Genomic DNA, 461,373 nt, shown 5'->3' with positions numbered 1-461,373 from the left:
CACCACAACCGGAACCTCTGGCGCGTCCAGATTTTCCAGTAAGGCCAGTGCCGTGTCTGCAGGATTGGGCCGGGGTTCAGCCTCCGCCTTCCTAACTACTTCCGGTCCCGCGGGACTGTTCTTGACCAGGACGGCCCTGCCGGTCTCCAGATCCAGTCCGGCGCAGTGGAAATCGCCGCGTTTCCTCGAAAACCGCAACATCTTTCCCAGCATCAAAAAACTCCCCCCGTTAGACTTCGCTCCTCGACACCACCTTCGCCGTGTGAACCGGCGCGGCCAGCGCACCGAAATCCACTTTGTCGTTCTGTTCCAGGGTCACGTCGCCCCGGACGTCCCCGCCGTTGACCGTACCCGCTACCAGGGCACCGTACTTCAGTGACCAGTAGGCGTTGCCGCCGCCCGTGTTCCCCCAGCCCGCGTCGCCGCCCGCCGCCGCCAGGGCCACGGAAGTGCCGCTGGCGTTTTTGAGTACGATATCGTCGGCGGCCATGAATACTAACTTCTCGGCCAGGAGAGAACCGGTTACGAAAATGTCGTCCGCGGTTACGATAGACGCCCGGGCGTTTGTCGCTCCGCCCGGTATGTAGGCGTCGCCCTCTACGAAATATATCCCTTCGAGGTTCGCCAGTTCAGACGATGTAAAAGTTTTACTGGACGGGAAGTAGTGCTGCTTACCTGTTGCCTGTTCCGTCGCCTGTGCGATGCTTCGGGCCAAACCGATCAGCGAATTGAGGTCCCCTATGTCCGGGAACGCCACCGGCGGTTCCCAGTTCGCCACGGCTTTCCCCGTCGCGGCCAGCGGGTGTACATACCCCGTGGCGTAGGCGTCACCCTGGATGGACTTCACCTTCTGGACGTAGATGCTCCCGTCGGCGTAGACCGTCCTCTTTTCGCCGGACAGGCCGATTGCCGCACTGCCCTGCACGCCGAGACTGCCGTTAACCAACACGTCCGACTTGACAAGGGATGAACCGCTGAACTCGAGAGGATACTGTTTCAGTTGCTTTATCCCCCCACCGTAAGCAGCTACCAGGGGAACCAGGCCGGTTTCAATTACCGCCCGCACGGTTTTCCTGATCTTCCCGCAGCGGCCCGTGGACGTGACCACAGCCATCTGCTTCCCGCCCTGCGCGGTATGTTCGATAGTGACCTCTTCCACCTCCGAAGACTCATCAACCGGCCCCTCGGCCACGCTCCCATTGGACCACATCGGGTCGGCCATGAGAAAGACCTTGACCCTTTCAATTCCCGTGTCCGCCGCGCAGCGGGCCTGGGCCAGCATTCTATCTCCCGCCGCCATCTTCGACGCCTGGGCCGAGAGCAGGACCGCCGCCAGGCCAGCGAAAAGCAGTCCGATTGCTATGACCAGCGCCACGGGGATAACGAAGCCCCGGTCGTCGGTCAGCCTGTATAGACCCAAACGCACGTCCTCACCTCACCCCCTTTTTTGCCCGCAAACTCCGCCGTCACCAGGACGCCGCCTTCACGGCTCCCGGCGCCGAAGTCTGCTTTCGTAATGCCGCGAGCCACAATGCGTCGAGAACCTCCTTCCTCGCGGGTAAGTTCGTCCCCGTCCAGGGTGTAAGTTACCGCTGTTCCGTTGACCGTCAGGACCAGCCTGCCCAGAGCGGCATCGTCCACGTCCTCCGCTCGCCGCAGGTCGCGGGACACCCACATGACCGCAGTCCGGAGTTCAGTCGTCTCGTTGAAACTCTCCCTGCCCTTCGCCGCAAAACCCCATACGCGCCAGGAAAGTTCCAGGGCGGCTATGAGTACCAGAAATATCAGGCCGGCGGCCGCCACGGTCTCCACCAGCGTGAGACCGCGGGAGTCCCTGAAGAGATTCTTAAAACGCGACACTAGAAGTCCACCGTCCTTTCGAAAACCAGCTCCTGCACCCCCATTCTGTCACTGCTGCCCCGTGCAGGATAAGCAACCCGCACCGTGACCCGCTTAGTGTAAGGGTTCAGCTCTTCCACGGTCACAGACCGCCTGAATCCCGGGCAGCCCGGCACATCAGCCTCCGGCTCGGAAGCCACCTGGTCAAACGGCAGGGACTTCAGTTCTTCGGCCTTCTCCTGGGCCAGAAAGACGGCCCGGAAACCTTCCTCCGAAGCCTGCTGGTCCTGGAGAGAACGGACTATCAAGCCGCCCAGGAGGAACGCTGCGACAGCTAAAACGGCCGCCGCAATTACCACCGACGCCAGGGTGAAGCCCCGTTCGTCGCTAATCTTCCGCAGAAGCCGCAACCCTCATCGCCTCCTCCGGTGTGGTCAGCCCCGCCAGAACCTTTTTCCTCGCTTCCTCCCCCAGGAGGACCATTCCCTCCGAGACGGCCAGCGTCTTTACCTCGTCAGCCGAAGCACCTTTCCTGACCAGTTCCCTGATGCCCCTCGTGACGGCCATCACTTCGGTCACAGCCGTCCGCCCGCGGTAGCCCGTGTGGCCGCACCAGGGACAGCCTTTCCCCCGACGAAGAGAAACCCTTTCACCATTTAAAAATCCCCAGGCGGGGGAATCAGACGAGGGAACGTATTCTTCAGCACACTTCGGGCAGACCAGGCGCACCAGCCGCTGGGCGGCGACACATAAAAGGCACGACGCCGCCAGGTACGGCTCCACGCCCATGTCGACCAGCCGCACCGGGGCCGAAGCCGCGTCGTTCGTGTGCAGCGTCGAAAGCACCAAATGGCCCGTCATGGCCGCCTGCACGGCGATTTTCGCCGTCTCCGGGTCGCGGATCTCGCCCACCATGATCACGTCCGGGTCCTGTCTGAGTATCGCCCGGAGAGCGCTGGCGAACGTCAGCCCCGCCTTCGGGTTCACTGCCACCTGCCTGACACTGGGAAGCTCGTACTCCGGTGGATCCTCCACCGTGATTACGTTGATCTCGCGGGAAACGACCTCCGACAGCGCGGCGTAGAGCGTCGTGGTCTTGCCGGAACCTGTAGGGCCGGTCAGAAGGACCAGACCGTAGGGCATCTTCACGGCCCTCCGCAGTTTTTCCAGGTTTTCTCCGGAGTACCCCAGAGCGTCGAGCTTCGGGACGGTCCTCGTGCGGTCCAGTATGCGCAGGACGACGGCTTCTCCCGCCACGGTCGGCAGGGTCGAAACCCGCAGGTCCACCTCGCGGGGCCTCTTCAGCCTGATCCTCCCGTCCTGGGGGAGCCGCTTCTCGGCGATGTCCATACCCGCCATGACCTTGATCCTGGAAACCAGGGGCGCGTGCATCTTCCTCGGCACTTCCATCACGTCCCGCAGGGTACCGTCTACCCTGTACCTGACTACCGTCCGGCTTTTCTCCGGCTCTATGTGCACATCGCTGGCCCCCTCGGCCAAAGCCCCCGCGATGACGTCCTCCGCTAGTTTCGCCGCCGGGCCTTCCGCGGCATCGTCCCCTTCCTCCGGCACCTCTTCTCCCGGAAATTCCCCGACATCGGTCGTCCCGTACCACCGCCGTACAGCGCGGTCTATTTCCTCCTGCGTCGCCACTTCCGGTACGACCTCCAGCCCCGTGGCGTACCGGAATTCGTCCGCCGCCCGCACGTCCAGCGGGTCCGCTACGGCTACGTAGAGCTTCCCGTTTTCAACGCGGAGGGGGAAGACCCGGTGCCGCAGGACGAGACTCTCGGGTATATCCCGGGAAGGAGGTCTCTCCCAGAACCCTTCCGGGGCGCGGGACAGGCCGAGCTGCTCGGAAAGTGCTTCAGCCAGGTCGTCCGGGGTCAGGACGTTGAGGGAAACCAGCGCCTCCCCGAGGCGCTTCCCCGTTGCTTTCTGGACTTCCAGGGCCTTCTCTACATCGGACGGTTTCGCGAGTCCCCGGTTGACGAGAAGTTCGCCGAGGCGGGCGGGCTGGTTCAAGACCATTTCCACAACAAGCACCCCCTCCCAAAAGCGGCGCGGGGCGGATCCCGCCGCCCCGCTACTTCACTGTTTGATACATCGAGAATATAGGCAGGAAAAGCGACAGCATGACTAGCAGCACCAGACCCCCGACGAAGACCACCATCCCCGCCTCGACGAGCGGGGGGAGTTTTTGCACCAGTAAATCCACCTCCGTCTCGAACAGCGACGCCGACTGGTCGAGCATCTCGGAAAGCCTGCCGGAATTCTCCCCCACGGCGGCCATCTTCACGCCCGTCGCGGGGAACCACCTCGACCGGGAGAGCGCGTCGGCCAGAGGTTTCCCCTCGCGCACCGCTTCAGCGGCGTCCTCCAGCTCCTTCCGGAACGACGAGAAAGATGCCACGCCCCGAGCGACCTCTATCGCCCGCACCAGCGGCACGCCGACCTTTGTCATCAGGGAGAGCGACCTGCAGACGCGCGCCGCCGCGGCCCGGGAGACGATCTTCCCCAAAACCGGCAACCTAACGAAAACTGCTTCCAGCCGGGAACGGACGCCCTCCTTCTGCCACAAAACCCGGAACAGCGGGACGCCGACCAGGGACGCACCGACCAGGAACAGGGCTATCAGCCCCGTGTGCGCCGAGACGTTCATCATGACCCTGGTCAGGGCAGGCAGCGGCACGTCGGCGCTCTGTAAAAGCGCCGCGAATTTCGGAACGACGAAGGTGAAGAGCCCAACCGCCACGAGGAGAGCGAAGCACGCGACCACCGTTGGGTAGGCCATGGCCTGGCGGAGTTTCTCCTTGAACCGCGCTTCCCTCTCGAAGTGGGCGGCTAAAGAGAACAGTGCCTCTTCCAGCGCGCCGGACTCTTCGGCTGCCGCTACAGTGTGGGAGAACACCGCCGGAAAAACGCGCGGGAAACCCCGAAACGCCGCCACCAGGGGGAAACCCTCCCTGACGTTGTCCGCCACTCGGAAGAGGGCTTTCTTCAGGGAGTTCTTCTCCGTCTGGGAAGCTACGGTCTCCAGGGCTTCGAGAGTGGTCACGCCCGCCGAGATCAGGGCATGAAACCGCCGGCAGAACAGCTCCAGGTCGCGCGGCCCCACGCGGTCCCAGAACTTAAACGCCTCCAGGGAAAACTCCCTTCCCGCCGGGGCCACGCGGGTTATGAGCGTCCTGTCTTCGCCGAGCCTCTTTCTGACCTGTTTTGCCGCTTCCACTGCGTTCCCGGACTCGACCACGAGCGTCCTGGAAGTTCCGGAAACGTAAGCCGTCACGCGGTAGAGCATGAAAACCACCTCACTTGAAAAAGAAAAAGCGGCAGCCCCAGAAAGAGACCGCCGCTTTTCTGCAACCGTTAATAAGCCGAAGTCGTCGTAGCAGTCAGCGTTACGTCAGGTGCCCCGCTCTGGACCGGCGAAGAGGTTAATTTTCCCTATACAAGGTTATACATTAGTTGACTAAATATAACCCTGTACCAAGGTACTCATTGTGCAGATGGCATTGCCACCAACGGCTACCTCCTCGACCGGGTTCCCGGCTTGAACAACAAGCGCTCGGGAATTTCCCGAAACGTAGACTTTCACGATCATTCGACACAAGATGCCTCCTCGCTTGTTTACTGCCCTGTTTTCTCAAACCACCCTCTATACGAACGCCCATCGAGATGTAATATCCCCTCATCTGTATTTCTTTTGTATTCTGTACCACTATGCGATGGTTCTGCCAGATAACGTCTCCCTATGTAATCCGTTGGTTGACGGAAGCAGTATAAATAGTTGTTTGATGCACTATGCCACATATCTGTATATTGAAAGTAATCGTAACCATAAAGCAATACTCCCCACCATGCGTACATTTGTTTTTTCAAAGATTCTGCCGAGGAAAATTCTTTGTGTCCCGCCGTTTCCGTCGAAAGGACATACACCCGTATATCTACTTTTTTCTTGGTTTCAATGTCTCTAATATCTTTGTATTTCCTGTATTCATCTTTACCATCAGTAAAAACCCCATTTTTGACGAGAAAACTCTCGGCACACCAGCCGTCGCCGTCCTGCCAGCATGCCATATTTGCCAGATCCACTGGTTCCCAGGCGTTCCAGATCACCCTCATTCCCTTGGAATGAATGTAACGCCCCACCGCATTCCTCAACTCGTCACCAACACCGTAATCGTTCCCCGCTTCGTCGCAAAATACGCCTCTGCACCCCATTTCGAAATACGAGTCCACTCTTGCCTTTATTTCTTCCAAACTTAGTTCTTTTGTCTCTCCCGTAAAGCCAGCACGTCCCAGAGGGACATAACCGTAAAAGTCTGTCTTCCCGCGGAGCCTTTCAATGATTTGAACCGTTTTCCGGTAATCAGGATGCGTTCTTTCCCAGACAGCCATCACAACAACCCTGAAATTCTCAAAGACCTTCGCGGCCCGGTCAACATCTCCCCCGCAACCATTCACATAAGACGGGTAGCCATAATAAACAGCCCAATGCCTGTCACAGGCATTCAGTCCCTGATTCTCTTCCTCAGGAGCAAAAACCAGCACTGCCCCTACCGCCGCGTCCCACTCCACCCTGAACCCGAACGCTTCCGCCACGAACTTGGCAGGCAGGTAGGTACTACCGTCCCTGATCACCGGAGCTGTGTCCATCTGCACGGGGTCTCTGTTGACAAGTAGGGTCTTACTCCCAATAACCATCTCCACGGTGACACCCTGCAAGATCAGAGTCACGGCCTTCATTTTCCCATCCCAGAGGACATTACTCTCCGGCACGCCCAGGGCGTAAGCCAGGTACCGTATCGGCACGAAAGTTCGTCCATTTTCGATGAACGGAACGGCGTCCATCGCCCGCATACAGCCGTCTGCCTCGTATGACGCTCTGCCGATCACGAAGCGGGCTTTGTATTTCGGCTCCGCTGAAGCAGGGACAAGAGAGAAAGACATCAACAGAACAGACAGGAGGACGGCCAAAACCACCGTAATTGCCCTGTTTCCTGACAATACATCACCTTTCAATACCAGCACCTCCAAATTGCTCAAAGTTTCGACTTTTCGAGCGACAAAAGAAAAGCCGGGCACTCTTTCCTAACGATGCCCGGCTTTTCCGCCGTCTCTATAGCTTGTAATATGTTCCCCAGATTACCCATTCGAGCGCGAGGCTTCCTCATATCCCTGTTCGGCAAGCCAATCGGTAGTACCTTTTTCGGGCGAGGTATGATCGCATACATAAACGTCGTCATTGCCGCCAAGAGCTTTATCGGCTCCGTAAGACACAATAGCGTAACCTGTAATATTGTTGCCTTCCTTCTTGATATAGTAAACATACGGCTGACCCCACGGATCTGTTATTCCGCCCCATCGGATACCCTTGTCGTTAAGCACAGTTGCGATGTTGCTTTCGTCCGGGTAAGAACCCTGACCTCCACTTACGTCTGCCGCCCACGCTTCGATTACGCTCCGCATGGAAGCCAGGTCGCCCATCGCCCGACTCACGCGCGCGTTATTCGTGTACCCCAGCAGCTTGGGCAACAGGACGGCGGCTAGGATGGCGATGATCGCCACGACCACCAGAAGTTCAATCAGAGTGAAACCACCCTGATTGCGTGAAACTTTACGGATCTTTTCTGCCAGGCTGAACATAGGTGAAAAACCACTCCTCTCGAAGATTCTCGGTATCTTCCCCGCGTCTCCGGACTTAGCATCTCTTCCCCCCTTCCTGCCGGAAAGACTGGGCGCAGGGAAAAACCCCTGAAAAACAAAAAAGCCGGGCGCCCCTGAAAAGGGTGCCCAGCGCCGTTTGACGCCGGAGCTACCGGCGCGGCTTCTCGTCGACGGGTTTCTTCTGCACTTGTCTTTCGTCACCGCCTCGGCCTTTTTCGCCGGGAGCAGGTGGACCACCAGCACCTCCCCGTCGGTGGTGGCCCTCACCTGCCTGTTCTCAATCAATTTTCTCTATTCCCTCCTCCCATCCAAAAAATTGGGTTCTCAAAAGAGAAATAGCCGGACACTTTTCCTGAAATGCCCGGCTTTTCGCTCCATTAACCTGACATATTAGTTAACCAACCCGACTACTTCGATTGCGAAAATTCTTGGTATCCTTGTTCGTTAAGCCAATTAGTATCGCCTTTCTCGGGCGAGGTGTGCTCGTTTACATAAACGTCATCGCCACCGCCCAAGGTCTTATCAGGTCCGTGAGATACAATAGCGTAACCGATGATGTTATTATTGTTGTCTGTTTTAACATAGTAAACATACGGCTGACCCCACGGATCCGCTATCCCACCATTGTCAGCACCCCACCGGATACCCTTGTCGTTAAGCACCACGCTAATCCTCTTGCTTTCATCCGGTGCACCGTCTCCATCCGGGTAAGAACCCTGACCTTCATTCGCCGCCCACGCTTCGATTACGCTCCGCATAGACGCCAGGTCGCCCATCGCCCGGCTCACGCGGGCATTGTTGGTGTAACCTAAGAGTTTGGGCAGTAATACTGCCGCCAGGATGGCGATGATCGCCACGACCACCAGAAGTTCAATTAAAGTAAATCCTCCCTGGTTGCGAGAAACTTTGCGGATTCTTTTCGCTAGCTTGAGCATGGTGAAAAACATACCTCCTTTGCGAGATTTGTCCTTAACCCTTCTCCCGCGCCCGCCGGATCGAAACCGCTTTCCTCCTTTCCCCGGGAAATTGGGTACAGGAAAAGGCCCTCAAAAAAATAAAAAGCCGGGTACCCCGGAAAAAGGAGCACCCGGCCCACGGAAAAACTAACTGACCACCGGATCTTTCGGCGATTTCGTTTGTCCCCGGGTTGTGGAAGCCCGTGACGGCATAACCCGGCTTTTCCGTCTGCCCCGGACGGCCAGACCATATGCGGGCAGAACGTAAACCTTCAGGCCCCGCAGAATTCCGGGTCCAGGCCGGCTTTCACCAGTTCTTCCAGAAGGGTGTCCAGCTTTCTCAGCAGACCCAGGGACCAGGCTTCGCAGTCAACATCGACGGCCCACATTTCGGACTCGACGGTGGCGTAGGTATTACTGAAGAGGCGGCGCACTGTCACTTTCGGAACAGCCCCGCCCGGCGCTCCCAGGGCGTCCGACTAGGCGTAGACTACAGCGTCCGGGGTGTAAGCCGATTTGACCATGCTGGCCGGAGAAGGGCGGGGAAAGAAAATCAGGTTAATGGCAAAATACCTAAAGGATACCAAATAACTGACAGTACCATAGATTTAAATTTTGGTGGCTTGTTTAAATTACTGAAACATCACCAATAGCTTTGGCACTATAATGAAAAAAGAGTTTATTTGGCTGATGGTTTTCTTTTTTTCTCATGATTTCTAAGTTTTTTCTTTCCTCAGACAACATATCTAAAAGTATCATAGACGCGAGTACTTTCACTAATTTGCGTTGACTTCCTTCTTCCATTAAAATACTTGTAACTGAACCTTTGTTTTCAAGAATTGCCATCATGCACGCCTCCTTATATACATCGTGGAACGAAAAATGAAACCCTTAGTGTGCCAAAAAGTTCATTCCCGGACAGTCGGTAACGAAGCTCTTCAAGTGGGCGTTTTCTGCTTCGATCTGCCTGTACAGGGCTTCGTATTGCTTTTTCCGATCATCGTGGACTTAAAAATAAAAAAGCCGGGCACCTCCGGAAAGGAGTGCCCGGCCCACGGAAAACTACCTGCCCACCGGCCTGACCACCGGAACCTTCGGCGCCGGTTTGGGTACCGGCACAGGATATTTCAACAGCTCAATTTTGGTGACCTTCAGAACCGGCCCGCGCATGTAGAAATTCGGTCCCCTGAAAACCTGGCCCGTCACCCGCACCAGCTTGCCCTCGTAAGCCTTGAAGTCGAACGGACCCGTCAGGATGTATGTCCGGTCGTACTGTACCGGAGGCTTCACTCCTGACCCGGGTAGAGGCGGCATGTACATCGGCCCGGGAACCACCAGTTCGTAGTGCGGCTTCTCGACGGTGGAATACACCACCTTCCCGACTGCGGTTACAGTTCCTTCGCCGGACGGCGGCACCTGACCGATAGACCCGGCAAACGCCGGTACCGCCAGGGCAACCACCGCGAAGGCGGCCAGCACCAGCAAAGCTACGACTTTGCGCATACCTGTTTTCCCCCCTTTCATCTTGGACTCAAAAAATAAAAAAAACCGGGCACCCCCGGAAAAAGGGCACCCAGCTACATGTTAGTGTTTATATTCAGCTTTTGGCTTAAAAGCAGGGCGGGATGATTGCCCGTTTTTCCCAGGCTTTTTCGCTTCTTTGTCTGCCCTGTATTTGTTGCCCGGGATCAGGTGCACTTCCAGCGCCTGCTTATCGGTGGTAGCCCTGACTTTAACCATCATCCCCTGCTTGATTTCTGTTGTCCCTTTCAGCGTTCCCTCCCCTTTGATAAGCGTCTGCGGGGTGATGGTGAAAGTTTCGGTAACATTGCCGTTTTTGCCGCCTTTCACTACAGTGAATGTGTCGCCGTAGACGGCGGTCACCACACCTGCAAATTCGATCTTGGACTTGTTGAGCTGGTTCTGTTCCCTGATTCTCTGGTGAACCAGCACCGCCAGTTCCTTAAGCTGTTCCAGGTTCAGCCCGTTAACCATTGTCACCAGGTCCGCTGGCAGGTTGTGGTATACGCTGTCAGTCACGGTTACCTGGTCTTGTGGTTGGGGCTGAACCTGTACCTGGGTCTCCTCCGCCAGTGCGGGGAAGGCCAGTGCCAATACCAGGCACAGTGTGAGGATAACGCACACGAGTTTCCTGTTCCGGATCGCTTTCAAGATCGCTGCCTCCTTTAACTTTGATTCTTTTCTGAAATGTTGTTTCCGCTTGACCCTTGCTTCCCCAGTAACCACCTCCTTATCTAAGACAGCCGGCCACCGGGGAAAATTTGCTTTCCTTTCCCCAGCAGCCGGGCTGCCGTAGCGGGTCAACCGCTTTAGGCCCCTTGGCTTTGCGCCCCCGGCTTTCGCCGGGTTTGCCTTTGGTGGGGATTCCTCCTAAGTTCATAGTACGGCATGTCTTCCTTTTTTGAGGGGGCTTCTGAAAGGTCCGGTTAAACCGGGATTTTCACCAATTAATCGTTTGCTTTTATCCGGAGGGATTGGGCACAGGAAAAAAGTCCCCCAAAAATAAAAAAGCCGGGCACCCTGGAAAAAGGAGCACCCGGCCCTCGAAAAGACTTACCTGCCGACCGGTTCAGTGCTGGCTATTTTGTCACGCTCACGGTCTGCGCTGCCGGATCCCAGCCCATCCTGTACCCGAACACTTCGGCTACATAGCGCGCGGGGAGGTAGGTACGGCCCCCGCGGACCAGCGGGGCTACGTCCATCTGCTTGGGCTGATCGTTGACATTTATGGCCTTATTCCCTACCACGAGCTTTACGGTTACGTTGTCTTTGACCAGTGTCACCGTTTGGGTCGCCCCGTCCCATTTGATTTCCGCGCCCAGGGCGTCTCCCAAATAACGGACGGGCACATAAGTCCGGCCGTTTTCGGTGAACGCCTCTGCGTCCATATCGAACACCCGGTCGCCAACACGATAGGTCTTCTGCCCGACCACAAACTTAACAGGTGGGACTACCATCTCATCGGACTGCCGTCCCTCTTCCTGCTTTTCCTCTTCCGGTTGCTGTTCCGGGGTTTCAGCTTCCTGCTGTTTCCGGTACTCCATGCGGAGCAGCCCGTCCTGGGTCGCCGCGAGCACCACCACGGAGTCCCCGACAGGGACACTCTCGATGTCGAGTATTTCGCCGTAAGCGTCAAATCCTACCCACCTGGCACAATCCCCGGGTTTATAGGATAATCTTCCTATCTCAATATTTTTCATTGATACTTTAAAAAGCTTACTCAATCTGCCATTTTTAAAATTTATCTTGGGTGGTCTAACCCACCTGTTCGCCCCCTGCTTACCCTATCATGTCTCCCGGGGTCAATGCCCTTACATTCCTTCGTTCAGCATAATGGGGGCGGGTGGGGCACCGTTACTCAGAAGCAGGGTCATGCCCTAACGGAGGTTTTTTCGGTTTCCCCCACCCAAGATTTTTGCCTCATGATGATTCCTTTACGCCGTCGGGCTTGTGGATATGTGGGCAACGCTTTAGCGTTGTCCAAGCGAGTGTGGACCCTGTGGACAGGCGGAAGATAAACCATGCCTAAACCTCCAGGCTCCTCTTAAGTGGCAGGAGGCCTCCCGCAAGTCCATACGAGCGGCATATCCACAAGCCTTCTAGGCCGCCAGTTGCTGCCGGCGGTAGCTACCCAAAACCTTCTCCGGGTCGTACAGGCGTTTTTCTTTAGCTAAGGTGAACATTACCCGGAGGAGTTTGCAGGCGATCACTACCAGGGCCTGCTTGCTTTTCAGCGGGTTTTGCGGCCGGGTCACCAGGTAACGGTAGAGCGCTTTAAACTGAGGGTTTTTGGCCACCAGGACCAGGGCAGCCTGGTAGAGGATGCTCCGCAACCCCGCCCGGCCCCGCTTGGAGATCTTTGTAACCCCTTTTTTGGAATCCCCGGATTGGTTGATAGTCAGGTTGTAACCGGCCAGTTTGCGGATCTGGCGCCAGTCTTCGTACCGGGTGAAATCCCCCACTTCCCCTAAGAAGCTGGCGGCAGTGACGACTCCGATCCCGGGGATGCTCAAAAGGTACTCGGCTAAGCCGGTTTTGGCCAGGGCCTTTTCCATGGCCGCTTCGGTTTGGAGCAATTGCTTTTGCCAGAAGAAGATTTCTTCCAGGCACTGGGTCAGGCGCAGACGGGCAGCATCTAAACCTTCCGGCACGCCGATGGATTCATTGGCGGCAGCCAGTAAAAGAACGGCCCGTTTTTGACCCACTTTCCCGCCGCTGGCTGCCTTAAGTTCAGCGGTCAGCTCTTCTGTCGTGAGCTGTTTTAGGTCGGCCGGGAAGGGCCGGTGGGTCAGGATGTACAGGGAGGCTTTCCCTAGAAGGTTCTTAAAAACCTGCGGATATTCGGGAAAGCGCTCGTCCAGGATCGCCACCAGGTTGTTCTGGGCGGCGTTTAGTTTGGCCTTTTGCTGGTGGCGGTTTTGGGTGTACCCCCGGAGTTCCGCCCAGATCCCTTTGGGTAGATAGCAGTGGAAAAAGCGTCCTTCCCAGGTTAAAGTGGCGATGATCAGGGCGTCTTTCCGGTCGTTTTTGGTGGGCGAGTTATCGTCGAGTTCTTTTTGCTTTTTGACGTGGTAAGGATTGACGATAACTACTGGGATGCCGGCATTGACCAGGTAGCTGGCCAGGGGTTTCCAGTAATGGCCGGAAGGCTCCATGGCCACGACGATGTTTTGCGCGCCGATTTGTTCTTTGACCCGGTGCATTCTACCCAGTAGACGGGAAAAGCCGTTTATGCTATTCTGAAAAGAGAAGGCGCTGCCCACTTCGATGCCTGTTGACCCGTCCAGCGTGCGGGCCCAGTGGGTCCTTTTGGCGATGTCGACGCCCACGATGAGGGTGTGGACGCTACGAATTTCTTTTAGGTTTTTGTTTCGTTTCGTCATTAACCTCGACCTCCGGTACTTTTGGTGTTTGCTCTAACCTTGTTGTACCAGGAGGTCTTTTTGTTGATCAACCCCTTTGATAAGGATTACAGGAATGCTCAGAAAATGAAATGGGGAGGATTTTTTATGACCAAAGCTGAAAAGCAAAAACTATGGGAAACCCGGGTTGCCGAATATCGTGCCAGCGGCCAGAGTGCTAAAGCATGGTGCGCCGCCCATAACGTAACCCCCCGGCAGCTATGGTACTGGCTCCGGAAGTTTAAGGAATCTTCCCCCGCCGGGTCAACACGGTGGCTGCCGGTTGAATTAAGCAAGCAATCACCTTCGGACCAGGGTGACTCCCTGCTGCTCAAAATAGGTCAGGCCTGCATCGAGGTAAAACCCGGTTTTGATCCAGCCTTGCTTTCTCAAGTAGTCCGGGTTCTGGTATCGTTATGCTGAACGAATTGGGTATCGACCGGGTTTACCTCGCCTGCGGCGCCACCGATTTGCGCAAGTCCATCGACGGGCTGGCCGTGCTGGTCAAAGAGGGGTTCGAACTGGACCCCTTCTCCTCCTGTCTTTTCGTCTTCTGTAATCGGCAGCGGGATAAAATTAAAATTCTCCACTGGGATCACAATGGGTTCTGGCTCTATTACCGCCGGCTGGAGAAGGGCAAATTCCCCTGGCCGGCGGATACCGGCTCGCCAACTTTGGCCATTAGCCGCCGGGAGTTGCGCTGGTTGCTCGATGGTCTCCCCTTAAAACAACCCCATGCCCATCCCGAGGTAAAAGCACGTACCATCTTGTAATGGCAGAAATATTTTCAGTTCCCGGTTGATTTTGGAGGGATTTTAACGCCATTCGTCGAATTACCAGGTCATGAATACTGCAAAGAATATCGCCACCATGACTATCGAAGAACTGCGGGAGCGCTGTGTGCAACTGGAACAGCAAAACGCTGAACTGAGCGCCAGGCTGAACTGGTTGATGGAGCAGCTTCGCTTGAGCAAACGCCGGCAATTTGGCGTTTCCAGCGAACGGACCGCTTCTGGCTACCAGCAGCTTTCGCTTTTTAATGAGGCGGAAGTGGAAGCCCAGCCGGCTTCACCCGAACCGGCTGTCGAAACCATCACCTACCAGCGCCGCAAACAGCGTGGCCGCCGGGAGATGGTGCTCGATAACCTGCCGGTGGAAACGGTTGAGTACCGCCTGCCGGAAGAAGAGCGGGTCTGTTCGTGCTGCGGTGGTCCTTTACATGAAATGAGCACCGAAGTACGACAGGAACTGCAGATCATCCCGGCCCAGGTAAAAGTGGTCAAGCATGTGCGTTACGTTTATTCCTGCCGCCATTGCGAGCGCAACGAGCTAACCACCCCCATTGTTACCGCTCCCATGCCGGCTCCTGTATTTCCCGGAAGTATGGTTTCCCCCTCGCTTATGGCTTACATCATGAACCAGAAATACGGGGAAGGTCTGCCGCTGTACCGCCAGGAGCAGCAGTTTGCCCACCTGGGGGTGGAGCTGTCCCGGCAGACGCTTGCCAACTGGGTGCTGTACGGGGCGAACAACTGGTTGGCCCTGATCTACGATCGCCTGCATGAACACCTGCTTGAGCGGGATATCCTGCATGCCGATGAGACAACCCTGCAGGTCCTCCGCGAGCCGGGCCGGGCTGCTGAAACCCAATCGTATCTCTGGCTTTACCGCACCGGGCGGGACGGTCCTCCCATTGTTCTCTACGACTACCAGACCACCCGGGCCAGCAAACACCCCCGGCGGTTTCTGGCGGGCTTTAGAGGCTATTTGCACGTTGACGGCTACGCCGGCTACAATGAGCTGCCGGAGGTCACCCTGGTGGGCTGCTGGGCCCATGCTCGGCGCAAGTTCGATGAAGCGCTAAAGGCCCTGCCCGATGATAAACGTGCGGCAGCCGTAGCTGCCAGGGAAGGGCTGGAGTTTTGCAACCAACTTTTTGCCATTGAGCGCGACTTGAAAGATGCAACGCCCCAGGAGCGTTATCAAGCCCGCCAGGTGCGCAGCCGCCCCGTGCTGGATGCCTTTGGGGCATGGCTTAAAACCCAGAAAACACAGGTGCTGCCCAAAAGTTCCTTTGGTCAGGCAGTTAACTATTGCCTGAGCCAGTGGGATAAACTGGTTGCCTTTTTGCAGGATGGGCGCCTGGAACTGGATAACAACCGGAGTGAGCGGTCAATCAAACCCTTTGTCATTGGCCGCAAGAACTGGTTGTTTGCCAATACTCCGCGGGGTGCCCGGGCCAGCGCCATTACTTACAGCATCATAGAAACGGCAAAGGAGAATGGGTTGAATCCTTTCCAATACCTCAGCTATCTTTTTGAAAGACTTCCCAACCTGGACCCCACAGACGGTAACGCCCTGGATCAGTTACTCCCCTGGTCCGATTCGTTACCCCCTGCCTGCAGGGCCAGTAAATAAGCTGGATTTTGTCCCCACCTGATTGCAAGGTGGGGTTTATTTTACGCTTACGAAGGTCTGCCGCTGTACCGCCAGGAGCAGCAGTTTGCCCACCTGGGGGTGGAGCTGTCCCGGCAGACGCTTGCCAACTGGGTGCTGTACGGGGCGAACAACTGGTTGGCCCTGATCTACGATCGCCTGCATGAACACCTGCTTGAGCGGGATATCCTGCATGCCGATGAGACAACCCTGCAGGTCCTCCGCGAGCCGGGCCGGGCTGCTGAAACCCAATCGTACCTCTGGCTCTACCGCACCGGGCGGGACGGTCCTCCCATTATTCTCTACGACTACCAGACCACCCGGGCCAGCAAGCACCCCCGCCGGTTCCTGGCAGGTTTTAAAGGCTACTTGCACGTTGACGGTTACGCCGGCTACAACGAACTGCCGGATGTCACCCTGGTGGGCTGCTGGGCCCATGCCCGGCGCAAGTTTGATGAAGCGTTAAAGGCCCTGCCGGAAGATAAACGCAATAAAGCAGTGGCCGCCCAGGTGGGGCTGGAATTTTGTAACCAACTTTTTGCCATTGAGCGCGACTTGAAAGATGCAACGCCCCAGGAGCGTTATCAGGCCCGCCAGGTGCGCAGCCGCCCCGTGCTGGATGCTTTTCGGGCATGGCTTAAAACCCAGAAAACACAGGTACTGCCCAAAAGTTCCTTTGGTCAGGCAGTTAACTATTGCCTGAGCCAGTGGGATAAACTCATTGCCTTTTTGCAGGATGGACGCCTGGAACTGGATAACAACCGGAGTGAGCGGTCGATCAAACCCTTTGTCATTGGCCGCAAGAACTGGTTGTTTGCCAATACTCCGCGGGGTGCCCGGGCCAGCGCTATTACTTACAGCATCATAGAAACGGCAAAGGAGAATGGGTTGAATCCTTTCCAGTACCTCAGTTATCTTTTTGAAAAACTTCCCAACCTGGACCCTAAAGACAGTAACGCCCTGGATCAGTTGCTCCCCTGGTCCAATTCATTACCCCCTGTCTGCAGGGCTAATAAATAAGCCAGATTATGTCCCCACCTGATTGCAAGGTGGGGTTTATTTTACGCTTACGAGTAATCCACTGGTCAGAAGCATACGGTGAGACCGGCAATTTCGGTTTCACTATTGCATACCTGAAGAGGCTGGCAATTCAGCCCCAGTGAAGCATTACATTGCTCACAGTAAGCGCAGGCGTCTGCGGGGACTGTGCCCGTGCCTAATGCACAGTAAGGGCGCTACTAGTGAAATTTCTATGCAGAAATTCGAACCCCTTTAAATGGTACATGTTCCTTGATTTGTTACCTTAGTAATCCATTAAGATCATTAAAAAGTTGCTCAAAATGAGCTAACGCATCACCTAGCCCGGGAAGTTCATTCCTCAAACGTTGACCATGTTCAACTAAATAAGCTGCTGGAGTATAGCGATCAAACTCAGGAAAGTCAGGTGGTAATGTCCTAAATCGGTTAAATTGCTGGGATATTACCGGCATTACGGCGTCACGGATAATTTCTGGAAACTACAGGAATTTTTTTATCATACCAAGCGTGCTATGTTCAAGTGGTTAAACCGGAGAAGCCAAAGGAAGAGCCTTAACGGTGAGAAATTCGAGAAATTCCTGAACAAGTTTCCTCTACCGGAGCCGAAAAATATGTCAACATCATGGACGTTCGGCTACCTTCAGGGTACATTTCGGTAATGCTTCGGTGAGGAGCCGTATGCGTTAATTGCGCAAGTACGGTTCTGTGAGGGGGGTGTGCTGCGAGGTATACCTCTACTCGACCAACACCTTTTTTTTCTTACCGGCCGTTTCGTTTAAATTCATTCCTCCGGATCTCTCAGCCGGGCTTTTGATAGATAATGGCGTTTTGAAATTTTTTCAGCCGGAACACCGGGGTAATCCGGCTCATGGACTCGGAATGGCCCAAAAAAATGAACCCACCAGGCAAAAGTGCCCGGTAAAACTCCAGGGCCACCTCCCGCCGGGCGACATCGTCGAAATAAATCAACACGTTCCGGCAAAATATGGCGTCGTAGCCGGAGAGTTTTCGCATCTCGTTCTTGTCAAGCAGGTTCACCTGTAGAAAGCTGACCTTTTGTTTTATCTCCGGCACCACTTCCCAGCCCGCCGGAGTCTTCAAGAAATACCTCTCCTTATAGGTGTGGGGCACATCCTTAACTGCCCTGTCCCCGTATACACCGTGGCGGGCAAACTCCAGCACCCCGGTGTTGATATCACTGGCGTCCACCAGGAAACCATAAGGCAGCCCTTCCAGCATTTCGTTCAGAATGATCGCCAAGGTGTAGGGTTCTTCTCCTGTCGAGCAACCCGCCGACCACACCTTCACCAGGCTATGCCCTGCCACTTTCTTGCGCTCGAGTATTTCCGGCAGCGCCTCTTCGGCAAAACACTTCAACTGGTAGTATTCACGGAAAAAATAGGTCTCGTTCACCGTCAGGGAGTTGATCAGCTCTTGAAACTCCCCGCCGTCAGGCTCGAACCTAAGGTAGTAAAAGTACCGGCGAAACTCGGAGATCCCTAGCCAGGCCATTCTCTCGGAAACTTTACGCTCCACATAGTAAAGCTTATTTTCCTCAAACTTTATGCCCGTCTTCCGGTAGATGTATTCGGACAGGGTCCTGAATTCCTCTCGATTCATTACTCCGTTATCTCTCCTATTCCAGCCTCCTACGCGCCGCATCCACGGCAAACCTCACGTAAGGGTCGGGAAATCGCCTGGCAACCGCCTCCAGCAGTACTACATCCTCCCCGGAACCTACCTCGGATAAGCACTCCACGGCGAGACTCGCCACGTTAGGGTCGGTCTCCACTTCCAGCACGTGGCGAATGAGCCCTCTCAAGCGCAGGTCCTTCATCTCCTTAAGCGCGTTCAGCGCGAAGATCCTGAGATCCGGCTTCTCCCATTTTAAAAGCGCGGCTACCCTATCGAAGGCCCTGGCCCCCAGAAGCTGAAGCGCCTCTATCGCCTCGTTTCTCAGGTAGGCGTCTTCGACGGAAAGAAAGGATATCAGCTCGTCCACCGCCTCGTCGTTGCCCACCCTCGCAAGGGCGGTTATCGCCGCGTCCACCGCCGCCCGGTCGGTCTCCGAAAGAGCCAGCATGGAAAGCCCTTTCACGTCTTTCTCCGAAACCATCCTTTTGATTGCCGAAAAAAGGTCCTTCTCCATGAAGAAAAGCACCCCTTTTCAACGCATAACCTTTTGTACCACGGAAACCAGCTGCGCGGGGGTAAACGGCTTGGTCACCCATGCGGTGGCACCCGCCTGACGCGCTTCTTCCTTTTTCTTTACCTGCGTCTCGGTCGTCAGGATGATGATGGGCGTGAAGCGACAGTTGGGAAGCGACCGCACTTTCTTTATAAAAGTGATCCCGTCCATAGCCGGCATATGGAGGTCGGTTACCACTAGATCCACCTTGTTTCGCTGCAGGTAGTCCAGAGCCTTCTGCCCCTCGGTAAAGGTAACCACTTCGTAGCCGGCCTTCGTCAACGCCAGTTTTACCGTCTGCACCATGGTCATCGAGTCGTCCAGCGACAAAATCTTTTTCATTTACCGTTACCCCCGTTGATAAACTTCCCGGCCCATCCCGGAAGCCCGATCTCTATCTCCAGGTGGGGGTAGGTTTTCTGCAGAGATAGTATGAGCTGAATACCCGCCAGGTCCACCGCCCCGGGATCCGGCGGGCGAAACTCCACACGCCCGGTCGAGGCCACACCGGCCCTCTCCAGCTCTTCCTTAACCTCCCGTATGAATTCCACCAGCAGGGGTTTCTCAACCCTCAGCGCAGACACGGCACTTCACCCCCTCCAGAAGAGCCCCGGGCTCCAGCACCAGCAGGATACTGCCGTCACCCAGGATGGCCGCCCCCTTGAAGTACGGGATGGCCTTCAGTTCGCCGGTAAGCGGCCTTATCAGCACCTCTTCCTTGCCTAGCACGGTGTCAACGGGCACCGTAAACTGCCGGGTGAGCACGATGAGCTTTTGCTCCCCCGATACCCGACTCCCGGTGCTGTCGAAGCCCAGCACCTCCTCCAGCCCGACCACCGGCATTATTTTTTCCCGCAGCACCACCACTTTTTTACCCCGGGCGGTTTTTATCTCCTCAACGGCGACGCTTACCGTCTCGGACACCGCGTCCAGCGGGAAGCTAAAAACCCTGCCCCCGCACCTAAACTTCAGTACCTCGGTAGTTGACATTGTCAGCGGTAGCACAAGGCTGACCTTCATCCCCCGGCCGCGTCGGGACTCCACCGTTATGTCGCCGCCTAGCCGCCTAGCAGTCGCTAGCACCGCATCCATACCCACGCCACGGCCGGAAATGTCCGTGGCCTCTTCTCTGGTGCTGAAGCCCGGCAAGAATATCAGCCGGTGGATTTCCTCCTCGCTCATCTCCCCGGCCTCTCCGACGGTGAGCAATCCCCGCTCTATTGCCTTAGCCTTCACCTCGTCAGTATCGATCCCCCGGCCGTCATCCTCGACTTCCACAACCACCCGATCACCTTCCTGGAAAGCCCTCAGGCAGAGCCTGCCTTCGGCCGGCTTGCCCGCCGCTACCCGCTTTTCAACCTTCTCTATGCCGTGGTCCAAGCTGTTTCTCACCAGGTGGAGAAGCGGTTCATAGAGCTCCTCCAGCATGTTCTTGTCGAGCCTGGTATCCTCACCCTCGGTCAAGAGTACCACCTGTTTGCCCAGAACCCGTGCGGTGTCTCGAACGTAGCGCGGGAACCGGTTGAAGATTTGCTCCACCGGCAACAACCTTATGGCCATCACCCGTTCCTGAAGTTCGCGCACAAGCCGTTCCAAATAGGCAGCGCGCTCTTTCAGCTCCCGGGCCAGTTCAAAACTGAACCCCTCCAGCTTTTTCACCAAGTAAAGGAAGCTGTTTTTGGCTATGGTCAGCTCACCCACCAGGTTCACCAGGTGATCGGCCGTTTCCTGGCTTACTTTGAAGGAAATCTCACGGGCAAAAGAGACGTCGCTCTTCAGGGCAGGAGCTTGATGCTGCGGCCTTCTGTTATCCACCGGAACAGGCTTATCCTCCGGCAGCTCTTCAAATAGCCCCTTGTAGACTTCTTCAAGCCACCCCTCCAACCCGGCCCTGTCTTCCCGCTCCGGACGGGGAAAACCCAGAAGCGAGGCCACCCGGTCGATTGTCCCGGCTATAGAGCGCAGCGAGGAATGTTCAACCGCAGGAATGATAAGTTTTAGTGCCTCGAGTTGCTGGGAAAGGAGGATTCTCACGAGTTCGAGGTCAGGCTGGAGCACGGCGAGAGCCGGAGATTCCTCCCTCTTTTCCCCCGTACCAAAGAAAGCATTCAGATCATCGATGTCCAGCAGCAGGTTGCGGCTTACCGCACCATCGACGACCGCCTCGTTCAAAAGCGCCGCCAATACCGTCGCGAAACTCTCGCGGAACTCGCGTCCCTTACCGGAAGAGGACAGTACCAGTTCGGCGTACCGCAGGATATAGGCTCTTACCGCCATCAGGAAGAACCGCTCGCGGAGCCCCTCCTCCCGCCAAAGCGCTTCCTCCAGGAGGGCGTCCAGCAGGGACAGCGCCTCCTCCCCCCTGGCATCGTATTCTTCAACCAGAAGCGCCAGTTTCCCGGCAACCTCTTCTCCCAGCTTATTTCCGTTGACTAACGATAGTTCCGAACCTCTTAAAAACTGCAGGGCCGCCTCTCCAAGCGGCCTCACGGCCACCCGGTGCTTTCCGGAAGCGATGAAGAGAAACCGGTCCTTCACCTCTTCCAGACCTTCGGAGGTAGCGTAACCGAACTCGAAAGCCAGGTAGAACTTCTCGGGATCGAGATCTGGGAAAAGGGGCAGCTTGTCCTTCAATACCTTAAGTTCGAAAATTTCGCCTGCCCCTTCGAGGTCCTGGAAGAGAAACACCAGGTTGTGACCCGTGAAAAAGAAGTCCTCGCCCGGCTCCAACTCTATGTAATATACCTTTCGCCCCCGGGCCAGCTCGCTCCACGTTTTTTCCCAAAACGCGGGCGAAAGCGCGGCCACGATCCCGGGCGAGCTGGAGGTGTCAATGTAGTCGGGAAGGGTGAACTCCTCTCCTCCCACACCAGCCTCAGCACTGAATTGATCGATTCTCTCCAGTACCGACCGGTCCGGCCGGGCAGATCCGCCGGAATGGAAAAGCTCCGCCAGCAGGCGCTTTATCTCATCGAATCCGGCGAGTACCACGTCCACCAGTTCGGAACCAACCGGGATTTCGCCGGTTCTTACGGCCTCCAACACGGTCTCCAACCGGTGCGCCACCTCTTTTACGCTGTCCACATCCGCTACGCCGGCGGATCCTTTCAGGGTGTGAACAGCGCGAAAGAGAGCGTCCAGAGTTTCCTGTGACTGCTCCTCGCGCTCGAGTAGAAGCGTGAGCCGCTCTATTTCCTCGAGAAGATCGGCAGCTTCCTCGAGGAACGTGTTCCTTAAATCAGACATCTCGCGTTCACCCCAAAAGCCTGACGAAAAATTGAAGTTGTTCCGGTCTTACGGGCTTTACCAGGTAAAGTGTGGCACCCCGCGAGAGTCCCTTTTTGCGGTCCTGGTCCTCGCGCTCGGTCGAAATCATGATAATTGGCCTGTCCACGCCGTTTTGCCTGAGCTCCTCCGTCAAATGGTAGCCGTCCATCTTAGGCATGTTCACATCCACTAAAAACAGGTCGTAAGATTCCACAAAAGCCTTTTCCAGAGCCTCAAAGCCGTTTACCGCCTCATCGACCTCGGCCACATCCTTTAACACAGCCCGGTAGTATTCCCTCACGGTAAAGGAGTCATCAACCACCAGCACGCGCATCGCCTACCCATCCCCCGTTGATGATCTCTACAATCCTTTGGGCAATCCGGTAAGAGGGCAGTACCTCTTTTGCTCCTCCCCGCTCAATTGCCTCCCGCGGCATCCCATAGACGATGGCCGTTTCCTCGCTCTCGGCTATGGTGTACCCGCCGCGGTGCGTGATTTCGACCATCGCATCAGCTCCGTCATTGCCCATACCCGTCAACAACACTGCCACCAGGGACCCCGCCGGAAACACTTCCAGAGCCGATCTAAACCCCACGTCAACCGACGGAAAGTAAAGACTGTTACGCGGTGAGCGGGTTATCCGCACCCTGGGCTTGCGGCGGACGGGGTGGAACTCGAATTTCAGGTGGCTGCCGCCGCGGGCCACCAGCACCTTGCCCCGCTCCACCAGCTCGCCATCGTCAGCCTCTTTAACCAGTAACCCGGAATAACTGTTCAACCGTTCGGCAAACGAGCGGGTGAAGTTTTCGGGCATATGCTGGAAGACCACCACCGGCGCCGGAAAGCCTTCAGGCAGGCAGGGAATGATCTCCATCAGCGTTTTCGGCCCTCCGGTGGAAACCCCTATCAGCACCACGTGGCGGTAGTCGGCGCTGAGAGCCGGCTTTTCCGGCGGCTGCTTCGGGGGTGTCGCGACAGCCGCCCGCTCTACCCCGGACCCGAAGCGGTCTCTTTGTCTCAAGCCGGCAAGCCGCCGTTTGAGCGCGGCTGACACCCGCACTTTCTTCCTTATTTCGTGAGCTACGCCTTTTATCGCCAGCGACACGGTGCCGTCGGGTTTGGGTACGTAATCCACTGCCCCCAGCTCCAGCGCCTCGAAGGTGGTCAGCGCACCGCGCCGGGTCAGAGACGAAACCACCACGATAGGACATGGTTTGAAATGCATAATGTACTGGACCGCCGTCAACCCGTCCATTTCGGGCATGTTCACATCCATGGTGATCACGTCCGGATCTAGCTCCAGCGCCTTCTCCACTGCTTCCCTGCCGTTACGGGCAACGGCCACCACTTCTATGTCGCCCTCTTCTTCCAGTATCTCCCTGAGATACTTGCGCATCAGCGCCGAATCATCGGCCACCAGCACCCTAATTTTCTTCATCAAGGATTTCTTTCACTTCCCTCTTCTCCTGGGGTGTCAGCACACGGTTGAGGTCCAGCAGCATAATCAGCCGCTCGCCCCGCCGCAACTTAGCGATGCCCGCCAGAAACTCCTGCTCCACCTCGACGGCCAGCACCGCCGGCGGCGGCTCGATCTCTGCCGCGGCGATCTTCACCACCTCCTTCACCGCATCCACCACCAGCCCTATCTTCAGCTCGGGCAGTTCCACCACCACAATCCGGCACTGCTCGAGGTCTTCAACGTCGGAGAGGTTGAATTTGCGGCGCAGGTCCATCACGGGGAGGATGCTGCCCCGGATGTTTACCACCCCGCGGATGTAGTGGGGTGCTCGGGGCACCCCCACTATCCCGGGAACGCGGATGATCTCCTGAACCTTCCCTATCTCCACGCCGTATTCCTCGCCCTTAAGAGCGAAGACCACGTACTGCCTCTCGTCGTGAAGCGCCCCTTGCCCCTCAGCAGCCACCGTCTCTCTCCTCTCTTCTGAGGCATTGAGCTCTTTCAACACCGTCTCCTCGACCATTTTGTCCGCTTCCAGCACATAAACCAGCCTCTTACCGCCCTCCAGCTTGCAGACGTCTTTTACCGCCTGTTCGCGATCAAGAAAATAATCAGGAAGGGGTTCGATCTCCTCAGGTTTCACCCGCAACACTTCGTTGACCGCGTCTACCCCCAGGCCGAAGAAGTACATGCCGTCTTTTTGAAAGTTCAGTACTATTATCCTTGATCGTTCGTCGTAGTTCTCGAATTCAAGCCCCAAGTATTTCCGGAAGTTGACTATGGGTAAAGTCCTCTCCCGCAGCGAGAAGATCCCGTCCACGTAGAACGGCAGCCCGGGAGCACGGTAGATCTTCTCCGGCACCCGCACAATTTCTTGCACCGACCCGATGGAAACGGCATATTCCTCGGCTCCCACCCTAAAGGCCACGAGCTGAATCAGCTCCTCCTGCTCGCGCTCGCCGGTTTCCACCTGCCGCTCATATACCGCGCCGATAGAAGATGCCGTCGCTTTCAATTCATAACTGAACAGCTTCTCCACGTCTATCTGGAGCACAATTTTATTAGTCCCGGGAAACCTGATGGCCCGGTGGACGCAGCCGCTTCTGGTGTCAGAGCTGATCTCTTCTATTTCCGCCCCTTCGAGGTCAACCACCTCCGATACGCGGTCCACCAGAAAGCCCACCTTCCCTCCATCCCGGCTAATTACCACCACCCGCGCGCTTTCAGAAATCTCACCCGCCGGAGTACCCACTCTGATCCGGCCGTCAACCACCGGCAAAATCTCCCCCCTGAGGTTGGATAGCCCCAGGAAGTGGGACGGTGTGCAGGGAACGGCCACCACTGCGGGGACGCGGATTACCTCCTGGACGTATTTGAGTTCTATGCCGAAAAGCTCTGTGTTCAGGTGAAAGGTAACCACCTGTTGTTCCAGCATCTCCGTTACCCCCTCCATGTCACACCTGCTGGATTTCGTCAGCCAGGGCGGCAATCTCCTCTATTGCCCGGGCGAGCTCTTTCGTCCCGGCAGCCTGCTGCTTCGCCGCCGATGAAGCTTCCTCGGAAGCTGCTGCCGCTTCCTGAGCCGCCTGGGCTATCTGTTCTACCCCTTTCCCCGCCTGGGTGACCGCCGTTACCACTTCCTGGGAACCGGAAAGAATCTCCTCGTTACCCCGGACCACTTCCATCATGTCCTTCTTCAGCTGTTCGAGGCTGGCAACCACCTTTCTGGCGTCCCCCACGTCTTTCCTTATCATCTCGCCCATGCGCACGATGTCGGAAACCACCGTGTTTATCTGTTCCTGAATGGTCTTGACCATGTCCTTGATCTGCTCGGCATTCTTGGCGCTGTCCTGGGCCAGGTTCCGGATGTCAGAGGCCACCACCGCGAACCCTTTGCCGTATTCGCCCGCACGCGCCGCCTCGATGGCACCGCTTACCGCTAGCATGTTGGTCTGGATGCCCACGTTGACGATGGTGTCCACGATCTTGTCGATCTGGCGCGCCTTGGCCTCCAGCGCCTTGATCAGCTTCACGTTCTCTACGTTTTCGTCGGCCGAGCTGACTATGCCGTCTACCAGTTCGTTGACCGCGCTGCGGTTGGCCTCTAAAAGGTCACTAAGCTCTCGCACTTTTTCCAGAGCTTCCCCGGCCCGCTCCGCAATATTCTTCGCACCCTTTTCTATCTGGGCGATCGCCGACGCCGACTGCTCCGACGCGGCCGACTGGCGCTGCGCCCCCGTAGCTATCTGACTGAGCGCCGCCATTATCTGCTGGGCCGTCTTATCAGCCTCCTCTATGGAGGCGGAGAGCTCCTCAGCGGCCGCCGCCAGCTCCTCCGAGGATTTGTTAACATCGGTCGAGGACTTCAGCGTCTCGGCCATCTCAGCCAGTTCGCTGGCGGCACCTGAGATGTCCATCATCGCCTTCGTCTGCTGCTCGATGGAGGTCAGCGACTCCTGGGCAGCGCTGGCCTGCTCGGCAGCCGCGCTGGCAATCTCTTCGGCCCCCTTCTGGAACTCCTGTATCGCCTTATTGAGCTCTGCAGATAACTCCTCTATTTCCAGGGCGTTTCTGATGACCACATCCACATCTGCCGCGATCCGCTCCAGTTCTGTGTTGATCTTCTGACCCTTGCCCGCCTCCTCTTTAGCCTTGACAGCGGCGTCGTTGATGGCCGTCGCCACCCCGTTTACCTCGTTTTGGATGGTGGCCACCATCTCACGGATATCGTTGGCCGCCTTCTCGGAGATCTCGGCCAGCGTCCGCACCTCGTCGGCCACCACCGCAAACCCCTTGCCGTGTTCGCCTGCACGCGCCGCCTCAATGGCCGCGTTCAAAGCCAGCAGGTTGGTCTGGTCCGCTATCCGCACGATAGCTTTGACGATTTCCCCGATGTTGCGGGCCTGCTCCTCGAGCCGGGTAACCAGCTCCACCGAGGCCTGGTTGCGTTCAGCCGTGCTAATGACGCTATCAACCAGCCGGTTTATTGATTCACCGTTCTCGCGGACCAGTTCCTGGGCCCGCCTGGTGCGCTCCAGCGAAGTCCTGGCATTGGCCAGCGCCTTCTCCATATTTGATACGATCACGTTGACCGCCTGCAACGACTCCCGGGTGGCCCTGCCGGCCTCCTCCGCGCCTGAGGCGATCTGTTCCATGGCGTTCCTGAGCTCTTCCACCGCAGATGTGGACTCGCTTACCGCCGAAGACAGCTCTTCAGTGGCGGCCGCCAGCCGCTCGGCGATTTGCTGCTGCCTGGCAAACGTCCTGGCCCTCGCCCGCTGGGACTCCAGTTTCTTCTTGGCCTCCCCGCCAAACTCAACCCTGCCTTCCCCCGGTCTGGAATCTTGGAAACTGTCCTTGGGTAGATCTTCAAGTCGCTTAACCATAAAAATTCCCTCCCATATGTCATGTTTATTTTAGGTTAGAAAAACACCACATCTTCCTCCAAATCGGACAGATCGCTCTTCTCTGTAGCACTTTTGCCCAAAATCCGCCGGTGATTTTCCCGCTCACGCGCAGTGGTGTAAAACGATTTGAGCTTTTCTTCCAGTGACAATAGCTTCTGCCGGTCGCCACGCTGCAATGCTTCGTCCAGGTGGTTTAAAAACTGCTCTATGTGGTTCAGCTTTTGTGAAATGATATCCTGAAACTGAAATACGGTCAGCCCTTCGTCCACGGCACCCGACGCCTTTGCCAGCTGGGCGTTGACATTATCGATAGCCTCCTCGAAGAGCGAAGAATAGGTGCCTGTCAACTCCTTCACCCGTTCCAGCTCGGTCTTTATCCCGGAAACCTCTTCCAACCTGCTTTCGAGACGCTCAATGTTCTCCTTCATGTTTTCCTTTATGTCTACTACTATCCCGACAAAGCCTTCCACCACCACTATATCCTTCAGCGACTCTTCCAGCCGCACCAGCAGCTTTCTTATTTCCTCGGCCACCACCTTGAACCCCTTCCCGGCGTCTCCCAGCCGCCCTGCCTCTATGTTGGCATTAAGCGCCACGATTCGGAGGTGGTCGAAGGAGTCGCTCAGCTCGGCTACCGCCCGTGACAGGTTCATCCCACCCAGGCGGTCCTCCAGCAGTCGGATCTTCTCGCGGTATTGTTCTGCCCCCTCCCTCAACGCACACCCCAGGCTGGCGAGGTCTTCAGACAGCCGCTTAACCATACCGTTGACTGTTTCCGAAATCTCCGCGTTCTGCCGGCCCTGCATCTCGCGAAGCTGCGCGAGCGAGGCGCTGATCACTTCCACCACCTGCTGCAACGTAGCAAGCCCCTGGCTCACCCCCTTTTCCGTTTCCTCAATGACACTGTTCAGGTTAGCCTTCAACACCGGCAACACCCGGGATAGCTCTCTTTGCAGTCCGGTGTAGCCCGCCCTTTCCTCACGGCTGACCCTGACCTCCCGCCGCCAGAGGGAGAAAAACGCTACTACCACCAGCACCATCAGAACCAGCAGCACCAGAACTACTGCCATCACCACTTTCATGGCAAACAGTTTCACGGATCACCTCCACCTATGCACCGAACTGCAATTCGCCCGGGCACAACCATTCCTACTCTATCTGAACATTTCCAGCTTCCCGGCAACAGCAAGGTACTCAGTACGATGAAGTGATTGATATGCTCCTTAAACCTAGCTTCCCGCACCGGAACAGTCAAGTGCAGGTTATCATATGGGTTCTATTCACAAGGATTACCTCTCCCAACGTATATACTTGACACTAGGGTTTGTCCGGTAATAAAAAAGGAAATTTAAATAGACTTCAATGAAAAGTTTAGTTCATTCCATCAAAGCTACAAAAAGCCACAAATATAGCGGGGTGATGGTTAACCGCCCTTATTTGCCGCTTCTGCAAATAGGACAACTCCACGGCTGTCTCTATTGGTTCGCTTTTTAAGGCCACATCTTCACCAACGTGGGAATTATACCCGGCCAGCCGGTCCACCGGATGCGTAAATTCGTTGGTATTCTTCTTCTGGTAGCTGGTGCTAATGTTTGTGCCCGAATTGTAAATGTTTCTTATTTTCCCCATTTCTTATCTCCTACCCAGTTCATACACTCGCACAATTTCAGGGAGTATATCTTGCCTCATTACAATTCAGTAAGGACTGATCCTGTAGAGCGAGAAAGACATCAACTAAAAGAGGATCAAACTGGGTACCCGCACAGCGGCGCAATTCCCCAAGGGCCTCCCGCACAGATTTTGGTGGCTTGTACACCCTATGCGATGTCATGGCGTCATAGCTGTCAGCTACCGCCAAAATGCGCGATTCCAATGGGATGGCTCCTCTATTTCAACCCTTCAGGGTAGCCATGACCATCGTAACGTTCATAACGATAAAGCACCATGCGGCTTATGTCTTTCAATTGCGGAATGGAGGAAAGAACATTAAAACTGAAAACCAGGTGATTTTTCATTTCTTCCTATTCATCACCCGTAAGTTTGCCCGGCTTGAAGATGATACTACTGGGAACACCCATCTTGCCTATATCGTGGAGCAAACCTGCAATAAAAATCATTTTTTGCTTTTTTCATCCATTCCCAGTCGCCTCGCCAGCATCACGGCCAGGGAAGCTACCCGTTCGGAATGGTGCGAAACCACTTTAAGCCGGGCTTCCAGCATCTTGAAAAACACTTGGATAACACGTGCTATTGAGTCTATGGAGTCACCTCAGGAGAGAGAAGCTGACAAGACAATTATCTTCAATACAATTATCTTTATGATGGAAAGCAAGGAAGAAACAAAGCGGGGAGAACTAAAGGAGGGGAACGTAAGAGGAGAAGGTTTAAGAAGGTTAATACATTATTTGCATAATATGCTATATTCTGGTAACGTTTACATTGATACGACCATATGTTGCATAACACCAGGTTTGTCCGGTCATAAAAAATTCCCCCTACAAAGAAATCTTTCAAGATAGAAACCTGAGTTCGACAGTCTCTAGGTTAACAAAAAGCGCGAACCCGCGCCACACAAGGGATAGAAGGCTATACCCCGGAGGAGGCGTGTTACTATGAGCTCCCTTGCTTACCGGTCTTCATGCTATAAAACTTCGGCGGCTCTGAAACCTTAACGGCCTTAAAAATTTCCTTTTGTTCCCTGGTCAGTTCGGTGTGCTGATATACCTCGCCGTTGGCCCCTTGAAACAGTCCGAGGTGGATTCTTTGCAATTCCTTTCTGATATGGCGCCAGGTAAGACCTGTTCTGTTTTCAGCTATTCTGATCAAAAAGAGCGCCAACCAGCAAAGCAATACATGGGATCTAATCCGGTCTTCCAGGCAGTGGTATATGGGTCTTAACTCCAGAGTGGTTTTCAAGGTGCGAAAAGCATATTCAACTTCGTAGAGTTGTTTGTAGCCCAAGGCCACATCTTCAGGAGAAAGGGTATCGTCAGAGGTACGAATTAAGTACTTTCCGTCTTTCCGTTCTTCCCCGGCAATCTTTTTTCTGTCCAGGGTACCCTTATGCTTAGGCTCAAGTAGCGTTCGTAAGTTTCGTGGTACAGCTACTCTCCTGCCGCCCGTGCTCTTTTTTCGGCAGCCAGGGCGTTGACCACGGTAATCTCGGTCTTCAACTTTTGTAACAATTCTTCTCTTTTTAGTTTGTCTCTTCTGGCTTCCTTGGGATTACGGACAAGGATGTAACGGATTCGGGCTTCACCGTAGCCGATAACGATTTCCTTTACCTCTAGGTTATCTTTGACCAGACGGTACCGGCCTGGGCGGGAGAGGGCTTCTTCAGCCGTAACTTTGGACAGCTTTTCCCCGGCAATGTAATGGCCGCCGACTATCTGCAGCGTTCTCAAATTATCTTCCGAGCCAGAAGCCCCGATCAAAAACGGTGACTACCCGCCCGAGCTTCCAGCCCAGTAAGTCCCTTTTCACTTCTTGAATTACCGTCATGTCCATGGTATTGCCCGGCCATACCCATCATCTCACTGGGATGCCTTCCCTGGTAACCGCCAGGCCGATAACCACTTGAGGCAGAACCGGGCAGTGGTCTTTGGAATAGCCGGGTTTGCGGAAATTATCTTCTTCCCCGGTGACAAAGTAAGTAGAGGTGGTATCAAAGAACAGAAGATCCACTTCCAGATTTAACAGGTGTGCCGTATGAAAGAATATTTCCTTCTGGATTTCTTCGCTGGCTTCCAGGAGAAACTCCATGACTCTTAGCATCTGTTGCTCTTCGACACGCTCGAGATCCGGGATTATAACACCCTGTTGTACCCAGTCCTCAATGGCCAGTTTGCTTAGGGGTTCCAGTACCCGGTTAGCCACCAGGGCGAAGAGTACCCTTTCTACCGGGAGACGGTACTGTCGTTTAGCCAGTAGTTTTTTAAGGTAAAGTCGAACTCCCGCTGCTTCCAAAGTTCGTTGAGGAACCAGGTGCCGCAACAGGGCCTGCTAAAAACAAACTTTAACGCATCGCCGTGTTCCACTTTCCCCCGTGCTTCCAAGGCCTCCTTAGGACTTAAGAACCGGTTGATGCTGGAAACCAGACGCTTTAAGGCAGCAACATCCAGATCTTCGTCACGTCCAAAGTTGTATAATACCCTGGCCTTGGCACACTTAGCGACTGGGTCCCATTCATTATGGGCCAGCTGGATATAGCGCACTGGCGTTCCGTCTTTATTTCGTCTGGTGATGGTTCTGATATACATGGTACCTAATAATACCATGTCCGTTCTTTGTAGTTCAATATTTTTTTGTAATAGTCGTATGCCCATGCATTTTTAAGTTTTTTCTATGTTAAACATCGCCAAGGCCTTGATATTATTGAACCATTCTTATTGAACCATTCTTATTACATGTGCCTCGGCCGGGCAAAAAAGTGTCGAACCCAGGAGAAATTTTGAATGAAAAATATCGTTCACTCCACCAAACCTCAAAACAAAAAGCCACAGGGAGATACCGTCTGCCCTGCGGCTACCCTTCTCCCTTGCAACCCAGCCGTCATGGTTACCTCAATGAGTAAACTTTAGACCTGTGGCTTTGCGTCCCCGGCTTTCGCCGGGTTTGCCCGCCGGGATTTGACTTTTATCTACATTTTTTACCTTTGCTTTTATTAAATCACCATAATTTACCCCCTGTCAAGGGAAATTTCGTGTTTACGAATACGGCCAAAAAATCTAGAGAGTCAAGCAGCGTGAAGCGAAAGGCAAACCCGTACCATTTAACGGCCTCGGGTACCAGCTTGGAAAATTATTCGTCGGGCAAAGAGCCGGCCCGCATGAAGAGCCTTCCCGGCACCTTTCGTTCCGGCCCACCGACTATTTCACGATGTTGGTAACCGACAACATGCTGGACGAGCCAATTGTGGCCGACAACGTGAAAAGCGGTACGCCGAAAGGGTTGACCTGATGTACAATCCCGTACCGAATTCGCCACCCATTTCGGGGTGGGCATCATGGTGGTGACAGCAGACGGAAAGATCATTTTCAGCGAGCGGAGACCTACCGCTGTCGATGCTTTCGTTTTCTTCCCTTCCGTGGCCGAAAGTTCCAGCAGGCCGGTGGACGTCGGGCCGAACGGCGGGCCGGACCCCTACAGGACGGCGGTGAGAGGGCTTGCGGAAGAGGGGGGCCTGGAAATTTCGCCCGACCAGGTAAAGTTCCTGTCTTTCGGGGCCAACGCCGTCCTCTGCGAATACGCCCTGTACGGGGTGGTACATGTGGATCAGACCGAAGAAGAGATTCTTAAAATCCGCTCCCTCGGCGTTCCTAAAGACAAGTGGGAAAGCCAGAAGCTGCATTTTGTGCCGTTTAAACCCTAAGCCGTGGCTGAGTTTATGGCGGGAAACAAGCCATGGTCTCCTTTTGCCGTCGTTTGTGCCGTTCATACCCTCTTCGACCGTTTCGGTAAAGAAAAACTGGAAATAACCGAAAAAGCGTTCGCGGGCAGGGAAATAGCTTTGAGCCAGAGGCTACCGGAATAATTGCTCTTTTTTCTTTTTAAGTCTCTCCGCAAAGGATTTTGTAAAGTAAAAAGTCGAAAACAGTAAAAAGCAAGCTATCATTCCTACTCCAACGTAAAGAAACTGTATGAGAAGAGGTTTGTCAGGAATTGTAAATAACGTATCGCTTAGTGAAGACCCGCAAGTAACAAAAGTGCTTGTAATCATTTCCTTTACTCACCCCCACTACTGTACCGCCTACCGCACCGGCCCCAGGACCACCGTGCCCCACCGCCCACAGGAAACCAAACGCCCACCGCAGTACGGGCACCTCTCAGGCGGCATGGCTTCCCAGGCCTCTGTCCAAACCGTCTTGGCGCAGCGGTCACACCGGTATTCCATGCACTCTGCAACCTTCCTGACCGGGGCGTCATAATTCCAAATCAATCCGGCCAGAAAGCAAAAGCCGGACACCACCTTAAAAAGGCGCCCGGCTTATTATCATGCTCTCTTTCTGGCCCTGTTTTTACTGTTCCACGCAACCGCACAAGATTCGCTGCAGAACTTCCGATCCGACTTTTCGGCGAAAAACCTTACGCCGCAGTTAAGGCATCTGAACTGCTTCCAACGCTTTTGTTTTTCCGGCGGAACGAAGCTGCCGTACAGGTATTCCCGGAAAGAATGGATGAAGGCGCCCACGTCCACCGGCCCGTAGTTACTGGCCTGGACGAGGCACCGCAAGAAGAGCCCAGCCAATCGCCGCTCGCGCTCGGTCAGGACAGATTCCACAGATACCACCCACCTTTTCAACAAAAAAGTGGCAGCCTGAGCTACCGACACAACAAAAAACAATCCTGCGGCATGGTAATTGTTGCCTCCTCCCATAATTAAACAAATGTTTATCTTTTTATAGTCCTTGAAACCTGCAGGAAAAGGTTGACTAACCTGGTTCATAAGGAAGAGTCAATTTACTCACCGCTGTCTTCAGGGAAGAGGGGAGGTCGGCCATAGACGGCACGGAAATGGGCCAGGGCCATCCGCCAATCATCGTCAGTAACCTTATCTGCTCCGGCCTCCTGGAAAAGAATTCTGAGAGCCTCAACAACCCGGTTTTCCTGTAACAAGCGGTCATACGCCTCTAAAGCGTCAAATACTCGTCTCCAGTTTATCCTTTTTCCCTCCCCGAATATATTTAGTGGGGCAAAGGCGGCATCCCTTTAGCCGTACCCGCGCAGGGCATTATCCACGCATTTCATGATTATGCCCAAGGCCCCGGCTACTTCATCGCAGGAAAAGCCCCGGATGGCACGCAGGCGCTCTATAATGACGGATGCCGGCCCCGGCACGGTACAAGCCAAACTTTTACTCTCCAGTATTTTCAAGGCTTGCCCTAAACTCCCTATTCCCTAAACCACCAGCTCATCGGCCAGCTTTTTTAGTTGCCCGGCCACTGCAGTAAGCTCATTTATCGACGCATTAATTTCCTGGGACGAAGCAGCCTGCTGTTGTGCTGCACTTGACACCTGTTCAATTGAGTTTGTCAGATCTATAATTGATTGCTGTACGTCATGCAAAGTCTGCATGATTTCTTTAACGGACCGCTGGGTATCCTGGGATAGTTTGCGTATTTCCCCGGCCACCACATTGAAACCCCGCCCGGCATCGCCCACCCGGGCCGCTTCGATGGCCGCGTTCAACCCCAGCAGGTGGGTTTGCTCGGCAATTTCCTCGATGAGGTTGACAATGCCGTCGGTTTTCTTGATTTCATCCCTGATCTTCTGCGCGCTGCTGTTCAGGTTTTCCGTTGTTGCCGCCACTTCTTCCGAGGTGGCGGAAAGGCTGGAGGTAGCCATGGCAATCTGGTTGATCTGGCCGTCCATTTCTTGCGACATTGCAATCAGATTCTCCTGGCGGGTGATGGGGGTGGTTATGCCAATGGTGCCGATTACTTTACCTGTACCGGGATCAGTAATGGGGTAGGAAACGCCGATGTAGGGTATGCCGTAGACCTCCTTCCCCGTCCGCCTGGCCTGCCTGCGGCCGGTGCGCAGGGTTAGGGCGGTTACGCTGCCTTCATTGATGGTGTCACCCGCTTTTAAAGAAAGGCCCACCCGACCTGGGTCGCAGTAAATATACCGCTCCAGGTCCGATACATAAATTCCAGTCTCTTCCCCCAGCATCCCCTTAATAAAGGGAGCAAGCTTCAGGGCGCATTTTAAAAGATCGGGCTCCGCCTGTTCCGCCCGGTGTTCACCCCTGTCATCGCCGGCAGCTGCAGCGGGTTCCACCAGCTCGACCGCCGGAGGTGGAGATATTTCTTCCGGTTGAGCTTTCTTTTTAAATGGAAGCAGGTTCACTTAAAAACACTCCCTTTTCGTTTATCCTTACATCAGTCCGGTAGGGTAATCAGCCATATTCGGGATGTGTCAAAGCTTCCAGTAAATCACCGGTGAAAAGGTATATAATTGATTTACCAGAAAGCTAACTACAGTCCTTACCTGTCGCTTATCTGGTAATTATCAACCCCTCGGGGGCTAGCCGCTGAAACGGCAAATTCTCTTCTCTGCAAAACACCACCTGTTAACAGAATACCTCCACCAGCTACAGGTTAAAATGCGTGCCCGCACAGCGGCAGATTTATTTCCAGTGCCTCACGGTTAGTCATGGCCGGCCTGTACACCCGGTACGAGGTCATGGCGTCGTAACTGTCGGCCACCGCCAGGATACGCGCCCCCAGGGGGGTGTCTTCCCCTTTTAAACCCTGCGGGTAACCCCGGCCGTCGTAACGCTCGTGGTAAAGCATCAGGAGGCTGATTTCTTTCAGCTCGGGAATGTGAGAAAGGATATGGAAAAAATGTGCAGACCAATGGGTGGTAAGACAAGAAGGAACAAACAGGGAGGGAGATAAGGGAGGGGAACGTAATAAGGGGATATTTAATATTGATGCATTGTCTGTTAAATATAACAGCACCCGGGGTATTTTACAGGGATTACCCCCCCCCCGAACATATGTATTTAATACCAGAGCTTGTCCAGTCATAACAAAACCTCCATGCTAAGAAATCCTTTGAGGACGCCAATATGAATGAAAAATTTAGTTCGGCCCGTCAAGCCAAAAATAAAAAGCTACAGGGAGAAAAACGCCTGCCCTGTAGCTATCTTTCTCCCTTGCAACCCAGCCATCATGGTTACCCCAATGAATAACTTTAGACCTGTGGCTTTGCGTCCCCAGCTTTCGCTGGGTTTGCCCACTGGGAGCGAAATTTGCTCTACACTTCTCCACTTATTTCGCATTTACTTCTATTGAATCAACATAATTTATCCCTGTCAAGTGAAATTAATGTCGATATATGTCGCATAAAATATTTTTCGCAATAGCTTAAAACAGGGCAGTTATGGATTATAGCCGGCAGGCACACCGTATCCGCCATTTTTACCCACGGGCAGCCTTCCTTACGAACGTCATCCACCGAGATGTCACCGAGCTTCTCCCGCCGGACATCTTTACGCAACTGTACCGCCTACCGCACAGGCCCCAGAACCACCGTACCCCACCGTCCATAAGAAACCAGACGGCCACTGCAGTACGGGCACTTCTCCGGCGGCATGGCTTCCCAGGCGTCCGCCCAGACCGTTTTGGCGCAGTAGCTGCACTTGTACTCCATGCACTCCATAGCTTTCCTGGCAGGAACGTCAAAATCCCGGATCAGATCGACTACGAAAGCGCTCATTCTTTTGTTTTCCCGGGCGGCAAGCTCTTTCAGCCTCCGGTATTCGAATTCTTCCAAGTACACCATCACTTTTTTGTTTCGCACTATTGCCACCTTCCACTAGTGTTTTGTACTAGTATTTTACCACATCAAAAACACTAGCGCAAAACACTAGTACCGGCAACTTATTTCCCCCTGAATAATTGAAGAGCTAACCGGGAAACGGGACTTAGCAAGTAACCGAGAGATGCGGCGGCATCCAGGAACTCCGCCCCTTCGTGTTCCTCCGCAAACCAGGGCCAGTCCAGAACGGACCGAAGGATTTCATCGCAACATCTCCAGCATGAGAATTCAAAAATTCCAACGGGCTGCAACTTCCCCGGCGCCAGCGCAAGGCCCCGAAAAGCCAGAATGCCATCGTTTTCTGTAAGCCCGGTTTCTTCCCGAAGCTCCCTCAGCGCAGCAACTGTCAGGGCGTTCCCGCTTTCAGCGTCATCTGTCGTCACCGTTCCAATAACGCTGGCCGTGTATTTCCCACTCCGGATTGCCAGGTCGTCCCTCCGCTTGAGCACCAGAACTTTCTTCCCGGCGTGAACGAGTACGCTGACCGCCAGGATTTTTCCCACAGCGTCTTCCCAGCTACCGACGATTTCCTCAGTGCCGGCCTCAAGCGCGAACCGGCTGAATTCCGCCGGGGTAACCACCAACTCGACACCATTACCCGACAGAGACAACTGTTTGAGAGCCAGGCACTCCCCTGCTACGCTTCCTCGCACAAACCTGATCTCCGGCTGTTTACTCATTGCGACAAACGAAACCAATTCAGCCACCCCAACACTGATACTAGCATGTAACACTAGCATTATTCACCTGCCCATTACTCTTTTTACCGCCAGTTCTTCTGTATCGGCCAGCACCCGGACCACCTCTCTCGGGAACCCCTGCCTTTCTAGCTCTGCCAGGGTTTCGGCCCGGGTGAAACTTTTGTCCCAAGATGGTGAAAAAAGCCGGGGAATTCGCGGGCAAACGGTTAGATGTGCTGGCCCAGGTTCTCGGTATGAGCGCCGACGAACTTAAAACCGAACTGCAGCAGGGTAAGAAGATTTTCGACATCGCCAAGGAAAAAGGGCTTACCATGGATCAACTGCACCAGAAGCTCCTTGATGCCAAAATCTAGGCCATCCAGCAGGTAGTGAAGGACGGCAAGATCACGCAGGACAAAGCCGACAAGCTGATCCAGCGGTTGCAAAACGCGCCGTAGGACAGAGGTTTCAGGCACTCTGGCCCACCTGTCTCTGACGAACAGTAAGTCGTCATTCCGGCACAACCCCGTTGAAATCCCGGCAACCTGTCCTGGTGAAGGGGCAGGCCACCCCGGTTTTCGTCTATTCCAAAAAAAAATCGGGTGCCCATTTACGAGTACCCGACTGTAACCCCAAGTTACCTGAGAACCCACTCCCGCTTTTCCTCTCCGGGTTTTACATCAGTAACCTTACAGCGGTAGTCTGCGTCTATAATAAAGGCGCCAACCATGCTTGCACCCTGACAATCGTAAATGAGAACAAAATATCGAACAAACTATCTTATAATACACAATGTGCAACGATTACTTCGCTCAAAATCCCTTTTAAATTTTTCATCATCCACAATAGAACGTTCTGGATCATATACAATAAACAATATATGACAGTTCATTGGGTATTTTATTAGATCTGCAGCAATACCTTCAGAAGCTTTGCTTGGAGAAGTCGAAGCGCGTATATATTTTGATTCTATTAGCAAGTCCTTATTATGGAATGAGTGATCTGGCACAACACGAGCAAGCCCAAAAGAAACTGCTGGAAATTCCCTTTCATAATCATCTGAATCGGAAGCTAAGATTGCGTTAATTTTGTCATTTAGGTCATTTTCATTTTTAGGTTTATTTTTTTGAAAAGCTATAGGAAGCGCTTTTTGTAAACGCCTACACATAACTTCAACAAGCCGTTGAACAGGTTCCTTCAAATATTCACGTTCTGAAATCATATGAAGCAAGGAACCTTCGGAAATTTTGAAAAAGGGGTCATCATGAAGATCTCTCATTCGTTTCATCGCTTTTAAAACCTGTTCCCCATGCCTCCGACACAAATTCCATATTTTCTCTGTTAATTCGAACTCATCTTCAAAAAAAGAATCAGTCAGATTAGTTAGTTCACTTAATAGAGTTGAATAAAAATAGTCTATATTCCATGTTGCAAAATCTTTTGCCTGTCTTACATAATCAAGTAAAGTAGTTTTTATATATACATCCTCAATTTTTTGTGAAATAAAGTCAATGTTATAAATAGTGCCATCATCAATATCATCCAATTCAGCACTATATATAGCGAACCTTCGGTCTATACACTGATAACACCCACCACAATGAGTAACCATAGTCATATTTTGATAAGTTTTGCTACATGAGACGGTACTAGTGATTAATCTCTCTCGACGATATTTTTTAAGCAAAGTAAGTACATCTGTTTTTGTTTTCCATAAAAAAGGGGTTCTAATTCTAACTCTTGAACCTTCCATTTCTGAAAAAAGATCTTCAAGGAGAGCTATTGTTTTTGGGTGCGTTGTACGACTTGCCCTTGCATTCATAAGATATTGCCGCCTTGGAAAGTTAATGGCAGTTACCCCATTTTCATACACAAAAAACTCCTTTTGGGAATAGGCACATGCTAAAGCAAAAGCTATCGATGTATATAAAAAAGCCCGAGTCCGTTGTGTTTCTTCACGCGCTTTATTACTTCCTGTTAAGCTACAGTTAAAGCTATAATGTCTAACACGATTTGGGTAATGCTCTTCCAATGCTTTAAACAATTGGGCTACTGTTTTTTTAGTACCAGGTTGAGTTATATGACTAACTAAGCATATTAAATCATTAGTTTGCTCTAGCCTTTCAATAGCACCAACCAAAGAGTCAATACCCCCTGAAAACAGTATTATACTAGTGTTTCTTCCATGTTCAACCTTAAATTCTTTTTTGTCAAAAAGGCTGGTTGGTGGCGTTGAATGACCTGGTTGAAAAGTAAATTTATATTCAAGGTCGCCCGTCATAAAAGAAAGTGCTTCATTGAGTTTGTTTTGAATATTAGGTTTTTGCCAAAATTCAAAGTCACGTACTTTTACAAAAAAATGGAAAGATCTTGCCCATGCATGATACTCCAGGCTATCTATTTCACCGCGTTTTATCATTCTATCTGCCGCGAAAACATATGCCGCTATTTCTAATAAATCCCTGATGCGATCGGGAAGATAATATACGCTACTTATAAATTTAGGAAGAGAAATTTTAACGTTTGGGGATATGTTTTTGCCTGGTAAATATTCAAGATAAAGGATTTTATTATTCCCATTTTTGGGAAAATCTGCACCATTGCATACAACTGTTATTTGAGGAAGGGCGTCCTTCATTATTTTTCGCCCTCCCTTAGTAGCTCATCACGTATTTTCCCAAACGCCACCGTCAAGAAACCTTCAATTTCCTTTGTATTCGGAAAACCCTCTTTGGTGTTCTTATTAAACCATCCCGCTGCAAAAGATTGTGTTATTTTTGCAGTCTCAAAAGCATGTTGGGAAATCTTTTCCATATGCACTTGGAGTTGACTACGGAAAAGGTCACGTTCTTCCATATTTCGTAAAGCTGCAGATGCTTCACGTTCAAGAAAATAATTTAAGTAGCGTTCTGTAAATTTAGCAAAAAATATTCGAGCCAGCTCGCAAAAACCGGCACCTGTTCCGGCCTTACGCCAAACCTCAAACGAATCTTCTTCCATATTAAATAACTTTAACTGGTTAAAATTATGCTTTCTATACCAAAGAGCTATGGAGTCAATTGCTGCACTTTGTGCGATCTCACCATATTCTGCAGATCTTCTTCTCGGATCAACCCAAACACGAACCGCTTTAGCTAAGGAAAGTGGAGTAATTTTTTTAGGCAAGTCAATTCCAACGTCAAGTAACATTTTTCTTGGATTTTCAGCTCGGGAGGCAATAGAAAGTGTGACAAGAAATTGAAATGCCGCCTTGACGCCTTCATCTTGAGAAATATTACGTAACCTTGAGCGAACATTTTTTATAGTTTGTCTTGCAATATCAGATATATCAATTGAAGAATCATACATGCTAGCAATCTGGCGGACTAATTCTCTCCATTTAATGGTTTTGGGAAGAAGCCCTACCCGCTCATGACCCATTCTTGAACACTCCAACTGGGTACTTATCTTACTTACATGTTTATACCGTTTCAATTGAATCACCTCCCAAACCCAAGAGTCAAGAGAAATCATGTCGAAATATGTCAAACCAGTTGTAAATAGAAAGCCGGGCGCACCTCAGAAAAGAAGGAATGCCCGGCTTTAAGAAAGACTTACCTGCCCACCTGCGCAAGTTTCCCTCTATCCCGCAACTTTGCCACTTCATCCTTGTCGAAAATCTCGACGCCGCACAAAGCGCACCCCGCGGTACCGTCTGAATGGTAGACCAGAGCGATGTAGCCGCAGGCAGGACAGGTATGCTCCCTGCTTTTCCTGCTGCAGTCGGCAAGGTAATCCCTGATCAGCTTCACCAAATTCATCCGCACACCCCCGGATCAGGCAGCTTTCTTTCTGGCGATACCCGCCGCAAGCCCGGCCAGGAAGCAAAAACACTTCTCCGTAGCGTTGAACCCCACCACCGCCGGGTCGGGAGCGAAATTCTTCTTCCCGGTCAAAATCTCCCGTATTTCTTTTTCCAGTAGAAGCACATCTCCACGGTAGAATACCGTGGGCACACCCAACCACAATGCTTCGTACAGCGGCGTGGAATTTACACCTACCACCAGGTTCGCACTCGTCGCCGGCAGCAGGGATTCTCCCCCTTCGTTCCATACAGCATAAGGAAGGATTTCCAGCCACTCTTTCAGCCACGTCTTATCTTCTCTCGGATGCGGGCGCAGGACCAGCTCGAAGTTCCAACCTTCCTCCCGTAGCCGCTCCAGCACCGATACCAGGGCAAGCAGAGCCTGTTTTTCCGTGGGTTTCTGTCCATGCATTTCCAGGGGCTGGGAGTAGAACACCACTTTCTTTTTCGGCCCTTCCGGCGGTACGTATCGGAATTGCTTTAGACGGTCGAAATGCGGGTTGCCCAGCACCACCACCCCGGAAGTATCGAACCCTGCCTCCCGCATTTCTTCCACCACCCGGGGGTGGGGTGCCATGATCAGGTCGGGCATTTCCCTGAACCGCTTTTCATAGTTGCCGAACCAGTCGAGCATGCACACGCTGACCGCGCCCACTACCCTTGCGGCTGAAACTGATGCGAGTGCCGCCGGGTGTACCGACCCCGTTTCATAGAGTACAACGTCGGGTACCATTGCTTCGACCGCACGTATCACGGCTTCCGGTTCCGGGGTTACGTCAAAACCAATACCGACAATTTCCTTCGCCCAGGGACTCAATAGCGCAACATCATACCTCACCCCGGGCAGTTTTCTCACGGCAAATTCCCTGACCAACGGAGCAGCGAAATTCGCCCCACCGGGACTGTGAATGACAAACAGCAAATGGACGTTCATAAGTTATCCCTCCCCCTTACAATAAAAGCCCGGAAAACCCGGGCAAAAAGCAGTGAAGATCTACTACCCCGTAATCACAATGCTGCTTCGGAATCGCTGAGACAAGCGCTATTTCCAAAACAACTGCAACAAATGTTCCCAGGAGCAACACCCAAAACCTATCCTTACCCAAAAACGCAACCACCCCGCTGATAACCCCTGACAACATAAATACAACCAGCAACCATCCGAGTGACGGGACGCATATACTCGGAGAACCGTAGTCGATAGTGGTGGTAGCAAACGCCGGGGCTACCGCCGCAAATACGGCCGGTACCGCCATCGCTACAACTTTTATCGTTTTCCGCATACTTATTCCCCCTTTCATTGTGGTCTCACGAAAGAAAAAAACCGGGCGCCCTGCAAAAGAGGCCACCCGGCCAACCAGCATCACCGCCAAAACACGTGCAATTGTACCGCCGTCTTTTCAGTTCCGTCCATCTCTATTCGTGTCAACCCCGGTACCGCTTTCAAATCAGCACCCTCCGGAGCCGCCAGACCCCGAGCCACGGCTACCCCTTTGACGGCCTGGTTTACCGCCCCGGCACCAACTGCCTGGAGGACGGCTTCCCCGCCGTTCTCCTTAAGCGCGCGATAAAGTGCCTTCCCGAGTTTCCTGGTGTCGGTTTTGGAAGATACCTTCAGCAGTTCCAAACTTATATCCCTCCTACAATTTGTTACCTTACAAGACGCATTATTTCCATTGTGAGCTATATACCCACAATTCCACCCTCAATTTTCCGTAATTATTACTGGTTTTGATTACCAGGGTTTTCCCCACCGTGTTCCTGAACCGTAAGTCCCAGTACGGCCAGGCCACCGCCGCATCCTTACCCGGCTCCGCGTAGCTCACGGGCATACTGTGGCTGTGACGTTCCACCACCTCTAGCCCCGCGTTTAGCACCGCCAGATGGAGGGCCGTGGAGGCCCGGCACACGCCCCCGCCCACGTCCGGTACCGTCTTGGGGCCGTAGACCGTCTCGACAACGGACCTCCCCTCCACAAAACCCCTGGATACCGTGCGCGGCCCCACAGCCCGGTTAAAGCTAAACACTTCACCCGGCTGGACCACTTTCCCGTTTATCAGCGAAGCCGCCAGGGCCGCATTCTCTCCACCCCCGTCCGGCGGGTTCGGGATCTCGGCAGAACCTAAGAGTTTCGGAGCACGCAGCTTTTCGGCAATCGCCCCGGCCCCTTCGACGTGTCTCAGCTCAGATCCCTCCATCCAGACCAAAGCGGGTACCTCCTGAACGCTTTTCGGCGGCTTTTCGACCAGGTAGCACGGCTCCCCGGTCAGGCCATTTTCAGCCAGCTTTTCCTTCGCTTTTCCGATGTCCCCTTCCCGCAGGTAAGTGACAATCAGATATGGACGTTTTCCCGGCAACAGCCTGGCCGCATCTTTCAGCGCTTCCGGGCAGTGCGGGCACCATGCCGCGAAAAACAGGGCGGGTTTTTCCCGCAGGTCCAGGTACGTTTCCTTTCCGTCCGGAGTGGATACCCGGAGCTTGTAGGAAGCTGTCTTTTCAACCGGGTCCGGCCCGGCTTTTTTAATGCTGTCAGAGTGACTCGCAGTCGCAGGCAGGACAGCAACCGGCTCCGTACCCGGATTGACGATCAGCAGGGCCAGGGATACCACCGCCAGCGCCCGGGCGGGACCGGCAGATACATAAACCATCCGCCCGGGCTGTTTGCCCGGTGAAATCAGGTAAAATACGGCCAGCAACGCACCTATAGCTACAAACTTCCAGCAGGCCGGGCAGACAGATCCGGTTGCGACGTAACCGTACACGACCAACCCAGCGTGGAAAATCGCACTGGCGGCCAGGAATGTCCCGGTCAACCGGTTCTTCGACAGACCCAGACAAAGAACACCTGCTACCGCATAGAAAAACGCCCCCCAGAGCCACCAGGGACGGCCAAGAAAACCCCAGGAGGAAAACGCAAAACAATCTCCTGAAGCACACCCAATTTTCCAGAACAGTAAAGACGCGACCGACAGAAATGTGTACGCGATACCGACCAGTAAGGCAACACCTCCTCAAAAAAAGATAGCCGGGTCAAAGATTCCGGCTATTTCTGAGCTATCCTGACCGCCTTCCACATGCTAATTTTAATTAAGAATATAAAAGGGCAGTCTTTTTACAGTTTTTCATCGATGCTTTAATATACGTCAAGTTTTATTTCTACTTCAGGCACATCTACACATGCATATGACCAATCGCAATTTTTGAGACCGACTATTTTAGTCCACAATTACATGATATTTTCGGAAGCATCGACCCATCTATCAATAATTCTATATCAGTTTTACCACCCATCTTTCTCTCACAAAGAAAAGTCCACGGTACCAACCGCAGACTTAACTACAACTTAAAGACCTATTCAAACAACTTTAGATCGCTTACTTGTTCTGGTACTTTACTACTAATATAATTTGTTCTTCCCCAAGCCCAAACAGTACCATCATTTTTCACAGCTACTGAATGATTAACATTGCCATCTATAGCAACTACATCATTTAAGCACACTCGTGCCGGGGTGAGAAAGTTCCTTTGACTTGAACCTACTCCCAGCTGGTAATTATAGTTAGTTCCCCAACCCCACACTGTACCATCAGACTTAACAGCAAAAGAAGTCGAATAACCAGCTCCGATGGTCTTTACGTCACTTATGTTTTTCACCTGTACCGGCAGAGACTTCGAGGTATACGTGCCGTCACCAAGCTGGGCTTCACCATTATACCCCCATGCCCAAACGGTACCATCAGACTTCAAGGCAATACTATGCATGGAACCACCTGCAATCGCTACCACACTGCCCAGGTTCTTTACCTGTACTGGGACGACCCTGTTTATTTGTGTTCCATCTCCAAGCTGGCCGCGGTAGTTCCACCCCCACGCCCAAACTGTACCGTCGGACTTCAAGGCAAGTGAATGGTTAGCCCCAGCTGATATGGCTACTACATTTTCTAAACCTATCACCTTAACCGGAACACTTTTGTCGACAGTTGTACCGTCGCCCAACTGCCCTACATCGTTTTTGCCCCATGCCCAAACAGTACCATCTTTTTTAAGAGCCAAGAAGTGATGTCTACCGCATGCTACTGATACAACATCATTGAGTCCATTAACCTGCCCAGCGACATAATTATCCCCATAGATTTTCCATACTGTACCGTCAGCTTTTAAAGCCAACGAAACATAATCAAAACTATCCACTGATACCACATCATCGAGTAAATGTACAGGTTGCCTCCAATATCCCCACAAAGTTCCATCAGACTTTACTACAAACGTAGTATCGTATCCAGTTGCCATCACTTGTTTAGAACTAAACGCACCTTGTGATGCAGTTACCGTGATATTTACCACCTGTGACAAATTTTTATAAGATGCCGTAATCGCAGACGTCCCGCTCTGGATATCTGCTATAAATGTGGCTTGATAGAAACCGTCTGCATCAGTCACCGGAGATGTTGGTCCAACCGTACCAAGCGTAGCAGAGAGATTCACAACTACTCCCACACCCGGATACTGACCGTACATCACCCTACCACTTATGATCGAAGTCGACTTGCCGTCGGCAGGAATCTGCGTCGGGTTCGCTGTCAGACTTATCGTAGGCAGAATACCGACCGCTGCAGGATCGTCTATATGGATAATGGCATCAACATTATCTGCATAGCTTGCCGTATTGGGACCCAGGTACAACCTGCCAGCAACTCCGGTCACGAAGCCTCCGTTCGCACCCACCTTGACGGGAGTCCCGTTGTCCCCGATCTTAGCGTAGAGCTCGGAGGCCCAGGAACCCGTCGCTTCGACCCGCACCAGTAAGCCGGCACCTACGTCGATCCCCGTGTCCGTCCAGGGCTGAGTGCCGAAAATCAGCGGGTCAATGCCCACCGCTCCTGCAACCACACCGGGAGCTTGGGAACTGTCAATCGTCACCGTAACGCAACCAGCAGAACCCTCTTCCTTCTGAAGTGTAACACTGAACTCGCCCTGCTGGTCTGTCACCGGCATCGAGTCGCTCAGCTTGCCGTTCTCAGTGACTAGAGGCACAGCCACCGAAGGAACCGGAACACCATTCTTCGTTACTTGACCCTTGATGGTGTACTCACCCGGTGAGTTGCTGGGTACTACGTCGAGCTTCACCTGGCTGCCCGCAGGGACGATAGCCACAAAGTTCACCGCAGCAGAGCTAACAATCCCGTTATCCGTGGAAGCCTTGACTGTTACCTCGCTAGTTTGTCCGGAGGCAACCTGAGCCTCCACCGTACCGTCCTTCGTAACCGCCTCAGTCGGGCTGACCGTACCGCCGCTGGCCGCCAGTGTTACCTTTGTGCCGTCCTCAACAGCGTTGCCGTACTTATCCTCAACGAAAACCTTCACCTTCACCGGAGAACCGGCTACAGCCTTCTGCTTCTCCGGAGTTACCGTCACCTTAGCCGGAACGTCGGCTATTACCGGAATATTTAACTCGCTCTCGCACTGGTCAACCTTGACCGTCATGGTGACCGGCTGCTTCTTCGTGGGCGCAGTGAACTTCAGCGAGAACGTGCCCTCAGAAGTGGAAGCGCCGGAAACCTGGCCCGCCGAAGCACTGGCAACTACAGGCGTGCCGTCCTCAACCGGATTATCGTAAATATCCTCAGCAGTACCGGATATCACGGCCTCCTGGCCCACCACGACCTTTTCCCTGTCGAGGGAGAGGGAAACCTTCGCGGCGGGACCGGGACGGAAGTTTACCTCGCCGTCAAACCGGGCCGCGTCCTCAGGATATGGGCCGGATACCTCGACCCGGTAGCTCACCTTCTCAGCTTCGGTATCGCTGATGCGTACCGTTACCTTCCCATCCGATCCCTCGGGTACGACAAAATCGGAAGGTTCGGCTACAGCAGAACCGGGCTTCCTGACACCATGCTCCGTCAGGATCACTTTACCCTCGACACCGTAACCGGCCTGGCCGTAATCGTCCGTGAACACCAGCTCAAGCTCGGCTCCTTCCGTCACCCTCGGCTTGGCGGAAGAAAGGGAGAACTTCGCGTGCCTGGGCTCGTGCAGGGCGGAACCCGTCTCGAAGGAGAACCTGTAGGTCTTCTTTTCCCAGCCTTCACCCGGGCCGTTTTTCTCAAAACCGAGGTGCCTGCCCTGGTCGTCCAGGTGCAGGACAAACTCCACCGTGTAGCGCGTGTACCGCTGCAACAGGTCGTGCTTAATCTCTACCGTGTCCTGGCCGTTGTATACCGCATCCGCCTTCTGTCCGTTTATGGTCGCGTAAAAATGGCCTTTCTCCAGCTGTTTGCTCATATATTTGAACGACCTTGAACTCGTGTCGAATATTACCTTGATGGGCGCGTCAGGCCGCACGCATGCCGCCCCGTCCGATGGTTCCGTCCTCAGCACGAGCAGCACGTCCGCCGCTCCGTCATTCTCGTCGCTACCCTCATGGTTTGTGACGCTACCCTGGTTCACTGCGTCGTTATTGCCGTATACCTGGTTCACTACCGAATTTTCATTCCCTGTACCTCGCACGGATGCCGTTATCATGGTTTTACCTGCCCACACACCCGCAGGTAACAGCGTCAGTACAAATACCGCCAGTATCAATACACTTAACCATCTCTTCATTTTAAATTGATTGCCCCTCCTTGTGAATTTTCCTGGGGAGGGGTCACAATAAAAAAACCGTACCAGCGCCGGAAGTGCAAAATCCGGTACGCCGGTACGGTTTCCCCGTCCCCAGCAGTTAAAACCTTTTCTTATTGAGTGTCATCGTAAAACTTATGAATCCGATCAGCCTTTTTGTCTTAGTTCGACCCCCTTTCCGCAAGGTTCTCCAGGAAGTAAAAAACCGCACCGCCCTTCCAGCGAGCAGCGCCAGAAGGGTCCGGTGCGGTTTTCCCGCCCCCGGCAAAATAAAAAGACGGGACTATTTCACGGTTTTCCCGTCACTTCTAATTTTACCACCTGCGGGCGGTACATGCAAGTACTTTCCAGTAACTTTCCGGCTACGAAGAAGAGTTTTGCCCAACGATGCTGACCCGGACGGAGAAAGAAACGTTGTCCTCCACCGCAAGAACGGCCCCGACACGTTCCTGGACGGCCTTAACAGCTTCTTCACCGCAGTTCCTGAGAACTATTGCCACCCTGTTTTCGCCCCAAATGAGCCGGTCGCTGGACCGGACAGATCTGGCAACCCGCCGTTTGAGTTCTTCGGTGAGGGGTCCGTTAAACTGAAACACGATTGCCACTTCCCTCTCCCCGGACTGGGGCGGCACTTTCAAAAGCCTCGAATAAAAATTGTCTACTTCTTCAGGTTTTACAATGTAATCCGCTGTGACACCATCACCGTCGGTAGATATGTTTCCAAAAGGCCAGAGTTTATTTAGTTCTTCTTCCGCACCCCTACCGTGCAGTTTGACCCGTACATTGTAGTGCTTTACCTGTCCCTTAACAGTGGTGGCACTGATCCCTTGAACAACTGGTATACCCGTAAACCTGGAAAACACTCCTCTCATCCAGTAACCCCCCTGTTTTTTTCCTTGTCCATGTACATCCTGCTGTCAGCTCGCCCGATGAGGTCCTTAGGCGTCAGCCCGTCCTCCGGATATACCGCCAGGCCGACAGATACCGATACGCTTATGTCTTCCACCTTGACAGCCCTGCTTCTTATCCTGGACGCCACCAACTCCCCCTTTTCTCTTGTGGTTTCTGAGAGTACAGCAACGAATTCGTCACCGCCGTAACGGGCCAGGAAGTCTGAAACCCGCAATACGCTCCTTATTTCCTCTGCGGCCTTCTTTAACACATCATCGCCCATTAGATGGCCGTAGGTATCGTTGATCTGCTTGAAACCGTTTAGATCCATAAACAGAACACAGAACCTGCAAAGACGCTTCGTTTCCTCATCGAGTTTTCTGTAAAGGGCGAATCTGTTCGGAAGACCTGTAAGAACATCCACCATGGACTGTCGCTGAATACTCTCGTACTTAACAGCGTTCTCCAACGCCTGGGAGCAATACTGCTCCAGGACCCGCTGGTCAAACGGTTTCTTCGTCTCGTACAGCGCCAGCCAGCCACCAGCCCTGAGTGGAATAAACACAAGGCCGTTCCTGGCATGCTGGACCGCGTGAGGGTCGTAAAACTCCCCTGCCCTGTACCCCACTGCATACCTGTCCGCGGTGTTCGGGGCATCCAGGCAAATTATTACTTCTTCAGCCCCGGTCACCTCTGCAATGCGCGGCAGCAGGAACTTAATTGTTTCCTGCAGCCCGGCTAGAGGAGGAAGCGGCAGCAGCACCGACCGCACCTCCCTTCGTAAGCAGTTCGCGCAGTTCTTCGGGTCGCAGAAGTCCCGTTATTACCACGCTGCTCTCCCGCAAAAGGTCCAGTTCCTCCCCGGAAATTGTTAATTTCACTATCGGCCTGAACGGGAAGTCCTGTTTTACTCTGGAGACCACCCCTATCAAACCGTTTGAAAGCCTTACCACCGAACCCGGCGGGTAAGGTTGGACACACTTGAGGAAAGTTTCGACCACCTTGGCGCTAAACATCAGATTACCCGAAGCCATGACCATCTCGTATGCTTCGTGCGGGGGGTAAGCTTTCCTGTACACCCTGTCCGTGGTGATGGCGTTGTAAACGTCAGCCACAGCGCAGATGGCCGACATCTCGTCAATTTCCTCCCCCTTCAGGCCGCGCGGGTAGCCCGTACCGTCATATCTCTCGTGGTGGTTCAATATGACGGCCGCGCTCCGGGGGTCTATCCTGTCCTGTGACTCCAGGATTATCTTGTAACCGTAAGCGGGATGCTTTTTAATTTCCCGGAATTCTTCCGGAGTTAATTTACCGGGCTTGTTCAATATCTCCGGGGGCACCCTAGACTTGCCCAGGTCATGCAGGAGACTCCCTATTCCCAGGCGTAATAGATCCTGCTTGTTATATCCGAGTTTTACCCCCACTGTCAGGGAGAGCACACACACGTCCACGCTGTGGGCGTAGGTATACATATCAGCGGAACATATCTCGGTAAGGTTGCCGATGACTTCTTTGCCGGAAAGAATTTCGTCTACGATCCTCTCTACTGTCTCTACCACTCTTTGAAAACCTTTTTGTTTTTCACCCTGGCTCCATTCGCGAACCACGTTCATCACATCGCTCCGAACCTCATCCTCCAAAAGATTCCGGTATTCCTCGCTCAAATCAGTCAGACCATCCACATCGACCGCCAGGATCCCGTACCTCCTCAGAGACATGACGTGGCTGGCAGTCAACACCGTGCCTTTCTTTAGAAGAAGCTCCCCGTTTTTTCCATAGACGGGCCGGGCCAGCTTCATGCCAGGCAGAAGAAATTTAGTGGATATCTTCAAAAACAACACCTCCCCACTATCGCCCCCTGGATGTTAACTTAAAAACAAATAGCCCGGTAAACCGGGCTCGGTTTTTCAGGTAAAGGATGTTTTAAGAAAAAAAACAGGTTTCCTCTTTTTCCCTTGCAGGACTCCGCCACCTGCCCACACCTTTGAGAGACCCCAAAAGCCCCCCGGGAGCCGTCCACACGGCGGCTAAAGCCATGATCCCGAAAAACGCCAGCGGGTACCACGGGACCCAGAAAAGGCATGTTATTAAGCCGGGATCGTACCTCCGGTTGACCTCAACGGCAACTATCATCTGTATCAGGCACACCACGCTTACCACGGCACCATACCAGGCAGGCACCGGGCTGATACCCCCCACAGCGGGCAACCCCAGGACTGGTGAGGCGGCCCACATGAGCGACATCCCTACGAAGGCGAAGGCCCAGGCATATCCTAAGACAAACTCCACGTAGACAGGCCACAGCCTGCGCCACCGCCAGTCCGTGAATACATCCCGATGGGTCCTCAGGAGGTGCCAGCCTCCCAATGCCCACCTCTTACGCTGTTTCCACAGTTCGCGGAAACTGGTGGGTACCTGGATGTAGGCCAGCGCCCGCGGTTCGAACCACACCTCGCAGAATACCTTCTGTATGCGCCACGTGACGTCAATGTCCTCGGTAGCCGTGGCCTCCGAAAAACCTCCGGCCCGCTTGAGGACTTCCATTCGGTACATCGTAGCGCACCCGGAGACGGTGAGAATCCTGCCCAGGACGCGCTGGCTGCGTTTGATAAGACCGATGATGGAAGCAAACTCGGCAGCCTGGAAGTTGCCCCAGAAACCGCGGCGGTTCCGGGGAATAGGGTTGGCAGTAACGGCCCCCAACCGGGGCTGGCGGAGAAAAGGTGCCGCCAGCCATTTCAGGGCCTCCCTGTCGAGGTGCGTGTCGGCGTCCTGAACCATCACCAGGGGCGTTTGAACGAAGTCCAGGGCCGCGTTCAGGGCACCCGCCTTGCCGCGGTTTTCTTCCAGGCGGAGTAGGTGGAAGTACGGCACCTTTGCGAGATACCCCTTCACTATGTCGACCGTGCGGTCGGTGCTGGCGTCGTCTATGAAAATCACCCTGTAGTCCGGGTAGTCCAGCCGCTGCAGGCTGTCACACGTGGCTCCGATGGTCGCCTCCTCGTTGTGGCAGGGCACCAGGATAGTGACCGGGGGCCAGAACGAAGGCCAGTACCCCCGGTCCGTGCCCGGCAGCCTCTCGCGCCGCCACCAAAAATCCACCCCTCCTATGATCCACACCACGCTCATCACCAGGGGGTAGAGAAACACAAAAAAAGAAACGGCGTCGGCCAGCACGTGTCCGGTCAAATCGCGACATCCCCTTCCCCCGAGACGGCCGCGACGAGTTCGCCGTAGAGGCCGGCGGCCGCGGCCCTCTCGATCAGTTCCGGTGTCACCGGTTCACCCCTGCGGGCGATGACCCTTCCTCCCGGGTCGGCGAGGTCGCAAGCCAACGTACGGCCGAGCAGTGCCGCTGACTCCTTTTCCTCCCACTCGGCGGCCAGGGCGTCCGCGGGTTCGTCCCCTCTCCTGCCGCAAAGCGCGGCGGGACGCTCAGGTCGAGGCAGGGCCTCGTACTCCGCATCCATGCGGGCCAAAAGAGCCTCAACTTCCTTGACGAATTCCCTCTCCAGTGTCTCGATGTGCCTCCGTGCCATCACGTAGAAGCGGTCCAACAGGACGCGGGCTTCCCTTTCGTAAGCGTACAGCCTCTTTCTTACTTCCTCCCGGTAGGCGGCGGCCTCAGCCTCCAGTGTCCGAGCTTTTTCTTCTGCTTTCTTCAGGATAGAAGCCGCTTTTTCCCCGGCCGCCGCGACCGTTTGATCAGCCTCCTGTGCCGCCTTCTCCCTGACCTTGGCCGCGGCCTCCTCCGCCGTCACCAGGGCGGCCCGGAGAAGATCTTCCTGCTTGCGGTAAGAGTCGAGAGCCGTTTTAAGTTCTCCATTTTCTCTCTCCAGGTCAGCCAGACGGGAACTCAACTCGGCGATGCAGGCGTCCACTTCCGCGGGGTCGTAGCCGCGGAAGGAACGCTGGAACTGAGGTGTGTTTCCGCGGTTCATAGGGTTCTCCCCTCCTTCCCAAAGTGGTCGAAATTAAGCCCCGCTACGTATAGTACCCGCCTGTTTCCTACCGGAGCGCACGCATTCCACGTGCTCTCGAAGCCGCCTCCCTTCCGGCCTGACCCAGCCCCACAATGGAAGCTGCCAGAAGCCTCATCGCGGACTCGCGCACAGCGACGTCCGCCGCGGAGTTGGACACCGCCAGCCGGAGCAACCCGGCTGCAGCCCTGCGGTCGCCTTCCCGCACCAACACAGCGGCTTCCGAAAGCAGGCGGGTGGCGGGAAGCCCGGAGGGACCCCTCCGGGCTCGCAACAGTGCCGCCCGGCTTCTCTTCACGACCGCCCCTCCCGCCGCAACGACCACCTCGGCCCATCCCGGACGCGGTGCGCTCACGGGTACGGGTTCCAGCCTGCGCCTGTTGCGAAGGTAGTAACGCCGGTAGTTGTACCGCGCCCACAGGCGGAACCCCAGAAATACGGCCAGGGCCCACACCATGACCAGGGCCAGCGTGGAAGCGGTAACCTGGGCGGCATCGGGGACGAAGAGTTCCTGCCGCCACAGCCGGGCCAGAAGCACCCAGCCCGCTGCGGCAACCACCCAGGCAGCCGCAGTAATTAATGCTGTCCAGACTACGGCGGTCAGGGCCAGCACCACGCGCGAAACTCCGGAACCGGGCATCTTCCCACCGAGAAAACGGATTTTTTCTTGTTTCTCTTCCATTAACGCATGACGCTCCCCGATGATGAGTTTAAGAAGAACTCGCTGAACTCGCAAATTGCCAGAACAGATCCGGATCGTCGGAATACTCTTCGGCATCCTCCGGGGACACCAGCCCGGACGCAACGAGCACTGCCAGCGAATGCTCCAGCGGACGGGCGATTCCTCCCCCGCGTATGCTTGCCGCAACCCGCTCCCGGTCGCCGTTGCGGATGACCAGCCTCGCGGCACGGGACAACGGGTAAACGCCGGCAACCGTAACATGCCCTGTCCTGTCGCAACGCAGGACGGTCTTTTGGAACACCACGGCCCGCAGTACTGAAGCAAGCCGCTGCGGAACCGCCGCAGTACCTCCCAAGTCCGCCAGGGCGAATACAGCATCCCCCAGCGAACTCGCCCTCACCTCGCAAAATACCAGTTTTCCGGCTTCGGCAGCTGCGATTACCGCATCGGCTGCCGGACCGTCCGGTACGCCGCCCGCGGCCACCACGTCGGCGTCCGCCGCTACTGCCGCCGCCACCCCCGCCGCCACACTCTCGACGTCCTCACCTACTTCCCGCTGGTTAACTACTGACTTTGCGTGGACGTGCAAGTATTCGACAGGATCTTCGATGGTGACCACATGTAAGGCTCTTGTCCGGTTCACGCAGTCAACGATAGCGGCTAAGGTGGTGGATTTACCGCTCCCGGCCGGACCCGCTATGATTATCAACCCGCCCTCAGCCTGAACCAGTCTGGACAGGGCTTCGCGCACCTCCGGCAGCGGTTCAAAAAGGGTATCCAAATCGGGTACACCGCGCCCCAGCACGCGTATATTGACGGCAGGGCACCCCCTCTGCCGGAATACAGATACCCTGAACCTGGACAGGCCGGGCACGGAGAGGGCAAACCTCACTTCTCCCTGCCTTTCAAATGCGGTACGATGACGTTCTCGGGCAAGGAGATCTGCTGCAAAACTTTCAACTGACGCAGAGGTCACGTGATTCCTCCATTTAGGTTTCTCGCTTAAAAAGGCCGCGGCTTTTGCCTTCGCCTTCTCCGGCCCGGAAGAGGCCAGGTCGGGTAACCGCCAGACTTTACCCTCCACCCGCAGGACAGGCGGCACACCTGCGGTCAGGTGCACGTCGGACGCTCCTATCTCGACGGCCATCTTCAACAGGTCCTCCATCTTCCTCCCGTTTCCCACACCCGCGGCATGGCCCACAGCCTGGAGAAGTTCGAAAGACTCCATCCCCCGGGCTTCACCAACGATAAACCTTTCACTGTCAGCAGTAAGAAACATTGATCAATGCCTCCTTCAAAGAGAAAAAATAAAGAGAAAAAATAAATTCACAACTTTACTTCCGGCGCGGCAGCTGTATGGACCCTCATTTCCACCACGCTCCGCCCCGTGGCCATTTTCCCAAATGGGCCGAGTTCGACCGGTACAGCAATTTCGGCCGCTACGGCAGGTTGCCGTAACGTCACGGTCCCCCCGCCCGTGGAATAGGAAAATGGTGTAGAAGGAGATCCCACCTTTTCCGCGTCGTCCGGGCTGTTCACGACATAAAAGAATACTTCCCGGTAGCTACCGTCAACCAGGTGTCCCCGCAAGGGGTCATAGTTAGCTTTCAAAACAGAGTCGAAGCTCGCCTTCGCCTTACCCGGTACCACCACCATGCGCGGGCCAGAGGGGTCGGCCAGAGCATCCGGGTCGATCTCCGCCGCGGCCGCCCTGACCGCCAGGTTCAGGGCATGGCGGCAGGCCACCTTGGCGGCGTAGAGCCTGCCCAGATCCCACGCCATGCTCAGCATGCACACGAACAGGGGGAAAAAGAAGACGAAGAGCAGGACGGCACTCCCCCGGCGGTCTCGGTAAACCCCGGTCATTCGAAAAACACCTCGCTCTTCGCCACTGCGCTGGCCTGGAGGTAGAGGACGTCACCGCCAAAAAAAGACCTACCCAGGAACGCCAGCAGGGGCGACTCTATCTTGGCAGGGTAGACTATCCCCACCTGGATGGTTCCCCCACGGTTGACCTTCACCCCCGGCGGCGGCCCCCAGACCACTATCCGGTTCGGGTCTCTGTAGGGGGCCGCTGCGCTGGCGTCGACCCCCAGCATCTTACCCCCTGGCGTCCACTGCCGGAGATAGCCTGCCGCCGCGTTCCGAACCTCGGCGGAGAACTCTCCCCTCCTGGCGGCGTCCACCGCCGCCGACATGGCCGCGTAGTTGACCCCGGTCCAGGTGTACATGAGCATGCCGCCCCATATAACTGAAAAGAAAATGATGAAGACGAGGGGGAGGAACAGCACCGCTTCGATGGTGTAGCTCCCCCTTCTGTCCCGCAGTAGCATCATGGAGTACCCACCCCATTTATCTTGTTTACTATCTCTCCGAGTTTTGCCTTCGTCGCGCCGGTTAGAGTCGCGACCCCCGCCCCAACCGCCAGCGTGAAAAGGGCGATCCAGAGCATGTTTTCCAGGAAAGAACTCCCACTCTCATTCGCTAATAAGGCTTTCATCTCTTGAAACATCACGGAACCTTACACCTCCTCTTTTTTGAATTTCCAGGCTCAAAAAAAAGTGGCGACGGCACCACCGTCACCACTCGAGCGTTCTGATGTATATCTTTTCTTTAATATTTCCCTGAATAGTCAGCATGAGAGTCACGGATTTCTCCAGGCCATTTTTGACCGCAATGACCCGCACAGGGTATCTCCCATCCCCCGGCCATGCGCCCGGGGAGCCGCCGTCGGGTATGAGGAACTCGCACCTGTACCTCTGCAGTGCCGCGTCCCAGGACATGCCGAGTTGCTGGCCGTTTGAAAGGACCGTGCATATGGAGTCCGCTGCCGACCGCACGCCGTCAGCCGGCTCGGAGGCTGCTCCGAAGAAGTCGACGTGCAAATGGCCGCCGCTGCTCTTCACCCTGATCGTGTGTGCGGCTGCGGGGAGGTTACCCACACGGATGTAGTTGTGGCCCTTGTTCTGCGTTTGGAACGAACCGTAGTACGTTCCGTCCACGTACACCTTCGCATAGCCGTCGTTGTGGTCGCTACCGTTGAACTGGACATATACCGCCGTAGCCGGCCTCGTGAAGCGGCACTCCAGCCAACCGTTGACCATCCACACGACCTTACCGTCCGGGGAGTAGCCGTAGGAGCCCCCTTTCGTCACCTGCCCGCCCTCGGCCTGCAGCACTTCGCCGTAGGAGGAAGAGCGATAGCCCGAGTACTGGGCGGCCGAAGGCGAAGCGGGCACCGTCAGGGCCGCGTACACCCTCACCTTCTGGCCCCGAGCCGCGGGGTTCGGCTCCAGTGCCGCTTGCAGTTCAAAGCCAACCTCGATGGCAAAGTGCCTGACCTCGGATACGTTACCCGCGTTGTCTACGGCCCGGATGTGCAGATAGTATTTCCCGGGGTTGAGCGCTACACTAATCTTTTCCTGAGCCAGGTTAACAGTTGCCTTGGGATCAGTACTGGGATTCCGGTCTATGACATAGGCATAGCCTTTTATCCCGGAAGCATAGGACACAGGGCCGACCACCGCGGAATTCAAACGGTCGCCCGTGGCCTTATTGATGGCTTGGACGTAGTAATAATAGGTATTGCCGTTGTCTTTCGGTCGCTGCCATGTGATTTCAATGCCGCCGGGAACGGAGCTGGTTTGAATCCCGGCGACCGGATCCGGCGGGAGCACGTCCTGCGCCGAGTGGTCGTCCCACGAGGTGCCGTCTGTAATTTGGGCCAAATAGAACAGGGTATTAGCGATAATTTTTTGCTCGTCCGGCGTGGCCTCGCAGTTGGAGTGGCCGGTCTGGATCATGGCCGTATTGCACCAGGTCGTAAGGTAAAAGTTGCCGGTTTCCGAAGGATCAACCGGGTCATCGTCGTGCGGGGGACTGGGGGTTGTATAGTAGTTTGTATACACCAGCCACACATCGCCGAAAGCGTACTGCGAAGTCGAGTGAGAATTTGGCACGGTTAATATAGTACCAGGTTCGCCTATTTTCCAGGGGTAGTTAGTCAGAAGCCCCTTCTTGATAATTTTAACCTTAGTGCCACCAAACCAGGTAGGATAGTTTGGTTGCTGTTTTGGGTCTTTGTAGTCTATTTCCCCGGGCAACGCATCCCACCAATCCCACGGGTGGCCAACCTTTATACGGAAGAACTGCCGTAGCTTCCGGGTGTACGTGTTCACGAACCGATCACCGAACATCGTATCGTGCCCGGTGAGATACCCGCGTCCCGACTTAATGAACTCCTCCACGACCGGGAGGGAGTTGGCGTTCAGGTCGTACCCGCCGTTGACGTCCCACGAACCATTGAAAATCACGTCGTACTTCCAGGTACCATCCGGGTTTTTGAGGTACTTTACCGGATTCGCATTGAAGTCGGGAATAGGCACCGCGTCCACGTCGATGAGACCCATCCCGTAACCCTTCGGGTGTTCCGCATTCGGCTCCTCCATCCACCTCTTGAGGCTCGCCGCCCTGGGCAGCGTGAACCTCTGCCCCTTCCAGTTGGTGAAGGTTACGGGGTCGCCGACCGGCGGGTATATGTTCAGAACCTTTACCCTGTCCTTGACCGGAATGGACTGGAACTCCGGCTCACTCGTCTCCCGCTTGTAGACCATGTAGTTGTAGTTACCTGTTTCGGAAGCAGGAGCCATCCCCCATTCCAGGTGGACCAGGTTCTGCTCCGGCCTCGGCGTGGCCCGTATCCAGGGCGTGGCGCCGGCGTATGCCTTAACCACAAGCATTACCAAAAAAGCCGCTGCAAGGACGGCTGCCAACAAAAGCCGTCTTTTCAAAATCATCCACCCCCTACCTTAAAATCTCAGCTTGCCGATGATGTCCGCGAAGAGCGGGAACACAAACACCAGGAGCAGGAGGAGCCCCAAAGCCACGGGCAGGAAAGACATGAATACCGGCTGGGACTTGACCCTCCTCTTCACCTCGTTCACCCGCGCCTCGTAGGCCCGCCTGGCGAATGTGGCCAGCATGGCGTCCACGTCCGCGCCGGTCGATATACCGAACAGCACCACGGACACGAAAGAATCCACCGGACCGTACCGGCACCGCTTGGCGAACCGCCGCAGGGCGTCCGGCAAGGAATAGAGTTTCATTTCCTGAACCAGCAGGTCCACCTGCTTTTTCAACTCGCCCTTCAGGGTACTCCGTACGGTGTCGAGCGCGCGGACGAGGTCGCTGGACTTCGCATAAACCCTCACCAGGCTGACCATCAGGGGGAACTCCCTGGCAATGTCCTCGCGCCGCTTCTTCTCCAGGATGTTTATGTAGCTCCGGCAGAGTTTCCAGCCTGCAAGGGTGAGGACAGCGGGCATGAGCGCCCCCGCAGGTCCCTGCACCGCGAACGCGATGACCGCCCAGGAAATGCCGGCCACGAGCACCAGCAGCCTGGCCCTTACCAGCGGCCCCACGTCCACGTCGAGCCCAAGGGAGCGGGCGGCCTCCTCCAGGTCGGACGCCAGTAAGTTCGCGGTCTTTATCCCTCCACCCCCACCTCGAACGGCAGCAACTTCTTCTAACGGCAGAAGCCATGCGAGTACCGCAAGAGCACAGAGAACAACAGAAACGGTTACCACTCTTCAGCCACCCCTTTCGCGGACATGCTCCACACGAAGTATTCCGCCGGGAGGATCGCGGCGACGATCACCTTCCCGACCAGCGTTCCCGTCAGGATGTCTTTCGACTGGGGGAACATCACGAAGGCCATCCCCAGCATCAGCGGAAGGAGCATGAGCAGGACGTTCACAGTGAGCCGCTGGCCCCTCATTTCGTTCTTCAGGTCTTCTCTGAGCGTCGTCCTGTCCCTGATCACCTGCACGATGGAAGAGATCACCGCACCGGCGTCAGCACCGAATTTCTCGGCCTCCAGCATACCCTCGACGAAGGTACGGACGTCCCTGGAGGGGACGCGGGCGGCCAGCCCTTCCAGGGCCTCCCTGACGGAGCGCCCGCTCCGGTAGTCGGCCACCGTCCTCCTCAGCTCCGCCCTCAAAGGATCGTCCACGCACTCCGCTGCCTTCTCCAGGGAACCGATAAGGTCGCCGGTCGCCTCGTAGAGGGAAGCAACCATCTGCAGGGCCACCTCGGCCTGGGAGTCCAGGACAGCCCGGTTTTTTGTTTTCTCCAGTTCCCTGCACTTCCTGTCGTACAGGTAGGCCACGCCCGCTGATACCGCGACGAACAGCGGGTTGTTGAGGAGCAAGCCGAGCGCGGCCCCACCGAGCGCCAGCAGCAGGAACCGCCTGTTGCCGTGCTGTTTTAAGCGAAACCCTCTGGCGGACTCGAATACCTCCTCCAGCGGGCACAGCAGGAGGAAAACCGCCAGGCTGACCAGCAAGGACACTACCTCCAAGTCGGAACACCTCCTTGAGTTTAAGATTCAGTTACCTATACGCCCCTTCATCCGAGGCACCACCGCACTGCGCGAACACCAGGTTGAACCAGGCAACCACTTCTTCTCCCGGCACCCCGCAGGCGGCCTTATACGACCCCTCCCATGGCCGCCTGCCCTCAATGCACCACCAGGCCCAGTAAGCAAAATCTTCCGCAAACCATTCACCGGCCCGCTCTCTCCAGGGCAGGGAAGTCTGGAAAGAGGCGTCCAGCAGCCTTTCCGCCGGGTAGCCGCGCAAAGCCAGGTAGTCTTTCAGCAGGGCGGCCTTCCTGCCTACATTTGGGATCCAGTCGTATCCTTCCGCACCCAGCACCCTGTCCGCCAGATAATGACCCAGCTCGTGCAGGAAGGTGTACTCGGGGAACAGGTCGAGTCCGGCCACGGCCACCCTGCCCCGGGAGTACAGGCCAGCGACTGGTTTCTCCGGATTCTCCGGCAGGGCCAGGTGATAGGCGGGTAGGACATACACCCGCAGGCCTGCCAGGAGTCCCGGCGGCAGGCCTGCCTCAATCAGCCGCCCCAGGGAAGCATCCAGCCGTTCCGCCAGCCGCGGAGACCATTTCTCGCAGGCGGCATCCCGTGCCCACTCGGGATGTTCGGCGGTTGTGCAGATATCATCCGGGAAGCAATATACCGTGGCCGTGGGCACAGCCCCACCACCCACAACGGCATATTCCCTGACGGCGTCAGACCAGGTGTAGAAAACCACGCCAGGGGCGTAAGCAGATTCGACTACGCTGGCTCCTGCCGCTCCCGGCCCGGCCAGGAAGAAGAAAAACAGAAGCAGGAGAAGCGGAAAACGCCCCAAAACCATCACCTCCTCAAAAATAAAAAGCCGGGCAGAAAAACCCGGCACAGTACGGCAGCGCCCTACCGCTTTCCCAATTCCCTGAAGGCCGGAATATCCGGCAGTTCTTCATCCATATTTTCTCTAAGTTTCGAGACCAGCTTTATGCTCACCGGGTTCACGCAATGGTGGACCCCCTCTCTGAAAACAAAGATGTCGCGGGCCACCGGCCCTTCCTTCCAGCCTTCGACTTCGGCCACGCGGACGACCCTCCTGGTGCCGTCGGGTAGCCTTTTGACAAAGACAAACAGTTCTATAGTCTCGCAGATCATGTACTCCAGTTCTTCGGCAGTCACCCCTCCCGCCCGGATCATGGCCCGAATGAGCCGGTGCACCGCTTCGCTGACGGTGTAGTTCGCGTGTACCGTGGTGAGGCTCCCCTCGTGGCCCGTGCCCATGGCCTGGAGGAGTTCGAAGGCTTCCGCCCCGCGGACTTCGCCGATAATAATCCTGTCCGGGCGCATCCGCAGGGCGTTTATCGTGAGCCTGTGGATGTCCGCCTTATCAGACGCCTCCATGGCCACGCAGTGGGGGTGGTCCAGGTTCAGCTCCCGCATGTCCTCAATCGTGATGATCCGCTCCGTCTTCGGGAGGAAGGTGGTCAGCCAGCGCAGGAAGGTGGTCTTCCCGCTGCCGGTCGACCCGCACACGACGATGTTGGCCTTCCCCTTGATAACGGCGTCGAAGAACCACACCATGTCCGGGCTTATGCTCCCCTGCTGGAGCAGGTCGCCGGTACGGAAGATTTTGCGGACGAACTTGCGTATGGTGAGCACCGGGTAGTCCGTAACCGGCGGCACCACGGCGTTCACCCGCGACCCATCAGGCAGCCTGGCGTCCTCCATAGGGGAGGAGAAGTTGATGCGCCGCCCGCAGTACTGCATGATGCGGTAGATGGCGTTCATCAGTTCTTCGCTGTCCGTGTAGGAAAGATCGGTCAATTCCATCACGCCGTTCCTTTCCACATAGATCTGGTGCGGGCTGTTGACCATTATTTCGGATACGTCAGGGTCGGCAAGGGGAATTTCTATCGGGCCGAGCCCGAGAAGGCGGCACAGGACGTCCTTCTCGACAGCCGGGTCGGTCCTGCCCAGGACAGCGCGGACCTCCCTCCTGACGAGTTCCTCGACGGGTTCCCCGCTGGAAACCTGTTCCGCCAGGCGTTCCCTGACAGTACTGACAATCTCCCTGATCTCCACCGGCATTACCACCTCACTGGACAAAGAGATAAACCGCCTTACCCGACTGGGCGGCGTAGGCCATGCGCGGGGCATCGCCTGAAGGTACCGCTAGCAGGACCATGCGGTCTTCATTGGGCCTGGATGGGGGAGCGGAAATAACCGTCGCCTGCCCCAGCACCAGCGGGCCTTCGTTCATCACCGCCACCACCGTCACCGTATTACCCGCGGAGAGCGCGGGAGCTACGGGATTTTTCAGGGGAAGGACCGTCTGACCGGACTTGACCAGCCCTGCGGCATTTCCTTCCACCTGGGGTGCAATTACCTGCACCCCTTTGTGGATGGTCTCCTGGGCCCGCTTACCGATTACCTGCGTTGCCGAGGTATAAGCCTCCGGGTGCCTGTCGCCCGCACTGACCTTTTTCACCACGACGTCCGCGGCGGTTATTTCAGTCCCGGGAGATATGTCCCTGACGGCCACGACCACCCCCACCGGCCTGTACGTGAAAGTGTAGAGGAAAAAGACCGAAGCGCCTGCCAGGATGCTCAGCAGGAGGGCTGCCCGAACCCTGAACCCAAGCTTCCTGTCCCCGGCGGCACCTTGTTCATTAGTTCTCTCCTTTACGGTACTCCCGAAATCCGCTTTCTCCCCCATCGTCTTTGTCTCAAGCACCATCCCGTCGGGAAGCGGAGTAACCTCAGCATTACGTTTCTTCCTGCGGAAAAACATTTATATCTACCCCCTCAGCAGGGACTCAGCAAGAGCCCCGAAATCTTCGTCTTTTTCTATCCCCACGATCATCCCCACGCGGTCGGCAAAGTTGCCGCGGTAGAGCTCCACCACGTGCGAGGACTCCGGCACCCTGTCCACCACCAGCGCGTCGAGCCGCAACTTCATTTCGCTGTCGAGCCAGAGCTGTACGTTGTGCACCGATTCGCTGGCGTCCTTGAAGCTGTGCCCCACGACGTGCACCACCCGGTGCGCCGCCCGGTAAACTTCGTCGACCACCTGCGGGTTTCCCAGGGGCACTCTCACTTCAGCTACCACGTACTCATACAGTCCCTGCCGGTCAGCCCCCAGTATTCCCCTGCCGTCGCAAAAGGCGTACCTGCCCCCGGCAACGGCGGCATCCGGAGATTCCCCGTAGTGGACATATGAAGCAGGTGCGCTGCCCACCTCCAGGTGCAGCACACCGTCACCCATCGCCTTCAACAAACCGGCGGCTACAGACGAACTGTCCGCCCCCGGGGAACTCTGGAATAGCGCGATGACTTTCCCGGCACGTTCCAGTACCGGCGACAAAACCCCTCCGTTCGCGACGACAGCGGCTTCTTCCCCCGCCGGGACGCTCCCTCTCCCCGCGACCCCCGGTTCTGGATGCCCCACAGGGTCAACCGGAACCGGACGTTCACCCCCCTCTTCCGGCAATGTTGCTTCCCCCACCGGATGATGTTGCTCCGGAACACGGGTCGCACGGGGCGGATTACCGGGGCCACTGTCCGGAACCCAGACCACAGGTTCGGGTACGTAGTTGTTCTCCACGGCGGACTTCACTGCTTCGAGAACGGCGCTCAAGCCGATCCCACCCCTGACGGCAGGAGCCAGTTCCTTACCGCTGATGTCCACGACTTTACCGCCGCGCAGCACCAGGATGCACTCGTCGGGCACCCCGCACTCCCCGGCAATACGGACGCACTCCATGCCCGCGGCATCCTCCGTGCCCGCAACTACAACCACCGGCACTCCCATGTCGGCGGCGGCATCGAGCGACCCGGAAAAGTCCGGCCCCCTCACGACCACAGCGGCATCGACTTTCCCATCCTGGTCCCCGTTGAAACGGACGAACTCCACTCCCTTAACCCTGAACTGCTTTCCGACATTAGAGAGTACACGCATCGGCTTACATCCCTCCCAACAGCAAAAATTTTGCAGCTTCAATCAGGTAAGTACCCGCGGCCAGGTACACCCCGAAAGGCAGGACTTCCTCGTCGAACCGCTCCCTGCCGCGTACGGGCAGCAGGTACACCCACAGGAGGAGCTTCTTCGACCTAGCCAGGTTGGCCAGTCCCCCCGCTACAGCCAGCACGCTCCCCGCTGCCAGGACCCACAGGAGCGTTTGGGGTCCGTACCACGCCCCCAGGGCGGCCATCATCTTGAGGTCGCCCCCACCGATGCCGGACAGCAGGGGCATCCTCAAAATAAGAGCGGGCAGCAGGCCGAACACCAGGCCAAGCGCTGTCCCGCAAGCGCTCTCCAGCAGGCGGTGCGTCAGAATCCCGTTGCTGACTCCAAGAAATAAGATAAAGGCGTTCAGCGCATTGGGTATGATCCTCCATCTCCAGTCAGTGTACGCTGCCGCACCGACAGCACCCAAAAACAAGGTTTTCAGAAAAACGTGGACGAGCATCTTAACACCCCATTATCCAAGTAGCTTTCCGACCAGCGGCGACACCCAGACCTCCACGGCGGCCGCAACGGCGAACATCCCCGCCACCACGGGGGTCCCCCGCCTCAGCCTGGCCAGCACATTCCCGTTGATCGTCAGCCCCAGCGCGCACGCCAGGAAGAGTGCCGGTAGTTCGATCATCCCGTGGGGGGCGAGGAGCGCCGCATAGTACCAGGGAGGAATGCCTTTCGCCGCCAGCAGTGCACCCAGGACGCCGACGACGAGGCCGTTGGACGCGCAGACCACGGCAGGTACAGCACCCCGTGAAGGTCTCGCCAGAGAGATGCACATGGCGGCCACGCTGACGTTCTTGGCGAAGATCAGGAGAAAAATTGGAAAGTTCAACGCACTGTCGGAAGACATCTTCTCACCAATGCCCAGGCCGTACCTTATGGCCGGCATGAGCCACTGCAGGAACTCTCTTTCGAAGACGGCCCCGGCGAACACACCGGCAAAGAACAGCCCCGCAAAAACAAGAAAAAGTTTAAGCCGCATCGCCGACCACCGCCTTCACCATTACCGACGTTACGAAATTCCCTACTATTACCATGACGGCCGCAACCACGATGACGATGTTGCCCCCCAGCGTGTCGAACAGCGGGGAAACGAACTCCGGCGCCAGCACGCGGGAGACCCCCATCAGGAAGAACGGCAGGAAGCTCAGGAGCCGTGCCGTTATCCGCGTCTCGGCGGTCACCGCCTCCACGTACCGCCTGTCGCTGTCCCGCTCGATGACGGTCTCCTGCAGGTACTTGAACACTTCCGCCAGGTTGCAGCCGGTCCGGGAATATATCCGGAGCGCCACAACCAGGGAGTCCAGGTCCCTCCAGCCGGTCTCCTCCGCAACGCTCTTAACCGCCTCGACGTAGGTGGACCCCGTGCGCGTCCGGCGCAGTACTTCAGCGAAGACGTCCCTCGCCGGGCGGGGCATCGACGGTACGGCGTCCTCCAGCGCCTGGTGCGGGGACAGCCCGCCCTGGAGGGCGGCCATCAGGCTGCCAACAACCTGGGCGTACTGCGACCTCAGCAATGCCTTCCGGCGGTTGTGTCTCCCCTGCTCCATCATCCGGCCCACGTAAATGCCCCCGAGAGAACCCAGAACAGCCAGGTGGAGCCTCCCGGTCACGCCGTAGGCACCCAGGAAGCACACGGCCATTCCGACCAGGATATAAACCAGCAGCGATTTCCGGTCACCGGGGCTGCCCAGCCTGACCTTCCATTCCTCATCCAGGGGGACGCTCCTGGGGCGCCTGCCTTGCCACACGGCCAGGAAAACCGCCATAAAACCGGTTGCAACCGCCAGCCATTTCAGGAGATAGTGCACTGCCAGCCCCCCTTTTCGGCCAGAATTTCTGCCCGCTTGAACTCCCCCGCCACCCATTCGAAGGAGTCCGTCTTCGGGTTGTACCGCCACAGGAGGTTGAGCTTCACGTCCCTGATGATGCCGTCAGCCCCGCGCTCGGGGCCAACCACCTCCACCACGTGGTCGAGCCTCCTGCGGCCGCTTTTCTCCCGCAGTATGAACACGATTATGTCCACTGCATCGGCTATCTGGTCGAGGATGGCATCCCGGGGGAGCTCCATGCCCGCCGTCTGGACCATGTTCACCAGCCGGTTGATGGCGTGCCTCGCGGAGTTCGCGTGGACGGTCGTCATCGACCCCGGGTGGCCGGTGTTCATCGCCTGGAGCATATCAAAAGTCTCCTCGCCGCGGCACTCCCCGACGATTATCCGGTCGGGGAACATCCGCAGGGCGTCCTTCACCAGGTCGCGCAGGGTAATCTCCCCCTTCCCCTCAATGTTCGGCGGGCGCCCTTCCAGCCGCCTCACGTCCGGGTGCTGGAGCTGGAGCTCCGCCGTGTCCTCCACAGTCACCACGCTCTCATCGTGCGGGATGAAGGACGCCAGGACGTTGATGAATGTCGTCTTACCGCTGCCGGTGCCACCGGCGATGACGATGTTCTGCCGGGCAAGGATGCACGCCCGCATGAACTCCAGCACTTCCCGGGATATCGACCGGTTCTTCAACAGCGCCTCCGGAGTAATGTCCTGCCGGAAGCGCCTGATTGTCGCCAGCACCCCGTCCACGGCGCACGGCGAGATGTGGGCCATCATCCGCGAACCGTCAAAGAGGCGGGCGCTCACGCGGGGATTGGCCAGATCCAGGCGGCGCCCCGTGGGGGCGAGCATCCGCTCCACCACCTGCCGGGCCTGCTCGGCGTTCTCAAACCGCTCCTGCACGAAGATCCTCCTGCCGTGCCTCATCACCTGGACCCGCGTGCCGTTGACGATGATCTCCGTAACCTCCGGGTCGAAGAAAAACTTCTCCAGAATCCCGTACCCCAGAATGTCGTTAAAAAGTTTCTGGACGAGGGACGGCACCGCGGCGGACGCCGCCTTCACGTCGAGGTCCCTCATCGCCCGCAGTACAATGCTCTTGAACCTGTTGCGGACCACCGGGTCGCGCGACCTGGCAACCTCATCCAGGTTCATCTGCTGTCTGACAACCTCTTGAACGTGGTTCTTGAGGCGTGCATATTCTTCCTGTTCAATACTGACCAGCGCGGTCTCCCCGGCGTCACTCTTCTCCATACGGCGCTGCAGAAACGGCAGGGGGGAAATCAGCCCGTCCCTGGCCGCCAGCGTGCTCACCAGAGTCAGATCCAATACCAGCTACCTCCTTCCCGGTATTCAAAGCTGAAGAAAATGCCTGCGATACGAACTTCTTGACCTTTCTGGAGATGACCAGGTACCTCTTGTTACCTCCGGACAGCACTTCCGGCAGAAATGGAAAGACCGCCCACGCCGAAAAAAACTTCCGGGCATCCTCTTCTTTTATCCCCCCGGGCAGGGTGCTCTGGTTCAGTATGACCCGGGTTTTTTCGCCGCACCCCAGACGGGAGAGCAGGTCCGCGTCCTCCGCGTACAGGTCCATGTCTGCCCTGCACGGCCGGACGACCGCGAATATCCGATCGCAGAGCATCGCCACCGCCCAGCCGTTCCTGTAGAGGGGACCTATCACGATGACCGCGAGGTCGAACGCCCTCTTCACGAGCGAAACAGCCTTGATGGAGATCCGCGTGTCTACCTGGGCGGCATCGAGAGTCCGCGCGACGCCGGGCACCACGAAAATCCCGCGCGGGTGGAGGACGCCCGCCTTGTTCACTTCCTCCGGTACATCAACCCCCTCCATGTCCAGGACGCTCGCCGGGCATACGTCCGGGGTCAGCCCCATGTACGTACGCACTTTACCCCGGAGAGACAGGTCGACCAGCGCCACGTTTTTCCCTTCTTCCGCCGCGCAGAGGGAAAACAGGCAGGCGAGGGTGGTGGCCCCCGCCCCGGAGGCGGGGGAATAGAATCCCACTACCTCAGCATCCCCTTCGAGTTCCCCTGGAGACAGCGGGAGTGCCGGGATACTCCGCTCAAGAACAGCACGGTTCCAGAGATCTCCCAGCACTTACTCTTTCCCCCCTTTCAGCACGAGGGCGACTTTTTTGCCCCGCACATTAAGGGAAGCGATCAACCGTGCTTCCTCCGGCCTGACGGCTAACACGTAGAACCTCCCCTGCTCGCTGCCTTTTTGGCCTACCGTCGTCCAGGGAGTGGAAAGAACCACCGCGTCCTCTGCCACGACGCCTGTAGTGATCCCCTGCTCCCCGGGCACATCCGCGTACACGGTTACGATGTCACCCCTCCGGATCCCGGCCATACCCATAGCCGTGTCGGGAGGCAGTTCGACCGCGACCCAGCCGTCAGGCGCAAAGGTACGCAAAGCGGCGACCAGGACGCCGTCCGTGGAAAGGTGTTCGGCCCTCAGAACGTCTCCCGCGAGTACGGGGCCCGCCGTTACGGTCTTGCCCACGACGGCGGCTGCCGAGCGTACCGCCGTTGGCGGTACGGCTTCAGAAGGCATTTTCTTCACCTGGACGGCATCCTCCGTGACGACCTGGCCGACGGAAAGGTTTTGCGCGGCCACCACGACGGGGACGGTGGGTCTCGTAGCCTGGACAGAAAAGTAAATCAAAACCGCCGAAGCAAGCGCGAATATGAACGATACCAGCAGGGGAGCATGTTTCTTTAACACCTTCCGCGATCACTCCTTTTCGAGGTTTTCAAACAAACCTGCCACTTCCCTCGCTCCCACGAACATTCTGCCGTCCGGCAGAACGAGACAGGGAACTTTTCCAGCCGGGGAAGAGGAAGAAGTTCTCACCTTACCCGAATATCCCGCCTCTTTCAGCTTTTCTTCGCCGGTGCGGACCGCCAGCTCGGGCACGACGACAGGTTCCCACCTTTTGCCGCCGGGGTCGGCGCTAACCGCGGCACGGACCGCCTCACCGCACGCCCGGCAAAAAGGCGAAAAATAAAGAAGGGCCTTCTCCACCCGGGTAATTTTTTTACCGGTGGAAACCGGCTCGCGGTTTTCCCACGCGGAATTTCCCGCTGTCCCGCCGGGCATTCCGGTTAGTTCCAGGCGGGCGAACAGGAAAAAAGCCGACAGGAAAAGCAAAGCGACCGCCACAGCAGCGGCGACTTTTTGTGCTTTCTTTCCTTCCCGGGCAAAAAGGTCCGCCCCGGAAGAAAGGCCGCCTAAAGAGAAGAGCACCGCCGCGGCGGTACAGCTTTCGCAGAAACCGAAAACAGCCTGGGCCGCGAAACTGGCAGACGCCGTCAGGGTCCCTGTCAGCGCGGCCGGCGCTTCCCGGCCCAGCAGGGAAAAGATAACGCCCGCGAGGGCGGAAGCGGCACCGGGTACCACCAGGGTGCCGCTTCCCTCGCGTAGCAACTCCACGAAAGCTCCCGCGAAAAAAATACAGCTGATCCAACGACGGGGTGGCATGCCACTCCTCCTACTGTACCGGCTGAGCATCCTGGATCTGTTGACCCACACCTTTGAACTTGGTAGCTATGGCCTTACCCAGGAAGATCATGGCCGCGATGCAGGCGACGGCGATGAGCGCGATGAGCAGGCCGTATTCGGACAGGACACCGCCGGATTGGTCGCGAGCGAGGGCAACAACGGTGTCTTTAGCTTTTTTGAACAACTCCCGCATACCCGATTTCACCTCCTTCCCCTAAAAAAAAGCAGGGGGCGAAACAGCTTCCGCCCCCCTGATCCCCACAGCACTACGGCGTGATCTTGGGCACCGTAATCGCAGAAACGTTGCTCTGGATTTCGGTGAACTTACCCTTCATGGTGTTGGCCAGGTTGTAGCCCGCAGTGGCCATGACCAGCACCACGATGGCGATCCACAGACCGGACTCGATGAAGGTCGAACCGCTTTCGTCCTTCAGCAGGGACACCAGCTTCCGGAGCATGCCCGATTTCACCTCCTTCCCCTAAAAAAGCAGGGGGGCGAAACAGCTCCCGCCCCCCTGATCCCAGCAAAACTCTACGGAGTGATCCTGGGCACCGTAATCGCAGAAACGTTGCTCTGGATTTCGGTGAACTTGCCCTTCATGGTGTTGGCCAGGTTGTAGCCCGCGGTGGCCATGACCAGCACCACGATGGCGATCCACAGACCGGACTCGATGAAGGTCGAACCGTTCTCGTCCTTCAGCAGGGACACCAGCTTCCGGAGCATGCCCGATTTCACCTCCTTCCCCGGCGTTCTCAAAAAAGAAAAAGGCCCGGCTTTTTCGGGGCCGGGCACGCTTCCAGTCTTCCGCGTACGCTACATACCAAACGCACTCATGAGTTGAACGGCTGCCGGATAAAAGAGGACCAGCATGGAGGGCACGAGTATAAAAACCAGCACGGGAATCACCATGGAAACGGTCAATTTGCCTGCCGCCTCCATAACCTCGAAACGCTTCACGGACCGCATCTGTTCAGCGTGGGCGCGCATGGACTCCGCCAGCGGCGCGCCGTACCTGTACGACTGTACCACGACCCGCACCAGACTGCGGAACTCGTCCACGTTGCACCTGTCCGCCATGGAAACCAGTACGTCAACCATGCCCTGGCCGGTGCGGTACTCCCTCAGCGCACGGTCGACCTCTTCCGCCAGCGGCCCTCCCACGCAGCCGGCCGCTTCTTCCAGCGCAAGCACTATGTCCGCACCGGCGGACAGCGCCGTGGAGAACAGCACCGAGAAATCCGCCAGGGAAAGCCGTATCTGGCTTTTTCTCTTTGAGATGCGGGAGTTCAGCCACATACCCGGCAGAAAGTACAGCACGGGAGCCAGGAACACCAGCCAGAAAAGGTCCATGCCGAACAGCAGGAGGGGGAGGCACAGTATCGCGAACCCCCCGGCCAGCGCCCACCGGAGACCGGCGAACCAGTCGGGGCTGACGTCGTACAACCCGGCCTCCGCCAGCTTCCGCCCGAGTTCGCTTCTTTCTTCCTCCGGAACTAACCTCACCCCGGTCCGGCACAGTACCTCCTGCACCTTTTTTCTGTCCATGCAGGCGGCCCTCGCCAGGGCGGGGGTCATCACCGCACCCGCCGCGAGGACCGCGGCCGCAAATGCAGTATCCAAGCCGAAACCTCCTTTTCCTCTAATCTTTCCAACATGCCCGCTCGGGAGCCCTGGTCCACTTTAAAGAATACGGAGGATGGTAGTACGTTTGCCCCTGGGTACATACGTCAGTCTTATAAGATTCCGGAAACGCACCCAAAAAACCCGGGAAAAGTGAACTGAGCCAGGAGCGGCCGTAAACTGTTACAGAAGGATAAGCCGGGTCGGAACGAGAATTGTGAAAGACTGTCCTTATAACCTGTGAATCGGAGGCTATCAGCGGCTCGTTAGCATAATAGAACGCCTCCGCCGCCAATCGGCTCCAGCCGGAGTTGCCTGAGTCATACGTCACCCACCGGTCGTTGATTACGTACCAGCAGCTACCCCCGCCGCAGGAACAGGGAGGTTCGCAGTAATCCCGCCAGCCTTCCTCGTCCAGGAGTTTTCTTTCGCGTCCTGTAACGGTGTGCCCCACTACACCGCAACTTTCACACCAACAGCTAAACTCGTCGCACTCCAGCCTGTCCCCCCGATCAGTGAACACGGTTATGTTGACCCACCGCTTCACGCCGGAAACGGCACCCGCCAGGGCCGCCGCGTCCGCCGCCGTCTGGGTTTGCTCCCGCATCAGCAGGAACCTGCCGAACTCGCAGATCCCCGCAAAAAGCAGCGACAGCGCCACGCAGACCGCGGCCATCACGACCAGCACGGCTCCCGACTCGTTACTCGTAACCCTGCGGAAAGTCCCACCAGCCGAAAACTGCCCTCGCACTCAGCGTCACCCCCTTCCCGCCCAGGGCGTTTTTTGAGAACCACCCGAAGAACCTGTGCGGGTACGTGGCCGTGCAGACCACGCTGTGGCTCTGCCCGCTGTCGTGCCGTTTTAAAGATACATTCACGTCGCCGGAGTACCTACCGAAGTACATCCGCGCTACGTCGACGGCCTTGGTATACCCAGCACCCAGGTTTCCAGTCAGGACGGCTTCCCGCGCCGCGTCCCGTACCACCCGCTGGAGGTACACGTCGTCGCGGATGAGCCAGGCAATTTCGACGCAGGCGAAAAAGAACACCATAAGGACCAGGCAGGCCATGACGAGCTCGACCAGGATGGAGCCTTTTTCTCTCTCTACCTGCGACCTGAAAACTTTACCCTTTAAAATACCCAGCACCGTCATTTTACCCCCTTCGCGCCACCTCCCGCAGTCCAACAGTCTGGAACCGTCCGCCTTTGCCTTCGCCACGGCAGGCCGCCTCTACTCCACAGCAGGAGACGGGCTATCTTCTGCCAGAAAGGGTCGGTCCAAAATTGCCGCCTTTCCACCCGCCAGGTCCGCACGGAATCCATCCGGGCTCTCCACCTTTCAACCGCTTCCCTGAAATCTTCCAGTTCCATTTGTTTGTAGCCAAGTTCTTTCAGCTCCATTTCCAATTCATGGGAGTGCTCCAGAGCCACGACGGTATCTCTGCCGCCCCGTGCGCATTTTACTTCATCCCTCCACTCCGCCGAGTCACCGAACCTGTCCTTCCAGAAACCGCCGGAAATCCAGCCGTGGCAGGGATAAACGAACACCGTTTCCTTCGCCGCATTCCCAAAACGCTTCCTTAAACCCGGAAGGCACACAACCCAAAGCTTCCCTCCCACACGGGTGAAAGCTCTTAGCACATAAACGCCTTTTGCCGAAGGATCAAGCCAAGCCTTACGCGCTTTCAGGAAATCAGCTACGCCAGAGTAGATACCTGAAACTATACAGAGAATAAAGGCAACAGCCACCGGTGCTGCCAGGAGGATTCCTACTGCGATGAGCAGTAACTTCATTAGCCCGGAATTTATAATGGAGTCAGGCGAACCAGGTGCTGAAAAAACCAATGTACAGAAAAGGGTCATTATGATAATCGCACAGATGAAAGCGCTCCAAAAAACGACCAGATTGGAGCCTATAGGGGTTAAGAACACCCGCGTCACCCCCTTTTAACCTGAAAATTCCCCCGGATTTCTGAACCGGTACTCCAGCGTGCAGGTCGCCCGCCTGACCAGTTCCGGCATCCGGTAAAAATAGAGCCGCTGCACCCTGGGCTCCGCCCGCACCTCCGCCACTGCCTTGTCGCCTTCCTGCCGGACGCTGACCGACACAGAGCCGGGCTCGATGAAGAGGTATGCCCACCGGCCAAGGGAGGTTACAACTTCCTCCAAAGCCGCCTCTTTATCGAGAGACACAGCGTACTGCTCGGCTGCCCTGTAAGCAGCATCCTGGACAAAGAAGCCTCCTATTCCCCACAAAGTCACCCCCAGAAGGCCGAACAGGAAGGCAAAGAAGACGATGAAAGCAAAGACGAACTCGACCAGGGTGGAACCGGTTTCTCTCCCGAACCGCAAGAAAAACACCCCCTTAAAAAAAGAGAGCTGGAACTCCAGCTTAAAGTGCGAAAAGCCCTGTGATTAATGCGCACACCCCGGACATGAAGGAGAAAAAGTAAACTTCCTCGAAAAAACTTCTCAACCTGCTCCCATTTCCACCATACGGATAAGCCGCCCTGAAACCGCCGTTAATCAATGCCATCGGCACCCACAAAAGACCCGTCAAAAACAACAGTACCTTGTCAAAACGGTTGTATTCATCCCAGAGGTGTTTACCTTGGAAAATACCGAGAATATCGCATATTTTTTGTTGTGCACATTTCTTTCTATCCCTTTGACAGCCGCAATCCACGAATTTGGACACGCTATCGCCCTTACTATCCTTGACAAACCACCCCGAAAGGTAACACTTGGCAAGAAGGATAAGTCTGCAATTGCCGTTTTTAAAATAGCAGGTGTAACAATCATTGTTACCCAGTATTTCTTTGTCGGCGGTGAATGCGCCTTCCAATGCCGGGGTTTCTATACGTCCAAAAGTTCCAGAAAAATTATCATTCTCTCTGCCGGTATTTTTACAAACTTGTTCTGTGCCGCATTTTTCTACCAAAGTAACAACATTTTTTTGTATGCTTTCTCTTTCACCAACCTTGCCCGTGCCCTTCAAGACGCTCTTCCCATCAGCAACAGAACCGACGGCAAGAAAGTCTTCTCCATTATCCAAGCCATCTTTAATAAAACAAAACCAGATATTGTGGATGTATATATCTCTTACCCTTTGAGTAAGAGGGTAACAACATTTTTTAATATCCTTTTTTATGTTATACTCTTCGCTCTGTTTCTTTCGTACATTGCCAAGCCTCGCTTTGGCATAATATAGTGCCGCCGGTTTTCCTTTCTCAATAAGGTAATCAACCACATGACATATTCCATTCGGTATAATCAAAATTGCCACAGCGAAAAATAACCTGCTGGCACCCGCCAACCCGCAGCCAATAATACCCAGTACAACCCAAGACAGCAAAAACAAAGGCATAACTCTGAACCTGAACTCAGGCGAATCGCAGAAACTATAGCCAATTTTATTGCCAAAACAATCGATGCTTTCCGTTTCCCACATCTTGCGTGAGATATAAGAATACCACAAGTTTTTAACGATGTCTCGAATCAACTGCAACATCTCCTTGCTCCCTTACTGATCATTCCAGCATCCGGTACAGGTAGAACCGCTGCATCCCAGGCTTCGCCCGCCCCTCTATGACAGGAGGTTAATAAACTGTCCCATAAGGAAAGACACGAAGGCTGCCCCAATCGCCCCGAAGAGAAACATCTCCCCCAAAAACCAGCTAAACAACCAGGCGAAAAAGGCAAAAATTCTCTTCCAGCCCGGCCTACCCCCCTCCAACCACCAGTCGAGCCTTGAGCGTACAGCTACGAACAGGAGGGAAACCACACAAAACGGAAAAATTGCTATGGAAAGTGCCGCATCAAGGAGGTTGAAAACAAAATGGAAACTCTTAACCAACACGGACAGGTATTTATCGACACCGCGACCAGCCTCATTCTTGCGCAACCGTGCTTTTTCCTTATTCTCGGGGTCGGCGCCGAGCTTCTCGCCCTGGGTTGGCTGCATATCCTTTTCCACGAACTGGGGCACTTCTTCGTACACGTCCTGCTCCGGGACCTTCCCGAGCTCGTGAACATCTGTAGCATAGACTTCTGTCTCAAGCCCTGGGAAAATACCACCTTCCGCTTTTCTCCGTGGCCCATTGGTTTTACCGGTGAACCCAGCAAACCCCGCGCTCTCCAACCCACCCCGCTCAGAGAAATTGCCGTTTCCCTCGGGGGATTGAGCATCACCTTCCTCATTTCGGCAGTAACTCTCGTCAGCGCCAAAATAGCCGGTCCCGGTTTCAAAACCCACCTGGCCCTCTTTGGTGCTGCAGGCATCTCCCTGTTCCTGGGCAATTCCTTCGGCGGTAATACCGATGGAGCGCGAGTGTGGTTTTCCATCTCCTGCCTCCTCCGGAGAAATCCCTGGCCAGAAGAGTTTCCCGCAAGGTGTGAGAAACCGTCCCTCGTAGCCAGGACCATTATCACGCTCGCAGGGTTCGTCTTCAGCTTTGCCTGGGCAACCCTTTAGATAACACAGCGCACATGAAACCACCCTGGCTGCGTACCCTTCACATAGAAGCAAAGCAGCCGAAAGCACTGCCGCAACATATGTCAAGCACCCGCCGAAAAAAGAAGCATATTTCGTGAGCTGTGCGCCGCACAGGAAATACACGGCAATACTGCTCGCAAAGATCCAGAAAACCACCGGAAATCCTGCTCTCAACCTCGCAGAAAGAAGCAGGGAAAACCTCACATTCGAACTCCCCACTACCAATTTACCCACAGAACTCAAAAATCGGTCTGCAAAACCGTACCGCTGTTTCCCGGGCCAAAAAAGCGGTCCCCGTGATCGGCTACACTCCATCATGCCCAACATCCACATAGAAAAAAATAGGGAAAAAAAGAACAAGAGGAATACAATACTATCACCTGGATCCAATTCTATCGAGATTGTTTTCTGCACTTGCCACATTAAAACCACCCCAACGAAAAAAGAGGGGCCTGTGATTGGCCCCTCTGATCAAATATCCCCCAGCTCCCCGTGAATACCCGGCTCCCTCGGCCCTGTCGGAGGCGGCTCACGCTTGACCACGGTCACCTGCGTAGAAGCCCTGTTGTCCGGCGGGTAGGACTCCAGGTCCTTCGGCTCCGGCCACGCCTCGGCGCTCACCTTCCACGTGCCGCCGCGTGTCACCGTGAAGAAGTATTGTACCGTCTTGAACCCCTTGCCTCCCAATGTGAAGGTCAGCGTCTTCGTCCCCACCGGGCCGTTCATCGTGAGTTTCACCGGCACCGGGTCGCCGTCGTCCTTCCGGTACGCCCGCACGTTCACGCCAGGCGTCAGCGACGATGACAGCCAGCTCAGCACGTAGGGGTTCTTGATGGGCCAGATCTTGACGGCGACATCAACCAGGACGGATATCCGCGCTTCGTCCCGGTTGTTTGACCAGTTCGCGTCGTTCGAGGTGTCCACCGGGTTTATCTTGACCACAATATCGCTGTTCCTGTTCTGGGCGTGTACCTTTACCCTGTATTTAAATTGTTGGCCCGGCTGGAATTCGATTGGGTTCTTCGGGTCGGGTGCGCCGTCAAGAGGCACCAGGGTTACGGGGTACTCTTTGCCGCCTATTACATGCAATCCCTTGAGCACGGCTCTCGTAGACAGCGGGTAATTTTCTTTCAACCCGAAGGTAGCCGTAAACGTCAGCTCCTGCCCGGGTTTCGCTCTTACACTGTGCGGATCTATCTTCGCGTAGAAGTCGGGTACCTGTTTCGGTACTCCGTACCAGGTGATCACCGCCGGAAAGTACCAGCGCCAGCCCTGGACGCCGGGGGCGAAGTTCATGGGAGGTAGGCCCAGCATGGCACGTACTTCAGGATTGGTAAGGTCAAGCGCTTTTCTCAATGGGGATAAGGACGCCCGCCAAACCAGGGAGCAGGCGCCATGCGCCAGGGATTCTTCGTCGAAGTACGCCCTTACAGTAAGATTGTCGGGTTCGTATCGGAGGTATCTTTTTCTAATTATATCCCAGTTTCCCAAGTGCTTATCGTACTGGTAGGCCCGCTCGAAGAGGTCCCGGTCGTTTAACAGCAGGGGAACAGCCTCCACCCTGGTTACCTTAAACCTGTTCCGCACGCTTTCATCCGGCAGGTAATAACTGTTTACCTGGAGTTTTCCTTCCGTCGGTCTGTCCGGGTAGGTGTCGCCGTTGGTATCCTGCCAGTGCCCGTCGGAGTGCCGCCAGATGTCAAAGTACGGAACGGCTATGCTCATATAGATCACCTGCTCCTGCCCTTCAGTGGGCGAAGCGAAGGCCGCCCCGTAAGGGACGGCCGCTAAAACCGCCGCAACCAGCAGCATGCTGATTAGTTTTTTAAACAACTTCAACTACCTCCCTTTGTAGTATGGATTCTCTACATAGAGGACTTGTTTATCTCCTCCTTCGAGCAAGAACCCTTTGACATCTTCCAGTCTGGGATCCGGCAGGGTCAAGTCGTCGCTTAATGCGGCACTAAATGGGAACTTCACGGTAAATGGGTTTGTCGGGTACTGATAAAACCCGGGCATGCTTATTCCATAACTAACTTTGTTGTCCTTCATGACCAGGAAGATCTGGGAAAGTCCAGTACGATCATCATCTGCAGAAGCCTGTTTGATGTATATACCGTCTTTAGCGAAAGTAACTCCCAGGATGGCGTTGCCGCCGTACTTCCTGGATCCCATTAAAATCCCGTTAGGCGGTATATCGCCGGGTTTAATCTTTTTAATGGTCATATCGGGTACAAAAGTCGGGTTATTACCCTTATCCAGACCCTCCCAATCAAACTCACTCATATTAATCGGCTCACCGGTGAATTCCTCAGCCCTGGCCAACCAGATGCTGCCCGCTTCACCGATTTGCTCATTTAAATAATCCTTAATACCGCTTATATCCGGTTTCGGTTCACCCTTCGGCCAGCATATCACCAGGTTCAATTTCGGGTCCCAGTCCACCTGATAGCCCAGGGCCTCGGCCACCCACCGGGCCGGCAGGAAGGTGCGCCCGCTCCTGACCAGGGGGGATACGTCCATGTTGGTAACCTTACCGTTGGACTTGAGTTGCTTGCTGCTGATTACCAACTCCACCACCGGGTACCCGGGTTGCTTCAGCGTTACCAGCCGGGCCTTCTCGTTCCAGCCGATATTTTCATCCTCCACCCCCAGGGCGTTGCTCAGGAAACGCACGGGGACGAAGGTACGGCCGGCTAACACGAACGGGGCAACGTCCATTTTTACGCCGGGGATCTGGCCGTTGACGAAGTATTCCCTGGTGCCGACCACGAAAACCACGGACTTGACCAGCTTCTGGTTTTCGTAGACGTCAACCTGTTCCTGCTGAGCCAGGGCCGGGAGGGCCAGGAACGCAAGCAGAAATAGAGCTATAGGAATAATTAGGGCTTTACGTTTGAGCATATAACCACTCCTTTTCCTCGAAGTTTTTATACCGGGCGCAGGCCCGGCATGAAGATGACGAAGAGCGCCAGCAAGATGACGAACCAGAAGAACCTCAACAGCGGCATCACTCCTTTCTATTGATTTTACCTCATTTTACCACACCAGCACGCCCGGCCTCCAGGAGTCCTTTCACGTCCTCCAGGGCCTCCCCGTCCACCTCGACGTTGACCGGGACGACCACCAGCGCCCTGCCGTACTGGTAAACGGCCAGGTGCCGGTAGCCGTACTTTTCGACTACCCCGCGCAAAAACGCCGGGGGCAGGGCGAAGTGGTGCGACGACAGCCTGGCGATTTTGAGCAGTTTGAGTTCCGGCACTTCCGACCACCCCTGACTTTGACTTTGATTGACTTTATCTTAGCACGTTCTGGTAGAAATGACAAAAGCGGTATTTGACTTTGTTTGACCAAAACGGGTGTTCTGTGCTGGAAGATATTTGTTTTTCAGGGTGAGGTGCGGGGTTTTCGTTGATTTTCGGCGTTTCTCGAAAAAAGAAAAGACTCGAAAACCAGGTCAGAACCAGGTCAGCCAATCGCAGCTTCGGGCAACTGCAGCAACTCGCTCCTCCCCGTTTCCGGCAACGCCTCCGCTTCGAGCCTGGCCACCAGTTCTTCGTATTCCTTTCTCACTACGTCCGAAAGAACTTCCACCAGCCCGTCCGGGTCAAGCCCGCCCTCCAGGAACTTGTCGGCGGCCCGGTTTACGCCCGCGGCCACGGAAGATTCCAGGAGGCGCATCTCCAGGAAGACCACCGCTGCGCGCCGCGCTAACGGAGAAATGACGTTCCCCTGCCGGCACTTTGCCAGGAGAATCTGCCGGGCAACGTAGATCTGCAAATACTGCCTGAACCTGTCCTTCTCGGTGTCCATTATCGTCCTGAAGGAGGGGTACTCCGCGACCACCTTCAGGACTTTAGCGGCCACTTCGTCGCACAGGCGCATCTCCGGGACCAGTAACCGGCTCAACACGGCATTGAGCGCCCTACTCAGGGTCGGCATGTGAGGTTTTACCTTCATGCCGTCGAAGAGTTTGCTGTCCCTGAAAGACAGCAAAGACAGCGCGGCGGCCACTTCCAGGTGTTCTTCCCTGCGAATCTCTTCCTGCATGGCCTGAATCGAAAACATTATCCCACCTCCACGTCTATCGCTTTTACCGATTTGCCCATCGTGTCCAGCGTGTCTTCCGCCCACTTCAAGACGGACCTGACGGCGGAATCGTACTCCCGCTGGGTCTCCGGCCGGCATCGATAAATTTCCCTGGCCGTGTATGCCAGGAGAGAGGTCTCTTTCAGAAATGCCCTGACCCGCGACACAAAGAAGGCCGCGTCTTCCTCCAGCTTCTTTACCTGTCCTTCAATTGTTTCTTTTAAAATTTCCTCCCGCTGGTTCAACTCCCGGAGCCTCTCCCTGTAGGCATCCCGCTCTTTCCGGAGTTTCTGGATTTCGTTCAAAACTTTCTGAGGCACCACTTCGACTATCTTTTCCTTTACCTCCGGCTGTTTCGATGATACCCCGGCGAGCTGTCTCTTGAGCGCGTCCAGTTGGCCCTGCAACCTTTCCCTCTCCCGCTCCGCTTCAGTCCGCTCTTCCCGGAGTTTTTCCCGGGTTTCATCCAGTTCCCGACGGAGCCGTTCTATTTCCAGCCGGTCCCCGCTTTCCCGCAAAGCGTTCTGGAGGTCGGCTATGGTTCTGGTAAGTTCCCGCTCCCTGTTCTCCCAGAGGATTTCAGCCTGCCGTTTTTCCACCTTCAGGGCTTCCAGGGACCGCTGCAGCTCAGCGGCCTGCCTTTCAACCTCCGCCCTCACCTCCGCCTCGATCTTCCGGCGGAGTTCTTTTGCTTCTGCCTGCTTGAGTTCGGCTATCCTTTCCCCGTATACAGAGAGTACCTGCTTCTGGGTTGCCGGAGACAAGAAGGCCAGCTCATAAGCAGCAGTTGTGCCCAGCTTGCCGGAGGAAACAAGCTCCTGGAGCTCAGGAATCAGGTCGTTGAGCTTATCGAGTTGTTTAACTCTCCTTTCAGATAAACCGACAGTATCAGCGATATTTTTCAAAGGGCAATTATTTCCCTTTGATTCCTGCGCTTCTTTAGAACGCCTGTCGCCCCCTTTTTTTACCCTGTGCACTTCCTTCAGCACCCTGATCAGCCTCGCCACCTGCATGTCGTTTAGCTGTCGCCTCAATAAGTTGTCCTTAATGAGCAAAGCTACCGCTTCGTCGCTTTCAGGGTCAACGTCCCTGATGACCACCGGTACGTGGGTCAGCCCCACATGCTTCGCTGCCTCCAGCCGTAAATGACCTGCCAGCACCGTATAGTCCGGCGTTACCACCAGAGGGTTGATTATCCCGTTCTCCTTGATGTCCTCCACCAACTCACTCCACAGCGGTTCCGGTAAATCCTCCGGAAAATACTCCTTGTTTTTCGGGTGAGGTTTGAGAAGTCCAACCGGCACCTGGTTCATCGATGACCACCTCCAAAAAAGAAAAAGCCCGGCGTTCGAAAACCGGGCTACATACAAGATCCTTCCGAACAATACATGGCTGGGTATACCTATTTTGAACCTCCCCCCACTGAAGTGGGAGGATTCCGGGTTTTACTTCCCGTGAACTTCGTGCCTGCCCCGGGTACGCGGTCGTAGAAGTCCCCGGGCCGTAGGCCCGACTGCATACCGGCGGGAGATGGACCTGCCGCACCGGATTACGCCGTATCTTACCGGGTGCAAGCAACCAGCGGGTTCGTGCCTCATCCACAATACCACCACGCAATTGCCTCCACTAAACTGCGTCTGTTAACCCGATACGTCAAGACTCCTGGGTAGAGTGTAGTGTAGGTGGCATGGACGCCCCTCCGTCGCCGGAGAGGTCTTCCGGTTGGGTTTGGAGCCCGCCCGGCGCGAGATAAAACCTTTTACGAGCAGTACTTGAGCCGGAACGCGGTCCCGATGCCCAAACTACCCACAAAGTCGGAATTTACGTCGCGCACTCCGCAATTAGTACACTTCGCCAAGTCGACACCCTTAATTTCCTTCCCGTCCCGGTCCTTGTTGTACCGCCGGACGGTCAACATCCCGCAGTAAGGACACCGGGCGGAAGTGTTTTTAGCCGGTACCCGGCAGGTGATTATGCCTTCGTGCAGTGCCTTGTAACGCGTGTACCGGAATATCCGGCCTTTCACCCAGTAGTTGAACTTCTGGTTCAGGTAGTGGGATTTGGTACCCTTCTCCGGCTTTAAATCATCTAAGTACTCGAAAACAATAATTTTGGCCCCGTGATGTTTAGCAAAATTTACGATCTCCCGGGATACCCGGTGAGCTATATCGTCGTTCAGGTTGGATATCTTATCCCACAAATCTTTGGCAAACCGCTCACCTATGGGAATAACCCCGGTCTGCATTTGCAGGTTGACTATCTTCTCCAGGTACCGCTTCCTAAGGTGGTTGTCCTTCGCGCCGGAGATGAACTTCGCCGCGTAGACCCTGCCTTTGGTATCCTGGATGGTCATCACCGCGTGGCGTTTCATTCCCAGATCAACCAGGCAGATTTTAAGAGACGGGTCTTTGATCAACTCCTTTATCTTTTTGAGGTCTAATCTTGCCACCCGCACAACCGGGACATGCAGCTCCCAGCCGGTCGGTTTTTTCACCAGCATGGGAGAACCCGCAGCGTAACCCGGAGGGACGACAAACGGCTGTAAGAGCGCAACTTTCCGATAGGTGTAAGACCTGCCGGTGAACATTTTGAGCATTATATGGTGGGAATCTTCCCACTTGTACTCGGTGCCGTAGTAGGACAACCAGCAGTTGTCGTCCTCCGGGTACTGCGGCGGGTGCTCCATAAACTCGATGGGCTTTTTCCCGGCGGCGATGCGCCTGGCATTCCTCTCTTCGTGCTTGCGCTTTCTTTCCTCCCACTTTTCGTAGCTGGTTCTCCATGCCAGGGCCTTGCCGTGAGCCTCGGCAATGGCGTTCCTCCACAAGCCGGAGGGGAAATTGGGAAACTCTTCGTCGAAAGGATACTCCGGATTCGGGTTGTCCTCCGTCCTGTGCGTCAAGTTTTCCGCCATCTTGAGCCACTGGCTGTGTCCGATTATCTCTTGATGTTCCTGAAATACCTGAAGATAATAAGAAACTGCCTGCCGGTACTGCGTAATAGTACAGGCGGCCTGTTCCTCTGCACTGGCCGGCATAAGCAGGTTGTACCGGAATGTTTTTGTGAACCCGCGCAGGTGCGGCATTTTTAATCGCCTGCCTTTTGGCTTTCGATGTACTTCTTGACTGTCTCTTCGGAGATGTGCCCGACGGTACCTACATAGTAGGAAGGATTCCAGAGATGCCCGCCCCAGAGCTGCTTTTTGAGCTCCGGGTGTTTTTTGAACAGGAACCTGGCCGAAACGCCCTTGAGGGCTTTAACCATGTCGGCAATCAGGTGGTTGGGTGTGGCGGTCACAAATAAGTGCACGTGGTCGGGCATGATCTCCATCCGCTCGATAATGAAATTGTTGTCGCTGGCAATGTGCAAAAGCAACTCCTTGAGGTCTTCTGCTATTTGACCAGTCAAAACAGGTTTCCGGTACTTGACACACCAGACGAAATGGTAGCCGATCTGGAATACACTGTTACGGTTACGTTGGAGTTCCATGATTAATATTCCTCATTATTAAATGTTTCTTCTATTGTAACATATGCGTAATTGGTAAGCAACGATAACCCGGGGAAAATTTAGCCGTGCCTAACTCCCCACTTCAGTGGGAAGAATGCGGCACGGCAGATCTTCAAGGCTTTTTCAGCGTCTTATTATGTTCGCCGCAATTTCGCAGAATAATTGTATCACCTTTCCAGGAAAAGGTGATGCGCAGACTTATGGTAGCACTGGCTTCCCAAATATCTTTTGTCCCTTGAACACGCTTAACACGCAGGGAGGGGTGATTGATATTATCAGACATCAGCCGCAACGCTTTTTTTATGGCACCTCTTTGGTTCTCATCCAGCTTTTTATATGCTCTCTTGAACCGTTCCGTTCACTGAAAAATCATTTATCCAGATCCTCCAGAAGATCGTCAACATTACCAAAGGACTTAACCCTCCCAGAAGCTATGTCCTTCTCGGCCTCTTTTTCCCCGTCCTGCCATTCCTTGGTCCAGAACCATGCCTGCTCTGCTGGAATGAGCTTCATCGGTCTCAGGATAATTTTCCCGTCTTCAAGCTCTACCTGGAAAATATCGCCATCATTTAAAGGCATATGTTCTTTTAACAAGCCTAAACTAACAACACCGCGCTTCTGCACTATAACGTTACCAATTATTTGACCCATAAAAACCGCTCCTTTGTAACTGCTGTAATACAGTTTATCTACCAAACTGCTTTGCAGTAATTATATCAACGACCAAAAATTATTGCAACTAGAAAACACATGCCGCGCAGGACCTGCTGTTTCTGATAATAACGCTGAAGCAAAAGCTCCTTCACCTTTTTATACGGCATGTAACGGGTTATCTCTTCGTCGTGCAATCTCAACTTAAGGTTCAGTGCGGCTACGTTATCCGCATCAGCTTCAAAACTACATTTCCGGCACTTAAAAACGTCCCCGCAGCGATTCTTCGCGTCCACCCACCCGCACACGGGGCATGTCTGGCTGGAGTATGCCGCATTCACCGGACCGGGGTCGGTGACGGAGTAAATGTAATTTTTGTATCCCAACCGTTCTTTGATGATGCTGCGCTGCCAGCCGCTCACCTTGCGGGAGAGACCCCTGCTCCTGGCCTTCCCGCGAAGGTGGGCGAGGTCCTCGTAGGCGACTACTTTCGGCTTGCGTTCTCGGTAAAACTCGTTGAATGCCCGATTTATTTCGTTCTCGCACCTGGTCCGGTATTTTTTGTTCCTCTTGGTTTGCTTAACAAGGCCCAGGTTGTGTTTTAAAATGCGCCGGGCCTTGTTTGGGTCCTGTTCGAGGAACTTCCGGCGCAGCGCTCGGAGCTTGCCGCGCTTCCGGCTCTTGTCCAAGATATGGTCGGACATTTCCTGCAGGGCCTCGCCGTATTCGGGCCGGTATTTTCTGCCCGTGTCATCGGTGAACACTTCGGTCACGCCCAGGTCGATGCCCGCCTCTCCCTCACCAGGCGGGTAAGTCTGCGGTTCCCTGGTCAGGTGGATTTCTACGCAGCTTTCGTCAGGGAGAAGCACCACCCGCAGGTTGCCTTCTATGGCATGCACCCCGGCCAGCGGGATGATCACCCTCTCACCGGGGGTTAGCGTTGCTATAGCGATGTACTGCCGTGTTCCGGTAGCAAATACCCGGTACATCTGCTGGTCAATGGTGAAGCTGCGGGCTCTTTTGACGCGAGGCTTTCTGCCCAGGACGCGCCGAAAAACGCGCTTCAGGTATTTTCTCACTTTAGCGCGGCCTTCCGCGTCCAGCTTTATCTCTTCGCTGACGATATCTTCACCGGTGAAGACCGCCTGGATGCGTTTCCAGTCACGGCTGTGCTTCTCGTGCCTGTACAGCAACCAGAAGGCGTAGTGCTTTTCTTCATCGGTCAGCCCTTCGTGGCGGTAAAGGCGCTCTTTGACTTCGATAATGGCGGCCTCCCACTGCCTCTCCAGGGTGTAAAGAGCATCTTCCAGGGCCAGCTTCCACTGCCGGGCCTGCAAGCCAAAGGGACTGACAAAACCGGCGGAAACCAGTTCGTCCCGCAGCTTGCGCTTTTCGCCCAGATAGTGCAGGTATTTTACATGCCCGTACTCCACCAGGAAGGCGTCCTTCTGCCGGGCATATGCTTCTGCCGTCTCAGTTATCCTGGCCCATTTCTCGCTGTTCAGCGGCAGGCTCTTCTGTCTTACCGTCTGCTGCATTTTTCAGCGCCTCCCGGACGGTTCTGGTGAGCTTTCGCGCCTTATATGTCCTCTGGCCGTATAACCTGGCCGCGAAGTGCTGGACGATACTGATCAGGTCTTCAGTCAACTCCTGGGCCGGGGACATGTCTTCGGCCTTGTTGACCACCAGTATTTCACAGCCGAATTTGGCGAACAGGTCTTCAAAGAATTCAAACCCGAACCGCACCAGGCGGTCCTTGTGGGCAACAATAACAGTTTTGACTTCTCCCCGGGTGACCATGCCGCACAGCTTCAGGAAATTCTTACGCTTATAATTGAGGGCGGAGCCGACGTCGGAAAGTATTTCGTCCACGGTCAGCCCCCTGCCGGCGGCGAAGCCCTTCAGGTACTTAAGCTGGTTTTCCAGGTCCGGTTTCTGGCCAGCCGATGACACCCGGGCATATAAAACAATTTTCTTTGGTTCCTGGCGGTTCTTTATGCCCAGTGCCCGGTAGAGCATTTCTTCAGTGTACCTACGTTTGTTAGTTGGTGTACGCAGGGCAACCAGTTTACCTTCTTTATCCCAGGCGCGGAGCGTTGATACGCTGACACCAAGTTTTTCGGCAAACTCGCTTATTGTGTAAAGTTTCATAAAACACCACCTGATATTAATTTATATCAGATGGTGTTGGTTGGCAATACCTATTGGTTGGCAATACCTATTTGAGATAATTATTACAAGGGAAGAAGCTGTTTTCTACCTCCCCCGGCCTCAACTCCCGGTGCAGGGCCAGCGCCTGACCGTCCTTTATTTGGCTTTACGTTCTTCAAAAGCACCGGGGTTGTTTACCACCCGTACTACATAGCCATTACTTACCCTCTCCAGCGCGAGCGCCCGGCCGGGTCCCACAATCACCACGTTTCCGCCGTAGTCCTTGACCCACCGTTCTACTACCCAGTCCGCCGTGTCCTTCCCGGTTCGCACGACGACCACCGCCGCGTCGCGGGGAGCACCCGTGCAGAGCGACAGGTCGCCCCCGCAGTCCACCACGACCACAGAGAACCTCTTCCTTATCTGGCTCACCAGTGCGTGAGGCAGGACGTCCCGCGTGTTGAGAAACTTGCCCGGGTCCACCGGCCACACAGTAACCCCCTCGAAGATAACCGGAGCGTCCGCCCCCGGTACCCGCCAGTCCGAAAGCACCAGGTCTTCCGGCTTCATGCCCAGCGCCAGCGCGCCGGCAGAAACACCGGTCGCGCAAATCAGGGCGGAGCCGTCTGCCTGCTTCGCTAAAACGGCGGCAATTTGCCCCGCAGACGGCGGTTCACCGGGGCATACGATATAGATGACGCCGTGCTCCGGTACGGACGCACCATTACCGGCACCCCGACCGGGGAGGACGAAAAGGTTCGGCCTGCTTCCTCCTTCATCCTCTCCGGAAGAAACAGAACGCGGAGCAACATCCCCCGTTTTACCCGCACGCAACTTTTCAGCACCCTTTTCACCTGCCGGGGAACCCGACCCCGCATCCCCGGTATCCGCCGGGCTGTTCAAGATGGCGGAAACCTTCCTGGGAATCTCGCTTCTGTCCACTAAAATAGCTCCCGGCCTTGCCATGACCGCCGCCAGGTCAGACACGGAACCAGTCCGCACGACCAGCAAGGGGATGTCCCGGGGCGCAAAAGCCACCCTGTCGACATCACATATGCAAACCCGTGCGTCACGGGGATCTGATACCACCGCAAAACCGGCCTTTCTCAGCAACAGGGCCGTCTCGCGGTCAGCCAGTACCAGCACACCCGCACGATCCGAGTTGCCGGGAAAAACCGGAGGTCCCACATGCAGCCCTCCTGTCCCGCTTTCCCGGTCACTGCCCCGGAGAGCAGCATCCCTCATCCGATCTCCCCCTGGCACCGTCTCCAGGGATGCGGCCCCCGGCTTCCCGCCGTTCACCGTCCCGGCAGGACTGTCACCTGGTGTTTCCTTTTTCGCAGGCTTCCGAAACAGCCTCCGCCAGAAGGGGACTTTTTTCCCCGGCTTCCCCGCGGCCGGCTCAAGGACGTCTCCCTCCGGTTCTACACCCGATTCGGCCAGAGTGGCCGGTTTCAGCACCCGGTTAATTACCACCTCCGGGCTGACCGGATCCCACACGATGTCGTAGACACCCAGAGCCACGGCCTTCCGGGCCAGGTACACTGCCTTGGGGTCGTCCCGACGGCCGGGCAGCAGTATAACGCGCAGGCCGGCCATGCGGAGCTCCTTCACCAGATCCACCGTATCGGTCTGGCCGGGCAGGTGGGGGGAGAGAACAACCACGTCTGCCCCGCGTTCCTTGGCGAGTGACGGGAGGCCTTCGCGGTAGTAGCACTCGCCAGCGGATTCTATGATCTGTCTCGATAATTCAGCGGCAACACTTCTGTCGAGTTCTTTGAAACCAGTGGCTAGCAATACACGCAAACAAATCACCATCCTTTCCGCGCCGGAGGCCCGGCTTTCAAGCCCGGGGAGGAAGTCAACACCCAGAAAAAAAACCGGGCTCATGCCCGATAGTTACTGCGGTTATACCACAAGCATGTTCCCACTATGTTCCCACTCGAAGGTCAAAGTGGGAACATGGTGGGAACATCGAAAAAATGCCCTCAAACCCTTGGGGGAGTAGGCACAGCGGGATTTGGAAAATTTTGTGGTGGGAACATCGGTGGGAACATGCTCGAAGCCTTGATATATAAGGGATAGAGGGTATTTTTGACCTTAATGTTCCCACCAAAAATGATCGTACACCTATATATAGGCCCCCTTGATCACCTTTTTTCAAAAAAAATATATACCCCCTATATATAGGGTTTTGTGTGTAAACTTTTTTTAGTGGGAACATTGATCTGGAAATTGACCTCTAAGCCTTGAGCCGCAAGGCCTCGGGCATGTTCCCACCATGGTGGGAACATGTGGGAACACGATTCTGGAGGCCGCTTGTATCAAGGCTTTCCGGGATCAGGATGTTCCCACCATGTTCCCACCAGATCCCCACTTTCAAAAAATCCAGCAATGACGGGGATTCCGTGGATGGGTATATTTGACATATTTTCCAGTTGGGGAATCAACAGGTGAATCTCATTCCTGATTTTCCTTCGGTCTTTCAATCAACACCTCCCGCGCCCTGTTCCCCCTCGTCGGTCCTATCCAACCCCGTTTTTCCATTTCAGCCAGCAATTTAGAAGCCCTGCCTCCCCCTATACCGAGCTCCCTCTGCAGCAACCCGGCGGACACCCTGCCGTGCTTTAAGGCCACGTCCAGGGCCTCCCTCAACAAGGCATCGTCTTCCTCTTCCTTCCTGCTCTTTCCCGATGGGGGGCCGGGCGCCGTCTTCCCATCTTGCGGGGCGAAGAGGTACCCGGCGCCGGGCCGGTTCTCGCGCCACCAGGCCGAGACTTTCGCGGGCACGTCCCCGGGCACCCAGGCCACCTGGGCGCGTACGAAGTCCCCCTGGCCGGGCACCAGGATCAGGGCGTCGCCCTTGCCCAGCAGGCGTTCCGCTCCCGGCGCATCCAGGATGATCTCGGAGTCCCCGGACTTGGCGCACCTCAGCGCAATGCGCCCCGGCACGTTGGACCTGATGAGGCCCGATAGCACCCTGGCGTCGGGCCGCTGGGTGGCCAGGATGAGGTGGATCCCCGCCGCGCGGGCCTTCTGGGCGAGCCGCACCAGGAGCGTTTCCGCCTCCTTACCGGCGTCGCCGGACAGGAGGAGGTCGGCCAGCTCGTCCACCACGACCACCAGGAACGGGAAGGGCCGCTCCTTCTTCGGGATGGAGGTCACCGAACGCACGCGGAGCCTCTTCAGTTCCCCGTAGCGGCGCTCCATTTCGTCCACCGCCCACTGCAGGACGGCCACCGCCTCCTCGGGCGCGCCGGCTATCGGCGCGGCCAGGTGGGGCAGGTCCTCGTAGGCCGCCATCTCCACCTGCTTGGGGTCGATGAACACGAAGCGCAGCTCCTCCGGGGGTAGCAGGGCCACCAGCCCCAGGAGGATGCTGTGCAAGCAGACGCTCTTCCCCGACCCCGTGGCCCCGGCCACCAGGACGTGGGGCATACTTTCGAGCGGCAGGGAGAGGGGCTTGCCGAACACGTCCACGCCGACGACCAGGGGCAACTCGCCTTTGGGCAGCCTGCCCCGGTACTGCTCCAGCACGTCGCGCAGGACCACCGTCCCCCTCTTCCGGTTGGGTACTTCGAGCCAGAGGCGGCCGCCCTCCTCGACCACCCTGACGGACGGCACGCCCAGCGCCAGGGCGAGGTCTCCTTCCAGGGTGTAGAGCTTCCTGACGCTCACGCCGGAGCCGAGCTTCAGGCCGTACCGGGACACCACCGGGCCGGTGCGGACTCCGGTGACCTCGGCGGGCACGCTGAACTCCGCCAGGGCCGCCACCACGGCGCGCCCGGCGTCCTCCGCCGCCCCGTGAGTCGCGGGCGGGCCGGGAGGGCCGAACAGAGCCAGGGGAGGCAGTCCCTCGCCCAGCGGCTGCCCGAAAAGAGGAGCGGGTTCTACTTCAACGGGGGCCGGACCGTCCAGGCGGCTTTTGAGTACCTCCGCCAGGGAGGCTATCAGCCCGAAGGGGAGCAGGAGGGCCGCAAAGCCGTGCCGGGAGAAGAGCCTGACTGCCAGGGCCAGCGTCCCCCCGGCCACCATGAATTTCAGGCCGGTGCTGGCGGAAATGCCGGAGAGGACCAGGATTACCCCCACGGCAGCGAAACCCACACCGAGCCAGAAGAGGCGGGTGGCCGTGTCGGAGCCGTCGGGGCGTTCGAAGTTGCCCGGCAGTCCAGGGGGCTGCTTGTTGTTTGCCTTTTGCAATCTTGGAGACATCGTTCCATCCACTCCTGATTGATCATTGACGCTTGATATTGTATGTGCTATCATTAAACAAAATTCTGAAAGGCGGTTAACGGGATTGGGCCGCTTGGAAAAGCTCTTGGAGAGAATTAAACGAAATCCCAGGACGGTAAGGTTCGAGGAATTGGACACCATCCTCTGCAGGGCCGGTTTCGTCAGGTCGCAGCCGCGCGGCGGTTCGAGCCACTACATTTACAAAAATCCCGCCAGAATGCCCCCGATTTTAATCGGGGGATGAATGGCGGCTTGGTTTATTCTTCCGGCTGTGCTATAATTTAAGCAGACCGGAGGAGATGTCGGATGCAGACGGTAACCCTCAAAATCAAGCTCCTGCATCCCAACAAGGGCAAGCTGGAGAAGATGACCCGCATGCTGGAAATCTACCGCCAAGCGTGCTTCTGGTTCCTGGAGCAGGCCGAAGCTTTGAATACTACCAGCCGGGCACATTTAAACCGTGAAACCTACCGGCAGGCATGTGAGTTATTCGACCTCAACCGGGGCACGCTCCAGTGCGCCATGCTTAAAGCGCTGTCCGTCAGGCGCTCCTACCTTTCCCGCAAACAAAGGGGCAAAAAGGCCAGCCTGCCCAAATTTGAGAAAACGGTTCCGGTAATGGTGCGGCAGGACTGCTACTCCCTCCACCAACTTCCCTCCGGCACGTGGGTCATCAAATTCCCCGTTTCCTCCGGTAGGAGCCAGATAGCCGTACCCCTTGCCGCTTCCACATACCACGCCAAAAGGCTCCAGGATCTGGCAGGAGGTTCCTGCCGTCAAGGGTCTGTGGAGATATGGCGAGACAAAAGCGGCGAGTGGTACGCAGCCATATCCCTCGTCTACAAAACATGTCTCAACGAGCCGTGCGGCGTAATCGGGGTCGACTTCGGCATCGTAAAACTTGCTGTATTGTCCAACAACGTATTCTTCGACGGACGACAGGTGAGGTGGCGAAAAGAACGTTGGGCAGAGCGGCGTAAAGCACTTCAGCAAGCAGGCAGGCTTTCCCGCGTCAAGAAGGAATCGGGTCGTGAACAAAGATGGATGCGGTATATCAACCACTGTATTTCCAAACGTATTGTGGAAATAGCAAAAACTGAAGGTAAAGCCATTGCCCTGGAGAACCTGCTGGGTATTCGTGAACGGACCAAAGGCTCCAAGAAGTTCAACCGCATGATGTCGGGTTGGAACTTTCGGGAGCTGGCTTCATTCATCGGATACAAGGCCGCCCTTGCCGGGGTGCCCGTAATCTACATCGACCCCAAGGAGACTTCCAAGACCTGTCCGCGGTGTGGGAATGTTTCCCGCTACAACCGCAAGACTCAGGGCTGGTTTAAATGCATAAGATGCGGCTACCAATCTGATGCCGACAGGGTTGGAGCACTGAATATCGCCGCTAAAGCGCTCGATGCTCTCGGGGCACGTCTCTGAGAGAAAGGGGAGCGTGACACCCCTTAAGGCCAAGGTGATGATCCGGGTCATCCGGGGAATGCTGGCTAACCTGCGGCGAAAGCTGCCATCCCACGTCGGGATGCCCCTCAATTAATTGAGGGGAGGATGTCACCGCAAAGGACCGTACAAGCTGGTTGTTCCTTATCGACAACCATACATATTACAGGCCTACGTTACCAGGGCCATTAAACTCCTGGAAGGAGCGGAGAAAAATGGAGAAGAACTTTGAATACTACATTAGCCTGCCATACAAAGTTGTGATTTACCCCTCGCTTGAAGGAGGTTACGCTGTAGAGATCCCCGATCTCCCCGGATGCATTTCCCAAGGAGAAACCTTGCAGGAAGCTCTTGAAATGATCGAAGACGCCAAGCGGTGCTGGATTGCAGACGCACTGGAAAAGGGCGACCCTATTCCCGAACCGGTCGACGAGAACTACAGCGGGCGCATCCTGGTGCGAGCCCCGAAATCCCTTCACCGGGCTTTAACGGAAAAAGCCCGTGCGGAAGGCGTCAGCCTGAACCAGTACATCGTCTATCAACTGGCCCGTGCGGTAGGCTGGACAGAACAACGATCTTGACGTCCTTCTTCGCGAAAATGTCCCCAAAATAGAAAAGCGACTGTTTTTCAACGGTCGCTGGTTATCAGCCGCCACTCATCCCTCGATTGGAAATCGAAGGAATTCCCGGCGGAGATCTTAATGCAGTACCGAATGCATGAACTTCGCGAAAGCGCCGGCGCCCTTCTCGGCGGCCTTCGCCAGCACCGGCCACAGGGTGTCGGCCACGCGCTTCAGCAAGGCAACCGCCTCCGGCCCGTGGCGGAGCACGGAGGCCGCGAACAGGATGGCACCGGCCAGGGTGAGCCACTGCTTCACCGCGGCGGAAGCGTGCTTGGAAAGGACGACGGCGGCCGCCGCCAGTCCCAAAATGAAAAAAACCTGGTCCCAGGACATTGGAAAACGAGCTCCTTTCTTCAAAAACTAAATCTGCCTCTGAAGCGTCTCAAAAAAATATGTCACCCCCCGCCACCAGTTGGGGTCCGTGGCGTACATGCCGTTCGGGTTTTCGCGCGAGTTCAGCCAGTATATGGGGTGGACGCCCTCCGGCCGCCCCCGGCTGAGCTTCACCACGGTGCGGGCCGCTATGCGGGCCGATTCGTAAAGCCCCGGGGAGTAGTTCTGCCAGGAACCGTACACGTTGAACGGGTTGCCGAGCATCGCCGCCGGGCTTCCCTCCGGCACGAAACCTTGCTCCTGGCCGGTTATGGCCACCAGAAGGAGCGGGTTCACCCCAACTTCCCGCGCGGCCCTGATTATCTCATCTACGTGGTCGGCCAGCATGGACCCCTTCCCCCTGAGCCACGCGGCGAGCTTCTCCCCGTCCACGTCCCGGTACGCCAGGTCGCCGGGGAGGACGCCTCCTTGAAGGAGCGGCAGCGGGTCGACCCACCGGCCGTTCACCATCACTCCGAAGTGGAGGTGCGGTCCGGTACTCCTGCCGGTGCTCCCCACGTAGCCGATCACCTGGCCGGGGGAGACGGTCTCGCCGTCGGCAACGTGGTACCCGGACAGGTGGGCGTAGTAGTACGTCCTCCCGTCTTCCCCGTAGAGCCATATCTCGTTGCCGCCCGCCGGGCTCGTGGAGAGGCGGACCCTGCCCGCCGCGACCGCCACCACGGGGGTGCCCTCCGGACACGCCAGGTCGATCCCCATATGTATGTGGTCCCCGCGGTCTTCCCCGAACTTCCCGGTCAGCGTCCACCTCCCGGCCACTGGGGCGAGTCCCAGGCCGATACCGCCGTCGAAGTAGCCGTACTCGCCGGGGTAGTAGAAGTCGCGCATCAGGCACGCGAAGGGTATCACGATGGCGAAAAAGAGCAGGAAGAGCAGGGGTACTGCAAATGGGCCGAGGGTGGCGAAAAACCACTGTACCGCGGACCTCGCGGCGGTCTTCGCCGCGGCCTTTGCCGCGGTTTTTGTTGTTTCTTGGAAAAAGTCGCCTGTACTTGCTATGGGGTTTAATAAGTACTCAGAATCCAAGGAGATTCACCACCATTTCCGTCCCGGAGGCCCCTGCCTTTAGGCATGGGGAGGAAGGCGCGGTAATTTTTTCTTTCGGTCGAATTGTGGTATCATAAAACCATGAAGCGCTGTAACGTCGTCCGCGTGCTCTTCTCAAAAGTGCAAGCCAAAGTCCTCGAAACCCTGGGGGACCGCTGCGCCGCTCTCTGGAACGCCGCTAACTTCCGTTGCCGCCGGGCGTTCCTGAAGGGGGAATCCGTGCCTTCTTACGCCACCCTGTGCGCGGAGTTTAAAGACCACCCCGCGTACAAAGCCCTGCCGTCAGACATCGCGCAGGAGGTTTTGAAAAAGCTCAGGAAGGCGTGGAACTCCTTCTTTGCCTGCTTGCGGCTCTGGAAGGAGGGCAAACTGGAAAAGCGGCCCGGTCTCCCGAGGTACTGGAAACACCGCCGCACGGGGAAGAGGCTGGTCAGGCTCATCCCGGTCAAGTCCCCGCGGTCTTACTCCCTGGACGCCAGGACGCTTTCCCTGACCCTGCCGAAAGACCTGCGGGACGGCAACGGCCGTCTGGTCCTGTACACGAAGGGCGTCCTGCGCTTCTCCGGAACCCCCAAGACTCTGGAACTCAAGTACGACCAGATGAAAAGGCGCTGGTACGCCCACCAGGTGGTGGAAGTGCCGGAACCAGCAAGAAAAACCCGGCCCGAAAAATACGCCGCTTTAGACCTCGGTGCCAGGGTACTGGCAGCCCTGGCCGTCGAAGGGTTGAACCGCCAGATCCTCTTTTCCGGGCGCAAGATCTGGAAGGACTTCCTGTATTGGACAAAGCGCATCGCAGAAGAGCAGTCCAGATTGAACCGGGCTGGGCGTAAGACCTCCCGGCAGTTGAGAAGGCTCTACCAGGTCCGCGCCCGCAGGCTCAGGCACGCCTTCGTAGCCCTGGCCGCGGAGGTCGTCCGCGTCCTGAAGCGGCATCGGGTAACCACTCTGTTCCTCGAAGACCTGACAGGCATCCGGAAGGACATGGACTTCGGGCCGGGCAACCTCCTGGTACACAACTTCTGGGCCTTCAGGATGCTCAGGAACCTCATCGAAGCCGCCTGCGCCCGGGCCGGGATAAGAGTCGTTCCCGTCGAGCCGCGCGGGACCTCTTCCCGGTGCGCCGTCTGCAGCTCTCCCGTCGAGCGTCCCGTTCGGCACAAGGTGGTGTGTAAAAGGTGCGGCCGCGTGTGGCACTCAGACGTCAACGCGGCGCTCAACATACTCCTTTTGGGCTCCTCGAAGGGGCACGGGGCGGAGGCCGCGCCCCTGAAGCCGCTTGCCCTCCGGTGGAACCGCCATCGGTGGGTAAGCCGCTTCGAATCTGCCGCCGGTACGCCTAAAGCGGCGAGCGGCAGCCGGAGGGCGGCGTAAGCCGCCTGAAGGAATCCCCGGGCTTTAGCCCTGGGGAGGAAGTCAACGCCTTTTGGGAAAAAGAAAAGGCCAATTCCGAAACTGCATCTTCGGGATCGGCCTCTTGTTGACACGTATTAATAACACGTTTTATAATTAGTTCAACTGAAGAATTAAGGTGTAAGCGATGAAAAGCTATTCGTCCACAGAAATTCTCCGGATTCTCAGAAAAAACGGCTGGGTGATAAAAAACCAGGAAGGATCACATGTCCAGTTAAAGCACCCGACCAAACCCGGCAAGGTCACGGTACCACACCCACGGAAAGATCTTGATCCGAAAACCGTGCGAAGCATCTTCAGACAAGCACAGATTTCAATGGAGGAGTGAATAATTGTGGACAAATACATTTTCCCGGCCGTTTTCGAAACCGGTGAAAAAAAAGGCTACTGTGTCACATTCCCGGATCTGCCGGGTTGCATTACGGAGGGAGACTCCTTAGAAGAGGCTCTGCAGATGGCCAGGGAAGCGCTGGAGCTCCACCTGTACGGGATGGAGGAAGACGGAGATGAGATCCCTTCCCCCACTCCCCCCGAGAAAGTCAGGGTTCCTGAAAACGGGTTTGTTACCGTTATCGAAGCCTGGATGCCCCTGGTCCGGGACAGGATGGCCAGGAAAGCCGTGAAAAAAACAGTCACTCTCCCCAAGTGGTTGAATGACTTGGCGGAGAAAGAAAAAATAAACTTCTCTCAATTGCTCCAGACAGCCATCAAAGAAAGGCTTTGTATCAACGAAAACCGGCGACCTAGTTAAAAGAAAAAAGCGATCTCCGGAATATTCCTGAAATCGCTTTTTTCTTTCTCCGATGTTGCACCTCATGTAGCACCTTGTTGCACCCAGGGGTGCAACAAGGCCGAGTTGCCTTCCGCCTTAGAGCCGCAAGGCTTTCGGGGCTGGCAAATAATGGGTGTTGCACCCAGGGTGCAACATGGTCAAACCCGCATGGCTCTAGGGCTGGAGGTATATAAGGGAGGGGTATGTTGCACCCAAAAAAAACATGTACTTATATAGGGCCTCCGAGATCACCTTTTTCTCAAAAAATATATACTCCCCTATATATAGGTTTTGGTTCATATTTTTTTTAGGTGCAACATCCGGCTGGAAATTGGCCTCAAAGCCTTGAGCCGCAAGGGCTGAGGCATGTTGCACCCGGAGTGCAACACGCTTCCGGCCCGTGCCCGGGAAGCCTTGAGCCGCAAGGCTTTCCGGGTTTCACCCCCTAGCACCCGGGGGTGTTAGAATGTTGCACCTTAGGTGCAACATCGCAAAAAATCCAGCAACGACGGGGGTTCCGGGGTTGGGTATATTTGACATATTTTCCAGCCGGGGAAACCCCTCCTTTAAAAAAATCCATAAAAAAAGTGGTTACAGTGGTTACAGCCTTGATTTTACTGGTCTTTTGAGTTGTTACATACCTGTTACATACCTGTTACACCTGTCACACCCTTGATTTGATTGGATTTCCAAGACCACAGGAAAAATCTTTCGAAAACAACACCTCTTCCCTATCAAGGATACCACAAACTACCGTCTTTCTGCAAGTCCCCGCGTCCTGTAGAGCGCCAGCTCCTCAGCCGGCAAACTCAGCTTCAGCACGTCGAAGCCTTTATCCAGTACTCTGAGGACGAACCGGTGGGTCCGCCTCAGCTTCCTTATGGTAGACAGCACCGGGGCGGGGAGTTCCGCGTTTTTCTCCACCGCCATCATGTCCGCGTCCTCAAGCCAAAAAAGGACCTTATATGCCGAGTTACTCCAGAGCCCGGACCCGCCCTCGGTGCCGCCCTCCGCGTGCGCCCAGAGCACCGACGGTTTGTTGGTGGCCAGGACCAGGAGGCCGTTCCACTTCCGGATTGTCGTGGCCAGGGTGTTCACGAACCGGCTGGCGTTGGGGTCCAGGAGTAGCCGCTGGCCCTCGTCGCAGAACACCGCCGACCAGCGATTCCCCCGGATCCTGTTGCGCCGCACGGCGTCCCACACGGAGGTCAGTGCCAGGGACATCTTGACCGCCGCCGTGTGCTCCTCCAGCTCGTTGTTTACCGTCTGGGCCACGTGGAAGACCACCAGGGGAGAGCCGCCGAATTCCACGTCGTCCGGCACGGCGAACATCCGGCTCTGGGCGCCCTCGAAAAACCGCCAGAGCTTATCGGCCAGGGACCCGGCCCCCAGCGCACCTTCACCCGCCAGCGCCTTCAGCTTGGCGTACCAGTCGTGGACCCGCCTTTCGTTCAGGCGCGTCCACGTGCCCTGGTCGTCCCGGCTGACCCCGCATTCGTCCCAGAGGCGCATCAGCGCCCGGTCGGCGGCGTTCGCCTCGGCGGGCGACAGCCCTCCGGCCAGGAGGCTCGCCGTGCGCATGACGGCGTTCAGCACCCCGTCGAGCCGCGCCGCGTCCTCGTTCGGGTCGCCCAGCGGGGGCGGCACCCTCAGGGGGTCCACGTACCGCCCGGAGGACAGGGTGTGGTCCACCCACAGGCCGCCCACGTGGTTGCAGAGGAACCGGTACTCCCCGTCCACGTCGAACACGAAGCACTGGTACTCTTCCAGGAGGAGCGATGTGAGCAAAGACTTCATGAAGGTGGACTTGCCCTCGCCCGACGCGCCCAGGACGACGAAGTTCTTGTTGCCTTCCGGGTCGCGCTCCAGGTCCAGGAAGACGAAAGACCCGTCCCCGTCGTCCGCCGCCCGGTTGCCTATGTATATGCCCGTCCCGTCGTCCAGGGTGCCGTAGGTGAAGGGGTAGAGCGCCGCGGCGCTATCCTCGTCGGCGAGCCGCCCGGGGTGGCGCTTGAAGAATTCGCCGTCCGGCACACCCACGACCCACCCCGCTCTGAAGGCGTCGGTTTGCTCGTAAGGTACCCGGGAGACGGCTATCCTGGCGTTCCGGCACACCTTCTCCAGGCGCGAGGAGGCCACCTCCAGGGCTTCCGGGGAAGCGGCCGAGACCGTGACGACGCACCACACGTCGAACACCGCCGCGCCGTGGTAGAGGGTCTTCTCCTGCAGGACCCGGATGGACTCCAGCGCGCGCACTTCGTCCGGGGACGGGGGCGACCCGGACTCCGCCGCGCTCTGGACGCTCCGTTCGAGCCGCCGCACCCGCATGTTCGTGGCCCAGTTCCAGTCCACCCTGGCGGGCCGGTAGTGGACGGCTATGCGGAGCGAGCACCCTTCCGGCAGGGGTTCCCGGACGAGCGGCCGGAGCCATTCGGGGGACACCGCCTGGGGCCACCCGTGCACCACGAACGTCCGGTGCCATATTTCACCGCCCACGACAAGGCTGGTGCGCTTCCTCTCGAGGCCCCCGGCGCGTTCGGCGATCCAGCCGGCGAGCCCGCTGGCCGAATTCGATTCTGTTTCCGGGTTTATGTTTTTTCTGCATTTGAGCTTTTTCAGGAACAATTGAGTCACCTCGATCCGGAATTGACCTTTTCTTTATGCTGTAATAGCATGACTATATAAGAAGGGGTGATACATAATGGATAATACCCATATGGTACATATCAGGTTACCCCAAAGTATTGTCGCACAAATGGAACAACTCGTGAAACTCCTCGGTATGAGCCGCAACGAGTTTATCGTCCAGGCGGTTGCAGAAAAAGTGGCCCGTGAAATAAGGCTCAGGGGGTTGCGGGAAACGCGGGGAATCCTCGGGCCGGAGGACGCACCGGAGTGGGCGGAAGTTCCGGGGGCAGACTGGGTCCGGAAAGTGCGCAGTGAGGATGGTGAGCCGCCGGCATGGGCTACCTGATAGACACCTGCGTCCTGATCGACCACCTGATCGGGAGGTTGTCCCCTGATGCGGACGCCTGGCTGGAACAGATGGTGGCGTCCGGTTCCGCGGCCACCAGCGTGATCGTCTACCACGAACTCCTGTACGGGGCTCGTACTGAAAAAGCAAGAACCGCCGTCGAAAAGCTGTTGGAAGCGTGGGAAATGCTTCCCGTGGACCGCAGATTTGCCGGGCGCGCCGCCGAAATCCGGCGAGATCAGGCCGTGAAAGGCAGGACCCTGGGAATGGCCGACTGCCTGATCGCGGCGACGGCCGAGTTGAGGAAGCTGAAGGTAGTTACCGCAAACGTTAGAGATTTTCCCACTGTTGAAACGACGCTTCCTGAAAAAATAGCTGGTATAAGATCATAGTTCCGTAACTGTAGATTGGGAATTTGGTTCTATTGAGTATTAAAAAATATCCCCGGGTTATCCCGGGTTACTCATCATCATTCGCATTATCTTTTAAGTCAGCTTTTATCAAGTGCCTTTAAACCAAGAAGATAGGGTCTTCGCGGGATATCATCATCTCGAACGCGCAAATTTCTACTTTTATCAAATCATTCGTTTCCCATTATTGATGTTTTTTAAAGCGAAGTGGTATGACTTTACTTTTTGATTCTAAAGTACCAGAAGGAAGACCACATAGTGCCTCAATGTCAGGCGGCAATAATTTGATGAAATCAAGTATTTCTCCTACTGTAGATACCTTATTTTCTAGAAGCATGATAATAGCTTGTCGCAAAATTCTCGGGTTTTCAGGTTCCAGTTCGTCGTCCAGCGGCTCTCTTTTTTTGTAGCCCAGTCTATTGAGCTGCTTCCACAGATAAAGAATTTGATTTTCAGTTAGTATACCCAACTCCTCACACCGATGAATCATGGCTTGAATGGAGACTTTCCACCTTCTTTTTAACGATACGAAATGCTCTAAAGAGGTGGATATTACCTCCTTGCTAAAAGAATCTCGTGGTAAGAGAAAAGCCCCAGCAAAACGATTAGCCTCTTTTTCTATGCGATTCAAAACCTTCTTGTTTGCTAGCTGTTCTTCTCCATCAATCCAGGTATGAAGAAGGAGGTGGGCTAGTTCATGAGCCGCATCGAACCTGGTTCTAACAGCAGATTCTTTATCAGACGATAAAAAGATAAACGGCCGATTCCCTCGCCATTGCGAACAGGCATCCATCTTTAGGTCTTCAAAACTAAATCGTGTCACAATGATTCCCTGTTTCTCCAAAAGGAGAATAACATCACTTATTGGTCCTTGTCCTAACCCCCAGTGTTTGCGTACTGTCTCTGCTATTCTTTCAATTTGGTCGTCATCAATTTTTTCTCCATAAGCGCTTACATTTATAACTGGCAAGTTCACTTCAGGGAAGTCCAAATATTTCTGGGCGTATATAAAAATTTTCTCAACCCACTTCTCCCTTTGTTTAATCATTTCCCTGGATCTTTTTGTAGCTGAGCTCAAACTGCGGAAGAATGTTACACTTGCAGGAGTTTCTTTATCGAGTGGATTACAGAAATAATCAAGGGGGAAATTAAGTACCTTTATTATACGGGCTAACACTTCCCCACTCGGCGATGATTGACCTAATTCATATTGAGACACACTCTGTCGTGTGACTTCAATATGTTCAGCTAATTCAGCTATTGTAAGGCCTCTGGCCAGGCGAGCTTCTCTCAGTCGTTCTGGAATGATTCGAGTTAAACGATAAGGTCTAATCTTATCGGCCATTACCCACCGCCTCTTTAACGAATTCCTTAAATTTTAGTAGAGTGCCTTCAGTTATTATCTCTTCTTCAGGTAATTCGACTGTGGGAGTCTCTTTAAGCAGATCAATTTGGGTTATCCAACGCCCCTTCTGGTCTGGGTCTGGAACACCTAAACATATAAACTCAGGGTAATGTTTTTCATAACCATGAGTAAGGATGATATAAAACCGTCCGGTAATAAGCTTCTCACTTTCTCCGAAAAAATCCCAAGCTAGTTGACCACTTAAGAGCCGGTTTCGGAAAATGGCCGGTCTTGGAAAAGACCTTGGGTATTGAACTTGGCTTACAGTAATGATAAATTGCTTCGTAAGTAGTTCCAAATGACGGCAGTTTCTAATTGCGTTATAACCGATTTGGTACTCTAAGGGAATTTGACCACTATCCACAAGTTTCATAAGTTCATATTCTACAGCTATTCTCCGTAACTCTCTTCTATGTTCATAGCCTACTGGCCAACTTAAAAATTGGTGCTGCTCGTATAATTTGGCAACTAAATCATAAGCACGCTTAACAGCAGGAACAAAATGCGACCTAACTGACTGTGGCAAGTCTTTCTCAAGTAGCGTCTTGACGTCTACTTGCTCAAAAAGCACTAATACGGCACCTCACTTGACAAAATTTACTTTGCAAGCAATTTACCATTAAAAGCCTGATTTGTCAAGTAGAAATATGGAATTCGCTTCCCCCTTAATTGATGACAACAACTCCGCCAATGTATCTCGGGTTCATCTAGCCTGTCCTCAAAAAAGAAAACCCCCTCTTGAAAAGCCTTCTTTAAACAGGCTCATCGAGGGGGTTTTCGGTTTACTTAATGGCAAAGGTAGCCCAGCTTCCGCACTGCCTCCGCCAGTTTGGGGTCCCCGCCCGCTACAACCACTTCCACCCGCCCGGCGCGGCCCGGCGGGTAGAGGCGGCGCAAAACCTCCACGTCAGTTGAATTGGCGACCACGACCACTGTCTGCTCCGCTTCCACCCCCTCCGGCAGGGTCCCGGTACCCAGGTTCACCACGATGGCCTCCCCGGATTCCGACAGGATCTCCCTCAGTGTCCCGGAATAGTCGCCCACCGCGAAGAGCCGGCCTGAAGTGGGCCAGAGGCGGACGCCACTGGGGAGGGTGAGGCCGCCCCCGCCGGGGTTGAACCGCCAGTCGAACCGGGCGGCGGTATCCTCTTCAAGCCCGGCTTCGGACGCCGCGAAACCGCGCGGGTCGGCGTCCGCCAGGGAGAGGCTTTCGCGTTCTGCTATGCGGAGAGCGGTTTTCGCCGCCTCCCTCAGTCCGGCTTCGGACGCCGCCGCGACCGCGATGACCCTGGGCTTCATTCGCGGCACAACTTCGACCCCGCCGGCCCTGCCGCGGCGGAACCGGGACAGAAGCCCGGAGCCGGTGGTCCCCGCGCGGGTCCGGTCCCTCATTTCTTCGCCGCGGGCTCCGCCGAGCCAGTCCGTCCCGGTAACCGGTGCAATTCTCCGCCAGTCCAGGGGGTGGACCTGTTTGGCGGCCAGGTCCCGCACCGCTTCCGCCCCGAGGACGCGCACCTTTGCGCCCGAGCGTTCGAGTTCCGCCGTGAAACCGGAAACCAGGTCGGCCACGGCCCGCCTGACGAGCGCCTTGCGGTCGGCGTCGTCCTTCGGCTTCCTGGGCAGGGCGGCGTCGTACGGCTTCCACCTGACCCGGACGGCGGCCCGGGGTTTCGCCCGCTCAAGGCCGCGGAAGTGCGCCAGTCTGGCTTCGGCGATCCTCCTCAGCCCGGAACCTTCCGGGAAGGCGCTCCGCCAGCGGGCCTCCTTCCGCTCCCACTCCGCCCTAGGGAGGTCGGCGTCCGTGTCCAGGTACACGGTAACCTCGGCGTCCGCCACGCCGACCCTGGAGAGGGCGGCCCCGAAAGCCGCCACGGCGCTCGTCTGGTCGCCCTCGGTCATCACTTCCCAGGGGGCGGGGACGACCGAGAGCACCGCCCCCCGGGAGCCGTCGTCGAACTCCAGGATGAAGGTTTCCTCCGCGGCGGAGGCCGACACGAGAGACTGGAAACTCCCCGGCCCGCCCCGCGCGTCGGGTAGCCTCAAAGACGGCTCTTTCCTGTACGCCCGGAACTTCTTCCAGAACACGTCCACGCGCGCCGCCAGGAAGAAAAACAGCGCCAGCGGGGGTACAACCAGGATCAGGAACCGCGGCAGTACCGGGAACCCCGGCGGGAGGTACGCGAAGAGGAGGAATCCGGCGAACAACCCCAGTACCGGGATCCACAGAAGTCCCACGCGGACGCCGAAGACCGACACGTCCTGTCTAACGTCAGCGGGAAAGAATACAGGCTGCAACCACTATCACCTCGCAAAAAGCCGGGCACCGAAAAACCCGGCTTTCTCTGTTCTTTACTGCCTCCACCGCCCCATGTTCACGCCGTTTTCGGGCGGTGCCGGGACGTGGACGGGTATGCCGTCCTGGAGAACGACGAAATAATTGCCGTCCGTCCAGTACGGAATCCGCTTCTTGAACGCCGCCTTTAGTACCTGGACGGCGCGGGAGGCGTAGCCGTGCGCCACCAGGATCACGTCCGCTGCATTGGGGTCCACGCGGACCGCCGCGCCCGGTATCCCGGCCCCCTTCAGGGCCTTGAGCGCGTTTTGCGTTTCGCCCTCCGGTATCCGGACGGCGGACCACATCACGCCGCCCTCTTCAAAAGGCTTTCCTTCCACGCGCGCCACCTCCACCGACCTGATCCTCTCCGGCACCGGGGCCACGCGGTCGATGACCTTCCCGAAGAAACCGGGTTCCCAACGCCCGCCGCGGGTTTTCTCCCCGGCGCCGCTCTGCCTCAACAGGTCCTCGCCCCGCCTGCGGAGCTTCCCGGCGTACTCCCCGAGCCTGATGCCCGCCGCGCCGATGCCCGGGTCGTGCATGGTTTTGGAGACGAGGCCCAGCATGCGGCTGGCGCCCGAGGCGAGGGCCGCCGCCGAGAGGATCACCCTCGCGCCGCCCAGCGTTGCCGGTTCCTTAAGGGCAGTCCACGTCGGCCTTGCCCAGAACTTCCAGGTGACGTAGATCAGCGCCAGCAGGATGACCATCTCGATGAAGGTAGCTTTTGCACCGAAGAACGCCGCCGAGGGGGAAGCCAGCGGGCCGGACGCCGCCTTACCCTCTTCGGCAAGCCTCACGCTGACGCAGAAGTTCCACGCCACCGCGTAGACCAGTTGGAAGAACACCGTCCTGGCCACCAGCGCCCACCACCCCACTAGGGTTTCCATTCTGGAAGTGAGCGACGCCCCCACGAAGTACAGGGGGGCGGCGACCGCCAGCACGCACAGGACGAAGAAGCGGGCCATCGCGAAAAGCGCCAGCACCATTATTTCGATCATGATGATGGTGAGCAAAAACAACCCCTGGGGGACGAGCATCTGGTAAAGCGCGGGAGGGTTCTTCAGCGCGGCGTCCGACGAAAACAGCAGTCCCATGACCAGGGCGCCGTCGTCCTGGCCGTTCAGGGCGACTTGTCTACCGCCTAGGGAGGCCGCCTGTTTGATCGTGTCCGTGAGAATCGCCGCCCCCATCTTGTTGACCAGCAAGATCAGGAAGTCCACCGCCCAGAGGGATGCGAGAGCGGAGACGAGCGCCACGCCCACAACTTTGAGCGGCTTCCACATGTCCTTCCCGGGGTCGGCGCTGGCCGTGAACACCTTTATGCCGGCCCACACGGTGGCCGCGAAGAGCAACCCGAAGGACATCCAGAACGTCCAGGACCACCAGGAGTGCACCCACGGGTGGGAGTGGAGGTACGGCGTGTACAGGAACACCGCCCCGAAGGCCCCTATCAGCGGGTCCAGGGTCTTCTGGAGCTGTTTGCCCCACCACTCCACGAAGATGTCGAAGATCTCGCCCCGGAGGATCTTGCCTACGGTGTCAACGAATGCCTTGATGGTGTCGATGAGCTGGGATATTTTGGCCAGGAGGCCGCCGTCACCACCACCTTCGCTTTCCTGGTCGCTCTGACTATCGTTGCTGCTACCGCTGCCAGAAGACGAGGAACCACCCGCCCCCGCGTCCCCGGGAGCGGCAGAGGCCGCGCTCATCAGGACCGGAGCGGTTTTGGCGCCGGGATGCGGTATGTCCGGGGCGGGAAGGGCGAGGCACAAGATGGGGAAAAACAGCAAAAAGGCCAGGGCGACCGCCGTAAAAACCCGGGCTGACCTTTTCACGGCTTACTGCCCTCCCAAAGTTTTAATCAGCGGAGTCACGATCTTGTCCCAGACCACCTGAACCACGGTGTACCACTGTCCGGTGATGGCCAGCAGGAGAATGACGAAGCACACGCCCAGGGCGATGAACCTGGACGACTTGCCCTTGAGGTCGGCTTTGCCGGTAAAAATGTCGCGTAAATCGTGGAGCACGAAGTGGAAGAGCGCCCAGGCGAAGTAGATCCCGGCCACCAGGGCCACTAGCCACGAGATGACCTTAATGAAGACCGCCGCCGAGCCGCCCGTGGTGACCACCCGGGGATCCGGCTTGAAGAGGTCCGCCGGCGGCAGATCACCCGGCGCGGCCAGGACCGCCGGGGCGAGGCAGAACAGGCTCACCAGGAAGAGAAACGCAAAGCTCAAGAGGCGTTTGTGCAGCGAGCTTATTTTACGCATAGTGATAAAACCTCCTTTTGCAATTGTGATTGCTCGGATGAACGGGTCGGCCGCGGGCAGGCCTTTTTTTTCGGAAGAACTTGACCATGATGTTTAGATATCTAAACTTTTTGTAGTTATTGTTCTGTTCCGTTCCGCCCGCGCGCCTTAAAGAAAAGCGCGGAACGGAACGGAGTCAGAGCGCCGCCAGGACTTTCGGAGATCGACGCATTCCCGTTTCCTTTTTCCTCCACCACCACCTCCAATCGTAGTACCCCAAAAATGTTATCACCGTGACGTTTCCGGGATTGCGGTCATCAACGACCACCGCCAGGCCGTCCAGGACGTATTCCCGGGCGCCGCCCGGCAGTCTCCGGAGCCGCCTGCCCTGCTCCACCACGCGGGCCAGTACGGCGCGGATCTCCTCGTCTGTCATTTCACCCCCGCGGTACTGCAAATATTTGTTCCGGTACTGCTCCACCGCGTGGTCGGTTACACCCACTCTCAAATGACCACCCCCTTACCCGGAAAGGCGACGATTTTCGCCGGCACGGGCACCAGCACCCGCAGGGCACACAGCAGGACCAGCAGGAAGAGCGCCAGCTCAACTGCGTAGGCCGCGATTATCAGGTACGGCGCGGCGGTCTCCCACCACTGTCTGAACCGGGTAAGCATTTCCACCACCCCCGGAAAAAAGAAAAAGCCCGGCATTGAACCGGGCAAATGGAAAAGGGGAGGATCTTATATTATGAAGAAGCCAGCCCGCCGCCCATCCGGGCCGGGACTTCATGCCCGAATTGCCCGTCGCGGGCGGGCCAGCGGAAATACTGTAATACTACGCCAGCTTCCTGGCCAGGTTGAGGATGCGCCTTTTGACGCGCCGCCGCAGCTTATCCAACTCAACTATCGGTATACAGGTACGCTAGCACCTCCGCGACTCGTTCATTCACCGAACCGTACCCCACCCGGACGACCGCCAGACCGTGTTTCTCCGCTATATCAACTTCTTCCCGGATGAAAAAGTCCACCAGCTCCGCGTGGTTTTCGAGTCTGAACCCGTCCGCCTCAACTTCCACAACTGGAGGGACGTACACCAACAGATCCAGCTTGCGCCAGGCATGGAACCGGGCACGGTAATAATAACGCGATTTCTCGGGACCATTAACGCGGTCGCCCTGGTAAAGTCTAAAATAGGCAATACAATCCAGCGTGCTTCGATCGCTTACAAAACCACCCGGATACTCAGATTGGGCACGAATTTGGGCCTCCAGCACTTCTTCCTGGAACCTCCAGGCCAGGGCGCGGTCCCGGATCAACTCCCGGCAATGACCAATCCCCATGTACCCGGCCACCACTCGCGCCCGCTCCGTGATGAGCGGGAGGCCGAGCGTTTCAGAAAGCGCCTTAGCCAACGTTGTTTTCCCGGCACCGTGAGCGCCGGTGATCGCTATCCGTTTTCCCAAGAAACCGTCCCCTTTCTAAGCTTTAAGCAAAAACGGAAACATCAGGAACCACCACGATACCATTACCGCGGCCACAAACCCTCCGAGGATCGCCCTCGAACGAGTTTTCCCCGCCTTCATCCCGGCCAGGTCCACCGCGTCAGCCAACCCCCATACCACGCCTGGTAAGGCGAAAAATACGAAGGCAGGTAGCTTGACATGAGGCAGGACGCGGTAAGCGATGCCTAGGAAAATAACGTAGAGTGCAATAACGGAAGCAACATTCCGAAAAAGCACGATTTTCCCCTCCCCCAAAAAAGAACGCCTGACACAAAGCCAGGCAAAGAAGCGAAAAAAGAAGTGTTTTGGAAAAATCGGCCGGCCCGCCGCTGCTTTATGAATACGGATGGGCCGGGGTCTTCGATGAACGTTAAACCGCAACCGCGCGCTTCAGCTCTTTCCCCGCGCGGAACACCACGGCCTTCCGTGCCGGGACGGTAACCAGTTTGACCTCATTTTTTTATGTTTGGCCTGAAAAAATATTCAATTGACCGTTAAAATATTGAAAAAATTTAAAAACACAGTTATGTTAAACCCGACCAGGTTTTCCACTTCGCGTAACCTTAACCGGCGTTGGCCTGGCTCTTAATCGGCAGTATATAATTAACATTAACCATAGCCACCAAGGTGGGAGTAAATGAAAGGTCATTATGAGACAAAAACCATGAATGTTTTTTATAAAAACGGATAAACAAAGCGGGGGTAATGTTAGGTATGAAAAAGTCACTACAACCCGGGATCCAGCACGAACTAAAATTCCGCATCCCCATACACAAAACAGTGCCGGCACTTTATCCCGAGTCACCGGAGTTTCAAGCCATGCCGGAAGTTTTCGCCACAGGTTTCATGGTTGGGTTAATAGAATGGACGTGCATTCAAGCCGTGAACCCTTATCTTAACTGGCCACGAGAGCAAACCGTGGGCACGCACGTAAATTTGAGCCACGAGGCTGCAACTCCTCCCGGCCTTGAAGTAATTGTGCGGGTCAAACTTGTAAAGGTGGATGGCCGGCGGTTGGTATTCGAGGTGGAAGCCAGAGATAACGTGGATATCATCAGCCGTGGTACCCATGAGCGTTTTGTTATTGATTTTGAACGTTTTTTGCAAAAAGCAGTACGTAAACGGGAAATGATAGGCATAAATCCTTAATACTTTTTTAAAGTTTTATGGTTTGAGCATAACCCTAGCCTATCTGCCGAGCAAACTTAGAGAGGAAGGCTGGGTTTTTTATTTATGTAGGAAGTTGTTACCCGTACTTTTCACGTAGTGGTGTAACTGATAGACAATTATTGTCGAATTAGCAGTAAATTCCATAGAATCAGACTTTCCTCTCGTACAATACTATACCTCCACAAAGAAAAAACGCCCGGTGCGATCACCGGACGCAAAACGAGGAGAGGATGGCGTACCCCTCTTCTTTATTCTTGACGATATTCTCAAACCGCAACCGCGCGCTTCAGCTCTTTCCCCGCGCGGAACACCACGACCTTCCGGGCGGGGACGGTGACGGGTTCCCCGGTCCGCAAGTCGCGCCCCTGCCGCGCGGCTCGCTCCCTGACCGCGAACGTGCCGAACCCGGAAATCCGCACGGTTTCGCCGCGGGCCACCGCCTCCCGGACCGCGTCCGTGAAAGCGTCCAGAACCAGGGCCGCGCCCTTCTGGGACAGGCCCGCCCTGTCGGCAACCACTTTTACCAGGTCGGCTTTGGTCATTTTTCGCTTTCACCTCTCCTTCTCAAAAAGGATTGAAGTACGTAATATAACGGTGTATAATTTACGTACGGAAAACATATAATATTTACGGAAAGGAGCAGAATTAAGGGGATGAGTATTATGTCTTTCAACGACATAGAAGATCCTGTCTTGCTCAGTCCAAGCCAGTTAGTTTCCTCGTCCAAACTGAGCAAGAATCTTGGAGCCTACCTGGAAAAAATCAAAAAACGTCCTGTTTTCATCACCAGGGAACAAGAGGTCGAGGCGGTTCTCATAAATATTGACGACTACCGGGACCTTCTTCTGGAAGAGCAAAGAGTAGAAGAGCTTTACTATGCCGTGCTGGCTTTGCGCCGCCTTTTCGAACACTTCAAGTCTCACAAAGCTTTGGTGGATACCGACGATGTACTCAAAAGATTCGGGTTAACTCGCGAAGAAGTGGAAGGGGTTCCCGATGACGCGGTGGACGGTTAAGTGGCTCCCCGAAGCGGTAAAAGACTTGGAAGATCTCGACAAGAGTGTGCGCATGAAAGTGCTGAAAGCGGCTTTAAAACTCGAAATTGACCCTTTAAAGTACGGAAAACCGCTGGGCGAAAAATTGGGCCTCGACCTGGTTGGATTAAGGAAATTTAACATTGAGGGGTATCGCCTGGTTTACCTGCCGGAAGAAAAAACCGTCTTCGTTGCCGTAATTGCTGTTGGAAAGCGGGAAGGGCTGGGAGCATATAAAACAGCCGCAAAGCGGATCGCCGAATACAGAAAGTTGACAGGAAACGAGTTGAAAAAATTGGCCGAACTCCTCAAATGAGAGGCCGGGTTCGTCCCCGCTCCTGGCCATTTTTCCGCTTTTCTTCCCGTGATTCCCCGGTTATCTAACGCGGCATCACCCCGAGACACTGGGCAATCAAGAGCACCGCCCCGAGCCACAGGGCCGGGCGGAGGAGCCACGTTTCCACGCGTGAGCCGGTCTCGAAGGTGAACGGCCACGGCAGCACTTCCCTCAATGACCACCTCCTCCCGAAAGGCCACGTCCACCACACCCCCTGGGGGTTGAAGAAGTCCAGCACCAGGTGGCTCAGGTACCCCGCCAGTACCGCCCAGAAAAGCGTATCGGATACGGGCACCGCAAGCCTGAAGAGGGCGGCCACCCCTACCAGCGCCAGGAGGCTGTGCGTCGCGGCCCGGTGGCCCAGGACGGCCCGCGCGGCGGTATTCACTGCCGATCCAGCTACCGGCACGCTCTTTTTGAGGACCTGGTTCAGCGCCGCCCGGCCGTGGTCCACGTCGGGGAGCACCGAGGCGAGCCCCGCCAGGAAGAGCGCGCCGGGCCACGTTTCCGGCGGTGCGCCCGTGAGGAACAGCACGGCGGCGCCCGACAGGACGCCGCCCGCAAGGTGTGTGTCGTAGAGCAAGGGAGAACACCTCCAAAGAAAAAAAGAAAAGCCCGGTGAAAAACCGGGCGGGTTCAAAGCTCCTTCACAGCTTCGAGAAGGGTTTCTTTTAATGCGCGACGTAGCTCGGACGCAAGCGCTTTGTCGCCTGCTCTGTCAATGGCCTCAAAGATCTGGGGGAGTTTTCGGATGGTGCCGTCGGCCACCTTGGCGGAACGGGTGGCCGCCATGCCAAGCTTCCGAGATTGCCCCTCGCACAAGGCGTAAATGCCGCCGAAACCGTATACGGCATAGCCTGTCTGCCTCAGAGTGCGGGCCACCGAGCGCACTTTGAGCCGGTTCTCCAGAAGATCTCTCCCGTAGAGCTGTACCGCCAGCTCTCCCGTGGGCACGCCGTCAGGGAACCGCTTTTCCAAAAGGTCCAGCATGATGCCGGCCAGACTGCCGCCTTTCGGCCTACGCACCGCGTTCACCTCCTTTCCCAAAAAAGAAAGGGCGCCTTCCTAGCGCCCGTCCTTTTCTTTGCTCTTGACCAGTTGCAGTTTCGGTTTTCCGTCTTCCAAAAGCTCGAAGATGTTAATTATCCTTTTTAAAGCCATTTCCAGGGCGGCCTTCAGCACTTTGAACACGGTCGTGTTCACCACGGCGTCGCCGATATCCTCAAAATCCGGGCCGCCGCGCACTCTGGAAGCGGCCAGAAGTTCATCAGAATACTGCTCCTCCAGTTTTTTGAGCAATTCGGTAAGCTCAAAGGCCGCTGACTGCGCCTTCTGGGCCAAGGCCCTGAACTCTTCCTTCCGGACGTCAAAGCGCGGCCTCGGCCTCTCCCTCTCCTTCTTCAATTCGCTACGTGCGTGATCAAGCCACCGCTGGAGCTTTTCCACTTCTTCTTCCAAACCACGGATCTTGGCCTCCTTCCTCTCCTTCTCCTGTGCCACCTCGCGGAACCGACCCTCGAACCACTCCTTTTCCTGCAGGAGCTTGGCGGCCTCGGCGCGGGCCGCCTCCAGTTCGGCTTCCAGGGCGGGATCAGTTCTAAAGACCACTTTCTCCACGACATTTTCAACGGGCTTCTGCTCCAGCTCCCTCAGCCTGGCCCGCAAGGCCTCCAGCTCACTCTCCCGCGTAGCCAGTTCCCTGCGCAACGCTTCAAGTTCTTCCTCGCCCCCCTCATTTACCTTCCAGGCGAGGTTTGCCTTTTCCTCTTCCAGCTCGGCCAGACGACGGGCAAGAGATTCCTTCTCCCGCCTGGTGGTCTCTAGCTCGCGCTTCAGCTCCTGGGCCTCTCTAACCGAAAGGCTACCGAGGCCCGCTTCGCCCAAGACGCGCAGGAGTTCCCGCTGTTCTTCCGGCGACAGGAAGGCCAGGGAGTAGGCCGCGGTTGTGCCCAGCTTACCGGAAGCTACTAAGGATTGGAGTTCCGGGATGAGGTCGTTGAGCTTGTCCAATCTTGCAACCTGTTTTTCCCCTATCCCTACTTCCCCAGCAATTTTCAAAAGGACATTTTGTCCTTTTGATCCCTGGACCTCCGCCGAACGCCTGTCTCCTCCCCTTTTGACCCCGTACTGCTCCTTCAGCGCCCGTATAAGCCTGGCCACCTGCATATCGTTGAGCTGGCGCCTCAGCAGGTTGTCCTTGATGAGCAGGGCCACGGCTTCGGGCGAGTCGGGGTCGACGTCCCTGACGATCGCCGGGACGTGGGAGAGGCCCAATTGCCTCGCCATCTCCCACCTCTGGTGCCCGGCCAGGATGGTGTGGTCGCGGGCCAGGATCAGCGGGGTCGCGATGCCGTTCTCCCGGATGTCCTCCAGCATCTCCTGCCTTATGTCCTCCGGCAGCGGGTCGGGAAAGAACTCCGCGTTCTTCGGGTGCGGCTTGAGAAGATCAACGGGGACTATGGTAACCAACAAATACCACCTCCGAAAAAAAAGCCGCAGATCCTCTCCCGCGGCGGCAATGCTCAAAATCAAGTCCCGAAGTGTTTTGCTTCCCCCGCAAAAGCCCCGTACACTTCCCGGCCTCGGATCCCCGCCCTGGCGCGGGCCTCCTCGGCCCGCGACTGGATGAGGTCGGCTATTTCGTGAGGGCGCCTTACGCCCTTGAGCTCCAATACGGGGTCCGTGGCGTCGGCACCGTAGACTACCACGGTGCCAAGGCCCAGGACGCGGTCGAGGAGCGAGCGCCGCACCTGGACGTCCAGGATGCGGTACAGCAAAAGCCGGTCTTCCCTGGTGGAAACGAGGCCACGGTTTACGTAGAGCGTGTCCCCGGCCAGGCGGTAACGTTCGAAGAGCACAGGCAGGCCTGCCCAGCGGGCCACGTCGGTCCAGTGCGTGGATGTATCTTTCACGGTACGCACCGTTGTTGTCACCTCACGATTTTTACTGGCGGGATGTTTTCCGCCGGTACCGCCGGCTCCCACAGCACTACGTTTCCGGTATTCAGCGATTCCCGCACGTCGATCAAACGCTGGTTCGCAGAACCCCGGAAGGGCAGATCCAGGTAGGCTTCCTCCTGCACGAACCGCCCGTCCACCACCACGTCCGCCAGGGCCAGCAGACGGAGTACCGCCGGGTCCGGGTGGTCCAGGAGTTCCTCCCAGGTGTAGCCAGTATATATCCATAAGTTCAGCCCCCTGGCCTTGGCGTGCCGGGCCACCTCCGCCAGGGCCGCCGCCTGGCAGAACGGCTCCCCGCCGGAAAAGGTGACACCCGTAATTAACGGGCTTGACGGCAGGGAAACCAAAACATCGGCCACGTCTACTTCCGTACCTCCCCCGAAGTCCCAGGAGTCGGGGTTGTGGCACCCGGGGCACCGGTGCGGGCAACCCTGGACGAACACCACGTCCCGCAGGCCGGGGCCGTCTACAACCGATTCATAAGTCAGGCCGTTTAAGCGGAGTTTAACGCCGGTTTCCCTGGCGGCCAGGCGGCCTCGGACTGCCAGGTTGGTGTGCACCACCCGGTCCCGCAACTCCGCCAGCTTTGGCGCGTTCCAGCGGTCCGTCTCGGCCAGGTAGCCGGTAATCCTGCGTATCCGGCGTATCGGTGATTCCTCGTAAGTTTTGATTTCCACCTCGTCCCCAAGGTTGGTAATGACGATTTTGGCAATTTTCTTCCCCTGCCGGGCGAAGGTTTCTTTCTCTTCGGCCACCAGCCGGTCCGCGAGTTCCTGTTCAATGACGCCGTTGACGATTATTTGCAAAGCGAACACCCCCGAAGAAACAAAAAATCGACCCCTCCAAAAGCGTCGATTTCCGACCAAAATATGGTTATTATACTTTCGAGCCTTAAAATATAATAACAGAAAAGAAATTGTATTCGAGTATAAAAACTGGCGTTATTCCGTTCCGCCCGCACGCCTTAAGGGAAACAGGCGGAACAGAACAGAAAAATCAGAGCACAAAATCCGAAAAGGCGTCGTCGATGTCGTCCCTGACACCGGGACCGGAGCTCTCGCCGCCCGGCCCGCTCACCCCGGGCTTCGCCTGGCCCCGGGCCGCCAGGTCCAGGAGTGCGTCGAGCTTCTGAAGGCACGGAGCTCCGAAGCGGGCGTACCAGGTCACCGCGCGGGCCACGTAGCCGGCCCGGTCGGCCTGGGCGTCCAGCACTTCCGCCACGTCGGGCGGCACCCTGAACTTTATGCGGTAGGACTTGTCGGCCATCAGCGTGCCACACCTCCAGCACCGGCCGTTCCTGCCCTGTGCGGCAGGGACGGCCTTTGCGTGCCACACCCCGCGCGGGCCGTGTTCCCCCGTGGCACGGATTGCGCGGTAAAGCGGGTTTAGTCCCCGCCGTTACCGGCTTTCCCCCGTGCCACGGTAACCAGACCCTTGGCTAGGAACCCGGCGGCGTTCGCGAACTGGGAGTCGGGCAGTACCTCGCAACGCGCCAGGCGCGACACGGTACCCTGGACCAGGGTGGCGCCGCCGCCAGCCAGGAACACCACTTCCAGGCGCTTCAGGCAGTCGCTCCACCGCCGCGCCACGCGGGAGGCCACCAGTTCGGCCAACTGCGCGGATTTCGCCGCGGCCATCCCCGGCACGTCGAACTTCCTCCGGTCGAACGTCAGGGGGATCCCCCTGATCACGGCCTCCTCCACCCACTCCGGATTGGGGGCCATGCCCACCTCGCGCTTTATCTCGTCCTGCACGGCCACGACCACGTCGTTGGTGCCCGCCGGGATGGTGTCGGCGTACCCCTCCAGCGGTTTCTTCGCTCCCGCGTCGTAGAGGATTATGTCCGTGGTCTTGAACCCCACATCTACCAGGCCGATTATTCCGGAAGGGCGTATGCCGCCCCGGACGAGGTGCCCGTACAGCGCGCCCACCGCCTGGGGGAACATGACGACGTCCTCGAACACGATTTTGACCGGACTCCCGTTCAGCCGGATTTCCGTGCCGGAGAGCCTTTCCAGCGACTTCTTCAACCCCGGGGCCTGTTTGAAGAACGGCTCCAGCGGGAGACCCGTCACCATGGTTACCGGCTCGCCCTTGCACAGGGCACCCACGGCGGCCAGGAGAAGCGGCTTGATTTCCCCCGCGGTGCTCCTCTCGTCCGAGAACGGCCGGGCGGCGTCCCGCGCCTGGGACAGCGCCAGGTGGCCGACGAAGTAGTGCTCCGGAGTGTCGCCGGGAACCACCAGGTCGTAGTTGTCGGCTTCGGAAGTGCCGTCGTAAACCATCCCTGCCATCCTACGCTCGAAACCGGTGCCCACCACGGAGGGGAACAGGACGCGCTCCCCGGACTCCGCCGCCGCTTTGGTATAGCCGTAACCAACGTCGAGACCGATAATCATCCAAATATCGCCTCCTCAAAATGATTGCACAATTTCCAATAGTTCCCGATGCAGGTCGGGCGTAGATGCAGCCGCCAAATTCCGGCTATACCCCGGTCGATACTCAACTCCGGAGAAATCAGTGAGAACACAACCAGCCTTTCTGGCGATAACGCTAGCGGCGGCAAAACTGAAAAAACCGCCCACGTGGCAAACCAACCCATCCAGCCGCCCGCAGGCTACCCAGCACAGCGATAGGGCGCCGGAAATCAGCACTCTTACTCCTTTTGTCGCCCTGGCGAGGGTGCCGGTAACAGCCAGGACACCCCGTGTGGTGTCCTCCGGAAAGTTTGGAAGCAAAGTTATGTCAATAAGGGCCTCCGAGAGGCGTTCCACTGCCGACGGCCTGACCGGCTTCCCGTTGAGGGCAGGGGCGAAACCTGTCACGCACCCGAACAGTTCGTCTAACTCGGGCGCATAGACAAACCCGGCAACAGGTTTTCCTTCGGAGAAGAAAGCCACGGATATTCTCCAGAAAGGCAATCCCCGGGAAAAGTTAACAGTACCGTCAACCGGGTCTACTACCCAGAAACAATCCCCGGGAAGCTCAACAGCATCATCGAGCAGTGCCCCCGAATCTTCCTCGGAAAGGACAGGAACGCCGGGAAAGTGCTGCCCGAGAACCTTCCTGACCGCTCCCTGAGCGGCAAGATCTGCTGCCGTCACTACGTCCCGTCCCTTAATTTTTGCCGTCTTCCGGCCTGCAGCAAGCGCCGCGGTAGCTCCTTCCAAAACCGCTCGTCTGCCCGCTTCCGAAATGTATCGACAATCCACCGACATTTCCTCCTTGTCACAGGAGATAAGAGCGGTAGCTTTCGCCTCTCGTTAACCGCTTCATCACGCTGTCTACTAACCGGATAAAGAGGAAATTGAGCACAAAAAGCACTGCAAATCCCACAGCCAACCCGAAGGCTAGAATAACTATCACAACAACAACCTTCGACGGAGGAATAACAGCATGGACCAATATTCGCACGGCTGCACAGGAAACTATAAAAACAGCCGCCGCAAACGCAGACAGGGCACTACCCTTGACCGCCCTCGTGAAAAATTTTCCGGTAAAAAGGCGGTAAGTGGTGAAGAACAATAACGCGTTGTTCAGGAGAACTGTTGCAGACGCAATCACGTCGAGAAAACCTGGTGATTGATACGTCAGGTAGGACATTGCTAAACATTACGCTCCCCTCATCCCGTTAGCCACACACCTTACCTGGTGGACCGCCTTCTCCAGCAGATCCACCGCCCGCGCCGCATCCCCATAGCCGAATTCCGCGCCTGCCGTCAGCCTCCTGGCTTCGTACAGCGCCTGTCGTACTCCTTCGAGCGCTTCCCGGAACCTGGCCTGCTCCAGACCCAGCGCGGAAAAAGCAAGTTCCTCAGCTTTTTCGGGGCCGTACCTTCCAGCAAGTTCCTGCAGCGATTCCCTTACGGCTTCCACTCCCTCCCACATCACGGGTGTCAGCCTGATTTCGGCACCGGTATCCTGCGCCAGTTCGAGGGCGCCTAAAAAGGCGCGTGCCGCCCTTTCAAGTCCACAACCACCATCACCCCGCACTGCTCAACACCTCCAATTCAGAGAGCCCACGCTTGAGCCACACCACCTTCACCCCGGCCTTCCGGGCCAGCTCCCTGACTCGGTGCATCAGGGCGTGACAAACAAAACCTGTGTAGACCACAACCAGACACGTACCTTTCGGAAGACTTTCAGGCAGTTTCTTTCTCCGTCCGTCCCAGTGGACGACCTCCCGGACGCCAAACTTTTGTCTGAGTATTGTCGGCGCCGCACCCAGACGATCAGTTCCCACGACAAGACATCGCATTAAAATCACCTCCTGCAAAAAACAGCGGGCCGGGAAAACTCCCGGCCCGGACGGTATACTCCATGCGCTCGAACCGTGCGACCGCAGGGGTGATATTTTATCCCGGCCGGACACCGCCCGCCAGCCACGCCGCCCTCCCCGGGCGGAAGGCCGGGATCTAAAAAAAGTTGTACTATGCGGTAATGTGTTTTATAATACAACCAATAGAGCCCGCCACGCCTCCAGGTATCTGAACGATACCTATGCGGACCAGGGCGGGCCGTTTGTATTTTTGTCCTCTCCCCTCCGACCTCCTTCGCTACCTTACTTTCACTACGTCTTCCACCGGCCTCCCCCCAAGCTCCTTCACCCCCACTTTGGCAAAGGAAGCCAGCACCTTCTGCCTCTCATTTTCGTTGCTCACGAAAATGGCGCGCGGAGGGTGTGCACCAAAGAGATCCACTCCATTTTTGAACATTACCTGGGCGCGCCAGCTCCCGCTCCCGGTACTTTCGTATTTCGGAAGGTCTTCAACCTTCCTGGTCCTGCCGGAAACGTTGTAGTGATGGTCCTCAGGGTTCACCGCCCCGAAGTCGTCCCCTTTGGTGGCGAACCAGTCCGACCGGGTCAGGAGCGTCTCCGGGTCCCACACGATGTCGAAGTCCTTCTGGTTTTTGTTCTTGCGGAAGAAGCAGAAGGCGTAGCTCGCGCCGCCGGTGACCATGTCCTCCTTCGACGACACCCCTGAGTGCTTCACGCCCATGCGCCGCCGCAACTCCGTGGAGGCGAGGACGCCGCCGTTCTCGATCATGCGGCACAGGATGTCAACCTTTTTCCCGGGCGCGGTCTTGATCTCGTGCACGACGCAGTAACCTTCGGTCTTCTCCCGCACGGCTTCCGGCGTGAGGTCGAACCGGTTCCAGAAGTGGAAGCCCTTCCGGGATTGCGCCGCCGCGGGTACCGGCCGGTAGGTAGGGAGCCTGTCCAGCCCGCCCGGGGCGAGGCCGAGTTTTCTCTCGAAGAACCTCTTCAAGAGCCGGGTCTTCTCCGCAAGAAGCGCCCGCTGGTTCTGGAGCACCAGTTCCTTGGCCAGTGCTAGCATTTCCTCCTCCACCAGCCCCTTAGAGGCGGCGCCGTCGAGCGCCGCCAGCAATCTGGCTTCCTGCTTCATCTCCAAAGTTTTGAGGGTTTCGCCGACGGCCCTGTACTCCGGGTCCTTCTCGTACCCCTGAGCCCAGACGTTGCGCTCCAGGTACATCACTTCAGCCTCTTCCGCCGAGGAGGGAGGCTCGGCGTGCAAATGCAGGAGTTTCAGCTTCTGCAGCGCTCCCCTGCCGTCATTTACCCCCGGCGGGGCTATTACTTCGAGCGTGCCGCGGAGGGAATAGGGCACGGACTTGTCGTTCGGGTGGTACACGGCCTGGTAGCCGTCGCCGAGATCTATGAGGTACTCGACGCCGTAAAAGCCGTCTTCTTCCCGCGTACCGTCCCAGACGGCCGACCCGCCGGACTCCGAAGCGTTTATCCGGGAGCCCGTGCGCTTCCTGGCCGGGAGACCCTCCCCCTTGCCCGCCGGGACGACGACCTCCTCTTCCACCTCGACCGTTTGAGGCGCGGTGAACTGCGTCACGAAGGGAGCTTTTGCTTTAGCGGCCACGGCGGATTCCACCGCCTTAAGTTGCGACATGTAGTGCCCCAGCATGGCCTTGACTTTTTCGTCCTGAGCGCTGTCCTGCAGTTTTTCGAGCTTGGCCCTGAGTTCCGCCATCCCCTTCAGCGTGTGGTCCGGGATCACGTTGTCCTTGCCCTCGCCGGTGTGGTGGTTGACGCTTTTGGCTACCTTCAAGAGTTGCGCGTACAGGCCCTCCTGCTCGTCCAGGGGGAGAGGCGCTTCCTTTTCCACCTGGCGCTTGACTTTTACGGTGTGGCCGCCCTCAAGATCCAGGGCATCCAGGAGTTTGGTCTCGGATTCCTCCCGCACCTTGCCGAACAGGACCAGGCGGGACTTGGAAGAGTCCCCGCCGGGGTCCCTGAACAAAGTCGCGGTTAACGTCTGATCCTCTATGTCCGGCCCGGCGACCAGGAAAGGCCTTCCCAGCGGACCGGCCTCCGCCACGCCGTCCCAGAAATCCTCTCTGACGGGGCTGGCTTCCAGGAGCCAGGCAGGAGGCGGTGCGGACGGAGAAAATGGGGTTGCCTCTGCGGCTCCCGGTGCTCCCTCCTCTTTACCCGTACCTCCCTGTTCATCCGCCGGCTGTGCAGGATGCGCGGAAGCCGAAACATCCGTAAATGGTTTCTGCTCTCCCTGGACCGCCCCCGCATTCACATAACCCTGTTTCGCCGCTTCATTCTTAAGATTTTCCTGGAACTGCTCGTAGGTTATTTTACCTTCCAGAAATTTTGCATACTCGTCGTCGTAAAAATCCCAAAAAACGCTGTCAACAGGGACGACCCCGATGTAATCAAAATCTGGCGGCTTTTGCACTTCTCCAGTCTCAACGAGCGGGGCCAGTTCTTTTTTCAGCTTTTCCTGGTCGCTGCTTAATATCGCCAAATGCCCCATGTCCAGCGGAACGGCTATGCCCAGTTCCTGGGCTTTTTCGTTCGCTTGGGCATACAATTCAGCCGCGCTGATTTCGCCTGCCTGATATTTTTTGAAAGCGTCGGACTGCCAGTTCCAATACAAACCCCACATGGTGACCGTGACTCCAAAAGAAGTGTCGGATCCCGGCGCTTCCGGAGCCAGAGCGGGAGAAATGGCCGCACCCGCACCCAGGGCGTGGACGCTTTTCTTCTTCTTGCTTCCGCCGCCCACCGGAGATCACCCCTGTGCCCCGCCAGTTCCACCGGGAGAGGTACCGGCTCCGCGGCAGTCCCGGCAGAGGTTAAAATCTTCGAACCAGGGCCAGGCGCCGTCAACCTCGTCTCCGACGTGCAGCCGTCTGCCGCAAACCGCGCAGTGCGGCATGCCCAACCGGTCGACCTCTTCCCTGTATATTTCCAGCCAGTCCCAGTCCAGCGGTTTGCGTTTTATGCTCGTCAACTGGATCCCTCCTCCTCTCGGAGACCCGCCAGCACTAAAGGCATTACACCTATTCTGATTTTGTTTGTGACGAACAGAACCGGGTCGAACTCGTTTGACGTCCAAAACACGTCAAATTTTTCTCCGCCAAACGCTTCAAGTACCATTTGAAAGTATTTGTTCTTCAGAAGAACTGTTTTTGAAGGCAACGCTAGCCTTACCGCGTCCTCGCCGGGAATGTCTTTCACAAAATCGGGATTGAATTCACAGCGGTGCCACAGGGGCGGAGACGCGTTCCAGTACCTTACGGCGCTTTCATATTCCGGCCAGCCGCTCTTGCGGCAAACTTCAGCACAGCTTTCCGTGAGCTCAAGAATTCCTTTATCCTGAAGCTCAGCGGGTACCTCGCAATCTACCCGGCAGAGAATTTCCGCATTTGTCGCCGCCAGGAAAGATTCCCTGGCTTCTACAGCAACGAACCGCAGTCCCCAGTCTTCCATGTTGGCGAACCGGCTGACCAGATTGTAGGCGTCCAGCAGTTCCGGCGATGCCTTAACATGAACTTTCTGCGGCATGAGCTCCTCTTGAATCCTTTTGCGCAATTCTTTAAGTTCTATCTCTTTGATTTCATCATCGTTCACTGGTTCAAATTGATCCTCGTAGTTATGGCAACAAATATCGCAAAGATACGTGCCGTTATTTTTGCAGATGTCGCAGTCGTCCACTGTCGTTCACCCTCCCATTTGACTTTGACTATCATTGACCATAACTGAAGTCCACTGCGGTATTCAGCACCTTGCCGAAAAACTCCGCGAAGTCCTTACGGAGGCTGTTCTTCCGCTCGCACGCCCGGCGGAGGAACTCCTCGGCCACCTCCTGGTCTGACGGCTTGTATCCGAGCCGCTGTTCCGCGAATTTCTCCATCCGCTTCCACCAGGCGATCTGGTCCTTCGAAGGGGAGGACATTGCCGCCTCCACGACCGGGCGGAGCATCTCCCGGTACTCGCCGTCGGATATCTTCTCGAAGGCTTCTATGACCGGAAGGGCGTCGTAGGGGTTGAGCTTCACCTTGCCCTCCCTGGCCGCCCGGTAAAGGGCGTAGTAGACCGGTTCTTCCGCCCCGTGCACCTTGTTCGGGTGGTAGTCCAGGGAGAGCCGGTCTTCCCCGAAGTACTTGAACGCCTGGCCCTTGTCCACCCCGACGAGGGCGCCGCCCGGCGTGACGATGAAGTTGTCGTGCTTCGCGTCATGCTCGGACGTGGCCCAGGATACGACGTGCTCCCGCACCAGCGCCCGCACCTGGGCGGGGGAAAACGCGGTGGGGTCGGAACCCAGCTTCTTCGCGTCCTTCAGGAACGGCTGGACGCTCCCCTTACCGTGGGGAGTCTCGGTCACGTACACGTCCACGCCGGGCTGGCCCACGCGCCGCGCCACGCGGGAGGCCGCCGACTCGGCCTCGGCCACCGCGCCGCCGGAGTGCTTGTCCGGCTTGAAGAGCCATTCCCGCCCGTGCTGGTCGGCGTATATGTACTTCGTGTGCACGCCGCCCAGGTCTTTCGCCTCCCGCTTGAACGAAAAAGTCAGCGTGCTGAACTCCTCGGGCGCAACCCGGGGGACTTCTTCCCTGACCTTCTCGAAGAAGCGGAGCACGTCCAGGATGCCTTTCGCCTTCTGGGAGAATTCCGAGATACCCAGCTTCAGGTTGGCCACGCCGTTTTTCAGGGACTCCCGGGCCTTCTGGACGAGCGCGACCGGGTCCAGGGTCACCGGCGAAACGGCGACCGCCGCACCGTCAGGGGTTACGCCGGCCACCACGAAGTCCTCCGCGGCCTTCTCCTTCTCCTCGATACTGGACTGGACCTGGGGCGGGAGTTCCTGGAAGTCGTGTTCCGCGTTCTCGTTGACCTCTCCAATCGCGGCCGTCCCGTCCGGGTAAGCGGGGTTGACCGCCGCCTTCAATACGGGTGAAGCGCCGCCAGCGGCTCCCCCGCTCACCGACAGAACGGCGTGTTTCAGGCCTTTCTTCTTGCCCAGGCCGACCAGGGTAACCTCGGGCCAGGAGGACACCACCTTCGCAGCCCCCGCGGCCACCTTGGGGGCCACAGGCCCGTAGTAGTCACCCCCGTACCCTTTCGAAACCGCCTGGGACAGCGCCTGGTAGCCCGCCAGGTCGGGCGTGAAGCTGCCTCCCGCCACAGCGGACGCGTCCGGCGCGGCGGACGGCGCGATGCCGGCACCTAAACCGGCACCGCCGCCGAGACCCGCTGCGCTGTGTTTCTTTTTGCCGCCGCCGCCCATGCAGTATCGCCTCCTTTCAGATTTCTACTATCTTCTAACAACTCTGGAAAAAGTAAAAAGTATGGGATTAACCCATCATGCTTCGCACTTCAGTAAAGATAGTTGATGCCCTCCTCTTTTCCCATCTGAAAACAAAAAAAAAGCCCGGTAATCTATCTAGAAGCCGGACTCGGAAATTTTCGGTTTTTTCAGGCGAAAATCTATCCTCTACGAAGCAACCGGCGGAGGCAATTCCACCCCGGTCTCGCCCGCCGCTTCCCATATCGCCACCTGGTGCATGGACTCCTGGACGGCGATCTCCCCGAAATACCGCCGGAAATTCATCCCGGTGACGGGAACGATGAGTTCCGGCATTTTGTCCCCGTCCTCGCCCATGATCCGGGCCGCCTCCCTCTCCATGGCCTCCCGGTCCTCCAGGTCGACGACGACGCGCTCAACGACCCCCACGTCGTTGGTTATGCCGTTGCAGCCCTCTTCTACCCAGTACTGCAGCGCGCCAAGCATGTTCTGCGGCTCGATGCGCCGGAACACGCCGGGCCACTTCTGGCCGAGCCGCCAGTCGGAGTACCCGCCCAGTTTTTCGTCGAACGCCGGGACCGCGTCCGCCCTGTAGAAGTGTGTCGGCACCTCCGCCCACGCCCACCGACCGTCCTCCAGGACAATTACGAACACCGTCGGCCAGATGGGCGGCATTACGCTCGGGTCGGGAGTTTCGAGAAAACGGTATATGGTGAGTTTTTCTCCCGCGCGGAACTTGTAGGCTTTCATTTCATCCTCCGTGAAAAACGGTGTATGTATCTTCATACCCATGGATTCGGATCCCCCTTTTCAAAAATTCTTTCTCGCCAGCCGGACAAGCTCGATAACCACGCCGTCCAGCCTTTCCTTTTGCCTTCCGTCAAACTTATCCAGCCACCGTGCCGGTATAGCGTCATACCCGTACATCACCCCGGCCAGGCCGCCGGTGACCGCCCCCACGGTGTCGGCGTCCCCGCCGAGGTTCACCGCTCTGACCACCGCTTCCTCGAAACTTTCCGCGTTTGCCGCGCACCACAGGGCGCACGCCATGGTGTCCACCGTGTACCCGGTGGGCCTCAGGCGCTCCTCCGGCCAGCCGGCCACGTCCCCGAGCCTCCGGGCGAGCCTGGAAGCCGTGTCTTCCATCTCCCCCCGGGGGACGACGTCTTGCATCACGTCCAGCGCCAAGCCGTATGCCTCCGCGAAGGGCATGCCCGACCAGAGTTCCCGCGCCGTGAGACAGTAGATGAAGCACGTCAGCCCCGCTTCCGGGTCCCAGTGGGTCATCCGGGCTACTTCCATGCACCGTACGTAGAGGTCCGCCGCGTCCGGGTAGGCGAACGCCAGCGGCAGCGTCCGCATGAGCGCCCCGTTGCCGGCCGTCCGACCTACCCGTTCGTGTACTTCCTCAGCGGCCAGATGCCAATCCTTCAACCGGTCATAAGCGTGAAAAGCGGCCCTGATGGTGGCCCCGATGTCCGGGGGGTTGGCGGCCCGCCAGCGGAGAAAACCTTCCCCGATGTGCGGGACGGGGTTCTCCGGGTCCTTGATTACCCCCTCGGCCACGGCCAGAGCCATTTCCGTATCGTCCGTCCACTCTCCGGGCCGGAGGTTCAGCCAGCCGCCTCCTACAATGTCCCGTAGCGTCCCGTAACGGACCTGGATTTGCTCTTTGCTCATGAATTCCAAAGTGGCACCAAGGGCATCTCCCACGGCCAGACCGTAGATACCGCCCCGGACCCTGTCGGCCAGGTTGGTCATCTCCCCGCACCCGCTTTCTCCTGCGCCGTCTCGGGCGCCTTGAACAGCTCGGCCAGCGCCTTCTCCACTTCCGCGGCAATTTGCCCCTCGGTGAGCTTCTCCAGCGCGTCCAGAGGTATGCACCCCTGGATCTGGATGCCCACGAACACCTTCGGTTCCGCACACTGTTTCTTGCACTTGTTCCCGTAGCATTTCTCCGCGTGCACGAAGGTTTTGAGCCGCGGGGTCATGGGGGAAAGTATCTGGTCGGTTAAGTAGAGAATTTCGTCCCGCTCAGCTTTGGTCACGTAACACTTGGGCACCCTAGACCCACTCCTCTCCGGCATAATATTCCATATCCCACTCACGCCACCAGGAATTCAAACCATCATAACTCCTGCCCCGCTCCTTCCGCCTTCCGGCAGCTTTCCCGCGGTTGCGCCGCTTTTCCCGTTCCCTTGCGGCCCGCCTCGAAAGCGCCGTCCCGGCTTCCTCCGGGGTGATCAGCCCTTTCCCAATGAGCCAGTCCACCGGGACTTCCACCGAAAAGTCCCCCGGTACGGTCAGCCGGCTGCCGTACCAGTGCCAGTCGCTCCCCGCGGTCTGCATCACTAACCTTTCGTTCCACTCCGATTTTTCGCCCAGCCAATACGCTGGATCAAAGTTGCCGTTCATCCGGTTCCTTACTTCCACGCCGTCAACGCCGGCGTTCAAACAGCGGAAGAAAATTTCCGGACCGTATTCCCCGTTCCTCGCCGGGTGGGCCAGCACCGCCACGCTGCCCCGGGCGTGGACCTCCTCCACCGCCTCCCACGGGGCAAGAGTGTTCGGGGGCAGGTCCTCCTTGAGGTTGTAGGCCAGGACGTGCACCCGCCAGCCCCGGAAATTGGTGGTAATCTCGACGCCGGGGATCACCAGTATAGGGAGCCCGGCCTCCCTGGTCACCCGTTTCGCGAACCACCCCGAAGCGACACAGTCGTGGTCGGTGACCGCTATGACGTCTATATCCCGGGAAGACGCCGCGGCCAGGAACTCCGCGATGTCCTCCGCATCCCGCAACGTCGGCACGCGGGGCGACGTGAAGCTGCAGTAGTACCGGTCCGCCAGCGGGTGGGTGTGGAAGTCGACGCTCAAAACCCGGTTCTTTTGCTTTTTGGTTTTAGCTTTCACCAAATTTATGCGGCGCCGGAAGCCCCGGCGTTTACGCCTGGGGAGGAGGCGCCGCCACTACCTCCCTTCTCTACCCGAATTTTTTCGTACTGCCACCCGTCGGCACGTTGCAGGAGTTTTATGTGCCTGTATGATATACCCTGGCATATCCGTTTTCCCGAGCCGTCCTTGATGTCGAAGTACCCGCTGGCGCGTACGGCCACCCGGCCTACCCAACGACCGGCGTACTTACCCTCGGGTACTTCAGCCATCACCAGGTCGCCGGTCGTAAAACCGAAATACATTTTCTGTCTGGTCCGGTGACTCACTGGGAAACCGTACTTGTCGGTATTGCACATTTTCCGGGTCCCCCGCCCGAGGGCCGTCCAAACCTGGACGTACTCCTGGTTGATTGCGAGATTCTCGGGTGTGCTCTCGCCCACGCAGCAGGCGTCGTAATAATGGGTCTTGGGCAGACCCATCTTAAGACGATTGTATTTGGTGCGCGCCCCGGTGCCGCATTCTACCGACAGGCCAGTTTTCTTGAGCCGGTCGTACAGCACCCACCGGGTAGCGTTTACCAGTGCTGCGTCCCGCAGCGGCTCCTTGAGCTTCCTCAATATTTTGGGTAGATTTTCCGCCCGAACCTGATCAAGTTTCCGCTTGGATTGCTTTAATTTCTCCAGCCATTCTTCCGGCTGAAGGTTACCTTTTGCCTTATTACATTCCTCACAGGCCAGCGTTAAATTACTGATGCGGTCGGTACCTCTCGGCCCGCGTTTCGGGTTCCGGGGTACGACGTGTTCCACCTCCAGAGGCACGCCTTCTTTGCCGCAGTAGGCGCATTTCCGCCCCCACTTCTCCAGCAGGTACTCCCGGACTTCGTAGCCAAAAAGTTCTCCCTGCTGGTATTCCACGCCAGATATATCCGGGTTCTGCATCAGCTGCGTGTCGAATTTGACGTGCTCAGTGGAGATGGCCGTTATGGGCAACCATCTGGTCAACTTATCGACCACGCTTAATGTTTGGTTTACCCGGGCCTCTAACGACGGTGCCAGCCGTCCCTCCCGGTGACCGTTGTCGACAAAGTTCTTTGCCTTCTCGCACGGCCGGCAGTACCGGCTGCCGTGCTGCGCATTTTTACCGCAGACTGCGCATTTCTCCGGGTGCCGGTTGTTGAACCGCGGCTCGCGGTACCGTGTTTTCCGGTTCCGCCGGCTGTGGCGCTGGTTCCTCCGGACGTCCAGTCCGTCCTTGATACTTGGTTTGTGGTGGATCTCCCCCAGCAAGATAACCTCAGATCTGTTAGGAGTATCTTCCCGGAGAACAGCGAATCCGGTGGTCCTGCTCCCCGGATCAAGTTTCAACCGCAGCGGCTGGAACCTGCTTTCTTCCGCTGTCCGGTCTTTAAGCCGGATGGTAAACGGGGACATCCTGTGGACTACCGCCCTGCCGCGTTCCAGCAACAACCTGGCTCGCTTCTCCGTGCAGGGCATTAACGGTTTCTTGTGTTTATCCAGTACAAATACCATGAAAACCTTCCCCTTTCGGAGACCCCTTACGGGGCTCGTGACGCGCCCGGGCCGGACCAGCCCGGGCGTCTCTCCTGGCCAATGTTAAGGAGGTTTTTTGCGTGCGGCACACTGCTCGCTGACACCCCCGCTCGCTGTTTAATGCCGCACCACAGGGCATGGGACTGGAGAAGCATCCCAGGGTGTGTTGGCCCCCTTAACGTAGCGTGGTTCAACCGCCTGGTCCGCAGGCTCCCACACTGAGGCGGGTCATAGCGCTGCTCCAGAGAGCAGCTTTCCACCCAAAGTGGAGACCTGACGGGAGTTGCCTCCGGCCAAGCCCCCGCCTTTAGGCGTGGGGTCTATGACCTCTTCCGTACCTTCTTTCTCTTTCCTCGAACCCGACGGGTTTGCCCCCGCGCCGCAAATAAGCGATGTAGTTCCGGAAAATCTCGGAAACAGTAGTATCCATCTCGACAGCCAGATAGCGCAGGAACCGCCACTCTTCCTCCGTCAACCGCACCTGCACTGCTTTGACCTTCCCTGACATTAGTACCGCGACCTCCAAACCTCGTATCTTGCTTTCATTATATCATGATTGCACTACATTGTCAAGGGCTGGCAAGCGTAGATTTTGCTGGAACAGTTCAACGTTTTTTCTGAATAGTGCGGGCGCTTCCCCGTAAGCATACTCGCCTCTACGCGCCCCGAAAAGTCTCCCGTGCTGGGCGCGCATCTGGAGGTCGCGGCTCACGAACACCACGCGGGGGACCGCCTTCCGGGCAGCGGCAACCCTCTCCGGCCGGGACAGCCCGTTCAGAAACAGGGTCACCCTGTCCCCGAGCCTCGCACCCATATACTCCAGCCCGGCAAGCAGGAACGCCCAGTCCTTCTCCGTCCGGTAGGTCTGGGCGTTGACAGCGATCGCCGGGATCTTCAGTTTCTCCACGCACCTGCACCACCGCTCCAGGTCTCTCTCCGTCCACCAGTAGACGTTGGGCGCGACCGGCACTCCCAGAGAGGCCAGCCGTACTGCCGCCAGGAGGCTCCGCCGCATGTTGATAAGATGCTCGAAGCGGGGGTGTTCGCCGTAGACGCTGTAGTTCGGCCCCAGGACCAGGGCGAACCCCGCCCCCGCCACCTGATCCCATAACCGGCAGCGTAACTGCTCCGTCCAGAGCCGCTCGATCAGCTCGTCGGGGCCGAACATGTGCAAAACCACCTTTTTCCCTGGAGGCAGGCCCAGTACCCCGGCGGCCCGGCGGCCCCGCCACCTCGGGCGTAGGCCCGCGCCTTTCTTCGAAAAGACCCGGGAGGCGCCGACGGCGTACGCAGGGTGATTCGCCGCGGCATCGTACTCCGCCGTGCGGTAGCCGTCCACCTCTGGGACCACGGGAGGGAGGTCTCCCGGCACCGGCGGCCAGTCCACCGTGCGGGGGAAGGAGAGGTCCAGGGTACCCCCCACGTCCCTGATCCATGCCTCCACGTCCTCCCGGCGGCGGCACCGCACCGGGCAGGAAGAGCACGGCCTGGCGCACCCGGCGTGGTTGCATTCCGGATGGCAGCCGCCGCAGAGGTTGTAAAACCGGCAGTCGTCGCAGTTGCAGGAGGACTTCAACGAAGCCATTTCCTCGTCTCCTTCCCCGGGGAAATGCCCAGTGCCGCCAGCACTTCGTCCCAGGCGGGTGAAGAACGCTTCCTGCTTTTAGCCATACACAGTTTGACTTGGTGCAGTCCGGCGGCTATCTCGTAAGGACTGAGCCCGGACCGCTTCAGGTTCTCCTCCAGCTGGAACGCCGCTCTCACTTCGCCGGGCAGGGGCGGGTACACCAGGCAGCGCACCTCCCGGAAGTGCGGGTTGTCCGGCCAGAGTTCCCGGCCCAGCATAATAGCCCGGTGGCGCCGCTCCCCGGCTATGATGACATATCTCTTTCCGGGTCCCCTGTTCTCCTCCACTACCAGGGGCTCTATCAGCCCCACCCTGGCGATGCTGGCCGCGAGATCGAGGAGTCCTTCCCGGGGAAAATTGCGCCGCGTCTGGTGCGGGTCCGCCTGGATTTCGTCCGGCGAAACCAGGCGGAACTCGGGATAGAGGTCCTCAGTGCCGGGCAGGGGGAGGACGTCACCGGATACCTCAGGGGTCGGCCCCGCTCTCTCCGGGCCGGAAAGCGGGGCGGGAATTCCGAAGTCCAGGGAAAGCTGGATCACTCTCCCGTCACTTCCTCACCGGGAGGACGATGGCCCGGTAGCCGTCCTCCCCCTGTCCGGACGGCGTTATCAAAGCGTAAGGGTTTGTCCCGGTGTCCCGGCAGAACTTGAACAAAACACTTTCCGACTTTAATGCCTCCAGTATGTCGAGGAGGTATTTGATGTTGAAGCTGTCGCGGAGTTCCCCTCCTTCGCCAACGACAGCCGGGATTTTCTCGAATACGCCGCCCCTGTCGGAACCGCCGGACACGGTCAGCGTGTTACCGGAGAAGTGGAGGTGAACTGTGGGAGCTTTGTTTTTATCGTACTCCGCGAACACTTCGGCGCGCCGGAGCGCCGACTCGAAACCGCGCCTGTCGGGGATCTCCGCGGCGAAAGAATGCGGCACGTCGAAAAACCGCGCCGTGTCCGGCGGGAAAGTACCGGCGACCAGCCGGAACCACATTCGTACGCCGTCGGCGCGCACCTCGGCCCCCGACTGGTCGAAAAAGACTTCCGCTTCTCCGTCCCCCTCAAGAGCCCCCAGTATGCCCGCCAGGTCGCTGGCCGCTTCCTTCGGCAGCAGGACGCCCTTCCGCTCTTCCCCGAACCGCCGGACTTCCAGCGGAAGGGTCACCAGCCGATAGGTGTCCGTAGCGGTGAACCTTACCCCCGCCCCTTCGAGGTCGACGCAGACTGCCGAGAACGCGGGCCGGGTCGGATCGTCCGAAGCGGCGAAAACCACCCGCTTCAGGGCGTCTCTCAAGTCCCCGGCGCCGGTGGAAAACCCGGCGAGCCGGGCGTTCTCCGGCCGTTGGGGGAACTGGTCCGCCGGGAAACCGCTGATTTGCGCCGAGTTACCGGCGTAGCGCACTACCGCGCCGTCCCCGTCCTTCTCGACCTCGATCTCCCCATCGGGGAGGAGCCGCAAAAGTTCGGCCAGCTCTCTCGCGGGGAGTACGGCTTCGAAGTCACCGCCCCGGCAGGGTACCGCGACCTCGATCTCCCTGTCCAGGTCCGTCGCGGCGACCGTCAGGGTTCCTCCGCCAGAAGAAAGCCGGACGCATGAAAGCACGGGAAACGGGGAACGCACCGAAACCGCTTTCCGGGCTAACTGGACCGCCCCGGACAGGCGAGCACGGTCGACGTAAATGACATCAGGCATTTTCAAAGATCACCTCTTTAAGCTTTTTTGAAATTGGAATGCCAGCGGCCCGATACCGACACGCGCACGGAGCCGCCGTCGAGGTCGACTTCGTCCACTTCCACCAGGGCGGCGCCGCCGTTCTTGCGCGTGAACGCCTGGGCCAGCCCCAGGGCCAGGAGAAGCCGGGCGAGCGCGGCCTCGCCCGTAGCCCGCACCTCCACGCCGTGCCCCTCGGCCAGCGCCTTGGCTATGGAGCCAGCCACTTTTTCCGGGTCGGATGCGGAGGCCACGCGCGTGTGGAAGACCAGCGGCGGGCGGGCTTCATCCGGTTGATTCTTGCGGTATACGCTGCCGTTGCTTGGCGCGGGCGGCGTCATGAAGTAGGGCCTGAACCTCGCCGGTTCGCGGCCCTTGAGTTTGACACGCGGCATTGTTCTTCAACCCCTTTCTCAAAATTTGGAAACCTGGCATGCATGGAGCTCACCCTGAGCTGGTGTTCGCCGGGCCGGAAGACTACGACCGCCGAGGGGAACGGGGCACTGCCGGGTGCGCCGCCGAATCTCAGCCTGCCTATGACGAAGCGGATCTCGGCGGCCCGCATCACGTAGTCGTGCCACCAGCGGGTGTCCGTCCTTGACGGGAGCAGACAGACCACACTGCACCCTTCTGCGCCTCCTCGAAAGCCTTCCGCACCCACTTCCCGATCTCCCGGCCGTAGGGCGGGTTGCAAAAACAGATCTCCGGTGCCCAAGGTTGCTGCAAGCCGTCCTGTTCCGGCGTAAAATACCGCGGGCACTTGGCGTTCCACGGCTTGGCGCAGACGTCCAGGGTGAAATGAAATTCGGTATTCAGCGTAGCAAAAAATGAAGCCGGGGTTTCCCATTCCCCGGTTTGCGAAGAAAACATGCTTTTGTTGAACATATTTGCCAATCTCCATTCTATCAAAGTCGAAAATTGCCCAAACAACTCGAATTGTATTCATCAAAAAAAGAAGGATTTTCACTATTTTTGTCAAAAACCTCTCACAAACGATTTAAAAGCTAAAATAATACTAACACTAAATATCTTCAACTTAAGGAGGTTATATTATTAATGTCCAACTGGATTGTGTCATTTGCTTCAGCAGCATTTGGTAGCATATTAGCGTGGTTATTAAGTCAAATTGGAGCCAAGAAAGCTAGTCAATATATACAGGTACATGGGCATAACTTCTTTAGCATTGAATACCAGCAGAGAAATACTGTCATTCATCAACATTATAATGATTATCACAACAAAACACCACAATCTAAGAAAAGCGACTCGAATGAGTGGATATTATTAATTTTAATTGGACTAGCAATAAACATTGCTCTGGAAATAATGATATCGTTATATTATAAAACTATCGTAACATGGAGCTTCTATCTTATTGTTTTTAGTTTCTTTTTAAGTGTAATTCTAATAATTAGGATATGGCAGATTGCATCACGTTTACGTATTAATACACCACTAAAATTAATTTTTGCGATAATAATAAACCTCCTATCATGGGGGTGGATTGGCTACCTTTGGTGGAAAATGGATCATCCTGGATATTATATTGAAAATCAAATAAATACTGTGGCAAATGCCTTTAAGTTTGGGGGTTTTAATGCGGTTCATCTCGATTTTCATCTTGTCAATTTTGCTATCGGGATTTTCTTTACCATAGCCCTTACTATATTCTCCGTAATGTTAAATATAATAATCGCTAAACAAGTAACTAGAGGTGAGTTTTGGGGAAAATATGATTGGTCAACTCTTGTTAGCATAATTATCATTGTTTTTGCTTTTGGATCTTTAGGTTACCTTTTTATTACCGATACAATTTCATCTTTATCTTCTCTTAACTTCACTTTCTAAAAATGATCGCAGGGTAAACAAAACTGGCCCCAAAACTGATGCTGATAAAATGACTGGAAGCATGGTAAATTCGTAAAGATTTAATTTACAAGACATAAGTAATGTTGCAACGTTTTCTCGACTAAGCATCAACATTAGATATCCTGCTCCCACTATAACCAATACAAAATTAACAAGCATCACTACAAGAAGCCGATGTTTTTGCCGTTGCAATTTGTTCAGCAATATAAAAGACATTATCCCATACATGATGTTAACAATAACCCAGGACATCAATAAGCCTCCTTTATTCTTAAAATTAATAAATTTAAATATCCCCAAAGCCCACCCTTGGCTTAACTAAAAAAAGAAAACCCCAACTTTATAACCGGCTTGAGATATCGCTTAAAGCCCGTTGCGCTCACCACTATCCTAAAAAGCTCAAATACCCCAAAAACCTCACTTCCACCAGACCCGGTTCCCCGGCACGCACCGACGCCGGACCGGTCTTACCCCTCCACGCCACCCAGCGCCTCTCCAGCTCCGGGAACGGCAGGACGAAAAACCTGTTCAGTTCCCAGAAGCCTATCAGCACAAAAGAAAACGCCCCGGTGAGGGCGCAGTCTCTCAAATATTCGTACTGGTGCGGTTCGAGCTTCGATAAAGGCCACCTGTCGCCCCTGGATACCTCCTTCGCGTCGAAGGCCAGGGGGAGCGAACCGGAAGGCAGGAAGACGTGGCCCAGGAAGTCCACGGCGGCCTTTTCCTCCACCTTGGCGCTGACTATTTTCCCGCCCGGCCCCCGAATGGGGACCCAGGCCGTGGGAACCTTGTGGATGACGGCCAGCTTCTGGGCGCGGTACCGGTCGTTGGCCTGCTTTATCAGGTCTTCCAATGCCTGTCCGCGGTTGGCTTGAAAGATAGCACTCATCTTCATACCTGCCTCATTCGTCTGAAGATGTGTTTTTTCCGAAAAGTCGGCGACAGCTTTTCCTTCCACAGAACCGCAAATATCGGGCATATTACCCCAGTAAAAGCAGTTGCCAGCGTTATCCTGGCAAAAGCAAGCGTTTCGACGATTCTTCCAGTAATCATGAAGTAGTGACCGCATGCACATACTCCCAGCAGGCACCCGAGAAAACCACAGGCAACAAGGGAAAACCAAAATTCGTCGTTCACCGCCGCAAAAATACCCCACAACAGGAGAATTTCTGCCGTACCGAACCCTCCCCAGCAGGCTGCCAACCTTGCAGTTTCGGCATCGCCCGTCAGGGCGTAAGCGACCCAGGCAGGTATGCCTGCACCAAATGTCACCGCCACAATGAAAAGGCCGATTATGAATTCCACAAAATCACCCCTTTCCCGCCCTCGCCAGAATTGTGCCAGCGACAGGTATTACGCGCTGTATAGATGGAGCTTAAATAGGTTCAGGAACTACGTCCCGCGGGTAACCGTGTGACAGCGAAAATTCCGTCCACAACGCTGCGATGACTGATAACACCAAAAGGGGCACCAGAGTCGCCCTGTACGCCCATGCCCATTCCGTAACCAGTTTTAAAACAGCTTTCCTGTGCAAAACTTATCTCTACCCCACGAAAGGTTTTTGCCACGTTACCGGCGGCAACAAAAACAATACAATGCTCTCCCGCTCAGAGGGACAAAAACGCTGCCGCACCTGGGACACCTTTTCGGCTTGTAGTGCTTGTTGACGCACAGCGAACTCAACCGGCGGTTTTTGCCGTAACCGGCCATCGTGACCACCCCTTCCTGTTTTTTCGCCGAGTTTTCCCCGCCACGCGATACCGACAAGCAGCGCCAACCTACCTGCAAAAAAACCAATTGTTGCTGAATTTGCAGTAGTATGCTTGCCAACCCACAAGAACGGTCTGTCGCCAGGACAGTCTTTGTACCACCAGTCGCCGGGTATTAAACTCCAGGCCAATTGAAAACCAATTTTCCCGAAGGCAATCAGGCGGTACCGCACCACCCGCCCTCCGTGGGAGTACGATTTTCCGATTTCCATCCCATGCCCCCCTCGCTTACGGCTGGAGCAAATCCTTTCCCACCCAGTCGGATAGAGGGCCGATAGTCCCTTCCACTGCAACAAGAAAGTCCTTCACGTTTTCCGATCCCCACAGCATCCTCCGGAAGTGATTCAGGTATTCCTGGAATACGCGCTCGACCAACTCTGCCTCCATTCCTCCCGGGGCGGACTGGTAATAGACATCAACGGCCCTGGCAATGGCCCTGGAAACGGCGTCCCGGTAAGAAAGCCTGCTCAATCTTACCACCCCTCCTTCAGTTCTATGTTCGGGCAATTACCTGCAACTTTTGAAACCCTCGACTCCCCGCCCACCATCTCGACCCGGTACACGGCATCCGCCGCCTCGGCCAGCCTCGGGTCGTGGGTCACCACCACGAACTGACGTCCGGTCTCCCGCGCTACGGCCTTGAGGAGCTCCCCCAGGGCGCGGCTGTAGCCTTCCGAGAGGTGCTTGCCCGGCTCGTCCAGGAGAACGGGGGCCTGCGGGGGAGACACAGCAGCGGCCACCAGCACCCGCAGGGCAAGGGACACCACATCCACTACCCCGCCTCCCCGGGCGTCCAGGACCGGCGTCCTGACGTGAGCACCGCCGTAATCGGAAATTATCGAAAACTCGACTTCCGGGCGGCCCCGCCGGTCCACGATCTCCGCGGCAAACTCGACACCCGGCCCGAACACGGCCCGGAGGGCGTCAGTGACCACCCGTTCCACTTTTTGCCGCGCCCTCTCGCGGGCCGCCTCGGAAGCGGCGCGGAACACGTCAGCCACCTTCTCCAACCGAACCGTCTCCCGCTCCACTTCGGACAGGCGAGAGGCCTTGCGCCGCCTCATCTCGGACAATTGCTCGAAGCGGCCGCGGCGCCTCTCGTACTCGGCACGGACAATATCAGCTTTCTCAAGCAGGGACGCCAGCACGGGCAACCAACTCCTCGAACGGCCTCAGCAGTTCCTCGACCCGCTGGATCTTCTCCGCGATCTCGCGCTCCAGCCGGGCGATCTCCTCCTCGACCCTGTCCGGCTCCACGCCCATCGCCCGGATCTGGGCCTCCACCTCTGCCAGGCGCTTTTCGGCCATCTCCTTCCTGGCGGCCGCCGCGGCGCGGGCGGCTTTCGCTTCTTCGACGCGCTTTTTCAGCTGGGCGATCCTGTACTCTTCCCGGTCAGCTGACAAGCTGTTCAACGATTTCACGGACATCCTCCCCCTCGATTTTATTGAGGCACACCGGGCACCGGCCCAATTCCTTCAGCAAGCTCCCCAGTTCCTCCGCCCCCCGCTCCAGCGCCGCGCGGGCTCCAGCTTCCTGCGCGTTAGCCGCGGCGACCTCGGACTCCGTCCGCCGGTACTCGCCCAGCGCACAGGCCAATGCGTCACGCTTACCGACCAGCGATAACAGGGCGTCTACAAGGTCCCCGGCCTCACCGGCCGCTTTCCCCGCTCCGGCGATCCGGGCGGACTCTTCGACGAGCGTTTCCGCTTCCCGCAACTGGCACTGCAAATCCGCCAGCACTCTGAATCGTCCCCGGTCGTCCTCCAATTCGGCTAATAGTTTTTCCGCCCCACCGGCGCCTTCCGTCTTCTCCAGAATTCCGGCGGACGCCGCCACCTGCCCGGCCGCCTCCTTCATCCCGGCGACCGCCAGCATAAGACGCGCTTTCTTTTCCTGTAAGGCCGCGACCTCAACCAGGGCAATACCCGCGGCTTCCGCGCCCGCCGCGGCCCCGGCGATTTCCCCGGAAACGCGGACCTCGCGGCGAAGATAGTCCGCGTCCTCCCTCGCGGCCTTCAGCGCCGCCAGTTCACGGGCATGGGAGCCGGCAATTTCAAGAATAGCCCCGGCCTCCAGGCAACCCCGGGCGGCCTCCAGCGTTTCCCCCGCACTCTTCAGCTCACCCCGCAGGGAGAGGATTTCGCCGCGGAGCCGGTACAGAGCGCTCCGCACTGCCGCATCCGCGTCCGCCTCCGCGAGGAGGGCCGCCGCCGCGTCCAGTCCCGCCGCGGCCACGAGCACCTTTTTTGCCTCCACCAGGGAGGCTTTCGCCCTGGCCCGATCCGAAAAAAGCGCCTCCATCACGGCTTTCCTCTCGGAAGCGGCCCCAGCTTCCTCGAGCAAGCGGTCCGCTTCCCCCAGGGCTTCCTCCCACCGCGGCAGGTCGGCGTACTTTTCCAGCTCCCCGTCCAGGGAAGCGATCTCGTCCTCCAGCGCCCGGGCTTCCCTCCGGAGCCTCGCGGTGTCCGCCAGCGTGTCCTTCAGCGCGGCGTCGAACACGTCGGCCCGGGAGAGCAACCCCAGGAGCGCCGCGCCCACGGAACCCGGCTCACCCAGGAGGAACGGAGGGTCGAGCTGGCCGGCCACGTTGGGGGTGAAGGACGCCCCACCCGCATCGATTCGCCGGACGCCGGTGACATTCGCGACCTCGTCCGGGAGAGAGGCGCCGAACCCCTCGTAAACGTCCTCCGGTCCGTCCGGCCTTGTGACGGTGTAAACGTTGCGCCCCCCGTCCTTCCGGCGCTCGACCCCGGTGCCGCTGGAGTACAGGGCGGCTACCCGGCACCCGGACGCGCCCTGGCGGACGAAACCCGAACCCCGCGGCTCATTCAGGAAAAGCCACCTCAGGGCGCGGATTACCGCCGACTTGCCGGCGTCGGACTCGCCGACCAGTACGGTGACGCCGGGTGAGAGCTTTATTTCAGTGTGCCGGTGGGACTGGAAGTTTTCGATGGTCAGTTTGTCGATGAACATTTCCTACCACCTGTTCCTTAATCAAGCGCTTTACGGACAAAATCGTTGTCATCATCAGCAGCATTGGCCAGGTAGTCTTCCTTGGTGACTGGAACAACATATCTTCTCTCAATTTCGAGGAGCTCCGCCAGAACCTCGGCCAACTTCCCGGCGGTCTCTTCATATTCTCCGTCAGAAAAAGGCTCATCTCTATCAAGGCCAACTCTGGCATAGCACTCTATGGGACTGCCGTCTTCGTCAACCGCCATTTCCGCTTTTGATTCGATGCGGAAGTAAAAATGGTACTTGTGGACTTCAGGCATAGAAACCACTTCCTTTGGTTTTTATGGAGCCGCCGGGCAGGACTCGAACCCGCACCCCTGCACTTTAGGGAGCATGCTCTGCCGGTTAAGCTACATCGTCGAAACCCGCACCTGAAACCTCCGCCACGCTTCCGCTTCCACTTCCGGCCCCGCGCCCGTCCGGGCGAGGACCTCCCTCAGCACTTCCTCCGGCTCCATGACCGCGAACCGCTCGCCCCGGAACAACTCCAAGCCCGCAAGGAACGCCGCGCGGCTCTCCTCCCTGGCCCGCGCCGCGTCGAGGTGGGCGCGGCTCAGCACCTCCTCGCCCGGTCTCGCGCACTCCAGCGGCACGTACCGGTGCGAAATGCCGCTACCGGAGCATTCGAGCACCACCACCCCGGGCGTCCTCGCGATCTCTTCAGAGTGGGCGGAGAGCCTCACCAGCGCGCCGGGATTTAACGCCACTTTGCCGCCGACCCAAATCTCCCAGGGCATGTGGTAGTGACCGGCCAGGGTGTAATCGGCTCCCGTCGCCTCCAGGACTTCCTCGGCAGCGGTCGCCGCCGGGAGGAAGGGGGCTGAGGAGATCACGGAACGGGGCAGCAGCATACCGTGCGCCACGTGGACGGCGAAATCGCAGTCCCGTTTCTCCACGGTGTAGTCCAGGGCCGGGTCCCGGCGGTCGATCCCCGCGTGGTAGCCCCGGCCGGTGAGCTGGAGCCTGACCCCTCCGCCCTCCAGGTACACCGGCTCCCGGTCCAGCAAACGGACCAGGCCCATCCTGGCCAGGAAGCCCAGGAGGGTGCGCGGGAGGGTAGCCGGGTTGTGGCCGTACACGTCGTGGTTCCCCGGCACCACGTAGAGCGGTGCGTGGACCCCCCGCAGTATTTCCAGGTATTCCCCTACCTGGCCCAGGCCGGGTTCCGGGAGGTCGAACAAGTCCCCTCCGTGGAGGACAGCGGAAACGCTTAATTCGTTAGCCAGCCGGACCACTTCCGCCAGCTTGTCCCTGACGGCGGTCCCGAAGTCGTCCGTGCGGGCCGCCGGCGCGGTGCCCCGGAGGTGGGTGTCGGTGAAATACAGCAGCCGCATTTTTACCGCCCCCTATTCAGCACCCAGGAATATGTCCGCTTCCGTTTCCCCGGTTTCTTCACCCCACTGACTGCGCGGGGCGAGCAACGTCCCGTTCCAGTTATAATCCCGCCCGCACCGGTCACAGGTGTTGGTGAAACCTTCACAGATGACGGTATTGCCGCAGTCGCACCGCACTTCCACATAGCCCGGGATGCGCCTCTCGATATGCCTGACAGGGTCCGGCACTTCCATCCTTCCGCAAATGGAGCACTTCTCCGGAGTAGTCCTCTTCCAGTTGCCGGCCCCGCAGTTGGGGCATATAACCCCGCCGCCGATCTGTTCAACAACGTATTCCGCCGGCACCCTCCTGATCACTTTTGGCATTGAACCCACCTCTTCACGATCATTCGGCGCAGGATGCCTCCCAATTCATTGGGGGAAGGAATGCGCCGGCACCTCCCTTCCGTAGGTGTAGCCATCAAATCTCTGGATTAACCAGCAGTGCTTCCAGCTTACCCCCTGGGCCAACCGGTGGCCGGAAACATCCTTTATGTCGAAGTAGCCGGAGGCGCGCACGGCGACGAAGCCCACATACCTGCCCGCATATTTCCCGCTCGGGACGTCCGCCGCAACCAGGTCGTTTGTCATGAAACCGTAGTGGAGCTTTTTCCTTCCCCGGTGGCCCACCGGGAAGCCATAAGCGTCGGTGTTGCACATCCTCCGGGTACCCCTGCCGACAGCGCGGATGACGGCTATGGGGGAGTCAAGGCCGTTTATTGTTGCCGGGGTGCTCTCCCCGACGCAGGCGGCATCGTAACAGTGGAGCTTGGGCAGGCCCAGGCGTAAGCGGTTCTTCTTCGTCTGCGCAGCAGTGCCCAGCTCCAACGGAAAGCCCAGCTTTTTCAGCTCGTTGACCAGAGCGTACCTGACGGCATTCATGAAGGCAGCTTCTTTTAAAGGTTCCTCCAGCTGGGCCAGCACCTTCGGCAGGTTCTCCGCCCGCACCCGGTCGATTGCCTTCCCGGACTTCTTCAGCTCCTCCAGCCACTCCTCGGGCTGTTTGTTGCCCTTGTCGTCGTTGCACTCCTTGCAGGAAAGAGTCAGGTTCGAAATGCGGTCGGTACCTTTGGGGCCGCGCTTCGGGTTTCTGGGCACCACGTGCTCCACTTCAAGCGGAACGTTCTCAGCGCCGCAGTAAGCGCACTTTCGACCCCACTTTTCCAGAAGGTACTCTTTTACTTCGTAGCCGAAAAGGGTACCGTGCTGGTATTCTACACCGGAAATTTCCGGATTCTGGAGCTTCTGGGTGTCGAATTTGGCCCACTCGACCGAAATGGACGATACCGGAAAGATGCGGCAGTACCGGCGCACCCAGGACAACAGTTCGTCTAAACGCGCTTTAAGCGAAGGGGGCAGCCACACTTCCTTCGGATAGAGGTCGCGCGGCACGCCCGCGTGTTCCCGGCAGGTGTCCTTACCCTTTCGAGCGTTCCTGCCGCACACCCGGCACTTTACCCTCGGCCGGTTGTTGAAGCGGGGTTCCCTGTACCAGGTGTGCCGGTTCCTCCGGCCCCTCCGGCAGGCCCGCCGGGTATCAACACGGTCCTTGACGTCCTCCCTGTGTACCAGGTGGGACTGGTGGACCACTGTTGCGCGCTCCGCCGAGTCTTCCCTTAAAAGGCTGAAGCCACTGGTTTTTGCCCCCGGGTCAACCTTCAAACGGACCGGCGGAGTGCCGCACTCCTCCAAAAGGCGGTCTTTTAACCGGATGGTGAAGACGGGGTAAATGCGGTATACCACGGCGCGGCCCCGCTCCAAGAGCTGGCGCGCCCTTTTTTCCGAACACGGCGCCAAAGGACGCTTCTTCCTGTCTAAGACGGCAACCAAATCCCAGCACTCCTTTCGTTTCCCCTTCCGGGGAAGCCCGCAAGGGCCTTGTAACGCCCCTCCGTGTAGCGGCACGGGAGACTCTCCTAAACCTTGTTGGCCGGGGGCACATGTCCCGGCGCGTTTCTGCCTACCCCAGGGGTTGTCTGCCGCCGGAACTCCCAGGGCGTGAGACTGGAGAAGCATCCAGGGTGGGTATTTAGCCGCTCCGACCAACTGCTGCAGCTTCATCAGGGCCGCCACCCCTCAACTGCGGTCGGGTCAACCAGGGCGTTCCCGGAAACCGGGAACACCCTCCGGCTGAAGGAGAAGCATTAAATCATGCCTCCCACTTCAGTGGGGGGTGGTTGACGGAAAAATTTTAGAACACCGTAGACTTATGCCGCCTCCCGCACGCCCGAGCACCCGGCCAGCTCCAGCACCAGGTTCAACCCCCGGTTCCACCCGGCGTACCGGCCGCCGGTCACCCGGCCCTCCGCCACCCGGACCGCCGTTCCCTCTCTATCCAGGACCGCCGAAAAAAGCGCCGCAACCCCGCGCGGGAGGTACCCGATTTTGTACCGGCCTTTGCCGGCTACTTCTACGTACACCGCCACGGCGTTCGGGTCGAACCCGTTCGGCTCGCGCGCCAGTCGGAACCGCACGGCGCCGGCAGGGTACTTCGCCAGCCTCTCTAATGCTTCCTGGCGCTTACCAAAAGTGACTCCCGCAACCCTGGTGGCAAACCTTTTTTGTTTGATCATCCTCCAGGCCCGACGTAGTGCGTCCGGGCGGGGAACCCCGAGCTTACAGAGCCTATTTGCTAAAGTGAAGACGAGAGAGCGGTCGAGCATTCGAGAGCAGCCCCCTATTTTTTAAATGATCAACTAAAAGTTTAGATTTCTAAACCTATTGTAGACAAAAATAAACCTCCCGTCAAGAGGTTTTTTAAAACTTTTTGTTTTCAATTCTAAACCTTTCGGTTATAATATCTTACAAAAGGTTTTGAGAAAGAGGGAGAAACCGTGTTCACGTACAAGCCTTTGCTCAAAACGCTCATCGACAAAGACCTGAAACTTCAGGACCTCCGGGAAAAGCTCCGCATTTCGGGGGCCACTCTGGCTAAAATAAGCAAGGGCGAATATGTCTCGATGGAGACGCTCGACAAAATCTGCGACTTCCTGGACTGCGAGATCCAGGACGTGATCCAGCATGTCAAGAAGCGGGAACGGAATTGATCCCAAGTTTGCTGTACACCTTCAACCTGACTCTGTACTGAGCCAGGAAGACGCCTATCTTCTCATCAACGAAATCGAAAATCACCGCCTCCTTTTTTCCGGAGAAGGGGCGCTGGATCCGGCCCACCTTCTGTTCGATTTCCGCCGCGTTGCGTCCTCCGGCCACCAGGAACAGGCGGTCGAGGCGGGGAATATCCAGTCCCTCTTTGGCAATGTCCACGGCAAATAAGACATCAAGTCTCCCGGCGTTCACATCCGCCAGAATTTGCCGCCGCCGGGTCCTGCCGAGCCTCCCGTGAACCACGGCAGTTCTCAGTTCGGGACACCGCTCCTTCAACCTCCCGGCAACCTCTTCACAGTGGGACACCCGCTCCGAAAGCACCAGGGAGCAGTGCCCCGGACACTCCCGGGCTAGAACCTCCACAATGCGGCGATTGCGCTCCGGGTCGCCCAGGATTTCGTCCAGGATCTCGTTGTAAGGAACCGGGGGAGGCTTGACACCGGCTTCCCTGCACTGCGCGGCCAGCGACTGGTACCTGGACCAGGCCGCCGACGCGCACCCCGTGCGGACGGTCACCAAACGGGGGACGACCAGCGCGCCGACCCGATCCCGGGAAACAGCGTACAATAGGGGGCCGATGACCCGCTCGGTAACTACCTCCAGGCCGTCCGCGCGGTCCGGCGTGGCGGTGAGCCCGTATCTGTACCTGGCGGGCAACCTGTTGACTATATTTTTCCAGGTTAAGCTCGGGGAGTGGTGGCACTCGTCAACTACCACCGCCCCGAACCTCCCCGCCAGGGTGGAAAGGTCCATGTTCGCCATCTTCTGCACTATGCCCACGGTCAAACGCGGGCCTATCTTTTCCCTGCCCGCTCCGATAACTCCAATTTCTTCCCGCGGCAGCCCCAGCAAAGCAACCGCCCGTTCGACCGCCTGTTCCGCCAGGTCCCTGGTGTGGGTCAGCCACAGGGCCGGCTGTCCCAGCCGGGCGATTATCTCCAAGCCCATCACCGTCTTCCCACTGCCCGCCGGAGCCTGAATCACCCCCTGCGTGACTTTCAAAGCCGCCTCGACCGCCTCCGCCTGGTAGTCCCGTAGCCGTACCCGTGAACCGAACAGTACGGCAGGCAGGACGAACCGCCGGTCGTCCAGGATGTACGGGACGTCGTGCTTTTTCAGGAGGCCCAGGAGCCGCCCGGCGTAGCCACGGGGGAGCAAGGCCGCCCCCGTCCTCGCGTCGGTTTCGAGAAGAGAAATATTCGTCGGGATCCTGTAAACGCTCCGGCCGTACCTGACGGCCTCCTGGTAAGCCGGGTTGGGGATGGTAAGGTCGCTTGCCAGAGCGGCCCAGAACCAGGGATGCCGCCGCCTGACCTCCCCCGCGTCGGGGATGCGGATCATGCTGTCAACAATTATTTTAAACAGCCTGACCACCTTCTTTCTTTCCGCGATGGCGGGTAGTTCACCGCCGACAGCAAACTTCTCATCTCAATCTCTTAACCTGCCATCTCAGTTGAGACCACCTGGAACCGCCCAAAATCAGGGCGGAAATCACCAAGGCCTACGAAACGGCCCGCTACGGAAAGCACGTCACGGAGCAATTCCGGAGTGACGTATTCGGGTGCGAGTACGTTCACCGTGAATTCACACTGCCACCCAGGCAAGAGACCTGGCCGCTCACGGTTGACCCGACTCCTCTGCACCACTACGCCCCGGCGGTCTACGAATTGCGGCTCCTTAATTCTCTTCCCGTCTACCAGCACCGGACACATTTCTGGCTCAACAAAGATGGTGGCGGCGAAAAGCTCTTTCGCTTGCTTCTTTTGCCCCGTACTCCGGGGGTCGGAAAAGTGTTTGGCGGCATTCAGGATGCACGCCTTGATGTTGGTAGCGGGTATTCCCAGATACCCATCCAGGTCACGGTAGAGGTAACTCTCCAAGTTGTCCGTCTTCTTCTCCCTCGAACCCTTTGACGCCTTGTTCTTCCGCTCCACAGCCTCGGGGTCGTACCGGTGAAACAAGAGCCTGGAAATGCCCTGGATCCTCACACGCATAGCGTAGTGGGGCATTACAATGGTCGAACCAATTGTCCTCCCTTCCAGAGATTGATCGGTTAATTTCGCGATAGCCACAATGACCACCCCCGAAAAAGTTTCTTTCAAGAAAAAATGGACCTGGGACATTCCGAAAAAGAAAGTGGGGGAAAGGAAACCGGGAAGCGAACCTATGCCGCCCCCGGTTTCCTCCATACCCAAGCCAAGCCTCGCCCCACCGAACCCAGCCGGACCACGCCGGGCCGCGCCGAACCATGCCATGCCAAGCCTGACCGCACCATGCCGCACCCCACCACGCTTCATTTCTCCGCCCAGCTTCGGCATACTGCCGCCTCTACTGTAATCGGCACGAGCCGCACAAAGTGAGCACCAGCCAGTTCCATTACCGAACCAAGTAATTCCGCAACCAAACTTGCTTTTTCTTCCGAAGTTTCCAAAATCAGCTCATCATGGACGCAACCGATCAGCCACACATCTTCCCACCCGCGCTGCAGGAACTCACGGTACAGCCGAGCCAGAGAACATTTAGCCACATCAGCGCCGCTTCCCTGGTCAGGGCTGTTGAACAATTCATTCTTCGACCCGGCTTTCCTGAGATAGCCGCCGTTGCCTTTCTTACGCTCCTGCTTCACCACAGGCCACACCCTCAACCGCCCGCCAAGGGTGCGGATGCATGGCCGCTTCTCTTTGAAAAACCCCCTCTCGAAATCATGCCGCCAGAAAGTCTCGAAGCCGTCCTCGAACATCTTCCGTTCCTGCCTGGCATGCCACGCGGCCACGCCAGGGTATGCGCGGAAAAAGGCCTCCCTGGAAGCCTCGGCCTCTTCCGGAGTCATTTTTACGCCGTAGGAGGTCTCGGCATACAGCCTCAGAGTATCCGAGGCCATCCCGTAGATAAGCCCGAAGCCACAAGCTTTGGCCGCCTGCCGCTCCTCTTTGGAAATTTCTCCTTCCGGCTTTCCGGAGATCGCCGCGGCGGTGCGGCGGTGTATATCCGCCCCCTCCCGGAACGCGGCTACCAGGTTGGCGTCGCCGCTGAGTTCGGCCATCAGCTTCATCTCAATGGCTTCGTAGTCCGCCACCACCAGCTTGCGGCCCTCCGGCGCGCGGAACAGGGAGCGGATGTCGGAGCCCCGGGGAGACTGCTGGAGGTTGGGATTCGAAGCCGAAAACCTCCCCACTCCCTGGGGATTAATCTGCCGCAAATCCGGGTGAAGCCGGTCCGTTGCCGGGTGCTGGAGTTCGAGCCACTTTTTCAAGAAGTCCGCCCGCTTTTTCGCCGCCCGGTAAGTCCGTAGAGCCGTGGCGAATTCCCGGAGCGCGCTCCCCTCCGGCAAACGGGATGCCAGGCGGGAGAGCGTCTCGTCGCGGGTGTCCAGGTCCATCTCCTCCCCCGATATCTCGAAGGCTTTCCCGCTCCCTGCCAGGACCCCCTCCCTTTCAGCCAGAAGTTTGAGGCAGTCCGCGCAGTCCGCCCCGGAGTCGGGGTTCAACTCGGGAGAATACTTCTTCCCCGCGTTCTTCTTCGGTCGCGCCCGGAACCCGGCATTCCCGGCCAGAACGACTAAAGTTTCCCGGTACCGGGCGGCCTCGTCTATCGCCGCGGCCAGGAGCTCCCGGGCCCTGGGGGCGTCGAAGAACATCCCGCACAGCTCGATCTCTACGACGGCGGGAACGCAGGAAAACTCCAGCTGCGCGGTTGAGACAAGCCTGTTTTTCAGCAACAGGATGACGAGTATTTCCCGCAACGGGAGGAGCACCGCCGCGTCCTCGGCGGCGTACCGGATCTGTCTCTCCGACAATTCCCCGGCGGTCCAGTCGCTGACCTGGTACTCCTTCTCCAGCCAGATTTCCAGGTGCCGGTGGGCCACCTGCTGCAGAGAATGGGTCGGGTACACCGGCCGGACGGCCTTCTGCGTGTCCCGTTCAAACTGGATTTCGTGCCCGTGCCGGTCAAAGTAGCGTGTCTTTTCGTTACCGTGCTTCTCCACCCTGATGCCGTGCGCTTCGCAATATTCCGCGAACTGGGACTCCGGAACGAAGTCCCCTGCCGTAACCAACTGACTGGCGAGCATGGTGTCGAATATCCTTTCCACCGGCAACCGCCGGCCCAGGGTGGCCCGGAGGAAGGCCAGGTCGAACTTCAGGTTGTGCCCCACCTTCACCACGCCCGGGTCGGCCACCAGTTCCGCCAGGGCTTCCAGCGCCTCCCGGCATTCCTGACCCGGCAGGGCGGTAAGGTCCAGCACACGCACCTTCGCTCCGCTGCCGGGCTCCGGTCCTCTGCCGTCCGGAACCACCAGGCGCTTTTCTCCTGCCGGATACAGGGGCACCGCCAGCTGAACCAGCCTGATTTGAGCCTGAAGGGGGTCCAGCCCGGTGGTCTCGGTATCCAGCCCACATATTCCCACCGCGCGGGCCTCGTTCAGCACCGCACGCCACCCCGCCAGGTCCGGCACCGTCACCACATCCACGGCGTCAAGCCACGCCCGCCACGGAGAGCGAAACCCATCCTTATCCGGGGGACGTGTCGCCAGGCAGTATTTGTCGCCGTCCCGGCCCGGCGTTTTCGGCTCCTCTTTCGGGGTTTCCGGGAACAAGGACAGCTGGACGCCACCGGTAGGATTGTCCCCCGGCCTTGAAACCCCCGCCAGACGCTCTGGAAGGGATTTTAAGAGGGGTTTATCGAAAAATGAATATTCCCGAAACATCTCCGCCCTCAGGACCTTTTAAACGCGCCTTAAGTCCGTCCGCGGAAGTGCGCACGCCCGAAGCCCCGGCGTGTTCCCGGACCATAGCCTCGAAGGCGGCCACGTAGTCCCCGCAAGCCCGCCGGCACCCGGCGGCGTCCCCGGCGCGGTACGCGGTGTCGAAGTCCCGCTCCGCGCGGCTGACCGCCTCCCACAGATCCGGGCGGTTGTCCCGGCACCACTCCAAGACACCCGGGCCGCACACCGCCCCGGCGCGGGCCACGGCCTCCCGGAACATGGCCAGGGCTTCCCTTTCCGAAAACCCGGGCTCTTGACACGGTATTTCCGTACCGGCTGTGGCCGTCTCAATAAGTTTGTTTTCAACTTCAGACAACAGTCCCGGCATTCAAATCACCTCTATCGAAATCCGCTCAGAGAACTCCTTCTTTTCAAGCGGGAGAGGTTTCACTGTAGCGGTCTTGTTCCCGCGGGAAAACCGGACCGACCCAGGGGGTGACCGGCAGGACCTCCAGGAGCTTTTTGTGCCTGGCGGAAAGCCTCGGGTCGGCTATGACCACGATCCCGGCGTCGGTTTCCCGGCGGATCAGCCGCCCCACGCCCTGCCTCAGCTTCACGGCGCACAGCGGGACGCTGACGCGCCGCGCCGCGGGCCAACCGCCACCCGCCAGGTAAGTCCGGGCTTCCACGATGGGGTCGTCCGGCGCGGGGAACGGCAGCTTGGAAATCACGACCGCCGTGAGGACGTCACCCGGGAAATCCACGCCCTCCCAGAAAGAATCGAAGCCGACCAGGACGGCCCTCCCGTGCGCGGCGAACCGCCGGGACAGTTCCCCTTTCCCGGCGTCACCCTGGACGAGGAGAACCCTGTCCGGGGAGAGCAACCCTGCCAGGGAGGACTTCACCGCTTCCATTTCCCGGAGGGAGGTGCAGAGGACGAGCACGCCGCCCGGCGTGGCCCCGGCCACACGCGCCACCAGTTCGGCCAGCCGCCGCGGCTTTTCTCCGCTCCCTGGGGACAGGCAGGCGTCGGTCGGCACGTACAGTTTCATCTGCCTTCCGTAGTCGAACGGGCTTTCGACCACCCCGCACGCCGTGTCCTCCGGGAGTGCGAATTCCTCCCGGAACCACCGGAACCCGTCGGACTGAGGGAACGGGAACAGTGTGGCGCTGGTGAAGACGACCCCGCCTGGATATAGGCCCCATAAACAGGGCAAGTAGTCCTGGAGTCTTACCGGGGCGGCGTGGAAAACCCCTCCCTCCACCCAGCATGCGTCGTTCCCGCCGGCCCGGTAGTGGTCATTCATCAAAACGGCCCGGGAAAGAGCTTCCCGTAGCTCGGCCATCCTCGCCAGCAACCTGTCGGCCTTCCGGGTCAGGTCCCTGTCTACGTCGCCGCAAAGATCCACGTAACGTTTCAAAATGTTTTCAGCCACTCCGAAAAATTCCCCCGCCAGGACGGCGGCGTTTTCTTCTTCCCCGCCGGTTTCGCCCGGGTACCTCGGCCGGCGGTGCTCCGCCCCGGAGTATTTCCGGACGAGGAGATCCACGGCCCTGTCGACCCGGCCCGCCAGCTCCCGGAGTTTTTGCATGTCTGTTTCCTTTTCCCGAATGAAATTCTCCCGTTCCGCTCCTTCCAGGCGGGCAAGCACCCTAAAGGAGAGGCTGTCGATGGAGTTCTCCAGGTCGCCCCGCAACCGCGCCCAGCGGAGGCGGGAGAAGTGAGTTCCCAGCGCGTCCCTGAACGATTCCGGGAAGTTGTGGGCCTCGTCTATGATCAACACGTCCGGCGGTGCTTCATCCCGCCCGTGGAACACGGACTTCCCCGTTTTCCGCCGCAGGACGAAGTCGGCGGCCACCATGGCGTGATTGGTGATGACAATGCGGGCTCCACCCGCTTCCCGCCTCGCCCGCGCAAATGAACACGCGGCGGGACACCCGGCGCACTCCGCGGCTGGCGACGCCGCGCTGACCGAGTGGAACCACCGCTCCCGCTCGGCCCCGTTCCCCGCAAGACCGGGCCAGGCGGGCAAGTCGTCGAGTTCGCCGCTCCCGCCGATTTCCGTCCAGAGTTTTAACGCCGCCAGGAAGGCGGTCCTGGGGGAAAACACCGGTGGGCTCGGCTCCTTGGTTTCGCGCACTTCCCTATCCATCCTCCATGCACGCCTGGCCAGGCGGTCCTTCTTCCTGGCCTTCTTGAGTTCGTCTTCCAGGACCGCCGGGCAGAGGTAGTTGCCTTTCCCTTTAAGCACCGCCACCGCGGGAGGGGAAACGTCGATGTGTTGCGCTACGAGATCCGCCGCGAGCAGTGCGTCCTTCCCGGCCAGCTGTTCCTGGAGGTTCTTCGTCCGCGTGGCCACGACCACCCGCCCGCCCTCACGGAGGGCGTAAAGCATCGCGGGGACGAGGTACGCCAAACTCTTGCCGGTACCGGTGCCGGCCTCCACCGCCAGGGCTGGCCACTCGCCGCGCAGGAGCCGCGCGACAGCCCTGGCCATGCGCACCTGCCCGGGGCGGCGGCTCAGTCCGGGCGCGGAGGTGAAAACCGCCTCAACGGCGTCAGGAAGGTCGATTTTTTTCCGTTTTTTCCCCGGCTCTTCTCGTTGCGGCATTTTACCGTTTCCTGGTTCAAAAAAGCTCACAATACCTAACAATTGTTAGTTTTTGTGAACCCGGCCTCCCCATGACCAGGCTTTCGCTCCTTTCTGGATTGGATTTGCCTATCCCTGGGAGCAGGCTATAGCGACAGGGAGACCTCGGCCCCGGGAGTCCCACCCGGACGGGAGAACTGCGCGAAACAGGCACTTCCGGCTTGCGCCTTCATCAATGTTGACCATTTCGCGGTCCAGCACTCAGGTTTCTTGAGTGCCGGACGCCTCCCGCGATCTGTTAGATACGGCCTACCGGTTTGTCCGACACCGGCTAAACGGGGTCACCTACTTGATAAAGCGAGCTGCTTCAAGTCATGCCAGACGGAATAAAACGATTCCTGTTTAAAACGGGTCAGCCCGTTGTGAACGGGAATCTTTCCTTCCAACCGGTTGAAGAGCCGCTTCACCTTTCGGGTCATCCCTTTTCCTTCCCCGGGTAAGGAATTAACTCTTTGGTTCAGCTTCTCTTTGATGACTCGAATTTTTTGCTTCAACTCGCTGGTAATGCGCTCTCTGAAGCCTATCGCCCGCCGGGCGATAACCAAAGCGGCGGCGTGGTGGATAATTACCCCGTACCGCTCCATGTACTTGTAATAGCCAATGGTAGACGTGTGCGCCGGCCTGACCGGTTTTACGCCCACACCTTCCCTGGATGCCCTCCGCATGACGGACTCGATTATCTTCTTGAACGGAAAGTTGGCCGCCATGCGGTTGAATTTCTTATTGGTATCCAGCCGGTCTTTCCCAAAGTCCAGGTCCTCCAACGCGATGGGCTTACCCAGAGCTTTTGCGATGTCCACCACCACTTTGGCCAGCACGCCTATCAGATAGGTGCGCCGGTACCCGCGGCTGTAAGCAAGTTCCGGTATCTTGATGTACAGAAAACCGTTCGGGTGTACCGTCACCTGGAATTCCCCGGCAAATTTGTGCAGGGCCTTCGGGTGTGGTACGGTAAACCCTTCGGGCCAGGGTTCAGGCTGGCCGAAATAATGGACGTTGGCCAGAGCCACACCGTCCGGGTTGGTGTCCATCCCTAAGTAGCCCCGGTTGGGATTGGTCACCGGTTCAGGTGCTGTTATGGCGAAGGAAATGTGCACCCTGTACCGGCCGTCCCTGCCCCTGATCAGTTCCACAGTGTAGGGCGCGCCCGAAAGGAGCAATTCCCACACCTTCAACCGGTGCTTCTCTGGCAGCCAGAGCTTCCCCGTTACCCGGGGTGCCTTCGTCATTACCGGTCTGCCCTTCTTGTCCATCCCTTTCTGCTCGGACAGATGAGAAATGGTTACTGACAGGGAAAAATCCCCGTTCCGGTAGCTTATCTTGATATTCGGATTGCCGCCTTTGGTTTCGTCGCTGCGGGCAAAAAGCCTGTTCTGTCGGGCTTGCCTCCATTCTTCTTTTGCGGCTCTACCCCTGCAGACCCGCTTCCACAAAGAACGGCCGCCAAAAACTACTGTGGGTATGGTGCCGTTATTTTGATGGGTTTTCAGTTCATCCAGCTTCGTCTTTAGTTTTTTGACCCGCGCTTTGCGGCCGTGTACGATGCGTTCGGCTTTCTCGATTTTTACCGGATTACCAGTTTTTATCGCTATGGCCAGGTCTTTTTCCGCCCGGTCTAGTTTCTTCCTGGCCCGGGCCAGCTTCTTTTCCGTTTCCTCAACTTCCAAAACCAGCAGTTCTCGCTGCGATTCAATAACGGCCTTTGCCTTTAATATGGCATCGTCACAAAAACGGGAGTTTATGCCAAATAACTTCTGGCCTTCTTTTTTGAGTTCTTTACGGAAACGGCCTTCCAATATCCGGTTGAAGGCCCATCGGGTACAGGCGCAAAAAAGACGCATCTCGGTGGTCAGGGGGTCTTCGTCGCCCCGGCCCCACTTCTGGGAGCGAATGTCAGGGTAGACTTCCGGGAAAAACTCGCCACAGACGGTGTATTTCAGGCCGTCTTCTGGGTTAACCGTTTTCTTTATTTTCGGCTTCGTCATCCTGCAACACTCCCGCAATCACTTCCCGAAACCCCTGCCTGATTTTTTGCCGCTTTGCTGATGGTTAAGAGTTCCATAGTATATTGCAACTGCTTTGTTATGTTTTATCAATATTTGTCGGCCTGTTGGTAGCTGCTGCAAACCTCCTCAATTACGCAGTAAAAAGCCGTTAAAGCCCCCGCGCACCGTTCCAAAATTCAAGCACCGCCCCGGCGGCCTCGTACGCCTTCTCCGGGAGGCAGAAGAGCGTCCCGCGCACCGGGGAAAAAGCAAGATAACTGCGGTATCTCGCCGCATACCTCCTGAACACTTCATCGTACCACCGCCTCTCGGAAACCGCCGGGAGACCGCCGTCCCTACGCCTGGTCGTAGTCAGGTCGTACTCCAGAGCGTAGTACCGGGCGTTGGCCTGGAGAACCAGGAACGGCTTGGCTTCCCTCATGCACTCCTCCCAGTAGCGGTCGAGGACGAGGTTGTAGTCCGGGAGGTCGTTGCGCGGCACCAGGGTCGCTATGAAGCCGTCGAAGCGGTAGACCGGGTGCTCCGTCCGGTAGTAGCGGAGGCGTTTTTCCCGGCACCGCGGGCACAGGGTCCGCGATGGTTCGTGGTCGCGGAGCCACCGCACCCGTTCCTGCTCTTCCGAAGAAAGTTCGGAAACGTCGACCCAGTTCCCGCAAAGCCGCTTCCTGGGACAGTAGAGGACTTCGAAAGCCCAGATTTCCTTACCGCTTTCCCGGCTGGAAAATATGTCAAATATACCCATTCCCGGAAACCCCCGTCGTTGCTGGATTTTTTGAAAGTGAGAATCTGGTGGGAACATGGTGGGAACATCCCGATCCCGGGAAGCCTTGATACAAGCGGCCTCCAGAATCGTGTTCCCACATGTTCCCACCATGGTGGGAACATGCCCGAGGCCTTGCGGCTCAAGGCTTAGAGGTCAATTTCCAGCTCAATGTTCCCACTAAAAAAAGTTTACACACAAAACCCTATATATAGGGGGTATATATTTTTTTGAAAAAAGGTGATCAAGGGGGCCTATATATAGGTGTACGATCATTTTTAGTGGGAACATTAAGGTCAAAAATACCCTCTATCCCTTATATATCAAGGCTTCGAGCATGTTCCCACCGATGTTCCCACCACAAAATTTTCCAAATCCCGCTGTGCTTACTCCCCCAAGGGTTTGAGGGCATTTTTTCGATGTTCCCACCATGTTCCCACTTTGACCTTCGAGTGGGAACATAGTGGGAACATAGTGGGAACATGGAACGAAAATTAGAAGGGCACGTCTTCGGTTTCGCACCATCCGGCTTCTTCACACGCCTCGGCTCCAAACAAAACCGAAATGGGGAAGGCCAGGCCGATACCTTTCAGATCGCCTTTGTTGACCTTCTGCGTATACCTCGTCTTATCCCCTTCTTTCCTCGTAACGATCAACCCCGCCATCTTCAGCACCTCCCGGGCCTGCTTGTAGGGCATCCCCGTCCGGCGCTCGATCTCCTCGGCCAGGCCGTTCTCGAAAAGCACTATACATTCCTTGCCCTGGACGGTGGCCTTCGCCCCGACCCACTTCGTCGGCGCCTTCTCATTTTCCCGGAGGCCGTGTATGGCTTCCTGGTTGGCCGCGACGTAACCCTGGACAACCGCCAGGATTTCCTCGTCCATCCTCTCAGCCGGTATTCCCTCGCACACCATCCGCCACGCTTCTAAAAAGCGGGACAGTATCTTTCCGGCGATGTCCTTTGGGACTCCGACGCTCTCCAGCCACAGGGAAAGGCCCGCGAGGCCCACCGCCGCCCGGGTGGCCAGGCGGCCGGCGCTGCCGCGCCTGTCGTCGGCGGGCAGGTAATGGCCGCGGATCACGGCGACCGCCCGTTCGATCTCGGCGGCGACCTCATCCTCCTTCCCGGCCTCGATCAAGCCGAGAAGCCAGGCTATGTACTCCTTCCCCGCGTGGCCGTAATTTTTCAGGCAGAAGCTTTCCATACGCTCCGCCTCGGCCCGGTTCTCGTCGCTCTCCTCCGGGAGGAGCTGGGGGAGCTTCAGTATCCTGTCGTGCGCCCCGCCCCCGACGTCGAAGCTCGCGGTGACGTCGCTCTCGGCCGTGGCGAACACCACCACCCGGAACGTCCTCGTCCGGCGGCCGCCGCCGCCCCGCGCCCCGCGCTCCCGGTCCATCCCCTGGGTGACCATGCGTACGAAGGATTCAATTTCGTTCTTGGACCCTTTTCGTACACCTTTCCCCATCTCCTGGAGCTCGTCCAGGTGGACGGTCAGGTCGCAACAGGTGGACAGGAGCACCCCGTTGGACACGCCGGTGCGGTTGGCGTAGCGGATCCGGCCGTTCTCCCCGACCGCCGGGTTGCCGTAAAACGATGCGATCACCTGGCTCCAGGTGGTCTTCCCCTGGTGCCTCTTCCGTCCGGCGTCCACCGGGCGCATAAGCACTGTGAACCCCGAAAAGTCCGGGGCCAGGCCGGCTTCTTGAGCTATCTTGATTAATGGCGCCCCCGCCGCGCACCCTATGCCGAAGGCTACCTGCGGGTACTTGAGACAGGCGTCCAGGAGAAACGCCCTCTGCTTTTCAGGGTCGCCGCGGGTGCCGAATCCCGCCAGGATCTGTTTCTCCAGGGGCGAGATGTCCCCCGCCCACTCCACGTCGTCCGGCTTTTCTATTTCGGGCGCAACACCACCGCCCGCGGCGGCCGCACTATCACCCGGCGCGAGAACCGTGTGGCCGAGCACAAAGAGCGGCTTATCCCCCAACTTGTGCCAGCCGCACCGGCTGACGGTGCGCACCGTGGGCAAAGACACCCCGCCCTGGGTGACCAGTACGCGGAGGGAGTGGAACCAGTCTACCGCTGCATCCGCGTTGTTGCTGTTTATTTCCACCCCGGCCTTGATTAGCGTTTGCTTCTCCCTCGTGTCGAAGAGCACGCCGGAGGAGAAGTGCCGTCGCACCCACTGCCCGCTCTGCCTCCAGGCCAGCTCCCACTTCTCCTCGTCCCCTTCCTCCACGGGGGAGAGCCACGCCGTGAGGAGCGCCACGGTGTCCAGGCCGGGCCGGACAATCACGTTTCCTTCCTGGTCCGCCTTGTACCGCACTACCTTCCCGTCCCGGATGTCCCAGCTCCACCCCTCCAGGTTCCTGGGCGGCATGGGGAAATCCGGCGGAACGACCTCCGCCGCTGGGGGGAAAAGTGAGACGATGGTGACGCCGCCATCCGGCTCCCCGTCTCCACCGGGAGCCAGTTTCCAGGTACACTTCTGCCGTGCTTCCGCTTCACTCAGGAGTTTTCTGGCCGCCTTCAGGAGCATCTTGACGGCGGACTTTTTCATCCCGGCGTTCAAGAGGGTTTGCTCCAGAACGAACTCTCCCTTGGCGGCCAGCAGCGCGGCGGCGCCCTTCACCTGTTCCTCCGGGTCCGCGTCCGGCTTGAGTCGTTTGACCGCATACTTTTCAGCCCCTGTACCCGTGGGGAGCCATTCCTGAGCGGACCCGGCCAGGTCCTGAAACCGCGCGGCGCCGTCCTCTCCCGCCTTTTCGTAGGCCAGGATGAAGTCGTCCAGACCGGTCTTGTCCGTGCCGGGCAGTTCCGGCAGGGAGCTAATTGCGATGTTCGGAAGTAAAGATGAATAGGCCGTTTTAGGGCATTGACATAAATATTTTACCCCGGCACGGTTCAGGTTTTATGCGGGTTGTGGGCATGGGCAGATATCGTTTTAGCAAAATTGACCCCAAAGAAGAAAAACAAAGGAACAGCGAAAAAGGATGAGAAATAAGAAGGGAACCCTCCTTTTCTGGCGAATTCTTTTTTATATCCCCAAAAAAGAACCAGAGGAGGTTTCCCTTATGGCTATTATACCACAACAACGACTTTTTGGGTGGCGGGAAATTGACGAACTGGGTGATTTGGAACGCCTGGTCCTGGTTCTCGAATATCTACCCGACGAGGAACTGATACAAAAGCTGGAGCGAGAACGTGGGCACGGCCGCAACGATTACCCGGTACGAGCGGTCTGGAACTCAATCCTGGCCGGGGTCGTATTTCAGCACACGTCTGTTGAGAGTCTGCGGCGGGAACTTAAGCGGAATGCCCAGTTGCGGGAACTATGTGGGTTTGATCCAGCTCGGGGCGAGGATGCCGTTCCACCTTCTTATGTATACAGCCGCATGTTAGTAAAACTGATGCAGCACGCCGATGAAGTGGAAAAAATATTTACGCGGCTGGTGGATGAAATAAGTACCCTGTTACCGGATTTCGGGCGGGTGCTGGCCCTGGACAGTAAAGCTATTAACAGTCTGGCCCGGGGCAAAAAGCGGGATGAAGAAGAAAAGGTTCAAAGGCCTGATGGGCGCCGCGACACTGATGCCGACTTTGGTAAGAAAACGTACCGGGGGCGCAGAAAAGACGGTACCCTGTGGGAAAAAGTAGTTTCCTGGTTTGGCTACAAGCTTCATCTCATAGTTGATGCTGTATATGAGCTACCCGTAGGCTTTACGGTGACAAGAGCATCAGCCAGTGACGTGAAAGAGGGGCATAAGCTGATTGAACGGGTGGTCGAACAAAATCCGGAGATTATAGATCGTTGTGAGGCATTAGCGGCGGATAAAGCCTATGATGACATCAAACTAACCATGAAACTATGGGACGAATACCAGATCAAGCCCGTGATTGACATCCGTAATATGTGGCAGGACGGCGAGGAGACGCGGCTGGTGACCGGTAAAGGGAACATCGTTTACGATTACTGTGGAACGGTTTATTGCCACTGTCCCGAGACAAACAAGCGTCGCGAGATGGCTTTCGGGGGATTTGAAAAGGACCGGGGAACCTTGAAATATCGCTGTCCTGCCCGGCACTACGGGGTGAAGTGCCGGGGAATGGAGCAGTGTTCCGCAACGGGTGGAGTGCGTATTCCTCTGGCAGAAGACCGGCGGGTCTTCACGCCCTTAGCGCGGTCCAGTTACAAATGGAAGACAACCTATAAGAAGCGTACGGCCGTGGAAAGGGTAAATGCCCGTCTGGATGAGGTCTATGGATTTGAAAAGCATTTTATACGGGGCCTGAAAAAGATGAAGCTGCGTTGTGCACTGGCCCTGATGGTGATGCTGGCGATGGCCGTAGGCCGGCTACGACAAAAACAAGGAATAAATTTGAGAAGCCTGGTAAAGGCGGCCTGAGAAGGACCAATCGGAGAAATTACACTACGGGAAGGGCGCCCCCCCAAGGGGGTGTTAGGGTAAGTATGCCCTTTGACAGGGGTGGTAAAGGATATATAAGCCATTTGCCCCAATATTAGGTTAATATCTCTGTCCTATGGCTTGGAAAACGTCCATGTCTGGTATGGGCGTTAGCCTCCCAGAGGGCAAAAATGTTTACAACGCAAATAGCTCGGCAGGGAGAAAACCTTGACAGTTTCGGTGCCCAGGCTGTATAATATTTCCGCAAGCGCGGGGAAAGCGCCCCAGCGCTTGTGTGCCTGGGTTATGTCGGAGTCGTAGACCAGTACTACCGTCTGGACCGACCAGTCTTTTTTCAGCCGCCCGAGGAGTCCGGCCTCGGGCGTTTGTTTTTCCCCCAGCGGCCCCTTTTCCCGCCAGGCGTCGATGCCGGCAACGGCGACGCAGTTTATGCCGCGCGACGCGGCAACCAGCGCTTTTTTCTCCCCTTCGGTGATTACCACCAGCGGGGCGTCAAGTTTGGCTCCCGGGGGTACGTAGAGGCGGCATCCCGCCCCGCACGGCGCGACGTACTTCATGTCGCCCAGGGGCTGGTCTAACCGCACGCGGAGGTAGCCGTCAGACTCGCCCGGGTAGGGGAACGCGATGCCGGTGGAGTGCACCTTCACCCCTGTCAGCTGGAATATTTCTTCCGCCGTTACGGAGAAAATCCCGGCGGCTTCGATCAGGTCTTCGGGTATTCCGTTGTTTATGAGCCTGGTCTTATGGGATTCGGAAAGAGGTTTTTTGCTGGTTTTTTTACCCGCTGCCATTTTGCAAATACCTCCCCTGGGTACCGCCCTTTTTCCGGAGTTGACGTCCTCCCCCGACTGAATTCAGGTATATTCCCGGCGGGGATCATAAAAATTCAGGGGGTGCGGCGGGCGTCCCCGCCGCATTACCCCGGAAAAAGGGAGGTACTCTTAAAGAAAAAGGCCCCGGTACGCCTTGAGCGTTCCGGGGCGGGGAAAAAGGGAAGAAAAGGAGGCGGCTTTCCGGTGCGGCAAAACCGGCCCCCGGAAAATAAACAGCGCCGGGACAATGTTTCCCGGCGCTACATGCGCGAAATTTTCGCGAACCCGCACGCGATGTCAGTCCTGTGAACAGTGACGGGGACACCCCCGCTCGACCTGATCACTGCGAAGTCGGGGTAAATGCCTTCCACCTTCCCGGTTATTTCGGTCACGGAGTGCGCCGTAACCGTAGTGTCGAATTTCACCCGCACCCGCGCGCCCGGGGTCAAGCCGTTCGCCGCGAAGTCGAACTTTTCCGGGCGCGGCGCCTTTCCCAGCGCTTCTTCCCAGTCCGTTTTGGGGCAGAAGTCGCTTGCGGCAAAGGCTCCCGCGACCCTCCACCCCCCGCGCTTCCCTCTCCGGCAGTAGCGGAGGTAGAAGTGCACCTCCCGCCCGGCGACGCGCGCCTCGACCACCTGGCACCGGCCCAGGGGTTCGCCGTAATCCTGATGGGGCGTGCCGGAAAGGTATGTGCGCAGCGGCACCGCGTTCCAGATGCCCAGCTTCTTCAGCACCCGGGCGGCCTCCTCCAGGGTGAACGGCCTCGAGTGCGGGTCGCCGGGCGGGAACGACGCCGGGGAGGCCGCAAACGGTTTGACCTTGAGGGAAAGCCTGCCGTGAACTAGTTCCGCCGGGTGATCTTCATCTTTTCTGCCGTACAGGAGGTCTTCCACCGCCGCGACGCGGGCCATGAGGCGCTCCAGGCGGCCGGGAGCGGACTCTTCGCACTCACCTCCATGCGGTTCCAGCTCAGTATTTTTCAGAAATTCGTCCTCGGCGGAAGGTACGGTGCCGAAGGGGTCGAATTCGGCCGCGTCGTCCTCCGCCGGCCAGATTCCGAAGTGGGGGTTGGCCATCTGTTCGTCAGCTCCTTGTCGCTGGATTTTTCCGGGGCCGCGTTGGCCCGGTCCGGGAAAGGGGGTTGTGGAAGCGGGCCGGTCCTACCCCGGCTGTACTGGCTTTCGTGCATCAGCTCTCTGGCTCCTCACCTGGTGCGGCCCCAAGCTGTTCCGTGTGCTGCCAGCTACGACTTTAAGATCCCTCGCTATATACACTAAGCACGTCATCTCGCCGTGCCGCCGCTCCCATGCGGTGTTTGTGGTGGAACCGGCCGGACTCGATTTGTCTGTGGCGGGGAAGGTGGGACTCGAACCCGCAACTGTCCCGGTGCTTACTCAGTGTCGATCTATCCATCTGATTTAACTGCAACGATAACGTACCTGCCATCTTCTGCGTCAACCGTATCTATTTCTTCGTAAAGAGCACATGTAATGCAACAAGGATCGAGTTGCCTGTGTAATTCTTCGATACTTGCAGCTACGTAAACGCCTTTTCCATAACACCCGTTACCATCACCAGTGCAAAAAATACTTTTTTGATCATTGTCAAGCCGCTCCTTTCTGAAGTGGGGGTTGGCTATATGTCGTCAGTTCCTTTCTTACTACCCCGAACTCCCGAACATCACCATCAACTTCTTGCCCTTTTCCAGCTTCCCGCCGGCACCGGCCTCGGTCACGGCCATGCGGCGCAGGTCTCCTTCGGAAAATCGCTCCTGCCACCCCTCCATGACCTCCAGCACCTCGGGGTCCGGCTCCCAGTCGTCTTCCGCACGGCGGGACCCCCTGACCCTGACCGCGTACTGTGCCGCCGCCTCCAGGGGGAGCGGTTGCGGCCCGGTGAGCGGCGACGGCTCCCGGACGCCAGCCAGGGCCAGCACGGTCCGGCGCTCGTCCTCGTCCAGGGACCACAGGGGCCAGAAGTTTTGTGCTACTTCCCAGGCTAACTCCCGGCGGCGCTTCTCTATTTGTTCTGCTATGACATCTTGATTATGGATCGTAACTACGTAGGATAGATCAGCCACCAGTATCTCTTCTTCCAGCGTGTAATAACTGGTTGACCGTCCCATTGCGCGGTCCGCCCGCCAGGTACGTTCGATTTCGGCTAGGCTCACGGGGCGGACCTCGATTTTAGCCCTGGTCTCCGCCAGGGAGGCCAGGAGGTGTTTCAGGCGCCGGAGCTCCGGGTCGCGGGACTCAGCAGCGGCTATGCGCGCGGCAAGCATGTTTGCTGTTTTATAACAGCCGGGGTCAATTTCCCGTGTCGTGTGAGCCAATGATGAGCGGGCCTTTTTCTTGAGAAAAGTTTTTCTAGGCACCCAGCTCAAAGCAGGTCCCCCTCGAAAAATCATCAAAAAAAGTTGTTACAGTTGTTACAGCCTTGATTTTACTGGGTTTTTGAGTGGTTACATACTTGTTACATAGCTGTTACACCTGTTACATCCTTGATTTAATTGGCTTGTGGTTCTTGGTTTTCTATCAGCGATTGAATAATGATGTATCTTCTAACAGGTTTTGGATATCCTTTCACCCGAACTGTTTTGGAAAAACAACCCGCGCTTGCTTCAAGCCAATTGTTTTTTCTCCAAAACATAAGGATTGATTTCCTCTCCTGCGGTTCCGTTATCCCGACTTTCCTGAAAAATGTATCCAGTACGGGCGGCATGATTTGCACTTTTCTTTCCTGGGGATTTTGGTAAATTTCACCCCACTGCCCTTGCTCGAAGGCTTCCATGTTGGCTTCCACGTAGGCCCACAATTGTTCATAGACCAGCAACCCCGCCGGGTCGCTATCAATTTCGTTTAATGATTTTTGCGGTAAATTGTACCAAATTTCTCCCAGCAGGTCTTTTAAATGCTGGTTGAGCAGTTTAGGATCAACGAATGCTCCGTATTGGGCCGCGGCCTGCACGATACCATACGTTCCCTGCTTTGTAGGAACTAGGACTTCCTGATTTAGCGGTTCTCCTAATTCAACGAGATACCAACACCGACCCCTTTCTTCATTGCGAATGATTGCTTTGAAGTTTATTTCCACGGAACAAGCTCTTACCGGGCCGTCTTCGGTCTGGACAATGATACCTCTGCCCTCCACCATTTTCCAGCCCCCTCTAAAAAATCGCCAAAAAAAGTGGTTACAGTGGTTACAGCCTTGATTTTACTGGGTTCCTGAGTGGTTACATACTGGTTACATAGTGGTTACACCGGTTACATCCTTGATTTGACTGGATTTTTTGTGGCCGGAGTCCGGGCGGGGTCGGCCCCGCCCGGACTGCCGGGCTGGTTAGAACGGGAGTTCCTCGAAAGCCTGGTCTCCTTGAGCGACTTCTTCCGCCGGGATGTCTACCGCCGCTTCGCCCGGCCGGACCGCGGGGGGACGCCGTAGAATTGGTTTCAGCGCTTCGGCGTATTCTTTGACTTTTCCGTACTGCTCGTCACCCAGTTTTTCCACTACAGCGAACGTCGCTTCCGCGTACGGGATGTTGTTGGCGTTCTTCACCCGCTTCAGGCCGATTTTCACCACGGTTTGATGTAATTTCAGCCTGTTCCGGAACGTGAACGCCTTCAGGAACCGGTAAAAAGCGTTGAGGGATGTGGGCGGCAGGGTCAGTTCCATGGGGAAGGCTTCTCCCGAAGTCAGGACGTAGAGTTTCCACATGTTCTTGCAAGCCTTCCTCTTTTCGCCTTTGGTGCCGGGTTTATTTAGAGGGCAAGTAGCACAAAGCCCGCCAGGGTTGCCCACTCCGTGCACCCCGTCGTGGCTGTAGCACTGGGGTGGGTTTCCCTCTCCCGTAAACTCACCAGGCCAGTAAGCGTTGACCCGGTGATGATCCAGGATCACCCCTACGATTTCAGGCACCAAGACCGGGTTCTCCGGATCTTCTCCGGGAAGCTCGAAATTCAAAGCTCCTCCCGTCGGGAACTTCACTCTATCAAAGATGGAGGTAATTTCCACGTCCCCGAAGTTTTCCTTGATAAGTTCTTCCAGGTTTTCCTGGTTTGCGCCGTCAAGCACCGCCAGCTCGAATTTGGGAGTCTCTACCACCGCGAGGTTGTTTTGTTTTTGCACGGATATTTCGCTCCTTTCCGGGTTTTTAGTTCTTGAAAGCGGCCAGTTCCGCCGCCGTGAGTTCGGCCACGGCCTTCCAGGCCCGGAACTCGTCTATTAACTGGTTCACAAGTGCTTCCGCCTCAAAGAGCCCGGCTTCCACCGCTTGCAGGGCTGCCTTGAGCTCCTGGTACTCCGGGCTTTGCGCCAGACGGCGCTTCAGCTCTGCATTTCTCATAGTTTCGTTGCCGAATAAGGGTTTCCCAGCATTGTTAGTAGCCGTATTTATTTGGTACAATATTTCCGCCTCTATGTTTTGCATTTGGCCGCGGATTTCGTCTGCGGCTGTTTTTTCTGTTCTTGCCCTCTTTTTCGCTTCCGCTATTTGGGCGGGATACTCCAACAATTTTTCCTTTATCCGCTCCGTCTCCCGGCCTTCCGGCCGCACCGCGGGCTGACCGGGAAGGAGGATCACCTGCGCCGGCATTTTTCTTGTTCACCTCCGGGTTAAATCCGGCTTTCGCAGAGCCTGCCGTCGACTGGATTCATTCTGATGGGCAGGTAGAAAGGACCTTCCACTTCCAAATCGCCGTCCATGAGCCCGGAAATGTCCTTCCGGCACTCCGGACATTCGTCCGGCCGCCAGCCGCTTCCTGTGTAAACCTGGTAGAAGCGTGCGCCGCAGTAGGGGCACTTCACCCTGACCGCTTCCAGTTCGGTGATTTCACAGATCATGTTTCACCGCTCCTTTTCAATGGATGTTTTGCCGTACCCATGCTTGTATTGCTTCCAGGAGCCCCCGAACCGGGCCGGAGTAGCGGAAAATCGTGTAGCGCATTGGATCACCTTCCTTTCCCGTTTTTTATTTCACCTGTTTCGTGAACACGGAGATGTGTTTCTTACGACCGGGCGGCTAGCTTCCTACCCTTACTGAGCTTGGGAATCGGGTTGTGCGTGGTTGGAACTTCTTTCGGTTTCAAGAATAAAAAGTTCATTTACATTTTTGTTAAAGTGTTTAGCTATTTTGAGCGCAACAGGTAGAGAGGGCGTTCTTTGATTGGTCGCAATCGAAGTTATTAAACTTCGAGATACCCCAATACTTTTGGCAAGATTTTTGTGGGTAGTGTTTTTTAATAATTCTTTGAATACAGGAGTAACAAAGACTTGTGGTTGTGTCATATGTTTACCCTCCCCCTTTGAGTCGCTTATTGCGTCCCATTGGGTTAATGAGGTTACTTTAAGTATATGTTACTCTATGCGTCCTGTCAAGCGTTTTTGTGGGGTCTGGACAAAAAATATTTACATACAGTAACCTGGGGTTGCCCTTAGTAAGTTTATGGGTATACTATAAATCAAAGAGTTACAGAGAGTGACCAACTAAAAGGAGGCGGTTTAAGTGTTTTCAGAAAGATTAAAGGAAGCTAGAAAAAAGAAAAACTTGTTACAGAAAGAGCTCGCTACTTTATTAGGAGTATCACGTACTACGGTAACATCCTGGGAAAACGGAACGAGGGTTCCAGAATTTGAAACTCTTCGGCGCATTGCTGATGTTTTAGAAGTCTCCGTAGATTACCTCCTCGGCCGCACCGATGATCCCTCTCCGAAACCCCTTGAGCAAAAAACAGAGAAGGAAGATCCCCTCACCGATCTCCTCAAACGCTTCGAAAAAGAAACCCCGACACTCTCACCGTCGAAGAAGCGCTGGATCTGGTTTTAAGATCCGACCACGTCATGTTCGACGGCAAACCGGTCGGGGAACTGGACGAAGACATTTTATTGGACATCCGGGATACCGTGGTAGCCATACTCAAGTACAAGGCGAACCTAAAAAAAGCCGTGGCAGGGATGAAGGGGGTGGCGAGTGACTGTCTGGCGGCCGCCGTAGGGGCAGGGTGAATTTTGTCGTACCCTGTAAATTAAAGTCGAAAATTTACCTCTATAATTTCCAGGTTTATCCTGTAACAACCGGCGCAACTGCCCTATTATAAAATAGAACAAGCGTTTTCCTTGCAAGGTGGTTCCCGGTTTATGATGTTTGATCGCATCTTGAAAACCGTGAAATCCCTCATCGAAAAACACGGCCTCCTCCACCCCCGCGAAATGGCCGAACGCTGCGGACTGCTGGTTCTGGAAATCCCCTACCGCCGCCTGCACGGCATTTCATTTTTCTTTGCTGGCTTGCGCGTGATTGCTGTCGACAGTTCATTGCCTCCTTACCGGAAAAACGGCACCCTGTTCCACGAAATTACCCACCAGATACTGCATCCCGGAATGACCCGATTTTTCATCGAGACAATCCCAACGAAGCGTCCGGCCAGGTACGAACTCGAAGCGGACCTTGGCGGCCTCATTTATGCACTGATGTGGGACAGGCAGGGGTTCGAGGACTCCGGGTACAACGTGTACCGGTTTGCGGAGCTGTACGGTTTCTGTCGGGCCGCGGCGAACCTGGTAATCAACAATCTCGAAACCAGGGGGCCGGAATTGCTGAGAATCATGGGATACGAAGTGCCGGACCCGGAGGATTGGGTACCGTAGGGAATTTACGGGATAAAGGAAACGAATGGAGGCAGATAGCCAAGAGAACCGCTGGATAGCGGGTTTTGTATTTTAGGGGGCTTTCGACGTGAACCGACAAATTAAAGATTTTGATATAAAGGTTAGTTTTGTTGGTTTAATAATAATGCTTTTTGCTGTTGTTGGCGCCATTGAGATAATGCAGTATTTTTGGGGAAGTCCAGGAGACACACCGTTTATTATTCTCATTTTTCTTATAAATTTTCCGGTATTTGGTACACTTTGGTTGGTCAAAAACTCTATTGAAAACTTTAAAAAACGTATCGCATTACAGCAAGAATTAGAGTTAATGCGAAAAGAATTAACGGCAGCTAAAAGTGATTTAGACGTATTACGAAGGAGGGATTAATTGTAACTATATACCATATGGTAGTGGTAATGGGCAAGTTGCCAAACTCCGTAGTCAGGCCAATGAATCTAGGGACCCGGTTATCACTCCGGGTCCCTCGCCAGGTACACAACGTTGCTCTCAGGCGGGACGTTCTCCCCCGCATTATCAGACGCTGCCGCCCCCGCTCCAACTTTTTCCACTACCTTCCGGGCAAGCTCGGCCATTATTTCCGGGTGCGCCTTCAGGAACTTGCGCACGTTTTCGCGTCCCTGGCCCAGGTGCTCGCCGTTATAGGAAATCCACGCGGCCGATTTCTGGACTATCTTGTGCTCCAGGGCCATGTCCAGCACGTCCAGCTCCTTCGAGATGCCCTCCCCGTACAACAGGTCCACCACGGTCTCTTTGAACGGAGGCGCGACCTTGTTTTTGACGATTTTGATGGCCGTGCGGCTCCCGATCACTTCGCTCCCGTTCTTGATTGCCTCTTTCTTCCTCACGTCGAGCCGCATGGACGAGTAGAATTTGAGCGCCCTCCCGCCGGGCGTGACCTCGGGCACGGGACCGAACTTGTTGTCCCCTACCTTCTCCCGGAGCTGGTTAATGAAGATTACGACCGCCCTGTTTTTGGAGACCACCGCCGTCAGCTTGCGCAATGCCTGGGACATCAGGCGGGCCTGGAGGCCTACCTGCACTTCGCCCATTTCACCTTCAATTTCGTTTTTCGGCACCAGGGCGGCCACCGAGTCAATGACCACCACATCCACGGCCGAGCTCGTCACCAGCAAGTCGCATATCTCTAGGGCTTGCTCCCCGTAGTCCGGCTGGGAAACCAAGAGGTTTTCGATGTCCACCCCCAGGTTTTTGGCATACATCGTGTCCAGGGCGTGCTCCGCATCGATGAACGCCGCGATTCCGCCCGCTTTCTGGGCTTCGGCGATCACATGCAGCGCAACCGTGGTTTTGCCGGACGATTCAGGACCAAAAAGCTCGATGATCCGTCCCCGGGGCAACCCGCCCACTCCGGTCGCCAGGTCCAGGGACAGAATGCCCGTGGGTATCGCTTCAACGTTCATCTTCGGGTTCTCGCCCAGGCGCATAATAGCCCCGTTTCCGAACCTGGTTTTGATTTCGTTCAGCGCTCTCTCGAGAGCCTCTTCCCTCGTAGCCGGCTTCGATGCTGTTTTCGACATGGAAACCGCCTCCAACGGGTTTTTCCATATTGTACTACAAACAGGTGTTCCGGGGCAAAACAGAAACTGGAATTTAGGGAATTCTATAAAATTCCTAGCGGGAAAGATCAAGGTCAACATCGGTTAGCCTTAAAGAGGATGTCGAAAGAAAAAGTCGGGCGCACAGCCTCCGTTAAGGCCTAACCCGACTGTTGGATTTGCTAACCGTTTGCTAACCGATTTGCTAACGAACTATTTTGGACGCTTTGATTTTAAGGCATTCTAACTGGACTATTCTGGATAGTAAATATTTAACAATTCCCGCCCGGCCCTTTAAAATCAAGGTTTTTCGGGTAAAGCAAAAAGCCCCGTTTTCCGGGGCTCTGCTTTTCCTGGTGGGCACGGCTGGTTTCGAACCAGCGACCTCTTGAATGTGAGTCAAGCGCTCTCCCACTGAGCTACGCGCCCGTTTAACTGCGGGGTAATCCCCTCTGCATGTGTTATTTTAGCACATTTGCCGGCCAGATGCAAGAGGGAGGGAACCTGTTTTTTCATGCCACCCGCCAAAGCTCAAAGGCGGCAGCGTTTATTTTCCCGCATTTATTGTGCCCCGGGCAAAACGCACCTGGCAGCGTCAACACTTCTCAATGATGGGATAGCCATTTTCTTTTTTTGCCGCCTTTACCACCGGCACTACCTCGAAGGTGTTCAGGGAAGCGCACCAGTCCAGATCGGCTGCCAGCCCCATACTAAAAAGTTTGCGCCCGTGGTGGGAGCGGTTAAAAGCCCGGCGGGGGTTCTCTCGATAGGCTAGTGCCAGGTGCAGGGCGGCTACGGCGAGGTCGGCCAGATCCAGTGAAGGCGGCTGGTGGTTTGAACAAAGCCAGCCCGGGGCCATCATTTCCACCATCTCCAGCACCACCATTCCCGCCGCCAGGGTGTCTTCTAGAGAAAACTTCCCCTGCGTGCCGGCGCAAACCAGGGTTACGTCCCTGCCCAGGCGGCAGGCCTTTTGAGCTACAGCCCGGGCATTGAGCAGGCTTCCCACCAGCACCGTGTGGGCCCCTTCTATAGTGGCATTCAAGGCCCGGGTGCCGTTGCTGGTGGTAAGGACCAGCACTTTGCCGCCCACCACTTCCGGCGGGTATTCCAGGGGGGAGTTGCCGTGGGGAAAGCCGGGGATCTTTTCACCGCCCCGCTCACCTGCCAGCAGTACCGGTGTATTTTCCCCGGCCAGCCTGGCTGCCACCTCTTGAGCCTCAGCCGTGTCTACCACCGTAACCACGCCGCGGCAGCCGTGGGCTATGGCAGTGACAATGGTGCTGGTGGCCCGTAATACATCAAAGACCACCGCAGTACACCCGGCCAGTTCGGCCGGAACTATACTTTCGGCGGTGGGAAGAAGGTCGATGTGCATGACTGACCCTCCGTTAGCTTAAGCTCAGGAAGGGTGTTCCCGGGCCGGGGAAATTCGTGTACCGCCCTTGTGCGCGGAACTTCCCGGTGGGAAGGGTGGGAATAAGCCGGTACGGAAATATTATACCGCTTCCCGTTTTGAAGCGGCAAGAAAAACGAAGGGTACCTATGTATACAGATATATGCTGCATTTATATGCTGCATTCCAAAAGGGTTTTAAAAGGCGGTTGTGGAAAAAATAAGTAATGGCCGGCGGCGCCTGCCGGCAGTTCAGGGAGGATAGTCATGCAATTTCACCTGCGCAAAAGGTACAAACATTTTGCCCGCTACCGGGAAATAACCAACGTCCTGGTGCACCACGGTTTCGGTTATCTGGCCCACCAGTTGGGTCTTACCGAGTTCCTGGGCCTTAGCCGCCGGCACAAACTGGCTCGCCGGCTCTCCGACAAAGGGTCACTCAGGGTTGTGGAACGGCCCTCCCCGCCCGAAAGGCTGCGCCAGGCCCTGGAGGAACTGGGCCCAACTTTTATCAAGCTGGGGCAGATGCTTTCCACCCGCTCCGATCTGCTATCTCCGGAATATATTGCCGAACTGGAAAAGCTCCAGGACCAGGTGCCTCCTTTCCCCTTCGCCCAGGTGCGGGAGCGCATTCAAATGGAGCTGGGAGTGCCCCTGGAAGAAATCTTTGCCCATTTCGAAGCTACCCCCCTGGCCGCCGCTTCCATCGGCCAGGTCCACCGGGCAAGCCTGCGGGACGGCAGGCCGGTGGTAGTCAAGGTTCAGCGGCCGGGTACGGAAAAAATTCTTTTGACGGATATTGAAATCCTTTATGACGTGGCCCGGCTGGTGGACAGGCATGGACCCTGGCGGGAGCTTTATCGCTTCGAGGAAATGGTGGAGGAGTTTGAAAAGATCCTGCGGGAAGAGATGGACTTTACTGTGGAAGGGCGCCATGCCGATACCTTTCGGCAACATTTCGCCGGGGATAATACCGTCTATTTTCCGGTGGTTTACTGGGATTACACCACCAGCAAGGTGCTGACCATGGAGTACGTAGAGGGAGTCAAGCTGACCCATCCGGAAGAGTTGGCCCGCGGCGGCTTTGACCGGCGGGTGGTGGCCAGGCACCTGGCCGGCGCCCTGCTGCGGCAGATCCTGCTGCACGGTTTTTTCCACGGCGACCCCCACCCGGGTAACCTGGCCGCCCTGCCCGGTGGGAGGATAGCTTTTATGGACTTTGGCATTGTGGGGCGCCTGAATGAAGAGATGCGGGAAAAAATAGGCGCTCTGGTTTTGGGGTTGGTCCGGCGCAACACTGCCCAGGTGGTACGGGCGGTGGAAGGCCTGGGTGTGGTGCCGCCCCACGTTGACCGGGCCGCCCTGCACCGGGATATCGACGCCCTGAGGGAGAAATATTATGAGATACCCTTGAGCCGGATCAGCCTGGCCGAATCTTTAGGGGATGTAATGGCAGTGGCCTTTAAATACCGTATCCGGGTTCCCACCCAGTTCACCCTGTTGGTGAAGTCCCTGGTTACTGCTGAAGGTGTAGTTGCGCAGCTTGACCCGGAATTGAGTATCGTGGAGATTGCCCGTCCCATGGGCAAACGCCTGTTGGCGCGTCGTTTCAGCCTGCCGGGGATAAAGAGGCTGCTCCTGGAGCACCTGGAGGATTACCACCAGCTTTTGACCAGGGTGCCCCACCGCTTGGACAGGGTGCTGGACCTGGCCGCAGGTGGTGAATTAAAAATAAAAGCGGTAAACCCGGACCTGGACCGCATGTTTGGCCAGCTCAACGCCATGGTTAACCGCCTGGTCCTGGGAATCCTTTTGGGTTCTTTGATCGTGGGTTCTTCTTTGCTGCTGGGGCGGGGTTACACCATTCTCTGGGGCTTGCCCGTAGCGGAGGCTGCCTTTGTTGTCGGGGGAGTGCTGGGCGTGGCCCTGATCTTTTCCATTTTACGCTCACGGAAATTTTAGTCCCGGGCGGTTTTTTAAATAATCCCCGGCGGACGCAGGCCCGGGATCATGATCACCATCAAGGCCAGAAGCAGTACGAAGAGGATAAATCTATGCATAAAGACACCTCCTGCATCGCGGCTCTGTCATATTTATGATTTTACCCCACAAATGTGTAAAAGTTACTACGCTTGTGTTAAAAATTTATTAACTTTCGTTTGCAAAAAAAGCCCTGCACCAGGCAGGGCCGACTTCTTTATGGAAGTTACAAAATCTGTCTTTAGCTAAGTATTCAACTAGTAAGTAAATGTAAAGCTGTCCAGAATCACACTTACAGGACGCGATTGCAGCCAGCTGTTCGGCACCCAGGATTCAAAGAAGTAAAGGGCGCCGTTGGTGGGGTCAACCCCGTTGAGGGCATCCAGCGCAGCCCGTTTGGCTTCCTCGCTGGCCGGACGGTTGATCCAGCCGTTTAATACGGGCTCAAACTGGTAAGATCCAGTTTCGTCCACCTGGTAAATGACCCCGGGAATGGTATTCGGGAAAATGCCGCTTTTTACGCGGTTCAATACCACTGCTCCTACTGCCACCTTGGTGATGTAGGATTCGGAATCGGCTTCAGCGGTAATCAACCGTGCCAGAAGGTCAAAGTCGGAACGGCTATAATTAACGGGACCGGAGCTGATGGCACCCCGGCTTACCGGCGCCGGGCTTGTCCCCCCACTATTCGCAGCGGGGATAATCAGTTTCTGTCCCGGGTAGATCGTGTCACTTCCAAGACCGTTGGCTGCTTTTATTGACTGAAAGCTCACGCCATAACGCAGGCCAATCAGATAAAGGGTATCCCCTGGCTGTACGGTATATGTAACCGGACTTCTCTTTTCATTCCCTACCGGAATGTAGAGCTGCTGTCCCGGGTAAATCAGGTCGGTGTAAAGACCGTTGGCCCGGCGCAGGGCATCCACGGTGGTTCCGTAGGCGCGGCTGATCAGGAACAGGGATTCACCGGGGCTGACGGTATGGGTGGCCGCCGCTGCAGCACCCACGGGCAGCAACACGAGTGCCGCCACAACTGCCAGAAAGTAACGGGCGTAAAGCAACAGCCTGTTCATTTTTCCCTCCTCCGGCCTCCGGGGTTAGTTGATGGGTTCGGGTAGAGGGCACCCTACCGCGCGCCTTGTTTTCACCTCCTTAATAACGCGCGGATTCACCCCGCTCCGGATAAAATTCCCCCGTACCCCGGGCTTCCCGAGGATTCGGCCACTGGTAATTCCATTACAAGTGTAATTATACAGGCCTGTCGCCAGAAATGCCAAGTGACAAATAATGCCAGGTTGGCAGTGCCCCGGCATGAACAGGATACGGTGGTAATTATCTCTTGCGCAGCCTTGCCCTGATCCTGGCGTTAATCTGCTCCATCAGAAAGATTGTGTTAAAAACATGGTGCAGCTGGATGGCAATACTTTCTACAGGCCGGTCCAGGGAAACCAGATGGGGCTCTACTACGAGTTCCACGCCATAGGCGGACTCCATCCGGCTTTTAAAGGCGTGCAAAATGGCCTCCCTGGTACTTTCATCGCCTACCTCCAGCCAGGGAGAAAAAGGGCCGATTTCCTTTTGTTTTACGTGTTCTTTGATTAATGCTATCAAAGCATCGCGGAATTGTTCGAAGTCGGGCCGCTTAGATGCGGACAAAGAAATTCCCCCCTCCAAATGGGGACGCTACGAAGGTTTTGTCTTAATTTCCAGGGCCCGGGCACCAACCGGGCTGGGCTCCAGAACCAGGGCCCGGGCCATAATGCCGCTTTCCCGGAAGGTATCTTTCATCACCCGGGCAATAAGCTCCAAATTGCTGTCGGCCAGGGCAATTATACTCGGTCCGGCGCCACTCAAACAAACTCCCCGGGCTCCGGCGAGGCGGGCTGCCGCCAGCACCTTTTTCATTCCGGGTACCAGGGAGGCGCGGTACGGCTGGTGGAGCCTGTCCTCCATGGCCGTGGCCAGCAGGTCCAGTCTCCCCTGCTGCAGGGCGGCCACCAGCAGGGCTACCCGCCCCAGGTTAAAAACGGCATCCGCCAGGCTGACATGCTGGGGCAATACCTCCCGGGCAGCCCTGGTGCTCAGGTGAAAATCGGGTATGGCCACCGCCACCTTCAGACCGGGAGGGGGATCTATTTTCACGTAGCGGATCTCCCCTTCCACCGTAGTGGAAATAACAATGCCGCCCAGAAGGGCCGGCGCCACGTTGTCGGGATGGCCCTCAAGCTGCGAGGCCATGGTGAGCAGTTCCCGGTAGGAAAGCTTGTTTCCGGAAAGAATGTTGGCCGCCACCAGGCCGCCCACAATGGCCGAGGCACTGCTGCCCAACCCCCGGGCCACTGGAATGTGATTGATCAAACGGATACGCAGGCCCCCGGGATCAAAGCCTGCCTGCTTGAAGAGATACATGGCTGCCCGATAAACCACGTTGCTTTCATCCCGGGCAATGTCCTGAACGCCCTCCCCGTGCACTTCAATAACCAGACCGCTGGACAGGCGTACCATTTCTACTATGTTATAAAATTTCAAAGCCATCCCCAGGCAATCAAAACCCGGACCCAGGTTGGCCGTGGTGGCAGGTACCTGCACACGGACCATTCTCTTACCCTGCCCCTTTCTACTCACCTTCTACCCGAATACAGTTGGCGATCCGGTCCACCGGGCTCAGGCATTCCACCAGGTGTAAAGCATCCTGGAGGTTTTGTTCCCGCACCCGGTGGGTTACCATGACGATTTCTGCCCTGTCACCATCGGTGTGTTTTTGAATCACCGAAGCCAGGCTGACTTCCTTATCCCCAAAGGCATAGGCTATGGAAGCCAGCACTCCCGGCCTGTCGGCTACCATCAGGCGAATGTAAAACTTGCTTTCGGTCAGGGCCATGGGCTTGATTGGTTTTTCTTCGTAACAGGTGCAGCCGATGAAGCCCGGCACCTTATGTATAATGTGACGGGCCGCATCCATAATATCCGCCGCAACGGCGCTTCCAGTGGGTAATTCCCCCGCGCCCCGGCCGTAAAACATGGTGTCACCCACGGCATCGCCCCGGACAAAAATGGCATTAAAAACGTCGTTAACTGAAGCCAGGGGGTGATTTTGGGGGATCATGGTCGGATGCACCCGCACTTCGATGCCCTCGGAAGTTTCCTTGGCAATGGCCAGCAACTTGATTACATAATTCAACTCCCGGGCGTAGGCAATATCCCTGGCTGTGATTTTGCTGATGCCTTCCACATAAACATCGTTTAAAGTGACACGTGAATTAAAGGCGATGGAAGCAAGGATGGCCAGCTTGCGCGCCGCGTCCAGCCCCTCCACATCGGCGGTGGGATCGGCTTCGGCGTAACCTTTGGCCTGCGCTTCCCGCAGTGCCCGGTCGAAATCCACTCCTTCCCGGGTCATTTTGCTCAACATGTAGTTGGTTGTACCGTTGATAATGCCCATAATCTCCTGAATGCGGTTGGCCGCCAGGCACTGCTTTAAAGGACGGATGATGGGGATTCCTCCGGCCACGCTGCCTTCAAAAAGCAGCCCTGCCCCGCTGGCCGCGGCGGCGGCAAAAAGTTCCTTACCGTGCAGGGCAATCATGTCCTTGTTGGCCGTAACCACACTTTTACCCCGCTTCAGAGCGGCCATGACATAGTCCAGCGCCGGGTGGATACCTCCCATTACCTCCACCACGATGTCAATTTCCGGGTCATCTAATATATCCTGATAATTATCAGTAAGCAGGGCCGGATCCAGCAGGATGCCCCGGTCCCTGGTTAAATCGCGGACAAGGATGCGGGAGATTTCCACAGGTGCGCCCACCTTATGGGCAATGTTTACCGCATTGCCGGTAAGAATGCGGTAAACTCCGCGGCCTACCGTTCCCAGGCCTAAAAGCGCTACTTTTATCGTTTGCTGCAAAAATCCTCTCTCCTTCCTTCCAACACTTGTCCCTGGTACAGCCATGAATATTTTATCATCGTTAACTGGTTGAGGGCAAATAAAAAACCGGCTTGGAACCGGTTAAATAATTATGCAGATAAGTCCACCGCTTCCCTCGTTGACGATGCGTTGAATGGTTTCCTGCAGTTTTGCCCGGGCATTTTCCGGCATGCGATAAAGTTTGTTTTGAATCCCTTCCCTGACCAGATCATGCACAGACTTGCCGAATATCTCGGACTGCCAGATCTTCTGCGGGTTGGATTCAAACTCGGTGAGCATGTAACGGACCAGTTCTTCGCACTGCCGTTCAGTGCCGATAATGGGAGTAATTTCGGTGGCAATATCCGCCCGGATCATGTGAATGGAGGGAGCCGTTGCCTTCAGTTTGACCCCGAAGCGGCTGCCCTGACGTATTAACTGGGGCTCCTCCAGGACCATTTCGTCCAGGCTGGGAGTTACCACCCCGTAACCAGTTTCCCGCACTTCCGCCAGCGCCTGGGCCACCTTGTCGTACTCCCGCTTGGCCACGGCCAGTTCTTTAACCAGTCTGAACAGTTCATGGTTTCCGCTAATCCTGAAGCCCGATTCTTCGCTCAAAACCTGGAAGAAAAGCTCCTGGGGAGAAGTTATTTCAATGGCTGCCACCCCGGTACCCATATCCATTTTGGTGATACTGACCGACTCGACAAAGTCGTAGTCCCCCAGCCTTTCCACCGCGCCGTTAATATCCCGTAAACGGCGTACGTTCTGGATGGTTTCGCGAACCGACTCTTCCACTTTTTGTCTTAACCAGTGGCCGCTGTCCAGTTCTTCCACCCATTGCGGAAGCAGGACGTTAACCTCATTGACGGGAAATTCCATCAGTACGGTTTCCAGAATAAACAGGGCGTCCTGCTGGCCCATCTGCAGGCAATCCACCGGCAAAACCGGAACATCGTATTTTTCGGCCAGCTCTTCAGCCAGGGCTACCGTTTGGGGGTCGTGGGGATGGGTGCTGTTCAGCAGCACTACGAAGGGACGGTTGATGTCCTTAAACTCGGCAATGACCCTTTCCTCGGCTTCCACGTAGTTTTCCCGGGGAATATCGGTAATGCTCCCGTCAGTGGTGACCACTACACCCATAGTGGAGTGATCCGTAATCACCTTGCGGGTGCCGATTTCCGCCGCCTCCTGGAAGGGAATGGGTTCGTCAAACCAGGGTGTTGATACCATCCGCGGTCCGCTTTCATCCTCGTAGCCCAGGGCTCCCTCCACCCGGTAACCCACGCAGTCCACCAGGCGCATTTTCACGTTGAGGTTGGGCGAAATGGTAATTTCCACAGCCTCATTGGGCACGAATTTGGGTTCGGTTGTCATTACCGTCCTGCCGGCACCGCTCTGGGGCAGCTCATCTTTGGCCCGTTCCCGGTCGTAGGGATTTTCGATGTTTGGTATCATCAGCAGCTCGGCAAAACGCTTGATAAAAGTGGACTTGCCCGTGCGGACGCCGCCACTCACACCCAGATAGATATCGCCGCCGGTACGTTCCGCGATATCCCGGAAGATATCCACTTTTTCCATGGATGTATTCCCTCCCTAAAAGTTTTGCAGCCTGAAGCTTACGAGACTAGTTTTTTCCAATGGCATACATTAACAATATATATATATTAAGACCCCGGCGGATTATGACCGGGGTAACTTTTTTTTAAGCGGGATTTCCACGAGGTTGGTTTTAATCAGAAAAAAGTTGGGATATTCAGGAGGATTCCTGCTATTAATGTCGAACAATCTTTAAGAGAAGAAAAAGTTGTCAGGAGAGGGGAGTGATGCATGAAAGGGATGCCTCACCCGCCAGTTAAGGCAGGGCTCCTGTGGCGGGTCTTTTTGTTGAGTTTTTTATTGAGTTTTTTACTGGTCTGCCTGGTTCCTTCAATTTCATGGGCTGCCCTCAAGCACACGGTGGTGGCCGGTGAAACACTTTACGAACTGAGCCGGCGGTATGGAATCACCGTTGAGGCTTTACAGGCGGCCAATGGTTTAAACGGACATCTGATCTACCCTGGTCAGACACTGATTATCCCCGGTTCGGCAAAGGCACAGCCAGCCCGGAACACCGTGGTGACCGGTAATAATACCCGTGCCGGGGCTAACAGATACACCGTCCGTCCGGGGGATTCACTGTATGGGATCGCACAGCGTTACGGTGTGGGAGTACAGGCGATAAAGCAGGCAAATAACCTGGCCTCCGACCTGATTTTTCCGGGACAGGTTTTAATCATACCCGGTGGCACTACCCGGGTGTCCCCTGACCGTCAGGTTTCCCGCGGGGAAACAGACGGCGCAAGAGCAGTGCTGGCCAAGGCTGTTTCCCTGTTGGGCAAGCCCTACGCGTACGGGGGCAGTGGCCCTGGAGCATTTGACTGCTCCGGCTTTACTTCTTATGTTTTTCGGGAAACAGTAGGTATAAGCTTGCCCCACAACGCGGCGGCTCAAGCCCGGCTCGGCACCCGGGTTGGTCGTGATGATTTGTCCCCCGGGGATCTGGTTTTCTTCAGCTATTACGGCAGCGGTGGCATTGACCATGTAGGTATTTATGTGGGCCAGGACCGGTTTATTCATGCTTCTTCCAGTCAAGGGGTAAAATATTCTTCCCTTAACGAGTCTTACTATGCCGCCAATTATAAGGGAGCAACCAGAATCTTGCGTTAACCTGAACAAAGACGCCCGCCTTGGACAAGCGGGCGCTTTATTTCCAGGTTTTTTTCGCGCCACAGAGCGGCGGCCAGGGCCACTTCCTCCATCTCGCGCCGGCGGCCCCTGCTCATCAGGTTGACCACTGCTTCCCGGGGGGACACTTTCTCAAAAAGCACCCGGTACATCTGCTCGGTAATGGGCATTTCCACCTGGTACCGGATCGCCAGGCGGTAGGCCGCCCGGGTGGTGCGCACCCCCTCCACCACCATCTGCACACTGGCCACAGCTTCGGAAAGGCTCTTCCCCCGGCCGATTTCGATCCCGGCCCGGCGGTTGCGGCTGTGCATGCTGGTGCAGGTGACAATTAAATCTCCCACCCCGGCCAGACCGGCAAAAGTGAGGGGGTTGGCCCCCATGGCCAGTCCCAGGCGGGTGATTTCGGCCAGACCCCGGGTCATCAAGGCTGCTTTGGTGTTGTCCCCGAAACCCAGCCCGTCGGCAATACCCGTACCCAGGGCAATAATGTTTTTCAATGCCCCTCCCAGCTCCACCCCGGTCACATCGGGGTTGGTATAAACCCGGAAATTACCGGTCATGAACAGGTCCTGGGCGGCCTCAGCCGCGGCCATATCCCGGCCGGCCACCACGACGGCGGTAGGGACCCCCCGCCCCACTTCTTCGGCGTGGCTGGGTCCGGAAAGGACCACGTAACGGCAGGTTTGCTCTTCTCCAGCTTCCGCGGCAAATACCTGGGAAAGGGTAAGGAGGCTGTCTTCTTCAATACCTTTGGCCGCATTGATCAACAGCGCCCTGGCCGGCAGGTGCGGGAGTGAGGCGCGCAGGACTTCCCGGAAAGCATGGGAAGGCACGCAGAAAATCACCGCCCGGGAGTTTTTTACCGCTCCGGAAAGATCCGTAGTCACACGCACATTTGGGGGGGACAGCAACTCCCGGCAGGTAACGGCTGTTCTGACCTTCGGCATTAATCCGGGCGGCCAGATCCGCCCGGCGCGACCATATTTCCACGGGTGTACCTTTACCGGCAAGCAAAACGGCCAGGGCTGTGGCCCAGCTGCCGGCTCCCAGAATGGCTACCTTTTGTTTCACTACCCCCAACCCTTCCCTTTAACGGATTTTTGATTCGGTGCCGGCCAGCAGCCGGCGGATATTGGGCATGTGTTTGTATACGGCAATAACCGCCACCACCAGCGCAAAAACCAGGTACTCACGAGGTTGCTTTAAAACTAACATCCACAGGGGCATTGAAACGGCAGCCACTATGGAGCCCAGGGAGACGTAACGAAAAGCCGCCACCACCACCATCCACAGCCCCAGGGCAAAAAGGGCGGCTGCCGGAGTAAGACCCAGGAAAACTCCCAGGCCGGTGGCAATAATTTTCCCTCCCCTGAAGCCCAGGAATACCGGCCAGCTGTGCCCGGCGATTGCGGCCAGGCCACAGGCCAGCTCAAGACCGTGTCCCCCCAGGTAACGACCCAGGAGTACAGCCGCGAAACCTTTGCCGGTATCACCGATGAGAGCGATTGTACCTGCCACAGGACCCAGGGTCCGCCAGACATTGGTTGTCCCGATATTCCCGCTGCCGTGTTGCCGGATGTCAATTCCCCGGGCGCGTCCCAGCAGGTAACCCACGGGAACTGAGCCAATCAGATAGCTAACCACTACGGCCAGAACAGCCATTTTCTCTCCCTTCCTCCCTTTTAATCCCGCTGCCGCAGCAGGAAGCGGATGGGCGTTCCCTCGAAACCAAAGGCCGCCCGGAGCTGGTTTTCCAGGTAGCGCAGGTAAGAAAAATGCATCAGCTCCGGATCGTTGACAAACAGGATGAAGGTGGGTGGTTTTACCCCGCCCTGGGTAGCGTATAAAATTTTCAAGCGCCGGTTTTTATCGGCCGGCGGCGGGTTATGCATAACGGCGTCCCTGATCAGCCTGTTTAGATCGGAGGTGCTGATGCGCAAACACTGCTGCTGCGCCACCAGATCCACCATTTCTAAAAGCCTGGGCACCCGCTTTCCCGTCAGGGCGGAGATGAACACTACCGGGGCATAGGTCATGAAGGTCAGTTCCCGGCGAATCAATTCGGTGAAGCGCTGGGTGGTACGGTTATCCTTTTCCACCAGGTCCCATTTGTTCACTACCAGCACGCTGGCCTTTCCCTGCTCGTGGGCATAGCCGGCAATGCGCTTGTCCTGGTCGGTTACGCCTTCCAGGGCGTCCAGCACCACCAGGGCCACCTCGCAGCGGTCTACCGCCCTTAAGGAACGAATTACGCTGTATTTTTCTACAGCTTCCTCGATGCGGCTCTTACGCCGGATGCCCGCCGTATCCACCAGCATGTAGCGGCGCCCTTCCCTCTCAAAATAGGTGTCAATGGCATCCCGGGTGGTGCCGGGGATTTCACTCACGATTACCCGCTGTTCCCCCAGAATGGCATTGACCAGGGAAGATTTGCCCACATTGGGCCGCCCGATGACGGCAATACGGATGGTATCGGGCTCTTCTTCCTCCGCGGCGTCGGGAGGCAAAACCGACACCAGGCGGTCCAGCAAATCCCCGGTGTTCATCCCCTGGGCGGCCGAAATGGGGATGGGCTCGCCCAAACCCAGACGATAAAAGTCCACCAGCTGACCGGTGCGCTGGAAATTTTCCACCTTGTTGGCTACCAGCAATACGGGCTTTTTGGTGCGCCGCAGCAGGGCGGCCACGTCCTCGTCCGTACTGGTCAATCCCGCCCGGGCATCCACCAGGAAGAGCACGACGTCGGCTTCTTCTATGGCCAGCTCTACCTGCCGCCGCACCTGCCGGGGAATATCCCCCGATTCCACAAAGTCCAGCCCGCCGGTATCCACGAGGGTAAAAACACGCCCGGCCCACTCGGCATCCTGATAGAGCCGGTCCCGGGTTATTCCAGGCTCATCTTCCACTATAGCTATGCGGCTCCCCACCAGGCGGTTGAAAAGGGTGGATTTCCCTACATTGGGGCGGCCCACAATGGCTACAATTGGTTTTGGCAAGGGGAGGACCCTCCCTTTACGAACAGGCGTAGATATTCTGTCAACCCGCTGGCTGCAGTACCGTTTATTTATGTCAACATTTCACACAGGCTTCTACCAGTCCCGCTGGTCCGTCAACCACTATCACGGGGCGGTCCAGCAGGCTGGATAATTCCTGCACAGTCATACCGTCGAGAAAGATTTGCTCCGGCTGGCGCAGCATGACTGCGGGCAGGATTAAGGTTTGTCCCGGATTGCTGCCTTCCAGGGCGGCTAAAATGTCCTTTCCGGAAACAAGACCGGTCACGGTCACCTGGGGCCCAAATAAACGGTTGGGGATCACGGCCAGTTCCACCGCCAGATTTTCAATCTCATTTAACCTGTCCACCACTGGCGCCAGGACTCTTTCGGCCAGCACTCCCGTAGCCACGGTTACCTTGCGGGGGCAGGGCAGTGCCCGGGGCAGGGATGGGGACACCTGCTCCCATACATCCAGAAAGAGGCGCACCAGTCCCACACCGTTTTCCGTCTGGGGAAAATCATCGTAACGCAAGGCGGGGGGAACTTCCTTCTCCGCCAGCAGGTAAAACTCATCGCTGGCAAAAACCACCGCGCGGGCGCAACGTTCCAGACAATGATCCTGCCAGGTTTGTACCTGTTCCACTATCTCACCCGCTTCTTCCCGGGTAAAGGGACGCAGGGGAAAAAGTCCCTCCCGGTAACGGGTAAGGCCTACAGGAACGATGGCTACGGAACGTACTGCCGGCCAGAGGTTCACCAGATCCCTCACGGTGCGTTCCAGTTCCACCCCGTCGTTTATCCCGGGGCACAGGACCACCTGGGTGTGCATTTCAATTCCCCCCTGGCCCAGCCGGTGCAGTTGTTCCATGATTTTGCCGGCCCGGGGGTGGCCGAGCATTTTTTCCCTTAAAGCGGGGTTGGTGGTGTGCACCGATATGTAAAGGGGCGACAACCGCTGCCGGATGATCCGTTCCAGATCCCTCTCCCTCAAGTTGGTCAGGGTAATAAAGTTCCCCTGGGTGAAGGAAAGGCGGTAGTCGTCGTCTTTGACGTACAGGGTGGGGCGCAGGCCCCGGGGCATTTGATCGACAAAACAGAAAAGGCAGCGGTTCTGGCAGCGGCGGATGGGTTCCAGCCCCCCGCCGGTAAAATCCACGCCCAGGTCGTCGTCAAAATCCTTTTCCACATCGCAGAGCCATTCCTCACCGTTGGCTTTGATCAGGGTAAGCGTCAGTTCTTCTTCACAGGTCAAAAAGCGGTAGTCCAGAATGTCCTCCACCGGCAGGCCGTTTACGGCCACCAGCCGGTCCCCCGGTTCCATGCCCAGTTCGGCGGCAATACTGCCCGGGGTTACTTTTTCTATTACAAGACCCTGCACCGCCATCATCGTCACCTTTCGCTGGAAAACGTTAGAACACGTAACAGTATTACTGGAAACGTTACGAATACGTAACAGTATTATATTGTAACTTCACGCCGTATCGCAAGTGTTGGAATGCTGTGTGTCCTCAGTGCTTCACAATGACGTAGACGCCGTTTTCCAGGTCGTGGACCATGGCGTCCAGGGTGCGGGCCAGATAGCGGGCCATCTTGACCTGTTCTTCCTGGTTGCGGGCAAAAAAAATAGGCGCTCCTCCGGCCACAATATCCATGTTTAGGGTTACCACGGCCAGTATGCGGTTTGCCATTTTGCCATCATCTCCACCGGATTTTACCTGGCGGCCATGCGTCCCGCTTCGGTTTTCAAAGGCCTGGAGCGGGCGCTTTCCAGGACGGGGGTGCGCTTCACCGCCAGGATCAAAGCATCCATGTCCCTTTCCACCGGCACGGTATACAGTCCCACAGCCCCGCTGTCGGAGTCGATGCGGGCCAGAGGGGTGAATTCGGGAAGATCCACGTCCTTTTTTGTTCCCAGGAGCACCGTGACGGTGTGGGCCATGGCCTGGCGCTGTCCCAGATCATGGATGGTAGCCCGGGCATCGGCATTCTTTGGTTTGATTAAAACCGCCAGGCCTTCAGCCGTAATCTTTTCGCGCATTTCTTTCAGCCCGATATTGATAAACCCGATGTTTTCCACCATGAGGATGGAATCTTTAAACCATAGTTTCGCCGGGACAACCTCACATATATCCCCGATGGTCTCCCCGGCCATAAATGTACGCACAAAGATTATGGAAAGCAGGGCCATAATTATCGCCGCCGGAGCCCTCCCCAGCTCATAGGCAATGCTGGTAAGAAGGGCGCAGGCCATGGCCAGGTAGTTGCGGGCTTCAAAGGTGCGGGCTATCCCTTCGATATAATCGCTGCCCCGCTTGACCAGTTCGTTTTCGTCAAGATGTTCCAGGGTTTTTCTCTCGATACCCCGGATTTCCCGGAATTGACTGGCGGCCAGGGCCAGAAAGGTCACGGCAGTATAATCCGGTTTCAGGATAGCCGGGATGGCCACCGCTCCCAGGGCTGAGGCAATAAAACCAAGGGACAGGTGGGAGAGATAGCCGTGGGGGTAGCCGGGATACTGGCGGTAGTCCAGACGCAGCATGACCATGCGGGCCACAGTCCCGGCCATTGTCCCGGCAATGATGGTGCCAAGGTAATGTTCCAATTTACTTCCCACTCCTAATCCTGGCGGATGCGTTCCAGGTGATCCTTAGCCGCTTCGTTGGCATCGGGATCCTTATGACCCGGTGCCGGAGTACGGGTAGCCTTTTCGGCAGTATCCAGATCCGGTTTTCTGGCCCGCCGGGGAGCAAAGAAACTGGTAAATTCCCGGCTAAAGAAGTCGCTGAGTCTGCTTTTGGCCCTGTCCCAGCTGCCGGCGCTGATGAGCAGAAAAGCACCACCACCCAGCAGGGTCAAGGCGATAATCCAGCCAAGGGCTTTCCAGCTGCCCGGTGTTCCCGCCGTGCGGTCGGTAATTGGTTTGGGCATTCCTTCAGGCGCTGGTCCGGTGAGACCAAGTACCACCGGAACGGCGTCGGCCAGGAGGGCGACACCCCGCTCGGCCTCCTCCTTGGTGTTGGTGTGGGTACCCGCTTCAATGAGCAGGGCGGTAGGCATTAGGTCCTGGTTGTAGTCACCCTGGGCGGTGAAGATTTCTTTCACTATCGGCTTGTGTACGCTGTTGGCGTAGGACATCAGCCTCTTGGCAAAATCAAGGTTGGCCTGCATCCGGGGGTTTTCCCGTCCCACCACCAGCCGTGCTTGAGCCACTTGTTGATCGGAGATGTAACGACGGTAATAGGTGGCGTCGGGTACGCCATCCCTGTGCACATCGAAAAGGGCAATGGGGTTGTTTTGCATCAATCTTACTGCCGTTCTCCGGGAACGGTAGTAGGCGTTGTCATCGTGGGGGTCGTGAGGGGTTTTGTCGTAATCCACTCTCACCCCACCATTCTTCAAGCGGTTCACCAGGGACTCCCCCACCTGATAAATGCCTCCTTTGAAGGGGATGGATTCCGAGCCGTCCGTAGGCACATAGGATTCATCGCTATGGGTATGGTAGATACCCACCGGCTGGGTGTTGCGGGCCATCTGGACGACGGGAACTTCCAGCCGGCTGTAAAATTCGTTGTAGGCCAGCAGGTCCTTGTCCATCCCGATAAAGCGGGCGCAGGCGGTATTGCCCTGTATTCTGACCACCCGGTAATGACGGCCTTCGGCGGTGAAAATTTCGTCACCCACCGCAACCCGGCGTGAAACCTGACTGATCACCCGGCCGTGCTCGTCCTTTACCGTACATACGTTGCCCACCCGGTGGTCGTTTTCCGCTTCTTTGAAAAAGGAAGCCAGTGACCATACCGGCTGGGTGAGACGGGAAGCTGATAAACCCACCAGCAGGGATATCCCTACCAGTAGCAGGCCGATTCCCCAAATGATCCTGCTTTTTGCCCCGGTCACTTTAATGACCCCCTTTCACCGGTTTCAGGACCCTCTTTTCCGGCTGTGCTCTCTTTGCCCTCGCCGGGGTCCGTTCCTGGTTTGCGCAAAGCCTTGAGCAGCGCCTCCGGCCGCCCCTTTACCACCGGGCCTCCTTGAAGCCGTTCCCGCACCTCGCCCACCACTTCGGCCAGGAGTACGGCCAGGATTCCCGCCAGCACAATGGCATCGAAAGCGCCGGCTCCGCCAATGGCCACCCGGCCTGCCGGGGCACCGCGGCCTACCAGCCAGAAATAGTAACCTATATCCAGAACCAGCAACCCGAGGGTGGCCGAAACAAAGGCGGCCCGCCTGGAACGTCCGGCCAGGTAACCCACCAATCCGGCCGCCAGCGGGTAAAGCCACAGGGCATCCAGGATTTCGTACCTGCCCCCGGGTTCAGGCAGGCCGCGCATAACCAGGGAACCCAGGGCATAGACCACCAGGGCGGTCACCCCCGCCCCCACCAGGGCACGGGTGCGTTCCGCAGCGGTACCTGCTTTGGAGATCAGGTAAATGGCCAAACCCAGGGGAATCAGACCGCCGCCGACGTTAATGGAAACGGGGTAACGGCCGCCCGGAATGGGTATGGAGATAAAACTGCCTATGATCATGGCCACAATTACCGCCAGGGCACCCCGGTCGGTAAGGCGCATACGGTCCAAAGCCCGGTGTGCCAGGCCGAAAAAGATCAAAAGGGAGACAATAATCAGAGCGGTAAAACCTACGGGAAAGCCGGTCATCTGCAATCCTCCTCGTTGTTAATTCTTTTTTAGACTGCCCCGGCCGGGTGTAAATATGCAAAAAAAAAGCGGCGTCTTACACGCCACTGTTCCTTGAGTAAAGGCAGGTTTATTTTTCAAAAAGGTCCCCTACGACCTCACCTATAGTTACGCTGGCACCGTTGTCGGTGTGTTGGTGTCTCGGCTCCTTAGCGCGCCGGCTTTCTCTTTCCCGCTCCCGGTTGACTTCCCGGATGGACAGGCGGATCCGCTTTTCGGCGCGGTCCACGTTGAGCACCTTGACTTCCACCTCGTCCCCTTCCTGGACCACTTCATCGGGAGTAGCTACATGCCGGTCGGCCAGGTGAGAAATGTGCACCAGGCCTTCCACCCCCGGTTCCAGCTGTACAAAGGCCCCAAAGGGTGCGAGTCTGACTACCTTTGCCCGTACTATGCTGCCCACGGGATATTTTTCTTCCACGTTATCCCAGGGGTTGGGCAACACCTGTCTTAAGCCCAGGGAAATTTTTTCATTCTCCCGGTCCACCCGGAGGACCATCACGTCTACTTCGTCGTCCACATTTACTACTTCCGAGGGGTGGTTAACCCGGTACCAGGCCATTTCCGAAATGTGCAGGAGTCCATCCACGCCGCCAATGTCCACGAAGGCGCCAAAGCTGGTAAGGCGGCGTACCACGCCCCGTACCACCTGGCCTTCCTGCAAACTTTCCAGCATCTCTCTACGCTTGCGGACCGCATCTTCCTCCAGTACCGCCTTGCGGGACAGGATGACTTTCCGCCTGCCCCGGTTCAACTCGATTACCTTGGCCCTGACCGTTTCTCCCACATACTTGCTCAGATCCTCCACGTAGCCCCTTTCAACTAAAGAGGCAGGCAAAAAGGCTCTTAAGCCCACATCCACCAGAAGACCGCCTTTGACAACTTCCCGCACGGTGCCTTCCACCGGTTCGCCGCTCTCCAAATGCTCATTTAATTTAACCCAGGCCCTTTCTGCATCGGCCCGTTCTTTGGAAAGGATGAGCCGGCCCTCATTATCTTCTGCTTTAATGACGGCTACTTCTATCTCATCCCCGACTTTTACCACTTCTGCGGGGGAACTTACATTGTAGCAGGACAGTTCCCTTAAGGGAATAATGCCTTCCGATTTGGCTCCTACATCTACCAGCACTTCATCGGTACCTACTTGAACCACTACACCCTTCACGATTTGCCCCGGACGCAGTGACTTTACCTCTACGGCTTCTTTCATACCTTCCTCGCCACTGGCGGTTTCCACGGCATTTTCCCCAATGCTGGGTGTAGCGCCGGTTGCGCTGTCGGCGGCGGGTATGCCTTGCGCAGCTTCCCGGGCGGCAGCGCTGGCAGTGGTGTCCTGGGCGGCATGGGGAGCTTCTCCGGCAGTCTCCCCGGCAGCACCGCCTGGAGCTGCCATTTGTCCTTCCTCCCCGGCTACATTGGTGTCTTTAATGTTTTCCTCCACAGCTACCATCTCGCCCAACTCCTTCATCCGTCGTTCTACCTCCTCTATAATCCAGTCAGGTGTGGATGCCCCCGCTGTCAATCCCGCTACCTTCACCCCCCTGAACCAGGCGGGATCCAGTTCCCGGGCGGTTTCCACCTGATAGGTTGGCACACCCGCCTGCCGGCACAGGGCAGCCAGCTTGCGGGTATTGGCGCTTGACGCTCCACCAACCACCACCATCACATCCACCTCCCGGGCCAGTTCCAGGGCGGCCTGCTGCCTGGCCCCGGTGGCGTGACAGATGGTATTGTATACTTTTAGTTGTCCCGCTTTTTGTTGCAGGACATCCACCACTGCCTGGAAGTTGGCCAGCGGTTGGGTGGTTTGGGCCACCACGGCCATGTGGGCCACCGCCGGCAACTTTTGGGCTTCCTGGGGCCCTTCCACCACTACCGCCCGCCCACCGGTCCAGTCCACAATACCCTGAACCTCGGGATGATTTTTATCGCCCACTACCACTACCAGCGTGCCGCCGGCGGCTTCCGAGTGGGCCAGCTTTTGTGCCCTGCCCACGAAGGGGCAAGTCGCATCCACTACCTTCAAATCACGTTCCCTGGCAGCGGCCAGAATACCGGGGCCCACGCCGTGGGAGCGAATGATTAGCTTCCCCCCGGGACGGGCTTCTTCCACCCCGGCTATTTCCTGTATCCCCGCTGCTGCCAACTTTTCCATTACCTGGGGGTTATGGATCAGAGGGCCCAGGCAGTAAACGGGCCCGTCCCGTTCCCTGGTTGTGATCATCGCCAGATTTAATGCTCTTTTTACGCCAAAACAAAAACCCGCTTTTTCAGCCCGCCGCACTTGCATTGACAAATCACCGACTTACTTACCCGCTGTCCATGAGCCTGGCAATTTCATGCATTAGTTCCCGGCTGACCGCCTGGTAATCCGGTCGGCCGGTTTGGTCGTCACGGGAAAACACCAGCGGTTTACCTATATGTACCCGGACCTTGCCGAAGATTCCCCGGGTGTTGATCACCGCCACCGGCAGTACGGGCACTTTTGCCCGCAGGGCCAGCATGGCTGCTCCCAGATGTGGTTCCAGGAGCTCACCGCTTTTGCTTCTGGTTCCTTCGGGGAAAATACCTACCACCCGGCCCTGCTTTAACAGTTCCAGTGCCCGCCTGATGGCCTGCCTGTCGCCACCGCCCCGGCGCACGGGAAAGGCGCCTAAAGCCCGTATTACCGGTCCCAGAAGGGGTATGCCAAACAGCTCGGCCTTGGCTATAAAGTGCACCTGGCGGTCCAGGGCGCAGCCTACCACCACGGGATCCCAGTAGCTGACGTGGTTGCTGACCACCAGCACCCCTCCCGAAGGGGGGAGGTGATGTGCCCCCACCACTTTCCAGCGACGGATAAGGGCAAGGATCACCCGGCATAATGCCCGGGCAAAACGGTAGAACATCAAGACGACCTCCCCAGGACCCGGGCGGCAATCATTTCCACTACCTGTTCGGCACTCAGGTGTGAACTGTCAATAATCCAGGCATCAGGGGCCGGTATCAACGGAGCCACGGAGCGGCAGCTGTCCTGCCTGTCCCGTTCCGCGATTTCCTGGATTAAGGAATCCAGAGGAACATGGTGCCCCTGGGCCTGCAAATCCAGCTGGCGACGCCTGGCCCGTGCTTCGGGCGAGGCGGTAAGGAAAATTTTTAATTTTGCATCTGGAAGAACCACTGTGCCCACATCCCGCCCATCCATAACCACATTTTTACATCTCGCCATCTCCCGCTGCCGGCGCACCATGATTTCCCGCACTCCGGGCAGCCTGGCCACCAGTGAAACGTGGCGTGAGACTTCCGGTTCCCTGATGGCCCGGGTTACGTCTTCGCCGTCAAGAAAAACCCGGGTCAGACGGTCGGGATCAGTGGTTAACTCTATTCGGCTCTGATTGGCCAGTGCCTTTAAAGACTCTTCATCGGCGAGGTTTAATCCCCGGCGCAGGGCCTTCAAGGTTATAGCCCGGTACATGGCTCCGGTATCGATGTATAAAAAGCCCAACCGCCGGGCCAGTTCCCGGGCCACCGTACTTTTACCCGCCCCGGCCGGGCCGTCAATGGCTATAGACAGCTTGGGGACCATGGTCATCTCCCTATTATAGTAACACAAATACCCTCTTTAATTTCGACACCGTAAAGTTATTTCCTTCAATAATAAAAAAGAAACCGGGGGAAACTCTCCCGGCATTAGTCTACCCGTAAAGAGCTTAAAATACTGGCGAACCCGGGGAAGGAAACATCAACACATCCCGCATCCTGAATTACCGTTTTGCCCCGGGCGGCCAGACCGGCTACGGCCATAGCCATGGCTATGCGGTGATCCCCGTGGCTGGCGCATGAGGTCCCCGTGAGTGGCCGGCCACCCCGTACCCGGAGGCCGTCGGCCAGCGCCTCCACTTCCACGCCAAATTTCCTCAGCTCTTCCACCACGGTGGCAATGCGGTTGCTTTCTTTCACCTTCAGCTCCGCGGCATCCCTTACCTCCAGTTCCCCTTCTGCCAGGGCGCCAGCTACGGCTAGAACGGGAATTTCATCGATGAGGCGGGGAATCAATTCCCCACCGATGGTCACGCCCCTAAGACGGGAATGGCGAACCCGGATGTCGGCTACCGGCTCACCACCCAGCTGGTGCCGGTTGAAAATCTCCAGATCGGCACCCATAGCCCGCATCACTTCCAGAATGCCGTCCCGGGTGGGGTTGATTCCCACTTCCCGTATGGTCACGTCGGAACCGGGTACCACCGCCGCCGCCACCATAAGGAAAGCAGCCGAGGAAATATCTCCCGGCACCGTTACCCGGCGCCCCGCCAGGACCTGCCCGCCCTTTATTGTAACGGTAAGCCCCTCTTTATGTATTTCAGCACCGAAGTATTGCAGCATGCGCTCCGTATGATCCCGGGACGGAGCCGGTTCAGCGACCCGGGTTTCGCCCCGGGCCGAAAGGCCGGCCAGCAACAGGGCCGACTTTACCTGGGCGCTGGCTACGGGCAGGGAAAAGCTGTCACCCTGCAGTTCACCACCCCGCACCGCCAGGGGAGCCAGATTGGCCCCCTGGCGCCCCCAGATGCGGGCACCCATCCGGGATAAGGGGGCGGTGACCCGTTTCATGGGCCGCCGGCGCAGGGAGGCGTCCCCGGTAATTACGGTAAAAAAGGACAACCCGGCCAGGATGCCCAGCATAAGGCGTATGGTTGTCCCTGAATTGCCTGCGTCCAGCACGTTTTCCGGTTCCTTGAGGCCCGCAGGACCCCGGCCGTGTACCGTGAGCCGGCCTTTTTTATCGGGGCCGGTGAAAGACACTCCCATTTCGGCCAGGCATTTCACCGTAGCCAGGCAGTCTGCACCCATGAGAAAATTTTCAATATGGGTATCACCTTCAGCCAGGGCGCCCAGCATGGCCGCCCGGTGTGAGATGGATTTATCCCCGGGAACCCTGGTGATCCCCCGCAGCGCCCGGGGTGGGGTAATTTCCAGGTTCATACCTTGCCTGCCTTTCATTTACTTTTTACCGCTTCACTACCTGGTAGCCGGCCTGTCTTAAGATATTCGCTGCTTCGTCCTGTTCGGTGGCGGTGGCGAAGGCCAGGCGTATGGAGCCCCCTTCTCCTTCCCGCACCCGGAGGATTTCGATGTCGCCAATGTTGATGCCAGCTTCTCCCAACAGGCTGGCTATTTTAGCAATCATCCCCGGACGATCGGGAACCCCCACCACTATCTCGTACATGGCCCCCAGATATCCCCGCATGCGGGCGGGGATTTTTTTACGCATCTGGCTGGCCCGTTCTAAAAGGCCGAGGATTTTTTCCCCCTCCCCTTTTTTAATAACTTCTTCCAGCTGATCCAGCTCCCGGCGAAAGACGGCCAGAACTTCGGAAACAGCCTTTGTGTTGGAGAGAAAAATGTCCCGCCACATCGGGGGATTACCGGCAGCCACCCGGGTGGTGTCCCGGAACCCCCCGGCGCCCAGGGGGAGAAAGCCTTCTCCCCCCGGTAAATCCACCAGGGTATTCACCAGGGCCACGGCCACCAGGTGGGGCAGGTGGCTGACGGCGGCCACCGCCCGGTCGTGTTCTGCAGGGGTCATTTCCACTACTTTAGCCCCTACCCCGGCGGCCAGTGACCTCACCCGTTCCAGGGCCGGCGGGGGGGTATCCGGGAGAGGAGTGATGATGTAAAAGGCGTTTTCAAAAAGGTAGGGGTCCGCCCCGGCCATGCCTGTGTATTCCGAGCCGGCCATGGGGTGTCCTCCTACAAACCAGGCCCCCGGGGGCATTATTTCTGCCGCCCGGGTGCAGACTACCACCTTGGTGCTGCCCACATCGGTGACCACCGTACCCGGCGAAAGATGCGCTTTCAGCCGGGTCAGGACGGCCAGGGTTTCACCCACCGGTGTGGCCAGAATGACCAGTTCCGATCCGGATACCGCTTCCGCAGCATCAAATGACGCTTCGTGTACGGCCCCTGATTCCCGGGCCAGGCGAAGGTTTTCCGGGTTTTTGTCCACCCCTACCACCCGGCGGGCCAGGGAGCGGCGGCGCAGGGCCAGCCCCAGAGAGCCCCCCATTAAACCCACGCCGATGATGGTCACCTGGTTAAACATCAGCCACTCCCCCGGCCAGCTGGCGGTTTACGGCCCGGGCTACACCGCGTAATTCCTTCATCATGTGGGCAAAATTTTCTGGGGTTAAGGACTGCGGGCCGTCGCACAGTGCTTCCGCCGGGTTGGGGTGCACCTCGACCAGCAGGCCGTCGGCACCGGCGGCGATCGCCGCCCGGGCCATGGTGGGTACAAACCGCCATTTACCGATGCCGTGGCTGGGGTCTACCACCACCGGCAGGTGGCTTAAGTATTTAACCACCGGCACGGCGGTAAGATCCAGGGTGTTGCGGGTGTAGTTTTCAAAGGTGCGGATGCCCCGCTCGCACAGGATCACTTTATGGTTGCCCCCGGACATAATGTATTCTGCTGCCATGAGCCACTCTTCAATGGTGCATGAAAGGCCGCGTTTTAAAAGGACAGGTTTATCGACCCGGGCCACTTCCCGCAGGAGGAAGAAGTTTTGCATGTTCCGGGCACCGATTTGTAGAATGTCGGCGTATTCCGCCACCAGGGGCAGGGTGCGTACATCCATTACTTCCGTGACTACTTTTAGCCCGGTGAGTTCCCGGGCCTCGGCCAGAAGCTTCAAACCCTCCTCTTCCAGCCCCTGAAAGGAGTAGGGGGAAGTACGGGGTTTGAAAGCACCCCCCCGTAAAATGGTAGCCCCGGCAGCTTTCACCTGCCGGGCCGCCTCCAGCAGCTGTTCCCGGCTTTCCACCGCACAGGGGCCGGCCATTACATGGATCTCTTCCCCCCCGATAGCCAGATCCCCCACCATGACCACGCTGTCTTCCGGATGAAAGGCCCGGCTGGCCAGCTTGTAGGGCTGGAGCACCGGCATTACCTTTTCCACGCCGGGCATGGCTTCCAGGGCCATATCCCCCAGGCGGGTGCGGTCACCAATGATCCCGATGATGGTCCGCTCTACACCCCGGGAGAGATGTACTTGAAAACCGCTTTTTTCCAGCCGACCCACTACTGCTTCTATCTGCTCACCGGTTGCATTTTGTTGCATGACGACAATCATTTTCTTACCTCCCGTACTGTCCGTACTGCCGTTATTTTACCCGTAAAACCGAACAGGGCACCCTTTCAGGAGGTGCCCGCAAGATCAAAAATACACAGACCATCCCTCCCCTACCGTACTACCATCCTGCAACCATAACACAGTTTTATCTTAGCATATGCCACCATTGCTGGCAACGCCTTTTATTGTAAGTTATGGCAGACCTGTTTTTTTAGGACAGCCTGCGTCCGAGGCTTTCAGCCAGGGGGCGCAGTTCTGCCATTAGCCGCCCCAGTTGTTCGGGGAACAGGGACTGGGAGCCGTCGGAAAGGGCCTCTTGAGGGCAGGGGTGAACTTCCAGCATCAATCCGTCGGCTCCCGCCGCTACCGCCGCTTTGGCCACTGGGGCCACCAGGGAGCGGCGTCCCGTGCCGTGGCTGGGATCGGCAATTACAGGCAGGTGGGAAAGCTCCTTAACGGCAGGGATGGCGTTTATATCCAGGGTGTTCCGGGTATAGGTTTCAAAGGTGCGGATGCCCCGCTCGCACAGGATCACTTTATGGTTGCCCCCGGCCAGAATATATTCCGCGGCCAGCAGCCACTCCTCGATGGTGGCGGCGAACCCTCTTTTAAGCAGCACGGGATGCTGAACCCGCCCGGCTTCCCGCAACAGGTCAAAGTTCTGCATGTTGCGGCTGCCAATTTGGAGAATATCGGTATATTTCAAAACCAGGTCCAGGTAGCGCACGTCGGTTACCTCGGTGACCACGGGCAAACCCGTCAAATCCCGGGCCCGGGCCAGAATACGCAAACCTTCTTCTCCCAGTCCCTGGAAGGAATAGGGAGAGGTGCGGGGTTTAAAGGCTCCGCCCCTTAAGATATGTACCCCCATCTCCTTGAGGGTCCGGGCCAGCCCCAGCATCTGCTCCTCACTCTCTACGGCGCAGGGACCGGCAATAATTACCACCTGTCCATCCCCGAGGCGGCAGGTTTTCAGATCAATCACCGTGTTTTGCGGCTGGTGTTCCCGGCCAGCCAGTTCATAGGCAGGCAAGGTGCAGACCTCCTTAACAACCCTTTGAACATCAGGCACACTTTTCGATAGCGCACTTGATATCCTTAACCAGGGCAGCCACCGCCGGAGCGGGATCGCCCGTTCCCGCCCGGGCCACCAGGTCGACGATGGCGCTGCCCACCACCATGGCATCACAGTATGGTGCCACCGCGGCAGCCTGCGCCGGACCGGCAATGCCGAAGCCAATGGCGCAGGGAAGCTGTATGTGCCGGCGCACCTTCTGCGTGAATTTCGCCAGGTCAGTGTGAATTTCCTCCCGGGCACCGGTCACCCCGGTAACCGAAACGCAGTAGACAAAGCCCCGGGCCGCGGGAGCCATGGCAGCCAGCCTTTTTTCGGTGGTGGTAGGAGCCACCAGGGGTATGAGGGCGAGTCCGTAATGATCAGTATGCCCCAGCAATTCTTCGCTCTCTTCAAAGGGCAGGTCGGGCACGATCAGGCCGTCTACCCCGGCCCCGGCGGCGTCCCGGGCAAAACTTTCCAACCCGTACTGAAAAACGGGATTGTAGTAGGTCATCAGGATTAAAGGAACAGCGGTGCTTTTTTGCCGGATATCGGCGCACATGCGGATGATGTCCTTAACCCGCACGCCGTTGGCCAGGGCCCGGGCAGAGGCCTGCTGGATGACCGGGCCGTCGGCTACGGGGTCCGAAAAGGGGATGCCCACTTCCACCAGGTCGGCCCCGGCCTCTACCATGGTCTTGACCAGCCGGGCGGTTGTATCCAGATCCGGGTACCCGGCGGTAATGTAAGTGATTAGCCCCTTTTTCCCTTCTTGAGCCAGGGCGGAAAAACGTTGGGTGATACGGTTTCCTTTCATGGCTGTTTCCCAGGAGGGCCTGGTACTCCTTTCTTTTAAGATTTAAATTTTTTTAGCCCTCCCCTCCCAGGGCGCGGGCCACGGTTTGCACATCCTTGTCCCCCCGGCCGGAGAGGTTTACCACGATGATGGCATCTTGAGGCATTTCCCCGGCCATCTTCACTGCCTGGGCCAGGGCATGGGCACTTTCCAGGGCCGGAATGATTCCCTCGGTGCGGCAGAGCAGTTGAAAGGCTTCCAGGGCCTCTTCATCTGTTACGGCAGTGTATACGACCCGGCCCGTTTCTTTCAAATAGCTGTGCTCGGGACCCACACCGGGATAATCCAGCCCGGCGGAAATGGAGTGGGCCAGGTTGATCTGGCCATCTTCATCCTGCAGGACGTAGCTTTTCGACCCGTGCAGAATACCCGGGCGGCCCCGGTTAAGGGTGGCGGCGTGTTTGCCGGTTTCCAGCCCGCAGCCCGCTGCTTCCACCCCGACCAGTTTTACTTCCCTGTCTTCAAGGAAGGGGTGGAATATGCCCATGGCATTGCTCCCCCCGCCCACGCAGGCCACGATTACATCGGGCAGCCTCCCGGTTTGTTCCTGCACCTGCCGGCGGGTCTCCACCCCAATCACACGCTGGAAATCCCGCACCATCACGGGATAGGGATGGGGGCCGGCTACCGACCCGATCAGGTAATAAGTGGTATCGACATTGGTCACCCAGTCCCGCATGGCTTCGTTCATGGCATCTTTCAGGGTGCGGCTGCCCGCCGCCACACCAACCACCGTGGCACCCAGGATGCGCATGCGGAAGACGTTCAGGGCCTGGCGGGCCATATCCTCTTCGCCCATGTATACGGCACATTCCATGCCGAACAGCGCAGCGGCGGTAGCTGTGGCCACCCCGTGCTGGCCGGCACCCGTTTCGGCGATAATCCGTTTCTTACCCATGCGCCGGGCCAGGAGAATCTGGCCGATGGTATTATTTATCTTGTGGGCACCGGTGTGGTTGAGGTCTTCCCTCTTGAGATAAATCCTGGCCCCCCGGCAGTGTTCACTCAGACGGCGGGCAAAATACAACGGTGAGGGCCGTCCCACGTATTGCTGCAGATAATATTCCAGCTCCTGCCAGAAGGACGGGTCCCGGCGGGCTTCCTGGTAGGCCGCGGTCAGTTCTTCCAGGGCCGGCATGAGGGTTTCCGGCACGTAACGGCCTCCAAAGGATCCAAAGTAGCCCCGCTCATCCGGTAACGACATGTACTTTTCCCCCTTGTATATATTCACATATAAGTTAAAGGCCTTTGGCTGCGGCAATGAAGCGGCGGATTTTGTCCGGATCCTTTTTCCCCGGCTGACCGTCCTTTTCCACCCCGCTGCTGACGTCCACCCCGTAGGGCTGCACTATAGCCACGGCGCGGCCGACGTTTTCCGGCGTTAGGCCGCCCGCCAGGATGAGGGGACGGGAAAGCTTTAAACCGGCGGCCAGCTGCCAGTCAAAGGGCTGCCCGGTGCCTCCCTTTTGACCGGCCACAAAGGTATCAAGCAATATGGCATCTGCCGGATAACCGGACAACTCTACCGGGTCGATTTCATCACCAACCCGGAAGGCCTTGATCACCCTGCGGCCCAGGGAGCGGCAGTAGTCCGGGGATTCACTGCCGTGCAGCTGGATCGCGTCCAGCCCGCAGTATTCCGCCACGGCCCGCACCTCTTCCAGCGGGGCATCTACAAATACTCCCACCCGGCTGATGAAGGGCGGCAATTCTCTGCAAATCCGGCAGGCCTGGGACGGGGTGATGCGACGGGGACTGGGAGCAAAGACAAAACCGAGGGCATCCGCTCCCGCTTCAGCGGCCGCCAGGGCGCTGGAAATATCAGTGATGCCACAGATTTTTACCTTTACCATTGAACAATACCTTCCCCCAGAGTAAAATTCAATGAACCTGGCGGGATGCGGCGCTGTCCCCGCTCACTCCAGTGCTTCGCGCCGACAGCACCGCGGCTCGCTTCGGGCCGGCTCTGGCTCTCTGCGGATTGCCCGCCACTAATCATTCTTCGTTGTTACCTCTTCTAAGTAATATGTCTAAGAAAATTTCTTCTGGTAGTCCATCATGCGTCCTCGAGAGCCGAGCCGGCAACCTCGCTTCGCCGGGTGCTGTTACCGGCGCTTCGCAAGTCGTTCGCTCTGGACAGCGCCGCATACTTGTCATAACGGTTCTACTGAATATGTGCCCCCAGCAGTTCTTTCACTTTTTGCTCTACGTCACCGGCTCTCACCAGGGCCTCTCCCACCAGGGCCGCATCCACCCGGCAGCGGGCCAGGGCCAGCATATCCTCTCTGGAATTAATGCCACTTTCGCTGACCACCACCACTCCGGGGTCGGTGATTTTCTCCCGCAGGCGGAAGGTAGTGCTGAGATCCGTGGAAAATGTGTGCAGGTTCCGGTTGTTAATGCCGATGATGGTGGCTCCAGATGCCCGGGCGCGCTCCAGTTCTTCCGCAGTGTGCACTTCCACCAGGCAGCTCATGCCCAGCTCACCGGCCAGTGCTTGAAAGGCGGTCAACTGCCGGTCATTGAGCGCCGCGACAATAAGCAGGACGGCATCTGCTCCCAGGCAGCGGGCTTCGTATATTTGATAAGGATCGATGATAAAGTCCTTGCACAAAAGGGGCAACGGGCTTTCCCGGCGCACCAGGGGCAGAAACGCACGATGCCCCCGGAAAAAGCGGTTATCGGTAAGTATGGAAATGGCCGCAGCACCGGCCCGGGTATAAATCCGGGCTGTTTCTACCGGTTTCATGCCTTTTACCAGCCAACCTTTAGATGGTGACGCCCGCTTGATCTCGGCTATGAGGGTCACTTTCCCGGGCCGGCGTAAGAAGCTGCCCAGGGGCCTGGTGGGTCCAAGCGCCTGGATCCGGTCAATTAACCGGGAAAGGGGGCGCATTTCCCGGCGGGATTGAATCTCCCGGTGCTTGTGGGCAATAATTTTCTCCAGGATCAAAGGCTGACCACCTGCCTGCCGGCCCGGCGGGTGAAGGCCACCAGTTCGTCAAGCTTTCCTGCGGCTGCGCCGCTGTCAATACTGGCGGCGGCCAGGGCCAGACCCCCGGCCAGATCCCCGGCCTTGCCGGCAGCCACCAGGCCCAGAGCAGCGTTAAGGAGCACGGTATCCCGGCAGGGACCGGGAGCTCCCCGGAGTATTTCCCTGGCCAGGGCTGCATTGTGTTCAGGGCTGCCCCCGGCCAGGGCCTCCACGGGAACGTAAGAAAAACCGTAATCGGCCGGATCCAGGGAATATTCCCTGATTTCTTCTTCCCGCACTTCGGCCACCACTGCCGGACCGGCCGGGGAGATTTCATCCAGCCCTCCCGCTCCATGCACTACAAAGGCCCGCTTGGTCCCCAGACGGGCCAGTACCCGGGCGATAACGGGTACCAGTTCCGCACTGTACACCCCTATAATCTGGGCTTTTGCTCCGGCAGGATTGGTTAAGGGGCCAAGGACGTTAAAGACCGTGCGAATGCCTATTTCCCGCCGGGGTCCCGCCGCATACTTCATGGCTTTATGCAGAACCGGGGCAAAAAGGAAGGCTATTCCCACCCTGTCCAGGCACTCCTCCAGGTCCGCGGGAGATAACTCCAGATTTACCCCCAGTGCTTCCAGCACGTCGGCAGACCCGCAGCGGCTGGATACGGAACGGTTGCCGTGTTTGGCTACCGGAACCCCTGCCCCGGCCAGCACGAAGGCGGCAATGGTGGAAATGTTAAAGGTGTTGGCTCCGTCTCCTCCCGTGCCGCAGGTGTCCACCAGCAAGGGGTGCCTGGAACGAACCGGCGTGGCGTGACGGCGCATGGACCGGGCGAAGCCGGTAATTTCTTCTATTGTTTCCCCTTTAAAGCGCATGGCAGTAAGCAGTGCGGCAATCTGTGCCGGGCTCGCCTGTCCGGTCATGATTTCATCCATTACCTGTTCCGCTTCTTTTTCGGCCAGGCTTTGCCCGGCCACTGCCCGGCTGATGGCTTCTTTGATCATCATCTTCACTCGTCTCCCCTCAGCTAAAGTTAAATTGCTTCAGGCGGCCCACCGGCCACCCCGGCACCGCAGGAAGTTGGCCAGCAAATCCCGCCCGTATTCCGTAAGAATGGATTCGGGATGGAATTGTACCCCTTCAACGGTAAACTCCCGGTGGCGTAAACCCATGATTTCCCCTTCCACCGTCCAGGCACTTACCTCAAGGCAACCGGGCAGGTGATGCTCATCCACCACCAGGGAATGATAGCGGGTAGCCGTAAAGGGGGAAGGCAGCCCGTGAAAAATGGTCCGGCCGTCGTGATGAATGGCCGAGGTTTTGCCGTGCATCAACCGTCCAGCCTGAACAACGCGGCCGCCGAAGGCCTGGCCTATGGTCTGGTGGCCCAGGCACACCCCCAGGATTGGTACTTTCCCGGCCAGGTTCCTCACCAGCGCCAGGGAAATCCCCGCCCCGTCGGGGTTTCCGGGACCGGGGGAAATGACCACGTGGGTGGGGCTTAAGTCTCTGATTTTATCCAAGGTAATCTGATCGTTGCGCCTTACCTCGACGGGTACCCCGAGTTCCCCAAAATACTGCACCAGGTTATAAGTAAAGGAGTCGTAGTTATCGATCATAAGTAGCCTTACCTCTTCACCTGCCGGTAACCTGAACTGTTCGGTCCTTACCGGTGCGGCAAACATTGCTCTCACCCCTCATTTTCCAGGTCAAGGGTTTGCAGCAGTGCCCGGGCTTTGTTCAGGGTTTCCTGGTACTCCCTTTCCGGTACGGAATCGGCCACAATGCCTGCCCCCGCCTGCACGTAAGCAAAACCCTGATAAAAAGTTACGGTGCGGATAGTGATGGCCGTATCCAGGTTGCCGTTATACCCCAGGTAACCCACGGCACCGGCGTAAGGACCGCGGCGCAAGGGTTCCAGTTCTTCGATAATCTCCATGGCCCGTACTTTGGGCGCACCGGAAACCGTACCGGCCGGAAAACAGGCCTTGAAGGCATCGAAAGCCGACGCGTTGGGGGCTAGAACGCCCTGTACCGATGAAACGAGATGCATGACGTGGGAATATTTCTCGACGCTCATGAACTGGGGTACGGTTACGCTCCCCGGTGTGCATACCCGGCCCAGGTCGTTGCGCCCCAGGTCCACCAGCATGACGTGTTCCGCCCGTTCCTTGGGATCGGCCAGCAACTCCGCCGCCAGCGCTTCATCTTCCGCAGCGGTAGATCCCCGGGGGCGTGTACCCGCAATGGGCCGGGTTTCTACCGTATCGCCCTCCACGCGTACCAGCATCTCCGGTGAGGAACCGGCCATAACTACTGGCCCCAGGTTCAGGTAATACAGGTAGGGGGAGGGATTAATGCGGCGCAGCCGCCGGTAAACCTGGAAGGGGTCTCCGTTAAAGGGCACCTGCAAACGCTGGGAAAGAACCACCTGCAGGATTTCCCCCTGCCTGATATATTCCTTGGCCTTTTGCACCAGGGAGATAAATTCCCCTTGAGTCAGGTTGGTGCTTATACTGGAGCCGGCGTTTTTGTTCGTTGAGGAACATTCTTTAATGGCTTGTTGTCGAAATCCGTGCATGTCCGGCTTTCTACAGGGCTTTAGACCCCTGGTAGCGTCCCTGTTGGCAGAGGAATCGTTAATTAACCGGTGTATTTTTTCAATCGTTCCTGCTGCTTGCCGGTATGCGGCTGAAGGTTCCGCTCCGGGGAGGGTATTAACTACCACCCTTAAGGTGTGGCGCACGTGATCCAGGATGAGCACGGTGCCGGTGAAGATAAGGATCAAGTCGGGCAATCCCAGGTCATCCGTGGCCGTCAGGGGCAACCTCTCCAGCCAGCGCACCAGGTCGTAGCCAAAGTAGCCTACAGCACCGCCGTAAAAACGGGGCAACTCCGGCAGGTGGGGACCTCGCAAATAGTTCATCAGTTGCTCAACAATGACAAAGGGGTTTGCCTCTTTTCCAACCAATTTAATGGCATCAATCAGGCCGGAAGGATTCCCGGCCCCAGGGATAATCTGCCCCAGACCATCCTTCTGGTGGTACAGGGCCAGGGGATCGAGACCAATAAAGGAATAGCGGGCCAGCTTTTCACCACCTTCCACGCTTTCCAAAAGAAAGGAAGGTGCCCTGGTGGCCAGCCGGGAAAAAAGGGAAATGGGTGTTTCCATATCCGCCTCCCATTCGGCACTTACGGGTACCAGCCGGTAATGGCAGGCCAGCTGCAAGTACTCTTCTTCCGAGGGAAAAATCAAACCTGAACCCCCCCTACTCTAAAAGCAAAAACCGGCGCTCCAATGAGCGCCGGCAGTCCACACCAACACGAAGACTCACCACGCCTCAACTGAAGCTCCCCTCAACTCAGCTCTGCTAACTCAGCTAATAACCTGGCACCATATTTAGCTAAGCGTACCTTACCACGAAGAACATGTTTTGTCAAGGGGTCAATTTCCCCGAGTTCCGCCCTGAAACGGGATATTTTGATCCTTTCTAGATACTGTCACATAACCACTTGGGCGGCGGTCGTCCCCCGTCGCTCCGTGCTACGGGCCGGACGAAACATCGGCTTGCTTCGGAGCGAACCTGGCAGCGCTGCATATGCGCATGGAAGTTTGCCATTTGATTGGAACACTTTCTTATTTGGATACAAACATTTATTGCGAGACTGTTACCAGCGCGATTCGCGCTGCCGGTTCGCTAACCTCAGCTGCGCCGTGTTTCGTATCCGGCCCTCCGCAAGTCGCTCCTTAGCGACGACCGCCGCCCATGCCCCTTTTAGTTTTGCGACGCTTCTATTCCTTACGGTGCCCTTACTGGGGAAGTAAATCCGTGCGCAGCTGAGTAGCTTCCCGCAGATAAACGTGCTTGATTTCCCGCTGGGAGCGGGTTGTGTTCACGTGGACCAGTACCCGTATGCACCGGGGCAGGCGCCCAGGCACATCAATTTCCCGGGCACATAAAAGGGGTACATATTTCCACCCCAGCAGTTCCCGGGCTGCCGTAGCCGGAAATTCAGCATTAAGATCGGCAGTAACGGTAAAAAAGGCACTGGCAATGTCCTCGGGGTCAAGATCGTTTTCCGCCATAATAGCCTGCAACAGTTCTCCCGTGGCCTGAATGATATCCTCAGCCGTATTCCGTTCTACCGTTATGGCTCCCCGGATACCCCGTACATAGGTTTTTGCCATCCTACCGTCCCCCTGGTAATATAAATATAAAAATACAAGCACTTACAACAAGCAATTACATCTTAAAATATTGTTTACGAAGAAACCGCCCTGTGTCCCAGTCCTACAGCCACATCATCCAGATGTAAAAGTCCCACCCCAAAGAAAACGGCAACACTGATATGATCCTGGTGCCGGGCAATACCTATTTTGCCACCTACGTTTAATCCGATGGCCTTGGGCATGATCTGGGAGAGGGCCTCCCGGGTTGCTCCGGCCACTGCTCCTTCCTCGGCGTGGACTTCCCTGATCACACCTTCCCGCTTGGCGGCTACCACCGCCCGCTCGGTAATCTTATTTACCGAAGAGATAAAATCACCACCGTAATCCACGGCAGCTGTTTTAAAACCCTCCCGGGCAAAACGGGATTTTAACTCCCGCTCCTGTTCCCTGTCCTCGCTCAAAGCCATGGTCAGGGCTACCCGGGCTACCTGCCTGCTTCCCTGCGAGACCATCCCGCCCACCTCCATTCGGGCCATGAAACCGGGATCGCTGGTACAAACATTATAGGACAACCAGGGCAAAAAAACAACGGGGCGCAAACCTGAGTTATCCCCACTTTCCAACTACCCTGTTTTGGCTCCCGCTCGCTCCGGTGAGCCTCGCGGGCCAAACTATTGCTCGGCTCAAAGCTCCGGCAGGCTTCCCGGCAAATTCGGCATCCTGCCTCAGTTGCCGGCCTCGGGCATCCATGCCCTCGGGCCTGCCTTCGCTTTTCGCCTCGCTAAGTTTGGCTGGCCGCTCGGCTCAAGTCGCTCGCTAACGAGCCAAAACAGGGGCTTTAAAAAACAGGGGATACTTCAGGGCGCAAACCTGCAGCATCTCCACTTTCAGTTGACGCCGGGTTCTGGTTTGTTCCCTTCCCCCGTGCCGGGCGGGACTCCCCCGGCTTCTCCCGTGGTCCAGTAGCCTTTTGCTTTAAATTGGAGATCTCAAACCATAAAACGATTTTCGTGTTTTCCGGAAAGAATCACTTCACGTTGTACTTGCGCTCTAAATGATGGCGGTAGTTAATAAACTCTTCATAAATGCGAAACATCAGCCTTTCTACCTCATGCTTGTTTAATGATAAGGCACCGGGGGCAATAATTTCGATTTTGCGAAATTCATCCCGGGCGACAAAACGAACCAGATCTTCAAGGGTATCGGCGGTTAACTGTAAAACCACCGGGGCATAGGCAACCTCCTGGTTGTTTACGTCGTCGTAAACGGTATAAACATCCAGACTTAAATCCACGTCCTCAATATGTATGCCCTGTATGGGTACGTTGCGCAATAAGGCCAGCTGCTGCTCCCGGGCTTCCTCTGCAGCCTTATCGGTTGATTTGCCGCCAAAAAAAAGACGGCCGGGTCGCCCTACTCCTTTAAAATCCAACCTCACTTTAGCTTTGATCCCGGTGGTGAGGTCTTCCAAAACTCCACCCCCCAGCAAAAAAATACGCATTTCCTGTTATTTCGCTGGGGGCCCGGGAAATTCCTGCCGGATGGTAAAAGCAGCAAGAAATACTGTCGTTTGAGCTGTTTTAAGAAAAATGGGAGCGCGGGGCGCCGGCCGGTCCTGATACCGGCACAATGGCCACTGGCAAACTATTGCCAGAGTCTGGAAGACTGCGATATAATTTAATCATAAACGCTTTATTCGACGCGATGCAGGAGGTTTGAAGCAGGTTTTATGGGAGGGAAAAAGCTTTATATCAACCATGACTTAATCAGGGAAAAGATTACCGACATTGAAAAAGCCCTTGCCCTGCTGGATCAAATTGCCCTGACACCGGAACAGGATTTCCTGGAAGATCAGATACTGATTTCGGGAGCGAAATATCAATTCATTCTATCTATCGAAGCAGCTCAGAATATCTGTAACCACCTGGCTGCCCGGGTGGCCAGGGAGGCCCCTGACAGCTACGCAGACTGCTTTCGCATTCTGGGGAAAAGCCGGATTATCTCCCAGGAGCTGGCGCAAAAGATGGTCTCCATGGCTAAATTCAGGAACCTCCTGGTGCACCAGTACGGGAAGGTGGATGATTCAATTGTATATCGTATAATGAAAAATGATACCGGGGATCTGGTCAGATATATCCAGGAAATCAAGCTATTCCTGAAAACTGTTTCAGAAAAGGAATGGAAAGATGGAAAAGAAAAAACGACTGGTGACAGCCGGGGAGAAAAAGAAGGTTGAGAAAATCCTGAGGCGGGAATTGTCCCGTCATAAGGAAATTATTTTTGCCTACCTGCACGGCTCTTTTCTTTTGCCGGTGCCTTGTGGAGATGTAGACATTGCGATTTATCTGGAAGACAGCGCACTGTCGCAGAAATACTGGGAATATGAGGTAAAGCTGGCCATGTCCCTTGACCACCTGGTGGGCATGCCGGTGGATGTATTAACGCTCAACTATGCCCCTGTAGCCCTGCGCTATCATGCAACTCGCGGGAAAGTGCTTTTCAGCAGAAACGAGCCAATCCGGTTCACCTTTCTGGAAGATACCTGGCGTGAATATTTTGACTGCCTGCCTATGTTCCGGGCTTATATGAACGACCTGTAGGATTATGGAATGGCGTACATTATATCCCGAGTCCTGCCACCTGCCGTAAGTGCCGGATCTCCTCCCGGGTTAAAAAGCGGTACCGGCCGGGTTTGAGCCCTTTCAGGGTCAGGGGACCTATTTTAATTCGTTTTAATCGAATTACGGGATGACCGATATGGGCGCACATCCTTCGCACCTGGCGCTTGCGCCCCTCGTGGATGGTAATTTCCAGAAGGGCATTGCCGTTTTTCTTCCCCACCAGGCGTACTTTAGCCGGCGCTGTAGGGCCGTCTTCCAGTACAAGGCCGCCGGCCATGCGGGCAAGCTTGTCATTGCCGGGGAGGCCCTTTACCAGCACCAGATAGGTCTTGGGTACCCGGTGCCGGGGATGGGTAAGGGCAAAGGCCAGCTCCCCGTCATTGGTCAGCAAAAGCAATCCCTCACTGTCGAAATCAAGCCGTCCTACAGGATATACCCGTAACTTTATCCCCCGCAGCAGGTCCATTACCTTGGGCCTGCCCTGGGGGTCCTTAACCGTGGTCACATAGCCCCGGGGCTTGTTCAGTAAAATGTACACTTTCTCTTGCGGTTGGCAGGGCAATACACGGCCGGCAACTTAGATGGTGTCCCTTCCGGGGTCCACCCGGGTTCCCAGCCGGGTCACCACCTGCCCGTTTACTTTAACCATGCCGGCAGCAATCAGTTCCTCGCAATGCCTTCGCGAGGCCACCCCGGCCCGGGCCATCACTTTCTGCAAGCGCTCCATGGGCATCACCCCAGGAGCATTTTACCACAAAACAGGGCAAAAGATTCAGGGGGTTTTGCCTCACCTGAACAACTGGTTGACAATAAACACCGAAGCTGCCAGGCTGGTGAGATCCGCAGCCAGACCGGAGATGATGGCGTAGCGGTAGCGGGTTATCCCCACGGAGCCGAAATAGAGGGTCAGGACATAAAAGGTGGTATCGGTGCTTCCCTGCATGGTGGAAACCAGGCGGCCGATAAAGCTGTCCGGCCCGTGGGTGGCAATGAGGTCGGTGGCAATGCCCAGGGCCGCCCCGCCGGAAAGGGGGCGCATCACTGCATGGGGCAGCACCTCGGGGGGAAAACCCAGGGGGTCAAGGATGGGGGAAAGGACGTGCACCAGGACTTCCATGGCCCCGGAAGCCCTGAAAATACTGATGGCCACCAGCATGGCTACGAGATAGGGGATGGTTTTGATGGCCGTGGTAAAGCCTTCCGCCGCCCCTTCCACAAAGGTTTCAAAAACGGAAACACCCCTTAACATGGCAATCAGGGGCACCAGGAGCAGGGTAAGGGGAATGGCCCAGCGGGAAATTTCGTTAATCAGCTCATACACGGCAGATCACCCCTGGCGACCGTAGAAAATGCGCAGCATCCGGTCCACAATTACGGCCACGGTCATCCCGCAGGCTGTGGCAAAGATGGTTGTCCCCACGATAGCCGTGGGATCGGTAGAGCCGTACATCACCCGGATACCGATGATGGTGGTGGGAATGAGGGTAATGCACGAGGTATTGAGAGCCAGGAAGGTGCACATAGCACTGGTGGCCGTTTTGGGATCTCCCCGGTTTAATTTTTGCAGCTCCTGCATGGCTATGAGACCCATGGGGGTGGCGGCATTACCAAGCCCCAGAATGTTGGCGCTCAGGTTCATGATGATGGCACCCATGGCCGGATGGTTGGGCGGAACACCGGGAAAAAGAAACCGGGTCACGGGCCTGACCAGGCGGGCCAGGGCGCGCACCAATCCGGCGGCCTCGGCCAGCTTCATAATGCCCAGCCAGAAGGTGATTATGGCAATAAGATTTAAAGAGGTTTTGACCGCTTTATCCGCCCCTTCCAGGGCCGCCCTGGTTACCACCTCTACCTGTCCGTTGGCTCCGGCCACCAGAATGCCAAAGACAATCATCCCCAGCCAGACATAGTTGACCATTCCTGCCACCCCCGAAAAAACCACTGCTCTTTATTTTTCAGTTTTATGAGGGGAAGCAGAGGAATAGAACCGTCCAGGTTAATGTTTCCTCCAGTGGAAATATGTCTACCGCAAGAGCTTTTCCCTGTAAATATCGAGTAAACCCAGTCGGGCCACCCGTTCCCGAATGGCCTGGACGTCAGTGGTGTATAATCCCCGCTCCTGCATGCGCTGGAAATAAACCGAACCGGAGAAAGTATATTTTTTCTTCAGCCCCTCGGGGGTTTTCATTTCCCGGTGCATGAAGGCGATGATATCTCCTGTTGCCAGGTCACCGGGCAGGACAAGGGGTTTTTTGCCGGCAAGGTAGCGGACCGCATTGTGTCCGGCCAGAAATCCGGTGGCAATAGCTTCGGTATGCCCAACCAGCAGCCCGGTTTTTTCGCCCGCACAGAAAAGATTTTCCACACCTTCCACCTGCAGGGCATCATTACAGGGGGCAATGGCCATAAACCGGATGGAGTTTCCTTTACTGCCGGAATAGGGATCTGCATAACGGGCGTGCTCGAAACCCTCCACATTACGTAATACTTCCAGGGGGAAATAGGGTGTCATCAGCTTGGCGTGACCTGTGTCCAGCAAAACCAGGTTCCGGGCAAATTCTACCAGGTTATACTGCTGGCAGGCTTTTTTGGCCAGCAACTCGTGTTTCTGAAGATGTTCGGGCAGGGGGAGCACCACCTTGCCTTCCCTCTCCAGCTTTTCCACCAGCCAGTGAGCCAGGGACTTTTTGTCCAGTTTACAGGAGCCGCTCATGGCCTCAAAATGGGGGAACCCGTCGCCGGCCCTGATTTCTTCAATGCCTGCTTTGGCTGTCAGGCTTACCCGGGGGCCGAAGGCGGGGCAGCGTAATATGCACATGGCGCACCCGGAACCGTACCGGGAACAATTCTTGATTGGACCGGCAGTGCCGGTGGTATCAATGAACACATCTCCGGTAAAGCTGTTCCCCTGGGCCGTGTAGACCCCGGTAATAATGTTACCCCTTTTAAAAACTCCTACCACTCTTTTCTGTAACTTAACGTCAACGCCCATATCTAAAAGAGCCCGGCGTATTACCGGTTCGATTCTGGTCACATCGTAAAGAGTTGCGTGGCGGTGGCCGGGAAAATCCAGCCAGCGGTGTCTGACCACACTCTCTATATGCCGCAGGAACTCGCCGGCCCCCATGGCCCATACTTCTTCCAGGGCCGTAAAACGTCCGTTGTTGCGCATTATTCCGCCTACCAGGCCGGTGCCCAGGAGCATATCGGTCTTCTCCAGCAGCATGACCCGCGCGCCGGCCTGGGCCGCGGCAAAAGCTGCCGCACATCCCGCCCAACCGCCGCCTACGACGATAACCATTTCCCGCACCTCCTTTGTGTTCATTTTTGCCAGTATATTCCGAAGGCAAGAAAAAGGTCATTGATCAAGGCAATCGATGTAAAACATAAAAAAAGCCCGCCTTTCCCGGACGGACTTCTATATCTTGATCCGCTAGTTACATCGGAGGAATGGTTCCTCCCGGAGGCGGCGGTGGAGGAGACATGGCCACCTGGTTGCGGTTGTGTTCCCGCTTAAAAATGGATTGTATCTGGGAAACCAGCTGGGGAGCCAGGTCGATAAGGCGGTCAATTACAGCATTACCATCCACAGGCAAAAGGCGGACCTGTCCCTGTCCCACCACCAAAAATCCCACCGGCTGGACCGATACCCCTGCCCCGCTGCCTCCACCGAAAAACGGGAGTTGCTCCCCGTCGTGGGTCTGCCGGCCCTGGGCTTCCAGTTCCCCGCCGCCGGCGCCAAATCCACAGGCCACCCGGGAGACGGGTATGACTACCGTTCCATCGGCTGTTTCCACGGGGTCGCCCACCACCACGTTCACATTAACCATTTCCTTGATGCTTTCCATGGCCGTTTTCATTAAACCTTCAATTGGATGTTCCGGCACCTGCATCTCACCCCTTGAGGAGTCTAGTAAAAGGCAAGGCCTTTCTTAAACCATCGCGGATGAACACGAAAGCCAGCTTCACTGCCGTAACCATAATATGGCCCAGCCGAACGGTAAATATGCAGTGAATCAAAAGCCCGAAGGATGAGCCGGTGAAGTGAGGAACCACGGCTACTTCGGGCAGGACGGATTTTTTGCTGACCAGCCGGTAAAGGGCCGTCAAAACCGCTCCTTTAATGGACCACAGCCCTCCCACGGCCATGCCGGTATGGGCGGCGTCGGGCAGGCCGACGAGGGTTCGCCATTCAAACCGGCGGAGTTCGGTGCGGTGCAGGAGAAACTCCAGGGCAGGCCATACCCTTTGCCCCAAATGGACATAGCTCATCAGGCGGCGGAACAACTTTAGAGTTCCACCGGCAGACTTCTTTTTCTCTTTTTCCGGCAAAACACCCCGTGGTTCCTTCATTACCGCCTTTGACCCGGGGGCCGGTTTTGGCAGGCGCTCCCTGGGTATAAGCTGGTATTTAATATCGAACCAGGTGCTGACCACCAGGTACAGGCGATGGTCCTGTCCCCGGCGGCGGTAATATAACTCCAGGTTCAGGGGTACCACGACGAGAACGCAAAACAGGAAAAAGAGGATTAAAATCAGCCACCACAACCACACACCAAACACCACCGGTCATATTTTCCCGCCGGCCTTCAAATGTATGTAAATGTATGCAAAAGAAAATGGCCGGGAAGTTAAACATAAACTCTCCGGCCACCGGCGGACTTCTACTCCAGGATGATTATTTGAGGGTTACCGGTACCCGGGCAAGGCTTTGCTCCTTGCCCCGGACAGGAGCTACTATTTCCACAAATCCCTTCTTTGGGGAAGCAGGGGGCCCGTAACTAAGGGAAGTTTCGAAATCGGTGAAACTATCCCGTCCGACGGCAATGGTTTTTTCCGATAGAACCATGCCCCCTTCATCAACCAGACGAACCCGCACCTCCCCGGCAGAATGTCTGGCCCGGCCCACTACCTTCACCGGGCTGGTGATTTCCCGGCCCGGGGCGGGTTCATCTATGCTTGCTTCCCCCTCTACCCGGGGAGTCGTTTCCGGGTAGCCGGCCGGAGCAGGTTTTACGGCTGGCTGCGGCCCGGCAACCGGCATTTGGCCAGGTTCGCGACCCTTCTCCCGGGTAAATTGAAAAGCCACGCCACTTACCGGCCGGTCCAACCGGCCCACCCGCACAACAGTAAAAACGGGAGCGTTGGAGGCCGTTTGCCCCGGGTCGTACCTGGTGTATCTGGCCTTTACATCCAGCCAGCTGAAGTCCGCCCTGGGATTGCGCTGGCGGATTTCAGTGACTTCCGCCCTGTACTCCCTGTTACGGGGACTCATGCTGAACAGCAGGTAAAGGTCATTTCCCGCCCGTACCCAGGTGCTGGCATCGGTGTTTTCCAGGGCTTTAGCCACATCCTTGACTGCGTCCGGTGCCTTGGCCAGGTCCGTCTGCTCAAAGGAAACCCGGGTGGTTTCGGGAATAACCACGGTCCGGGGTTGAGCCGGCGGGGCCGGTTTTCTGGCAACAGTGCAACCGGCCATCCCCCAAATCAAAAGCAGAGAGGCAATAAGCAAAAGTGACCTGCGCAAATGAAATTCCCCCTTTCGGCAACATTGTTTACCGGAGAGGGGGAAATCATGCATCTAGATTTGCATGGCCTCCCGCACCATGGTCATGGTTTTTGCCGCTTCCGCCCGGGCCCGGCGGGCGCCTTCGGCGAGCACTTCTTCGATATAACCGGGACGGCTGGTTATCTGGCGCCGCCGCTCCCGCAGAGGAGCCAGCACGGCCTCCAGGGATTCAGCCAGCAACTTCTTGCAGGCTACACACCCCACCCGGCCTGCCCGGCAGTCCTCCTCGATTTCGGCCAGCCGGTGGCCGGTATAGATGCCGTGGTACTTGTGCACCACGCAAACCTCCGGGTGACCGGGATCGGTTTTACGGATACGGGCCGGGTCGGTTATCATGGCGTTTACCCGCCCCCTGATTTCATCCCGCTCAGCCATCAAACCTATGTCGTTGGCGTAGCTTTTGCTCATCTTGCGGCCGTCCACACCGGGAAGAACGGAAACGCGGGACAGCTTGGCCTGTGGTTCCGGGAAAATGGGACGGTAGAGGTGGTTAAACCGCCGGGCCAGTTCCCGGCATAGTTCCAGGTGGGGGAGCTGGTCCTCGCCCACGGGTACGGCGTCGGCCCGGTAAAGCAAAATATCCGCAGCCTGCAACACCGGGTAACCCAGGAAACCGTAGGTCATAATGTCCCTACCCTGTTGTTTGAACTGCTGTACCTGATCCTTGTATGTGGGCACCCTTTCCAGCCAGCCCAGAGGAATAATCATGGAAAAGAGCAGGTGTAATTCTGCCGTCTCTGGTACATCCGACTGGACGAAGATCACGCTTTTCTCCGGATCAAGACCCACAGTCAGCCAGTCGGCAATCATTTCCCGGACATTGTCTTTGATTCCGGCAGTATGTTCAAAAGCCGTAGTCAGGGCGTGCCAGTCGGCGGCAAAAAAGAAGCACTGGTTGTCCTTTTGCAGTTCAATCCAGTTCTCCAGCACGCTCAGGTGGCCGATGTGCAACCGGCCGGTGGGACGCATGCCGCTTAGAATTCTTTGTGCAGGCATTGGTATGGTATCTCCTTTCTATGCATCCTTTGCGTTAAGAAACCAGGAAGGCAATGGCTTTCGCCAGACCAATAAGGGCATTGTACAGGGGAATAATGATCCACCTGAGCACCTTCCCGATAATACCGGTAAATAATAACAGCAAAAGGATAATTGTGCCATAGTTTTCCAGCATATAAAGCCACTGCTGCCGGCCAGGCAAGAGCCCGGCCAGTATTTTCGAACCGTCCAGCGGGGGAATCGGTAGAAGGTTAAAGACTGCCAGGATGACATTGATGTGTATAATTTTTAAAACAATCTCCTGGCCATAGGGCAGCTTCCACGCCCCCAGGCCCAGGGCCACCGCCCCGGCTACTGCCAGCAACATATTGGCAGCAGGCCCGGCCAGGGAGACCAGCATTATGCCCTGGCGCATGTCGCTGCGGAAATTATAGGGGTTGACGGGCACCGGTTTAGCCCAGCCAAAACCAACGACAAAGAGCATGATCAAGCCGATAACATCCACGTGGGCCAGGGGGTTTAAGGTCAGCCGGCCCTGGTAGCGGGCCGTGGGGTCCCCCAGGCGATCGGCTACCCAGCCGTGGGCCAGTTCGTGGAAAGTAAGCCCCAATACAATGGCCGGCAACATGATGCCCATTTCGTATAAGCTGGGGAGGTTAATCATGGGAATCCTCTCCCTGGTGGCGGCGCAGAAATTCCTGCACAAACGCCTTTTCTTCTTCGGTGTTTTTCACCAGGCCGTCCAACCGGGCCCGCCAGACCGCATCTAATGCCTGGCGGAAAATGGGCCCTGGCCGGTAGCCCAGACTTTTTATGTAGGTGCCATCCACCGTTGGCCTGCTCTCCCTCAGGAGTAGAAGCAACTGCCGGAAGCGTTCTTTCAACCATTCCTCATCCAGTAGGGTAAGAATGAGGGGATGGGCTTCCGGGGGCAGAAGGAGAAGGTTCCGTGCCAGCTCACTGGCGCGCACCCCATCACGCTGGCATAACCGGGACAAGACCGGACGCCAGCTGGCCAGGGTGGCCAGAACCTTTCCGGTCTGGCGCTTGTTCAGGTGGTAGCGCTCACACAAACTCCGGGCTGTTTCCGGATCGGTCCAGTGCAGGGCGGCAATAAAATAACAAAGCCATGGTTCATTCCCCGGGGGAAAGCCCCATTCTTCCAGTAATTGCATGGCTTCACCCAGATCATGCAGTACCGGCTGTACTTCCCAGTAAGTCACGCCGGGGAAAACAAAGGGCCACATGCCCAGTTGATGCAGGCGTTCCAGCATTCTCCCGGCTTCCTTTTCCATCAGGATGTGCTTTAATTCTTCCCACAAGCGTTCGGCAGAAACGCGGGCGAGAACTTCCCGGCGCACGGCCTCCTGCACCAGCTTTAAGGTTTGGGGCTCGATTTTGAACCCGTAGCGCTGCTCAAAGCGCACGGCCCGCAACAGCCGGATGGGGTCCTCAATAAAACTCAAGTTATATAATACCCGGATCAGCCCCTGCTGTAAATCCTGGCGCCCGCCAAAAAAGTCTATTAGATCTCCGAAGTGTTCCCCGTTTAAGTCAACGGCCATGGCGTTAATGGTAAAGTCCCGCCGGTAAAGGTCATGGCGCACGCAGGAACTTTCCACCCGGGGCAGAGCTGCCGGGTACTCGTAAAATTCCACCCGCGCCGTGGCCACATCAACCTTGAATCCATCGGAGAACAGCACTTCCGCAGTGCCAAATTTACGGTGGGCGCGTACCTGGGCACCGTAGGCCTCAGCCAGGGCTTCAGCCAGGGCTATGCCATCCCCTTCCACCACCAGATCTATGTCGAGATTGCCCGCTTTAAGCAATATATCCCGTACCACCCCGCCGGCGGCAAAAACCCGGTAGCCAAGACGGGCGGCAATTTCCCCGGCCCGGCACATAATCTCCCATTCCCTGGGGCTCAGCACCTGGTGCATGAGCTCGGAAATATTCGCCCCGGCGGCAGGCAGGTGACCGGAGTAAATGGCCCGGTAACGGGTGGGAAAATCGCCGTGCATGGTACGCAGGACATCGGTCCGGGAAACAATACCCACCAGGCGTCCTTCCGACACCACGGGCACGCGCCCGATATCGTGTTCAATCATCAGTTGTTGCACTTCGGCCACGGGGACGTCGGGAGTCACCCAGACCACATTCTGGCTCATAAAACCCTTTACCGGGGCATGTCCCAAACCATGGAGGTTGGCCTTTTCCACATCCCGCCGGGATATCACACCTACCAGCCGGCCCTTTTGTACTACGGGCAGGCCCGTATGGCCGTAGCGCATCATGATGCGACCGGCTTCCTTAATGGTGGTTTCGGGAGTAACGGTTTTAACCGGGCTGGACATGATCCCCGCTGCCGTCAGGGGAGGACGCACCTTTTGCTGGATGATTTTCATGAGTGTCTCTGCCACCTGGTTTAGAGGTGCCCCTTTAATGGTGGCCGAGGCTGCCGCCGGGTGGCCGCCCCCTCCAAAGGGGCCCAGAATTTCGGCCACATCCACCTGGGCCACGTTACTGCGGCCAACTATGTGTACCCGGTCCTCCATTTCCACGACAGTAAATACCGCATCCAGCCTTTCGATTTCCGAAATGGTGTGGGTGAGCAGGGCCAGGCCGACCACAAATTCTTCCACCGATGCGGTGGCCAGGAGGATCTTGACCCCGTTGACCTGGTGGCGGCGGGCAGAAAGGAGTAAAGATTTGAGCAGGGACTTTTGTTCCTCGGTCATGGGCCGGCCGAGAAATTCGGCCACCACTCCCAGGTTGGCCCCCTTTTCCAAAAGATAGGCCACCGCCGCCACATCCCGGGGAGTGGTACTGGTAAAAACTAAAGAACCGGTATCCCCGTAAATACCCAGGGCCAGAATTGTGGCTTCCAGGGGATTTAAGGGTATGTTTTGCTCCCGTATTTTTTCCACCAGCAGGGTGGCGGTGGCCCCCACCGTCTCCACCACTTCCACCGTACCCCGTACATCCCCTTCGGCCCAGGGATGGTGATCGTAAATATGTACTTCCACCCCGCGGCGGTTTAACACTTCCGCCAGTTTGCCCAGCCGTCTGGGGTTTTTCGTGTCCACCAGCACCACCCGCCGCACCTTTTCCAGCTGGATGTCCCGCAGGCTGGACACGGCCAGGGCGTCCTTGTGCAAAGCCATAAATTCCTCCACGTTCCTGGAAAGCTTACCCGGGAAGACCATCACCGCTTCGGGATAGAGTTTCTGGGCTCCCACCATGGCGGCCAGGGCGTCCAGATCCGTATTGGTGTGGGTGGTAATAATATCCATGGACGGCTCCTCTCTCCTAATCCTCGTGGTACACTATTTTTTGATTATATCATATCTTCCTTTTTCGTAACCAAAAATGCTCCTTCGCAGCCCCCGCTGCTGTAAATGTTCAGCGAGCCAGGTTGGATGCGGCCCAGCACTCACTAAAATATGACTTTGCTCCCGGTGCTCCAGGTTTAACTGACACATCCTGTTTTGGGAAGAACAGTTTCCCGGTGAGTGCTGGGTCCTCGCTCACTCCAGTGCTTCGCGCCGACAGCACCGCATCCTCGTCATTACGGTTTTGTTAAACATTCACTCCGCTTTTACCAGCTTTGGACCTTTTACTCCGTCTTTTCGTCTTGCGTCGAATATAAAAAGCACCCCTCCTTTAGGGGTGCCGACGGACGAAAGGTTCAGCGTGCGGAAGCCATATTCAGCCGCCGGCTCTTGCGCAACCTTTCCGGGATCACGTCATTGCGCAAAAGATCGGCATAGGTCTCCCGCTCCACAATGATATCGGCACGGCCGTCTTTAACCAGCACCATGGCCGGCCGGGGCAGGCGGTTGTAATTCATGGACATGGAATAGTTGTAAGCGCCGGTGCAGCTGACTGCCAGAATATCTCCCGGTTGGACCCTGGGCAGGGCGATATCCCAGATGAGCATATCCCCGGATTCACAGCACTTGCCGGCGATGGAGACCACTTCCTCCGCCGGTGCAGCGGCCTTATTGGCCACGCAGGCTTCGTAACGGGACTGGTAAAGGGCCGGGCGGGGGTTATCACCCATGCCGCCGTCTACGGCCACGTACTTGCGCACCCCGGGAATGTCCTTTACGGCCCCGACGGTGTAAAGGGTGGTACCCGCCGGGCCGCTGATGGAACGCCCGGGTTCCACAATAACCCTGGGCACGGGCAGGCCGTGCGCCATGGCCTTTTCCCGGACGGCCCGCATAACTACATCGGCATATTCGGCCACCGGGCGGGGTTGATCCCCTTCGGCGTAGTAGATGCCCAGCCCGCCTCCCAGATCAAGTTCGGACGGTGCCCAACCGGTCTCCCTGGCTACGCGGGCGGCAAAATCCATCATCACTCCGGCAGCGTGGGCGTAAGAATCCAGCTCGAAAATCTGGGAACCGATATGACAGTGCAAACCGTGAAGGATAATATGATCCATCTCCAGAGCCCGTTTTACCCCGGCCAGGGCCTGGCCGTTTTCAATAACCAGGCCGAATTTGCTGTCAATCTGACCGGTTTTAATGTACTCATGGGTGTGGGCCTCAATGCCGGGGGTTAGGCGCAAGATAACGTCCGCCCTGGTATGCATCTCACCGGCCAGCTGGTTGAGCATTTCCAGCTCGTAGAGATTATCCACCATGAAGCGCCCCACCCGGGCTTCCAGGGCCAGGCGCAGTTCTTCCCGGGACTTGTTGTTCCCGTGGAAATAAACCCGGGACATGGGGAATTTGGCCCGCAGGGCAGTATATAGTTCGCCGCCGGAAACCACATCCATCCCCAGCCCTTCTTCCTCCACCAGGCGGCAGATGGCCAGGGTGAGCAATGTCTTGGCTGCATATATGACCTCGGCACCGTACTTTTCAGTGAAGGCCCGGTAGTACTCCCGGCAATTCTGCCGGAAAAGCACTTCATCCACCACATAAAGGGGGGTGCCGAAGGTAGAAGCAAGCTCTACAGTATCGCAGCCACCAATTTCCAGGTGACCCCGGCAGTTAATCGTCATGGTACCGTGCAACTTCACTTTTTAAAACCTCCTACGGATATAATGCGCCCGAAAAAAGGCCATTGGTACCGGCGGTATAAAATAAGACGGCTCCCCAGGTAAGGGGCCGTCTTACACACATGGAAAAGAAACCCCCTCCCCTGGTGAGATAGCGCTCCACCCGGCAACAGGGCAACCACCGGGTGACAGTCCGGCACCTGTTCGATGACGGCCCAGCCCAGCCGTTCCGGGCAACAGCTGAACTTCGGCGGGCAACCCTTTTCCCCGGCTTCTGCGGAACCCGGATCCTCCACCGGGGTACTCTTGTTGTCCGCAACCTCTACCCCACCTCCAAAGGGAGATGAGGCATAATGTATACAATTTTGTCCCATTGTAACATGGGTGCCTGGTGCTGTCAACAACAACTTTCTAAATTCTAACCTACCCCAAATCCACCTTGGGAAGCCGGGATAGGGACCTGGCCAGCTCTTCTTCCGGCAGGGGGTAGTCCTCCAGCTTGCCGGCCAGGTAGGCGTCATAGGAGGGCAGATCCAGGAAACCATGGCCGCTCAAGTTGAACAGGATGGTTCTCGCCTCCCCTGCTTCCCTGGCTGCCAGGGCTTCTTTAATGGCGCAGGCAATGGCGTGGGCGGACTCGGGAGCCGGTACGATTCCCTCGGAGCGGGCAAACATGATGGCACTTTGAAAGACATCGGTCTGGTTAAAGGCCCGCGCTTCGACAACGCCGTCATGCACCAGCTGGCTTACCAGGGGGGAGTCTCCGTGGTAGCGCAGGCCCCCGGCATGGATTCCGGGAGGCATGAACTCGGCCCCCAGGGTATACATGGGCAGAAGGGGCGTTAGCCCGGCCACATCGCCGTAATCGTAAGCAAATTTGCCCCGGGTCAAGGTGGGACAGGCGCTGGGCTCCACGGCCACCAGCCGCACCTTTGATCCCCGCACCAGCTTGTCATGGGCGAAGGGGAAAGCCAGCCCTCCAAAGTTACTCCCACCGCCACAGCAGGCGATGACCACGTCCGGGTAGTACCCGGCCCTGGCCATTTGTTCCCTGGCCTCCAGACCGATCACCGTTTGGTGCAAAAGAACGTGGTTGAGCACGCTGCCCAGGGCGTAATTGGTATCTTCCCGGCCGGCAGCATCTTCCACCGCTTCGCTGATGGCAATGCCCAGGCTGCCGGGGGAATCGGGTTCGGCGCTTAAGATCCTGCGCCCGGCGGCAGTTTGTTCGCTGGGGCTGGCATAGACTTTGGCCCCGAATATTTCCATCATGGAGCGGCGGTAGGGTTTCTGGTGGTAGCTGACTTTGACCATGTACACTGTACATTCAAGGCCAAAAAAATTACATGCCTGGGACAGGGCTACGCCCCACTGGCCTGCTCCCGTTTCCGTGGTCAACCTTTTGATACCTTCCTTTTTGTTGAAATAAGCCTGGGGTACAGCCGTGTTCAACTTATGACTTCCGGCAGGACTTACTCCCTCGTATTTATAAAAGATGCGGGCCGGCGTGTCCAGGGCCTTTTCCAGGCGGTGCGCCCGGTGTAGGGGACTGGGCCGCCAAAGGCGATAAATTTCCCGCACTTCTTCCGGAATTTCCACCCAGCGTTCCCGGGTCATTTCCTGTTCAATCAATGACGTGGGGAAAATGGCCTTTAGATCATCCGGTTCTACTGGCTTTCCGGTAGCCGGATGTAATGGCGGTCGGGGCAATTGAGGCATGTCGGCCTGGATGTTGTACCAGTGCGTAGGCATTTCTCTTTCCGTAAGCAGGATTTTGGTTTCGCTCATCTCTTCTATGCTCCTTCTATAAAAAAATACCTTACTGCGCCGTAAGCGCACCCTTCTTATTTTCGCCGGCGTGTGGGGAATTCCTCCTGGAAGATACAAATACTTTAAGTGTTAATTTCCATGGCAGGAAGAAATGTCCGCGTATACCTTATTAGTTACGGGGGAATCTAAAAGTGGCAACGTTAAAAAAGCAGGAGGTGCTTTGTTTTGATTCAAGGTTGGTCCGATACTCCAAAAGGCGTCGAGGTGAGGCCGGCTGGTTTCAATGAAGTGAACATTATTTACAACGGGCTTCTGGCCAAAAGTGGTGCCGACCAGGTTTACCTGCACTGCGGGTTTGGTGACCCGAAAAACTGGCAAAATGTCAGCACCATTAAAATGGAACGCACCCAGCGGGGTTGGGAAAGTACCCTGCGCATGCAAAACGGCTTGATGTCCTTCTGCTTTAAGGATTCAGCCAACAACTGGGACAACAACAACGGTTACAACTGGACCGTGCGTGCTTAACGAGCAGGAGGGGGCGGCTAGCCCCCGTCCACGCGTACTACCGGACATGCGGGTCTGATATCCGGTGGTTTACCAAGCTTGACGGAGATAAGAATAGCATTCGGTTAAGCTCATCAGGCCCTGGGATTGCCAGCAGGCGTTGCCCGGGGCTCTATTCTTGCCTCCATTCCTTAATGAACTCGTCAATGAACTCTTCCAGTCCCAACTGGAGTTCCCTCTTGTAAGAAAGACCGCAGGAAAGCCCGTTAACGATAGTTACGAATAACCAGCTCCGATACCGGACCGCGTTTATCAGCCCGGCAGTTAACGGCCCTTTTAGCGTAAACCACTTGTACGTCGTAGCCTTTATAAAGCTCGCGGATGAATGGCGTATCCGAATTGCTCAGCATGACAAGACAGCCTTTTCGATCCAGTTCCCGAAACACTTCCGCCAAACGCTGCTGGTCGTCTTGCCCAAATGCATCAGGGGTATAGCTGGTGAATTTGGCTGTTTCCGAAAGCGGATGGTAGGGAGGGTCCAGGTACACGAAAGCTCCCGGCTCCGTGCAGTCCAGGACCCGGCTGAAATCATCGCAGATTATTTCCGCCCTTTTCAAAGCCTCGCTCACCAGGCGGAGGTTCGGCTCATCCACTATTTTAGGGTTTTTGTAACGCCCGAATGGCACGTTGTGCTTACCCTGGCTGTTCACACGCCACAACCCGTTGTAGCCCGTCTTGTTCAGGTAGAGGAACCTGGAGGCCCGTTCCACAGAAGTGAGGTGACCGGGATCGAGGGCGCGAATGCGGTAGTAGTATTCCGCAGTGTTTTCGTGCTTCTTCAAGTCCTGCAGGAGAGCTTCCAGGTTGTCCCGCACGACCAGGTAGAAATTGATTAACTCATCGTTGCTGTCGATCAACACCGCCCTGGGGGGTAGCAGGTGGAAGAAAACCGCCCCGCCGCCGACAAAGGGCTCTATGTAGTGATCGTACTCTTTTTGGGGAAACAACGGCCCAAACTGTAAAATAAGCTGGCCTTTGCCGCCCGCCCACTTGACCGGCGGCTTCGGAGCACCCTTTACCGTTCGAACAGAAAAAGTTTCACACATAGTCTGCCATCATCCTTTAAAAATCGCTCCCAGGGATTAGTAAACATCACCGGTCCCTTATTGTCGCGGAACGTCAACCACAAGTAGCAATAAGCGCAATCGCAGGGGCAGCCGTTGGAAAGAATCAGGCGCTCTCGCTCGCAAAAACAACCGCCCCTTTCCTTTCGCTAACTTATGTGAACAAAAAGTTCGCCCTTAAAAGGCGAGATCCTGCAACTTAGACGAACTTTTCCAGGAGATTTTGGGCGCACACGAAAAGGGGACGGGTTTTTAAACCGTCCCTTTTTAAACGGCGTTCTCTTGACACCCCAGGGAGCCGGACCACCGGCCGCAGCGATCCCCCCAGCGGGCAATAACTTCGCCTTCCCTGGTGATTTCCACCACTTCGCACAGGTTCGGGCAACCCTCACATTCAAAGCCTCCAGCTTTAAACCGGGTTTTGGCCACTCCGAATCCCCGGAACCGGCTGGTTCCCCCGCCGGCCATTTTCTCCCGGGCTAAAAGGGCCGCCCCCACCGCCCCCATCACGTTGTAGTGGGGAGGAACATGCACTTCCAGGCCCAGGGCCTGCTCGAAGGCCCGCCGCATGCCGGCGTTGGCCGCCACCCCGCCCTGAAAGACAACCGGGGGGAGAATCTCCTTGCCCTTGCCGACGTTGTTCAGGTAATTGCGGACCAGGGCCTCGCACAAACCGGCCAGGATATCGGGCAGGCTGTAGCCCATCTGCTGCTTATGGATCATGTCCGACTCGGCAAAAACGGCACAACGGCCGGCTATACGTACCGGAACGGTGGATTTCAGGGCCAGTTCACCGAAATCTTCGATGGGAATATTCAACCGGGCCGCCTGCTGGTCCAGGAAAGAGCCGGTACCTGCGGCGCAGACAGTGTTCATGGCAAAGTCGGTCACCACGCCATTGCGCAGGATGATAATTTTGGAGTCCTGGCCCCCGATCTCCAGGATGGTCTGCACTCCCGGCACCAGGGTGGAGGCGGCCACGGCGTGGCTGGTAATCTCATTTTTCACCACATCGGCCCCGGCAATTATCCCGGCCAGGTAACGGCCGCTGCCGGTGGTGCCCACCCCCCGGACAACGGTATTTGCGGGCAGGCGTTCGGCCAGCTGCCGCAATCCCTCCTGCAAAGCAAAAATGGGCTGCCCCCGGGTGCGCAGGTAAATGGCTTCCCTGATTTTACCGTTTTCACCCATAAAGACCAGATTGGTGCTTACGGAACCCACATCAATGCCCAGGTATCCCTTCATCATACTACCACTCCTCTTTTTCTGGCCAGCAGGTCCACAAAAGCCTCCAGGCGGGTGACCAGCCCCGCTTCCCCGGACTGCTCATCCACGGTGATGGTCAACGTGGGGATGTCCAGCTCGCTGCTCAGCCCGGGCAGCACGCTGTGGGCCACAATTTCGGGCATGCAGGTAAAGGGCAGGAGCTGGATTACGCCGTCATAACCCTGCCGGGCGTATATGACCGTGCTGCCCACGGTTTCCTGCCCGTGGCCTCCAACAAAATGGTTTAAATAAGGAGGCGCCGCCCGGCAGGCCTCCCTGCGGCTGCGCAGCCCTCTGACCAGGCCCAGGAAAAGGTGGTCGTTGATCCACTCGCTCAAATAAATGGACCGGTCGGCCTGGACACCCAGGTAGCCCAGCTTCCTTTCCAGGTCATGGTTGGCAAAGGACTCCAAAAGGGTGAAGATTTCACCGACGATGCCCACGCGCAGAACCGGCCGGGGCTTTATGGCCACCCCGGCCATGATTTTGCGCGCCCGTTCCGCGGCTTTTGGCAAATCCCGCGGGTGTTTGACGGCGATGATTTCCTGCAGGGCCCGTTGGAACGCTTTATCGGTGCTGCCCCGGTGGCTCTCCCGGGGACGCAGGTAATGGGCCTGCCTTTCCAGCTCGTCCACCATGCGGGCCTTCTGGTACCCGAAGCGGATACCCCTTACCACTTCCCACCAGGAACTGTGGCCGGTGATGTATTTGATCCTGGAAAGCAGCTCCCCCACATGTTTTTGGGGAGGTTCCATCACCACCAAACGGTAGTTGTAACCCAGGTCTTCCAGGATGGCGTGCTCCACCTGGGCATAGTAGCCGAAGCGGCAGGGCCCGCACCCACCGGCCATGAGAATGGTGTCCGCCCCCCGTTCCGCCGCTTCTATGAAATTGCCCAGGTTTAATTTAAGGGGTAAACAGGCAAATTCAGGAGCATGCCTGGCTCCCAGGGTCAGGGTGCGTTTGCTCGTAGGCGGCGGTACCACCACCTCCACCCCCAGGTATTCCAGCATGGCCGCAAGGCAGATCCACATATGTCCCATGTGAGGAAAGGTGACCTTCATTGGACACTCTCCCCTGCCGGAAGAAACTGCCGGCGCTCCATCATATCCAAAAAGGCTTCCAGGCGGGTCATCACCCCGGCTTCTGCCGAATGTTCGTCCAGGGTCAGGTTGAGGAAGGGCTTCCCCCGGCGCCTCACCTCCCGGGAGATCAGTTCCCCGGTGAGGGAATCGGGACCACAGGCAAAGGAAGCCACGTGGATGATGCCGTCCACATCCGGGCTCTGGAGGTAGTGCCAGGCAGCACCGATCATGCGCTGTCCCAGGCTCCAGAAAAGATGCTTGGGCAGCCTGGCGGCCTGTTCCCGGACAAGGGTTTCCGGGAGGTTGTCGGCACTGCAAACCCGCACCCCGTTCCTGGCGAGGCGGCTCAAAAGGTTCATGCTGATGTAGGGGTCGTAAATATTGTACGGATGGCCGATTACGGCCACCGCCGGGCCGCCGCCACCCGGTTCCCGCCCTTCTGCAACTCCCTGATACAGTACCGCCAGGGCCTGTTCCGGGAAAAGCCCTTTTTCCAACAGCTGCACATAGCGGGCCTGGGTGTGCACGGCCCGGCGGTAGGCAAGGTAAATGGCGAGCCGGTTGCTGGTAAAGTTGCGGCCCAGGGCAAAAAAGAAAGGGTAAGGGCTATCCCCGTGGTAAAGGTTAAGGTTTGAATCTATGAGGGGCGGCAGCCCTGAAATCCCGTGCCGGACCATGTCGGGAAAGCCAAGGAATTTGGGGCAAATATACTCCCGCCGGGCTATACTTACCAGCCGGGGCAAAAAAAGCACATCCACCCGGTCCTTTAAATCAAGCACGTGACCAAAGGCCAACCGTACCGGCAGGCAGACGTCATCCCCCGAGTTCTGTAAACCGGCTTCTAAAATAGTTTTGGTGGTCGGCCTGGAGGTAACCACTTCCAGCCCCAGAGCTTCAAAAAAGGTACGCCACAAAGGTAAATAATAGTAATAGAGCAGGGCCCTGGGTATACCTACCTTAAAGGTCATTGGTTCACTCCTTTCCGGCATAGCAATATTCTTATTATGGCCCAACGGGCCAAAAATAAAACAGCCCCCGGGCTGGGGGCTTACCGTTTCCGGACCGGTTCGGGTATGGCCTGCCGGTATTTGTCCCGGGGTTTTATGATGCTGGGGCGGATGTTGTCTACCGGCACAGGGGAACGCACCAGCACTTTCTTCATGGCCGCCCAGTTAAAGGGGATGAGGGGCCACAGGTAAGGGATGCCAAAGGACCTGGTGGCCACCAGAAAGGCAAAGGTTGCCAGCATGGCGATGATAAAGCCGGGCAGGCCGGCCACAGCCACTGCCGCCAGCAAGAACAGGCGCACCAGGCGGTTGGCCTGGGAAAGTTCGTAACTGGGGGTAAGAAAGATTCCGGTTGCGGCTACCGCCGTATACAAAATCACCTCGGGGGCAAATAAACCCACGGAAACGGCAATATCGCCTATAAGCAGGGCGGCGATCAAGCTGATGGACACCGACAGGCCCGTGGGTGTGTGGATGGTGGCCAACCGTACCATGTCAACGGCAAACTCGGCAATAATAAACTGTATGATCAAGGGAATGGCTCCAATTTTTTTGGGGCCGATGAACTTCAAAGCCGGTGGTAACAGTTCGGGATGCAGGGCGGCTAAAAACCAGAGGGGTAACAGGAAGATGGACACGGCCACCCCCACAAAGCGTACCGTCCGCAACCACACACCCACTGCCGGGCTCTGGCGGTATTCCTCGGCATGCTGCAGGTGATGAAAGTAGGTAGCGGGGACAATGGCAACACTGGGAGAGGTGTCCACCAGCACCAGCACGTGTCCTTCCAGCAGGTGAATGGCGGCCACGTCGGGCCGCTCGGTGTAGCGCACCCGGGGGAAGGGATTCCAGTAGCTGCCGGGAGTAATTAATTCTTCCACCGCTTTTTCTGCCATGGGCAGCCCGTCAATGTTGATGTTTTTAATCTTTTCCTTGATGCTGTCCACCAGATCCGGGTTGGCCACATCCTGCAAAAAGCAAATAACTATATCGGTTTTGGACCGTTTGCCCGCCTGGAGGATTTCCATGCGCAGCCTGGGGTCCCTGAGACGGCGGCGAATGAGGGCGGTGTTGTAAACCAGCGTTTCGGTAAAACCATCCCGGGAACCCCGCACCACCCTTTCCAGATCCGGTTCTTCGGGCTGGCGCACGGGGTAAATCCGGGCATCAATGATAATGGCCTTCTCTTCCCCGTCAATAAGCAGTGCCTGGGGGCCGGAAAGCACCTTTTCTACCACGTCCTCCAGGTGCTCCACCTGGCTGACTTCGGTGAAGGGAACGTGGCGGTTAAAAAGCTTGCGGAAGGTATTGATGGTCATCCCTTCCCGTTCCAGTTCCGCCAGGTGCTCCAAAATAAGGGTAAAAATCTGATCGTTGGTCAGCCCGTCCACAAAGATCAGGGCTGCCTTTACCCCGCCAATGTTCAGTTCCCGCAGGATAACATCGTAGCTTTCCCCTATTCCAAGCGCCTTTTTCAGCAACTCTGTATTCTCTTCCAGCCTTTTTTTCACAGGCGTTTTGTTGCCGGCATCTTGTGCCTGCTGGCTCATAAAATTCACTCCTATCCTTTTGGTCGGAAGGCCAGGGCGGCCAGGTAACCAAAAACGACCGCTGCGGTTATACCGGCTGCTGTAGCGGCCACCCCTCCGGAAAAGGCCCCCAGGACTCCCTTTTCTTTTACCCCCCCGATGGCTCCCTGGGCCAGGAGGTGGCCGAAACCACTTAAGGGCACCGTAGCCCCCGCTCCGGCCCAGTTCACCAGGGGCTGGTACAACCCCAGGGCGCTTAAAATAACTCCTGCGGTAACAAAACCTACCAGCACGTGGGCGGGGGTAACCTTATAGCTGGTTAAATCCATGAGGAGCTGGGCAATCACACATAACAGACCGCCCACGATAAACGCCTTTAAAAAAATCATGTTTCTCAATCACCGTCCTTCTATGACCACGGCATGGGCAATGCCGGGAATAGTCTCTCCCTGCTGGTAGCTGCAGAGGCTGAGCAGGGCCCCGGTAGCCACCCCGAGGATGCGCTTCAAGCGGCCAGCTTTGATTTCCTGCATCAGGTAGCCACAGGTAACCACACCAGCACAGGCACAGCCGCTGCCTCCCGCATGGGCGTCCTGCTCGGGGGAATAAATCAGGATCCCGCAGTCACTGAACCGGGTGGAAATGTCATAACCCTTTTGCTGCATTAGCTTAAGGGCCAGTTCCCGCCCGTAAGTTCCCAAATCACCGGTGATAAAAAGATCGTAGTAATCGGGTTGGCGCTGGGTGTCCATGAGGTGACGGGCCATGGTATCGGCGGCTGCCGGGGCCATGGCCGCCCCCAAGTTCATGGGGTCACCCTGGCCCAGATCAATTGCTTTGCCGATGGTAGCATGGGTAATCACCGGGCCGTTACCCTGGCGGGCCAGTACTGCCGCCGCCGCCCCGGTTACCGTCCGGGTGGCGTACAGGGGGCGCTGGGTACCCTGCTCCGTTGGATAACGGTACTGCCTTTCGGCCGTGGAATAATGGCTCGATACCCCCACCAGCACATATTCGGCAAAGCCGCCGTCAATGAGCACGGCCCCCAGGGTCAGGCCTTCATACATGGTGGAGCAGGCCCCGTAAAGGCCGATAAAGGGAATACCCAGATCCCTGGCGACGAAATCAGCACTGATGATCTGGTTCAAGAGGTCACCGGCCAGCAGGTAGTCAATGTTCTGGGGTTGGAGGTTGGCCCGCTGGATGGCATTTTGCATGACCTCTTTGAGCATCCGCCGCTCTGCTTTTTCCCAGGTATTTTCCCCGTAATAGTTATCTTCCACCACTTTGTCAAAGGTGTGGCCCAAAGGTCCCTGGCCTTCTTTACTTCCCACAATGGTGGCCGTAGAGATGATTACCGGTGGATTTTGAAACCACACGGTCTGCAGCCCGTTTTTTTTGGGTGCCGGCAAAGGCTTCACCTCCTACCGGAAGAAGTAGTACAAAAGTGCGACCAACCAGGCTGTCACAATGCCAAAAACAAGCACCGGTCCGGCAACGGTAAAAAGCCTCGCTCCCACTCCCAGAACAAGCCCTTCACCCCGGTATTCCATGGCCGGCGCAACCATGGAGTTGGCAAAGCCGGTAATGGGCACGATGGAACCGGCACCGGCAAATTTGGCAATTTCATCGTATACACCCAGCCCGGTTAGCAGAGCGGCCAGAAAAACCAGCACCGTGGAGGTAGCCGCCCCCGCTTCCCGCAAGGGCAGCCCGCGGGCCTGGAAAAAGTTCAAAAATAACTGCCCTAAAACGCTGATCAGCCCTCCCACAACAAAAGCCCAGAAAACATTACGGCCAACGGTAGGCCGCGGTTGAACCTCCTGAACCATCTTTTGATATTCTTTTTTTTGTATTTCCAGTGGCTGAGAATCTTTCACCTCGGCCATCAGGTCTCACCCCCGGTTGTTATGGTTTCCTTTCAACCAGACGATTATGCGCCCGGGAGGGATCCCGGAAACGCCAGGAAAGATCAAGGGACACCTGCAGTGGTGTCCCGATCTGGTGTTCAGCCCCGGTGGGCAATCTTTACATTGGCCTTGTACTCGGTTACCCGGCCGTTTTGCACATTGGCGGTCAGGTTTACCACCTCCACACCAACGATGTCGCTGATGGTTTTGGAGGCTTCGTCCACGGCCGCCTGAACGGCGGCCTTCCACCCGTTGGGTGATTCACCGACTAATTCCGAAACCTTAATATGCATAAAGTCATCCCCCTTTGATAAACTTTTTTAACAGCTAAGGCTATTATCTACGATGAAAGGGGGTTTTATGCGGTTAAGAAACAATAAAAAGACCCGGGGTTATAAATGTTCAGCGATCACGTTATGGTGCCGCGTTGTCCACTGCCGTTGGTAGCGGTTTTACTGAACAGTTACCCGGGGTTCAACCATCCTCCCCGGGCTGCATCATTTCCTTGAGCTTTTTTAAAGCCTGGCGTTCCAGGCGGGATACCTGTACCTGGGACAAACCCAGCCGTCTGGCCACATCCGCCTGGGTCTTGTCTTCAAAAAACCGCCACATGAGGATTTTTCTGTCCCTTTCGGGCAGGGACATGAGCAGTTCCTTGACAGCGATGTGATCCAGCCATGGCATATCCCCTTCCTCCCCATCCCGGAGCTGATCAAGAAGATAAATGGGATCGCCTTCGTCCTGATGGAGAGTTTCATAAATGGAGGTGGGAGCCTGAGCCGCTTCCATGGCGGTGACCACATCCTCCCGGGAAATCCCCAACTCCGCGGCCACTTCCCCCACCGAGGGCTCCCGGCCCAGCCGCCCGGTAAGGCGTTCCCGGGCCTGCTGAATGCGGTAGGCAGTTTCCTTAACTGACCGGCTTACTTTTACGGGATTATCGTCCCGCAAAAAGCGCCGGATTTCCCCTACAATCATGGGTACCGCATAAGTAGAGAACTTAACATCGTAATTTAAATCGAATTTATCGATGGCCTTCATCAGACCAATGCACCCAATCTGGAATAAGTCTTCCAGTTCGTAACCCCGGTTTTGAAAGCGCCGGACCAGATTGAAGACCAGTTTTAAATTACAGTTGATGAGCCTTTCCCGGGCAGCCTTGTCCCCGGCCCGGGCACGGCGCAGCAGTTCCCGCATCTCTTCATCGCCCAAAAGGGGGAAGCGGGGTAAATTCATTTCCACTAATCGGGTACTCATGGGGCAGTCACCTCAATGCCCTCCCTGGGAAGCTGCTGCTGCACCCCGGTTGTTAATGTTTTTAATCATCGTTATCCGGGTTCCCCTGGCCGGGCTGGAATCCACATGCAGGCGGTCCATAAAGGACTGCATGAACACAAACCCCAGCCCCATGCGTTCTGGATCGGTGGAATAGGCCGGTTCCAGCGCCTTTTTTACATCGGCAATGCCCTTGCCGTTATCTTCCACCCGGATTTCCACCCCGGTTTCCAGCAGGGTGACGAGCACCCGTACGATGCCTGTCGGGGAATTTTCATAACCATGGACAATGGCATTGGCCACTGCTTCGGAAACAGCTACTTTAATTTCCTCCAGGTCATTTAAAGTAAAGTCCAGCTGGGAGGCAAAGGCGGCCACGGCCACCCGGGCGAAGGCTACGTTGGCCGGCAGGCTTAAAAATTCCATCTTTAGCTGGTTAATCACTTTCATGGCAATCCCCCCTCACCCGGCCCTGGCTACAGCTTCTTCTTCCGTGGTATACTCGCCCATGATCCGGAAAAGCCCCGAAAGCTCACAAATGCGGCGCACATGGGGTTGCAAACCCACCAGCGAAACCCTGCCTCCTTCCCTGGCCAGGCGCTTGTAGCGGCCGAGGATAACCCCTAAACAGGAACTGTCAATATAAGAGACCCGGCTTAAATTGAGCACCAGGTGACGCACCGGGTTTTTATTTAAAGATTCTTCCAGGGCATTGCGCAGGAAATCGGCTACCCCCAGGTCCAGTTCCCCTTCCGGGCGGACAAACAGGGTATCCTGTCTGATTTCCAGATCCAGTTCCACCATAGATCACCCCTGCCGCGTTTTGGGTAAATATTCAGCGAACCCGGTTGGATGCGGCCCAGCACTCACCCAAATATGACTTTGCTCCCGGTGTTTCAGGTTTAATTGACATATCCGGTCTTGGGAAGAGCCAGTATCCCGGTGAGTGCTGGGTCCTCGCTCACTCCAGTGCTTCGCTCCGGACAGCGCCGCATCCTCGTCATTACGGTTTTAATGAATATTTAACTGTTTTGACACATAACTTCTACGGCGGGGTGGCATTCTCCTGCTAAATGTTACCATATATTCTGTCGAAATGCAAATTTTAAGGCGCCCCTTGTCCCGGGGCACCCGTTTTAACGAACGCTGTGCAGGCGTGTAAATACTTTTTTGATCTGCTGCAGCAAGTTGGCCTTTTTAACTTCATACCGGGCCACCAGAGGCACCCGCAGCACTTCCCGCCCGTCCTTTTTCACTACACAGAAGCCAAGCTGCTGCCCCTTGGTTACGGGAGCGGTTACGTGGGAGGGCAGTTCCAGGTGGGTGGTGAATCCCCGGTCCTCCCCTTTTGGTGCTACCACGGTAACCCGGTCTTTTGTCACCACATCCAGCTTATCCACCATGCCCTTGCTTACAGGCAGATATTTTACTTTAGCGCCCGCCGGGTAGATGTTTACCGCCTTGTAACGGGCAAAGCCATACTTGTAAAGCTTGATGGATTCCCGGAAATGGCTCTTTGGTTCGGGTGTACCCAGGACTACCACAATCAACCGCAGGCCGTCCCGTTCCGCAGAAGAAGCCAGGCAATATTTGGCCTCGTTGGTCCAGCCCGTCTTGCCGGCATCCACGCCCTCGTACCACTTGAGCAGCTTGTTGGTATTCCACAGCTTGAACTTCCCACCGCGCAAATCATATTCGTAGATAGACGAGATACGGCGGAAAAGGGGATATTTCAAGCATTCCCGCAAAATAACCGCCATATCGTAGGCCGATGTGTAATGGCCCTCGGCCGGCAGGCCGGTGCAGTTGACAAAATGGGTGTGTTTTAAACCCAGTTGTTTGGCCCGCTGGTTCATGGCCTCCACAAAAGCCTCTTCGCTCCCCAGGATGTGCTCGGCCACGGCCACGCTGGCATCATTGGCGGATCCTACGGCCACGGCAATAAGCATTTCTTCGAAACTGAATTCTTCCCCGGGCTCAAGGTAAATCTGGGAGCCACCCATTTCCCACGCGTTTTCACTGGCCACCACCCGGTCCTTAAGACTGACCCTGCCCTGTTCCACCGCTTCCACAGCCAGAAGGAGGGTCATGATTTTGGTTACACTGGCCATGGGTAATTCCTTATCGGGATTTTTGGCCCATAAAACCTTGCCCGTATGGGCTTCCATGAGCACCGCGGATTCGGCGGTAGTGTCCAGTCCGCCGCTGGTGCCCTCCTCCTTCTCTTTTACCGCCCAGGCCGGTAAGGCACAGGCCAGGGTAAATAAACAAATCAACAATGTACTGAGGATTTTCCGGGCAAACATTAGAAAAACCTCCTTACCCTTATTTCGGTGATTGTAAATGTTCAGTGACCCGCTATGGTGCCGCGTTGTCCACGCTCACTCCAGTGCTCCGCGCTGACAAAATGGTTTTTACCGCAAAAGCTAAAAATTCTCGCCGCAGCGGCATCAGAAAAAGTCTGCACTAACTGAAATAAACCGATGCCGCTGCCATACTCGCTTCGGACCGGACTAGCGGCGCTGCAAATGCGGCATGGCAGTTGCACTTTACTGTCATCTTTTTACCGTTTCGGTAAGCCACCTTTTTCTTAGCTACATTTCGGTGCCGCTGGTTTCGCGCCGCAGTCCGGTTACCCTCGCTTCGCCGGGTGCCGTTACCAGCGCTTCGCAAGTCGTTCGCTTTGGACAACGCGGCACCGTGCCGGTGGGAGCGGTTTTACTGAAACATTTACCGGTGATTGGTATACCGGAAATATTTCAGCCGCCGGGAGAGATTCCTGAAAATCGTAAGCCATCCTGCTTAACCGGGCGATATCGGCAAAACCCTCCCGGACATCTTTTACCCCGCTGGACAAAACCACCAGGATGTAAGGCCGCCGGCCAAAAACCACCCCGCAGTCGTTGGCTATCCCTTCCAGATCCCCTTCCTTATGGGCCACCATGACCTGGTGCGGAAGCAGTCCCGGTAAGCCGACATGAAAAGACGGGTGGGCCAGATCATCCAGCAGGCGCTGGCCTTCCTGCGGATGGCGCCGGGCGAAATCCAGGGCGGCCTTGACATAGATGGCCAGGTCCCGGGCAGTGGTCAAATTTTTCCCTCCCGGATAGACCGTATGGCCGCCCAGCCCCTTCATATAGGCATAAAAATTCGACCGGCCCACGTGCCTGGCCAGCATGCGAAAGGCCACGTTATCACTGATGGTGATGGCCAGATTGGTCAGCAGGCGCAGGGAATAGGTATCTCCGTCCCTGGCTTCGTAACGCAGCACTCCGGAACCGTCTTCATAATCGGTGGCCTTGCGGTAACTCACCCGGTCGTACCAGTGCATTTTACCCTGTACCACCAGATCGTTTATGTACAGGGCCATGGGCAGCTTGACCGTGCTGGCTGCCACCATTGGTTTATCGGCATTAATACCGAAACTGGCGCCGGAGGCCAGATCCTCAAAGTAAATGGCAAAGGTGGACTTTTTGCCGTGCACAAATTTTTTCATCTGCTTTTTTAAAGGCGAGTAATCAATGTTCTGCAGCGGTTGATGAGAAAGGCCTCCGGTCACCGGCATATTACTGCCTGCGACGGCGGGACCGGCGGTCAGGCTTAAAACAAGCAGGAGAACTGCCAGGCGGGTAATGCTAACCATGCTGTTTCACCTCCCCTTTGCCGCCCTGAAAGTAGTTGACCACACCACGGAGGATGGCCCGGGCAGCCCGTTCCTGATAGGCGGGATCGATTAGCTGCCGGGATTCCTGTTCGTGGCTTAAAAATCCCACTTCCACTATTACCGCCGGCATGCGGGAGTTGCGGCAGACGTAAAAATCACCGGCCAAAGCCTGGCGCCCCGAATCCACCAGGTTCTTGTTCAGCTCCGCCTGGATGGCTTCGGCCAGTTTCCGGCCTTCCTGGGAACCGGTCTGGTAAAAAACCTGTGCCCCGTATTCATCGGGCTCGGAAAAATGATTCAAGTGGATGCTGAGGAAAAGATGGGCACCGCATTTATTGGCCAGTTCCACCCGGCGGGCCAGATCATGGGCTTCTATCCTTTCCCCACCGCTTCCCCCGGGACCCGCCGTTTCCCGATCCCCGTCCCTGGTCAGCACCACCCGGGCCCCGGCCTGCCGGAAAACGTCCGCCACCCGCCGGCTGATTTCCATGGCCACATCCTTTTCCACAATGCCGTGACATCCCACCGTCCCCGGGTCGTCCCCGCCATGACCGGGATCAATGACGATTACCCGCCCGGCCAGGGCGTTACCGGGAGGGGCCGCCGCTGCTGGAGCCGCCACCTGATAAACCAGACCCAAAATAACTGCCATGAGCATAATGCGGGTAAAACTTTGCGGCGCAGGGTGCAACACGGTTCTCCACCTCAAAAGCCAATATCGGGTAATAACCGGGTCCACAACTCATTCCGCCTACTGTCACTTAAGGTTTACAATCCCTATAAAATTTATAAGCCCAGGGAGGATCTAGTTTCTGACAAATAAAGCATCCATGGCCCAGAAGATGGCCCTCTACGCCCTCACCGACCTGGAAAAAAAGAAAAAGCTGGCCAAAAACCTGGCCGGCATTGCGGAATGAGAAAAGCCCCCGGTGTCACCCGCCGGGGGCTTTTTGTGTGCAGCCCATCACTTCGGGCAAGAAAAATTAGGATTACAACTTTTTGCGGTGTCATTATATGAGGGCATAACATACTGTATTTGTAAGATTTTCATCCCATACCACTTAAAGGAGGCTGTTGGAATGACCACCCCCGAAAAAACGCCGGAGCAGGAAGTAAAAGTAGCCGCCGCAGACGCTCCCCCGGTCGCCCATACTTCCGGCTTTTATCCCCCGCTCCGGTTGGCCCAGGCCTATGTACCCCCCCAGCGTTACGGCAGAACATACACCCCGGCCGAGGCTCTGGAAAAAGGGACCCTTTTCCCGGAACTTTACAGCCCCTACCCCTATTAAGACGGGACTTCCCTGGAAAGGAGGAAAATAAGTGGACTCGAGGCGGTTACAACTGTTGCACGATATTATGGCCCTGGAATTCGTGGCCATAGAGCTGAACCTTTACCTGGACACCCATCCCACGGAGCAGGAACCTTTAAATGATTACAACCTGGTCACCGAACGCTTGAACCAGCTGAAGGCCCAGTACGAGCGCATGTACGGTCCGCTGGTATCTTATGGCTTTTCACCCAGCGAATATCCCTGGCGCTGGATTGAAGATCCCTGGCCCTGGGAAATTCAATTTTAAGAAAGGACTGGAGAGGATGTGGATTTACGAAAAAAAGCTGGAATACCCGGTGAAGGTCTATAAGGCCGACCTGCGCATGGCCAAATATCTGATGGCCCAGTACGGCGGCCCCGACAGCGAGTTGTCGGCTGCCGTGAGGTATTTGACCCAGCGCTACACCATGCCTACAAATAAAGCCAAAGGCCTGCTCACGGACATTGGCACCGAAGAGCTGGCCCACTGGGAAATTGTGGGCACCATGATCTATCGCCTGATGAAGGGTGCCACCCCGGAGCAGTTGCGCCGGGAAGATCTGGGAGCTTATTTTGCCGAACACGACCGGGCGGTCTACCCGGTGGATGCCAGCGGGGTCCCCTGGACGGCCGCCTATATTCAGGCTACGGGAGACCCGGTTACCGACCTGCATGAAAACATGGCAGCAGAGCAAAAGGCCCGCACTACCTATGAGCATTTGATCCGCTTGACCGACGACCCCGGCGTCAAGGATACCCTGCGTTTCTTGCGGGAAAGGGAGGTGGTGCACTTCCAGCGTTTCGGCGAAGCGCTGGTTGACGTCCAGGAGGAGTTGACCCGGAAAAAGGTTTTCTAATCCTGGACTGAATCTCTGGCTTGAGATTTCTGGTAATCTTTGATAGCCTCATGCAGGGCGTTTGCCGCCAGAAAAGCGCAATGCACGCTTTCCTCAGGCAGTCCTCCCAGGGCATCCAGCACGTCACGAGGTGTTATTTGCAAAGCCTCAGGCAGAGCCTTGCCCTTGGCCAGTTCGGTAACCATACTACCGGCAGCAATGGTGGTGCCGCAGCCGTCAGTCCAGAAGGTAATTTGACTAATTCTACCATCTTTTACCTTCAGCCAGATCTGGATCGTGTCGCCGCATAAGCCGGTAACACTGGCATACCCGTCTGCTTCTTCAATGCTCCCGATGTTCCTGGGATTGTTGGCATGATCGATAACTACATCGCTGAATTGTGACCATACTTTTTTCTGGAGTTCCGCAGCTAATCTATCCAAATCGAAACTCACTTGCTAGTCCCCCCGGAAATCATTGGATATTTATTAATAATTATTATTAAAGTTTTGGGAGGGCACAAGCCCTCCTCTTAATTTAATCGCATTTAAAATTAGATCCATCAAAAGTCTGCGAACTGCTAACGGCAGCCCGGCCCGTGGTGGCAGTGATTACCGTGACCGTGGCCGTGGTCACATATGGACCCCCGGCTGACCAGTTCTCCCCGGGCAAAGGCCCGGGCCACCTCTTCCACGTTACCGCTGGCACCGGTGATCACCTGCAGGCCGTATTGCTGCAGCGCTTGTATGGCACGGGGGCCTACGCCGCCCAGAATTAATACCTCAACCCCTTTGTTTTTAAACAGTTCGGCCAGACCTTCGTGGTTATGTTGCAGGGTGACGGTGGATACTGTTTCCCGGCTTTTAATTTCCTGGCCGGACATCTCAAAAATAACAAATTCTTCGCTCCTGCCGAAATGCTGGTTAACCCGGCCGCAGTCGTTGGGGAGGGCAATTTTCATGCTCCTTCACGCTCCTTTATTGTTTTTTTGTTTAATGTTTTTTCCAGAACTTCCACCAGAGGCTCAATGTTTTGCATGGAGGGGCCGTTGTAGTTCTCAATGAGCCCGGCATCACCCAGCTCCGTTAAATTCGGATCAATCGGCAGAACCGCCAGCAACGGCAGGTTGTTTTCCCGTGCTGCTTCTCCCACGTGGCTCGAACCGAAAAGATAAACTTTCTCGCCACAATGGGGACAGAGCAGGTAGCTCATATTCTCCACCAGGCCAAGGATAGGTACGTTAATCAACCGGGCCATTTTTATGGCCTTTCTTACCACCATCATGGACAGGTCCTGGGGTGAAGAAACAACCAGCAATCCGTCCAGCGGCAGGGATTGCATGACCGTAAGCGGTACATCCCCGGTACCCGGGGGCATGTCTACGATCAGGTAATCCAGCTTACCCCAGGCCACGTCGGTCCAGAATTGTTTGACGGCACCTGACAGGATGGGGCCGCGCCAGATTACCGGGTCGTCTTCCCGGGGCAGTAAAAGGTTTAAAGACATCATCCGGATGCCCGTTATTGTTCTTGCCGGTAAAATAAATTTATTGAACTGTTCCGGCCGGTCGATTACCCCGAAAAGCTTGGGAATGCTGGGGCCGGTAATATCCGCGTCCAGGATGCCCACCTGGTGACCCCGGCGGGCAAGGGCAACGGCCAGAAGAGCACTGACCGAAGACTTGCCCACGCCGCCCTTGCCGCTCATAACCGCAACCACTCGTTTGATATCGCTGGCCTCATTGAGGGGCAGGACGGCAGGTTCCGAACACTTTTCCGGGTTGCATTGCCCGGTGTTCTTATCTTTACAGGTACTGCACTTTGCCTTGTCTTGGGTCATCGCTTCTTCACCTCAATTCCAACAGGGCTTTAAGTTCATCCCACAAAGCCAGTATTCCCTCTTCCATGGGGCCGGAACATTCCTGGATGACCGGCCGGCCGCTTTTAACTGACTCCATTACACTTTCGTCGTAGGGCAGGTACCCCACCACCGGAACGGAATACCGGTTGCAGAGCGATTCCAGCCCCCGGGTGTTTTCAGGCTCCAGGTCCCATTTATTTATGCAAACTGCCGCCCGGCATCCGAAATGTTTTGCCAGCTCCAGAACCCGTTCCAGGTCGTGTCTTCCGGAAAAAGTGGGTTCAGCTACTACCAGAACCAGATCCGCTCCCGATAAGCAAGAAATGGCGGGACAGCCTATACCGGGTGGACCATCGGTAATGATCAGTTCTTTTTTTCCTTCTTCTGCCAGGCGGCGGGCTTCTTTGCGCACCGCCGCCACCAGTTTCCCCGAATTATCTTCGGCTATACCCAGCCGCGCATGTACCAGGGGACCGTAACGGGTATCGGACAGGAATAAATGCCCGGCTACATGCTCTATCATTTCCACTGCCCCGCAGGGACAGGCGTGATAACAAACGGTACATCCTTCACAGAGAACCGGATCCACAACAAATCCGGGACCGATGGCATCATACCGGCACAAATGCAGGCAGAGATTACAGCTCAGGCACTTTTCCCGGTTGATGGTGGCTTTTTTCAAGCCGTAAAAGGGAGAAGATGATTTCAACACAGGGTCCAGGAGTAAATACAAGTTCGCCGCATCCACATCACAGTCTGCCATCACTTTACTGGAAGCCAGTACGGCCAGGTTCCCGCAGACGGTGGTTTTACCCGTACCTCCTTTCCCGCTGAGCACCACTAATTCGCGCACCGGGCGTAACCCCCTTTTTCTAAAAAGGCCAGTAAGGCTAAAAAGTGTTCCTTCCATTCAGGGCGCACCTCAACAGCAGGAATGCCCCGGGCATATCCCCTGGCCACTTCCCGGTCCTGGGGCAACTGGAAAAGCAGGGGGACGCTATTATCGTGGCAGAACTGGCGTATGGAGCTATCATCACCATCTGAACGGTTAACAGCCACTCCGCAGGGCACCCCCAGCCTGGTGGCCATCTCATATGCCAGTTCCAGGTCATGAAGTCCAAAAGGCGTGGGTTCGGTAACCAGGAGGCAGAAGCCGGCACCTTTCACTGCCCGGATTACCGGGCAGGAGGTTCCCGGCGGTGCATCGATTATGTTCAATACACCTGGCCGGATTCGCTCCTTAACTGCCTGGATGAGAGGAGGACTGATGGCCTCACCCACATTTAACCGCCCTTGAACAAAACCAATTTTACCGCTTGAACCTTCTTCAACCTGTCCTATTTCCCGCCACCCGGGAGAAATGGCTCCGGTCGGGCAGAGATGCCAGCACCCCCCGCAACCGTGGCACATAGTGGGGAAAAGCATAACCTCCCGGGGGAGAACAACCAGGGCATGGAAGGCACAAACCTCCGCACACCTGCCACATAAAGTACATTTTTCCTGGTTGATTTCAGGTACCGGAACCCGCACCGTTTCTTTTTTGTGCCAGCGCGGTTTAAGCATGATGTGACCGTTGGGTTCTTCTACATCACAGTCCAGGAACAATACTTCTCCTTTTTCCGCCGCCACCAGGGCCAGGCTGCTGGCCACAGTAGTTTTGCCCGTACCCCCCTTGCCGCTGGCTACTGCAATGATCATAATTTCTAACCCCTTCCCATACCGCCATGGCTGGGGGAGTTTGCCCGGCTCAGGAGGGTCAACTGCCCCTGGCGGTAAGCCTTAAGGCTCTGGCTTACCGTACCGCTTATTCCCCCATATACCTGGATCCCTGCCCTGCTGAGCACTTCCATGGCATTGGGTCCAATCCGGTCCACCAGTACCACATTGACGCCCCGGTTGACCAGCAATTGTGCCGTTTGAACGCCGGCACCCCCACTGGACTGTGTTCCCGTGTTCTGTAGCCCTTCCCAGTCTCCGCTGTCCAGGTCTACCACGATGAAATACGGGCAGCGGCCAAAGCGCTGGTCTACCCGGGCATCAATGTGGTTATCCTGGGCGCAAACAGCCACCTTCATGGGATTCCCCCCTTTTTAATGAGCTATAGTCCAGAACTATTTTATTCCTATTTTAGACTAATGTCAATAAAAAATAAAAAATCCCTGGCTCCCACTTATTGGTAGAGCCGGGGATTTTTTCACCCACTCTAGGCAGCCCTATCTATGTTTAATCTCTAACCGGCCTGTGCCCGGAGAGTTGAATTAAGATCACTCCGGTTAAAATCAAGCCGCAGCCCAGGACCTGCCAGGGAGTCAATATCTCGCCGAGCAACAGGTAGGCCAGTATGCCAGCTATCACCGGTTCCAGGGTGCTGGTCAGGTTTGTTTTGACCGGGCTCAAATAATTTAGCCCTTTAAAGTAAAAGCCAAAGGGCAGGATGGAGGCAAACACGGCAATGTAGACAAAAAAAAGCCATTCCTTCCAGGAGTATTGCACCAGAGTAACCCATGGTAAGCGGTAAAAGCTAAAAACCACGCTTCCCATGGCAAAACCGTATAACAGCAGCGTCCAGGGAGAATAGGTAGCCAGCCCTTTCTTGCCGTACAGGGTATAAAAGGCGAAGGCGGCGGCAGAAGAAAGACCTGCCGCAAGGCCCGGAATGCTCACAGCCAGCCCGGCGCCGGGACTGCCCTTGACCATGAGAAAACCGCCCAGGACGGAAAAAAACAGGGCCAGACCGTTTGGCAGGGCCAATCTTTCCTGCCTGCGCAGGAGCCCGTAACCTAAAACCAGTACCGGGGCCAGGTACTGCAAAAAAATGGCCGTGGCCACGTTGGTCTGGCTGATGGCCAGAAGATATGTAGATTGCACGGCGGTAACGCCAAAGGTGCCGAAAATAACCATGTAGCAAATGTGTTTTCGTTCAATAAGGATAAGGGAACGGCGGACAAAAGCCAGATAGAGCAAAAGAAACACAAAAGAAAGAAATAGCCGCATTTGTACCACATCCAGGGGGTTAATCTGCCGGTTAAACAAATATTTGGCCACATTACCGGAAAGCCCCCATAAAAAAGCGGCTAAAACCACGAAAAAAAAGCCCTTCCACTGCTCTTTCAAAAGAGGTCAACTCCTTCATCTTGCAGAACGAACCACACTTAAAAATGTCTCCAGGGAGGTCTATTAACTCAAACATTGACGCACGACTCCTTATAGGCCAACCACCCCGTGGATCAGCTTTCTTTCCCCGGGTGCGCTGGAACTGAAGGCAAAGGCCGAGGCGATTAGCTGCCGCGCTGTGGCCAGATTGTCCGGATTGTTTACATGCAAAGTGGCCAGGACGTCCCCCGCCTTTACCCGGTCGCCCACCTTTTTGTGCAACACTACTCCCACCGCCGGGTCGATGGTGTCTTCTTTGGTCTTCCGGCCGGCCCCCAGGAGCATGGCCACCCGGCCAATTCTTTCGGCATGGATGGCCGCCACATACCCATCTTCCTGCGCCTTCACCTGCTCTTTGTATGAGGCCTCCGGTAACAGATCCGGTTCATCTGCCACCCGCGGATCACCGCCCTGGGCCTTAACCATCTCCCGAAACTTGTCCAATGCCCGTCCCCCTTCAAGCAAGCCGGCCAGCCGGTTCATCCCTTCCTCTACATCCGTTGCCCCACCGGCCAGGACGAGCATGTGGCCGCCCAGTACGAGACACAGCTCCCGCAAATCGGATGGACCCTGCCCGGACAGGGTTGCAATAGCCTCCCGCACCTCCAGGGCGTTGCCCACGGCAAAGCCCAGAGGCTGGTCCATATCGCTTATCACGGCCACAGTCTTTTTGCCTGCCTGGTGGCCAATGGCTACCATGGCCCGGGCAAGGGTACAGGCCTCATCCACGGAACGCATAAAGGCTCCACTGCCCGCCTTTACATCCAGGACGATGGCATCGGCTCCGGCGGCGATTTTTTTGCTCATCACGCTGGAAGCAATCAGGGGAATGCTGTCCACCGTGGCCGTCACGTCCCGCAGGGCGTAAAGCTTTTTATCCGCCGGCACCAGGTTGCCCGTTTGGGCTACCACCGCCACGCCAACTTCCCTGACCTGCCGCATGAAATCATTAGCTGAAAGGTTTACTTTAAAACCGGGAATGGATTCCAGCTTATCCACAGTTCCACCGGTGTGGCCCAATCCCCGGCCGGACATCTTGGCCACGGGTACCCCGGCGGCAGCTACCAGGGGGGCCAGCACCAAAGTGGTTTTGTCCCCCACCCCGCCGGTACTGTGCTTGTCCACCTTGTTATGGGTTGTATTACCGTTTTCCTTTTATTGCCTCGGCAACTGTATGACGACCGGCATCAGCATTATTAATAAGTCGCTTCTGGTACTGCAAAATATTTATGATTGTTTTCTCAGGACTTTTCTTCAGCCCATCTTCGCAGATCTTCAAGGCCAATTCAAATTGACCCGCACGTCTCAACAAATCAACCAGGATGGCCTCTTCTGCCCCAGCCTGTTCGGCGAACCTCTGCCCCTTTTCTTTCGCTTTTTGCCACAAATTCACCGCGCTCACCCGGCATTTCCGCGCCGCCATTTCAAAACCGGCATCATCACAAACCCAGGCAGCGTAAACGCTGGCCCAGCCCGCCCCTGCAAAATTGCCGGCATATTCCTGTAGCTGAGAAAAACAAAGAAAGGCATTCGCCAATTGTGGAAATTCAGGGTCATTTAGTTGCTGCTGGTAAGAATCACTTCGTACCATTTCTTCAGCTCTCTCAATTATCCCAGAAATATCCGGGGCACAATAGCCGCAGAACGGACAGACCTGGATCCACATGCCGATGGTCGAGCGTTTCATTTGCGGGGGGCGCGTGTCCAAATCAGGTGACCCAAAGACATTTGTCGAGCCAATCTCACTGTGTTCGCTTATCTTACCGCATAAAGCGCATACTTTTTCTTCTCTAAGTATGGTCGTCATATTCAAAAATCTCCTTTAATATTTTCAACAATTTGCCTTATTTTAGCAATTTTCTTAACCAGTACACTGCGTCGCGTTTTGACCGGCGCGCCCGCCCCACCAATGTGTTACTCCGATGCCGGTACTGCCCGCTGTTACTTTTTGGGTATCAACTTCTGTCAAATAGAGACAGATACGACAGCTAAAGCAGTTTATGCTCTCCGATAGGCTGGCCTCAAGTGGCCTTCACTGACCCGCAACTCTTTGTATGCTATTGCGGATGAAGCCTTTTGTACAGGTATGTTTCAACGCCTCAAGTGGCCTTCACTACTCTGCAACGGTTAACATAAAGGACGTAAAAAAACAAGGTGGGGATCCCCACGTTTCAACGCCTCAAGTGGCCTTCACTACTCTGCAACACTGCTACCAGCCGCTTTTGGTCACGGAATTTCAGTGTCTCTCTGTTTCAACGCCTCAAGTGGCCTTCACTACTCTGCAACCGGTGATTTAGACGGCATTATTTCGGCTGTTTTGCTGGTGTTTCAACGCCTCAAGTGGCCTTCACTACTCTGCAACAGTGAGTCCGGGAAGCCTTGCACCCCAAGGGCTCGCGGGCCGGTTTCCGCTAACCTCCCGCCGGAGGTCCCCTTTCTCAGATCCCCCGAGGCACCCCTTCAACCGGCCGGCAGGCCGCAAACCGGCCTGGTGCCTGGGCTTGCGGGGATCCGCTAATCCCACCGGGTTTTCGGGGTGATCCGTGGTTAGCGGTTTGCCCGGAAGAGCCCCTTCTGTTATCATCTTTCCCAGGTATTCGCCACGTCTCGCCGGTTTCCTGCCAGGGGCCCTCCTTTTTTCTGCCACAACGCTCCGCACCGCGCCTTCTCCTCCTACTCCCGCCGCCGCAGGGGCGCGTCATACATTCTTCCACTGGGGCCGCACCTGCCCCAGGCCGTGCGTGGTCTGCCACCCCACTCCGGCGTAGAAGGCGTACTCGGCCAGCAGCCTCACCAGCCAGGTGAGTTCCGGCGGGCCGCCCGGCATCCGATAGGTAAAGCGGCCGACAAAGCCCACCGTGGCCCGCGAACCCAGGTCCACGCGCCGCGTTTCGCCCTTCCAATTGGCCAGAACCATGCTCTGTTCCACGAGCGGCTTCAGGTCCGGGAACGGAGTGGATGACCAGGCGTTCCACCGGTCGAGCAGCGACCCCCACACCAGGCGGGGAAGGGGAAAGGGCAGCTCGACCTCGCCCTGGCGAAAGGTCGTGGGAGTAACGAAGCTGAACGTGACGCCGGACACCCTGCCAGCGCCGGCCGCTCTGCTCATGAGTTCTTCGTAGCTCGTGCGCCCGGCATCGCGGTGCTCGCCGGCCTGCGTGGCCACCGAAGCGATGCGAAAGACCGCGCCGCCGATGCGCACCCCGCCCAGGTCCGGGCACACGGAGAGCAGGGCGGCGGCTACGGGCGCACTGAGGCCCGTCAGGCGCCAGTCGTAACGGCACCCGGGCGAGAGCCGGATGTTCCCTCCCTCGCGCTGCGCCGGGCCGCTCAGAGGGGACACGGTCAGAGGCTTCGCGGCCCGGCCCTCGTGCAGCTCGCGCGCCAGGGCCGGGTCCAGGCGCAGGAAAAGATCCAGGGCAGCCGCGAAGGCCTGGGCCCCGTGTGAGACGGAAAGCAAGGCCTCGTCCACGGGTTCGAGGGTCAAAACCACCGCCGCCAGAATCCTCCTTCACCCCCAGTCTCAATATTTCGCGGTTAAACCTCCGGTTTTCTCAGATCTCAGCCAATTTCAAATCCCGGGTGGTACCCACCTGTCGCTTCGCGCCGCGTCCGCAAGCATCGATAAAGCTCACCAAACTCCCTGCTCCCGGCCACCAGCGTGAAGGCGACCTGGTACTTGATGTAACGCAACCACGATCCCATGCAGCTTGTATATACTTCACTGTCAAGCGCGGAAAAATCTATTATCTTTTGTCAATCCTAACGAAAAGTTCTTAATAAAAAGCAAACCCCAACTATACAAATAGTAATTACCACCACAATTTCTACTATTGCACGAGGGGTTAGGCTAAAAAATATAGCCAAAAAAACTGCAGATAAAAACATCTTTTTAAAAACCTCTACTGCAATGTCGGATAAAAATGGGAGAGGAGTAATGCCTAAAATCATGATTCCCGCAAACGTCAAGAAAGAAATTATTAACAGTCCTTTAGTCCCACCCAGATGAAAAGACTCCATCAATTTCACTATTACAATATTTGCAATAACTGGTGACAAAGCGCCAATAGCTGCCTTCTCTACAATTTTGTAAGGAAATTCTGATTTATACCCCACCAGCAATTTTTCTAATATAACACAAATAATCAAACTCCATAAAAATTCTCCCAGAACTTCCGGGTGTTTTTGGGTCAGGATATCTCCGATTTTAAAAATATCATCGATTTCATCGCGAATGTAGATGTAAAATGAAATAGACAGTGTTACGATAGATATGAGTGAATAAACATCCGGTGGTTTAATAATTTTCAAAAAAAGGTTCATAATACTATATTTCCCCTTCGTTGACTATCCCTTGATTAAGTCAAATACAGTTATTAACCCCCGAAACGGTTTATTCTTCTTTTATGCCGGGTTGTTACATGATGAGGCCAAACGGTCCTGCTGTCGCTACCGCCACGCGTGAGGGGAAGACGTTGCACCTGGCAGGAAAAGATAACCTTCTCGTAGAAAAACAGCCTGAAATCCAGAGTTCCTGCTTCCAGAATTCACCCGGCGGATAAATCTTAACCGACACAACCGCCCCTGAGACCTCAAAAAGGTTATTGTTAGGAGTGAGAAGAAATGAATTTATGTGTCCGCGAGCGGTTAAAGCAACTCCTGGTTCAATACGGCCCTGACCTTTGCGCCGACCGGCAGCAGCTTGAGAAACTGCTACGGGATTCCTGCGGCCAGCACTCCCGGGAAATCAGCGCACTGGTAGCGGCAGTAAAGGAGGGCGTAACGGAAGAACTGCTTAAGGTTTCTGATAGTCAGGCGATAGATGCATGGTTGTTTCACCGCCTGGTCAACCGGTTAGCTGCCAGTACGGGTATAGACGAAAAGCTTGCCCGCTGGGCGGTAGAAAGCTGGGCGGCGGCCCTGGGCAAAGAACTATCCGGCGAGCTAAGCTCAGCTCATTTCGCAGAACAGTCTCCTGTAACTGAAACGCAAGACGCCAGGTCATGGCTTAGCAAGGGGGAGAGCCTGGCCGAACTGGGCTGCCATGAGGAGGCCATTTATTGCTACGACCGGGCCCTGGAGATCGATCCGCAACTTACCGACGCCTGGAACAATAAAGGTGTCAGCCTGACCGAACTGGGTCGCCATGAGGAGGCCCTTTATTGCTACAACCAGGTCCTGGAGATCGACCCGCAGAATGCCGTCGCCTTGTACAACAAGGGGCTCAGCCTGGCTGAACTGGGCCGCAACGAGGAGGCTCTCCTCTATTGCAGCCGGGCGCTGGAGATCAACCCACAACATACCGAAGCCTGGGTTATCAAAGGCTTCAGCCTGACTAATCTCGGCCGCCACGAAGAGGCCCTTTACTGCTGCAACCGGGCTCTGAAGATCGACCCGCAGATTGACCTGGCCTGGCTCTCTAAGGCTATAAGCCTGGCCGAACTGGGCCGTCATGAGGAGGCCCTTTATTGCTACGACCGGGCCCTGGAGATCGACCCGCAGTGTGCCAACACCTGGCGCTTCAAAGGCGCAAGCCTGACTCTACTCGGCCGCCATGAGGAGGCCCTCCGCTGTTATGAGCAGGCCCTGGAGATCAACCCGCAAAACGAATTTATCTGGCACTACAAGGGTGTCAGCCTGTCACGGCTCGGCCGCCATGAGGAGGCCCTTTCCTGCTACAACCGGGCACTGGAGATTAACCCGCAGTATGTTGCTGCCTGGAACTTTAAAAGCGATAATCTGGCTAAACTCGGCCGCCACGAAGAAGCCCTTTCCTGCTGCGAGCGGGCCCTGGAAATCGACCCGCAGTGTGCCGACGCCTGGTACCTTAAAGGTGCTAACCTGTCTCAACTCGGCCGCCTCGAGGAGGCCCTTTCCTGCTTTGACCGGGCCCTGGATATCGACCCGCAGCATGCCGAGGCCTGGAGCCTCAAAGGCGATAGCCTGCGTAAGCTCGGTCGCTACGAAGAAGCTATCCGCTGTTGCGAACGGGTCATTGAGATCTACCAGCAGTCTTCCGAAAAGTCCTGGATCAAAAAACTGGGGACATTCGCCGGGACGTTATGGAGGCGGTTCATGCGTTAGTTTAACCTACCCACCTTCAGCCATCATTTTTATCCTGTCTTCAACTTCAGACCGGAAGGGCAGAGCGGAAATGGCCCCTTTTCTGGTGCAGGTTAATGCAGCAGTGACGTTGGCAAAAAGGCAGATTTCCCGCAGGGAGTCTCTGGAAAGGCAGGCAATGTCGTCCGCTTTTCCTACTCCCATTTCAACCAACCGGGTTAAAACCGCCGCCGTAAAGGCGTCGCCTGCCCCCGTGGTGTCCACCGCTTCTACTCTGATTCCGGGTACTTTCACTTCAGCGCTCCTGCTCCTTGCATAGCAGCCGTCCCGCGCCAGGGTCACCAGTACCAGGGCGGGACCCAGGTTTAAAAGCTGTTCTGCACCCCGGGAAGGGGAAGTCATATTGCCAAACATGAACTCAAGTTCCCCATCTTCCCCGGCGCTAACTTTGACGATATCCACTGTTTTTACCGCTGCCAGCATTTCCTGCCTGGCAGTATCAGGCGATGGCCACAGGGGTTCCCTGAAGTTAACGTCCAGCGAAACCAGCTTACAGGCACTGCGGGCCAATTCCACCGCCCGGTAGGTGGCGCTGCGAGCTGGTTCCCTGATCAGGGAAACAGTGCCGAAATGGACAATTCTGGCCGACCGGATGTAAGCCGGGTTGATCTCGTCAGGGTCCAGCAGCACATCCGCGCAGGAGTCGCGGTAGAAGATGAATTCACGCTCACCATCTTCCCTTAATGTTACAAAGGCCAGGGCGGTCCTGGCCTTGTCGGTAAACACTACCCCCGTGGTATCCACCCCGTTTTGAGAAAGGGTTTGCCATAAAAACCGGCCGAACTCATCCCGGCCAAGCTTCCCGATAAATCCGGCATTCCCACCCAGCCTGGCTACCCCCACCGCCACATTTGCCGGTGCACCACCCGGTCTTTTTTCAAAGGCCCGGGTTTCTGCCAGCCCGGTCCCCGCGGTAACAGGGATAAAGTCTATCAACGCCTCTCCGATGGTTATAATATCGGGCATGCACATCTACCCTCCCTGTGACTGCTGCCACGCCCCAGGAGCGAACACCATACGGGGCGGGGCAGCGGAAAGCCCCACAGTCCTTCAGACATTCAAATTTTATCCTGCTTTGCGGTACTGTAAAACATAAACATCAGCAACCACGGAGCTGCGACAGTGCTCCTCCCCTAATACTTCCCGACTTACGTCCCATTCTTTAACTTCCTTTCTTGAGTCAGCTTGAACGTCCCCCACGTCAACCGTTTCAACGCCTCAAGTGGCCTTCGCTACTCTGCAACGGTGGGTCCGGGAAGCCTTGCGCCCCAAGGGCTCGCGGGCCGGTTTCCGCTAACCTCCCGCCGGAGGTCCCCTTTCCCGGATCCCCCGAAGCACCCCTTCAACCGGCTGGCAGGCCGCAAACCGGCCTGGTGCCTGGGCTTGCGGGGATCCGCTAATCCCCCCGGGTTTTCGGGGTGATCCGGGGTTAGCGGTTAGTCCTGAGGAAAATCCTCCGTCCCCCTTTCCCCAATTATTCGCCGCCTCTCGTCAAATTCCTTTTATACTACTACTACATTCGGCCAGGACGGCTCCAGTTCTTCCCCGATGACCAGTCTGTGGGAAACGCACTCCGAACACACGCGATAGACATGGCAACGGTCTTCCGGATCCACCACAAGAGTTCGCAAATGAGCGACAATCTCCCGAACCTGTTCCCGGGATACATTGCATTCAAACACGCTCTTTTCTACCCGGCGGCCCCAGCCTTCCAGAAACCGGGCCACTTGCTGCCGGCGCCCATCGTCCGCGATATCATAAGCGATCACGTAAAGCATGCTTTCACTCCTACAATTCCCAGGTTGTGGGAGACCAGGGTTCGCCGCGCAGAATATTTTTCCGCAATTCCGCGGCTTGACAGCGTATGGCCTCACGAAAGGTCGTAGTCCTACCACTGGAGGAGAACGGGTTGGTCAGGGCACGCTCGTAAAGAACCAGGTATCGCCGGAGTTCTTCGGCTTTCAGGCACACGGCACCGGACGGCTGCACCTCAAAGTGCGCCGGCGAGAAGATGCCCCTGTTGAACAGGCTCAGGGTCAGGCGATCCACAATTGGCTGACGCCACACTTCCAGCAGGTCAAGAGCCAGCGCCGGCCGGTGGCGAAGGGGTTCATGCAGGAACCCCAACCCCACATTCAACCCCTGCGCCAACACAGCATGGTTAATTTCTCCCAGAAGCAACATGTAACCAAGACTCAGCAAGGCGTTGACCGGATCTCTGGGTGGACGGCGGTTCCGGCCTTCGAAAACCACGCCTTCCTGCCTGATGCACTTCCCGAAAACCCCGAAATAGACTGCCGCCGCATGACCCTCCACGCCTCGCACCTCATCGATGGTACAACGTTTTTCAAGAGTGCCTAACAGGCGCGTCAGTTGCCCGGCGGCTTCCCCCAAAAAAGGATCCGGGTGATTACGGGCGTGGCGGCGGAGCAGCGACCGCTGGTGGCGGATTTTCACCGCCACAATGGAGCGTACCAGGCCCAGCCGGTACTCCGCGTCCTGCCAGCGCTGGACCTGGGCAAGCCAGCATTCTACATCCTCACAACCCGTTGAGAGCACTCCGTAGTAGACACCTCGGCGGCTGCAGTACACTACCGGGATTCCCGCTTTCAGCAGGGCTCGGGTCGCCGCGGCACTCACCTGTGCTGGAGCCAGCAAAACAACCCTTTGCACCTCACGAAGAGGGAGGGCCGCCAGTACCTCTCCCTGAAACACAACCCGCAGGCGATTGGCATGCTTGCGCAGTTCTGCCCCCGGTTGTGTGACATACAGAACACTCATCTGTCCGGTTTCTCCACATCTTCATCCGGCTCCTCGGGAAACAAATCCTGTGCCACCTTTTCCCATTCTTCCTCTGGCAATGGTGTCATGCTCTTCGGCGTTCTGTGGTCTTTTACCTTCACTTTTTTCAAAAGCTGCAACGGGGAGTGTCCCCGCCCCCTGAGCTGGCAGTCGCACGCGAACCCGGTCAGATGGTCCCTGAGCCAGTCTTGCAACGTGGCACACCGGATCGGCTTGCGCCCTTCCTCCAGACGCTGGATCCAGCGCTCTGTAATTCGCGGATCGTAGTTGTCACAGCAAGCAATGACCTGGTGTAAATAGACCCGCCCCGCTTCGCCGCAGGCACCGAAAACGTAAAGCAAGGCCAGCCGCTCTGTATGCCGTAGCCGGCGCGTTTCGGTCGCTTTCTCGATCAAAGCCCGCACCAGGGAACAGCCGTCCACCAACTGCGCCACCCCTGCGGGCGGCGGTGGCGCTTTTCCCGTGGCCAGGGGAGGCTTATCCACGCTCCCTGGGGCGAGCGATGACACGCCGATCAGGGGCACCGATTTAAAATAGGACCAGGGGTCGGCAACCACCTCACCCTGGAGGTCAAGAAGTTGGCCCCACTCGCCGGTTTTCGGATGACGGCCCAGCGGGAGACGGATGAGACTCCCCAGGGCACCGGGAGCAATCTGATCCTGCTTCGGGAAGATTTCTACCAGGATCCCTTCCGGAAAAGGTCGAAATGCCTCCACCCACGCCTGAACCCAGCGTCTCGCCGTCTTAGCTGGGACCGGTCCATCAAAACAGAACCACAGATGGTAACCTTTTCCCCCAGTGGCAAACCACAGGGGCGCGATGCCGCGTTCCACAAAAGCAGCTACCAGTCTGGCGGCCAAGGCAAATGTCGCTCCTCTCCGGACCTCCACTTCTTCAGGACCATCTACGTCCAGGACGAGCGCACGGGTTGTACCGTCCGGGTGGAGGAGATAAGTGGCCAGCACCTTCTCTCCCTGAATGTGGCTCTCGAGATCCTCGGGGGTTAGGGGTCTGCGAACCGGTGCATAACCGTGCCTCCCGTCATCTCGCGACCAGAAGCGACCGAAGACGTCCGACCGCCCGACGAAGCGCCGGCTGTACTCCTCCCAATCCGGCCCGGGGATTCCCACTTCCCACCACGGTTCATCTTCTATTCTCTCAGGGTCAAAATCTTCCATCCAGCCGCCTCCTTCTTCCGGCCCGGTAGCCGGCCTGCTCGAAGATTCTCCAGGCACTTCTGTCAGGTTGGCGGCCAGCAGACTCGCGTCTGCTTCACCGAAATATCCCTGCCACCCCGCCAGAATCTGGCGCCGGGTCGTCTCGCCCGTGGCTCCCGACAAACGCTGCCGGAGGCTGGCGAGAGCTTTCTCCGAAGGCCGCTTGCCGGCAGGAGTGAAAGTATAACCCAGGAAGGTAAACCCATCTGCCAGGTTAACAATGCGTGTCTTTTCCCTCTTAAGCCCCAGACCGAGTTCACGGAGCAGCCGTTCGACCGTCCGAAGTGCCTCCTCGGCCTGCAAACGGGTCGCGCAGGGTACCAGAAAATCGTCGGAATACCGGATCAGGTGGTATCCGGAGCCAAGCATCAGTACGTCGAAATCATACAGGTAAACATTGGCCAGGAGAGGAGAGAGAGGCGCACCCTGCGCCAGACCCAGCTCCGGCTGAAATGAGGTGGAGGTAACACTGACCTGCACCAACCAGCGCAGCTTCTCGTCAGGGAGCCAATCTTCCAGGAGCCTGAAGAGCCGCCGGTGGGGCACCCGGTCAAAAAACGATTCGATGTCGGCATCCACCACCCAATGCCTGCCCTGCGACAGTGCCTCTTCCACCGCAGCCACGGCCTGCAGAGCGGAGCGGCCCGGCCGGTAGGCGTAGCTACAGGTAGAAAAACGTCGTTCCCACAAAGGCGACAAAACAAGGTGGGCCGCTTGCTGAACCACGCGATCCCGGACGGCCAAAACTGCCAGCCTCCTGACACCCCCGCCTTCCTTTACGACCTCGACCCACCGGGGCGGCCGGGGACGATAGCACTCTTCCCTCAACTCGGCGGCCAGCTCCGCCAGCTGCGACGCGGCATCAAGGGCAAACGCCTCCACCGTAACGCCGTCTGTTCCGGGACCACCGCCCCGGACCAACACCCGGTGCCAGGCCTGCCGGATGGTTTCCGGCGCTAAGAGTCGCTCCCAGAGAGAGCCGGTGTGAGCTCCGCTTCCGGTTGAGGCACCCGGAACAGGAAAAGGTAACGTCACAGCCGGAGAAAAAATGGTTCCCTCACTTTTCGGTCCTTCCTGTCCGGGCGGCTTCAACCTTTCCAGCCACTTCCTGTACCACCCGCAGGCGACGCCCCGGACAACCAGCAGACCAGCACCGTAAATACCCGCCGTACCCGCAGCTACCACAATGAAAACAACACCACCCGAAACGTGCCCGAAAAGCTGCGAGTAAAGCCAGGCACTGATCCCCGCAGACGAAAGGAACCAAGCTACCCGGCCCCAGCCGTACGTGCGCACGCTCCAGTAGAAGAGACGCACGGCACAACCAGCGAAAGCCTCAGCCACCCGAAGCACGAAGAAGACGAGCATTTTGACAATGTCCGTAAGAAAAAGAAACAAAATCTGCATCATACAATCAGAACCTTCGGAAAAATGGAGGTCAGTGCCTCAAGTGGCCTTCGCTACTCTGCAACCGGGAAGAGAACCGAAACTTCCAGTGGGCGAAGGAAATAGCGTTTCAACGCCTCAAGTGGCCTTCGCTACTCTGCAACGGGGTCACTGGGCCCGCAACCCTATTGGATGGGCGAGGTCTGTTTCAACGCCTCAAGTGGCCTTCGCTACTCTGCAACTCAAGTGGGGAATCGAGGAGAAAATAGTAAGGGAGGCGTCGTTTCAACGCCTCAAGTGGCCTTCGCTACTCTGCAACGGTGGGTCCGGGAAGCCTTGCGCCCCAAGGGCTCGCGGGCCGGTTTCCGCTAACCTCCCGCCGGAGGTCCCCTTTCCCGGATCCCCCGAGGCACCCCTTCAACCGGCTGGCAGGCCGCAAACCGGCCTGGTGCCTGGGCTTGCGGGGATCCGCTAATCCCCCCGGGTTTTCGGGAGGATCCAGGGTTAGCGGTTTGCCCTGAGGAGCAACGTGATCCCATATTTCCCAACTGCTACGAATTTCCATCGTTGAGGAACATCAGGCCGTAACCGAGGGCCGTCTTGGCCCCCAGCCCATAAATGGAAAGGGCTCTTCCCAGCCACTCAACCGCCTTTTCCAACGGTTCATTCCCCATCTCTTTCCCGATCTCCCCGTCCATACCCAGATAAAGGACCAGGCGTGTCTTCTCCACCGCGCCAAAGAAAACCGGAACCGGATTGTAGTAATCTCCTGGCGGCATATTCCCTGCTCCCTGGTAGTAGGGGACGTAGTGGGGATTCACCACGTCCATGACCACCGTGGGTGGGTCCAGCGGATAGGCGTCGAAAAATCGCACCTTCCCCTGCTGCCCCCTGTGGCCAAACACCAGGCAAAAGAAAGTATCATCCCAGGATCTATCTTCCCGGCCGCCAAACCTATCCCGGATTACCGCATTGCGCACCGCCCCCTTTATGGCACTTGCCGGGACGTACGGGAAACCATACAGCGGGTGGAGGGTGAGGGAGACTTCATGTACCGATTCCGCCCCCAAACCCACCACGAGCCGGCCGCCGAGCTCGGCGACCAGCCTCCTGAACTCCATGCCGGATGCCCTCAGCGCTTCCCGCCTGCGCTCGTCCAGAAGGCGGAAGAAATCCCCCGGTGCCAGGGGCGGAGCCCACTTCACCTTGCCACCGGGCAGGGAAAAGCTAAAGGCTTTTTCTTTTTCATTATAGCCTGCGGCCTTATACAAATAAAGGCCGAAATTATCCATCTCCTGATTTTTGAGGCACTCCCTGGTGTCGGAGGGCAGAAAGACTTTCCCGGACAGGAACAGCCCGGGTCCCTTATAGGCCGCGGACACCCGTTCCCGGGGGACGGGAGCGGAAACCCCGGAACCCCGCTTTTCGGCGGTGGCGTGTGCTCCTCCCTTGCGCGGCAGCTCCTGCCCCCGCACACAAACCCTCTTTATCTGGCCATTCTCCCGCTCCACCTCACACTCGAGACCGTCGTGGCCCTCGTCTACCTGGTAAAACGGCGGCAGGGGCATGGTCTTGCCGGATCCGAACTCCAGGACTCCCACACGAGTTCCCTTTTTGGTCTTTTGCACCTTGAGCCTGGCCTTTTCAGTCATTTGACTCACCCTCTATCAACGTCTCGGCAAAGCGGCTGAGCCAGCGAACAAGGGCGAGAACCTCATTGGTGACCACGCGGTAAGTGGCGGAGTCAAGCGAGATCACCTGTTCTTCCAGCGGCCGGGAGTCTTCAATCAAACCCTGATGCCGGAGCCACCGGCCAATCTGCTCGTAGATAACCTTGTACGCGTACTCCTTATCGGCGGGATGCTCCTTCTTCTTGGCGGCAATGAAGGCCAGCGTGGCACCGAGCCCGTTGGTTTTGATTAGGGCGGGTATCTTGCGCACGTAGCCCCGGTACTCCTTTTTCCGCTCCAGGCCGCTACCTTCTCTGGCGCAGTCGAAGGCAAACCGCGCCCGCCCGTTTTCAATGCCGGTCACGCTCATCTCAATCCCCCCATACCTTTATCCGGACCAGACCCTTGCCCAGCGTGGCATTGCCGCCTACCTGCAGCACCTTTGGCATGCCGGTCCGCCAGAACTTCAGCACCGCCTCGTCTTGTTTTTCCTTCCCAAAGACCGCCTCACAAATCTCCCTGTCTTCTTCCCGGCCGAAAACGGGCGACGCCAGGACAAGACCGTAAAGCAGGCTTTCCTGGGGCAGGTACTCTTCGGTAAAAAGGGCTCCGCTTTGCACCGTTCCGGTATCCGGGTCGATCTTGATTCTGGTAGTCACCTCGGTAGCCAGGGTGGTAAGGTCCCGAAAATCGTCGTCGGGCAGGACTACCAGACCCTTTTTCATCCTGTCCCGCCACCAGGAAAGGCTCGCCTCCTGCGGCATGGTCATTTCCGCCAGCCACTGCGCCAGTTTCCCGGCTTCATCATCTTCTCGCACCGTGAAAGCGTATTCTTCCAGCACCACGGTGCCCGCGCGGACCAGCAGGTCGCTCTCCGGCGGCACGGTTCCGGCACCCGTTACAGGTGGTAGGGGCGACACTCGCGCCATTTCGAGTTCCCTGCACAGCCGGTTGAGGACCGCGGGGCAGGTGACCCAGGCGAAGATGCCGCGCGCGGAGCGCACGGGAAAGAGAAGGAGGCGTGCGTCGGTAAAGCCGAGGGCGCCGACGTGCAAATCCCCGCTCTCCGGGCCGAAAACGAGGCTTATGGCCTTCCGGTACCGCTCCCGATCACCTTTCAGGTTGGGGAATCTTTTCTCCAGCTCCCCTTGCCGATTGTCGTGGTCTTCAAGCCGCTCAAACGCCTCACGGATGGAGCCTTTGAGGCCCGAGGCTTCGATCTTGGGAAAGCCAGTGTGCCGTTCCCTCTGAATGGGAAGGTCAACCACCCCCAGATCCGTCCCGCTCCCTGCGTGCAGGGGGGTTTCCACCAGCAAGAAAAAAGGGCAAGCCCTGGTAAACACTCAGTATTCCCTCCCGTAAAAAATACGTTATTCATCCTTCGTGATGCCGCTGTAACCGGCATGAGCGACTCTTAATATATATTTCAAGAAGTTCTGGACAGGGCTACGGCGACGAATTCGCTTTCTTTCCAGAACCTGCTTTCCCTCCGAAACTCGCTCAGGTATTCCTGGTGGTTGAAGTTGCCGCGCTTATAATCGAAGAGCTTGATGATTATCCCGCCCGGCTCGATCTCCGGCAGGTAGGCCAGGCGTACGTGCCTTTTGCGCGTGGATTTGAAGACGAACTCTCCTCCCTCGAGCCCCGGACCGTGGCGCAGGTCGTTTCCCTCGCCCAGCCCGGTTATGTACTTGCGGAGTTCCTCTGTATTCTTTAAACCATTTTCCCGCACCAGGGACTCCAGCCTCTGATGCAGTTCCTGCAATGCCTCATCGACTTCCTTTCTATTTCCTGCGCTTTCCCTCTCGTAACGGGAGCCCTTGCGCACCTTCACTATAAAATGGGTCCGGTACCTCTCCCAGAAGATACGGCCTACAGCGTTGAGCTCCGCCATGTTCTCTTCCTCCCAGATACAGGAAAGGAAGGCTTCGTCCAGAGGATGGCTACGGCGGAACTCCTCCCACCTGTAGGTTCCCTCAGCCAGCTCTGCCAGCAAGTTGCCGTACCTCAGGAAAAGTTCCCAGTTGATGTCCAGCGGGGCCTGCGGTATGCGGATCAATTCCTGGGTATCCTCAAATATGTAGTAGAGGGACAGCCCGTGAACCTGACCCATGATGGTCAGGTAGGGTATAAGCGCCTTGTAACCGCCGGTGATGTTGACGGCTACATCTATCCCGGCAGCTTTCTCCCGCAGTTCCTCCATTCTCTTCACAAGGTTGACCAGGCCTTCTTTCTGGAACTCCCGGGCGTCGGCTACCTGAAGGCCCTTTATGACGTCATAGCTGGGGTCAAAAGAAACATCCACACCTAATTCTAAAAGCACTTCTTCCAGCACTTCGGCTGCCAGACGTGAAAGAATGGTGTCGGTAGCCAGGAGCCGGGCCTGCACCGACCGGCCGCAGTGCTCCTGAATCTTAAGGAGGCTTTTTACTTCGGCACTGACATCTTCTCGCAACGGTCTAAGCCAGTTGACCAGGATTTTTTTCACTGCCTCGACCCGCCTGGCGTTCCCCTCCCATGCTCTGGCAGGCTGGTCCTTTAACTGCGGTATGTGCGGGTCAAACTCTCGCCGATCTTTCCGGCAATTCTCGATGAGGGAAGTCCCCACAGGAGTTATCACCAGCACGCGACCAAAACCCTCCCCGTAGTACGGCTACAGGTTTAATTCATCAGTTCAGTTAATCCGCTTAAGGCACGGCGTTGTAGTAAAAAGAGCGGTTTTTTAAACATTTACTTCACCAGGAACCCCGACGAAGGCAATCCCAAAGCCCTCCTCCGCCCGGTACTCGGACACGCTCCGGGCATGAAAGAGCCGCACCACCTCTGCCATCCGCCCCCTGACTATCTCGAAGTAATAGACGCTTCCGGCGGGGACTGCCCGTCGCATTACCTTCGGCGCCGGAGGCCGCATGCTGAACCCGCCGAGCGGTAGCGGCCGCCCCACTGCCGCCGCCAGAAGGCGGAGCTCAAGATTTTCGTACCGGCCGCGAATATCGCCGTCTTCGCAGTGCAGCCACCCCGGCAGCCAGCCGTTCTCAAAAAACGCAGGCGTGACCAGGTAGAGCTTGAAGAAGCGGGTTTCAGGTACCTGATCCTCCCAGACCCGCAGAACCTCCAGCTCCTCCCCGGAGTCAAGGGTATAGGTGGCCACCCGCCCCTCGCCCCCCAGCCTGAGAAAGCCGGAGGGAGGGATTTCAATCCCCTCGTACCAAACGGCCAGGGCCAGGTTCTTCAGCCTGTTCATAGTGATACGGTAAAGCTTATGCTCTTCTGCACCCAGGGTCGAGCGATCCCGCCCTATGCCCACTTTGGGCTCACCCACAAGGTAATCGGAAAGTGGCTGGGCAGTCAGCACTGTTTCCCCTCTGAGGTAGGCTGCCAGGGTAAAGTGGTCGATGAGGTTTTTCTCCGGAGAGAAGGTCTTCTCTCCCCACACAGGGGCTTCCAGTACCAGCGGCAGGGGGTGGTTCGAGACCATACCTTTTGCCCGGGCAAGCCTGCGCACCAGGCAGTGTGACTCCTCCAGCCCGACGCACTCCAGCGGGAGGGGAAAAGCGGGAATCCTCGTTTCCCCCACCAGCCAGTAGAAGAGATTCACCCGGAGTTCCCGTGTCGGGTCTTTTTCACTGTTGGCCAGGACGAGTTCTTTCGGGTGGTGAGAGAAGTGGAGGGCGCGCAGCGCTCCGTAAAAGACGCCGGGCGGCGGGGGAAAAATGCTGTCGCCCCAGTCGTCCTCTCCCATGGTAAATGGGCGGCCGTCTCTGAAAAACAGCGGGTCAAGCGCTTCAATCACCAGGCGCAAGGTTCGAGTTCACCTCCCGCGCCAGAAAGGCGGCTATTTCCAGGTAAGAAAGAAAGTTCTCCAGTGTTCCCTGAGCGTAGAGAGTGAGGAGTTCACCGGCCAGTTCGGAGATGGTTGTTTCCTCTTCTTTCACCTTACCCTGCCAGGCGCGCCGGAGCAGCCGGTTAAGCTCGGCCCGGAGGATCTCCTCTTCAGAGGCCGGTGCCACAGACCCGGATTCCGGCGGCTTTAGGTATCTAAACTCGCCGCTCAGGTGCCGGATGAACCTGTCCGATACCTTCTCTTCAACCAGTAACCTCACCAGCTTTGCCAGCAGCACGAGCGGGCGGAGTTGCCCGCAGGTCCAGTGGTAGACAGCCTGGTGGATCTCTCCCGAACGCTTGAGCACCACCAGGGCGAAGGCGTCCCGGCCCCCCCGCTCTTTGGCTTCTCTCTCCGCGTGCCGCGCCCGGCGCAGAACCTCAGACAGCGGTTCCTTGTAATGAGCAATGCATATGCCACAGGAAGTGGAAGAGTGCCGCCCGCTTTTTACCGGGCCCAGTTCCTCGTAGGCCGGAAATTGCCGGCGCAACTCCTCCAGGACGGAAAGAAGGTGGTTGAGGTTGAGAAAGGCCAGCACGTCGTCGCCCCCGCAGTAGACCAGCCTGCCTCTGGGAGGTGCGAGGTATTTGCTGACCCAACCGGCGTACCCGCCCAGCGTCTGCGTGAGGGTCTTCTGGAAGGCGCGCAGTTCTCCAGGATTCTCAAGAAAGTGGCCCCCTACCCACTTCCCCATGTTGTCCGCGTCCATGCATAGCACGGCGTAGTACCTGGTGAACCGGAGGCCCTTTTTCTCCGCTTCTTCCTCCAGTTCCGCGCGCGCCTCCCGCGCCTTCCCGAGCACGTCCAGGGGAATGCCCTCCCGCTCGAAGGTCCGGTGGGTCAGGTTTTCCTCGTAGTAGAAGTGATCATCGAAGCGGTCGCCGAAGAGTTCGCAGTAGTTCACAAGCATTTCCCGGGGAAGACAATCCAGGGTTGCCATGAGAGCTACGGCCGCCGTGGAGGGAAAGCCGGTGGGTGCACCGGGCAGCTCCAGGTCGAGGCAACGCTTTAACATGCCCAGGGCACCCAGACACTCCCCTTCCGCAAGATAGCGGCGGGATAACACTTTCTCGGCCACCTCCTGCGCCTCGGGGCACAGGTATGCCCGCCGTTGTCGAAAAAAAAGGGCGTTATGCTCTCCGGTAAGGCTACACTTCCTGCCCTTCTCGTTAAGTGGACCGAAGGCACGGCAGGTCTTGATAGCCTCCAGGTGGGCCTCTGCACGGAGGTAGGCCTTCAAGTAATCCCCGTCCTCCATCCCGGCTACGACCCAGCAGATCTCAAAGAAGGTCTCCAGCTGGCGGAAAAAGGCCTGTTTCAGCCCGTGATCCGGAGGAGAAGAACCGCAGGCCCTGTTCAGGACCAGCCCGCCCAGACGCCGGACTTCACCCCGCACCGTCTCTTCCACAACGGAACCGATCACTGCCGGCTGGAGACCCTCCGGCAGCACCGCCACGAAACGGTTGGGCAGCGAGGGGTTCTTCAGGTAAGGGAAAATGATTTCGGCCCCGTACCCTGTCGCCGCACCGGCAGCCACACGGCAGAGATGGGACAGGAGGTAGCTGCCGGCAAAAAGGTCCTGGGCCTTGCGCGCCTGGACGAGAAAGGATTGCACCGGTCCCACAGTGAAGATTAGAACCGCTCCCAAAAGACCACCTCCAGCTTTTTGGCGAACTTCTCGTTCATATCCCGGCAGACCGCTAGGAAGTTTCTGTCGTGCCCCTCCCTTTCGTCGTCCATGGCCGGGAACTTTTCCCGGTTGATCCCCAACCTCTGATGGTAGACGGGTGGCAGGTACTGCGAGGGGAGGTAAAGAATGTAGCCGGCGTAGCCGCCTTCCTCTTCGTGGACGCGCAGGAAGTAGGGCTTGGCGTGCCGGTCCAGCAAAGACTCCTGTTTTTGGTTGGCCACGATGGGGGCCCCCAGGTACTGCCGCTTGCCGTACTCATGCCGTTTCTCCAGGGAAAGGCGTGCTTCCCGGTAGGCGCGGGCGAGTTCTGCCAGGCAACCGTCCCAGCTCTTATACGTGCTTTTCGTCCGGAACAGCCCGGCACCCTTGCAAAAGGCACTGAAGGAGGGGAGGCCGTCAAAGGTACATAAATTCTCCATGATTTCCCGGCCCGGGACCATTGCAGCCAGTTCCTGCTTCATTTTTTCCGGCCCTTCCACCTTCTCCACCTTGAAGCTGCCGTACCCGTTGCGCGCCTTTGTCCCCAGCGTCCCGAAGAGGCAAAAAGCACGCAGGGCTTTTACGAGCTCCCCCGGTATTTTGCCGTTTTTCCCCTCGTCCCAGAGCCGCACCACCAGGCGGAAGGTGGAATCCGGGGCAATATATTGCCGTACAAGGATGTTTCGTTTTTGCGCCCTGTCCCACTCATAGGTGCCGTAAGCGAGGTACTCCAGGAGGTTTACGGGAAAGCTCCGGCCATTGGAGCGCGTCACGATTTCTTTATGCAATGGGAGTGGATCCTGCGTAACCTTGACCCCAGTTTCCTCAACCGCCAGCGAGAACCTGCTCTTGCGGCCGTCCCCCTCCCCGGCGGTGCCGAAAATTTCCCCTTCCTTCTTTTTCAACTTTTCCAGGGACATACTCCCGTTCTGGGCACGCCACCAGAACCGCAGCATCCCCTTGATGGAAGCCGCCCGCAGTTCGGCCGTCTTGCCGTCGGCACCGGCCAGGAACATGGGGGTAAGCACCCTGATGGTTAAACAAAGCTCCTGCAAGCTATCTCTCCCCCCTTTCTTGATGGTTGTCACCCGGAAAGGGGGCGGATGACCGCCCGCCTTCCGGCTTAAAAAGGGCCGTAACTTAAGTGAAAAACAGCCTTTCTTCCACCTTCCCCAGCGAAAAAACCGGCCGGTACCGGGGCGGCTGCTCGGTGCCGAACCACTGGCAGACGGTAAATTTCGGCTCCCGGGAAAAGGCCATCCCCAGCGCGAAAGCCACCACCGCCGGGCAGGTCAGGCAGACCTCCACCTGCTGGTAATCTCTCGCCAGTTCAAGACCCCGCCCAACCAGGTGCTGGACGTAACCGAGCCAGTTGCCCTCCGGCAGGGCCATCCGGTAAACGAGGGCCGCGTTATCCGCCGTTTCCCAGTCGGGGTGGTTACGAAGGCTTAACGCGTGCCGTTCGGAAATGAAAAAGTGGAGAACAAGTTTTGCCTGACCCTGCCCATTTTTTTCCTCGATCACTTCCGGTTCCGGCACGGACGAGTCCGCCTTCTCGAACAACACCCGGCTCCTGGTCAGGTCAAGCACCTTAAAGTAACGGCCGCCCTCCTGGTGGTACAGGACTACCGCCCGGCGCAGGCCGAGCGTCGCCCCCACCGCAAAGGCCAGGGGAAGAACCAGGTGGATGTGAAGATGGTAGACATAGCCCTGGGAGCAGGCGGACAATAAGCGTTTATCTATACCCTCCCATCCGGAAAGAAGAACCCGCCAGGCATCTTCCCAGTCCTGGAAATTGGCGGAATCACGGATATTGACCGGCAGGCCCTGAAGGCAAAGAAAAAGTTCCTCCGGGTCCAGGGAAGCCCGATCCGGCAGCTCATCCTTTGCCACCTGAAGGCCTGCACCCGTGGTAAACGAATTGAAAAGGGCCCGGGCCGTGTTCCTGTCCGGGCTTTCACTGAGGAGTAACGGTACCGGCACATGGCCCACACCCTCACCTTCTTTATCGGGCGGTGGCGGGGGAGGTGGCGGGGGAGGGCCAATTAACTGATCATACCTGCATTTGGAGCAGTTCAGCTCAAGGAGCAGGGAAGGAATACTAATCCTGGTTTCCGGGTCCACTTCTCTGAAACATTGCGGCTCTTCGCTTTTTTCCGCCTGCCTGGCATGCATGTTGGCATCCCGGTAAATCCAGATCAGGTTTCCAGCTTTCTTTTTCAGGGCTCCTGCCCTTGCCTGGAGTTTTTCAAATTCCATTCTCCTGTCGAAGTGAGCCATGTCGAACCTATTCCTGGCCATGACCAATTTTTCTGCCAGTTGCTGAATCTGGATCTCCTGCTGACTGAGCCTTTCCCGGGCTTCTTTAAATTTTTTTTCGATTTTTTTAAACTCCTGTGGATTTACGCTGGTCGCTTCTATTTTTTTACTTTTCTCAACTAACTGCCAGGCCCCCAGTGTGCATACAAAAGCCAGAAAAAGATTAATCACCCAGAAAACAAGGAAAAACGATAGCGGGCTGACGCTTATTCCAAAGATTTCCGTTCCAATTGCCTCAAAATATTTCAGCCGCAAGTATGAAATTGCGGACAGAGCGAAAAATAACGAAACACTAGCCACTACAGCCCTGGTCCTTTTTTCATTAGCCAGAAAATGGCCTATAAGTTCACTGCAGAGAAAAATAGCCAGGCCAATGGGAATGGCAATAAAATAGGTTACTAAATTGGATTCTCCAAAGATTTCAAAGACTTTTTTATTGAGAATAAATTCCGCACCAAAAATAAAAGAGAATATTATATAATGACCAGCATGACGCCAGAAGCGGGACTGTGGCCGGCTAAGGGAATCAAAAAGGGCCTTTATTTTCTCGTATTCCTTAATAGCATCTTGCTGCTTCTGTGAATATTTTTCCATATTCTTTTCGACTTCAAAATAATTATTCTCAGCTTCAGCACACGCCGTGCGCAGGGACTTGTCCCTTTCTTTCCAGTCTTCAGCCATTTTATGCAATTCCTGCTCCGCAACCGAGTAAACTTCTTTTTCAAATTCCGGAGGGTCTGTGGAATCCACGGAAGGGTACGGCTCTTTTTTTACCCGCAGCGGCCACCCCAGCCTCCAGCGCCAGGTGCGCCCGTCCCTGGCACCTCTTCTTCTGGCCACACGCGGCGAATAAATGAATTTTCCGGCCATTTTTACAGGGCTCCTGCCCGCACACCTCCCTCTTAATCTCCTGCAAATTTCAACAGGGTACTGCTGTAATTTTCCCTGGCAAGCCTTGCACCACAGGCTTTAAAATACTCCAGCCAGAATCTCTGCACCTCAAAAAACCTGTTGCTTTGTTCCTTAGTGGCCGCCACTACGTAAACATCCACTCCATTAAGATCGGGAAGCCTCCCATTTGTTTTTTCCGCATTGATAATTTCACTAATTCGCCGGGGGGTGAGATTCTCCCGGTAAAAATTATAGCGCTCTGAGTCCTCCAGCATGTCTGATAGGATGACTAAAATTTTTCTGTCCCGCTGGTAGTTCCGGAAGGCGTTTTGCGCTACGGCCAGGGAGCTCATAATATCTGTGTTTGTTACCTTTTCACGTCTTTCCTCGCCTGGCAGGAGAACTCCTTTTATTTTTTCGGTAAGCTGGGGTTTCTTTGCCTCCAATTCTTCCTCAGCTTTTTTCGTTATTTTTTTAACTAAAAGGGGATTATCGGTGGGTCTACCGGCAGCGTCTTTTAGTTCAACCTTAAAGTCTTCCTTAACGGGTACCTCCGGTTCACTTACCGAGGAAGCGGTTATTTTTGCGACCATAAAGAAATCTCCCGGCTTTATTTTACCGATCACCTCTTTTAAACTCTCCAGGTAAAGATTACGCAGGTCACGGGTGCTTTCCGACAGATCAACCAGAACCACCACTGCCTTTGTCTCTGTCTTTTCCTGTTTTTTTTCACAGCCTGCAAGGCAAGACAGGACCAGCGTTACAACCAGGAACATTGCTACCAGTTTAACAACCCTCAATTCCAAACCCTCCTTTGTTATTTACCAATTTTTTTGAAGATGGTTTATAATTCCTCCTCATATTTCAAAAAAACCTGAAAAATTCCCACAAAAGAAATGCGAAATTTCCTGCCTATTGCCGTGAAAATATTTTTCCCCACCTGCCGGAGCAAGTGGCAGGCTCCAGGCACTTCGACCAGGAAAGGTTTTCTACACCACCTGACTTTTTCCTCCTGCCCCTGGAACAAATTTCTGACCTGTTTGAGAAAAAAGCAGGACTGCTGAGCCAGCTGCCTTTACAAAGCAAATTCACCGGGATCTGCGTTTCTTACCTGTTCGACAGGTTTGTGCCCGGCGGGACGAACCACACTTAAAAATGTCTCCAGGGAGGTCAGCAAAGCATCCCTGACCAACTCCAGAAAGGACATCATATTACCGGTCACCGACGCCTCCTCCAGAGAGGTCAGGTAGCGCTCCCGCTCCTCTTTTTTGAAAACTACGGGTGGATACCCCTCCCGCATGAAAACAAAATTCATCAGCAGCCGGGCCGTCCGCCCGTTGCCATCTATAGTTTCCTTCCAGGGCCGTGGAGTGGTGGGTCCACTCCACGAGGTAAAATTCCCTCAACCTGGCGGCAACGGCAGGAGGAAAGGACCTCAGGGCATCCAGTTCCTTCTTTTTTTGGTCTATTAACTCAAAAATTGACCCACGACTCCTTCAAGGCCAACCACCCCGTGGATCAGCTTTCTTTCCCCGGGTGCGCTGGAACTGAAGGCAAAGGCCGAGGCGATTAGCTGCCGCGCTGTGACCAGATTGTCCTGATTGTTTACATGCAAAGTGGCCAGGACGTCCCCCGCCTTGACGCGGTCGCCCACCTTTTTGTGCAACACTACTCCCACCGCCGGGTCGATGGTGTCTTCTTTGGTCTTCCGGCCGGCCCCCAAAAGCATGGCTACCCGGCCAATCCTTTCGGCATGGATGGCCGCCACATACCCATCTTCCTGCGCCTTCACCTGTTCTTTGTATGAGGCCTCCGGTAACAGATCCGGCTCATCCGCCACCCGCGGATCACCGCCCTGGGCCTTAACCATCTCCCGGAACTTGTCCAATGCCTGCCCCCGTTCCAGCAACCCGGCCAGCCGGTTCACTCCTTCCTCTACGTCCGTCGCCGCACCGGCCAGGACGAGCATGTGGCCGCCCAGCACGAGACACAGCTCCCGCAAATCGGATGGACCCTGTCCGGATAGGGTCTCAATGGCCTCCCGCACCTCCAGGGCGTTGCCTACGGCAAAACCCAGGGGCTGGTCCATATCGCTAATCACTGCCACGGTCCTTTTGCCCACCTGCCGGCCGATGGCTACCATGGCCCGGGCCAGGGTAGAGGCCTCATCCACGGAACGCATAAAGGCCCCCCTTCCTGCCTTTACATCCAGGACGATGGCATCGGCTCCGGCGGCGATTTTTTTGCTCATCACGCTGGAAGCAATCAGGGGAATGCTGTCCACCGTGGCCGTCACGTCCCGCAGGGCGTAAAGCTTTTTATCCGCCGGCACCAGGTTGCCCGTTTGGGCTACCACCGCCACGCCAACTTCCCTGACCTGGCGCATAAAATCATCCGGAGTAAGGTTTACTTTAAAACCGGGAATGGATTCCAGCTTATCCACCGTCCCCCCGGTATGACCCAGCCCCCGGCCGGACATCTTGGCCACGGGTACCCCGGCGGCAGCTACAAGGGGAGCCAGCACCAAAGTGGTTTTGTCCCCCACCCCGCCGGTACTGTGCTTGTCCACCTTGCTACCGGGGATGTCCGCAAGATCGACCCGGTCTCCTGAACTGGCCATGGCCAGGGTGAGGTCCGCCGTTTCCCGGGAATTAAGTCCCCGGAAGAAAATGGCCATTAATAACGCCGCCGCCTGGTAATCGGGTATTTCCCCAACCGTATATCCCCGGACAAAAAAGTTGATTTCTTCCGTGGTGAGCTCGAATCCCTGGCGTTTTTTCAGGATAATATCGTACATGCGCACAATTGTTCACCTCAGAATTTGCGTGGTAAATGTTCAGTGACCCCGCCATGGTGCCGGTGGCAGCAGTTTTACCGGATAATTATTTCCCGGGCGAAACTGGTTCCCCGCGGATAGGAAAGTCCGAAAAGCTCGGCCACGGTGGCGGCCACGTCGCTGAAAGTGCTGCGGGTCCCCAGATTTACCCCCGGTTTTACCTTCTGGCCGTAAACCAGAAGAGGAACGTACTCCCGGCTGTGGTCCGTACTGCTGGTGGTGGGGTCACACCCGTGATCAGCGGTGATAATCAGCACCTCATCGGGCCTGGTGGCATGCAGAATTTCCGGCAGGCGCCGGTCAAAAGCCTCCAGGGCATCCGCATACCCCCGGGGATTGTTGCGGTGACCGTAAAGCATATCGAAGTCTACCAGGTTGGTAAAAATCAACCCCCGCTCCAGGCGTCTCATGCAGGCAAGTGTCTGGTCCACCCCGTCCATATTACCTTCCGTATGTACGGCTTCGGTGATACCTTTCCCGGCAAAAATATCCTCAATTTTGCCCACGGCCAGGACAGGAAATCCGTTCTCTAAAAGCAAATCTAAAATGGTGGGGCCGGGCGGAGGAAGGGAGAAATCCCGCCGCCTGTCCGTACGTTTAAAAGCACCGGGCCTCCCCACAAAGGGCCGGGCAATAACCCGCCCTACGGCGTGGTCGCCGGTTAGCAACTCCCTGGCAATACGGCACATCCGGTATAATTCCTCCACGGGGATAATCTCTTCATGGGCGGCAATTTGAAACACGCTGTCGGCCGAGGTATAAACAATGGGATACCCGGTCCTCATGTGTTCCGGCCCCAGTTCCTCAATAATGGCCGTACCGGAAGCCGCCTTGTTGCCCAGAACGGGCCGCCCGATGCGCTCCTCAAAAGGCTTGATTATTTCCGGGGGAAAGCCATGGGGGTAGACGGGGAAGGGCCGTTCCAGCAACAAGCCGGCAATTTCCCAGTGGCCGGTGGTGGTATCCTTGCCGGCGGAAGCCTCAGCCATCCGTCCGTAAGCGGCCAGGGGCCGGTCCACCGGGGGAACCCCCTCAATGGGAAGGATATTTCCCAGGCCCAGCCGGCCCAGGTGGGGTATATTGAGTCCTCCCACGGCCCGGGCAGTATTGGCCAGGGTATTGCTGCCCGCATCCCCGTATTGGGCGGCGTCGGGAAGTTCCCCGATACCTACGCTGTCAAGAACAATAAGGGTAAGACGATTGATGATTGCGGCCAAGTAAGATCAACTCCTTTGTAAATGTTCAGCGATCCCGCTATGGTGCAGCGTTGTCCACGCTCACTCCAGCGCTCCGCAAGTCGTTCGCTTTGGACAACGCTGCACTGTGCCGATGGTAGCGGTTTTGCTGAACAATTACACCCCTTTTATCCATCCAGTTGCGCCCGGGGATGGGTGCGGTCATAAATTTCCCGCAGCCTGGTACGGGTTACATGGGTGTAAATTTGCGTGGTGGCAATATCGGCGTGACCGAGCAATTCCTGAACAGAACGCAGGTCGGCACCGTTTTCCAGCAAGTGGGTGGCAAAGGAATGGCGCAGGGTATGAGGGGTGATGACCTTAGTAATGCGCCCCTGGCGGGCATACTTTTTTATAATCTTCCAGAATCCCTGCCGGGTGAGGCGGCGGCCCTGCTGATTGACAAACAGAGCAGGGGTATTGATGCCTCTGGTTAGTTTTACCCTGGCCCGGGTGAGGTATTCGGATACATAAAAAGCGGCCACGGAACCCAGGGGGATAATTCGCTCTTTGGATCCTTTCCCGAAACAACGCACAAAACCGTGCTCCAAATTAACATCGGCCAGATCCAGGGAAACCAGCTCACTCACCCGCAGGCCGGTGGCGTAAAGCAGTTCCAGCATGGCCTTATCCCGCAGTCCGGTGGCCGAGGATGTGCGGGGTTGAGCCAGGAGCCTGTCTACTTCTTCGGGGGTCAATACCCTCGGCAACCGCTGAGCCAGGCGGGGGGATTCCAAATTAGCGGTCGGATCGGTCGAAATTACTCCTTCTTGAACCAGGAAGCGGTAGAAAGATTTTAAAGCCGCCAGGTGCCGGGAAACGGTGGCCGGAGCCCGCCCCTCTTTTTTTAACTTGAGCAAATAAGCCATCACGGCACCGCGTCCCTCCCCCAGGGGATCCAACCGCCGGGACCGGCAAAAAAGCCAGTACTGGTTTAAATCGAGCTGGTAGGAAGTCGTGGTGTTCCGGGCCAGACCCTTTTCCACCGCCAGGTAATGGATAAAGGTATCAATTAAATCCTGCAAGGCACATCGCCCCCGTGCATATTATTACTCCTTCTATTTCCACGAGAGACTCATTAATCCTGCTGATTCCCATGTTTTTCCTCATCGCGCAAACTACATAAAAAGGGACTTTGGCCTAAAACCAAAAGTCCCCTGACTCAACAACATCCTAAGATAAGAGCCGTGTCAAAAGGTGTAGGTTTGGTAAGCTGACTGCCATTGCTCTGTGGCAAACCGGTATTCCATTGCCGCACCGGCTCTGGAATCGGTTGCAGAAGGGTATGGTGTGTGCATTAATGCCAGCACAAAGAGTATGATCAAAACTACCACTGCCAGAAGGCCTAAAGAAGTCTTATGATCCATCCCGACCCCTTCCCCGCTCCGTTTATATCTATAGACGTTATGAAGAGGGGAAAGGTTCCAGAACTCGTTAAACGGGTTAAATTTTTATCAGTTCATATTGCCGGGTGCCCAGACCAATTTCTTCCCCGTAACTCAGCTGGCGCTCCCACACAGCCTGGGGCCACAGGGCACGGAATACGTCCTGCACTTCCCGGCCCTCCAGCCGGGAGCCGGGTAAAACCTTCTCCCCGTTGACCAGGTCGGCGCAGGCCTGATCCAGGGCTACCGGGTCCAGGGAAGCCAGGATGCCAATGTCCCGCACCACGGGAGCGTCCGTCCAGCTGACACAGTCGCATTCCGGAGAAACATTGGTCACAAAGTTGATGAACCCGGCTTTGCCCTTCTTATTGTGGAGCACTCCGGCGGCGTATTCCACAATCTTTTCCTGGATCGCTTCCGGCTCCGTTTTCCAGTTAATGCCTATTGCTTCCACCGGACAGGTGACTGTACACTCTCCGCAGCCAATACATTTTTCCTGATCGATGGCCGCTTTTTTCGTTTCCCTGGACACGGCAATAGCTCCCGCCGGGCACCAGCGGGTACAACGGGCGCAACCCTCGCATTTTTCAGGGTTCACCCCGGGCAGTACGTCGGAGTGCATCATTTGCTTGCCGCTGCGGGAACCCGATCCCATGCCGGTGTTCTTGAGGGCACCGCCAAAGCCCGTAAGTTCATGGCATTTAAAATGGCTCACCACCAGCAGGGCATCGGCGTGAATAAGGGCGCTGCCAATCTTTACTTCCTTGAAGTGCTTCAGGTTGACCGGCACATTAATGTAATCCTTCCCCGTAAGTCCATCGGCAATAATCAGGGGAGCGCCAACCACGGCATAAGCAAAACCGTTTTCAATGGCTGTTTGCAGGTGATCTACCGCGTTTGAACGGCTGCCCACGTAAAGGGTGTTGGCATCGGTAAGAAAGGGTTTCCCACCCAGTTCTTTAACCCTGTTCACCAGGCGGCGAATAAACTGGGGCCGCACATAGCCCGTATTGCCCCGCTCCCCAAAATGAACTTTAAAGGCCACCAGGTCTCTGGGAGCAAAAAGCTCTCTCATTCCCGCACGCTCGAAAAGCTTTTCCACCTTATCCAGAAGATTTTCTTTATGTTTGGCCCGCATGTCGGCAAAAAAAACTTTAGCCGGCAAAATTTCATCCCTCCATAAGAGTTTAAGCTCCAGGCAATGCCCCGGGAATAACCCCGGAGCGTTGCGGTTTTTTATATTCTTTCTCCAAAAGGAAAACCATTTCCTTTTTACGTCATCTAAAAGACAAAAGTAATGTTTGCTGTCAGCGCGGAAGCCAGGGAGCGAGCGTGGACCCAGCACTCCTGGAATACAATGTCTTCGTAAAACCAGAGGTATCAATTGAACCTGAAATATCAGGAGCAGAGCCGTATTGTGGTGAGTGCTGGGCGGCACCATGGCGGGGTAACTGAACATTTACAGACAAAAAAATAGTAATATAACATAAGCCGGTTTGCTAATCCGGCTTACCATGACTCCCCCGGTAATATTCCTGTAAAAACTCAAACAGGCGATCCATAAATGTACCCCGACCCGCATCAAAAGGGCCAATGGCGGGGTTGTAAACGGAAGTGCCAGGAGAAGGAGGCCGGGGTTGGTCAAAGGCGCCACCCGACCTGATCAGGCCGTAAATGTGCCCGCAAAGAACAGCAAGGATGGCCAGCACCACCAGCATGCGCAGGCAAAACATTAACCGGCGTTTTAGTTTCGTTAAAAAAATTACCATCATGATCCCACCCGGTCATGGCAGTCCACCGGGGTTTCCCTCCCTTGCCTTGTGGTTTTATTGAACATTTACTATCTCACTCCAGGATGCCGACCACCATTCTGGTCAACCAGGGCGTCAAAAAGGCCTCCACCAGCCCCGCCCCCACCGCCACGGTCAGAGCAACCAGCATCACGCCCGTGTAGCGGGCAAAGGACCCCCATATTTTGCTCCAGGTACTGGAGGGACGGGGAAGAAGCACGAGGGCAAAGGAAAGGGATGCCACCGCACCCACAAACAGTGCGGGCAAATAAAGCAAATGTTGCGGGATAATACAGGCCAGGGCTAAAAGCAATCCGCTCCAGGCCAGGTCGTAATTGAGAAAAGCTACGGTAAAACCCAGAACAAATCCTTTCAGGAAAACCAGAGCAAGGATCACAGGGATACCAATAAATGTTAGCCCTAAAAGGTAAAGGACAACCATGATGAGCATTTTGCCGTACATGGCCTCCCAGGCCACCCGGCCTGCTTCCAGATCCAGATTCCGGGCCTGCTTAATGAATGTATTTATATAATCGTGAAGTTCCTGGATTTGTACCGGGGGAAGGAAGGTAAGGCTCAGGGCACCACAAATCAAACCCAGGGTGAAAAAAATTAATACCAGCAAGCAAAGGGGCCAGCTGCTGCGCAGGGAATGGCGGAAAACATCGAGCAAAGCTCTCCCCCCTTCCAACCTGTCCATGCTCATATATATGGCTCAGGAAGGGGGTATATGAATGGGTGGGGGAAATTAAAAAAGCTCAAGGATGAGGCGATAAATGTAGTGGGCAGCAAGCAGGTCTTCCATAGAGTTGCCGCTGGCGGCCACCACGGCAATGCCCCGGTGTAAATTTTTCGCAGCCGCCACCGCCCGGGTGGCGGCAGCTACAGCCGGGTCCCTGCCTTTTTTGTGGCGTGTACGGGCCACCGTTCCGGCAAGGACAGCCGGGGCACCGGCCGTCAGGGCGGCATCAAAGGCAACCCCCCCGGAGCCCGTGGCCGCCACCACCACTCTTCTTTTAAAGTCTACCAGTTCGGCGACGGAGGCGCCCAAATTGGGAACTACGGCTTCAAGCCTTGCCCCGGCAGCCGCAATGCCCCCGAGCACCTTTTGTATGCCGGCCTTGCGTTGCTCCCCGGTACCGGTGCGTGGCTCGGCAATTACCACCACACCGGTGTCCAGTGCCCGGGCTCTTTCCCCGGCCATCCGGCCCACACCTGCCGGATCAACGGGAACGGGGGGTTTGGCCGCATCGGGGCTGGCTCCAAAGACCGCCGCCGCTCCTTCATCCAGGGCCGCTTCCAGGCTGGTAGACATGTCAATCACATCCACCACCAAAACCACCAGGCCCTGCCGGGCGGCCCAGGCAGCTCCGCTGGCGTTGGCGGTAAGGATCACTGCGGGTAACAAAATCTCACCCCATCACGTTATACCATTAAATACCAGGGCACTTCCTCAGGGCTTCCCTTCACTGACGGCATTTGTTTTTAAAAACAGACCGGCCGCATATGCCCCGGCTGCTCCCGCGGCAAGGAAGAATTCGGGGTCCTCATCTATGCCCCGCCCCATGGTGGTAACGGCAAGACCGTACTCCTGCAGCGCCTCCCGGGTGGGGTTGTCCTCCACCACGATCACCCGGTGCCTGTCCAGGATACCGCTCTCCCGGAGCTGCCGCCAGACCAGGGCATGCTTTTCCTGCGCCAGGACCGGAATGGGGACGGTACAGGGGACGAGGGCCACCCGGCCCAGGGCAGTCCTGGTATGATGGCTCAACCCCCGGTGGCGTTCCCGGGCATCGGCAAAGCTGATGCGCGGCACCGCCACCGGTTGCCCCTTCAGGATATGCACCGCATTCACCAGCTCCCCCTGCTCTAAGCCGGTAAAGCCAAAGGTGGAGGCGGTACCGACAATGCCCGGCCCCATGGCCGCAATGATAATGTCCGCCCCGGCTACACTCCGGGCGGCCAGCAGACCGCTGTAAACGGTAACGGCTTCGTAGTCGCCGCCAAAGGCATGGCCGCAGGTTACGGTGGCCGACAGGAGCCCTTTTTCTTTGAGTTGAAATACCAGGCGGCTCAAAGGAAGGGGCAGGGCCGCCCCGTCGGTCATCAGGTAGACTACACGGGCTTTGCCGCGGGTCAGCCTGCGGATTACCGCCGCCGCCGGGGCAATCATGCTGTGCAGGGAGGCTATGATTACCGGGATACCGTCCAGGGAATCTGCCGCCCGGAAGCAGCGGTTTTGGGGGTGCCCCTCCTCTTCCACGGCCAGTACTTTAACCTGGGAGGGGGTATAGCGGGCCTTCATAATGTGACCCGGACAGGGGGCATCAAGGGCCGGGTTGGCCAGGTTGGCCATAATAAAATGGGTACCTCCGGTACCCAGTTTTTTGTATACGGCGGTGGTGTTAAGCACCACCGCATCCCCCGGTTTAACCGGACCGGTAAGGTGATCGTAGTTTACAGCTCGCTCTTCCTTCCCCTCCACCCTGACCAGGACCTCGGTCAGCCCCGGACGTCTGGCCTGCACGGCCACAACTTCTCCAGTACGGATGCGGATCATTCCACGGCCTCCAGCTATCTGTTTACTATTCAATCACCATCCGGATAATTTCCAGGAGATAGCGGGCGTTGGTCGCCAGATCCTCTACCCGGATAAATTCTTCGGTGGTATGAACCTTTTGCATGGCAATTCCCAGGTTGGCGCAGGTAATGCCACGGGAGTTAAATATGTTGGCATCACTGCCCCCGCCGGTTTTAACCAGCTGCGGGACCAGGCCCAGTTTTTCGGCCGCCCTCTTTGCCAGTACAACGGCAGGATGGGATTCGGCCAGTTTGAATTCGTGGTAAAGGGTCTGGGTGGTTATCTCCACCCTGGCCCCGAATTGAGCAGCCGTTGTTTCAAGGACCTCCACCATGGCCGCCGTTTGAGCACGGCATTTACTCCCGTCAAGGCTCCTGGTTTCTCCCTCGAGGCGGCAGGAATCTGGCACAATATTAGTGGCCTGGCCACCGGAGATAACCCCGATGTTGGCCGTGGTTTCTTCATCAATACGCCCCAGGGTCATACGGGCTACGGCATGGGCGGCCACGGCAATGGCATTAATCCCCTCCTCGGGATTTATCCCTGCGTGGGCCGCCCGGCCCCGGATAACCGCCTCTATCTTATCCTGGGTGGGGGCCTGTACCACTATGGTTCCAGCGGGCCCGTTAGAATCCAGCACGTAACCCATTGATGAACGCAACCGGCTGTGATCCAGATGTTTGGCTCCTAAAAGACCAATTTCCTCCCCGATGGTGAAGACCACTTCCAGCCCGCCGTGGGCAAGCTGTTGTTCCGTAATGACCCGGAGCACTTCCAGAATGGCTGCTATGCCGGCCTTGTCGTCGCCCCCTAGAATGGTATCCCCGGCAGAACGGACAACGCCGTTCTCCACCACCGGCCGCACGCCCCGGCCAGGCTCCACCGTATCCATGTGGGCCACCAGCAAAAGGGGACGCTCCGGGCCCCGGGCCGGCAGGGTGGCAATCAGGTTGCCGGCTTCTCCCCCGGTTTCGGCCCCGGCCCGGTCCTCACATACATCCAATCCCAGGCCCCTTAAGCGGGTCGCCAGCAGGTCTGCCAGTGCCCTTTCCTGTCCGCTGACGCTGTCTACCTGTACCAGCTCGAGAAATTCGGCCAGGATTCTATCCTGATTGATCATCAATAATACCCCTCCAGCAGCTGATCTCGCCGGCGGCCATCACCCTGCCCGGGCAGCGGCCGGACGCCGAACCAGGGCGGCACCGGTTTCCAGGGCCTGGCGGTTGAGGGGAATCAGCTTATGGCGATGGGCGGGCAAAACCTCCCGCAGGGATTTTTCCACCGCGTCCAGGGAAACGACCCCCGTCAATTCCAGCAATGCCCCCAGAATGACGTTACCGGCTACCCTGGCGTTACCCAGCTCTTCGGCCAGTTCGTTGGCCGGTATATAATATACCCGGACATCCTTACGGGTAGCCTTGATATCAACAAGGGAGCTGTTGATCAGGATCAATCCCCCGGGGACCACGCTCCCCTCAAACTTTTCCAGGGAGGGGCGGTTCATTACAATCAGGGAAGTAGGTTCGGTAACTACCGGGGAACTGATGGGGGAATCGGAAATGGTTACGCCGCAATTGGCCGTACCGCCCCGCATTTCAGGACCGTAGGAGGGAATCCAGGACACGTGCTTCCCTTCCAGCATGCCGGCGTAGGCCAGGAGTTGCCCGGTAGAAAGAACCCCCTGTCCGCCAAAGCCGGCGATCAAAATTGCCTCATACATTTTAACCAACCTCCGCAGGTTTTTTGTGCTCCCCCAGGGGATAGTAGGGAATCATGTTTTCGGCCAACCATTTTAAGGCTTCCGCCGGAGGCAGGCCCCAGTTGGTGGGACACGCCGACAGCACCTCGACAATGGAAAAGCCAAGATTGGCCAGCTGCACTTCGAAGGCCCGCTTGATGGCCTTTTTAGCCTTTACCACATGGGCCGGGTCATGCACGGAAACCCGGGCCGCATAGGCCGTACCGTCCAGGACACTGAGCATTTCCGCTATTTTTACCGGGTAGCCGTTAACTTCCTTATCCCGTCCGTAGGGAGTGGTGGTGGTCTTTTGGCCCAACAGGGTGGTGGGAGCCATCTGGCCCCCGGTCATGGCATAAATGGCATTGTTAATAAAAATTACAGTAAATTTCTCTCCCCGGGCCGCGGCATGGACAATTTCCCCCGTTCCGATAGCCGCCAGGTCACCATCTCCTTGATAGGTAAAGACCACCCGGTCGGGCAGCACCCGCTTGATTCCGGTGGCCACAGCCGGAGCACGGCCGTGGGAAGCCTGGAACATATCGCAATCGAAGTAATTGTAAGCAAACACTGAACAACCCACCGGTGCCACACCAATAGTACGGTCAAAGATCTCCAGTTCATCGATTACCTCGGCTACCAGGCGGTGAACAATGCCGTGGGTACAACCGGGACAGTAATGGGTGGGAATATCCTTCAACGACCGGGGTCTGGTGAACACTTTTTTCATCACTGGCCCTCCCCCCCGTACAATTTTTTCACTTCCCGCACCACATCTGCCGCCACGGGAAGCATGCCGCCGCAACGGCCGTAAAAATACACGGGGCGGCGGCCATTCACGGTCAGGCGGACATCCTCCACCATCTGTCCCAGATTCATTTCCACAACCAGGAATCGTTCTGCTTCCCCAATTACCGGCTCAAAAGCCTTTTGGGGAAAGGGCCACAGGGTGATGGGCCGGATCAGGCCTACCGCCAGGCCTTCTTCCCGGCAGCGGTCCACCACTGCCTTGCAGATGCGGGCGGCAGTACCAAAGGCAACCAGCACCAGCTTTGCCCCGCCCAGCCGGTACTCCTCCCAGCGCTGTTCCCGCTCGGCAATCAGCGCGTATTTCCGGGCCAGTTTTAGATTATGCTGCTCCAGCTCTTCGGGAACAATGTACAGGGAGTTGATCAACTTTTTTTCGCCCCCCATGCGCCCCGTGGCCGCCCAGGGCCGGGGAGGGATCTGGATTTCCTTTTCTTCTCCCAGCTCCACCGGCTCCATCATTTGTCCCAGGATGCCATCGCCCGCCACCATCACCGGGTTGCGGTAGCGGTCGGCCAGGTCAAAGGCCACCCGCATCAAATCGATGATCTCCTGCACCGAAGCGGGAGCCAGGACAATCACCCGGTAATCTCCGTGGCCGCCCCCTTTGGTAGCCTGAAAGTAGTCGGACTGGGCCGGCGCAATATTGCCCAGACCGGGGCCGCCCCGGATCATGTTTACAATGACACAGGGCAACTCGGCACCAGCCAGGTAGGAAATGCCTTCCTGCATCAGGCTGATTCCGGGACCGGAGGAGGAAGTCATCACCCGGGCACCCGCCCCGGCGGCACCGTAAACCATATTAATGGCGGCCGTTTCACTTTCCGACTGCAGGTAAACTCCCCCCACCTCCGGGAGGCGTTTGGCCAGGTAGTGGGGCAGTTCGCTCTGGGGCGTAATGGGATAACCGAAAAAGTAACGGCAGCCGGCCCTGACCGCACCCTCCCCGATGGCCTCGTTTCCTTTCATTAGTATTTTAGCCAACCCGGGCCACCTCCCTTTCCACCTCGATGACCAGATCAGGACACATGCGGGCACAGGTGGCACAGCCGGTACATTTGCTCTGATCTTCAACGGTAGCCGGGTGAAAACCCATGCTGTTGATATGTTTGGCTAAAGTAATGATGCCCTTCGGGCAAAAGGTAACACAGAGTTCGCAACCCTTACAGCGTTCTTCTCTAAATGTCACTCGTGCGGCAGCCAAAAATCTCCCTCCCAAACTTAAGCCTTAAAAATCCTGCCACGGGGTTTGCATAAAGAGGTTCAAAGGGAGCACGGGCAACCCGGGGGGAAGGTGGGCACGCAGCTCTTCTGCTAAATCCCGGCGCGCCGCCACCATTACCACCGGCAGGTTGAGGATGCGGGCCGCATCCTGCACCACCCGGTGTCCGGCCAGGATGGTTTGCCAGTCGGTAGCCGCCCCTAGATTGGTATTGCTCACCAGGCCCGTTACCTGCAGGCGGCAGGCCTTCTCGATACCCTCCAGCATGTTGATGATGCCCTCTTTATCTCGCGTAAAAGGGCGGCAGGCATTCACCACAAGCCAGAGGTGGTAATCTTTCGCGGGCAGCAGGGGCTTGAACCGTCCCAGGACCGTCGCCCCCACTTCATCGCCACCCACATCAAATACCCCATACCGGCCCGGGTCCTCCAGCACCCCGCGGATGGCCGGGGGCAGGGCCGGTAAATCCGCCCTCATCCACTCACCCCGGGGACAAACCACCGTCAACCCCAGTTGTTCCAGTTTTTCCCTGACCAGGCGGGTGCGAAAATAGGGGTTCACCACATCCAGGTCGATTACGGACGTGGGCAAACCCCGCTCCTTCAGGGAAAGGGCAAAATTAATGGCCAGTTCGGTCTTTCCGCTACCCAGATGGCCGGTAAAAATGGTTATTCTCCTTATACCTGTACCCACCCGGGATCACCCCACGGTCAAAACAATTCGACAAAGATACCGAATTTCCTATCCCCGCAGCGAAAAACTGTTTATTGCCGGTCGCTGCCCCAACGGTCCAGGCGGTCCAGCAACGGGCTGCGGGCAATAAGGCTGGTAAGGGAATATTTTTCGGCCACCACGTGCAGGACAATGAGCAGTCCCAGGTAAGCCAGTTTAATCCCGTCCGGCAGTACCCATACCGCCGTTAGTCCCAGGGCGGCGCCCAGGGCGTTTGCTCCCGTGTCGCCCATCATGGCCCTGGCTTTCAAATCCACGGCCAGGTAGGCCACAACACTGCCCGTTAAAACGGCCAGGAAAGCTAAGGGCCATTGCCCCCAACCGGCCGCAAATAAAAGAAAAGAGCCCAGAAGAAAACCTTTGCCGGCCCGGCCGGGGCGCAAATCCAAAAGGTTGATGGCATTTACGGAAAGGGCCAGGGTCAGGGCATTAACCGGCACCCAGGCCAGGGGGCCGGCTACTGCCGCCAGGAAAAGGCTTAACCCCCCACCGGCCAGTGCCTTGAGGGCGCCGGTGGTTAGCCTTCCCTGCAAAAGGCTCTGCAGGTGTCCCTTCAAGCCGCTGGCATTACGGGAACCCCAGACATCATCCACCAGCCCCAGGCAGGTGAAGGCTGCCAGGGCCAGGGAAAAGGCCAGGGCAAAAAACTGCAGGTGTCCCGGCAAAAACGGGTAAAGGAGGGCTATACACGCTACGGCAGCCAGGGAAAACACCAGGCCTACCCCCAGGGGAATAACCTCACCCCGGAAATTAGGGCGCACAAAGCCGGCTTCCACAATCATTCCCATCAATCCGGGCAGGAACAGGCGGGTGAGCAGGGCCCCCAAAAGACCGGCAAAAACCAGGGTTACCGGGAAAGAAAAGGTGGTGATAAAAAAGGGCATGATGAACACCTCGCACCGAGTAAATATTATAGCGAATTTCTGGCCTGCCAGAGAACCCGGGCTACATGCCAGAATTGCTTTCCCCGGTGTAAAAACCCTTTCAAATCCCGCCCGGTCTCCCTGTGGGTCATGACCACGGGAACTTCCTGCACCCGGAAGCCCAGGCGGGCCGCTTTAATCGTCATGCCCACCTCTACTCCAAAGCCGGAGGCAAAAGGCAGCAGATGCTGCAGCACTTCCCGGGTCATGGCCCGCTGCCCGGACAAGGGTGATTCCATTACCAGGCCGGTATACCACCGGATTCCGGTCCTGGCCAGCCCCTTCACCAGGCCAAATCCTCCTTTGTGCCTGGCCGCAGGAAAGCGGGCCACCGTCATATCGGCTTCTCCCTCCAGGACCGGTAAAAGCAGGCGCCTGGCCTCCACGGCACTGACACCCAGATCGGCATCAATGAGCAGGACAACATCACGGGTGCAAAGGGCCGCACCCCGGTTCAAAGCCTCCCCCTTGCCCTTGTTGCGGGGAAGACGAATTACCCGGGCACCACTGGCCCGGGCTACTTCAGCCGTAGCATCGGTGGAACCGTCATCAACAACCACTACCTCGACCACCTCGGGGATAGATAGAACGGCCTGCACGGTATCCTTAATGCGGCTCGCCTCGTTATAGGCGGGAACCAGTACCGATACTGCTGGTTCTTTTACCATCTGCGGGTTTTCCCCCTTCGTCCAGTTCGGGGAGCAGCTTCTGAGCAGTAGGCTTGACCCCGTAGTGTCCCGGCTTACCGGTGAGGGCAATTACCAGGGCCACCTGGCCGGGAATGGTGTCAATATTATCAACAGTGGTAATGCGTTTCTTCTGGTAATCCGGCATGTAGGAGTAAAGAACATTGGTTTCCTCCACGCCATAAACGGGTATTTTATTCTGCAAAAGCGTGTTAATGAGGGGCAAATCCAGGGCCTGAACCCTGACCATATCCCGGTCCTGGCTGCCGCCGATGATAATCACGCCGTCCAGGGGCACCCCGTAATTCCCCGTAATTTTAATCAGGTTTTCTTCCACCAGGACATCCACAACCTTGCTCTTGCCTTTAACCAGCCCCCGGGCAATTTCCCCGGCCAGACGGGTGGTTAATTGTTCGTTAGTCAGGTTGTTCCATCCCAGCTGCTTTTCCAGTGTCTCCTTTTTACCGTTTATGTAAAAACCATTCAGTACTGTGGTGATAGATTGTACCTCCGCCCCGGCCAATCGTAAAGTGGCAATAAGATCATCGGGAAATCCATAACTATTGGTTTCAATGATAGCCAGCCGGTACCCGGCCAAACGCTCACGGACCAAAACCGGCAGCACCTGCTTTTCAAACTGTTTTTGTCTCTGGTTTTCCATCTCCAGGGCATTGGCCCGGGCCTCCACCGCTTCGTTCTTTTCCCGGAGTTGCTCCATCTGCAACATGAGTTTATCCGCCAGCTGTTTTTGCTGTTTGGTCAGGGCATCATTGCCGAGCATGGTGCTGCCCACCAGTATACCGAGTCCCAGGGCGAGAAAAACCGCTACCAGGGAAGCAATGTGATAGCGCAAGTTAATAATCATCATACCACCAGCCTAAATCCGGCCCAGCCTGGCACGCGGGTGGCGGGGTACCCGTGCATCATACCACCAGCCTAAATCCCCAGCAGCAACCGGAAGTGTATGTACAGCAGGCGTAACAATTCCCTGGTGGCAGGGGAGACAACTACCACCACACCGGCGGGCAGGAGGGCGGCAAGAACAATTTGGGCCAGGTACCTGGCTTTAATGCGATTGCGGTAGAGCTTGCTGACTCCTTTGGCATCAACTAAAACCGAGCCTACCTTCAACCGCACCAAAAAAGTGCTCCCCATGCCCTGCCGCCCCTTTTCTAAAAAATCCTCCACACAAAAGTGAGTACCCACGGCTACAATTAACTCCGCTCCGCCGTCATAAGCCAAAAGCATGGCTATATCTTCGCTGGTGCCGGGGGCAGCAAAAACCGCTGCCTTTAACCCCAGTTGCTGAATCCGTTGCAACCCGGGAGCCCTTCCATCGGGATAAGCGTGGACCACCAGCTCCGCCCCCGACCGCAAGGTCTTATCTGAAACACTGTCCATATCTCCCACTATGATATCGGGCTGGTACCCAAATTCAATCAGGGCATCGGCACCGCCATCCACGCCCACCAGTACCGGGCGCATTTCGTCAATGTAAGATTTAATAGCACTTAGATCCTCCTTGTAGTTGTGTCCCCGTACCACAATGAGCACATGCCTGCCTTTAAAGGAGGTGCGCAAAGGCGGTCGCTGGTACTCACCCTTGATCAGGCTCATTTCGTGCCGGGCATGCTCCAGGGTGTTTTCCACAAAACGGGAAATAACGGTTCCCATATTCTGCTGGGCCAGGGTCATTTTTTGTTTGATTTCTTCGGCAGTGAGAATATGACCGGCGGCCACTTGGCGGCCCTGACAGAAAATCAGGCCGTCTATTATATCCACTTCTTGTCCTTCAGCTACCAGATCCATAATTTCTTCCCCGGCATTGTCCACCAGGACTACCCCCGCCTGAACCAGGGTCAGGGGACCGTGGTTGGGATACCGGTCGCTCAAGGAGGAAGCGGCGTTAATTACCGCCCGTACCCGCGCCTCCACCAGGGACCGGGCGGCGACGTCATCAAGCTCGGGGTGGTTGATAATGGCAATTTCGTGAGCCGCCAGACGTTTGACCAGGTGTTTGGTTCGCCTGTCCACCCGGGCAATACCCTTAACGTGCATGCCAATCTCACCGCCTTAATATTTCTCTAACATTTTACAGTTTTTGTAGCGGCCAGTCAAGAAACGGTCCTGTTTCGTAAAAAAACCTGACCGCCGGTCAGGTTCTGGGATTTAGTTTTAACTCACCTTCGCCTCCAATCTTAGCTTGTCCGCCACCATGGCTATAAATTCGGAATTGGTTGGTTTGCCTCTTTGTAGATTTATAGTATAACCAAAAAATTTCGTCATCATTTCCACATTCCCCCTGTCCCACGCCAGCTCGATGGCATGACGGATGGCCCTTTCCACCCGGCTGGGCGTGGTTTGATATTTCTGGGCAATCATGGGGTAAAGTTCTTTGGTTACTGCCCCCAGCAGGTTGACTTCGTTAATTACCGCCAGAATAGCATCCCGCAAATAGTGATAGCCTTTGATATGGGCCGGAACACCCATTTCGTGGATGATGTTTGTCACCGCCACATCCAGGTTTTTGGTTTTGGCAGGGGATATGTATTGGGATACATTTACTCCATCGGCAAGTTGCCGGATGCGCGTGGCCAGCACGCTAAAATCAAAAGGCTTTAGTATATAGTAATCAGCTCCCAGTTCAACTGCCCGCTGGGTAACGCTTTCCTGGCCAAAGGCCGTAAGCATAATTACCTTGGGACGGGGCGAAACACTTCCCAACTTCTCAAGCACGCCAATGCCATCTAAGTGAGGCATGATGATATCGAGCACTACAACATCCGGTTTTTGCTGTTTAATCTGTTCCAGGGCCTCTAATCCATTATATGCAATACCTGTTAATTCAAAGTCCTCTTGTTGGTTAATAAATTCCTTGAGTAATTCACAAAACTCTCGATTATCATCAGCAATTAGCACCTTAACGGTCTTTTTCACCATTAAATCCCGCCTCCTGAGCATTTATTATATTTTCTCTCTAATGGCATTTATAGGCAATTTCGACGCGCAAAAAAAAACTCCTTCTGAACGGAGGAAATAATTTTATTTACTATTTCTGTTAATATATGACACTAAATGAGCTACTTAGGAATAAAATCTGGGTCTTAGTCGAAAAAGCTTATATTTATGCAACTTTTTTCTCCTTCGGAATGGGCATTAAATTTGCCTCCCAGAGCATCCACTCGGCGAGTACTCCATAACCCCGGGCAGGATCGTTGACAAATACATGCGTCACGGCGCCGACAAACTTTCCGTCCTGTATAATCGGGCTGCCGCTCATTCCCTGGATGATGCCCCCGGTTTGTCGCAATAGCTCGGGATCGTTAACTTTAATCACCATACCCTTTCCCTCCCACCTGTTCTGGGGCATTACCTGCAATATTTCCACGGAAAAACGTCCAATACGATTCCCACGTAGAACCGTGAGCATCTCAGCCGGACCCTTTTTCACCTGGTAGACCAGGGCTACGGGGACGGGTTGGGGATATAAGGGATTGACCAGGGGCTGCCGCAAGCAACCGAAAATTCCATAGGATGTATTTTTTTCAATATTACCGGTTAACCCGCTGCCGTTGAAAAGACCTATTTTTTCCCCCGGTTGGCCCCGGCGGCCCGGGCGGATTCCCTGCACTATTGCCTCCACAATTTGACCGTCACCAAGCTCAATTTTGCGGTTCGTTTCAATATCGGTAATCACGTGACCGAGGGCACCATATTTTTTACTTCGCGGTTCATAAAAAGTCAGGGTACCGACACCGGCGGCACTATCCCGCACGTAAAGCCCAATACGGTAACGCCTTGTTTCGGCACAAAAGATTGGTTTAACTCGGGTGGTGAAGACACGTTGCCCCCGTTTGATTTCCAGGGTGACCGGACGGCCCGTTTCACCGCACCGGCTTATTTCGCTGCGCACCTGCTGTTCACTCTGTACCCGGCACCCGTTTACTTTCAGGATAACATCACCGTTTAAAATTCCTGCCTGCAGGGCGGGATTGTGCCGTTGTCCTTTCAGGTCCGTCACCACCGCGTGGCCAACCACCATTACTCCCTGGGCATGGAGCAGGACGCCGATGGAATGCCCTCCCGGGATGACCCGCACGGCAGGCACCACATTAACTACCATACGGTTTAGAGGAATAAGACCAAGAAGCTTTATTTGCATATCTACCCGTCCGGGGACGCTGGCCACGGGAACGACACCCCGCCCGGAGGTCCAGCTGGTTTTTGGCTGTCCGGATAAAATTTCCACTTTAATAAGTTTTACGGGTAATCCCCGGGGTATAAGGGGGTCGCCTACGGCCACGTTTGGCCCCACAGACATAAATAAAGTTTTTAAAGTTATGTTTGCGCACAAAAGACTCAAGACCAGGGTGAATATTGCCGTGATGGAAAAAAACCTTTTTCTGCTCAGAATTTATCGCCTCCCCGTTAATTTTTTGTCTCACCTCCATCTACATACTGGTATCCAGGTAAGGCACTAAAATTTAAAATAAGGGTGTGCATTTTTAAGATAGCCCGAGGTAATATCAATTATTCTGACTAAATGTGCCGTTATTGGCTTATTTGCGTTTAAAAAAAGAAAAAGGCCCATTATTGGGCTTTAAAAAATTAAAAAGATATAACGATTTTTTTACATTAATCCAAAATCCAAGATTTTTTGGATTTTCGCATTTATGTCTTAACAGGTCTTCTTCCGGGCAATCTCAATCCTTTCCCTGGCCTGTTCCAGCAGGTGACGGGCATGATCCCTGGCCAGGCCGTCTGCCTCCCGTCCGCCGAGCATGCGGGCCAGTTCCGCCAGGCGGCCTTCCTCATCCAGCCTTCTCACCCGGGTGGTGGTTTGACCGGCCCGGACTTCTTTGGAAATGCTGAAGTGGGTGCGGGCAAAACTGGCTATCTGGGGCGCGTGGGTAACGCATATCACCTGGCGGTGGCCGGCAATATCGGCCAGCTTTTCGGCCACGGCCACCAGGGTCCTCCCACCGATGCCCGCATCTACTTCGTCAAAAACCAGGGTGGGCAGCTCATCCACTGTAGCCAGGATGGCGCGCATGGCCAGCATCACCCGGGACAGCTCACCCCCGGAAGCAATTTTGGCCAGGGGGCGCAGGGGTTCCCCCGGGTTGGGAGAGATCAGAAACTCCACCCGCTCCCGCCCGGCGGCGGAAGCCCCGGTCAGGTCTTCAAAGAGAACCTGGAATTCCACCTTACCCATTTCCAGATCCGCCAGTTCCCGGGCCACCGCCTCTTCCAGCTTCCGGGCATGTTCCCGGCGGGCCCGGGACAGGTCCAGTGCTTTTTGCTGCCAGCGCTCTGCCCAGAGTTTGATCTCATCCTCCAGCGCTGCCGCATTTTCCTCGCTAAAAGCCAGCTTTTCCAGTTCGGCTGCCGCCTCTTCACGGTAACGCAGGATTTCCTCCACACTATCACCATACTTGCGCTTGAGGTCGCGAATACGGGAAAGCCTCTCCTCCACTTCCTGCAGGCGGCCGGGGTTAAATTCCACTCCGTCCCGGTAACGGGCCAGCTCCCGCGCCACATCCTCCACCTGGTATAAAACGCTTTCCAGGGTCGAGGCCAGGGACAAAAGCTCCGGATCAAGCCGTGAAAGCTCCTCCAGGTCCCGGCAGGCCTGGCCCAGGAGATCCATTACCGCCGGGATGCCTTCCTCTCCTCCATGCAGGGCCTGATAACACCGGCCGGCCAGGGCCGCAATCTTTTCGGCATTGGCCAGGCGGTTGCGCTCCTGGGTGAGCGCTTCCTCTTCTCCAGGCAGGAGGCGCGCACCATCAATCTCCTGAACCTGATATGTAAGCATATCCAGGCGGTGCAGCCTGTCCCTCGCACCGTGGCGGAGTTCCTCCAGTTGAGATGTAAGATCACGCCACCTGTGGTAGATTTCGGCTACCTCTTGCCGCAAGGACCACAACCCTCCAAAACGATCCAGGAGATCCCTGTGGCGATCGGGATTAAAGAGCGACTGGTTTTCGTGCTGGCCGTGAATATCCACCAGATGCTGGCCCGCTTCCCGGTAGACGCTTAGAGCAACCACCTGCCCGTTTAACCGGCAAATGTTGCGCCCGCTCCGGACCAGTTCCCGGGCCATGACCAGCATCCCATCTTCTTCCAGCGGGATTCCCCACGCCTTTAGCTTTTCCTTCAGCACAGCTAACGGGTGAATCTCAAAAACTGCCGCAACCCTGGCCCTTTCCTTACCCGTGCGGATAAATTCCGCCCACGCCCTGCCGCCCAGGGCCACCTGCAGGGCCTCTACAACTATGGATTTTCCCGCACCCGTTTCCCCGGTGAGTACATTTAATCCGGGAGTAAATTCAATGGTCTGCCGGTCAATAAGGCCGAAATCCTGAATATCCAGGGAAACCAGCAATTCCTCACCCCCTGGCCAGCTGATTTAAGCGTTGCAAAACTGCAGTTACCAGTTTTTTTCGGTTTAACTATAATCAAAATGGTATCGTCCCCGGCCACGGTGCCGATAATTTCCGGCCAGGCCGCCTGGTCAATGGCCGAAGCCACACCCTGGGCCTCGCCCGGCAGTGTCTTAACCACCACCAGGTTTTCGCTAAAATCGATGAGCTGTACCGAGCTGCGCAAAAGCCTTTTCAACCGTTCATCCCGTCTTAAAGGGGGCGTTTCACCGGGAGCGGCATAGCGAAAAGTATTGCCCTCACCGGGAACCTTGACCAATCCCAGTTCCCGGATATCCCGGGACACGGTGGCCTGGGTAACGGGAAACCCGGCGGCCCGCAGGGCCTCCGCCAGTTCTTCCTGGGTTTCGATAACCTGCTGGCGGATAATCTCAAGGATTAGCCTTTGCCGCCGGGCCTTCACGCTTCAGCACCCGCCTTTTCCAATAGAATGACTACCGGCGCCCTGGAAGAACGATTCCAGAAGGATAACCTCACCACCGTATATTGACGGGGAGAAAGGCCCCGGGTGAACTCCTCCACGACCCTCAGTTCCTCTGTGGCGCCCGGATGTCCCGTGTAAACCACAAGGGAAATGCGCCCCCCGGAAGCTAAAAGGGACAGGGCCGCGTTAAGCGCTTCCAGGGTGGATTCGGGCCGGGTGATGATCCGGTGGTCCCCGCCGGGCAAATAGCCCAGGTTAAACATAACTGCCTTCACGGTACCGGGAACATGGGCGGCCATTTCCCGGTGGTCTGCGGCCAGCAGGATCACCCGGTCCAGCAAACCGGCTCCGGCCAGCTGTTCCCTGGTTTTTTCCAGGGCCTGGATCTGAATATCAAAGGCAAAAACCTTCCCCTGCGGCCCCACACCCCGGGCTAAGAACAGGGTGTCCCGGCCGTTACCCGCGGTGGCGTCCACCGCCAGGCAGCCGGGCACCAGCACCGGAGCAATAAAGCTTTGCGCCCACTGGACCGCACTGGCACTTCTAGCAACCATTCAAACGCTCACCCTCACTTAGCTTCTGGCGCAGGAGGTAGAAAAAGCTGCGGTTTTTCAGGCGGATCAACCGGGCACGATGGGCCGCCTGCTGGATGAGCACCGTATCATTGAATTCTAATTTGCAGCCCTGCTGGCCATCAACCGTTAACATAACTTCCCCCTGTTTTGAGCGAACAATCACCCGCACCCGGCTGGCAGCGTTAATGACCAGCGGCCGTGCCCAGAGGGAATGGGGACAAATGGGGGTGACCACCATCAGATCCAGCTCCGGGGTAACCAGGGGACCGCCGGCGGAAAGGGAATAGGCCGTGGAACCGGTAGGGGTGGCTACAATCAGCCCATCAGCGGGATAGGTGGTGACGAAATCTTCGTTAACATGAGTTTCCAGAAAAATGAGCCGGGCAAAAGCTCCTTTGGTAATTACCGCATCGTTTAAACCAATAACCCGCTCAACTGTATGCCCTTCCCGGATAACCCTGGCCTCAAGCATCATCCGCTCCTCGACGGTATACCGGCCGGCTAAAAGTTTCTCCAAACCGGACCAGAGTTCCGGAACATCAATTTCGGTTAAAAAACCGAGATGGCCAAGATTGATTCCCAGAAGCGGTATGCCCCGGGGAGCGGATTCCCGGGCGCAGTGCAGCAGGGTACCGTCTCCGCCCAGCACCAGCACGATTTCTGTTTCCTCAACGAGCTGTTCCCGGGGGAGGCCCAGTTCGGGACGGCCCAGGGCGGTGGCCGTATCGACAGCCATTACCACCCGGCAACTCCGTGCAGTCAGCCAGTCAACAATTTGTTCCACCAGGGGGGCTACCCTTTGTTTACCCAGGTTAACCACCAGGCCGATGGTTTTCATCGGGTCACTCCTTTAGTCAAAACCGCCGGTGTGCGGGCTAACCCTGTTACCGGCGTCAAGTTCCGCGTGGGCCCTGGCCACTACCGCCGGGATAGTGGAAGAAAGGTCTACCTGGTCGGGGACGCTCCGGTCAAAACAAACCAGAAATTCAATATTACCTTCCGGCCCCTTAATGGGCGAAAAATCGAGACCCCGTACGCCCCACCCCAGATTTTTAATGACCCGGCAAACGGCGGTAATGACTTCCCGGTGTACCGCCGGGTCCCGCACCACTCCCTTTTTCCCCACCTTTTCCCGGCCGGCCTCAAATTGGGGTTTAATGAGCGCTACACCCAGGGCATCGCCGGTAATCAGTTCCTGCAGTCTGGGTAGCACCTTTTCCAGGGAAATAAAAGAAACATCTACCACCGCTATATCAGCCAGGCATGGCAGGTCCTGCGGCCCAAGGTAGCGGATGTTGGTGCGCTCCAGGAGTATCACCCTGGGGTCTTCCCGGAGCTTCCAGGCCATCTGGCCGTATCCCACATCCACGGCAATAACCAGGCGGGCACCATGCTGCAGGGCACAATCGGTAAACCCGCCGTGCGATGCCCCCACATCAAGAACTACCCGGCCGGTAAAATCGAGCTGAAAGCTGTGAATGGCTTTTTCCAGTTTTAAACCGCCGCGGCTGACGTAAGGCATCTGAGCGGTAACCTCAATCCGGCTCCGGGGGTCCACCATCCGGCCGGGCTTATCCACCGGTTGGCCGTCAACCCGTACCTGTCCGGCCATTACGGCCGCCCTGGCCTTTTCCCTGCTGGCAAAAAGTCCCCGTTCCACCAGCAACAAATCCAGGCGCTGCCTGGCAGCGGTCATGGCCACTGCACTCCAATTTTCACCTTTGTTTTTGCCCTGTGTGCACCCAGGGCCTTTAGTACGGTATTAACCAGCACTTCCACGGTCAGGCCGCAGCGGGCCAGCAAAACGGCCCGGCTGCCGTGCTGGATGAACTCGTCGGGGATGCCCAGGCGGATGACCTGGACGTTACGCAATCCCCTGTCGCCGAGCAGTTCCAGCACAGCACTGCCGAATCCTCCCTGCAGGACGTGCTCTTCAATGGTAACCACCCGCCGGGTGCGCAGGGCATAACGGGTAATACATTCCTCATCCAGCGGCTTGACGAAGCGGGCGTTGATCACCGTGGCATGGATGCCCTGCTGTTCCAGAAGGGAAGCCGCCTCCCCGGCCAGGGAAACCATGGTGCCGGCGGCCAGCAGGGTTACGTCGTCTCCTTCCCGGAGCACCCGGGCCTTTCCAACCGGCAGGGGGAGGATTTCCTCGTCCAGGGGGCATCCCGTACCGGCACTCCGGGGATAGCGTAAAACCGCCGGTCCCGGATATTCCAGCGCCGTTTTCAACATCCGGCGAAGTTCGTTTTCGTCCCCGGGAGCCATGAGCACCAGGTTGGGAATTGATCTCAGGTAAGCAAAATCAAACACGCCGTGATGGGTGGCTCCGTCTTCCCCGACCAGACCCGCCCGGTCAAGGGCAAAGGTTACGGGCAGGTTTTGCAGGCAGACATCGTGGAGCACCTGGTCGTAGGCCCTCTGCAAAAAGGTAGAATAAATAGCCACCACGGGCCTTAATCCGCCCGCCGCCAGGCCCGCGCCCAGGGTAACGGCGTGTTGTTCGGCAATACCAACATCATAGAACCGTTCGGGAAAGGCAGCGGCAAAATGATCCAAACCGGTACCGGAAGGCATGGCTGCGGTAATGGCCACAATGCGCTTGTCCCGGCGTCCCAGTTCCACCAGGGTGCGCCCAAATACCTCGGTATAAGAGGGAGGCTGCCCCGGCTTTTTAATTACCTGGCCCGTTTTAACTTCAAACGGACCAACCCCGTGAAATTTATCGGCATTCTCCTCCGCCGGCGGGTAACCCCGCCCCTTGCGGGTGAGCACGTGTACCAGTACGGGTCCTCTGGTGGTTTTGGCCTGCTGGAAGACATTGATCATGGCCTGGATATTGTGCCCGTCAATCGGCCCCAGGTAGATGAAGCCGAGTTCCTCGAAAAACATGCCGGGTACTACCAGATATTTCAGGGAGTCCTTTACCCGCTCCACCGCTTTAACCACGCGGGGACCAATGGCTGGAATGCGCTTTAAAAGCTGTTCCAGCTCTTCCTTGCCTTTGGAATACATGGGATCGGTGCGGAGGCGGCTCAAGTATTTGGCAAGCCCTCCCACATTGGGGGCAATGGACATCTCGTTGTCATTTAAAACAACGATTAAACTGGTCTTATGGTGGCCGGCATGGTTTAAAGCCTCAAAGGCCATGCCCCCGGTCATCGCCCCGTCCCCGATCACCGCTACCACGGAGTAATTGTCGCCCTTGAGGTCCCGGGCCAGGGCCAAACCTAAAGCTGCGGAAATGGAGGTGCTGCTGTGCCCGGTGCCGAAGGCATCATGTTCGCTCTCCTGGGGTCTGGGAAAACCGCTGATGCCCCCAAACTGGCGCAGCGTATGAAAAACCGGGCGGCGGCCGGTAACCAGTTTATGCACATAGGACTGGTGGCCTACGTCCCAGACAATTTTATCCCGCGGAGTTTGAAAAACCCGGTGTAAAGCCAGGGTAAGTTCCACCACCCCCAGATTGGGGGCCAGGTGGCCGCCGTTTTTGGCTACTGTTTCGATAATCTCCTGCCGGATTTCGGAAGCAAGCTGCTGTAATGCAGTCATATCCAGAGAGCGTAGATCCGCCGGAGAATTAATTGTTGAAAGCAAGTCTCCCATTTTTTCCCCTTCCCGACGTACCTGGTGTTATTTGCCTGCCCGACGGTATTTTTTCCTGATCACACTTATCCCCGTCAACTGTTCAAAGGCAGCCAGTAACTTTCCCACCAGAAAAATTACCTCGTTGGCCCGGGAAATGGCTATGCGCTTACCGGCAGCCTTGCCGCCCACTGTAAAAGCGGCAATAAGAGCGGTTACCATCATATTCAACAAAGCCTGGTTGATACCCTTCCAGTAAAGTAAGATTTGCAAAACCAGGGCAATTCCCAGGGCACCACTTACCGTTCCGGCAATATCCCCGATAACATCGTTACAGATGTTGGCCACCCGGTCGGCGTTCCGGATCAGATATACCCCTTCCCTTGCCCCGCGCACACGCTTGGCCGCTCTGGCATGGAAAGGGGACTCTTCAGCAGCTGCCACCGCCGTACCCACGATATCGGCCAGAATACCGATCAGTATAATTATAACTAAAAAAAGAAAAGATAAAAAAAGACTTTTCACCTTACTGGCCAGCAATTCTGAAAACCAAAAAAATATTATGGCCAGTAAAAAAGAGGCCGTACCCACCATAATGACGTACCGGCCTGAAACTGTAGATTTATTGTTTCCCAAATACAGTCACCTCATACGGGAAGGAAAAAGAGAGTTATGTATCACGGGGACAAGTGACAGCAGCGCGGGTAAATATTGTGGCTTCAGGTCCAGCAGGTTTTCCCAAGCAGCCACCGGCTGTCGCCAGGCCGGCGGTTTCCCCTTCGGGCTGCCTCCGGGACGTTGCCGGTCCCGGGGCTGGATTACCACTTAGTCCACACTGCAATCCCCGCACTGCCCCGGTGTTACCGGACAGCCTAGGAGTTTTCCCCGGCAGGATGGCCTTTTTCTAGCCTCTTTTGCAGTAACGGTTTCAGTCCACCGGCTACCTTCCCCTGGGCCCACTGGGGATATGAGGTACCGGCTGCCAACGACATCCACCGCTACCACTCAAGGCAGGCTACACTGCACGCAGCTTTCACCACGTGCAGGTTCACACCCCAAGCCATAGTACGGCTTTTACGCTTTCCCACGCACTTGGGTCTCCGCGGAGTCAGGGTCCACGCCCGCATGCCTTTGCGGCTCGCCCTCACTCCTTAACTCCCAGTACCAGCCCCCGACTGGGCGTCAGCAGCCAGCACCAGGAACTTCATCGATGTGCCCGCGACGGATTTTTAGGCCCGTCTTCAAAAAAGGCATACCTGACTAGGATACTGCGTCACTTATCCCACTTTCTAGTTCTGGAAGTGCATTATAACATAAGCTCAGAAATAAAAGCAAATGGTGCTGCTAACCTTTAAGATGACCCCCGGTTGGCAGTAGCTCGCCGTTGATATACAAACCCTTCAGGGTCATTGCCACGCGCTAAATCTCCTTAAAGCTCTAAAAATCCCGCGTAATTACAAACCGGACCAGTTCCCGCAAAAAATCGGCACGCTCATCAAAAGGCTCCAGGGCGGCCAGGGCTGCCGCGACCGCTTCCCCGGCCTTTGCCCTGGCCACATCCAATCCGAAAAGAGCCGGATAAGTAGCCTTTTTATTTCTTTCGTCGCTGCCCACGGGTTTGCCCAGCCTGGCCGGGTCACCTTCCACATCCAGGATATCGTCCTGTATTTGAAAAGCCAGACCCAGGTTCTCGGCGTAAATAGTCAAGGCCTCCAGCTGCTTTTCCTTTGCGCCGGCTAAAATGGCCCCTGCCCGCACGGCCACCCGGTACAGCGCCCCGGTTTTGTGGCGGTGGATATATTCCAGGGTAGCGGCATCTACTGCGGTGTCCGCAGCCAGGGTATCCACCACCTGCCCGCCAATGAGCCCCAGGGTGCCGGCAGCCGCCGCCACCTCCTCAATAACCTGAACCACCCGTTCTGCCGGTGCCAGCCGGTTTTGGGCATTTTTGGCCAGAAGAGCAAAGGCATGAGTTAGCAGGGCGTCCCCCGCCAGGATGGCTACCGCTTCACCATAAACCCGGTGACAGGTCGGCTTTCCCCGCCGGAAATCATCGTTGTCCATGGCAGGCAGATCGTCATGGATCAAAGAATAGGTATGGATCAATTCCAGGGCACAGGCCGCGGGCAACACCCTTGCAGGGTCGCCTCCTACCGTTTCGGCCGCTGCCAGGGCCAGGACGGGCCGCAGCCGTTTCCCCCCGGCAAAAAGGCTGTACCGTATGGCCTGGTGAATTACAGGCGGATAAGTATCTTCCGGTGGTAAAAGCTCATCCAGTGCCCGGTCCACCAGGGCTGCCCTGGCTTTCAGTTCGGTTAAAAAGTCCAACTTGCTTACTCCTTCCTCTCCGGGTTGAGCAGATCTACCAGACAGGGGTCGGAATCTTTTAATACCAGTTCTCCCTTTTCATTGGCGGTGAGTATGGAAATACGCTCCTCGGCCTTTTCCAGCTCCTGATGACAGAAACGCGTCAGGGTAATCCCCTCCCCGAAAAGGGCCAGGGATTTTTCCAGAGGCAATTGTCCTTCTTCCAGTTCCCGTACCACTGCTTCCAGTCTGGCCAGCGCTTCTTCAAAGGTTAGTTTTTTCATGGCTATACCTCGCTTTTTAAAAATCTCTTCCGCAACGCCGGGCCGTTTAAATAGTCGCAGAGTCGCCCCTGGCAGGTGTTCAGTTCTTCCAGCCTGGCTTCAATCCTTTGTTTCACCTGCCACCAGCTCACTCCCCAGTTGGAGAAAAGCACCCGGTCATAGGGGCCGCGGCCGACCAGGCGCTGGATGACGATATCCGGGTGCAGGTATTCCAGAAAGGTGACCACCCGGTCCACGTATTCTTCCATGGGGATGATGGCAAACTCCCCGCGCTGGTACATTTCCCCCAGTACGGTATCCCGGACGACGTAAAGGGAGTGGAGCTTTACATATTGAACCTGCAGGGCGGAGAGAATCTTGGCGTTTTCAATTACGTCAAGCATATCGTCCCAGGGCAGGTTGAGAATCAGGTGCACGCAGATTTCCAGCTCCCGCTTTTTGATGCGCTGCACCGCATCTATAAATTCGGCCAGGGTATGCCCGCGGTTTACCCGCAACAGGGAATGGTAATTGACTGTCTGCAGCCCCAATTCGATGTCCATAACCAGATTTTTTTCCCGGCCCACTTCCGCCAGGAAATCCAGGTAAAGGTCGTTGATGCAGTCCGGGCGCGTGGAAATGGAAATGCCCACCATATCTTCGCCGGCGGCAGCGGCCAGGACATATTCCCGGAAGCGCTCAAAGGGCAGGTAAGTGTTGGTAAAAGCCTGGAAGTAAGCGATGAATTTATCCGCCTTGTAGCGCTTGCGGAAAAACCCCCGGTTTGTGGCCAGCTGTTCCTCCACCGAGAGGCTGCTGGGCAGGCACTCAAAACCCGCCCCCTCCTCGTCGCAGAAAATGCAACCGCCGGTACTGATAGTGCCGTCCCGGTTGGGACAGGTTCCGGGGAGGTTGATGGGCAGCTTGTATACTTTGCCCCCGAATTTTTCTTTCAGAAATTCCGAATAGACCCGGTAGCGGAGCTGGTTTGCGGACATGGCTTTTACCTCCTGGCCCTTATCTTACCACAAACGTCCGGCAGCGCAAAGACCCGTGCGTTTGCGGGCGATTTGACAAGGGAAACAGGCCTTGCTTATCCTATGAATCAGGGGGGTGAAAATATGTCCCGGATAGAGGAACTGGTGCGGGCAATCGAGGAACTCTCCCTGGAGGAACAAAAGCAATTATTTGATCAACTGGCGGATCTGCTGGACCTGCTGGGATGGATCAAGCTAAACGAGGTGACGTTTTATTAGCCAAACAGATACTGTCGTAAAACCAGAAACTAGATGGGCGGCGGTCGTCCCTTAAGGAGCGACCCAGCACTCACTGCTCTAACTTCTTCATTGGCTCAGTTATGAGCATTATGTAAACAACATAAATTCGAAGGTATTCCTTACCAGTGAGTGCTGGGCTGAAGGGCCGGATACGAAACACGCCCAGCACTCACAAGAGCCTATAACCTTCATAGGCCGTTAACTTGGATCTGAGCTTTAACTACCTGTCAAGTAAGTTGCGTCCGGTGAGTGCTGGGCCGAGGTTAGCGAACCGGCAGCGCGAATCGCGCTGGTACCAGTATCGATATAACGATTGGGTTACTTAGGCTGTAACTATTCATAAGGAAAGTATACTTCCGGCGCATATGCAGCGCTGCCAGGTTTGCTCCGAGGCAAGCCGATGTTTCGTCCGGCCCGTAGCACGGAGCACCCAGCACTCACTGGAACAACGGCCTCGTTAGAATAGTTATTAAGCATATGTGACCAATGTACTCAAAAGAAGTACCTTACCAGTGAGTGCTGGGCCGTCCCGATAGTTATGCGACAGTATCTATTAGCTAAATAAAACGACCGGCGGATCCGCCTTGCGGCAGACCCGCCCGTCAAAATGAAACCGGGAGGTTCTTTACTTCATTCTTTCCTGGACAACGGCCACGGCGGCATCCTTTAACCGTTTAGCCTCGGAAACGATCCTTTCCTTTTCCGCCAGAATACCCCTGACATAGTCTTCGTCTTTGATCATGGGGATATTGATGTCGGCACTCAAAAGGACGGCGTTGATGGCCGCTTCACAGACATAGGCGGCCACGCCCGCATCGCTGATGGCCATTTTATTGCCAATCTTAGCCAGCCGCTCGGTAATCTCCAGGGCCTCCAGGAGGGTGCGGGCTACCTCCATGGGAGTGTCAGTGGCCGTTTTCAGGGCCTTTTGCATCAGCTCGTCCCGCTTAGCCTTCTCTTCCTCGGTATTTTTGGGCATCCGGTAAACTTCCATGAACTTACCGAAGGCAGCGATATCGGCCGCCACCAGTTTTTCCAATTTGTTCATAATAAAGTAAGCAGCGCCGGTAATTTCCTTGACCTGGGGCTCCACGTCCGCAAACTTGGGCTTGCCCACGGTGAGGTTGCCCACCATGGCCGTCATGGCCACCCCTAAAGCACCCACCATGGCGGAAACGCTGCCCCCGCCGGGAGTCGGGGCATCGGAAGCAGCTACAGCCAGTATCTTGCGAAAGGGAAAGTCAAAAATCTCACTCATCAAAGGCACCTCCTTAAATTTTCCCCTGCAGCTTGATGGCCTTCAGCACGTTCTTTTGAATCAGCACGGTAGTCAGGCTGCCTACACCGCCGGGCACAGGTGTAATGGCCCCGGCTACCTCCTTGGCGTTTTCAAAGTCCACGTCACCGCAAATGCCGCCTTCCACCTGGTTGATACCGGCATCCACCACCACGGCACCGGGTTTGATCATATCGGCCTTGATCATTTTCGGCTTGCCGACGGCGGCAATGAGGATATCGGCCTGGCGGGTATGGTAGGCCAGATCGGCGGTCCTGGTATGGCACACGGTAACGGTGGCATTCTGGTTGAGCATCATGAAGATGAGGGGTTTGCCGACTGTCTCGCCCCGGCCTACAATGACGGCATTTTTACCCTTGATTTCAATACCAGTACGGAGCATGATTTCAATGCAGCTCTGGGGTGTAGCCGGGAACAGGCCGTCCCCGCCGCTTAAAATGTAACCCCGGTTGATGGGGTGGACGCCATCCACGTCCTTTTTCGGCGACACGGCTTCCAGCACCCGCTGCTTGTTCATGTGTTTGGGCAGGGGCAACTCAATCATAATCCCGTGTACGCTGTCGTCCTTGTTCAAGCGGTCGATGAGCGCCAGCACTTCTTCCTCGGGCGCATTGCCGGGCAAGGTGAAAAGCTCAAACTCGATGCCCACATTGGCACAGGACTTTTCCTTGGACCGGGCATAGACCACGGAGGCCGGATCGTCACCGGCCAGGACCACGGCCAGCTTGGGGATAATGCCCCGTTCCCTCAACTGGGCCACTTCGGCCTTAACTTCTTCCCGGATCTCCGCCGCCACCTTTTTCCCATCAATAAGTGTCGCTGCCATGTTTAGCCTCCCCCTTTACATTTACTCTTCTATAGATTCCCCCACCTGGCAGAAAAGACGGCCGCAATATAACTTCACCTGTACTTTTTCTCCCGGCGCGACCTCCCCGGCCCGCCGTACCACCTCACCTGTATCTGCCCGGGTACAAATGCTGTATCCCCGGGCAAGGGTGGCCAGGGGACTCAGGGCCTGCAGCTGTCCGGACAGCAGGGCCAGACGGCCTTGCTGGCGCAGGCGGTATTGCTCCATGGCCCGGTTTAAGCGGCGGAACAGATCGTCCACCATTTGTCCCCGGAAGCCACAGAGAACATCCACCGGGTAACGGAATACCCTGCTCTGACGGCAGGCATCCAGCCTTGCCCGGCAGGTTTGCAGTTTTTCCCGCATGGCCCGCAACAGGCGCCCTTCCAGAAGCCCCAGGTAACGGGCCATTTCCTCCCGGACCGGGACCACCATTTCCGCCGCCGCCGAAGGGGTGGGAGCCCGTACATCCGCAACCCAGTCGGCAATGGTAAAATCCGTCTCATGACCAACGGCTGATATCACCGGAATATCGGAAACAAAAATGCTCCGGGCCACCAGTTCGGTGTTGAAAGCCCACAATTCTTCCAGTGACCCTCCCCCGCGGCCTACAATAATCACATCGCAGGCCCTCAGGCGGTTCAGCCAGTGCAGGGCCCGGGCCACCTCCCGGGGGGCACTTTCCCCCTGCACCGGCACGGGCACAAAAATGATCTGCAGGCCCGGCCAGCGCCGCCGGATAATTTTGACCATATCCCGCAGTACCGCTCCGGTGGGCGAAGTAACGATGCCAATGCGGCGCGGCAAAAGGGGCAGCTTCTTTTTGTGCTCTCGAGCAAACAGGCCCTCTTTTTCCAGTTTTTGCTTCAATTGTTCAAAGGCCAGATAAAGGGCACCCGTGCCCTCGGGCTCCATCTCTTCTACATACAGCTGGTATGTACCGTCCCGGGGGTAAACCGATACGTAGCCCCGCACACGCACGGCCATCCCGTCTTCCGGCTGAAAAAGGAGGCGGCGCCCCCGGGAACGAAACATTACCGCCTTGATGGAACAGAACTCATCCTTCAGGGTAAAGTAAAGGTGACCGCTGGCCGCCTGTTTACAGTTGGAAATCTCCCCTTTTACCCAGAGGTTCAGCAAAAGCGGGTCGTTATCAAGGAGGTTCTTGATATGGCCGGTAAGTTCACTTACGGTAAGCAACTTGAGCATCTAACTACAAGCTCCGTATTATTCTCACTTTTTGTCTCATTAATTATTGTTGGACAATTACCATTATTACCAAAAACCCTTCGGGCGGCGGTCGTCCCCCGAGCAATGGCGTAGCTGTAGGGAAAGGCCGCCGTCCGTTCATCTTTGCTAAAAATCTAACCCTTCTTCTTCATCAAATAATCGTGGATGGACCGGGCTGCGATTCGTCCGGCCCCCATGGCCAGGATAACCGTAGCCGCCCCGGTAACCACGTCGCCGCCGGCAAAAACACCGGGCTTGGAAGTGGCCCCGGTTTGCGGGTCGGCCACAATATTGCCTTTCCGGCCTAATTCCAGGCCCCTGGTGGTCCTGGGTACCAGCGGGTTGGGAGCCTGGCCGATGGCCACCACCACCGTGTCCACATCCATGACAAACTCGGAACCGGGAATGGGTACCGGCCGCCGCCGGCCGGATTCATCGGGCTCGCCCAGTTCATAGCGCAGGCACTCCATGCCCTTCACCCAGCCGTTTTCATCTGCCAGAATGCGCACGGGATTGGTCAAAAAGGCAAACTTGATTCCTTCTTCTTTGGCGTGTTCCACTTCCTCGTGGCGGGCGGGCAGTTCCTTTTCGGAACGCCGGTAGACAATCCAGGACTCCTCCGCCCCCAGCCGCAAGGCAGTGCGGGCCGCGTCCATGGCCACATTGCCGCCGCCAATTACGGCCACTTTCCTGCCCACCTTGATGGGAGTGTCCCATTCGGGGAAGAGGTAGGCCTTCATCAGATTGGTCCTGGTGAGGAATTCGTTGGCGGAATAAACGCCGCAGGAATTCTCCCCGGGAATGTTCATGAAATACGGCAGGCCGGCACCAGTGCCGATAAATACGGCGTCAAAGCCCTCTTCCTCCATCAACTCATCCACGGTAGCAAACTTGCCCACCACCGCATTGGTGACGATTTCTACCCCCAGCTTTTTCAGGTTTTCTATCTCTGCCTGTACCACCCGCTTGGGCAGGCGGAACTCGGGAATGCCGTACATGAGCACACCGCCGGCTACATGCAGGGCTTCGAAAACGGTCACCCTGTGGCCCAGCTTGGCTAAGTCGGCAGCACAGGTAAGACCCGCCGGGCCGGAACCTACCACCGCCACTTTGAAACCGGTGGGCGGGGCCACTTCCTGGGGCAGCACACCCCGGGCCAGCTCCCAGTCGGCACAGAAGCGTTCCAGGCGCCCGATACCCACGGGCTCATGTTTCTTGCCCAGGGTGCAGTATTTCTCACACTGGTTTTCCTGCGGGCAAACCCGGCCGCAAACAGCAGGAAGGGCGTTTTTCTCCTTGATCTTTTTAATGGCGCCCGCAAAATCCCGCTCGGCTACCAACTTGATAAACGCGGGGATATCTACCTCCACCGGACAACCCTGCCGGCAGGGCTCCTTTTTACACTGCAGGCAGCGCTTGGCTTCCGCCACCGCAGTTTCTTCGTCATAACCCAGGGCCACTTCGTTGAAATTCCGGATCCGCTCAATGGGTGCCTGGGCAGGCATCGGATGTTTTTTTGGAATTATTTCCTTCTTCTCGGCCATTATTTGCCACCTCCACATCCGCACTGGCATGTATGACGCTCTAGTGCCCGCTGTTCTTCTGCCCGGAAGGTGGCCGAACGACGGGCCAGTTCAGCAAAGTCCACCTGGTGGCCGTCGAATTCAGGACCATCCACACAAACAAACCTGGTCTGGCCGCCCACGGTCACCCGGCAACAACCACACATCCCCGTACCGTCCACCATCAGCGCGTTCAGGCTGACAATGGTTTTGATGCCGTAATCTTTGGTGACATTGCAACAGGCCCGCATCATGGGCTGGGGACCGATGGCCAGCACCAGGTTGATGTTGTCCTTGCCCCGTTCGTCAATAATTTCTTTCAAGACATCTGTAACAAAGCCCTTGCGTACATAGGAACCGTCATCGGTAGTCACAAAAAGCTCGGTGGAAACTTCCCGCATGCGGTCCTCCCAGAAGAGGAGATCCCTGGTCCGGGCACCGATGATGCTGATTACGTGATTGCCGGCCTCTTTCAACGCCCGGGCAATGGGGAACACCGGAGCTATCCCTACACCGCCACCGACGCATATGACCGTGCCGAAGTTTTCAATGTGGGAAGGGGTCCCCAGCGGTCCGACAAAGTCTTTAATGTAATCTCCCGCTTCCAGTGTTCCCAGCTGTTTGGTGGTTTTGCCGACCTCCTGAAAGACAATGGTAATGGTACCCTTTTCCCGGTCAAAGTCCGCAATGGTCAGTGGAATACGCTCACCTTCTTCGTGAATGCGCAAAATAACAAACTGACCCGGCTGACATTTCCTGGCTACCCTGGGTGCTTCAATAACCATTTGCTTGATGATGGGTGAAAAAACCTGTTTCTCCAAAATTTTGAACATTAATAAGCCTCCCCCTCCCTTAGCATATTCTATAAATATAAAACGTTATGAAACAATTATCTTATTATTCTCGCTACGACGGCAAATTCCTGCTGCCCCACATAACTTATGAACGGAACTTACAAAAAGAAAAGGGAGACCTTACCCGATCTCCCCTTCCGATGGATAATAGGATGCCGGATCCTTTACCACCCGGCCGAGAATACCATTAATAAAACGACTGGAGTCAGGTCCTCCAAAGGTTTTGGCGAGTTCCACCGCCTCATTTACCGCCACGCTGTTGGGGATATCCTCCCGGTGGAATATTTCATAAAGCGCCATACGCATAATATTCCGGTCCACCGCGGCCATACGGTACAGCGGCCAGTCCCGGCTTAAACGGGCTATGACCCGATCAAAGGCTTTCAGATGAGCCAGGGTGCCGGCAACCAGTTCACGGGCAAAAAGCATATCCCTGGGGCTCAGATAAGCTATTTTCGCATCTTCTTCGTTTACTTGATCACTTTCATCAGAGTCCCCGGGGTTTGGGGAAGCCATTTCCCGTAAGTGATTGAGAGCTTCTTCGGGATCAACCCGTGCTACATCTACCTGGTAGAGAACTTGCAGTGCTGCTTCCCTGGCCTGCCTTCTGCCCATAAACTGACCTCCTGATTTAGGAAATATTCATCTTTCCTGGAACAGCCGGGAAAATAGCTCTTTGAAGTCCACCCGCTCATCCAAACGTTTGCCGACGTAATACCCGGCGAAAACACATGCAGTCACAAACAGCGCCTTAATAATGCCATAGATAATGGCAAACCAGCCAAAGGCCAGACCCAAAATGACTCCGGTAATCTTACCCCGGTGCCGCTTCCATAATTCCGCAAAGGTATATGCATCCATCGGTTGAAGACACCCCATTTACTCCACCCGGGGTTTACGGGCGGAAATACTTTTGACCGTAATGGCGACATCCTGCACCGTCACCCCGGTAACCTCCAGCACCCGGTTTTTCACCTGTTCCTGCACCATGGCGGCAGTGGCGGGAATGTTTATGTCCGGGGTTACCGCCACCCGTATACCAATGCGGATGCCCTCTTTGCCCGGGTAGACCCGGGCACCGGCTTCCCGCACCCCATTTTGCGCCAGAGCCACCTTTTCCACCAGGTCCTGGATGGCGGTAAGGGCAATACGCACCTGTCCCAGGGCTGCCTCGTGAACCACCGCCTGCCGGCGGCGCGGGCGTACCCCCACCCAAAACAGGCGGGCGCCGCCTAAAATAAACAGGCCTAGGAGGGCAATGACGGCCTGCGGTTGCCCAATGACCATGTTCAGCCCGCCCCACACCCGGTAGGGCGGAATAAAACCGGCCACGGCAGCGGCAGCCCAGACCAAAGCAACTGTAACAATAAAAGTATAAATCACCAGGAGGCCGCGGTCAAAGGGCCCCATAAAAATGTAACCCCCTAATATTATATTTCCCTGTTTTCGCCGGATCCGTAAATGTTCAGTAATCCCGCTACGGTGGTAGCGGTTTTACTGAACAATTACCCGGATCCCTAACGGACCCGGTGTTCTTCCTCTTTACCCTCCTGGCTGAAAGCTACTCCCTGGACATTGACATTAACCTCGACCACCGAAAGGCCGGTCATGGCCTCTATGGCCTTCTTTACGTTCTCTTGAATTTGAAGGGCCACATCGGGAATGCGGGTGCCGTAATCGACGATGACAAACAGGTCTACGGCCGCTTCCTTCTCGCCTACCTCCACTTTGACACCCTTGGACAGGTTCTTTTTACCCAGCATTTCTACAATACCGCCCACCACTCCGCCGCTCATTCCGGCTACACCCGGGACTTCCGTGGCGGCCAGGCCGGCAATGACCCGCACTACTTCATCGGCAATCCGGATGGAACCCAGGCTGGTCTGCTCTTCCCGTATTACCATTTCCTTATTCTCCATAGTTAACCCCCCGTGCTTGTCATATTTTACCTCCATGGCCCCCATTATATCAGAACCCCAGGCCGTCTGCAACCAATTAGTCCATCAGGATGCGGCGCTGAATGAAATTGGTGTAAATCTCACCCCGGCGGAAAAAGGCATTATGCAGCACCCGCTGGTGGAAGGGAATGGTGGTCTTGATCCCCTCAATGATAAACTCCCCCAGGGCCCGCTGCATCCGGGCAATGGCCTCATCCCGGTCCTGGCCCCAGGCAATGAGCTTGGCGATCATGGAATCATAATGAGGGGGGACTTTCCAGCCGGGGTAGGCTGCACTATCCAGGCGGATCCCCGGCCCGCCGGGGGGCAGGTAAGCGGAAATCAAGCCGGGAGAGGGAGTAAAGTTGCGGGCCGGGTCCTCAGCGTTAATGCGGCATTCAATGGCCCAGCCCCGGATTTGAATGTCTTCCTGGGTATAACCCAGGGGTTCCCCGGCTGCCAATCTTATTTGTTCTTTGATCAAATCAATGCCGGTAACCATTTCGGTAACCGGGTGTTCCACCTGGATGCGGGTATTCATTTCAATAAAGTAAAAGTTCTGGTGTTTGTCCAGCAGGAACTCCACCGTCCCGGCGTTGTAATAGCCCACGGCCCGGGCGGCCCTTACCGCCATTTCACCCATTTTCCGGCGCAATTCCGGGGTAAGGGCCGTGGAAGGGGATTCCTCGATCATCTTCTGATTGCGCCTCTGAATGGAGCAGTCCCGTTCCCCCAGATGGACGATATGGCCGTGCTTGTCGCCCAGGATCTGAAACTCAATATGGCGGGGCTCGTCCACATACTTTTCCACGTAAACCTGGGCGTTGCCGAAGGCCGCCTGGGCTTCCGTCTGGGCCGTCTGCACCGCCCGGATCAGGTCTTCGGGGCCCTGGGCCACCCGCATGCCCCGACCGCCGCCGCCGGCAGAAGCTTTAACCAGCACGGGGTAGCCAATTTCTTCCGCCACCTCCAGAGCCTCCTGCACGTCCCGGAGCACCCCGGGGGAACCGGGTACCACCGGTACCCCGGCTTTAAGCACCGTTTCCCGGGCCACCGCCTTGGCCCCCATTTTCTCCATGGCGGAGGCCGGGGGGCCGATAAAGGTCAGGCCGCAACTTTCGCAGATTTCAGCAAATCCGGCGTTTTCAGCCAGAAAACCATAACCGGGGTGGATGGCATCCGCCCCGGAAACCATGGCTGTACTGATAATGTTGGTAATATTGAGGTAGCTTTTTGCTGCCGGGGCCGGGCCAATGCAGTAGGCCTCATCAGCCATGCGCACCGGCAGGCTGTCCCGGTCGGCTTCGGAATATACCACAACAGTTTTAATACCCATCTCCCGGCAGGCACGAATGATCCTTAAGGCAATTTCTCCTCTGTTTGCAATCAGTATTTTTTTAAACATGTTACTCCCTGCCCATCTATTTTTCCCGGATCAAGAACAGCTCCTGCCCGTACTCCACGGGCTGGCCGTTTTCCACCAGGATTTCTACAATTTCACCGGCCACTTCTGATTCAATTTCGTTCATCAGTTTCATGGCCTCAATAATGCAAAGCGTCTGACCCTTCTCCACCACATCCCCCACCTGGACAAAGGGCGGGGCATCGGGAGCCGGGGCGCGGTAAAAGGTGCCTACCATGGGAGCCCTGATCACGGTAAGGCCGGTAGTATCAATAGATTTTTCCGGGGCTGGTACTGGTGGGGCAGCCGCTTCCCGGGCCGGCGGCGGTACCGGGGAATCCCCGCCCGCAGGTGCAGGCATCGCCCCTTGCGCGCCGGCTTTCCTTATGGCCACTTTCACCCCCGCACTCTCCAGGGATAACTCGGCAATGGCCGTCTGGTCAATTAGTTTAATTAACTCCTTGATTTCCTGTAAGTTCATGCTTCCATCCTCCTTACGACCGGGTTTTTGCTCCCGGGCTCCGTTGCGCAAAGGCGCGGCAGAATCCACGGGCTGGTGACCCGGCCGGTTGCGGTTTTCAAAGAATCTCTTCGCCACCTGGGGAAACAGGGCGTAGGAAATGAAATCTTCTTCCGACTTTGCCAGGTGTTTGATCTCTTCTCTTATTTTATCCATTTTGGGTTCCAGTAAATCGGCGGGGCGACAGGTAATGGGTTCCTTGTCTCCCAAAATCTTTCGGGCCACATCCGGATCTATGGGGGCCGGTGGCCTGCCGTAAAGCCCTTCTACATAGGCCCGCACCTCGCCGGGAATGAGTTTGTATCGTTCTCCGGTGAGAACGTTCAGCACGGCCTGGGTGCCCACGATCTGGCTGGTGGGAGTAACAAGGGGCGGGTAACCCAGCTCCGCCCGCACCCGGGGAATTTCCGCCAGCACCTCGGGCAGGCGATGCAGGGCCTTTTGTTCTTCCAGCTGGGTAACCAGGTTGGAAATCATCCCTCCGGGCACCTGGTGTTCAAAGACCCGCATGTCGTTGATGCGGGTGACCCCCCGCTCGTAACCAAGGGACTTGCGCAGGTCTTCAAAGTAAGCGGCAATCTCAAAAAGCAAGTGGAGATCCAGGCCGGTATCGTAGGGCGTCCCCTGCAGCGCCCGCACCACCGTTTCCACCGGAGGCTGGGAAGAACCAAAGGCCAGGGGCACGGAGGCGGTATCCACCACATCCACCCCCGCCTCGGCCGCCTTGAGGTAGGCCCCCAGGGCCAGACCGCCAATGTAGTGGCTGTGCAGCTGTACGGGCAGACCGACCCGTTCCTTAATCAGTTTTACCAGTTCGTAAGCTTTATAAGGGGTGAGCAGCCCGGCCATATCTTTAATGCAGATGGAATGAGCTCCCATCTGGGCCAGGCTGACCGCCGTTTCCACATAGTGCTCGGTGGTGTGTACCGGGCTGATGGTATAAACCACTGCCGCCTGGATGTGTGCCCCCGTCTTTGAAGCCACCCGCATGGGTGCTTCAAAGTTGCGCAGGTCGTTCAAGGCGTCAAAGATGCGGATAACATCTATGCCGTTTTCCACCATCTTATTAATAAAGGCCTCGACCACATCATCGGGATAATGCTGGTAACCCACCAGGGACTGACCACGCAAAAGCATCTGCAAGGGCGTGCGCTTAATGTGCTTTTTTAAAGTCCGCAAACGTTCCCAGGGATCTTCGTTCAAATAACGCATGCAAACGTCAAAAGTGGCCCCGCCCCACACTTCCAGGGAATGATAGCCTACCGCATCCAGTTTTTCCAGGATGGGCAGCATATCTTGAGTACGCATGCGGGTGGCCCAGAGGCTCTGGTGGCCATCGCGCAGGGTAGTGTCGGTGATCTTTAAACCCATGGAAACCTCCCCCAAAACACGGCAAAACAAAAAATACTCAGGTTGCAATAAATACAACCTGAACCGTTAGCCTGTTTATTATCAACTTGATGTTATTATATTAAAATCTACAGGTCCCGGAAATAGGGTAAACGCAAGTATACAATATATTTCAGTACGCATCTAGAATCCTTGAACTCGAGGCTTTTGGGTTTCAAGTTTTTTCAGTTGTTAACATTTACAAACCTACCTGCTGAAAATGCTTGTAATGGTCCCTTCCTCTGTTTTTATGAGCCAGGCCCGCAACACCATCAGCTTTCATCCTCTCCTTCAAGCGGATTACCTGGTGTTCACTTAAGCCCAGGACCTCAGCAGCCTGCCTGTTGGTAATCTTGCCTTTGACGGCCTGTTCAATCACAAACACCCTGCGCGACTCTTTAGCACTCAAAAAGATTTCTCCTCCCATAGTGACATTTTCTCAGTCCGCTTACAGGGTGACAATATCATAGTCCGGTGACATTATCAGGGCTATTGTATTGACAATAGCAATATGCAGACTTAAAATGGAAGTGGGTGTTGTCAGTGAAAATAAGCCGGTTTGAGTGGGACAAGTGGAATGCCGGGCACATCGAAGAAAGACACGGGCTTACCCCTGAAGAGGTTGAAGGAGTCTTTTCCGACCGTCCGGTGGTCCGCAGGGTCCGGGGTGGAAGGTTCGCCGCCTACGGACAGACGGAGGAAGGCCGTTACCTGACGGTGATTTTTCAAATCAAGCCCGGCGGTGTTATCCGCGTTGTCACTGCGAGGGACATGAACAGGTGGGAGCGCCGGTACTACCTGCAAAGGAGGCGAAATTAACAATGGCGAAAAGCCTTCCGGAGTTTAAAAACGAAAAAGAAGAGGCTGAATTCTGGGATACACACAATTCCCTGGACTACATTGAAAGCGATGAACCCGTTGAAATGGAGCTTGACCCCGAACTGGCGGCAAAAATCCGCGAGCGGGCACGGACCAAACAGGTGACCCTGCGCCTGCGGGTGTCCCAGATAGAGGCGGTAAAAGAGATAGCCAGGAGGAAGGATATCCCCTACCAGACCCTGATCCGGTCGTGGATCGCGGAAGCCATACGCCGGGAACAGGGCAGCGGGGCATAGTGAACCTCCCCCGGGACAAGCCCGGGGGAGGTTCACTACGGCCTGGGAATAATCACCACATCCTGTTCCGGTACCCCGGCACCCCGGGACACCAGTTCGGCAATGCGGGTGGCCTCCTCGGGGGAGATGCGGGCCGCCTGGACTACCACGGTGGCACCCCGGTCATCCAGACAGACGGCGGCATCCTTGAAGCCCTTGGCCCGGATTAGATTTTCCACCTCAACTTCCCGGGCCATGCTCTGGCTGATGGCCAGCAGCCGCTCCTGGGCGGTCCTGCGGGTTTCGGCCGCCGCCTGGGGGTTGCTGATAATTTCCCGGAGCAGTTCCAGCTGCTGGCCCCTGGTGCGCTCCCGGTCCAGGCGATACTCCACAAAAAAGGCCGCTCCATCCCGGGACACATCCTGAACCTGCCGGGGCGGCCCCGGCACAGTTCCCGCTGCTGTCCCCCGGGCGGCAGGCATATTATTTGCTGACACCGGTGCACCGTCATCCTGCCGTTTCATCTGCCCGGGAGCACCCTGCCAGCCCAGAACAAGCAATGTCAATCCCAGCAGGCCCAGCAAGAAGGCCAGAAGGATTCGTTTCTGGATCAGGATGGTATGCATTAAATCTCTCCCCTTTCCCGCGGTAATACCAGGATTTTTTGCGGTTCAATACCCAGGGCCACCTGCACGGCCTGGAAAAGCCGGGCCTTCACCAGGGGATCCCGGGCTCCATCGGCCACCACCAGCACTCCCGCCACCCGGGCGGCAATTTCCTGTTCCACCACCGGTATTTCCCCCTGGCCGGAACGGATTAAAACCAGCTGGTCGCTACCGGTATCTTCACTGGTTACCCTGGTCCCCCCCGCCTGGTCCTTTTCCTGGGTGGTTTTGCGCCCGGTGGTGGTGTTCACGGCATATTCCTCCCGGCTGGAACTGGCCAGGCGCACTGTTACCTCCACCTTACCGGCCCCCTCTACTTGTCCAAGCATTTCCCGCAGCTTTTCCTCCAGGGCTGCCTCCTGGCGGGCCATATTCGAGTCACCCGGTTGTTTGGCCAGGCTCTCCTGGGGGGGATGGTTCCCTTCATTCACCGGCGGTTTTCCTTTTGCCGGAAAGCTTACACTCCCCAAAAGGAGCAGGACTACCCCCAGGGCAACCAGGCCGCCCAGTACCCCGAGCTGGCGCCGCGTCATTTTCGGAGGGAGATCCCCTTCCTCCCGGTTTCCAAGAAATTTCTTCCATGCATCCCAGATAGACACCTTCACCGACCTCCCTAAGATTAACTCACCCAGTGCACCTTAACCTGTTCAGGCGAGAGATTATAGAAATTGGCTACCGTTTTGGCCAGCTGTCCCGCCGCCCTTTCCGCCTCCGGCCCTGGTTTCAAACCCGTAACATCATTCCCTGATAGACCCCGGCCGCCCACATCAATGGTTACCGGGTCCACTAAAGGGTCATCCCGCCCGGCCCCCTTTTCCCGGGTACCAGGGGAGGCCGCGGCCAGTAAAAGATGCACCTCCCGGATTTGTCCAAAACGCCTGTCCCGGGGATCACTATAAACCTCCACCTGTGCTTTTACCACCTGTACCTCCTTGTTTAAACCTGCCAGGGCGGCGATCTGGCGGGAGAGGCCCTGCCGGTACTCTTCCAGGGCTTTTTGCTGGTGCCCGTCTTTTAAACGCTGGCCGGCAGCCATAATATCCGTCAGATCCGGAACTCCTGGCGGAGTACCGGTTAAAGCCGGTTCCGGCAGGTCGTGCTGCCATTCCCCCCGCACCACCCCCCCTATAGCCTGCAAAACCACCACGATAATTAACAGCCCCATAACCATTTTCACATAGCGCCGCATGTCGCCGGCCGGCAGCAGCATTTCCAGAAAAACCGCCAGGACTACAATAATAATCAGGTTCTGGACCAGGTTGCGGACGAGTTCCACATCATCCCTCCCCCCTAACGCAGCATGACGGTAAGGTTGCCCACCCCTACCAGGATGGCAATGGCAAAGAAAAAGAGTAAGCCCACCGTGGCCACTGTGGCGAAGATGATGATTATGCTGTTGCCCAGGTCGGAAAGACAGGCCACCACCTGGGAATCGTCCACCGGTTGAATCAACGCCCCGGCCAGTTTATAAATAAAAGCCAGGGAAAAGAGCTTGACCAGCGGCAGGGTCATGATCATCACCACTGCCACCACACCGGCAATACCCAGGGCATTTTTAATCAGCAGGGAAGAACTGATCACTGCCTCCAGGGCATCGGAAAACATTCCTCCCACTACCGGGATGAAGGCGTCCAGGGAAAACTTGGCCGTGCGCAAGACCACTCCATCCCCTACAGCCCCGGCCACCCCCTGGATGGCTAAAAGGCCCAGGAAAACCGTCCCCATTATCCCTAAAAGCCCCACCGCTGCACCCCGCAACAGGCCGGCCAGGCCGGAAACCTTAAAGCGGGGGGAAAGGTGACTGGCCAGTCCCAGCACGGCGGAAAAGAAAACCAGGGGCAGAACCACGTTCTTGATCAGGGTTCCCAAAAAGGTGATGCTGACCAGAATCACGGGGTGAAAGATGGCCGCCGAGGCCACCCCGCCCAGGGCCACCAGCAGGGTGAGCAATACGGGCATCAAGGCCTGCATGAAGGTGACCATCTTGTCCACCACTTCCCTGCCGGTCTGCACCGCCAGGGCAAAGGAACCAATGGCAATAGTAACCAGCACCAGGTAGGTGACGGTATGGGTAAGTTGGCCGGTGGTCCCCCGGTCAAAGGCGGCGGTAAAATTTTGCAGTACCACGCATATTATGGCCAGGACGACCAGTTTGCCCAGGAGGGCGGAATTGGCCACCACCTCGCGAAACAAATAGGAAAGGAGGCTGCGAAAGAGTTCCCCGGCGCTCAAATCAATTTCTCCACGGATTAATTTCATGACCATTTCTTTAAAGTTAAACCCGGGAATGGCATCTTTAATTTCCGCATCCAGGGTGTTTATGTAATCCTCCACCCCGCTGATATCCAGTGCCTTTTGCACCGGCTCCAGGGAAGAAGTAGATTCCGGTAAATCCCCCGGTAAAGCCAGGGCGGCAGCGGGAAAGAATAACAATACCACACAGAACACGCAAAACCAGAAAGGCCGGAGCATCCCCTATCACCTCAGGGTACCAGTTTTAACAGGGACTGGAGCACGGCGATCATTATAGGCACTGCCAGGACAAGGATGAGCACCTTGGCCGCAAATTCAATTTTGGAGGCCACTGCCCCCTCACCGGCATCCCGGCAGATCTGGGCACCAAAATCGGCAATATAGGCTATGGCCACAATTTTGAGGATTGTCCCCAGGTAAACCATATTTAAATTGGCCCGGGTGGAAAGCTCCCTGAGCACGTCAATTACCGCGCCAATCTTGCCCAGGACCATCATGAAGAGGATAATCCCTGCAGCAATGCTTAAAAGCATGGCCATTTCCGGTTTGTTGTGCCGGATGGTTACCGCCAGTACCGCCGCCACTATCCCCAGGCCGACAATCTGCATGATCTCCACCGGTGCCACCCCTCTAAAACAACTTGAACACCGACCTTACCTGGTCAAAGAAACCGCCCAAAAGCTGCACCACCCAGATGAGCACAATACCCAGACCGCCCAGGGTAGCAATAACGGCATAATCCTCCTTTCCGGAATTTTTCAGGACGTAGTGGGCAACCCCGACGAGAATTCCAATGCCGATAATCTTAAAAATTAAACTGATATCGTAGCCCATATGGCTCCCCCCTTTTTCAATACAACATCAGAACCAGGGCCAACCCGCCGAGAAAGCCCAGGTAGTTCCAGAGCCTGACATAACGGGAGGCTTCTTCTTCAGCCCGCACCATTTCCACGCCCAGCTGCTCCATGGCCAGGTGCAGGTGTTTGCTCTGGTCCTGTACGCTGGAAATACCCAGGGCCGGACCCAGCTGCCGGAGAACGGCCAGATCGGAAGGCACCAGGGCGCTGGTGGGATAAAAGGCTTTCAGGGCGCTCTCCCAGGCCTCCCGCGCCGTACGGCCCGAGGGGGACAGGAGCTCTTCCCTGGCACGGTTAAACAGCAAAGCCACCCGCGGGCCCGCCCGCTCCGCCACCCGGCCCAGGGCTTCGGGCAGGGGAGTGGCGGTATAGGTGATCTCCGTTTCCAGCATCTTTAAGGCAGCCTGCAAACTGCGCAGGTCCCGCGGCCGCCGGGCATAATGCCCGGCCATGGTCATCCCTGCCCCGCCACCGGCCAGGAGGATCAGGGCACATCCAAGGATCTTCAGCATCACCTCACCCCCAGGGAACGCATGGTCTGACCATCCAGGATGTCCTCCACCGTACCCACACCCCGGGAACGACCCAAAAGGACAAAGCGCTGGATTACCTTAAGCTTGAAGAGATGCTGCAGGGCCGGCCGGGCGGCCAGTTCGGCCAGGGAAGCACCATGGACGGTAACCAGTACGCGCACTCCCGCATGGAACACTTCCTCCAGGGCGGCGATATCCTCGTCTCTCCCGATCTCGTCGGTGGCAATCACCTGGGGAGCCATGGAACGCAGCAGCATGATCATGCCTTCGGCCTTGGGGCAACCGTCCAGAACATCGGTACGCACCCCCACGTCCCGCTGCGGCACCCCCCGGTAGCAGCCGGCCAGCTCGGAACGCTCGTCAACCACTCCCACGGTCAGGCCGGGCAGGTCAAGCTCCGGCGCACCGTTGCTGAGCTGGCGGATGATATCCCGCAGCAGGGTGGTCTTCCCGCAGCGGGGTGGGGAAAAGATCAGCGTGTGATAAATGCTTTTCAGCCGGCGGTCAATGAGGTGCGGCAGGAGGGGGGTGGCCAGCCCAGGCACTTCCCGGGAAATACGGATGTTGAGGGAACTTATGTACTTTAAGGTTTTCACCCGCCCCCCTTCCATAACCGCCCGCCCGGCCAGGCCGACCCGGTGCCCGCCGGGAAGGGTGATGTACCCGTTGCGCAGTTCCTCTTCCAGGGCATAAAGGGATGAACCGGTAACGAGCTGGAGGGTACGTTCCAGGTCGCCGGCGCTGACCCGGTAGGCCTGTTCCGGGCTGCTCACCAGGTTTCCCTCCGGGCTGAGGAAGGCATCCTTGTGAACCAGTCCCAGGGCCAGGGGCCGCTCCTGGCGCAGGCGAATTTCCTCCAGCCGTTCCAGGACTTCCGGGGGCAGCCCGGCAATCAGATTGCGCAGCTGAACCGGTAGCACCGGCAACACTTCTTCCACGGGATGGCTTTTGCTGGATTTGACCGGTCGAAGCAAAGGCGCAGTGGCCATGGTTTGTCCCTCCTTCTTCAGTCCATAGATATTTGAAAGGACAAGTTTTTATACCCCAAAAAATTGTCAAAAAAAAGAACCCTCCACAACACGTGAAGGGTCCAAAAAATCCAGGTTTTATTCCAGCTCGTAGGGCCAGCCCTGAAGGCCGCCCTCCAGGAATTTTACGTCTTTGAAGCCGGCCCCGCTTAAAGTGCGCATGGCTTCATAGGCCCGCACGCCCAGGGCGCAAAGGGTAACGATTTCCTTGTCCCGGGGAATTTCGTCAATGCGGCGGCGCAGGTCGCCCAGGGTCACCAGCATCACCCGGTCGTCTTCAATGTGCCGGTAGTTGAATTGTTCCGGGGTGCGCACATCCAGCAGGATAAAATCGTCGCCCCGCTCCAGCTTTTCCTTGAGCTCCCGGGCAGTGATGGTCCGGGCCAGGCCGTCCACCTTATTGCGCACAATGTTGGCCGCGTGCTGAATCGCATCGATGGGGGTGCTGAAGGGCGGGGCATAACCCAGATCCACATCAAACAGGTCGTCAGCCGTAGCCCCGAAGTGCAAAGCCGTAGCCACCACGTCAATGCGTTTAATGGCGTCACCGCCACCAATGGCCTGGGCGCCCAGTAGTTTGCGGCTCTTTTTATCCACCACCAGTTTAATGAGCAGGTTGTCGTGACCGGGGTAGTAGTGGGTGCGGTCATGGGTGGCGTTGATGGCAGTAATTACATCGTAACCCAGATCCCGGGCCTGCTGCTCGCCCAGCCCGGTACGGCCTACGTTCCAGCCCAGAACTTTCAGCACTGACGTGCCCAGCACCCCCTTGAACTTGCTCTTCCGGCCGGCCACGTTGTCCCCCGCCACCCGGCCCTGGCGGTTGGCCGTGGAAGCCAGGGGAATATACACCTTGCGCCCGGAAACCAGGTGTAGGTTTTCCACGCAGTCTCCCACGGCGTAGATGTCCGGGTCGCTGGTCTGGAGGTATTCATTTACCGCAATAGCTCCCGTCTCGCCAATGGTGAGGCCGGCAGCCCGGGCCAGCTCCACATTGGGCCGCACCCCTACGGCCACAATAACCATCTGGGCATCCAGCGTACCGCCGTCGGTCACCACCCCGGTGACATGGCCCTCTTCATCTCCCTCCAGGCGCAAGACCTTCTTGCCCAGGTGGAATTCCACGCCTTCCTCTTCCAGGCGATAGGCCAGTACCGACGCCAGGTCGGGATCCAGCACCCCGGGCAAAATCTGCTCCTTGAGTTCTACCACCGAAACAAAGATCTTCCGCTTGAGCAGGGCCTCCATTGCCTCCATACCAATCAGGCCCGCCCCCACAATTACCGCCTCACTGACCCCTTCCAGCTGCTCCACAATCTGCCGGGCGTCATCGGGGTGATTGAGCCGGTGGACGCCCTTTAAATCCAGGCCGGGTATGGGGGGAACTACCGGGCTGGATCCCGTGGCCAGCACCAGCTTGTCATAGGGGATGGTGCAGGTTTCCCCGGTATCCAGGTTGGTCACCGTCACTTCCTTCTTCTGCCGGTCAATGGCCCTGGCCTCGGTACGGGTGAGCACTTTTACCCCTTTTTCGTTCATAAAATAGTGCTCGTCCCTGATTACTCCATAAGATGTACTGAATAACTGGTTAAAGTCCTTGATTTGACCGCCGACATAAAAGGGCATACCGCATCCGGCATAGGAAATAAGGCGGCCCCGTTCAATAATGGTGATCTCGGCATCCGGCATGAGCCGCCGGGCCCGGGCCGCCACCTTGGGGCCTGCCGCCACACCACCGATAATGACAATTTTGCTCATGGTGTCATCCGCCTCCCTTGAAATCTCTGGCCTATTGTAAACCCGCCTTTAGCCGGAAGTCAAGGGGTATGTCGTCCTCAGCTACCCTTAAATAGAAAAGGTTCCGGCATTACCGGAACCCTAAAGGTCATCGTCGTGCTCCACCTGCGTGCGCCCTTCAATCAGCTCGGGCTCATCGGCAGAGGCATAGGTGTCGTCATTAACGAAGACTACCTCATCGCAATTGGGACAGGTTACTTCAATTACGTCCTCGTCATCGACAATGTCCCGGTCAAAGCAAACGATTTCACCGCAGCGCGGGCATTCCACTTCCATGTAATCGTCATCATCCATGCCCGGGCGGCCGTCATAAATCTCGTCTTCCAGGGAGTAAAGATCTTCATCAATGCTTTCCAGGTAGTCCTCAAGCTGTTCCTGGGCCTCCTGCAGTTCGTTAAAGGAACTGGCAAAGTCACCGAGAACATCGATGATGCTTGAAAGCAACCGGCCCTCCTTACTTTCCTTTTCAAGGTCCATACCCGCGGAAAGGCCCTGCAGGTAAGCCACCCTGGATTTCAGGTCCTCCATTACAAAACCCCCCTTGGTTTGATGAGTACCCAACTGGACTGTTATAGTATTGCTCTTTTCCGGGGGTTTTAAACATATATTTCCTGGGGAACGGTTTTGCTGAACATTCACGCCCGCTTGATATATTGACCGGTGCGGGTGTCGATTTGCAAAACATCTCCCACTTCGATAAAGAAGGGAACCTGGACGACATATCCGGTTTCCAGGGTGGCCGGCTTGGAGCCTCCGGAGGCGGTGTCTCCCTTGATGCCCGGGGGCGTGTCCACCACTTTCAGCTCCACAAAGTTGGGTAAATCCACGCCAATTGACTTACCCTGGAACATGAGGAGGTTGATGGTCATATTTTCTTTCAAGAAGTTGATTGCATCGCCCAGCTGTTCCCTGGTCAGGGAAAACTGGTCAAAGGTTTCCATATCCATAAAGTTGTAGCTGGTCCCGTCATTGTAAAGGTACTGGACTTCCCGCCGCTCCACGTGGGCCCGGGGTATTTTTTCGCCGGCGTTAAAGGTCTTTTCAATTACCGCCCCGGTACGCAGGTTTTTGAGCTTTGACCGGACGAATGCCGCCCCTTTCCCCGGTTTGACGTGCTGGAACTCAATCACCTGGAACACTTCGCCGTCCAGGTCAATGGTTAATCCGGTTCGGAAGTCGTTGGTGGAAATCACCTTCAGCCAAACCTCCTTTAAAATATTTCATTAAACGGAAACACAGTTTTGCTGAATATTTACACGGGAACAACGGGCAGGGGGTCCTTCGGGGCACGGGTGAGGATACGGCACCCCTGTTCCTCCACCACCACCATATCCTCAATCCGTACGCCGCCCCATCCCGGAAGGTAAATGCCCGGTTCCACGGTGATGACCATGCCCGGCTGGAGCACAGTTTCATTCTTTTTAGAAACGGAAGGATCTTCGTGTACCGCCAGGCCCACGCCGTGGCCGGTGCTGTGGCCGAAGTTTTCCCCGTAACCGGCGGAGGCAATCACTTCCCGGGCCGCCCGGTCAACCTCACAGGCCTTCACACCGGCCCGCACGGCCGCCAGAGCGGCCCGCTGGGCGGCCAGCACCAGGCGATAGATTTCCTCCTGACGGGGAGCAGGAGAGCCCACCACCACCGTGCGGGTGAGATCGGAATTATAGCCCCGGTACAGGCAGCCGAAGTCCATGGTGACCAGATCCCCCTCGCAAATGACCCGGTGGGAAGCCACACCATGGGGCAGAGCTCCCCGTGGGCCGGAAGCTACAATAGTATCAAAAGCGCTTTTACGGGCACCCAGGCGGCGCATAAAACATTCCAGCTCCACGGCCACATCCCATTCGGTAACCCCGGGTTTCAGGTAGTCAAGGATATGCTCAAAAGCCCGGTCGGCCAGAGCCACCGCCCGGGACAGAAGTTCAATTTCCCCGGGGTCCTTGACCTGCCTTAATTCCTCGATCAGACCGTAGAGGGGGGTGACCGGGATGTTTTCCAGCTTCTCCTGGAGGGTGACTACCTGTTTATAAGTAAGGAAATCTCCTTCACAACCCAGCCGGCTGACCCCCCACTGGGGTAGTTTTTCAGCCAGTGCATCATAAAGGGATTCCTTAAACCCTACCACCTGACAAAGGGGGCACTGTTCCCGCGCCTGCTCAAAATAGCGGAAATCGGCCAGAAAATAAACCTGCCGGGGAGTAACCACCAGGGCACCGGCGGAACCGGTAAAGCCACTTAAGTAAAACCGGTTTTCCGGGCGCATCACCAAAAAGGCGTCCACATTTTCTTGAGCAAGCCTGGCCAGCAGACGTTCAATCCTACCCTGCACGTCCATGCCCCCTGCTTCGTGCCAGCTCCACCGCGGCCCTGAGGGCCAACCGGTAACCGAGCACACCCAGGCCGCTGATTTGACCGGCGGCTACCGGGGCAATTACTGAATGGTGGCGGAATTCTTCCCGGGCATAGATATTGGAAAGATGCACTTCGATTACCGGCAAGCCAGTGGCGGCCACCGCATCCCGCAAGGCCAGGCTGTAATGGGTATAGGCACCGGGGTTAAAAACCACCGCATCCTCTTTACCCACTGCCCGGTGGAGCCTGTCCACCAGTTCGCCTTCGTGGTTGGACTGGTAAAAGGTTACCTCCACCCCCAGTTCCCCGGCCAGCTGTTCAAGGGAAGCATTGATCTCGTCCAGGGTAAGGGCGCCGTAAACCTGGGGTTCCCGGCGCCCTAATAAATTTAGATTGGGACCATTTAGAACCAGTATTTTCACCCGGAGCACCGTCCTGCCAGAAGAGGATCGCAAAAAAAATTTTACCATAACCCAGAATAATTGCAAAGCCTGTTGTTAGTGGCCGCTGATGGACATTCCGGCCACCCTGATGGCCGGTGCCCCCCGCCCCCCAAAAAAGGTCAGATTACTGGCTACGCCATCCACCTGCTTGAGTAAATCAAGAAGATTGCCGGCTATGGCTACGCCCCGTACAGGACGGGTAAGCTGCCCGTTTTCAATTAAAATCCCCGCCGCGCCTACGGAAAAATCGCCGGAAATGGGGTTGGCCGTGTGCATCCCCAATACTTCGGTTACATACAGTCCCTGTTGCGTGTCGCGGATGAGGTCCTCCGGGGAAATGGTTCCCGGCTGGATGAAAAAGTTGGTCGTCCCCACTTCCGGGGGGCTTTTAAAGGAGCCGCGCACCCCGTTGCCGGTGGATTTGACGCCGTCTCTGGCGGCAGTGTAAGTATTATGCAGAAAGCCGCGCAAAATTCCGCCTTCAATCAAGACCGTACGGCCTGTGGGCACGCCTTCGCCGTCAAAAGGAGCGGAAGCAATACCCCCGGCCAGGGCGCCGTCGTCAATGATGTTCACCAGCGGGGAGGCCACCTCCTGCCCCACCTTACCGGCAAAGGGCGACCGGTTCTTCTGCACCGCTTCGGCAGTAAGCCCGGGACCCAGAAGGCCCAAAAAGCCCGTGACCACGTAGGGCTCCAGGATTACCGCCGCCCGCCGGGTGCTCACCGGTTTGGCCCCGAGCATGCGTACGGCCCGCTCTGCGGCTTCCCGCCCTACTTTGACGGGATTCAACTGATCATACTGCAGGCGGTAATCCATGGCAAAGCCCGTCTGGCTGTCGTTGTTTTCTTCAGCGACCAGCGACATATAAAGGCCGCAGTAAGCGCTCCGGTAAGTGGCCTCAATGCCCCGGCTGTTGACCAGGGTAACCTCTACTTCAGCGTCATGGTAGGCGGCACTTTCAATAATTTTAACCCGGGGATCAAAATCCCGGGCCGCCCTTTCCATGGCCCGGGCCAGCTCGATTTTTTCTTCCACGGTGGCCTTCCGGATGGCCGGGTCATAGAGGTCCAGTTCGGGGTAGGCGGAAGCGGGTTCTGGCAGCACCCGGTAAGGATCGGGGGCCGCACTGGCGGCATTGCTTACCGCCTGGCGCACAATATCTTCCACAGCCGTTCTGGTAAGGTCGGTGGTAAAGGCAAATCCGGCACTGTTGCCGACCATCACCCGCAGGCCCAGACCACGATCCTGCGCCAGTTTCATGGTTTCTACCTGCCCGTCCCGTACTTCAACGACCAGTTCCTTGCCGGCATTCAGGTAGGCTTCAACCTGGCCGGCCCCCAGGCTGGCGGCCCGCTGCAGGGCAAACCGGGCAATTTCCAGAAAGTCGGCCAACGCAAATCCCACTCCTTTCCACGTCAACATAAGTATTATTCAATAACCGCCAGCCTATTCCTTTAGAGCCCAACAAAAAAACTGCCTGCCGGCAGCTAGTGTACATAAAGATTGGTGGTGAGAGCAAATATACCTCTTGGGGATACCGGGGCAAGTTCCTGTACTGAAGCTTCCACTATGGTGGTGGGGTCCAGCATGGCCAGAATGGCCACCCGTTCTCCGGTGCTCTGTTTGGTGTAAAAACCCAGAATGCAAAACTGCATATCTTCCCCACATACCTTGCGGGTCACAATATCACCAATTTTCATGCAGCCTACCCCCCGGATAAGGCCTAAAGTAAGTGTTCAGTTAACCCGCTTAAGGAACGGCGGTTTTACTGAACTTTTACGGCCTAAAGTAAGCTTACTCCCTTTTCTTTTGTTACCATATGCCGTTGTTTACAGAGGTGTGTATTCCTTTTCTTGAATAAGACGGTGGAAAGAGGAACAAACTAGAAACAAGCCCCGCCAGTAATCAGGAAAGGAGTGTTAAAATTGGATATTCGCCAGGTAAGCACGGACTGGGATAACTGGAAACGTTTTCTCGGCCAGGCGGTGGAATTTGCGGAGGAGCTGGGCATTTCCCGGGAGCGCATTGTAAATCTGGCCCAGCAGGCCGGTCAGGTGCTGGCCGATCACGTACCCCCGGCCAACCCGGAACAAAAAGTGCTGAAAGAGTTATGGCAGGTGGCCGACCAGCAGGAAAAACAGGTCATCGCCAACCTGATGACCAGGCTGGTTTCGGAGCGGCCGGGAAATTATACCGCGTTTTAAGAACAATTCAAGCGGAAAGATAAAACGTTAAAAGGCGGGGTCCGGCAGTGGACCCTGCCTTTTGTTAAATCAAACCCAATTCTTTCAAACAGTCAATAACTGAAGGAAGAGGATCCTGCCACAGCCAGTTCACCTGCAGCCAGAAGCCGGGGATGACCTCCGAACGATAGATCCCCTCTTCGTTTGGATGAATTGTGCGGTAGCGCCCTTCTTCAGCCAGCCTGTAAAATTCCGCCTGCCGCCTGTCCGGGTCAATAAGCCAGTATTCTTTAACACCTGCAGCCTCATATTCCACATACTTTTCCCCCCGGTCCCGGGCCAGGCTTTCCGGAGAGGTTATTTCAACTATCAGATCGGGAGGCCCGTCCATGTACGTTTCCTTTAAAAAGGGCAGCTTTTCGTTGCTCACATAGAGGATATCCGGCTCCCGGCCCCGGCGCAGCATTTCGGGCAGGCGCACCAAAAAGGGGGCAGACAATACTTCACCGAGGCTATGCTTACTGACAAATACCTCCAGCAAGAACAAGAGAAATTTATATATCCTCTGATGTTTTCTGGCTGCCGGCGTCAATACAACGACCTCCCCATCCACCCACTCCGCCCAGGTATCTTCATCGCACCAGGCCAAAAACTCCTCAAAGGTGATCTTGCCTTCCGGCAGGGGCCTGGTTTCATAAACTGCTGCCGTTTCTTTTAGGCGGCTCATTATCGTCCCCCCTTAACTGTGACCGCCGGCCCCTACAGGCGCCGGATCTTACCGTTGGCCCGGCCGTGGCTTGTGCCGCCCACGATGAGCTCCTTGATGGCCATGGTGGGCTGGGCGTCGCTCACCGGCACCCCCTGCCCGTCCTTGCCGCAGGTACCGATGGTGAAGCCCAGATCTCTGCCGATCATTTCCACAATCCGCAGCACTTCGGGGCCATTGCCCGTTAAGGTTGCTCCCCGTACCATGGGGCCCACTTCCCCGTCCTGAATCAGGTACCCCTCGGCCACGTCAAAAACAAAATCCCCGGTGGTGGTATTCACCTGGCCGCCGCCCATTTTCTTCACCAGAAGACCATTTTTTGTCTCCCTGATGATCTTTTCCGGGTCCATCCTGCCCGGGGCTATGTAGGTATTGCCCATGCGGGGGATGGGTTTGTGCTGGTAGGACTCCCGGCGGCCGTGGCCGTTGGATGCTTTCCCTTCCCGCGAAGCGGTGAGCCGGTCGTACATGTAGTCCGTAAGCTCGCCTTTTTCAATCAGGGTTACTTTCCGGGCCGGCACCCCCTCGTCGTCAAAGCGGTAAGAACCATAATGGCCGGCCATGCCGGCGTCATCGATAACGGTAACAAAGTCGGCAGCCACCTTTTGCCCCTTTTTGCCGGCATAAACCGAAAGCTTCTTCTGAACCAGATCAGCCTCCAGGCCGTGGCCGCAGGCTTCGTGAACCATGGTCCCTCCGGCCTCCCCGGCCATCACCACGGGCATTTTACCGGTGGGGGCTGGCTGCGCCTTTAGCATCTCCACGGCCCGCCGGGCCGCGATTTCCGCCACCGACTCGGGGCGGTAACGCTCCAGCAGCTCAAAGCCGGTCAGGCCGCCCACGGCCTCGTAACCCGTTTGAATGGTCGGCCCCTCGGCAGCCACCACCTGCACCATCAGGCGGGTGCGGATGCGCTCGTCTTCCACATATTCACCGGCGCTGTTGGCAATGACTACCTTCTGGACCACGTCCCCGTAGCCCACCATTACCTGCTTAATTTTCTCCACATCCACAGCCCGGGCGGCCCGGTCGGCGGCCTGGACCGCCTCCACCTTGCGTTCCGGCTTGACCGCATCGGGACGCTCTACCACGGGAAAATCCACCAGTGGCCGCACCCGGCGCAGGTCCAGGTGGTAGTCTTTTTTCTCCCCCCGGGAAGCATGACTGACAATGCGGGCGGCCTCGAGGAGGCCTTCCCGGCTCAGGTCGTTGGTATAAGCATAGGCCGTGGAATCACCGTTAATCACGCGGATGCCGGCACCCATATCTATGCCCGAATGAACCCGCTCGATCTTGCCGCCTTCAAGGCCGACACCCGTAGCCCGCTTGTGCTCGACAAAAATATCGGCAAAATCTCCCCCGCTGGCCAGGGCGAGATCCAGAACTTCCTTTAACAACTGTTCATCGACCAAAAAGAATCACCTCTTGGCGGGATTAATCAGTCCATATTAAGTCATATGTCATATTGTTAGTAAAAATTTAACAATTTATACCTCTTTACTATAACCTAAATTAAGCCCATTTCTTTAAAACAGGCAATGGCAGATGGAAGGGGGGCCTGCCAGAGCCAGTCTACCTTCAACCAGAAACCGGGGAGGATCTCTGAGTGATAAATGCCGTTCTGGTCAGGCCAGATGGTCCGGTAGCGTCCGTTTTCTCCCAACCGGAAGAACTCCGCCTGCTGACGGTCCGGATCGATGAGCCAGTACTCCCGCACACCGGAGGCCTCGTATTCTACGTATTTTTCTTCCCGGTCCCGAACCAGGCTTTCTGGAGAAGTTACCTCCACAATAAGATCGGGAGCGCCATCCATGTATGTTTCCTTTAAAAAGGGAAGCTTTTCGTTGCTGACGAAAAGAATATCCGGTTCCCGTCCCCGCCGTAAAGTTCCGGGGAGGCGCACCAGAAAGGGAGCGGTTAAGATTTCACCCAGATTTTTTAACAGGGCAAATTCCCGCAAGAGACTTGATAAAAGCATAGTTATTTTCTGGTGCTTACTTGCCGCCGGCGTCAAGATTATAACCTCCCCGTCCACCCATTCCGCCCGGGTGTCCTCATCGCACCAGGCCAGGAATTCCTCAAAGGTGATCCTGCCCGCCGGCAAAGGTTTAGTGGTCTGGTAATGAGAAGCCGCCTCGCGGACCTCAGACATTGCTTTTACCTCCCCTCCGGTGCAACCGGGGTTTTGAACCGGGTTTTTCAAGATTATACCCTGAGTTATCCCCACTTTCCAACTACCCTGTTTTGGCTCCCGCTCGCTCCGGTGCAGACGCCGGAACAGGCTCCCGGCCAGCCGGCTCCGCCGCCTGTTCCGGCAATGCAGGAGAAACAGGCGGCCGGCCTGAAAAGAAGGGGTTGGGACGGCCCAGTGCCCAGCGTCTGACCTCCTCCAGCTGCAGGCGCCCGGCGGGAGTCGGCCGGGAGTAGAGCAGCAGCGTCGTACTTGCCGTCACCGTACCATCGGGCAGTGCCGGGGACTGTCCACCCGCATTTTCAGGCTCATAACGGGTAATTTGAATATTGCGCAGCTCACTGAAGTTGGGGAGATTTTCCAGATAATCGATCACCAGCGTCACCTGGGGAAACAAACCTCTCAGCTCTATTTCCACAGGCAAAACCAGCACATATCCCCTGTCCACGATGGCCAGAGGCTTAAATTTCAACACCAGCACCCGGTTTTTTTCCGTCACACGGCTGAACTGAACGAGAAACTGGCCGTCCTGCATATCGGTGTTGAACCTGTTGTTCAGCTCCAGAAAACGCTTTCTGGCCTTTTCCAGGGCCTTTTTTTCCTCTTCCAGGGAACCGGCCCTGGCGGACAACCGGGAGATGAGGGCCCTGGCTTCGTTCAACTCGGTTTTTGTCTTCTGGTAAGCCTGGATTTGGGTCATTATTACGAAACGGTAACCGGCATAAATAAAGGCCAGCAGCAGTAAAAGAATGAGTATGGTTCTGGTCTTCTTATCCAGGCTGCGTGCCATCAACCCCCACCGCCCCCTTTTAGGCGGGCGGAAATACTAAAAGTGGTGACGCCCTTTGTCTCATCGTATTTAATTTCGTTCAGGTCAACCCGGGAGAAATAGGGTAGTTTTCCCAGGTGATAAATGAATACCCCCACGGCGGCCAGGGAGGTAGTGTTACCTTCCAGGGTTAAAGTATCGGGTGGCTGGGGAATGGCATTCCCCTCCTCGCGCCGGACCTGGCTGCCTGCCTGCCCCGGCTGCCCGGTTTCCCCGCCCTGGCCTGCCGGTACGGCTGCCGGTGCCCCGGGCTGAGCGGATACCTGCTGGAGTGCATCACCTACTGCCCGACCGGCCTGCTCCAGGCTGCTCTGCAGCAGGGAGGGAACGGAACCCGGTTTTTGAGCGGTGGCGGGTCCGGTCACCTTCTGGCCTGCTCCTGAAATATTTTCAGCCGCCTGCAATCGCAGGGCAGTCAGCCAGATTTCCCGGGGGACCACTTTATTGAGGTCCAGCAACATTCTGGACCAGGTGTGCCTTTGCTGGAGCAGGCGTTCCAGTTCACCGGACGCCGCCTCCAGCTCCTGGCGCTGTTTTTTGAGCTCCTCCAACCGGGCAACCGTTTCCTGGAGTTTGGGCACCTGCCGCTTGACGGCAGCCAGCTCAATACGCATGTGGTGAAAATTTATACCCCAAAAGACACAGGCAGTAACAAGCCCACCTGCTGTGAGGGTAGCCAGGGAAATTAACAGCAGGCGTTTCGGTTCCAGGACGGGCCCGGGTTGCAGTTCCGCAGGCAGGAGGTTAACCCGGTAATTCACTGCAACACCTCCCGCAAAGCCAGGCCCACTGCCACGGAAAAGCCCGGGTCCAGCACCCGGGGAGGATTCTTAACATCCCGGAAGGGCAGCCGGGGAAAACCGGCTGCCACCCTTATTCCCAGCTGGCCGGCCAGATAAGCAGGTAACCCCTTGATTTTGCTGAAGCCGCCGGTAACCACAAGGGTTTCCACCGGGTTGTCCCGCTCCTGCAGCTGGTAAAAGTCCAGGGAGCGGCGGATCTCCCGTACCAGCTCCCCCAAATGTTCGAACTGTGCTTCATCATAACCGGCATATTCACCGGACAAATCTTCCGCAGCGGCAGCGGCTTCCCCACCCGGTATTTCCTCACCCCCGGGGGGTGGTGCAGGTTCTACCGGTGCCGGCTCAAAAACGCCCGCGGGCAGCAACCTTCCTAATTCGACCGGCAAAGAACGCACATAAACCAGTTCCTGTCCTTTTAAAACGATAAACTGACCGGAAGAAAAACCCAGATCCAGCACTGCCCGTACCCCACCGTCATGAACCGGGTATCCAAAAGAGCCATGAAAGACCCGCCACAGGGCCAGGTGATGCAGGTCGATGGCCGTAATCTGCAGGCCGGCCCGGTCGAAGGCCTCGTAATAACGGTAGACAAGTTCTTTTCTCACGGCCACCAGGAGGACATGAAACAGCCCGCTTTCTCCATTCTGGCTTTCCCCAAGCACCACGGGCCGGATTACCAGTTCATCGACGGGCAGCGGCACCAGTTTCTCCGCCTCCCATACGACCGCCTGTTCCAGTTCCTTCAGGGGCATTGCCGGCAGGCGCAGTTGCCGGGTAATCACTCTTTGCCCCCCGATGGCGGTAATTACCTTTCTTCCTGCTCCGGGTGCAGATTTAAAGGCCGCCTTGAGAGCTGCGGCCAGTTCATCCACATTACCTTCCTCCCAGGCTTCCAGGCCAGGGACGGGATGGCGGTGCAGCAACCTGCAGACCACCCCACGGCGGCACCGGAAAAGAACAGCGATCTTTATTTCCTGTGCGTCAATCACCACGGCGGTGAAATTCTTTTTCTTCAGCATGGGCAACCTTCCATGTTCAGTAGTCCGCTTCACTTCTAGGGGGGTGTGGAGAAACACGCACCCTCCCGGCTACGGGAGCTACGATGACGTAATATCTTTTCCCGGTTAGCTTTTCCCGTAAGGCCACCCTGCCCCCGGTGCTGGGAACTCCTTTTAAATTGAAGCGTAGCTCGTAGTAGGGAGGTTTTGTCCATTCCTCGTCCAGGTCCAGGTACACGGGCAGGCGCCTGGCTTCCAGGACCGCAGTATTGCGCATCAAATAATAGGCCTCGCGGCTGAAATCAAACTTCACCAGGTAGGTGCCCGTGTCATCCATGGCCGTCAGGGCCTGCTGCTGCCAGCCGCGGATATCCGTGGCCATCTGGCGGGCGGTAATGTACAAGGCGTACTTGCTCAAATCGTTGAGTACGGCGGGCACCGCAATTAAAAGCAGGGTGGCACTGATGGCCGTGGAGACAAGAACCTCGAGCAAAGTAAAGCCCCCGGGCGAGGATATAATTTTGGGGAACGAAAACTGGCGAAACATGAATATACTTTCGTGGTTGAAGTAAAAAAGTCCTGCTTTTAAAGGAAACCCTGAAATGGAAATGTTACCAAACTTTCAGGACGTTACGGGCAGGTTCGGGAAATCAAAATACATCGTATTCCTCCCGCCAGGAAATTATTTTTACCGTGACCAGGCCTGACGGCAGCACGGAAACGGCATTCCGGATCAGGTCATTATCCTGGATCAGGCTCGCATTACCACCGACATCAAAAGATTGCGCAACCACCGTCCCCCTGATGGTACTGCTCCCGCCAGCTTCGAACCGCCCCGCATATATAACGGCGCTGACGTTTTCGTTCCCGTGTACGCTAACCGTACCGTTCACCATCAAAACCAGGACGTCCCGGCTTGCATTTGCCGGCTGCAAATTGCCGCTGATCTCCACGTTCCCTTTAACGGCAATAACCCATTTCCCGCTGTATGTACCTTCAAGCCAGAGTTCCTTTCCACCGGTGTCCAGGTAATAGGTCCCGGCAGTCTTACCGGTGAAGTCAAACTCGTATTTGTTTCCCTGTTCGGTCACGGCCAAACGGGGATAGCCCTGGTAGGCGGCCACATTTCCCGCCGGGTCCAGGCGGGCCGCCGGCTCAACCAGGGCAGCAATACTTTCCCGCGGGCCGTCCAGCCGGGGTACCTGGCCGTCATTTTGAATGATAAACGTGCCCGCCGGATATTGCGTGGCAGGGGTGTAGTAGGTCCCGCCGGGGGAGAAAATCACGGTACCTGAAGAATTATCGATGGCGCCGTCTACCTGGAGGTAGCCCGGTGTTTCAATGCGGCCGTGTCTATTGTAGAGGTTGCCTCCCACCAAAAGGCTGCCTCCGGACAAAATGTTGATGCTACCATTTTCATTATCCAGATTGCCCTTCACCACCACCAGCCTGGAATTGGTAAGGCTTATACTGGAGCCAGTTTCCAAATTGTCGTTAATCAACAAGTTGCCGCTAATAGATACGTTGCCGCTTAAGTTAGGGGAATTTCCGGCACAAAGGGCGTTCTGCAGGACGGGGGCAGCCGTGCGCTGCACCCGCACTTTGAGTGCCCTGCGGGCGTTGCCCGCCCGCCCCTCGGCCAGGATCTCTCTGGTGCCGGCGTCCACCGGGCTCACGGTAATTTTTGAGATCTGGCCGTTCCCCAGCACGATTGGCGTGGACGGCGGCCCGGCATCAAAATTCCCGGCCAGGCGGGCGACCATCATTTCCACACCGGCTTCGGCCAGGTAGAGGGCCCGGGTCATGGCCACCTGGCTGGCGGACATTCTCCTGTCCACCGTGGTCAGCTGGACCAGGGAGCCGGCAAAGACCAGGAGCAGGAGGGTGAGCAGGAGCACCGTGACCAGGGCCGCGCCTTTTTGTGCTCCAGCACGCATGTTTTTCCAGAAAGCAGGAAGCCTCCGGCATACCTGCCCGCTCTTGAATTTTCCCTTTTGCCCGCCGGTCAATGCAGGTCGCCCTCCCAAATCACTTCCATACAGAACATCTGTTCCGGGAAAATCAATTTTGTTCGCGCATCATCCGCACGGTCACGCGGGAAGTCAAAACAAAACCGTTGGTGCCGGTGAGCTTTATCTCCACCGTGGCCGGCAAGCCGGTAACTCCCTGGAATGATACCGCCTGAACCCGCCCGGCCACGGGATTATTCCCTTCCCAGATAATTTTATTGCTGCTGGTGGCCCGCTTAATCTCGCCGCCGTAAAGATAATACTTGATGTATTTTGTATTGTCCGGGCTCTTAAAAATGATGTATGATTGGGGATTTATTTCGTCCACCCCTGCACTGACCCTCAGTTCCCGGGTCAGCCGATCCATGGCCAGCCGCAGGTTCTGCTGCACGTCAACCTGCTCGTCGCCTTTTTTCCAGTTGAGCATGGTGCTGTCGACGACGAAATAGGCCGCCCCCAGGATTAAAGAAAGAAGGACGGCCGTCACCAGAACCTCAATCAGCGTCAGGCCCCGGCGGTCAAGCGCCAGTCCTGGCAGGGAGGTCCTTCGCCCGGAAGACGGTGTACCAGCCGCACCATATTTTGCGTACCCGGGTCTTTCAACGGTCGTCCTCATGTTATTATCACCGATTGTTCCGGTAACAACTTTTTCTTCCACCCATCCCACCAGGCTCCGCCCCGCTAAACCATTTATGTTTGCGCCGGCCGTTATCCTCTGCGTTTCAGCGTCACCAGTTCGAGCTGCCGCTCCTGCCCCTGATGCTGGTAATGGACGGTGACCCGCACCTGGACCAGCGGCCCGTCCGGCTGCTGGTAGGGCTCTACCGAATACGTGTAAGTATAACCGGACGCGCCGGGAAAATCCAGCGGGTCATCCTGCCTTTTGACGCCGGTAAGGTGGCTGGCCAGCAGCTCCTCCATCACGGCCTGGGCGGCGTTTACGGCCACCGTGTCCTCCCAGGCTGCTTTGGCCGCCATTTTGCCCGAAACCATCAGATTTACGGCAGTAGCCGCCACCAGCACCAAAATAGCGGCGGCCACCAGGACCTCGATCAGGGTAAAGGCGCGGTCATGTCTGGCCGTTCTGCTCAACATCATGGTTGTGTTCTGAACTATGTACATTCGCCATCGTTCCAATAACCGGCCCTCCCTTTGCGGCAGACACTCTCCACAACATTAATCAACACCAGCAGGCCAACAATCTCGGGCGTGAAACGAATTCATTATCAATAGCCATTCGCCACCAGACACATCGACCAGTTCCATTCAAAGCGGATTGTACGCCCGCTCCCCGGCAACCAAACCGGTAGCGCGCCGGCGCTACAACCCCTCCATCCAGATGATCACAGAGATGTAGTACGTGCCGTTTTCTTCCCCCACATAGGAGTAACCGACACTCTCCCGGATGCGCCGGTCCACGGCATCGCGGATGCCCTGTTCGGGAAAACCGCCGATGGTGACCACGGCGCATTTGGTGTTATTAACTGCAATGGGATTGCCCGCGGCGTCATAGACAGTACCCGTAATCCTGCTCTTCCAGTAGCGGTAATGACCGCCCCAGGGCGTTACGCCGGGCGGCTTCTCAAGGTACGGCCCGTTCCAGCCGCTGCTGCCGTCGGTCTCCGTGAAGTACCGGAAGCCGTAGTTGTCGCCGGAGCCGGGGTCGTAGAACTCCTGCCCTGCCTTCGGCCAGTCACCGGTATCGGCGTAATAGGCGTAACCGGCCGCCTTTATGGCCCGCACGTCGGCGACGACCCGGGACACTTTCCCCTTTTCCACTGCCCTGAAGGCGCTGGGGGTAATGATGGCCGCCAGCACCCCGATGATGGCGATGACTACCAAAAGCTCCACCAGGGTGAAGCCGCGGCTGTCCCGGCGCAAGTTTGATAAACTATTTACCACCGCTTCACCTGCTTCCAAAAGAATATTGGCACCACATAACTGCTACTTCACCGCCAATAAAACACATACAGCGAGTTTCGTCCAGGGGGGGGCCGCGTGATTCCAGCGCCAAGACGCACTGGCGGTAGTTAAAACATTGTATTACCTTTTAACACTCAATGTACCTCTGCCATGAAGGCGTTGGAAAAATTGTTACGGCCAGGAACCGACAATGACGATGACCACCTGAAAGCTCCTTTTCATTGCGTGGCCACCACCACCTGAAGAAAGCCTTGGCCAGTCCCACTATCCGGGTAACCAAAGTTACCACCATTCTGGTAAAACACATAGCCCCTGGATAGATCACCATCATCCAGGATCCTATCAATCGCCTCCAGCGATGCACGGGGAATGCGGCCGTAATCCTCCAGCGTTACGATTCCCGCCTTGCTTACCGTTGTGCCTGCTCCCGGCACAGGATAATCCCGCCAGTAATTCCAGGTGTAGACGTCACCCCAGGGATGCTGTGACGGCCACCTTTCAAGATACGGTCCGTTCCAGGCATCCAGGTTTCCTCCATAACCAACATTGGGGTTATCCGTTTGCCACGAGCTGTCAGGCTTGCGAACGAATCCGGGATCGCTTCCATTCTGCAAAGGCTCACCGGGAGGATGCCCTTTAGACCCGGGAAAATCCCCCACATCGGCATAGTAGGCCATTGCCGCGCTTCCGATCGCTCGAAGATCCGAAACCGCCCTGGAAACCTTGCCCTTCTCTATAGCCCTGAACGCATTAGGGGTAATGATGGCCGCCAGCACCCCGATGATGGCGATGACTACCAGAAGCTCCACCAGGGTGAAGCCGCGCTGGTTGTTCAGTTTTTTCCTTAGATTATGAAACATTTTAAATGCACCCTGCATTTTCTGTTCGTTTAAGCTGGGTGACCCCTGCAAAAATGCCAGCAAAGGTACAATTCAAGCAGGTCGAAGTCAGGACGGCGGTAAGTTAAGCAACCCGCTGCTGTCCTGGCCTTATCGTTGTTGTTCCACCGCTTAGTAAATCCAGTTGGTAATCTTTAAGGTTACTTTGTGCAAACTGGGATTAACATCATCTTGCCCCTTATAATAAACTTCAAAGGGACTCAGTTCCGCCAGCTTGTCGGCGCTGGCCCCGGGGATTTCATGAATAGTTACGAAAATTCCCTGTCCGGGCCAGCACTCATAGTCGTACCTGCCTCCCCAGGCGGTCTTCTTGGTTAGGGGGAAATCCAGGTAAGGTCCCTGCCAGCGGGAATTAAGTCTATCTCGATATTCCTGCTCCGTCAAGCCCATAGCCGCGATTGTATCAGCCCTATAAGTAACAGTGTTCGGGTTTACTCCCAGGCCGGGATCCTGGTGCCAGGGGTCCGGGTCAGCCGGGAAGAAACCCACATCGGCATAAAAGGCCAGCACCGCCGACTTTAAGGCGGTCATATCCTGAATTGTTCTGGAAATTTTGGACTTCTCCACTGCTCTAAAAGCATTGGGGGCGATGATGGCGGCTAAAATGCCGATGATGGCGATGACCACCAGAAGCTCCACCAGGGTGAAGCCGCGCTGGTTGCGGCGCAGGCTCTTCAAATCAAACATCAATGGCTCACATCCTCTCCCGGAAAAAGAGGATCCGGTTTACTACCTCATCCCCGCCGAAACGGGGCACACAGTGATTTCCGGTCAGGAACGTGTCCTGCCGGTGCCCTCCGGCGCCGGCAGGACACGTGTAAAACGGACCTCGCGACATAGCTTCTTATTCATCTTTGGAAATCAGGATATAAACTGTATTCCCTTCACTAGGAACGTATACCACATCAGCACCAAGGTCACTTTTCAACTTAGCTGCCGCATCTTTGGGCGATGAACCTACACCTGGAACCTTGTCTAACTCAAGCCACCTAAAGTTTGTACCTGTTCCCCAAGTATGGTTATTTGGAATCTGCGTACCACTTGTAGCACTATTTTTATACGTATACGTCCCGCCCCACGGGTTCTTGCTCGGCCACCGTTCAAGGTAGGGGCCATTCCAGCCAAAATTAGAAGGTGGATTTTCCCATTCACTGGCATTCACTAAGCCCGGATCCTCACCCGCACTGTCCGAAGAAGGTGCCCAAAGTCCCGTATCCGTATACGCATTCAGCGCCGCCGCTTTAATTGCCTTGTAATCCGCCTCTGCCGCCGCCACCTTACCCTTTTCAATGGCCTTGAAGGCGTTGGGGGCGATGATGGCGGCCAGGATGCCGATGATGGCGATGACCACCAGAAGCTCCACCAGGGTGAAGCCGCGGTTGTTCCTGAGTTTTTTGCGCATAGTTTTTTCCTCCCCCAAAAGTAGTGTCTTAATAAAACAAGAAACAAGGGTTGTCAATTAAATAATTGACCTGGAAAAGGTGCCTAAACGGCCGGTTAGAGTATGTAAGAACACCTTTGAAACCACCGCCCTACTTCCCCAGCCCCTGCATCATGCTGGTGAACATGGGCAGGAGCACCGAAAGGACGATGAACCCCACTATGCCGCCCAGGAAGACAATCAGCACCGGCTCCAGCACGCTGGAGAGGCGGCCCACGGTGATGTTCACTTCCTGGTCGTAAAAGGCGCCGATGCGGACCAGCAGCGCGTCCAGGCTGCCGGTTTCTTCCCCCACGGCAATCATGCGGATGACCAGCGGGGGGAAGATGCCGCTTTCTTCCAGGGGGCCGGCCAGGCCCTGCCCCTCCCGCACGCTCTCCTGCGCCCTGGCCACGCCGGCCGCCACCACCTGGTTGCCGGCGGTTTTCTTCACCACTTCCAGGGCCTGGATGATGGGCACCCCGCCTTTGAGCATGGCGGCCAGGGTTCGGGCAAAGCGGGCAATGATGATTTTTTTCAGCACCGGCCCGAATACGGGCATTTTCAGGACCAGGCGGTCCCACATCTCCCGGCCCCGGGGTGAGGCCCGCAGGCGCTGGAAGCCGAAAGCCGCCGCCAGTGGAAACAGCGGGAGGATGTACCAGTAGCGCCCCACCAGGCGGCTGGCTCCCATCACCACCCGGGTGGGCAGGGGCAGGGGCACACCCAGGTTCTGGATGGTGTTGATGATGGGGGGCAGGACGAAGGTGAGCACGAAGGTAAGGATGACCACGGCAAAGCCCAGGACCATGGTGGGGTAGGTGAGGGCCGACTTCACCTTTTCCCTCACCTCGTGTTCCCTCTCAAAATGGCCGGCCAGGCTCTCCAGCACCTCGTCCAGCACGCCGCCCACTTCCCCGGCCTCCACCATGCTGATGAAGATCTCGGGGAAGACCGAGGGGTAGGCGCCGAAGGATTCGGCCAGGGAGTGTCCCTGCTCCAGGCGGGCGGTCACCCCGCGCACCACCTCTTTGAGCACCCGGCCCTCCACCTGCAGCTCCAGGATGCGCATGGCCCCCACCAGGGGTACGCCGGCGCTGACCAGGGTGGAAAGCTGGCGGCAGAAGAGGGCCAGCTCCCTCAGCCTGACCCCACGCCGGAATGAAGGCAGCCGCATAGTCAGGTTGACGCCCCCCCGCACGGCCCGGATCTGCACGGGGATGAGCCGCTGGCCCTGCAGTATCCTGGCCGCCTCCCTTGGTCCGCTGGCTTCCAGCCGGCCGGAAACCACCTTGCCGGTTAAGTCCCGGGCCCGATAGGCATAGACGGGCAAAGCTCCCCTCACCACCTCCCGGAAATAAAAATCCAGGCGACGCGCCTGGAAGTACGTGCCGGAAAGTTCGGCAGCCCGGCTGCCATGGCGGCCTTGCATGCCGCTTTAGGCCCGCGGCTTTGCGCCCCTGCCTTTCGGCAGGTTTGCCTTTTTTCGCTTTGCCGCACTCTTCCTGAAAACTATCTTAAACGGGAGCCGCCCTGCCAGTCAATAACCAGCTGGTTGTTTTAAATCATTTTTAACAAATTTTCGGCATCAGCCGCCCGGGCCAGGGCCTCTTCCCTGCCGATCACCCCTGTACGGACGAGGTTTCTTAAAGCCATATCCAGGGTCTGCATGCCGTACCTGGCCCCGGTCTGCAGGTGGGAGATAATCTGGTGGGTCTTCCCCTCCCGGATGAGGTTGCGGATGGCCGGCGTAGCCACCAGGATTTCCAGCGCCGCCACCCTGCCGGGACGGTCCCTGCGGGGCAGCAACTGCTGGGCAATCACTCCTTCCAGGGCGCCGGCCAGCTGCAGCCGGACCTGCTGCTGCTGGTGGGGCGGGAAAACGTCGATGATGCGGTCAATGGTCTGGGCTGCGCTGGTGGTGTGCAGGGTGGCCAGCACCAGGTGACCGGTTTCGGCGGCGGTGATGGCCGTGGCGATGGTCTCCAGGTCCCGCATCTCCCCCACCAGGATGACGTCGGGGTCTTCCCGCAGGGCCGCGCGCAGGGCGGCGGCAAAAGAAAGGGAGTCCCGGCCGATTTCCCGCTGGTTGACCAGGCTCTTCTTGTGCCGGTGGACGTACTCGATGGGGTCTTCCAGGGTGATGATGTGCAGGCGGCTCTCGCTGTTGATGAAGTCGATCATGGCCGCCAGGGTGGTGGACTTGCCGCTGCCCGTGGGCCCGGTAACCAGCACCAGGCCCCGGGGCCGCCTGGCCAGGTGGGCCACCACCTCGGGCAGGCCCAGTTCATCGAAGGTGGGGATGCGCTCCGGGATGAGGCGGATGGCCAGGGCCACCGTGCCGCGCTGCTTGAAGGCGTTCACGCGGAAGCGGCCCACTCCCGGGATGGCGTAAGACAGGTCGCTCTCGCCCACCTGCATGAACTGCTGGAACCGGTCCCCGGGGATCAGCTGGCGGGCCAGGGCCTCGGTATCCCCGGCGGTGAGGACGGGCAGATCATCCACCCCCGGCACGGCCCGGGCGCCCAGCTCGTCGGCCGCAAAAAGCTTCCCGTGAACCCGGAAGACGGGCGGACGGCCGACAGTAAGGTGGACGTCGGAAGCTTTCAGCTCGAAGGCCAGCTTTAAAAGTTCATCGGCATGCATTCCGCCGCAGCACCTTCCTTTTCCGTCACCACTCATTATAGGCCACGCGCATCACTTCCGCTATGGAGGTGATCCCCTGCCGGGCCTTGTCTATTCCATCTTCTTTCAGGGTGACCATTCCCTCGGCCACCGCCTTTTCTTTGATCACATCGGCAGAAGCTTTTTTATTTACCAGCTCCCTGATGGCCCGGGTCACAGGCAGCACCTCCTGGATGCTCGTCCGCCCCTGGTAACCGGTGTGGTTGCAGTGGTGGCAGCCGGCGGCCCGGTAAAGGGTCACCGGCTCACCGGGCGGCAGGCCCATGAAAATCCTCTCCGGCGCATCTTCCGGGAGCTGGTAGGGCTCCCGGCAGCGGGGACAGAGCAGGCGCACCAGGCGCTGGGAAACCACGCCCACCACCGAGGAGGCCACCAGGAAGGGCTCCACCCCCATATCGATGAGGCGGGTCAGGGCACCCGCGGCGTCGTTGGTGTGCAGACTGCTGAGCACCAGGTGGCCGGTGGTAGCCGCCCTCACCGCGATCTGGGCCGTCTCCCCGTCCCTTATTTCCCCCACCATGATGATGTCCGGGTCCTGGCGGAGGATGGAGCGCAGGCCGGCGGCAAAGGTAAGCCCGGCTTTCACGTTGATCTGGGTCTGGTTGATCCCCCGCAGGAGGTACTCCACCGGGTCCTCTATGGTCACAATATTGCGCTCCGGGGAATTCAACTGGGCCAGTACCGCGTACAGGGTGGTGGTCTTGCCGCTGCCGGTGGGCCCGGTGACCAGGATCATGCCGGAAGTGCGATGGATTACCTCTGTAAAACGCTCCAGGTTGTAGCGGTGGAATCCCAGCCGGTCAATGGGCAGGATCCGCCCGCTCTTAAGCAGCAAACGCAGGACCACCTTTTCCCCGTGGACCGTAGGCAGGGTGGATACCCTCACATCTATTTCCTGTTCTCCGTACTTAACCTGAAACCGGCCGTCCTGGGGGAGGCGCTTTTCGGCAATGTCCAGGCCGGCCAGGATTTTGATCCTGGTAGTAAGGTTGGAGCGGATATGCCGGGGCAGAGTAAGGGCTTCCCTCAATAACCCATCCACCCGGTAACGCACCAGCACCCGGTCCTCCTGTGGTTCAATATGAATGTCGCTGGCCTTTTCCGCCACCGCCTGGGCAATGATGGTGTTGACCAGGCGCACCACCGGTGCTTCCTCCGGGGGCACCTCATCCCCCGCCGCCAGGGTGAGGGTCTGGATTTCCCGCTCCTCCGGGGCGGCCGGCTGGCCGAAGGCCTGCTCCACAAAGGTAAGGCCGAATACCTTCTGGAGGACGGCGTCGATTTCCTCTTCCCGGGCCAGCACCGGTTCCACTTCCAGCCCGCTGGCCAGGCGGATGTCGTCCAGGGCAACCAGGTTCAGGGGGTCGGACATGGCCACGATCAGCCGCCGTCCCTCTTTTTTCACGGGCACCACCTTATGCCGGCGCAGGACGGCCTCGGGGAGAGATTTGATCAGCACGGGGTCGACTTTGTCCATCAGGGTAATCTGGGGAATGCCCAGCTGCATTTCCAGGGTATTCAGGATGTCCTGCTCCGTGACCAGGCCCAGGTTGATGAGAACCCGGCCCAGGCGCTCCCCGGTCTGCTTTTGCACCTCGAGCGCCTGGTTCAACTGCTCCCGGGTAATCAACCCGGTTTGCAGAAGGAGGTCCCCCAGGCGCTTTCTGGTGTAAACGGCGGCCATTTTCAACCACCCCACAGGTTCAGATACCAGGAAATAAGCTTATCCCCTGTCAACGCGGCCAGCATGGCCCCTGATGAAAGAAACGGGCCGAAGGGGATGGCCGTTTTAAGGGTTCTCCCCGTCCTGAGCGCCCATAAAACCCCCACAACCGCACCCAGCAAAAACGCCAGGAACAGGGCCACCAGGGTCTCCTGCCAGCCCAGGTACCATCCGATGGCAAAGGCCAGCTTCACGTCCCCACCGCCCATGCCGCCCCGCGAAAACAGGGCCACGATCAACAATATTCCGCCCCCCAGCACAGAGCCTATGAGGCCGTCTTTGAGAGCCTCCGCACCCTGGAGGGCGGCCAGAGGTATGCCGGCGGCCAGGGCAAACAGGGTGAGCCGGTCGGGGATGATGCGGTGGTCGAGGTCAATGAAGCTGGCCGCCACGAGGACGGAAAACAGGACCAGCAGGCCGGCAGTATGAACGTGCAGGCCGTGTTCCCGGGCAATCAGCAGGAAACCGGCCCCGGTCAAAAGCTCCACCAGGGGGTAGCGGGGGGAAATCGCCACGCTGCAACGACGGCACCGGCCCCGCAGGAAAAAATAGCTCACCACGGGAATTAAATCCAGAGGTCCCAGGCGTGCGCCGCAGGCCGGGCAGTGGGAGGGAGGCGCCAGCAGGGACATCCCCCGGGGCAGGCGGTAAATGCATACGTTTAAAAAGCTGCCGATACAAAGGCCGAGGAGGAAAGAAAAGAACCAGAACCAGGCCAGCGGCAAGTGACAATCTCTCCCTCAAAAATAGTCGTCGGTCGTCAGTCGTCGGGATAGTCGGAATCCGCTTTAGGCGAATTCCAGATTGAACTTGCTTGATCGATTTTCATGATTAACAGAAAGAACGAACGTTCCCATAGGGAACTCCTTAAAATTTTAAGGGGCGTCTACAAAAATTTCTTCCAATTCTATAGAAAAGCCCCCTAAAACACCAGATTCAACCCTTCCCGTTTCCTCAGCCCTGGCAACTTGAATGAACTTACCTTCCTTTCCGGTGTAAAGCTCAATGCTTTTCTCTATGGGATCTACTATCCAGTACTCTTTCACGCCACAGCGAGCATAAATCTTAAACTTTTCCCGCAGATCGTAGTAAGCTGTGGAGGGAGACAAAATCTCCACCACGAGATCAGGCGCACCATTAATCTTTTCTGCTTCAATGATAGCAAACCTATCTCTGGAAACGAAAGCAATATCTGGTTGATATACTGCCGTTTCCTGCAGGTAAACGTCCACGGGGGCAAAGTAAACCGCCCCCACTCCTTTTTCATCAACAAAATTAGCCATTTTTACACCCAGGCGCCGCAAAATGGCCTGGTGACGGGTGGATGGCGAAGGGGTCATTACCAGCTTCCCTCCAATGAGCTGATAAGGGGCTCCCTCGGGGAGAGCAGCATAGTCGGCACAGGTGTAGACTTCTTTGGGAGGAATTTGAACCCGGGAAAAGGCCGCGCTCATTCACCAGCACCTCTCTGATAACCCTGCTCTGGTTAATTATAGCGTGAACCTCCCCCGGGACAAGCCCGGGGGCTTCGTCCCGGAGGTTTCTCATGTCATCGGAATGCTGCCTGCTAAAGCGCAGGTCTTACGCTTCCCTCGTGAGCTACATCCCGGCATTTGCCGGGAAGGCCCGGTCCATAGGCGTCTACTACTCATCGTAGATACGTCAGGCCGCTCTTTTCGGCGCCAATACCTGCGGCCGCAGGTATTCCACTTTCCCGGGCAGCCTGCGGCCCCTGGTGAAACTCCCGTACAGAGCTTTGTCAAGGATGCCGCTGGCTCCCAGCACGTCCCGGTGAATCCCGGTAAACCCGCAGGAAGCATTGCCGCACCGGTATACGCGCCCGGTCTGTCTGGTGTACTCCCCGCATACCGGGCAGGTGCCGGAGGTGCCACGCTCATCCACCTGTATTAGTTCAATACCGTGACGCTTGAGCTTGTATGCCAGCAAATCGCGCAGCTTGCCGAAGGCCCACTGGCCCATGCGCTGGTTGTGGTGTCTGCCGCAGTCCCTTTCGCGCACTCCTTCCGGGTTGCCGATGTAAACCGTTTTAACGCTCCTTTCCAGGCACCAGCGGACGGCGTTGGCGGATATGGCGTGCAGGATATGTTCTATCCGCCGCTCGATCCAGTTGAGGAAACGGCACTTTTTAGCCAGAAGTTTCCTGCGCTTCCTGGAACCTTCCTTCGTTTTGGAGATGGCCCGTTGCAACTGCCGCAGCACCTTGTTTCTCAAGCGGTTGAGCGACCGGAGCAGCCTGCCGCTGATCACTAAAGCATCATCGCCGTCGGTGATGGTCAGGGCATGCACTTCGCCCGGGTCGATGGCCGCACAAACGTTGCCCTGGACTTTCAACAGGGCCGGTTTCTCCACCGTTACGTGCAGCCAGTACTGGTTCCGGTGCCAGACCAGTTGCGCTTGCAGGATTGCGATGCTGGCAAGCCTTTTCGGGAGTTTTACCATCAGCGGTTCTCTGCCCCAACCGTTGGAAAGTTTCAATATACGCCCTTTATGGGTAATGGCGGCTTTTTTCCAGGTAACGGTGAAAAACCTTTTCCGGCGGTAAGGGTACTTCCATTCAGTGTAACCCTGCAGGTGCAGTTCCCTGGTGCGCTCGCAGCACTCGAAGTAGGTTTCCACCACGGCCTGCACCGATTGGGAGTGGAGGCCGTATTTGCCTTTGAGCAGCGCTTTAACTGCACCTTCGCTCAGCCAGTAACCATACCTGCCGTATATGGTGCGGTGGATGTAGCAGGCGGCGTTCCAGACTCTGGCTGCTTCCATTTGCAGGTTGCGGGCTAAAGCAGTTTGCTCCGGGTTAAAATGCAGGGGAAACTTTTCCACCAGGATGTCTGCGGCTTGCTCCAGGGAATGAGCTTTCGGTTTCTTGACCGCATTGTTTTTGCACCGGCTCACCTGGTTTCACCTCCTTCCGGAATGTTTTTTGAGCTTCGATGTATTTGCGGATAGTTTCGGCGCTTACATTACCGGCTGTACCGATGTAGTAGCCTCTGCTCCACATGCCGCTGCCCCAGAAGTATTTTTTCTTAAGGCCTTTCCATCTGGATGAGTGTATATCCGTAAGTGTTGCAGATTTCTTGAATTGTCAGTTTTACGGTGTCTTCCACTCTGCCGGTAATTACCTTATGCCGGTATTTTGGGCAAAACACGATATGGTAATTGATGTTGTAGACGCAGTGGTTCGTTTTTCCATTCATAGCATGATTATAGCACTAGAACGGGTGTTTGTGAATACATTTATCGCCCTAACGGGCGACGCCCCTTTCATCCCACGGGACAAGCCCGTGGATTTTCAGGGGCGGATTCCTATAAACGCAAAACCCGCCCCACCGTTTTTTCCGGCACGTCCCGGACGATCTCCACCCGGCCTATTTCCACCGGCAGGACGAAGGTAAGACGCCCGGCCAGCACTTTCTTGTCCCGGCGCATGGAGGCCAGCAATTCGTCCGGAGAGATCCCGGCGGGCACTTCTACCGGCAGCCCGGCCCGGCGGATAAGGTTGATTACCCGCGCGGCGTCTCCTTCCGGAAACATCCCCAGGGCCACCGCCAGCCGGGCCGCCGCCGCCATCCCGGTGGCCACCGCCTCCCCGTGGCGGTATGTGGTGTAGCCGGTGAGGGCCTCCAGGGCGTGGCCCAGGGTGTGGCCGAAGTTGAGGATGGCCCGGCGGCCCTGTTCGGTTTCGTCCTCCTGCACCACCCGCGCTTTAATGCGGCAGGAGACGGCCACGGCATAGGCCAGGGCCCGGGCCTCCAGAGCCAGCAGGCGCTCCAGGTTCTCCTCCAGCCAGGCAAAGAAGGCCTGATCGGCAATGACGCCGTACTTGATCACCTCGGCCAGGCCGGCCCGCACTTCCCCCGGGTCCAGGGTCTTCAGCACATCCAGGTCGGCCAGGACCAGCCGGGGCTGGTAGAAGGCGCCGATGATGTTCTTGCCCCGGGGGTGGTTGACGGCCACCTTGCCCCCCACGCTGGAGTCCACCTGGGCAAGCAGCGTGGTGGGCACCTGGATGAAGGGCACGCCCCTGAGATAGGTAGCGGCCACAAAACCGGCCAGGTCCCCTACCACCCCACCCCCCAGGGCCACCACGGGACTCCGCCGGTCCAGCTCGCAGGTGTAGGCCAGGTCGTAGAGCTTTTCGGCCGTGGCCAGGCTCTTGTATTCCTCCCCGTCGGGTATCTCCGCCCGGATCACCTCAAAACCGGCATTCTTAAGGGCGGTTTCAGCCGCCGCACCGTAAAGGGAGCCCACCACGGGGTTGGTAACGAGGAGCACCCGGGGAGTTAATTTGAGGACTTTCAGGTACTCCCCCAGCCGGGGCAGCAGGCCGGTGTCAACATAGATGGAGTAACTACGGGCGCCAAGATTTATGTAAACTTCCTGCATTGATGATGTCCTTTCTTCGGTATTCCTTTTATGTTCTTCCAAGTTTTGCACGGTTTCAAACAATTCCGCGTCCCTTCAGGTAGGCGATGATCATCTCCACCGCCTCGTCGATGGTGTGCCGGCCGGTATCCACGGTGAATTCCGCCACCGCGTAGGCGCCTGCCCGGGCGGCCAGCAGTTCTTTGATCCGGGCCAGGATGTCCCCCGGACCGTTTAACAGGGGCCGGTTACGCTTGCGCTTCACCCGCTGGTAAATTACCCCGGGGTCGGCCACCAGCCCGATGAGCACGCCGTTCTGCTGCAGTGCCCGCACATTTTCGGGGTTCAGCACCACCCCGCCCCCGGTGGCCACCACCAGGTTTTCCCTGGCGGCTACCTTCTTCACCACCAGGGCCTCCTCCGAACGGAAACGGATCTCCCCGTCCCGGGCAAAAATCTGGGGAATGGTTTTGCCGGTGACCCGCTCTATCTCCTCGTCGGTATCCACAAATTCCAGCCCCAGGCGGGCGGCCAGGCGCCGGCCGACGGCACTTTTCCCCGTACCCATAAAACCGATCAGGACAATATTTCTCATTTCCTCTCCACCGCCACACTCCCGTCCTGCCGAAAAATCACCATATCCTGCTCTTGAGATAATCAAGGTATTGCTGGTAATTTGCTTTCATTTCCTGCAGGGTGTCGCCGCCAAATTTCTCCACGCAGGCCGCCGCCAGCTCCCAGGCCACCACCGCCTCGCCCACCACGCAGGCGGCCGGTACGGCACAGACATCGGAGCGTTCCACCGAAGCAGTAAAGGGTTCTTTTGAAATCAGATCCACGCTGCGTAAAGGTTTATATAAGGTGGGGATGGGTTTCATGGCCGCCCGCACGATCAGGGGCTCACCGTTGGTCACGCCCCCCTCCAGGCCGCCGGCCCGGTTGGTGCGGCGGTAAAAACCCCTCTCCCGGCTGTAAAATATCTCATCGTGCACCTGCGAACCGGGCAGGGCGGCACCGGCAAAGCCCAGCCCGATCTCGACCCCTTTGATGGCCTGAATGCTCATCAGCGCGCCGGCCAGGCGCCCGTCCAGGCGGCGGTCCCAGTGGACATAGCTGCCCAAACCGGGAGGCAGGCCGTAAACCCGGATCTCAAAGACACCCCCCAGGGAGTCCCCGGCTTCCCGGGCCCGGTCGATTTCACGCATCATCGCCTCTGCCGTCTCCCGGTGGAGGCAGTAAACGGGGGAAGCATCCAGAATCTCCCGCAGCCGGCGCAGGTCCACGCCCGGGGACCCGCCCGGCCGGCCGGGCCCGCATCCACCCTCTTTCTCCGCTTCATCCAGCCCTTTACCGGCCCCACCCGGAGGGGCGGACGGCATTTCCCGGATTAAGTCCAGTTCCGGTGCCGCTACCGGCCCGATGCGCACCACATGACCGATGATCTCTATGCCCAGTTCCTCCAGGAGACGGCGGGCCACACTGCCGGCGGCCACCCGGGCAGCCGTCTCCCGGGCGCTGGCCCGTTCCAGCACGTTGCGGATATCCCGGTGACCGTACTTTAAAGCCCCGGCCAGGTCGGCGTGGCCCGGCCTGGGTCTGGTAACCACCCGCTGGTCGAGCCGGGCAGCAGCGCCGGGATCCATAATCTCCTGCCAGCTGGCCCAATCCCGGTTTTCGATGTACAGGGCTACGGGGCTGCCCAGCGTAAAACCACCCCTGACTCCGGCCAGAAAACGCACCCGGTCCTGCTCGATCCGCATGCGGCTGCCCCGGCCGTAGCCGCCCTGGCGCCGTGCCAGTTGCCGGTTTACATAATCTTCCGGCAGGGCCAGCCCGGCGGGTAACCCTTCAATGATGGCCGTCAAAGCGGGGCCATGTGATTCTCCGGCAGTTAAATAACGCAACATGCGGAATGTTCCCCCTTAATGATCAGCTCTTCTAACATGGTCTTCCCGGACAGCGGGCGGTAGCAACCTGCCCTGAAAATAATACTTGCCTGCCGTTGGCAATACAATAAAGTGCTAAAAAGGCAACGCCCGGCGCATTACTTCTACCGGGGCCTCCTCCCCGGTCCACAGTTCAAAGGCCAGTACCCCCTGGTACAGCAGCATGCCCAGGCCGTTATATACCCGGGCGCCGGAACGGGCGGCCCGTTCCATAAAGAGGGTGCGCGGCGGGTTGTAAACCAGGTCCACCACCACCTGGCCCGGCCGCAGGCAGTCAAAAGGGAAATCCGGGCAGGTGTCCTCCCGGGGGTGCATGCCCAGCGGCGTGGTTTGAACGACCAGATCCACCAGGGCAGCCAGTTCTTTAATATTGCCGTCATTTGTATCCAGAACGAAAGTGCCCTCTCCCTCTTCAGGGTCATGGCCGCCCGGCGGCTTCCTCTCGAGTCGTTCAGGTAAAACCCGGTCGTCTTTCGCCGGCCAGGGCACGGCCCACGCCCGGGCGGGTGTCTCTTCATTGATCAGGGCGGCCAGTTCTGCCGCCCGGGAAAGGGTGCGGTTGGCCACCAGCAGTTGCGCAGCTCCGGACAGGGCCAGGTGGACGGCCACCGCCCTGGCCGCGCCCCCGGCTCCCAGGAGCAGTACCCGTTTGCCGGCAGGATTAAACCCGGCGTCATCAGTCAGAAAGCGCACAAAACCGGCCCCGTCGGTATTGTGTCCCACCAGGCGCCCGTCCCGGTGAACGATGGTGTTCACCGCCCCGGCCAGCCGGGCCCCGGCGGTCAACTCATCAAGGTAAGGTATAACCTTCTCTTTATGGGGTACGGTCACATTGACCCCGGCCAGGTTCAGCGCCCGGATCCCGGCCACCGCCCTTTCCAGCTCCCGGGGAGGCACGGCGAAGGCCACGTAGACAAAATCCAGGCCTAGATGCCTGAAGGCCGCATTGTGCATGGCCGGCGAAAAGGAATGTTCCACCGGAAAGCCGAAAAGGCCGCAAACCCTGGTGCGACCGCTAATCAGTTCGCTCACGGGGACCACCTGTCCTGAAATAGTACTCGCCTGGGGTTTGCACGTGCCCGCTCCGTTCGGACATCCATTTTTTTAGAAGCTAGCGGGCCAGCGTGCCACCCGGCTTGTTTCGGTTCAAACGGCAAAGAATTAATTTTTCCAGCCGGCGGCTGAAGAGCCGTGTGGCCCAGAATTCACGACCGGGAAGGGGAGCCACCAGGATGGTATAGAGGCCCAAACGGTTGCCGCCCAGCATATCGGTAAAAATCTGGTCACCAATGACGGCAGTCTGGCCGGGGGCCACCCCGAGCAGTTTCATGGCTTGAATGAAAGGACGCCTGGCAGGCTTAACCGCCCGGTAAACCGCCGGTATGGCCAGGCTTGATGCCAGCGCTTGAACCCGCGCCGGGGAATTATTTGACACAATACAAAGCTTGAACCCGTGATTTTTTGCCTTCTTTATCCACTGCACTATCTCGCCGGGACAACAATCCTGATCCCTGGGAACAATGGTGTTGTCCAGATCCAGAAGAATGGCGCAAATACCCTTTTTTTGCAGTTCAGCCAGGTCGATATCGAAAAGTTTGGCCACATACAGTTTGGGGTAAAGCAGCTTGAACATTCCGTTCTCCTCTACAATCAGGCTACTCCAGGAACTGCAACGCCCGTTCCAAATCCCGCGGGGTATTTATATTCATAAACACTTTATCAACGCCGGCAAAATCCGACAAGTCCTCGCGCTCAATATATTTTACCCGCACGGCGGGAAAAAAGTCCACTACCCTCGCCCGCAAACCCCTGCGTAAAATCGACTCGACAGGCTCAAGGCAACCCCTGCCGTAAACGGCAAAAAGGGGCTCCAGGTAAGGGCCGTCCCGCACCACCACCACATCATACCCCGGTGCCTGGCGGGCCAGGTAAAGGGCCAGTTTGGGATCGACAAAGGGCATGTCACAGGCCACCACAAATATGTAAGGGGTGGCGACGGCTGACAGGGCGGCATGAATGCCGGACAGCGGCCCCCGCCCGGGGTAAATGTCCCTGATAACCGGCAGGCCGAGGTAATTATAGCTGGCGGGGTCGTTGCTCACCAGTATCACCCGGGGAAAGGCTTCCCGCACCCGGGCCACGACCCGGTCCAACAACCTTTCCCGGCCGAAGGGAAGCAGCGCCTTGTTGGCACCCATGCGGTTGCTGCCCCCACCCACCAGGACTACCCCCGTAACCGTTCCGGCAGAACAGCGATCACCGCCCACGGCCGGTATGTTGCATTCAGAGGGGGGACCGGCAGGTCCCACCCCTTCCCCATGCTTCATTCTCATCCCCATTTCCCGGTCAGGCTATCCCAGATACCGTTGTACCAGACGGAGTACCTGTTCGTATGTATAAACCATATTATTTTCCGCCGGTGGCGTACGCTTGATGATTACCACCGGCAGCTTTAAGGCCAGGGCGGCCTTGATCTTGGTGTCGGTGGTGCGGCCGCTATCCCTGGTTACAATGACATCCGCCTTGTAGGCCTGAAAAATGGCCCGGTTAAAACGGGTGGAAAAAGGTCCCTGCAGGGCAACGATATCCCGGGGCAAAAAGCCTAAATCCTGGCATTTTTTAATTATGCGATGGTCCGGCAGTACCCTGACCACCAGCCGTTTTCCCTTCATGACCGGAGAACGCACAAAAAGTTCCAAATTATTGCTGCCCGTGGTGAGAAAAATAGTATCCCCAAGCCGGGCGGCTGCATGTACCGCTTCATTCCAGGAATCCACGGGGTGAATAAGCGGATCATCCGGCAGGGTGGTTTCTTCACGCTGATAGCGGACATATGGCACCTGCAAATTATTGCAGGCCGCCCGGGCCATTTCGGACAGGGGACCCGGGAAAGGGTGGGTGGCGTCCACCACCAGGGCAATACCGCGCTGCTTCATCTGCCCCGCCAGATCAGCCACACTTTCCGGAGCCGGCAGCACCTCCACCGCCCCACCCATGCCGGCCATGGTACCCCCATAGGCCGTCAGGGCGGTAGCCAGTACCGGATAACCACCGGCACTGAGCAAAGATATTAGTTCCCGGGCCTCCGCAGTTCCGTAAAGAACTAAAATCATTGCACTCACCTGGAAACATACTTCGACCTGTGGTCCACCAAGTCCTGCTACACCAACACACAATCCGCCGGACAGGCACAGTAAATTCAACCGTTCCATATTATCTACTGATTACCCGGTGCAGCCGGTTTGGGGGGATGGCGCGTGTTTTCCGGCCTCTGGGCTTTGCTCTGCTTGTCCCTGGTCGACGGTTTATTGCTCCTGGTTTCCTATATAGCCAGTAACATTTTCCCGCAGCCGTTGTCTGAGGAAGAAGAAGCACACTACTTAAACCTGGCTGCCCGGGGAGACGAAAAGGCCCGGGTTGTTCTGGTAGAACACAACCTGCGCCTGGTAGCGCATATAGTGAAAAAGTATGAGGGCACGGGTGAGGACACGGACGATTTGATTTCTATAGGAACTATCGGACTTATTAAAGCCATCAACTCCTTTGATCCCAAGAAAGGAACCCGCCTGGCCACCTATGCTGCTCGGTGTATAGAAAATGAAATCCTCATGCATCTAAGACTGCTCAAAAAAATTCGCCAGGAGGTCTCTTTATACGATCCCGTGGGCGTGGATAAGGATGGCAATGAAATCGCCCTGATCGAAATCCTGGGTACACACCCGGAAGTAGTAACCGAAATAGTTGAAAACCAGTTTGAACTAAAACACCTGCTGGAAAGAATTGGCCAGCTAAGCCCCCAGGAAAAAAAGGTTCTGACCCTGCGGTTTGGTTTAAGCAGTGGCATCCGTGCAACTCAACGGGAAGTCGCCCGGAAGCTGGGAATTTCCAGGTCTTATGTGTCCCGTATTGAAAAGAAAGCCCTCTACAAGTTAACCCGGGAGATGAAAAAAGAAAGCCCCCCTGCACCATAGAAAATTTCCCGTAGGGACCTAAAACCTTAACCCAAAACAGGGTTGTTTTTTTTGCTAATTCGCAATGGTTGTCAGTTCATCAGTTTCTCCAACGCCCGGAAGTACCGGTTCAGGAGATCGTTTAAGGTTTGCTCACTCAGGTACCTGTTGAAAATTTCCCGGCCCAGCTGGCGCAAAGCCTCCCCATCAAAGTCCACGAGTTTATGACCCCCAGGGTACTATGCTCTCTGCTGACTCCTGCCGGTTCAGCCGTGCCTCTCGACATGGGTTACCAGCTCTACCTGGCTTATCCGGCAGGCCTCCCCGAATTTCATTGACAAGACAGATTTTGCGGTTTACAATTATAACATATACGTTATACCAGAGAAGGTTGCTCCATGCGCTGGGAAGTTGAATTTTACAAAAGCGCTTCGGGCAGGAAACCGGCAGCCGATTTTATTGTGTCGCTGCAGCCGAAAGAACAGGCGAAAATTGCCCGGGCCATCGACCTCCTGGAAGAATTCGGCCCGCAGATCGGGATGCCTTACGTTAAACACCTGGGCGACGGCCTTTGGGAATTGCGCGTGCCGTTCGGCGGGCAGACGTTCCGACTGCTGTTTTTCATCGAAGGTAACACCCTGATTATGGTGCACGCCTTATCCAAGAAGACCCCGAAAACGCCGCTTAAAGAGCTGAATACCGCCATTGCAAGGATGAAAGACTACAAAAGAAGGACCGGTGATAACAAGTGAAATGGAGCGATTTAAAAAACGAACTGATGGAAGATCCGGCTTTCCGGCAAGCTTACGAGGAACTGGAACCGGAATACCAGCTTATCAGGGCCATCATTAAACAGCGGAAATTAAAGGGAATGACCCAGGCCGAACTCGCCCGTAGAGTCGGCACCTGTCAGTCGGCTATCGCCAGGCTAGAAAGCGGAACTTATAACCCCTCCCTTCGGTTTTTAAAGAAAGTCGCGAAAGCTCTGGAAGCGAAAATCGAAGTGTCGCTAAAATGCGACAACTGAACAAGCGTCCACAAGGAAAACCCACACCGGGCGCAGGCCTGGCATGAAGGTGATGAAGAGCGCCAGTAAGATGAATGAACCAGAAAAACCTCAGCAGCAGCAGCATCACCCCTTTCTCATTGATTTTACCTCATTTTACCGCATCCGCACGCCCGCTTCCAGGAGTCCCCGCACGTCTTCTGTTTAAAAGTAGGGATCACTCAGACCTGGGCGGTCCGGCCCAAAGACATACCAGAGTACCGATCAGGGAAAGAAGCATTGCCGTCAGGTAGGCTTCCTGTAGACCGGCCAGAAAGGCAGCAGACCGGCCCAGATCCAAATGGGTGGACTGCCGGGCCGTCAGTATCGCGCCGCCCAGGGCAATACCCAGCACCATTCCCACGTTCCGGGTAGCGGCCAGCACTCCCCCGGCAATGCCCAGTCAGAAGCGGGGCACGGAGCCCATTACGGCACTGTTGTTAGGGGACTGGAATAGCCCCGTGCCCAGGCCGAACATACTCAGTCGCCAGGCGACGTCCACAGGACCGGACTGCTGATTTAACCCCGCCATGGCCAGGGCGGCGATGGTACAGATCAACAATCCTGTAAAGGCCAGACCCCGCTGGCCGATTTTATCCGATAGTGCGCCGGCAACAGGGGCGACCACCAGCACCGTCAGTGGAAAAGCGGTCATGATCGTCCCCGCACGACCGGCAGAATACCCCATTACATGCTGCAGGAAAAAGGGCGTCAAAAATACAATGACATACTGGGTCATGAAATTCAAAAGAGCGGCCCCGATACCGGCAGAAAAGACTCATCACCTTTAACGGGACACGACGCGGAACATGCCGAAACCCTGTTTGTTCCCCGAAGGAGGCTCCCCACCGCACCGCCCCTCTACCGTACAACAACCAAACCCCTGGGAATTTTTCCCTCCAAGTCCGGCATCAAGGGCTACCTCTAAAAGCTGCGGATCCCCAGCAAGCCTGTATGTACCCATCCACCCCTTAATAACCGTTCCCTTGTATTCCATGATTTTCAGGTCGGAAGGTCTTACCCGGACCGGCGAGATATCAAAACCCTCCCCATCCCCGGGCCGCCCGAAGATCAAAAGATACTTTTTGGTCAAGTTGGTCAAAATGAGCTCTTTAAAACGCGGCTCAAAAGGTGAATAGTAGTAAGTGTAGCGCTTTCCTCCAGTCTCCAGGGTGCTGTACACCACCACCGGGGAAAGCATCCGCACCAGAATGGGGCTTGACCGCACCACCACATCCTCCACTTTAACAGCACGTACCTCTAAAAGACTGTCCCCAAGGCGCATGTTCCCTTCCCGGAGAAGGCCATTTCCTATCTCCTCCAGAACAAAGGGGATGGGTGAACACACAACAAGATCAAATGGGGGCTTGAAAACAATTTTACCTGCCGCCCGGTCAAGCCGCAACCGTCCCATCAGGCGTGAAAAAGTAAATAACTTAAAACGGCGCTGGCCCAGAGCAAAGCCCTGCTCATGCAAAAACTCCCGCAAGACCGGCCGGGTAATCTGACGGTAAATGGCAGCCTGTAAAAGGTAGTTGTAATGGACGGGAAGTATAATTTCCCCCGGGCTTTCCAGGGTTACCATAAGGCGCATGAAAACACCAGCCTTCCCCCAAACAAGTTCATCTGCAACATCGGCGTGCACCGTTTCTGAAAAATCAAGTAGATTTCCCTAACAATACACAAAACCAGGAGGCACGGGCCGATGTTATTGCCGACAAAAAGGAGAAATCGCAGCTAACGATTCAGTTCTACCTCACAAGTTATCTAAAGATTGCCGTTACGTATTGTTTTGATAAGCCTGGGCGACCCTCTCCACCAGCGCGCGCATTTCCTCCAGCAACCAGGCCGGCTCCAGCACCTCCACCATATCTCCCCATGGAAGAGCCAGCCCACCATCTCGGCGATGCCGCAGACCTCGAAGGGCCCACTTACCGCTAACCTTAAGGGCCTGCGTAGACCGGATAGAAATATACCATGAAGGCGAGCGGGTAGCTGTACATAAGCGCTGCTATGAGCGAAAGAGGACCGTCACCTGCTATACCCACTACCTGCCACTGCTCAAGCAAAAACCCAACTATGTGCTGCATACTCTGCCTTTCCGGCAGCTTAAGCTACCAGCTCCTCTGGCACAATTCATCAATCAACTGGCAGCCAGGTCTTCCCGGCCGCCTCAAGACATAGTGGCTCTATTGGAACTAATGGACCAGCAGGGTAGAAGCGGTGGCAGCAGCTGCCGGGCAGGCACTGCTGATGGATACGGTAAGTGTAACCGCCCTGCGGGCTCTCCTGCCTCCGCCTGCCGAAGCGAAGGTGCAAATACCAGCCTACCTGGCTGACTGCAAGGTTCATATGCCCGCCCCCGCTGTATACGACCGTCTTCTGGTGGCTCACGGGGGAGGTGCTGCGTCATGATTAATGAACAAAGCGAACTGGCGGTGGTGGAAAACCTGGCGAAGACACTTAAACTGCCCACTGTGGCCGCCCAGGCCGGCCCGCTGTCCCGCGAGGCACAGGCGCAAGGCGCCTCCTACCTGCGCTACCTGGCTGCGGTGTTGGAACAAGAGCTTCTCCACCGGGAAGAAGCATCCCTTAAACGGCGGCTTAAAGCGGCCTGCTTCCCGGTAACCAAAACGCTGGACAGCTTTGACTTTAGCGCCGTGCCCAGCTTATCCAAAACTCAGGTGCTGGGCCTGGCCCGCGGAGAGTTTATCCGCCGGAAAGAAAACATAATTCTCATGGGCAGCACCGATCCAACGACATAATGCCCCTCCTTGCTACATGCTTGGAAAATCTAACTTTATTTGATGCGGATCTTCTGGTAGCGGAGACCGCCTACCTGCTTTAATGGCTGAAACCGCAGATTTCACTTCTTCAGTGTCCAAATCTTCCTTCCTAATAATCCACGGCGCATAGGGAACAATTTGCTTCCCTGGAATTATCCCTGCAGAAAGCAACCGCCGGACCGACATGGGGCTAATCCCCAGGTATTCGGCGGCCTGGGCCATGTTTAGCCAGCCGGTTCGGGCCTGTTCCTGCGGGGAATAGGCGGGAATATCCTGGTAGTTCCTTAGCGTCCGTACCCGGCCTTCGGTCCAGGTATTGTCCTTACCTGTTTTAAGCTTTAGCCGGTTAAGGATCCGCGCAATCTCTCTATCGGAAGCAACGTGAGCCAGGTCCCGCACCAGTTCAACGACTTCCCGGCTGGTGGAATGTTGATGCTGGCCGGTGCGGTTTTTCTTGACTTTAAGGGTGGTGTGGTATCCCCCGGCCCAATGAATAACGACATCAATGAGGGCTTGTTCTTCATCTACATCCACCAAGATTTCTTCGATGAGGGTCCGGACGATCCGTTTCTTCAGGGCTTTGTCGGTGCCGGGGTCGTGCCACACCCGAGGAAAATCCTCCGCTAAGGCGAGGAGATAAGCGAATTCTCCTGGATCAGGACAATGTTGGGGAGCTTTCTTTAGTTCTGTTTTAAGGCGCTCTACTTCTTCCAGCGCCTGGTTCCACCGCCGTTCCAATTCCGCTGCCACTAGCCTGTTCTCCGGCTCGGTAGCGTTGTACTGCCGAAAAGCCCTTTCCGCTTCATATTCGGCCTGGGTCAGGGCTAGTTCCCTGGCCCGGCGGTGTTCGGTTTCACTGCTGTAAAGCCTCTCCTGGCGGGCCAGGGTGGCCCTTAGGGCTTCCGGTTTAATGGCCTTTAATACTTCTTGTTCTACGGCCCGGTCTAAAGCCAATCCGCCAAAGGAAAGGCATTTGGCAGTTCCATGATTGATGGCCGCTCCACGGCAGGCATACCGGGGGACGTTCCCTTGGCGGCCCGAATAGGCTACATGTAGTTTCCGGCCGCAGCGACGGCAGCGCAACAGGCCGGCCAAAAGACTTTTCCCCTTACGAGCAGGTCCCCGGCTGCACGTGCCCTTCATGCTAGCATTCTCCTGTATCTGCTTTTGGTTTCTTTCGTAAGTGGCCAGGGTAATATACCCTTCATGGTGGTCGGGAATAAATACCTCCCACTCCTCCTGCGGGACCCGGTAACTCCGTAATTTTATGGCCCGACCTTCTACCGTGCGCACCACGGTTTTGGTGCGGCCGTAGGCATATACCCCAGCATAGATTGGGTTTTGCAGTATGTGGAGCACTGTATTGTAAACTGGCAGCCTCCATTGGGTCTCGGGACCCTCCAACCCATACTGGACAACCGGAAGAGAGATGCCCTCCTGCCTAAACCAGAGGAGAACTTGGCGTGCGCTGCCGTACTCGGCGAATTTGGTAAAAACGAGCTTAATGGCTTGTTGTACCCGCAGGTCAGGGTCCTTTTCCAAACGGTTGTCCCGGGTGCGGATATAGCCAGCAGGGACCACGGTAAAAAGTTCTCCTCGCCGGGCCATCCCTTTTAAAGCCTCCAGTGCCCGCTGGCGGATCAAACCCAATTCAAATTCGCTCATGGTTCCTTTTAAGCCCAGGAGCAGCCGGTCATTCAAAAGACGAGGGTCGTAAACCCCATCATGGTCAATAATGAGGGTCCCTACCAGGGAGCAGATGTCTACCAGTTGGGCCCAGTCGCGGTTATTGCGGGCTAAGCGAGAGGCTTCCAGGCAAAAGACAGCTCCCACTTCTTTCATGGAAACCTCGGCTACAAGCCTTAAAAACCCTGTCCTGTTATGCGAGGAAGCACCGGAACGCCCCAGGTCTTCATCAATAATCTCAACCTCTCTCCAGCCCATTTCATAAGCCGTATCCCTTAGGGCATACTGGCGCCGCTGGCTTTCCAGGTTGTTACGTACCTGTTCCATGGAAGATTGACGGATATATACTACCGCCCGGTGGCTTAAATGTTCAGAGGTGATCTTCGGGTTCATCCGTTTTCACCTCCCTTTCGGCCCGCCGAAACAGCTCCATTACCATCCGGGTACACAGTGCCAGAGTTTTCTCCTGTACCTTTGGTGGCAATTGATCCCAGATCCTTTTTTCCCCGAATAGAAACACCTGTTGGTGCGCGGTTTCTTTGTTCTTCACAGCCCTCTCCTTCAACCGTTGCTCTCTTAGAAGAACTTCGGGAAAAACTGGGGTTTTCCTGCCCAGGGTGTAAAATATTCCATAAGGCTATAAGAGAATTAAGGGAGACCAGGGGTGTACCTATAACCTCCAGGCCTTGGCATATCTCTGCACTGGCCATCCAGGCCGGGAGGTGGGTGAAGGTACCATCCGAAAGTTGTACTACGTAATACAGGGTGCCTTGTTCCTTGTGATGCCGGTATACCTTAAGTTCCTGCCCAAAAAGCGGGTGCCAGGGATAGTAAACCTTTATATCTCCAAGATAGTGTGCAGTATGTGACTGCTTCGACGGGCGTGGGTAAAACCCATCTAGCCATTGGTCTTGCCACGGCAGCCTGCCGGCAGGGCTACCGGGTGCGTTTCTTCGCCGTGCCCGAACTGGTTAACGAACTGAGAGCCGCTTACCAGGAAAATCGCTTGAACCGCTTTATACGTCAGTGGCTGAAATACGACCTTGTGGTTCAGGATGAATTAGGTTACGTTCCTTTTGACCAGTTAAGCGCCCAGCTTTTATTCCAGGTGCTTGCCGCCCGGTACGAACGGGGCAGTATAATCATTACTACAAACCTGGAATTCGGCCAGTGGGCGGAGCTTTTTGGCGATGAACGGCTAACAGCTGCGTTGATCGACCGGCTGACCCACCGGGCACACATCCTGGTACTTAACGGGGAAAGCTACAGGTTCCGGGAAAGTCTCAGTCGGCAGGGCGCAAAGGATGCTTCTTCCGTTACCGGGTAATGAGCTGACTTTCGCGTGGATTCCCGGGCGAGAACGGGAATAAATCCGGTTCCTGGCCGGCGATTTAACGAACATAATCACGATAGGAGGTGAATTCGCTCCTAAAAAAATTACTATATTTAGCAGAAGACAGTATTAGTTCAAGAGGATTTTTATGCCCAGGGGTGGTTCCCTTTTTGATTACCGTGGTGGGTAACTTTTTGATTGACATAACCACCACGGGCACAAGTTTGTTTCAATCCCTCATAGGTAGGCTCCGAACTAGTCAAGTCAGATTCGATTGTGCGGTTTCGTACTCGTTTCAATCCCTCATAGGTAGGCTCCGAACTCTTCCGGCCTCAGCCACATCGGCGCCCCTCCAGTGTTTCAATCCCTCATAGGTAGGCTCCGAACTTAACCTTCGCCAAAAGCCTAGCAATGCTATCGTCAAGTTTCAATCCCTCATAGGTAGGCTCCGAACATACGTGACATGCCCGTTTTAAGCCACTTCTGAAGGGTTTCAATCCCTCATAGGTAGGCTCCGAACCTTGTGATTATATCTTATTATTTTTCATTTATGATGTGTTTCAATCCCTCATAGGTAGGCTCCGAACTTTTGAAGAATATAACTGTTTAAACTATGAATACAGCATGTTTCAATCCCTCATAGGTAGGCTCCGAACGATAATGTCAATATATTATTTTGCACAAAAATATCTGTTTCAATCCCTCATAGGTAGGCTCCGAACTTTCGGTCCTCAATAAAATTCGGCTCGCACAACTATGTTTCAATCCCTCATAGGTAGGCTCCGAACCTCTCCGCTCTGCTGGAACTGGCGGATTTTGGCCGCCAGTTTCAATCCCTCATAGGTAGGCTCCGAACTCTGAGCGTGACTGGCAACGTGATATGGAGATATGGTTTCAATCCCTCATAGGTAGGCTCCGAACAAGTCAAATATGAAAGAGGAAAAATCCAGGAATATGTTTCAATCCCTCATAGGTAGGCTCCGAACTATTTGCTGTGAATGTGGAGAAGTTATACCAAAAGCCAGACCAAGTAAACCACCCAACACAGCCCCGGCAAGCTGTGAATGTGGAGAAGTTATACCAAAAGGAGTTTCAATCCCTCATAGGTAGGCTCCGAACAGCCAGGCCATGACCGAATTTATGAGAGCCCAGCAGGTTTCAATCCCTCATAGGTAGGCTCCGAACGGGGTGAAATAACATGGATTTTTCCGGAAGAAAAATGTTTCAATCCCTCATAGGTAGGCTCCGAACGAGCCGTAATCCCGGCAAGCAGAAAGGAGGCCTTGCGTTTCAATCCCTCATAGGTAGGCTCCGAACATGCGCAGCCAGGGGATAAACCTGGCGGTGGTGGAGTTTCAATCCCTCATAGGTAGGCTCCGAACAATCCCACATGATGGAGGATTAAATCCATTCTTCGTTGTTTCAATCCCTCATAGGTAGGCTCCGAACTCCCGGTCCAGGCCCCAGCCGACTATTTCATATTCGTTTCAATCCCTCATAGGTAGGCTCCGAACTTATTTACACCTCTTCCGGCCGGAAGCAGTACTTGGTTTCAATCCCTCATAGGTAGGCTCCGAACTCTGGTCGGCTTCCTGAAGAAGCTGGGCCATGATTAGTTTCAATCCCTCATAGGTAGGCTCCGAACGCTTTGCACACGTCAGGCAGGGATCCGCGTTCACGTAGTTTCAATCCCTCATAGGTAGGCTCCGAACAAGCAATGCCGCCTGCGCGCCCTGCACATTGTAGGGAAGTTTCAATCCCTCATAGGTAGGCTCCGAACATCGTGCCCCAACCACCGGCTGGCCTCTTCTGGCCAGGTTTCAATCCCTCATAGGTAGGCTCCGAACCGGTGACGAAGGCCAGGAAGCCGGCGGGCAGAGGAGTTTCAATCCCTCATAGGTAGGCTCCGAACTCCTGGCCGAGCTGGAAAGGATGCGTCATGAAGACTGTTTCAATCCCTCATAGGTAGGCTCCGAACAGCTTGACTTATCCCCTACTTTGACGGCTTCCCCATGTTTCAATCCCTCATAGGTAGGCTCCGAACCATAAACAGCAGTCACATTGCCGGCGCCCGTAGCATGTTTCAATCCCTCATAGGTAGGCTCCGAACCTTCAGCCGCCCGTTTCGCCCGGTATTCCTTCCAGGTTTCAATCCCTCATAGGTAGGCTCCGAACTGATGGACGTTTTCCGGCAGTGGAAACGGAGTTATGAGTTTCAATCCCTCATAGGTAGGCTCCGAACGGTTATAAAATATATGTGTCTACTTCATCCATTATGTTTCAATCCCTCATAGGTAGGCTCCGAACTGTTATTATCATCGGCCATATACAATACACCCCCTGAGTTTCAATCCCTCATAGGTAGGCTCCGAACCAATTCAAAGGGGTAACTTGTCGTTTCATCAACAGTGTTTCAATCCCTCATAGGTAGGCTCCGAACGCAGTGGTTGAAGGGATGGTTCTGGAAGTGATTGAGGTTTCAATCCCTCATAGGTAGGCTCCGAACGGTTTGGCAACAGTGTGGGGGATGTCTCGGTGGATGGTTTCAATCCCTCATAGGTAGGCTCCGAACTCAATATACCCTCATGACTTCCACATAATGAGCAGAGTTTCAATCCCTCATAGGTAGGCTCCGAACCGAGAAATACGGCGGGTCGGTGGGATTGTTTCAAAGTTTCAATCCCTCATAGGTAGGCTCCGAACTACCGCCTATGGTGTAGAAAACGGCAATCAGGCTCCGTTTCAATCCCTCATAGGTAGGCTCCGAACGCCGGGCCTCCTGATCAGGGGGTGCTGGCACTTGTAGGTTTCAATCCCTCATAGGTAGGCTCCGAACCTAATCATGCGCCACCATCCACCTCCACCCGTAGGCCTGTTTCAATCCCTCATAGGTAGGCTCCGAACCCGTGACGGAAATAAAGGCTGTTTGTCGGCGGTATGTTTCAATCCCTCATAGGTAGGCTCCGAACCATAAACAGCAGTCACATTGCCGGCGCCCGTAGCATGTTTCAATCCCTCATAGGTAGGCTCCGAACCCAAATCATCCTTAGAATCCCAAAGTATCTCATCACGTTTCAATCCCTCATAGGTAGGCTCCGAACGGTATCCCTTTAATTCACAAATAGACATAGATTTATCTGTTTCAATCCCTCATAGGTAGGCTCCGAACGTGAAGGGTATTGCGTTTGTGTCGGGTGTCATGTTAGTTTCAATCCCTCATAGGTAGGCTCCGAACGTAAGCGGGAAAAGTGGCTGCCCCCGAAACGAAATGGTTTCAATCCCTCATAGGTAGGCTCCGAACGTATAGATATGATGTAGTCAGGCGTCAGGATGTTCCAGGTTTCAATCCCTCATAGGTAGGCTCCGAACGGAATAGACAAAATGTTAAGCAAAGGGTAGCATTTAAAGTTTCAATCCCTCATAGGTAGGCTCCGAACGGACGTGTTGCAACACGGTTAATTTGTCCATATAAGTGTTTCAATCCCTCATAGGTAGGCTCCGAACCGGCGCGCGGTGCTGCGGCGGCAAAGCGCGGCGCCGGGTTTCAATCCCTCATAGGTAGGCTCCGAACATTGTTTTTCTGTATGGTATGAAGATGGCACTATTTGTTTCAATCCCTCATAGGTAGGCTCCGAACGGTCCTGGCTGTTTGGATAGGGGGATTTTTAAATGAGGTTTCAATCCCTCATAGGTAGGCTCCGAACCAAACAAAGCCCAGGTTGGCCCCTGGACAACCTACATGGTTTCAATCCCTCATAGGTAGGCTCCGAACTGAAGGCCGTGACGGAGAAGGGGTGTGACACCCCCTCTGTTTCAATCCCTCATAGGTAGGCTCCGAACACCGCCGCGATTACCGGCTACGACCCGGTGACCGGGTTTCAATCCCTCATAGGTAGGCTCCGAACGGCAGGCAACCTCCTTCCCTCGCGTCTCCACCAGGTCGGTTTCAATCCCTCATAGGTAGGCTCCGAACTTCCTTCTCTCATCGTGACCCAAATGTTTCTATAGTATGTTTCAATCCCTCATAGGTAGGCTCCGAACCCGGCGGGGGCAAACAACATCGGGAAAGTTGACGTGTTTCAATCCCTCATAGGTAGGCTCCGAACTAAGTCAGCACTTTGCCTGGAAAGATTATCTCTATGTTTCAATCCCTCATAGGTAGGCTCCGAACAATTACCAGGTCCGGCAGTTTCCTGTAATTGAAGTAGGTTTCAATCCCTCATAGGTAGGCTCCGAACTTCAACCTGCTGTAAGGGGGGCTGACCAGTGGATGTGTTTCAATCCCTCATAGGTAGGCTCCGAACCCTAAAGGGGCGAGCTATACTCCCCAACAGGTTGATGGTTTCAATCCCTCATAGGTAGGCTCCGAACATACCAAAGGGACCCTGGTCTGGCCGGAAGTGCCGGGTTTCAATCCCTCATAGGTAGGCTCCGAACGAAAGTCCTGCTCCGTTACCATTCTTCCCTCCCCTGCAGTTTCAATCCCTCATAGGTAGGCTCCGAACCTCATAGTGGCCCTGGTGGGGGTTATGGCCTTATTGGTTTCAATCCCTCATAGGTAGGCTCCGAACATAAATAAGGAGGGGTAATTAATGGAACTTTTTCCGTTTCAATCCCTCATAGGTAGGCTCCGAACGTATGGCTTTTGAAATTCAAGAGCTTACTAAGACCAGTTTCAATCCCTCATAGGTAGGCTCCGAACCCAGACGACCCGGCAGCAATAGATTTTCACATTGGCTGTTTCAATCCCTCATAGGTAGGCTCCGAACATATTTTGACGACCCGGAAAACTGCGGAAGAATTTTGTTTCAATCCCTCATAGGTAGGCTCCGAACGGGTTTAAGACGTGGCTGACAGCTGGGTGGAAAAAAGTTTCAATCCCTCATAGGTAGGCTCCGAACCCAAAGGGTGGAGTAAAGAAAAGGTAAAGGAAAGGGAGTTTCAATCCCTCATAGGTAGGCTCCGAACCCGGGTCGTCGGGAATCCAAAATTCGTGACTGAATTGTTTCAATCCCTCATAGGTAGGCTCCGAACTTAACCCGCCGCTCCAGGACGGCGTTGGAAAAACAGTTTCAATCCCTCATAGGTAGGCTCCGAACGTTGATGGTCCACAGGCTGCAACAGCAGCTGGAAATTGGTTTCAATCCCTCATAGGTAGGCTCCGAACGGATGGGTATGGTCATCACCGAATACTGCCCCAGGGTTTCAATCCCTCATAGGTAGGCTCCGAACTGCCGGTCCACCGCCGCAGTTTGTCTGCATGAGCCGGGTTTCAATCCCTCATAGGTAGGCTCCGAACGGTGCCGGCGGCTGGAGGATGCTCTTAGAAAGGGGGGTTTCAATCCCTCATAGGTAGGCTCCGAACTTGGCCACGTTCGGGTTGCTGCCGGTTGGGTTTGTGGTTTCAATCCCTCATAGGTAGGCTCCGAACGTTTTTAACTTTTTCCCAGTTCATTTTATCCCTGCTTCGTTTCAATCCCTCATAGGTAGGCTCCGAACGCCGGGCTCCACGGTGGAATCCCCTGTAAGGAAAAGAGTTTCAATCCCTCATAGGTAGGCTCCGAACGGAGCATGGCAAAACTGGAATCCATTTGTAGATACGGGTTTCAATCCCTCATAGGTAGGCTCCGAACAGTAAACACAAAAGCTAATTTACAAGCCATGGTCAAGTTTCAATCCCTCATAGGTAGGCTCCGAACTCCGTGCTGATAATGTCCTTCAATTTCCTGTTGTAAGTTTCAATCCCTCATAGGTAGGCTCCGAACTCATTGAGAAAGACAATGGTGAATCCCGGGTGTTTGAGTTTCAATCCCTCATAGGTAGGCTCCGAACAATAGCGGTTTTAGAGAAAAAATGCAGAGTATGTGGTTTCAATCCCTCATAGGTAGGCTCCGAACGTGCTGGTCCACCGCCGCAGTTTGTCTGCATGAGCCGGGTTTCAATCCCTCATAGGTAGGCTCCGAACGAGATTTGTATGAATTGATACGACGAGGGGACATAGAGTTTCAATCCCTCATAGGTAGGCTCCGAACCAATTGGGTGCCACCAAAATTGGGCAATTTTTTTCTGGCCTCGCTTGCTATTATTTTACTACTTTCATGCTTCAGATCAAGTGTATTCCGGGCTTTCCGTGAAAAAATTTGTCGTCGACCTCCCAGGTTTTTTTACTCTAACGAAGGTCGACGACAAAAAAAGAGCCGGCTATGCCTAAATTATTTGTTCTTCTCCCCCCTTTTTTAAACCCAAAATTTCCCTGGTAGAGTATTTTGTGGTTCTCAGGTTATAAATGATTACCGAATCTTCCTCTTTGTCGATAAGACGGCTTAATTCCATTCTCAGTTTTTTCAGGTTTGCCTCGGAAATTTCTCCTTCCAGAACAGAGTTTTGCACCCAATGCAAGTATTTGCGGCATGTTTTAAGGACCTTGCTTACTCTCTTCACGTTAACATCATAGACTAAAATGATGAACAATGTTGCACACCACCATTCTAACACCATGCACCATTCAGCCCCAAAACATTTCGGGGCGAAAAATGGCTATTGAAGTCACATGGCCCCCTACTCCCTGACGCAGGTCTTCAGGTGGAAAACTCCCCTATGGCTATTGAAGTCACTTGGCCCCCATACCAGTGGTGAAAAAGCTAAATGATATTCACCACGTAGCTACAAAAGGCTCATACTTTTTCTCGCCCATGAGATGCTTTTCCAGCTTGTACAATTCCAGACGAATCAACCTGCGGTAAGAAACCGGCCTGCCTATTTCCCGGTGGCTGATGGTGGTTTTTAGCTTTTCTTCCAATTGCTCCACGAAGGAGCGTTTCGCTTTGTCCTTCATTAATATACCTTCGGTGCCGCGCTCAAAATCGTCTACTGTAATCATTTTCCGCCCTAAAAGGGTGAAAATGACACGGTCCACAATTACCGGCTTAAAAATTTCCGCCAGATCAAGGTTCAGGGTAAAACGCCTGAAGTTTGTAGTATGTAAATAACCAATACGAGGATCTAGATGGGTGCGGTAAATTTCCGATAAACAGATCGTATAAAGAAGTGAGTTGCCAAAACTAATCAGGGTATTTAAATAATTTTTCGGCGGTCTTCGGCTGCGTGCTTCAAAAATGAAATCTGGAAGGCCAATGATTTCATCAAAGGCCCGGTAGTAGTGCTCCCGCATATTCCCTTCTATGGCCATGAGAGCTGCGGTCTCATTGCACTCACCAACTGCCGGCAGCAGTTTTTGTATGGACTCAATTTGCTCCTCAACCTGCTTCCCCCGGGCATTGTAATATTTCAGCACGCGCAGAATATTTTTGGCCGCACCTTCTACCAGCAACCGGGCAATGGTCAGGCGCTTTTCCAGGTCCAGATAGTGCTCGGCCTGCTTTAAAGTCATATAACCTGAGTTCAGGTGTTCCCGCGGATAGAAACTCCCCATGTAGTATCCATTATGATTGAAGTAGTGCAGCACAATCTCTTTCTGAGAAAGGAATTCCAAAAACTTTTTATTTATTGCTACTTCACCAAAGACCATGATCTCAGCCGTATCCTCAACGGGAATAAATCGTCTTTCCCCTTGCTCGGTCTCAAAGTAAAGGGTATTATCTTTCCGGCGAAACTCTCCGCTGGAAAAAATGTAAAAGGTTTTCTTCATGCACCATCCACCCTGACGGGAAAATCAATAGTACTCTCTAAGACCAGCAAAATTCGGCATAAGCACACTTTTTGCAGTAACGGTTTTTTGACGGTGGAGGTGGTTGTGGAAGGTACACAATGCGCAGGATTTCCCGCTCCACCCTTTCCAGTTCTTCTAAAGTTTTTTCATCTAAAACCACATCCTCCCGTTTTTTCTCTTTTGGAAAGCGCAACTCTCCCCGTGCCGGTATGCCCCGGCTATGTAATTCTTTCAAATAAAAGGCCAGCTGCATGCGGGCGCTGTGGCGGTATTTGGAACTCTTCTTGACTTCCCCCACCACCAGTTCACCGTTGGCTATGTGGTAAACGTCCATTTTGCTGTATCCTACGGCCAGTTCTTTTTTTTCCCTGGCATAAGACATTTCCCCGATAAAACGCCCAATGGCCAGGTTATCGTCCTCCGCATCCGGTGTAAGCTGGTGGGCAATTAACCACACCTGGCGGGGACAGATGTAGTAGTACCAAACCAGCGTTCCGCTTACGCCAATTTCCCCGGACCGCTCAGATAAACCAGGCTTCGTGCTCATCTTTCATATCCACCACCGAAAGGCCCGTGTCATCCCGGTAGCGGGAATCATATCTCAAACGCAACAATGACCTGTTGGAAGCAGGCTCACCGATTTCTTGAGCCACTTCTGCGGGGACCTGGACGACAAAGTGGTTCATCAACCCCATGAAAGCTTTTCTCTCCATAAAGCTTAACGATCTTAGAAAATCTTTGCCTGCATACAACTCCCAGATTTCATCAGGACGGGAAATATTGAATTTCCGCAAAGCAGTCTTAATTATCTCTGGTGGTTTACCCCACCATCTGGGTACAAAGATGCCGTACCCGGGAACCTCGGGACCGAACGGATGCACATTTGCGGGAGCAGAGTAATAGCCCGAGGCAGCTTCCAGGATTTTCTCCAGGACGGCCTGATGGGTATTGCGGCGAAAACACTCACGGTAAAATTCCCGCACCACCCGCGATGCCTCATCTTCCGAAAAAACAGGATAGTTTGTCAAACACTTATCTGTAACTTCCCTTTGATCCGGGTCCCGATAGACATAATTACGTGTGTCAGTTTCCCCTCCCCGCAGGAAGTTCAACACGTATAAACGCCCGGTTTCCCCTTCCCCGTGACGGTTGCACCTCCCGGCCGCCTGTACAACAGAGGGTATAACCGGCAGGGCTCGAAACACGACGCGAAAGCTTAAATCCACTCCCGCTTCCAGCACCTGGGTACAAACCACCAGGGCCCTGGAACCTTCTTTCAACGCCTGTCTGATCTCCTCGATACGCGCCTTTTTATGCAGGGGAGTAAGCCTGCCGGAAAGAAAATAAACAGTTTCGTCAGGGACTAATTTTATTAAACGCCGGTAAACCTCCGCCGCATCCTTAACGGTATTGTAGATTACCGCTACCGACCCATAATCCTTGTAGGCCTCTACAGCCTCCCGGGCCAGGTACTCTTCATCCCCCTCACCCCGGACTTCTACGGAGAAGCGGGCAATCACAACTTCGGCTTTTCCGAGGGATACAGCCGAATTGAAAATACCCCCTTCCAGCTCCGGAAGGGTGGCAGTAGTGAGGAGAACTTTGGTGTTCAGTTCCGCGGTAGTTGCCTCCATCAGGGCTAAAAAGAGGTTCCAGACGCCGGCACTGATAATTTGAGGTTCATCCACAATAACAAAGGAGTCTTTTAAACCGTGAAGCCTCAAGGTATGCTGGGCCCGGGAGGGGAAAAGGGCGCGGAACAGCTGGTTGAACGTGGTGGCCACCACAGGAGCCCGCCATGATTCCAGAAGCACATCTTCGTCCCGCTCTTCTTCCATTAGCCTTTGCAGAGTAGAAATATGGTGATGGGTCATCACATTTAAACCCGTGGAACCCTGGATTTCCGCTGCCGCCTGGGAGAGAATGGAGATATATGGCGCTACATAAACGATGCGCCTGCACAGCCCCAATTCGATGGCCTTCAGGGCTATGCTCAAAGAGGTGAGGGTCTTCCCATATCCCGTGGGCAGTTCCAGGGTAAACACACCATTGCCCCGTTCCCGGGCAAATGCCTCTACCGCCTTTCTCCGCCATTTTTCCCTCGCACCCAGCAACATCCGGTCGGCCCCGGCCGCTGTTAAAACTTGCTTCCGGGCAGAGCAAAATTTTTCTATCCTGGCTTGCACCTCGCGGGCCAGGTCGGGTGAGATATATTCTTCCGACAGTTCATCAACCCGGACGCCTGCGGCATGGAAGCGGTCGGCGGCAATTAAACGGGCATTTTCCCGCTGAAGGCACAGCCGCGCACCAACGGCATAACGGTTGCCGCTTTCCAGCAATCTGTCTACATGGCGCCATGCATTCTGAAACCAGTTCTTCCAGCGAAAATTAATTTCTTGCAATCGCTCGTCAAGGGCGGCAAAAGAAAAGCTTTTTTCATCTAGCTCCGGGAAATATACCCTCACCAGGGCAAGAACACCTTCCAGATCACACTCTTTTAAATCAGAAGGTACAAAACTTCCTGTCCAGGGTGGGTAACAATCATTGATATCGGGTATCTCACCGTGGTGCTCGTAAAGGTAGTGGATGAGGCCCACCCCCAGATGGAGGAGGGCCTGTTTTTCCTTTAGCTTTAAGTCCCACTTCTTTATGAGTTCGTCCAAACACACGGCGAAAAGCATGGCCCCGGCAAAGGCGTGAGGAACTCCTTTACCGCGCCCACGAATATACTCCTGCCAGTTGTAACGGCTTTTTCCCGCATCATGTAAAAGCCCGGCCAGGAAACGTAAACGGTCATAAATGTCTTCTTGAGGATTGCCCATACCATTAGCTACGGCCAGCAGGTGATCGACCAGCGGATAATCTTCTCCCCCAGGTCCCTTAGGACGGGCGATACACTCGGATAAGGGATAAGCCTTCACCACAGACACGCAACTTCTCCCCCCGGCAGTTCTACGGCAAGGTAAGGAAATGGCGGCTTCTCCTTGAAACGAACCTTTAAAGTTTCACCCTTTTCCTCGTAAAGCACCGTAACGGTTCTCTCGAAGATTCTTCCGCCGCAATGTTGATAGGGCATGGCCCTTGCCGCGGCATAGGCAGCTCCCGCCTCCAGAGCTATGTGGGCCGTCAGCTCCCGTGGTACCACGGTATGTACGGGGATGGGATCTTCGGGCACAGGTTGCAACACCCTGGCTTCTACTGTATCCTCGTATTCGGGAAACGTAAGGCAGTAGGCGCTGCCCAAATAGGTGTGGTAAACGCTCTTGTTGGCACGTATTTTTTCGGATAATTCTTCTACCCATTTGCCGGCATAGTAAACGCGGTAGCGGGGGTCAACCACCATCTCCACCACGGTGGGGCGGTTAAAAAAATCCCCCTCTCCGCTGACAAAGCCTTTGCCCAGCAATGACATCTGCACACATACGGTGCGTACAGGTGAAAGGAGGGACAGGCCTATAAAATGTCGGTCATTGAGAAAGGCCTTTCCTTCCCTTGTGGAAAAGTTAATCCCCAAAACCGAAGCTAAAAGCCCGTGCAGGGTTGGCCGGGGTGGAAAAGGATAGGTCGCCTGGGTGATGATGGTATCGGGTTGCCGGAAATGTGCGGTTTTACCCCGTAAGGAAAAGATTAATACTTTCAGGTAATCGGTCAATGCTGCGGCACCCCCTTCAAAGACGCGCCTACCACATCTTTTCCTCGCTGCCGGAAAGCTCGCCCAGTAATCTTAACTCCGGGTTTTTCCACCAGCGAACCCTCTTAATCTGGGAGGCAAAGGGGCCGTCCGGACCGGTTATTTTTGCCAGTTCCCTGACGTCCAGGGTTACATCGGACAGCTGCGTTGGGGGGCTGGCACCCAGCCATGCTTCCCTACCCGGCTCCAGGGTTATATAATCTTCCAGGTAACCGATGCGGAAGAAGGGATCATTGTATTCCACATGAACTAAAAGCAGGGGCTGCTGCAACCCTCTCCCCCGTGCCTGGCGGTAAAGGGTGCCTTTCCACAATCCCTCCAGCAATAACTCCACGTCGGCTTCACTCATTTTGTTCTCTTGAGCAATGGTAGCGTTGATTACCCCCGGCATGGCAAAGACGGCAAAGGGAAGGATGTAAGTGGTCCAGATGGTACCCTGTCCGGCCTGTTCTTTACTGGGCATGACCACGGTACCCTGGACATATTTCGTCTCCACGGGATGCAGGGAGTGGGCCCAGCCGAACTGAACGGGCCCCGTTTTATGGAAACTTTTGTCTTTCACGCTGAATACGGCACCAAAGACCCGCACATCAAAAGATGATTCCAGCAAAGCTTCCTCAATATCCTTTTCATTTTTACGCCCCGCCCGTTCTAAAATGAGTTCTGCCAGTTCATTCCGATCATACAATTTCCCCTCGGGTGTACGCTCTCCCCTGCACCAGACGAAGTAGCGTTTATCGGGACCGCCATCCGGGTATTTGGCCAGGACATAGTCCCGTACATCCCTTTTGATGCTCACATCGGAAAGGGATATACGCCCGTCTTCTTCTCCAAAGATGCGCCGGGCATCGCTGTCGTTAAGCGGGTCCCTGTTTGGAATGCCGTCCTTAACGGACTTAACAAATAAAATTTCTCCGGTGGCCACCGTCATTTTCTCTCACTCCCCAGTAATTTTTTAATCGGATTGCTTTGCTGGAAAAGCCAGCGCATAGCCGCTCCAGAAGGCTCCTATGAAATCGTCTTTATGGGCCATGACCTGTTCCTTTAAGCGCCGGTATTCGCTTTCCACCACACCCGCCCGGCGGCGGAAATCATCCGGCAACCCCATGTCCAGCTTCAGGGCATATTCCTGGAAACGAATCAACCCTTTCTTCCAGATCATTTCCGGAGTCAGGCTGGAACCAAAGGCCATTATTCTATGTTTTACGAAATTCTTACCACCCCTGTCTCCACCTGTTTTCGTCCAGTACCAGCGGTCAAAAAGTCGTACAAGATACCCCGCGGCAAAGCCGAGCTCCTCTACATTATCAAAAGAAAGCTCTGCTGGCGAAACACTCGATACCTTATTCAACATCTCCCGCCAATCACCCACTTTTCTTCCCCCTCCCGGCAGCAAACTGTTGTACAGGTTGTAAAAACGGCGGAACGCCAGGTAAAAGATAACCTCATCCCGCAAATTCCAGTAACTGAGCTTTTCATCGCCCAGGCGGGCCCAACCGTTCATCCGGGCGGCGGCCCCGGCAGTAAAAGCATCCCAGGCAATGGGTCTCCTGTGCAGAACAGAACGCAGGGCATGCCATAAATAACATCCCCCGTAAGCCCTGGTAAGCAGGTAAAACAGGGAGTCGTAGCGTCCATCCCGTTGTTCCTCGTTACGTTCACCCACCAGGCGGCGCCGCACATGTACCGCTTCTTCCGCCACCTGGGGCATGTAATCTAAAAGCCTGCTCACAGTTGAAGGGAGCACATCTTCAATGACCGCCCGCAGGTGCACATCTCCCTGGGCCGGGTTGCCGGAATAGTAAATTAGCGTAAGACGGTACTGGTCGGAGTTAAATTCATCGGGCAACACGGCCTCAAAACCCGTTACGGCCGTTATAAGCCGGTCCTGCCTGTCCGGGCGAATCTGTTTGAGCCTTAAAGTTTTTAAGGCATCAGTAAAAAATTCACCCTGCTCCTCCCCTTGTTCGGCAAAAAGGGAAACAACCAGGGCGCATCCCCAGATACCCGGAGGCTGGCTTTTAGACTTCCTGGCTACCTCCCTTCCCCCGGCAGAAGCCACGGGTACAAAAAGCTCCCTGGTTAAGGATAGGGGTAAACGGGTGGAAAGCTCGTCGAAAACACCGGCGCCGACAATCAGTGAAGAATAACATTCCCGGCACAATGCCCCGATGGCAGCAGCTAAATCTATGTTTTTGCCTTTTTTTAATTCCTCGGAAATGGGGGGATGCCACGTGGGGGCCAGCAATGGCCAGGCTTTACTGTATGCAGATACCGCTTCCCCCTCCCGGCCGCACAAAGAGCACCTTTCCCTTTTCCCTTTCTCCGCTCCTTCTTCCATTTTGGAAGCCCAAAAATACCTGGCCACGGTGGGCAAATGGGCCACCATATACTTTCCCGGATTAAGGACGCTCTCCCCCACCAGGGTGTAATCGCGGTCGCCTTTTACCGGCATTTTATCAGCGTAACGGTAGGGGCCTTCCGGTTGCGGCAAAACCAACACCACTAAAGCATGGCCCTGGTTTGAGCCTTCTTCCACCTTTTTTGCTACCTCTGCCGCGGCTCTTTTCAGCAACCCGGCAAGATGTATTTCCTCATCCTGGGAGAACACTCTCGGCAAGTTCAAAGTCCTTTTAAGCCGGCCCTGCCAGAAGCTACGGGCTTCCTTTTCACTGGCTGCAAGCAGGGGTATATGGCTGGGAAAAACCGGATAGACGGGTACACCATACCTGCCCTGGGGGGCCCTTTTGTTTCCGCCACTGACAATGATAAAAGGCGTGCCCAATCCCCGGTCCGCTTCAGCTTGAAAAATTATTTTCTTTTTCCTCCTTGTACCCCCTTGCTCATCATACCTGCCCCAGGTCTGTAAAGGTAAAGCATCTGCTTTAAACTTCTCTTCCCCTTCCACCTCAATCACAATCACATTTTCTAAAAAGCGTCCTTGCTCTTTGACATCCGAAATCTGCCGCAGGGTCTCCGCGGGAGACATGCCGTAGGCCAGAAAGGGACGACCCTGGGCTACCAGCTTTTCAATGAACAAACAACTACACCCTCCCTTAAACAGAGTTGGAGGCACTGGTTGGAGTAACTATGACGAAAAAACTATGACGAAAAATGTCGATAAAATTTGGTACAACAACCTTTACTTCCCTATTTTGATACTTTTGCTCATTTTCCTTCCCCAAGGGACAATTTTTTTCTTAAAAAACTCGGCTTTGAAAATGAGATCCTCATGCACTTAAGGCTGCTCAAAAAAATACGCCAGGAGGTATCTTTATACGATCCCGTGGGCGTGGATAAGGAAGGCAATGAAATCACCCTGATCGAAGTCCTGGGCACCCACCCGTAAGTAGTAACCGAAATAGTTGAGAACCAGTTTGAACTAAAACACTTGTTGGAAAGAATTGGCCGGATAAGCCCCCGGGAAATAAAGGTTCTAACCCTGCGGTTTGGTTTAAGCAGCGGCATCCGTACAACTCAACGGGAAGTCGCCCGGAAGCTGGGAATATCCAGGTCCTATGTGTTCCGTATTGAAAAGAGAGCCCTGTACAAGTTAACCCGTGAGATGAAAAAAGAAAGCCCCCCCTGCACCATAGAAAATTTACCATAGGGGTCGTAAACCTTTACCCAAAACAGGGTTGGTTTTTTGTTATTTCGCAATGGTTGCTGGTTAATCAGTTGTGCCGCAACGCCCGGACGGTTGTAGCCTCATCGTAATCGCCGCGAGCAAAAAGACGGGATGGACTTGTTATTCCGATTGCGGAAAAATAAAAGGCACCGAAGTGCCTTATAACCGGAGAACGCCTCTCTTGAGACTTTCTCCCACATAGTACAAAGTTGGGTTATGGGTCAGGTTTTCTTCCCCCAGCTCTGTTTGGACCGAAGTTGCGACCGAACTTTGGCGGAAGTGCTACAGCTGTTTCCAACCTCCTTTAAACTTCCGCAGGTAACCAGGATCACCCCTGGCGAGGCAGTGTGCTCCAGAGGCAGGCTACGGTGGCCACCAGCGAAACCAGCGCTGCTGCCAGGTAGGCTTCTCTCAGGGCGGCCAGGAAGGCTCCTATTGGTTCCAGATGCAGGTAAGCGGCCTGCCGGGCCGTCAGTATCGCGCCGCCCAGGGCAATACCCAGCACCATTCCCACGTTCCGGGTAGCGGCCAGCACTCCCCCGGCAATGCCCAGTCGGAAGCGGGGCACGGAGCCCATTACGGCGCTGTTGTTAGGGGACTGGAATAGCCCCGTGCCCAACCCGAAGAGGCCGAGACGCCAGGCCACGTCGCCGGTGCCGGAATGCTGCCCCAGTCCAGCCAGGAGTAGAGCAGCGACGGTACAGATAAGCGAGCCCGTGAAGGCCAGTCCTCGCTGCCCGATCTTGTCCGACAGCGCACCGGCCAGGGGAGCTACTACCAGCACCGTCAGGGGAAAAGCGGTCATGGTTGCTCCTGCCCGGCCAGCGGAAAGTCCCATCGCCTGCTGCAGGAGAAAAGGGGTCAGGAAAACAATGACGTACTGGGTCATGAAGTTTAGAAGGGCGGCCAGGTTGCCGACCGCAAAGGCGCGGATGTGGAAGAGCTTGAGGTCCAGCATGGGTTCGGGAGAGCGCTTCTCCACCACTACAAACCAGCTCAGTAAAGAGAGAGCCGCAAGGCCGAGCACCAGGATGGGCCAGGACCAGTTGTAGGCCTCGCCACGGCTGACGGACAGAAGCAGGGCGCCGAGGCCGCAGAAGGCCAGCACCGCTCCCGGCCAGTCAAAGCGCTGGCGCTTTTCGCTGCGGAACTCGGGGAGAAGGTGCCGGCACCACAGGTAAGCGGCAATACCGATGGGCACGTTAATAAAAAAGATGGCCCGCCATCCCAGAGTATCCACCAGCAGACCTCCCAGGCTGGGCCCCATAGCCAGGCCGAGTGCTATGACCATTCCGTTCATGCCCAGAGCTCGGCCTCGTTCCTGGGGTGGGAAGACGGCGGTGATGATGGCGGGAGCCATGGCCATCATCATGCCTGCTCCGCCGGCCTGCAAAGCCCGCAGCAGGATCAAGGTACCCAGGGTGGGGGCAAGACCGCAGAGGGCGGAGGTGAGGACGAAGGTCAAAAGTCCGGCTAAAAAGACCCGCTTGAAGCCGAATATGTCTCCCATCCGGCCAAAGGCGAGTATCAAGCTGCCCAGTACCAGCAGATAGGCCATGGACACCCAGCCTATGGTGGCCGGGTCTGCACCGAAATCCCGGGCGATGACCGGTATGGCTATATAGACCACACTGGCATCGATGGGACCCATGATGGAGCCGAGCAGGACCGCGGTCAGGATGCGCCACCTGTTGGCGTACTGCTGATCACTCATACTTTTATACACCACCTTTTCCTGGTCTGTCACTCGTAGTGGAGCGCTTCTACGAGTAAAATGTTTTCAGGCCAGATACGGAACCTCCTGGTACTTAACGGAGAAAGCTACCGGTTCCGGGAAAGTCTCAGACGCTTTTTCTATGTTAGCCTTCCACCCCCAATACTCCGTTTTAGTACTGCCTTGTCATTTCAATAACGGCTGTGATAATGGCCGCAATAAAAATGGCGGGTAAAAGGTTTCCCACTTTAATCCGGGCAGCCTTGATCAAATTCAACCCAATGGCCACAATGAGGAGGCCACCGGTGGCGGTAAGCTCCGCCACCACCCAGGGGCTTAAGCCTGCACCTACGAATCGTGCGGCAAGGGTAATGCTGCCCTGGTAAATAAGCACCGGAACAGCGGAAAAAAGCACCCCGATGCCCATAGTGGAGGCAAAAATAGTGGCGGCGATACCATCCAGCATGGCCTTGGCGATCAGGGTTTTGGGGTTACCGGTCAGCCCGTCCTCGATGGCACCCATTACGGCCATAGCACCAACGCAAAAAATCAGGCTGGCGGTAACAAAGGCATAAGCCATGCCGCTCTCCCCGGGGCGGCCAAATCTGGCCTCGATGCGTTTCCCCAGGGACTCCAGCCTGCCCTCAATGTCCAAACCGGCTCCCACCACGCCGCCCAGCGCAAGGCTGCCAATGACAATAAGCGGGTTCCTGGTTTGCAGGGCCATCTGGGCACCGATCAGGATAACGGCCAGCCCGAGCCCCTGTATGACCGTATCACCCACTCTCTGCGGTATGCCTTTTTTAAGTAAGGTACCAAGCAACGCACCTGCACAAATAGCTGCCGCGTTAATTAATGTGCCAACCAACTACAGTAACTCCTTTCCGGTCAAAAAATAAGTTCGCCATATTCAACCAGGGTTCCTGCCGGAACGGAAAAAAGAACCGGCCTTTCGCATTGGGGCCGGTTCCTTTAAGGAAATCCCGACTATGGTGTGCATATAATTTATCCCAGGCTCAAAAAATAGAATTACCCGCAGGGGAAAAATCTATCCACCGGGAGGTATTGTAAAGTGACTGCGGAACCCGTAACGGTGTATACCACCCCCACCTGACCTCACTGTCGCACGGTGAAAGAGTTTCTTTCCCAAAAAGGCATTAAATTTACCGAGAAGAATGTGGCCGAGGACGAACTGGCCCGCAGTGAAATGGTGCGTAAAACCGGACGCCTGGCCGTGCCCACCATTACCGTGGGAGAACGGGTAGTGGTAGGGTTTAACCGGGGTGAACTGGAAAGGTTGTTGCATTAAATGCAGGGAAAAATGGCGGTGACCATCCATCCAGCGGCAGGCATCCCGCATGACAGGTCACCGCCATTCCGGCTTTAAGTTCAAAAATCCGTTCTACAGCAGGCTTTCAAGCCTTTTAGCAAGGACCCCCTTGGGAGTATAGCCGACCATCTGGCCCACCACCTGTCCGGCCTTAAACATAATTAACGTGGGAATGCTCATGACACCGTAACGGCCGGCCAGGGCCCGGTTTTGATCCACGTTTACCTTGGCCACCTTTACCCGGCCGGCAAATTCGGCGGCCAGTTCATCAATAATGGGAGCCATACTGCGGCAGGGACCGCACCAGGGCGCCCAGAAATCCACCAGTACCGGCAGGCTGGATTGTAAAACTTCGCTGTCAAAATTGCTTTCATTTAATTCCAGGGCCATTAAATTTTCACTCCTATTCTTGTGTTGATAGATTAAGAAGGGCTACCAGCCCTTTAGATTAAATCCCTCACCCACCAGCCGAACCAAAACTGCTTTGCCCGCCGCCGCAACTGCCGCCCTTTATGCGAACGGCACAGCCGGTAATCAGCTGGCGTACCTCCCGGCTCTGGCACTGGGGACAGGCAACCTTGTCCCGGTCATCAACCCCCACCAGCAGGGTAAATTTGTGGCCGCAGCTGTTGCACTGGAAATCGTAGATAGGCATCTATATGCACCTCCCCGAAAAGTTTTTGCTTCACAAATCAGGCAGCCGTGATGGCTCCGTTGGGACAGATAAAAATACATTCTTCACATTCCCGGCACAACCCAGGGTCGACCGTTGCCAGCTTGGCGGCAACGGTTATAGCTTTATAAGGACAAACGTGAGCACACGCTCCGCAGCCGGCACAAAGATCCCTTACTACATAGGCAGGCATGGGTAAGTCTGCCTCCCGTTTTTCTCCTATTATACTACATAATATTTTCGCTTGCAATATATTTATTAGGGGGTTGGATATGTTCACCATAGTTTACCATTACTCCAATAAGTCGTCAAGCTCTCCCGTTACAAGCGAAAAATAAAAGGGAACGGCACCTGCTTAAAAGCAAAGCCGGGCTCCCTTCTCAGCATAGATCAGAGCGCTTAAAGAGTTGAATGAAATTCAAGACAAACTGCAACTCCTTCTGGGTGAGGTTGCAGACCAGGCTTAACACCGATTGTACATTGGGGTGCATGAGCAACTCGCGCAGCTCGGGGTTCATTAAACTGAGCATTTGATCCACTGCACCCGGCTCCATAATAAAGTAGCACGGGGAAACACCCATTACCTCGGACAGCTTTTCCAGCGTCTTTAAAGAAGGCTGCACTTTGCCCTGCTCAATCTGGCCGATTAGGCCGGCTGTAACCCCCGCCAGGTTCGCCAGTTGGGCCTGGGTAAGCCCGTACTCTTCCCGGAGGGCCTTAAGCTTGTGGCCCAGAGAACCCTCCTGCCCCATAATGGAAGTAGGGGGTACTTCCAGTGCTTCGGCAATGCGCTTTAAGGTGCTTAAAGCAGGGTAAACAGTACCGCGTTCAATTTCACTTAAGTAAGACAGGGAAATACCCGCCCGGTCGGCCAGTTCCTGAAGCGAAAGGTTTTTTTCACTGCGCATGATGCGAATTTTATCACCCAAAGAGAGGCCTCTGTCCGTAACATCTCCCTCAATGAGCTGTGCTCTGGATACGTTCAGGGCGGCAGCCAGCTTCTCAATGGTTTTCAAAGAAGGGCGTTTGGAACCCCGCTCTATTTCGCTCAAATATGATAGGGAAAGGTTCGCCCGCCGGGCCAGGTCCTGCAGTGTATATCCTCGCTCTTCCCGCAGGGCACGGATTTTTTCCCCCTTGACAATCATCCTCAACACTCCCAAATCAAATTATACTATTATCCTACTATACCTTTACTAAGCAGTCAATGTATGAGGTAAAAATGGTGAAGCCGCCGGCCTTATTCCGGCGGCAGGGTGAGAATTTTCTCCACGATCTCCCGGAACACCGGAGCGGCCGTTTCTCCCCCGCTGATCCCTTCCTGCACCAGAACCGTCACTACATAACGGGGATCTTGCAGGGGAGCATAACCGGTAAACCAGGCATTTACCTTACCCCGGCCGTCCACCTGGGCAGAGCCGGTCTTCCCGGCACTGCCATAACCCGGCACGTAGGCCTGGCGGCCAACACCTTCCGTGGTCACCAGTTGCAACATCTCCCTTACCTGGGCGGCCGTGGAGGCGGGAATGGCCCTGTGACTGGGCCCCAGGGGGAAAGAACGGGTCACCTGACCGGCGTCGTTGCGCAACTCCCGCACCAGACGTGGTTGAATATACACACCGTCGTTAACGATAACACTCATCATGGCCGTAATTTGTACCGGAGTGGCCAGCACCGGCCCCTGACCCAAACTGCTATTGACCAGGTTGTGGGGTGCGGCAACCAGCTGCCAGTTCTGACGCCCATCCCTGGGTACAGGATAACCGGTAATCGTTTGATTATCCAGCCCGAAACGGCCGGCGTATTCAATGAGTTTCCCTGCTCCCAGTTCCAATCCCACCCGGGCAAACACCGGGTTGCAGGATTCGGCAAAGGCCCGGCTAAAACTAATGACACCGTGACCGGGATCATACCAGCAGCGTACAGGCTGGTCCAGACTCCCCCGGCAGTTAAACTGGCTGCCGGGATTAACAATTCCTTCCGCCAGGGCGGCAGCGGCCACCACCACCTTGAATACCGAACCCGGAGTGAACAGGGCCGTGGTCTGATCGGTAAAGGTTCCTTTTTCACCTAGAGCAAGGTATTCAGGCAGGTTGTGGGGACGGGGATCGTAAACGGGGCGGCTGGCCAGGGCCAGGATGTCCCCGGTATGGGGTTCCATAACCACCACTGCCCCTTTCTTTATCCGCCGGTCCATTATTTCCTCCACCACCCGCTGGATCCCGGCGTCCAGGGTGGTAACCAGGTGTTGCCGTCCCGGATCCACCGACTGGAGATCAACAGCAAGGCCCAGTCCCGGTATGGGCCTGCCGGCGGCATCAACGAAGAGCCGGGCGGCACTTTTGGGCCGGGTGGCCTTGAGTTCACCTTCGTAATATTTTTCCAGGCCGGCCTGGCCGACCCAGTCGCTCAAACTGTAGCTCTTCCGGCTGTTGACACTCAAGGCGTCCAGCACTTCTCTTGACTGCACCCGTCCCAGGTAACCGACCACGCCGGCGGCCAGGGGTGTGGGGCCGTAGCGCAAGTGGACCGGCAACACCAGAACACCGGGCCATTGGTGCTCCCGGATGGCCTTTACCTGGCCGGGGGTGAGGGAAAAGGGTAAATAACAGGGCTGTCCGTCAAAATATGGGGCTATTTTCCCCACCGGCAACCCCAAAATCCCGGCCAGGGAGGTAATGACCGCCTGCCTGTCCCGGATCAACCCGGGAAAAACCACCACCCGGTTGGCATCAAAACTGCCGGTCAAGGGTTGTAAACGCCGGTCCAGGATTTCTCCCCGGGGGTATTCTTCCAGAAGTACCGACCGGGTTTCCCTTTCCAGGGCTAAAAAGGCATACTCACTCCCCCGCCCCAGCTGAATAACGGCCAGGTGGAGAAGCAAAAAGGCAAAGCAAAACAGGAAAAGGGAAAAAAGGATGACCAGGCGCCTTCCCTGCACAGTTCCACATCCTGCACCATTTTTATCCAATAGAATGGCCCGGTAAACTAATTATTATACTCTTCCCGGCGGCGCAAAAGGCTCCAGGGCTGAACGGGCCGGGGCAGGGAGAGAAAAATCCTTTGCCGGGGATGGGGTGCCGCATCAATGGGGCTCATTTCTTCGTTGTATAAACCGGTCAATATAAAGGAGAACGTCTGCCCGCCGGGAAGCAGCACCTCCAGTTCTTCACCCCGGGCAAAACGGTTCCGTTGTTCCACCAGGGCCAGTCCCCTGGCGGGGTCATAATCCCGTACCACACCGGCAAAAGTATAAGGCCGGCAGTAAATGGAGTCCACCGCACCCTGGGCCGCTTTTGCCGGCGTACCGGTGAAAAAACCGGTGGTGTATTCCCGGTGGCTGACCTTGCCCAACTCTTCCAGCCACTGCTCCTGAACCTGAAAGCGGGCCGGATCCGCCCGGTAGGCATCCAGGGCCTGGCGGTAGACGCTGACCACGGTAGCCACGTAGTGCACACTTTTCACCCGGCCCTCGATTTTTAAACTGTCAACTCCCGCCTCCACCAGCTGGGGTATATATTCCAAAAGACAGAGATCCCGGGAACTTAAAATATAGGTGCCCCGGGAACCCTCCTCCAGGGGAAAGTACTCCCCCGGCCGCTTTTCTTCCACCAGGGCGTAGCGCCAGCGGCAGGCCTGGGCACAGTCCCCCCGGTTGGCATCCCGGCCGGTCATGTAGTTGCTCAACAGGCAGCGTCCCGAATAGGATATACACATGGCTCCGTGGACGAATACTTCCAAAGGCACCGTCACGTGCCGGCGGATTTCCCGGATTTCCTCCAGGGTAAGCTCCCGGGCCAGGACAATCCGGGACACCCCCTGCTCCTGCCAGAAACGGGCGGCCATCCAGTTGGTGGTACTGGCCTGGGTGCTCAGGTGTACCGGTAATCCGGGGGTTATTTCCCGCACCAGGGCCAGCACCCCTGGGTCGGAGACAATAACGGCGTCCACACCGATTTGTTCCAGTCGTTTTAAATAATGCGGCAGTTCATCAAGATCCCGGTTGTGGGCAAAGATGTTCACCGTAACATAAACCTTCACTCCCCGGGCATGGGCGAAATCCACTCCCACAGCCATTTCCTCCAGGGTAAAGTTCCCGGCCCTTTCCCGCAGGCCGAACTGCTTCCCGCCCAGGTAAACGGCATCGGCGCCGTAAATCACGGCTGCCTGCAATTTTTCCAGATCCCCGGCCGGAGCCAGGAGTTCCGGAACAGCCATAACAGAATCACCTTCATTTAGTGCCCCTATCCTAGCGTATGTATCTTCGCTTATTGGCGTTATGCTCGTCCAGGGTACTGGCAAAAGCATGGGTACCGTCGGGTCTGGCCACATAATACAGGTAACTGGTCTTGACCGGCTGCACGGCGGCCAGCAGGGAGGCTTCCCCCGGACAGGCTATGGGGCCTGGAGGAAGACCCCTGATCAGGTATGTGTTATAGGGGGAATCCACCTCCAGGTCCTTATAGTACAGTTTTGCCCTGTGACTGCCCAGGGCATACTGTACCGTGGCATCGATCTGTAAAGGCATGTCCCGCTTTAAGCGGTTAAAAATAACTCCGGCTATTAACGGGCGCTCCCGGTCCACCCGGGCCTCCCGCTCCACCATGGAAGCTATGATCACCGCCTGGTGCAGGGTTAAGCCTGCTGCCTTAACCTTCCGGTAATAATCCATTTCCTTCAACTTCCGGTCAAAACGGGATAACATGAGGTCGATGACTTCATGGGCGCGGATGTTGCTTCCCACCCGGTAGGTATCAGGAAAAAGATACCCCTCCAGCCGGTTGGGTCCCGGGGGGAGCCCCTGCAAAAAGGGGTAGTCAAACCTGTCCCCGGCGGCAGCAGCCAGGAAATCCTGCCGGGTTACCAGCCCCTCCCTTTCCAGCAGTTCGGCTATTTGTTTCAGGTTAAATCCTTCGGGAATGGTAAAAACACGCCCCTCATCAGGTCCTTTAACCAGTTCGTTGACAATCTCCGGCAGGGACTGGGCGGTAGAGAAAGTGTAACGACCCGCTTTGAGCTTGCCGTCAACACCTTTTAGCCGGGTATAAAGGTTAAAAAACCAGGCACTGTGCACCAGTCCCTGTTCATGAAGAATACGTCCGATGTTACTGCTGGAAGCAAACCGGGGAACGGTTATGTTTACGGACTGACCCTGGCCGGAGGCCACCGGGGATAGCATTCCCAAAATGTAAATGAGTACAAAAAGCCCCAAAAGGGCTATACCCCCGGCCAGCAACTGCTTTTTTTCCTTTTGTTTGAAGACACTTTGCAAGTCTTTCATTTTGCTACCTGCCTGTTTTAATTACCACATTATATATCAATCCCCGTGTCGATACAATGGGCTGAAAGCAGGCGTTCGCATCAAGATTCAGTAAGTAACACTGTACTCGCCTGCCGTTTTGCACACGCTCGCTCCGTTCGCCTCGCAGGCCAAACTAGCGCTCGACCTCGGGCTCCGGCGGGGTTCCCGGCCCATTCGGCATCCATGCCTCAGGGGCCGGCCTCGGGCATCCATGCCCTCGGCCCCGCCTTCGCCCTCGGTCTCGCTAAGTTTGGCACCTGCTCGGCTCAAGGTCGCTCGCTTCGTGCAAAACAGCAGCCATTTTAACCGCTGTTAGTGGCTTTGAATGCGTCATGGGTGAATACACGACCAAACCAGGCCGGGTTTTACGGAGAGCCGGTGGGGTAGACTACCTCGGGCACGCTGCCATTACCCTCGGGGGATTGTCGTTCCGGTGGAGCCATGCCCTCACCATCAGGCGGCTCCGGGGATTCTTCCGGGGGCTTAATATCCTCCCCACCCGCAGGTGTTCTTCCGGGGGAATCACCCGCAGCCGGTGGCTTTTTATCCGGCGGTGGTTTCTGGCCGGATGAAGGCGGGGGAACCACCGGTCCGGTACTCGGTTCCCTGGTGCCTATAGCCACCACCTGGTTCACCGGCTTATAAAAACTACCCGGGAGCCGTTCAGTATACAGCCGGCCGTTTTCCCTCACCACCCGCTCGGTTATTACCCGGTAACCCCGGACTCCCTTTTGCTTGACCACCTGCTCCCCCCGCTCCAGATTGGGGTCGGGCTCCTGCACAACCTTTGGCTCCAGAACCTCCGTTATCCGGGTGCGGATTTCCACCGGTACCTTGTAATCGGTATTTCCGTAAATTTTGAAAGTTAGCCGGTTACCGTTAACGGCGGAACGGATATAAACATAACTTTCAGTATTATTGCGGAAGCGAAAATCAATGGCCCCGTAAACAACCGTAGCATCCCGGCCGACGGGAACATAGGGGACGGGCAAAGAATGGTTGGTACGCTCCAGCACCTCCAGGTTGGCCAGCAGCACTGCATTATACAGTGTGCTGCTTACCTGGCATACTCCTCCCCCAAGGCCATCCACCAGCTGGTTGTTGACAATCACTTTGGCGTTTTTATATCCGGCTTCGGAACTCCTGGGTCCGACTACCTTATTAAAGGAAACTTCCTGCCCCGGCGGGATGAGCAATCCATCAAGGGCCGCCGCAGCCACCCGGATATTATAAGCCCGGTCTGTATAGGAAGCATCAAAACTGGTGGTATAGGAAGCTAGAAGACCTTTAAGCCCCATAGCCTGGACCTCTTCCGTGGTGGTCCGGGGCTTCACATGCACCATGTTAAGTTGAATTTCCGGTTTTTTACCGGCGGAAAGGGCGGAGAGCAAATCCCGGTAAGCCCGTTCTTCATCCACTTTCATCCCGTCGCGGCCCGGGATGATTTCAATGCGATCATCGGGCAGAACCCGGAAGGCGGCGTCCCGGGGCGGGGTGGCGATTTCTCCGGCCAGGGCGCTGAGTTTTTGATTGAATTTCTGCCGGCTGATAACCACCATCAGAGGAAGCTCGTAACCTTCCTTCTTGATTTTCCACTGCCTGTACCACTGCAACCACCATTGTGCATCCCGGCCGGCCTGCAGGGCCCCGGTTAACATGGCCTGCGTGTCCAGACGCAAACCAATTTCCGGTGGGGAAAAGGTCCAGTTACGGTCCCGGTAATGAAAAACAACCGGCGTGGTATTCAGCTTTTCCTCCAGGGAAGCCAGGGCCCGCCGGCACGCTTCCCTGTCCATACCGGACAGGTCTATACCGGCTGCCCGGACGCCGGGAACAACCCGCTCACGGCCGTAAACAGAGCTGGCACCGACGGCGCCAACCGCCAGAAAAACACCGATGATAAAGCCGACGATGATAATAAAATAAGTCCTCCTCATTTTCTCCCCCCCGTCTTAAGACGACATAAAGGGCAAAAAAGTTCCATCCACAAGTTCATGATATTTAAAATATAAGCTACCTGTGAAGGAGGACAGTATGAAACTTGCCGGCGACAAGTGCAGGTTGAAAATAAAAAAGCTGGATGATCCAGGTGCCCCTGTCCCCAGCTCTTCTCTACCTGTGGTGAACTACCCTGTCCCAATCAGGAATCCTCACCAGCAACCATTTCCTCCCAGTAGTCTGCTACCTTTTCCCATTCCTCGTCATCTTCAATATCGACCAGGATTTCGTTCCCGTCCTCATCTGTTTCAAACTTGAGGATAATGGCCTCTCCTTCTTCATCATCAGCCGCCTCGGTGTCACCGGCCGCTTGCAGGGGAAGTAAAATGGCGTATTTTGAGCCATCCAAATGTACAATATCGATAACCTCAAAATCCTGCTCCTGGCCGTCTTCATCCACCAGGGTAATTACCTCTTCCAGTTCCAGCTCTTGTTCGGGCATCTCCCTCACCTCTTTTTAACAAGTTGTGCCTATTCTATATCAAGAGCAACCTTTTTGTCAAGAAACTAGCAAACTTAAAGCTTAACGACGCTTCCCCTTCCACCCCAATTCATACCTAATGTTTAATTTTCCCCACTCTGGAACTTTTTATTCCGGGAATCTAAATAGTTCTGCAAAATCACTGCCGCTGCCATTTTATCAATAATTTTCTTGCGTTTGGCCCGGCTTACATCTGCAGCCAGCAAAACCTTTTCCGCACTAACTGTACTCAAACGCTCGTCCCAGGTTTCCACCGGCAACCCCAGCTCCGCACCAAGCTGGCGGGCAAAAGCAAGCACCTTTTGCCCCTGGCTGCCCAGGGTACCGTTCATATTGCGGGGCAAGCCCACCACTATACGCTCCACCTGGTAATCCTGAATCAGCTTTTTTAACTGCCCCGTTATCTGCTCTTTTGGCCGGTCCCGGCGAATAACCCCTACGCCTTGAGCCGTCCACCCCAGGGGATCGCTCACCGCCACCCCAATAGTTTTTTCGCCCACGTCCAATCCCAATATCCGCAGAGGCAAAAAGCCATTCCTCTCTTTCCCTATAACTATAAATAAGTCCTTAAACGATCTTTATACAGAAATCGGGGCAAACGGTTCCACAGTAACCACATAAGCGGCACTTTAAAGGATCAACCGCCGCCCGCCCGCCGGTCAGGAACAGCGCCCCCGCCCCGCACCTTTCCACGCAGCTCCCGCAGCCCCTGCACCAATCCTCAATATGTAAACGGCGTTTTTGACGCCCCACCCTGGCCCAGAGCCCGGATGGAACCGGCATCCCGCTGAAAACTGCCACGTTGAAATCCACTTCCGCCACGGTCCGCATTCCCACGGCCACACTGGCCAGCTGGGGAATGCCAAGGACAAAGGCAAGCGCTTCCTGCGCCCTGGGTATGAGATGCCCTCCCCCTAAAGCCTTCATGCCGTAAATACCCTTGCCGAAACTGGCAGCCTCGGCAATGGCTGCCAGCATATCCTCTCTGGTTCCTCCCTGAATGCCAATGCCGGCTATATTGATAATTGGATGTATGATATCAAATTCAGCTATGCGAGCTGCAGCCCGTACACCCTCCACACTGTGGGTGGAGACGCCGATGGCCCTTACCAGGCCTTCTTTTTTGGCCGTTAACAGATACTCCACCGCTTCCCAGTGCCCCCGGATGGTCAGAGCCGATTCCTGTTCGTGGAGGAGGAAAATATCTATATAATCCCGACGAAGGGCCCTCAAGGCCCCTTCCAGGCTTTGCCGCATCCCCTGCCAGCTATAAGCATAGGATTTGGAGGCAATCACCACTTCCCCCGCCCAGCCCCTGGTGGCTTCGTAAATATATGGGTAGGTCTGGTAACACTCGGCCGTATCAATAAAATTCACACCTGCTTCCAGTGCCCGGCGGATTACCGCCGCCCCCTTATCCACCGGGAGAGCAGCCTGCAGTGGGCCAACTGTAAGGGCACCGAAGCAAAGGCGGGACACTTTTATCCCCGTTTGACCCAGTATCCGGTACTCCAATAGATGTTTCCTTCTTTCTAAAAACCTTTAAATAGCTTCTGCATCCTTCAAATAGTTTCTCACCAGCTCTTCCAGCAACTCGTCCCGTTCCAGCCGCCTGATTTTGCTGCGGGCATTGTTGTGGCTGGTAATATAGGCCGGATCCCCGGATAACAAATAGCCTACAAGCTGGTTGATCGGATTGTATCCCTTTTCCTTCAGCGCGGCATACACAGACAGAAGTATCTCCTTCGCCTGGTTGACTTCCTCTGCTTCAACCTTGAACATAACGGTATTTTCGGAAGTTTCCCTGCTCACGGCCAAAGCCCCCCCTTTTTAAGAATATAACCCCGTCTGGGATCTATATTCGTTGGCCCGACCTTTTTTCCTCTATTGTCAAAAAACTACTGTCCTGAAAATAGCATTGTTGGTGGCGTTGAAAGCGTCACGGGTGTCGACGAAAAAAAGCGGGGCAAAGCCCGCTTAGCTCTTTAACTGCCCTGCTGCCACGGTGTAGGCTTTTTGCAGCGCCTCCTGAAGACGGGAGGCATCCTTGCCTCCGGCCTGGGCCATATCCGGCCTTCCGCCTCCCCCACCGCCAAGCATGGAGGCCACTTCTTTAACCAGCTTGCCGGCATGCAACCCCCTGGGCAGCAGATCTTTTGTTACTGCCGCCACCAGGTTGACCCTTTCCCCTACCGGGCTGGCCAGGAGAATTACCCCCGAACCAAGCCGCTCCCGCAGCAGGTCCACCATAGCCCGCAGGCTGTCCATGTCGGGAGCGCTGGTTTTAGCGGCCAGGAACTTGGCGCCGTCCAGGTCTTTTACCTGCTCCAGCAGCGTCTGCACTTCGTAACGGGCCAGCCGGGCACGCAACCCTTCGCTTTCCCGTTCCAGTTCTTTTACTTCCTTCACCAGGGACTCCACCCGGTGTACTACTTCCGCCGGAGTAGCCCTGACCAGGGACGCGATCCGGGCCAGCTGTTCCTCCCGGGCCCGGACATAACGCAGCGCCCCGGCACCGGTCACCGCCTCCACCCGGCGCAAACCGGCACCCACACTGCCCTCGCTGATTAATTTAAAAAGCCCGATTTCAGCGGTGGATCTCACATGGGTACCGCCACAAAGTTCCAGGCTGAAGTCCCCCATCTTAACCACGCGGACCTGTTCCCCGTATTTCTCGCCAAAGAGGGCAACCGCCCCCATGGCCTGCGCCTCTTCCAGGGAGGTAAAGAAGGTCTGGACCGGGAGATTTTCCAGCACCGCCTGGTTGACCATTTCCTCTATGCGGTGCAGTTCTTCCGGGGACACCGGAGCATAATGAGTAAAGTCAAAGCGCAGGCGGTCGGGTTCCACTAAAGAACCGGCCTGGTTCACGTGGGGGCCAAGGACTTCTTTCAAGGCCTTATGGAGCAGGTGGGTCGCCGAGTGATTGCGGGCAGTGTCGCGGCGGCGCTTACCGTCAACCACTACCAGTATACTGTCATTTTCCTTCAAAACCCCGTTCTGGACTTTGCCCCGGTGAACAATGAGTCCTTCAACAGGACGGGAAACCTCCAGGACCTGAACCTCCAGTTCAGGGGCGCTGACGCGGGCGTGGTCGGATACCTGCCCGCCCGATTCGGCATAACAGGGAGTTATATCCAGGATAAATTCCACTTCCTCACCGGCAACCGCCTTGTCCACCGGACGCCCTTCTTTAAGCAGGGCCAGAACCTTACCCCGGGCTTCCAGGGTATCGTAGCCCACAAAACGGGTTTCCCCCAGCTTATCCCGCAGTACTTGATAAAAGGCGTCCTTCTCGGAAAGGTATTCCGTTTCCTGGCGCGCGCGGCGGGCCCTCTCCCGCTGCTCCTCCATGGCCCGGGCAAAGGCCTCCTCATCCACGGTTAACCCTTCCTCGGCAGCCATTTCCCGGGTTAACTCCAGGGGAAAACCGTAGGTGTCATAAAGGCGGAAGGCATCCTCTCCCCGGATGACCGTGGAGCCGGCAGCCCTGGCCTCCTGAACCAGACGGTTCAAAATTTCCGTACCCTGGGCCAGGGTTTCTCCGAAACGTTCCTCTTCACTACGGATTATTTTCAGTACGTGACCTTGATTGGCCGGCAGCTCGGGATAGGCACCGGCCATCTGTTTGATCACCGCCCCGGCCACCTGGTAAAGGAAAGGTTCGTGCAGTCCCAGCACCCGTCCAAAACGCACCGCCCGGCGCAAAAGCCGCCGGAGCACATAACCCCGCCCTTCGTTGGAAGGCAGGGCCCCGTCGGAGATGGCAAAAGTAACCGCCCGGCAGTGATCGGCAATTACCTTCAGGGCCATGTCTGTTTTGCTGCCGGCACCGTATTTCACGCCCGCCAGGCCGGCAGTAAAATCCATGATCTCCCGGAACAGGTCGGTATCGAAGTTGCTGGGCACTCCCTGCAGCACGGAAGCTACCCGCTCCAAACCCATACCGGTATCAATACCTTTGCTGGCCAGCGGCGTATAATTCCCGGCCTCATCCCGGAAAAACTGGATAAACACCAGATTCCAGATCTCCAGGTAACGGTCACAGTCGCAGCCCACCCCGCAGCCGGCGGAACCGCACCCCCGCTCTTCTCCCAGGTCAACGTAGATCTCCGAACAGGGGCCGCAGGGACCAACCCCGATTTCCCAGAAATTGGTATCCTTGCCCATGCGCACAATACGTTCGGCGGGGACGCCCACCTCCCGGTGCCAGATGTCAAAGGCCTCATCATCATCAAGATAAATGGATATCCACAACTTTTCCTCCGGCAGTCCCAAAACCCGGGTGGTGAACTCCCAGGCCCAGGGGATGGCCTTTTCTTTAAAATAATCCCCAAAGGAGAAATTGCCCAGCATCTCAAAGAAGGTGTGATGCCGGGCCGTACGGCCAACCGACTCAATATCCGGCGTGCGCAGGCACTTCTGGCAGGTGGTTACCCTGCGCACCTCCGGTTTGGCGGCACCCGTGAAATAAGGTTTAAAGGGAACCATTCCCGCGGCCGTCCATAAAAGGCTGGGATCGTTCGTGGGAATCAAGGAAGCGCTGGGCAGAATGCGGTGCCCCCTCGCTTCAAAAAATTTGAGAAATTTTTCCCTGATCTCCTTCCCGGTCACTATACTTTACCTCCCGTTTAAAAAGAAAAACCGCTCTTCGCCGGTGTAAGGAAAGCCCATCATAATTTCGGAGTAATTATACAAAAAGTGCCTGTACGGTGTCAAGGGAGAGGCTTTGAACGTTCGTATTAAGATTCAGCAGGTAACTCTGTAATCGCCTGCCGTTTTGCACACGCAAAAGACACCCCTTAAAATTTCTCTTGACACAATGGTACCGTATGTGGTACCATTGTGATAGGTGATGAATGGGAATGTCAAGATTCAAAAAAATAGCACTTGAAGCAATTAAAAAGCTTGAGGACAAAGGTGATGAGGAATGAAGAGCCTGGAATATTACTTAAACTTAAACTACGAAATAAAACTGCGGAATTTGCCGGAGGACGAGGGTGGGGGTTGGCTTGCTGAGATTCCCCAACTTCCCGGCTGTATATCCGACGGTTCCACACCCGAAGAAGCCCTGGTAAACCTGGAGGACGCCAAGAAGTGTTGGATTGAAACCTGTCTTGAGCTTGGACGCCCTGTACCAGAACCGGTTCCAGAAAACTATTCAGGACAACTGAGGATTCGTATCCCAAAGTCCTTACACCGCATTTTAGCAGAAAAGGCTAAGGAAGAAAATGTCAGCCTTAATCAGTACATCAGTTACCAGCTAGCACGCAGCGTAGGTTTTGCACAAGGGGGTAAGTAAGCTCAGTCCGGCCTAAAGCCGGGCTTTTTATTTTAATTTTTGCTCACACGCATCCACCAGATATCAGGAGCGGTTTCTATAAAAAAAAGTGAGGGGTTTCCTCACTTTTAGCGGATAATGTCGCTGACCCTGCTGGTCACTCCCCGGAGTATCCGTTGTGTCCTGGACCCGGGACGCCTGCTCTTCACTATCCGAAAAATGCTCCTCTGCTCCGGTTTTCTTTGTGGGGGGGCCATGAGAATACCGAGCACTGCTCCCAGTACACTGCCGGCAATGACACCGCGCCAGAAGCCCATACGCACCACCTTCACCCCCTGGCGAAAAATTAAAGCAGGAATTCGTTATGCGGATCAAAGGCTACCAGACTGCCATCTTCAGCCAGTTCGTAAATCTGCACACCTTCTTTATTGATGCGGTATTCTACGCAACAATCCCAGCAGTAATACTGGTCCTGGCCCACTTTCCCGGTAGCTTTACCACCACAAACCGGGCAATTCAAATAACTTCGCCTCCTGTATCATCCTTTACACCTGCATTATGCCCGGCCGGGGCAAAAAAAATACGCCTCACGGCCCGCCATTTGTCGCAACAAACCCTAGAATCTGGAAACATTTCAGGCGTTATACAGACCGGGACAGGTCCATGGGCGTTTTCTTTTTTATGGGCTTTGTTTTACAGACATTGTTAAAAAACAGCAGGGGTTTTTCTTTTGCCGTTTCCAGCTATAATGCCTCCTCCGACAACGTAATCGCCCTGATAGTAGACCACCGACTGGCCGGGGGTGATGGCCCGCTGAGGTTTGACAAAACGAACCAGTACCCCGTCATCATCCAGGGGACTGATCACCGCCGGTGCCGGGCGGGAGTTGTAGCGGATCTGGGCGGATACTTCCATTGGTGCGCTCAGCTTTTCAATTAAAATAAAATTATTGTCTTCCGCCACCAGCTCATCCCCCAGGATGGCTTCTTCGGGCCCCAGTACGACGGCGTTGCGCTCGGGGTCGATGTCCACCACATAGAGCCTCTGCCCCGCGGCGATGCCCAATCCCCGGCGCTGGCCGATGGTATAAAAGGGTATACCCCGGTGCCGGCCAATAACGTTACCCTGGAGATCGAGAAAAGGCCCCGGCTTAATTTCAGCCCCCGCCCGTTCTTTTAAAAAGTTATGGTAATCGTTATCGGGAATAAAACAGATTTCCTGGCTTTCGGGCTTTTCCGCCACCGGCAGGTTCCTTTCCGCCGCCATGCGGCGCACCTGTTCCTTGGTATAATCCCCTAAAGGCATCAACGTGTGCGCCAGTTGCTCCTGGGTCATGTTGTACAGGACATAGGTCTGGTCCTTGCGGGCATCGGCCGCCCGTTTCAAAACATAGCGCCGCCGGTACTCATCGTAAACTATCCGGGCATAATGGCCGGTGGCCACATAACTCGCTCCCAGGGAGCGGGCCTTTTGCAGCAGGCTTTCAAACTTGATATAGCGGTTGCAGGCAATGCAGGGGTTGGGTGTCCGCCCCTTTAGGTATTCCGCACAAAAATAGTTTACCACCTTATCCTCAAAAATTTCGCGGAAATTAAGCACGTAATAGGGAATACCCAGCCGGTGGGCCACCCGGCGGGCGTCTTCAACAGCGGCCAGGGAACAACAGCCCACGTGTTCCCCGGCCACCTCGGTGACGCCGGGGTCCCAGATCTGCATGGTCACCCCGATTACTTCATAGCCCCTTTCAACCAAAAGGGCGGCGGTGACCGAACTGTCCACACCGCCGCTCATGGCCACGATAACCCTTGGCTTCATCCAATTCACCTGTTTATGCTTCTTTTTTCTTTTTGCTGAGGTAATCCTGGATGGCCGCATGCAGGGCATCAGCGGCCAGGTTGGAACAGTGCATTTTCTGGGGAGGCAGCCCGTCCAGAGCCTCGGCCACCTGCTTGTTGCTCACCTGCATGGCCTCTTCCAGGGTCTTCCCCTTGACCAGTTCGGTTACCATGCTGCTGGTGGCAATGGCCGCCCCGCAACCAAAGGTTTTAAACTTAATGTCCTCGATAATATTATCTTTTACTTTAATATAGATTTTCATGATATCCCCGCACACCGGGTTGCCCACCTGGCCCACGCCATCGGCATCGGGAATTTCTCCCACATTGCGGGGATTGGTAAAATGGTCCATTACTTTTTCTGAATACATCGCTTTGGCGACCTCCCTTAAGCACGGCAGGTATGGCTGATCCGGCAACCGTTGCACCGGTCGGAAAGGGAAAATTCCGTCTCCTGATCCAGGGGGGACATGGCCCGCAGCCTTTCCACAATCGGCGGCATGACCTCCAGGAAGTAATCGATATCTTCTTCCGTATTATCCCTGCCCAGGGTTATACGGATGGAACCGTGGGCCACCTCGTGGGGGATGCCCATGGCCAGCAAAACGTGGGACGGCTCCAGAGAACCGGAAGTACAGGCCGAACCGCTGGAAGCGGCAATACCCTGCAGGTCCAGGCTTAAAAGCATGGACTCGCCTTCAATAAACTCAAAACAGAAACTGGCATGGTTGGGCAGACGTTTGGTGGGATGGCCCGTTAGACGCACGTGATCTATTTTTTCCGTCACCTCACGAATGAGCCTATCCCGCAACCTGGTGAGGTAGGCCGCCTCCTGCTCCATATTGGCCATGGCCAGCTCCGCTGCCTTGCCCAGGCCAATAATTCCGGGAGTGTTCTCCGTCCCCGCCCGGCGCAGCCGTTCCTGGGCGCCGCCATGGAAGAGGGTCTGTCTCCAGCGGGTACCTTTACGAATGTAAAGGGCGCCAATGCCTTTGGGGCCATAGATCTTGTGTCCGGAGATGGTCAACAGGTCCACGTTTAGTTCATCGACATTGACGGGAATTTTACCAAAACTCTGTACCGCATCGGTATGGAACAAAATGCCCCTTTCCCTGGCCAGGCGCCCGATTTCGGCAATGGGCATGATGGTACCCACTTCGTTGTTGGCGTGCATAATGGTAATTAAAATAGTCTTGTCGGTAATAGCGGCGGCCACGTCTTCCACGCTGACCATGCCGTACTGGTCTACCGGCAAAATGGTAACGGTAAATCCCTGCTTGCCCAGGGCTTTCACGGTATTGAGGACGGCATGGTGTTCTACGGCGGAAGTAATAATGTGGTTGCCGCGGTTGCGGTTGGTATAGGCCACCCCGTGAATGGCCATGTTGTCGGCTTCCGTACCGCCGCTGGTGAAAACAATTTCGGCGGGATTGGCACCAATGGCCGCGGCCACCTTTTCCCTGGCTTCTTCCACCGCCTTCCGGGCCTTCTGGCCAAAGTAGTGCAGGCTGGTGGGATTGCCGAAATTATCTTTTAAAAAGCGGCACATTTCCTCCACCACTTCCGGGTGTACGGGAGTGGTGGCACTGTGGTCGAAATAAACTCGACGGGTCATACAGCGTCTAGCCTCCTCTTTTTTGGTCAAAATTCCCTGCTCTGGCGGATCTTTGCGGCGTCGCGGCACATATCAGCCAGGCTGATGGAATCCAGTACCCCGGCGATACTGTCCCGTACCCGGGCCCAAACAATACGGCTAATGCAGTAGTCAGCCTGGTCGCATTCTTTTGGATCCACTTCCTTGACGCATTCCACGGGCGCAATAGGTCCCTCCAGGGCCCGGATTATATCTCCCACCTTAATATTCTCCGGCTCCCGGGCCAGGATATACCCCCCCTGGGCTCCCCTGACACTTTTGACCAAACCGGCCTTGCGTAACCTGGCAATCAGCTGTTCCAGATAGTGCTCGGAAAGGTTTTGTCTTTCGGCCACACTCTTCAAGGGGATGGGTTCCGTCCCGTAATGTTGAGCCAGATCAAACATGGCCTTAAGACCGTAGTGCCCCCTGGTGGACAGGCGCAAACCGTCACCTCCCCCGGGTTATGAATCCATGTTCAATTCATACTAAATTACTCGGATTTCATGGGATGATTGTAACACATCCCATCAAGCGGTGTCAATAAAAACCGAGTAAAATACTAAGAATTACTCCTTCTCCTCCCCCTGGCCGGAAGGCTCGTAAAACACCTCGCCCGCTAATTCCGGGGGGAGGTATTGCTGGGGCACATGGTGGCCGGGGTAGTCGTGGGGGTACTTGTAGCCCTTCCCGTGGCCCAGGGCGGCAGCGCCGGGATAACTGGCATCCCGCAGGTGAACGGGCACCGGGTGGGATCTCTCCCTTTCCACCACGGCCATGGCCCGGTCAATGGCCCGGATCACCGAATTGCTCTTGGGCGCCCTGGCGATATACAGGGCGGCCTCGGCCATAATAATGCGGGCCTCCGGCAGTCCCACCCGCTCCACGGCCTGGGCCGCGGCGGTGGCCACCAGAAGGGCCCGGGGATCGGCCAGGCCCACATCCTCGGCGGCATGGATCATCATCCGCCGGCAGATAAAGGCGGGATCCTCCCCGGCATAAATAAGGCGGGCCAGCCAGTAGACGGTGGCCTGGGGATCGGAACCCCGCATGCTCTTGATGAAGGCGGAAACCACATCGTAATGCTCATCTTCCCGGTCGTATTTGAGCACCAGGCGCCCCGAGGCCTGTTCGGCCACCGCCAGATCAATGCGCCGTACCCCCTCCTCGTCGGGGGGAGTGGTGAGCACCGCCATTTCCAAAAAGTTCAGGGCCGCCCGGGCATCACCGTTGGCCGTCCGGACGAAATGCCGCAACGCCTCCGGATCAATCTCCACCCGGTACTCCCCGAGGCCCCGTTCCTTATCGGCAAGCGCCCGCTGCAGGATGCGGTAAATGGCTTCATCGGAAAGAGGTTCCAGGCGGTAGAGCTGTGAACGGCTTAACAGGGGGCGGTTGACGGTAAACATGGGGTTTTCCGTGGTGGACCCGATCAAGGTAATTAAGCCGTTTTCCACCGAGGGGAGGAGGGCGTCCTGCTGGGCCTTGTTGAAGCGGTGAATTTCATCTATGAAGAGGATTGTTTTTTGACCGTAATAGGCCCGCCGGTCCTTTGCCTCCTGGACCACCCGGCGGATATCGTTTACCCCGGCCATGACCGCGTTGAGACTGGCAAAATGCGCCCGGGTCATGCGGGCGATAATACGGGCCAGGGTGGTTTTCCCCGTCCCCGGCGGGCCCCAAAGGATGATGGAACGCAGCTGGTCGGCTTCGATGGCCCGGCGCAAGGGCGTGCCCCTGCCCACAACGGCAGCCTGCTCTTCAAATTCATCCAGAGTGGTCGGGCGCATCCGCTCGGCCAGGGGAGCCTCCCGCTCCAGCGTGTGCTCCAGGGAGCGGGTGAACAGGTTGTCCATTGAGAAAACTCACCTCTGACTTCATTGTACTAAAAAACCGCCGGCCAAACCGGAAAATGTCGCTGCGTAAGTTTAAACACCACAGAGCCGTTAACGTAACCCCCATTAATTCTTGAATAGAAATCAGACAGAGCGTAGAGTTGCCTGCATCCTTCAATCCCGCAGTTTGTCGTATGTTTCCGCAAAAGCCGGCGCAATCTTTTGAAAAGCCCCTAAAACTTCAGGGTCAAAATGACCGGGCATTACCCGCCCGTCTCCCCTGGTGATGATGGAGTAAGCCTCCAGGTGGGAGTAGGCGGGCTTGTAGCTTCTCCTGTTGCGCAGGGCGTCGTAAACGTCGGCCAGGGCCACAATCCGGCCGCCCAGGGAAATGTCTTCGCCCCGCAGACCTCCCGGGTAGCCGCTGCCGTCCCATTTTTCGTGGTGGTGCAAGGCGATCTCCCGCGCCAGGGCCAGATGCGGCGAATCGCCCAGGATGCGTGCTCCATAGATGGTGTGCTGTTTCATAACCGTCCATTCTTCCGGTGATAGTGGGCCCGGCTTGCGCAGAATATCGGGGTGGATATGTATTTTACCCACATCGTGCATCCTGGCTGCATGTTCGATGGCCTTTGTGAAGGAAGGGGAGCACCCCAGTTCCCGGGCCAGCAACCGGGCGTAAGCACCCACCCTCAGGATGTGGTTGCCCGTGTCCTCATCATTTGCCTCCGCCGCCCTGGCCAGCGCGTCAATGGTATATAGAAAAGCTTCCTGCACTTCCCTGGACTGGTCGGAAACCACCTTTAAAAAGTGAGTGTAAGTCATGAGGCTGCGGAAAACATCCGCTTCATATCCGCCTACCGGCTGGGGGTAATTGAATGCCATCACGACCAGGGATTCGCCATAATATCCCACAAAATTGCGGATGGTACCCAGGCGCCGGCAGAGCAGGGGGGCGAAAAGCTCCTGAAGCTCCCGGCAGCCGGCAGTACTTTCCGGCCAGTTGGCGTAGAGGATGTCCTGGTTGTGGGAATAAGCTTTTTCGAACCCAGTTAAATCCAGTGCCAGCCGTTCGGCCTTAACGTTTTGCCCTTCCCCGCCTGCTGAATATAGCCAGCCAGTAAAATGGCCATCGTTGTCACGGATTCCCAGCAGGACGGCTTCCGGCCTTTTTTCTTCGCTTTTCAACAGGGTCTGCTGCAGCAGCTCACGCAGTCCAGCCTCCAGGTTAAATTCCAGGGGATTGAAAGTTTTCAACAGCCGGGCCGTCTGATCGGCCAGGGCGTTGATGTGCCCGTGGGCGTCCAGGAGCCGGTCGTTTAGTTTTTTCACCCGCAGAAGGGAACGCACCCGTGCCGTTAACTCCTGCTCGTTGATGGGCTTGGTGAGAAAATCGTCGGCCCCGGCTTCGATTCCCCTGATCCTGTCGGTGAGCTGGTCCAGGGCGGTAACCAGGATCACAGGAATAAAACGGGTGGCTTCATCTTTTTTCAGCTCCCGGCAGACCGCAAAGCCGTCCATTCGGGGCATCATCACATCCAGCAGAACCAGGTCGGGGGACTGCCGGGCGACCTGCCGCAAGGCGTCCGGTCCATCCGTAGAAAGAATTACCTGGTAGCCCCGGGGTGCCAGCAACGCTTCCAGGAGGGCCAGGTTGACCGGGTTGTCGTCAACAACCAGGATTTTCGCCTTTTGTTCTTCCATTTTTTGCTCCCCCCTGGAAATGTTTCACCACCTGGAAAACCTCTTCAACGTCCAGCGGCTTGGTCAGGTATCCGTTGCCGCCCGCTTCAAAAAACCTCCTTTTCTCCCCCGCAAAGGCGTAGGAACTGACCGCCACCACTGGAATATCCTTCGTTTCCGGGTCCGCCTTGATAGCCCTGGTGGCCGTAAAACCGTCCATTTTCGGAAGCTGCAGGTCCATGAAGATCAGATCCGGCTTTATGGCCCGGCTTAAGGCGATCCCTTCCTCTCCTCCCGCCGCTTCAAATATTTCCGCTCCCAATAGCGCCAGGATGTCCCGCAGCAAAATGCGGTTTATTTCATTGTCCTCCACAATCAAAATCCTCATTGTGCGTCCCCCCCGTCCTGCCTTTCAACTGGCAACGTAAAGGAAAAAGTGCTTCCCTTTCCCTCTCCCTCGCTGTATACCCGGATCCGACCGCCGTGCAGTTCCACCAGCCTCCTGACCAGCGCCAGGCCCAGCCCGGTCCCTTCGTATTGACGGGCGTGGCCGCTTTCCAGCTGGACAAAAGGCTCAAAGATCCGTTCCTGCTCTGACAACGGAATGCCGATGCCCGTGTCGGTGACACTTATTTCCACATAACTGCCCGCCGCCTTTTCGCCGCCGTCGGCCGCCAACCGGGCGGTCACCCGCACCGACCCGCCTTCGGGGGTAAATTTAACCGCATTGGTTAGAAGGTTGTAGATAATTTGTTTCATTTTGCGCTCATCTGCCGTAACCTGAGGTACATCCTCCGCCACCTGCCAGGAAAGAGTAATCCCGTGTCGTTTTGCCCTTTCCCGGACCATCAGCAGGCTGTTCTGTATAACTTCGTGTATAGAGACCGGGCTTAAATCCAGTTCCATTTTCCCCGCTTCGATCTTGGAAAGGTCGAGAATGTCGTTGATCAGGCTCAACAGGTGCTGGCCGCTGGTTAAAATATATTCCACGTATGTGCTTTGTTTTTCCGTCAGGGGGCCGTAATACTGCTTTTGCAGCACCTGGGCGAAGCCGATGATGGCATTCAGGGGGGTGCGCAGTTCGTGGCTCATGCTGGCCAGGAACTCGGATTTCAAGCGGGAAGCGGCTTCCAGTTCAGAAACCATAAACCGCAAATGCTCTTCCTGTTCGGTCAGCTTAACGTTGTTTTCTTCAATTACCTGCAGGCGCCGGAATAACATAACCCCCAGGGTGAAAATAGCCAGGACGGACGCTCCGGTGGAAAGGTAAATTTCCCGGACCAGCCGCCGGTGCAGGGCGTATATTCTGGCCAGTCGCTGCTCCTGTGCGTTGAGCAGGTCTTCTTCCAGGCGGGAAATCTTCGATAGCAGGCCGTCCATCATTTCCCCGCCCTTTTCTTCCCGCCTGATGATTTCAAATTCCGCGGGGTTCAAACGGCTGCTGTCGAGCTTTTGCCGCAGGGCTATATTCGGTTCGACCACCTGCTCAACCCAGTTTCGAACCGAGCTTTGGATTTCCCTGCAGATATGCCAGGGTGGCGATTCCGGTTCCAGCGAAGCCACTAGAGCAGAAAAGTGCTTTTCTATTTCCGCCTTACCGGAGTTGTACGGTTTCAGAAACCTTTTTTCCCCGGTGAGCAGGTAGCCCCGTTCGCCTGTTTCCATTTCCAGCAGGAGAGTTTTCACCTTTTCGACCTCAAACAGCAGGCGGTAGCTCTCTTTGCCTACGGCGTAATAGTTGTCCGCCAGTTGGTTCATCTCCACCTGCAGCCAGGTTGTAAGACCGGCAATAACAAGAATGTACAGGCTTACGGTGAAAACCAGCAAAGAGGAGGGCTTTTTAAGAAAGGAAAACATTTTACCCATGTCACTCCTTAATTAACCACAATTACCTGTCTCCTGACACCAGTGGGCGGGGTGCAGCTCCTCCACTGAAAAATTGCGCCCCATGCTTCCGGTGCGGCGCAGCTTGTGGCAAACCCGTCCCCGCCGCAGTGTCCCCAATCCCTGCCTGGCGCACGATCCTCCGGCGGGCCGGCCGGTTCCCACCGGGGGATCGGAAAAGGCCGAAATGGTGGCGGCTTTTGAATTTTGCGGCTCACGTTTTTATCCATAAGCAGGAAAAAATCGAAAAGCATCGAAGTTATCAGTAAATCCTGCCAGATCTTACCCCGTCCCCCGGAGAGCTTAAGGAGGCAGCCATGTTTTCATACGGTTACAGAAGAAATAGAATTTTGCCCCGGTTGTTGAGAGCGTTTTGCTCAGAGCCACAAAACATGTGTGCGTATCATTTACTACTGATGGAATATCCAGGTATTTACGTCTTTTCTCCCTGGCATTCCTTCCATGTCCTTGCGACAGATCCCCGCCTTTTTTCCCGCATTTCTACCAATCCCCTCCACAGGTTTATTTCTTCAATAATAACAAATTTCATGATGCACCCTGCAGGTGAATTTTCCAGGGGAGATTTTTCTTCACCTTTCTTAATTATGCGGGGCCTCGCACCAATTTTCAAGGGTTTTTGCCTTTTGCTGCCCGGATTCAGTGCAACTCCTGATTTGGTCCCGGCGTGATGGGAGTTTTTGCCGGATTCTGGCAAGCAGTAACGTAAACGGAAAGAAACTTTTTTGCGCCTCGGAGGGTAAGCGCTAATCCGGTTGAAAAGGCACTGGATTGGGTTTAAAGCTGTAATGAAACTGCCCGATTTCATGGACCGTCTTCCCACCGAAAATAATTATGAAAGGGGTTATATTTCGTGCGCCTGAACATCATGGGGAAGCTCATGCTCGGCTTCGGAGCGGTTCTGCTGTTGATGCTGGGCACATGCTTGTTTCTGTGTGACCTGCAAAACTCTTAACCCTTAAAAATCAAGGCTTACGCAAGGGGTCAGATCAAGTTCACCCAATACCTATCATTAACTTAGATCGCATAATTTAACATAAAAAGAAGGGATTTCCTACCTCGTGTCGAATTTTGTTATAGCACCAAAACAAAACACACGAGGAAGGTGGAAATCCCCAATATGTATTTTCTACAAGAAATCCTCTTTCCCTTCGAAGTATTTGTACAAAATGCTGACCATGACGACCATATTTTTTTAGCCCTCTCCTCTGTCGATGTTGAACCGATCCGGAAAATGTTCCCCAATCACTGGGGAGTCGGTCGGCCCGGTTATGATCGTACAGCCTTGTTTAGAGCACTTATTTTGCAAAGGCTCATGCAACTGCCAAGCATTGAGGCCCTGGTCAAATGCCTTAAGTATTCGCCCCAGCTTGCCTACTGGTGCGGCTTTGACATCAGAAAGTCTCCGCCTTCATCAACCGTATTTTACCGGTTCTTAGCTGAGTTGAAGGAGCAGGCGGGTCAGGAACTTCTGGAACAGGCGGTAAAGAGTTTGGTAACCAGGACGGCAAAGCTGGCTGCATCAGAAGGGAAAATTGTTCTGGACAGTACCGACATTCCCGCCCGCGAAAGGGCACCACGAAAAAAGGATGACCTTAGTCCTGAACAGCAGGAAAAAGCTTTGTCTTTTGGTTCCGCCTGGGGACACCGGACGGCGTCTGACGAAGAAACTGAAATGTTTTATGGTTACAAGTTACATGCAGCCACATTACTCACCAATATCGGACCTATACCGTTGGCCGCCATTCTGGCTCCGGCCAATGTCTCGGATGTGGAATTGGCCCCCAGGCTGATGAGCGAAGCATGCAAGGAACATGAAAGGCTTTATGGTTTCCGCCCGAGGTACTACTTGATGGACGCTGGCTATGACTCCGGGGACATATATAAACTTGCCCTGGACCTGAAAGGCCAGGCGATCATAAAACTGAATAAGCGAAATCAAAAGGAGCCACCCCAGGGATTCAATGAAAAATTTTTACCCCTGTGCCCGGCGGGTCAGCCCATGGTTTACTGGGGTTCAGACAAAAAGCACATGACCCTAAAGTTCCGTTGCCCCAAAGCTGCCGGTCGACAGGTGGAGTGTGAGGGTCAGTGCCGGTGCAATAACCCTTATGGGCTGGTGGTAAGGTTTCGTGTAACCGATAACCCCCGCTTGTTTTCCTGCCCTTACCGGGGCAGTGAAAACTGGCAGAAGCTTTACAGCCAGCGAACCTCTATCGAGCGCTGGTTTGCGCTGTTAAAAGAACACCTGTATATGGACAAAATGAACCGGCGGGGAATCGATAATGCTTTTACAGATGTGATGCTCTGCTTGATCACCTTCCTTGCCGGCACACTGGCACAACTGAAAATCGAGCAGCATAGCCGTAAGGCTGCTTAATTCCTGTTAGTCAAAAGAATGCCGCAAAGTGGAACCAGATTTTGAGAGGGGTGGTCTGTCCTTTTTTAGCTGCCTTTTATTGTTAGAATAAGTTTTTGATCATTTTTTAGCGATAGATCAGGGCTGATTTCCCATTCATGTTCCTCAGGAGTTATTTCTTACCAGCTCGGAATCTGAATTTTGCAGGTTACACTTGTTTCTAATAATGCAAATGAGAAACATGAACAATGATTACACCGGGTTAATCAAAATAAAGGCTTTAGCCTACGGTGAATCATTCGAAGCCCTGGCGCATTATAACGCGGCGGCAGCTTATTTAAGACAGTACATATTGACCCGGGAGGAAGACCTGGCCAGCAGGTACCAGCAATCCGTAAAGAATGGAGACGACAAGCTGGGGAAAATCGCCCCTTTGCTGGAAAGGGCGGAAGAAAAGGACCTCTTGCAGAAGTTCCAGGCGCAGGCAGCCGATTTCAAACAAGAGGCCGACCAGATAATCTCCCTGGTAAAGGCCAGTAAATCAGCCAGCGAAGGCGAGCGGGCGGTAATTGAAGAGAGACTGGCACAGATTGAGTCCCGTAGCACAGTGGTCCGTAATCTTATCAGCGCCGGTACGGCCCTTGCCGATTTTGAAAAGCAGGTTCTGGACGATGACGCCAACCGGACTTTATCCAGGGCAAACCGTGACATAAACATATCGATAATCCTGGTGGCCGTCACCATTGTTTTGGGTCTGATCCTGGCCCTTTTCATCGCCCGGATGATTACGGCTCCCATACGCCTGCTGGATGCCGGGGCGGCTAAAATTGCCGCCGGCGACCTCAGCGGGGAAGGCATTAATCTTAAAACGAAGGATGAAGCCGGCCGGCTGGCGGAATCTTTTAATACCATGCTGTACAATTTAAAGGAGATTGTCAGGCACCTCCAGGAAAAATCCGATGTCCTGACCTCTTCCGCCTCGGAACTCTCCGCCAGTGCCCAGAACGTTTCCGCCGGAGCCAGCGAAACCGCCTCCACCATCAGCCAGGTGGCCGGCACGGTAGAGCAGGTCACCAGCAATGTCTCGCATATCGCCGAAATGGCCGAGCTGGCCGCCGGCCATGCCCGGGAAGGCAGTGAAGGCATCCGGAATATCAGGATGCAGATGGACGCCATCCAGCAGGCTGCCGCCGGCACCGGGGAAGTCATCCGGAACCTTTACGAAACCACCTCCCGGATTACCCAGATCGTAGAGCTGATCACCCATATTACCGACCAGACCAACCTGCTGGCCTTGAATGCCGCCATCGAGGCGGCCCGGGCCGGTGAACACGGGCGGGGCTTTGCCGTGGTGGCTGAAGAGGTGCGCAAGCTGGCCGGGCAGTCCGCCGGGGCGGCCAAAGAGATCTACGCCCTGATCACCACCATTCAGCAGGAATCCCAGAAAGCCGTCCAGAGCATGGAGATGAGCGTTACCAGGGTGGAAAATGGAGTGCAGGTAGTGGAAGAGGTGGGGGTGACTTTTGAAAGGATCATCGAGGCCGTCCAGAAACTGGCGGGGGAAATCCGGGAAGTGGCGGAAGCGGCCGAAGAAATGTCCTCGGCAGTACAGAATGTGGCTGCGGCGGCCGAGGAGCAAACAGCGGCGATGGAAGAGGTTTCATCCACCACGCAGAACCTGGCCGGCCTGGCCGGGGAGTTGGACACCCTGGCGGGGCATTTCAAGCTAGCCTGAGCATCCCGCAGGCATATCCTGAAACAATTATTGTTCTTCCTTTTAGAGGTGTTTCCATGAAATCTACAATGATCCACGCAACCCTGACGCTCATCCGGATCATGGAGGCCAGGTTCAAGGAAGCCTCAGAGCATTCCCAGCGGGTGGCCGGCTACGCCCTGGTACTGGCCAGGGAACTGGGCATGTCCGGGAAGGAACAGAAGCGGGTCTACCTGGCGGGCCTGCTGCACGACATAGGCAAGCTGGGCATTGATAGCTCCATATTGTTAAAGCCGGGCAAACTTACCGCTGCGGAGTGGGAAGAAGTTAAAAAGCATCCGGTATATAGCTATGAAATCCTCTCAGCCATCCCGGGAATGGGCCTGATCAGCCGGGCGGCCCTTTACCACCACGAACGCTACGACGGCTGCGGGTACCCGGCAGGTCTGGCCGGGGAAGACATTCCCCTGGAGGCGCGCATTCTGGCGGTGGCCGACTGTTTTGACGCCATGATTTCCAACCGGGCGTACCGTCCCAGGATGCCCCGGGAGGCAGCAGTCAAAGAACTTGAGCGCTGTGCCGGCACCCAGTATGACCCGCAGTTGGTGGAAACATTCTGCCGCCGGGTGGTTTGCGGTGGAGCGGATTTTCAACCCCACCGGCTGGCCGGGGAGGTCCTGGCGGGGAGAAAACCGTGATTCGTTTTTTAAAGAATCATCTTTTTCTGCTTTGCACCCTGTGTGTGATATTTTATACGCTGCCGGTGGTATTTGAGCTGGTGCTGCGCAGGGGCTGGGTATTTGGCAATGCCGTATGGTACGCCTATGTTTTCCCGGCCATCCTTTTGGGGTACTCTTTCGGGTTAAAAGGGGGCATTTTTAACGCCCTGTTTGGTACAGTTCTGGCTCTGGCCGTGGAGTACTTTGAAACACACCTTTATGCCGGTGGTTTGCGGGGAGCTGTGGATACATTGCTAATGGTGGGCCTCACTGCCTTTATGTCCGTCGGTATCGGCTATATGGCCGATATCTTTAAAAAAGGGCTTTAAGGGAACAATATGAAGCTGCTTCCAGGGATGCCCTGACCGGCCTGTACAATTACGGCTACTTCGAGAGGAGGCTCAGGGAAGAATTTGCTTCTGCCAGAGAGCAAAAAATGCCCCTGACCCTGCTTTTCCTGGATGTGGACCGGTTCAAGGACTATAACGACACCTACGGCCACCCTGCAGCCAACCTGGCATTGCAGGAAATAGCCCGGGTGCTCCGGGAAAGTTTCAGGCAAACGGACATAGTGGCCCGTTACGGCGGTGATGAATTTGTCGTGATCCTGCCCGGCACCGGGCAGGCGGAAGCAGAAACCGTTGTTCAGAGGCTGCTGCGCAACATTTCCAATATCCGCCTGCCCCAGGGCAGCATAACCGTTTCCATCGGTATGGCCACCTATCCCCAAAATGCCCGGGATATGATTGGGCTGACCCAGTTTGCCGATAACGCCCTATATCAGGCCAAAAGGGTGGGGTGCAACCGTCTGTAAGCGGCTATGGCCGGCATGCAGTTGCTCCCCGGCCGTTAAGTTCAGTTGGGGAATAATGAAAAGGAGTGAACTGTATGATTTTGCCACTGCTTAAGAAAATAGGAACCCGTCCGTCCATGGAACCCTCTTTCGATACAGTGACAGATACGGTGACAACTTGATTAACAGATAAATGTATAATAATATATATAATATAATTATCATACCTCCCGGAGGGGTAAGTATAGGACAGCGCTGGCGCGCTTATAACGCGCTTATAATCTTATAATAATGAGATTTTACTGGAGTAGCAGAAAATGATTAGTTTATTGATAGGATTGGCGGCAGGTTTTTTTGGAGGGCTTGTTGGCCTCGGCGGCGGGGTAATAATGATTCCCCTGATGGTGAGCATCCTGAAGATGGGCCAGCACAAGGCCCACGGCACAAGCCTTGTAGCACTCGTCTTCACCGGAATTTCGGGGGCTGTTACCTATGCTTTAAATGGTTCGGTGGATATACTGGCCTCCGTCCTGCTGGCTTCCACTGCCATATTCACCGCCAGGGCAGGAGCGCACCTTGCCAATGCTCTTCCCGAATGGAAGCTCAAAAGGTCCTTCGGCGGGTTTTTAATCCTGGTCTCCCTGCTGTTGCTTTTAAAACCTTACCTGCCCCACGCATCCCGGCATGTCACAGGTTGGTTAGAAATTCTTATCCTTTTATTAACAGGTATTTTTACCGGCTTCCTCTCCGGGATGATGGGGGTCGGCGGGGGTACGATAATGGTGCCTTCCATGGTGCTGCTCACCGGCTTCACCCAGTATACCGCGCAGGGCTGTTCCCTCCTCGCCATGGTTCCCGTGGGAATAGTCGGTGCTTATACCCACTGGCGTTTGGGGAATGTCAGCACAAGTATCCTGCCGGGATTGGTACCGGGCATCCTGATAGGCACATATCTGGGCGGCTCCCTCGCCCATATCCTGTCCGAAGGAGTTTTGCGTATTATATTCTCCGCCGTGCTGATCTGGACGGGTATAAGATATTTAAGAACACCAAAACCTCAGACTGGTGAGGTTAATTACAGTTGAACAAGGGTAAGGAGCGGCTAAGCTCGCTCCTTTTTATTTAATAGGAGGGTGGGTGCCATGCTGAATACCAGTGATGCTCCCCGCCCGCAGCGGGGGATAATGGGCATCATACTGGCTTTCGTTCCCTGGATTTTGTACTGGAGCCTCCCGGCTCCCTGGGGTTTGACGGGCGGGCTGGCGGGTTCGGCCCTTCTTTTAGCCCGGCAAGTGGGCCGGGGAAAGCCGAAGTTAATGGATGGGGTAACCCTGGCTTTTTTCGTGGCGGCCGGGATTATGAGCTGTGGCCTGCACTCCCCCTGGTTTGCCCGCTGGGAGGGAGTACTGGTTTTTGCCGTCCTGGCGGCCATGGCCCTGGTTTCCCTGGCTGTCCGCGCCCCTTTTACCCTCCAGTACGCCCGGGAGGACTGGCCCCAGGAATTCTGGCACGAACCCCTGTTTGTCCGCACCAACGTACATATCACCCTGGCCTGGGCCCTGGCCTTTTTATACGGCGCCGGAGCGGCAGCTTTTAATACCCTTAACCCCCCGGGTATCTATGCTCCCCTGTTGACCCACGCCGGTACGGCTCTGGGCCTGGCGTTTACCATCATCTGGCCTGCATATTACCCGCGCCGCACCATTGGCCGCATGCTCCGGAAAAAGGAACGCCGCCGCCCCAGGTGGCCAAATCCCGACCTGGCCTCCTGGCAGCAAATCAGGCAAATCAAGGCGGATGAAAATGACCCCCCCGGGCCCGGCCGGGATTCACCCATACCCCTGTCCCTTGTATATAAGGTTCACCCGGAGGACCGTTTTGATGTCATTGTCATTGGCGCAGGCATTGGCGGCCTTACCGCAGCCGCCCGGCTGGCCAACCGGGGTTTGCGGGTGTGCGTGCTGGAAAAGCACCACCGGCCCGGAGGCTACTGCACTTCCTTTGTGCGCAAGGGCTATACCTTTGACGGCGGGGTGGAATCCATCAGCGGCTGCGGTCCCAACGGCCCCGTACGGTTGCTGTTGGAAGAGCTGGGGCTGGAAAGCCGCATAGAGTTCCGGCACCACGGGCACCGGCTTATCACCCCGGACGGGGTAATCGATATTCCCAGTAGTTACGTGGAATTCACCAATCTCCTGATTGACCTGGCCCCTGCGGAGGAAGAAGGCATCCGCACTTTAATGGGTGAGCTGCATGCAGCCTACTACCAGGTCTACCAGGACACCCCCCGGACGGGAGGGGTGCCCCGCCCCCCGGCTACTGTGGACGAGATGCTGCGGTATCCCCTGGACCACCCTGATTTTTACCGGGCCATGGGCTATACCTGGGGGGATTACCTGCGCCGGAGGGTGCAGGACGAACACATCATCCGCATCCTGGGCTTGCTGACCGCCTACCTTGGGGACCGGGGCCTGGACACCCCGGCAGCCCGGATGATTCCCCTCATGGGTTATTATGTGGACGGGGGAGTTTACCCGGTGGGGGGAAGCCAGCGTCTCGCCGACGTACTGGTAGAGGCTATTCAGGAGCGGGAGGGTGAGGTACGTCTGAATTCACCGGTAGCCAGGATCCTCCTGGCGGAAGACCGGGCGGCTGGGGTCCGTCTTGAAGACGGGAGCGAATTGCTGGCCCCCGTGGTGATCAGCAACGCCGATCCCCAGCAGACCTTCCTCCGGCTGGTGGGTACCGGGCACCTGCCCGCGGATTACGTGGCCCGGGTGAAGCGCTTACGGCCTTCCCCTTCGGCCTTTGTCCTCTATATGGCTCTGGAGCGGCCATCTGGTTTGCCGGAACGGGTTTTTGTCTTACGGGATCGCCCGCTTCCCCGGGACACCTTTGGCATCGGCAGCTTTCTTCTGGTCAGCAATGCTTCCCTGGACCCCGGAATGGTACCGCCCAACTGCGGGGACCTGACCATGATCACCCTGACCCGGCTGACGGCGGAACATCTGAACTGCATGGCCCGCTCCGACTACCTGGCCTTCAAGGAACAGTTGGCCAGCATCATGCTGGATTACGTGGAAGAGGTGGCCCCCAGGATTCGCAGGCACATCGTGCACGTGGAGGCGGCCACTCCGCGCACCTTTTACCGCTACACATGGAACAGCCAGGGGTGTATCTACGGCCTGGAGCCCGAAGCCGGTCCGGAAGGACCGGTATGGCTGGACCGCAAAACACCCATCCCCGGCCTCTGGCTGGTGGGCGCCTCGGTGGAACCGGGACCGGGCATTGAAGGAGTGGTCATTTCTGGCACCTACTGCGCCGACGAGATCTACGCCGGGTGTTAATGTAAACGTGAAAATGAAGCTACATTTAGCAACCTGCTTCCTGGAACAACAGGGGCATTACTATGGTAAAACGGCAAAAGCCCAAAGATGGGCCGGCGGCAGCCCGGTTTTTTCATCTAATTTTAATCTTTTTGTGTTACCATAAGATTTAAGGGGGGCTCCCTGCCTTTAACCTACTCCGGGATTAGGCAAATCCAACCTGGGGGGAGGGAAAGCCTGGTCCATGGGGAGACCGCCTTCAAGCCCTTAGGTACCAGGCGGAGATATGCGAATTCTGGTCGTTGAGGACGAAACCACCCTGGCCAATACCCTGGCCCGTTGCCTGCGGGAGGAAGGATACGCCACCGACATAGCCTACGACGGCGAAGAGGGGATCGCTTTCGCCGAAACAGTGGACTATGATTTGATAATTCTGGATCTCATGCTGCCCCGGCTGGATGGTATGGAAGTTATCCGCCGCCTGCGGAATGAGCGCATTGATACCCCGGTCCTCATGCTGACGGCCAGGGATACGGTGGCCGACAAGGTCAGGGGATTGGATGCCGGTGCCGACGATTACCTGACCAAACCCTTTGCCCTGGCTGAACTGCTGGCCCGCGTCCGGGCCCTGCTGCGGCGGGAAAGCGCCAACAAGAGTACTGTCCTGCAGGTCGGGGACCTGGTGATGGACACGGTATCCCGCCGGGTACGACGGGGAGACCGGGAAATTAACCTTACCAATAAGGAACACGCCCTGCTGGAATACTTAATGCGCAATCCCAACCGGGTCCTAACCCGCACCCAGATAGCCGAACACGTCTGGGATTATGACTTTAGCGGCATGTCCAATATAGTAGATGTCTATATTCGCTACCTGCGGCGCAAGATAGACGATAATTTTGAACCCAAGTTACTGTATACCGTTCGCGGCAGCGGCTATTGCCTCCGGGAACCTGGTAAAAGCTAGGGCCAGAGGGTATGGGAGGTTCAAATTTGCGGCAGAAATTTTCCACCTGGCTCCGCGGTATCCCCCTGCGGTGGCGGCTGACAGCCTGGTATGTTTTCTTGCTGGCCCTGATCCTGGCCGGCTTCAGCGCTTTTATTTACTTTAACATGTCCCGAAGCCTTAAACAGGGCCTGGATGCTGTATTATTCTCCCAGGGGGAACAGGTTTTGAGCAGCCTGGATAACGAGAACGGACTGCTGCGCCTGGATCCTGAGTTGCCCCTCTTGCCTGGTACTTACTTTGGTATTTACGACGCTGGAGGTAAAGTCCTGGATACGAACATGCCGGGGGACCTGGCCGCGGGCTTCCAAGTAAAGGGCTTTACGGCCATGCAGCCCACAACAGTGGAGATTAAGGGGGTCGAATGGCGGATACTCCTGGTTCCAGTAAAGGAAAAAGGCCAACAACCCTGCTGGGTCCTGGTCGTGCGCCCGGTCGAAGAGGCCGAAGGACCGTTGGACCGCCTGCTGTTATTTATCCTTATTGCCATCCCCATGACCCTGGTGATGGCGGCGGGAGGTGGCATTTTCTTGGCCCGGCGGGCGTTGCAGCCTATTGATGAAATTGCCGCCAAGGCCCGCCAGATCAGCGCTACTGACCTGAGCCGGCGCCTGGACCTGCCCCATGGTAACGACGAGGTGGGGCACCTGGTGGCCACCCTGGACGAGATGCTGGATCGCCTGGACCGGGCCTTCCAGCGCCAGCGGCAGTTTACCGCCGATGCTTCCCACGAACTTAGAACCCCTCTGGCAGTTATCCGTAGCGAAGCCGAGGCAGCTTTAAAGCGGCCACATTCGCCGGAAGAATATCGCCAGGCCTTAAAGGTTATCCGTGATCAAGCCATCTGGATGGGCAATCTGGTAGCCAAATTACTGATTTTAGCCCGGAGCGACGAGCAGCAGGAAAAGCTGGAGCGGGAAATCTTGAATTTAGCCGACCTGGTAGAAGGGGTAACTGCTGAATTCCAGGGGATGGCAGAAGCTAAGGGGTTAGAGCTAGTTAAGGTAATTAAAGAAAACGTAAACATATACGGCGACCAGACGCGCTTAACCCAGCTATTGGCTAACCTGCTGGATAATGCTATTAAATATACACCAGCGGGGAAAGTAGTCGTTAGCCTGGAGAGGCTCGGCAAATGGGCCCTGCTTGTAATAAAGGATACAGGGGTAGGCATACCTCCTGAGCACTTACCCCACATCTTTGAGCGCTTTTACCGGGTGAATAAGGCCCGGTCCAGGGCGGAAGGAGGCTTTGGCTTAGGGCTTTCTATTTGTGAGTGGATTGTCCGGGCCCATAATGGCAAAATTGAGGTTGAAAGTTCGGTGGGGCAGGGAACAGCCTTTAAGGTATGGCTGCCGGCCTCCTAAGCGGCCCGGAGTCAAAGACCTAGCACTGGATTATGTGGTTTAAAAAATCGACGCTCGTCGGCAATGCTCTTTGCGGCCATTTCCTTCCACCAGACCCGCCTCCGCATTGATCAAGAAAAGAGGCAACTGTTGGATAGACCAAGTCATATATTAAAAAAGTCTAATCTTTCATTAATGGCCCTTTAATTTAAAGGGTTTATTTTGTAATCGTCGGGTACCCGATAAACTAAATTTACGAAAGGGGAAAGGTAAAGATGAACAGAAAATTGCTTGCCTCTCTAACGACAGGTGTTATGTTGCTTGGTGCGGTGGTAAGTGCCGGTGCCTTTTGTAACCAGTCAGCAAAAGCGGCTGCTCCTCCTCCGGCTCTTACCCAAAATGCTGCGCCGGCACCAGCCAACGGGCAACAGCAGGTGCAAGATAACCAACAGCAGCCTACATACAGCGCCAGCATCAAAGTAGCCAACCCGCAAAATGATAATGATACCGAAGTTAATGACGCTATCGAAAAACAGAATGAAGCTGCTGAAAGCCAGGCTTTACAAGCCAAGGCTAAGATTACCGCTGACGATGCTAAGAATGCAGCCTTGAAGACGGTTTCGGGAACGGTGAAAAAAGTTTCCCTGGACAATGAAAATGGCAACGTCGTTTACAGCGTAGAAATCCAGACCGCCAGCGGCGTTGTAGACGTAAAGGTAGATGCCGGCAACGGGCAGGTACTGGCCCAGGACCGGGATAATGGCGAGGATAATGAAATCGATGACGACAATATTCAAGTACAACAGTAAAGGTAGAACAGTAAAAGGGACATAAGGGCGAAAGCCCAGGAGGGGATAGCCGGGCCGGGTCCTGGTTATCCCCTCCCGTTAAAGAGAAGGGGTGTTTTACCCATGCGGCGAAAGCATATCCACCGCACAGAAACCATGGCGGCGGTAGCCGGACGTGTGGGAATGCTGGGGGGAACGGGCACCCGCCCCCTGCGCGGATTATTGCTGGCCGGCTTCTTAACCCTGTTTTTCTGCAAACTGGCAGAAGATGTGGTTTCCCATGAATTATACGCTTTCGATGGGATAATTGGTAATTCGATCAGACACTATACGAACCCGCCAGTGACGGCAATCATGAAAGGGTTCACCATTATAGGCTCTGCCGGCCCAGTGTCCCTGATGGCGCTGGGGATAATCATTACCCTTCTTATCCTGCGGCGGCCTCTGTGGGAGCCGTTATTCCTTACTATTGCCACCACCGGAAGCTGGCTTACGGAGGAGCTTTTAAAATGGGTCTTCCACCGTCCCCGGCCGGCCGTGGACCAATTGGTGCACGCATCAGGCTACAGTTTCCCCAGCGGCCATTCTACGGTAGGCATGGCCTTTTTCGGAGCCGTTGCCTTTTTACTCTGGACCCACCTGCACCAGTCCCGCCTGCGCCTTTTAACAACGGGTATTTTCGCCCTGCTCATCCTCTGCATCGGCATCAGCCGGATCTACCTGGGCGTGCATTACCCCAGTGATGTGCTGGCCGGTTTTGCAGTCGGCGGAACCTGGTTAACGCTGTGTACAATGGCTCTGGGGATTGCTAGCGGCAATATAAAAAGGCCGCCGGATCGAGCAGGAGGGGGCGGCTAGCCCCCGTCCACTCACACACACCACCGACACACCACCGGACACGCGGGCCCGCATCCAGCGGTTCACCGGGCTTGTCGAAAATTTTGATCGCGCTCGCCCATGCTTACGGGCGCACGCAAACAAAACGCCGGCTTCCAAGCCGGCGCCAACCAGTCAGTTGAACGGCCATGTTTAGCTGGCCTTCTTGATCAGGGTTAAAAAGTCCCCGCCCAGTTTGGTCACACTGCAGATTTTACTCTTGCCTTCGGTGGAGACATCAACCAGGCCCAGGGCATAGAGCTGCATGACCACGTGGTCTAAAACGGCCCTTTTTACCTTTGCCGTCAGGGAAAGTTCCTCCTTATTCATGCTGCCCTGTTCCATCAGGGCAATCAGGACCCTTTCCGCTTCAGTAGGCAGGCGTTCACTCACTTTCTGAAAGTACTCCACCAGACTGATTCCCGTCACAAATTTCACCTCCCTTTGGAATCCCTGACCTTGCTAATAGTATGGTCATTTCTCTAACGAGATAATACGGTTTATGCAAAAAATCTTTAAGAAAAAGAAAAAATAGTAAGGCACGTTCGTTGCCGAACGTGCCCTCATTTTTACCACCGTGGAATTACGAGGATTTTATAAGTGCTTGTCGAGTATGGCCTTGATTTCCTTTTTGGTTTTGAAGCCAATGGAACGGTCTATTTCCTGGCCGTTCTTAAAAACGATCAGAGTGGGTATGCTGATAACTTTATAGTCTGCCGGTGTTTTCTGGTTTTCATCTACGTTAAGCTTGGCTACCTGTACCTTGCCTGCATATTCCGCAGCTATTTCCTCCACCACCGGGGCAATCATCTTACACGGGCCGCACCACTCAGCCCAGAAGTCCACCAGCACGGGAACCTGGGCCGCTGCCACAAACTCTCTGAAAGTAGCGTCTGTTAAGGTATGAATATTCTCGCTGACCACACCTTTCTCCCCTTTCCCAGATAAACTGTAATCCCCCTCACTCTCCCACAGGGACAACTGACTACCTTCTAATTATAATACCCGCCAAAAGTCCCTGTCAATTCGTTACACAGTATACCCATTACAGCATAACAGGCCGCGTACGACCAGCCCGGCCAGGATAAACCCGGCTACCGGCGGCACAAAAGAAATGCTCCCCGGCACCGCAGGGCTTTCGCCCCCGGACCCGCACCGCCTGGGAGGTTCCGTAGAAAAAACCACGGTTACCCCGGAAGTAATGCCCAGCTGGCGCAAACGACGCCGGACTATCCGGGCCAGGGGACAAACGGCGGTTTGGGAAATATCCGCCACCTTAAAGGCAGTAGGGTCAAGCTTATTGCCCGTCCCCATACTGGAAACCACCGGAATGTCCCGTTGAAAACAGCTGGCAATGAGATCAATCTTGGCGGGGACATCGTCAATGGCATCAACCACATAATCCGGCGCGGGGTTGAAAAACTGCTCCGCCAGGCCGGGCAAATAACGCTCCACTCTTGCTTCGACCCGAATGTCCGGGTTAATGAGCTTCGCCCGTTCCGCCATTAACAGGGCCTTGGGTTCTCCCACGGCAGATGTCAGGGCATGAAGCTGGCGGTTTATGTTGCTGGGGCTAACCCGGTCAAAATCCACCAGCACCAGATTCCCCACCCCGGCCCGGGCCAGGGCCTCGGCGGCGTGGGAACCCACCCCGCCCAGGCCGAAAACGGCCACCCGGCTCCCGGCAAGTATTTGCAGCCCCCTTTCCCCGATCAGCAACTCCGTGCGTGAAAAACGCCCTTCCACCGCACACCTCCGGAACATGAGAAAAGGTTTCCGGCATCAGGACCGGAAACCTTCGCAAGTAACGTTACAGAAACCCCACTAATGCCGTGGACCCTCAAGTTTCTTGAACCCGGTCTCACAAGGTGGGTGCCCTCCTGGCTGCTTTTTGTGTCCTCTTAAGCGAGGCATACAAGCCACAGCCAGAGTCCGGGCTCCCTTTGTATAGGTGTTGGCTCAAAACTTCAAGGAGTCCACGTACATAGCAGGGTAATTGCCTTTGCAGCTATTATGTTAACACAAACCGCGGCCCTTGGCAAGTGCCTTGTGGCTTTCGTTACTTTGCTTTTACTTGCGGTGGCAGGTGAACCCGGATATGCAGCTCCTTCAACTGCTCCGGGGAAACCTCCCCGGGCGCATGGGTCATCAGGTCGGTGGCGCTTTGGGTTTTGGGGAAGGCAATCACGTCCCGGATGGTTTTCTTTCCGGCCATGAGCATGACCAGCCGGTCAAAACCAAAGGCAATGCCGCCGTGGGGTGGCGTACCGTATTCAAAGGCTTCCAGCATAAACCCGAACTTTTCCCGGGCCTCTTCGGGGCTCAGCCCGATCGCGGCAAACATCTGCTCCTGCACGTCCCGGCGGTGAATACGGATACTGCCCCCTCCCACCTCCGTGCCGTTAAGAACCAGGTCGTAAGCCCGGGCACGCACCCGCCCCGGGTCCGTCTCCAGGAGGGGGATATCCTCTTCCCGGGGGGAAGTGAAGGGGTGATGGACGGCGACGAAACGTTTTTCCTCCTCGTCGTATTCCAGGAGGGGAAAATCCACCACCCAGAGGAAGTTAAAGGTATCCTCGGGGATCAGGTCCAGGTGCCGGGCCAGCTGCAGGCGTAACGCCCCCAGGGAAGCGGCCACCACCGCCGGCTGATCCGCCACGAAAAGCAGCAGGTCCCCCGGTTCGGCTTCCAAACGTTTTAAGATGGCCTCAATTTCCTCACCGGTAAAAAACTTGGCAATAGGCGATTTTACGCCTTCCGGGGTAACAAAAAAGTAAGCCAGGCCCCGGGCACGGTAATTGGCCACAAAGGCGGTTAGATCGTCAATATCCTTGCGGCTGAAATGAGCGCAGCCTTTGGCGTTAATCCCCTTTACCCGCCCGCCGGCCGCTACCGCCGAGGCAAAAACCTTGAAGCCGCACCCGGCCACGATGTCGGTAACGTCCCTCAATTCCATCCCAAAGCGCGTGTCGGGCTTGTCGGTGCCAAAACGATCCACGGCTTCCTGATAGGACAGCCGGGGAAATGGCCGGGGCACCTCCACCCCGATGGTTTCCCGGAACAGGTAAGCCATCATTTCTTCCATCAGTTCCAGGATATCGTCCACATCCACAAAGGACATCTCAATGTCGATCTGGGTGAACTCGGGCTGGCGGTCGGCCCTCAAATCTTCGTCCCGGAAACAGCGGGTGATCTGGAAATACCGCTCCATGCCGGCCACCATCAGGATCTGCTTGAAAAGCTGGGGGGACTGGGGAAGGGCATAAAAGCGCCCCGGGTTTAAACGGCTGGGTACCAGGAAATCCCGGGCACCCTCGGGAGTGCTCCGGGTAAGCATGGGAGTTTCAATCTCCAGAAAACCATGCATATCCAGAAAATCCCGCACCACCTTGGCCGCCCGGTGCCTTAAAATGAGGGCCTGCTGCATTTCCGGCCGTCTCAGATCCAGGTAACGGTAGCGCAGGCGCACGTTTTCATCCACATCCACCCCGTCCTCAATGTAGAAGGGCGGGGTTTTGGCCGGGTTTAAAATGCGCATGTCCCGGGCCACCACCTCAATTTCACCGGTGGCCAGGTTTGGGTTTTCCGTGCCGGCCGGGCGGGCCTCCACCTGCCCGACCACAGCCAGGACGTACTCACTGCGTACGGCCCCGGCTTTTGAAAAAGCCCGACCGGCCCGGTCCGGGCTGAAGACCACCTGTACCAGGCCGGAACGGTCCCGCAGGTCAATAAAGATCAGGCCCCCGTGATCCCGGCGGCGCTGTACCCAGCCCATCAATACCACTGTCTGGCCGGCGTGCTCACGGCGCAGCAGGCCGCAGTGATGGGTACGTTTCAAACCTTGCATCGTATCGATCATGCCACCATGCTCCCCTTTAGCTATACTGTAACTTGACTTCAGAACAACGTTGTTTGATCTCTTCCGCCAGGCGGTCCAGAGGCACCTCTTCCTGGTTGCCCGTGGCCATATCCCGCAGGGCGACCACTCCGCGCTCAAGCTCGTCGCTCCCCAGGATGGCCACCAGACCAACCTCCAGTCTGCCGGCATATTTCATCTGGGCCTTTAAGCTCCGCCCCAGGTAATCCCTGTCGACAGCCAGCCCTTCCCGCCGCAGTTTCTGAACCAGGACCAGAGCCCGATCCCGGGCCGCCGCGTCGGCCGTAGCCAGGAAAACATCGAGTTTCGGGGGCCGGGGAAAGGCGACACCCTGCTGCTCCATGGTGAGAAGGATGCGCTCCAGGCCCAGGGCAAAGCCAATCCCGGGGATGTCGGAGCCGCCGCATTCTTCCACCAGGCCGTTATAGCGTCCCCCGCCGCCAATGGAGTTCTGGGCCCCAATGCCCCGGGCGATAATCTCAAAGGCCGTATGGGTATAGTAGTCCAGCCCCCGCACCAGGCTGCGGTCCACCGTGTAGGCAACCCCCAGATTGTCCAGGTGCTTTAACACCGCCTGAAAATGATCGCCGCACCCCGGGCAGAGATGGTCCAAAGAAGTGGGAGCTCCCTGCCCCGCCTCACGGCATCGTTCCTCCTTGCAGTCCAGGATGCGCAGGGGATTGCGCTCCAGGCGGTCCCGGCAATTGGGACACAGCCTGTCCAGCCGGGCCCGGAAAAAATCCTGCAGTTTTTCCCGCAGCACCGGCCGGCAGCGGGGGCAACCCACACTGTTGATATGCAGTTCCAGGTCCCTTAAACCCAACCGGGCATAAAGGTCCATGGCCATGGCCACCACCTCGGCATCCAGCGCCGGGTCGTGGGAGCCCAGAACTTCCACCCCAAGCTGGTGGAACTGGCGGTAACGCCCCGCCTGGGGGCGGTCATAACGAAACATGGGGCCGATGTAGTAGAGCTTTACCGGCTGGGGGCCGGCATAGAGTTTGTTTTCCAGGTAGGCCCGCACAACCGCGGCGGTGCCCTCGGGCCTTAAAGTGATACTGCGCCCCCCCCGGTCCCGGAAGGTGTACATTTCCTTCTGAACAATATCGGTGGTCTCACCCACACCCCGCTCAAAGAGCTCCGTATGCTCGAAAATGGGCGTGCGGATCTCCGAATACCCGTACTCCCGGCAGAGACGGCGGATCACCTGCTCCAGATACTGCCACTTTTCAACCTCACCGGGTAATATATCGCTGGTTCCCCGGGGTCGGGTGGTCAACATGGCTTCCCCTCCCAAACACTGTGTTTTGCTTAAAACCAAAAACAGAATAAACTCCCGCCCAGCCGGGACGGGAGCATTTCCCGTAACTTTCTGCCCTTCATTGTATGCAAAAGGAAAAGTTTTGTCAACTTTATTCAAGGCGGTCAATTAATTCGTTCATGGCCCGGGTATATTGATCTGCAATATCAAAGGACAAAAAATTTGTCGCGCCACGCAGTTGCCGCAATTCCGGATGCTCGGGCAGCACGCCCGCCAGGGGCAGCCCTAAATTGGCAGCCGCCTCCTCGGGGGACTCGTCCACCACGGAAGGCATGCGGTTATACACAAGCTGAAAATGATCTGTCTTCACGCCGGCTTCCCGCAGGCGCTCCAGAACTTCAGCCACATGCTGAATATGATAGTGATAGCCGTCTTCCACCAGAAGAACGATATCCACCATGGACAAAATACGCAAAATGTACTCCCGGACGCCCGAACGGGTATCAAAAATAACCACTTCATAGGGCAGGCTTCTCAAGTGGGTGACCACTACTTCCACCATTCCCGCCGCCTGTCCAGGAAAATCCACGGGGCTGGTGGCCAGAACGTCCAGCCCGGTATAGTGGCGCTGGATATAAGAAGTTATCTCCTCCGGAGAAAAACGCAGCTCAAAATAGGGCCGGCCGCTTTTTATTTGCCTGTCAATTTCCTGGAGCCACTGACCCAGGTTTGGCTCGGGTGACAGTCCCAGAGCCCGGGTCACCTGACCGCCCCCCAAAACCATATCCACCAGCAGGGTTTTCTTCCCCCGCAGGTGAAAAGCCCCGGCCAGTTCCCGGGCCACCACGGTTTTGCCACTTCCTTCTCTAGCGCCGTATACGGCAATCTTTTTTTGTGCCAATGACCGCACCTCCGAAAAAATCTCTTGTGAAATTAATTTTTCTCTCACTATATTCAAAAATCCTGCCTAAAAAGCACCCATTCCCGCAGTACCCGGCGATCCACCCGGCCGTCCCTGGTCAGGGGGATGGATTCCTTGACTTCAAACTCCCGGGGGGCGGCGTGGGCCGCCAGGCCCGTCTTGACAAACTCACGCAGTTCCGCGGCCAGCTCGTCTGACCAGGTATAACCGGGATTGAGGACAATAAAGGCCTTGACGATTTCCCCCCGCAATTTGTCGGGCTTTCCGGCCACCCCGGCCCGGGCCACTGCCGGGTGTTCCTCCAGTTTACTTTCCACCTCCGCGGGGCCTACCCGCTCACCGGAGGTATTGATTACACCGTCCAGGCGTCCCTGGAAATAGAAGTAGCCATCCTCATCCCTGTATGCAGCGTCACCGGAAATAAACCAGGGTTTGTGACGGAAATATTCCTCGTAACGCGCCGGATCATTCCACACCGCCCGGATCTGGGCCGGCCAACCGGCACGGATGGCCAGGTTGCCGATCCTGCCCGGGGGCAACTCCCGGCCTTCATCGTCCACCACGGCCGCTTCAATCCCCGGGAAGGGAAGGCCAATGGAGCCAATCTTGATAGGCATGCAGCGGTAATTGCAAATCATGTTCATGCCCGTTTCGCTCATCCACCAGGTGTCGTAGATGGGCTGCCCCAGCTTGGCCAGGCTCCATTCCATGACCTCTTCCGTGAGGGGTTCACCCACACTCAAAATGTGGCGCAGGCGGCTTAAGTCGTACCGGGACAAGAGCTCATCGCCGCCGGACATGATCATGCGGAAGGCCGTGGGGGCGCTGTACCACACCGACACCCGGTATTTGGCCAGGGTGGCGCACCAGTCTTCGGCATTAAACCGGCCCCCCCGCACCACCACCGGAATCCCCAGCAACCAGGGGGCCAGGAAGCCGTAGGCAATACCGGTGATCCAGCCCGGATCCGCGGTACACCAGTAAACGTCGCCGGGCCGCAGGTCGTGCACCCAGCGGGCGGTAATCAAAAGGCCGACCATGATGTTGTGCACGTGTACCAGGCCCCGGGCCTTGCCGTCCGCCCCGGATGCGTAAAGGATAAATAAAGGATGCTCCCGGCCCACCCATTCCATGGGGGGCGTTTCCGTGACCAGGGAAATTTCCCTGTGCCAGTCCAGCGTACCGGCCGGGACGTTTTCCCCCACCACAAAAACGTGCTTTAAAGCCGGCAACTGATCCAGGGGCAGGCGGGGATAAAGTTCGGGTGTAGTTACCACGGCCACCGCCCCGCAGTCCCCCAGGCGGTCCTTCAGGGCTTCAGCCATAAAGGCCTCAAAGAGGGGCACAACCACCACGCCCAGCCGGGCGGCCCCCAAAAAGCTGATATAGAGCTCCGGGCTGCGGGGCATAAAAATACCCAGCCGGTCACCCTTTTGCAGGCCGTATTTTTTTAAAACCGCGGCAAACCGGGCCGTCTCCCTCTGCAGGCGGCCGAAGGTATACTCTTCCTGTTTTTCTCCTGATTCGAAATAAAGGGCAACCTGCTGCTCCAACCCCTTTTCTTCCACCTGCCGGTCCACAGCCTCATAAACAACATTGACCCGTCCGGTGGTGTACCAGCTGAACTCGGGTTCCACACTGGCAAAGTCAAACTCTTTCCGCGCCCGCACGTAATCTTTCAAATTGTGTTCGCCCGGCCGGGCGGGAATGATTTTCCCTCTCATGAAATGTCCCCTCCCCCATCATTTTTTGGACATCAGCGCATTTACCCTTGTTTATTTCGCCCTCCTGTCTGAATTTTCCTGCATGCTGCAATATTTAATCAAAGGGTTCTGTAATTAAAGCAATCAAAAAGATAAAGGCCGGAACATTTCCGGCCATTGGTTACCACCGTCCGTTCAGGAAGGGATTGTACCTGGCTTCTTCACCAATAGTGGAGGCCGGCCCGTGGCCGGGGAGCACTTTGGTTTCCGGCGGGTAGCACAGGAGTTTTTCTTTAATCGATTTGATCAACTGCTGGTGGCTGCCCCCCGGAAAGTCGGAACGGCCCACTGAACCGGCAAAAAGGGTGTCCCCGGTAATGAGGCTGTCCCCCACCTCCAGGCATATGCCGCCGGGAGTGTGGCCGGGGGTATGTATAACCCGCAGGGTTTGCTTGCCTACGTTAATCATATCTCCGTCCTCTAAAAGGCGGTCCGCCGGGGAATAACTGATGGACAGGCCCATATAGAGGGAAAGGTTGCTGCCGGCGCTGGTAAGCATGTGGGCATCATCCCGGTGGATGAGCACCTCGGCCCCCGTGGCCTCTTTAACCTGTCCCAGGGCACCGATGTGATCCACGTGGCCGTGGGTTAAAATGATATAGCGGCATTTCAGGTCCAATTGTTCCAGGCGGCGTAAAATGCGGCCCCCCTCGGCTCCGGGATCCACCACGGCAGCTTCTTTGGTCTCCGGGCAACCGATGATGTAACAGTTGGCTTCCATAGACCCTACGGGAAATCCCTCTAAAATCAACAAGCATACCTCCCCATTTTCTTTGATTAGCGTCGCTCCACTAGAATTCCTTCTTACTGTCCAGGAGCATGGTCACAGGGCCGTCGTTGATGATCTCCACCTGCATGTAGGCGCCAAAGACGCCGGTGGCCACTGCCAGGCCCTCTTCCCGCAGCAGGCGGACAAAAAGCTCGTAGAGCTCCCGGGCCTGTTCCGGCCTGGCGGCCCGGTCAAAACCGGGCCTCCTGCCCTGCCGGCAGTCTCCGAAAAGGGTGAACTGGGAGACCACCAGCACTTCACCCCCGGTGTCCAGCACCGAGCGGTTCATTTTGCCCTGTTCGTCCTCAAAAATGCGTAAACGGGCCACTTTTTGCGCCAGGTAACGGGCATCACCGGCGTCATCTTCCCGCCCGACCCCCAGCAGCACTACGAGCCCGGGCCCAATAACCGCCACCCGTTCCCCATCAACCGTGACCGAACCCCTGGCTACCCGCTGCACTACTGCCCGCATGACCAATCCCTCTTTTAGCTGTAGCCACTCCCCGCGAACTATAGAAAGTCAAAGGACCGGTTGGACAAACCACCGGCTCCGAACCTGAATTTTGCTGCGTTCCGTGCGCCAGAAACCAGCCTGTATTGCCACCGGAATTCCGTCTTCCGGCGGTCTCGTACAGGTAAACTATAACAACGAGATATAATCGTTGTCAAGGATTCTTCCAAGCCGCTCAATAATTTACGAATACCGCTAACCTGTTTCCCCGCAAAGCCAGGACCATCAGACCTTCTTTCTACCGCGCGAACTTCCCCAGAAGCGCCTGCAGGAAACCTTTTCTGCCGGTTCGCACCTTCCTGGCCGTCTCCAAAGGAATGGCCTGTCCCTCCAGCACCCGCCGGGAGTTGTCCACCAGCTTTCGGGCTGCATCAACCCCCAGCCGGCGCTCCACCTCCGCAAGGGCAGGGGAGAGCACGGGAGTGCGCCCGATAGAGGAATGGGCATCGGAAGCCACAAAGTGGGCCAGACCGCACTCCAGGAAATAAAAGGCCATTCTGGCTGCTTCCCGCCCGAACCTCCCGGTCAGGCTGCCCGCGGTAACCTGGGCCGGCACACCCCGGGAAACCAGGGCCTGCAGCAGGTCCGGGCGGCGGCAGAAAGAGGCGTTCCTTTCCGGGTGGGCAATGATGGGCGTAACCCCCTGGAGCTGCAGCTCGTAGAGCACCCGCTCCGTATAAGGAGGCACAAAAGCGGCCGGCAGTTCCACCAGCAAATAGCGACCCCCGTCGTTTAAGGTGAGCAGTTCCCCCCGGGCCAGGCGTTCCGGCAGGTCCGGTTCCAGGCGGTACTCGGCGCCCGGCAATATTTTCAAGGGAATCTGGTATTTATCCAAATGGTTGTTCAACTGCTCTACAGCACTGAGAATTGTCGTCCGGTCCGTGCGGTAATGATCTCCGGTGACGTGGGGTGTGGCTACCAGGGAAACGATCCCGTCCTCCACCGCCAGCCAGGCCATGGACAAAGCCTCGCCCAAATCCGGCGCGCCGTCGTCAAGGCCGGGCAAAATATGCGCGTGCAGGTCAATCATAAAAACCTACCTCCGGCACTGGGTGAACAACAAGTCCCATCTCCATAACCTTCCGGGTGACGCCGGTACCACTCCCAGGCCGTGCGGACGATGGAATCCAGGTCCGTGTGGCTGCCGGTGTAGCCGGCCCCGCCGGTAACCAGAACGTGCATAATAAGCCCCCCTTTTGTCCATTTTACCCAATTCCCGGTAAAGTTGTTCTTCTTCCTCGCGGTTCAGCTTCAGGTAAGTCTCGAAAAAGACGGCCAGCAACTCCATCCGCGCCGGGTCCAGTTTCATCCGGGCCAGCATGCTATTTAGCCCCCTAATCCGGTTGGAGAATCTGTGTTAAGGTTGTACAATCAGGTTATGCACCCGGAGGAAGCCCGCCCTCCAGGGCCCGCAATGCCAGCACATGGGCCGCAGCCAGGTCGGTGACGTGGATGTAGTCCCGCACGCAGGTCCCGTCCGGCGTGGGATAATCGGTGCCGAAAATGGTTACTTTCGGGCGCAGCCCCAGGGCCGCCTGCAGCACCAGGGGAATGAGAGTGGGTTTCGGGTTGGTGGTCCTGGACTTTTGGAGCAAGGGAAAACCGGGCCAAAAATTTTTTGCCCGACCCCTAATTTCTTTCCTGGCAGCGCCCCTTTCTCCTTCTTACGTACTGCAGGGCCAACTCCCAGTATTCGGCCAGAGCTTTCCTTTCTTCCCCGGTGAGGCCTGACACCTGCCTGAGAAGATCGACAAAAAGGGGATCGACGGCAACTGCCCGTAGTTTCTCATCCAGAAGCGGGCCTTTCTCGCGCTCACCCAGGTGAGGCTGATCACTGCGCCCCAGGAGATAGTCAGTGGACACACCAAAAAAGTCCGCCAGGCGTATAAGCGACTGGTGATCCGGCGAACGCTTGTTTTTCTCGTACATGGCAATGGTGCTCTGTCCCATATCTAACAGGCGGGCAAGCTCCGCCTGGGATAATCCTCTTTGATTGCGTAAATAGGCCAGCCTTTCGCCAAAAGAAGGCATGGGGTCACCTCGCTCACATCATAACACGCTTTGTGATAATGGGAAAATCGTAAGGCCTTCCCCTTGCTGCCGGCCGGCCATCACGGAGCTCGATGTCCATTAGTAAAGCGCCCTGCCAGGTGATGTATCCCGCGAAAGAAATTTTTATCCCCTGTTTTACCCGGGGGAAGATCTCAGCCGCCGAGATAACCTGCCTTCTTCAAGGGTAGGGAGGAAATCACTCATTTGTTTTTTCCAAGAGACGTAAAATCATAGATGCTGCTTCAGCACGGGTTACTGCGCTTTTAGGCCGGAAGGTGCCGTCCGGGTACCCGCTTACAATCCCGCTTGCCGCGTCTTCCTCGACGGCGTTCCTTGCCCAAACCGGGATTTCTGCCGCGTCGGCAAATACCGGTGCCCGGCCTGCCACCGCAGTGCGCCTGGTCTCAACAACCCGGCTTAGGAGGGCCGCCAGCTCAGCCCGGTTAATTGGGCTATTGGGCTTAAAAATCACGTTTCCATGAGGCGCAGGATAGCCTTTGAAAAGGCCATCCCTGGCCGCTGCAGCAACTGCCCCGCGAGCCCAAGCGGGAATCTCGCTTTTATCCGCAAAGGTCAGAGCAGATCCGTCCCCAGGTGCAAGCTTCAATGCCCGTGCCATGATGCAGGCCATTTCAGCCCGGGTAATCGTGTTGTCGGGCCGGAAAGTGCCATCAGGATAGCCAGAGATGATGTCCATATCCGCCAGCTTTCTTACGGTGTCAGCCGCCCAGTGATCCCGCATATCCTTGAAGGTGATCACTTCGGGTTTGGATGCCTTCTTGGCTACGGCAAAAACGGCAAACATGGTGAGGTGGTCAACTGTCACCGTTATCTTACCCTTATCGAAATCCACAGTACCCCCAAGGCATACCCACCTGCTCTTTGCTTCGTTGTAGTAATAAACAGCTGGCTCCCGATTGGGCAAAATCTTTGCTCGGTCGAAATAAAGGGTGATGTCCACTTGCCCAGTAAGGGTACCGTTTTTTATAGCGACGTCCACCACCTTGCTCAGGGCGGTCATCTCTGCACTTGGAACCCGGTTTTCGCTCACTATCTCCACCTTTATGGCGGCGTTTGTTCCGCTTACCGCCCCGGCCGGAACCTTAACATCTATCGCACCGGCTATACTGGCCACGGTAACGCTTCCCGCCAGCACGGGCTTTTCCACCCTGTCTGCGGCCAGCACGGCTGCACCTCCGCCGCCACCACCGCCGGAACCACCGCCACTATCCCGGACGCCGGTTGAGGCCGTGCGGAACACGATTTTCACCGTTGTGGAAAGCGCGTTCCCGATAATGTCGGTCAGCGCCCCGGCAGGGATGATAACCTGGTACTCCGTGCCCGGCGAAAGGGCAACTTGCGGCCGCAAAAAAAGGGCTTCTTTGACAGTGCTGCAGTTAAATGTTACTTCCTGCTCATCGGAACCGATAAACTTGATTTCCCCGAAGTGCCCGCCAGGTTTGATCCTTTCGTCGAAGGTTAGCACAAGCGTTGCATTAGGCGAAAAGTCGCGGGCGCCATCACCGGGCATAGAGGAGACCAGGATCGGCGCCTGCCTGTCCGCATCTGGATGGGCCAGGTAGATGCCTCCGCTGTCTTCGTCAAAAATGTAACCAAACGCAGCGGCCAGATGCGCTGCAGGAACGTAAACCCTGCCTTCGGCAATTTCCGGTGCCACGTCAATTTCGCGAACCTCGTCACCCACGTACACTATCCTGCTTCCCACACGCATGCGCACGGTGTGCCCGCGCTCAAAGGTAATCACCTGGGTGTAACCGCTCCAGGAAGTGGCCAGGTTGAGGGCGTCGCTTATCGCCCGCACCGGAACCATCACCCGCCCTTCCCGGAGGTAAGGTGCCACATCCAGTCTAACGGTTTTACCACCCACCCTGAATTCAGGAGAGCCGGTGAAAAATTCCACCGGTGTCGGCCAGACAAGGGGTTCGGTGGTAAACCCAAAGGAAAAAGGCTCGTTTGGGGTGCCGGTAAGATCGCGCACGGCCCCTGCGTCCACGTAAACGGCGTAGTGCGTGCTGTACGAAAGGCGCTCGTAAGGGGCAATGATGAGTTCGTCGTAGTACGTGTCCACCCCAAAATTGATTTCTCTGCCCAAAGTATCAGCAATACGGATGGTCAACCTCGCATTGGGATCCTTTTGCACAGGCTCACCAAAGCGAACGGTAATGACTGAATCGACTGGTACATTGCTCGCACCGTCAGCCGGGCTTGTGGCAACAACATCAGGCGGTGTCCCGTCTATGTGCCAGGCAACGGCAATTTCCTCCGGCGCCACACGGCTGGCGCCAGCGCAGGCGGCCATAACTTTGCCGTAGATTGCTCGTTCGGGATCGCTCACCTCAAACGTCAGGGGAAGGGAAAAACCGGTAGGAGAGCTCGTGGTATATGCCTCTCCTACTACTGTATCAATGATGATCTCCCGTCCCTCCGGACGGAACCGCACTTTACTCAGCCAGGCCAGATCTCCATACAGGAACTCCGGGGCACCCGCCCCGGTCCACCTGTACCCTTCCGGCAGCCGCAGGACTACGCTGGCTGGGTCAGCCGCAAACGAACCGGCAGTTTTTTCCCACAAGCGCAACTTAACTGTTGTCTCATTTACCAGTAGCGGCAAGTCGCCATCAAGGGATACCTCTACCTCACCCTGTACGCACCGCCCCACCACCACCTGCCCTGCCAGTACCACCTCACCCGGTGAATTAAAGACCTCGCCGGTGAGAATTATATCGCCCGGTATACCGTAAGGAACGGCAATCTTTTGAAGAGAAAGACAGAATACGCCATCATACGCAGCAAGCCGCACGGAGTCCTCCGCCCTCACCAGAGTAATGCGCACCTCGTTATCGGCCACTTTATAAGCCGCCCACTGTTGACCCCAGAAGGCGTTGGGCACATCACCCCAACTAGCTGGGAAGCTAACTAAATTATTGAGATTCCTCACTTCGCCTGTTGCGGGGTCCACGTCCAAAACATCCGAGCTCCAGTTAAAGCTGTAACCCTCCAGCAGCTTAAAAATCGCCCCGCCCCCTTCCGTAAATGTACCGGCATATGTGTGCACTACAACCGTGCCGAGATCGGCGTAAGTGCCCCCGCTCACGGAGGGCACCCACAACACGGTGAACCCGTGCGATGCGGCAGCAACCGGCCGGCAAATACCGCACAAAAGTACGATGAGGGCAAAAAAGCCGGCCACCAGGTAGACCACGCGCCACAAAAAACTCAGCCGCATACCTATCTCCTCCTCCTCCTAATTTCCAAATTAACCCGCCGGAACGCAACAGCCCATCAACAAAATAAGTCTATCCCCGCATAATCCTCTTCAACGCCGGTGAGCAAAAAGTGTTAAGGTAATTCCTCTCCCTTAACGTCTTCATTGATAATGGCCTGTGCTTCTTACAATTTCAACTTTTTTAATTCTTCTATATGCCTTTGCCTCATGTCTTGTAAAATAACTTTACCGTCCGTTTCCGGATATCCTATTTTCCGTGCCAGTAACATTTCTATTGCATCATTGCCAAGAAATGTTATTAACAGGATCCTTACAATACAAACGGCCAATTTCAGTTTGAATACATGCTACATCAAAATATTTTCTCTTGGCTGCATCGATAATAATGTCTACTTCTCCATTCCGGGCATTGTATCTTTTGGGGACTTCTGTTAACTTTATCCCTAGTAAACAACGATTTTTCCTTGCAAGCCTAATAAATTTTCTTTTATCCTTCACTATTCGGCACATCCAATCTTGTATTATTAAAGATTAGGATTTTGATATAGGAAGGTAGGAAAAGCTTACCGGCGGCAGTTCCCGAACCTTTTCCACAAGGCCAGTGTGTTCATCCTGAACCTCCAGGAAAGCCTCTTTACATGGCTTTACTTTTGTTGCTATACTTTACTCAACTTTGACAGTAAAAGCCGGTTTTAGGCTCCATCAAGTCTTGAAAACCCAGTAAAATCAAGGGTGTATATTGGGATTATCAAAAAATGTTGTGCCACGTATACCATTTACTGTCTTTGAATATCCAATATTGCCATGTTATAATGATTATGCTATGTTTGTCAGGACTAAAACTTTCGCCAATAAAGATGGCACCAAAAGGACGTACTTACAAATAGTCGAAGGTGTTCGTGAAAACGGTAAAGTACGCCAGAAAGTTGTTGCTAACCTGGGCCGCATTGAAGATGTCCAGTCGGGTAGCCTCGATCGTTTAATTGAAAGCCTGGCTAAATTCTCAAAAAAGAGGTGGGTTCAAGCTGAAGCCGCCAGGCTCATGATTTTAGAGGCAAAAGAATGGGGTACCGAGCTGATCTTCCGACACCTGTGGGAAAAGCTGGGACTGGCTGCCATTATCAAAAACCTTCTTGAGAAAACAGAAATAACCAGCCCTCTTGATGAAGCCATATACGCCATGGTCCTAAACCGTATCAGTGATCCATTGTCCAAGCGGGCGGTCAACGAATGGATCAACGAGATCTACCGGCCCGCCTTTAAGGAACTGGAGTTACACCATTTTTACCGGGCATTGGATTTTCTCATCTTACATAAGGAAACCATTGAACTGGAGTTGTTTGAGCAAACGAAAAATCTATTTAACCTGGAACTGGATCTGGTTTTCTGGGACACCACCTCCACCTACTTCACTGGAAATGGTCCCGAAGGTCTGGCGGAATACGGGTATTCCAAAGACTACCGCTCCGACCGGGTGCAGATTATTGTAGGAGTGCTTATGACCCGGGAAGGAATACCGGTGGCTCACCAGGTTTTTCCCGGTAATACTGCCGACATCGAGACCTTCAAGAAGGTCATCCATGATACCCGAACACGGTTTCTACTCCGGCGGGTAATCTTCGTAGCCGACCGGGGAATGGTTAGCACAACACTTCTGGATGAGTTGTATAAAGAACATATCGAATATATCGTCGGCGTAAAAATGCGCCGGATGCAGGCGGTTGCGGAAGTGTTGAAAACGGGCGGCCGTTATAAAGAAGTAGCCGAGAACTTGAAAGTAAAAGAAGTCTGGCATGATGCCAATCGCTACATTATCTGCTATAACCCGATGGAAGCCGAACACGACCGAAAAGCCCGGGAAGAGATTGTCAAGAAATTGGAAAAACAGCTCAACGAAAAAGGTCTTAAATCAATGCTATCAAACAGTGGCTACAGCAGGTTTCTGAAAATATCAGGCGCCAATGTTGCCGTGGATCAGAAGGCTCTGGAAGAAGATGCCCGTTATGACGGGAAGTATGTTCTCAGGACCAACTCCCAACTGGACACCGCAGAGGCAGCCCTGGCATACAAAGAACTCTGGCGGGTGGAAAGGGCCTTCCGGGAATTAAAATCCACCCTTGATTTAAGGCCAATCTACCACTGGAAAGACCGCAGGGTAAGGGCACATGTCATGGTTTGTTTTCTGGCGCTGGTGTTGGAATCGGCTTTTTACCGGTATCTCAAGCTGGCCGGCAGCCAGGTTGAATACTTGTATCTCATGAGAGATTTAAAAAATCTAAAAGCTGTTGAGTTAACCCTGGAAGGCATAAGATACTTGTGCCGAACTGAATTACCAGGAAATACTTTTCAAGCTTTTAAAGCATTGGGAATAGGAGTTCCAAATCATGTAATAATCATTAATTAACATATCTACCACAATAAGGGATAATGTTGTGGCACGCCAACTCGTTATGTCCCGGAAGCCTTGATTTTCCGGGGTTTTGTTGGGATTGGGTGTTAAAGTTCAGCTTTACATAGTTAAAGAAGGAGGTGAAATTATGGAAACACGCCTCTCTTCAAAAGGGCAAATAACTCTACCTTCAGAGGTCCGGCGCCGGTTAAAAATTCGAACCGGCGATGTCCTGGTAGTAAAAACAGTGGGAGAAAACAGCATTATCTTAGAAGTAAAAAGAAAAGACTTTGTTACAACGACAAAACAAGAGGAAGATATCCTTACTGCCACTGCCGGTCTATGGCGAGATCGAAACGACATTGCGCGGCTATCGCCCCGCCACTGATTTTCTCCGCCAGGATTTCAGCGGTGAATATTCAGGTCACATCTCTGTGCTTACTGAAATGGAACTGTTGGCCACACCAGCTCACCAATTAATTCATTCAGCCAGGCTTATCCCGGCCCACAAACCCACAATTTTTTTGATTTACCACTCCTCTGGCTTTTCAATTACCTTTACTGCCGCCTCTCCCGACATGACTTCTAAGCGCCAATGCTAAAGAAACTTTCGAAGCCTTCGTAATAAAAATCTGTATCGAATAGATCCAATAGGCTCTTGTAGCGAAATTCTGGACAAGAAGTATTACGTTCAGCCCGAACTGGCCGATCACTTTCATGAAGGATCACTTTAACTTTTGTGTTTTGCGAGATGCTTCGCCTTAATAAATATCTCAAATCATGATCGGCGAGGGGCAACGAATAGCCAATAAATATCACCTCCTTGGCTGTTCTCAGTGCGCAGAAGGCCTCGTCCCAAATCAACTCGAGGGTTGGATTTTTTACAGACTTAAGCAACGATGGGGTTAAGAACAGGGGCCGAAGGAGCGGTTCAATGGTCTCGATCGGGTACGCGCAACACCGTGGGCAGCGGACAGGGTCGAAAATATCACGTACTCCTAAACCTTTGGGCCAGACAAATATGGTATGGCACTGGGGGCATGTAAGCCAATTAAAAGAACCATGAAGTTTGAGCAATCTCGGCTCTAAACGGCCTCCTTCAGGTCTCTGGGCTGTGCCGTCCAGTTCAATCCAGAATATATTGGGCCCATAATCGAGTACTAGGTGTTTTTGGCATAATAGAATTGCATAAAACGGCAGCCAAAAATGCATAGCATGGCGCGTGTAAAAGAGGGCATTGCCATCACGCTCTAGAATAACCCTTCTGACTTGGGCAAAGGCAGGAGGGGATACAAGAGGTGATAGCAATGGCCCAACAACAGTATATCAAACATCTTTACGAGCGAGAAGAGTGCAGTATTGCCGAAATTAGCCGGCGGGTAGGTATCAACTGGCGAACAGCGGCTAAGTACGCCAAGAAAGACGACTGGAATCAGCCCATGCAGCAGACCCGGCGCCGGCAGCCGGTCATGGGGTCTTTTGTGGACATCGTGGACACCTGGCTCATGGAGGATATGCTCAAGCCCCGCAAGGAGCGCCGCACTGCGGCTACCATTTACCGGCAACTACGTGAGCAATATGGTTTCAAGGGGTCGGGGAGAACGGTGCGAGCATACGTTTCCCGCCGCAAGAAAGAACTCCGTACTGGAGCGCAAGAGAAATACTTGCGGTTGGAGCACCCACCCGGACAAGCCCAGGTGGATTTCGGGACGAGCCACGTGGTATGGGACGGAGTACTAAGGGAAATCAAGTACCTAACATTCTCCTTCCCCTACAGCAATGCCGGTTTTTGCGTACCGGTGCCCAGCGAAAATACGGAATGCTTGCTCTACGCTATGATCCAGGTTTTCGAGTGGATAGGCGGCGTTCCGCCGGAAATTTGGTTCGATAACCTTTCGGCAGCAGTTGTGGGTGTGGGGAAAGGCGAACAACGGGAACTAACCGAAACTTTCCGCCGGTTCATGCTCCACTACCGGTTTGAGGCTAAGTTCTGTAACAGCGGCAAGGGCAACGAAAAAGGCCACGTTGAGAATAAAGTGGGCTATACACGGCGCAACTGGCTCATACCATACCCGACGGTTTCAAGTTACGAGGAATTAACGGCTGAGCTTTACCGGCGGGCCTTAGAGGATATGCAGCGCTCCCACTACGAGAAGGGCGTTACAATTGCCGAACTGTGGGAAGAGGACAAAAAAGCGCTCCTTTCCCTGCCCGCTACCCCCTTTGAACCAGTCCGGTTCGAGACTGCCCGTGTGAACAAGTATGGCCAGGTGCAATGCTGCGGAGAAGTTTATCCGGTGCCAAGCGCACAGGTTGGAGAGACGGTGCTTCTCAAGCTCTGGTGGGACTGCGTGGAGGTCTTCAGCTGCACTCAAGAGCGTTTAGCCCATCTCCCTCGCCACTACACATTGAAAACCCAACCCATCGACTGGAAAGGGTACTTTAGGATTTTCATCCGTAAACCAAGGGGTGCCCGGCATGCGACCATGTACCGGTTCCTCCCCGAGCCGGTTCGTCAGTACCTGGAAGCATGTGATCCGGAAACATACCGGGAACGGCTAAAGTTCATCCATACCCTCTTGGAAGAAGGGTTCACCATCGAGGATATCGCCAGGGTCTTGGAGGAGGCCGCAAAATACCCGGCGGCAGATAGCGCCTTAATCCGTCATAAGCTGTACCGCATCACATTCCCGGACGCTCCCCTGGAGGCCTTAAACGAGACCTATACGCCGGATAGCGTCAGGCGCTATACACCCGAGATCAACATCTATGACCGGCTGGTGCCGCAGGCGGGCGGGAAAGGAGGTGAACTCCGTGACCAAGTTGTCGTTGAAGGAGCAGTGTAAGGCTTTAAAACTGGCATATATCCCGTCTATTTACCTGGAGATCACCTGCCATGACCGGGAACAATACCTGACCGACCTGTTCGCAGCCGAACTGGAAGCGCGTTGGGCTAACAGAGTCCGCCACCTTATCAAGAAAGCGGGTTTCCCGGCCCATAAGACGCTGAATGACTTTGACTGGAAGCCCGTGACCTTACCGGCCTCCACCACCATCACCCATCTGACAGAACTCACATTCATCGAGCGCTGTGAAAACGTGCTGGCGCTCGGGGCCGTGGGCACCGGCAAAACGCATTTGGCCATCGCCCTGGGGGTTCGGGCCTGCATGGAGGGGAGGAGCGTCCGTTTCTACCGGTGCCTGGACCTCGTCAACGCCCTGTTGGAAAGTCACCGCCAGGGTCGTTTGCAGCGGCTGATGGGAGAGCTAGAGAAGGTCGATCTGATTATCATCGATGAGCTTGGCTTCGTGCCACTTCTCCGTGAGGGAGCTGAACTCTTATTCAACGTTGTAGCTCAAGCGTATGAACGACAAAGTATCATTGTTACTTCCAACTTACAGTTTGGTCAGTGGAACACCGTGCTGGGGGATAACCGCCTCACAGCGGCGCTCATCGACCGTTTGGTCCACCATGCCCATATCCTGGCCTTTGAAGGGGAGAGCTATCGTTTGCAGAAAGCGCTCTCAGCCATAGCTATTAACCAGTCGGAAGATAAAGATAATAGGATTACGACCACAGCGAACTGAAATCTCCCGATTCGAGGGAGAATAATTACCGAGCGTGATGGCAAACTCTGCATTTTTTGATTGCCGAATTCATCATTTTTTACTTGCCAAACACAACTAGGTTATTCTGCCTACAAATCGATAATATAACTTCATCCCATACTGTGTCCCAGTTTGTACTGATCACTATCCAGTCGTTACCGTAATCTGTCAGCAATTTGTGGTATAACCGCTCGTAAAGTCTTTGTTTTTCAGGGCTTAAATTGGTTTCAAGATAATTTAGATAGTACATAATACACCTATCCAAAGCATCCCTCACATTAACAAGTTCAGTTTCGGAAAACGGGGGCAGAACATCCCCTTTGCTAATCGCCCTATCCAGGATAGAGTAGATATCTTCTAACTGAAGGTTGCCTAACTTTTGTACAACCTGCTCGCTACGCTCATCTTTATCAGGGTCTCGCAGAAAAATAGTTCTTAAAAATCTGTTTACTACTCTTTTGGCCTGTACAAACTTCAGGTAGCCAGGTTGGAATATATCTGGCTCGAATCTTTCTATTTGATACAGAAGTTCTCGCTGGGTTGGAATTCCCGCTGGCAACGAAAAACCAGCTCCGGTAACTATAGCTACTTTAACCTCTGCCCTGCCAGACGTCATGCTCGTATACTCCTTTACCCCCCCTCTAACACTTTAGCCCACCGTAAACAGTGAGCGGTGAAAGCATTCCCTACTGCTTTGCATTCCTCTGCCGCCTGGTTTAATTCCCTGGCTATTTGCAAAGGGGACTGCTCCGCCTCTTGGTATTCCTTGGCTTTGCACCACATGTAGTGCTTGACACAGAGATTTCTAGCTTCAGTAGTAGGGTAATTCAGTACCACCATCTGGTTATTACGGCGTGACACTGCTGGACTGGTTTCACCGTAATGGGCAAAACCCTCTTCAACACTCAAAGCCCGGCCAATTAACTCAGTGCACGTTTTGCAGTCACAAACATGACGAAAATAATCTTCTTTACTATCAAGAAAAGGCCTAACTAAAAAAACTACCTCAACATAAGGAATGCGGATATGAAGCGAAGGATAATAGAATTTGGATACCGGGAGACCTCCTCCTACGGGTATCACAGGTCGATATTCGGCATATTCTAGGCCATGACAGACGCCTTTAATGTTTAACTCAGGAAGAGACTTCATCAGGGCCACTGAGAAGTAGGAACCATAAAGAATAAGCACTTCCTTTTTACCGCCTAGTTTTCTTAACATTTCTTTGTACATCGTTAGTTCAGTTATAGTAGCCGAGGTTTCATCAAAATCATCAATCCATATAGCTACCATATCCGCAGGTGTAGATATAACCCTTTCGATAACCTTTGAAAGTTCCTGGGAAAGAAGGAGCCCTTTTCCGATTACTAGCTGCATAACCACTTTTTCGTCTGGGTATTTGGTCTTGGCAATTTCAACCGCTTTCGCATTTATTTCTAACCACTGCCCAACCGACAATTCGTCCATAAAAAAATACGGAGCTATTACAGCCCAAGGTGTAAGAGGGTTAATGTTTATGAACTCATAATATTTCTGCCATTCTCCTTTTTGAGCGCTGAATACGTTCCTCTGAAACTCAATAACCCTTTCCACTGCCGAGGCCAATATTCCATTGTCCTTAAAGTCATCTGGACTGACCGGACGACCAGCGTTGATACTTCTTTTGAAAGGTTCTCCGTACTGTTCTAAGAGTCTTGCGATTGATGATTTTATTTCCTCCGTTTTTGACGATCTAATATATCTAAGGTCATGTTGGAAAGCATGGGTCTGGGGGTCAATAATATAAGGCTTGTTAAATACTTGCTCGGCTATAAATCTTGCCATTGCTGCTGGGTAATACGCAGCCATATTGCCGTTGACCACCAGTAGATGGTAAGCATCCCAAAAGTCTCCAGTCAAGAGTATAGATTCGGCGTGCGTACCATATCTGACCATGTGCAATTTCATCTAATCACCTCCATTTCAAGGGCTTTTCGCAGCCACTTTTCTCCAATGGACCATTTGCGCCTGGAAGGTTTTGCCGGAAACACGAACTTGAAAAGCCGAGGGTATTCTACATCCAACATCAGCAATCCTACATCGGATTCGTTAAACATTTTTTCCATCTTGGGGGTCACTTCTCTCACGGGTAAGCAGACGTATGAGAAATCAACAGCTACCAAATGGTGCTCTGCTTGGATTAAGCCTCTCCGCCAATCACGTAGTTTAAATTCAACAGCCACCAGTTTATCATTCTCTAGCAGGACCAAGTCGATACAACGAGAAAAACAGGGAACGCTCATATAAGCAGGAACACCCAAGCTAGCCAGAGTACGTTTGGCTAGCTCTACCATCTCGTTTTCCGTATGGAACCTAATACTGGTAGACACTGATTGAAGCTTCGTCACGTAGGATCTCTTCCTTGATCTTTGAGTTTTTGGCAGTCTCAGGGTACTTCTCGTATACATAACGTAAGATAGTCCTTAGACTGGCCTTGGTACAGTTCAATTTTAACTGAGCAAGGGCTTGCTTTTGGTTCTCGCTGAGCATTGGCCACAACTTCTTTTCTACGAAGTCACGGCCTATCTTTGACAAGACATATGCTTTTTTCTCGAACACTATACCACCATCTAGAGCAGAGCCATCTTCTAAGCCTGTCATTTCTTCCCACAACCAGTATTCCGCTTCTTCTCCCTGTTCTACCTGCTCACTAGTAGCCTCTGTCTCGACAAACCCAAGGCCTATAAGGAATTCTAAGTCATCGTATACCTGCTTGGAAAAAGGACCGTAATCATACGGTATAAACCTTGGGAGGTCTTCTTCTGTGATTAACTTATTCTGCTTAAACTTCGGATACACTTCTTTTTCAAAGAGAAATACCATCTTCTGTAAACGAGTGCGCCCTTCTATTTTTTCTGCATACTCCCCTGTCTTCCCCGGCGCATATAACAGCAGAAGTATCAAATCTTTCCCTGTGATCTTAGACAAGGGTTCTTCACCTCCTTGCCTTGCCCTGTTGTATTATTATTTTAGCAAATATTAAGGTGTCCTAAAAAGGACAACTCGCAGCTATGTCGCCCTAAGCTTTCTGTAGAACTTTTATTCACCCTTTCCAGAGCAGCAGCCAACGACAGACCCAGTGCTCCGTAAATTACCACATGGGTACCTTTACGTAGCCAGAACTGGATGAAATCCACCGGAGCTCGGCGGTTGTCTACCAGCTGACCGCTGTAGGAAAAGCTTACCGGCGGCAGTTCCCGCACCCGTTCCACGAGGCCGGCATGGCGCCCGATCTCCGGCCGCAAATCCTGCTCGGCAAAAGGCTGGCTGGAAAAATAAGCGATGGCCAGCAGGCAGGCCCCAACCAGCAGCCACCGCCACCATTGTTTTTGAACTTTTAATGCCAACAGCAACACCCGACCCGTCCCAGTTTAATTACCGCCATGTAAACAGTGAGGAAACGTCTTTATGCTACAATATACAATCGGTAGAGTTCACCTTCCCGGAAACCGATGCCTATCTTTTTCAAGAAAAGTATCAATGTATTTTAACACATCTTCCAGGGTCATCTCGTTTGAGGCCATCCTGGACTTATTCAGCAATTCTAATATCTTGAGCACGATCTATTTCACCAATCTTTTTTTTAAGCCCTTCAAAGCTACGCTGATAAGCCTTCCACTCAAGATAGTCGTCCCAGCTCTCAAAGTCTTCTGCCGTCTGTTTGATGCGCCTCTCAAACTCTATAAAGCTACATCCATATTTTTGTTCAAAAAGCTTAATATGTTCCTTTAAAAGGACCATCTCAGAAATAATCTTCAACTTCTGATATTCTTTTATCTCACTTTTCGAAACTTCCAGGATACCCATGATACCACCTCTTAATTGTATTATAACAAAACAGGGGTACCATGTATAGCAACAATGCTACTATAACAGATGCCATCCCTACCTGGACCGGTACGACGGTCTCGCGCGGATAAAGCTCATCCCGCGCAGAAAGGCCCGCCAGGCCAAAGGAAAAGCACAATAGGGCAAAAACGGTCATGGCCACGTCGCTTTCGTCAAAGGCACCCCGGGCAAAAAGCAGCCTCACCACCGGCTCCCGCAGGGCGGCCAGGCCCACACCCGCGGGCAGGGCGACAAGCAAAACTGTTTTCACCGCCCGCAGCAAGGTATGGCTAAAACCGGTATCGTCCCCGGAAGCGGCCTTATTCTACAGCGCAGGAAAAATAGCCGTGCCCAGGGCCATCACAATCACCCCCTGGGGCAGCCAATCCCTGTACCAATCATCACCGGGAACATCAGGCCAAAGGCCTGCTTTAAGCCCGGGTGATGGAAATCCAGCGCGGGGCGAAAGGGAAAACCCGCCCGCCGCAGGTAGGGCAGCTGCAGTACCATGGCGGCAATATTACCCAGCAGGGCTCCCACGGCCACGGCCACAATGCCAAACCTCAGGCCGGCCAGAATGGAAGCAATGATAAATATATTGGTAACCACGGGACCCAGGGCCGGGGGCCCGAAAATGCCGTTGGCGTTTAAAAGGCCGTAGAAAAGGTTGGCCATGGAAAGGAACAGCACGCCCGGCAGCATGACCGCAAGCAAAGCTGCCGCCAGCCGGGCCGTGCCTTCCGGCAGGCCCGGGGCCACCAGCCACACGATCTGCCGCGCCAGGGGCACACCGGCCAGCACCACCGCCAGGAGGACCATGCTCAGCAGAGTGGAAAAGACGGCAAAAAGCCGCCAGGCCTCGTCCCTTTTGCCCGCCGAAGCATAGGAGGCAAACAGCGGCACCGCCGTCACGGTCAGCGCCCCGCCCAGCACGGCAAAGACCACATTGGGTACGGTGTACGCCACCAGGTAGGCGTCGGTGGCCGCGCTGGCTCCGAAAACGTAGGCCAGGGCCATTTCAAAATGGTTTTGTGCCGGAATGTCTACTTCAAACCAAGGCTAATTTTTAAAGCCCGGTCCACTTCGATTATTTTTTCTTTCGGAAGACTGCCAAGTTTTTTGACCAGGCAGGATTTGTCTATTGTGATAACCTGAGCAGCGTTAACCGTGCTCTGTTTCATTTTTGCTATCAACTTCTATCAAGTAGCGATAAAAGTGACAGCAAAAGCAGTTCACGCTCTCCGAGAGACCGGGTATCCCCACCTGCCCGGCTGACGGGGCAGGTGAACCACGGGCTTCTGGAGTCCCGCCCGAAACAGTCACCGCTCAGGCCGGTACGTCATCCGGCAGACCCGAAAGGCCCACCGTCTTTATCCAGCCTGACGGCTTCCAAACGGCGGGGTGGTTTTATCGCCCCGGCACTCAACACCCATCGCAACACTCAGCTTCCGTGTTGAGTGCTGGGCTCCCACCTGAAGAACAGGAACGGTTTGGCCGACCGGAATGCCGTTTCCCGTACATCCCAGTGCAGGCTACCCGGCAGTGCTCCGCTTTCCGTGTGATCAGCGTCATCGTTAAAGCCGTCCTCGCGTGCAGCCAAAAGCCAGCCGGCCGCACGTTCCAGCGGTCTTTCTCCCACCGGGCCAGCCCCTGCCCTTTCCCGGGAACATCCCGGGAGAATAAAGAATTAATTGGCTTGCTGTTTCTGATAATAACGCTGAAACAAAAGCTCCTTCACATTTTTATAGGGCATGTAACGGGTTATCTTTTCGTCGTACAGTCTCAACTTAAGGTTCAGCGCGGCTACGTTGTCCGCATCGGCTTCAAAATTACATTTCCGGCACTTAAAAACGTCCCCGCAGCGATTCTTCGCGTCCACCCACCCGCACACGGGGCACGTCTGGCTGGAGTACGCCGCATTCACCGGACCGGGGTCGGTGACGGAGTAAATGTAATTTTTGTATCCCAGCCGCTCTTTGATGATGCTGCGCTGCCAGCCGCTCACCTTGCGGGAGAGACCCCTGCTCCCGGCCTTCCCGCGCAGGTGGGCAAGGTCTTCGTAGGCAATTATCTTCGGCCGGCGTTCTTTGTAGAATTCGTTAAACGCCCGGTTGATTTCGTTTTCGCACCTGGTCCGGTATTTTTTGTTCCTCTTGGTTTGCTTGATCAGGCCCAGGTTGTGTTTTAAGATGCGCCGGGCTTTGGGTGGGTCCTGCTCCAAAAATTTTCGGCGCAGTGCCCGGAGCTTGCCGCGCTTCCGGCTCTTGTCCAGGATATGGTCGGACATTTCCTGCAGGGCCTCGCCGTATTCGGGCCGGTATTTTCTGCCCGTGTCGTCGGTGAACACTTCCGTTACGCCCAGGTCGATGCCCGCTTCTCCCTCACCGGGCGGGTAAGTCCGCGGTTCCCTGGTCAGGTGGATTTCTACCGCCCGCTCGTTAGGCAACAGTATCACCCGCAGGTTGCCTTCTACGGCATGTACCCCGGCCAGCGGGATGACCACCCTCTCGCCGGGGGTTAAAGTAGCCACGGCAATGTACTGCCGCTTTCCGGTGGCAAACACCCGGTACATCTGCTGATCGACGGCGAAACTGCGGGCTTTTTTAACGCGGGGCTTTCTGCCCAGGACGCGCCGAAAAACGCGCTTTAAGTACTTTCTCACCCTGGCGCGGCCTTCCGCGTCCAGGTTTATCTCTTCGTTGGCCACGTCTTCGCCGGTGAAGACCGCCTGGATGCGTTTCCAGTCACGGCTGTGCTTCTCGTGCCTGTACAGCAACCAGAAGGCGTAGTGCTTTTCTTCATCGGTCAGTTCTTCGTGGCGGTAAAGGCGTTCTTTGACTTCGACGACGGCGGCCTCCCACTGCCTCTCCAGGGTGTAAAGAGCATCTTCCAGGGCCAGCTTCCACTGCCGGGCCTGCAGGCCAAAGGGACTGACGAAACCGGCGGAAACCAGTTCGTCCCGCAGCTTGCGCTTTTCGCCCAGATAGTGCAGGTATTTTACATGCCCGTACTCCACCAGGAAGGTGTCCTTCTGCCGGGCATATGCTTCGGCAGTTTCAGTTATCCTGGCCCACTTCTCATTGTTCAGCGGCAGGCTCTTCTGTCTTACCGTCTGCTGCATCTTTCAGCGCCTCCCGGACGGTTCTGGTGAGCTTTCGCGCCTTATATGTCCTCTGGCCGTACAACCTGGCCGCGAAGTGCTGGACGATGCTGATCAGGTCTTCCGTCAGCTCCCGGGCCGGGGACATGTCTTCGGCTTTGTTGACCACCAGTATTTCGCAGCCGAATTTGGCAAACAGGTCTTCAAAAAATTCAAAGCCGAACCGCACCAGACGGTCCTTGTGGGCAACAATAACAGTCTTGATTTCTCCCCGGGTGACCATGCCGCACAGCTTCAGGAAATTCTTGCGCTTATAATTGAGGGCGGAGCCGACGTCGGCAAGTATTTCGTCCACGGTCAGCCCCCTGCCGGCGGCAAAGTCCTTCAGGTACTCAAGCTGGTTTTCCAGGTCCGGTTTCTGGCCGGCTGATGACACCCGGGCGTATAAAACGATTTTCTTTGGCTCTTGGCGGTTCTTTATGCCCAGTGCCCGGTAGAGCATCTCTTCAGTATACCTTCGCTTGTTGGTTGGTGTACGTAAAGCAACCAGTTTACCTTCTTTATCCCAAGCGCGGAGCGTTGATACGCTGACGCCAAGTTTTTCGGCAAACTCGCTTATTGTGTAAAGTTTCATAAAACACCACCTGATATTAATTTATATCAGATGGTGTTTGGTTGGCAATGCCTATTTAGGATAATTATTAAAAGAGAAGAAGCTGTTTTCTACCTCCAGGTTACACTCTATCATACCAGGAGCCATAACGTTAACCATACTTTTCTTCATTCCTTCAGGAATACTGCGTTGCCACATCACTGAACGTGGCGTCCTGAAAATAGAAGTGAACCTGGACGCTGAACTTCCAGTAAAAAATTACAGGAATACCACCTTGCTTTTTCATCTGGCGATGGTTATAATGTGACTGATATTATTAAATATTTGCAGGACGAGGTGAGATATTTGAATGACAATGCAATACAAATGACAGCTACTGTGCGACTGGGACGAAGGGGGCAGATGGTTTTGCCCGCTGAAGTCAGGCGGGCCTTAGCGGTTAAAGAGGGAGATGAACTGCTGATCGCTGTCTGGCCGGGCGGCAAAGTAACCATGATCCGCAAGCCCCGAAGTTTTGCGGAAGCCCTGGCCGGCCTGTACGGACATTTATGGAAAGGAATAGACCCGCTTATTTACCAGAAGACGGAGCGAGAAACATGGGAGAGATAGCAAAAACGCTCGTCAATTTTGAATTGGTCGCTATAGATACAAATATTTTCATCTATTATCTCCAGAAAGAGGAGTTCCCCGCCTACCATACGGTTCTTGCGGCTATCTTTCATGCCCTGGAAAAAGGCGATTTTCAAGGTGTTTCCAGTGTGCTGATGCTTACCGAACTGCTAACCCTCCCCCAAAAGCTGGGCGAAGAACACGTCGCGCAGCATTATTATCTGCTATTGAAAAATTTTCCTAATTTGAAACTTTTGCCGGTAACAGAAAAGGTCGCCCTCCGGGCCGCCGGGATCCGCGGTAAATGGGGTCTAAAGACACCGGACGCCCTGCACATAGCGACGGCCATCGAAGCAGGCGCAAAGGCCTTTCTTACTAACGACCGCTCCATTGGCAAAGGGTTCCCGGGGTTACAAATAATCTACCTTTCAGATTTTTTACCGTCACACAACTAATGAACACCGGGCGTTGCTTGAAAAGCAGACTGGTGCTGCCTCACCTGTAATGGACTTTCGCCACCAGACGCACGTTTAAAGACCCCCGCTGACGTAATGGCAACGGGGGTCTTGAGAATCTGTGCCGGCCTGGGGTGCACTTTACTGCACACCGAACCTTTTGCTCCGCAGGCCAAGGGTAAAGTGGAACGTTTTTTCCGCACCGTCAGGATGCGTTTTTTAAGCTGCCTGGAACCGGACAAGATTAAATCCTTAGAGGAGTTGAACCTTGGGAGGAAGCCACCAGCACCGCCGGGTCCCCCGGACGCCGACCCCCTTCCACCACCGGGAAATCGCGGCCGGTAACGCGAATGTTTTGTTTTTTTCTACTTGACCAACACCGCGCAAATAAACCCGCCGTCGGTGCGCCCGGCTTTGACGGCGGCAGTTTCCAGTTCCTGCGCAGCCTGCTCCTGCCGGTAGTCAAAGTCCGGTGGGGTGAACAGCACCGCACGAACCCGCACCGAGCCGCCCGGCATAACGCGCCGCAGCTCGTCCAGAGTATAAAATCGTGCCCGGTTGAAGACACTGCCGGGATCCCGGCAGGCCTTTCCCGCGTAAAAATGGCCCCAGCTGCTGTCCCTGCCGATCACTCCCACCACCAGCCTGCCGCACGGTTTCAGAACCCGGTAGGCTTCCCGCAGGGCCGCGCCCGGGTCAGGCAGAAACTCCAGGGCGGACACGGAAATAACGCCGTCGAAGCTGTTGTCCCGGAAGGGCAGCTGCCCGGCGTCCCCCAGGACAAATTCCACCGGCAATCCCTCAGCCTCCGCTTTGGCGCGCGCCTTCGCCAGCATTCCCGGTGAAATGTCAAGCCCCGTTACTCTCAGTCCCCGCCGGGCCAGTTCCAGGGAATAATTGCCTGTGCCGCAACCTATGTCCAGCACGCTCATTCCGGGCCGCGGCTCCAGGTAAGCCAGGACGGCCTCCTTTTCCACCCGGTCCACGAAACGGCCGGCGGCAGTCTGGTACCATGAATCGTAGCTGCCAGCTTTGTCGTCAAACAGCTGTTTCATTTGTTCTCTCTTCCTCCAGCATCTGCAACCTTTCCAGAACATCTTCTCTCCCGTCAACGTTTCTTTCCAGGGCCATACGATAAATGTTTTCCGCCCTGTCGTAATCGCGCGGGGCCTTGCTGTCCCGAAACAGCCAGTACATATCTCCCCAGCCAATGTACACCCACGCAGAGTCGGGGAACTCTTCCACCAGATCCCGGAAGGCCCTGTCTCCTTCTTCAACCATACCAAGCGTGAAGTAAGATTCTGCTTCCGCTCGCTTCATGTTTTCGATAATCAGTCTATCTGTTTCCGGGAATAGCCTGCAGAACTCCCGGCAGTATTCTATCCTCTTCTCGTAGAAAGAAGGTTCTTTTAAGCCAGCGTTGCCCAACTCCATCTCCAGATCCTGGCACCAGTTAAAAAGGTTCTGCAGCCCTGAAAAGACTTTTTCCGCGTCATTGATGGACTTCATCTCCGGAGTAAAGCGTTTTTTCAGATGCTCCCACACTTCCAGCCAGATCCGGCAACCCTCGTCCTCTTTTCCCTCGCTGCAAAGACGGTACCCCTCCTGCATCATGTCATTCAGCTTCTCGGAATTAATTATGTGCGGGGCCAGCCTTTCCCACAGGACAACTGCGGCCATCCACGGAAAGTCCCGGTCGAAGCCCCTTGCAGTAACATGGCTGGTTTTCCACCATTTTTCGGACAAATCATAGGCGGAGTAAAAGTTTTCAACTTCCCGGAGGAAATTCTCTTCAGTAATATGAATTCCCATCGTACCGAGTCTAGAGACTATCTCTTTCGTTGAAAGCGAGCGAACCTCTTCCAAACTCCAAGGCTTTCTTCTCTCTACGAGAAGGCAACATTTCTTGTACTTCTTTCCGCTCCCGCAGGGGCAGGGGTCATTTCTGCCGATTTTACCCAAACAACACTCCCCCTCACCAGGTATACGTAAAAGAAAACGCCGGCAACTCTACACCTGCCGGGTCCGACCGTTTTCTGTGTTCGTCTAATTATTCTTCCGCACCGCCTCGTTAAGAGCCTGCATGAATTCATCAATTGTTTTCGCTTTCACCGCCCTGCGGTGCAGTAATTTTAATGTATCAATATCACGTATAGCCCGTAGGCTGTTCACCAGGCTCTCAGGGCAGCGGCCTATATTTTCCTCCAGGGCATCCAGTATGGTATCCTGTATTCCTTGCTGTATTCCCTGCTGTATTCCCTGCTGTATCCCCTGATCAATCCACTTTTCCCGAATACCGTCAAACAGCGGGGAGGTCTCCATTTTGCTCACCTCGATCACTTTTAAAATTACTTCCCTGGTAAACCGGAGCGACGAAAATATTGCCAGCCCAAGATACAAGTCCGCCTGCCATTCAACGGGGGCTTCTGCAATCCGTTCTACGCACCGGGCCAGTATTTCTTCGGCAGAAAATTCATGCCGCATTAACGGTACCAGCGGTATAATCCCCACCGGAGCATGATGCAGCAAGTGCTCCCCGGGCAAATCTGCCAGGTTGATAGTCCGGAAATTAAACGTCACCACATTGAGGCCCAGGCAGTCAAAAGAGTACCTCTCCTCCTGAAGCCGGCCCGTAAGGTTAAGCACCACCGGGTAAACCGGTTTTTTGAACTCCCGGTGCTGCATCGCCGTATATTCCAGCAACCGCCGGGGCATTTCTCGCTCGGCTTTAGTCTGTACTTCAAGGAGCATCAGATATTCATAGCCATTTTCCATAACTTTAAGCAGTATATCCGATTCCCGCTCCACGGCCACTACTTCTTTTTCCATGCGTTCAACCTTTTCCACGGGCATACCGCGCACCAGTTGTACCAGGTGGGCCGGATAACGTTCCGCCAGTGCTTTGATAACCAGATCAAACTCCCGGGCCATACCAAACCTCAACTTTCTGCCGGTTCTGGCTTTAGTTTACACTATCCCCGAATCTTTTTCAATATGAGCTTTGGCTCAGTTCCTCCCATATGATGTTCCGGGCTTCTTCCAGGGTGTTGGCGGCAAACAGCTGCTCCAGTACACGGTCCAGCACATCCATGTCGGTCAGTTGCGGCACTTTTTCCTGCACACTGGCAGAATCCGCTCCAAACCTGCGAGCCAGGTACTTGCATATGACCTCCTGCTTGGCTTCAATCTTCCCTTCCACACGGCCTTCCGCACGGCCTTTTTTTGCTTGATATTGCGCACTATTTCATGTAGAATAATCCTCAAATGGAGGTGTTTTCTGTGCTTTCATTCGACCTCGACAGCCTGGTCAGCGCCACCGCCCTCTCCAGGTCACTGGGGAAATATCTGGCCAAGTGTAAGGAGAAGCCGCTGCTGATCCTCAGGAACAACGAGGTAGAAGGGGTGCTGCTAAGCGCAGAGGCCTACAGGGAACTGCTGGAGTCCTACGAGCTGGTCCAGGACATCAGGCTGGCCCGGGAGACCTTCGAACAACCCACCGATAACCCCGAGGATAAGGACGTGTTCGAGATAATGCGGGAAGTTGAGGAACAGGGTCGTGTACAGCGTTAAACCCAAGAATGCCAATCGCTTCCGCCACGATTACGCGAGGCTAACACCAGCAGAGCGAGAGAAAGTGCGGCGCGCCCTGGAAGGGCTGGCTGAAGATCCGCGACCGCCAGGCTGTATCTGCCTCGAAAAGAACTACTACAGGCTGCGTGTCGGGAACATCCGCATCCTCTACCAGATTCTCGACGCCGAAAGAACGGTTCTCATCGGGGCCATAAGCAGGCGGGATGAAAGAACGTACAAGGACTGGAAGAAGTGCTTCAAATAGGGGTCTCCAGGTCACCGCAGCGGTAACGCCGGCCCAGTGCGGCAAAGTGGAGCATTGCTCCGCAAAGGGCTGACCGGAAAAATAGGCGATGGCCAGCAGCCAGGCCCCAACCAGCAGCCACCGCCACAAATGTCTTTGCTCCCTGCAAGCCACCCGCAAAACCTACCCCGTCTCCTTTATTTCGAGTCAGCACCGGTAGACAAACGTACGGAGCCCCGCTGCCCATCACAACTACGCCGACCTTGCCGTATATTCCAGCAACCGCCGGGGCATTTCTCGCTCAGCTTTAGTCTGTACTTCAAGGAGCATCAGATATTCATAGCCATTTTCCATAACTTTAAGCAGTATATCCGGTACATCTCTTAAAACCGTCATGATCCCCGGAAGCGGCCTTATTCGACAGTGCGGGAAAAATGGCCGTACCCAGGGCCATGACGATCACCCCCTGGGGCAGCAAAATGAGCTTTTCCACTAATGAGTGAACCTGCTCAGTTCCTCCCATATGATGTTCCGGGCTTCTTCCAGGGAGTTGGCGGCAAACAGCTGCTCCAGTACACGGTCCAGCGCATCCATGTCGGTCAGTTGCGGCACCTTTTCCTGTATAGTGGCAGAATCCGCTCCAAACCTGCGAGCCAGGTACTTGCATATGACCTCCTGCTTGGCTTCAATCTTCCCTTCCACACGCCCTTCTGCACGCCCTTCCGCACGACCTTCCGCACGGCCTTCCGCACGGCCTTTTTCATACCAGCTGGTGGTCATCTGCATAATGGCGTCAACCCCCTTTTGTCCATTTTACCCAATTCACGGTAAAGTTGTTCTTCTTCCTCGCGGTTCAGCTTCAGGTAGGCCTCGAAAAAAACAGCCAGCAGCTCCATCCGCGCCGGGTCCAGTTTCATCCGGGCCAGCATACGCAGAAATTCCAGCTTTACGCGAACCCTTTCTTCCGGCCTGAAGCCCATTTTGCTTAATAACATTCTTTCTGGTTACAGTTTACATCAGGTCCAGAAGGGTTTCAAGAAGCGCGGTCATTCCCTTTCTGGTACCTGCTTAAATTTAACACGGCCAGGTCAATCATGAAAGCCCGTCTTAGTCCCGTCTCCATAGCCTTCCGGGTGCCGCCGGTGCCACTCCCAGGCCGTGCGGACGATGGTTTCCAGGTCGCCGTAGCGAGGGCGCCAGCCCAGCTCTTCCCTGATACGCCGGGAGGAGGCCACCAGCACCGCCGGGTCCCCCGGCCGCCGGTCCCCTTCCATCACCGGGAAATCGCGGCCGGTAACGCGGCGGGCAACCTCCACCACCTCCCGCACCGAGTAGCCCTGCTCGTTGCCCAAATTGTACACACCCGGAGGAAGCCCGCCCTCCAGGGCCCGCAGCGCCAGCACATGGGCCGCCGCCAGATCGGTGACGTGGATGTAGTCCCGCACGCAGGTCCCGTCCGGCGTGGGATAATCGGTGCCGAAAATGGTCACTTTCGGGCGCAGCCCCAGGGCCGCCTGCAGCACCAGGGGAATGAGGTGGGTTTCGGGTTGGTGGTCTTCGCCCAGTTCGCCCTCCGGGTCGGCACCGGCGGCATTGAAGTAGCGCAGGATGATGTACTTTAAACCGTAGGCCGTGCCGTACCAGCGCAGCGCCTCCTCAAAGGACAGCTTGGTGGCCCCGTAGGGGTTGGTGGGCACCAGGGGGTGATCTTCTTCAATGGGTACATTCACCGGCTCGCCATAAACGGCGGCGGTAGAGGAGAAAATAAAATACGGGACTCCCGCCTCCCGCACCGCCTCCAGGAGAGACAGGCCCTTAACCACGTTGTTATGGTAATAAAGGGATGGTTCGGCCACCGATTCCCCCACCAGGCTCAGGGCGGCAAAGTGGAGCACGGCCTGAATGCCGCGCGATCTCACCAGCCCCACCACCAGCTCCCGGTCCGCAATGTCCCCCCAGACGAATTCCGCCCCGGGAAGCACCCGCGCCACCGCCCGGTGACCCCGGGAAAGGTTGTCCAGCACCGTCACCCTGTATCCCGCCCGGAGCAGTTCCTTTATCGTGTGGCTGCCGATATAACCGGCCCCGCCGGTAACCAGAACGTGCATAAAAAGCCTCCTCTACGCCTGCAGGTTTTTGCTTTTTTTGGAAAAGAAAAAGGCCAAAACCACAAACCCTGTCAGGTCCACCAGCACGTCAACCGCCCGACCGGTGCGGCCGGGCACAAAGGTCTGGTGCCACTCGCCCAGGGCGGCCACCAGAACCAGGATCATCCCCGCCACAAACCAGCGTCTCTTATTCAGCCCTTGCAGGGCAGCGGCCAGCAACAGGCCCAGTGCCCCGTAAATCACCACATGCGCCCATTTACGCAGCCAGAACTGGATGAAATCCGCCGGAGCGCGGCGGCTGTCCACCAGCTGGCCGCTGTAGGAAAAGCTAACCGGCGGCAGTTCCCGCACCTTTTCCACCAGGCCGGCGTGGCGCCGGATCTCCGGCCGCAGGTCCTGCTCGGCAAAGGGCTGGCTGGAAAAATAAGCGATAACCAGCAGGCAGGCCACAACCAGCAGCCACCGCCACCAACGCTTTCTATATGCCACCTGCAACACCTGACCTGCTATGAGTTTCTTTGATTAGTTTTATGATTTGAGGCCGATCCCAAAGGGCAATGCCAAATTTTCTAGCTTCTTCGATGGCCTGGTCGGTAAAATATTGATTGGTAATAACTATTCCGCCATCACAACCATACCACTTCATACCCCGGTAAAGTTCCCCCAATGCTTTAACGCCCACCCTGTTTTTACTATATCGCAATTTTTTTGCCTGCACAGCAATTTTACGCCCATTTGAATCTATTAAAATTACATCTGCACCATGATCTTTTAGCTCTGGCGTAAGAATGGTTTTATAACCCAGTCTTCGAAACATCAAATCCAAAAACCTTTCAAAATCCTGGCCGCGCATCTGGTCAATTAACCTCATACAAGCCCTGGCGTTGTGCCAGGGGAAATCGCATTCACCAATCTTTCCAGAAGAACTTGATTTTGCAACACTGTTGCGTCTTGCAACACCATATTTTCCTCTGTTCCTACTTTTACCATCAAATACTGTTGTTATCACCCTTCTAACAGAACGTAAAAAATGATATATGACCTCTCGTAAAACATAAGGTATTGAAGCTATGAAAATAGCTACCGCCGCAAAGATTAATGCCCACTTAATTATATCAACAGCATCAGAGAAGCTAACTAACGGTTTCATAATCTGTGCACCTTTAGATTATTTTCGATCGTCTTTCAACATGATCCTTGAGGCTGCCCGTATATTCCTGGCCCGTAACAACATTTCTCAGTCCATAATGTCGTCCCAGATGAACCGGCACCATCCAGCGACTACCACCCTCCGGTGGCCTCGGGAAAGGTTATCTAGCACCGTCACCTTATATCCCAACCAGATCACCCGCCCTCCGGCCGCAGGTCCTGCTCGGCAAATGGCTGGCCGGAAAAATAGGCGATGGCCAGCAGAGGCCCCAACCAGCAGCCACCGCCACCATTGTTTTTGAACTCCGGAAAACACATGCAACACCTGGCCTGAACGTTTTCCCTGGAAAAACAATCAACACGTATCCCCAAAAGCTTTCCTATCTGGACCGGTAAGATGGTCTCGCGCGGATAAAGCTCATCCCGCGCTGAAAGGCCCGCCGGAGGATACCTTCCAGGTACAGGTACTCGTCCAGCCTAAGGAACCGGCAGGTTCCGGCGAATACCAGCAGCCCGGCCAGGGCATCCATAACCAGCCTCAGGGCCAGAACCGCGGTACCTCCTGCCAGTACACCGGCCAGGTACCCGTCCACGAGCGCCGCCGCGCCGCCAGCCAGAAAAGAGGCCATAGCCGTGCCGGCGGCAAAAAAGAGAACGCTCCTCGCGCCCAGGCCGGGCACCCGCAGGACCAAAAGATAAAATAGCACCGCCACGTTAAATATCGCCGCCAGGGAATTGGCCAGGGCCAGCCCGCCGTGGGCCAGGGGCCGGATGAGCACAAGGCTCAGGGCAAGGTTCAAGGTCACCGTGGCCACCCCCACCTTCACCGGTGTGGCCGTGTCCTGGAGCGCATAAAACCCCCGCGTGAGCACCGGCCCCAAACACTGCCCCGCCAGGCCAAAGGAAAAGCACAAAAGGGCGAAAACGGTCATGGCCAGGTCATTCTCGTCAAAGGCGCCGCGCATAAAGAGCAGCCTCACCACCGGCTCCCGCAGTACGGCCAGGCCCACACCCGCAGGCAGGGCGACAAGCAAAACCGTTTTCACCGCCCGTAGCAAGGTGTGGCTAAAACCGCTATCGTCCCCGGCAGCAGCACTGCTCGACAGCGTGGGGAAAATCGCCGTGCCCAGGGCCATCACGATCACCCCCTGGGGCAGCAGAATCAGCTTGGAAGCGTAGTTGAGTGCCGAAATGCTGCCCTCGGGCAGGCCCGAGGCCAAAACGCGGTCGATGATGAGGTAAACCTGGCCAATCCCCGTACCAATCATTACCGGCAACATCAGGCCGAAGGCCTGCTTTAGGCCGGGGTGGTAGAACTCCAGCGCGGGGCGAAAGGTAAACCCCGCCCGTCTCAGGTAGGGCAGCTGCAGTACCATGGCGGCAATATTACCCAGCAGGGTCCCTACGGCCACGGCCGCAATGCCAAACCTCAGGCCGGCCAGAATGGAAGCAATGATAAACACATTGGTAACCACGGGACCCAGGGCCGGCGGCCCGAAGATGTTATTGGCGTTTAAAAGGCCGTAGAAAAGGTTGCCCAGGGAAAGAAACAGCACGCCCGGCAGCATGACCGCAAGCAAAGCTGCCGCCAGCCGGGCCGTGCCTTCCGGCAGGCCCGGGGCCACCAGCCACACGATCTGCCGCGCCAGGGGCACACCGGCCAGCACCACCGCCAGCAGGACCATGCTCAGCAGAGTGGAGAAGACGGCAAAAAGCCGCCAGGCCTCGTCCCTTTTGCCCGCCGAAGCGTAAGAGGCAAATAGGGGTACTGCAGTCACGGTGAGCGCCCCGCCCAGCACGGCAAAAATCACGTTTGGCACAGTGTAAGCCACCAGGTAGGCGTCGGTGGCCGCGCTGGCCCCGAAGACGTAAGCCAAGGCCATCTCCCGTATAAACCCTAGCACCTTGGAAAGCAAAGTAAAAACGGCGATCACCGCCGTAGCCCGGGCAATAGCATGAGAAAGGCTCATTTTCCCACACCAGCTCACCAATTAATTCATTCAGCCAGGCTTTCCCGGCCCACAAACCCGCCATTTTTTTGATTTACCACTCCAGTACAAAACCTTAAAGGGGCGCTCTTTATTGACGTATATACGGTTTCACCTTTGCTAATAACCCGCCAGACAAATGGATTTGAGGGTTTCCACAAACTTCTTCCTATTATCCGTGGAAGCTTTCAAACCCGGAATGACTTCCCTTTGCTCAATCACCGGCCCGTTATTTGGAGTCCAATTGACAAAGTTCAAAATTCGCATCTTTCTACCCTCAGGAGGGATAAGGAAGTCAAGGAGACGGTTGGTGAGATCTTCGTGGTGGCTGACGATAAAGACCTGCCGACCAAACTCCTCACCGCTCGCATACGCAATCTGCCTGATGAGCGCGGCAGTCCGCGGTAACTGCGCCATGTCAAAAGCAGTGGTTACGTCATCCAGGGCAATAATGTTATGGCATATATACCTGTTAAGCGAATAATTGAGCCCAAGGATCATGGCCAGGCCCAGTTGAGCCTTCTGGCCCGTAGATAAGGCGCCCAGCGGACGGTTGTCATCCGTGTAAACCTCTAAAGGCGATCCCGTCTTCACCCTCCTATCCTTCTTTATTTTAAAGTGAACGGGGCAAATACCATCTACGAGCCGAAAACGATTTAAAATTTCTTTTACTGTTTGTTCCAATTTTTTGATTACATCATCCGGTGGTAGAATTGCCGAGTTCAATATCGAATTTTTTCCGGCTTCTTCCTCCAGGGCTCTAGCAACCGAATTTATCGTCTCCTGGGCCCGCATGTAACCAGCTCTCTGCTGTAAAGCAGCCTTCCTCTTTTCATCCAGTTCCTCTATCCGTATCCACTCCGATACTGCCTCCCGTACGCGCTCAACGGCCGTGAGAAGATGGTCTTTCGCTCCCGTATTCCCCAGGAGTTTTTTCAACTCCGGGGGAGAAATAGATGAACCGGCATCTGTTAAAACTTTAAAATAAGGATTGAACTGCAAAACCTGCTGCATCAATCCGTAAATCTGCTTACACTTTTCCAGAAACACCTTTCTGTTGTGGACCGTTTTTTGCATACCAAGCAGTTGCTCCAGAAGCTCATTACGTCTTTCTTTAACATGCGCCTGCCATTTCTCGAGCTGGTCCGCCAACCCGGCCAGATCATGCGATACGGCCTCACGCAGCCATGCGATGACGGGGGAAGGAGGGCTGAAATCAGGGGCGGCATCCGGCACTTTAAGCCAATCTCCACCCCTGTCCCGCAACGCGACCAAAATTGCCAGCAGCTCGGGGCCACCGGGGTTGCCGAAGTGCCGTTCCAACCTTTCAAGAAGCGAAACCTGAGCTTCCAACTCAGTGGCCTTTTCCAACGCCGCAGCTATATCCTTTTCTTCTGCCGGCCAGGCGTGAGGCGGCAGAAGCATGGTATCATCGGGAAGGTCCTCTAGTAATGAGCGAAGCTTCTCTTCAGCCCCGCTTATTCGGTCTATTACTTTGCGCCGCAGCTCAAAAAGTGATTCTTCAATGAGACGCAAGGAACCAGGCGGTTTCTCGTCCGGGGCGGGCTGCTTCCGATCAGGCAAAAGCAAGGCCAAACAGTCCGCCGCCAGGTTTCTGAGTTCGCCTGCCCATCCGGAGCGCAGGTTGTCCGAATTAATCAGAAACAGCCAGTCCCCGGACCTTCCAGGTAGTTTGATATCTCCTTCCGCACCCGCTATCTCTACCAGCTCATTCCAGGCGTCCCTAAAAGCAGCCGCAGCCCGCTTTCTCTCCTCGTTGATCGTGCTTTCGGCCGGCAAACCCTCTTCACTGGCCAGGTCGCCCAGTACACTTGATACCATATCTTTCCACTGCACCCGTGCCCTTTTTACAGCATCAAGAACCACTGTCACCGGTTTCGGCAGGGGCCGAAGAAATTCCAGAAGGCGAACCTGCGCACTTTCTTCTTCAAACAGCTTGCTCAAGAGATCCTGGTAATAAAAGCTGCAGCGGGCGGCCAGCTCTTTAGGCATATCGTGGTGGGGACAGAAGCTGTCCGGGGGCGAAATATCAGGGGGACCCTTCTGGTTGTCGCGAACAGTAACCAACCTCCTCCTATCGTTTTCAGAACCGTTGCATTCTACAATAGCCTCTATTTGAGCATAATTAAGGCCGTTGCCGCCGGCAGCCGTGCAAGAAACCAGCGGACGTCTTTCTTCGTAATAATGGCCGTTCAATAACAGGCAGAGCGCATCAATGAGGCTGGTCTTGCCGAATCCATTAGGGCCTGCGAGCAGTACAACATCGGCATCGGTATCAAGTGTGACCGGATCGCTGTTCACAAACCCCCTGAACCGGCAAATTTTCAGCGATTTTACGCGAAATACATGCCTATGATCCATTAATATCACTCCCCGCCATAATCCGCCGCACATCACTTATCCGCTCATCCAGCCACTTGCTAATGGGAGCACCACTTTCCTCACGCAAAGCCGCTGCCATGGCGGCCAAAAGACTCGCGTAATTATCCGGTACCTGCTGTGACCGCCGTTCACTTTCAAAACTGTTGATAATAGCACCGAGGTCGTAGGGCTCCAGTTCAATTGATGGCCACGCCGTCGCCACACCGCCCAGCATTTTCCGGATAATATCTTCCGGAACCTGATTTTGATCGCTTTTTATAACGATAATGGAAAAGTCGCCGCGATGCCAGTCCTGGTCGGCTGCCCATTGTTCAAATACCGTTTTTTCATTGGCCGTTTTTCCATCGCGAGCATCAATCACACAAAGTACAGGAACCACGAAGCCCACTTCCCCGGCACATCCGGCCAAAAAGCGCAGGAGCCGTCCCAGGTGCTCCTTTATGTTGCCGCTCCCAGAAAAACCGTTCCTGCAGGAAACGTGTACTGCCAGCGCAACATCTGAGAGGTAGATGTTATGAATGTCCAGGCCGGAATCCTTACATTCTGTATAATTCATTAGCGATTCCAGGTCGACATCGAGAACCCATTCATTCAGATCGAAACTCTTATCTTCCATCATCATCACCCCCGGAACGCAATAGTCTTGAACGGTGGCGCACCCTGGCCCGTCCGGGATCGATTAAAAGAAAAGTTGTACGGAGCCTCTCGTGAAACCTCTTAATGGCCTCCGGAACACTTGTCGCATGCCCGAAGAGATCAAGAATCGAAATCTGGCGAACCGTAACCACCCTGACTTTATTGCCCTTCCCGTCAACTAAATTTACCCTGCTCGTTCTAGCACGCCAGGAACCGACCACTATCTGGATGACCACAGTTACTTCCTCGTTTCCGCTGAACGAAACCTTCTGCGGCAACTGCTCTGCAACATTGCGGTGTGCTATGTACAACCTGACCCCAGTATCACCAAGCACGAAGCGCCCGTCTATGGAGAGCCCCAGAGGACTATCGTCGGCATTTATCTTCGCCCTCAATTTCTCCCAAGATATGTCAGATTTTCCATGATTATTACCAATTAATAAATAGACTAACAGGAGAACAGCCGGGATAAGCACAGAGCGGTCCACCAGGGGGTGGTACAAGCCGCGAGCAATTTCAGGCCGGATCGTGCGCACACGCTCGACCCACCGGGCCAGGGGAATCACCCCTCCCCTGTCTTCCGCCAGATCGAGCATTTCTGAAAAGCGACCGAAAATACACTCCTCTCCGTTCCGGTAAATAAACCAATCAAGGGCTTCGTTCAATAATGCAAAAGCACAGGGCAACACCGGCAGGAAAAAGGACACAACGGCGCTCTCACGCCCGCAGGCCCTGCGCAAGAGCCGCCAGAAGGCGGCCTGGAAAAGGCGCTTCCAGAACGGGTTGGCCGGCAGTCGTTGCTCACCTGACGAGTCTCCGGCATCAAAAAAACATGCGTCAGAACCGAGAAACACATTTTTGTTTGTTTCCTCAGGGCTTAACGAAACACCCTCATAAGAGGCATAAGCCCGCATTATTTGGGTCTGGCTGAAAGAAAGGGTATTCTCATATGCAACAATAAAAGGCGCATTGGGATTTTCCCATATTTCTTTTTCATCAAAGTCACGCGAACGGTTTGTTGCGGTGTTGCGTTCTTCCGAAGCAAATTCCTCACACACCTGCAGGGCCGTATGGCGCACCTGCGGCTCATCACTGCCGAAACCGGAAAACAGCAGGGCACGTGAACGCAGACGGTCGCGGAAAAGATCCCGGGCCCAGCTCCTTTTGCCCCAGTCCTGCAAATCTTTTTCCGTCAGGAGAATATTGTTGCAGTATTCTTGACATTCATTATTTTTTCCACACTTCGTGCGCAGCATGTTTGCGCACCCGTTAATCTTATATACTTTGAGGCACCGACGCTTGTCCTTCCCGTCTGTAAACCTTTTGCCACCGCTGGCCCGGTATTCGGACAGGTCTCTTATGACCACCGCGGGGGAATCGTCGCCTCCCGGAACTTTATTGAACCCAAAAGTATTGCAATAAGCTTCTTCGATACAGGTGTCGTAATTCGTGGTGATCACTTCATCGATAAGCCTTTCACGTGCAAGAAAGGCCAGGTAGTAATGAGCATCTGCCGGCTCCACGTTTGCAAATTCAGGGATTTTCAGAATATCACGGACAAGCTCGCATCTCCGCCTGGTCCCACCATCACGTTCACCCGGACATGACCATGACCACTCCCATAACTCACAGATCTTATCAAAGGATATATACTTTTCCTGTTCACCCTCGATTTCCTTGCGCACCACGCACGAGGCGCAATGCGGCCCCTCTTTTGTTCGGCATTTTTCAAGGAGCGCCAGGTAAACACGCCCGCACATACTGCCCGTGTTTGTGAGGTTGGCAATGCACCCGCGATGTTTTGCGTCGATGGAAACGCCTGCCCCAATAAACGGCACGACCATTCCATCAAGCAATCGCCTGAGTAAGCGCTCAAAGATAGGCTTTGGGTCCCTTGACGCAACCATGCTTTCTCACGCCGGGTTTAGAGCCCCCGGCTTTCCACCCTCCTCGCCTGTTAGTCAGCCCAGGATTTCTCATGCGACGGCAGCCGGCGCGGACTCCCGCCTGAAGCCCAGGATTTTGCTGAGCACCGTGGCTGCCATAGCGCCCGCTGTGACACCGGACGTCTCCGGGGAAATCATGATGCTCGCATCTCTATGCCCGCCGCGCGGACCTGCTCCAGCACGAAGAAAATGATGGGCTTGTTGGTCATTGGGATCAGCTGCTTGGCCGTGGTGCAGGTAAGGGGCCGCAGGCGCGTTCCGTTCCCGCCGGAGAAAACGAGGGCTTTCATTTATCCTTCCTGCCCATATTCTGAAATTCTTCCCACTTCTCTTGGACAAAAACTGTAACTTCTACCTTAAACCGCTCCCGTCCAAATCGCTCCGCATTGCGGCGCAGCACCTCCGGCCGGAAACAGCCTTCCCAGGCCAAAAACTGCTTCACCGTTGCTTGCAGCGCGTTCACCGTTTGCTCGTGAAAGAAAATGCCTGTGGCCGACTCCCAGTTATCTCCAGTTGCAGGCACTATCGTATCCTCCACCCCACCCTTGCCGTAAGCGATAAGCATACCAGGTATGTAAAGGGATCACCACACTTCTGGAGCGAAGAGCTGCCGGTATTCGTTCAAGAGGTACTGGTCGGTCATACCTGCTATATGTTCGGCTATAGTCCGGACAAAAAGGGGGTCATCCTCTATCTTGACCTTAAGCTTTTCAAGACTGGAGCGTTTAAGCTCTTTGCCTTCAGGAATCCGGAGCACATTGCTATACTTAAGCACATCGCTATACTTGCGGTAGACATAGTCGGGCATGCGTGCCGGCTGCTCAAGATAGGCTTTAAAAACGCGCTGTATGTACAGGCGAGCCTTGATGTCTGCACGTGATACGTCATACGATGTATAAACGGTTTCTTTGAGCAGCTTTTGTAGATTATGAACCTGTTCGGCCACGTTCACACTGAAATCAACGATTTTAGAACTGAGAGGCTGCTTGACAGGATCGACTGCATCGCGCTCCAGAACGTATTTTTTTATACGTTCTTCTGTTGCGGAAATTAAGTCTTCTGCCTTTTTAGCCCCCTAACCATATTGGACAATTCGACCTAAATTCGTAACATTATTGATAAGGGGGTTAATCTCAGATGACTAGAAACAAGTACTCGCCAGAACTAAAAATGCAGGTTGTCAAAGAAGCCATGGAAACGGGCAACGCCTCTATTGTAGCCCGCAGGCATGAAATTTGTCCCACCCTCGTTGGTCGCTGGGTAAGAAACTATAAAAGATATGGGACATTTCACCCGGTAAAAGAACAAAATAACATGCGGGAAACCTCCTATTCTTCCAGAGAATATAAAACAGTGGTGCAAGAAAATGAAAAGCTTAAAAAATTGTTGGGTGAAAAAGACCTGGAAATTGCCATTCTCCGTGACCTGCTAAAAAAAACCAACCCACACTTGCCGATAAAATAGAGGTTGCCAGAAAGTGGATTTCTCTGGGCTATAAAGCATCAATTGTATTGAGAATTATTGGGATTAGCCGTTCCACCTATTACTACAGCTTGCACCGGTATTCCCAACCGAAAAACCGGACCTGTACTGGCGGACGCCCCGAATCCCAATTAGCAACGAAAAGGTAAAGGAATGGATTTGTGAGCTTATCACCGGCGAAGGTCTCACCTACGGGTATTTAAAACTAACCTACTGCTTGCGGAAAAAATTCAACCTGATAATCAATAAGAAAAAGGTTTACCGCCTCTGTAAAGAATTGGAGGTTTTACGGCCCCAAAGAAAAATCAAAAGGAAACATGCGAGAAAATTAGCCCGAAACCGGTTGGTTACTGCCTCCAACCAACTGTGGGAGGTGGACGTAAAATACGGTTATATTGCCGGGGAAGACCGTTTTTTCTTCATCATGCCCATAATTAATGTTTACGACCGCTGTATTGTGGATTACCATATTGGGCTCTCCTGTGAAGCTAAGGATGCCGTTATTACCCTCAAAAGGGCACTTTTCAAGCGGCAGTTACTTACGGTGGAAGGAAAGCCGGTAATCCGGTCTGATAATGGACCACAGTTCATTAGCAATCTCTTTGAGGAGACATGCCTGGAGCTAAATATTGAACATGAAAGAATACCCTTTAAAACGCCGAATCTAAATGCCCACATCGAGGCCTTTCATTCGATTCTAGAGGAAGAGTGCCTGTCCCGCCACGAATTCTCCAGTTACGCAGAAGCGTACAAGACGGTGGCCAGGTTTATCCGGTATTATAACACCGTTCGTATTCACTCAGCTACGCACTATTTGGCGTCGGCGGAATGTTACCAGCTTTTGAAGAAAAATCAACTGCAACTAAAGCCGGTTAAGCTATAAAAAGGCATGTTCCCTGGTGAGCCTTTGAGGGTTTTCCGGGCGGCGCCGCAGGGTAGCCTTGACGGCCGGGGACCCCGCACGTGGTACAATGGATAGCCGACGGGGCGTGCTTCTTGTCCATAGCATGTTCCCCGGAGCCGCCCCGTCGGTGGTTTCAACGGACCACGTGCGGGGTGGCCGTCAAGGCCACCGCCTGGGAATGAAATTCTTTAAAATCATAAGATCGAAAGTCTAATTGTCCAATCTTAGGGGGTCAGCCCGCCGGTGAGCCGGGAGTGTTGATTGTAACTCCAGAATTTAGCTAGTGCGCCTGACCTCGTAGATATCCTTAACCCGGTTTATGCGGCTGACAATTATATCAAGCTGCTCCTTGCTCTTCATTTCCAGCAGCAGTTCAATGACTGCCTGCCGGTTTTTCAGCCCCCGGGCATTTACCCAGTTGGCACTGATCTTCAATTCGCTCAAGATGGCCATGACATCGCTCAAAAGCCCGGCGCGGTCCATGCCGGACACTTCCAGTTTAACCAGGAAGGGAGACTGGAACTCCCCATCCCAGGCCACTTCCACCAGGCGATCTTTTTCCCCCTGCTGGAATAAAGCCACATTGCGGCAGTCCACCCGGTGAATGGATACTCCCCTCCCCCGGGTAATGTAACCGATAATGGGGTCCCCGGGTATGGGGTTGCAGCAGTGGGCCAACCGGATGAGGAGGTTGCCGGTCCCTTTAACCCGGATCCCCTGGGCGGATGTGGAGTCCTGGTGGGGTTTCACCCTGGCCGGCTGGGTTGTCTCGGGCGGAGCTTTTGGAGCCTTGATTTCTTCCCTGAGGCGGTTTATTACCGCCTGGGCGGTCAGGGTGCCGTCGCCTACGGCCGCATACACATCTTCTACGGTGGTCAGGTTGAACCGCCGCCCGAACTGGAGAACCTTCTCCCCTTTCAGCAATTCCACATCCACACCCTGCTTGCGGGCCTCCCGCTCCAGGGCTTCCCGCCCTTTGATGATGTTTTCCTCCCGCTGTTCCCTTTTAAACCACTGGCGGATGCGGTTTTTGGCCTGGGAGGTTTTGACCACGTTGAGCCAGTCCCGGCTGGGTCCCACGGCGTTTTTGGAAGTGAGAATCTCCACAATGTCGCCGTTTTTCAGCTGGTAGTCAAGGGGTACGATACGCCCGTTGACCCTGGCCCCCACGCAGCGGTGACCCACCTCGGTGTGCACCCGGTAGGCAAAATCAATGGGCACCGACCCCGCCGGAAGTTCGATCACATCCCCCTTTGGCGTAAAGACAAATACTGAATCGGCAAAAAGGTCGATCTTCAAGCTTTCCATGAATTCCCTGGCATCCCGCAGTTCCCGCTGCCATTCCAGAATCTGCCGCAGCCAGGCCAGCTTTTGATCCAGGTCCCGGTCTGTTTTGCCGCCTTCCTTGTACCGCCAGTGGGCGGCAATACCATATTCGGCCGTACGGTGCATCTCCCGGGTGCGGATCTGGATCTCGAGGGGTTCCCCCTGCGGTCCGACGACGGTGGTATGGAGGGACTGGTACATATTTGATTTCGGCATGGCAATGTAGTCCTTAAAACGCCCGGGGATGGGTTTCCAGAGGGTATGCACCGTACCCAGGACGGCATAGCAGTCCCGGATCGACTCCACAATCACCCGTACAGCCATCACATCGTAAATTTCACTGAGGTCCTTTTGTTGTTTTTCCATTTTGGTATAAATGCTGTACAGGTGCTTGGGCCGCCCCTGGATGTCGGCAAAAATGCCCGCTTCGGCCAGCTTCCGCCGTAAAATCTGGATGGCTGTCCGGATATATTCCTCCCTCTTCCGCCTGGTGCGGGATACCCGCTCGGCCAGTTCGTAATACTTTTCCGGCTCCAGGTAACGGAAGGACAGGTCTTCCAGTTCCCATTTCAGGTGATATATGCCCAGCCGGTGGGCCAGGGGAGCGTAGATCTCCAGGGTTTCCCTGGCTATTTCCTTCTGCTTGGTTTCAGTGTGGTACTTCAGGGTGCGCAGGTTGTGCAGCCGGTCGGCCAGTTTAATCAGGATTACCCTGATGTCCTGGGCCATGGCCAAAAACATTTTGCGCAAATTTTCCGCTTGATGCTCCTCCTTGGACCGGTACTCCAGGCGGCTTAACTTGGTCACTCCATCTACGAGCAGGGCCACCTCGTCACCAAAGGCGGTCTTGATTTCCTCCAGGGTGACGCCGGTATCTTCCACCACGTCGTGGAGCAGGCCGGCCACCAGGGTCTGCAGGTCCATCTGCAGGTTCGCCAGAATATGGGCTACCGCCACGGGGTGGGTGATGAAGGGTTCTCCCGAGATGCGCTTCTGGTCCCGGTGGGCCTGTTCCGCAAAACGGTAGGCCTTGCTCAAGAGGGCCACGTCTGCCTGCGGGTGATATAAAATTACCCTGTGTACCAGTTCCTGGAGCATGCAAGTCACTTCCCTGAAGTAAAGCAAAAACTGTTGCTTTTAATAATTATACTGCACCAGGGAGATGGTGTCATAATTTCTCAGCTTAACCCGGCCTCCGAGCCCGGTTAATTCAATTAAAAAGACCGCCCCCACCACTTCCGCCCCCAGTTCCTCAACCAACCGGATGGCGTTGTAGGCCGTACCGCCGGTGGCCAGAAGTTCATCGGCCACCAGCACCTTCTGCCCCGGACGTATGGCGTCCCGGTGCACTTCCAGAGCATCGCCGCCAAACTTCAGGTCGTAGTGCCAGGTGAAAACTTCTCCGGGCAGCTGGCCCGGCTTGCGCAAAACCACCAGCCCGATGCCCAGGATGTAGGCCAGCGGCGCCCCGATCATCAAGCCGCGGGCCTTGGGACAGACCACCAGTTCCGCCCCTTTATTTTTGCACTCGGCGGCCAGGGATTGGACGGCATAGCGGAAGGCCCGGCCGTCCCGCAGCAAGGGGGTGATGTCCTTGTAGCTGATTCCTTCCCGGGGATAGTCGGGAATCACGCGAATTTTCTGTTTCAGGTCCATTTCACCGCCTCCTTTCTGTTAAAGAGCCGGCAACAATTTCCCGAACGGGGGCTTCCAGGGCATGTTTTTGCCAGGCCAGGGCCTCTTTTTTGAGCTGGTGCAGCCGGCGGTAAGTGGGGGACGCCTCCAGGGACAGCTTTTGCCCGCCTGCAGGACGCAAAGAAACCGGCCACCCGCTTCCCGGGGGCGACCACTCCACCAAACCCAGCTCAGAAAAGACCTTTAAACCCAGTGCCACTGTAAAATCCTGCACCCAGGGGCAGCCGCCGCGACGCAGCAGGCCGGCCAGCCGGCGGGAAAAGCCATCCCCACCCGTTTCCACGGATCCGGCCTCCCGGCCATGCGGGCGAGCACTGTTTTCCCTGGCGGCCCGGTGTAAAAGGGTATACAACCTGGCCAGGGGATCCCTGTCCGGCGCCAGGGCCGCCAGGTAAAAACGGGCCTCCTGCATGTCTTCCGCACCAAAGGGCAGCCAGAGAGACTGTACTTCTCCGGCCAGGGCCGCTGCAAGCAGCAAATCCCACTCCTCACGATGGTAGGGCAGGTTATAAATCACCAGGTGGCCGGTCCCGGCACCGGCCAGGGCGGGGGCCAGAGCCGGCGTGGTCAGCAACACGTTTATCTCCCCCCGGGCAAAAAGCTGGCGCAGCAGTTCCCGCCGCCGGCTGCTCAGCCAGGGGTGGCAAAAGGCCACCTGCCTCCCGGGGCCGGAACAAACCCGCCGCAGGTAAAAGGCCAGCTCCACCGTACGGTGGGCCGAACCGACCACCACCAGAAGACGCTGTCTCGCATCGGCCAGCCCGGCGAGCCAGGATGGCCGGGCAAATTGCCCCCGTAAGTCTTCTATCCGAAAGGGGAGTTCTGCGGTTAGCTGCAATGTATCCGGTGCCCCTTCTGCAGAACAGGCAACCGGGGGAAAGGCGGAACATTCCAGGGGGATAGCGGCATGATGGTTCAGGCCGCCGGGAATTTGCAGTACCGCCGCAAGAGACCCGGACCCCTTTTGCTCATATTCTGCCAGTTTGCGCTGGATAAATTCGGGCCAGAAGAAATAAGGGCTCCGGACTGGAGATTTTTCAGCTTCAGTATGTAGAGCAACCAGAAAATCATCCATCCCCCGGTCCGGGGCAATGCCGGGTTCCTGGAGCGGGGGTGCCCCTTCCCATTCTCCGGCCCGTCGCAGATCCCTGATTTCCAGCTGCACCCGTACATTGCCGTTCCACTGGTCCAGGGAAGGCACAAAAGCCAGATCCACTGCCTCCCCCGGAGCCAGATTCTCCAGATAACCGACGAGATCAAAACCAATGCTGTCCCGTACCGTTCCATTCTCCCGCACCAGTAATTTCAGGTGGCGGCCGTCCCGCCCCACTTCCCGGCAATTAATTACCGCCACACCGCAGCAGGCCAGCAACGGTTCGGGGTTGCCGTGGCCATGAGGACTCAGGCTTTCCAGCTCGGCCACCACTTCGCAGGGAATGTCTTCCAGGGAAACCAGGGCGTCTATCTCCAGCCCTGGCCGCAACAGGTCCGGGGACATTACGGCAGCGGCATAATCATTAAGGGCTTCCCGCAAAGCGTCCACCCGGTCGGCAGTTATGGTAAAACCCGCCGCGCCCTCATGCCCTCCGAAAGCCAGCAAATGCTCCCGGCAGGAAGATAAAGCCTGGTACAGGTGAAAGCCGGGAATACTGCGACCGGAACCCTTCCCCTGGCCGCCATCCAGGGATACCAGCAGCACGGGCCGGTATAAAATTTCCACCAGCTTGGAGGCCACAATGCCAATCACCCCCGGATGCCAGCCGGGTGAAGCCAGTACCACCACCAGATCTCGGGTGCGCCCCAGGGCATCCAGCATACCCAGGGCCTCCGCCAGAACCCGGGACTCCACCTGCTGGCGCTCCCGGTTCTCCCGGTCCAGTTGTGCCGCCAGTTCCCCGGCCCGTACCGGGTCCCGGCAGAGCAGGAGTTCCACGGCCATCCGGGAGTCACCCATGCGGCCGGCGGCATTCAACCGGGGAGCCAGGGCGAAGCCCACCTCCCTGGTGCCTATTTTTTCCGCCTTCACGCCGCTTACCTGCATCAGGGCCTGCAGTCCGGGATTGGCGGTAGCCGCCAGTTTGGGTAAACCGTGCTTTACCAGCAGGCGGTTTTCCCCCGTAAGGGGAACAATGTCGGCTACCGTCCCCACGCAGGCCAGGTCAAGGTAATCATGCCAGGCAGTTTCTCCCTCGCCGGCGGCCTGCAAGAGCGCCTGGGCCAGTTTCAGGGCCACCCCTACCCCGGCCAGTTCCTTGAAGGGATAGGAGGAGTCCCTCCTCTGCGGGTTAATTACCGCCAGTGCGGGAGGGATTTCCTCCGGCACCTGGTGGTGATCGGTGATGATGATCTCCGGCCCGCCGGCCCTCTTTGCTGCTTCCACCTCCTTTCTTGCGCTGATACCGCAGTCCACGGTGACGAGGAGATCCACCCCGGCCTGCCGCGCCCACTGCAGCGCCCCTTCATGCAGGCCGTAGCCCTGGGTCAGGCGGTGGGGTATGTAGTAATCCACCCGGGCACCCAGCCGTTCCAAAACCTTCACCATAAGGGCGGTGGCGGTAACACCGTCGGCATCATAATCTCCGTAAACCAGGATGTTCTTCCGGTTCTTTATGGCCGCGAGAATTATTTCTACCGCCCGGTGCATGTCCGGCAGCAGGTATGGATCTCCCGCCTGATTTAAATTGCCCTTAAGAAAAAGCCGGGCATCTTCAACCGTCAACACTCCCCGGTTGACCAGCAGACGGGCAAGCAGCGGCGAGATTCCCAATTTCCAGGAAAGGATCTGCTGCAAAACCGGATTTTCTTCTTTAACACGCCAGACCTTTTCTTTTACCATTTTTTGCATACTTCCTACCTCAAGTAGATTATAAATGAACTCCCACAAGCCTGGCAATGGAAAAAGATTAAGGCGCCCGGATGAGAAAACCACCGGGCGCCCGTACAGTTATTAAGCCTTATGACTGGCGCGGGCCGGTATCCAGCTCAAAGGGCCAGGCGGCAATGCCTCCTTCAAAGAAGCTGACGTTTGTAAAGCCCAGCCTTTCCAGAATGGTCTGCGCCTCCCAGCCCCGCAGGCTCACCTTGCAGAAAACAATGATTTCCCGGTCTCTGGGCAGTTCCTTTGCCCGCTCCCGCAGTTTGCCCAGGGGTATGAATACCACATTGGGATAGGGCAGGCGCACTTCATTAAACTCCGCCGGGGTACGCACATCCAGAAGCACAAAATCCTCCCCCGCCGCCAGGCGTTTCTTCACCTCCAGGGGATTGATGGATCTGGCCCGCCCGTCAAGCTTGTTGCGCAGGCAGTTGGCGGCATGGGTAAGGGGATCCAGGGCGGTAGAGAAGGGCGGCGCATAGGCCAGGTCAAAGGTGGCCAGCTGATCCACCGTGGCTCCCATGCTCAGGGCTGCCACCATTACATCCAGACGTTTGTTCACATCCCCCGGCCCCAGGATCTGGGCACCCAGAAGCTTGCGGGTGGAAGCATCGGCCACCAGCTTGATGATAACGGGCTTGCTCCCCGGGTAAAAATGGGCCCGGTCGGGCGCGGGGCAGATGAAGGACTCTACATGGTAACCCAGGCGGCGGGCTTCGCTTTCGGAAAGGCCCGTACGGCCGATGTTCATTTCAAAAACTTTGAGAATGGCCGTTCCCAGCACGCCGGAGAAAGTGTCCCGGCCTCCGGCCACGTTATCGCCAATCACCCGGCCGTGACGGTTGGCCACGGAACCCATGGGGGTGTATACCGGCCGACCGGAGATGAGATGGATGTTTTCCACGCAGTCCCCGCCGGCATAGATATCCGGGTCGGAAGTCTGCAGGTACTCATTCACCTTGATGGCTCCCGTTTCCCCGAGCTCAAGCCCCGCTTCCCGGGCCAGTTCCACCCGCGGCCTTACCCCCGCCGCCACAACCACCAGATCCGCGTCAAAGGAACCGGCGGTGGTGACGACCCGGGCCACGGCACCCCGGCCATCGCCTTCAATGCGTTCCACCCTGCTGCCCAGGAACAACTGCACGCCTTTGCCGCGCAGAACCCTTTCCACAAGGATGGAAAGCTCGGGGTCTAAAAGGGTTGATAAAACGTGGTCCATCAGCTCCACGATGGTGATCCCGGCTTTAGCTGCCAGGGTGTCGGCCAGTTCCAGGCCGATCAAGCCGCCCCCAATAATAACCACCCGGCGGGCACCCTGTTCAACCGCCTGGCGGACGGCCCGGGCTTCCTCCAGGTTTCCCAGCGTGTACACTCCCGCCAGATCCATACCCGGAATGGGCGGCCGGACCGGTTTGCTGCCGGTAGCCAGAACCAGCTTGTCGTAGGGGAGGTCGTAAGTTTCACGGGTGGCTAAATTGGTCACCCGGACGGTCTTATTTTTCCGGTCGATGGCTTCGGCCCTGGTGCCCGTGAGCACGTTAATGTCCTTGACGTTGCGGAAAAAGGCTGCATCCCGGACAACTCCCACCGGTGTGGCCATAAGCTCCTCATGCTTTTCCACCATGCCTCCAATGTAAAAGGGCATGCCGCAGCCGGCATAGGAAAGGAAGCTTCCCTCTTCAACAATAGTTATTTCCGCCCCGGGGTCGCAGCGCCTGGCCCGGGCAGCCGCTTTCGGCCCCGCCGCCACGCCTCCGATAACTAATATTCTTTTTCTCTTCTCTTCCACGGTTGATCCCCCTTTTATTCGATTGGCTGTTATATTGTTATTTCGCGATAATACGATGAACTCCTCTTTTTTAATTAGAAAATGTTTGAAATAAAAAATAAGCCCCCGCGGTAAATAAGGAAGCTCTAAAAAGCTAGACCGTAGGAGCAATGGTAAAATCATTAAATTCGCCCCGGTAAGGTTCGTCGAACACTTCCACTTTTTCCACCCGGGAAGAAGGCGACCCTTCCCAGCACCAGCGGAGCATTTGCTCTACCGCCCCATTTTCGCCTTCAAAGACGGCCTCCACCCGGCCGTCTTTGAGGTTACGTACCCAACCGGTTACGCCAAATTTGACGGCCGCATCCCGGGTATAAACACGAAAGTACACGCCCTGCACTTTGCCGCTGATATAAACGCGCTTGCGCAGCAAAAAGTCACACCCCCCTCATGGCTCACGCAAAGGCTCCTAAACGTTTTCAAAGGCATGCCGGGCGGTCCGAGGAATGGGTGATGCTGAAAAAAGAGTAGGCCGCCGGCCCGGCAGCTTTTCAGCCCCCGTAGCACTTGATAAACCGGGCGATGGAACGGTCGTACGTCCTTTCAACATCCGGGGGGAAGAAACAGCCGGGCAGCTGGTTTTGTTTGCGGTGATAGGCAATACACTCGCAGCATTTCCCTTTCCGGGGACAGGGTTCATAGGTGCAGGTGCATTGACTTTTATTTTTTTCCACATGGCATTCCATTACCTGCCGCGCACCTCCCTCTAAAATTAAGCTGAAATCACTTCAGCATTATCTTACTCCATGGGAGTTCCACCTGGCAACCCCCTCCAGGATACCTTTGGTGACTGAGCGCCGGCCGCGGACACGTGCTTACCTAATTAAGTTAATAAGTTAAGTGCCTGGCACCATTTCAAATCTTAAACCGGGCGGCCGCTTCTTCCAGTTCAGCGGCAAGTTTTTGCAGGCTCTCCGCCGCAGCTGAAACCTCTTCCATGGCCGCCGTTTGCTCCTGGGTGGTGCCGGCCACATTTTGCACGCTGCCGGCGATTTGCTCGGTGGCGGCTGCCACCTCTTGAATCTGGTTGTTTAGTTTCCGGACTGTTTGCGCAATTCCGGTAAAAAGTTCCCCCACTTCCCTGACGATGAAATTACCGGCCTGCACCTGCCGGGCATTTTCCTCCATGTTCGCAATAGTGCCCGCGGCCCTTTCCTGAATCCGCTGCACCAGCTGGTAAATATCCTTCGCCGCGTCGCCCGACTGATCGGCCAGCTTTCTTACTTCTTCCGCCACCACGGCAAACCCCCGGCCCCGCTCGCCCGCCCGGGCCGCCTCGATGGCGGCGTTCAAAGCCAGGAGGTTGGTCTGGTCGGCAATGCCGGTAATCATTTCGACAATTTTCGAAATTTCCCGGGAGGTCTCCCCCAACTCGGCAATGGCCCTGGCCACCTGGTTGGCCGAGTGCTCGATGCTCTCCATCTGGGTGACCAGCCTTTCCACTTTGGCCTGGCCCTCTTCGGCCAGAGCCGCCGCCTTTTCAGCGGCCTGCGCCACCTGCCCGGCATTACCGGCCCCGTCTTCTGCGGCGGCGGCAATTTCGGAAATAGTGGAAGCAGTGCTGGTGGCCCCCTCGCTGGTCTGCCGGGCGCTCTCGGACAGCTGGCTGGCGGCACGGAAAATAGAACGTGCTCCTTCGGCCACCTTCTGGACAATTTCCCGCAGGTTTTGCTTCATCTGGTTAAACGAACGTGCCAGGGAACCAATTTCGTCCCGGGAGCTGCTTTTGAGGTCGGCCACGGACAAATCACCCGCGGCTATGCGGGAGACGCCCCCCTCCACCATCTGAACGGGCCGGGCGATCAACTGTCCGGTGTAAAAGGCGATTAGCAAGCCCAAAAGCATGGCTATGCCGACGGCCAGGTAGTTCACCATTTCAATCTTGTTCACCAGGAAGCTGTTGCTTTCAACCGCCGACTGCAGGGATTTTTCCTGCAAACTCACAAAATCCTGGCCCGCCTTGAGCACCGCATCTATCACGCCATGCTTTTCCGCAAGATAGGAAGATATTTCTCCTTGAAGATCCTCCACCTGCCTGATTAAATCCATCCTTCTGGCCATATTGCTCCCGGTGGCGGGCAGGGCTTTCAATTCCGCCTCATAGTCGATCGCCTGCGTTTTCAGGGTTGTTAAATACCCCGCCACTGACCGGTAATCATCCAGCTTGCGCTGGATCTCCTTGATCAGCGCTTTTTCCTCCTCCGAATCGCAAAGTTCCTCCAGCTTCCTGAGCTGCAGCACAGCTTCGGCGCTCTGGCTGCTGTAATTTTTAAATTCAGCTTCGTTGCCGGTTAAGATGTAGCTCTGGAACAAAATGGGCAGCCTTTGGAAAAGCAGGAGGAACTTCTGCGCCTCCGCAGCTTTGAAAACCTCCCCCTGGATAATCCGTTCGTAACCCGCCCTGGCCTGGCGCATCTGGTAAACCTGGAAACCGGCCGCAACGGCAAAAACCAACAGCACGATAACGTAGCCAATTAATATCTTCCAGCGAATTTTCACCGTCCCACTCCTCCTGGCTATTCTATTATTTTAGTTTTCGGCCGTAAATCAAAAAAATTGAGTCCGGGGCATTTCCCCGGCCCGGTTAAAATCAGGACCCTGTCCCCGGCCAGACTTTAACAGATTGTCCGGGCCGGAAAAGCAAACGGCGGCAAAGAGCGTCTACCCCGGCCAGTACCTGGCCTCCAGGGTGCGGTATTGCACCGCCTCGGCCAGGTGGGCGGCGTCAATGACATCGCTCCCGTCAAGATCGGCAATTGTGCGGGCCACCTTGAGCACCCGGTCATGGGAACGGGCGCTCAGGTTCAACTGGCGGAAAACGGATGAAAACAACGAGCGGGCTTCCCGGGTGAGGGAACAATAACGGCGAACCTGGGCCGGGGTCATGCGGGCGTTGCAGGTGATCCCGGAAGAACCAAAGCGCCGGCGCTGTACGGCCCGGGCCTTTTCCACCCGCTTTTTGATCTCCGAAGACGGTTCCCCCGGCTCCCGGCCGGCCAGGTCCTCGTAATCCACCCGGGGAACCTCCAGGTGGATGTCAATGCGGTCCAGCAGGGGGCCGGAAATGCGCCCCAGGTAACGCTGCACCTGATAGGGAGTGCAGGTGCATTCCCGGACCGGATCGCCCAGGAAGCCGCAGGGGCATGGATTGGCGGCGGCCACAAGCATTAAACTGGCGGGATAGGTCACCGCACCGCTTACCCTGGAGATGGTTACCACACCATCTTCCAGGGGCTGGCGCAGGGCCTCCAGTACGTCCCGGTGAAATTCCGGCAACTCATCAAGGAAAAGGACGCCGTGGTGGGCAAGGCTGATCTCCCCGGGACGGGGGTGGCGCCCGCCTCCGACCAGGCCCACCGCCGAGGCACTGTGGTGGGGTGAGCGAAAGGGCCGCCGGGTTACCAGGGGTTCCCCGGGCTTTAACAAGCCGGCCAGACTGTATATTTTGGTAATTTCCAGGGCCTCGTCAAAGGTAAGGTCGGGCAGTATGCCCGGCAGCCTCCTGGCCAGCATGGTTTTGCCCGAGCCGGGAGGCCCAACCATCAGCAGATTGTGTCCCCCGGCTGCCGCCACCTCCAGGGCCCGCCGTACCGTGGCCTGGCCGCGCACATCGGCCATGTCCGCCCAGTTTTCGTCAACCCGGTTCATCAACAGGACCGGGTCCACCTTATAGGGTGAAATTTCCTCTTCCCCGAGCAAAAAGCGGGTCAGCTGTCCCAGGCTCTGTACCGGGTAAACCTGTACATCTTTGACCAGAGCAGCTTCGGCGGCATTATCCAGGGGCACTACTACCGCCTGCAGACCCTGTTCCCGGGCGGCCAGAACATTGGGCAGCACGCCGGTCACTCCCCGCACCTGCCCGTTCAGGGACAGCTCACCAAGAAACACATAGCGGTCTACGGCGGACTGATCCAGCTGCCCGGTAGCGGCAAGGATGCCCACGGCAATGGGCAGGTCGTAAAGGGGTCCTTCCTTGCGCAGGTCGGCCGGGGCCAGGTTTACCGTTATGCGCCGTGCCGGGAATTCAAAGCCGGAATTTTTCATGGCGGCACGCACCCGGTCCCGGGATTCCCGGCAGGCCAGATCGGGCAACCCCACCAGGTCAAAGCAAGGCAGCCCGTTGCTTACGTCAACCTCTACCTGCACCACCTGCCCGTTTAGTCCGTAAAGGGCCGTACTTTTTACAATAGCCAGCATAGCAAGTCCTCCGTTGTTTTGGCAGCAAAAACCCTGTTGTCATTTTTCGCCAGCAAGCAGCAAGTTCCTCCCTAAAAAGGGGTAATTTTTACACAAGCGTAAGGAGACGTGGGATTAACTAAAGTAGTCTACCCTTCCACCTCAAAGACAACTCTTGTGCCGGCTGGCTGGCAAAAAGCACGGCGATATGCTATATTCAAAGGGGACAGAGTTCCGGTAACAAGGAGGTTGCAGTCATGTCTGAAGTGCTCGGCAGGATTGAAAAGCCTTCCGTTGATAATTTTCAGGCGGGCAGAAAAATTTATCTGGTGCCTTTAATTTATACCCCCAGGGAGATGCCGGAAGATCTTTCCGAAAAGGTCAATGCTTACTGGCAGCAGGTAGAACAGCATTTAAACGGCCTGGAACAAAAAATGGGGCCAATCAAAAAAATTTACCATGAATCCCTTACCGTAAGCGGGGAGACCGGACTGAGCATCATCGAGAAATTTCACGAAAAAAGCTACCGGATCATCAAGGAAAAGTGCGACCGGGGGGCCAGCCTGGAAGCCACCGAGGACATGGAACTGTTTACCGAAAGCATGGATTGGGGCAATTGCCTTTCCGTAGTCATGAGCCAGAAAACTTTTGATATCATCAGCAAGTTCTACCGGGAGGCCAGTGAAAAAAGATTTGCCCATATTTCCCGCCGGATTGATGAAACCCTGGGGGACGGGGAAGCAGGATTGCTTTTTATCCGGGAAGATCACGGGGTCCAGTTCCCTGCGAACATCCACGTGTTTTACGTGGCACCCCCGGCCCTGGATGACATCCACCGCTGGTTCCGGGAGAAAATGAACGCACGTAAATAAGCCACGGGCGCTATCCCGTGGCCTTCTTTACCTTTATCCCGTACAGGGCCGCACCCAGGGCACCCACCAGCTGGGGACGTGCGGGCACAAGCAAATCCGGCAGGCCCATGCGCCGGATAAAATAAGCGGGCAAACCGGGGATGGCCGCCACCCCGCCGGTGAAAACCACCGGGGGCTCAATACCTAAGCGTAAAAGCAGGTTCTGGGTGCGATCGCAAATGGAGTTGAGCACGGCCCGGGCCACGGCCCCCACGGGCTGGCCCGCGGCCAGCAGCGATACCACCTCCGATTCGGCAAAAACGGTGCACATGCTGTTTAAGGTTATTTCCCCATCACCCGCAGAAGCAGCGGCTACCATTTCCTCCAGAGGCAAACCCAACCCCTGGGCCATAATCTCCAGAAATTTACCCGTTCCGGCGGCACAGCGGTCGTTCATGATAAAGTCCACCACCCGGCCCTGTTCGTCCAACCGGATTACCTTGCTGTCCTGGCCGCCGATATCAAGCACGGTGCGGCAGGAGGGAAAAAGGTGACGGGCACCCAGGGCGTGGGCCTTGATCTCGGTAATCAAATCGGTGGCAAAATCCGCCCGGGCGCCGTGGCGCCCGTAACCCGTGGCCACTACACGCCAGAATGACGACAGGTTCCCGGCCATCTCCCGGGCACGCTCCAGGGGGCGGGGCCCGCTGTCAGATACCTGGCCGGCCAGCAGCTCTCCCTTCTCATTTAAAATGGCAGTGGCAATGGTCCGGGATCCGATGTCAATTCCCAGGACGGTCATTAAGTTCTTTCATCCTTTCGGAGCCGGCTAGCGCAACATTTCCAGGAAGGCTTCCACCCGGGTGCGCAGCTGGCCGGTATCTTCTTCGCTATAGTCGGTTTCCACTTTCATCACCGGAATACCCCGCGCTTTTAGGGCCTTCTCCACGGCATAATATTCGACCGCATATCCGTGGCAGAACTGTAAGTTGTAATAGATGACACCGTCAACCCGGTAAGCTTCAACCAGGCGGAAAATATCTTCAAGGCGCCCCGGGTTGGGAGTAAAGCAGGAACAGTTAATTTTCAGGTAGCGCTCGGCCAGGGCCTGCAACTGCTCTTCCAGGGTCCGTCCGGTTTCATCCACCTGGTGCTCGAAAAAGCGGGTACCGGTGCAGGTTTCTTCGCATACCACCGCGGCGCCGGCTGTCTCGATAATGTGGTGCAGCTTCCAGTTGGGAATAGCCATTGGAGTGCCGGTTACAAGAATGCGCGGGGCCCCGGATGGAAATACCCCCTGCCCGGAGGCAATGCGTGCCTCGGCTTCCGCGGCCAGGGCTTCCGTTTTATCAATGAAGCGACGGGGATCATCGTAAAAACTGACCTGCGTAACCAGCAGGGCATCCTTCCCGCTTATGGGCACCGGATCGGCTTTGCGGGTTTGATAAAGGCGTTCCAGTGCTTGACGCAGCCGGTTCTGGAGACGGATTTCTTCCGCCAGCCTCCCGGGGGTCACCCGGCAGCCGGTTAACTCTTCTATTCTGGCCAGGAACAACTCGATCTCCCCGCGCCAGGCAGCCAGGTCCCGGGGCCGTTTCATCTGGGGCAGGTCCATTACGTAGACGGGAGCATATTCACCCAGGACTTCCCAGGCTTTCTTTTTGCCGTCGCAGGTGGTTTCGCCAATTAAGAGGTCGCAGGACTGGAAATAGGGGCAGGTACCGCTGAGACGGGCACCCACCGACGCTTTAATCAGCGGGCAAAGGTTGCGCGGCAAAACCCTTTCCCCGTCGGGAACCCAGAACTGGGAGCCGCCGCACAGGCCGACGGCAATGGCTCCGGCGGCACGAATAATCTCCACGGGTACGAACACGCAAAAGACCCCGCAAACTTTGCCTCCCCGCCGGCGGTGCTCCACCAGTTCGGCAATCCTCAGGCTGTGAATTTCGGCCACCACCAGGTCGAAGTACTCCATGGCCTGCGGGCGGCCCGGCTGCTGCAGGTAGACCTCTTCATAAATCAGAGGCAGAGCACTGGTCAACCGGTCATGCTTTTCCAGGTCCATTCCCAAATCAGACCACAACTTGCGATAGTCAGTCATAAAAAAAGACCTCCTGGTGTTTTGAGGTCTTACATTTCTTTACCTGGTTACACATTTCCTTTATCTAATCGATTTAATTATTTTATAGGTTAACCCTGGGTGATAACAAAAGTTAAAGCGTGCCAACCAGAGACCAGATACGGGGGTCCTCAAGGCCCAGGCGCCACACGCCAATTCCCCGTAAGTTTTCCCGCCGCACCAGGGCCAGTTTGGCGGCAAAGCTGCGGGCATCTTCAAACCACACGATGTGGGTTTCGCCGTCCACCTGGTAGGTGTAGGTCCATTCCTGGGCTTCTTCGTCATAACGGGGGGTAACCCCTTGTTCCCTGGCCCGCTCTATGGCCTGCCGGTAGGATAGTGTTTCCGGTATGTTCACCCCTTCGGTCCAATCATAACCGTAGACGGGAATGCCCAACCGGATTTTTATGCGGGGTATTACCGAAAGGGCATAAGTTAAAACCCGCTGCACAAAACCGATGGAAGCAATCGGCCCCGGCATGGCAAAGTGTTCATCATAGGCCAGAAGGTACACCTGGTCGCTCACCGCGCCCAGTTCCGGGTAGCTAAAAGCCCCGGAAAATGGATGGCGGGGATTGTCTTCCAGTTGGGCCGGTACGGAGATGGTGGTTAAAAACCCTTCCGGCTTCAGGACCTGGTAAAGTTCGGTCATAAATCTGGTTAGATATGGCCGGTCCTCGGGGGGTACAAATTCAAAATCAATATTCACCCCGGCAAACCCGGTGCGCCGGAGCATGTTTAAAATGCTGTTGACCAGTGCCCGGCGCAGGGCATCATCGGTCAACAGAGCGTGAATGAGGGTACGGTATTCCGGACTGGCATAGTTATGCACGATGGCCAGAACGGGCAGATTTAAGCGGCGAATGAGGTCCAGGGAGCGGGGGTCGGATTGATCGGCAAGGCCGCCCTCCCAGGTCACGCCGTACCAGAAGGGGATCAGGTAAGTAATCAGCCTGCCGTGCTCCTGCAGGCTCTGGAAACCCAAAGGATCGGTCACGTAATACCAGTTGTTCTCGAAAGTTTTTCTAAAACGAAAAGGATACACAAAACACCCTCCGTCACCAAACATTTCCTTCTGTTTTCATAATATGAACCGTAAATAAAATATGAGCCTTTCCTTTCGTAATTTTAGCAATAAAGGCCGCTCCTGGTACTAACCATAGCACCCGACCCAGCACCCGACCCGTGAAAAGAAGCAACGGCAACCACGTAAAATAAAAACCACCGGCAGTAGAACCGGTGGTTGTAAAAATAATTTTCCGGCAGCGACCTACTCTCCCAGGGGTAGACCCCCAAGTACCATCGGCCCTGGAGGGCTTAACTTCCGTGTTCGGGATGGGAACGGGTGTTTCCCCTCCGGCATGGCCACCGGAAATTTTTTATTCCCTCAAAACTTCACAGCGGAGTTTAGTTCGCCTTTTCAGCCGGAAACCGGATCTCTTCAGTCGAATTTACCCGGAAATCGCGTAAGCGATTTCCTTCTTAAATCCGACCTCTGACTTCCGACCTCCGACTTCTATTCTGGTCAAGCCCTCGACCTATTAGTACCGGTCCGCTCAACCGGTTACCCGGCTTACACGCCCGGCCTATCTACCTGGTAGTCTTCCAGGGGTCTTACCCCGGCACTCAACTGAGCGTGCCAATCTCTCCTTAAAGTGGATTGGCCTGACAAGCTCAGTTGAGTGCCGGGTGGGAAACCTTATCTTGAGGAGGGCTTCGCGCTTAGATGCTTTCAGCGCTTATCCCCACCAGACTTGGGTACCCAGCGCTGCCCCTGGCGGGACAACTGGTACGCCAGCGGTCTGTCCATCCCGGTCCTCTCGTACTAGGGACAGCTCCTCTCAAGTTTCCTGCGCCTGCGACGGATAGGGACCGAACTGTCTCACGACGTTCTGAACCCAGCTCACGTACCGCTTTAATGGGCGAACAGCCCAACCCTTGGGACCTACTCCAGCCCCAGGATGCGATGAGCCGACATCGAGGTGCCAAACCTCCCCGTCGATGTGAACTCTTGGGGGAGATAAGCCTGTTATCCCCGGGGTAGCTTTTATCCGTTGAGCGACGGCGCTTCCACTCGCTACCGCCGGATCACTAAGCCCGACTTTCGTCCCAGCTCGACCAGTCAGTCTCGCTGTCAAGCTCCCTTCTGCCTTTGCACTCTTACGCGCGATTTCCAACCGCGCTGAGGGAACCTTTGGGCGCCTCCGTTACCTTTTAGGAGGCGACCGCCCCAGTCAAACTGCCCACCTGACACTGTCCATGTACCGGCTCCACGGTACCCTGTTAGAACTCCAATACCACAAGGGTGGTATCCCAAGGTCGGCTCCACCAAGGCTGGCGCCCCGGCTTCCCTGCCTCCCACCTATCCTGTACATGCAATACCGAAGTCCAATGTCAGGCTGCAGTAAAGCTCCACGGGGTCTTTCTGTCCCGTCGCAGGTAACCCGCATCTTCACGGGTACTACAAGTTCGCCGAGCCCCTCGTTGAGACAGCGCCCAAGTCGTTACGCCTTTCGTGCGGGTCGGAACTTACCCGACAAGGAATTTCGCTACCTTAGGACCGTTATAGTTACGGCCGCCGTTTACTGGGGCTTCGGTTCAGAGCTTCTCCTCTCGGATAACCCTTCCCCTTAACCTTCCAGCACCGGGCAGGCGTCAGCCCCTATACTTCATCTTTCGATTTCGCAGGGACCTGTGTTTTTGGTAAACAGTCGCTTGGGCCTCTTCTCTGCGGCCCCCTCGCGCTCCAGTAGCTCCTACCTTCACGCTACCGGGGCACCCCTTCTCCCGAAGTTACGGGGTCAGTTTGCCGAGTTCCTTAACGAGGGTTCTCTCGCGCGCCTGAGGATTCTCTCC

Annotated in this window: 483 protein-coding genes, 1 tRNA gene, 2 rRNA genes, 1 other RNA gene, 8 pseudogenes, 4 CRISPR repeat arrays and 6 riboswitches (2 of these 505 cut by a window edge); of the genes and pseudogenes, 69 read left to right on the top strand and 426 right to left on the bottom strand. The window is 56.1% G+C overall.

Annotated elements, in window-relative coordinates; genetic code table 11:
* From G7K71_RS14355 to G7K71_RS14285, 15 genes are all read right to left on the bottom strand, one after another.
* Positions 1-213 carry the start of a hypothetical protein gene (locus tag G7K71_RS14355; RefSeq protein ID WP_166347697.1) on the bottom strand. 1,248 nt of this gene lie to the left of the window's left edge, so the window shows 213 of its 1,461 coding nt (coding positions 1-213); its start codon is at positions 211-213; its stop codon lies off the left edge, out of view.
* 16 nt (positions 214-229) lie between these two features.
* Positions 230-1,426, bottom strand: coding sequence for a hypothetical protein (locus tag G7K71_RS14350; protein WP_166347694.1), 1,197 nt, complete (start codon positions 1,424-1,426; stop codon positions 230-232).
* A complete protein-coding gene (locus G7K71_RS14345; protein WP_166347691.1) occupies positions 1,402-1,860 on the bottom strand; it encodes a hypothetical protein in 459 nt (152 codons plus the stop codon). The genes G7K71_RS14350 and G7K71_RS14345 overlap by 25 nt, the downstream gene beginning before the upstream one ends.
* Complete coding sequence (locus tag G7K71_RS14340) at positions 1,860-2,249, bottom strand: hypothetical protein (protein ID WP_166347688.1); 390 nt, start codon at positions 2,247-2,249, stop codon at positions 1,860-1,862. The genes G7K71_RS14345 and G7K71_RS14340 overlap by 1 nt, the downstream gene beginning before the upstream one ends.
* Positions 2,227-3,870 (bottom strand): GspE/PulE family protein, encoded by a 1,644-nt coding sequence (locus tag G7K71_RS14335; protein WP_166348470.1) that lies wholly within the window; start codon positions 3,868-3,870, stop codon positions 2,227-2,229. Before G7K71_RS14335 ends, G7K71_RS14340 begins: the two co-directional genes overlap by 23 nt.
* Positions 3,871-3,925: 55 nt before the next feature.
* Positions 3,926-5,140: a type II secretion system F family protein gene (locus tag G7K71_RS14330; protein WP_166347685.1), complete on the bottom strand. Its 1,215-nt coding sequence runs from the start codon at positions 5,138-5,140 to the stop codon at positions 3,926-3,928.
* A 329-nt stretch (positions 5,141-5,469) separates the two neighbouring features.
* The gene (locus G7K71_RS14325) at positions 5,470-6,864 is read right to left on the bottom strand and encodes a copper amine oxidase N-terminal domain-containing protein (protein ID WP_166347682.1); all 1,395 of its coding nucleotides are present in this window, start codon (positions 6,862-6,864) and stop codon (positions 5,470-5,472) included.
* Between the two features lie 123 nt (positions 6,865-6,987).
* A complete protein-coding gene (locus tag G7K71_RS19110; protein ID WP_207712920.1) occupies positions 6,988-7,794 on the bottom strand; it encodes a type II secretion system protein in 807 nt (268 codons plus the stop codon).
* A gap of 122 nt (positions 7,795-7,916) precedes the next feature.
* The gene (locus tag G7K71_RS14315; RefSeq protein WP_207712919.1) at positions 7,917-8,456 is read right to left on the bottom strand and encodes a type II secretion system protein; all 540 of its coding nucleotides are present in this window, start codon (positions 8,454-8,456) and stop codon (positions 7,917-7,919) included.
* Positions 8,457-8,737: 281 nt separating this feature from the next.
* Complete coding sequence (locus G7K71_RS14310) at positions 8,738-8,905, bottom strand: hypothetical protein (protein ID WP_166347679.1); 168 nt, start codon at positions 8,903-8,905, stop codon at positions 8,738-8,740.
* A gap of 187 nt (positions 8,906-9,092) precedes the next feature.
* Positions 9,093-9,314 (bottom strand): hypothetical protein, encoded by a 222-nt coding sequence (locus G7K71_RS14305; protein WP_166347676.1) that lies wholly within the window; start codon positions 9,312-9,314, stop codon positions 9,093-9,095.
* Positions 9,315-9,527: 213 nt separating this feature from the next.
* Positions 9,528-9,968, bottom strand: a complete 441-nt coding sequence (locus tag G7K71_RS14300) for a hypothetical protein (RefSeq protein WP_166347673.1) — start codon at positions 9,966-9,968, stop codon at positions 9,528-9,530.
* Between the two features lie 81 nt (positions 9,969-10,049).
* On the bottom strand, positions 10,050-10,637 hold the full coding sequence (locus G7K71_RS14295; protein WP_166347670.1) for a hypothetical protein: 588 nt from the start codon (positions 10,635-10,637) through the stop codon (positions 10,050-10,052).
* 123 nt (positions 10,638-10,760) lie between these two features.
* Positions 10,761-10,849, bottom strand: a riboswitch (cyclic di-GMP riboswitch).
* A 216-nt stretch (positions 10,850-11,065) separates the two neighbouring features.
* The gene (locus tag G7K71_RS14290; protein ID WP_166347667.1) at positions 11,066-11,710 is read right to left on the bottom strand and encodes a copper amine oxidase N-terminal domain-containing protein; all 645 of its coding nucleotides are present in this window, start codon (positions 11,708-11,710) and stop codon (positions 11,066-11,068) included.
* A 375-nt stretch (positions 11,711-12,085) separates the two neighbouring features.
* Entirely contained in the window at positions 12,086-13,369 is a 1,284-nt protein-coding gene (locus tag G7K71_RS14285; RefSeq protein WP_166343398.1) for an IS110 family transposase, read from the bottom strand.
* 126 nt (positions 13,370-13,495) lie between these two features.
* Between G7K71_RS14285 and tnpA (G7K71_RS14280) the strand changes: the two genes are divergently transcribed.
* The 4 genes from tnpA (G7K71_RS14280) to tnpC (G7K71_RS14265) all read left to right on the top strand — a co-directional run bounded on the left by tnpA (G7K71_RS14280) (position 13,496) and on the right by tnpC (G7K71_RS14265) (position 16,843).
* A complete protein-coding gene (gene tnpA, locus G7K71_RS14280; RefSeq protein WP_166343400.1) occupies positions 13,496-13,810 on the top strand; it encodes an IS66 family insertion sequence element accessory protein TnpA in 315 nt (104 codons plus the stop codon).
* Complete coding sequence (tnpB, locus tag G7K71_RS14275; protein ID WP_166347664.1) at positions 13,804-14,160, top strand: IS66 family insertion sequence element accessory protein TnpB; 357 nt, start codon at positions 13,804-13,806, stop codon at positions 14,158-14,160. The genes tnpA (G7K71_RS14280) and tnpB overlap by 7 nt, the downstream gene beginning before the upstream one ends.
* 70 nt (positions 14,161-14,230) lie before the next feature.
* Positions 14,231-15,805, top strand: coding sequence for an IS66 family transposase (gene tnpC, locus G7K71_RS14270; RefSeq protein WP_166347661.1), 1,575 nt, complete (start codon positions 14,231-14,233; stop codon positions 15,803-15,805).
* A gap of 18 nt (positions 15,806-15,823) precedes the next feature.
* Positions 15,824-16,843, top strand: coding sequence for an IS66 family transposase (gene tnpC, locus G7K71_RS14265; protein WP_279286367.1), 1,020 nt, complete (start codon positions 15,824-15,826; stop codon positions 16,841-16,843).
* An 816-nt stretch (positions 16,844-17,659) separates the two neighbouring features.
* Here tnpC (G7K71_RS14265) and G7K71_RS14260 read toward each other — a convergent pair.
* The 17 genes from G7K71_RS14260 to G7K71_RS14185 form a co-directional block, all read right to left on the bottom strand.
* A complete protein-coding gene (locus G7K71_RS14260; protein ID WP_166347658.1) occupies positions 17,660-18,481 on the bottom strand; it encodes a protein-glutamate O-methyltransferase CheR in 822 nt (273 codons plus the stop codon).
* Between the two features lie 16 nt (positions 18,482-18,497).
* Entirely contained in the window at positions 18,498-19,010 is a 513-nt protein-coding gene (locus G7K71_RS14255; RefSeq protein ID WP_166347655.1) for a HEAT repeat domain-containing protein, read from the bottom strand.
* Positions 19,011-19,028: 18 nt separating this feature from the next.
* Positions 19,029-19,391, bottom strand: coding sequence for a response regulator (locus tag G7K71_RS14250; RefSeq protein WP_166347650.1), 363 nt, complete (start codon positions 19,389-19,391; stop codon positions 19,029-19,031).
* Positions 19,388-19,633 carry a hypothetical protein gene (locus tag G7K71_RS14245; RefSeq protein WP_166347647.1) on the bottom strand — a complete coding sequence of 82 codons (246 nt, stop codon included), beginning with the start codon at positions 19,631-19,633 and terminating at the stop codon, positions 19,388-19,390. Before G7K71_RS14245 ends, G7K71_RS14250 begins: the two co-directional genes overlap by 4 nt.
* Positions 19,614-22,295 (bottom strand): chemotaxis protein CheA, encoded by a 2,682-nt coding sequence (locus G7K71_RS14240; protein WP_166347644.1) that lies wholly within the window; start codon positions 22,293-22,295, stop codon positions 19,614-19,616. The genes G7K71_RS14245 and G7K71_RS14240 overlap by 20 nt, the downstream gene beginning before the upstream one ends.
* A 7-nt stretch (positions 22,296-22,302) precedes the next feature.
* Positions 22,303-22,650 carry a response regulator gene (locus G7K71_RS14235; protein ID WP_166347641.1) on the bottom strand — a complete coding sequence of 116 codons (348 nt, stop codon included), beginning with the start codon at positions 22,648-22,650 and terminating at the stop codon, positions 22,303-22,305.
* Positions 22,631-23,755 carry a chemotaxis response regulator protein-glutamate methylesterase gene (locus G7K71_RS14230; RefSeq protein ID WP_207712977.1) on the bottom strand — a complete coding sequence of 375 codons (1,125 nt, stop codon included), beginning with the start codon at positions 23,753-23,755 and terminating at the stop codon, positions 22,631-22,633. The genes G7K71_RS14235 and G7K71_RS14230 overlap by 20 nt, the downstream gene beginning before the upstream one ends.
* Positions 23,742-25,211 (bottom strand): chemotaxis protein CheW, encoded by a 1,470-nt coding sequence (locus tag G7K71_RS14225; protein WP_166347635.1) that lies wholly within the window; start codon positions 25,209-25,211, stop codon positions 23,742-23,744. The genes G7K71_RS14230 and G7K71_RS14225 overlap by 14 nt, the downstream gene beginning before the upstream one ends.
* Positions 25,212-25,230: 19 nt before the next feature.
* The gene (locus G7K71_RS14220) at positions 25,231-27,162 is read right to left on the bottom strand and encodes a methyl-accepting chemotaxis protein (protein ID WP_166347633.1); all 1,932 of its coding nucleotides are present in this window, start codon (positions 27,160-27,162) and stop codon (positions 25,231-25,233) included.
* Positions 27,163-27,197: 35 nt separating this feature from the next.
* On the bottom strand, positions 27,198-28,280 hold the full coding sequence (locus G7K71_RS14215) for a methyl-accepting chemotaxis protein (RefSeq protein WP_166347630.1): 1,083 nt from the start codon (positions 28,278-28,280) through the stop codon (positions 27,198-27,200).
* 274 nt (positions 28,281-28,554) lie between these two features.
* Positions 28,555-28,812, bottom strand: a complete 258-nt coding sequence (locus G7K71_RS14210; RefSeq protein ID WP_166347627.1) for a hypothetical protein — start codon at positions 28,810-28,812, stop codon at positions 28,555-28,557.
* Positions 28,813-28,849: 37 nt separating this feature from the next.
* Entirely contained in the window at positions 28,850-29,056 is a 207-nt protein-coding gene (locus G7K71_RS20275; RefSeq protein WP_395858279.1) for an HD-GYP domain-containing protein, read from the bottom strand.
* 13 nt (positions 29,057-29,069) lie between these two features.
* On the bottom strand, positions 29,070-29,198 hold the full coding sequence (locus G7K71_RS19540) for an HD domain-containing phosphohydrolase (RefSeq protein ID WP_243174920.1): 129 nt from the start codon (positions 29,196-29,198) through the stop codon (positions 29,070-29,072).
* A 595-nt stretch (positions 29,199-29,793) separates the two neighbouring features.
* On the bottom strand, positions 29,794-30,144 hold the full coding sequence (locus G7K71_RS20270) for a hypothetical protein (protein ID WP_395858278.1): 351 nt from the start codon (positions 30,142-30,144) through the stop codon (positions 29,794-29,796).
* Positions 30,145-30,287: 143 nt separating this feature from the next.
* Positions 30,288-30,617, bottom strand: coding sequence for a hypothetical protein (locus G7K71_RS14195; RefSeq protein ID WP_166347624.1), 330 nt, complete (start codon positions 30,615-30,617; stop codon positions 30,288-30,290).
* 94 nt (positions 30,618-30,711) lie between these two features.
* Positions 30,712-31,059 (bottom strand): hypothetical protein, encoded by a 348-nt coding sequence (locus tag G7K71_RS14190; RefSeq protein WP_166347621.1) that lies wholly within the window; start codon positions 31,057-31,059, stop codon positions 30,712-30,714.
* 20 nt (positions 31,060-31,079) lie between these two features.
* Positions 31,080-31,397: a hypothetical protein gene (locus tag G7K71_RS14185; RefSeq protein WP_166347618.1), complete on the bottom strand. Its 318-nt coding sequence runs from the start codon at positions 31,395-31,397 to the stop codon at positions 31,080-31,082.
* Positions 31,398-31,718: 321 nt separating this feature from the next.
* Positions 31,719-31,812: riboswitch (cyclic di-GMP riboswitch) on the bottom strand.
* A 376-nt stretch (positions 31,813-32,188) separates the two neighbouring features.
* Here G7K71_RS14185 and G7K71_RS14180 point away from each other — a divergent pair.
* Both G7K71_RS14180 and G7K71_RS14175 read left to right on the top strand, forming a co-directional pair.
* A complete protein-coding gene (locus G7K71_RS14180) occupies positions 32,189-32,554 on the top strand; it encodes a hypothetical protein (protein WP_166347615.1) in 366 nt (121 codons plus the stop codon).
* Positions 32,555-32,569: 15 nt separating this feature from the next.
* The gene (locus G7K71_RS14175; RefSeq protein ID WP_166347612.1) at positions 32,570-32,716 is read left to right on the top strand and encodes a hypothetical protein; all 147 of its coding nucleotides are present in this window, start codon (positions 32,570-32,572) and stop codon (positions 32,714-32,716) included.
* A gap of 459 nt (positions 32,717-33,175) precedes the next feature.
* On the opposite strand, the gene G7K71_RS14170 is transcribed toward G7K71_RS14175, so the two are convergent.
* The 62 genes from G7K71_RS14170 to G7K71_RS13865 form a co-directional block, all read right to left on the bottom strand.
* Complete coding sequence (locus tag G7K71_RS14170; protein WP_166347609.1) at positions 33,176-33,463, bottom strand: hypothetical protein; 288 nt, start codon at positions 33,461-33,463, stop codon at positions 33,176-33,178.
* Positions 33,464-33,642: 179 nt separating this feature from the next.
* Positions 33,643-33,798 carry a hypothetical protein gene (locus G7K71_RS14165; protein ID WP_166347606.1) on the bottom strand — a complete coding sequence of 52 codons (156 nt, stop codon included), beginning with the start codon at positions 33,796-33,798 and terminating at the stop codon, positions 33,643-33,645.
* 93 nt (positions 33,799-33,891) lie between these two features.
* Entirely contained in the window at positions 33,892-34,032 is a 141-nt protein-coding gene (locus G7K71_RS14160; protein WP_166347603.1) for a hypothetical protein, read from the bottom strand.
* 48 nt (positions 34,033-34,080) lie between these two features.
* Entirely contained in the window at positions 34,081-35,031 is a 951-nt protein-coding gene (locus G7K71_RS19915) for a methyl-accepting chemotaxis protein (RefSeq protein ID WP_313884988.1), read from the bottom strand.
* A 251-nt stretch (positions 35,032-35,282) separates the two neighbouring features.
* Complete coding sequence (locus G7K71_RS20265; protein ID WP_166347600.1) at positions 35,283-35,714, bottom strand: HD domain-containing phosphohydrolase; 432 nt, start codon at positions 35,712-35,714, stop codon at positions 35,283-35,285.
* 126 nt (positions 35,715-35,840) lie between these two features.
* Positions 35,841-35,933: riboswitch (cyclic di-GMP riboswitch) on the bottom strand.
* A gap of 262 nt (positions 35,934-36,195) precedes the next feature.
* On the bottom strand, positions 36,196-36,489 hold the full coding sequence (locus tag G7K71_RS14145) for a hypothetical protein (RefSeq protein WP_166347597.1): 294 nt from the start codon (positions 36,487-36,489) through the stop codon (positions 36,196-36,198).
* Between the two features lie 80 nt (positions 36,490-36,569).
* Entirely contained in the window at positions 36,570-37,160 is a 591-nt protein-coding gene (locus tag G7K71_RS14140; protein WP_166347594.1) for an NUDIX domain-containing protein, read from the bottom strand.
* Positions 37,161-37,414: 254 nt separating this feature from the next.
* The gene (locus G7K71_RS14135) at positions 37,415-37,663 is read right to left on the bottom strand and encodes a hypothetical protein (protein ID WP_166347591.1); all 249 of its coding nucleotides are present in this window, start codon (positions 37,661-37,663) and stop codon (positions 37,415-37,417) included.
* Positions 37,664-37,962: 299 nt separating this feature from the next.
* Entirely contained in the window at positions 37,963-39,825 is a 1,863-nt protein-coding gene (locus G7K71_RS14130) for a 7-cyano-7-deazaguanine synthase (protein WP_166347588.1), read from the bottom strand.
* Positions 39,825-40,661, bottom strand: coding sequence for a hypothetical protein (locus G7K71_RS14125; protein WP_166347585.1), 837 nt, complete (start codon positions 40,659-40,661; stop codon positions 39,825-39,827). The genes G7K71_RS14130 and G7K71_RS14125 overlap by 1 nt, the downstream gene beginning before the upstream one ends.
* Positions 40,662-40,780: 119 nt before the next feature.
* Positions 40,781-40,987 (bottom strand): hypothetical protein, encoded by a 207-nt coding sequence (locus G7K71_RS14120; RefSeq protein WP_166347582.1) that lies wholly within the window; start codon positions 40,985-40,987, stop codon positions 40,781-40,783.
* Between the two features lie 15 nt (positions 40,988-41,002).
* Entirely contained in the window at positions 41,003-41,965 is a 963-nt protein-coding gene (locus G7K71_RS14115) for a hypothetical protein (RefSeq protein ID WP_166347579.1), read from the bottom strand.
* Between the two features lie 16 nt (positions 41,966-41,981).
* On the bottom strand, positions 41,982-42,314 hold the full coding sequence (locus G7K71_RS14110; RefSeq protein WP_166347576.1) for a hypothetical protein: 333 nt from the start codon (positions 42,312-42,314) through the stop codon (positions 41,982-41,984).
* 80 nt (positions 42,315-42,394) lie between these two features.
* On the bottom strand, positions 42,395-42,658 hold the full coding sequence (locus G7K71_RS14105; RefSeq protein WP_166347573.1) for a stage V sporulation protein S: 264 nt from the start codon (positions 42,656-42,658) through the stop codon (positions 42,395-42,397).
* Positions 42,659-42,698: 40 nt separating this feature from the next.
* Positions 42,699-43,793: a VanW family protein gene (locus tag G7K71_RS14100; protein ID WP_313884987.1), complete on the bottom strand. Its 1,095-nt coding sequence runs from the start codon at positions 43,791-43,793 to the stop codon at positions 42,699-42,701.
* Positions 43,794-44,382: 589 nt separating this feature from the next.
* Positions 44,383-47,613 carry a hypothetical protein gene (locus G7K71_RS14095; protein WP_166347570.1) on the bottom strand — a complete coding sequence of 1,077 codons (3,231 nt, stop codon included), beginning with the start codon at positions 47,611-47,613 and terminating at the stop codon, positions 44,383-44,385.
* 401 nt (positions 47,614-48,014) lie between these two features.
* Positions 48,015-48,524, bottom strand: coding sequence for a hypothetical protein (locus tag G7K71_RS14090; protein ID WP_166347567.1), 510 nt, complete (start codon positions 48,522-48,524; stop codon positions 48,015-48,017).
* On the bottom strand, positions 48,521-49,306 hold the full coding sequence (locus tag G7K71_RS14085) for a GGDEF domain-containing protein (protein WP_166347564.1): 786 nt from the start codon (positions 49,304-49,306) through the stop codon (positions 48,521-48,523). The genes G7K71_RS14090 and G7K71_RS14085 overlap by 4 nt, the downstream gene beginning before the upstream one ends.
* Positions 49,260-50,384, bottom strand: coding sequence for an HD-GYP domain-containing protein (locus G7K71_RS14080; protein ID WP_166347561.1), 1,125 nt, complete (start codon positions 50,382-50,384; stop codon positions 49,260-49,262). Before G7K71_RS14080 ends, G7K71_RS14085 begins: the two co-directional genes overlap by 47 nt.
* 82 nt (positions 50,385-50,466) lie before the next feature.
* Positions 50,467-51,732, bottom strand: a complete 1,266-nt coding sequence (locus G7K71_RS14075; RefSeq protein WP_243174915.1) for a glycosyltransferase — start codon at positions 51,730-51,732, stop codon at positions 50,467-50,469.
* Complete coding sequence (locus G7K71_RS14070; protein WP_166347558.1) at positions 51,729-52,484, bottom strand: DivIVA domain-containing protein; 756 nt, start codon at positions 52,482-52,484, stop codon at positions 51,729-51,731. Before G7K71_RS14070 ends, G7K71_RS14075 begins: the two co-directional genes overlap by 4 nt.
* 67 nt (positions 52,485-52,551) lie before the next feature.
* Positions 52,552-53,205, bottom strand: a complete 654-nt coding sequence (locus G7K71_RS14065; protein ID WP_166347555.1) for a hypothetical protein — start codon at positions 53,203-53,205, stop codon at positions 52,552-52,554.
* A 28-nt stretch (positions 53,206-53,233) separates the two neighbouring features.
* Positions 53,234-54,484 carry a type IV pilus twitching motility protein PilT gene (locus G7K71_RS14060; RefSeq protein WP_166347552.1) on the bottom strand — a complete coding sequence of 417 codons (1,251 nt, stop codon included), beginning with the start codon at positions 54,482-54,484 and terminating at the stop codon, positions 53,234-53,236.
* A gap of 47 nt (positions 54,485-54,531) precedes the next feature.
* Positions 54,532-55,071: a pilus assembly protein TadG-related protein gene (locus G7K71_RS14055; protein ID WP_166347549.1), complete on the bottom strand. Its 540-nt coding sequence runs from the start codon at positions 55,069-55,071 to the stop codon at positions 54,532-54,534.
* Positions 55,068-55,541, bottom strand: a complete 474-nt coding sequence (locus G7K71_RS14050; protein WP_166347546.1) for a TadE/TadG family type IV pilus assembly protein — start codon at positions 55,539-55,541, stop codon at positions 55,068-55,070. Before G7K71_RS14050 ends, G7K71_RS14055 begins: the two co-directional genes overlap by 4 nt.
* Positions 55,538-55,720, bottom strand: coding sequence for a hypothetical protein (locus G7K71_RS14045; protein ID WP_166347543.1), 183 nt, complete (start codon positions 55,718-55,720; stop codon positions 55,538-55,540). The genes G7K71_RS14050 and G7K71_RS14045 overlap by 4 nt, the downstream gene beginning before the upstream one ends.
* 64 nt (positions 55,721-55,784) lie before the next feature.
* The gene (locus G7K71_RS14040; protein WP_166347540.1) at positions 55,785-57,995 is read right to left on the bottom strand and encodes a hypothetical protein; all 2,211 of its coding nucleotides are present in this window, start codon (positions 57,993-57,995) and stop codon (positions 55,785-55,787) included.
* Between the two features lie 18 nt (positions 57,996-58,013).
* A complete protein-coding gene (locus G7K71_RS20085; protein ID WP_166347537.1) occupies positions 58,014-58,790 on the bottom strand; it encodes a type II secretion system F family protein in 777 nt (258 codons plus the stop codon).
* Entirely contained in the window at positions 58,784-59,557 is a 774-nt protein-coding gene (locus tag G7K71_RS14030; RefSeq protein ID WP_313885012.1) for a type II secretion system F family protein, read from the bottom strand. Before G7K71_RS14030 ends, G7K71_RS20085 begins: the two co-directional genes overlap by 7 nt.
* 40 nt (positions 59,558-59,597) lie before the next feature.
* A complete protein-coding gene (locus G7K71_RS14025; protein WP_166347531.1) occupies positions 59,598-60,416 on the bottom strand; it encodes a hypothetical protein in 819 nt (272 codons plus the stop codon).
* Between the two features lie 62 nt (positions 60,417-60,478).
* Positions 60,479-61,678, bottom strand: a complete 1,200-nt coding sequence (locus G7K71_RS14020; protein WP_166347528.1) for a CpaF family protein — start codon at positions 61,676-61,678, stop codon at positions 60,479-60,481.
* Positions 61,668-62,363: an SAF domain-containing protein gene (locus G7K71_RS14015; RefSeq protein ID WP_166347525.1), complete on the bottom strand. Its 696-nt coding sequence runs from the start codon at positions 62,361-62,363 to the stop codon at positions 61,668-61,670. The genes G7K71_RS14020 and G7K71_RS14015 overlap by 11 nt, the downstream gene beginning before the upstream one ends.
* Before the next feature lie 6 nt (positions 62,364-62,369).
* Positions 62,370-63,530 carry a hypothetical protein gene (locus G7K71_RS14010; RefSeq protein ID WP_166347522.1) on the bottom strand — a complete coding sequence of 387 codons (1,161 nt, stop codon included), beginning with the start codon at positions 63,528-63,530 and terminating at the stop codon, positions 62,370-62,372.
* A gap of 4 nt (positions 63,531-63,534) precedes the next feature.
* The gene (locus G7K71_RS14005; protein WP_166347519.1) at positions 63,535-64,041 is read right to left on the bottom strand and encodes an A24 family peptidase; all 507 of its coding nucleotides are present in this window, start codon (positions 64,039-64,041) and stop codon (positions 63,535-63,537) included.
* 12 nt (positions 64,042-64,053) lie between these two features.
* Positions 64,054-64,575, bottom strand: a complete 522-nt coding sequence (locus tag G7K71_RS14000) for a stage II sporulation protein M (RefSeq protein ID WP_166347516.1) — start codon at positions 64,573-64,575, stop codon at positions 64,054-64,056.
* Positions 64,565-65,461: a type II secretion system F family protein gene (locus tag G7K71_RS13995; RefSeq protein WP_166347513.1), complete on the bottom strand. Its 897-nt coding sequence runs from the start codon at positions 65,459-65,461 to the stop codon at positions 64,565-64,567. Before G7K71_RS13995 ends, G7K71_RS14000 begins: the two co-directional genes overlap by 11 nt.
* Positions 65,389-66,747 (bottom strand): CpaF family protein, encoded by a 1,359-nt coding sequence (locus tag G7K71_RS13990; protein WP_166347511.1) that lies wholly within the window; start codon positions 66,745-66,747, stop codon positions 65,389-65,391. Before G7K71_RS13990 ends, G7K71_RS13995 begins: the two co-directional genes overlap by 73 nt.
* Positions 66,659-67,540, bottom strand: coding sequence for a hypothetical protein (locus tag G7K71_RS13985; protein WP_166347508.1), 882 nt, complete (start codon positions 67,538-67,540; stop codon positions 66,659-66,661). Before G7K71_RS13985 ends, G7K71_RS13990 begins: the two co-directional genes overlap by 89 nt.
* The gene (locus G7K71_RS13980; RefSeq protein WP_166347505.1) at positions 67,541-68,167 is read right to left on the bottom strand and encodes a Flp pilus assembly protein CpaB; all 627 of its coding nucleotides are present in this window, start codon (positions 68,165-68,167) and stop codon (positions 67,541-67,543) included.
* A 9-nt stretch (positions 68,168-68,176) separates the two neighbouring features.
* Positions 68,177-68,923, bottom strand: coding sequence for a hypothetical protein (locus tag G7K71_RS13975; RefSeq protein WP_166347502.1), 747 nt, complete (start codon positions 68,921-68,923; stop codon positions 68,177-68,179).
* Between the two features lie 10 nt (positions 68,924-68,933).
* Positions 68,934-69,149: a Flp family type IVb pilin gene (locus tag G7K71_RS13970; RefSeq protein WP_313884986.1), complete on the bottom strand. Its 216-nt coding sequence runs from the start codon at positions 69,147-69,149 to the stop codon at positions 68,934-68,936.
* Between the two features lie 61 nt (positions 69,150-69,210).
* Entirely contained in the window at positions 69,211-69,402 is a 192-nt protein-coding gene (locus G7K71_RS13965) for a Flp family type IVb pilin (RefSeq protein WP_166347499.1), read from the bottom strand.
* Positions 69,403-69,476: 74 nt separating this feature from the next.
* Entirely contained in the window at positions 69,477-69,737 is a 261-nt protein-coding gene (locus G7K71_RS13960) for a Flp family type IVb pilin (protein ID WP_166347496.1), read from the bottom strand.
* Between the two features lie 21 nt (positions 69,738-69,758).
* Positions 69,759-70,565 carry a type II secretion system F family protein gene (locus G7K71_RS13955; protein ID WP_166347494.1) on the bottom strand — a complete coding sequence of 269 codons (807 nt, stop codon included), beginning with the start codon at positions 70,563-70,565 and terminating at the stop codon, positions 69,759-69,761.
* Positions 70,566-70,584: 19 nt separating this feature from the next.
* Positions 70,585-71,316, bottom strand: a complete 732-nt coding sequence (locus tag G7K71_RS13950; RefSeq protein WP_166347492.1) for a pilus assembly protein TadG-related protein — start codon at positions 71,314-71,316, stop codon at positions 70,585-70,587.
* Positions 71,267-71,713 (bottom strand): TadE/TadG family type IV pilus assembly protein, encoded by a 447-nt coding sequence (locus G7K71_RS13945; protein WP_166347490.1) that lies wholly within the window; start codon positions 71,711-71,713, stop codon positions 71,267-71,269. The genes G7K71_RS13950 and G7K71_RS13945 overlap by 50 nt, the downstream gene beginning before the upstream one ends.
* A 2-nt stretch (positions 71,714-71,715) precedes the next feature.
* Positions 71,716-72,165, bottom strand: coding sequence for a hypothetical protein (locus G7K71_RS13940; protein WP_166347488.1), 450 nt, complete (start codon positions 72,163-72,165; stop codon positions 71,716-71,718).
* 348 nt (positions 72,166-72,513) lie between these two features.
* Positions 72,514-72,918 carry a hypothetical protein gene (locus G7K71_RS13935; RefSeq protein ID WP_166347487.1) on the bottom strand — a complete coding sequence of 135 codons (405 nt, stop codon included), beginning with the start codon at positions 72,916-72,918 and terminating at the stop codon, positions 72,514-72,516.
* A 40-nt stretch (positions 72,919-72,958) separates the two neighbouring features.
* On the bottom strand, positions 72,959-74,077 hold the full coding sequence (locus G7K71_RS13930; RefSeq protein WP_166347485.1) for a hypothetical protein: 1,119 nt from the start codon (positions 74,075-74,077) through the stop codon (positions 72,959-72,961).
* A 75-nt stretch (positions 74,078-74,152) separates the two neighbouring features.
* Complete coding sequence (locus G7K71_RS13925; protein WP_166347483.1) at positions 74,153-75,484, bottom strand: hypothetical protein; 1,332 nt, start codon at positions 75,482-75,484, stop codon at positions 74,153-74,155.
* A 48-nt stretch (positions 75,485-75,532) separates the two neighbouring features.
* Positions 75,533-76,894 carry a hypothetical protein gene (locus G7K71_RS13920; RefSeq protein ID WP_166347482.1) on the bottom strand — a complete coding sequence of 454 codons (1,362 nt, stop codon included), beginning with the start codon at positions 76,892-76,894 and terminating at the stop codon, positions 75,533-75,535.
* 6 nt (positions 76,895-76,900) lie between these two features.
* Complete coding sequence (locus G7K71_RS13915; protein WP_166347480.1) at positions 76,901-77,965, bottom strand: copper amine oxidase N-terminal domain-containing protein; 1,065 nt, start codon at positions 77,963-77,965, stop codon at positions 76,901-76,903.
* A gap of 130 nt (positions 77,966-78,095) precedes the next feature.
* Positions 78,096-78,323 carry a hypothetical protein gene (locus G7K71_RS13910; protein WP_166347478.1) on the bottom strand — a complete coding sequence of 76 codons (228 nt, stop codon included), beginning with the start codon at positions 78,321-78,323 and terminating at the stop codon, positions 78,096-78,098.
* Positions 78,324-78,529: 206 nt separating this feature from the next.
* Positions 78,530-79,129, bottom strand: a complete 600-nt coding sequence (locus G7K71_RS13905) for an NAD-glutamate dehydrogenase (RefSeq protein WP_166347475.1) — start codon at positions 79,127-79,129, stop codon at positions 78,530-78,532.
* Positions 79,129-80,463 carry a ParB/RepB/Spo0J family partition protein gene (locus G7K71_RS13900; protein WP_166347472.1) on the bottom strand — a complete coding sequence of 445 codons (1,335 nt, stop codon included), beginning with the start codon at positions 80,461-80,463 and terminating at the stop codon, positions 79,129-79,131. The genes G7K71_RS13905 and G7K71_RS13900 overlap by 1 nt, the downstream gene beginning before the upstream one ends.
* A 446-nt stretch (positions 80,464-80,909) precedes the next feature.
* The gene (locus G7K71_RS13895; protein ID WP_166347469.1) at positions 80,910-82,235 is read right to left on the bottom strand and encodes an IS200/IS605 family accessory protein TnpB-related protein; all 1,326 of its coding nucleotides are present in this window, start codon (positions 82,233-82,235) and stop codon (positions 80,910-80,912) included.
* A gap of 2 nt (positions 82,236-82,237) precedes the next feature.
* The gene (tnpA, locus tag G7K71_RS13890; protein ID WP_166347467.1) at positions 82,238-82,639 is read right to left on the bottom strand and encodes an IS200/IS605 family transposase; all 402 of its coding nucleotides are present in this window, start codon (positions 82,637-82,639) and stop codon (positions 82,238-82,240) included.
* Between the two features lie 390 nt (positions 82,640-83,029).
* A complete protein-coding gene (locus G7K71_RS13885; RefSeq protein ID WP_166347465.1) occupies positions 83,030-83,311 on the bottom strand; it encodes an AbrB/MazE/SpoVT family DNA-binding domain-containing protein in 282 nt (93 codons plus the stop codon).
* A 65-nt stretch (positions 83,312-83,376) separates the two neighbouring features.
* A complete protein-coding gene (locus tag G7K71_RS13880) occupies positions 83,377-84,849 on the bottom strand; it encodes a zinc ribbon domain-containing protein (protein ID WP_166347463.1) in 1,473 nt (490 codons plus the stop codon).
* Entirely contained in the window at positions 84,785-85,462 is a 678-nt protein-coding gene (locus tag G7K71_RS13875; RefSeq protein WP_166347461.1) for an IS607 family transposase, read from the bottom strand. The genes G7K71_RS13880 and G7K71_RS13875 overlap by 65 nt, the downstream gene beginning before the upstream one ends.
* A gap of 156 nt (positions 85,463-85,618) precedes the next feature.
* Complete coding sequence (locus G7K71_RS13870; protein ID WP_166347459.1) at positions 85,619-87,268, bottom strand: hypothetical protein; 1,650 nt, start codon at positions 87,266-87,268, stop codon at positions 85,619-85,621.
* 654 nt (positions 87,269-87,922) lie between these two features.
* The gene (locus tag G7K71_RS13865; protein WP_166347458.1) at positions 87,923-89,674 is read right to left on the bottom strand and encodes a DNA translocase FtsK; all 1,752 of its coding nucleotides are present in this window, start codon (positions 89,672-89,674) and stop codon (positions 87,923-87,925) included.
* 327 nt (positions 89,675-90,001) lie between these two features.
* Here G7K71_RS13865 and G7K71_RS13860 point away from each other — a divergent pair, with 327 nt between their 5' ends.
* Both G7K71_RS13860 and G7K71_RS13855 read left to right on the top strand, forming a co-directional pair.
* The gene (locus tag G7K71_RS13860) at positions 90,002-91,126 is read left to right on the top strand and encodes an RNA-guided endonuclease TnpB family protein (RefSeq protein WP_166347456.1); all 1,125 of its coding nucleotides are present in this window, start codon (positions 90,002-90,004) and stop codon (positions 91,124-91,126) included.
* A gap of 233 nt (positions 91,127-91,359) precedes the next feature.
* Entirely contained in the window at positions 91,360-91,725 is a 366-nt protein-coding gene (locus G7K71_RS13855; protein ID WP_166347454.1) for a type II toxin-antitoxin system HicB family antitoxin, read from the top strand.
* Between the two features lie 117 nt (positions 91,726-91,842).
* Here G7K71_RS13855 and G7K71_RS13850 read toward each other — a convergent pair whose 3' ends face one another.
* The gene (locus G7K71_RS13850; RefSeq protein ID WP_166347452.1) at positions 91,843-92,100 is read right to left on the bottom strand and encodes a hypothetical protein; all 258 of its coding nucleotides are present in this window, start codon (positions 92,098-92,100) and stop codon (positions 91,843-91,845) included.
* 27 nt (positions 92,101-92,127) lie between these two features.
* Positions 92,128-93,186 carry a M23 family metallopeptidase gene (locus G7K71_RS13845; RefSeq protein WP_243174913.1) on the bottom strand — a complete coding sequence of 353 codons (1,059 nt, stop codon included), beginning with the start codon at positions 93,184-93,186 and terminating at the stop codon, positions 92,128-92,130.
* A 102-nt stretch (positions 93,187-93,288) separates the two neighbouring features.
* Here G7K71_RS13845 and G7K71_RS13840 point away from each other — a divergent pair, with 102 nt between their 5' ends.
* From G7K71_RS13840 to G7K71_RS13830, 3 genes are all read left to right on the top strand, one after another.
* Complete coding sequence (locus G7K71_RS13840) at positions 93,289-94,581, top strand: RNA-guided endonuclease TnpB family protein (RefSeq protein WP_166347450.1); 1,293 nt, start codon at positions 93,289-93,291, stop codon at positions 94,579-94,581.
* Between the two features lie 166 nt (positions 94,582-94,747).
* Entirely contained in the window at positions 94,748-94,948 is a 201-nt protein-coding gene (locus G7K71_RS13835) for a type II toxin-antitoxin system HicA family toxin (protein WP_166347448.1), read from the top strand.
* A 6-nt stretch (positions 94,949-94,954) separates the two neighbouring features.
* Positions 94,955-95,371 carry a type II toxin-antitoxin system HicB family antitoxin gene (locus tag G7K71_RS13830; RefSeq protein ID WP_313884985.1) on the top strand — a complete coding sequence of 139 codons (417 nt, stop codon included), beginning with the start codon at positions 94,955-94,957 and terminating at the stop codon, positions 95,369-95,371.
* Positions 95,372-96,142: 771 nt separating this feature from the next.
* On the opposite strand, the gene G7K71_RS13825 is transcribed toward G7K71_RS13830, so the two are convergent.
* The gene (locus tag G7K71_RS13825) at positions 96,143-98,017 is read right to left on the bottom strand and encodes a VirB4 family type IV secretion system protein (protein WP_166347446.1); all 1,875 of its coding nucleotides are present in this window, start codon (positions 98,015-98,017) and stop codon (positions 96,143-96,145) included.
* A gap of 76 nt (positions 98,018-98,093) precedes the next feature.
* Here G7K71_RS13825 and G7K71_RS13820 point away from each other — a divergent pair, with 76 nt between their 5' ends.
* Both G7K71_RS13820 and G7K71_RS13815 read left to right on the top strand, forming a co-directional pair.
* Positions 98,094-98,366, top strand: a complete 273-nt coding sequence (locus G7K71_RS13820; RefSeq protein ID WP_166347444.1) for a ribbon-helix-helix domain-containing protein — start codon at positions 98,094-98,096, stop codon at positions 98,364-98,366.
* Positions 98,354-98,758 carry a type II toxin-antitoxin system VapC family toxin gene (locus tag G7K71_RS13815; RefSeq protein WP_166347442.1) on the top strand — a complete coding sequence of 135 codons (405 nt, stop codon included), beginning with the start codon at positions 98,354-98,356 and terminating at the stop codon, positions 98,756-98,758. The genes G7K71_RS13820 and G7K71_RS13815 overlap by 13 nt, the downstream gene beginning before the upstream one ends.
* A 202-nt stretch (positions 98,759-98,960) precedes the next feature.
* On the opposite strand, the gene G7K71_RS13810 is transcribed toward G7K71_RS13815, so the two are convergent.
* The 9 genes from G7K71_RS13810 to G7K71_RS13770 form a co-directional block, all read right to left on the bottom strand.
* Positions 98,961-100,121: an ImmA/IrrE family metallo-endopeptidase gene (locus tag G7K71_RS13810; protein WP_166347439.1), complete on the bottom strand. Its 1,161-nt coding sequence runs from the start codon at positions 100,119-100,121 to the stop codon at positions 98,961-98,963.
* Positions 100,111-100,752, bottom strand: a complete 642-nt coding sequence (locus G7K71_RS13805) for a hypothetical protein (protein ID WP_166347436.1) — start codon at positions 100,750-100,752, stop codon at positions 100,111-100,113. Before G7K71_RS13805 ends, G7K71_RS13810 begins: the two co-directional genes overlap by 11 nt.
* A gap of 215 nt (positions 100,753-100,967) precedes the next feature.
* On the bottom strand, positions 100,968-102,476 hold the full coding sequence (locus G7K71_RS13800) for a hypothetical protein (RefSeq protein ID WP_166347433.1): 1,509 nt from the start codon (positions 102,474-102,476) through the stop codon (positions 100,968-100,970).
* 54 nt (positions 102,477-102,530) lie between these two features.
* Positions 102,531-104,351 (bottom strand): hypothetical protein, encoded by a 1,821-nt coding sequence (locus G7K71_RS13795; protein WP_166347430.1) that lies wholly within the window; start codon positions 104,349-104,351, stop codon positions 102,531-102,533.
* Positions 104,352-104,354: 3 nt separating this feature from the next.
* The gene (locus G7K71_RS13790) at positions 104,355-104,786 is read right to left on the bottom strand and encodes a hypothetical protein (RefSeq protein ID WP_166347427.1); all 432 of its coding nucleotides are present in this window, start codon (positions 104,784-104,786) and stop codon (positions 104,355-104,357) included.
* Positions 104,787-104,961: 175 nt separating this feature from the next.
* A complete protein-coding gene (locus tag G7K71_RS13785) occupies positions 104,962-105,273 on the bottom strand; it encodes a hypothetical protein (protein ID WP_166347424.1) in 312 nt (103 codons plus the stop codon).
* Complete coding sequence (locus tag G7K71_RS13780; protein WP_166347421.1) at positions 105,270-105,440, bottom strand: hypothetical protein; 171 nt, start codon at positions 105,438-105,440, stop codon at positions 105,270-105,272. Before G7K71_RS13780 ends, G7K71_RS13785 begins: the two co-directional genes overlap by 4 nt.
* Positions 105,441-105,664: 224 nt before the next feature.
* The gene (locus G7K71_RS13775) at positions 105,665-106,228 is read right to left on the bottom strand and encodes an AAA family ATPase (protein WP_166347418.1); all 564 of its coding nucleotides are present in this window, start codon (positions 106,226-106,228) and stop codon (positions 105,665-105,667) included.
* Positions 106,229-106,243: 15 nt separating this feature from the next.
* Positions 106,244-106,504: a hypothetical protein gene (locus tag G7K71_RS13770; protein WP_166347415.1), complete on the bottom strand. Its 261-nt coding sequence runs from the start codon at positions 106,502-106,504 to the stop codon at positions 106,244-106,246.
* Positions 106,505-106,981: 477 nt separating this feature from the next.
* Here G7K71_RS13770 and G7K71_RS13765 point away from each other — a divergent pair, with 477 nt between their 5' ends.
* Entirely contained in the window at positions 106,982-107,416 is a 435-nt protein-coding gene (locus G7K71_RS13765) for a thioesterase family protein (protein WP_166347412.1), read from the top strand.
* A gap of 287 nt (positions 107,417-107,703) precedes the next feature.
* On the opposite strand, the gene G7K71_RS13760 is transcribed toward G7K71_RS13765, so the two are convergent.
* Positions 107,704-107,979 carry an HU family DNA-binding protein gene (locus G7K71_RS13760; RefSeq protein WP_166347410.1) on the bottom strand — a complete coding sequence of 92 codons (276 nt, stop codon included), beginning with the start codon at positions 107,977-107,979 and terminating at the stop codon, positions 107,704-107,706.
* A 120-nt stretch (positions 107,980-108,099) separates the two neighbouring features.
* On the opposite strand from G7K71_RS13760, the gene G7K71_RS13755 reads away from it, so the two are divergent.
* Both G7K71_RS13755 and G7K71_RS13750 read left to right on the top strand, forming a co-directional pair.
* Complete coding sequence (locus tag G7K71_RS13755) at positions 108,100-108,453, top strand: type II toxin-antitoxin system Phd/YefM family antitoxin (RefSeq protein ID WP_166347407.1); 354 nt, start codon at positions 108,100-108,102, stop codon at positions 108,451-108,453.
* Positions 108,434-108,787, top strand: a complete 354-nt coding sequence (locus tag G7K71_RS13750; RefSeq protein WP_166347404.1) for a type II toxin-antitoxin system RelE/ParE family toxin — start codon at positions 108,434-108,436, stop codon at positions 108,785-108,787. The genes G7K71_RS13755 and G7K71_RS13750 overlap by 20 nt, the downstream gene beginning before the upstream one ends.
* Before the next feature lie 64 nt (positions 108,788-108,851).
* On the opposite strand, the gene G7K71_RS13745 is transcribed toward G7K71_RS13750, so the two are convergent.
* The 26 genes from G7K71_RS13745 to G7K71_RS19510 form a co-directional block, all read right to left on the bottom strand.
* Positions 108,852-109,391 (bottom strand): metal-dependent hydrolase, encoded by a 540-nt coding sequence (locus G7K71_RS13745; RefSeq protein ID WP_166347401.1) that lies wholly within the window; start codon positions 109,389-109,391, stop codon positions 108,852-108,854.
* 53 nt (positions 109,392-109,444) lie between these two features.
* Positions 109,445-109,834, bottom strand: a complete 390-nt coding sequence (locus tag G7K71_RS13740; protein WP_166347398.1) for a malate:quinone oxidoreductase — start codon at positions 109,832-109,834, stop codon at positions 109,445-109,447.
* A gap of 39 nt (positions 109,835-109,873) precedes the next feature.
* Positions 109,874-111,277 carry a ParB N-terminal domain-containing protein gene (locus tag G7K71_RS13735; RefSeq protein WP_166347395.1) on the bottom strand — a complete coding sequence of 468 codons (1,404 nt, stop codon included), beginning with the start codon at positions 111,275-111,277 and terminating at the stop codon, positions 109,874-109,876.
* 59 nt (positions 111,278-111,336) lie between these two features.
* Positions 111,337-111,729, bottom strand: a complete 393-nt coding sequence (locus tag G7K71_RS13730; protein ID WP_166347392.1) for a PH domain-containing protein — start codon at positions 111,727-111,729, stop codon at positions 111,337-111,339.
* A gap of 8 nt (positions 111,730-111,737) precedes the next feature.
* Entirely contained in the window at positions 111,738-112,574 is an 837-nt protein-coding gene (gene nrdG / locus G7K71_RS19105; RefSeq protein ID WP_207712917.1) for an anaerobic ribonucleoside-triphosphate reductase activating protein, read from the bottom strand.
* A 190-nt stretch (positions 112,575-112,764) separates the two neighbouring features.
* Complete coding sequence (locus G7K71_RS13715) at positions 112,765-113,103, bottom strand: hypothetical protein (protein ID WP_166347389.1); 339 nt, start codon at positions 113,101-113,103, stop codon at positions 112,765-112,767.
* 50 nt (positions 113,104-113,153) lie between these two features.
* Positions 113,154-114,167: a ParM/StbA family protein gene (locus tag G7K71_RS13710; RefSeq protein ID WP_166347386.1), complete on the bottom strand. Its 1,014-nt coding sequence runs from the start codon at positions 114,165-114,167 to the stop codon at positions 113,154-113,156.
* A 15-nt stretch (positions 114,168-114,182) separates the two neighbouring features.
* Positions 114,183-114,980 (bottom strand): inositol monophosphatase, encoded by a 798-nt coding sequence (locus G7K71_RS13705; protein WP_166347383.1) that lies wholly within the window; start codon positions 114,978-114,980, stop codon positions 114,183-114,185.
* A gap of 16 nt (positions 114,981-114,996) precedes the next feature.
* Positions 114,997-115,371 carry a hypothetical protein gene (locus G7K71_RS13700; RefSeq protein WP_166347380.1) on the bottom strand — a complete coding sequence of 125 codons (375 nt, stop codon included), beginning with the start codon at positions 115,369-115,371 and terminating at the stop codon, positions 114,997-114,999.
* Positions 115,372-115,380: 9 nt separating this feature from the next.
* Positions 115,381-115,761, bottom strand: a complete 381-nt coding sequence (locus G7K71_RS13695) for a hypothetical protein (RefSeq protein WP_166347377.1) — start codon at positions 115,759-115,761, stop codon at positions 115,381-115,383.
* A complete protein-coding gene (locus G7K71_RS13690) occupies positions 115,751-116,026 on the bottom strand; it encodes a DUF2325 domain-containing protein (protein ID WP_166347374.1) in 276 nt (91 codons plus the stop codon). Before G7K71_RS13690 ends, G7K71_RS13695 begins: the two co-directional genes overlap by 11 nt.
* A 298-nt stretch (positions 116,027-116,324) precedes the next feature.
* Positions 116,325-118,820, bottom strand: coding sequence for a hypothetical protein (locus G7K71_RS13685; RefSeq protein WP_166347371.1), 2,496 nt, complete (start codon positions 118,818-118,820; stop codon positions 116,325-116,327).
* Positions 118,821-118,826: 6 nt separating this feature from the next.
* Positions 118,827-119,048 (bottom strand): hypothetical protein, encoded by a 222-nt coding sequence (locus tag G7K71_RS13680; protein ID WP_166347368.1) that lies wholly within the window; start codon positions 119,046-119,048, stop codon positions 118,827-118,829.
* A complete protein-coding gene (locus G7K71_RS13675) occupies positions 119,045-119,752 on the bottom strand; it encodes a hypothetical protein (RefSeq protein ID WP_166347365.1) in 708 nt (235 codons plus the stop codon). The genes G7K71_RS13680 and G7K71_RS13675 overlap by 4 nt, the downstream gene beginning before the upstream one ends.
* A 31-nt stretch (positions 119,753-119,783) precedes the next feature.
* Complete coding sequence (locus G7K71_RS13670) at positions 119,784-121,325, bottom strand: hypothetical protein (RefSeq protein WP_166347362.1); 1,542 nt, start codon at positions 121,323-121,325, stop codon at positions 119,784-119,786.
* 207 nt (positions 121,326-121,532) lie between these two features.
* Positions 121,533-122,135 (bottom strand): hypothetical protein, encoded by a 603-nt coding sequence (locus G7K71_RS13665; RefSeq protein WP_166347359.1) that lies wholly within the window; start codon positions 122,133-122,135, stop codon positions 121,533-121,535.
* 18 nt (positions 122,136-122,153) lie between these two features.
* A complete protein-coding gene (locus G7K71_RS13660) occupies positions 122,154-123,104 on the bottom strand; it encodes an ADP-ribosylglycohydrolase family protein (RefSeq protein ID WP_166347356.1) in 951 nt (316 codons plus the stop codon).
* On the bottom strand, positions 123,101-123,406 hold the full coding sequence (locus tag G7K71_RS13655; protein WP_166347353.1) for a hypothetical protein: 306 nt from the start codon (positions 123,404-123,406) through the stop codon (positions 123,101-123,103). Before G7K71_RS13655 ends, G7K71_RS13660 begins: the two co-directional genes overlap by 4 nt.
* Before the next feature lies 1 nt (position 123,407).
* Positions 123,408-124,253 (bottom strand): PHP domain-containing protein, encoded by an 846-nt coding sequence (locus tag G7K71_RS13650; RefSeq protein WP_166347350.1) that lies wholly within the window; start codon positions 124,251-124,253, stop codon positions 123,408-123,410.
* A gap of 5 nt (positions 124,254-124,258) precedes the next feature.
* A complete protein-coding gene (gene iscB, locus G7K71_RS13645) occupies positions 124,259-125,764 on the bottom strand; it encodes an RNA-guided endonuclease IscB (protein WP_166347348.1) in 1,506 nt (501 codons plus the stop codon).
* A gap of 328 nt (positions 125,765-126,092) precedes the next feature.
* Positions 126,093-126,293 carry a hypothetical protein gene (locus G7K71_RS13640; RefSeq protein WP_072870219.1) on the bottom strand — a complete coding sequence of 67 codons (201 nt, stop codon included), beginning with the start codon at positions 126,291-126,293 and terminating at the stop codon, positions 126,093-126,095.
* A 42-nt stretch (positions 126,294-126,335) separates the two neighbouring features.
* Positions 126,336-127,370, bottom strand: coding sequence for a DUF4417 domain-containing protein (locus tag G7K71_RS19910; RefSeq protein ID WP_166347345.1), 1,035 nt, complete (start codon positions 127,368-127,370; stop codon positions 126,336-126,338).
* A complete protein-coding gene (locus tag G7K71_RS13630; RefSeq protein ID WP_166347342.1) occupies positions 127,358-127,951 on the bottom strand; it encodes a ParB/RepB/Spo0J family partition protein in 594 nt (197 codons plus the stop codon). Before G7K71_RS13630 ends, G7K71_RS19910 begins: the two co-directional genes overlap by 13 nt.
* A gap of 7 nt (positions 127,952-127,958) precedes the next feature.
* On the bottom strand, positions 127,959-129,095 hold the full coding sequence (gene dnaN, locus G7K71_RS13625) for a DNA polymerase III subunit beta (RefSeq protein WP_166347339.1): 1,137 nt from the start codon (positions 129,093-129,095) through the stop codon (positions 127,959-127,961).
* A 17-nt stretch (positions 129,096-129,112) separates the two neighbouring features.
* Positions 129,113-129,508 carry a stage V sporulation protein S gene (locus tag G7K71_RS13620; RefSeq protein WP_166347336.1) on the bottom strand — a complete coding sequence of 132 codons (396 nt, stop codon included), beginning with the start codon at positions 129,506-129,508 and terminating at the stop codon, positions 129,113-129,115.
* 169 nt (positions 129,509-129,677) lie between these two features.
* A complete protein-coding gene (locus G7K71_RS19510) occupies positions 129,678-129,998 on the bottom strand; it encodes a phage N-6-adenine-methyltransferase (RefSeq protein ID WP_243174908.1) in 321 nt (106 codons plus the stop codon).
* A 171-nt stretch (positions 129,999-130,169) separates the two neighbouring features.
* Here G7K71_RS19510 and G7K71_RS13610 point away from each other — a divergent pair, with 171 nt between their 5' ends.
* The gene (locus tag G7K71_RS13610; protein ID WP_166347333.1) at positions 130,170-130,961 is read left to right on the top strand and encodes a hypothetical protein; all 792 of its coding nucleotides are present in this window, start codon (positions 130,170-130,172) and stop codon (positions 130,959-130,961) included.
* On the opposite strand, the gene G7K71_RS13605 is transcribed toward G7K71_RS13610, so the two are convergent.
* The 13 genes from G7K71_RS13605 to G7K71_RS13545 all read right to left on the bottom strand — a co-directional run bounded on the left by G7K71_RS13605 (position 130,935) and on the right by G7K71_RS13545 (position 139,713).
* Positions 130,935-131,234, bottom strand: a complete 300-nt coding sequence (locus tag G7K71_RS13605) for a hypothetical protein (protein WP_166347330.1) — start codon at positions 131,232-131,234, stop codon at positions 130,935-130,937. The two genes, G7K71_RS13610 and G7K71_RS13605, sit on opposite strands and share 27 nt — an antisense overlap.
* A 133-nt stretch (positions 131,235-131,367) precedes the next feature.
* Complete coding sequence (locus tag G7K71_RS13600) at positions 131,368-131,871, bottom strand: Holliday junction resolvase RecU (RefSeq protein WP_166347327.1); 504 nt, start codon at positions 131,869-131,871, stop codon at positions 131,368-131,370.
* A gap of 2 nt (positions 131,872-131,873) precedes the next feature.
* Complete coding sequence (locus G7K71_RS13595; protein ID WP_166347324.1) at positions 131,874-132,287, bottom strand: hypothetical protein; 414 nt, start codon at positions 132,285-132,287, stop codon at positions 131,874-131,876.
* Between the two features lie 238 nt (positions 132,288-132,525).
* Entirely contained in the window at positions 132,526-132,963 is a 438-nt protein-coding gene (locus G7K71_RS13590) for a hypothetical protein (RefSeq protein ID WP_166347322.1), read from the bottom strand.
* 16 nt (positions 132,964-132,979) lie between these two features.
* Complete coding sequence (locus tag G7K71_RS13585; protein WP_166347319.1) at positions 132,980-133,222, bottom strand: hypothetical protein; 243 nt, start codon at positions 133,220-133,222, stop codon at positions 132,980-132,982.
* Positions 133,223-133,224: 2 nt separating this feature from the next.
* Positions 133,225-133,899, bottom strand: coding sequence for an ATP-binding protein (locus G7K71_RS13580; protein ID WP_166347316.1), 675 nt, complete (start codon positions 133,897-133,899; stop codon positions 133,225-133,227).
* A complete protein-coding gene (locus G7K71_RS13575; RefSeq protein WP_166347313.1) occupies positions 133,880-134,173 on the bottom strand; it encodes a hypothetical protein in 294 nt (97 codons plus the stop codon). The genes G7K71_RS13580 and G7K71_RS13575 overlap by 20 nt, the downstream gene beginning before the upstream one ends.
* Positions 134,145-135,725 (bottom strand): AAA family ATPase, encoded by a 1,581-nt coding sequence (locus G7K71_RS13570; protein WP_166347310.1) that lies wholly within the window; start codon positions 135,723-135,725, stop codon positions 134,145-134,147. The genes G7K71_RS13575 and G7K71_RS13570 overlap by 29 nt, the downstream gene beginning before the upstream one ends.
* A 17-nt stretch (positions 135,726-135,742) precedes the next feature.
* Complete coding sequence (locus tag G7K71_RS13565) at positions 135,743-136,027, bottom strand: hypothetical protein (protein WP_166347307.1); 285 nt, start codon at positions 136,025-136,027, stop codon at positions 135,743-135,745.
* Between the two features lie 90 nt (positions 136,028-136,117).
* Positions 136,118-137,101: a metallophosphoesterase gene (locus tag G7K71_RS13560; RefSeq protein ID WP_166347304.1), complete on the bottom strand. Its 984-nt coding sequence runs from the start codon at positions 137,099-137,101 to the stop codon at positions 136,118-136,120.
* A 12-nt stretch (positions 137,102-137,113) separates the two neighbouring features.
* On the bottom strand, positions 137,114-137,467 hold the full coding sequence (locus G7K71_RS13555) for a hypothetical protein (RefSeq protein WP_166347301.1): 354 nt from the start codon (positions 137,465-137,467) through the stop codon (positions 137,114-137,116).
* A gap of 45 nt (positions 137,468-137,512) precedes the next feature.
* The gene (iscB, locus tag G7K71_RS13550; RefSeq protein ID WP_166347299.1) at positions 137,513-138,970 is read right to left on the bottom strand and encodes an RNA-guided endonuclease IscB; all 1,458 of its coding nucleotides are present in this window, start codon (positions 138,968-138,970) and stop codon (positions 137,513-137,515) included.
* A 377-nt stretch (positions 138,971-139,347) separates the two neighbouring features.
* Positions 139,348-139,713, bottom strand: a complete 366-nt coding sequence (locus G7K71_RS13545) for an HIRAN domain-containing protein (protein WP_166347296.1) — start codon at positions 139,711-139,713, stop codon at positions 139,348-139,350.
* Between the two features lie 261 nt (positions 139,714-139,974).
* Here G7K71_RS13545 and G7K71_RS13540 point away from each other — a divergent pair, with 261 nt between their 5' ends.
* Entirely contained in the window at positions 139,975-140,187 is a 213-nt protein-coding gene (locus tag G7K71_RS13540) for a helix-turn-helix domain-containing protein (RefSeq protein ID WP_166347293.1), read from the top strand.
* Here the strand turns inward: G7K71_RS13540 and G7K71_RS13535 are convergent.
* The 8 genes from G7K71_RS13535 to G7K71_RS13500 form a co-directional block, all read right to left on the bottom strand.
* Positions 140,165-141,622 carry a DEAD/DEAH box helicase gene (locus G7K71_RS13535; protein WP_166347290.1) on the bottom strand — a complete coding sequence of 486 codons (1,458 nt, stop codon included), beginning with the start codon at positions 141,620-141,622 and terminating at the stop codon, positions 140,165-140,167. The genes G7K71_RS13540 and G7K71_RS13535 overlap by 23 nt on opposite strands.
* Positions 141,623-141,684: 62 nt before the next feature.
* Entirely contained in the window at positions 141,685-142,566 is an 882-nt protein-coding gene (locus G7K71_RS13530) for a hypothetical protein (protein WP_166347287.1), read from the bottom strand.
* Positions 142,542-144,842, bottom strand: a complete 2,301-nt coding sequence (locus G7K71_RS13525; RefSeq protein WP_166347284.1) for a DNA polymerase — start codon at positions 144,840-144,842, stop codon at positions 142,542-142,544. The genes G7K71_RS13530 and G7K71_RS13525 overlap by 25 nt, the downstream gene beginning before the upstream one ends.
* An 82-nt stretch (positions 144,843-144,924) precedes the next feature.
* A complete protein-coding gene (locus G7K71_RS13520) occupies positions 144,925-145,338 on the bottom strand; it encodes a hypothetical protein (RefSeq protein ID WP_166347281.1) in 414 nt (137 codons plus the stop codon).
* 43 nt (positions 145,339-145,381) lie between these two features.
* A complete protein-coding gene (locus G7K71_RS13515) occupies positions 145,382-147,562 on the bottom strand; it encodes an ATP-dependent DNA helicase (protein ID WP_166347278.1) in 2,181 nt (726 codons plus the stop codon).
* 320 nt (positions 147,563-147,882) lie between these two features.
* Positions 147,883-149,586 (bottom strand): IS200/IS605 family accessory protein TnpB-related protein, encoded by a 1,704-nt coding sequence (locus G7K71_RS13510; RefSeq protein ID WP_166347275.1) that lies wholly within the window; start codon positions 149,584-149,586, stop codon positions 147,883-147,885.
* 169 nt (positions 149,587-149,755) lie between these two features.
* Complete coding sequence (locus G7K71_RS13505; protein WP_166347272.1) at positions 149,756-150,406, bottom strand: hypothetical protein; 651 nt, start codon at positions 150,404-150,406, stop codon at positions 149,756-149,758.
* A gap of 455 nt (positions 150,407-150,861) precedes the next feature.
* Entirely contained in the window at positions 150,862-152,997 is a 2,136-nt protein-coding gene (locus tag G7K71_RS13500; RefSeq protein WP_166347270.1) for a DUF927 domain-containing protein, read from the bottom strand.
* Between the two features lie 442 nt (positions 152,998-153,439).
* On the opposite strand from G7K71_RS13500, the gene G7K71_RS13495 reads away from it, so the two are divergent.
* Complete coding sequence (locus G7K71_RS13495) at positions 153,440-154,771, top strand: transposase (RefSeq protein WP_166343144.1); 1,332 nt, start codon at positions 153,440-153,442, stop codon at positions 154,769-154,771.
* A gap of 170 nt (positions 154,772-154,941) precedes the next feature.
* On the opposite strand, the gene G7K71_RS13490 is transcribed toward G7K71_RS13495, so the two are convergent.
* The 8 genes from G7K71_RS13490 to G7K71_RS13455 form a co-directional block, all read right to left on the bottom strand.
* A complete protein-coding gene (locus G7K71_RS13490) occupies positions 154,942-155,583 on the bottom strand; it encodes a DUF3854 domain-containing protein (protein ID WP_166347267.1) in 642 nt (213 codons plus the stop codon).
* Between the two features lie 281 nt (positions 155,584-155,864).
* Positions 155,865-156,680 carry a hypothetical protein gene (locus tag G7K71_RS13485; RefSeq protein ID WP_166347264.1) on the bottom strand — a complete coding sequence of 272 codons (816 nt, stop codon included), beginning with the start codon at positions 156,678-156,680 and terminating at the stop codon, positions 155,865-155,867.
* A 584-nt stretch (positions 156,681-157,264) separates the two neighbouring features.
* Positions 157,265-157,987 (bottom strand): hypothetical protein, encoded by a 723-nt coding sequence (locus G7K71_RS13480; RefSeq protein ID WP_166347261.1) that lies wholly within the window; start codon positions 157,985-157,987, stop codon positions 157,265-157,267.
* Positions 157,988-158,109: 122 nt separating this feature from the next.
* Entirely contained in the window at positions 158,110-158,757 is a 648-nt protein-coding gene (locus tag G7K71_RS13475) for a hypothetical protein (RefSeq protein ID WP_166347258.1), read from the bottom strand.
* Between the two features lie 186 nt (positions 158,758-158,943).
* Positions 158,944-159,729, bottom strand: a complete 786-nt coding sequence (locus G7K71_RS13470) for a hypothetical protein (protein ID WP_166347255.1) — start codon at positions 159,727-159,729, stop codon at positions 158,944-158,946.
* A gap of 25 nt (positions 159,730-159,754) precedes the next feature.
* Positions 159,755-160,195 (bottom strand): hypothetical protein, encoded by a 441-nt coding sequence (locus G7K71_RS13465; protein WP_166347253.1) that lies wholly within the window; start codon positions 160,193-160,195, stop codon positions 159,755-159,757.
* A gap of 20 nt (positions 160,196-160,215) precedes the next feature.
* A complete protein-coding gene (locus tag G7K71_RS13460; RefSeq protein WP_166347250.1) occupies positions 160,216-160,443 on the bottom strand; it encodes a hypothetical protein in 228 nt (75 codons plus the stop codon).
* A 192-nt stretch (positions 160,444-160,635) separates the two neighbouring features.
* A complete protein-coding gene (locus tag G7K71_RS13455) occupies positions 160,636-160,887 on the bottom strand; it encodes a helix-turn-helix transcriptional regulator (RefSeq protein ID WP_166347248.1) in 252 nt (83 codons plus the stop codon).
* Positions 160,888-161,104: 217 nt separating this feature from the next.
* Between G7K71_RS13455 and G7K71_RS13450 the strand changes: the two genes are divergently transcribed.
* The 4 genes from G7K71_RS13450 to G7K71_RS13435 all read left to right on the top strand — a co-directional run bounded on the left by G7K71_RS13450 (position 161,105) and on the right by G7K71_RS13435 (position 162,634).
* Entirely contained in the window at positions 161,105-161,425 is a 321-nt protein-coding gene (locus G7K71_RS13450) for a helix-turn-helix domain-containing protein (RefSeq protein ID WP_166347245.1), read from the top strand.
* A gap of 14 nt (positions 161,426-161,439) precedes the next feature.
* Positions 161,440-161,604: a hypothetical protein gene (locus G7K71_RS13445; protein WP_166347242.1), complete on the top strand. Its 165-nt coding sequence runs from the start codon at positions 161,440-161,442 to the stop codon at positions 161,602-161,604.
* A 132-nt stretch (positions 161,605-161,736) separates the two neighbouring features.
* A complete protein-coding gene (locus tag G7K71_RS13440) occupies positions 161,737-162,246 on the top strand; it encodes an ImmA/IrrE family metallo-endopeptidase (protein ID WP_166347240.1) in 510 nt (169 codons plus the stop codon).
* An 88-nt stretch (positions 162,247-162,334) separates the two neighbouring features.
* Positions 162,335-162,634 (top strand): hypothetical protein, encoded by a 300-nt coding sequence (locus G7K71_RS13435; RefSeq protein WP_166347237.1) that lies wholly within the window; start codon positions 162,335-162,337, stop codon positions 162,632-162,634.
* 83 nt (positions 162,635-162,717) lie between these two features.
* Here the strand turns inward: G7K71_RS13435 and recA are convergent, their stop codons facing one another.
* From recA to G7K71_RS13420, 3 genes are all read right to left on the bottom strand, one after another.
* Positions 162,718-163,806 (bottom strand): recombinase RecA, encoded by a 1,089-nt coding sequence (recA, locus tag G7K71_RS13430; RefSeq protein ID WP_166347234.1) that lies wholly within the window; start codon positions 163,804-163,806, stop codon positions 162,718-162,720.
* Positions 163,807-164,178: 372 nt separating this feature from the next.
* Positions 164,179-164,253, bottom strand: a tRNA-Val gene (locus tag G7K71_RS13425).
* Between the two features lie 166 nt (positions 164,254-164,419).
* Complete coding sequence (locus G7K71_RS13420; RefSeq protein ID WP_166347231.1) at positions 164,420-165,202, bottom strand: 2-phosphosulfolactate phosphatase; 783 nt, start codon at positions 165,200-165,202, stop codon at positions 164,420-164,422.
* Between the two features lie 284 nt (positions 165,203-165,486).
* Here G7K71_RS13420 and G7K71_RS13415 point away from each other — a divergent pair, with 284 nt between their 5' ends.
* Positions 165,487-167,181 carry an AarF/ABC1/UbiB kinase family protein gene (locus G7K71_RS13415; protein ID WP_166347228.1) on the top strand — a complete coding sequence of 565 codons (1,695 nt, stop codon included), beginning with the start codon at positions 165,487-165,489 and terminating at the stop codon, positions 167,179-167,181.
* Positions 167,182-167,456: 275 nt separating this feature from the next.
* Here the strand turns inward: G7K71_RS13415 and G7K71_RS13410 are convergent, their stop codons facing one another.
* The 5 genes from G7K71_RS13410 to spoIVA all read right to left on the bottom strand — a co-directional run bounded on the left by G7K71_RS13410 (position 167,457) and on the right by spoIVA (position 172,687).
* Entirely contained in the window at positions 167,457-168,272 is an 816-nt protein-coding gene (locus G7K71_RS13410; protein ID WP_166347225.1) for a LysM peptidoglycan-binding domain-containing protein, read from the bottom strand.
* Positions 168,272-168,432, bottom strand: a riboswitch (cyclic di-AMP (ydaO/yuaA leader). (Overlaps the previous gene by 1 nt.)
* Before the next feature lie 99 nt (positions 168,433-168,531).
* A complete protein-coding gene (locus G7K71_RS13405; protein ID WP_013822908.1) occupies positions 168,532-168,855 on the bottom strand; it encodes a hypothetical protein in 324 nt (107 codons plus the stop codon).
* Positions 168,856-168,882: 27 nt separating this feature from the next.
* Positions 168,883-169,797: a homoserine kinase gene (gene thrB / locus G7K71_RS13400; RefSeq protein WP_166347222.1), complete on the bottom strand. Its 915-nt coding sequence runs from the start codon at positions 169,795-169,797 to the stop codon at positions 168,883-168,885.
* Between the two features lie 19 nt (positions 169,798-169,816).
* On the bottom strand, positions 169,817-171,106 hold the full coding sequence (locus tag G7K71_RS13395; RefSeq protein ID WP_243174907.1) for a homoserine dehydrogenase: 1,290 nt from the start codon (positions 171,104-171,106) through the stop codon (positions 169,817-169,819).
* Between the two features lie 102 nt (positions 171,107-171,208).
* A complete protein-coding gene (spoIVA, locus tag G7K71_RS13390; RefSeq protein ID WP_013822911.1) occupies positions 171,209-172,687 on the bottom strand; it encodes a stage IV sporulation protein A in 1,479 nt (492 codons plus the stop codon).
* A 306-nt stretch (positions 172,688-172,993) separates the two neighbouring features.
* Here spoIVA and G7K71_RS13385 point away from each other — a divergent pair, with 306 nt between their 5' ends.
* The gene (locus tag G7K71_RS13385) at positions 172,994-173,815 is read left to right on the top strand and encodes a LysM peptidoglycan-binding domain-containing protein (RefSeq protein ID WP_166347216.1); all 822 of its coding nucleotides are present in this window, start codon (positions 172,994-172,996) and stop codon (positions 173,813-173,815) included.
* Here the strand turns inward: G7K71_RS13385 and G7K71_RS13380 are convergent.
* From G7K71_RS13380 to G7K71_RS13260, 25 genes and pseudogenes are all read right to left on the bottom strand, one after another.
* Positions 173,812-174,916: pseudogene (locus tag G7K71_RS13380) on the bottom strand (NAD(P)H-dependent glycerol-3-phosphate dehydrogenase). The gene G7K71_RS13385 and the pseudogene G7K71_RS13380 sit on opposite strands and share 4 nt — an antisense overlap.
* A gap of 9 nt (positions 174,917-174,925) precedes the next feature.
* Positions 174,926-175,498 (bottom strand): glycerol-3-phosphate 1-O-acyltransferase PlsY, encoded by a 573-nt coding sequence (gene plsY, locus G7K71_RS13375; RefSeq protein ID WP_166347213.1) that lies wholly within the window; start codon positions 175,496-175,498, stop codon positions 174,926-174,928.
* Between the two features lie 20 nt (positions 175,499-175,518).
* Positions 175,519-176,832: a ribosome biogenesis GTPase Der gene (der, locus tag G7K71_RS13370; protein WP_166347210.1), complete on the bottom strand. Its 1,314-nt coding sequence runs from the start codon at positions 176,830-176,832 to the stop codon at positions 175,519-175,521.
* A gap of 73 nt (positions 176,833-176,905) precedes the next feature.
* A complete protein-coding gene (locus G7K71_RS13365) occupies positions 176,906-178,216 on the bottom strand; it encodes a DUF512 domain-containing protein (protein WP_166348437.1) in 1,311 nt (436 codons plus the stop codon).
* A 124-nt stretch (positions 178,217-178,340) separates the two neighbouring features.
* Positions 178,341-178,520, bottom strand: a complete 180-nt coding sequence (locus tag G7K71_RS13360) for a capping complex subunit for YIEGIA (protein ID WP_013822917.1) — start codon at positions 178,518-178,520, stop codon at positions 178,341-178,343.
* 23 nt (positions 178,521-178,543) lie between these two features.
* On the bottom strand, positions 178,544-179,434 hold the full coding sequence (locus G7K71_RS13355; protein ID WP_013822918.1) for a YIEGIA family protein: 891 nt from the start codon (positions 179,432-179,434) through the stop codon (positions 178,544-178,546).
* A 14-nt stretch (positions 179,435-179,448) separates the two neighbouring features.
* Complete coding sequence (gene spoIIP / locus G7K71_RS13350) at positions 179,449-180,729, bottom strand: stage II sporulation protein P (protein WP_166347207.1); 1,281 nt, start codon at positions 180,727-180,729, stop codon at positions 179,449-179,451.
* Positions 180,726-181,490: a DUF1614 domain-containing protein gene (locus G7K71_RS13345; protein ID WP_166347204.1), complete on the bottom strand. Its 765-nt coding sequence runs from the start codon at positions 181,488-181,490 to the stop codon at positions 180,726-180,728. Before G7K71_RS13345 ends, spoIIP begins: the two co-directional genes overlap by 4 nt.
* Positions 181,491-181,599: 109 nt before the next feature.
* Positions 181,600-183,819 (bottom strand): bifunctional 4-hydroxy-3-methylbut-2-enyl diphosphate reductase/30S ribosomal protein S1, encoded by a 2,220-nt coding sequence (locus G7K71_RS13340; RefSeq protein WP_166347201.1) that lies wholly within the window; start codon positions 183,817-183,819, stop codon positions 181,600-181,602.
* 19 nt (positions 183,820-183,838) lie between these two features.
* Positions 183,839-184,417, bottom strand: coding sequence for a 1-acyl-sn-glycerol-3-phosphate acyltransferase (locus G7K71_RS13335; protein ID WP_166347198.1), 579 nt, complete (start codon positions 184,415-184,417; stop codon positions 183,839-183,841).
* Positions 184,417-185,094 carry a (d)CMP kinase gene (gene cmk / locus G7K71_RS13330; RefSeq protein WP_166348434.1) on the bottom strand — a complete coding sequence of 226 codons (678 nt, stop codon included), beginning with the start codon at positions 185,092-185,094 and terminating at the stop codon, positions 184,417-184,419. The genes G7K71_RS13335 and cmk overlap by 1 nt, the downstream gene beginning before the upstream one ends.
* 104 nt (positions 185,095-185,198) lie before the next feature.
* Positions 185,199-186,491 carry a 3-phosphoshikimate 1-carboxyvinyltransferase gene (aroA, locus tag G7K71_RS13325; RefSeq protein ID WP_166348431.1) on the bottom strand — a complete coding sequence of 431 codons (1,293 nt, stop codon included), beginning with the start codon at positions 186,489-186,491 and terminating at the stop codon, positions 185,199-185,201.
* Positions 186,492-186,516: 25 nt separating this feature from the next.
* Positions 186,517-187,611 (bottom strand): prephenate dehydrogenase, encoded by a 1,095-nt coding sequence (locus G7K71_RS13320; protein ID WP_166347195.1) that lies wholly within the window; start codon positions 187,609-187,611, stop codon positions 186,517-186,519.
* Positions 187,604-188,638, bottom strand: a complete 1,035-nt coding sequence (gene aroF / locus G7K71_RS13315) for a 3-deoxy-7-phosphoheptulonate synthase (RefSeq protein WP_166347192.1) — start codon at positions 188,636-188,638, stop codon at positions 187,604-187,606. The genes G7K71_RS13320 and aroF (G7K71_RS13315) overlap by 8 nt, the downstream gene beginning before the upstream one ends.
* A 211-nt stretch (positions 188,639-188,849) precedes the next feature.
* A complete protein-coding gene (gene aroF, locus G7K71_RS13310; protein WP_013822927.1) occupies positions 188,850-189,671 on the bottom strand; it encodes a 3-deoxy-7-phosphoheptulonate synthase in 822 nt (273 codons plus the stop codon).
* 31 nt (positions 189,672-189,702) lie between these two features.
* Positions 189,703-190,512 (bottom strand): tryptophan synthase subunit alpha, encoded by an 810-nt coding sequence (gene trpA, locus G7K71_RS13305; protein ID WP_243174903.1) that lies wholly within the window; start codon positions 190,510-190,512, stop codon positions 189,703-189,705.
* A 52-nt stretch (positions 190,513-190,564) separates the two neighbouring features.
* Complete coding sequence (gene trpB / locus G7K71_RS13300; protein WP_013822929.1) at positions 190,565-191,755, bottom strand: tryptophan synthase subunit beta; 1,191 nt, start codon at positions 191,753-191,755, stop codon at positions 190,565-190,567.
* Positions 191,756-191,789: 34 nt separating this feature from the next.
* Complete coding sequence (locus G7K71_RS13295) at positions 191,790-192,404, bottom strand: phosphoribosylanthranilate isomerase (RefSeq protein WP_166347186.1); 615 nt, start codon at positions 192,402-192,404, stop codon at positions 191,790-191,792.
* Positions 192,405-192,715: 311 nt separating this feature from the next.
* The gene (gene trpC, locus G7K71_RS13290; protein ID WP_166347183.1) at positions 192,716-193,504 is read right to left on the bottom strand and encodes an indole-3-glycerol phosphate synthase TrpC; all 789 of its coding nucleotides are present in this window, start codon (positions 193,502-193,504) and stop codon (positions 192,716-192,718) included.
* Entirely contained in the window at positions 193,501-194,535 is a 1,035-nt protein-coding gene (gene trpD, locus G7K71_RS13285) for an anthranilate phosphoribosyltransferase (protein WP_166348428.1), read from the bottom strand. The genes trpC and trpD overlap by 4 nt, the downstream gene beginning before the upstream one ends.
* 39 nt (positions 194,536-194,574) lie before the next feature.
* Complete coding sequence (locus G7K71_RS13280; RefSeq protein WP_013822933.1) at positions 194,575-195,216, bottom strand: aminodeoxychorismate/anthranilate synthase component II; 642 nt, start codon at positions 195,214-195,216, stop codon at positions 194,575-194,577.
* 5 nt (positions 195,217-195,221) lie between these two features.
* Complete coding sequence (trpE, locus tag G7K71_RS13275) at positions 195,222-196,787, bottom strand: anthranilate synthase component I (RefSeq protein ID WP_166347181.1); 1,566 nt, start codon at positions 196,785-196,787, stop codon at positions 195,222-195,224.
* Positions 196,788-197,342: 555 nt separating this feature from the next.
* Positions 197,343-197,720 carry a chorismate mutase gene (gene aroH / locus G7K71_RS13270; RefSeq protein WP_013822935.1) on the bottom strand — a complete coding sequence of 126 codons (378 nt, stop codon included), beginning with the start codon at positions 197,718-197,720 and terminating at the stop codon, positions 197,343-197,345.
* A 74-nt stretch (positions 197,721-197,794) separates the two neighbouring features.
* Positions 197,795-198,214, bottom strand: a complete 420-nt coding sequence (locus tag G7K71_RS13265; protein ID WP_013822936.1) for a HutP family protein — start codon at positions 198,212-198,214, stop codon at positions 197,795-197,797.
* 515 nt (positions 198,215-198,729) lie between these two features.
* Complete coding sequence (locus G7K71_RS13260; RefSeq protein WP_243174900.1) at positions 198,730-199,173, bottom strand: hypothetical protein; 444 nt, start codon at positions 199,171-199,173, stop codon at positions 198,730-198,732.
* A gap of 258 nt (positions 199,174-199,431) precedes the next feature.
* Between G7K71_RS13260 and G7K71_RS13255 the strand changes: the two genes are divergently transcribed.
* Positions 199,432-199,938, top strand: a complete 507-nt coding sequence (locus tag G7K71_RS13255) for a type VII toxin-antitoxin system HepT family RNase toxin (RefSeq protein WP_166347175.1) — start codon at positions 199,432-199,434, stop codon at positions 199,936-199,938.
* Positions 199,889-200,302 carry a nucleotidyltransferase domain-containing protein gene (locus tag G7K71_RS13250; protein ID WP_166347172.1) on the top strand — a complete coding sequence of 138 codons (414 nt, stop codon included), beginning with the start codon at positions 199,889-199,891 and terminating at the stop codon, positions 200,300-200,302. Before G7K71_RS13255 ends, G7K71_RS13250 begins: the two co-directional genes overlap by 50 nt.
* Positions 200,303-200,321: 19 nt before the next feature.
* Here the strand turns inward: G7K71_RS13250 and G7K71_RS13245 are convergent.
* From G7K71_RS13245 to G7K71_RS13185, 12 genes and pseudogenes are all read right to left on the bottom strand, one after another.
* Positions 200,322-201,056: pseudogene (locus G7K71_RS13245) on the bottom strand (pseudouridine synthase).
* Positions 201,057-201,110: 54 nt separating this feature from the next.
* Entirely contained in the window at positions 201,111-201,644 is a 534-nt protein-coding gene (locus G7K71_RS13240) for a spore maturation protein (protein ID WP_166347169.1), read from the bottom strand.
* Positions 201,645-201,650: 6 nt separating this feature from the next.
* Complete coding sequence (locus G7K71_RS13235) at positions 201,651-202,241, bottom strand: nucleoside recognition domain-containing protein (protein WP_166347166.1); 591 nt, start codon at positions 202,239-202,241, stop codon at positions 201,651-201,653.
* A 105-nt stretch (positions 202,242-202,346) separates the two neighbouring features.
* Positions 202,347-203,624: an FAD-dependent oxidoreductase gene (locus G7K71_RS13230; RefSeq protein WP_166347163.1), complete on the bottom strand. Its 1,278-nt coding sequence runs from the start codon at positions 203,622-203,624 to the stop codon at positions 202,347-202,349.
* A 136-nt stretch (positions 203,625-203,760) separates the two neighbouring features.
* A complete protein-coding gene (ytfJ, locus tag G7K71_RS13225) occupies positions 203,761-204,216 on the bottom strand; it encodes a GerW family sporulation protein (RefSeq protein WP_166347160.1) in 456 nt (151 codons plus the stop codon).
* A 1-nt stretch (position 204,217) separates the two neighbouring features.
* Entirely contained in the window at positions 204,218-204,877 is a 660-nt protein-coding gene (locus tag G7K71_RS13220; RefSeq protein ID WP_166347157.1) for a DUF2953 domain-containing protein, read from the bottom strand.
* Between the two features lie 124 nt (positions 204,878-205,001).
* On the bottom strand, positions 205,002-205,850 hold the full coding sequence (locus tag G7K71_RS13215; RefSeq protein WP_166347154.1) for a Gmad2 immunoglobulin-like domain-containing protein: 849 nt from the start codon (positions 205,848-205,850) through the stop codon (positions 205,002-205,004).
* 54 nt (positions 205,851-205,904) lie between these two features.
* On the bottom strand, positions 205,905-206,888 hold the full coding sequence (trpS, locus tag G7K71_RS13210; RefSeq protein WP_013822946.1) for a tryptophan--tRNA ligase: 984 nt from the start codon (positions 206,886-206,888) through the stop codon (positions 205,905-205,907).
* 34 nt (positions 206,889-206,922) lie between these two features.
* Positions 206,923-207,552, bottom strand: a complete 630-nt coding sequence (locus tag G7K71_RS13205; RefSeq protein WP_166347151.1) for a site-2 protease family protein — start codon at positions 207,550-207,552, stop codon at positions 206,923-206,925.
* Positions 207,545-210,181, bottom strand: a complete 2,637-nt coding sequence (locus G7K71_RS13200; RefSeq protein ID WP_166347148.1) for a CBS domain-containing protein — start codon at positions 210,179-210,181, stop codon at positions 207,545-207,547. Before G7K71_RS13200 ends, G7K71_RS13205 begins: the two co-directional genes overlap by 8 nt.
* Before the next feature lie 395 nt (positions 210,182-210,576).
* Positions 210,577-211,920 (bottom strand): diaminopimelate decarboxylase, encoded by a 1,344-nt coding sequence (gene lysA / locus G7K71_RS13195; RefSeq protein ID WP_166347145.1) that lies wholly within the window; start codon positions 211,918-211,920, stop codon positions 210,577-210,579.
* A 123-nt stretch (positions 211,921-212,043) separates the two neighbouring features.
* Positions 212,044-212,232: riboswitch (Lysine riboswitch) on the bottom strand.
* Positions 212,233-212,322: 90 nt separating this feature from the next.
* Positions 212,323-213,687, bottom strand: a complete 1,365-nt coding sequence (locus G7K71_RS13185; RefSeq protein WP_166347139.1) for a TrpB-like pyridoxal phosphate-dependent enzyme — start codon at positions 213,685-213,687, stop codon at positions 212,323-212,325.
* Between the two features lie 207 nt (positions 213,688-213,894).
* On the opposite strand from G7K71_RS13185, the gene G7K71_RS13180 reads away from it, so the two are divergent.
* On the top strand, positions 213,895-214,194 hold the full coding sequence (locus G7K71_RS13180) for a carbohydrate-binding protein (RefSeq protein WP_013822951.1): 300 nt from the start codon (positions 213,895-213,897) through the stop codon (positions 214,192-214,194).
* A gap of 245 nt (positions 214,195-214,439) precedes the next feature.
* Here the strand turns inward: G7K71_RS13180 and G7K71_RS13175 are convergent, their stop codons facing one another.
* The 15 genes from G7K71_RS13175 to G7K71_RS13105 form a co-directional block, all read right to left on the bottom strand.
* Positions 214,440-215,279 carry a DNA adenine methylase gene (locus G7K71_RS13175; protein WP_166347137.1) on the bottom strand — a complete coding sequence of 280 codons (840 nt, stop codon included), beginning with the start codon at positions 215,277-215,279 and terminating at the stop codon, positions 214,440-214,442.
* 285 nt (positions 215,280-215,564) lie between these two features.
* Positions 215,565-216,542 (bottom strand): acyl-CoA dehydratase activase, encoded by a 978-nt coding sequence (locus tag G7K71_RS13170; RefSeq protein WP_041282875.1) that lies wholly within the window; start codon positions 216,540-216,542, stop codon positions 215,565-215,567.
* Positions 216,542-217,627 (bottom strand): acyl-CoA dehydratase activase-related protein, encoded by a 1,086-nt coding sequence (locus G7K71_RS13165; protein ID WP_166347134.1) that lies wholly within the window; start codon positions 217,625-217,627, stop codon positions 216,542-216,544. Before G7K71_RS13165 ends, G7K71_RS13170 begins: the two co-directional genes overlap by 1 nt.
* Positions 217,624-218,616, bottom strand: coding sequence for an acyl-CoA dehydratase activase-related protein (locus G7K71_RS13160; RefSeq protein WP_166347131.1), 993 nt, complete (start codon positions 218,614-218,616; stop codon positions 217,624-217,626). Before G7K71_RS13160 ends, G7K71_RS13165 begins: the two co-directional genes overlap by 4 nt.
* A gap of 80 nt (positions 218,617-218,696) precedes the next feature.
* Complete coding sequence (locus tag G7K71_RS13155) at positions 218,697-220,205, bottom strand: spore germination protein (RefSeq protein WP_166347128.1); 1,509 nt, start codon at positions 220,203-220,205, stop codon at positions 218,697-218,699.
* An 11-nt stretch (positions 220,206-220,216) separates the two neighbouring features.
* Positions 220,217-220,573: a stage V sporulation protein AE gene (spoVAE, locus tag G7K71_RS13150; protein ID WP_041283329.1), complete on the bottom strand. Its 357-nt coding sequence runs from the start codon at positions 220,571-220,573 to the stop codon at positions 220,217-220,219.
* Between the two features lie 9 nt (positions 220,574-220,582).
* Entirely contained in the window at positions 220,583-221,596 is a 1,014-nt protein-coding gene (gene spoVAD, locus G7K71_RS13145; RefSeq protein ID WP_166347125.1) for a stage V sporulation protein AD, read from the bottom strand.
* 12 nt (positions 221,597-221,608) lie between these two features.
* Positions 221,609-222,073, bottom strand: a complete 465-nt coding sequence (gene spoVAC, locus G7K71_RS13140; RefSeq protein ID WP_013822959.1) for a stage V sporulation protein AC — start codon at positions 222,071-222,073, stop codon at positions 221,609-221,611.
* A 119-nt stretch (positions 222,074-222,192) separates the two neighbouring features.
* The gene (locus G7K71_RS13135; RefSeq protein ID WP_013822960.1) at positions 222,193-222,387 is read right to left on the bottom strand and encodes a dodecin family protein; all 195 of its coding nucleotides are present in this window, start codon (positions 222,385-222,387) and stop codon (positions 222,193-222,195) included.
* A 181-nt stretch (positions 222,388-222,568) separates the two neighbouring features.
* Complete coding sequence (gene sigF, locus G7K71_RS13130; RefSeq protein WP_166347122.1) at positions 222,569-223,351, bottom strand: RNA polymerase sporulation sigma factor SigF; 783 nt, start codon at positions 223,349-223,351, stop codon at positions 222,569-222,571.
* 12 nt (positions 223,352-223,363) lie between these two features.
* On the bottom strand, positions 223,364-223,819 hold the full coding sequence (gene spoIIAB, locus G7K71_RS13125) for an anti-sigma F factor (RefSeq protein WP_013822962.1): 456 nt from the start codon (positions 223,817-223,819) through the stop codon (positions 223,364-223,366).
* A gap of 12 nt (positions 223,820-223,831) precedes the next feature.
* Entirely contained in the window at positions 223,832-224,173 is a 342-nt protein-coding gene (spoIIAA, locus tag G7K71_RS13120) for an anti-sigma F factor antagonist (RefSeq protein ID WP_207712916.1), read from the bottom strand.
* Between the two features lie 332 nt (positions 224,174-224,505).
* Positions 224,506-225,675 carry a D-alanyl-D-alanine carboxypeptidase family protein gene (locus G7K71_RS13115; RefSeq protein ID WP_166347119.1) on the bottom strand — a complete coding sequence of 390 codons (1,170 nt, stop codon included), beginning with the start codon at positions 225,673-225,675 and terminating at the stop codon, positions 224,506-224,508.
* Between the two features lie 350 nt (positions 225,676-226,025).
* Complete coding sequence (locus G7K71_RS13110) at positions 226,026-227,012, bottom strand: serine hydrolase (RefSeq protein ID WP_166347116.1); 987 nt, start codon at positions 227,010-227,012, stop codon at positions 226,026-226,028.
* Positions 227,005-227,727, bottom strand: coding sequence for an N-acetylmuramoyl-L-alanine amidase (locus G7K71_RS13105; RefSeq protein ID WP_166347113.1), 723 nt, complete (start codon positions 227,725-227,727; stop codon positions 227,005-227,007). The genes G7K71_RS13110 and G7K71_RS13105 overlap by 8 nt, the downstream gene beginning before the upstream one ends.
* A 385-nt stretch (positions 227,728-228,112) precedes the next feature.
* Between G7K71_RS13105 and G7K71_RS13100 the strand changes: the two genes are divergently transcribed.
* The 3 genes from G7K71_RS13100 to G7K71_RS13090 are packed head-to-tail and all read left to right on the top strand — an operon-like array spanning position 228,113 to position 229,200.
* A complete protein-coding gene (locus G7K71_RS13100) occupies positions 228,113-228,322 on the top strand; it encodes a spore coat associated protein CotJA (RefSeq protein ID WP_013822967.1) in 210 nt (69 codons plus the stop codon).
* Positions 228,323-228,353: 31 nt separating this feature from the next.
* The gene (locus G7K71_RS13095; protein ID WP_013822968.1) at positions 228,354-228,611 is read left to right on the top strand and encodes a spore coat protein CotJB; all 258 of its coding nucleotides are present in this window, start codon (positions 228,354-228,356) and stop codon (positions 228,609-228,611) included.
* A 16-nt stretch (positions 228,612-228,627) separates the two neighbouring features.
* Entirely contained in the window at positions 228,628-229,200 is a 573-nt protein-coding gene (locus G7K71_RS13090; protein ID WP_166347110.1) for a manganese catalase family protein, read from the top strand.
* On the opposite strand, the gene G7K71_RS13085 is transcribed toward G7K71_RS13090, so the two are convergent.
* The 11 genes from G7K71_RS13085 to G7K71_RS13035 all read right to left on the bottom strand — a co-directional run bounded on the left by G7K71_RS13085 (position 229,197) and on the right by G7K71_RS13035 (position 238,515).
* Entirely contained in the window at positions 229,197-229,634 is a 438-nt protein-coding gene (locus tag G7K71_RS13085) for an iron-sulfur cluster assembly scaffold protein (RefSeq protein WP_166347107.1), read from the bottom strand. The genes G7K71_RS13090 and G7K71_RS13085 overlap by 4 nt on opposite strands.
* A 125-nt stretch (positions 229,635-229,759) precedes the next feature.
* Positions 229,760-230,140 carry a NifB/NifX family molybdenum-iron cluster-binding protein gene (locus tag G7K71_RS13080; protein ID WP_166347104.1) on the bottom strand — a complete coding sequence of 127 codons (381 nt, stop codon included), beginning with the start codon at positions 230,138-230,140 and terminating at the stop codon, positions 229,760-229,762.
* Positions 230,137-231,018, bottom strand: a complete 882-nt coding sequence (locus tag G7K71_RS13075) for an Mrp/NBP35 family ATP-binding protein (protein ID WP_166347101.1) — start codon at positions 231,016-231,018, stop codon at positions 230,137-230,139. Before G7K71_RS13075 ends, G7K71_RS13080 begins: the two co-directional genes overlap by 4 nt.
* A gap of 7 nt (positions 231,019-231,025) precedes the next feature.
* On the bottom strand, positions 231,026-231,892 hold the full coding sequence (locus G7K71_RS13070; protein ID WP_166347098.1) for an ATP-binding protein: 867 nt from the start codon (positions 231,890-231,892) through the stop codon (positions 231,026-231,028).
* The gene (locus G7K71_RS13065; protein WP_166347095.1) at positions 231,880-232,737 is read right to left on the bottom strand and encodes a P-loop NTPase; all 858 of its coding nucleotides are present in this window, start codon (positions 232,735-232,737) and stop codon (positions 231,880-231,882) included. Before G7K71_RS13065 ends, G7K71_RS13070 begins: the two co-directional genes overlap by 13 nt.
* A gap of 5 nt (positions 232,738-232,742) precedes the next feature.
* Entirely contained in the window at positions 232,743-233,114 is a 372-nt protein-coding gene (locus G7K71_RS13060) for a NifB/NifX family molybdenum-iron cluster-binding protein (protein WP_166347092.1), read from the bottom strand.
* Between the two features lie 148 nt (positions 233,115-233,262).
* Positions 233,263-234,153, bottom strand: coding sequence for a DMT family transporter (locus G7K71_RS13055; RefSeq protein ID WP_166347089.1), 891 nt, complete (start codon positions 234,151-234,153; stop codon positions 233,263-233,265).
* A gap of 90 nt (positions 234,154-234,243) precedes the next feature.
* Positions 234,244-235,317: a thymidine phosphorylase gene (locus G7K71_RS13050; RefSeq protein ID WP_313884984.1), complete on the bottom strand. Its 1,074-nt coding sequence runs from the start codon at positions 235,315-235,317 to the stop codon at positions 234,244-234,246.
* A gap of 16 nt (positions 235,318-235,333) precedes the next feature.
* Entirely contained in the window at positions 235,334-235,999 is a 666-nt protein-coding gene (locus G7K71_RS13045) for a hypothetical protein (RefSeq protein WP_166347086.1), read from the bottom strand.
* Between the two features lie 203 nt (positions 236,000-236,202).
* Positions 236,203-236,554: direct repeats of the CRISPR family, unit length 37 nt; unit sequence GTTTCAACGCCTCAAGTGGCCTTCACTACTCTGCAAC.
* 336 nt (positions 236,555-236,890) lie between these two features.
* On the bottom strand, positions 236,891-237,685 hold the full coding sequence (gene cas6, locus G7K71_RS13040) for a CRISPR-associated endoribonuclease Cas6 (protein ID WP_166347083.1): 795 nt from the start codon (positions 237,683-237,685) through the stop codon (positions 236,891-236,893).
* Between the two features lie 269 nt (positions 237,686-237,954).
* Positions 237,955-238,515 (bottom strand): hypothetical protein, encoded by a 561-nt coding sequence (locus G7K71_RS13035; protein ID WP_166347080.1) that lies wholly within the window; start codon positions 238,513-238,515, stop codon positions 237,955-237,957.
* Positions 238,516-238,815: 300 nt separating this feature from the next.
* On the opposite strand from G7K71_RS13035, the gene G7K71_RS13030 reads away from it, so the two are divergent.
* Positions 238,816-240,276, top strand: coding sequence for a tetratricopeptide repeat protein (locus G7K71_RS13030; RefSeq protein WP_166347078.1), 1,461 nt, complete (start codon positions 238,816-238,818; stop codon positions 240,274-240,276).
* Positions 240,277-240,282: 6 nt separating this feature from the next.
* On the opposite strand, the gene G7K71_RS13025 is transcribed toward G7K71_RS13030, so the two are convergent.
* From G7K71_RS13025 to G7K71_RS12810, 44 genes and pseudogenes are all read right to left on the bottom strand, one after another.
* Entirely contained in the window at positions 240,283-241,281 is a 999-nt protein-coding gene (locus G7K71_RS13025) for a PfkB family carbohydrate kinase (protein ID WP_166347075.1), read from the bottom strand.
* 536 nt (positions 241,282-241,817) lie between these two features.
* Entirely contained in the window at positions 241,818-242,093 is a 276-nt protein-coding gene (gene cas2, locus G7K71_RS13020) for a CRISPR-associated endonuclease Cas2 (protein WP_166347073.1), read from the bottom strand.
* A gap of 10 nt (positions 242,094-242,103) precedes the next feature.
* On the bottom strand, positions 242,104-243,096 hold the full coding sequence (gene cas1, locus G7K71_RS13015) for a CRISPR-associated endonuclease Cas1 (RefSeq protein WP_166347070.1): 993 nt from the start codon (positions 243,094-243,096) through the stop codon (positions 242,104-242,106).
* Positions 243,093-245,744, bottom strand: coding sequence for a reverse transcriptase domain-containing protein (locus G7K71_RS13010; protein ID WP_166347067.1), 2,652 nt, complete (start codon positions 245,742-245,744; stop codon positions 243,093-243,095). The genes cas1 and G7K71_RS13010 overlap by 4 nt, the downstream gene beginning before the upstream one ends.
* Before the next feature lie 25 nt (positions 245,745-245,769).
* A CRISPR array of direct repeats spans positions 245,770-246,039; the repeat unit is 37 nt; unit sequence GTTTCAACGCCTCAAGTGGCCTTCGCTACTCTGCAAC.
* Positions 246,040-246,271: 232 nt separating this feature from the next.
* A complete protein-coding gene (gene cmr6 / locus G7K71_RS13005; RefSeq protein ID WP_166347064.1) occupies positions 246,272-247,372 on the bottom strand; it encodes a type III-B CRISPR module RAMP protein Cmr6 in 1,101 nt (366 codons plus the stop codon).
* On the bottom strand, positions 247,365-247,760 hold the full coding sequence (gene cmr5, locus G7K71_RS13000) for a type III-B CRISPR module-associated protein Cmr5 (protein ID WP_166347062.1): 396 nt from the start codon (positions 247,758-247,760) through the stop codon (positions 247,365-247,367). The genes cmr6 and cmr5 overlap by 8 nt, the downstream gene beginning before the upstream one ends.
* Position 247,761: 1 nt before the next feature.
* A complete protein-coding gene (cmr4, locus tag G7K71_RS12995; RefSeq protein ID WP_166347059.1) occupies positions 247,762-248,733 on the bottom strand; it encodes a type III-B CRISPR module RAMP protein Cmr4 in 972 nt (323 codons plus the stop codon).
* A gap of 83 nt (positions 248,734-248,816) precedes the next feature.
* Positions 248,817-250,016 (bottom strand): putative CRISPR-associated protein, encoded by a 1,200-nt coding sequence (locus tag G7K71_RS12990; protein ID WP_166347056.1) that lies wholly within the window; start codon positions 250,014-250,016, stop codon positions 248,817-248,819.
* Between the two features lie 96 nt (positions 250,017-250,112).
* A complete protein-coding gene (locus G7K71_RS12985) occupies positions 250,113-251,183 on the bottom strand; it encodes a type III-B CRISPR module-associated Cmr3 family protein (protein ID WP_313885011.1) in 1,071 nt (356 codons plus the stop codon).
* Positions 251,176-252,921, bottom strand: a complete 1,746-nt coding sequence (gene cas10 / locus G7K71_RS12980) for a type III-B CRISPR-associated protein Cas10/Cmr2 (RefSeq protein ID WP_166347051.1) — start codon at positions 252,919-252,921, stop codon at positions 251,176-251,178. Before cas10 ends, G7K71_RS12985 begins: the two co-directional genes overlap by 8 nt.
* Positions 252,906-253,997, bottom strand: a complete 1,092-nt coding sequence (cmr1, locus tag G7K71_RS12975) for a type III-B CRISPR module RAMP protein Cmr1 (RefSeq protein WP_166347048.1) — start codon at positions 253,995-253,997, stop codon at positions 252,906-252,908. Before cmr1 ends, cas10 begins: the two co-directional genes overlap by 16 nt.
* Before the next feature lie 85 nt (positions 253,998-254,082).
* Positions 254,083-256,131, bottom strand: a complete 2,049-nt coding sequence (locus G7K71_RS12970) for a hypothetical protein (RefSeq protein ID WP_166347045.1) — start codon at positions 256,129-256,131, stop codon at positions 254,083-254,085.
* A 32-nt stretch (positions 256,132-256,163) separates the two neighbouring features.
* Positions 256,164-256,952, bottom strand: coding sequence for a hypothetical protein (locus G7K71_RS12965; protein WP_166347043.1), 789 nt, complete (start codon positions 256,950-256,952; stop codon positions 256,164-256,166).
* 275 nt (positions 256,953-257,227) lie between these two features.
* Positions 257,228-257,467 carry a hypothetical protein gene (locus tag G7K71_RS19100; protein WP_207712914.1) on the bottom strand — a complete coding sequence of 80 codons (240 nt, stop codon included), beginning with the start codon at positions 257,465-257,467 and terminating at the stop codon, positions 257,228-257,230.
* A gap of 153 nt (positions 257,468-257,620) precedes the next feature.
* A complete protein-coding gene (locus G7K71_RS12955; protein WP_166347040.1) occupies positions 257,621-258,955 on the bottom strand; it encodes a pyrimidine-nucleoside phosphorylase in 1,335 nt (444 codons plus the stop codon).
* Positions 258,956-259,023: 68 nt separating this feature from the next.
* The gene (locus tag G7K71_RS12950; RefSeq protein WP_166347037.1) at positions 259,024-260,205 is read right to left on the bottom strand and encodes a phosphopentomutase; all 1,182 of its coding nucleotides are present in this window, start codon (positions 260,203-260,205) and stop codon (positions 259,024-259,026) included.
* A 146-nt stretch (positions 260,206-260,351) separates the two neighbouring features.
* Positions 260,352-261,248, bottom strand: a complete 897-nt coding sequence (gene xerD / locus G7K71_RS12945; protein WP_166347034.1) for a site-specific tyrosine recombinase XerD — start codon at positions 261,246-261,248, stop codon at positions 260,352-260,354.
* Between the two features lie 418 nt (positions 261,249-261,666).
* Positions 261,667-262,773, bottom strand: coding sequence for a DUF362 domain-containing protein (locus tag G7K71_RS12940; protein WP_166347031.1), 1,107 nt, complete (start codon positions 262,771-262,773; stop codon positions 261,667-261,669).
* Positions 262,774-263,107: 334 nt separating this feature from the next.
* On the bottom strand, positions 263,108-263,380 hold the full coding sequence (locus G7K71_RS12935; RefSeq protein WP_166347028.1) for a hypothetical protein: 273 nt from the start codon (positions 263,378-263,380) through the stop codon (positions 263,108-263,110).
* Between the two features lie 73 nt (positions 263,381-263,453).
* Positions 263,454-264,071 carry a stage II sporulation protein M gene (gene spoIIM / locus G7K71_RS12930; RefSeq protein WP_166347025.1) on the bottom strand — a complete coding sequence of 206 codons (618 nt, stop codon included), beginning with the start codon at positions 264,069-264,071 and terminating at the stop codon, positions 263,454-263,456.
* A gap of 75 nt (positions 264,072-264,146) precedes the next feature.
* Complete coding sequence (locus tag G7K71_RS12925; protein WP_207712913.1) at positions 264,147-264,806, bottom strand: hypothetical protein; 660 nt, start codon at positions 264,804-264,806, stop codon at positions 264,147-264,149.
* Between the two features lie 45 nt (positions 264,807-264,851).
* Complete coding sequence (locus G7K71_RS12920) at positions 264,852-265,958, bottom strand: DUF3866 family protein (RefSeq protein WP_166347022.1); 1,107 nt, start codon at positions 265,956-265,958, stop codon at positions 264,852-264,854.
* 25 nt (positions 265,959-265,983) lie between these two features.
* Positions 265,984-267,099 (bottom strand): M20/M25/M40 family metallo-hydrolase, encoded by a 1,116-nt coding sequence (locus tag G7K71_RS12915; protein WP_166347020.1) that lies wholly within the window; start codon positions 267,097-267,099, stop codon positions 265,984-265,986.
* Between the two features lie 39 nt (positions 267,100-267,138).
* Entirely contained in the window at positions 267,139-267,699 is a 561-nt protein-coding gene (locus tag G7K71_RS12910; protein ID WP_013822987.1) for a 2-oxoacid:acceptor oxidoreductase family protein, read from the bottom strand.
* A gap of 1 nt (position 267,700) precedes the next feature.
* On the bottom strand, positions 267,701-268,447 hold the full coding sequence (locus tag G7K71_RS12905; protein WP_207712912.1) for a thiamine pyrophosphate-dependent enzyme: 747 nt from the start codon (positions 268,445-268,447) through the stop codon (positions 267,701-267,703).
* Entirely contained in the window at positions 268,447-269,508 is a 1,062-nt protein-coding gene (locus G7K71_RS12900) for a 3-methyl-2-oxobutanoate dehydrogenase subunit VorB (RefSeq protein WP_166347014.1), read from the bottom strand. The genes G7K71_RS12905 and G7K71_RS12900 overlap by 1 nt, the downstream gene beginning before the upstream one ends.
* Entirely contained in the window at positions 269,501-269,728 is a 228-nt protein-coding gene (locus tag G7K71_RS12895) for a 4Fe-4S binding protein (protein WP_072869654.1), read from the bottom strand. Before G7K71_RS12895 ends, G7K71_RS12900 begins: the two co-directional genes overlap by 8 nt.
* A gap of 24 nt (positions 269,729-269,752) precedes the next feature.
* A complete protein-coding gene (locus tag G7K71_RS12890; protein WP_166347011.1) occupies positions 269,753-270,439 on the bottom strand; it encodes a ParA family protein in 687 nt (228 codons plus the stop codon).
* A 71-nt stretch (positions 270,440-270,510) separates the two neighbouring features.
* Positions 270,511-271,362, bottom strand: a complete 852-nt coding sequence (locus tag G7K71_RS12885) for a hypothetical protein (RefSeq protein ID WP_207712911.1) — start codon at positions 271,360-271,362, stop codon at positions 270,511-270,513.
* A gap of 26 nt (positions 271,363-271,388) precedes the next feature.
* Positions 271,389-272,069: a glycosyltransferase family 2 protein gene (locus G7K71_RS12880; protein ID WP_166347008.1), complete on the bottom strand. Its 681-nt coding sequence runs from the start codon at positions 272,067-272,069 to the stop codon at positions 271,389-271,391.
* The gene (locus tag G7K71_RS12875; RefSeq protein ID WP_166347005.1) at positions 272,026-272,955 is read right to left on the bottom strand and encodes a copper transporter; all 930 of its coding nucleotides are present in this window, start codon (positions 272,953-272,955) and stop codon (positions 272,026-272,028) included. Before G7K71_RS12875 ends, G7K71_RS12880 begins: the two co-directional genes overlap by 44 nt.
* Before the next feature lie 68 nt (positions 272,956-273,023).
* Positions 273,024-274,145: a putative cytokinetic ring protein SteA gene (steA, locus tag G7K71_RS12870; RefSeq protein WP_013822995.1), complete on the bottom strand. Its 1,122-nt coding sequence runs from the start codon at positions 274,143-274,145 to the stop codon at positions 273,024-273,026.
* Positions 274,146-274,262: 117 nt separating this feature from the next.
* Complete coding sequence (gene spo0A / locus G7K71_RS12865) at positions 274,263-275,027, bottom strand: sporulation transcription factor Spo0A (RefSeq protein ID WP_013822996.1); 765 nt, start codon at positions 275,025-275,027, stop codon at positions 274,263-274,265.
* 184 nt (positions 275,028-275,211) lie between these two features.
* A complete protein-coding gene (gene spoIVB / locus G7K71_RS12860; protein WP_313884983.1) occupies positions 275,212-276,390 on the bottom strand; it encodes a SpoIVB peptidase in 1,179 nt (392 codons plus the stop codon).
* A 375-nt stretch (positions 276,391-276,765) separates the two neighbouring features.
* Positions 276,766-278,475, bottom strand: a complete 1,710-nt coding sequence (gene recN, locus G7K71_RS12855; RefSeq protein ID WP_166347002.1) for a DNA repair protein RecN — start codon at positions 278,473-278,475, stop codon at positions 276,766-276,768.
* A 4-nt stretch (positions 278,476-278,479) separates the two neighbouring features.
* Positions 278,480-278,936: pseudogene (gene argR, locus G7K71_RS12850) on the bottom strand (arginine repressor).
* Positions 278,933-279,511 (bottom strand): class I SAM-dependent methyltransferase, encoded by a 579-nt coding sequence (locus G7K71_RS12845; RefSeq protein WP_166346996.1) that lies wholly within the window; start codon positions 279,509-279,511, stop codon positions 278,933-278,935. The pseudogene argR and the gene G7K71_RS12845 overlap by 4 nt, the downstream one beginning before the upstream one ends.
* A complete protein-coding gene (locus tag G7K71_RS12840) occupies positions 279,501-280,370 on the bottom strand; it encodes an NAD(+)/NADH kinase (protein ID WP_166346994.1) in 870 nt (289 codons plus the stop codon). The genes G7K71_RS12845 and G7K71_RS12840 overlap by 11 nt, the downstream gene beginning before the upstream one ends.
* Positions 280,371-280,382: 12 nt before the next feature.
* Positions 280,383-281,228 (bottom strand): TlyA family RNA methyltransferase, encoded by an 846-nt coding sequence (locus G7K71_RS12835; protein ID WP_166346991.1) that lies wholly within the window; start codon positions 281,226-281,228, stop codon positions 280,383-280,385.
* On the bottom strand, positions 281,225-283,144 hold the full coding sequence (gene dxs / locus G7K71_RS12830) for a 1-deoxy-D-xylulose-5-phosphate synthase (protein ID WP_166346988.1): 1,920 nt from the start codon (positions 283,142-283,144) through the stop codon (positions 281,225-281,227). The genes G7K71_RS12835 and dxs overlap by 4 nt, the downstream gene beginning before the upstream one ends.
* A 27-nt stretch (positions 283,145-283,171) precedes the next feature.
* Positions 283,172-283,759, bottom strand: coding sequence for a hypothetical protein (locus tag G7K71_RS12825; protein WP_166346985.1), 588 nt, complete (start codon positions 283,757-283,759; stop codon positions 283,172-283,174).
* Between the two features lie 801 nt (positions 283,760-284,560).
* Positions 284,561-285,451 (bottom strand): polyprenyl synthetase family protein, encoded by an 891-nt coding sequence (locus tag G7K71_RS12820; RefSeq protein WP_166346983.1) that lies wholly within the window; start codon positions 285,449-285,451, stop codon positions 284,561-284,563.
* A gap of 5 nt (positions 285,452-285,456) precedes the next feature.
* The gene (gene xseB, locus G7K71_RS12815) at positions 285,457-285,714 is read right to left on the bottom strand and encodes an exodeoxyribonuclease VII small subunit (RefSeq protein ID WP_207712910.1); all 258 of its coding nucleotides are present in this window, start codon (positions 285,712-285,714) and stop codon (positions 285,457-285,459) included.
* 2 nt (positions 285,715-285,716) lie between these two features.
* On the bottom strand, positions 285,717-286,691 hold the full coding sequence (locus tag G7K71_RS12810) for a TIGR01212 family radical SAM protein (RefSeq protein WP_166346980.1): 975 nt from the start codon (positions 286,689-286,691) through the stop codon (positions 285,717-285,719).
* A gap of 123 nt (positions 286,692-286,814) precedes the next feature.
* On the opposite strand from G7K71_RS12810, the gene G7K71_RS19905 reads away from it, so the two are divergent.
* Entirely contained in the window at positions 286,815-286,949 is a 135-nt protein-coding gene (locus G7K71_RS19905) for a hypothetical protein (RefSeq protein WP_013823008.1), read from the top strand.
* Positions 286,950-287,595: 646 nt separating this feature from the next.
* On the opposite strand, the gene G7K71_RS12805 is transcribed toward G7K71_RS19905, so the two are convergent.
* From G7K71_RS12805 to G7K71_RS12750, 12 genes are all read right to left on the bottom strand, one after another.
* Positions 287,596-288,228: a cyclodeaminase/cyclohydrolase family protein gene (locus G7K71_RS12805; protein ID WP_013823009.1), complete on the bottom strand. Its 633-nt coding sequence runs from the start codon at positions 288,226-288,228 to the stop codon at positions 287,596-287,598.
* A 13-nt stretch (positions 288,229-288,241) separates the two neighbouring features.
* The gene (locus G7K71_RS12800; RefSeq protein WP_013823010.1) at positions 288,242-289,093 is read right to left on the bottom strand and encodes a bifunctional 5,10-methylenetetrahydrofolate dehydrogenase/5,10-methenyltetrahydrofolate cyclohydrolase; all 852 of its coding nucleotides are present in this window, start codon (positions 289,091-289,093) and stop codon (positions 288,242-288,244) included.
* Between the two features lie 21 nt (positions 289,094-289,114).
* A complete protein-coding gene (gene xseA / locus G7K71_RS12795; RefSeq protein WP_166346977.1) occupies positions 289,115-290,323 on the bottom strand; it encodes an exodeoxyribonuclease VII large subunit in 1,209 nt (402 codons plus the stop codon).
* A 155-nt stretch (positions 290,324-290,478) separates the two neighbouring features.
* The gene (gltA, locus tag G7K71_RS12790; RefSeq protein WP_166346974.1) at positions 290,479-291,888 is read right to left on the bottom strand and encodes an NADPH-dependent glutamate synthase; all 1,410 of its coding nucleotides are present in this window, start codon (positions 291,886-291,888) and stop codon (positions 290,479-290,481) included.
* Positions 291,888-292,739, bottom strand: coding sequence for a sulfide/dihydroorotate dehydrogenase-like FAD/NAD-binding protein (locus tag G7K71_RS12785; RefSeq protein ID WP_166346971.1), 852 nt, complete (start codon positions 292,737-292,739; stop codon positions 291,888-291,890). The genes gltA and G7K71_RS12785 overlap by 1 nt, the downstream gene beginning before the upstream one ends.
* Positions 292,740-292,880: 141 nt before the next feature.
* Entirely contained in the window at positions 292,881-293,375 is a 495-nt protein-coding gene (gene nusB / locus G7K71_RS12780) for a transcription antitermination factor NusB (protein WP_166346968.1), read from the bottom strand.
* 27 nt (positions 293,376-293,402) lie between these two features.
* Positions 293,403-293,621: a DUF2273 domain-containing protein gene (locus G7K71_RS12775; RefSeq protein WP_166346965.1), complete on the bottom strand. Its 219-nt coding sequence runs from the start codon at positions 293,619-293,621 to the stop codon at positions 293,403-293,405.
* 18 nt (positions 293,622-293,639) lie between these two features.
* The gene (gene amaP, locus G7K71_RS12770; RefSeq protein WP_166346962.1) at positions 293,640-294,170 is read right to left on the bottom strand and encodes an alkaline shock response membrane anchor protein AmaP; all 531 of its coding nucleotides are present in this window, start codon (positions 294,168-294,170) and stop codon (positions 293,640-293,642) included.
* A gap of 107 nt (positions 294,171-294,277) precedes the next feature.
* Entirely contained in the window at positions 294,278-294,679 is a 402-nt protein-coding gene (locus tag G7K71_RS12765) for an Asp23/Gls24 family envelope stress response protein (RefSeq protein WP_166346959.1), read from the bottom strand.
* Positions 294,680-294,755: 76 nt separating this feature from the next.
* Positions 294,756-296,102: an acetyl-CoA carboxylase biotin carboxylase subunit gene (gene accC, locus G7K71_RS12760; RefSeq protein ID WP_013823018.1), complete on the bottom strand. Its 1,347-nt coding sequence runs from the start codon at positions 296,100-296,102 to the stop codon at positions 294,756-294,758.
* A 16-nt stretch (positions 296,103-296,118) separates the two neighbouring features.
* On the bottom strand, positions 296,119-297,990 hold the full coding sequence (accB, locus tag G7K71_RS12755; protein ID WP_166346956.1) for an acetyl-CoA carboxylase biotin carboxyl carrier protein: 1,872 nt from the start codon (positions 297,988-297,990) through the stop codon (positions 296,119-296,121).
* A 217-nt stretch (positions 297,991-298,207) separates the two neighbouring features.
* On the bottom strand, positions 298,208-298,417 hold the full coding sequence (locus tag G7K71_RS12750; protein ID WP_166346953.1) for a helix-turn-helix domain-containing protein: 210 nt from the start codon (positions 298,415-298,417) through the stop codon (positions 298,208-298,210).
* A 134-nt stretch (positions 298,418-298,551) separates the two neighbouring features.
* Here G7K71_RS12750 and G7K71_RS12745 point away from each other — a divergent pair, with 134 nt between their 5' ends.
* Positions 298,552-298,827, top strand: coding sequence for a BrnT family toxin (locus G7K71_RS12745; protein ID WP_313884982.1), 276 nt, complete (start codon positions 298,552-298,554; stop codon positions 298,825-298,827).
* A gap of 2 nt (positions 298,828-298,829) precedes the next feature.
* Positions 298,830-299,123: a CopG family antitoxin gene (locus G7K71_RS12740; protein ID WP_013823022.1), complete on the top strand. Its 294-nt coding sequence runs from the start codon at positions 298,830-298,832 to the stop codon at positions 299,121-299,123.
* 35 nt (positions 299,124-299,158) lie between these two features.
* On the opposite strand, the gene G7K71_RS12735 is transcribed toward G7K71_RS12740, so the two are convergent.
* The 15 genes from G7K71_RS12735 to G7K71_RS12665 form a co-directional block, all read right to left on the bottom strand.
* On the bottom strand, positions 299,159-299,728 hold the full coding sequence (locus G7K71_RS12735; protein ID WP_166346950.1) for a SpoIIIAH-like family protein: 570 nt from the start codon (positions 299,726-299,728) through the stop codon (positions 299,159-299,161).
* The gene (locus G7K71_RS12730) at positions 299,728-300,366 is read right to left on the bottom strand and encodes a hypothetical protein (RefSeq protein WP_166346947.1); all 639 of its coding nucleotides are present in this window, start codon (positions 300,364-300,366) and stop codon (positions 299,728-299,730) included. The genes G7K71_RS12735 and G7K71_RS12730 overlap by 1 nt, the downstream gene beginning before the upstream one ends.
* 20 nt (positions 300,367-300,386) lie before the next feature.
* The gene (gene spoIIIAF, locus G7K71_RS12725) at positions 300,387-301,043 is read right to left on the bottom strand and encodes a stage III sporulation protein AF (RefSeq protein ID WP_166346944.1); all 657 of its coding nucleotides are present in this window, start codon (positions 301,041-301,043) and stop codon (positions 300,387-300,389) included.
* Between the two features lie 14 nt (positions 301,044-301,057).
* Entirely contained in the window at positions 301,058-302,239 is a 1,182-nt protein-coding gene (gene spoIIIAE / locus G7K71_RS12720; protein ID WP_166346941.1) for a stage III sporulation protein AE, read from the bottom strand.
* Between the two features lie 11 nt (positions 302,240-302,250).
* Positions 302,251-302,637 carry a stage III sporulation protein AD gene (spoIIIAD, locus tag G7K71_RS12715; RefSeq protein ID WP_041282882.1) on the bottom strand — a complete coding sequence of 129 codons (387 nt, stop codon included), beginning with the start codon at positions 302,635-302,637 and terminating at the stop codon, positions 302,251-302,253.
* 13 nt (positions 302,638-302,650) lie between these two features.
* Positions 302,651-302,854: a stage III sporulation protein AC gene (gene spoIIIAC, locus G7K71_RS12710; protein ID WP_013823032.1), complete on the bottom strand. Its 204-nt coding sequence runs from the start codon at positions 302,852-302,854 to the stop codon at positions 302,651-302,653.
* A gap of 16 nt (positions 302,855-302,870) precedes the next feature.
* Positions 302,871-303,389, bottom strand: a complete 519-nt coding sequence (gene spoIIIAB, locus G7K71_RS12705) for a stage III sporulation protein SpoIIIAB (protein WP_013823033.1) — start codon at positions 303,387-303,389, stop codon at positions 302,871-302,873.
* Positions 303,389-304,399: a stage III sporulation protein AA gene (spoIIIAA, locus tag G7K71_RS12700; protein WP_166346938.1), complete on the bottom strand. Its 1,011-nt coding sequence runs from the start codon at positions 304,397-304,399 to the stop codon at positions 303,389-303,391. Before spoIIIAA ends, spoIIIAB begins: the two co-directional genes overlap by 1 nt.
* Positions 304,400-304,516: 117 nt before the next feature.
* Complete coding sequence (locus G7K71_RS12695) at positions 304,517-306,196, bottom strand: FAD-dependent oxidoreductase (RefSeq protein WP_166346935.1); 1,680 nt, start codon at positions 306,194-306,196, stop codon at positions 304,517-304,519.
* A gap of 120 nt (positions 306,197-306,316) precedes the next feature.
* Positions 306,317-306,763: a CD1247 N-terminal domain-containing protein gene (locus G7K71_RS12690; RefSeq protein ID WP_166346932.1), complete on the bottom strand. Its 447-nt coding sequence runs from the start codon at positions 306,761-306,763 to the stop codon at positions 306,317-306,319.
* Between the two features lie 107 nt (positions 306,764-306,870).
* Positions 306,871-307,428, bottom strand: coding sequence for an elongation factor P (gene efp / locus G7K71_RS12685; RefSeq protein ID WP_166346929.1), 558 nt, complete (start codon positions 307,426-307,428; stop codon positions 306,871-306,873).
* Positions 307,429-307,487: 59 nt separating this feature from the next.
* A complete protein-coding gene (locus G7K71_RS12680) occupies positions 307,488-308,570 on the bottom strand; it encodes a Xaa-Pro peptidase family protein (protein WP_207712909.1) in 1,083 nt (360 codons plus the stop codon).
* Entirely contained in the window at positions 308,554-309,009 is a 456-nt protein-coding gene (gene aroQ / locus G7K71_RS12675) for a type II 3-dehydroquinate dehydratase (protein ID WP_166346923.1), read from the bottom strand. Before aroQ ends, G7K71_RS12680 begins: the two co-directional genes overlap by 17 nt.
* A 75-nt stretch (positions 309,010-309,084) precedes the next feature.
* Complete coding sequence (locus G7K71_RS12670; protein ID WP_166346920.1) at positions 309,085-310,455, bottom strand: TldD/PmbA family protein; 1,371 nt, start codon at positions 310,453-310,455, stop codon at positions 309,085-309,087.
* A 65-nt stretch (positions 310,456-310,520) separates the two neighbouring features.
* Positions 310,521-310,733: a hypothetical protein gene (locus G7K71_RS12665; protein WP_013823041.1), complete on the bottom strand. Its 213-nt coding sequence runs from the start codon at positions 310,731-310,733 to the stop codon at positions 310,521-310,523.
* A 225-nt stretch (positions 310,734-310,958) separates the two neighbouring features.
* On the opposite strand from G7K71_RS12665, the gene G7K71_RS12660 reads away from it, so the two are divergent.
* Positions 310,959-311,237 carry a DUF3243 domain-containing protein gene (locus G7K71_RS12660; RefSeq protein ID WP_013823042.1) on the top strand — a complete coding sequence of 93 codons (279 nt, stop codon included), beginning with the start codon at positions 310,959-310,961 and terminating at the stop codon, positions 311,235-311,237.
* Between the two features lie 64 nt (positions 311,238-311,301).
* On the opposite strand, the gene G7K71_RS12655 is transcribed toward G7K71_RS12660, so the two are convergent.
* The 28 genes and pseudogenes from G7K71_RS12655 to cobK form a co-directional block, all read right to left on the bottom strand.
* The gene (locus G7K71_RS12655) at positions 311,302-311,943 is read right to left on the bottom strand and encodes a Uma2 family endonuclease (protein ID WP_166346917.1); all 642 of its coding nucleotides are present in this window, start codon (positions 311,941-311,943) and stop codon (positions 311,302-311,304) included.
* A 32-nt stretch (positions 311,944-311,975) separates the two neighbouring features.
* On the bottom strand, positions 311,976-313,394 hold the full coding sequence (locus tag G7K71_RS12650; RefSeq protein WP_166346914.1) for a TldD/PmbA family protein: 1,419 nt from the start codon (positions 313,392-313,394) through the stop codon (positions 311,976-311,978).
* 95 nt (positions 313,395-313,489) lie between these two features.
* Positions 313,490-314,134 carry a Uma2 family endonuclease gene (locus tag G7K71_RS12645; protein WP_166346911.1) on the bottom strand — a complete coding sequence of 215 codons (645 nt, stop codon included), beginning with the start codon at positions 314,132-314,134 and terminating at the stop codon, positions 313,490-313,492.
* An 82-nt stretch (positions 314,135-314,216) separates the two neighbouring features.
* Complete coding sequence (locus tag G7K71_RS12640) at positions 314,217-314,963, bottom strand: type 4a pilus biogenesis protein PilO (RefSeq protein ID WP_243174998.1); 747 nt, start codon at positions 314,961-314,963, stop codon at positions 314,217-314,219.
* Positions 314,963-315,763, bottom strand: a complete 801-nt coding sequence (locus G7K71_RS20080) for a PilN domain-containing protein (protein ID WP_166346905.1) — start codon at positions 315,761-315,763, stop codon at positions 314,963-314,965. Before G7K71_RS20080 ends, G7K71_RS12640 begins: the two co-directional genes overlap by 1 nt.
* On the bottom strand, positions 315,760-316,824 hold the full coding sequence (gene pilM, locus G7K71_RS12630) for a type IV pilus biogenesis protein PilM (protein ID WP_166346902.1): 1,065 nt from the start codon (positions 316,822-316,824) through the stop codon (positions 315,760-315,762). Before pilM ends, G7K71_RS20080 begins: the two co-directional genes overlap by 4 nt.
* 16 nt (positions 316,825-316,840) lie before the next feature.
* Positions 316,841-317,350: a prepilin-type N-terminal cleavage/methylation domain-containing protein gene (locus G7K71_RS12625; protein ID WP_279286345.1), complete on the bottom strand. Its 510-nt coding sequence runs from the start codon at positions 317,348-317,350 to the stop codon at positions 316,841-316,843.
* A 103-nt stretch (positions 317,351-317,453) separates the two neighbouring features.
* On the bottom strand, positions 317,454-318,812 hold the full coding sequence (locus tag G7K71_RS12620; RefSeq protein ID WP_166346896.1) for a DUF342 domain-containing protein: 1,359 nt from the start codon (positions 318,810-318,812) through the stop codon (positions 317,454-317,456).
* A 52-nt stretch (positions 318,813-318,864) separates the two neighbouring features.
* Positions 318,865-319,479, bottom strand: a complete 615-nt coding sequence (locus tag G7K71_RS12615) for a prepilin-type N-terminal cleavage/methylation domain-containing protein (RefSeq protein WP_166346893.1) — start codon at positions 319,477-319,479, stop codon at positions 318,865-318,867.
* Positions 319,480-319,520: 41 nt separating this feature from the next.
* Positions 319,521-319,949, bottom strand: coding sequence for a prepilin-type N-terminal cleavage/methylation domain-containing protein (locus tag G7K71_RS12610; RefSeq protein ID WP_166346890.1), 429 nt, complete (start codon positions 319,947-319,949; stop codon positions 319,521-319,523).
* 183 nt (positions 319,950-320,132) lie between these two features.
* Positions 320,133-320,714: a prepilin-type N-terminal cleavage/methylation domain-containing protein gene (locus tag G7K71_RS12605; RefSeq protein ID WP_166346887.1), complete on the bottom strand. Its 582-nt coding sequence runs from the start codon at positions 320,712-320,714 to the stop codon at positions 320,133-320,135.
* Positions 320,715-320,953: 239 nt separating this feature from the next.
* On the bottom strand, positions 320,954-321,595 hold the full coding sequence (locus G7K71_RS12600; protein WP_166346884.1) for a prepilin-type N-terminal cleavage/methylation domain-containing protein: 642 nt from the start codon (positions 321,593-321,595) through the stop codon (positions 320,954-320,956).
* A 150-nt stretch (positions 321,596-321,745) separates the two neighbouring features.
* Positions 321,746-322,321 (bottom strand): prepilin-type N-terminal cleavage/methylation domain-containing protein, encoded by a 576-nt coding sequence (locus tag G7K71_RS12595; RefSeq protein ID WP_166346881.1) that lies wholly within the window; start codon positions 322,319-322,321, stop codon positions 321,746-321,748.
* Between the two features lie 157 nt (positions 322,322-322,478).
* A complete protein-coding gene (locus G7K71_RS12590) occupies positions 322,479-323,036 on the bottom strand; it encodes a prepilin-type N-terminal cleavage/methylation domain-containing protein (RefSeq protein ID WP_166346878.1) in 558 nt (185 codons plus the stop codon).
* A gap of 130 nt (positions 323,037-323,166) precedes the next feature.
* Complete coding sequence (locus tag G7K71_RS12585) at positions 323,167-324,486, bottom strand: type II secretion system F family protein (protein ID WP_243174895.1); 1,320 nt, start codon at positions 324,484-324,486, stop codon at positions 323,167-323,169.
* Positions 324,454-324,545: riboswitch (cyclic di-GMP riboswitch) on the bottom strand. Its footprint overlaps the gene before it by 33 nt.
* 69 nt (positions 324,546-324,614) lie before the next feature.
* The gene (locus G7K71_RS12580) at positions 324,615-325,700 is read right to left on the bottom strand and encodes a type IV pilus twitching motility protein PilT (protein ID WP_166346875.1); all 1,086 of its coding nucleotides are present in this window, start codon (positions 325,698-325,700) and stop codon (positions 324,615-324,617) included.
* 25 nt (positions 325,701-325,725) lie between these two features.
* On the bottom strand, positions 325,726-327,423 hold the full coding sequence (locus G7K71_RS12575) for a GspE/PulE family protein (protein ID WP_166346872.1): 1,698 nt from the start codon (positions 327,421-327,423) through the stop codon (positions 325,726-325,728).
* A 2-nt stretch (positions 327,424-327,425) separates the two neighbouring features.
* Entirely contained in the window at positions 327,426-328,187 is a 762-nt protein-coding gene (locus tag G7K71_RS12570) for an A24 family peptidase (RefSeq protein ID WP_166346869.1), read from the bottom strand.
* A gap of 150 nt (positions 328,188-328,337) precedes the next feature.
* A complete protein-coding gene (locus G7K71_RS12565; protein WP_166346866.1) occupies positions 328,338-328,916 on the bottom strand; it encodes a Uma2 family endonuclease in 579 nt (192 codons plus the stop codon).
* A gap of 208 nt (positions 328,917-329,124) precedes the next feature.
* The gene (locus tag G7K71_RS12560) at positions 329,125-330,375 is read right to left on the bottom strand and encodes an RNA-guided endonuclease TnpB family protein (protein WP_166346863.1); all 1,251 of its coding nucleotides are present in this window, start codon (positions 330,373-330,375) and stop codon (positions 329,125-329,127) included.
* Between the two features lie 34 nt (positions 330,376-330,409).
* Positions 330,410-330,677: pseudogene (gene tnpA / locus G7K71_RS12555) on the bottom strand (IS200/IS605 family transposase); the annotation flags it as partial.
* A gap of 109 nt (positions 330,678-330,786) precedes the next feature.
* Positions 330,787-331,866: a 3-dehydroquinate synthase gene (aroB, locus tag G7K71_RS12550; protein WP_166346860.1), complete on the bottom strand. Its 1,080-nt coding sequence runs from the start codon at positions 331,864-331,866 to the stop codon at positions 330,787-330,789.
* A 55-nt stretch (positions 331,867-331,921) separates the two neighbouring features.
* A complete protein-coding gene (locus G7K71_RS12545; protein WP_166346857.1) occupies positions 331,922-332,440 on the bottom strand; it encodes a shikimate kinase in 519 nt (172 codons plus the stop codon).
* Between the two features lie 37 nt (positions 332,441-332,477).
* Positions 332,478-333,752: a chorismate synthase gene (locus tag G7K71_RS12540; RefSeq protein ID WP_166346854.1), complete on the bottom strand. Its 1,275-nt coding sequence runs from the start codon at positions 333,750-333,752 to the stop codon at positions 332,478-332,480.
* Between the two features lie 114 nt (positions 333,753-333,866).
* The gene (locus G7K71_RS12535) at positions 333,867-334,823 is read right to left on the bottom strand and encodes a shikimate dehydrogenase (protein WP_166346851.1); all 957 of its coding nucleotides are present in this window, start codon (positions 334,821-334,823) and stop codon (positions 333,867-333,869) included.
* A gap of 79 nt (positions 334,824-334,902) precedes the next feature.
* Positions 334,903-335,424 carry a YqeG family HAD IIIA-type phosphatase gene (locus G7K71_RS12530; protein ID WP_166346848.1) on the bottom strand — a complete coding sequence of 174 codons (522 nt, stop codon included), beginning with the start codon at positions 335,422-335,424 and terminating at the stop codon, positions 334,903-334,905.
* 22 nt (positions 335,425-335,446) lie between these two features.
* On the bottom strand, positions 335,447-336,118 hold the full coding sequence (locus tag G7K71_RS12525; protein ID WP_166346845.1) for a molybdenum cofactor guanylyltransferase: 672 nt from the start codon (positions 336,116-336,118) through the stop codon (positions 335,447-335,449).
* A 24-nt stretch (positions 336,119-336,142) separates the two neighbouring features.
* Positions 336,143-336,904: a precorrin-6A reductase gene (cobK, locus tag G7K71_RS12520; RefSeq protein ID WP_166346842.1), complete on the bottom strand. Its 762-nt coding sequence runs from the start codon at positions 336,902-336,904 to the stop codon at positions 336,143-336,145.
* Between the two features lie 144 nt (positions 336,905-337,048).
* On the opposite strand from cobK, the gene sigK reads away from it, so the two are divergent.
* Positions 337,049-337,762, top strand: a complete 714-nt coding sequence (gene sigK, locus G7K71_RS12515; protein ID WP_166346839.1) for an RNA polymerase sporulation sigma factor SigK — start codon at positions 337,049-337,051, stop codon at positions 337,760-337,762.
* 71 nt (positions 337,763-337,833) lie between these two features.
* Here sigK and G7K71_RS19900 read toward each other — a convergent pair whose 3' ends face one another.
* Complete coding sequence (locus G7K71_RS19900) at positions 337,834-337,959, bottom strand: hypothetical protein (protein WP_279286344.1); 126 nt, start codon at positions 337,957-337,959, stop codon at positions 337,834-337,836.
* Between the two features lie 180 nt (positions 337,960-338,139).
* On the opposite strand from G7K71_RS19900, the gene G7K71_RS12510 reads away from it, so the two are divergent.
* Positions 338,140-338,493, top strand: a complete 354-nt coding sequence (locus tag G7K71_RS12510; RefSeq protein ID WP_166346835.1) for a type II toxin-antitoxin system RelE/ParE family toxin — start codon at positions 338,140-338,142, stop codon at positions 338,491-338,493.
* The gene (locus G7K71_RS12505; RefSeq protein ID WP_072869696.1) at positions 338,490-338,768 is read left to right on the top strand and encodes a helix-turn-helix domain-containing protein; all 279 of its coding nucleotides are present in this window, start codon (positions 338,490-338,492) and stop codon (positions 338,766-338,768) included. The genes G7K71_RS12510 and G7K71_RS12505 overlap by 4 nt, the downstream gene beginning before the upstream one ends.
* Before the next feature lie 196 nt (positions 338,769-338,964).
* Here G7K71_RS12505 and G7K71_RS19095 read toward each other — a convergent pair whose 3' ends face one another.
* From G7K71_RS19095 to cas6 (G7K71_RS12495), 3 genes are read right to left on the bottom strand one after another with little or no spacing between them, the layout of a single operon-like run.
* A complete protein-coding gene (locus G7K71_RS19095) occupies positions 338,965-339,171 on the bottom strand; it encodes a hypothetical protein (protein WP_207712905.1) in 207 nt (68 codons plus the stop codon).
* Positions 339,172-339,189: 18 nt separating this feature from the next.
* Positions 339,190-339,549 carry an MFS transporter gene (locus G7K71_RS19090; protein WP_313885010.1) on the bottom strand — a complete coding sequence of 120 codons (360 nt, stop codon included), beginning with the start codon at positions 339,547-339,549 and terminating at the stop codon, positions 339,190-339,192.
* A gap of 24 nt (positions 339,550-339,573) precedes the next feature.
* A complete protein-coding gene (gene cas6, locus G7K71_RS12495) occupies positions 339,574-340,380 on the bottom strand; it encodes a CRISPR-associated endoribonuclease Cas6 (protein WP_166346832.1) in 807 nt (268 codons plus the stop codon).
* 235 nt (positions 340,381-340,615) lie between these two features.
* Between cas6 (G7K71_RS12495) and G7K71_RS20260 the strand changes: the two are divergent.
* From G7K71_RS20260 to G7K71_RS12480, 3 genes and pseudogenes are all read left to right on the top strand, one after another.
* Positions 340,616-340,768: pseudogene (locus G7K71_RS20260) on the top strand (hypothetical protein); the annotation flags it as partial.
* Between the two features lie 241 nt (positions 340,769-341,009).
* Positions 341,010-341,201: a hypothetical protein gene (locus G7K71_RS12485; protein WP_166346829.1), complete on the top strand. Its 192-nt coding sequence runs from the start codon at positions 341,010-341,012 to the stop codon at positions 341,199-341,201.
* Positions 341,198-341,551 carry an ATP-binding protein gene (locus tag G7K71_RS12480; protein WP_243174892.1) on the top strand — a complete coding sequence of 118 codons (354 nt, stop codon included), beginning with the start codon at positions 341,198-341,200 and terminating at the stop codon, positions 341,549-341,551. Before G7K71_RS12485 ends, G7K71_RS12480 begins: the two co-directional genes overlap by 4 nt.
* 12 nt (positions 341,552-341,563) lie before the next feature.
* Here the strand turns inward: G7K71_RS12480 and G7K71_RS12475 are convergent, their stop codons facing one another.
* Positions 341,564-343,651, bottom strand: coding sequence for a recombinase family protein (locus G7K71_RS12475; RefSeq protein WP_166346826.1), 2,088 nt, complete (start codon positions 343,649-343,651; stop codon positions 341,564-341,566).
* Between the two features lie 472 nt (positions 343,652-344,123).
* Here G7K71_RS12475 and G7K71_RS12470 point away from each other — a divergent pair, with 472 nt between their 5' ends.
* Positions 344,124-344,585 (top strand): ATP-binding protein, encoded by a 462-nt coding sequence (locus G7K71_RS12470; protein WP_313884981.1) that lies wholly within the window; start codon positions 344,124-344,126, stop codon positions 344,583-344,585.
* A gap of 232 nt (positions 344,586-344,817) precedes the next feature.
* Positions 344,818-345,577: direct repeats of the CRISPR family, unit length 30 nt; unit sequence GTTTCAATCCCTCATAGGTAGGCTCCGAAC.
* A 103-nt stretch (positions 345,578-345,680) separates the two neighbouring features.
* A CRISPR array of direct repeats spans positions 345,681-350,623; the repeat unit is 30 nt; unit sequence GTTTCAATCCCTCATAGGTAGGCTCCGAAC.
* Positions 350,624-350,798: 175 nt separating this feature from the next.
* On the opposite strand, the gene cas2 (G7K71_RS12465) is transcribed toward G7K71_RS12470, so the two are convergent.
* The 7 genes from cas2 (G7K71_RS12465) to G7K71_RS12435 all read right to left on the bottom strand — a co-directional run bounded on the left by cas2 (G7K71_RS12465) (position 350,799) and on the right by G7K71_RS12435 (position 358,991).
* Positions 350,799-351,062: a CRISPR-associated endonuclease Cas2 gene (cas2, locus tag G7K71_RS12465; RefSeq protein WP_166346823.1), complete on the bottom strand. Its 264-nt coding sequence runs from the start codon at positions 351,060-351,062 to the stop codon at positions 350,799-350,801.
* A gap of 181 nt (positions 351,063-351,243) precedes the next feature.
* Entirely contained in the window at positions 351,244-352,239 is a 996-nt protein-coding gene (gene cas1b / locus G7K71_RS12460) for a type I-B CRISPR-associated endonuclease Cas1b (protein ID WP_166346820.1), read from the bottom strand.
* A gap of 37 nt (positions 352,240-352,276) precedes the next feature.
* Complete coding sequence (gene cas4, locus G7K71_RS12455) at positions 352,277-352,807, bottom strand: CRISPR-associated protein Cas4 (RefSeq protein ID WP_166346817.1); 531 nt, start codon at positions 352,805-352,807, stop codon at positions 352,277-352,279.
* Complete coding sequence (gene cas3 / locus G7K71_RS12450) at positions 352,782-355,190, bottom strand: CRISPR-associated helicase Cas3' (RefSeq protein WP_166346814.1); 2,409 nt, start codon at positions 355,188-355,190, stop codon at positions 352,782-352,784. The genes cas4 and cas3 overlap by 26 nt, the downstream gene beginning before the upstream one ends.
* Positions 355,178-355,912, bottom strand: coding sequence for a CRISPR-associated protein Cas5 (cas5, locus tag G7K71_RS12445; RefSeq protein WP_166346811.1), 735 nt, complete (start codon positions 355,910-355,912; stop codon positions 355,178-355,180). Before cas5 ends, cas3 begins: the two co-directional genes overlap by 13 nt.
* Positions 355,913-355,940: 28 nt before the next feature.
* Complete coding sequence (locus tag G7K71_RS12440) at positions 355,941-356,882, bottom strand: CRISPR-associated protein (protein ID WP_166346808.1); 942 nt, start codon at positions 356,880-356,882, stop codon at positions 355,941-355,943.
* 24 nt (positions 356,883-356,906) lie between these two features.
* Complete coding sequence (locus G7K71_RS12435; protein ID WP_166346805.1) at positions 356,907-358,991, bottom strand: TM1802 family CRISPR-associated protein; 2,085 nt, start codon at positions 358,989-358,991, stop codon at positions 356,907-356,909.
* A 351-nt stretch (positions 358,992-359,342) separates the two neighbouring features.
* Here G7K71_RS12435 and G7K71_RS19500 point away from each other — a divergent pair, with 351 nt between their 5' ends.
* Positions 359,343-359,561 carry a sigma factor-like helix-turn-helix DNA-binding protein gene (locus G7K71_RS19500; RefSeq protein ID WP_313884980.1) on the top strand — a complete coding sequence of 73 codons (219 nt, stop codon included), beginning with the start codon at positions 359,343-359,345 and terminating at the stop codon, positions 359,559-359,561.
* A 346-nt stretch (positions 359,562-359,907) separates the two neighbouring features.
* Here G7K71_RS19500 and G7K71_RS12425 read toward each other — a convergent pair whose 3' ends face one another.
* Both G7K71_RS12425 and G7K71_RS12420 read right to left on the bottom strand, forming a co-directional pair.
* Complete coding sequence (locus G7K71_RS12425) at positions 359,908-361,293, bottom strand: MFS transporter (protein ID WP_166346802.1); 1,386 nt, start codon at positions 361,291-361,293, stop codon at positions 359,908-359,910.
* A gap of 172 nt (positions 361,294-361,465) precedes the next feature.
* Positions 361,466-362,161 (bottom strand): DUF554 domain-containing protein, encoded by a 696-nt coding sequence (locus G7K71_RS12420; RefSeq protein WP_013823081.1) that lies wholly within the window; start codon positions 362,159-362,161, stop codon positions 361,466-361,468.
* Positions 362,162-362,365: 204 nt separating this feature from the next.
* Between G7K71_RS12420 and G7K71_RS12415 the strand changes: the two genes are divergently transcribed.
* Positions 362,366-362,602, top strand: a complete 237-nt coding sequence (locus G7K71_RS12415; protein ID WP_013823082.1) for a glutaredoxin family protein — start codon at positions 362,366-362,368, stop codon at positions 362,600-362,602.
* A 93-nt stretch (positions 362,603-362,695) separates the two neighbouring features.
* Here the strand turns inward: G7K71_RS12415 and trxA (G7K71_RS12410) are convergent, their stop codons facing one another.
* The 13 genes from trxA (G7K71_RS12410) to alaS all read right to left on the bottom strand — a co-directional run bounded on the left by trxA (G7K71_RS12410) (position 362,696) and on the right by alaS (position 375,691).
* Positions 362,696-363,013, bottom strand: coding sequence for a thioredoxin (gene trxA / locus G7K71_RS12410; protein WP_013823083.1), 318 nt, complete (start codon positions 363,011-363,013; stop codon positions 362,696-362,698).
* A 67-nt stretch (positions 363,014-363,080) separates the two neighbouring features.
* Positions 363,081-363,278: a zinc ribbon domain-containing protein gene (locus tag G7K71_RS12405; protein ID WP_013823084.1), complete on the bottom strand. Its 198-nt coding sequence runs from the start codon at positions 363,276-363,278 to the stop codon at positions 363,081-363,083.
* A 37-nt stretch (positions 363,279-363,315) separates the two neighbouring features.
* Positions 363,316-363,489: a 4Fe-4S binding protein gene (locus G7K71_RS12400; RefSeq protein WP_041282887.1), complete on the bottom strand. Its 174-nt coding sequence runs from the start codon at positions 363,487-363,489 to the stop codon at positions 363,316-363,318.
* 187 nt (positions 363,490-363,676) lie between these two features.
* The gene (locus G7K71_RS12395; protein ID WP_013823086.1) at positions 363,677-364,444 is read right to left on the bottom strand and encodes a helix-turn-helix domain-containing protein; all 768 of its coding nucleotides are present in this window, start codon (positions 364,442-364,444) and stop codon (positions 363,677-363,679) included.
* A 92-nt stretch (positions 364,445-364,536) separates the two neighbouring features.
* A complete protein-coding gene (locus G7K71_RS12390; protein ID WP_166346799.1) occupies positions 364,537-366,237 on the bottom strand; it encodes a penicillin-binding protein 2 in 1,701 nt (566 codons plus the stop codon).
* A gap of 47 nt (positions 366,238-366,284) precedes the next feature.
* On the bottom strand, positions 366,285-367,514 hold the full coding sequence (locus G7K71_RS12385) for a U32 family peptidase (protein ID WP_013823088.1): 1,230 nt from the start codon (positions 367,512-367,514) through the stop codon (positions 366,285-366,287).
* Between the two features lie 31 nt (positions 367,515-367,545).
* Entirely contained in the window at positions 367,546-368,577 is a 1,032-nt protein-coding gene (mltG, locus tag G7K71_RS12380) for an endolytic transglycosylase MltG (protein WP_013823089.1), read from the bottom strand.
* 386 nt (positions 368,578-368,963) lie between these two features.
* Positions 368,964-370,535 carry a VanW family protein gene (locus G7K71_RS12375; RefSeq protein ID WP_166346796.1) on the bottom strand — a complete coding sequence of 524 codons (1,572 nt, stop codon included), beginning with the start codon at positions 370,533-370,535 and terminating at the stop codon, positions 368,964-368,966.
* 203 nt (positions 370,536-370,738) lie between these two features.
* Positions 370,739-371,038, bottom strand: a complete 300-nt coding sequence (locus G7K71_RS12370; protein WP_013823091.1) for a DUF1292 domain-containing protein — start codon at positions 371,036-371,038, stop codon at positions 370,739-370,741.
* Positions 371,039-371,160: 122 nt separating this feature from the next.
* Entirely contained in the window at positions 371,161-371,598 is a 438-nt protein-coding gene (ruvX, locus tag G7K71_RS12365) for a Holliday junction resolvase RuvX (RefSeq protein ID WP_041283350.1), read from the bottom strand.
* Between the two features lie 46 nt (positions 371,599-371,644).
* A complete protein-coding gene (locus G7K71_RS12360) occupies positions 371,645-372,592 on the bottom strand; it encodes an aldo/keto reductase (RefSeq protein WP_013823093.1) in 948 nt (315 codons plus the stop codon).
* Between the two features lie 27 nt (positions 372,593-372,619).
* Positions 372,620-372,889, bottom strand: coding sequence for an IreB family regulatory phosphoprotein (locus G7K71_RS12355; RefSeq protein WP_013823094.1), 270 nt, complete (start codon positions 372,887-372,889; stop codon positions 372,620-372,622).
* Positions 372,890-373,054: 165 nt separating this feature from the next.
* Positions 373,055-375,691 (bottom strand): alanine--tRNA ligase, encoded by a 2,637-nt coding sequence (alaS, locus tag G7K71_RS12350; RefSeq protein WP_013823095.1) that lies wholly within the window; start codon positions 375,689-375,691, stop codon positions 373,055-373,057.
* A 316-nt stretch (positions 375,692-376,007) separates the two neighbouring features.
* Here alaS and G7K71_RS12345 point away from each other — a divergent pair, with 316 nt between their 5' ends.
* A complete protein-coding gene (locus tag G7K71_RS12345; RefSeq protein WP_013823096.1) occupies positions 376,008-376,379 on the top strand; it encodes a type II toxin-antitoxin system HicB family antitoxin in 372 nt (123 codons plus the stop codon).
* A 107-nt stretch (positions 376,380-376,486) separates the two neighbouring features.
* On the opposite strand, the gene G7K71_RS12340 is transcribed toward G7K71_RS12345, so the two are convergent.
* The 10 genes from G7K71_RS12340 to G7K71_RS12295 form a co-directional block, all read right to left on the bottom strand.
* On the bottom strand, positions 376,487-376,675 hold the full coding sequence (locus tag G7K71_RS12340; RefSeq protein WP_013823097.1) for a YtxH domain-containing protein: 189 nt from the start codon (positions 376,673-376,675) through the stop codon (positions 376,487-376,489).
* Positions 376,676-376,704: 29 nt separating this feature from the next.
* Entirely contained in the window at positions 376,705-376,878 is a 174-nt protein-coding gene (locus G7K71_RS12335; RefSeq protein WP_013823098.1) for a hypothetical protein, read from the bottom strand.
* Between the two features lie 185 nt (positions 376,879-377,063).
* A complete protein-coding gene (mnmA, locus tag G7K71_RS12330; protein ID WP_013823099.1) occupies positions 377,064-378,173 on the bottom strand; it encodes a tRNA 2-thiouridine(34) synthase MnmA in 1,110 nt (369 codons plus the stop codon).
* Positions 378,174-378,186: 13 nt separating this feature from the next.
* Complete coding sequence (nifU, locus tag G7K71_RS12325; protein WP_013823100.1) at positions 378,187-378,564, bottom strand: Fe-S cluster assembly scaffold protein NifU; 378 nt, start codon at positions 378,562-378,564, stop codon at positions 378,187-378,189.
* 17 nt (positions 378,565-378,581) lie between these two features.
* A complete protein-coding gene (nifS, locus tag G7K71_RS12320; protein WP_013823101.1) occupies positions 378,582-379,808 on the bottom strand; it encodes a cysteine desulfurase NifS in 1,227 nt (408 codons plus the stop codon).
* 26 nt (positions 379,809-379,834) lie between these two features.
* The gene (locus G7K71_RS12315) at positions 379,835-380,272 is read right to left on the bottom strand and encodes an Rrf2 family transcriptional regulator (protein ID WP_013823102.1); all 438 of its coding nucleotides are present in this window, start codon (positions 380,270-380,272) and stop codon (positions 379,835-379,837) included.
* A gap of 123 nt (positions 380,273-380,395) precedes the next feature.
* Positions 380,396-381,682: a replication-associated recombination protein A gene (locus G7K71_RS12310; RefSeq protein ID WP_013823103.1), complete on the bottom strand. Its 1,287-nt coding sequence runs from the start codon at positions 381,680-381,682 to the stop codon at positions 380,396-380,398.
* 153 nt (positions 381,683-381,835) lie between these two features.
* A complete protein-coding gene (locus G7K71_RS12305) occupies positions 381,836-383,365 on the bottom strand; it encodes an HD domain-containing phosphohydrolase (protein WP_013823104.1) in 1,530 nt (509 codons plus the stop codon).
* Positions 383,331-383,732: a response regulator gene (locus G7K71_RS12300; RefSeq protein ID WP_013823105.1), complete on the bottom strand. Its 402-nt coding sequence runs from the start codon at positions 383,730-383,732 to the stop codon at positions 383,331-383,333. Before G7K71_RS12300 ends, G7K71_RS12305 begins: the two co-directional genes overlap by 35 nt.
* Complete coding sequence (locus tag G7K71_RS12295; RefSeq protein WP_052303842.1) at positions 383,729-385,201, bottom strand: ATP-binding protein; 1,473 nt, start codon at positions 385,199-385,201, stop codon at positions 383,729-383,731. The genes G7K71_RS12300 and G7K71_RS12295 overlap by 4 nt, the downstream gene beginning before the upstream one ends.
* A 1,165-nt stretch (positions 385,202-386,366) precedes the next feature.
* Here G7K71_RS12295 and G7K71_RS12290 point away from each other — a divergent pair.
* The 11 genes and pseudogenes from G7K71_RS12290 (at position 386,367) to G7K71_RS12240 (ending at position 398,155) form a co-directional block, all read left to right on the top strand.
* Positions 386,367-387,626, top strand: a complete 1,260-nt coding sequence (locus tag G7K71_RS12290; RefSeq protein WP_166346793.1) for a transposase — start codon at positions 386,367-386,369, stop codon at positions 387,624-387,626.
* 220 nt (positions 387,627-387,846) lie between these two features.
* Positions 387,847-389,340 carry a methyl-accepting chemotaxis protein gene (locus tag G7K71_RS12285; protein WP_243174889.1) on the top strand — a complete coding sequence of 498 codons (1,494 nt, stop codon included), beginning with the start codon at positions 387,847-387,849 and terminating at the stop codon, positions 389,338-389,340.
* Positions 389,341-389,396: 56 nt separating this feature from the next.
* Entirely contained in the window at positions 389,397-390,017 is a 621-nt protein-coding gene (locus tag G7K71_RS12280; protein ID WP_013823109.1) for an HD-GYP domain-containing protein, read from the top strand.
* On the top strand, positions 390,014-390,367 hold the full coding sequence (locus tag G7K71_RS12275; protein WP_013823110.1) for a hypothetical protein: 354 nt from the start codon (positions 390,014-390,016) through the stop codon (positions 390,365-390,367). Before G7K71_RS12280 ends, G7K71_RS12275 begins: the two co-directional genes overlap by 4 nt.
* 26 nt (positions 390,368-390,393) lie before the next feature.
* Positions 390,394-390,852 (top strand): annotated as a pseudogene (locus G7K71_RS12270) (GGDEF domain-containing protein); the annotation flags it as partial.
* 296 nt (positions 390,853-391,148) lie between these two features.
* A complete protein-coding gene (locus tag G7K71_RS12265) occupies positions 391,149-391,916 on the top strand; it encodes a sulfite exporter TauE/SafE family protein (protein WP_013823111.1) in 768 nt (255 codons plus the stop codon).
* Positions 391,917-391,973: 57 nt separating this feature from the next.
* Complete coding sequence (locus tag G7K71_RS12260) at positions 391,974-394,178, top strand: NAD(P)/FAD-dependent oxidoreductase (protein WP_013823112.1); 2,205 nt, start codon at positions 391,974-391,976, stop codon at positions 394,176-394,178.
* A 265-nt stretch (positions 394,179-394,443) separates the two neighbouring features.
* Positions 394,444-395,124: a response regulator transcription factor gene (locus tag G7K71_RS12255; RefSeq protein WP_013823113.1), complete on the top strand. Its 681-nt coding sequence runs from the start codon at positions 394,444-394,446 to the stop codon at positions 395,122-395,124.
* 26 nt (positions 395,125-395,150) lie between these two features.
* Entirely contained in the window at positions 395,151-396,530 is a 1,380-nt protein-coding gene (locus G7K71_RS12250) for a cell wall metabolism sensor histidine kinase WalK (RefSeq protein WP_013823114.1), read from the top strand.
* A gap of 254 nt (positions 396,531-396,784) precedes the next feature.
* Complete coding sequence (locus G7K71_RS12245) at positions 396,785-397,318, top strand: PepSY domain-containing protein (protein WP_013823115.1); 534 nt, start codon at positions 396,785-396,787, stop codon at positions 397,316-397,318.
* A gap of 102 nt (positions 397,319-397,420) precedes the next feature.
* A complete protein-coding gene (locus G7K71_RS12240) occupies positions 397,421-398,155 on the top strand; it encodes a phosphatase PAP2 family protein (RefSeq protein ID WP_013823116.1) in 735 nt (244 codons plus the stop codon).
* Positions 398,156-398,326: 171 nt separating this feature from the next.
* On the opposite strand, the gene G7K71_RS12235 is transcribed toward G7K71_RS12240, so the two are convergent.
* From G7K71_RS12235 to G7K71_RS12160, 16 genes and pseudogenes are all read right to left on the bottom strand, one after another.
* Positions 398,327-398,602, bottom strand: a complete 276-nt coding sequence (locus G7K71_RS12235; protein WP_013823117.1) for a transcriptional regulator — start codon at positions 398,600-398,602, stop codon at positions 398,327-398,329.
* Positions 398,603-398,767: 165 nt separating this feature from the next.
* Positions 398,768-399,097, bottom strand: coding sequence for a thioredoxin (gene trxA / locus G7K71_RS12230; RefSeq protein ID WP_041283357.1), 330 nt, complete (start codon positions 399,095-399,097; stop codon positions 398,768-398,770).
* Positions 399,098-399,202: 105 nt separating this feature from the next.
* Complete coding sequence (locus tag G7K71_RS12225; protein WP_013823119.1) at positions 399,203-399,919, bottom strand: ThiF family adenylyltransferase; 717 nt, start codon at positions 399,917-399,919, stop codon at positions 399,203-399,205.
* Between the two features lie 68 nt (positions 399,920-399,987).
* Positions 399,988-400,170: non-coding RNA, 6S RNA (gene ssrS, locus G7K71_RS12220), on the bottom strand.
* Between the two features lie 62 nt (positions 400,171-400,232).
* Complete coding sequence (gene aspS, locus G7K71_RS12215; protein WP_013823120.1) at positions 400,233-402,032, bottom strand: aspartate--tRNA ligase; 1,800 nt, start codon at positions 402,030-402,032, stop codon at positions 400,233-400,235.
* A 16-nt stretch (positions 402,033-402,048) separates the two neighbouring features.
* Positions 402,049-403,332, bottom strand: a complete 1,284-nt coding sequence (gene hisS, locus G7K71_RS12210; RefSeq protein ID WP_166346790.1) for a histidine--tRNA ligase — start codon at positions 403,330-403,332, stop codon at positions 402,049-402,051.
* 130 nt (positions 403,333-403,462) lie between these two features.
* Positions 403,463-404,212 (bottom strand): hypothetical protein, encoded by a 750-nt coding sequence (locus tag G7K71_RS12205; RefSeq protein ID WP_013823122.1) that lies wholly within the window; start codon positions 404,210-404,212, stop codon positions 403,463-403,465.
* Positions 404,213-404,265: 53 nt separating this feature from the next.
* A complete protein-coding gene (acsA, locus tag G7K71_RS12200; protein WP_013823123.1) occupies positions 404,266-405,957 on the bottom strand; it encodes an acetate--CoA ligase in 1,692 nt (563 codons plus the stop codon).
* Positions 405,958-406,117: 160 nt separating this feature from the next.
* Positions 406,118-406,747 carry an MBL fold metallo-hydrolase gene (locus G7K71_RS12195; protein ID WP_166346787.1) on the bottom strand — a complete coding sequence of 210 codons (630 nt, stop codon included), beginning with the start codon at positions 406,745-406,747 and terminating at the stop codon, positions 406,118-406,120.
* 40 nt (positions 406,748-406,787) lie between these two features.
* Positions 406,788-407,237 carry a D-aminoacyl-tRNA deacylase gene (gene dtd / locus G7K71_RS12190; protein WP_013823125.1) on the bottom strand — a complete coding sequence of 150 codons (450 nt, stop codon included), beginning with the start codon at positions 407,235-407,237 and terminating at the stop codon, positions 406,788-406,790.
* Between the two features lie 277 nt (positions 407,238-407,514).
* Positions 407,515-408,306: a tyrosine-protein phosphatase gene (locus G7K71_RS12185; RefSeq protein WP_013823126.1), complete on the bottom strand. Its 792-nt coding sequence runs from the start codon at positions 408,304-408,306 to the stop codon at positions 407,515-407,517.
* 6 nt (positions 408,307-408,312) lie between these two features.
* Positions 408,313-408,597 (bottom strand): hypothetical protein, encoded by a 285-nt coding sequence (locus tag G7K71_RS19495; protein ID WP_013823127.1) that lies wholly within the window; start codon positions 408,595-408,597, stop codon positions 408,313-408,315.
* 73 nt (positions 408,598-408,670) lie between these two features.
* Positions 408,671-408,857 (bottom strand): annotated as a pseudogene (locus G7K71_RS12175) (NAD-dependent epimerase/dehydratase family protein); the annotation flags it as partial.
* 48 nt (positions 408,858-408,905) lie between these two features.
* Positions 408,906-409,307 carry a helix-turn-helix domain-containing protein gene (locus G7K71_RS12170; protein ID WP_013823128.1) on the bottom strand — a complete coding sequence of 134 codons (402 nt, stop codon included), beginning with the start codon at positions 409,305-409,307 and terminating at the stop codon, positions 408,906-408,908.
* 217 nt (positions 409,308-409,524) lie between these two features.
* A complete protein-coding gene (locus G7K71_RS12165; protein ID WP_166346784.1) occupies positions 409,525-412,575 on the bottom strand; it encodes an S-layer homology domain-containing protein in 3,051 nt (1,016 codons plus the stop codon).
* 279 nt (positions 412,576-412,854) lie between these two features.
* The gene (locus tag G7K71_RS12160) at positions 412,855-413,073 is read right to left on the bottom strand and encodes a hypothetical protein (RefSeq protein WP_166346781.1); all 219 of its coding nucleotides are present in this window, start codon (positions 413,071-413,073) and stop codon (positions 412,855-412,857) included.
* Positions 413,074-413,398: 325 nt separating this feature from the next.
* Here G7K71_RS12160 and G7K71_RS12155 point away from each other — a divergent pair, with 325 nt between their 5' ends.
* From G7K71_RS12155 to istB, 4 genes are all read left to right on the top strand, one after another.
* A complete protein-coding gene (locus G7K71_RS12155) occupies positions 413,399-414,979 on the top strand; it encodes an IS1634 family transposase (RefSeq protein WP_166346778.1) in 1,581 nt (526 codons plus the stop codon).
* A 133-nt stretch (positions 414,980-415,112) separates the two neighbouring features.
* The gene (locus tag G7K71_RS12150; RefSeq protein WP_013823131.1) at positions 415,113-415,352 is read left to right on the top strand and encodes an AbrB/MazE/SpoVT family DNA-binding domain-containing protein; all 240 of its coding nucleotides are present in this window, start codon (positions 415,113-415,115) and stop codon (positions 415,350-415,352) included.
* A 919-nt stretch (positions 415,353-416,271) separates the two neighbouring features.
* Positions 416,272-417,810, top strand: a complete 1,539-nt coding sequence (gene istA / locus G7K71_RS12145; RefSeq protein WP_166346775.1) for an IS21 family transposase — start codon at positions 416,272-416,274, stop codon at positions 417,808-417,810.
* The gene (istB, locus tag G7K71_RS12140; RefSeq protein WP_166346772.1) at positions 417,779-418,552 is read left to right on the top strand and encodes an IS21-like element helper ATPase IstB; all 774 of its coding nucleotides are present in this window, start codon (positions 417,779-417,781) and stop codon (positions 418,550-418,552) included. The genes istA and istB overlap by 32 nt, the downstream gene beginning before the upstream one ends.
* A 79-nt stretch (positions 418,553-418,631) precedes the next feature.
* Here the strand turns inward: istB and G7K71_RS12135 are convergent, their stop codons facing one another.
* The 11 genes from G7K71_RS12135 to G7K71_RS12085 form a co-directional block, all read right to left on the bottom strand.
* Positions 418,632-419,189, bottom strand: coding sequence for a hypothetical protein (locus tag G7K71_RS12135; protein WP_166346769.1), 558 nt, complete (start codon positions 419,187-419,189; stop codon positions 418,632-418,634).
* Positions 419,190-419,203: 14 nt separating this feature from the next.
* On the bottom strand, positions 419,204-420,520 hold the full coding sequence (locus tag G7K71_RS12130) for a hypothetical protein (RefSeq protein WP_013823133.1): 1,317 nt from the start codon (positions 420,518-420,520) through the stop codon (positions 419,204-419,206).
* A gap of 405 nt (positions 420,521-420,925) precedes the next feature.
* Positions 420,926-421,540, bottom strand: a complete 615-nt coding sequence (locus tag G7K71_RS12125) for a hypothetical protein (protein WP_013823135.1) — start codon at positions 421,538-421,540, stop codon at positions 420,926-420,928.
* A gap of 41 nt (positions 421,541-421,581) precedes the next feature.
* Entirely contained in the window at positions 421,582-421,959 is a 378-nt protein-coding gene (locus G7K71_RS12120; protein ID WP_166346766.1) for a VanZ family protein, read from the bottom strand.
* A 184-nt stretch (positions 421,960-422,143) separates the two neighbouring features.
* Positions 422,144-422,419, bottom strand: a complete 276-nt coding sequence (locus tag G7K71_RS12115) for a hypothetical protein (protein WP_013823137.1) — start codon at positions 422,417-422,419, stop codon at positions 422,144-422,146.
* Positions 422,391-422,711: a lipid II flippase MurJ gene (locus tag G7K71_RS12110; protein WP_313884979.1), complete on the bottom strand. Its 321-nt coding sequence runs from the start codon at positions 422,709-422,711 to the stop codon at positions 422,391-422,393. Before G7K71_RS12110 ends, G7K71_RS12115 begins: the two co-directional genes overlap by 29 nt.
* Before the next feature lie 95 nt (positions 422,712-422,806).
* Complete coding sequence (locus G7K71_RS12105) at positions 422,807-423,457, bottom strand: lipid II flippase MurJ (protein WP_052303845.1); 651 nt, start codon at positions 423,455-423,457, stop codon at positions 422,807-422,809.
* 26 nt (positions 423,458-423,483) lie between these two features.
* Positions 423,484-423,621 carry a type II toxin-antitoxin system PemK/MazF family toxin gene (locus tag G7K71_RS12100; RefSeq protein ID WP_166346763.1) on the bottom strand — a complete coding sequence of 46 codons (138 nt, stop codon included), beginning with the start codon at positions 423,619-423,621 and terminating at the stop codon, positions 423,484-423,486.
* A 260-nt stretch (positions 423,622-423,881) separates the two neighbouring features.
* A complete protein-coding gene (locus G7K71_RS12095) occupies positions 423,882-424,079 on the bottom strand; it encodes a hypothetical protein (RefSeq protein WP_041282893.1) in 198 nt (65 codons plus the stop codon).
* Between the two features lie 48 nt (positions 424,080-424,127).
* On the bottom strand, positions 424,128-425,561 hold the full coding sequence (locus tag G7K71_RS12090; RefSeq protein WP_166346760.1) for a zinc ribbon domain-containing protein: 1,434 nt from the start codon (positions 425,559-425,561) through the stop codon (positions 424,128-424,130).
* Positions 425,518-426,174, bottom strand: a complete 657-nt coding sequence (locus tag G7K71_RS12085; RefSeq protein ID WP_013823139.1) for an IS607 family transposase — start codon at positions 426,172-426,174, stop codon at positions 425,518-425,520. Before G7K71_RS12085 ends, G7K71_RS12090 begins: the two co-directional genes overlap by 44 nt.
* A 345-nt stretch (positions 426,175-426,519) precedes the next feature.
* Between G7K71_RS12085 and G7K71_RS12080 the strand changes: the two genes are divergently transcribed.
* The 3 genes and pseudogenes from G7K71_RS12080 to G7K71_RS20255 form a co-directional block, all read left to right on the top strand.
* Positions 426,520-426,762, top strand: coding sequence for an AbrB/MazE/SpoVT family DNA-binding domain-containing protein (locus G7K71_RS12080; RefSeq protein WP_166348352.1), 243 nt, complete (start codon positions 426,520-426,522; stop codon positions 426,760-426,762).
* Positions 426,750-427,217: a type II toxin-antitoxin system VapC family toxin gene (locus G7K71_RS12075; RefSeq protein ID WP_013823141.1), complete on the top strand. Its 468-nt coding sequence runs from the start codon at positions 426,750-426,752 to the stop codon at positions 427,215-427,217. Before G7K71_RS12080 ends, G7K71_RS12075 begins: the two co-directional genes overlap by 13 nt.
* Before the next feature lie 120 nt (positions 427,218-427,337).
* Positions 427,338-427,484 (top strand): annotated as a pseudogene (locus G7K71_RS20255) (IS481 family transposase); the annotation flags it as partial.
* Between the two features lie 98 nt (positions 427,485-427,582).
* On the opposite strand, the gene G7K71_RS12070 reads toward G7K71_RS20255, so the two are convergent.
* The 4 genes from G7K71_RS12070 to G7K71_RS12055 form a co-directional block, all read right to left on the bottom strand.
* Positions 427,583-428,272 (bottom strand): class I SAM-dependent methyltransferase, encoded by a 690-nt coding sequence (locus tag G7K71_RS12070; RefSeq protein WP_013823142.1) that lies wholly within the window; start codon positions 428,270-428,272, stop codon positions 427,583-427,585.
* Complete coding sequence (locus G7K71_RS19490; RefSeq protein ID WP_013823143.1) at positions 428,256-429,179, bottom strand: SEC-C metal-binding domain-containing protein; 924 nt, start codon at positions 429,177-429,179, stop codon at positions 428,256-428,258. The genes G7K71_RS12070 and G7K71_RS19490 overlap by 17 nt, the downstream gene beginning before the upstream one ends.
* A gap of 84 nt (positions 429,180-429,263) precedes the next feature.
* Positions 429,264-430,148, bottom strand: a complete 885-nt coding sequence (locus tag G7K71_RS12060; RefSeq protein ID WP_166346757.1) for an Rpn family recombination-promoting nuclease/putative transposase — start codon at positions 430,146-430,148, stop codon at positions 429,264-429,266.
* Between the two features lie 58 nt (positions 430,149-430,206).
* Complete coding sequence (locus G7K71_RS12055) at positions 430,207-430,416, bottom strand: hypothetical protein (RefSeq protein ID WP_207712899.1); 210 nt, start codon at positions 430,414-430,416, stop codon at positions 430,207-430,209.
* 80 nt (positions 430,417-430,496) lie between these two features.
* Between G7K71_RS12055 and G7K71_RS12050 the strand changes: the two genes are divergently transcribed.
* Positions 430,497-430,787 carry a type II toxin-antitoxin system Phd/YefM family antitoxin gene (locus G7K71_RS12050; RefSeq protein ID WP_013823146.1) on the top strand — a complete coding sequence of 97 codons (291 nt, stop codon included), beginning with the start codon at positions 430,497-430,499 and terminating at the stop codon, positions 430,785-430,787.
* Positions 430,774-431,052: a type II toxin-antitoxin system RelE/ParE family toxin gene (locus tag G7K71_RS12045; protein ID WP_013823147.1), complete on the top strand. Its 279-nt coding sequence runs from the start codon at positions 430,774-430,776 to the stop codon at positions 431,050-431,052. The genes G7K71_RS12050 and G7K71_RS12045 overlap by 14 nt, the downstream gene beginning before the upstream one ends.
* A 337-nt stretch (positions 431,053-431,389) precedes the next feature.
* On the opposite strand, the gene G7K71_RS19895 is transcribed toward G7K71_RS12045, so the two are convergent.
* From G7K71_RS19895 to G7K71_RS11990, 13 genes are all read right to left on the bottom strand, one after another.
* The gene (locus tag G7K71_RS19895) at positions 431,390-431,524 is read right to left on the bottom strand and encodes a hypothetical protein (protein ID WP_279286342.1); all 135 of its coding nucleotides are present in this window, start codon (positions 431,522-431,524) and stop codon (positions 431,390-431,392) included.
* Positions 431,524-431,817, bottom strand: a complete 294-nt coding sequence (locus G7K71_RS19485; RefSeq protein WP_243174887.1) for a hypothetical protein — start codon at positions 431,815-431,817, stop codon at positions 431,524-431,526. The genes G7K71_RS19895 and G7K71_RS19485 overlap by 1 nt, the downstream gene beginning before the upstream one ends.
* A complete protein-coding gene (locus G7K71_RS19480; RefSeq protein WP_243174886.1) occupies positions 431,808-432,011 on the bottom strand; it encodes a hypothetical protein in 204 nt (67 codons plus the stop codon). The genes G7K71_RS19485 and G7K71_RS19480 overlap by 10 nt, the downstream gene beginning before the upstream one ends.
* A gap of 108 nt (positions 432,012-432,119) precedes the next feature.
* A complete protein-coding gene (gene galE / locus G7K71_RS12035; protein WP_166346754.1) occupies positions 432,120-433,139 on the bottom strand; it encodes a UDP-glucose 4-epimerase GalE in 1,020 nt (339 codons plus the stop codon).
* A 12-nt stretch (positions 433,140-433,151) separates the two neighbouring features.
* Complete coding sequence (locus G7K71_RS12030; RefSeq protein ID WP_313885009.1) at positions 433,152-433,628, bottom strand: VanZ family protein; 477 nt, start codon at positions 433,626-433,628, stop codon at positions 433,152-433,154.
* On the bottom strand, positions 433,618-434,289 hold the full coding sequence (locus G7K71_RS12025) for a restriction endonuclease (protein ID WP_166346748.1): 672 nt from the start codon (positions 434,287-434,289) through the stop codon (positions 433,618-433,620). Before G7K71_RS12025 ends, G7K71_RS12030 begins: the two co-directional genes overlap by 11 nt.
* A 379-nt stretch (positions 434,290-434,668) precedes the next feature.
* Positions 434,669-436,258, bottom strand: coding sequence for a murein biosynthesis integral membrane protein MurJ (gene murJ / locus G7K71_RS12020; protein WP_166346745.1), 1,590 nt, complete (start codon positions 436,256-436,258; stop codon positions 434,669-434,671).
* A gap of 138 nt (positions 436,259-436,396) precedes the next feature.
* Positions 436,397-438,658, bottom strand: coding sequence for an AAA family ATPase (locus G7K71_RS12015; protein WP_166346742.1), 2,262 nt, complete (start codon positions 438,656-438,658; stop codon positions 436,397-436,399).
* Positions 438,648-439,301, bottom strand: coding sequence for a hypothetical protein (locus G7K71_RS12010; RefSeq protein ID WP_166346739.1), 654 nt, complete (start codon positions 439,299-439,301; stop codon positions 438,648-438,650). The genes G7K71_RS12015 and G7K71_RS12010 overlap by 11 nt, the downstream gene beginning before the upstream one ends.
* Complete coding sequence (locus G7K71_RS12005) at positions 439,285-441,153, bottom strand: SIR2 family protein (RefSeq protein ID WP_166346736.1); 1,869 nt, start codon at positions 441,151-441,153, stop codon at positions 439,285-439,287. The genes G7K71_RS12010 and G7K71_RS12005 overlap by 17 nt, the downstream gene beginning before the upstream one ends.
* Positions 441,154-441,395: 242 nt before the next feature.
* Entirely contained in the window at positions 441,396-441,551 is a 156-nt protein-coding gene (locus G7K71_RS12000) for a sugar phosphate nucleotidyltransferase (RefSeq protein ID WP_166346731.1), read from the bottom strand.
* A complete protein-coding gene (locus G7K71_RS11995; RefSeq protein WP_166346728.1) occupies positions 441,548-441,784 on the bottom strand; it encodes a glycosyltransferase family 4 protein in 237 nt (78 codons plus the stop codon). Before G7K71_RS11995 ends, G7K71_RS12000 begins: the two co-directional genes overlap by 4 nt.
* Before the next feature lie 60 nt (positions 441,785-441,844).
* Positions 441,845-442,213 carry a hypothetical protein gene (locus G7K71_RS11990; protein WP_166346725.1) on the bottom strand — a complete coding sequence of 123 codons (369 nt, stop codon included), beginning with the start codon at positions 442,211-442,213 and terminating at the stop codon, positions 441,845-441,847.
* 185 nt (positions 442,214-442,398) lie between these two features.
* Here G7K71_RS11990 and G7K71_RS11985 point away from each other — a divergent pair, with 185 nt between their 5' ends.
* Both G7K71_RS11985 and G7K71_RS11975 read left to right on the top strand, forming a co-directional pair.
* Positions 442,399-442,725 carry a transposase gene (locus G7K71_RS11985; protein ID WP_013822138.1) on the top strand — a complete coding sequence of 109 codons (327 nt, stop codon included), beginning with the start codon at positions 442,399-442,401 and terminating at the stop codon, positions 442,723-442,725.
* A 121-nt stretch (positions 442,726-442,846) separates the two neighbouring features.
* The gene (locus G7K71_RS11975) at positions 442,847-443,626 is read left to right on the top strand and encodes a transposase (protein WP_395858282.1); all 780 of its coding nucleotides are present in this window, start codon (positions 442,847-442,849) and stop codon (positions 443,624-443,626) included.
* A 297-nt stretch (positions 443,627-443,923) separates the two neighbouring features.
* Here the strand turns inward: G7K71_RS11975 and G7K71_RS11970 are convergent, their stop codons facing one another.
* The 8 genes from G7K71_RS11970 to G7K71_RS11935 form a co-directional block, all read right to left on the bottom strand.
* Entirely contained in the window at positions 443,924-446,071 is a 2,148-nt protein-coding gene (locus G7K71_RS11970) for a bifunctional (p)ppGpp synthetase/guanosine-3',5'-bis(diphosphate) 3'-pyrophosphohydrolase (RefSeq protein WP_166346719.1), read from the bottom strand.
* Between the two features lie 39 nt (positions 446,072-446,110).
* A complete protein-coding gene (locus G7K71_RS11965; protein ID WP_166346716.1) occupies positions 446,111-446,629 on the bottom strand; it encodes an adenine phosphoribosyltransferase in 519 nt (172 codons plus the stop codon).
* Between the two features lies 1 nt (position 446,630).
* The gene (gene recJ, locus G7K71_RS11960; RefSeq protein ID WP_166346713.1) at positions 446,631-449,504 is read right to left on the bottom strand and encodes a single-stranded-DNA-specific exonuclease RecJ; all 2,874 of its coding nucleotides are present in this window, start codon (positions 449,502-449,504) and stop codon (positions 446,631-446,633) included.
* Between the two features lie 118 nt (positions 449,505-449,622).
* The gene (locus tag G7K71_RS11955) at positions 449,623-451,332 is read right to left on the bottom strand and encodes an FAD-dependent oxidoreductase (protein WP_166346710.1); all 1,710 of its coding nucleotides are present in this window, start codon (positions 451,330-451,332) and stop codon (positions 449,623-449,625) included.
* 133 nt (positions 451,333-451,465) lie between these two features.
* Positions 451,466-451,744, bottom strand: coding sequence for an acylphosphatase (locus G7K71_RS11950; RefSeq protein WP_013823172.1), 279 nt, complete (start codon positions 451,742-451,744; stop codon positions 451,466-451,468).
* Positions 451,745-451,862: 118 nt separating this feature from the next.
* Positions 451,863-452,057 carry a DUF6485 family protein gene (locus tag G7K71_RS19475; protein ID WP_013823173.1) on the bottom strand — a complete coding sequence of 65 codons (195 nt, stop codon included), beginning with the start codon at positions 452,055-452,057 and terminating at the stop codon, positions 451,863-451,865.
* Between the two features lie 169 nt (positions 452,058-452,226).
* Positions 452,227-453,870 (bottom strand): methyl-accepting chemotaxis protein, encoded by a 1,644-nt coding sequence (locus tag G7K71_RS20075; protein WP_166346707.1) that lies wholly within the window; start codon positions 453,868-453,870, stop codon positions 452,227-452,229.
* 162 nt (positions 453,871-454,032) lie between these two features.
* A complete protein-coding gene (locus G7K71_RS11935) occupies positions 454,033-455,568 on the bottom strand; it encodes a YifB family Mg chelatase-like AAA ATPase (protein ID WP_166346704.1) in 1,536 nt (511 codons plus the stop codon).
* 236 nt (positions 455,569-455,804) lie between these two features.
* On the opposite strand from G7K71_RS11935, the gene G7K71_RS11930 reads away from it, so the two are divergent.
* Positions 455,805-456,419, top strand: a complete 615-nt coding sequence (locus tag G7K71_RS11930; RefSeq protein WP_013823176.1) for a hypothetical protein — start codon at positions 455,805-455,807, stop codon at positions 456,417-456,419.
* Positions 456,420-456,429: 10 nt separating this feature from the next.
* On the opposite strand, the gene G7K71_RS11925 is transcribed toward G7K71_RS11930, so the two are convergent.
* The 5 genes from G7K71_RS11925 to G7K71_RS11905 form a co-directional block, all read right to left on the bottom strand.
* A complete protein-coding gene (locus tag G7K71_RS11925; RefSeq protein WP_166346701.1) occupies positions 456,430-457,200 on the bottom strand; it encodes an acyl-CoA dehydratase activase in 771 nt (256 codons plus the stop codon).
* Positions 457,201-457,227: 27 nt separating this feature from the next.
* Positions 457,228-458,499, bottom strand: coding sequence for a double-cubane-cluster-containing anaerobic reductase (locus G7K71_RS11920; protein WP_013823178.1), 1,272 nt, complete (start codon positions 458,497-458,499; stop codon positions 457,228-457,230).
* A 112-nt stretch (positions 458,500-458,611) separates the two neighbouring features.
* Positions 458,612-459,562, bottom strand: a complete 951-nt coding sequence (locus G7K71_RS11915; RefSeq protein ID WP_313884977.1) for a glycosyl hydrolase family 18 protein — start codon at positions 459,560-459,562, stop codon at positions 458,612-458,614.
* 212 nt (positions 459,563-459,774) lie between these two features.
* Positions 459,775-459,890: ribosomal RNA gene (rrf, locus tag G7K71_RS11910) — 5S ribosomal RNA — on the bottom strand.
* A 148-nt stretch (positions 459,891-460,038) separates the two neighbouring features.
* Positions 460,039-461,373, bottom strand: a 23S ribosomal RNA gene (locus G7K71_RS11905); it runs 2,256 nt beyond the window's last position.

This window comes from Desulfofundulus sp. TPOSR, from assembly GCF_011393055.1.
GTDB lineage: Bacteria > Bacillota > Desulfotomaculia > Desulfotomaculales > Desulfovirgulaceae > Desulfofundulus > Desulfofundulus kuznetsovii.
This window is presented reverse-complemented; position numbering and strand designations above follow the sequence as displayed.

Bases quoted from the DNA above. Each gene is read 5' to 3' on its own strand.
- G7K71_RS12285 (WP_243174889.1), top strand. From the start codon at position 387,847: ATGAACAATGATTACACCGGGTTAATCAAAATAAAGGCTTTAGCCTAC.
- G7K71_RS14010 (WP_166347522.1), bottom strand. From the start codon at position 63,530: ATGCGTGTACTCTCTAATGTCGGAAAGCAGTTCAGGGTTAAGGGAGTG.
- G7K71_RS13035 (WP_166347080.1), bottom strand. From the start codon at position 238,515: ATGAACCTTTTTTTGAAAATTATTAAACCACCGGATGTTTATTCACTC.
- G7K71_RS19475 (WP_013823173.1), bottom strand. From the start codon at position 452,057: ATGGAATGCCATGTGGAAAAAAATAAAAGTCAATGCACCTGCACCTAT.
- steA (WP_013822995.1), bottom strand. From the start codon at position 274,145: ATGCACGTTAAGGGTATTGCCCGGGTGGACAGGCGAACCAAACACCTG.
- istA (WP_166346775.1), top strand. From the start codon at position 416,272: ATGGCCCAACAACAGTATATCAAACATCTTTACGAGCGAGAAGAGTGC.
- G7K71_RS13490 (WP_166347267.1), bottom strand. From the start codon at position 155,583: ATGGCAGCGGGTAAAAAAACCAGCAAAAAACCTCTTTCCGAATCCCAT.
- G7K71_RS12010 (WP_166346739.1), bottom strand. From the start codon at position 439,301: ATGATGATGGAAGATAAGAGTTTCGATCTGAATGAATGGGTTCTCGAT.
- pilM (WP_166346902.1), bottom strand. From the start codon at position 316,824: ATGCTGAAGAAAAAGAATTTCACCGCCGTGGTGATTGACGCACAGGAA.
- dxs (WP_166346988.1), bottom strand. From the start codon at position 283,144: ATGGGAGACTTGCTTTCAACAATTAATTCTCCGGCGGATCTACGCTCT.
- G7K71_RS13505 (WP_166347272.1), bottom strand. From the start codon at position 150,406: ATGTTCCCACCAGATTCTCACTTTCAAAAAATCCAGCAACGACGGGGG.
- cas6 (WP_166346832.1), bottom strand. From the start codon at position 340,380: ATGCGCCTTATGGTAACCCTGGAAAGCCCGGGGGAAATTATACTTCCC.
- G7K71_RS12290 (WP_166346793.1), top strand. From the start codon at position 386,367: ATGTATTTTCTACAAGAAATCCTCTTTCCCTTCGAAGTATTTGTACAA.
- G7K71_RS12165 (WP_166346784.1), bottom strand. From the start codon at position 412,575: ATGCGGCTGAGTTTTTTGTGGCGCGTGGTCTACCTGGTGGCCGGCTTT.
- G7K71_RS19910 (WP_166347345.1), bottom strand. From the start codon at position 127,370: ATGGCTTCGTTGAAGTCCTCCTGCAACTGCGACGACTGCCGGTTTTAC.
- G7K71_RS13840 (WP_166347450.1), top strand. From the start codon at position 93,289: ATGAAGCGCTGTAACGTCGTCCGCGTGCTCTTCTCAAAAGTGCAAGCC.
- sigF (WP_166347122.1), bottom strand. From the start codon at position 223,351: ATGAGTACCCGATTAGTGGAAATGAATTTACCCCGCTTCCCCCTTTTG.
- G7K71_RS12800 (WP_013823010.1), bottom strand. From the start codon at position 289,093: ATGGCAGCGACACTTATTGATGGGAAAAAGGTGGCGGCGGAGATCCGG.
- G7K71_RS12805 (WP_013823009.1), bottom strand. From the start codon at position 288,228: ATGAGTGAGATTTTTGACTTTCCCTTTCGCAAGATACTGGCTGTAGCT.
- G7K71_RS13900 (WP_166347472.1), bottom strand. From the start codon at position 80,463: ATGAACCAGGTGCCGGTTGGACTTCTCAAACCTCACCCGAAAAACAAG.
- G7K71_RS12885 (WP_207712911.1), bottom strand. From the start codon at position 271,362: ATGCCCTTTTTTATCACCACCTTTTCTTTCCCGGTAACCCTGGTTTTT.
- G7K71_RS13340 (WP_166347201.1), bottom strand. From the start codon at position 183,819: ATGCAAGTGCGGCGGGCTGAAAAAGCGGGTTTTTGTTTTGGCGTAAAA.
- G7K71_RS12170 (WP_013823128.1), bottom strand. From the start codon at position 409,307: ATGCCTTCTTTTGGCGAAAGGCTGGCCTATTTACGCAATCAAAGAGGA.
- G7K71_RS12245 (WP_013823115.1), top strand. From the start codon at position 396,785: ATGAACAGAAAATTGCTTGCCTCTCTAACGACAGGTGTTATGTTGCTT.
- G7K71_RS13320 (WP_166347195.1), bottom strand. From the start codon at position 187,611: ATGTTTAACCAGGTGACCATCATCGGCGTGGGTTTAATGGGGGGCTCT.
- G7K71_RS12405 (WP_013823084.1), bottom strand. From the start codon at position 363,278: ATGCCTATCTACGATTTCCAGTGCAACAGCTGCGGCCACAAATTTACC.
- G7K71_RS12840 (WP_166346994.1), bottom strand. From the start codon at position 280,370: ATGAAAACCATCGGCCTGGTGGTTAACCTGGGTAAACAAAGGGTAGCC.
- spoIIIAE (WP_166346941.1), bottom strand. From the start codon at position 302,239: ATGCTCCGGCCTTTCTGGTTTTGCGTGTTCTGTGTGGTATTGTTATTC.
- plsY (WP_166347213.1), bottom strand. From the start codon at position 175,498: ATGGCTGTTCTGGCCGTAGTGGTTAGCTATCTGATTGGCTCAGTTCCC.
- G7K71_RS12070 (WP_013823142.1), bottom strand. From the start codon at position 428,272: ATGAAACAGCTGTTTGACGACAAAGCTGGCAGCTACGATTCATGGTAC.
- G7K71_RS13485 (WP_166347264.1), bottom strand. From the start codon at position 156,680: ATGGCCAACCCCCACTTCGGAATCTGGCCGGCGGAGGACGACGCGGCC.
- G7K71_RS12080 (WP_166348352.1), top strand. From the start codon at position 426,520: ATGACAGCTACTGTGCGACTGGGACGAAGGGGGCAGATGGTTTTGCCC.
- cmk (WP_166348434.1), bottom strand. From the start codon at position 185,094: ATGGTCCCCAAGCTGTCTATAGCCATTGACGGCCCGGCCGGGGCGGGT.
- G7K71_RS12655 (WP_166346917.1), bottom strand. From the start codon at position 311,943: ATGAGCCGCCTAAAAGAAACGGCAGCAGTTTATGAAACCAGGCCCCTG.
- G7K71_RS12530 (WP_166346848.1), bottom strand. From the start codon at position 335,424: ATGTTCAAGCTGCTTTACCCCAAACTGTATGTGGCCAAACTTTTCGAT.
- G7K71_RS13835 (WP_166347448.1), top strand. From the start codon at position 94,748: ATGAAAAGCTATTCGTCCACAGAAATTCTCCGGATTCTCAGAAAAAAC.
- G7K71_RS13965 (WP_166347499.1), bottom strand. From the start codon at position 69,402: ATGCTCCGGAAGCTGGTGTCCCTGCTGAAGGACGAAAGCGGTTCGACC.
- G7K71_RS13135 (WP_013822960.1), bottom strand. From the start codon at position 222,387: ATGCATATTAAGGTTTCGGAATTAGTCGGTGAATCACCCAACGGGTGG.
- G7K71_RS12300 (WP_013823105.1), bottom strand. From the start codon at position 383,732: ATGAGGATTTTGATTGTGGAGGACAATGAAATAAACCGCATTTTGCTG.
- G7K71_RS12625 (WP_279286345.1), bottom strand. From the start codon at position 317,350: ATGTTTCGCCAGTTTTCGTTCCCCAAAATTATATCCTCGCCCGGGGGC.
- G7K71_RS14315 (WP_207712919.1), bottom strand. From the start codon at position 8,456: ATGTTTTTCACCATGCTCAAGCTAGCGAAAAGAATCCGCAAAGTTTCT.
- ytfJ (WP_166347160.1), bottom strand. From the start codon at position 204,216: ATGCAGGTGCCGGAACATCCAATTGAAGGTTTAATGAAAACGGCCATG.
- G7K71_RS12565 (WP_166346866.1), bottom strand. From the start codon at position 328,916: ATGAGCGCGGCCTTTTCCCGGGTTCAAATTCCTCCCAAAGAAGTCTAC.
- G7K71_RS13160 (WP_166347131.1), bottom strand. From the start codon at position 218,616: ATGACCTTTAAGGTAGGTATACCCAGGGCCCTGCTCTATTACTATTAT.
- G7K71_RS13465 (WP_166347253.1), bottom strand. From the start codon at position 160,195: ATGCCGGCGCAGGTGATCCTCCTTCCCGGTCAGCCCGCGGTGCGGCCG.
- G7K71_RS14210 (WP_166347627.1), bottom strand. From the start codon at position 28,812: ATGGGGAAAATAAGAAACATTTACAATTCGGGCACAAACATTAGCACC.
- G7K71_RS13710 (WP_166347386.1), bottom strand. From the start codon at position 114,167: ATGATTATCGGTCTCGACGTTGGTTACGGCTATACCAAAGCGGCGGCG.
- spoVAC (WP_013822959.1), bottom strand. From the start codon at position 222,073: ATGGCCGAGGTGAAAGATTCTCAGCCACTGGAAATACAAAAAAAAGAA.
- G7K71_RS12130 (WP_013823133.1), bottom strand. From the start codon at position 420,520: ATGAAATTGCACATGGTCAGATATGGTACGCACGCCGAATCTATACTC.
- G7K71_RS13780 (WP_166347421.1), bottom strand. From the start codon at position 105,440: ATGCTTACCCGGTTCAGACAGTGGTGGGAGACCGCCGCGCCGTACCTG.
- G7K71_RS19540 (WP_243174920.1), bottom strand. From the start codon at position 29,198: ATGAAAAATCACCTGGTTTTCAGTTTTAATGTTCTTTCCTCCATTCCG.
- G7K71_RS12670 (WP_166346920.1), bottom strand. From the start codon at position 310,455: ATGTTGACGTGGAAAGGAGTGGGATTTGCGTTGGCCGACTTTCTGGAA.
- G7K71_RS13560 (WP_166347304.1), bottom strand. From the start codon at position 137,101: ATGCGGCTGCTGTATTTCACCGACACCCACCTCCGGGGCACCGCGCCG.
- G7K71_RS12280 (WP_013823109.1), top strand. From the start codon at position 389,397: ATGAAATCTACAATGATCCACGCAACCCTGACGCTCATCCGGATCATG.
- G7K71_RS19905 (WP_013823008.1), top strand. From the start codon at position 286,815: ATGTCCCGGATAGAGGAACTGGTGCGGGCAATCGAGGAACTCTCCCTG.
- G7K71_RS13115 (WP_166347119.1), bottom strand. From the start codon at position 225,675: ATGTTTGCCCGGAAAATCCTCAGTACATTGTTGATTTGTTTATTTACC.
- G7K71_RS14130 (WP_166347588.1), bottom strand. From the start codon at position 39,825: ATGAAGGACGCCCTTCCTCAAATAACAGTTGTATGCAATGGTGCAGAT.
- G7K71_RS12580 (WP_166346875.1), bottom strand. From the start codon at position 325,700: ATGCATGCCGATGAACTTTTAAAGCTGGCCTTCGAGCTGAAAGCTTCC.
- G7K71_RS13905 (WP_166347475.1), bottom strand. From the start codon at position 79,129: ATGTTTTCGATTCAGGCCATGCAGGAAGAGATTCGCAGGGAAGAACAC.
- G7K71_RS13760 (WP_166347410.1), bottom strand. From the start codon at position 107,979: ATGACCAAAGCCGACCTGGTAAAAGTGGTTGCCGACAGGGCGGGCCTG.
- G7K71_RS13250 (WP_166347172.1), top strand. From the start codon at position 199,889: ATGGAAAAGAAAAAACGACTGGTGACAGCCGGGGAGAAAAAGAAGGTT.
- iscB (WP_166347348.1), bottom strand. From the start codon at position 125,764: ATGGTATTTGTACTGGATAAACACAAGAAACCGTTAATGCCCTGCACG.
- tnpA (WP_166347467.1), bottom strand. From the start codon at position 82,639: ATGGAACTCCAACGTAACCGTAACAGTGTATTCCAGATCGGCTACCAT.
- G7K71_RS14220 (WP_166347633.1), bottom strand. From the start codon at position 27,162: ATGGTTAAGCGACTTGAAGATCTACCCAAGGACAGTTTCCAAGATTCC.
- spoIIAB (WP_013822962.1), bottom strand. From the start codon at position 223,819: ATGAAAGTGATTAACCAGCTAAAGATGGAATTTTTAAGCCTGCCGGCC.
- G7K71_RS14065 (WP_166347555.1), bottom strand. From the start codon at position 53,205: ATGGAAGAGAAACAAGAAAAAATCCGTTTTCTCGGTGGGAAGATGCCC.
- G7K71_RS12690 (WP_166346932.1), bottom strand. From the start codon at position 306,763: ATGGAGGACCTGAAATCCAGGGTGGCTTACCTGCAGGGCCTTTCCGCG.
- G7K71_RS14305 (WP_166347676.1), bottom strand. From the start codon at position 9,314: ATGATGGCAATTCTTGAAAACAAAGGTTCAGTTACAAGTATTTTAATG.
- G7K71_RS12240 (WP_013823116.1), top strand. From the start codon at position 397,421: ATGCGGCGAAAGCATATCCACCGCACAGAAACCATGGCGGCGGTAGCC.
- G7K71_RS13090 (WP_166347110.1), top strand. From the start codon at position 228,628: ATGTGGATTTACGAAAAAAAGCTGGAATACCCGGTGAAGGTCTATAAG.
- tnpB (WP_166347664.1), top strand. From the start codon at position 13,804: ATGCTGAACGAATTGGGTATCGACCGGGTTTACCTCGCCTGCGGCGCC.
- G7K71_RS12510 (WP_166346835.1), top strand. From the start codon at position 338,140: ATGCGCTGGGAAGTTGAATTTTACAAAAGCGCTTCGGGCAGGAAACCG.
- G7K71_RS14300 (WP_166347673.1), bottom strand. From the start codon at position 9,968: ATGCGCAAAGTCGTAGCTTTGCTGGTGCTGGCCGCCTTCGCGGTGGTT.
- spo0A (WP_013822996.1), bottom strand. From the start codon at position 275,027: ATGGTGAAAAAGACCGTTAAGGTGCTAATTGCTGATGATAATCGAGAG.
- G7K71_RS13660 (WP_166347356.1), bottom strand. From the start codon at position 123,104: ATGACCAACCTGGCCGACAGGGTCCGGGGCGGTATCTACGGTCTGGCC.
- G7K71_RS13915 (WP_166347480.1), bottom strand. From the start codon at position 77,965: ATGCTCAAACGTAAAGCCCTAATTATTCCTATAGCTCTATTTCTGCTT.
- G7K71_RS13440 (WP_166347240.1), top strand. From the start codon at position 161,737: ATGATGTTTGATCGCATCTTGAAAACCGTGAAATCCCTCATCGAAAAA.
- G7K71_RS13590 (WP_166347322.1), bottom strand. From the start codon at position 132,963: ATGGAAATCGGAAAATCGTACTCCCACGGAGGGCGGGTGGTGCGGTAC.
- G7K71_RS12835 (WP_166346991.1), bottom strand. From the start codon at position 281,228: ATGACCGCTGCCAGGCAGCGCCTGGATTTGTTGCTGGTGGAACGGGGA.
- G7K71_RS13520 (WP_166347281.1), bottom strand. From the start codon at position 145,338: ATGCCGGGACTGTTGTCTGAAGTTGAAAACAAACTTATTGAGACGGCC.
- G7K71_RS13415 (WP_166347228.1), top strand. From the start codon at position 165,487: ATGCAATTTCACCTGCGCAAAAGGTACAAACATTTTGCCCGCTACCGG.
- G7K71_RS13700 (WP_166347380.1), bottom strand. From the start codon at position 115,371: ATGTCCTACCTGACGTATCAATCACCAGGTTTTCTCGACGTGATTGCG.
- trpA (WP_243174903.1), bottom strand. From the start codon at position 190,512: ATGAAAGGAAACCGTATCACCCAACGTTTTTCCGCCCTGGCTCAAGAA.
- G7K71_RS12735 (WP_166346950.1), bottom strand. From the start codon at position 299,728: ATGCATACCATCCTGATCCAGAAACGAATCCTTCTGGCCTTCTTGCTG.
- G7K71_RS13600 (WP_166347327.1), bottom strand. From the start codon at position 131,871: ATGAGTGCTATCTTTCAAGCCAACCGCGGACAGGCATTGGAAGACCTG.
- G7K71_RS13875 (WP_166347461.1), bottom strand. From the start codon at position 85,462: ATGAAACTTTACACAATAAGCGAGTTTGCCGAAAAACTTGGTGTCAGC.
- nifU (WP_013823100.1), bottom strand. From the start codon at position 378,564: ATGTATTCAGAAAAAGTAATGGACCATTTTACCAATCCCCGCAATGTG.
- gltA (WP_166346974.1), bottom strand. From the start codon at position 291,888: ATGGCCGAGAAGAAGGAAATAATTCCAAAAAAACATCCGATGCCTGCC.
- G7K71_RS13335 (WP_166347198.1), bottom strand. From the start codon at position 184,417: ATGTTCTACCGTTTTGCCCGGGCATTATGCCGGGTGATCCTTGCCCTT.
- G7K71_RS13555 (WP_166347301.1), bottom strand. From the start codon at position 137,467: ATGCCAAAAGTGATCAGGAGGGTGCCGGCGGAATACGTTGTTGAACAG.
- G7K71_RS13065 (WP_166347095.1), bottom strand. From the start codon at position 232,737: ATGATCATTGCAGTAGCCAGCGGCAAGGGGGGTACGGGCAAAACTACT.
- G7K71_RS11925 (WP_166346701.1), bottom strand. From the start codon at position 457,200: ATGACCGTCCTGGGAATTGACATCGGATCCCGGACCATTGCCACTGCC.
- G7K71_RS11935 (WP_166346704.1), bottom strand. From the start codon at position 455,568: ATGCTGGCTATTGTAAAAAGTACGGCCCTTTACGGACTAAACGGGCAG.
- G7K71_RS12385 (WP_013823088.1), bottom strand. From the start codon at position 367,514: ATGGCTGTTCCGGAACTCCTGGCTCCGGCCGGGGATCTGGAAAAATTG.
- G7K71_RS20265 (WP_166347600.1), bottom strand. From the start codon at position 35,714: ATGACTGGACAAGCTCTGGTATTAAATACATATGTTCGGGGGGGGGGT.
- G7K71_RS13895 (WP_166347469.1), bottom strand. From the start codon at position 82,235: ATGCCGCACCTGCGCGGGTTCACAAAAACATTCCGGTACAACCTGCTT.
- G7K71_RS13155 (WP_166347128.1), bottom strand. From the start codon at position 220,205: ATGAGCCAGCAGGCACAAGATGCCGGCAACAAAACGCCTGTGAAAAAA.
- G7K71_RS19100 (WP_207712914.1), bottom strand. From the start codon at position 257,467: ATGAATTTTGTTTTCATGCGGGAGGGGTATCCACCCGTAGTTTTCAAA.
- G7K71_RS13995 (WP_166347513.1), bottom strand. From the start codon at position 65,461: ATGGGTGGCGGGGGAGTTCAAGCGGGCAGAAATTCTGGCCGAAAAGGG.
- G7K71_RS12665 (WP_013823041.1), bottom strand. From the start codon at position 310,733: ATGAAAATTGGTGATATTGTGACCCGCAAGGTATGTGGGGAAGATATG.
- G7K71_RS12935 (WP_166347028.1), bottom strand. From the start codon at position 263,380: ATGATGGTAATTTTTTTAACGAAACTAAAACGCCGGTTAATGTTTTGC.
- G7K71_RS12440 (WP_166346808.1), bottom strand. From the start codon at position 356,882: ATGACGGTGGCCACCGGAGAAATTTTATTTGTTAAGTCCGTTAAGGAC.
- G7K71_RS13255 (WP_166347175.1), top strand. From the start codon at position 199,432: ATGGGAGGGAAAAAGCTTTATATCAACCATGACTTAATCAGGGAAAAG.
- G7K71_RS14055 (WP_166347549.1), bottom strand. From the start codon at position 55,071: ATGACCGGGGTTTACCGAGACCGCCGGGGGAGTGCCGTCCTGCTCTTC.
- G7K71_RS13640 (WP_072870219.1), bottom strand. From the start codon at position 126,293: ATGTCAGGGAAGGTCAAAGCAGTGCAGGTGCGGTTGACGGAGGAAGAG.
- G7K71_RS14000 (WP_166347516.1), bottom strand. From the start codon at position 64,575: ATGCGGCTTAAACTTTTTCTTGTTTTTGCGGGGCTGTTCTTTGCCGGT.
- nifS (WP_013823101.1), bottom strand. From the start codon at position 379,808: ATGACCCGTCGAGTTTATTTCGACCACAGTGCCACCACTCCCGTACAC.
- G7K71_RS12370 (WP_013823091.1), bottom strand. From the start codon at position 371,038: ATGCCCGAACAAGAGCTGGAACTGGAAGAGGTAATTACCCTGGTGGAT.
- G7K71_RS14285 (WP_166343398.1), bottom strand. From the start codon at position 13,369: ATGACGAAACGAAACAAAAACCTAAAAGAAATTCGTAGCGTCCACACC.
- G7K71_RS12540 (WP_166346854.1), bottom strand. From the start codon at position 333,752: ATGTTGCGTTATTTAACTGCCGGAGAATCACATGGCCCCGCTTTGACG.
- G7K71_RS13860 (WP_166347456.1), top strand. From the start codon at position 90,002: ATGCAGACGGTAACCCTCAAAATCAAGCTCCTGCATCCCAACAAGGGC.
- G7K71_RS12475 (WP_166346826.1), bottom strand. From the start codon at position 343,651: ATGAACCCGAAGATCACCTCTGAACATTTAAGCCACCGGGCGGTAGTA.
- G7K71_RS12910 (WP_013822987.1), bottom strand. From the start codon at position 267,699: ATGTATGAGGCAATTTTGATCGCCGGCTTTGGCGGACAGGGGGTTCTT.
- G7K71_RS12525 (WP_166346845.1), bottom strand. From the start codon at position 336,118: ATGAAGCATGGGGAAGGGGTGGGACCTGCCGGTCCCCCCTCTGAATGC.
- G7K71_RS13855 (WP_166347454.1), top strand. From the start codon at position 91,360: ATGGAGAAGAACTTTGAATACTACATTAGCCTGCCATACAAAGTTGTG.
- G7K71_RS13075 (WP_166347101.1), bottom strand. From the start codon at position 231,018: ATGACCCAAGACAAGGCAAAGTGCAGTACCTGTAAAGATAAGAACACC.
- G7K71_RS12775 (WP_166346965.1), bottom strand. From the start codon at position 293,621: ATGGATGCATATACCTTTGCGGAATTATGGAAGCGGCACCGGGGTAAG.
- G7K71_RS14110 (WP_166347576.1), bottom strand. From the start codon at position 42,314: ATGCGGAAAACGATAAAAGTTGTAGCGATGGCGGTACCGGCCGTATTT.
- G7K71_RS12915 (WP_166347020.1), bottom strand. From the start codon at position 267,099: ATGATCAATCAGGATAGAATCCTGGCCGAATTTCTCGAGCTGGTACAG.
- G7K71_RS12345 (WP_013823096.1), top strand. From the start codon at position 376,008: ATGAAGAGCCTGGAATATTACTTAAACTTAAACTACGAAATAAAACTG.
- G7K71_RS14240 (WP_166347644.1), bottom strand. From the start codon at position 22,295: ATGTCTGATTTAAGGAACACGTTCCTCGAGGAAGCTGCCGATCTTCTC.
- G7K71_RS13205 (WP_166347151.1), bottom strand. From the start codon at position 207,552: ATGATTAACCTCCCCAGCTTATACGAAATGGGCATCATGTTGCCGGCC.
- spoVAE (WP_041283329.1), bottom strand. From the start codon at position 220,573: ATGATTTTTTTAAAGGCGTTTATCGTGGGCGGTCTGTTATGTGTGATT.
- acsA (WP_013823123.1), bottom strand. From the start codon at position 405,957: ATGAGAGGGAAAATCATTCCCGCCCGGCCGGGCGAACACAATTTGAAA.
- G7K71_RS13360 (WP_013822917.1), bottom strand. From the start codon at position 178,520: ATGGCAAACCGCATACTGGCCGTGGTAACCCTAAACATGGATATTGTG.
- G7K71_RS13455 (WP_166347248.1), bottom strand. From the start codon at position 160,887: ATGACACAACCACAAGTCTTTGTTACTCCTGTATTCAAAGAATTATTA.
- G7K71_RS12260 (WP_013823112.1), top strand. From the start codon at position 391,974: ATGCTGAATACCAGTGATGCTCCCCGCCCGCAGCGGGGGATAATGGGC.
- G7K71_RS19480 (WP_243174886.1), bottom strand. From the start codon at position 432,011: ATGGGCTTCAGGCCGGAAGAAAGGGTTCGCGTAAAGCTGGAATTTCTG.
- G7K71_RS13565 (WP_166347307.1), bottom strand. From the start codon at position 136,027: ATGCCTGAAGTCCACAAGTACCATTTTTACTTCCGCATCGAATCAAAA.
- G7K71_RS13850 (WP_166347452.1), bottom strand. From the start codon at position 92,100: ATGTCCTGGGACCAGGTTTTTTTCATTTTGGGACTGGCGGCGGCCGCC.
- G7K71_RS19495 (WP_013823127.1), bottom strand. From the start codon at position 408,597: ATGCTGGCCCGGATGAAACTGGACCCGGCGCGGATGGAGTTGCTGGCC.
- G7K71_RS13530 (WP_166347287.1), bottom strand. From the start codon at position 142,566: ATGCCGAAGCTGGGCGGAGAAATGAAGCGTGGTGGGGTGCGGCATGGT.
- G7K71_RS13295 (WP_166347186.1), bottom strand. From the start codon at position 192,404: ATGGTAAAGGTAAAAATCTGTGGCATCACTGATATTTCCAGCGCCCTG.
- mnmA (WP_013823099.1), bottom strand. From the start codon at position 378,173: ATGAAGCCAAGGGTTATCGTGGCCATGAGCGGCGGTGTGGACAGTTCG.
- G7K71_RS14120 (WP_166347582.1), bottom strand. From the start codon at position 40,987: ATGAATTTGGTGAAGCTGATCAGGGATTACCTTGCCGACTGCAGCAGG.
- aspS (WP_013823120.1), bottom strand. From the start codon at position 402,032: ATGATCGATACGATGCAAGGTTTGAAACGTACCCATCACTGCGGCCTG.
- G7K71_RS14005 (WP_166347519.1), bottom strand. From the start codon at position 64,041: ATGCTCGTCCACGTTTTTCTGAAAACCTTGTTTTTGGGTGCTGTCGGT.
- G7K71_RS14255 (WP_166347655.1), bottom strand. From the start codon at position 19,010: ATGGAGAAGGACCTTTTTTCGGCAATCAAAAGGATGGTTTCGGAGAAA.
- G7K71_RS12695 (WP_166346935.1), bottom strand. From the start codon at position 306,196: ATGAGCAAAATTGTCATTATCGGTGGTGTGGCGGCAGGCCCCAAGGTG.
- G7K71_RS12875 (WP_166347005.1), bottom strand. From the start codon at position 272,955: ATGATGATTATTAACTTGCGCTATCACATTGCTTCCCTGGTAGCGGTT.
- G7K71_RS13010 (WP_166347067.1), bottom strand. From the start codon at position 245,744: ATGATGCAGATTTTGTTTCTTTTTCTTACGGACATTGTCAAAATGCTC.
- xseB (WP_207712910.1), bottom strand. From the start codon at position 285,714: ATGAAAAAACTAACCTTTGAAGAAGCGCTGGCCAGACTGGAAGCAGTG.
- G7K71_RS13265 (WP_013822936.1), bottom strand. From the start codon at position 198,214: ATGGTCTCGCAGGGAAGCAGGCAGGTAGCCCGGGTAGCCCTGACCATG.
- G7K71_RS14230 (WP_207712977.1), bottom strand. From the start codon at position 23,755: ATGAAGAAAATTAGGGTGCTGGTGGCCGATGATTCGGCGCTGATGCGC.
- G7K71_RS12000 (WP_166346731.1), bottom strand. From the start codon at position 441,551: ATGAAAGCCCTCGTTTTCTCCGGCGGGAACGGAACGCGCCTGCGGCCC.
- G7K71_RS13230 (WP_166347163.1), bottom strand. From the start codon at position 203,624: ATGGTTATCGTCGTAGGCGGCGGTTGGGCGGGATGTGCGGCAGCTTTT.
- G7K71_RS13365 (WP_166348437.1), bottom strand. From the start codon at position 178,216: ATGGCGGTGCAGGGTCTTGTAATAGAAAAAGTAACCCCGGGCAGTATT.
- spoIIIAC (WP_013823032.1), bottom strand. From the start codon at position 302,854: ATGGGCTACGATATCAGTTTAATTTTTAAGATTATCGGCATTGGAATT.
- G7K71_RS13880 (WP_166347463.1), bottom strand. From the start codon at position 84,849: ATGCAGCAGACGGTAAGACAGAAGAGCCTGCCGCTGAACAGCGAGAAA.
- G7K71_RS13165 (WP_166347134.1), bottom strand. From the start codon at position 217,627: ATGAAGGTCACCTTTCCTCACATGGGACATATGTGGATCTGCCTTGCG.
- G7K71_RS13755 (WP_166347407.1), top strand. From the start codon at position 108,100: ATGTCTTTCAACGACATAGAAGATCCTGTCTTGCTCAGTCCAAGCCAG.
- accB (WP_166346956.1), bottom strand. From the start codon at position 297,990: ATGGGTTTAAAGATCACCGACACTACCCTGCGCGATGGCCACCAGAGC.
- G7K71_RS13080 (WP_166347104.1), bottom strand. From the start codon at position 230,140: ATGAAAATTGCCCTCCCCAACGACTGCGGCCGGGTTAACCAGCATTTC.
- G7K71_RS14225 (WP_166347635.1), bottom strand. From the start codon at position 25,211: ATGCTGGAACAACAGGTGGTTACCTTTCACCTGAACACAGAGCTTTTC.
- spoIVA (WP_013822911.1), bottom strand. From the start codon at position 172,687: ATGGAAAAAGTGGATATCTTCCGGGATATCGCGGAACGTACCGGCGGC.
- G7K71_RS13765 (WP_166347412.1), top strand. From the start codon at position 106,982: ATGAAAAAGTCACTACAACCCGGGATCCAGCACGAACTAAAATTCCGC.
- G7K71_RS13885 (WP_166347465.1), bottom strand. From the start codon at position 83,311: ATGGGTCAAATAATTGGTAACGTTATAGTGCAGAAGCGCGGTGTTGTT.
- G7K71_RS12640 (WP_243174998.1), bottom strand. From the start codon at position 314,963: ATGGCACGCAGCCTGGATAAGAAGACCAGAACCATACTCATTCTTTTA.
- G7K71_RS14115 (WP_166347579.1), bottom strand. From the start codon at position 41,965: ATGAACGTCCATTTGCTGTTTGTCATTCACAGTCCCGGTGGGGCGAAT.
- G7K71_RS12740 (WP_013823022.1), top strand. From the start codon at position 298,830: ATGGCGAAAAGCCTTCCGGAGTTTAAAAACGAAAAAGAAGAGGCTGAA.
- G7K71_RS13410 (WP_166347225.1), bottom strand. From the start codon at position 168,272: ATGAACAGGCTGTTGCTTTACGCCCGTTACTTTCTGGCAGTTGTGGCG.
- cas4 (WP_166346817.1), bottom strand. From the start codon at position 352,807: ATGAGCACGAAGCCTGGTTTATCTGAGCGGTCCGGGGAAATTGGCGTA.
- G7K71_RS14060 (WP_166347552.1), bottom strand. From the start codon at position 54,484: ATGTTTCTTACTGCTGACAGTGAAAGGTTTATCGTTGGTGAAGCCCGG.
- G7K71_RS12880 (WP_166347008.1), bottom strand. From the start codon at position 272,069: ATGGTAAAAGAACCAGCAGTATCGGTACTGGTTCCCGCCTATAACGAG.
- G7K71_RS13510 (WP_166347275.1), bottom strand. From the start codon at position 149,586: ATGACGAAGCCGAAAATAAAGAAAACGGTTAACCCAGAAGACGGCCTG.
- G7K71_RS14090 (WP_166347567.1), bottom strand. From the start codon at position 48,524: ATGAGAGGAGTGTTTTCCAGGTTTACGGGTATACCAGTTGTTCAAGGG.
- G7K71_RS12600 (WP_166346884.1), bottom strand. From the start codon at position 321,595: ATGTTTCATAATCTAAGGAAAAAACTGAACAACCAGCGCGGCTTCACC.
- G7K71_RS12115 (WP_013823137.1), bottom strand. From the start codon at position 422,419: ATGGGTATCCTGGAAGTTTCGAAAAGTGAGATAAAAGAATATCAGAAG.
- aroH (WP_013822935.1), bottom strand. From the start codon at position 197,720: ATGGCAAAAACCTATGTACGGGGTATCCGGGGAGCCATAACGGTAGAA.
- G7K71_RS14050 (WP_166347546.1), bottom strand. From the start codon at position 55,541: ATGATGCTACTGCGGGACAGAAGGGGGAGCTACACCATCGAAGCGGTG.
- spoIIAA (WP_207712916.1), bottom strand. From the start codon at position 224,173: ATGGTGGAACTGGATCTGGAAATCAGACAGGATACCCTGTTTGTCCGC.
- G7K71_RS12395 (WP_013823086.1), bottom strand. From the start codon at position 364,444: ATGATTGTCAAGGGGGAAAAAATCCGTGCCCTGCGGGAAGAGCGAGGA.
- G7K71_RS14330 (WP_166347685.1), bottom strand. From the start codon at position 5,140: ATGCTCTACCGCGTGACGGCTTACGTTTCCGGAACTTCCAGGACGCTC.
- aroB (WP_166346860.1), bottom strand. From the start codon at position 331,866: ATGCAGGAAGTTTACATAAATCTTGGCGCCCGTAGTTACTCCATCTAT.
- G7K71_RS12480 (WP_243174892.1), top strand. From the start codon at position 341,198: ATGATTAATGAACAAAGCGAACTGGCGGTGGTGGAAAACCTGGCGAAG.
- G7K71_RS12255 (WP_013823113.1), top strand. From the start codon at position 394,444: ATGCGAATTCTGGTCGTTGAGGACGAAACCACCCTGGCCAATACCCTG.
- G7K71_RS13515 (WP_166347278.1), bottom strand. From the start codon at position 147,562: ATGCCGCAACGAGAAGAGCCGGGGAAAAAACGGAAAAAAATCGACCTT.
- cas1 (WP_166347070.1), bottom strand. From the start codon at position 243,096: ATGAGTGTTCTGTATGTCACACAACCGGGGGCAGAACTGCGCAAGCAT.
- G7K71_RS13280 (WP_013822933.1), bottom strand. From the start codon at position 195,216: ATGTTTGCCGCACCGGTAAGGACCGAACAGTTCAGGTTACCGGCAGGT.
- G7K71_RS13025 (WP_166347075.1), bottom strand. From the start codon at position 241,281: ATGCCCGATATTATAACCATCGGAGAGGCGTTGATAGACTTTATCCCT.
- G7K71_RS14015 (WP_166347525.1), bottom strand. From the start codon at position 62,363: ATGTTTTTCCGCAGGAAGAAACGTAATGCTGAGGTTACTCCGCTTCCC.
- G7K71_RS12645 (WP_166346911.1), bottom strand. From the start codon at position 314,134: ATGTCTGAGGTCCGCGAGGCGGCTTCTCATTACCAGACCACTAAACCT.
- G7K71_RS12090 (WP_166346760.1), bottom strand. From the start codon at position 425,561: ATGCAGCAGACGGTAAGACAGAAGAGCCTGCCGCTGAACAATGAGAAG.
- G7K71_RS12060 (WP_166346757.1), bottom strand. From the start codon at position 430,148: ATGGCCCGGGAGTTTGATCTGGTTATCAAAGCACTGGCGGAACGTTAT.
- G7K71_RS13495 (WP_166343144.1), top strand. From the start codon at position 153,440: ATGGCTATTATACCACAACAACGACTTTTTGGGTGGCGGGAAATTGAC.
- G7K71_RS12085 (WP_013823139.1), bottom strand. From the start codon at position 426,174: ATGAAACTTTACACAATAAGCGAGTTTGCCGAAAAACTTGGCGTCAGC.
- galE (WP_166346754.1), bottom strand. From the start codon at position 433,139: ATGCACGTTCTGGTTACCGGCGGGGCCGGTTATATCGGCAGCCACACG.
- aroA (WP_166348431.1), bottom strand. From the start codon at position 186,491: ATGAACCTGGAAATTACCCCACCCCGGGCGCTGCGGGGGATCACCAGG.
- G7K71_RS12305 (WP_013823104.1), bottom strand. From the start codon at position 383,365: ATGGAAGAACAAAAGGCGAAAATCCTGGTTGTTGACGACAACCCGGTC.
- G7K71_RS13170 (WP_041282875.1), bottom strand. From the start codon at position 216,542: ATGAAGGGATACCTGGGCATTGATGTGGGTTCCGTAAGCACCAATCTG.
- trpB (WP_013822929.1), bottom strand. From the start codon at position 191,755: ATGTCGTTACCGGATGAGCGGGGCTACTTTGGATCCTTTGGAGGCCGT.
- G7K71_RS12150 (WP_013823131.1), top strand. From the start codon at position 415,113: ATGGAAACACGCCTCTCTTCAAAAGGGCAAATAACTCTACCTTCAGAG.
- G7K71_RS12765 (WP_166346959.1), bottom strand. From the start codon at position 294,679: ATGGAGAATAAGGAAATGGTAATACGGGAAGAGCAGACCAGCCTGGGT.
- xseA (WP_166346977.1), bottom strand. From the start codon at position 290,323: ATGCTCAAGTTGCTTACCGTAAGTGAACTTACCGGCCATATCAAGAAC.
- thrB (WP_166347222.1), bottom strand. From the start codon at position 169,797: ATGGTCCGTGTGCAGGTACCTGCCACCACGGCCAACCTGGGTCCGGGT.
- G7K71_RS12905 (WP_207712912.1), bottom strand. From the start codon at position 268,447: ATGAAAAAAGTGTTCACCAGACCCCGGTCGTTGAAGGATATTCCCACC.
- G7K71_RS12025 (WP_166346748.1), bottom strand. From the start codon at position 434,289: ATGAAACCGTTAGTTAGCTTCTCTGATGCTGTTGATATAATTAAGTGG.
- G7K71_RS14335 (WP_166348470.1), bottom strand. From the start codon at position 3,870: ATGGTCTTGAACCAGCCCGCCCGCCTCGGCGAACTTCTCGTCAACCGG.
- G7K71_RS12340 (WP_013823097.1), bottom strand. From the start codon at position 376,675: ATGGGCTTCTGGCGCGGTGTCATTGCCGGCAGTGTACTGGGAGCAGTG.
- G7K71_RS12545 (WP_166346857.1), bottom strand. From the start codon at position 332,440: ATGAGAAATATTGTCCTGATCGGTTTTATGGGTACGGGGAAAAGTGCC.
- G7K71_RS13420 (WP_166347231.1), bottom strand. From the start codon at position 165,202: ATGCACATCGACCTTCTTCCCACCGCCGAAAGTATAGTTCCGGCCGAA.
- G7K71_RS12595 (WP_166346881.1), bottom strand. From the start codon at position 322,321: ATGTTTGATTTGAAGAGCCTGCGCCGCAACCAGCGCGGCTTCACCCTG.
- cobK (WP_166346842.1), bottom strand. From the start codon at position 336,904: ATGATTTTAGTTCTTTACGGAACTGCGGAGGCCCGGGAACTAATATCT.
- G7K71_RS13045 (WP_166347086.1), bottom strand. From the start codon at position 235,999: ATGACGACCATACTTAGAGAAGAAAAAGTATGCGCTTTATGCGGTAAG.
- G7K71_RS13235 (WP_166347166.1), bottom strand. From the start codon at position 202,241: ATGGTCAACTATGTCTGGCTGGGGATGATTGTCTTTGGCATTCTGGTG.
- murJ (WP_166346745.1), bottom strand. From the start codon at position 436,258: ATGAGCCTTTCTCATGCTATTGCCCGGGCTACGGCGGTGATCGCCGTT.
- hisS (WP_166346790.1), bottom strand. From the start codon at position 403,332: ATGTTGACCACCCGACCCCGGGGAACCAGCGATATATTACCCGGTGAG.
- G7K71_RS12970 (WP_166347045.1), bottom strand. From the start codon at position 256,131: ATGGCCGGAAAATTCATTTATTCGCCGCGTGTGGCCAGAAGAAGAGGT.
- G7K71_RS13445 (WP_166347242.1), top strand. From the start codon at position 161,440: ATGTTCGACGGCAAACCGGTCGGGGAACTGGACGAAGACATTTTATTG.
- G7K71_RS13345 (WP_166347204.1), bottom strand. From the start codon at position 181,490: ATGACCGGCTTTCCCGTAGGTTTTACCGCTCTGATTATTGTCTCCCTT.
- G7K71_RS13975 (WP_166347502.1), bottom strand. From the start codon at position 68,923: ATGCCACCCCGTCGTTGGATCAGCTGTATTTTTTTCGCGGGAGCTTTC.
- trpS (WP_013822946.1), bottom strand. From the start codon at position 206,888: ATGCCTGCACAAAGAATTCTAAGCGGCATGCGTCCCACCGGCCGGTTG.
- G7K71_RS12810 (WP_166346980.1), bottom strand. From the start codon at position 286,691: ATGTCCGCAAACCAGCTCCGCTACCGGGTCTATTCGGAATTTCTGAAA.
- G7K71_RS13790 (WP_166347427.1), bottom strand. From the start codon at position 104,786: ATGCGTAAAATAAGCTCGCTGCACAAACGCCTCTTGAGCTTTGCGTTT.
- G7K71_RS13175 (WP_166347137.1), bottom strand. From the start codon at position 215,279: ATGTGTGAAACTTTTTCTGTTCGAACGGTAAAGGGTGCTCCGAAGCCG.
- G7K71_RS19510 (WP_243174908.1), bottom strand. From the start codon at position 129,998: ATGTTCAACAAAAGCATGTTTTCTTCGCAAACCGGGGAATGGGAAACC.
- G7K71_RS11920 (WP_013823178.1), bottom strand. From the start codon at position 458,499: ATGACTGACTATCGCAAGTTGTGGTCTGATTTGGGAATGGACCTGGAA.
- G7K71_RS13100 (WP_013822967.1), top strand. From the start codon at position 228,113: ATGACCACCCCCGAAAAAACGCCGGAGCAGGAAGTAAAAGTAGCCGCC.
- G7K71_RS14175 (WP_166347612.1), top strand. From the start codon at position 32,570: ATGGCGGGAAACAAGCCATGGTCTCCTTTTGCCGTCGTTTGTGCCGTT.
- G7K71_RS13030 (WP_166347078.1), top strand. From the start codon at position 238,816: ATGAATTTATGTGTCCGCGAGCGGTTAAAGCAACTCCTGGTTCAATAC.
- spoIIIAB (WP_013823033.1), bottom strand. From the start codon at position 303,389: ATGCTGAAGATCCTTGGATGTGCCCTGATCCTCCTGGCCGGTGGCGGG.
- G7K71_RS13200 (WP_166347148.1), bottom strand. From the start codon at position 210,181: ATGGATATTATTACCACCCACACCAATACGGATCTGGACGCCCTGGCC.
- G7K71_RS12310 (WP_013823103.1), bottom strand. From the start codon at position 381,682: ATGGACAACCTGTTCACCCGCTCCCTGGAGCACACGCTGGAGCGGGAG.
- aroF (WP_166347192.1), bottom strand. From the start codon at position 188,638: ATGATTGTCGTCATGCAACAAAATGCAACCGGTGAGCAGATAGAAGCA.
- G7K71_RS13545 (WP_166347296.1), bottom strand. From the start codon at position 139,713: ATGATCAAACAAAAAAGGTTTGCCACCAGGGTTGCGGGAGTCACTTTT.
- mltG (WP_013823089.1), bottom strand. From the start codon at position 368,577: ATGAAAGACTTGCAAAGTGTCTTCAAACAAAAGGAAAAAAAGCAGTTG.
- G7K71_RS13185 (WP_166347139.1), bottom strand. From the start codon at position 213,687: ATGAGCGAAACCAAAATCCTGCTTACGGAAAGAGAAATGCCTACGCAC.
- accC (WP_013823018.1), bottom strand. From the start codon at position 296,102: ATGTTTAAAAAAATACTGATTGCAAACAGAGGAGAAATTGCCTTAAGG.
- tnpA (WP_166343400.1), top strand. From the start codon at position 13,496: ATGACCAAAGCTGAAAAGCAAAAACTATGGGAAACCCGGGTTGCCGAA.
- G7K71_RS14235 (WP_166347641.1), bottom strand. From the start codon at position 22,650: ATGCGCGTGCTGGTGGTTGATGACTCCTTTACCGTGAGGGAATACTAC.
- G7K71_RS12015 (WP_166346742.1), bottom strand. From the start codon at position 438,658: ATGGATCATAGGCATGTATTTCGCGTAAAATCGCTGAAAATTTGCCGG.
- G7K71_RS12295 (WP_052303842.1), bottom strand. From the start codon at position 385,201: ATGTTTTCCTTTCTTAAAAAGCCCTCCTCTTTGCTGGTTTTCACCGTA.
- G7K71_RS14260 (WP_166347658.1), bottom strand. From the start codon at position 18,481: ATGAATCGAGAGGAATTCAGGACCCTGTCCGAATACATCTACCGGAAG.
- G7K71_RS12575 (WP_166346872.1), bottom strand. From the start codon at position 327,423: ATGGCCGCCGTTTACACCAGAAAGCGCCTGGGGGACCTCCTTCTGCAA.
- G7K71_RS12425 (WP_166346802.1), bottom strand. From the start codon at position 361,293: ATGAGTGATCAGCAGTACGCCAACAGGTGGCGCATCCTGACCGCGGTC.
- G7K71_RS13815 (WP_166347442.1), top strand. From the start codon at position 98,354: ATGGGCTACCTGATAGACACCTGCGTCCTGATCGACCACCTGATCGGG.
- G7K71_RS13750 (WP_166347404.1), top strand. From the start codon at position 108,434: ATGACGCGGTGGACGGTTAAGTGGCTCCCCGAAGCGGTAAAAGACTTG.
- G7K71_RS11930 (WP_013823176.1), top strand. From the start codon at position 455,805: ATGTCTGAAGTGCTCGGCAGGATTGAAAAGCCTTCCGTTGATAATTTT.
- G7K71_RS13610 (WP_166347333.1), top strand. From the start codon at position 130,170: ATGTCCAACTGGATTGTGTCATTTGCTTCAGCAGCATTTGGTAGCATA.
- recJ (WP_166346713.1), bottom strand. From the start codon at position 449,504: ATGGTAAAAGAAAAGGTCTGGCGTGTTAAAGAAGAAAATCCGGTTTTG.
- G7K71_RS12920 (WP_166347022.1), bottom strand. From the start codon at position 265,958: ATGATCCGCATCCGTACTGGAGAAGTTGTGGCCGTGCAGGCCAGACGT.
- G7K71_RS12400 (WP_041282887.1), bottom strand. From the start codon at position 363,489: ATGCCTGCCTATGTAGTAAGGGATCTTTGTGCCGGCTGCGGAGCGTGT.
- G7K71_RS12375 (WP_166346796.1), bottom strand. From the start codon at position 370,535: ATGAGGAGGACTTATTTTATTATCATCGTCGGCTTTATCATCGGTGTT.
- G7K71_RS12100 (WP_166346763.1), bottom strand. From the start codon at position 423,621: ATGAAACAGAGCACGGTTAACGCTGCTCAGGTTATCACAATAGACAAA.
- trxA (WP_013823083.1), bottom strand. From the start codon at position 363,013: ATGGCCCTGGAATTAAATGAAAGCAATTTTGACAGCGAAGTTTTACAA.
- tnpC (WP_166347661.1), top strand. From the start codon at position 14,231: ATGAATACTGCAAAGAATATCGCCACCATGACTATCGAAGAACTGCGG.
- G7K71_RS19485 (WP_243174887.1), bottom strand. From the start codon at position 431,817: ATGCAGATGACCACCAGCTGGTATGAAAAAGGCCGTGCGGAAGGCCGT.
- G7K71_RS13690 (WP_166347374.1), bottom strand. From the start codon at position 116,026: ATGCGATGTCTTGTCGTGGGAACTGATCGTCTGGGTGCGGCGCCGACA.
- G7K71_RS13820 (WP_166347444.1), top strand. From the start codon at position 98,094: ATGGATAATACCCATATGGTACATATCAGGTTACCCCAAAGTATTGTC.
- recA (WP_166347234.1), bottom strand. From the start codon at position 163,806: ATGTCGAAAACAGCATCGAAGCCGGCTACGAGGGAAGAGGCTCTCGAG.
- nusB (WP_166346968.1), bottom strand. From the start codon at position 293,375: ATGGGCAGAAGGCAGGCCAGGGAAGCAGCACTGCAAGTTCTCTACCAG.
- cas2 (WP_166347073.1), bottom strand. From the start codon at position 242,093: ATGCTTTACGTGATCGCTTATGATATCGCGGACGATGGGCGCCGGCAG.
- dnaN (WP_166347339.1), bottom strand. From the start codon at position 129,095: ATGCCTGATGTCATTTACGTCGACCGTGCTCGCCTGTCCGGGGCGGTC.
- cmr5 (WP_166347062.1), bottom strand. From the start codon at position 247,760: ATGAGCGTGACCGGCATTGAAAACGGGCGGGCGCGGTTTGCCTTCGAC.
- G7K71_RS13670 (WP_166347362.1), bottom strand. From the start codon at position 121,325: ATGGGCGGCGGCGGCAAAAAGAAACACAGCGCAGCGGGTCTCGGCGGC.
- G7K71_RS13475 (WP_166347258.1), bottom strand. From the start codon at position 158,757: ATGGTGGAGGGCAGAGGTATCATTGTCCAGACCGAAGACGGCCCGGTA.
- G7K71_RS11985 (WP_013822138.1), top strand. From the start codon at position 442,399: ATGACTAGAAACAAGTACTCGCCAGAACTAAAAATGCAGGTTGTCAAA.
- G7K71_RS13110 (WP_166347116.1), bottom strand. From the start codon at position 227,012: ATGGTTAGCATTACCCGCCTGGCAGTTCTCCTGCTTGTTTTAAGCCTG.
- G7K71_RS13925 (WP_166347483.1), bottom strand. From the start codon at position 75,484: ATGTGGCAAGTGCAGAAAACAATCTCGATAGAATTGGATCCAGGTGAT.
- G7K71_RS12590 (WP_166346878.1), bottom strand. From the start codon at position 323,036: ATGCGCAAAAAACTCAGGAACAACCGCGGCTTCACCCTGGTGGAGCTT.
- cas1b (WP_166346820.1), bottom strand. From the start codon at position 352,239: ATGAAGAAAACCTTTTACATTTTTTCCAGCGGAGAGTTTCGCCGGAAA.
- G7K71_RS12680 (WP_207712909.1), bottom strand. From the start codon at position 308,570: ATGGACGTGCAGGGTAGGATTGAACGTCTGCTGGCCAGGCTTGCTCAA.
- dtd (WP_013823125.1), bottom strand. From the start codon at position 407,237: ATGCGGGCAGTAGTGCAGCGGGTAGCCAGGGGTTCGGTCACGGTTGAT.
- G7K71_RS12585 (WP_243174895.1), bottom strand. From the start codon at position 324,486: ATGCAAGGCCGCCATGGCAGCCGGGCTGCCGAACTTTCCGGCACGTAC.
- amaP (WP_166346962.1), bottom strand. From the start codon at position 294,170: ATGGGGCCCTTTGACCGCGGCCTCCTGGTGATTTATACTTTTATTGTT.
- cmr6 (WP_166347064.1), bottom strand. From the start codon at position 247,372: ATGACTGAAAAGGCCAGGCTCAAGGTGCAAAAGACCAAAAAGGGAACT.
- G7K71_RS13930 (WP_166347485.1), bottom strand. From the start codon at position 74,077: ATGTTGCAGTTGATTCGAGACATCGTTAAAAACTTGTGGTATTCTTAT.
- G7K71_RS14070 (WP_166347558.1), bottom strand. From the start codon at position 52,484: ATGAACCGCGGAAACACACCTCAGTTCCAGCGTTCCTTCCGCGGCTAC.
- spoIIIAA (WP_166346938.1), bottom strand. From the start codon at position 304,399: ATGGCCACTGCGCCTTTGCTTCGACCGGTCAAATCCAGCAAAAGCCAT.
- G7K71_RS13620 (WP_166347336.1), bottom strand. From the start codon at position 129,508: ATGCCGCGTGTCAAACTCAAGGGCCGCGAACCGGCGAGGTTCAGGCCC.
- G7K71_RS12265 (WP_013823111.1), top strand. From the start codon at position 391,149: ATGATTAGTTTATTGATAGGATTGGCGGCAGGTTTTTTTGGAGGGCTT.
- G7K71_RS12845 (WP_166346996.1), bottom strand. From the start codon at position 279,511: ATGGTTGCTAGAAGTGCCAGTGCGGTCCAGTGGGCGCAAAGCTTTATT.
- G7K71_RS13460 (WP_166347250.1), bottom strand. From the start codon at position 160,443: ATGATCTGTGAAATCACCGAACTGGAAGCGGTCAGGGTGAAGTGCCCC.
- G7K71_RS12785 (WP_166346971.1), bottom strand. From the start codon at position 292,739: ATGTTCAAAATTTTGGAGAAACAGGTTTTTTCACCCATCATCAAGCAA.
- G7K71_RS13060 (WP_166347092.1), bottom strand. From the start codon at position 233,114: ATGAAGGTGGCTGTTTGCGCCCAGGATAACCACATTGATGCCCGGGTA.
- G7K71_RS12075 (WP_013823141.1), top strand. From the start codon at position 426,750: ATGGGAGAGATAGCAAAAACGCTCGTCAATTTTGAATTGGTCGCTATA.
- G7K71_RS11970 (WP_166346719.1), bottom strand. From the start codon at position 446,071: ATGCTCCAGGAACTGGTACACAGGGTAATTTTATATCACCCGCAGGCA.
- G7K71_RS14180 (WP_166347615.1), top strand. From the start codon at position 32,189: ATGGTGGTGACAGCAGACGGAAAGATCATTTTCAGCGAGCGGAGACCT.
- G7K71_RS13605 (WP_166347330.1), bottom strand. From the start codon at position 131,234: ATGTCCTGGGTTATTGTTAACATCATGTATGGGATAATGTCTTTTATA.
- G7K71_RS12105 (WP_052303845.1), bottom strand. From the start codon at position 423,457: ATGGCCCTGGCCTACGTTTTCGGAGCCAGCGCGGCCACCGACGCCTAC.
- G7K71_RS13865 (WP_166347458.1), bottom strand. From the start codon at position 89,674: ATGTCTCCAAGATTGCAAAAGGCAAACAACAAGCAGCCCCCTGGACTG.
- G7K71_RS12155 (WP_166346778.1), top strand. From the start codon at position 413,399: ATGTTTGTCAGGACTAAAACTTTCGCCAATAAAGATGGCACCAAAAGG.
- G7K71_RS12135 (WP_166346769.1), bottom strand. From the start codon at position 419,189: ATGACGTCTGGCAGGGCAGAGGTTAAAGTAGCTATAGTTACCGGAGCT.
- G7K71_RS11965 (WP_166346716.1), bottom strand. From the start codon at position 446,629: ATGGACCTGAAACAGAAAATTCGCGTGATTCCCGACTATCCCCGGGAA.
- G7K71_RS13570 (WP_166347310.1), bottom strand. From the start codon at position 135,725: ATGTTCATCGACAAACTGACCATCGAAAACTTCCAGTCCCACCGGCAC.
- G7K71_RS12185 (WP_013823126.1), bottom strand. From the start codon at position 408,306: ATGATTGACCTGCACGCGCATATTTTGCCCGGCCTTGACGACGGCGCG.
- trpD (WP_166348428.1), bottom strand. From the start codon at position 194,535: ATGATCAAAGAAGCCATCAGCCGGGCAGTGGCCGGGCAAAGCCTGGCC.
- G7K71_RS13665 (WP_166347359.1), bottom strand. From the start codon at position 122,135: ATGGGTATGAAGATACATACACCGTTTTTCACGGAGGATGAAATGAAA.
- G7K71_RS14250 (WP_166347650.1), bottom strand. From the start codon at position 19,391: ATGAAAAAGATTTTGTCGCTGGACGACTCGATGACCATGGTGCAGACG.
- G7K71_RS13810 (WP_166347439.1), bottom strand. From the start codon at position 100,121: ATGGCCGATAAGATTAGACCTTATCGTTTAACTCGAATCATTCCAGAA.